The organism is Nitrospirales bacterium, assembly GCA_031315865.1.
Lineage (GTDB): Bacteria > Nitrospirota > Nitrospiria > Nitrospirales > UBA8639 > JAGQKC01.
On record JALDRJ010000002.1, the window covers coordinates 2,241,590 to 2,702,962 of the forward strand.

The window sequence follows — 461,373 nt, forward strand, 5'->3', positions numbered from 1 at the left end:
CTGGGTAAACCCCAATTGGAGTTCGTAGAGTGAGTCATGCCGGGCTTCATCGATGCGCGGGGCTTGGCTCGTCGGGCCGATAAAGAGTCCCGAAAACACGTAGGAGAGAGAAGGGTGTCGCTGCCAGTAGGCGATGAGGCTTCGCAACAGATCTGGCCGCCGTAAAAATGGGCTGTCTGCCGGGGTTTTCCCACCCACCACCATATGATTCCCGCCGCCTGTCCCGGTATGCCGTCCATCCAACATGAACTTTTCCGTTCCCAGGCGACAGAGCCTGGCTTCTTCATAGATGCCGGTCGTGATGGCGACCATGTCCACCCACGTGGAGGCCGGGTGGATGTTGATTTCCAGCACGCCCGGGTCGGGGGTCACTTTCAGCACGTTGATCCGGGGATCATAGGGAGGCGTATAGCCCTCGAGGTTGATGGGCTGCTTCAGTTCCGCAGCCGTGTCGTGGATGGCTGCCACAAGATCTAGATAATCTTCGACTGATTCGACCGGCGGCATGAAGACCCAGAGGTGCCCGTTTCTGGACTCGACGGCTAAGGCCGCCCGGACCACGCGGGTCGCACCGGAGCCGGCCACTTGTCCATGGAGGCGTTGCGGTTGATCCGTATGTGGGTCTCTTTCGTTTTGACCTCTCACGAACGGCTGACGTTGTGGATCAGGGTCCGGGAGCGGTCCGCGTGGTTCAAGAGGATCCACGGGAATAATGTACGGGTAGTCTTCCGGCGCCACGACGGGGAGAGATGGAAGCGGCAAGCGAAATCCAATAGGAGAATCACCAGGTACCAGGAATAAATGTTGGCTTCGAGTCGACCACGGTTCACTCATCCACCGGCGTTGGCCGTCCCGAGCGTTCCATCTCTGTAAGGGCAGCACATATCCAGCCGGTGTTGTGATGCCTTGTTCGAAGGCTTTCGCCAGCCGCGCTCGCGCCAAGGGGTCTTCAAGGTTATTGGTCGCCGGGTCAAGAGCTTCCGGCAGCTTTCTTTCCTGTCCGATAAAGTGCCAGGGATCTTCATACACTGGATAAATGGTTTCACTGCCCACGGCTATGCGCTGAGCAATGCCTCTGATGAACTGTTGTGCGTCTTGGTGAGAGGCGTTCGTCTCAGGTGTATCTTCTGGAATCACCTGCTGGTTTGGCCAGAGCGGTGCTCCGTCTTCACGCCAGTACATGCTGTACGCCCATCGGGGCAATTGTTCTCCCGGATACCATTTGCCTTGACCAAAATGGAGCAGTGCGTCAGGGGCGAAGCGATCACGGAGCCGTTTGATCAGAGTCATGGCGGTCTGTTGTTTCGTCGGACCGACCGCCTCGGTGTTCCATTCTGGAGAGTCGGGATAGTCGATCGCGATGAACGTCGGCTCGCCGCCGATCGTCACCCGGACATCATGGGCGTGTAATTCTTGATCCACCTGCCGTCCAAATTGGTCAATCGCTCGCCATTGCTCTTCGGTGTATGGTTTGGTCACCCGGGGCGATTCAACGACGCGTGTCAGTGACATTTCATGGGAAAACTCCGTCTGACACTGATCGATGATGCCGCTGATCGGCGCTGCGGTGAACGGGTGCGGCGTACAGGCCAAGGGAATGTGTCCTTCTCCAGCTAGCAACCCAGACGTCGGGTCAAATCCCACCCATCCGGCTCCCGGCAGATAGGCTTCCACCCAGGCATGCAAATCGGTGAAGTCCCGATCGGTTCCTGATGGGCCATCCAGCGACTTTACATCGGCTACGAGTTGAATGAGATATCCCGACACGAAGCGGCTCGCGATACCCAGGTGTCGGAAGATCTGGACGAGCAGCCAGCCGGTATCGCGGCACGATCCACGTCCAAGCCCCAGTGTTTCTTCTGGAGTTTGGACTCCAGGTTCCATGCGGACCACGTATTCGATGTGTTGTTGCAATTGCTTATTCAAATCCACCAGATACGGAATCGTGGGATCATCAGCGGGCGCCTTGTAACTGTGGAGCCATGCCTGTAGGCGAGGCCCTGGTGGTTCGACATCCAGGTACGGAAGAAGGTCTCGCTTCACTAATGGCTCATACACAAAGGGCAGCGTTTCGGCATCGGGTTCAAGGAAGAAGTCAAACGGGTTGTAGATAACCATGTCAGCCACGAGATCCACCTCGACATGAAATTCGCGAACCGGTTCAGGAAAGACGACCCGTGCCAGGTAATTGCCATGGGGGTCTTGCTGCCAATTCAGGAAATAGCCATGCGGCTGGATGTTTAAGGCGTAGCTTAATATGGGGGTGCGGCTGTGAGGGGCCGGTCGCAACCGGATGACGTGCGGCTCCATACGTACGAGGCGGTCATAACGATAATGGGTTTGGTGATTCAGCGCGATATGAAGAGCCATGATGTCAATCCGTCGATCACGCGTACAGAGAAAATCAGCAAATGTGAAACGAAATATTCAGGAACCAAGCCAGGCATCATAGCATCGGGACCAGAAACTTTCCTATATCTCTTACCAATCGCCATCCTTGCAATGAGCGATCTAGGATAGATTGTTCCGCGGTCAGGAGGCTCGTCCAGATTGCCATAGACTTTCAGGAATATGCTACACTGCCTGCCTTGGACGTTCCCCTTGATTCTATCTGTTCGAGCCTTCCCGAAAAGGGTTGAATCGTGAAACCATTATTTGATCATTATCAGATGAAATCCGGGTTTGATGAAATCTTCGAATCCAGTGGCCTTCCACGTCCGCATTACCGTCGGCTGGTCGAGCGATTAGGGAATTTTACCTCCAAGGATTTGGCGTTGAAACGAAAACAGGCCGAGCAAGCCTTCTTGCGGCAAGGCATCACGTTTACCGTCTACGGTGACCCACAACAGACGGAAAAAATCTTTCCGTTCGACCTGCTCCCTCGCATTATTCCCCATACCGAATGGCAGATCATCGAAGAAGGGACTAAGCAACGGGTCAGGGCGTTGAACATGTTCCTCGTCGACCTCTACGGGGAGCAGCGAATCCTGGACGATCAGGTTGTTCCGCGAGAGCTCGTCGAGAGTTCCGAGCATTTTCAAAAGGACCTCGTGGGATTTTGCCCTCCGAAAGGAGTGTTCATCCATGTCTCCGGTATTGATCTGGTGCGAAATCATGAAGGCCAGTATTATGTCTTAGAAGACAATCTTCGTACGCCGTCGGGTATTTCCTACGTATTGGAAAACCGTTTGGTGATGAAACACCTGTTTCCGAATCTGTTTGCCGATATGCACGTTCGTCCCGTGGATCACTATCCTACGCAACTGCTGGAAAATCTCAAAGGCCTGGCTCCGTTGGGTAAAGAAAACCCCACGGTCGTGCTCCTGACGCCCGGGGTGTTTAACTCCGCGTATTTTGAGCATAGTTTTTTATCTCTCCAAATGGGCATTCAAATGGTCGAGGGGCGCGATCTGGTCGTGGAGTCCGACAAAGTGTTCATGAAAACCACTCAAGGGCTTGAACAAATTGACGTGATTTACCGTCGTGTGGATGACGCGTTTCTTGACCCTGAAGTTTTTCGTCAAGATTCAGTGCTTGGTGTTCCTGGTCTCGTTCGCGCGTATCGAGCCGGAAATGTGGCATTGGCTAATGGGATTGGTAATGGTATTGCCGACGACAAAGCCGTCTATACATTCGTGCCCAAGATGATCGACTATTATTTGAACGAGAAACCGATCCTCCACAATGTGCCGACATACCGGTGTGGCGTTCCCGAAGATCGGCGGTATGTGTTGGAACATCTCGGCGAATTGGTCGTCAAGGCGGTGGCCGAGTCTGGTGGATACGGCATGCTCATGGGGCCGAGTTCGACGAAGAAGGAACAAACGGAATTCCGGAAAAAGATTCTGGCGAATCCTCGAGGGTATATTGCCCAGCCGGTCGTTACGTTGTCTCATCATCCCTGTCTGATCGATGGAGGGCAAACGCTTCGATTAATGGGCCGGCATGTCGATCTTCGACCATTCGTGCTTTGGGGGGAAGATATCACCCTCTCGTTGGGCGGGTTGACCCGCGTGGCCTTGAAGGAGGGGTCGCTCGTCGTGAACTCGTCACAAGGCGGAGGCAGCAAAGACACCTGGGTGCTCTATGGCGATGAGTGAATCATGCTAAGCCGGACTGCAGAATCCTTTTTCTGGATTGGCCGTTACATCGAACGGGCTGAATATACCGCTCGATTCGTCAATGTGCATTACCATCTGCTCACGGAGATCGCGACTGGTGAAGACCAGGCAGATGTGTGGACCCGTTACTTGGAAGACACGGGCGAACTCTCGGTCTATCAAAAGCTCTATGACGAGGTTCGTACGAAATCCGTCATGGAGTTCGTCACGCTGAATCGCGAGAATCCTGATTCGTTAACCAATCTCGTGGCGGCGGCACGCAACAATGCCCGGGGCATCCAAGATCAGCTGTCGAGCGAGGTCTGGCATTTCATGAACGATTTTTATTTTAGCCTCAAAGGCAAGACGGAGTGGGATCTCTGGGCCGACACCCATGCGTTACTCAATCATGTACGGAATACGTGCTATACCCTGGATGGGGTCATGGGGGGAACGATGGTTCGGGATGAAGGATGGAATTTCTATCGACTGGGAAAGAATATTGAACGAGGCGGCCGGACTGCCCGGCTACTTGATATTCCCGTTTTGAGTGACCCGACGACGGAGCCGAAGCGAATTTCAGAATACCATCAGTGTCTTGCCGCGTTAAAATCCGCCAGTGCGTTTGAAGCCTACCGGAAGTTTTATTCCGCTCAATTAGTGCCGAAGAAAATCGTGCGATTCTTACTGTTCCATAATCGCTTCCCTCGCTCCGTCCGCTTTACCACTACGCAAGCCAGTGAACTGGTCGAACTCCTTGCCGGTCATGCCAGACGCGCAGAAACACGGCAGACGATCCGTCTTGCTGGAGCGCTCGCCGCCGACTTAGAGTTCGGGAGCCTAGAAGAAGTCTATTCGACCGGACTGTCTAAATTTCTAGGGCAGGTGTTGGAGCAGCTCGACGAACTTTCCAATCTCGTCGCTCAAGCGTTTTTCCGAACGCCCGGGTATTCCGAAACCTCCTTGACGCTGGAAACACAATCCAAATCCCAAGTTTCACAGGTTCAGTATCACTAGGTGGATGCGTGCGTGCTGTTTAACCCCGGGGCAATGAGCAAGAGGTGGATAAAGAAACCTATGGCTACAGTTTACTGCGTAAAATTTCCCCACCATTCGAAGTATAACTGTGGAAAAGTTCTTCAATTTCCATAAGACATGAGCGATCCATCTGTAAAAATTCTTCCCTTGACTCCAGGTCTTTCAATCTATTCTTCGCGTCCTGGCAAAGCCTATGGCCGTTTCAGTGATACCGAAACGATACCGCGCTTCCTTGTATGCCTTTGTGCTTCAAGACGTGAGCGGAACATGAATGTTTGTTAGGACATTCTAGCGGGTATCCCCTTCCGCTTGTGAAGTCGTGTCTTACGCTGTGTGCGTTGTCTTGAATCGGGTGGAAGTGATTTGGTTTCGTTATAGCCCTTGTACTCATCCGTAGAGTTCCTTACTCCAAGACGTTCACTCACACACACTCTCTCTCAAGCCGTCGTTTCCCATGTAGCGTTTCCGGCCACCGAGATTTCTGGCCAGCATATTGTATAGCCAATGATGGTTGTGTCAGGTGAGCGTTTTTGGGAAACGAGCATCGTGTGAATTCACTCAGTCAAAATTTTGAATCAGAGCTTGGCGTCGAACGGTCAAGGTATTCACGGAAAAACCGTGAAATTTGAAGGTATTGATTTATGGTATAATTCTCTGTGAGCTCTTTTGGGTAGACTTATTATGTTCATATAACTATGCAGAATTTGTTGATGTAGTTATTGTTTTCGTAAGCCTTCATGTTGGGCTGTGATAACGTGTGGTGATAATTCTAAAATTCTTCCATGGTTTTTCAAGGTTGGCCCTGAATTTGCGAGTCCTGCATATAGGACGCAGTTTTTTATTTTTATAGTACGAGTTCCTACTCAAGCAATCTCATTCAATTGCAAGAGTGGGGTGCCTATAAGCGTGCCAAAATTTCATGGTTGGTATTTTTTGTCCTCATAACTGATAAAGGAACATTTGCTATGAATCGTGATATAGGCATTAGCGTTGAAACTGATCGTCGGTCCTTTTACCGAAAGTTGCTTGAAGTGTCGAACATCCTGAATTCACAGCGCAACTCTGATAGTTTTTGGCACGCTATTACGAGCAACATCAAAGATGTCATTCCATGGGAGCGGGCGGGGATTACACTTTATGACCCTGATATCGATGCCTTTCGGTTTTACGCGGTGGAAACCAGTATGCCGATCGTGAAGCTTCACTGTGATGAGATCATTCCGAGAGTAGGCAGTGCAATCGGCTGGGTGTATGAGCATCGAATGATTCACGTCAGGCCCCATTTGCAGGCCGAACGCGTTTTTTTGGAGGACGACTTATATTATCAGGAAGGCTTGGGGCGCATGATTAATATTCCATTAATCGTGAGTAATATGTGTATAGGTTCGCTGAACATTGGTAGTGTGCAAACCGGTGATCCGGACGTTGAAGATCTGGAATTTCTCGCACAGGTGGCGACGCAGATTGCCTTCGCCATCGACCATGTAAAAGCGTACGAGGAAATTAGCCAGCTTCGTGAGCAGCTGGCACGAGAAAACGCCTACTTACTGGAGGAAATCAAGGGGCGGCACAATTTTGGTGCGATGGTGGGAAAGAGCGAGAAGTTCAAGAAAACGCTGGAGCTTGCACAGGCCGTGGCGACCACATCAACGAGTGTTCTGATTATGGGAGAGACGGGGACAGGAAAAGAAATGCTAGCCCGCTTCATTCACGAAAATAGTCTCCGACACCACAAGCCCTTCGTTCGGGTCAATTGCGCCTCTATTCCAGCCGGATTGGTTGAGAGCGAATTATTCGGTCACGAACGTGGTGCTTTCACTGGGGCTGATCACACTCGCCAGGGAAAGTTTGAATTGGCTCATGGGGGGACGTTGTTCTTGGATGAAATCGGGGAAATGCCGATCGATGCACAAGCCAAGCTTTTGCTTGTCCTGCAAGACGGCATGGTTGATCGCATCGGGAGCGCCAAGCCGTTAACGGTGGACGTTCGCATTATCGCCGCCACGAATAGTGATCTGTCGGAGGCTATCGCCCAAGGCCGGTTCCGTTCTGACTTGTATTATCGACTGCATGTATTTCCCATTACCACGCCTCCTCTCCGAGAGCGGCCACAGGACATTCCGATTCTTGCCCAGCATTTCATGGAAGAATATTGTCAGCAATTCAAGCGGAAGTGTCGAAGTATCGAGCCTGAGACGTTAGAGCGGTTGACTCAATACACCTGGCCCGGGAATATTCGTGAGTTCAAGAATATTATCGAGCGGGCGATGATTCTCTCGGACTCGCCAGTGTTGCGTATCGATGAGTCCTTGGTCAACGTCTCTCAGTCTAGTGCCTGTGATCCATTGCCGACAAACCTGAAAGAATTGGAGCGGGTGCGAATTCAAGAGGCATTAGAGCGAAGTGAGTGGCGGATAGAAGGTCGCTTTGGAGCCGCCAAGCAATTAGGGTTGAATCCCGGAACTCTCCGCAGTCGTTTGAAAAAACTGGGTATTTCTCGTCCCAAAGAAACGCTTTGTACGGAGTCTGTGCTCGGCCAGCATGCTGACCAATCTCAGTAGCGGAGTCGGCTCGTTGACCGATGGGTTGAGCTTCTCTCGCTTTCAGTAGCCAGTGCAAAGTTGCGCCGAGTTATGGCGTCGCTGAGTCTGGGTTACGCCTTATCGAACCTCACCTGTTCCCAATCCGGAAGGTAATTATTCCGTTGGTTATCATTCCTCCTTTCGCCCTCTTTCCGCAAGATTCATTGAAGGCCGAAGGTGGTTGCCTGAGGCCTCCTATCTGCTGTTGATGAATCATCTGTAACGCTGTTCCTTCTTTTGTCGGCATATTCTCTCCGCGCAAGAACCCTTGAAATGGCCTTGATGGTCTTGGAAATTTCAGAAATTTTCAAGGTTTTATCTATCGGCATGAACTGAAATCTTTTCACGTCACGCCAAGAAATTCATTAACTTTCAATAGCTTATTTCTAGTTGTTCGTTCCTGCTTTGTTGGGCATCTGGATTGCTATTAGTGTTTATTGCTGTCCGTTTTTGGATGTCTACGTTTGCGACCTGGTGTATTGAATAAATCGGTTTTTCATGCCGGTAGCGGCGGTAAGAAAGGAGGGGAAAGAGGAAAGGTTCTGTAGTCCTGTTATCCGTCTCTCGGATTTATTTTTTAATCCCTTACTCAATGTGACTTGTGAAAGGAGTTGTGTATGAACTTTTTGTCACGGCGACAGTTTTTGAAAGTATCAGCGGGGACCGTAGCCGCTGTAGCTTTAGCGGACAAGGCCTTGGCCTTAACGGCGTTGCAGCCGGTGGTTGAAGTCGGCAACCCCCTGGGCTCGTACCCGGACCGGTCGTGGGAGCGGGTGTATCACGACCAGTATCGGTATGACTCCTCGTTCACATGGTGCTGCTCGCCCAACGATACGCATGCGTGTCGGATTCGGGCTTTTGTCCGGAACGGGATTGTCATGCGGGTGGAACAAAATTATGACCATCAAACGTACGAAGATTTGTACGGCAACCGTGGGACGTTCGCGCACAATCCCCGGATGTGTTTGAAGGGCTACACGATGCATCGGCGGGTGTATGGACCGTATCGGTTGAAGGGTCCCTTGATGCGCCGGGGGTGGAAAGCCTGGATGGATGCCGGGAGTCCTGAATTCAGCGAGGATGTCAGGGCGAAATATAAATTCACGGCACGATATTTGGACGACATGGTTCGTGTGTCTTGGGATACCGCGTTCACGTATGTGGCGAAAGCCATGGTTATCATCGCGAATCGGTATAGCGGTGAATCCGGAGCGCGACGTTTGCGCGAGCAGGGATACGCGCCTGAGCAAATTGAAATGATGAAAGGATCAGGGGTCCGTTGCATGAAGTTTCGCGCCGGTATGCCGGTCTTGGGCATTATCGGGAAAATGGGGGTCACACGGCTGAACGGAGGTTGCGGAGCTCTGCTCGATACCTATATCCGGAAAGTCAAGCCGCATCAGGCTCAAGGCGGACGATATTGGAACAACTATACCTGGCACGGAGATCAAGATCCTTCTCAGCCCTGGTGGAATGGGACGCAGAACTCGGATGAAGACTTGAATGATATGCGTTTCTGTAAGTTCAACACGAGCTGGGGAAAAAACTTCGTAGAAAATAAAATGCCCGAGGCTCACTGGAAACTTGAAAGTATTGAGCGTGGTGGTCGAATTGCGGTGATCACCCCGGAATATAACCCCACGGCCTACCGGGCCGACTATTGGATTCCTATCCGTCCTGAATCCGATGGATCATTCTTTTTGGGGGCCTGTAAAATTCTGTTAGACGAGAATATGTATGATAACGATTTCTGTAAAACGAGCACTGACATGCCGTTACTCGTTCGTACAGACACTCTTCAATATTTAGACCCTCGGGATGTGATTAAAGATTATCAACTTCCTGATTTTTCCAATAGCTACTCTGGAAAAGTTCAGACATTACAGCCTCATGATATCGCTCGATTGGGTGGATTGATGGTATGGGATCTTGAAAAAGGGCAAGCTGTTCCTATCCATCGGGAACTCGTCGGGTGGCATTTTAAGAGAAGCGGAATTGATCCGGCTCTCATGGGAACGTATCGGGTGAAACTGCTGAACGGGCGGGAAGTGGACGTGATGCCGATCTTCCAGTTGTATCAAGCCCACTTGCAGGATTACGACCTCGATACAGTTCATCAGATTTGTCGTTCTCCAAAAGACCTGATCGTGCGATGGGGGCGTGATATCGGGACGATTAAACCCGCGGCGATTCACAATGGAGAAGGGGTTTGTCACTATTTCCATATGACTCAAAATGGACGCGCCGCTGCGTTGAGTTTGATCTTGACGGGAAATATCGGGAAATTCGGCTCTGGTTGCCATACCTGGTCCGGAAACTACAAGGCAGGAGTTTGGGCGGCCACTCCATGGTCAGGAGCCGGATTGTCCGTACATACCGGAGAAGACCCCTTTCACATCACCACAGATCCCAATGCGCATGGGAAAGAGATCATCACCAAGTCGTACTACTATGGTGAAGAACCAGGCTATTGGAATCACGGAGATACGGCGTTGATCGTGAACACGCCCAAGTATGGGCGGCGGGTGTTTACGGGGAAGACGCACATGCCGACTCCGAGCAAACTTCGTTGGGTTGTCAACGTGAACATCTTGAACAACTCGAAGCACCACTATGACATGGTGAAGAACGTGGATTCCCACATCGAAACCATCATGAACCAGGATGTGGAGATGACTTCGGACGTCAATCACGCGGATGTGTCGTTTGCCGTCAATACTTGGATGGAGTTTACCTACCCAGAGATGACTGCCTGTGTATCGAATCCGTGGGTGCAAGTCTGGAAAGGTGGCATTCGTCCTTTATATGACACACGGAATGACCTGGATACGGTGGCCGGAGTGGCCGCGAAACTCGCGGAGATGACCGGTGACGAGCGGTTCCGGGATTACTTCAAGTTTGTCTATGAAAATCGAGTGGATGTGTACACGCAGCGATTAATCGACGCTGGGACCACGACCTATGGGTATAGTGTCGATGCGATGTTGAAGTCGGAGAAGGGCTGGATGGTGATGTGCCGGACCTATCCGCGCGTTCCCTTTTGGGAAGAGACCAACGAGTCGAAGCCGCAGTGGACGAGAAGCGGACGTCTCGAAACATATCGAGTGGAACCGGAGGCCATCGAGTATGGCGAAAACTTTATCGTCCACCGAGAAGGGACGGAAGCGACGCCGTACTTGCCGAATTCAATCATGTCCTCGAATCCCTATATTCGACCGGATGACTACGGGATCCCGATCACGGCGCAGCACCATGATGATAAGACGGTGCGGAATATCAAGTTGCCGTGGCAGGAGATCAAGCGGTACTCGAATCCGTTATGGGAGAAAGGGTATCAGTTCTATTGTGTGACGCCGAAGACGCGGCATCGGGTGCACAGTCAGTGGTCGGTCAACGACTGGGTGCAGATGTATGAGTCGAACTTCGGTGATGCCTACCGGATGGATAAACGGACACCGGGCGTCGGGGAGCATCAGTTGCACATCAACCCAGCAGCGGCGAAAGATCGGGGGATCAATGACGGGGACTATGTCTACGTCGATGGGAACCCGGTGGATCGGCCGTACCGGGGCTGGAAGCCCAGTGACCCGTACTACAAGGTGGCGCGGTTGATGATTCGGGCGAAGTATAACCCGGCGTATCCGTACCATGTGACGATGGCGAAGCATGCGCCCTATGTGTCGACGGCGAAGTCGGTGAAGGGGCATGAGACGCGGCCGGATGGGCGGGCGATTGCGATGGATACGGGGTATCAGTCGAACTTCCGGTATGGGGCGCAACAGTCCTTTACGCGGAGTTGGTTGATGCCGATGCATCAGACAGATTCCTTGCCTGGTAAGAGTGCCAATAAGTGGAAGTTTAAATGGGGATTCGAAATCGATCACCATGCAGTGAACACGACACCCAAGGAATGTTTGATTCGTATCACCAAAGCCGAGGATGGAGGAATCGGCGGTCGCGGTCCATGGGAGCCAGTCCGTTCCGGGTTTACGCCGGGGCAGGAAAATGAGTTCATGATCAAATGGCTCAAAGGCGACCATATTAAGATCAAGGTGTAAGGACCCCAAAGGGGCCAGGGCCAATGTTTTTTCAATGCCGTCTGGGAAAGAACATGACACCCCTTCCTCCCTGGCCCCTTCCTTACCATCAAGACGGTGATTGATGAATAGGTTTAGGGTTGAGTAAACCTGTATTTGAACCAGTAAAAAAGCTCGAGTCTCGGATAACTTTAATTTCGAGAGAGTATAATCATTGGTTAAACCGTATGTGTTTGTTGTTGACGATGAGGAGGTGATTCGGCGAGGCATTGTGCATCGTCTGACTCGTCACCATTTTCATGTGAAGGATTTTGACTCAGGAGAAGCCGTATTAAGTTTTTCGAAATTGTTGGATCGGACCCCGGACGTGGTGGTGTTGGATTACAACATGCCGGGTCTCAATGGGCTGGAAACCTTAAAGGAGTTAAGGACAATGATGCCGGCGGTCACCGCCGTCATCTTGACGGCCTATCGGGGAGCGGTCGATGAAGATATGGCGAAGAAATTAGGGGTGTTCGAGATATTCACGAAAAGCGTGGAGCTCGAAGGCCTGGTCCCTCTCGTGAATGGTGCGATGGCCATACATAAGTTGCGTGGTCAAAAAGTCACATTTCCTACACATGACAGGCAGGTCATGGGTGAAGCCGGTCGCCACGACGAGTGATGGATGTTGTGATGGTTGCCGGTGAGCGACAGAAGACATTTTTGAGATTATTTTAACTAGCTGAACGGAGGGAACTATGCCAGAGGTTTATAATTGGCACCTAGGACGGAAGATGCTGTATCCGTATGAGGAGCGGCATCCGAAATGGCAATTTGCCTTTGTGTTTAATATTAATCGGTGTTTAGCCTGTCAAACGTGTTCGATGGCGGATAAGTCGACATGGTTGTTCTCGAAGGGGCAGGAGTACATGTGGTGGAACAACGTGGAGACGAAGCCGTATGGGGGGTATCCGCAGTTCTACGACGTGAAGATCACGCAGTTGATCGAGCAGGTGAACCCCGGGGGGCAGGTGTGGAACGTGCGGGTGGGGCGGAAGCACCATGCGCCGTACGGGGTGTTCGAAGGGATGACGATCTTTGACGCGGGCGCCAAGATTGGGCAAGCGGCGATCGGGTATATTCCGACGGACCAGGAATGGCGGTTTGTGAACATCTATGAAGACACGGCGACGTCGATGCGAGCGATCGTGGAAGGCGTGGATAAGACGGGGTTTACGAAGGAAGAGCCGTGGAAGATGACGGGAAGCAGTTTGCCGGAGCATGAGACGTACTTCTTCTACCTGCAACGGATCTGTAACCACTGTACGTACCCGGGGTGTTTGGCGGCGTGTCCGCGCAAGGCGATCTACAAGCGGCCGGAAGACGGGATCGTGTTGATCGACCAGAACCGGTGCCGGGGGTATAAGAAGTGTGTGGAGCAGTGCCCGTTTAAGAAGCCGATGTACCGGGGGACGACGCGGGTGACGGAGAAGTGTATTGCGTGTTATCCGCGGGTGGAGGGCAAAGACCCGTTGACCGGTGGCGAGCCGATGGAGACGCGGTGTATGGCGGCCTGTGTGGGGAAGATCCGGTTACAGAGCCTGGTGAAAGTAGGGGAAGATGGGCTGTGGGCGGAAGACCGGTGGAATCCGTTGTACTATGCCATTCGGGTGGAACAGGTGGCGTTGCCGCTGTACCCGCAATGGGGGACGGAGCCGAACGGGTACTATATCCCGCCCCGACAGGCGCCGCGAGGGTATACGCGGCAGATGTTTGGGCCAGGGGTGGATAATGCGATCGAGAAGTACCTGGTGCCGAGTCGGGAGTTGTTGGCGGTGCTGCAGTTGTGGCGGGCGAGCCAGCAGATCCTGTTCCGCTATGATGTGATTCCGGGTCCGAAAGTGTTTGAAACCATGATTCACGGGAAGAAGTTTGAGATGTACAATGACACCGTGTTGGGGTTCAACAAGTCGGGCAAGGAAGCGGTGCGGCAGCAGGTGGAGGAGCCGATCTACATCCGGCCGGCCGAACGGGTCAACTGGTTGTAGGAGCGCAGTCTGGGCCACGAGGGGCCAGAGCGGTAGCGACACGGCCGAGGGGGGCAACCCTCTCGGCCGTGCGTCGTTGAAAAAGATTTATCGGCGCTCTTAGGTTCTTTGCACGAGGAGGATCGTATGAATTGCGTACGGTGTCAGGGGCTAGATGATACCGCAATAGTTACTGGATTCTCATGATGAATGGAACGAAGGCTGGGCGATCGTATTGTATTGTCTCAATTGCGGGGAAATGCTGGACTAGCTGGTGTTAAATAATCGAAAAAATACATGTAACAATCCGACCTACTAATCGGACATACTTTAGAGCTGAGCAATGTATCTCGCAATCTTGGCTCATGGATACCGTTCTCACTCAGATGAGTCTTCATGCCGTGAAAGCCCTGATGCCTCGGTATATGTTCATGAATAATCATTCCTCTTTTTTCATCCCTCATATTGGTGTTCACGACAGAGTAATTGAATATCTTTTCGGCTCAAGGGTTCCTTGGTCAACCCGCAAACGTACCGATCATTCTGCAGTTCGTTGAATCGACAGGTATGACATGCTGCGAAGGATTTGCGGTTATTCTGGCGCTGTAGATTTCGTAGGGTGGCCAGGAGCATTTCCTGAAGATCGAACCTTCCTGCCTCACTGGTGACGCCTAACGCCGATGTCAGGCCTTTGGCTTGAAGGGACTGTTCGACGAGTGTTCGGCCCCATGCCGTCGGTGACAGGTGCACGACCCGCTTGTCTTCCCGGTCTTGATGTTTGTGCAGCAATTGTCTTTTTTCTAAGACCTTGAGCGATTGGGATACCGTTCCTTTCGTGAGTCCAAGGTATTCTCCGACCGCCTGCGGAGTGTCCGAATAACGATTGCAGTGTGCCAGGTATGTCAAGGCCTCAAGTTGTACGGGTTGTAGGCCGTGTTTCAGGCCGAAGGCTCGCATCTCCATCCGTAAAAGGTTACACAATCGTTCTAAAATCGCGGAAACTTCTTTTGCTCTCATGCTTTAATTGTATCGTCTCGATACAAGTTTGACAAATGTTGGCGCGTCTGGTAGTTTTTGGTATCGAGTCAATACTAAATGCTTTAACCTTCATCAAAGGAGAATCGCGATGACCAAAGCCACGTTTTATCATGCAGGATGTCCAGTCTGCGTCGAGGCTGAAGAAATGGTAGCTCATGCCATTGACCGCAGTCAGTACGATCTCGAAGTTGTTCATTTTGCACAGAGCCCTGATCGGATTCCCGAAGCCGAAAGTCTTGGAGTAAGGTCAGTACCGGCCCTGGTGTTGGATACACAGGTTTTTCATATCAATTTTGGCGCGTCCATGGTCGATGTGAAAAAGGTTTCCTGAGATATCGGGTTGTGCGTTGAAACGGCGTCCGATGTTCTTCGTTGAATATTCATCAAATCCAGGAAGAGAGCCCAGGTCTTGACCTGATGTTGTATCCTGTAATGGAGGACGCAATACGATGACCGCATTGAGAATCTATATGAAGAGAGGCGCCATCGCCGGCTTCTTGAGCTTGGCTGTTGCCTGTTCAAGTGTCGAAACTCCCAGTACCAGCACAACGGTTTCGTTGTATGACCGCCTTGGACAAAAACCTGCCATCACGGTTGTTGTGGACGAGTTTGTCGGAAATGTCGCCAAAGACAACCGAATCAATAGCCGATTTGCCACGACGGACATTTCACGACTAAAGGGCCATCTCGTGGATCAAGTATGTATGGCAACTGGAGGACCCTGTGACTACACAGGGAGAGATATGGTGATGACTCACCAGGGCATGCGCATCAGCAACGCGGATTTTAACGCCTTAGTGGAAGATCTCGTGCTTGCACTCAATACTTTGCAGGTCCCACGAGCGGAGCAAAAGGAATTGTTGGATCTTCTGGGTTCTATGAAACCAGATATCGTCGAGCTTCCATAGAGAGGCTTTTGTTGATCCTTTGTACGAGAAGATGTTCGGCGAGCCCTTCATGATGCGGGCCGCTGAAGGTCATGAGGTGTTATTGGACAGACTGATTCACGGTTCTTTGACGTTTTTGGCAAAGCATGGCAACTTGTTTCTGCCCATTGCATGTCGAGCGTGTGGCGCGGGTACTCATTTCTGTTGAGATATCTTGCTTGGATTGGCTCCTTATAGGAACGCTCCTATAAGGAGCCTTGTCTTTTTTTATTCAGAAATTTCGGCATGATCTTCGCTAAGAATGCTTTGATATGCAGAATGTGGATTTATATTTTTTTATCATGAACAAGGAGTCGATGATGTCCAATGAAACACTAACCGTGATCGGTAAGATCGTTTCCGCATGGCGGTACCCCGTAAAGTCGATGATGGGTTCAGAACTCTCCACCGTGAAGGTGACGGAGCGAGGGGTGAGCGGTGATCGTGCTTACGCTATCCTCGACCGTTCAGAAGGGAAAATCGCGACAGCAAAAAATCCGAAAAAATGGCCCACGCTTTTCGCCTTTTCCGCGAACCTATCAGAGTCGGCAGGGCAGTCGGGAACGAAGCCACAGGTTCAGATGACCTTGCCTGATGGAACGGTTTTGAGTAGTGAATCTGACGATATTGATGCCAGGCTGTCGAAGGCTCTGGATCGTCAAGTGATGCTCGTGAAAGCCGAAAATGGCCGGATAGAAGGTGTGCAATCACCCCTTCCTTCCTCATGGTCCGCCGTATCCGAAGAATATTGGTCGGATGTGGAAGGTCCGGGTCAGCAGCATACCGTCACGGATTTTAGGCTTCCCACGGGTACGTTTTTTGATGCAGCCATGGTGCATATGCTCACGACTGCGACGCTCGAACAGCTTCAAAACGGTTATTCTGACGGACTATTTGCTCTGCAACGTTTCCGTCCCAATCTTGTCGTGGAGACCAAGGAAGAGAGAGCGGGATTTGTCGAAAATTCCTGGATCGGACAAACGCTTCATATTGGCCATGCCGTGCGATTACGGGTGACTGGCCCATGTCCGCGCTGTGTCATGACGACCCTGGCTCAGGGAGATCTTCCCAAAGATCCCGACATCTTGCGCACGGCGCTCAGACTCAACCAAGGCAATGTTGGTGTCTATGCCACCGTCCTGCAGGAGGGCGTGATTCAGGCAGGTGATGAAGTCAGACTTGCTGTCTGATGAAAATTTTTCCTGTACGCTGCCCTGTCGTGATTCCGGCCTGCCTCTATTGACGCTGGGGCTAGAGCGCTGAGCGCGAGATTCTGTGCAGCCATCCCTGAATTCTGCTGCTTTGCTCTCGTCATGGTGAGGGTGTTGCCGAGTAGATGGGATGACGGTTGCCAGGAATAGTTTGGGGTGGTTGGGCGGCTTTTTCTCGTGTAGAATGGGTTGGGTCGGGTATTTTGATCCATTGCTCGGAGGTCGTGATACACAGGTATTCTAATTGCTTAAGGTTTAATGTCGAGACGCGGTGCCAATGTCCCTGACGATCCCGAATTTTCACTTGTCGAGCAAGAAGTTCTTGGAGGAGCGATTGCTGAAGATTCATCACTTGTTGCCTCCGTGGTTGGGTCATCAGCGCTAGCGAATCCAAGTAGGCCTTAGCGGGTGGGAGCAATCCATTGTGCATAATCTCACATCTCGAATGTGCGGAAGTTCTTTGAAGCGGTCATAGCCATAAATAAACGGGAGAGGGCCAGGGTGAAGGCCAAGGAGGTTGCAAGTCCTAATGCCTTCACCCTGGAAAATCCAAGGTCAGGAGGAAGAGCCCACCTTGGATGTCACAAACAGTACCTAGATGCCTTGTCCCGTCAGGTCATACGATCAATACCCACGCGATGCTCCCGTCACGTGGGCGCTCCCACCTTGGATGTCATGAACAACAGAGCCGGTGCGTTGACTAGGACTATGTTGGAATGGCCCATAGAAAAGAAGCCCTCTGGGAAGAGCGTGAATATTAATGCGAATGTCCTCGTTTTTCGAAATACTCGTCATAGCGATGGACATAGTCCTTGGCGTCGCCAAGCGGCAGGTGACAGCCCCGACATGCGGTATAATCCACGTCTAACCGGTCTCCATTGGGTTTGAATGCAGAGAATATCCAATCTCCATTTTTTAGCCCATCAGGAGCATGCATGCCCCATCCCTGGCCTTTCTGCATGACAAAGATTTTGGCCAGACCATCTTTCATCAAATTCCCCTGCGTATCCTTCTCGAATTCGCCATTGGCGCCTTTCTTGGCGTTGAAGATTGCCATGACCAGGATTGAACCATTCGCGAAGGGTTCTCCATGGTGGGCCTCGGCGCCGGTGGTATTGATGTACAGATCGCGCACGGCATCTGGCTTTTGAATGCCTTTCAAAAAGATTGGGAAGGACGTATAGTTCGTTGGAAAGGTCAGTTCTCCATCCTGAGGCATCCCTTCTGATTGTACCGCTGGTGTCATCGACATTGAGGTGCATCCAATGAATACCAACATCATGCTCATTGCAACAAACTTTCGCATACCCTAAGACCTCCTTTTATTTCGTAATAAAAATGCAAGAGTGCAGGTGGCATCCGTAACGATGTCCGTCCTCAGCACACTCAACGTTCGGTTCACCATACTGCGTATCTTTATTGGCTGTCTACTTACGTATACATACATATGCAACGGTTTTGGACATATCATCGGCTCCGTCATCAGGGATAGGCCGTTGGAACGTAAAAATTCAATGGATTCATCGCGTGATAACTGACATTCGAATGTACGCCTGCCTCGGGATTGACATAGCCCCCGACATATCCCGTCTCATGTCGAATGACGAATTCCTGGGGACTCAGATGATTGTTATGTTGACGCACAAGTCTCTGGTACAGAAGTTTTCCGGCTTCAATGCGGAGGATTTTGTCGTCGGTCTCATATGCGATCTTCGTCGGATAAGGGCGGCACGCATCAACGGCGGCATTGAGAATCCGGTGGATGTGCAGGAACGTGTTGAGCGCGAGTTGGGCGAGGCGCTGCTGTTCACGTGGTTGCTGCTTAATGAAGTCGGGACGTGACAGTCCCTTGGGGGCAGAGTCTTGAAAAATAATTCCATGTCGTGAGTCGAAGGCGATGGCTCCGTTCGCGATGCGACCGTTGGTGAGATCGGCCATGCTCAAGTAATGGACATAGTCCTTGTGTCTTGCATCTTCTGAGTTGCGGGGAACGTATTGTCCCGGGACTCTTTTCAATACTAAATCCCGATGTCGTGCGACTTGAATATGGATCGAGGCACGCTCCCCTTTCCCTTTGCACATCATCGGACTGAACGGCTTGGCGGCCAGACGGAGCGGAAGCACATGGTCAGCGTGCACGGCGGCGGGTAGCCCGTTGATGACCAGGAGGCCCACCGCGATGACGAGGATGGCCTGTCTGCAGGTTGAACGTAGTTTGCCAGAGGTGAACGGCATAATGATGCTCCTCTTTTGTGACGCAAATAACCAGGAAATCGTGGAGCGAAGGCGAAGAAGTCTTCGCCTCGCATCCATCATGTCTGGACATGACAGAAAGGATGATCGGGACTTTGTTTGGAGTTACGAGAAGAGAGCAGAGGGAGGACTGCGGGAATTGACTGTTCGATCGATAGTATGAGGTATTTGATGGCTCAGGGCGCTGACGAGTGGCGAAACCTGGTCGGCACATTGGGCAATGTAGAATTGTGGAGATTGAATGGTCGAGCCAGCCTTGCAGGCCCAGTCGCACCAGGATTGTGTATGGGTTTGGTGAGAGTGGTGATCACTCAAGCCATGGTAGGCGATGGAGCTTGTCAGAACGGTACTGACCAGAAAAAAACATAGAGAAACCGTCAACGCCAGGAAACATGACGCTTTGTGTATTCTTCGATTCTGTCGGAAAAAGCTCATGATAATCTGCGTTCGGACTGCCCGTGCTTATTACATCGTTTTTTGTAAGCTTAGCGGAGATTGGCGTTGTGGTCTACTGACGCCTGCCAAACGATGCAACAGATAATGCTTTGGGAGAGGTTGCCAAAGGAACGTAGAAATGATTCAGGGTGAAGGCCAAGGAGGTTGCCAGTCCCAATGCCTCCACCCTGGTATGTCTAAGGCCATATGACTAGTCGACTTCTGATGTCACGAACGGCGGCGTCGATGCCTTGTCCTGACAGGTCACATGATCAAGACCCATGCGACGGACCTGACGCGTTGACTAGTCCCACTTTGGATGTCACGATTCGTTCAAGTGTTTTGGTCAACGCCCGTCCATTGACGGGCGATCGAGCTTAGAGAGCTTGCGAGGGTCGCTATCTAACGTGAACCTGCGAATGCAGGTTCCCAGTGCTCTTTACGGTTGTCTTGAACCAGTGTATTCACCGACGCTCGAAAAATTCGAAGGCTGCCTTTGCCGATCTTTGTCGCTTCCAGCCGTCCTTCATCGACCCACCGATAAATTGTCCAGCGGCTGACGTTAAGGGCTTGCGCGGCTTCGCCAACCCGTAAGAGTTGTTTGTCCATATTCTCGAATCTCCTCTCCGAAAATCATAAGGAAGGAATGTTGGCTGCATCACATTGCTTGGATTTCTTGAAGATCAACAGGCCTTCAAGTTCCACGAGACGCTAGACCCACCGACTCTTCAAAGAAAAAGATCAGGAGCCAGTCATACAACCGTCATGTGACACGTGACTACAAAGAAAAGATCGTTTGAGGCGGTCCACGAGACCGGATAGAACGGACGGGCTGATGAAAGGAAGTCAGAGTCGCATACGAGACCTGAGCGATAACGAGTAGATCGGGTTTGATTTCTGAGCCGTCAACAATTTGCCCAGTGGATGTCTGAAAACCCACTTGGCAGGCCCATACGCAGAGCGTCTGATGACTGGCGTCGTGTTGAGTTTGGTGCGGGCTTTCGTGAGAAGAGCCCGGAGGGGCGAACATGCAAAACGATGCAGCCCCGATGAGAAAGAGATATAGGGATGAAAGAAGCAGACCTCCAATCCCTAGGAACCGAATATGTGAAGAACGTTTTATCACGACAACATGTTACTCGTCTGGAGTGTTTTCGGGCTTCGTGGCGATCGCCATGTTGGGAATGCCACTCAACCGGACCCTGTCCATGACCTTGACGACCACTCCATGATCCACGTGCTCATCGGCGTTGATGACCACTGACGGGTCCGAATCTTTTGGGCGTGCCTGTTGGAGCTGGTCGCCTAGCTGGTCAAGCGTAATCGCTTTTTTATTGAAAAACAAGTCCCCCTGATCCGTGATCGTTAACGAGATCTGTTCTTTGACATTGTCGGTCGTCGAACCGGCTTCTGGCAGGTTGACCGGCATGCCACGTTGCATCGTCATGGAGAGCGTCGCAATCATGAAAAAGACGAGAAGAAAAAACATCGTATCGATCATAGGAATGATTTCGATTCGAGCTTTCTTTTTGGCCGCCGCTGGAAATTTCATCGTGAGAGCCGATTGCCAGAACTATCGCCGCCTGTTCATGGGGCTTGATGCTGAATTGGTGCTTGGTGTTCGACCGACGCATATGTCGATTGATGATGAGGGTGACGTACCTGCGCGGCGAGAGCGGATTCGAGCTGCGTCGCATATTGTTCGATACGTTCGGTCATTTGTTCAACTTTCGCATGAAAATAGTTGTAGGGAATTAAGGTCGTGACGGCCACGAATATGCCCGCCGCCGTACAGATCAAGGCCTCTGCAATCCCTCCGGTCACGGCATGAGGCTGGCCTAATCCGGACTCAGCCATGATCCCGAATGAATCGATCATCCCGACGATTGTCCCCAGTAATCCTAAGAGGGGGCCAAGGGTAATGATCGTATCCAGGACCGATAGGCCTCGTTTCAAACGGGCCAGCTCAGCCAGTCCTGCGGCTTCCATGGCTTTGTCAGGAAGCTCTTCCCGGTTCATGATGCCGGCTGCGAGGACACGCAGAAGCGGTTGAGCGTGCTGGTCCGCAAGGGCAAGCGCATCCGTAAACTTACCTTTTTCGGACAAGGCCACCATTTGGCTGGCTTCCTGAGTTTTTCCCGTACCTCGAAATTGCAACAACCGTTCAAACACGATAGTCATCCCGATGACAGAGCACGCAAGGATCGGGAGCATCATCCAGCCACCTGCCATTAGCATTTGCATCATAGGTTCTTGGTCTTTCTCAACGTTGAAGTCCGAATTTGAGTGGCACCTGCAAGTATTTTTCCACCGGGAAGTTTCCGTCCATGGCAGGAGCAAAACGCCACTGCCGGATGGCTTCCATGGCCGCATCGTCCAACACTTGATGTCCGCTACTTTTTTGAATCGTGACGTGATCTGGTATTCCATCCGTTCGCACGAGGATTTTGACGAGGACCGTGCCTTCCCATCCTTGCTCTTTCGCTAAGCGGGGGTAGACCGGACGAACTGAATGGCGAACGCGGATTTTGGCTAATCCGTTCCCACCGGATACCGGTGGAGTAGCCACCAGACGTCTTGAGCGAGTGGCTTGTGTCGTTGATGGCGCCGTATGGATTGCTTGAACGTGTGAAGATAACGCACGGGTCTGGGTTATTTTCGAGGCTTTCGTAGTCAGCATAGGTGAAGCTGAGGGAAGCGCTGCCTCAGTTGCGGTCGAACGTTTCACCATCTTGGTCGCGTGTTGAGCGAATAACGCATCCGCGGCCTTGGTATCTTTCAGCACTCGTGGTTTGTGAGATAGCTGCCGGTGGTCTTCTGCCGGAGGCGTCGGCTTGAATGCGACAGCAGGAGTGGTCATAAGTGGCTGAGCCTGACTCAGCGCGGGTGGCGAGGGAGTTGAAACGGGCTGTGAGGCGGTAGCACGAGAAGGCTGGCGCATAGGAGGTGGAGCGACCGGTTCTTGCGCGTCTTCGCTAGATGGAAGGGAGTCAGCCGGAACCTCAGCCGGCACAAGGGTCACCTGGACCAACTGAACGGTTTCCACTGGAGGCTCTGCCTGGTACCACATTTGAAGCCCCGCCAAGAGCCCTGCATGCAGGGTCAGAGAAGCCACCACGCAGAACAGCACCTTCCGCGATGTGAGGTCCGGTGGCATGAGGACTGTTGTTGTGCTCATGATTTGACTTTTTCGATCAATTTTTCAATGCGTTCATCCGTCCCGCCACGCTTCAAAAATTCTTCATATTGCCGCAAGGCTTTTTCCGTGTCCTTCTGGTGAAATTCATAAAAGACCCCAAGATTGTAATAGGCGTCGAGTAAATTCGGGTCCAATGAAATCGCTGTTTGATACGCCGTTTCGGCTTCTTCGAATCGTTTGAGGGACGCCAGCACGACACCTAAATTGAGATGGGCCTCTGGATTTTGAGGCGTCAGTTCAATGACTTTGGTGAAGTGTTCCGCGGCCTGCTGGCTGTTTCCTTGTTCCTGGTACAGAAATCCCAGGGCATAATGAGGCGCCAATGCGTTCCCGTCTATCGCGATGGCTTGTTCGTAGGCCTCGATCGCGGCGTTCTTCTGTTGCTGTCGCTCGGCGATTTCTCCTTGTAGCAGCCATCCGTCGAGGTGGTTCGGCTTGATTTTGTGTAATTGTCTCAGAAAATCTTGAGCTTGTGCCGACTCTCCGAGTCGATTCTGCCAGTAGGCGAGTTTGTACAGAATCTCCGGTTGACGAGGCTGGAGTTCCAAGGTTCGTGAGAGGGCGTGGATGGCTTTTTGAGGCTCCTGGGTCTGTTCATAAAGATGAGCTAATGCGAGCTGGGCTTCGTGAAAACGCGGGTATAATTCGAGCGCTTTCTTATAGGCTTGTTCCGCCTCCACCGTCTTTTGCTGATGGAGGAGAACCGTGCCGAGGTCCAAATGTGCACGTGCGAAGTTTGGATAATAGGAAACCGCTTGCTGCAAAGCTTCGATGGCTTTCTCTGGCTGCTTGAGCTCGGTGAAGTAGACGAGGCCGAGTAAATGGTGTGCCTCCGCGAAATGCGGGTATGCGCGAATCGCCGCCTGAAGAGATTGTACCGCCTGTTCGTACTGACCCTGTTGCATGAGTTTGTGCGCCTGATTAAAGCGGTTCAGTGCTTCGTCTGCGAACGTGGTGACGGGCGACAGGAGACAAATCAGGCATGCGAGAATCCCAAAGCGTCGAAGCAGGGAAACAGATGGATGCATAATCATGTGAACGGTACCCTTGGCAGAGAGCGGTGAATTAATGAGATTGTTTCAAGTCAAAATGTATCGGGATGTCGACCACGCTGCTCACGGCGAATTCGCCATTTTTCCCCGGTAGAAATTCCCACTGTTTCACGGTTTGTACGGCGCTATCGTCTAACGAAGAATGTCCGGAGCTTTTCTGGATTGTCGTCGTTAAGACTTTACCATGATCATCGATGGTCACGCGAAGTACGATCGTGCCTTCCCACCCCTGTTCCCTGGCAAAGCGTGGATAGGGGGGGCGCGGGGCGTGGATCGGTTTCACTGACGTGCGAACGCCTCTGATTTTTCCGGCCGGATCCATGACTGGTCGAGATGATCGAAGGTTCGGGCGTTGGATGCGTAGGGTGCGAGGAAGCGCAAGCGAGGGGTGGTCCAGAAATGAATGGAGCGAATCGATCTCCGGTGCGGGAAAATGGATTTGCCGCGGCTCACGTTTGATGGCGGTTCCTGGAACTTCGAACACATCCAGCATTTCAACGTCCTCATCTGCGGAATGTTGCGCCCGTGTTTGAGGGGCTTCCTGCCCTAAAAGGAAAAGAACGGCTGTAGCTATAACTGCGAGAATAAAGAGGTGTCGAGGCATGGCAGTATAGAATTTCGAGAAGCTGCCAGCGATGGTAACGTCTTAACGTGCCCGGTAGCCATACGATAATTTCAATGTTAGGAAAGGCTCTACGGAAGTGTCAAGAACAATGCTGAGCGGTCTCGATGCATACCGGAACGGAGTGCGACACGGGACGAGTCGTCCGATTCGTCCCGTGTCATGCCCATAGTCTTACCCTTCCGCCTGTTGTTTTTTACGTCGAAGATACCAAAGACCGGCAAATCCCATTCCAAAGAGTCCGAATGTCGAAGGTTCAGGAACGGGGGCGTGGTGATCGTGTTGAGATGGATGCACGTTCAGGTTCGTAAACGCGAGGCGTGCCGTGCCGGTGGTTGGACGTGGGTTTTCAAAGGTTGCCGAAAAGCGTGAGACGCCGCTCCAGGCGTTTGGGTCGAAATTGAACAGTCCGGTGCTGGTCACTTGAGCCTGTGGGCCGGCCATACTTCCCACATATGGAGTAAAGTATGTATTGATGTCTCCAAGCTCCAAGACTTCGAGGCTTTTGACATCGAATGGGGTGGTTGAGGTTGGGCCACCGAATGTAAAGTTCACGCCTTCCGAATCTCCAGCAATCACAATTCCATTCCCGAAGAGATGAAAGTGGCTTTCTGAGTCGAGGTTTTGGATAGCCGTGGCGAACGCATTATGCTCCGTATATTGAAAAATACGCGCTGCGTTAACCGCGCTCTGCTCTAGAATCGTTCCAGGTCCGGCTCCCGGGTTGGCAAAGTCAGTGTTGAACGTGATGTTGTGACTCATTGCCGGAGAGGAAGTCAGCAGAATGAGGGCTGAAATGAAGAGAGTCAGTCTTACCGATGGTGCCTGGTGACAACGACCCAACGTCATGATGTTCTCCTTTCCTGTCAAGGTTCGTACTGTATGTAAAAACGTGATTTCATTGATGGTTATGATAGGGCGAGATGTTGGGTTTTTCTACGTATGAATAGCAATATTTGCCAACCGATACTACAGTGGTCATTTATCGCGAAGTCTGTGAGCCATCGTCTGCTATACGAACCAGGGGATAGAATTCCCGATATTGTCTACCAATGCAAATCAACTATTTGTAACGTAATTCTCAGGATTCAAGGCTCATACGAACTCTTCCGATGTGATTCTTGGATTACGGAAGTCCTCGTTGAATCACCATCCAGACATGCGCTCTGGGTCTTCATAAATCTGAATGGGAGGATGATGATGTTCAGTTCATTGAGTGAGGCAGGAGGGACGGAAAAAGACGTCTATGTCATCGCGCGTTTGAATGATCGTGTTCAGCCGCTAGATCGTGGAAATCTCTATGAAGATCCACTTGACGAGGTCTTGAAGCAAGCCCGTGTCGGATCGGTGACTGGGGGAGGCACGCAACTCGGAGAGGATAATGAAGTAGTATTCTGTGATATCGAAATCCAAGTTACGGCATCATTAGATGACGCGACCCCGCTTATTTGTTCGACGCTTGAGAGCCTGGGAGCCCCCATCGGTTCAAAGCTGATTCTTGAATCTGAAGATCGTGAGGTTGAACTTGGTAAAACGGAGGGACTGGCCGTGTATTTAAATGGAGTGGATCTTCCGGATCATGTGTATCAAGAATGCGACTTTGACACGGTGTCTGATGAATTTACCCGGCTCTTAGGAGAAGAAGGAAAGATTCATAGCTATTGGCAAGGGCCAAAAGAGACCGCGCTGTACATGTATGGGCCTTCATTTCAAGAGATGAAACAGCGACTTGATGAGTTCCTGGTCTCGTATCCCCTATGTCAGCAGGCACGGGTCGAGCAAATTGCGGGATAATGAATTCGAGGTAAGAGCGAGCACATTCAAAAAACCTGTTCCCATCTTTCATGCTTTCATGTGGTGAGGAATCAGTCGCGGTGAAGGCTTTCGTTGTCGTACTCCTTGACGTTGCCATTCTTTTTCTTGTTGGCCTTCTAGCCGGTGGTCTGCTTTGGCAAAATGAGGTTATTCCCGCTTGGGCGATTCCCTGTTTTCTCCTGCCGGCTTCCTTATTTGTTGATTATTCCACTCGGCAAGAAACGCATTCATGGAAAATTCTGAAAATTTCGACATCACTTAGTGTGTTCGCTTGTATGCTGATCATTTATTTCGCCGGTGAATCAGAGGAAAACGTTCTTCTCGCGCTTGGAGTTATCTGTTTTGTCCCATTCGTGTTCGCACCTGAAATCCTCATGGTTCTGCTGGGAAAGGCCATTCTTGAATTAGAAGATTTGTGGAAGAAAAAAGTGCGACAATAAGCATGAAATAGGCCTTTCCTCATTCTTCTTTTGATTCCTGCCACTGTTCAGGTATACTAGAATTCTAAGCAAGTGTTTTTCATATCTTCTTAAGTAAATCCCTTAACATGTTCATTCAACTCCTCAATATCCTGTTTGGAAGTAAGAACGACCGAGAACTCAAGGCTCTCAAGCCTGCCGTAGACAAGATTAATGAGCTCGAGGCTTCGCTGACTCCTCTGTCGGATGAAGCCCTGGCCGATTACACGCAAAAATTTAAAAAACAACTCGAAGCGGGCGAGACGCTCGACGATATTCTTCCGGAGGCTTTTGCCGTCTGCCGGGAAATGTCTAAACGTCGCCTTGGCATGCGTCATTTTGACGTACAGCTGTTGGGGGGGATGATCCTCCACAAAGGGCGAATCGCTGAAATGAGAACCGGTGAAGGGAAAACGCTGGTTGCGACTTTGCCTGTCTATCTTAATGCGTTAGCTGGGAAGGGTGCGCACCTCGTCACGGTGAACGATTATTTGGCGAAACGTGACGCGCAGTGGATGGGACCGCTGTATCATAGCTTGGGCCTGTCTCTCGGCATCATACAGCACGATGCCTCGTTTCTTTTCGATCCGGCCTATGACGCCGCGGATAAGCGCCTGCAATATTTACGGCCCTGTTCAAGGCAAGAAGCGTATCAAGCGGACATTACCTACGGCACCAACAACGAATACGGGTTTGATTATCTGAGAGATAACCTGACGGTCACGGATTTGAGTCAGTATGTGCAACGGAAGCCGTTCTTTGCCATCGTGGACGAAGTCGACAGTATTTTAATCGATGAAGCCCGCACGCCGTTGATCATCTCAGGTCCCGCCGAAGCCAGCACGGATATGTACTACCGGATCAATAGCGTGATCCCGAAATTGCAGAAAGAAACTGATTACACCGTCGAGGAAAAAACCAAGACCGTGATGCTGACGGATGATGGGAATGCGAAGGTTGAGACACAGCTCGGAGTCGATAATCTGTATGACATGAAGCATTTGAGTCTCGTGCATCATGTCATCAAGGCGCTTCAAGCACACGTGCTGTACAAGCGTGATGTGGATTATGTCGTCAAAGATGGCGAAGTCGTCATCGTCGATGAATTTACCGGACGCCTGATGCCTGGACGCCGGTGGAGTGATGGTCTGCATCAAGCCGTTGAGGCCAAAGAGGGCGTCAAGATCGCGAACGAGAACCAGACGCTCGCCTCCGTGACGTTTCAAAACTTTTTCCGAATGTATGAAAAGTTGTCCGGGATGACGGGGACGGCCGACACGGAAGCCGCGGAATTCGCCAAGATTTATAACCTGGACGTGAACGTGATTCCTACGAACCGTCCCATGGTCCGTAAGGATTATCCGGATGTGGTGTTCCGGACCGAGAAAGAAAAATTTCATGCCATCGCCGATGAAATCAAGGAATATCACGATCGGGGGCAACCCGTGCTTGTCGGAACGATTTCGATCGAAAAGTCGGAACGTCTATCAACGCTCCTGAAACATCGCGGGATTCAGCACCATGTGTTGAATGCCAAGTTTCATGAAAAAGAGGCGGAGATCATCGCCCTGGCCGGCCAAAAAGGCGCGGTAACGCTGGCGACCAATATGGCAGGCCGCGGGACGGATATTTTGTTGGGCGGAAGCCCTGAGGCCCTGTTCAAACAGCAAGTGATCTACAAGGATGAAGGATTAACCGAAGAGCAGCAGTCGGCTGTGTTTGAAAAGATTAAAGCCGAATGCGACGCGAATAAAGAAGAGGTCCTGGCGCTGGGCGGCGTCCATATTGTCGGGACGGAGCGTCATGAAAGCCGACGTATCGACAACCAGCTTCGGGGACGAGCCGGCCGGCAAGGCGATCCGGGCTCTTCGCGCTTTTTCTTGTCGCTGGAAGACGATCTGATGCGAATTTTCGCGTCGGAACGCGTGTCGAATCTGATGCTCAAATTGGGGATGGAAGAGGGCGTGCCGATCGAACATAGGATGGTGAGTAAATCGATTGAAAATGCGCAGAAAAAAGTCGAGGCTCATAACTTTGAGATCAGGAAGCATTTGCTCGAATACGATGACGTGATGAACAAGCAACGAGAAGTGATCTATGAGCATCGAGCCATGGTTCTTGGAGCGGAAGATTTATCCGATGAAATCCAAGATATGATCACCGATACGATTGAATCCCTGGTCGAGACGTTTTGCCCGGAAGAACAATATGCGGAAGAGTGGGATCTTGATGGGTTTGTGGAACAAGCCCACAGCCAATTCGGCGTAGACTTTCTTCGTTCCGATGAGCTCAAAGAAATGGGGCGGGATGGGTTGAAAGAGGAAGTGCGTGAGCAAATTCAGCAAGCCTATAAAGACAAGGAAGCTCGCGCAGCGGAGGAACAAGGCGTCGCGCCTGAAATGTTCCGCTACCTGGAGAAAATGGTGTTGCTTCAAGTCATCGATCAACAGTGGAAAGATCATCTGCTGGGGATGGATCAGTTACGTGATGGCATCGGACTTCGAGGCTATGGACAGAAAGATCCACTGGCCGAATACAAGCGCGAAGGCTACGACATGTTTGCTGGAATGATGGCGCGGATCAAGGGTGAGACGTTGGAGCGCCTGTTTAAAGTCCAGCTTGTGCGAGGCGAGCGTCCTGAACCCATCGCGGAACCTCCCAGCGCCCCTGAGATGAGTTTCAATCGAGGTGAAGAATCAGCCCCTGTCCGTAAGACGGTTGTTCGAACCCAGGAAAAAGTCGGACGTAATGATCCATGTCCCTGCGGGAGTGGGAAAAAATACAAAAAATGTCACGGCCAATGATGTCCTGTTGAATCAGTAGATAGATACTTTTGTCCCTTCTAAATTCCTCCATTCGATAGCTCCCTGATTCGGTAAGCTACATCACATCTATACGGTCGAATGCTCGACTTGTCGGGAATGTGAGCCTTGCCTTCGTCTCCATCCATTCGTGTGTCTTGTTCCTTTTGCTTGACTTAATTGCTCATGCCCCGTATCGTACGGGGTCCATTTTTTTATCGACGATGATGTGTGCCTGAAGGAACAAGGGGTTCACTTTTTATTCTTCTTCGACGAATTATCGACGAAATATCTCAAGCTGGACCGATCACGTTTGCCCGTTTCATGGAACTCGCTTTATATGATGAACGTGAGGGCTATTATATGACCGCAGCCGTCGTCGATGGCGCACCATCACCAGCGGAGTCACGTATCGGCTGGTCAGGCGATTTTTTCACGGCTTCGGACGCGCATTGGCTACTGGGGCGGTGCCTGGAGAAACAGATCGATGAAATCGACGTGCTCTTAGGTCATCCCGTTCAGTTCACTGTGCTGGAAATGGGGCCGGGCAAAGGCTTGCTTGCCAGAGATGTCTTACAAGCTTGTCTTGAAAGCGAATCCGACTACTCTCAACGCTTACGGTACGTCCTGATTGAGCATAGCCCAATCATGAGGCAGGCCCAGGAAGAAAACCTTCGAGAGTTTGTGGAGAAAGGCTGGGCCATAGAATGGTTCGCATCGCTAGACGAACTCGCTCCTGAATCCGTGGAGGGGGTCATGGTTTCGAATGAGCTGGTCGACGCATTTCCCGTACATCGCGTCAAACTTGCCGAGCATGGACTGCGGGAAATTTTTGTTGATCATCAGGACGGTGAGCTGTTTGAGCGCCTGGGGGATGTCTCCACCACTGCTATTCCCGCCTATTTTGCCGGAATCCAAAATGAGTGGCCCGAAGGATACACAACAGAAGCGCATCTGGAATCTGAACGGTGGATGCAGGACGTGGCGAGAGTCTTGGGGCGAGGGTTTGTCCTGACGATCGACTATGGGCATACCGCTCAGGATTATTATGATGTATCACGGAAAGATGGAACCCTCTTGTGCTATCACAAGCATCGGGTGTCTTCTGATCCCTATGTACGGGTTGGGGCGCAAGATATGACGGCCCATGTGAATTTTTCAGCGCTGGCGAAACGCGGGTTAGAGGCTGGGTTACAGATTACCGGGTTTACAAATCTCATGAGTTTTCTGCTTGGGCTTAAAGCTGACCGAATGCTTGAAGCATTGGACCCTGAATCAGCGGAAATGCAGGCCGCTATACAATTTTTACGTCCTCAGAGTATGGGGCAAACATTCAAAGTCCTCATTCAACATACGCGGGTTGAGACGCCATCTCTTGCCGGTCTCACCTATCGACCATTTTTTGAGGGGGCTTTGCTTGGTCCGGGTTTGGAAAACTGACGATTTTTGTTTTTGGCGTGCCATGAGAGACGAATAGCGAGGTTTGAATCAATATATTGATAATCGTGTTTGCTGGAACTTGGCTGAGGTCATGTGAGTGAACGAGCAGGCCTGTCATTGGTTAGCGGATTAGTAGTCCTACTACATCCTGCTAAATCTTGCGAGGTGGATTATGGGCGGTGAAGCCGTTCCGATGAATTACATTCCCATCGTCATTTTCTCCGCATTAGGCGCGGCCTTTGGGATCGTTTCGCTGCTGGTTGGCATCGCCTTGCGCCCAAGCCGTCCCTACCGCGCCAAGTTACTCCCTTATGAAAGCGGGAGTCCCTTGTTCATGGACGCGCGAATTCAATTTCCCATGCGGTATTACATCATCGCCATGTTGTTCGTCATTTTTGATATCGAAACAGTTTTCTTGTTCCCATGGGCCGTCGCCTTCAAAGAGCTTGGACTCTTGGGCCTCATTGAAATGGGGGTTTTTATCGCGATTCTTGTCGTGGGCTTTTGGTACGTGTGGAAAAAAGGTGCGTTGGACTGGGATTAATAAAGTAGTCCATTAGGCCTAGCCAAAACAGACGTTCTCGAGATAGAATTGCCGGCTAACATGAACGGGTCTTTGACCGTTTCCCAAAGTCTTTATCACCATTTCCAGATTTCAGGGTAAGAGTCCTATACATGTCGAGATCGTCGAGAATTCTATGAGTTTTTTGGAACGACAGCTTGAACCGAATATTGTCACGACACAACTAGATTACTTTATCAGTTGGGCCCGGAAATCAGCGATTTGGCCGATGACTTTTGGCCTGGCCTGTTGCGCGATCGAGATGATCGCTTCAGTATCGTCGCGGTATGATATCGATCGATTCGGCGCCGGCGTGTTTCGGGCCTCCCCACGGCAGTCCGACTTGATGATCGTCGCGGGGACCGTATGTCGAAAGATGGCCCCAGTCATTCGCCGGATATACGATCAAATGCCCGAGCCTCGCTATGTCATTTCAATGGGCTCCTGTGCGACCTCTGGAAATCATTACAATAGCTATAGTGTCGTCCAGGGTGTTGATCAGATTGTTCCGGTTGATGTTTACATTGCCGGGTGTCCTCCACGTCCGGAAGCCCTCCTTGATGGGCTGATCAAGCTTCAGGAAAAAATCCAACGAGAGAAGGTGTTTGTCAAGTAAATTGATGGCTCGGTAGAGGCAAATTCACGTTTGAGTGAAATGATTCTTTAGTAAGGAACCCTGCTGACAGATCGAAATCATGCATCCCGTTCTTGAAACATTGCAACAACAGTTTCCGGCCGCTGTGGTGGCAGTTGGCGTTGATCCTCAACGTCACGAACTGTTCGCTCAGGTCAATCGTGAGGGATGGGGGGATGTGGCCCGCTTTCTTCATGATGACTCGTCCATGGCGTTTGACCATATGACGGATATCTGTTCCGCGGATTTCCCTGATGACGTTGAGCGTTTTGAGGTCATCTATCACTTTTTGTCTCTACCGCATGGGACGAGGATTCGGGTGAAGGTTCGCGTGCCAGAAGAAGATCCGGTAATCGTTTCGATCACGAGCATATGGAAGGGAGCTAACTTTCTCGAACGTGAAGTCTATGACCTCATGGGTATTCGATTCGATGGTCACCCGGACCTGAGACGGATTTTGATGCCAGAGGACTATGATGAAGGTTATCCGCTTCGTAAGGATTTTCCAGCTGAAGGAAAAGGGTGGCGTAGCACCATGGATTTCATTCCTCGTCTCGACGAGCCAGAGACCGAGTGGTCGGAGGACGAAGTGCCTTCCGATCAACGGCATCAATTCATGGCCGGGGATACGCCGGACGACTCAAAACGTACGACTGAAATGTTGTTGAACATGGGGCCGCAACATCCCAGTACGCATGGTGTGCTTCGGGTCGTGTTGGAGCTTGATGGCGAACGAGTCACGAAAGCCGTGCCGGACCTTGGATACTTGCATCGTGGCGTAGAGAAACTGGCTGAAGGGTTGCACTACATGCAAATCATTCCTCATACCGACCGGCTGGATTATGTCTGTGCCATGACGAACAATTATGCCTATGTCCGGGCTGTCGAAAAGTTGATTGGCATTTCGATTCCAGAACGGGCTGAATACGTTCGCACGATCGTCGCGGAGATGCAGCGGATCGTTGGGCACCTCTTTTGGTTGGGGACGCAAGCGTTGGATATTGGAGCCATGACGGTATTTTTCTTCACGTTCCGTGAACGGGAAGTTCTGTTGGATTTGTTCGAAAAACTGTGCGGAGCGCGCATGACGTTGAATTATTTTCGTTTTGGAGGGGTGAACAGCGATCTGACTCCGGAAATAATTGCCGGGCTGAAAGCATTCTTGAAGACCTTTCCCGAACATATTGATGAATATGATACGCTCCTCAAGGAAAATCGTATATGGCTGGCGCGGACCAAAGGCGTGGCAGTCATTTCCGGAGAAGATGCGATCAATTTCGGACTGACGGGTCCACCGCTTCGTGGGTCTGGAGTCTCGTATGATGTGAGAAAATTAGAACCGTATGGAGTCTATGACCGGGTGGAATGGGAAGTTCCGGTCGGTAAGAACGGGGATACATACGATCGCTATTGGATCCGGGTTGAAGAAATGCGTCAGAGCGCACGAATTATCGAACAATGTTTGGAGCAACTGCCGGAAGGCCCGATCATTGCTGAAGACTCCAGAGTTATTCCTCCTCCCAAGCCTGAAGTCATGCGGGATATGCAGAGCCTGATTCATCATTTCATCATTTTTACACATGGATTTAAGCCTCCAAAGGGTGAAACCTACTGCGCCACCGAGGTGCCGAAAGGCGAACTGGGATTTTTCCTGATCAGTGACGGGAGCCCAAGGCCCTATCGCATGAAGATTCGAGCGCCGTCCTTCGTTCACATGGGGGCGTTTGATTATATGTCCCGGGGATATCTGATTTCGGATATTATCACCATCTTTGGGACCTATGACGTCGTGATGGGTGAATGTGATCGATAGCCACACCTGTGAAAGAAAGAAGCTGGAACCTGGGTTTCAGCATACGGCGGGATTGTCATGATTTTTGACAAACTTCAAAACGAAGTCGATGAGCTGTTGTCGCGTTATCCGGTCAAGCGGTCAGCTTTGTTGCCGCTTCTCTATCTCGCGCAACGAGAAGAGGGCTATGTGAGTGAACCGGCGATGAAAGAAATAGCCACCATCCTTGAGCTGACGCCTTCTCAAGTTTACGAAACCGTGACGTTTTATTCGATGTACAACCTGAAACCGATTGGCAAGTTTCATGTGCAGGTTTGTCGATCTCTCATGTGCGCCTTGGTCGGATCGGATAATCTTGTCGAGTGGATTCAAAAAAAACTCAATATTTCGACTGGCCAAACGACGGAGGATGGCGACTTCACTCTGAGTGTCGTCGAATGTCTTGGGTCGTGCGGGACAGGTCCTATGATGCAAGTGAATGATGATTATTATGAAGGCTTGAATGAAGAAAAAATGGGTAAAATTTTTGATGATCTGAAGAAAACGGGAGTGAGCTCGATGAAGAGCGGCCCGTTCATGTTTCCTCAGGTGACCAAATAATGGAAACGAATAACGGAGCGGAGGACTCGTCATCTAGGGCTATGGCCATGTGGCTTTTTCCCCTTGCCTCGAGTCTGACGCTTCACGTTTAGCGTTGTCGTGTTATGGCGAATTACGAAAAAATTCTATTCAAAAATATGGAACAGCCCGGATACACTGGCTCACTTCAAGACTATGAACGGTGTGGCGGGTATCAAGCCTTGCGGAAAGTGTTCGGAGGAGTCTCTTCTGATCAAATTATCGATGCCGTCAAGAAATCTGGGCTTCGAGGGCGAGGCGGGGCAGGATTTCCGACGGGTGTGAAGTGGGGGTTTATCCCAAAAGATCACCCCGGTCCGAAATACTTATGCTGCAATGCAGATGAGAGTGAACCGGGAACGTTTAAAGATCGCCAGCTCATGGAGCGAGATCCTCATCAAGTGTTGGAAGGCATGGCCATCACGTGCTACACCATCGGAGCAGAAACGGCCTATATCTACATACGGGGAGAGTTCTGGCTGGGAGCGCAGGTGCTAGAGCGTGCGATCAATGAGGCTCGCGAATCTGGCTACCTCGGGAGCAATGTGTTGGGAAGCGGAAAAACCGTCAATATTCATGTACACCGTGGCGCGGGTGCCTATATTTGCGGGGAAGAAACCGCGTTGTTGGAATCGTTGGAAGGGAAGCGTGGCAAGCCCCGGTATAAACCGCCATTTCCCGCGACGAATGGTCTCTACCAAAAGCCGACAGTCGTCAATAATGTTGAAACACTCTCCAATATTCCCCATATCATCAATCGCGGTGCAGAATGGTTTGCCTCGATCGGTATGCCTCCCAAGAGTTCAGGGACCAGGATTTTCTGTTTGAGCGGGCATATCAAACGACCTGGCAATTATGAGATTCCTATGGGCGTGACGTTTCGAGAAATGATTTATGAGGTCGGGGGAGGGATGCGGGGCGAGAAGCCTCTCAAGGCCTTTATTCCTGGTGGTGCATCGGCTCCATTTCTGACACCTGAACATTTAGATGTCAAGATGGACTTTGAGTCAGTGGCGATGGCGGGATCGATGTTAGGTTCCGGTGGCATTACCGTGATGGAGGAAGGCACGAGCATGGTCTGGGCTGCGCTGAGACTCATGGAGTTTTTCTACCATGAATCGTGCGGGAAATGTACTCCATGCCGTGAAGGAAGCTCATGGTTGGTTCAAATATTACAGCGGATTTGGCGTCGCGAAGGGCGATGGTCGGACCTTGACCTGCTTACGGATCTTTGCAAGAACATCGAAGGCCGAACCGTCTGTGCGTTCGGGGATGCTGAAGTCTCTCCGATCGTGAGTACGGTACGCTATTGGCGATCCGAGTATGAAGAGCTTATTCGCGAGGCTGACGCTGTCAGGCCGGTTAAGCAGGAAATTCCAATCGTCAGCCACGTATAGGTCAGACTGCTATGAGTGAGACATCTACAACTGACATGGTCACAGTCACGATCGATGATGTAACGACTAAAGTCCCCAAAGGCACGCTCGTGATCGAAGCCGCTCACCAAGTCGGTGTGATGATTCCCCACTTCTGTTATCATCCAAAACTTTCGCCTGATGCGAATTGTCGGATGTGTTTGGTTGAAATCGAAAAAATGCCACGATTGCAGACGTCGTGCAGCACACCGGTGTCCGAGGGGATGGTGGTGCGTTCGTCGGTCGCCACGGTGGATGAAGCTCGCAAGTCGGTCCTGGATTTCATCCTGGCGAATCATCCTCTTGACTGTCCGGTTTGTGACCAAGGCGGGCGCTGCGACCTCCAAGATTTCTCGCATGAATATACCGCGAGCGGCACCAAATTCGTTGAGCTGAAGCGAGTCTTTCAAAAAGAATACTTCAGCCCTGTGATTGAGACGCAGATGAACCGCTGCGTGCAATGTTTGCGCTGCGTGCGATATTGCGATCAGGTGATGGATGTACGGGCTTTGGCGCCGGTTGGCCGCGGGACCATGACAGAGATCAAGGCCTTCGGTGCGCATGAACTCGACTGCGAATTTTGCGGTGGGTGTGTCCAGATTTGTCCTGTGGGTGCAATCACCAGTCGATTGTCGATGTACGAGTTTCGTCCGTGGATGCTCAAGCGCACGGACTCCGTCTGCGGCTATTGCGGAGATGGTTGTCAGCTCACGTTCCAAGCCAAGAATAATGATCTCATCGAAGTGAACTCGACCCTTGGAGCCGGACGAAACAATGGGGATCTCTGTGCCCGCGGGTATTTCGGCTATCATGCCAATGTGCAGGAAGACCGTTTGATGTCTCCGCTCGTTCGTCGAAATGGAGAATGGGAAGAAGTTCCGTGGGAAGAAGCGTTAACGGTGGTCGCCCAACAGTTCATGGAGATTAAAGCTACGCATGGTCCCGACGCCATTGGCGGCTTGATCACCGCCCGCTGCACGAATGAGGATCTCTATCTCTTCCAAAAGTTTATGCGAGGAGTCATCGGGACCAATCAACTTGATAGCAGCGTTCGTTTCGGGCATATCAATGCGGTGCAGGCGCTTCGACGGGTTCAGGGAACCTATCGCTGGACGGTTCAATTTGAAGATATTCTTGACGCAGACACGGTATTGCTGGTTGGGACCAACATTACAGAGACCAACCCAGTGACAGGCCTCAAGGTCAAAGAGGCTGTGAAACGCCGCGGAACAAATTTAATCACTGTTGAAACTCTGGAACCTGCCGTCGGCACGATTAGTAATATCACACTTTTGGCGACGCATCACTTACCCGTATCCCCTCACCGATTTGGCGTTGCTGTTCTAGGCTTGCTGAAAGCGATTATCGATGAGTCATGCGTTGACGATGAGCTTTTGAAGGAAGCGCCTGAATATGTCCAGTCTGTCACAGACTCTGTGGGGCTGATCGGTTGGAAGGAGATTGAGCGTCACACAGGGCTTTCTGAGTCATCGTTCCGAGAAACGGCTCAGACATTGGCGAAAGGGAAGCGCGTGGTGGCCCTGGTCGGGCAAGGCGCACTTCGCGCACCTGATGGCTATGGGACTATGATGAACCTGTTAGACCTGTACTTACTCACGGGGCAATTGAGTCGTCCGGGTTGTGGCGTGGCGCCGCTTACCGAGGAAAATAACGAGCAAGGCGCGATTGAAGCGGGAGCGGTCGCAGAATTTTTGCCTGGTGTTGTGGATCTCGACTTTGAACCGGTCCTGAGCAGTCTCGAGTCGGCATGGGGGCAACCGGTTGCGTCCGGACCGGGGCGTTCGTTATTAGAGATGCTGGATGCGGCAAAGGCCGGTCAATTAAAAGCGATGTTCGTGGTAGGGGAAAACCCGATCGCCTCGCTTCCTCCAGACTCTGGAGCGCAGGAGGCCTTGACGAACCTTGATTTCCTGGTCTGCCAAGAGTTGTTCATGACGGAAACCGCGAAACTCGCCGATGTGGTCTTACCGGCTTGTTCCTATACTGAAAAAGATGGAACGTTTACGAATACCGAAGGTCACATGCAAGCTGTCCGGAAGGCCATTGAACCATTGGGGGAGAGCCGTCCGGATTGGGAAATTGTGTCTGCTCTCTCCGTCATGATGGACCAGCCGCTGGAGTATGAGAGCGTCAAGGATCTGGGTAAAGAAATGCGCAATATGATTCCCGGAACCAGGACATTGGGGCCTTCACCGCTTCCCCCACATCCGTCTTCCGAGGTAAGAACGCAGTATCTTCAAGGCGGATACCGGCAAGATATGCAACGACGATATCATCTTCCCGTTACGGCCGAGACCGATGCGTTTGTCTTGAATCTTGGACAATCGATTTTTCATTCCGGGAAATTTTCCACTCGCGCCAAAGGCTTACTCGATATTCAACGGGAAGGCATCTTGAACATGAACCCTCGAGACGCTGAGTCGTTGGGGATTGAATGCGGGACTCACGTGCGCATATCCAACGCACGTGGACAAATCACGGTCAAAGTAAAATTGCTCGATCGTATCCCACAGGGTATCGTGTTTTTTCCCGAACATTTCGATCAAGAAGTGCGACGCCTCATCACCCTGTCCGTCGACCCTGTGACGAAGGTGCCTTATTGTAAGCAGGCCTTCGTGCAAATAGAGAAAGTGTCTTAGCCCGTATGCTTAGATACGCGTATTCCTGAGATGGCTGGTATGTTTCATGTTCACTCTTTTTTAACCCTGGAGTTATCTCGTGTTTGACTTCGGTATAAAGTTCGCTCTGACGTTAAGCCAAATTGGTGCCGTCATGGGCATTGTCTTACTGACAGTGGCTATTTTGACGTTATTGGAGCGGAAAGTCTTGAGTTGGATGCAGGATCGAATGGGGCCGATGGAAGTGGGGCCTTACGGAATTCTGCAGCCTGTGGCTGATGGGCTCAAGCTCTTTTTTAAGGAAGACATCATCCCAGCGGGTGCCAATAAGTTTCTGTTTATGATGGCCCCGGTCTTATCGCTGGTGCCGGCATTGATCGGGTTTGCGGTAATCCCGTTCGGTCCAGATTGGACGATTCAAGTTTTTGATGTGGAGTTTAAGCCGTTCGTCATCAGCGATATCAACATCGGGATTCTGTACATTCTGGCGTTCACCTCGATTGGCGCGTATGGGATCATCTTGGGCGGATGGTCCTCAAACAGCAAATATTCGTTATTGGGGGGGCTGCGTTCGGCGGCACAGCTGATCAGTTATGAATTGAACGTTGGGCTTTCGATCGTCGGCGTGCTCTTGCTGACCGGATCGCTCAGCATGGTTCAAATCACCGAGGCGCAGGCTGGCGGGTTTTGGAATTGGTTTTTCTTTGCCTTGCCCTTTCCTCAGGCTATAGCCTTTGGAGTGTTCCTCATTTCGGCCGTGGCGGAAACCAATCGAGTTCCGTTCGACCTTCCGGAAGCGGAAAGCGAGCTCGTCGCCGGATTCTTTACAGAGTATAGCGGTATGCGATTCGCCTTTTTCTTCCTGGCCGAATATGCCAACATGATTCTGGTTTCCTGCGTGGCGTCGGTGCTGTTTTTTGGCGGATGGCAGGCGCCTTTTCCATTCCTGCAGGGCACCGGTTCGTTCGTGTGGGTGTCTGGGATTTTCTGGTTTACGTTAAAGGTTTATGCCTTTTTGTTTTTCTTTTTCTGGATTCGTGCAACGTTGCCACGGTTACGGTATGACCAACTCATGCGTTTTGGCTGGAAAGTCTTGTTGCCTATCGCGATAGGTAATATCGTCGTCACATCGATCTTTGCGTATCTCTTTCCGGGTTCATAAACGCTGATAGGGGTTGTTATGCAGTTTAAAAAGTGGATCAAAACATTGATATTCTATGAAATTTTGATGGGTATGAAAGCGACGATGTCGCACCTGTTGCGGTATCGACCGATCACGATTCAGTACCCACATGAAAAAAAACCGCTGCCCGAGAATTATCGAGGCATGCTGGCCTTGCTCAAATACGATGATGAGACGGAAAAATGCGTGGGGTGTGATCTGTGCGAGGCGGCCTGTCCTTCACGCGTCATTCGCGTCGTGAGCGCCGAGGTTCCCGGTCAGCCCACGAAGCGGTATTCGAAAGAATATTATATGGATATGACCCATTGTCTGTTTTGCGGGCTCTGTGTCCAGGCATGCCCGGTCGATGCGTTAGGCATGACGCGGGAGTTCGAATGGGCGGTGTATGACAAACGGGACCTTCATCTGAACAAGCAGCAATTGTTGGCCATTGGAGACCGGGCGTTTCCTGTACGAGAAAAACGAATCGAGTTCCAGCATCCGAACGTCGCACATTTCAACGTGGCTTTTCAAAATCTTCCGCCAAAGGAAAACTGAGCTGTGTATTATGATGTCCTGAGGTTGGACGGACGTCTTCTCGAATTCATGCGAATATGGCAAGTCTAGTTTTCTTTTATTTCGCCGGCATCATTCTCTTAACAGCGACATTGGTCGTGTCTCTGCGCAATCCCGTGTATTGCGCCTTGTCGCTTCTGGTGATGTTTTTCCATGTGGCGGGTCTGTACGTGACGCTCCATGCTGAATTTTTGGCGGCGGTCCAAATCATTGTCTATGCGGGGGCGATTCTCGTGTTGTATCTGTTTGTCGTGATGCTGCTGAATGTGAAACGCGAGGAGCGTTTGCATCGTCAGAGTTCGGTGGCCCTGTTTTTGGGGATGACCCTTCTGACAGAAGCCCTTTTGTTGGTGTTTCAGAGCGAGGGCCCTGTTTTTCCGGCTACTGTCGCGACGGGGCAGGAAAGCCAGCTCACCGGCAATACGGAATCGATCGGACAAGTCTTATATTCAACCTATTTATTTCCCTTTGAAGTGGCCTCATTGATTTTACTCGTCGCGATGGTTGGCGCCGTGATCCTCTCGAAAAAAGGGATTTTGGATTTGAAGTCCTGATGGCCGTTCCGATTAGCTACTATGTCGTGTTAAGCGGGTTGATGTTTCTGATCGGCTTGGTCGGGGTGTTAACGCGCCGCAATATCATCATTATCTTACTGTCGATCGAATTGATGTTGAATGCGACAAACATCAATTTTGTTGCGTTCTCCTCTTACCTGGGTAACCTATCCGGCCAAGTCTTTGTGTTCTTCACCTTGACCGTGGCGGCGGCAGAAGTGGCGGTTGGTTTGGCGATCATTATCGCGCTCTATCGACACACGACCAATATCAATGTGGATAATTTCCGGCTTTTGAAGTGGTGAGTCCATGCTGTATGTCTTGATCCCTCTTCTCCCGCTCTTGGCCTTCGTCAGTATCGGACTCTTCGGCCATTATTTCAGGGGGCGAAGCCATTTCGTCGCTGTCCCTGCGGTCGTCACGTCCTTTCTCCTCTCCCTTGTCGCATTTTCAGAAGTCGCCAATGGGAATATCATCCATATTCCACTCTACACGTGGGCGACCTCCGGTGATCTTTCGATTACATTAGGGCTGTACCTTGACCAGTTGACTGTCGTGATGCTGCTCTTGGTCACGATCGTCAGCTCCCTGGTGCATATTTATACGATTGGCTATATGCATGGTGAACCAGCGTATGATCGGTTCTTTAGTAATATTGCCCTCTTCACTTTTTCGATGTTGATGCTGGTGATGTCCGATAACTTCCTGCAACTCTTCGTATTCTGGGAAGCGGTCGGTCTGTGTTCGTATCTCCTGATTGGTCATTGGTACGAGCGTCAATCGGCACGAGCGGCCGCGACCAAAGCCTTCGTGGTCAATCGAATCGGCGATTTTGGTTTTGTCCTGGCGATCTTGTTTGTGTTTGTGATGTTTGGGAGTCTGTCGTATCAACAAGTCTTCGAGGCCGCTCCGAAGATCACGAACGCGACGGTCAATCTCCTGGGATCCGTGGGGGGAAATTGGGATGTATCGGCTCTGACTCTGATCTGCCTTCTGCTGTTCGTGGGAGCCATAGGAAAGTCAGCGCAGGTACCCTTGCACGTGTGGCTGCCTGACGCTATGGAAGGACCGACTCCGATTTCGGCCTTAATCCATGCAGCGACGATGGTGACGGCTGGGGTCTTCATGGTCGCTCGGTTGTCTCCTTTGTACGATTTATCACCGGTTGCGATGAGTGTAGTCGCCGTGGTGGGAGGCGCGACGATGGTGATCGGCGCCACGATCGCTCTGACCCAAACCGATATCAAGCGAGTCGTGGCCTATTCAACGATGAGTCAACTTGGATACATGATCATGGCTTGCGGTCTCGGGGGATATGCGGAAGGCATCTATCATTTACTCACACATGGGGCCTTTAAAGCGTTACTTTTTTTAGGCTGTGGGTCTGTGATCATTGCCCTGCACCATGAACAAGATATGCGTCGTATGGGCGGCCTTAAGGATAAATTGCCCATTACATATTGGACGTTTGTTGTTGGCGCACTTGCCTTGTCGGGTTTTCCTTTTACAGCCGGTTGGTTTAGTAAAGATCACCTGCTTATCGCGGCATGGATGTCCGGTCCATTAGGGCAAGTCTTGGCGGGACTCGGAATCTTTACGGCATTGCTCACGGCATTTTATAGCTTTCGATTGGTTTTTGTGACATTTTGGGGAGAGTCTCGAGTTGATCCGCGTCATGCTGATCATGTTCATGAGCCATCTTCCGCCATGACATATCCACTGATGGTGCTTGCGGTATTGAGTGTCCTGGCTGGATACATAGGAATCCCTGAATTTCTCCAGCCGGTATTCGCTGGTGGCGTTGAGCATCATGGGGGGGCGGCGACTGGCGTGAAGATTTTCGCGACATTGGCTGGGTTTTTGGGGATTGCGGCGGCCTATTTTGTGTATGTGCAATCACCAGGGCTTCCTGAACGTTTAGCGACCCAATGGCAGTCCTTGTATCAGTTTTCCTTGAACAAATGGTATGTGGACGAAGCGTATGATAAGAGCATTGTTAATCCGACATTTCGGATTGCAGATCAGATGTGGAAGCATGTCGATGTCGGGGTGATCGACGGGGCGGTGAATGGTTTGGCGCGAGGTGTGGCCTGGGGAGGATGGGTGACGCGCTTGCTCCAGAGTGGCGAAACACAGAATTATGCCCTTGCCATGACCGTCGGGGCTGTGACAATTCTTGGTGTGTATTTGTTCTACTGAAATTCAATGCAGCGTGAGCGACCACAGATTGAGAACATTCAGCGTGCGGCAGGAATAGAGTTTCCACCCTTTATCATCGTTCGTTAATGCTCGTATGACCGAACTGGCCATTCCATCAGGCGGATTTCCCTGGCTGACCTTGATCATTGTGTTACCGATCCTCGGGGTTGGCGCGATCTTTCTCGCGAAAGAATCGGCTGCGAAGCACATCGCGTTGGGGTTCGCAGGATTCGTGTTCTTGATGTCGCTTCCTCTGTGGTGGCTATTCAACAATGCCGATGCCGGCATGCAGTTTGTCGAACGGCATCAGTGGATTGCCACGCCTTCGGTTCAATACGCCCTGGGAATCGATGGCATTAGCATGCCGCTCGTGTTACTTACGACCTTTCTTACGCCCCTGTGTATTCTGGTGTCTTGGTCGGCGATACAGGTTCGCGTCCGGGAGTTTATGATTAGCCTGCTGATCATGGAAACGGCGACGGTCGGTGTCTTTTGTGCTTTGGATTTCGTCTTGTTCTATGTGTTTTGGGAGACGATGCTCATTCCAATGTATCTCTTGATCGGAGTCTGGGGAGGGCCGAATCGTGTGTACGCGGCCATGAAGTTCTTTCTCTATACCCTAGCCGGCAGCATCCTCCTCCTTGTGGCTATCTTAGTGTTGTTTTTTCAAGGTGGTCAGACCTTCGATATTTTGGCGCTCAGCCAAGCGCAGTATACGCCCAACTTGCAAGCCTGGATTTTCTGGGCGTTCTTCGCGGCCTTTGCGGTTAAGGTGCCGATGTTTCCCTTTCATACCTGGTTGCCGGATGCACATGTAGAAGCGCCGACGGCCGGGAGCATCATTCTCGCGAGCGTGCTCCTGAAAATGGGGACGTACGGATTTCTCCGTTTTTCGCTCCCGATGTTGCCGGACGCGACGGAATATTTCACGCCTATCGTCATGACGCTTTCCGTCATTGCCATTATCTACGGTGCGTATATGGCCCTGGCACAGGCCGACCTTAAAAAGTTGATCGCCTATTCCAGCGTGAGCCATATGGGGTTCGTCACCTTAGGTATTTTTGCGCTCAATGTGCAGGGTATCGAAGGGGCGATTCTTCAGATGGTGAATCATGGTATCACCACGGGCGCGCTCTTTATGTGCGTCGGGATCATTTACGAACGAACGCATAGCCGGCAAATAACTGATAACTCGGGTCTCGCCACGCCCATGCCAAAATACGCCACATTTTTCGTTATTTTTGGACTTTCCTCAGTAGGACTGCCGGGTATGAACAGTTTTGTCGGGGAATTTCTGGTCCTGATCGGGACATTCATCTGGAGTAAACTGGCTGCGACATTGGCTGCGTTGGGCATTATTCTGGCGGCTGCCTACATTTTATATATGCTTCAACGTGTGGTGTACGGAACTCAGGATGAACGCATGTCTGCCAAACTCTACGATCTCAATGCTCGTGAGTTTGGAATGCTGGTCCCATTCGTGGTTCTGGTGTTCTGGATAGGCCTCTATCCCAAGCCATTACTCGATGTGATGCATGCGAGCGTTGACCGGCTTGTGCAAAGGCAAGCCGAAGTCATGACGGTAGAGTCGAGTCAAACACCTCCACGGGACCGATTGTCTTCGATTGTTGCGAGTTATGCCCCATGACGCCTTCCCTTGTTGATCTTGGTGTGATCCTGCCTGAGCTTTTGATCATAGGCGCGGCCTGTCTTCTGCTCGTTCTGGATCCCATCACCCCTCCAGCGAAGAAAGATGCCCTTGCCTGGATGAGTCTTGGCATGTTGGTTCTCTGTTCCATCGTGACCCTGAGCGGCTTTGATCAACGAGTCACGGCGTTTAGTGAGTTGGTCGTCGTCGATCCCTATTCCACCTTCTGGAAGCTGCTGCTGTACCTCATCAGTGGGCTTACGATTCTTCTGTCAATGACCTACTTAAAAGAAGAGCATATCGATCTGGCTGAATATTATGGCTTTATCCTGCTTTCGTTGGCTGGGATGATGATCATGGTGTCGGGGGCCGATCTTCTCACGATGTATCTTGGCATCGAACTGATGTCGATTTCTTTGTATATCATGGCTGGGTTTAAGCGTTTCGAAGCGAAATCCATAGAGGCCTCCGCCAAGTATTTCATATTAGGATCGTTCTCGTCAGGGATTCTTTTGTACGGTATTTCATTGCTTTACGGGATTTCAGGGAGCACGAAGTTGACTGATATCTCTGAGGCCATCAATGGTCGAGGGTTTGATGATCCTCTGGTTCTCATGGCCACCACATTATTGATGGTCGGGTTTGGCTTTAAAGTGTCTGCCGTACCATTTCATATGTGGACACCTGATGTATATCAAGGAGCACCCACATCTGTGACGGCTTACATAGCTGTCGCGTCCAAGGCCGCCAGCTTCGCGGCTTTTCTGAGGGTCCTCCTCGAAGGATTTGGCGGGGCCAAGCCGAATTGGCATGGCATGATCATCGTCGTGTGCCTGATGACCATCGCGCTGGGCAATCTTGTCGCGATCGTCCAGACCAACGTAAAACGGATGCTGGCCTATTCCAGCATTGCCCATGCCGGATACGCCTTGATTGGGGTTGTCGTGGCTGGCTCTGTGGCCAATGGTGATCCGATCGCTTCGCAGGGAGTTTCAAGCCTCATGCTCTATTTAGTCTTCTATTCGTTCATGACGCTCGGTGCCTTCGCGATCGTGGGGATTTTACGACGAGGTGGTCTGGAGGGAGAAGAGCTCGAGGACTTTACCGGACTCGCGAAGCGTCACAAGGGCGCGGCATTTCTTATGATGATTTTTATGGTATCGCTGGCCGGTATTCCTCCCACCGCCGGCTTCATGGGGAAATTCTACCTCTTTATGGCTGCGGTCAATGCTGGCATGGCTTGGATCACGGTGATCGGCCTGATTTTTGCCGCTATTTCTGCGTTTTTCTATCTGCGCGTCGTCATGGTCATGTACATGCGTGATCCCTCAGACGAGCAAGAACGTCATACTCATCTGGCGTTTTCGCCGACAACTTCGGTTGTTCTGGCTTGTGCGATTGCCGGGGTATTGTTATTGGGAATATTTCCCGGACCTCTTGCCTCTGTCACTACGTCTGCCGTGATTCCTCACCCGTAAGACAGCAGTCGGATAGCGATGGGTGAAAGCTGGATTTGACTGTCCTTATTCGTACTCTTCTGACAGCATTTCTTCGTCAATGTTCCGGATTTGTAAGGCTCGGCCACTGCTGTCTGTATAGGCTTCAATCCAGTCTCCGATGTGTGCAGGTCGGTCGATTGTCGTCTCTTGATCGAGCGGTAGGCGTATGTCGTGTTGTCCCGTATTCTGCAGAACGTAGGCTGCCCCTTCGATTTTTTTTACTTGGCCTGTGATCGTCTGAGATGAAGGCCAGGAAAGAAACAGCAATTGGTGCTTAGCTTGTTCGGCTCTCGATCCGACGACGATGCCTTTCCCAAGATTCTCTTGCGCATTGGGACTACTGTGGGAAGCCGTTGAGCATCCGTAACTCAAGAGACTGATCAGAATATACCCGAGAAGCACATTTGTGAACTGCAACAACATATTCCTCCTCCATGTAAGATTCACTGTGAATGGATGCCTTTGTCTGACTGTGGTATAGAAGTTCCGCTTAGTTTTTATTGTCGCAGATAAACTGCGTTAGGTGTAGGGTTGCCATTTTCCTGTGCGTCAGACGGCATGAATTGGAATGAAGGGAGCTATCTCTCTGAAAGATTCAAGTAGGATTGGTGCGATGAAATGAGGAGTTCGTGGCTGCATGAGCCGGGCTTCAGACCTCTCATGTCCAGTAATGACGTTTTTGATCGGTCTTCTTGGTGTTGTGTTCTCTGAGCAGACGGCTGGCTTCGTTATGTTTAAGATCAGTGGCCAAGCTTTCGGGAGTAAAGCCGTCATGATCCCGGATTGAGGTATCCGCGCCATGATCGAGAAGTATCCGGATGACATTGATATGTCCAAATTGAGCGGCAGAATGAAGAGGGGTCAAACCCAGCGCATTTTGGGATGAAATGTGAGCCCCATGGTTGATCAAGAGATGGGCCATTTGACCATGACCTTCCTGGGAAGAGAGGTGAAGAGGCGTCCACCCATTGACGGTTGTCGCATCAATGTTTGCACTGTACGTGATGAGTGTATGGGCGATGTTGAGATGATTATGCTGTGCTGCCATGTGTAAAGGAGAGAATTCGTTTTTCTGATTATTCGGTCGTGCACCCTGTTCAAGCAAGAGTTTTACCAAGTCTTCATGGCCTTCTTGTACGGCGAGATGCAATGGCGTCCAGTGATCTTGATAGACGGCATGAATGTCGGCGCCATTTTCTATGAGAAGTCTCGCTAATGTGATGTTCCCATGTTGAGCGGCAAAATGTAAGGGGGTGGCTCCTTGTTTGGTTTTTGCGTTGATGTCTGCGCCCTGTTTCAGGAGTGTTTGGACTATTTGCATGTCTGGAGGCATGCTTGGTTCGGGCAGAGATGAAGGCTGGCTTGGAGCATGGAATCGAAATACGAGGATGGCCAGGGCGACGGCAAGAAAGACGATTCGGTAGTTAAATTTTGGCATCGTGAGCTCAGAAAACATCGTTGGACGTTCTGAAAGATAGTCTGCCAAACAACAGGGGTGATCTGATGAGTTGGCGTATACGAGCAATCTTCGCGAGCTGCTGAATCTATCATCATCCTGAAGACATCATGATGACGCAATTCCCCATAAGAGGGGGCTCGTGGACATCATGTGTTCATGTCAAGAGAAAGCCGGTATGGAAACAACAGATTTTCTGGTCATCGGTGGCGGAATCATCGGCATGAGCATCGCCCGGGAATTGCGGAGCATCTATTCAGACTCCACGGTGACCGTGCTGGAGAAAGAAGAGCGGGTCGGATGCCATGCGAGTGGACGAAATAGTGGCGTTCTCCATGCGGGATTTTATTACACGCCCGACAGCCTCAAGGCGCAGTTTACGAAGATGGGGAACCAACAACTCACCCAATATTGTGAAGCCAAACAATTGTCTCTCAATCGGTGCGGCAAGCTCGTGGTCGCGAAGGATCACCGAGATCATGCGGCGATGGATGAATTGCTTTCGCGGGGACGGGCAAACGGGATCGACCTTCAGGAAGTGACTGAACAGGAGGCCCATGAGATCGAGCCGCGAGTCAAAACTCATGAGCGAGCCATTTTTTCTCCAACAACCGCGACAGTGGATCCTGTCAGTGTCCTCGAATCACTCGTCGATGATGCTCGGCATGAAGGCGTCATGTTTCGCTTTGGCGGCTTTTATCAGAAATATGCTGAGGGTGAATTAAGAACATCCATCGGGAACTTCGACGCTGGATACGTCGTCAACGCAGCGGGTTTGTATGCCGATGTCATTGCGCGAGACTTTGGTTTTTCCGAGCGGTATCGGATCCTGCCGTTTAAAGGATTGTATCTTTATAGTGATGAACAGCCTGGGGCTTTTCGAACCAATATCTATCCTGTCCCGGATTTGAAGAATCCATTTCTCGGAGTCCATGTAACGGTGACGGTAGAGGGAAAAGCCAAAATCGGGCCAACGGCTATTCCAGCGTTCTGGCGTGAACAATATGACGGACTCGACAATTTTCGATTTTCGGAACTCGTGGAATTAGTGTTAAGACAGATGGGCCTAGTGGGGGGCTCAAATTTTGATTTTACGCGTTTGGCCTTTCAGGAACTACGAAAGTACTCCCGGCCTCATTTGGTCCGTTTGGCTTCGAATCTTGCCGAAGGAATTTACGTGGAACAATACACCAAGTGGGGACGGCCCGGGATTCGCGCACAATTATTCGATGTGACGAAGAAACGGTTAGAGATGGATTTCGTCGTGGAAGGAGATCAACGTTCGATGCATGTCTTAAATGCGGTATCGCCAGGGTTTACCTGCGCTATGCCGTTTGCCAGCTATGTTTGCCAGAAGATTGTGAAAGAGTTGTCCTGATCTCTGGAGAGCGAGAAGAGGAGGAACCGCACTCGTTTGACTGTGGTTAGGCGCGCGAAAGGATTGCTTCTTTGGCTTTGTCAAAATCTTGCTGCGTAATGATTTTATTGTTCCGTAACTCGCTGAGTTTTTCCAGTTCATGAGCGATGGATGTACCTGCGTTCGGAGCCGGGCTATTATGCGAATGAGGTACACCGACGATTTCTGATCCACTGGCTTGATGAACCAGGTCAGATATGAGTTGATACCAGTATCGAGCGGTGCCCATAGCCTTATTGAAGAGAATGCCGTCTTCTTTTGTATCCATGTCTAAAAAGTTCACGGTGTGAGTTTGTGTGTTCTCCTCCTTCATGACCACCCATAAGTCGATTTTTTGATTGGACTCTCCAGGGGAAGTCTGAGGCTGGTTTTCAAACGATGTCTGAATATCTTTCTTGGACTCCAGGGCCAGAGCAGAAAAATCCTTTGGGTATGTTCTGAGTGTATCCGAGAGAATAGCTTGGTTTTTGACGAGAAGCACGGCCAGGAGGTTCGTATAGTGCAGCAGTTTGGGCGGAAGCGTCGCCGACTGGATGAAGCAGAGTGTTTTCATCGATTCATTCAAGGCAATTCCCTCTCCTCCAACATTATCGAGGTACATTTGAGATGGGATAAAATTCGTTCCGGGGAGAGCAGTTTGTCGAGGAGTATGAGCGGTTGAGTGAGTATTGAGTTGGAGGACGGCAATGGTAAGGCCAAGAAGGACGAGGATAACGAAAAGGATCAGGCTAAGCTCGATCATTGATGATCTCCGCGACGTGTACTTGATCGCCTCACGGTTACCGATAGTGCTCTGTTGCCTCTCGATTTCGGATACAGAGCTGTTGTCATCTGGGTAGACCCAAAATGGAGAATGCTTCTTTGCACTGCAATGGGGCCAATGAAGTCGCACCGCTCTAAGGCAGTAGAATGATTCAGTACTGATCTAGGAAAAACGAAAGAAAATAGAACTGGCTTACGGGATAAGTTCCATCATCTTCATGAATATTTCGGTTGAATGGTCAGTCGACTTGATCGAATATTTCTTCTTGAAATCTCTTCTGGAATTAAGGTTTTAGAGAGGAATGGTGACATCCCACTAGGGGGTAATTAATAGGAATTTTTGACATAAATAGGCCGATGCGTAAGGAGCGTCAAACGGGATAAGAAACATGGGGAAATGGGGGGATTCATTGAAGTTCACGTGAATGATTTGATAAGCTACGCATCCTTTCTTAGGTCGTTTCTTATTTCACCGTTTCCAAATTTGAGTCACAGAGGTCTGGGTAATGGCAAATGTCAATAAAGTTTTAATCAGTGTGTCTGACAAGGCAGGTGTGGTGCAGATGGCCAAAGGGTTGGTCGCGTTGGGTGCAGAAATTTTGTCGACCGGAGGAACGGCCCAAACCTTGAGAGATGAAGGTATTCAAGTCACCGATGTTTCTACCTATACGGGTTCGCCTGAAATTCTCGGAGGACGGGTCAAAACGCTTCATCCCAAGATCCATGGCGGTCTTCTGGGTCGGAGGCGATTGGATATTCATGTCCAGCAGATGAAGGAGCAGGGGATTGACCCCATTGATATGGTCATCGTGAACCTGTATCCCTTCGAATCGACGATTTCCAGGCCAGGCTGCAGTTTCGAAGAAGCGATCGAGAATATCGATATTGGCGGACCTTCCATGTTGCGGTCGGCTGCCAAGAACCATGAAGATGTGCTGGTGGTCGTTGAGCCGGACGACTATGAGCGGGTGCTGAAAGCGTTGCAAACCGGTACGGTGTCATTAGATCTTCGACGAGAATTGGCGAGAAAAGTCTACAGCCATACCTCGCGGTATGATGGATTGATTGCCCAGTATCTCGAAGGGCAGGCCAGTGATTCTATGGATCTGAAATTCCCGCCGCAACTATGGCTGCAATATAAGAAAGTCGAAAGTCTCCGGTATGGTGAAAATCCTCACCAGCAAGGAGCGTTTTATCAGGAGGTCAGTTCACACGAGCCATCCATTTCTCACGCGAAGCAATTGCATGGGAAAGCGATGTCGTACAACAACTTTTTGGATGCCAATTCGGCTTTAGAGTTAGTAAAAGAGTTTGATGACATTACCGTGGTCATCGTCAAACATAATAATCCTTGTGGTGTCGCTCAAGGTGCCACCTGTGCCGAAGCCTACGTCCGAGCACGGGAAACAGATCCTGTGTCGGCCTTTGGAGGCGTGATTGCCTGTAATCGTCCGGTGGATCTCGATGTGGCCAAAGAAGTGACCTCCACGTTCGTGGAAGTGTTGGTCGCTCCAAGTTTTACCGAGGAGGGGCTCGCTGAATTGAAGAAGAAAAAAGACCTGCGATTGTTGGAAACAGGTCCTCTTGAGAGTACCGTACGTGACGGGTTAGACATGAAAAAGCTCGTTGGCGGTTTGCTTGTTCAGGACCGAGATTTAGGAACGCTCAAAGATCTCGGAGAATTACGTGTGCCAACGGCCCGACAACCGACGACCGAAGAATACGAGGCCTGCGACTTTGCCTGGAAAGTCTGTAAGCATGTGAAGTCCAACGCGATCGTTCTGGTGGCCAAGAATCAAACTGTGGGCATTGGCGCTGGCCAGATGAGTCGTGTGGATTCGGTTAAGCTCTCTGAAATGAAAGCCGTGTTGCCCGTAAAGGGTACGGTCATGGCTTCCGATGCGTTTTTCCCGTTCCGGGATGGCCTGGATGCGGCGGCAAAGGCTGGCGTAACAGCTGTCATTCAACCTGGAGGTTCCATTAGAGATGAAGAAGTCATCAAGGCAGCCGATGAGCATGATATGGCGATGATCTTTACTGGCATGAGACATTTCCGTCATTGATCATGCCGTCAATTGATAACCGTGAACAGCTTTTACAATCTCAGTCGTTCTGACACCAGGCCTACAACATTTCACATACACAGTTTTTCGTTCATTCGAATTCCCGTATGAACATTCTCGTGATTGGAAATGGCGGACGCGAGCATGCGCTCGTCTGGAAACTCTCTCAATCTCCACGTGTCTCAAAGTTGTATTGTGCTCCCGGCAATGCTGGAACGGCGCAACTCGCTGAGAATGTGTCGATCAATGTCGATGATCTTTCAGGACTCATGGCTTTTGCGAGAGAGAAGCGGATTGACTTGACGGTTGTGGGCCCGGAACTCCCGTTATCGTTAGGCGTTGCGGACGAGTTTCGCAAGGCCAAGTTGCGAATATTTGGACCAACCAGGAATGCGGCCTGCATCGAGTCAAGCAAGTCGTTCGCGAAAGATTTGCTTCTTCGATGTCATGTTCCCACGGCCATGGCCAAAACGTTCGATCAGCTTGATCAAGCGATTGACTATATTCATCGTCATCCAGTTCCCGTCGTTGTGAAAGCCGATGGATTAGCGCAAGGCAAGGGCGTTGTAGTCGCTGAAACTCAAGACGAGGCGAAGGAAGCGGTCACGAACATGCTTCAACATGGGCAATTCGGTGAGGCAAGTTCCCGGGTCATGATCGAGGAATTCATCGAAGGGGAAGAATTAACGCTCATGGCATTTGCAGACGGAAGAACGGTTGTTCCAATGCCTGCAGCACAAGACCATAAACGGATCGGTGATCAGGATACTGGTCTCAATACCGGAGGCATGGGAGCCTATGCCCCCGCGCCCATCGCCACTGATTCCTTAAGGCAGAGAATCGTGCGAGATGTTCTCTATCCGGTCGTTGAAGGTCTTTCACGCGTAGGAAGCCCCTATTACGGTGTCCTGTATGCGGGGTTGATGATTAAAAATGGTGAGCCCTATGTCCTGGAATTCAACGCGCGTTTTGGAGACCCGGAAACACAAGTCGTCCTCCCATTGCTTAAGACGGACTTGGTCGATGTGCTGGAAGCTGTCGTGGAGCATCGGTTGGATCAAGTGAATGTTGACTGGTATGGCGAGTCCGCTGTTTGTGTTGTACTGACTTCTGACGGGTACCCTGGCTCATACAAGACAGGGTTGCCCATATCGGGCCTGTCAGGATGTCATGGGGCGGAGGATGTAGTGGTGTTTCATGCGGGGACAACATTTCAGGATGACCAAGTGGTGACGAGCGGAGGCCGAGTTTTGGGTGTCACTGCGCGTTCATCGAACTTGCGGTCAGCAAGGGATCGAGCCTATCACGCTCTAGAGTCCATTGATTATCAAGGAAAGTATTACCGTCGCGATATCGCGACACGAGCCCTGCCGGATTCCTAATGCCTGTGCATTTCCGAGGGACATGATGTGGCGACGGTCCTTCGTATCTCTCAAGACCTGACTCCGGACATTTTCCATTCGGTGACGGATTGTATCGAACGTGGTGGTGTCATCGCCGTCGCGACGGAAAGCTCCTATGCCTTGGCCGCGAGTGTACGTTGTATCCCGGCCTTGGAGCGTATCACGAAGATCAAAGGAGATCGGAACGCCAAGCCGATTCTCCTGCTGGTCAGTTCTCAAGGGCAAGTTCGATCTATCGCAGGCCCCATTCCCAGAGTGGCCGAGCGGTTAATGGATCGGTTTTGGCCGGGGCCGTTGACACTGGTGCTCCCCGCGGCCGCTGACCTTTCAGGGATTGTGACTGGAGGGACGGAAACGATCGGTGTTCGTCAGCCTGGGTGCCCTCAACTGCTTTCACTTCTCGATGTGACCGGGCCCTTGACAGGAACCAGCGCCAATCGTTCTGGCGGGGCTCCCGCGGACACGGCGGAGGCCATCGTGCAAGAATTTGGAGATGAAATTGATCTGGTCCTTGATACCGGTTCTTCCCCTGGGGGAAATCCTTCGACGATCGTCAGTGTGGTTGACGAGATACAGCTTCTGAGGCGAGGTCCCGTTTCGTCAGACCTTATTCAAAACGTTCTTGCTCCGTTCGGAGCGAGGCTTCATGACCTGGCGCCATGAAGTTGACGCATGACATCTAAGACCGACAGAAATGGCGTTTTGAGGAGTTTACGCGCCTTCTCGATCCGTAACGCGAGATTCTTAGGACGGATCATCCCGGATGCTGCGATGGTTGAGGGTTGAATGTTCGATGTGGGATGTCGTTTTACGAGCTTCAGGATCGCCATTCCGAAATCCCATCGATTGAAGGCTTCTGGACCGGCAAGGTGCAGGATTCCGCTATAGCTGATGTCTGACAGTTCGAGTATGGCCTTAGCGAGATTCTCCACCCATATGGGAGAACGAATTTCATCAGTAAACAGATGAATGGGATTTCCGCTTTCTAGTCCCTGCATGAGCCAGCGTGTTTGATGATCATATGGGTCGATGCCGTACATAAGCGATGCTCGAATGATGATGGAATCAGGGCATACCGTGGAGATAATCTGTTCAGCTGCTGACTTAGCTTCGCCATATGGATGGAGGGGACACGGGATATCTTCCTCATAGTACGGAGCTGACGTACCATCGAACACGAGATCGGTCGAGAGGTGAATGAATTTGCTTCCCGTTTCGCGTGCGAGACGGGCGAGATGGGAAGCTGCGGGTACGATGGCGGAAATTTCTTGTGCGCTTTTATTCGAACAAGCGGTGTGTATAATGAGAGTAGGCTTGATTGATGTAATCAGCTGAGTAGTCTGTTCCCCGTTCGTTAAATCGCATTGATGAAATGTCGTAGAGTCCGTCCTTCGAGGAGTAGATTGAAAATACGTAGCATGTGTCGTCCATGTCTGAGAATTTTTGATCAGGTGAGACCCGAGATATCCTGTTCCTCCGGTTACTAAAAGACGATGGTTCATGATGAGAAGCGTGAGGTCAAGTTGATAGAATGAAGAAGACGATCTGTCATTCTGGTGCTAATCGTAGGTTGCATTGACAGTTTACTCGTTCTATTGAATACGTCAAACTCCTGCGTTATCAAGTTATTGAGGATTTCCCATGATTGATTTACGAAGTGATACTGTGACGAAACCCACAAAGGCGATGCGAGAGGCGATGGCGTCGGCAGAAGTGGGAGATGATGTCTATGGTGAAGATCCCACGGTCAATCGGCTTGAACAGATGGCCGCCGAGCTCCTTGGTAAAGATGCAGGGCTGTTCGTCCCATCGGGAGTCATGGGGAATCAACTCTGTATACGATTGCATACCCGGCCTGGAGACGAGGTGATTGTGGAAAGCACTTCTCATATTATCCGGTATGAAGGGGGGGCGGCCTCATCGCTTGCGGGCGTGCAGTTGGCATGCGTGCCTGGTGAGAGGGGACTGTTAGCCCCCGCACATGTTGAAAAGAGCATTCGACAACGGGATGTACATAATCCGCCAACGACATTGTTATGCCTGGAGCAAACGCATAATTGTGGAGGGGGGACGGTCTATCCCTTAGCGACGATTCAGGCGTTGGCGGCAGTGGCGCGATCGCATCAACTGGCGTTTCATCTAGACGGAGCCCGGATCTTTAACGCTGTGACGGCGACTGGCGTTCCAGCGGAAGAGTATGCACGTTTATTCGACACGGTATCATTTTGCCTTTCAAAGGCCCTGGGGGCGCCCGTCGGGTCAGTAATCGTGTCGGATCGGGAACGCATTGCTCAACTTCGTCGGTTGCGGAAGATATTCGGTGGAGGAATGAGGCAGACCGGCGTCTTGGCTGCTGCTGGAATTTTCGCGCTTCAACATCATATAACACGGCTTAGCGAAGATCATCAGAATGCCCAACGATTAGCGGAACGGTTGGCCTCTCTTTCTACTGTCACGTGTGATCCAACACATGTCGAAACGAATATGATTCTTTTTTCTGTGAATGACGATTCACGGTCGACTGAACAATTGCTCGAACAGTGCCGTCAAGGCGGAGTTCTGCTGAATGCGGTCGGCGATCGAACCTTTCGTGTAGTCACACATCTTGATGTATCTGCCGAGGACATTGAAGAGGCTGCTCAGGTTTTCGCCAAGGTGTTTGATACTCAGAAGCCCCGTTGACAGCTTAGGTCTCCCATTCCTACAATTTTGCCGTGTTGGTTGATCATTCCCTGAAAGTGACAATCCCTTGAACGCGGTCTCATTCCCACAGATCACCCGAATCCTTGAACTGACGGACCGTCTGGAAATTTCTCGCGAATGGGTGGAAATACCTCTTTCGCCAGAAAGTCCTGGAACTGTTAAAAAAACTGAAGAACGGCAAATTGGAAATCGTGGTCGATGCTGATGTCCCGTTTGATGAATGGCTTGAACGCTTGCCAGCTGACATTCAAGTTGTGATGGGTGGGGAAAATGATGTGTAAGGCGTTAATGGCTCCATGTTATAAATGGAAGATGCAGCGAGATAAACTGTAAGGCCAACGAATCGGCGAGATAGGAAAGTATGGCTGTTCGTGATCGTGATTGGCCTGGTTATACAAGCTGGCATTGCTGTCGGGAATGTGGCCGGCTTTGGACGTTTCAAGGAAATGATGTTGTCGCTCTTGATCCGAGTTGTGCCTTAGGGCCAGCACAGGTCGGAGATGGGGTGCCTTGTCGAACCTGCACCATCTGTGATGGCACGTGTCATGCTCCAGCAACAGAAATTTAGTCTAGACAGTTCCATGTCCAATGTCATGCTTGACTGATATGCGAAAAACTTCAGACATGGATGCAGTGTGCGGAAAATGAGTAACGAAACGGTTGCTATTACCTAAGACGCCAAAGCCACGGCCTTCCCATTCATATCTGTCTCACCTTCTTTCCCCTTTGATTTTTCAACAGACCATTCTTTTGGTGTAATCGTCAAGAGATGTCCTTTCAGCGTATAAAACTCTCCTTCAGGTATCTCCACGTGATTGCTGTCCTTCATATGTAGATCCAGAACGGCCTTTCCTGTTTCAGTCTTTCTAAGCAGAAACCGGCCTTCGCTTTTAATAAGTTCGTAAGCTCCCTGTTCATTGATCACTAACGAGCTTCGTTCAACCTTCGCATGGAGTTTTCCTATGCCATCAAAAATGGCAAAATTCACGCGGATCGGTGCTTTGGCGTTTTGAGAGATCAGTTCAATTTGAGGCAAACCTTCAATTTCTATCGTGCCATCGGAATTACGGTACCAGTGGGGGCCAACTTTCACGTCCATATTCTCTCCTCTCCTTTCTTCATTTGATCAAGGATGGCCTGTCTATGTAAGCAATTACCTGAGTTGTCTTTGGAACGACTCTAGCCGAAGAATGCCAGCTGACGTCAAGCAGATGATATTGATAGGCCGAATTATTCTCTCTTTTTTATTCGGTTCAAGATGAGGGCAATACATCCTCCTAGCAATCCTCCTCCAACGACAGGAGGAACGAGTTCCACGAGTTTCGCGTCCCAAATGGGTTCTTGGGTTACCATCAGGTCACGCATGCCGCCTTGGATCATAATGACGGCTAAAGCCATCATGGAGCCTACGAGAAACCACCATCGAAAAATTTTAAAAGATTGCATGTTCGGCCGTCTACATGGGGATGGGACGGTCAAAGGTCCGATATTGAATCGCCTCAGCGACATGCTGGGGTGCAATTATCTCACAATCGGCCAAATCGGCGACGGTACGGGCTACTCGTAGTATTCGTCCGAACGCCCGCGCAGACAGCCCCAACCCTGAGACAGCTCGTTCTAACAGGTTCTGCCCTGTCGGATCAATCTTGCAGTATTTGGAAAGGTGACGGGGGTGGAGCTGGGCATTACTGTAGATCTGTTCACGTTGATACCGAATTGTTTGACGTTCCCGTGCAGCGGTCACGCGTAGCCGAATTTGTGATGAGGACTCGCCGGCGTCACGCATGGAGAGATCACTGATTGGTACGGCCGGGATATCCAAATGAATGTCAAGACGATCCCGTAATGGGCCGGACAGTCGCGAGCGATAGCGACGGATTTGGGCCGGCGTGCATTGGCATTCGTGTCTGCGGTCTCCTAAATATCCACAGGGACAAGGATTCATGGCGGCGACGAGCATGATGTGAGCGGGGTAGGTGAGTGTCGCATTTACACGGGTGAGGGTAACGGTTCCATTTTCCAAAGGTTGCCGCAGTCCATCCAATACTGAGCGTTTAAACTCTAGCACTTCATCTAAGAATAATACACCATGATGGGCGAGGGAGACCTCCCCGGGTCGGGGAATGGACCCTCCTCCTATAAGTCCTGCGTCAGAAATATTGTGGTGTGGGGCTCGGAAAGGTCGAGTCGAAATAAGCGGCTGGTCAGAAGGTATGGTTCCGGCCACACTGTGAACTTGGCTTGCCTCAAGACGTTCTTGCGATTGCATTGGGGCCAAGATGCCGGGTAATCGTTGAGCCAGCATCGTTTTTCCGGAGCCAGGCGGACCCACCATTAAGACATTGTGACTTCCGGCTGCGGCGACTTCTAATGCCCGCTTCGCGTAGAGTTGACCCTTGACGTCTGCGAAATCATGTTCCAGTAGCAAATCCTGTGATTTTGAGACCGGTGGCGCTGTGGTCGTTGGTAGCAAGGTTACTGACGCATGTAAGAACTCCACAACCTGTGGAAGGGTTTCGACCCCATAGACGGTGACATCATCGATGACAGCAGCTTCGCATGCGTTGGTTTTGGGGAGAATTAACGGATGAGTCTTCCGGCAGGCCATACCAATGGAAAGTGCCCCATTGATTGGTTTAATTTGGCCGTTGAGCGAAAGTTCTCCGACAAAGACGAATGGCTCGACAGTTTCTTGAGTAAGGATGCCTTCGGCGACGAGCATGGCAATCGCGATACCTAGTTCCAATCCGGAACCTTCTTTTTTAAGGCCGGCGGGAGCTAGATTCACGGTGATTTTTTTAGGAGGAAATTGAAATCCCGTATTTTTGAGCGCCGCACGAACCCGGTCTCGGCTCTCACGAACCGTGACATCCGGCAGACCAACGATCGAAAACTGTGGCAAGCCTCCACCGATATCGACTTCGACTTCAATGATGTGAGCTTCTAATCCCCACAATCCCGCACTCAAAACTCTTGCTAACACCGTTATTATCCTTGCTGAGGGGGTCTCTCATGTATTGTTCCCCGTGGAGGGTTTCCCTCTCATCAAAGAGTATAGGGAGCACGGTAATGCGTTAGCAATGAAGTCCGACAGTCGTTTCAAATGACTTCCTCTGAGAGTCGCATCGCCCAGAACTCATGAACTCACATCAGCAAGAACATCATTTGTATTTGCGAGTGCTCCTTCTGATTGCTTCTGTGGAATCGCATTACTTTTCACTTCGACGTTTTTCCCATTCCGTGTATTTTTTCGTGCTGCTATGGGTTGTTGGTTGATGTGGATGTTTTTGGTCTGTTTATGGGGGAATTGGAATTTTTCTTGCATGTGTTACAATCGGAAATGATATATCAATCAGAAAAAGAATTAAAATTCAATACCTTAGAAGAATATGCAGATTTAAGGGGTGTAGGTGATTATTGCATTTTTAACTATATGACTGCGCATGCTGCGATGACCATGCCGTACGATGACCTCTTTGACTGTGGTCGATGGGGAATGTCTATGCTGCGGGTGAAGTAATATTGACTGACCAGTCAAGTCGTGGTGTTGCTCTGCGGCATCCGAGTCCTGATGGTCTGTATTCCTCTACCCTTCTTGCTCAGGCTTTCCTACGAATGAACATGGAAATTGCCTTCCTCGATCTCTCATCCTTTACTGGTTCGTGAAACGATTCGGATTTGCAGTTCAATTTCATTGTGGAGTGCAATGGGTTGGTTTGAAGTTTGAAAGCATGCTTGGTTGACTTTGGATGGAGAATCTTTCCTGGAAACCACATGGCAGTGGAAGCAATTTCAGTGATGCAATTTCTTCGTCAGCATTTTTAGGCCAATGCAACACGAGCGCATATGCTGACGCAAAAATTACCTGACATCGTCAAGACCGCTGCCAATCGTGAGCTGGCGCTCATTCCTTTTAAGGGCCCCACCCTGGCCGTGATGGCGTATGAGAATCTGTTATTGCGAGTTTTCGGGATATGGATCTCATCTTTGCGCAACAACGCAACAGGATGTACTCGAGGTCTATAAAGCTTTTACTATGCAAGGATATGACAGTCTGCACGTTGCGTATCCCTCTTTTCATGACAGTCAATTCTCCCAATCCTACCATCATTTCGTGAAAGCCTATGGCCAGGTACGAGTCGATCTCCAATCCGTGATGGCTGCCGGAGATTTTTCCTTATCAACTTGACCGGGAATCTATCTTCCGAAATTTTCAACTGGTGTCGATCTATGATACGCAAGTGCGAAGTCTCCGGGCCGAGGAGCTCCTGCTCATCTTATGTGTGCATGGGAGCAAACATGTGTGGGAGGAACTGAAGTGGGTTTGTGATGTCACGGAACTCATCAGGGCGCAACAAATAGGTTGGATGCGTCTGTTGCAATTGGCTGAAGACTAGCGCTGTGTGTGAATGCTGTTTCTGGGGCTTGCTTTGGCGCAGCGACTTTTTGAAAGTAAGATTCTCCAATTTTTTGATGGTCAAATTGATTCAGACACTGAAGTAAAAATCATGGCCGATAATATCGACCGATCATTGAGTGGTTTGACACAGGCGATTCATGGTGCCGAGTATCAGACTTACTACTACCGTAGACATAGCCCGGTTTGAATCTCAGGAATTTCTCGTGCGATTGAATTGGGTGTTGTCTCCGTAAAGGTCGTCGTTAAGAAAATAAAACGGATATTTCGACTCCATAAAGCGACTGTCTCTTAGGCAAGGTGTTTGATGTCATGAGTCGCTCTCATTAAGGAAGCATTGATTCCCGCCGCGCCAACGTTCTCTTTGGCGATGGTCTTTTTCTCAGGCATAGACGTGCGCATTGCTAGAAGCGTTTCAGGACAGGGGAAGTTTTGCCAGCGCGGAAAAACGGAAGGATTTTTTCTGGAGACCGGGGAACGGTGGTTGTCAGGAAGTCTTTTGGTGTTGTTCTCTGATGATATTTGCGCGTGATTCCATTATTTCGGCTTCCTTTGCTCGTTTGTTATTTTTTAGATGGCTGGCATAATTTCTGAGCGTTCGCTCAAGGAGCGGGTGGTCCTTCCCCTTCGTGTTTTCGATAATTTTGATCGTGTGCTTGAATAAGTCTTCTGCCTTCTGTGCTTGATTTTGGCTGGCATAGACAAGTGCGAGATTGTTCAAGATTCTTGCCAGTCTCGGGTCTTCTTCGCCTAATTTCTTTTCAAGTCCTGCTCTTGCTTGTTCGAGAAGCGTTTGCGCTTTTTGATACTGGCCTTGCGTGTGGTACAGGGAGGCGAGTTGACTTAAGCTCGCGGCCACTTGTGGGCTATCAGGGCCCAAAGCTTTTTCGTAGATATCATGAATGCGTCGGAGCAAGGCTTCAGCCTCTTGATAGTTCTTTTGTTTATGGTATAGCAGGGCAAGGTTGTTGAGGCTGCCGGTGAGTTTCGGATTCTCATTCCCCATGAATTTTTCATTGATGGCGATAGCTTGCTGTAACAGAGCGGCTGATTCGTCGAATCGTTCTTGCGCCTGGTACAAGAGGGCCAGATTATTGAGATGTGGCACGAGATTCGTACTGTCTGGGCCCGACGTTTTCGTCATGATGGCCAATGCCCGTTTGAGGTATGGTTCGGCTCGGTCATATTCTTCTAGTCGGGCATGGAGGCCTGCCAGGTTTTTTAGGTCATTGACGAGATCCTTGTGCTCCTTCCCCAGAGCATTTTCTCGCATTTTGATCGCGTCCTCAAACAATGGCCGCGCTACATCGTAGTGGTTCTGGGCATAATGGACTGCCCCTAAATTACTCAGGCTTGATGCGAGTTCGACCTGCTCAGCTGCTCCCCCGGATTTATAGACTTCAACGGCCTGTTCGAGGAATGGCTGAGCTTCAGCATACTCCCCCTGAACATCATGCACGATGGCGAGTTTATTCAAGCTCTTCGCCAAACGGGCATCTTTGTCATCGCCCTGGCGTTTCACTTCCTCCAGCGCTTCAAGATATTTTTTTTCGGCTTCTGGAAAATTTCTTTGTTGGAGATAACGATCTCCGTCTTCGATATGCTGGTCCCACGCCGTTTTTTCATCAGTGCATCCTTGACAAAACAGAAGGAGAAGCATGGCCAAGGTTGTCCCAAGAGGCGTCAGCTTATTGAAATATAGAATGGGAAAATGCCGCATGTTCAGCATGGTGGTAACGTCTTTCATTCTAGAAATTGAGGTAAGGATTTTCTGGGAAAAGATTCTACTGCATTGATTTTACCCTTGTCAGTTCTTTTCCAGGAAATATGCGCTTTATTCGTCAGGAAAGAGATTGATTTGCCGGGGTGATGGCCGTTGAAATGTCTTTAGGACAGGCGAATCAGGTTGGAGGTGATATCCCATTGTGCGATAGCTCAGCTGAAATAAATGTTCGATCATCTGCCAGGTTGGGCCGTCTCCCTTGTGGCGGGCAAAATACCGTTTTTCAGAAACTTGATGGTTTCGCGTCTCTCGAAGACGATTGTTGATTTTTCGAATTCTTTCAGGAAACTGTCGGGACATGCGTTCAAAAAACACTGGTTCGACCGTATCATTCAGGCGAAGAAGGCTATAGGTTGCAGCCTCTGCGCCTGAGTCTCTTGCACGGCGAAGAATTTGAGGAATATCCTGCTCATTGAGCCCGGGAATGATCGGGGCTAGCGAAACAGCCGTGGGAATGCCGTTTTGAGACAGGTATGCAAGAGCCTCAAATCGTTTGGTAATGGATGGCGCTTGAGGTTCAACCTTTCTCGCGATTTCATCTGTTGCGAATGGAATACTTAAATATACTCGAATCCAAGCGACATCCCTGAGTTGTTGTAGCAGTTCTACGTCCCGTTTGATGAGAGAAGATTTGGTAATGATGCCGACGGGATTTTTGTAGTCACGGCAAATCTTTAAACAGGTCCGAGTCAGTTCCCATGAAGCTTCCAACGGTTGATAGCAGTCCGTGTTGCCGGAAAAGACAACAAGATCTCCCGTCCATGATGGTTTTTCAAAAGTATTTCTCAGGAGTTCTGGTGCATTGACCTTGACGATGAGTTGAGATTCGAAATCAGTCCCTGCACCGTACCCCCAATATTCATGAGTCGGTCTGGCATAGCAGTAGGCGCATGCATGAAAACATCCACGGTAGGGGTTCAAACTCCATCGAAATGGTAAATCAGGACTGGAATTTTCACTCAGAATGGTTTTGGCTCGTTCTTCATGAACTCTGATTGTCGCGCGCGAGAGTTCGTCATCGGCTTCGTATTGTTCGGACAAAAAACGATTGGCTGGATTAGATACTGTTCTCATCGCATAAAATAAGGTATAAGGTGTTCGATCTATTTTTTACCCCATTATGCACGTGCATTCTTCGGCTGTCACGAAGATAGCGGTTCATTGAAAGTCTTGTTCCTATTAAATCCGTTTTTACCTAATTCGTAAATAAGAACGGCTTGCTTTGCTTAAAAAATAGGCAGCAGTTCTTGTGTTCAGAACAGCACAGGTTGTTGTTGAAAAACACTTAATGGCGCGAAGAGGGGGGCATGAAAGGTTCTGTCAGCATCTTTTCATGCGCTAAAATACTGAGGCATATGGTCTTCGTTGCCTAAATTTTGTGTCTTGTGCCGTGTTGATGTAACCCTTAGGAACCGATTGTCAATTCTATCGATTCTTGTGAGTTTTGAAGGAATTTTGTAGACTAATTGATAATTGTTAGTCCCTCAATGCAGGCATGTCCCATAGCCCCCGTAGCTCAGGTGGATAGAGCAGCGGTTTCCTAAACCGGAGGTCGGACGTTCAAGTCGTCTCGGGGGCACCATTACAAGATTATATTCTTGCAAACTTTGCCGACAGTCTTTGAATGATCGTGGTTGAGCTTGATTAGCTTAGAAAGCTTCAGGTCATTTTGGGCACTTTCAAACTTTTTGTCTTCTACACGCTCGTTAGTAGAAACTCATGAGCATACCCGATTGGCCCGTACATTCGTGTGTGTCAGGATTTTTCACGATCAATCCGAAACCGTTTCACTAAAGAATCTCGTACTGTTTAACCGAAGGAATGACTGAGGGTTGCTTCAGGTCGATTAGGCGGAGGAGTTTTGCTGGTTGGAGATTATCATAGCCCATTACATGAGATTGGCAAATCATAAAGGTTGAGAGGAATACTTGGTACCTGACTTGCATTAAGCTTTTCCTGTAATTTGCTTCAAGCTGGAAGTTTACAGGTTCTGTACAGAAACAGGTTCTTGATCAATGGTTTAACGGTCTGCTGGGTCTTTGGGGGGACCGAGCGTATATGCTTGCAGAGTATCTCTTTGTCTAATAATATTGTATGATTTTATCCATTTTAAATGATGATAGTTACTGTTAATTAAATTATTATACTTATACTCCGGTCACGTTTTGTGCCGTTCTCATCAGACGGGTAAGCAAGAATTTCTTAAGGAAAATTCTCAAAGATAAACATTCGGAGTTGGCCCTGTTTCGTGACAAGGGCGTTTCCGAAGATAAAATGATGTATTAAGCTAATAGAGGAAAGTTAATAAATTCGTGAAAATCGATCAAATAGAGTGCATTTACCAAAGGGACGAGGTGATGACATGAGAGTTTTGAAAAATGGGTTCTTTGTTTCGCTGTGCGTCAGTTGTATATTCTGTTTTGCCATGGGTTCCGCTTATGCTCAAGATGCGACGGAGACTGAACGCCGAGCCGAAAAGACTGCTTTGATTGTGACGGAAGATTATATCATTGGGCCAGAGGATGTTCTCGAAATCAGCGTATGGAGAAATCAGGATCTCTCGCGGGAAGTAGTCGTCAGGCCTGATGGACGGATTACATTGCCATTAATCGGAGACGTGAAGGCTGTTGGACGTACGACACAAGAACTCAAGGACGAAATTACGCAACGGTTGAGTGCGTATAAAGAAAGCCCTACGATCGCTATCGTCGTAAAAGCTGTGAACAGCTATTACTATTACGTACAAGGAGCCATCGGAAAAAGTGGGAGGTTACCGCTCCTCAGCCGGACCACGTTGGTTCAAGCCATCACACTCGCAGGCGGATTAACTCCTGATGCGGTGAGAAGTCGAATCGTGATCTTTCGAATCGGATTGAATGGGGATGATTCCAATAAACTGACAGTCAACTATGACGACATTATTCTACGCGGTGCAGAAAATGTTGTTATTAAGCCTGGAGACACAATCGTTGTGCCATCTGAGACGATGGTCTTGTTGCCATGACCTCATACTCTGAATAGGCGGTGAAATACATGACCTCTGTATGTAAAAAGATCTTCTTTGTCATATTCGTGATTCTTTTATCCGGTCTTGTGAGTGGTTGTCCTCGCCCCGATGTCATTGTTCCACCTGGGCCTCCTGAAGAGGGCTTTCTGCTGGGGCCAGAAGACGTCATTGAAGTTGTCGTCTGGAAGAACCAAGACCTTTCCAAGCAAGTTGTGATTCGCCCGGATGGCAAAGTCTCATTACCATTGATCGGAGATGTGCCCGCTTCAGGTCTCACAGCTGATCAATTAGCGGAAGAAATCGAAGAGCGTTATAAGGCGTTTAAAGAAAATCCAGCAGTTTCCGTGAATGTTATTGAAGTGAATAGTTACTACGTGTTTGTTGTTGGAGAGGTCAATAGTCCAGGCAAGCTTCAAATGAAATCTTATACGACTATTCTGCAAGCGGTGTCTTTGGCTGGCGGTTTCACGCAATTTGCGTCCACGAATGACATGCGAATCATCAGGAATGTGATTAATGGTGATGGGAAGGTCAAGGAATTGCGTATTCCCGTTCGGTATGATGACCTCATCTCAGATGATGGAGCCGCGTACAACGTAACGTTGCAATCCGGGGATACGATTGTCGTTCCTTAGTCCTGTATGGTGCTGGCCGGTATTTGCTAAACCCAAGCTGCGGTAAAGAAGCCATAAAGTGACGCTTTTCAAATATCAACGTGAGGGTAAAAACTTTAATTTAGGGAGGCGGTTCGTCTCATAAAGCTCATGGAATCTGGAAACATCAAAAATGCAAACGTTGATAATAATCTTTTAATACAGGCGTTTATCCAAGACCTGTTAGATATTGCTGTTCGTCGTAAATGGCTGATTTTGAGTATTATCGTGGTTTGTGTAGCCGCATCTGGAGCCTATGCCTGGTATAAGCCGCTTATTTATCGCTCTAGTACAACTATTTTGGTTGAACACCAAAAAATCCCTGGAGAAATTGTTCGACCTATGGTCGGTGGAGTGGCTGGGCGGGTATCGACGATTACACAGCAAGTACTGAGTCGAACCAGCCTGCAAAAAGTGATTGAAGAGTTGGACTTATACCCTGAGGAAATTAAATTAGAAGGGTATGACGCCGTTATCGAGATGATGAGAATGCATGTCATGCTGGAGACAAAGGGAAAACGAGACGAGCTTGAATCATTTACGATTTCGTTTTCTCATGAAGATCCGATGATTGCCATGAAAGTCACGGCGAAAATTGCGTCCCAATATATCGATGAAAATTTGAAAATGCGTGAACAGTTAGTCGAAGGAGCATCAGAGTTTCTGAGCCAAGAGCTTGAAATTGCCAAGAAAGAGCTCGATGAAAAGGAAAAGACATTAAGTGAGTATAAGTTAAAACATTATGGAAAGTTACCGGCGCAATTAAGTACGAATTTACGTGCCTTAGATCGCCTTCAACGAGAAAAAGTTTCTATTCAGGATTCGTTAAACAGTCTGAGCGCGAGAATTGAAGTGGTTCAAAAGTCAGCGAGAGATTATGAGTCAATGGCTGGGACACTCGGGGAATTACAGGGGTTTGATTCTGTAACTGGACAGGTGACTCCGACGAATCCACTGGCTCAGCAGTTGTTGGAGTTGAAAGAAAAATTGAAAACCATGTTGGTTGAATATACGGAATCCTATCCTGATGTCATTTCTCTGAGAAACCATATTAAGAGACTTGAAGCAGAAATGGCCGCAGCGGAATCTCCGGCAGAAAGCCCTGAGGAGTTTGATTCGGAAGAGCTTCTCATGGATGTCCAAAGCGACTCTGCGCCAAGTTTTGACCCGTACCTTCAAGATTTAATTAATACCCAGGCTGAATTAAAAGCTCAGATCAAAAAGCTGAAAGATCGAAATCAAAGAATTGATGTGGAGATGGTTCAATATCAAAGGAATATTGATGCGACTCCTGAGCACGAACAAGAACTATTGGTTTTGGAACGTGACTACCGCAACATGCAGAAGAATTACCAACGATTGCATGAAAAGCAGCTCAGTTCCCGAATCTCAGAAAATTTGGAAAAACGGCAGAAAGCCGAGCGGTTTCGAATACTTGATCCTGCAAATCTACCAACGATTCCAGAAGGCCCTCCTCGGTTTCTGATCGTCCTCGCTGGGTTGTTTCTTGGGTGTGGGGTTGGGTACGGTCTGGCATTTCTTCTTGAGCAATGGAAGCCGACCTTTCGTCGATCGGAGGATGCAGAGATTTCGATCGGGCTTCCGATTCTTGCCACCATCCCGAGTTTTCAAATTGCGTATGGAAAATCATTCAAGAGTCTTGCTCACGAGGCTGCGGGCATGGGAAGTAGAAGGCCCGCAGGTGGGCGTATACCCCAGAGTTATCTGCCTACCAGTTTTTCTGAGAGTCCAACCAATGGAAAGTCCGAGAATCATTCAAGAAATGGGTTTCCTCAGGAGCTAGGGCTTGTGGCACGATGGAGGCCTGGTTCGATCGTGGCCGAACAGTTTCGCGTGGCAGCCACGAGGCTCAATCTTATGCGCTCCAATCAGGAAAGTACCGTCGTGCTCGTCACGAGTTCCATGAAGGGAGAAGGGAAAACATCAACGGTTGCCAATCTGGCTTATACTTTGGCCAATGATTTAAATGAGCCGACATTAGTCATTGATTGTGATTTCAAACGTCCGGCTATGCACGACTTAATGTCCATTCCTGGGGAGCCAGGGCTAGCAGAGTATTTTCAGGGTGAGGAGCCATTGGAAGCCTGTATGCATCAAGTTTCAGATGGCCCACTTTGGGTGTTAACCGTAGGGGACATCAGGGAAAACCCCGTCCCTTTATCTAAATTTCCTCAATTGGCATCGGTGATTGAAGCAATCAAATCTCGTTTCCGTTACATTTTATTGGATGCCCCTCCGATTCTTCCCTTGGCAGATATTAATGCTCTGACTGGACTAGCAGAGATTTTACTGTTTGTCGTTCGTTCCGGAAGCACTCCCAAGGATGTGGTGCTCAAGGCGACTGATATGTTAAAGACAAAGGCACAATCTCGACTAATTTTGACAGATGCATGGTCACAAGGAATGCCCTACTATGTCCGCCAAGGATATGAAGTTCCGTATGCTATTGGCGAAAAAAGTAGATGATTCAATCTCAATTAGATGATCTGCAACATGTTATGCCTGGGCACGTTGGGTTCATCGAGCGGCTCTTAGAAATATTCGGATTGCGAAAACGTGTGTTAATTCTTGGAGATGGAGGGTTAGCGAATAATCTAGCACGAGTATTAGTGACCAATGGGCGGAATCGATTTGATGTCGTTGGGTTCTTATCGAAAGACGTGGGGTTGGTGAGTCATCAGGCCTTGGCTCCTTCAATTATAGGAACCATCGACCAGCTTTTTGAACTGACTGAGAATTACCGCGTTCAAACTGTCGCGGTCTGCTTTGAAGATCGTCGAGGGACAATGCCTCTGGACGCTCTCCTGGACATAAAATCGTTAGGAGTTGAGGTTGTCGATGGTCACCGCATGTATGAGGCTGAATGTGGACGGTTGTCCATCGACGAACTGAAGCCTAGTTTTTTGATTTTTTCTCAAGGATTTCGCCGTAAGCCCGTGGTCATGGTACTGAAACGGCTCGTCGACATCATTGGTGCCTTCTTGGGGCTTTTGCTCCTCGCGCCCTTGTTGTTGATTATTGCCATACTGATTAAACTCGATTCACCAGGACCTGTTTTCTATCGACAGACTCGAATTGGACTACATGGTTATCCATATATTCTCCGTAAGTTTCGATCAATGAGACAAAATGCTGAGGCACAAGGTGTCAGGTGGGCGTCAGTGTCTGATGATCGCGTCACTCGAGTGGGGTACTGGTTACGCCGATTACGCCTTGATGAGCTCCCGCAATTTTTGAATGTCTTAAAAGGAGAGATGAGTCTTGTTGGTCCGAGACCTGAACGTCCGCATTTTGTCCAAGAACTCCGGACATTTATCCCATTTTATGATCTTCGTCACACGGTACGACCGGGTATCACGGGATGGGCTCAAACATGTTTTCAATATGCAGCTTCGTTAGAAGATTCACATATGAAACTGCAATATGATCTTTATTATGTCAAAAACCTCTCGCTTTGGTTGGATGTTCGAATATTACTGCGGACCTTTCACGTCGTGTTGCTAGGGACGGGGGCCCGATAATGATCGTGGTGTGGAGTATGTCGCATGATTCATAGCTTAAGCTTTGATATCGAAGAACATTTTCAAGTTGCGGCGTTTGATTGTCCAGCGAGACGCCGACATTGGGATGTTCTCCATAGCCGGGTCGAGCAGAGCACGGAGACAATTCTCTCACTTCTTGAAGCCGTCAATGTTCAGGCTACGATGTTTATACTCGGGTGGGTAGCTGAGCGACATGGTGGCTTAGTGAAACGACTGGCCAATGCTGGCCATGAAATTGCCTGTCATGGGTATTCGCATGAATTAATAGCCGCCCAGAGTCCGGCGAAATTTCGGGAAGATATTCGAACAGCTAAAAAGATTCTAGAAGATCTTACTGGAAAGGCAGTCTTGGGGTACCGTGCTCCGACATTTTCGATTACGAAAGAGACAAAATGGGCCCTGCCGATTCTGGTTGAAGAGGGCTATCTCTATGATTCCAGCATCGTTCCCGCTGTTCATGATTCGTATGGAATCCCTGATGCTTCTCCAGACATTCATTCGTTAGCCACAAGTTCAGGCGTACTCTGGGAGGTTCCTCCGTCAACGTATAAAATTGGCTGGATGAGAGTGCCAATTGGAGGAGGAGGGTATTTCCGTTTGTTACCGTATCGGTTGTTTAAGTGGTTTTTGACGCAAGTAGAAAATGAGGGCATGCCACTGGTGATGTATTTTCATCCGTGGGAGCTTGATCCTGATCAGCCGAAGATGAAAGGCTCTTTGCTTTCTGGTTTTCGTCATTATGTGAATTTACAAAAAACCCAGAGACGCCTGGCTGCACTTCTTCAAGATTTTCAATTTGCCCCAATCTGTACTGCGCTTCCCTCTTTCCCCTCTTTGATTGGAGAAGACTCCAATCATTCGCAGACGCATCAGGCGATAGATTCGTTGACTAATCCATCGTGTTCAGGCAATTCAGCCATTAGTCATTTTCAGAAATAATGCTTTTGGCCAGGTCGTGCGGTTCATGTATGTGTCTGCTTGGCAGTGCAGGAAATGCTGGCAGCCTTATTTGTCAGTCGTGCTAACGAATAGAACGTGCTACGATTGAAGTATGCATATTCTGTTTCTTGCCCCTCATCCATTTTACCAGGATCGCGGGACTCCCATAGCCGTTAACCTTATCCTTCGGGTGTTAGCCGAGAGAGGTGAAACGGTTGATGTCCTGACTTACCATGAAGGCAGTCAAGTACAGCATCCTGGCATGACCTTGAGGCGTATACGTTTCCTCCCGTTTATTCGGAATATTCGGCCAGGGTTTTCTTTCAAGAAACTACTGTGTGACGGGGTGATGATGATCCACGCCCTGCTGCTAGCCAGGAAGCATCACTATCACGTCGTTCATGCAGTAGAAGAGTCTGTTTTTATGGCCCTTCTCATCAAGACTCTCTTTCGTATTCCCTACGTGTATGATATGGATTCTTCCCTGCCACAACAGATGGTTGAGAGCAATGTATGTTTTCGCCCTTTTCTCGTCATGCTATCTTTTTGCGAATCACTGGCTATCAAGCGGGCCAAGGCCGTCGTTCCAGTTTGTGATGTGTTAGGCGATCTTGCAAGGCGTCATGGAGCCCAGGAAGTCAGCATTCTCCAAGATATTCCCTTGCTCGAGGGGGGGTGTTCTCCAGAATTATCCAAGAAGGACGTTGAGGCTGAACGTGAAAGAATCACGATTACCTATGTCGGAAACCTAGAGCCCTATCAAGGGATCGATCTGTTACTGGAGAGTTTCTCTCTTCTCACACGATATGTCGATCACGCCGATCTTGTGATCGTAGGAGGAACGAAAGCGCACATTCAACGTTATGAGCAAAAGTCTCGAAATTTAGGTATAGGGGGGCGGGTCTGTTTTTGGGGAGCGAAACCCACCGATCAATTAGCATTCTTTCTCGCGAAGTCCGACATTTTAGTTTCTCCACGGATACAGGGAAATAATACTCCAATGAAACTGTATTCCTATTTGCAAAGTGGGAAACCGATCGTCGCAACCAACTTACCCACGCATACGCAAGTACTGACTGACAGAGTCGCTATGCTCGTCGGTCCTGATCCTGAGGCATTTTCACGAGGGATGCTTTGCCTCATTCAAGATTCGGCGCTGTCTCAAGCACTTGGTGAGGCTGGTCGGATTCTCGTCGAACAACATTACAGTTTTGCCTCGTTTCGTGCCAAGGTAAACAATCTGTATGACTGGTTGGCCAGCACGTTGGTTTCTGAATCAAAACAGGAAGAGTATTTCCATTCTCCGTATTCTTCCATTTAATGCCCAAAATGACGTAGAGAACTCCATCTGCCGAATAGTTTTAGTAATTGAACGATGTGATCATTGGATCGACTCCTTAAAATGACTGAAATTAATAATTTTTTTTTCGTTGGAAGGGGAGAGGTCCTTTTTCAGCCCGTGTATATTGATGCTGTGGTCGAGGGGTTTCTTTTAGGCTTAGATAAAGATGAGGCGATTTGGAAAGGTATTTATTGTTTGCGGTGAGCAATATGGGCCGTTTAAAGAGCTAGTTTTTGCGATTGCCCGAGAGCTTGACGTATTTGTCTCTCATAGGCATATTTCTATGAAACTAGCCTTATGGGCTGCCTCTCTCCATGAAAAGGTTCGTGTGCCGCTTGGCCTTGAATCTCCTTTGCACGACGACCAATGAGTTTTTTTCAGAATAATCGAGCCTATACGATCGAATGAGCTAAAAGTATCTTGGGATGCCAGCCAGAGGTCTGGTGACAAACGAGTCTTTATCGCACGATTGGTTGGGCATGAAGATCAAGCCATTTTCTGGGAAGGCTGAAGGAAGTGACTTCTTAATTCTCAAGAAGCCGTGCCGATAAGATTAGGAGGTCAGCGTCTTTTCGGGGGCACGGATCGCGGTCGTGAAGGAGTTCATAGTTGAGTTTTTGGTGTGCATGACGGTAGAGGGGGCCTATGGTATCGACAGAACCTGACACGAGAGTTTTATCTCAGTCCAACGTCATTGCGAAAAAACCTCTCGTCAAGAGTTTAGCGGAATCTGAAACCTCCACCTTGAAGAAATATCAAAATTTTTTCGTCGGTTCATCAAGTTTGTTGGCCTTGCTGAAGTTTGAATTTCTCACCGTTTTTCTCGGCCCTCTACCTGGCGCATTAGGGCTGTTGCTGCGGAAACAACTATTTCCCTCGTTATGCAAGAAGGTCGGTAAGGGTGTCGTGTGGGGCAGAAATATATCACTGCGACATCCAGGAAAGATCACGCTTGGAGATCGCGTGGCGATCGACGATCATTGTCTGGTGGATGCCAAGGGAGGAGAGCCGGAAGGAATCACGATCGGAAACGATGTCTTGATCGCGAGAAGCTCGATTATCCAAGCCAAAAATGGTCCGATTACTATCGGTGCCCATTGCTCAATCGGCAGTCAATGCCAGTTGAGTTCAGTCGGTGGCATCACGTTGGGCACGTCGGTGATGATGGCCGGGCAATGTTACGTCGGAGGAGGACGTTACCATACGGCTGACCGGGCCATCCCAATGGCGGAGCAAGGGCTCTATTCCAACGGTCCTGTGGTCATTGGAAATGACGTCTGGATTGGTTCTGGCGTGATTGTGCAAGATGGTGTGCGGGTAGGAAATGGCTGTGTCATTGGGTCGGGTGCAGTGGTGACCGAAGATATCCCTGATTTTGCTATCGTGATTCCAAACCGTAAGCTTCTGTTCCTCCCACGAGGAGAGTCGCTGACGTAAGGAGATATTAACAGGTGTGTCTGCCAAAAAAACCATGATTACTGAACAATCTTCTCAAGCTTCGGTTCAACTGTACGCCAAAGCGATATTGATTCGCAGTGTGGAGCAGCGTTTGCTGGAACTTTTTAAAGAGGGACGGTTGTTTGGGACGGTACATACCTGTATCGGTCAGGAGTGGACTGGAGTGGCCGTCACTGAAGCGTTGCGAGACGGGGATCTGATCTTTAGCAATCATCGTTGTCATGGTCATTATTTAGCCAAGACAGGCGATGTCGAAGGACTCATCGGCGAGATTATGGGTAAACAGAATGGCATGTGCGGTGGACGAGGCGGGAGTCAACATATTTGTTCCCAGGGATTCTATAGTAATGGAATTCAAGGCGGGATTGTCCCGGTCGCGGCTGGTCTGGCCTTGGCGCAGAAACTTTCAGGGACGGGATGTATCGCTGTTGTCTTCATCGGAGATGGAACATTAGGCGAAGGGGCGTTATACGAGACGTTGAATATGGCCTCCAAATGGGAATTGCCATTACTCATCGTTCTTGAGAATAATTTCTATGCTCAGAGTACGCCGCAACACCAAACCCTCGCAGGTGATATTCTTGCACGAGGTGATGCATTCGGAATAAAAACGGCTCATGGCAATACCTGGAATCCGGAGGAACTGTTAGTGAGATCTGCGGAGAGCGTGCAATACGTACGAAATGAATGCCGCCCTCTCTTTCTCCAGATTGACACGTATCGGCTCATGGCTCATTCCAAAGGAGATGATGATCGTGCTCCGGAGGAAGTCAACGAATATTGGGCAAGGGATCCCATTGAATCCTTTCGACAACACACAGATAGTCAGCAAATTGAAGAAATTGATCGTACGATACAAGCGAGTATTGATCTGGCCGTGTCTCGGTCTGACGCCACCCCTTACTCAGAGGATAATGCCCAGGATGAGGATAGACGAGAATGGTCCCTACTCAAATGGACCAAGACGTCGATCCCTGCATCTGAACGGATGGTGAATGTCATACACAGCTCGTTTCAGCGAAACATGCAGCGCGATCATAAAATTCTCTTGATTGGAGAGGATATCGAAGGGCCATACGGAGGAGCGTTTAAAGTTACGAAGAATTTGAGCCATGAGTTCCCGGGGCGTGTCAGAAATACACCTATTAGTGAAGCCGCTCTGGTGGGGTTGGGCAACGGTCTTGCTCTCAGTGGGTTTCTCCCAGTGTGCGAAGTGATGTTCGGTGATTTCCTCAGTTTAACCTTTGATCAGCTGTTAAACCATGCATCGAAATTTCGTTATATGTATAACGACCAGGTTCATGTGCCATTGATCGTGCGTACACCGATGGGAGGCAAGCGAGGGTATGGTCCGACCCATAGCCAGAGTATTGAAAAGCATTTTATGGGACTGCCGGGTACGACTATGTTGGCACTGCACCCTCGCTATGACCCTGGGCTTGTATACGATGAACTTTTCTCGTCCATCGATCGCCCGACGATCGTCATAGAGAATAAGCTGCTCTACGGTCTTCGCGTCACAGATCAGGTTCCGAAAGGGTTTGTCCTTGAGCACTCACATGAGCAATACCCGAGCACCCGCATTCGTCCCATGGGTGATCCAGACATCACGATCGTGTGTTACGGCGGGATGCTCGTCGATGTCGAACGGGCGATCCAGGAGTTATGCGATGAACGGGAGATCTTCTGTGAAGTGATCTGTCCATTGCAGTTGTACCCGTTTAATCCATGGCCGGTGATTGAGTCGGTTCAGAAAACTCGTAAGCTCCTGATCGTGGAAGAAGGAATACGGTTTGCGGCACTTGGGTCAGAATTGTTAGCCCAGGTTGCAGAGGTGACGCCTGGTGTGCTTGAGCGCGTTCGTCGGGTCTCTTCACCGAGTCATCCAATTCCTTCTTGCGGTCCTCTTGAAAAGCAATGTCTTCCAGGAGAATGTCACGTCGTTGAGGCTGTTAGTCATATGCTTGCGTCGTAGGATTCGCCTGCGCCAGCCAGAGCGTTATTTGTGCGTTTGTGTTTGAGAGAAAACTCTACACTATGTGCGACTCTTCAAAAAACCCAGACACAATAGGGATCAACGAGCCGTCATGAAACACAGCACCCCGGTCATTATTCCACAGGACAATGTGAATGACGAGTCTGTGACGTTGCTGTCTTGGTCTGTTGCAAATGGAGAGAAAGTTACCCAAGGACAAATGATCGCCGAGATCGAAACGAGCAAGGCCGTGATGGAAATCGAAGCTCCCGCCTCTGGGATGTTGGTGTATTCTATTGAGCCTGGAAACGATATTAATGTCGGCGCCACGTTGTGTACCATTCAGGGGGAGGAGGCTACTGGTGATTCATTAGAGATTTCGACGATCGTTGAAACTCCGACGTTTTCTCTTGAAACGACTAAGAATGGCAATGCGGGAAATGGCTCAACATCCGTGTCTTCCGATATACCGACGCATTTTACCAAGAAGGCCCAAGCGTTATTAGAAGAACGCAAGCTTTCTCCTGAGAGGTTTTCCGGTAAGGGGCTCGTCCGAACTCAGGACATTCTCGTTGAGCTTGGAGAAGCCCCGCGACCATCCTTACCAAGGTCCGTGGTGCTTCCAACAGAACAGTCGAAGTCCTTATCTGCTCCGGTTCCGGCCTCGGGCATTCCGTTTCGGACTGAAAAGTTATCGAAGAGTAAACGGACGGAGATCGGTTACTTAACGTCTGGCTATCAAAATTCACTGCCGAGTGTCATCACGGTATCGATACCTACAAAGGGCCTGCGTGCTGCAGTCGATCAGTATCAAGGAGTCTCGGCGACGACGAGCGCGGTGATTCTATTCGAAGCTGCGCGTCTACTGCGGCACTACCCGTTTTTCAATGCTTTTTTTCAATCGGAATCTGTCAACTTTTACGAAGAGGTCAATATTGGGTTTGCGATCGATGGGGATTTGGGATTGAAGGTGCCTGTGATTCGTGCCGCGGACACCAAAAGCATTGCAGACATCACTCAAGAGATGCAAGAACTCATGGTCGCATACCTGAATAATTCGTTGACCAGCCACGACCTCCAAGGTGGAACTTTCACCATGACAGATCTTTCAGGGGAAGGGGTGTTTACTTTTCACCCACTGATCAATCAAGGGCAATCTGCGATCTTGGGAGTGGGAGGGGAATGTTATTCGCCGGGAAGCCGGGAAGGCGTGTTTCATCTCATCCTGGCTTTTGATCATCAAGTATCTGAAGGACGACAAGCGGCGAAGTTCTTAAGAGAGTTGGGCGATCATTTACAGGCTTACGAAGCCGCGCTTGACGGAGCACGTTGTGACGGAGAAGACCTGAAAGCGATTTCTTGTTCGCGTTGTTTGACCCCTATGGCCAATATCGAGGAATGGGATCACTTTCAACATTGGGATCACTTTATGGTGCAAATGGTAAAACCCAATGGCCAAACCGGGTATCTTTGCAGTGTCTGCCTCAGAGGATGGTAAACGAAGCAATGAACCATGAGCTCAGGCAAATTGTGGCGGACCTATTTGAGACCGATGTCGAAGCTGTGAATGCCGACTTTGTATTGTCGACCAGGCGCATGCAAGGTTCATTAGCCAGGGCCAAACTTGATGCCGCAATTCGACATCGATTGGGGATCAAATCTCGATCCGTCTATTCCGTGAAGTCGTACGGCGAATTACAGAGCGCCCTCTTCGGGTCGAATGGACAAGACTCTGAAACTAACGCATCGCCTGCGGGCATCACCAATGGTACGCATTTGGATGCCTCCAAAATGTCGTCGAAAACAACGCTAGAGTTCGGCTCTTCGCTGAGTTGTGGCATCGATATCGAGATGGTCGAAAGTTTTCCAGAAGTTGAGGATTATTGGAAAGATTCGTTTTATACGAATGCTTTTTCATCCGTTGAAATCGCGTATTGCTTACTCCAAGAGCATCCTCGTATGCATTTTGCGGCGCGCTGGTGTGCCAAAGAGGCGTTGAAGAAGTGCGATCGTGTCTATCTGAATGAGGATATGAAGAACATTGAATTGGTATCAAACTCTGATAGCCCACCCAGGTTTCGTGTCTATCGAAGTGGCCATCCAGAAGTTATTCAAGTTGCCGTCAGCATTTCTCATACCCCGCACCTGGCGGTCGCGATGGTGTGTAAAACCGCTGGGGCATGAAGAGATTTTGGATAAATCTACGGTTCGTCTTTCCTGAGATTGTACTGCCCTAAAAACATGAATATCCGATTAACAGTGGAGTGAGAGATCACGAAATGAGTCAATCTGAGCCCATTCGAATACTACACATCATCGATAAGCTTGAAATTGATGGGGCGAGCATCCATGGGATTACGCAAACGCTCAAATGGTGGATACATTGCCATGATTCATCGCAGTTTGAGGCGACCGTCTGTAATCTTCGTGCGCGTGAGTCCGGAGGGAAGTTTTTGGAACGGTCCGGTATTTCCGTGGTCTATCTCGACAAGGGAAAGTTTGCGCCTTCGACGCTCACAGACCTCATGAAATTGATTCGTCAACTCCGGCCCCATGTTCTCCATCTTCATGGCTATGGGTCGGCGAACTTTGGACGTTTGGCGAGCTGGTTGACTGGAGTTCCCAATATTGTTCATGAGCATGCCGTCCTGATTGATCAGCCTTTTTACCAAACGATCGCTGATACGATCCTCTCTCCTCTGACAACGAAGGCCATAGCCGTCTCAAATTCTGTGAAAGAGTTCATGCATCGACGTAGAAAAATCAACCCGTCCAGGATTGATATCCGTATCGTCGGTCTTCCGCTTTCCGAGCTTTCCCAATTTGACGCCACGTCCATAGCGATGAAGCGCAGCGAATTAGGCATATCCGAGAAGGAGACGATTGTCTCCGTGGTAGGGCGTCTTGCCGAAATGAAGGGCCAGATTTATTTCATTCGAGCAGCAGCCGAACTCATAAAAACCTATCCTCTTACACGGTTTCTCATCGTTGGAGATGGGCCAGACAGGGAATTACTTGAGCGAGAAGCACAGCGATTGAAATTAGGTGACCGTTTATTTTTTACAGGATTTTACGAAGATGTGTCGATTATGTTTGCGCTTTCAAACATTATTGTTATTCCATCAATTAATAAAGAGGGCGGACCACTCACCTTATTAGAGGCTATGAATAGTGGAAAACCAGTCATCGGAACACCAACAGGAATGATGCCAGATGTCATTGTCGAGGGAGAAACCGGCTATATTGTTCCTCCTAAAGATGTTTCTGCGTTAGTGGATAAGTTGTCGACCCTCCTTGGTAACCCTCTATTGGCCAAAGAAATGGGAGAAAAGGGGTGGAAAGTTTGCCGAGAGTATGACGTTGCGTATTCTAGCAAACACCTTGAAGGAATTTATAAAGATTTGGCAATGAAGTAAGTCACGTGAGGAGCATGCTATGCACACAGGTCGAAGAATACATCATTTTGACACAAAATTCCTTCATCCATACATGTAGTTCTACGCTCAACGTTCACCGTGAACATATAAATTTGGCTGGCCAAACATCTGATATATTTCCAGAGGATGCACGTGCATGTACTATCTTCGCCTGTTCGTGAGCCTTCTCGTGTCGGTGATCGTCTTGATGTTCATCCCCTGGGATGACGTCAAGGTATTTAGTCGCGACCATCAATTGATCGCGAGTTATTTGGTCCTGGCAGGACTGTTAATTTATGTTGACCGCGTGGTGAATGCGATACGCTGGTTTATCCTGATCGATCATCGAGGCACCAGACTCCGTTTCTTTCAAATACTCGGCATCTATTTCAAGAGTACCTTCCTTGGTCTTGTCGCTCCGTCAGGCGCGGGGGGGGAGTTCCTCAAAGGCTACGGGCTTGTCAAGTCGGGAGTCAGGATTACCGAGTCGGTTTCTTCCCTGTTTGTGGAAAGAATTTTGGGTCTTGTCGCGTTGGTTGGCACTTGCTTGTGCGGTTTTGCCCTGTTTCATCAAGAATTAGAATTAATCCCCGGTCAACTTATTACGAGGATTATCTTTGGAGGGATAGGACTTGGAGTCATCGGGGTGATCGTTGCATATTTCTGTTTTCCGTGGTTTGAACGACGGATACCACTGGAAAGCAAAGTAAACAAGGGACTTCAAGAAATAAGGCGCGCTCTCGGTTTTTATCAACAGATTAAGGCACGGATCATCGTTGCGCTGATCCTGTCTTTTATGGTCCAGCTTGTGCGTATCTACTTTACGTGGTGTATCGGTTTAGGTGTGGGCATGACCTCGGAATTGCCGTACTATTTTCTTTTTGTTCCAGTTATTTCACTGGTGAGTATGATTCCCATCTCCATTGCGGGACTTGGCGTCCAAGAAGGGGCGTTCGTGTATTTCTTTTCTCTCATTGAAGCGAATCTTGTCTTGATTCTTGCTATGGCCTTGCTCGTCAGAGTCTATATTGTGATTTCAGTGCTCCCAGGGGCCGTACTGTATGCGCGCGATGGAATCGGCGTGAATGCTCAACGCATCGCTAAAAATCACAAGGGCAACGCATGATAGATAGCCTCATGATTTGAAGAATTTGGTGGTCAGGGCTATTATGGCAATATGCATCATACCATTTGGTGGGGCATCTTACCCGAAGAAATAATGGTCAAACGAATGCCATTCAGCAAATCACCTGCTTTCGTCGACATTCGTCATCCTCTTTGTTCCAGTTGACCAAAATCCACGAATTCCACGCAATGAACGGTTTCTAACGTGAGACATTAAGACACAGGTTGAACATTCCGAAAGGATATTCACGAGTCTGTTGTGTCAACCCTGTCTCAGAGTGCAAGTATGCAGAGAAAGCCGACCAAACTCTATCTGATCATCGGTACCGTTATTCTGGCGAGCATTCTTTTTTTGGCCCTAGGTGAAGCCGGGTTAAGAGTATTGGATATTTCGTATCCTGTATTTCACACTTACGACCCATTGAGAGGGAAGCGACTTATTCCGAACAAGGAGGGCTGGTTTCGATCAGAAGGGGAAGCGTATGTCCGGATTAATTCAGCAGGTTTTCGAGACAAAGAGCATGATGTAGAAAAAAAAGCAGGAATCTATCGAATCGCCATCTTAGGCGATTCCTACATGGAAGCTCGTCAAGTAGCTCTCGAGCATACGTTTGGCCGGCGCTTGGAGGAATATCTCCGTACATGTCAGACTGACCGGTTTAAAGCTATTGAGACTCTCAGCTTCGGGCAAGGAGGCTATTCGACGACGGATGAGCTCTTGACGCTTAAACATTATGTATGGCCGTATGACCCTGACATGGTCCTGACGGCAATCTTTCATGGAAATGACTTGATCGATAATTTCCCTACGATGACAGAATGTTCAAAAGGTGAATGTCCTCACATTCAACGGCCATATTATTATTTTGATCATCAGGGAAATTTGCAGCTGGATAACTCGTTCAGGGAATGGACGTTGAAGTCTGTGAAGGATCGAGCTTTACTCGAGGGTGTTCAATACTTGCATTTACTTGAGGTCCTGAATCAGGCTGTTCGGGTTATCAATAATTGGCGGATCATGCGTGATGATGATTTCGCGTTCCATGAAACGGGTTTATCGGAATGGGTTTATGCCCCACCCCAAACCCCACAGCATCATGAGGCCTGGAAGATTACCGAGAGCATTCTAGAGCTACTCAATCAGGAAGTGACGAAGCATCATGCTCAACCATTCTGGATGTTGGTCACGAATCCCAGTCAAATTGACGAAAAGCAGCGGCTAGCATTAGAACAACACCTTGGCGTTGATTCGTTGGATTATCCTGACCGGCGGTTCATGGCGTTAGGGAAGCGATTAGGTGTGCCGGTGGTGCCGCTTGTGTATGCCTTTCAGGAACATGCCGAGAAAAACCAAGTTTATCTGCATGGGTTTCCAAATACCCGGATGGGGGTAGGGCATTGGAATGAAAAAGGACATGATCTTGCAGCAAGACTAGTGGCCAAGGATATTTGTCAATTCCTTAAGTCTTCGTGATATCAAGCGACCACTCGGTGGTTGCATTTGATCTCAGGAAAAAAAGGGATGATTCATTGATCATTCACAGACAATTGGAGATTAACCGTATAGAGATGTGTTAGGGTGGATTGTGAAGGTTTATCAAAGCTAACGCTGAGAACCACGGATGTCTGCCCGTGGATATCGACTCTGCAACATCGATGTTATGAAAAATACCTCTCTTAAGGGCAAAAGGGTTCTGGTGACAGGAGCAACTGGTTTTGTTGGAAGTCGTCTTGCCCGGCGATTAATGCAGAAAGGTGCCAGCGTACGTGCATTAGTCCGTCAAAGTAGTAATCGTGAGACTGCTGAGGATCTGAAGCGTAATGGCATAGAAGTTTGTTATGGGGATATTACTGATCGTCAAAGCATAAGTGATGCGGTCAAACATGTGGAGTATATTTTTCACATTGCTGCCCTCTTCCGTTCAGCGAAGCACGCTGAGAGTGTATTTTATGAGGTGAATGTCGAAGGGACGAGGAACGTTTTGTCTGCAGCTGAACGTGAAAACGTGAAGAGAGTGGTTCATTGTAGCACCGGGGGAGTACATAGTCATATCCCGCATCCACCTGCGACGGAAGAAGAGCCATATCGCCCTGGAGATATTTATCAATTGACGAAATGTGAAGGGGAAAAATTAGCAAAAGAGCGATTCACTTCAGGGCGTGTCAAAGGGACGATCATTCGTCCGGCCATGATTTGGGGGCAAGGTGATACGAGGACGTTGAAGCTCTTTCGCGGCGTTGCCCGTCGGCGTTTCCCAATTATTGGCAGTGGCCGTACTTTGACACATTGGGTTGATGTGGAAGATTTGGCCGAAGGATTTATTTTAGCGGCCGAGCAGGAAGCGGCTATCGGACAGACGTACATACTCGCTGGTGAAAAATCTGTGTCTCTTGAAGAACTTGTCAGGACCATTAGCCGCATCGCCGGGGTGCGACCTCTTCCGTTTAAAATTCCCGCTCGCCCTGTACAACTTCTTGGCTCGCTCACTGAAGCCATTTGTAAACCATTGAATCTCGAGCCTATCCTGTATCGCCGCCGCGTAGACTTTTTCACGAAAACACGGTCTTTTGATTCCTCAAAGGCGAGAAAAGATTTGGGTTTTGCGCCTCGCAGGTCTTTTGAAGCTGAAGTGCAAAACATCTTTGATTGGTACGAACAACATGGATGGCTAGCGTAGGCAGCGCAGGCTGTGAGCAAAGACCTGATCGAAGAATTTGTTTCAACTGCAAATTAGAGCCATACGATGTCAGCATTCGAGGTATGCAATAGACACCGAGAGCTGTACTCGGCAGCGTCTCATGGGGTTAGTGCTTGTTGTCGATCGTTATCCACTCTGTCGTGATCTCCCGTACATCTTCCACGTATTCCAGAACAAGTAGAAATCGAGCACTTTATTCCGGTGTATCCGATTAAACCGTTCACTAAACGTATTTGGGGGTGGACTATGTTCGGCTTGTAATCATGCACAGGAATTAGGCATTCATGTTGTCCCAAAGTACACTGACTGTTCTCAAATATCTGGTGGGGTGAAATGAGTTGGCTTGTCTTCTTAGATGTTGTATTGTAATGAGTTATATATTTCTGCTTAAGGGGATATTCATGTACGGTTATTTTTGAGGCATGAAAGTAAGCTCCGATCACGAAATGTCATAATAATTTCTGCGGTTGTGTCCCGCACTCAATCTATCCAGATATGTTGTGTGAGTGGCAAAAGTTCTTAGGGAAAGGAGATGGAATTTATGAAGAGGGTTAGTGGAGTATCCTCCTGCCTGTTATGTGTGGTGTTGTCTGTTGTGTCGGTACAGAATGTGTACGCTGAACTTACGCTTAATTCGTCGATCAGTGTGACCGAGACATATACCGACAACCTATTTTTTGATACCAAAAAAAATAAGCAAGACGATTTTGGTACCTTTGTGATTCCGAGGCTGACGTTGACCTATCTGAGCCGAGACGTCGTGTTATCGGGAACCTATTCAGGGGTCGCACAATTTTACGTCAATCACAGCGGTTCGGACGCCTATACTCATAATGCGAACTTTGGTATTGATCTTCCGTTTTTAACAAAACGGTATAAGGGTTTGGAGGTTCGAATAGTTGAATCTATGAATTTTTCGCCGGCGGTCCAAGGCTTCAGTTTTGGGGGTGATCAATCGGATCAGGACAACCCGTTAATCGCGGCACAACGGCATGGAGAAGGCGGGTTTTCGGGAAATAGAGGAATCGCGGGACTCAGTAATGCCGTAGGCAATAATGGGGTATTCACGCGTCGAACCAGATCTGGCTCGTTTCGAAATCGAGCAGGTGTCAGGGTTCGATATCATTTAACTCCGCGTTGGATTCCAAACGCCAGTTATATGAACCTGTATACTCGATATACCGATTCCGACTTGAACGATTCGCTATCACATATCCTGGGGACTGGCGTGGGCTATCTTCTCTCCTCCCGGACAAGGTTGAATGCCAATTATACTGCAAGAATCAGTGATATCAATAACGGAGATACCGTCGTGACGCATAGTGTGACTGGAGGCGTGGGGCATACGCTGACACCGACGGTCTACATCAACGCAAGGGCCGGTGTTTCGTTTACTGAAAGCGTGGATAGAGTCACGTTTACTTCCAACGTCAACGTGACCAAAAGTTTTGACGCGGGTGTGATCTCTGCAAGGTATTTTCAGGGCGTGACGCCAGGAGGCGGTCTTGCCACCTCTGGCGTGTTAACCCAACGCGGGCAAATATCAGGTTCGTACCCATTGGCTGAGCGAGTCACAGGGTTTCTTGCAGGAGGTATCGCGAAGAACAAGTCATTGTCCGGCAATCAAGTTGATGTGAAAAGTTATCAAGGCCAAGCGGGCTTTAGCATCTTATTACTTGAATGGTTATCAGGGAATATCTCGTACAGTTATATCAAGCAAAAATCGAATGGATCATCCGTGGCAGGTCGAACGGCGACGGTGAATCAAGGGTTTATCGGCTTCACGGCACGTCTGCCTGCGTGGAGGATCGCTCAATAAGCGAGCCTCGAACGATGCGAAAAAGAATCGAACTCTCTGTTGTCGTTCCTATCTATAATGAAGAAGAGAGCACGCCGGTCCTATGCGAAGCCATTTTGCACGTTTGCCAATCCCTGGCTGTTCCTTATGAAATTATCTTCATCGATGATGGTAGTAAAGATGGAACGCCCCAGGTGTTGGAAAAGCTGCATCAAGAATATTCAAACATTCGAGTCATTCAATTCAGGAAGAATTATGGACAAACGCTCGCCATGGCTGCGGGATTTCGCGCTGCGCGTGGAAAATATGTCGTGAGTATGGATGGTGATTTGCAGAATGATCCAGCGGATATTCCGAAAATTCTCCACACGCTCGAACAAGGGTATGGAGTCGTCTGTGGTTGGCGAAAGGATCGGAAAGACAAGCTTGTATCACGGAAGATTCCCTCCAAAATCGCCAATTGGCTCATCGGAAAAATTACAAGAGTGCCCATCCATGATAATGGTTGTTCGCTCAAAGGGTACCGGCGGAGTGTCGTGAAACAGTTGCCGTTGTACGCTGACTTTCATCGGTTCATTCCCGCGATGTCCACGTTAGGCGGGGCCAAGATTGCGGAAATCGTCGTGAATCATCGTGAGCGATCATTCGGGAGCAGCAAATACGGGATTTCCAGAGCCTGGAGAGTGTTTCTAGACCTCTTTGTCGTGAGTTTAATCGTGCGAAGTTCTGCTCGACCTGCATTATGGTTCGGGAAATTTGGACTGGTCGCCTTGTTGGCGGGAATCGGTTGTTTCATGATCTTTCTTGCCTACAATATTTCGGGCATCGTTCTTCCATCTGTGGCTTTTATGTTTTTTGCTTTAACAGGGCATTTAGTCGCTTTGGGGGTTCTTGGAGAAATGATTTTAGCTACTGGCGATTATCGTCCCGGTCAAATGGTGCGGGATGGCATTCTTGCTATCAATAGGGACAAGGGAGCCTCTCTCCATGAGTAGAAACACACATGTTCCTCAAAATCTTAATTGCTTGGCCGTACGAAGATTGTACTCACATGACCGTCATTGCAATGAATCCATCTAGCACTGATTCGCATTCAGCGACTCACGAGGCATCGAATCCCCCCCTGGCTGTTTCACTCGTTGTGCCCGTCGTGGAACGCTCTCAAGATATTGAGGCGGTGTACCATGCCTACACCTCGATACTTGATAAATTGTCCCTGACTTTTGAGTGTATTTTTGTGATCGATGGCGGTGATCGTCGGGTGATGAACGTCTTGGAAGCGCTGCCAAGTACGAAATGCCCCCTGAAAATTATTCCTCTGCCTTATTATTTCGGAGAATCCATGGCGTTAGCGGTTGGATTCGAACAAGCGGCCGGAGACGTGATCATCACCGTACCACCCTATTTCCAAACGGTACCGGAAGGCATTGAGCAGGTGCTGAAACGTCTGGATGAGGGAAATGATCTCGTCGTGACCAAGCGATGGCCACGTGTGGACGCCTGGTTCAATCGGTTGCAAACTCGCATGTTTCACAATCTTGTCAATCGTCTAACCGGACAAAGTCTCAGTGATCTCGGGAGCGGGCTTCGAGCCATGAAGCGGCCCGTGGCCAAGGAAATCTCACTCTATGGAGATCTCCATCGTTTTTTGCCACTCCTGGCGTATCAAAAGGGGTTTCGTATCGCTGAAGTTGAAATCCCTCAACATACGGCGGATAGTCAACATCGTGTCTACCGACCGGGTGTCTATCTCAGGAGAATCCTTGATCTCCTGACCGTCGTGTTCCTGTTTAAATTCACCAAAAAGCCTTTGAGATTCTTTGGCCTGATCGGCAGTGGGTTATTCGCGGTCGGATTCTGTGTGTCGGCTTTATTAGCATTAGAGCGAATGTTAGGCGTTACGTCATTATCAGATCGGCCATTGTTAATTCTAGGCGTATTGTTAATGGTGTTGGGTGTACAAGTCGGATCCATCGGGTTACTGGGCGAGATTATTATTTTTACCCATGCTCGTAAGCTCAAGGAATATACGATTCGGAAGTTTTATCGATAACTCGCGCGATCAGTTTTCTTGCGGGCACAAGACGATTCCAAATCTAATGGTTGTTGCTCCCTATACCGCAGCGCATCGGCAGGACTGGGATGAATTCGTCGCCGTCTCCGCCACGGGGTCATTTTTCCATACGATCAATTGGAAAACCGTGCTCGAAAAAGTTTTTGGGTATACCTCCATGTATTTTCTCGTCGAAGAGCAAGGGGTGATACAGGGGGTGCTACCCTTATTCTTGGTGAAGAACCCACTGGGGAGGAAGACGTTGATTTCTCTCCCGTTTGCTGTCTACGGGGGGCTGTGCGCTGAGTCGCCATCGGCATCTCAACAGCTCAAAGAAAAAGGCAAGAGTCTTGCGTGCGAATTGGGTGTGGATTTTCTCGAGTTTCGACATGTGGTCGCGAACGGAGATGAGCTACCGATTAAGGAGTTGTATTTTACGTTTATCCGTGAAATTTTCGATGGTGAAGAAAAGAATATGAACGCCATTCCTCGCAAGCAGCGTCGAATGATTCGTCAGGGGATCAAACATGGATTAGAATCCAAGATTGGCGGAAAAGAATTTCTAAGAGAATTCTACACGATCTATACGACGAGTTTGAGAAACCTGGGAACTCCGGCATTTCCTTATCGCTTTTTTGAGATCCTCCTGGATGTGTTGGGCGAGCAATGTCGAATATTATCCGTGTGGCGTCATAATCAGATGGCTGCGGCGGTCATGACCTTTTGTTATAAAGATCAACTACTGCCCTACTATGGTGGCGGGCTTCCTCAGTTTCTGCCGTACGCGGTGTACGACTTTATGTATTGGGAACTGATGCGGTATGGATGGGAGCATGGCTATAAGGTCTTTGACTTTGGTCGAAGTAAGCAGGGGACTGGAGCCTATGATTTTAAACGGCACTGGGGGTTTGAGCCTACGCCGCTTCGTTATCAGTATTATCTTCCACATGGGGGGGACATTCCCAATTTCAGTCCCGCCAATCCCAAGTTTCAGCCCTTCATCTCGATTTGGAAGAGATTGCCTCTATCGGTCGCGAACCTCATCGGTCCTCATGTTATTAAGTATCTCCCCTAGACGGCCGAAAGGTCAGGAGAGTACTGACATCGTGGCGAGGCTATCCCATTTCTCCTGACATAGATTGATTGAGCGAGCCGTTTCAGTCAGATGTATTTCGTTAGTCGTCAATGAATATTCTTTATCTAGCCCATCGGATTCCTTATCCACCCAACAAAGGAGATAAAATCCGTTCTTATCACCAGATCCAATATTTATCGGTGCACCATCGTGTGTACTTGGCGTGCATCGCAGATGACCCCCAAGAATTTCAGTACGTCGATGAATTACGAAAATACTGCCAGCAGGTCGAGGTGATATGGCTGTCGCAGCGCCAACGTATATGGGGAGCGAGTGTCTCTCTTCTTAGAGGACAAGCCCTGTCGGTTGGGGCATTTTACTCTCAGGATTTACAGGAGAAAATCGATAGGATTCTCCAGTCCGTTCCCATCGACCATATCATCGCGTTTTCATCTCCGATGGCTGAATATGTGCGGAAAGTCAAGAATGTTCCCCGGCTCATGGATTTCGTGGATGTCGATTCCGAAAAGTGGCGAGCCTATGCCGGATTCCAAAAATTTCCGTGGTCCGTGCTCTATCAATTGGAAGCGAATCGGCTTGGAGACTATGAAGAACGCATAGCGGAAGAATTCGAACAATCAGTCTTTATTTCAACGCAAGAGGTTCAGCTCTTTTGTGAGCGAGGCAAGGATCGGCGGGCGGCGGTGGTCTCGAATGGCGTGGATATCGAGTATTTCTACCGAAACGGTCATGGGTCGCGCGCATCAGTCGATCGTCCAGTGCTCGTATTCACGGCCGCCATGGACTACTTCCCAAATATTGATGCGGTTCAATACTTTTGTCGAGAAATTTTGCCGAAAGTTCGGCAAGTATTTCCCGATGTCCGTTTTAACATCGTTGGCCGACGACCGACTCATGCAGTCGAGAAATTGGCGAGTCCCGGGCACATACATGTGACAGGGACCGTTCCAGATGTTCGCCCATATTTAATCGACGCCTCCGTCGCCGTGGTCCCATTACGGATTGCTCGGGGAGTGCAAAATAAAATACTTGAAGCCATGGCCATGGGGCTTCCGGTTGTGGGGACCTCCGCGGCGTTTGAAGGGCTTACGGTTAGTCAGGACAATGGGATACGGATTGCTGATGATCCTCAGCGGTTTGCCGACGAAATAGTCTGTCTTCTGAATGACCCCGTCTTGCGGAGCTCGTGTGCCGAGCAGGCACGTGAATTTGTTGCGAAACGTTGCAGCTGGCAGCATTGTGGTTCGGAGCTCGAAAAACTCGTTGAACAGGCCGGTCGATAACGAGGCGGAGCTTGCTGTTGGTCTTTCGTGAGGAGTGAGCCATAATCGTGGAACATGCGAGAGAGGGGAGCGCGAATGCGTCTCCGAGTCAAGATGGCGCCGAATCTCCGCTGATTCTTCATCTCATTAATCGTCTCGCGACCGGAGGATTAGAAAATGGGCTGGTGAATCTTATTAATCATATGCCGATCGCTCGTTATCGTCATGTGATCGTGTGTCTAACAGATTTTACGGACTTTCGAGATCGCATTACTCGGGCGGATGTTGACGTTCTCGCTATTCACAAAAAAAGTGGAATCGATTGGCGTTCATACATGAGGATTTGGCGAGTGATAAGGCGACTGAATCCCGTCATCGTACATACACGGAACCTGCCCACGATGGAGTATGCCATCGTGGCGATGTTCGCGGGTGTTCCCATTCGTGTGCATGGAGAACATGGGCGTGACGTTCATGATCAGTATGGGACAAGCGTGAAGTTCCGACTGTTTCGAAAATTCTTGTCATTATGGATTCACATTTTTATCACGGTGAGTGAGGATTTGGCGCGGTGGTTCGAAACGAGCATCGGTATCGATCATAGCCGGATTCGGCATATTTATAATGGCGTGGATTCCCAACGATTTCATCCGGCCACAAGATCACAACCCCGCATGTTTCCGCCAGAATTTTCGTCTCCTGAGTATGTTGTGGTCGGGACCGTCGGCCGTTTACAGGCAGTCAAGGACCAAACGACGTTGGTCAATGCGTTTCTCCATCTTCGTCAGGCTTTCCCTGAATTACTGAAGTCCGTGCGGCTGGTGCTTGTCGGAGATGGCGCAATGCGAGACAATCTTGAAGGTCTCGTCAAAGCGGAAGGAATCGGAGAGTACGTGTGGATGGCTGGTGAACGTCATGATATTCCGGACCTATTGAGAGCGTTTAATGTCTTTGTCCTGCCTTCAGAGGCTGAAGGTATTTCTAATACCATACTTGAGGCCATGGCGAGCGGGCTGCCGGTTATTGCCACGGATGTTGGGGGGAATACTGAGCTCGTGCAACATGGGAAGACCGGCTATCTAGTGCCTCCGAAAAATCCATCAGCGATGGCTCAAGCGATCGCCATGTATGCTAAGGATGAAAAGTTGGTAGAACAACATGGCCGAGCCGGACGAGCGCTAGTCGAGGAACGTTTTAGTCTTCACGCGATGATTGACCGATATACCGCCGTCTACGATGGTTTAGTGAATGGTCTCCCTGTTCGTGGGTAGTCAGGACATAATGTTCACGCCATAGTGGCGTGGCGATTGAAAGGTTTTGTACAGCGATGTGTGGAATTTGTGGTGTGTATCAGGTGGGTACTGGAGAGCCAGTTCCAGTCTCATTGCTCAAAAAGATGGCTGATACCATCATTCATCGTGGACCAGACGATGAAGGGTTTTTCACGGATGGTCCAATCGGGTTAGCGCACCGTCGGTTGTCGATAATCGATTTAGAAGGCGGTCATCAGCCACAGACGAATGAAGATCAGACCATTTGGGTCATCTTCAACGGTGAAATATACAATTTTCAAGCGTTACGGGAATTCTTGATCCAAAAAGGACATACACTGAAGAGTCGATCGGACACCGAGGTGATTGTCCATCTGTATGAAGAAAAGGGAGAGGATTGCTTTCGGGAATTACGAGGAATGTTTGCGATAGCCTTATGGGATAGCCAAAAGCGTCAACTCATTTTGGCCAGGGATCGTGTCGGAAAAAAACCGCTGTTCTACGCCTATGATAAAGGCCGGGTCGTGTTTGGTTCTGAGATGAAAGCTGTCTTGGCCGCACCTGACGTTTCTCGTGAGGTCGACCTTGAAGCGCTTTCTGACTATATTTCTTTATTGTATGTTCCCGCGCCCAAATCTATTTTTAAAGCTGTGCGAAAAGTACTGCCTGGGCACTATGTGGTAATCTCCGATCGTGGGCTACGAGACGAAGAATATTGGGATATTGATTTTTCTCGCACGGTTATCAAGTCTGAACGTGAGTGGTGTGAACAACTCCTGGATACCTATCGTGAAGCTGTCCAGTTACGTTTAATCAGTGAAGTGCCGTTGGGCGCCTTCTTGTCCGGCGGGGTTGATTCGTCTTCTGTCGTTGGTCTGATGACTCAAATTACCGGGAAGCCTGTCACGACGACTTCCATCGGGTTTGAAGAGCAAGAGTTCGATGAGTTGGACTATGCCAGGCAGGTCGCCAATCAGTTTGGTTCCCAACATTATGAACACGTGGTTCGTCCGGATGCGGTCGGTATTACCGAAAAACTGGCCTGGTTTTATGATGAACCCTTTGGGGATTCTTCATCAATCCCAACCTATTATGTGTCACAGCTCGCGAGAGAACACGTAACTGTGGCCCTCTCTGGAGATGGTGGGGATGAGTTCTTTGCCGGGTATCGACGATATATCTTCGACAATCGTGAACAACAAATCCGGAGTCTTCTTCCGAACGGTCTGCGTCGGTGGGTGTTCGGAATGTTGGCGTCGATTTATCCGAAAGCCGACTGGGCGCCTCGTGTCTTTCGAGGGAAAGCCACCTTCCAGAATTTGGCCTGTTCACATATCGAAGCCTATTTTCGGTCTATCTCGGCGGTGAAACCTGAACTGAAACGCGAGTTACTCCATCCCGGTGTTTTCGAAGCGTTTTCTGGCTATGAGACTCTTGCTCTTCTTGCTTCCTATTACCAGAAAGCGCGCAACGCTGATCCAACCGCTCGCATTCAATATGTCGACGTGAAAACGTATTTGCCCGACGATATCTTGGTGAAGGTCGATCGTGCAAGTATGGCGCATTCGCTCGAAGTTCGAGCTCCCATTCTCGATCATCATTTCATGGAACTGGCCGCGAGTATCCCGGCTTCTTTGAAACTGCAAGGGACCAGTGGGAAGCGGATTTTCAAGAAGTCGTTAGAAGGCCTTTTGTCGCCGGATGTGTTGTACAGGAGCAAAATGGGGTTTGGCGTTCCATTGGCAAGATGGTTTCGTCATGACCTTAAGCAAATGGCGTCCGATATCATCTTCTCGGCTCAAAAGAATGAATGGCTGGACCGGAAGACAGTACGAAAAATTTGGGAACAGCATCAAAGTGGACTGCGTGACCGTTCGACCGAACTGTGGGCGATCTTCATGCTACATCTCTGGAGGCGTCAGTTTGATGTGTGAGTAAGCTGACCATGTCGTGTGTGGAAACATTACGCGGTTGGACGTTATCCTGTCTCTAAGACCGATCGAAGACGTGCTGTTTTGCTTGTCGAACAGATGGATCTTAACGAAACATATTCCCTGCTGTGAAAATCCTCACATTTACGTCCCTGTTCCCGAATAATGTCTGGTCACATCATGGAGTTTTTGTGAAGGAGCGGATGGTCGCGGTCTCGCAGTTGCCCGGGTATGAAGTGCAAGTTGTGGCGCCAGTACCGTATTGGCCACCCATCAACCTGACTCATCGCCAGCAGTTTAGAAAGGTTGTCACGAAGGAGACAATCGAGGGAATTACCGTTCATCATCCCCGTTATCTTATGATCCCCAAAATGGGGATGTCGTTGCATGGTTGGTTGATGTACAAGACAGTTTTGACTTACGTGCAACGATTGGAAAAGTCATATCCGTTCGATGTGATCGATGCCCACTATGTATACCCGGATGGGTATGCGGGGGTATTGCTCGGGGCGCATTTTCGTCGACCAGTTGTAGTATCGGCACGCGGTAGTGATGTGAATCAATTTGCTTCGTTTTACTGTATTCGAAAGTTTCTTTCGTATACCTTGCGTCATGCCTCTCATGCTATCGCGGTGTGTGACGCGTTAAAACAGGCAATGATTCCTCTTGGGAGTCGGCAGGATGCGACCACGGTTATTCCCAATGGTGTGGATCCTCACAAGTTTTTCCCTATGCCTCAGGATGAGGCGCGACGACAACTGGACTTGCCAAGCCGGAAGATCATCTTGTCGGTTGGCGGGCTTATCCCCAGAAAGGGGTTCGATCTTCTGATCAAATCTTTTCGTCAAGTAACGGAAAAGAAGAAGGAAAAATTACTGCTGGTGATTGTTGGCGAGGGACCAGAGCGTGTTCCTCTACAGCAATTAGTGACGCGAATGCAATTGAACGATCAGGTGCGTTTTGGTGGTGATATTGCCCACAGTGACCTCTACCGATGGTATTCTGCGGCTGATCTATTTTGCTTGGCGAGCAGCCGCGAAGGTTGGCCCAACGTGGTGTTGGAAGCGATGGCTTGTGGGACGCCGGTTGTCGCCACGTCAATTTGGGGGACTCCGGAGATTATATCATCACCCACTGTAGGGCTATTAACCGAGAGGAATGAAGATGCCTTGGCCAAAACACTTGAAGAAGGCCTATTGAAGTCCTGGGATCGGGAAAGGATTGTCCAATTTGCTCGAGAACATGACTGGGGACATGTGGCTCAGTCATGCGCAGAGGTGTTCCAGAGCGTACACGCGTAGGGGAATAAACATGAAGCTAATGTTAGTAGCTGGCGCACGGCCAAATTTCATGAAAGTATCGGCCATTATTGACGCGATCGAAGCGCATAATGCTACAGAGAAGAATCAGATTGTGTATCGATTGGTCCATACTGGGCAGCACTATGACGCACAGATGTCACAGACTTTTTTTGTTGAACTGGGAATACCAAAGCCTGATGTCGATATGGGGGTCGGTTCTTCCTCCCATGCCCAACAGACTGGAGAGATTATTAAGCGGTTCGAATCCATTCTTCTCGACGAACAACCTGACATCGTCATGGTGGTCGGTGATGTGAACTCAACCATCGCCTGTTCCTTGGTCGCGTCGAAAATTACGTATCCTGGGCCCACGATGTTAAACCTTCTTCGTCCTCGTATCGCCCATGTCGAGGCGGGGTTGCGCAGCTTTGATCGAGATATGCCAGAGGAAGTCAATCGAGTCTTAACGGATGTTGTGTCAGATTTTTTGTTTACTACTGAACCGAGTGCCGCGAAAAATTTAAAGAATGAAGGAATTCCAGAAGAAAAAGTTTACTTCGTAGGAAACACTATGGTCGATACCTTGTTGAAACATCAGAAAAAATCTCAAGAATCACCAATCTTAAAGAATCTGGGCCTTGCTCATGATGAAGGGTTGAGTGGGACTTCCAAGGTGACCAAATCCAAAAAAGATCCAAGACGAGATTCGCAGAGAGACTATGGAGTCATGACATTACACCGTCCGAGTAATGTGGATGATTCAACGTGTTTGAAGCCGATACTTGAGGCTCTCCAAGAACTGAGTCAAGAAATGCCGATCATCTTTCCTGTCCATCCTCGGACCAGGAAGCGAATAGAGGAATTTGGACTCGATTCATATTTTACGCCGTTATCTCATGGAGCAATCGGGGCATCGGGATTGTATTGCATCGAGCCGCTTGGCTACCTCGATTTTCTCCGTTTGACCGCGAACGCCAGGTTGGTTTTGACGGATTCAGGTGGCTTGCAAGAGGAGACTACTATTTTAGGAGTGCCATGTGTCACCTTACGACGGAACACCGAACGACCGATCACGATTTCCCACGGCACCAATGTGTTAGCCGGGACGGCCAAGGAGCAGATCCTTCTTCATGCTCGCGAACAACTGACTCATCAAAAGAGGCACAAACGGCCAAAATTTTGGGATGGTCATGCAGGCGCGCGCATCGTTCAAACCTTGTATGAGTGGGGACGTCGGGAAGATGGGCTTGAGGCTTGTTGAGCAAAGACTGGTTGATAGGAGGAGAGAGGGGGCATTGTGACATCACTGGAGTCAGCATGACAGTTCGAACCAGAAGATGCGTCGCAGGTGATATCATAGTTTCATACGAGAAAATGTCTGACTTTTGCGCGGCGACATGCGAGCATTTATTTTTATCTTTCTGTGTAAGGAGGTGTCTGAATGGAACATAGACTCTCTCAGGATTCATTGATTGCTCCATGGACATCTGACTTGGGGGCTCGTCAATTCTGGAAAATTGAGAGATTCACATTTCGGGTTCTTGCCGGTTTAGCCATCGTCGTGTGCCTCCTATCGCCTACACAGGTTGAAGGGGGGAACAGTTTTCAATTGGGGCAGGATCGTAAGTGGAGCCGTTGGCAAGACATCCCCTACACGGCTTCTCCACCTGTACGTCGAGTGAATCATTTAGGGCATGAGCGTGCCACTGAAGGACATGATTATTATGAGGCGAGAACGAACCCATACATCAGGTCCCTGATTGGCAATATCAATAGTAACCATGTGAAGAATATTCTGCCGAACATCCAGATGGCCTATCGAGTTCATCCGAGTCTTAAACAGGGTCGTTTGGAAACGGCCTTGAAAGAAATCGAGTATACGCTTCATCGGCTCGTGAATCATCCTAAGGCCTTAGCGTTGTCTGCGACTGTGGCGAGTCTTATGGACCAACCAAAATTGCCGATTAAGTTCTATCAAAAGGCCATCTACATGTACCCCAAACGCGCGATCACGCACGCGCAATTCGGAAACTTTTTAGTCGGAGTGGGAGAGATGGAAGAGGGCATCAATCGATTGAAAGTCGCCATCAAAATCGATCCCAAATTGAAGGTCGCGTATGGTTGGCTTGCGTGGGCCTATGAAAAAGATGGAAATGTCGAATTGACCGAGGAATATATCAAACAAGCGAGGGCGAAGGGTTTCAGGGGGAAACTTCCGAAACTGCCTTCTCCCAAAAAATAGGTTGATGGCTCTGATGGACGTGACGACAGTGACGAAAAGCAGGATGACATGAGCGGAATCTGCGGTATCGCGTGGGCTGAGCGGTCTGATGTCGACGGTCCTCAATGTTTGCGTTCCATGATGCACGACCTTGCTCCTTCTAGCAGCGCCCAAGAAGGGCAAATGCAGTATGGAGAGACCGTCGGATTCGGAGCCCAGGCGTTTCCAGGCCGAATGTCCGGGGCGGCCCAATTGCGTGAACAGGGCAACACGCATCTTATCGGGTTTCATGGAAGCCTCTACAATCTCGATGAGATTCTAGCCGACCATGAGGAATATGAAGATCCGCTGGTTGCGATCTTATCTCGGTCGCTACGAGGGATGAAGCCTCTTTTGTCGGCTCTTCGTGGAGAGTTTGTCATTTCTGTTTGGGACGCCAATCAAGAAACACTTTTTCTAGCATGCGATCGATTCAGGGTTCATCCTCTTTTCTTCATGCAAGATCACCAGAGTGTCGCCTTTGCATCCAGAATGCGGAGTCTGTTCTCCTGTCCTTCAGCGCGGAACTTGTCCATTAATCCGTGCGCCATCATCGATGTGATTAGTTCCTCATTCATCCCTAGTCCGAGAACGATCTTTGAGCTAGTTCAGAAATTGGAACCCGGGCAGTTACTCAGTTGGAACCGAGGCAAATGTCAGGTTGAGCCGTACTGGGACTTGACTTATCAGCCTGCGAAAACGGTTTCTCAAGCTGACCTATCAGAAAAGTTACGAACGATTTTTTCGGATTCGGTTCGTGTCCGCATGAAGCATGATCAGAATCTAGGTGAAATCGGCAGTTTCTTGAGCGGTGGTATAGATAGCAGTACGGTGTTGGGAGTCTTGACCCAACTTGCCCAAGCGCCGATGCCGTGTTTTTCGATTGGGTTTGGCGAGGAAGTGTTTAATGAAGCCAGCTTTGCTCGGTGCGCCGCTAAGGCATTCGGGGCGAACCAGCATGAATTGACGGTGACGGCTCAAGATACCTATGACGTGATTGATCGGCTCGTGGAGTCCTTCGATGAGCCCTATGCGAATGCGTCATCCATTCCAACGTTTTATTGCGCACAATTGGCGAAGGAGCATGGGGTATCCGTGCTGTACGGCGGCGATGGGGGAGACGAATTATTCGCTGGCAACGAGAGGTATGCGACGCAGAAGGTTTTCGACTACTACCACATGGTACCTCGGTGGCTCCGGGATGGTGGAATCCAGCCGGTCGTCTTTGCCTTATCGAAGCTGCTCCCATTGTCCCTGTTCGTCAAGGGCAGGAAGTACATCCAGCGAGCCAATGTCCCGTATCCGGATCGATTGTTGTCATGGGGCCTATTCGAACTGTTTCCTATGCAGGAAGTGTTTTCCGGGGAACTGCTTCAGTCGGTGGGCGAGACCTATGATCCCCATCATCGTATCAGGGAACTCTATTCGCACTCCAGGGGAGTAGCGGATTCCGAGTTGGATCGTCAATTGTATCTGGACCTGAAACTGGCGATTTCGGACAACGACCTTTTTAAAGTGACTCGGATGACCGAGGCGAACGGAGTAGCCGTACGATTTCCTTTCCTCGATCATCATTTAGCCGAGTTTGCCGCATGTATACCAGACTCGATCAAAATGAAAGGTGTCCAGTTGCGGACGTTTTTTAAAAACGCCTACGCTGATATGCTTCCGGAAGAAATCCGGACGAAAACCAAGCATGGCTTTGGATTGCCGATTCCAATTTGGTTACGAACGGATAAAAGGTTAAGAGAATTGATGATGGATGTGCTGTTGAGCAACATTGTTCAGCAACGTGGGTATTTCCGTCATGACACGATCGATCGTCTCATCAAGCGGCATAACGAAGACACGACCTCGTTTTTTGGCACCATCCTGTGGAATTTTGTGATGTTGGAATTGTGGTTGCGGCGTTATCGTGACAAAAACTGAAAGGGAGTAAACCCAGGGGTACTGCATGGATAGGTGGAAAGCAATAGGGCTTCGAGTGCTCGGTCTCTGTTTGTATCGAGTCGGTTTATTCCTGCTTCTTACCCGCTGGGTCGATCGAGTCCAGAAGAAGTCTACAGAAACGCACGCGCTTTCTTTCCCATGTGTACAAAAACGAACTTTGAACCCTGTGCAAATTCTCATGTATCACGGCATTAGTGATGCTTGGTCACCATTTCTTCCGACTGAACCCATTGAGTTGTTTCGGAATCATTTGCAGTATCTCTCCACGTATTGCAATGTCTTGACACTCGATGAGGCGACTGAACGGATGAAATGTCGCGATGTGCCTAATCGGGCCGTGGTGATTACGATCGATGATGGATATCGTGATAGTTATCTGAATGCCTTTCCTCTTCTCAGGGAAATGGGGCTTCCGGCAACGGTGTTTCTGGCCACAGTATGTACCGGGTCTGAATCGCTGTTATGGCATGATCGTGCCTGTTGGATGATTAGTCACACGACTGTGCCCTCGTTAGAAGGGTATGGCAGCCAAGCCCGGTATGAGCTGACGACACCGGAGGCAAAACGCGCTGCGCAGGCAGGCGTTCTGTGGTACTTGCGTTCTCTTGAAGATCGGGAACGTATTCAGGCTCTTGAGCAGCTATCGGAGATCTTGGGCCTTCCTGAGGACCCGAAGCTCGATTCTCGATTAATGCTGAATTGGCAAGAGGTGGAGGAAATGTACAAGGGAGGAGTGCAATTCGGTGCTCATACCGTCAATCACCCGATTCTTTCCAAATTGCCATTGTCGTCGGTGATTGATGAGGTTCGCAAGTCAAAAGACATGATCGAGCAAAACTTAGGAGCCCGTGTCACGACGTTCGCGTATCCGAGCGGAAGACCGGAGGATTACAATCAGGAGATTAAAGACATCGTCAAGCAAGAGGGGTTTTCCTGTGCCGTAAGCACCGTGCGCGGGCAAAACTATGAGGGTGACGACCTTTTCGATTTAAAAAGAATGGGCTATTGGGATCATGACAGTGGTGTATTCGGGCTACGGTTCGAATACACCAGATTTTGTGTGTAGATTGTGTAGATTAAGTCTGCTGTTTTTACGATTTGCGTATGAAGTGGAAATTTTTTCAAGGTCAAGAGGCGTTTGCATCGCATCGCGAGTTGTGGGACTCCCTCAATGCATCAATCGACAACCACATCTTGCTTGACTCGGATTTTTGGGATCCGCTAGTGCGCATATTTGGTCATGACCAACTCTACCTCGGAGTTTCAGATAGTTCCGAATATCCTGGGATGATGCTCGTCGAGCAAGTGAGGGCTGGGCAATGGAGAACGTTTCAGCCATCTCAAGCCCCTCTCGGCCCCGTTCTCCTAGCCAATGGGACGAATGTTGAAGGACAGCTGGCTGGCCTGATCAGGAGCCTTCCGGGGTATGCGTTGACATTGGGCATCACCCAGCAGGATCCGGATTATACGGTCATTCATCCAGACAAGGGCGAAAAGCGATTGGAATACTTGGAATATATCACGACTCCAAGGATTCCACTTACCGGGACATTCGAAGAGTACTGGAAAACTCGCGGCAAAGATCTTGTCGGGAACTTGACTCGGCGGAAAAAAAGACTTGAAGAGCAAGGCGTCACACTGTCGTTTTCGGTCATTCAAACCGCAGATGATGTGGAGGAGGCTGTCGAAATATACGGGCGGTTCGAAGCCTCGGGCTGGAAGGGAAAAGAAGGGACGGCGGTTCAAGTGAACAATGACCAGGGGGAATTTTATCGCGAGATGCTTTCGCGGTTTTGTCATCGAGGTGAAGGACGTATTTACCAATTCTTCATGGATGAAAAGCCAATCGCGAGCAATCTGTGCGTGGAGAGAAACGGCATGCTGATTCTGTTAAAGACGGCGTATGATGAGATTCATAAAAAACTGTCCCCCAGCTATATCCTGTTGGAAGACATGCTTAAACGGTTATTCGAGGAAAAAAATGCCCGCGTGCTCGAATTTTATGGCCGATCGAAGGAGTGGCATAAAAAATGGGGAGGGGAAGAGCGAACGATGTACCATATCAATTGGTACCGGCATGCCGTGGTGTCTCAAGCGAGGAATATCATAAAATCTCGAGGGCTGTGGGCAGGAAAAAAGGACTAGTTCATGCCAATCACCGTGCGACGTGCGGATATACGGGTTGAACGTGATCTCCTGATCGATCTGCAACGACGGTATCTTGCTCCGGATGCTGATACGGTGCGGTTTGACTGGCTCTATGGGAAAAATCCGTTCGGAGAACCGCATGTGTTAGTCGCGCAAGACTCGGAGACATCTGACATTATCGGAATGGCGGCGGCATTTCCCCGTTCACTGTGCATGGGAACGCAGAAGAGAATGGGATGGGTATTGGGTGACTTTTGTCTGGGTGAACAGTACCGATCGCTGGGTCCTGCCATTCAATTACAAAAGGCCTGTCTTGAGGGGCTCGGGCCGAAAGACAGTGCGATCTGGTATGATTTCCCCAGCAACAGCATGTTGGCTATTTATAAACGACTGAAAGCCCCGCCGTGCCAAAAGATGATTCGTTTTGTGAAGCTGTTGAAAGTTGATCGAAAAGTTCAGACATGGACACGATCAAGACTCCTTCAGCACGGCTTGTGTACGGTCGGGAATGCTGTGTTGAATCTAATTCCCCGGCGCCGCCGGATACCTTTGGACTTTTCAGTGCAGTGTCATGAGGGGGCATGTGGGAATGAATTTCATGAGTTATGTTCTGAAATTTGGAGTCAATCCGGAAGCTGTCTCGAGCGAACGGCTCCTTACCTGAATTGGCGTTACTTGCAAAATCCTCTTTATCACTCCGAAATCTTGACGATTCGAAAGGGGGGGGCGCTTAAGGGGTATGTGGTGCTAGCCGAAATGGGGTCAGAAACGACCATCATGGATCTATTCAGCGTGACAAGGCAAGATGTCGTGCAGAGTCTGCTTCAAGGAGTGGTTGATCGTGCTCGATCGTTAAAGAGCGAAGCGGTTGTGGCGTCGCTTATCGAGGGACATCCTTGGATATCCAGTTTGCAAGCCTTAGGGTTTATCCCCCGAGAGACGTCACCAGTCATCATCAATGGATTGCCAAGCATGTCGGAACAGCCGTCCAACAGTGATCGTTGGGCGTCATTTTTATTAATGCAAGGAGACCGTGATAGTTGAAAAGGAGGTAGGTGCGGACATGCAAGCCAGCGTGGATATCGAGAGTATCAGAAAGTTTATCGTCGAGCATATTCCCAAAGCTCGTCAGATGAGCATTCAAGATGATGAGCAACTGTTGGAGAATGGTCTATTGGATTCACTCGGTATCTTGGATGTCGTGACTCATTTGGAGGAAGAGTTTGGGATTTCTATATCCGATGATGAATTGACTCCAGATAACTTTCAGTCAATACGTACCATGTATCAATATGTGCAACAAAAGAAAAGTCATCTAGAGGCATCCGATTGAACGAAGATGGCCAGGCTATTGTCTGGAGAAACATCATCGTGAACATTCTCGAACCGATGATGAGTTTGGTGGAACAGCTGACATGTCAATCTTCAGCTGAGTCTAGTTTCGAAAAAGTTGAAGCGCCTCGGATGCTTTTATCGCGACTTTGCGTGGGAAGGAACTTGTATCCACACTAATCGTTTCGAAAAAGTATTCATCTGCACCGAAGCCTGCCTTATATTGTGCCAAGCCAGAGCGACTGGTTGTGCCGAGACCGAGATTGAAGGCCTTAATTCCCTGAGCACGCAATTCATCGATCACCTCGCTCATCAAATAGTGTGAGGCTCCTATGCTCATTCCATCAGGTGATGATCCTGCACTGTTGAAAAACGCATAATTGTCGAGAAAGACGATGAGCATGGATGACACGACCTTTCCATTCATGGCCGCTTGAGCAATTTTGGCCGGACGTGTCCCACTAAACAATTCGATAAGCCGCTGGCGTTCCGGAAGATGCGCAACATGCTCGCCCCGTGTCTGCCTGCGCGCTCCTGATTCCTGACTGACGAGTAAATGCGACTCTATCGCTTCCGATAATGGCTGTTCGATACGGTACACACCGTTCTTCTTGGCTTTTTTGATGTTTCTGCGATGATTTGATGAGATGGAATTAGGCTTTCTGAGGTCCAAAACATAGACTTTTGCTTTTTGACGATGCGTTCCATTTTCTATATGTGGAATATCAGTCTCCTTTTGTCCTAAAACCTCCAGAATGAGAGAGGTAGCTTTTTCTTGTTTCGCAAAATTAATCAACGCATTCCAAAACGAGTGAGAAAGAGGCAGCTCGGCTGCATGTATGGTTATTCGGAGGTTTATCTTTACAAGACCCACCGTCTTGACCGCATACACCAAAAGGTCTCCTCGGTCCTCGAATTCTAGCTCGTAGATAGCGTTTGCACGTGGTATTTCTGCTTTTTGCAGGAAAGAGATACATAATGGAGAGATGTCTGACGAGGGTGAATCATCACGCACTTCCTCCCACGTCAACTTCGTAGTCGAAACTCGATCTAATTGTGATGCGTGTTCAGTTTTCAAAGCTTATAACTCATGGATAAGGGGGTTGAGAGATAGTCACGCTCTGGCCTTGAAGGCCTGATTTCTTTAACCATACATCAAGCTCTAGCCCCGCGTTGAGGAATCGATACTCCAAGTCGGGGAAGGCGCTATCGCATATCTATTCTTATTCACGTGAACCGATAGAATACATGGTACCCATTCAGGATCAATTGTCAAATATCGTTTCTCATCTCTTGTGCATGGGGAGAGATGTGTTTAGTTTTTTGCATGCCTTCAATCAAGAAAATATGTCTCGATCTCGTGTTGTGTTGTATGGTGTTATGTAGTAATTATTATATAATGCGCATGATACGAATGTGACGCTCCGAGGATTTTACTACAGAATTACCGGAGAATCAGAACCCTGCGTACTGATCATTTCCCATATCATGGTGGTCCTGGGGATCGTTTAATCTAATTTCCTTTCAGATGTTCAGCTAGAGAAATGGGACTTCCAAGAAGTTGTCGAAAGGTGCTCTTGGCTTCTTTCTGACGTGTGGTAATGGGGATATTCCATGTTCATCGTCCAGTCTGAATATTGATAGGAGGCGAATGTTATCGGCTGTCGTGAGAAAGATCCAAGGAGACCGCTACCATAAGCCCGTTGCCTGAACCCTTCCTGTCTAAGGAATGTGCTTATCGGTATAGGACTCACATTCGTTGAAGGGTACTTTCATCGGTATATTCCAGGAGTGGCTCAATTCCGCTCATGTCCTCTACAGCGTAGATCTGATGTCTTGCGGTAGTGTTCGATGGCGTATGGCGGTTCGTTCCTGACGAAGAGGAAGAGGATGATGTGTGACGCCTACTGAGGTTCCTCTGGCTGCATTCCGGGTCATGTTTGTCTTCATGCACGTTTTCTAACCGAAGAGACAGACGAGAACGCTAGCCGCGACGAGACTCCAAAAACTTTTTTTTTCGCTTGACATCTCCCTTGACCATTCTCAGGCACATCGGCATGTCACGCTTTCGCGAAGAGAAGGAATTTCGTGGGTAAAGCATCCTGGGTTGCCTTATGTCTTAGTGTCTTGTTCATCGCCGTTATGCTGCGAGTTTCGCATCTCGGGGATGCGGACTATGGCTTGGATGAAATTTTCCATGTGTATGTGGCGCAAGAATTAATCAACGGCGATCCTCCCATCCTGCCTTCTGGATTCCACTACGAACGGGGGTTGCCTTATTCTTACCTTGTGGCCATCGCCGGGTCTGTTGGCGGTTTCAATGAGACGGCCTTACGCATGCCCAGTGTGCTGTTTGGCGTTCTGGTCATTGCGTTAGTCTACGGGTTTACGGCGAGATGGTATTCGGCGTTCGCAGGTCTGATTGCGGCGTTTATCACGACATTTTCTCCGATTGAAGTGGCGTTGTCTCGAGAAGTCAGAATGTACACGATGCTGCAATTTTTGTTTTTACTTATCGCGTTTCTTTTCTATGAAGGGTTTGAGACAAGCTCTTCGCAACACCATCCTCACCCCGGGCGAGCGCTCCTCAAGACGTGGTTCGTTCCTTATGAGGTACGTCCCATCTTTTTGCTTTGGGCAGGCCTTCTTTTTCTCTTGGCCTGGCGAGTGCATGCCCTGATTCAGCCCGCGATGTCAGGCATCATTGCCTACATGCTTGTGATGGCTGGAATGGCCGTCGTGATGAAAGGCTTGCCGAGGCCGCTACGGCAAAAATACATGGTCTCCGGTCTGGCGGTGCTCCTTGGGGGGATCGTCGGAAGTGTCCTCTTCCCCGAAAAAGTTGCGAAGCTGCTCGCTGAATCTCATTCCATCCCCCTATTCTATGAAGAACGAGCCTATAATTGGAATTATTTTCGATGGGAATTACTGGATGAGTACCCGATCATCTTTGGGACATTAACTTTTTCATTTCTCGTTTGTATCGTCAAGCAGCCGAAGCTTGGATTGTTTCTGGGCGTGGTGTTCGTCGTGCCGTTTCTGCTCCACTCACTGGTGTTTACGTTTAAGACGTATCGCTATATCTTCCATCTTTTGCCACTGATGTATATCGCAGCCGCAGTAGGCATATCTGCCTGTTTGTCCTCTGTATGGTCGGCTGGCTGTCGATTGAACGCCAAAGCGTCTGTTCCGTCGAATCTTTGGACGGTGATTGTCGCAGGGACTCTGGGGGCGGCCATGATGGGGATGTTGATCAATATGCCATGGTTTATGCGGACGGTGAAAGATTACTCCACTGATTTTCAATTGCCGCATTTTGCCGATGTGCAACATCATCACTGGAAAAAGGCCATGGCGTATATCATTCAACATCAAAAAGAAGGGGACGTTATTATTTCGGCCTCTGCGATACACACAAAATATTACGGAGCAAGCCAGCCTCTCTATGCGATGAATGATGTACGGCTACGGTTAAACATGTATAGAAACTTACAGGATGAATATGGAAACCTTATAGATTATGCTTCTGGGGCTGTTGTTTTGAAAGACCTAGAAGATGTGAAACGGGTACTGCGTGAACATCATTCTGGCTGGTTTATGACCTACCTTTGGCGTCGAGAGCGGTTCTGGAATCATCCGGATCGGCTGATTCCTGTAACTGGGACTTTCCCAGATGAAGTGTTTCGTTATTTGGATGGAAACTTGGAGAGAAAAACGATTCCAGGCGTACCCGATATAGCTGTTTGGCGTTGGAGTCGGGAGGAGAAGTAAGTAATCTGGTACAAGAATGAGATAAATCGTCATTACTGCAACCATCAACGTGTATGAGACCTTTACGAATGAGACTGTAATCATGGATGTTTCAATTATTTTGGGGACGAGCAGGCGTCAGGACATTCTTCGCAAGACATTGACAAGTTTTTGCGAATTGGAAGTTGGAGACATTCAGTGGGAGATTTTGCTTGTCGATAACGCTAATGAAGAAAAAACGGCTGCCATCGCCCATGAATTCAGTCAAAAATTACCACTGACATACATGACCGAGACGCAGATTGGGAAAAGTTTTGCATTGAACAAAGCGATTCCCAGTATAAAAGGGGCCATTTGTCTTGTTACCGATGATGACATCATTGCCGATCGAAAATGGCTCATCAACACATGGAAAGGGGTTCAGCGATGGCCAAATCATTTTCTTTTCGGTGGAAAAATTTTGCCAAAGTTTCCACCTGGGGCCGTGCCTGTTGATATTGACCATCGCTTAGTACGAGGGGCCTATACCGTGGCAGATTGGGATAGAGCAGAGGGGGAATATAAGGCGACGTGGATTTATGGACCTAATACAATCGTGCGTTCTGAAATTTTCGACCGGGGCTTTAGATTTAACACGGATATTGGTCCAAATACTCGTGATTACATCATGGGGCAAGATACAGAATTTGTCTTTATGGTAGAACAGGCTGGGTACCCAGCCATATATCTACCCGACTCTGTTGTATATCATCAAATTCGTCCTGAGCAATTGACTTTATCCTGGCTGAATAAGCGGGTGTATAAGTCTGGGCGAAGTTTTGCTTATTTGTCTGGCCTCCCTCAAGTGCCCCAGCTATTTGGCGTACCTCGATATATGTACAAAATACTCATGTCAGCGTACTTTGCGTATCTCCGGTCATGGTTTTCATCTGCAAAGATTCGTAACACGAAGCGATTGGAGTATTACTATCGAAAGGGCATGTTTGAGCAGTATAAGAAAGGCGTTCCAAAAGAAAGGATCCTCACCTACTGAAATCGTGATAGCTGAGACCTGAGATCTCAAATAGAACATACTCAGTGTCAAGGGTTGATATGGCAAGACGGCTTATGAATCTCAGAGAAAAGTCCGATGGAGAAACTATCGGGCGAGTTGGCCGTGGGTGGAGTCGTCTGCATAGAGGAACGTAAGCAATTCGGAGAGCAATCGTCGTCGGTGTGCACGATGGATCATCCAGTGGCAGCATGGGCTTTGTCAAAAGGTAATCAATGATCATGGATTTTCTAGTTCATCACATGTTGCGTAAGAGCGCACGATGTCTTCCAGAAAAAACTGCCGTCGTTTATCGAGGGATGTCGTTGACTTATCAAGAAGTTTTTGACCAGGTGTCAGCGCTGGCGGCAAGTTTCAGGACAATAGGTATCCAGCGTGGCGATCGCATCGGGATCTATCTTGATCCGTCGATAGAGCTCGTAGTGTCTATTTTTGGAGTCTCTCAAGCAAACGCGGTATTCGTCCCCATCAATGGCCTTTTGCTCGGAGATCAAGTCGGACATATTGCTCAAGATTGTGAGATGAGAGGGCTGATTACGACGAGAAAGAGGTTAGCGTCTCTCAAGGAAAGACTTCCGAGGTTAGAGTTTTTTGTCGTCGTTGAGGATGGGTCTGATGGCTCTCACGCTTCGTCGGTTTTTCTGTTCAATGATTTTATCGAGAAGAAAAGTGCGTCGGCACTCCCGGATGGTTGTATCGATAAAGATTTAGCCGCCATTCTGTATACGTCCGGCTCGACGGGAAAACCGAAGGGGGTGATGTTAACTCACTCGAATATCGTCAGTGGCAGTTCGATCGTGTCGGCCTATTTGGAGATTACCGAGCGCGACAAAATATTGGCGGTTCTCCCGTTTAGTTTTGATGCCGGATTGAATCAGCTGATGACGGCCGTTCAGCAAGGCTGTTCCCTTGTGCTTATGACGTTTGTCTTCGCCAAAGAAATCGTGCAGATGTTGGTCAAGGAACACATTACCGGCTTAGCTGGGGTTCCGACCATGTGGAACCTTCTGTCACAATCCAACTCGACAATTCAGAAACATAGCTTTCCGCATTTGCGTTATATTACGAACACTGGTGGGGCCATGCCGCAACATGTTTTAGCTACTTTACGGAAAGCCTTGCCAAAGACGAATGTCTATCTGATGTATGGACTGACCGAAGCGTTTCGATCCACGTATCTTCCGCCTGATGAACTCGACCGGCGACCAACGTCAATGGGAAAAGCCATCCCCAATACAGAAATTTTGGTCGTGAATGAGCACAATCAACTCTCTAAACCCGGAGAAGTCGGGGAATTGGTTCATCGAGGGCCGACGGTTTCTTTAGGATATTGGGGAAACCCTGAGCTGACGGCCAAGGTATTGCGACCCAATCCGTTCTCGCTGGGAAAAGGAGGAAACGAGGAGCTCGTGTGTTACTCAGGGGATCTGGTGAAAATGGACGAAGAGGGATTTCTGTATTTCGTCGGGCGTCGTGATGCTATGATTAAATCAGCTGGATATCGTCTGAGTCGTACCGAAGTTGAGGAAGCCTTGTACGAAAGTGGAATGGTCAAAGAGGCCGCAGTGATCGGTGTGCCGGATGAGATATTAGGACAAGCCGTGACGGCCTTTGTCGTGGGAAAGACTCCGGAAGCAGTGAATGTCAAGGATATCTTAGCGTTTTGCTCGACGAAGCTTCCACGGTACATGGTGCCAAAATCGATTCATCTGCTGGAAGAATTGCCAAAAACCCCAAACGGGAAAATTGATTATACCAATCTTCAGACGTTGAAGGTGACGTTCAATGCCTGACTGCGCGGACTTGATCGCACGACATTTTAGTGCCGACTCTGGAGTCCTGGTATTGGGACAACATGCCCGAGTCGATTCGATTGCTTCGCAATATGGAACACCTTTCTTTGTGTATGACTCATTGGTTCTTGATCAAAAGTTGGCGGTCTTACGAAAGACGTTACCAAAAGAATTTTCCATTAGTTATTCTGTGAAAGCCAATCCGTGCCAAATTATTCTCAAGCATTTTCTCACGGCAGGGTGTGGGTTAGAAATCGCTTCTGGCGGTGAGTACTTTCAGGCCCGAAAGGCCGGCTGTGCTCCGGAACGTATCGTGTTCGCAGGGCCAGGAAAGACCGAGGATGAACTGGAATATGTCTTATCAAATGGAATAGGTGAAATTCACGCGGAATCCACACAAGAGATCGCTCGTATCGCCAAAATCAGTGAACGGCTCCAAAAAAAATCCCATGTTGCCATTCGAGTGAACCCGACTGAAGAGGTATTGGGTGGAGCGATGCGAATGGGTGGCAAGGCCACGCCATTTGGGGTGGATGAGGAACTATTAGATACGATTCTTCCTCTCATTGAAGCGAATCCCTACCTTGAGTTTCAGGGCCTGCATCTTTTTTCTGGAACGCAAATTTTGGATTATGCCGTCTTAGTGGCTCAATACAGGAAAGGAATTTCTATAGCGAGAGAGATCGTGAAAAAGATTAACCGACCGCTCAAGACCATTGATTTTGGTGGAGGTTGGGGTATTCCGTACTTTGGACAAGAGCGCGAATTGGATGTGACAAGGCTGGCGGAGGGTTTGGAAATTCTCATGACTGAAGTTCGTCATGATCAGGCTTTTGCTGGAACCCAGCTTATGGTCGAACCGGGCCGGTTTCTGGTGGGAGAGTCGGGTGTATACGTGACGCGTATCACCGATATTAAAGTGTCGCGAGGGAAAAAGTTTCTTATTGTCGATGGCGGAATGCACCACCATTTAGCGGCTTCAGGGAATTTTGGGCAAGTTATAAAGAAAAACTTCCCGGTCGGTATCGTGAATAAAGTTTCTCAGGAGGCTGAGGAGATCGTAGATATCGTCGGTCCCCTTTGTACCCCATTAGATGTGCTTGCACGGCAAGTGAAGGTTCCACGGGTGACTGTCGGAGACCTGGTTGGTGTCTTCCAATCAGGCGCGTATGGACGAACGTCTAGTCCTCTTCATTTTTTGAGTCATTGCAGTCCACCTGAGATATTGGTGGAACACGCCAAGGCCACGATGGTTCGTGCAAGAGGAACCTATGATGATATGATCCGAGATTGCTGCTGAATAGGTTGAGTGCCGAGATTGTCCAGTGAATCAAGCTGACTGAGCCTGTGGCGGCGTTCAATCGTACGACGTCGCTCTCTCCGAGTATGAAATTTGTCGTTTCACGAGATCCTCGATTAGATTCCAGTTTGTTGTGGCCTTTCTGTTCGCACAATATCCTTCCATCTCCCGTGCGAGGACGACCGGCGACGTATCATTTTTGGGCCAGGAATGCGTTGTTTCATGGTCTGAAGGCCTTGGGGCTCAAGTCAGAGGATGCGGTGTTGGTCCCTGCTTTTCATTGTGAAACTGTCGTCGAAACGATTCTTCACTATGGGTGCAGAGTGGTGTTCTATAATGTGACACGTGAAGGAATCATTGATCTGGAAGATCTGGCAACACGGGTTGATGGACAAACGAAGGCGATTATCGCGATACATTATTTTGGGATTCTTCAACCGTTAAAGCGGCTTCGAGCCTTTTGTCAACAATATCAACTGTTCTTGATCGAAGATTGTGCTCATATCTTGATGGGAGACGTGGAGGGAGACCAGATCGGGAGTGTTGGGGATATCAGTATTTTTAGTTGGCGAAAGTTTTTGCCGATTTATGACGGTGGATTGTTAATCTATAACCATGTGCCGCCTCAATCGAGTCTTCGTTGGACAAACCTGAAATGGTGGTATCAACTGAAAATAGTCAAAAATCTTCTCGAAAAGTGCTTTAATGAGAGATCTGGAACACAGCTCCTGGTCTTCAGTCAGCAAGGCCAGCAGTCCATAGTGCAGAGTTCCAGGCGTGAAGATGTTCTGAGTGATGCCGTATCCTCGCAAACACGTGCCTCGGAGTTTCAGGCTTCTCAACTGAATTGGCCCATGAGTCGATGGTCCCAGATAATCCTTGAAAATGTCGATCTGGAGGAAATTGTTGGGAGACGTAAAAAGAATTCGACTGTTCTTTGCCAGGCTCTCGAGCAATTACCTGAGGTGTATCCCTGGTCTTCGGCAGGAAGGCATGAGGCGTGTGCTTGGGCCTTTCCCGTCGTGACGCCCACACATCAGGATATTCACAGACAACTCAGAGAGAAGGGTATTGAGGCGTTTTCTTGGGGGGGGGTCATTCATCCGAGTCTACCTTTAGAAAAATTTCCTGATGCGAAGTTTCTGTATGAGCATCTGGTGTTGTTGCCTATTCATCAAAGTCTTATCTCTGATGAAATGTCCTTTATGATCGAAGGGCTGAGAGACATCCTGAAACGCTCTCGCGCTCAACCTCAGGAAGTCTTGCAATAGTGTTATCCGTCGAGACATATCTGGATTAACGACGATGAAAAATGTTCTGATGATAGCCTTTCATTACCCTCCATATTCCGGAGGAAGTGGAGTGCATCGAACATTGAAATTCTCTCGGTATCTCTCAAAATACGGGTGGAACCCGATTATTCTCACGGCTCATGCCCGTGCTTATGCCCAAACCGGCTCTCATCAATTGCAGGAGATTCCATCTGATGTTCTTGTCAGACGGGCCTTTGCGCTCGATACGTCCCGGCATTTGTCCTTTAGAGGGTCTTATGTCAAACGATTAGCGTTGCCCGATCGTTGGGTCAGTTGGATGGTAGGAGCCGTACCGCTCGGCCTTCAGCTGATCAGAAAATATAAGCCAGAAGCCATTTGGTCAACCTTCCCCATCGCGACTGCCCACCTTATCGGCTTGGCGCTCAAGAACATGACGCGGCTGCCTTGGGTGGCCGACTTTCGTGACTCGATGACCGAAGACCAGTATCCTCGGGATCGCGTGACGAGAGAGTATTATCTATGGATCGAGCAAAAAACGTTGAGGCAGAGCGCTCGCTCTATTTTTACGGCGCCCTCGACGAAACAGATGTACCTCAAGAGGTATACCTGGTTACATGCCGAGTCGTGTACGGTCATCCCAAATGGTTTTGATGAACAGGATTTTCAACACACCAACATCCGTCATGTTGAGGGGAGTGGGAGCGAGCATCCTCTTCGATTGCTTCACGCTGGGGCCGTCTATCCGGAAGAGAGGAATCCTCGTCCTTTTTTTGAGGCGCTGGCGAGATTAAAAAAAGAAGGTCGTGTGAACTCAAGCCTGTTGCGGGTGGAGTTTCGGGGAGCGGGTTCGGAAGAATTGTATTCCACGATTCTCCAAAAGCTGGGTATCGCGGATATCATTCATCTGCTTCCTTCACTACCCTATCGTGAATCCCTGGACGACTGCGCTTCAGCTGACGCATTACTTCTTTTACAGGGATCATCCTGTAATCATCAGATTCCCGCGAAAGCCTATGAATATCTTCGATTGCAAAAGCCTGTCCTTGCCCTGACCGATCATGCAGGTGATACGGCCGCTGTTCTGAGGGAATGTGGTGGGGCCACGATTCTTGATATGAGCGATTCCGAGGCGCTCTATTCCCGACTGCCTCAGTTTTTCCACCAGATCAGAGAAGGGACGCACCCTGTCCCTCTGATGGAGTCTGTGCAAAAATATTCCCGTGAATCTCAAGCAGAAGCTTTAGCCTCCTGCCTACACAGCTTATAGATGAATGTCTTGAAGACCTACGAAACATCATGAGGGATTTCGCATTAGTTATTCTGGTGGCCGTGTCTGCGGTTGTGGCCCTAAGGAGGCCAACGTATGGCATGCTTCTGTTCGTGGCGTTTGGGATCCTGAGCCCTCAAGGATTCACCTGGAACTTTGGGCGGTCTCTTCCTGTTTCCATGATCATGGCGAGTGCCACTCTGGTTGGGTATCTGGTTTCGCCGGAACCTAAACAATTTCCTCGGCAACGGGAAGTCTGGATGCTTCTCGGTCTTTGGCTCTTATTCATGGTCTCGACGGCTGTTGCCTACGTCCCCCACAGGGGGTGGGCTTCCGACGCGGCGCTGGAAAAACTCATCCATGTGTCGAAGATTTTTGTCATGATCTTCCTATCCATGTCCATCTTGTACACGGCCGAACGAGTGCAATTGCTGATGAAGGCGATTGCGCTGTCCATAGGACTTCTCGCGATGAAAGGCGGGTTCTTTGGCATTATCACGGGAGGAAGTCAGCTCGTGTGGGGGCCGGAGGGTTCATTCCTGTATGCGAACAATGCGATCGGACTTGCGATGGCCATAAATGTTCCCTTGTTGTATTATCTTATCCAAGTGGAGTCGAGTCGGTGGCTTCGCCGGCTCATGTGGGTCATGCTGGTGCTATCCGTTCCAGCTATTATCTGCACATTTTCCCGAGGCGCATGGTTGGGGATGATTGCCGCCATTGGGTTAATTTTGCTGAAAAGTAAATATAAGTTTTTCGTGGGTATCAGCGGTGCTGTCGGTGTGCTGTTTATTATCGCATTTCTTCCGTTTCTGGCATCGTCAGATATCTTGCCGGAACGAGTTCAAACTCGATTAGATCAGCTCATAAACTATGAAGAAGAGGGATCAGCGGTTAGCCGTTTTTGGAACTGGGAAGGGTGTAAACGAGTTGGTTTAGCCAATCCACTGACGGGAGAAGGGTTTGATTATTATAGTCCGCTTATCTACGTCAAGTACTACCCGGAGTTTATTGAGAAGTATGGGCAGGGCAAAGTGTGGTCCTGTCACAGTATGTGGTTAACAGTCTTAGCTGAGCATGGCATTGTGGCTTTTCTCCTCTGGATCTTTCTCCTGCTGTCTTGCTTTCTCAGCTTACGAAAAATCCACCGATTCAGCAAAAAAGTTGACGGGTATCAATGGATGGGCGCGTACGCCTCGATGATAGAAGTGTGTCTCGTTGTTTTTATGATCGTCGGGACTTTTTTAGATGTGGCGTATTTTGACGTCTATTATCAAATTATCGCGGTCGTCATTCTTCTCAAGGAGTCCATGTATCGAGTTGTGAGAACCTGGCATACGGCTCCAGCAGAGGGGAGCCTCAGGCAGCAGGCCCATGCGAAGGCCTCACTGGTTGGGGCGAGATAGGCTGAGCAGGTTGATGAACCACTGGGAATGTCCGAATGCGCTCAATTTCTCTCCTGTCAGTAACCGATAAATTTAGTATGCTATATCTATTCACGATGTGATGACCATGCCTGAGCATGCTGGCGTGAGAATTTGGTGACAAGAAAGGACCCATTAACATCCGTGAATGTCCTAAGGGGCTGACAGGGGATTACTCTCAGATGGTCTATCGTATGGCTTCTTGTTACTTCTTGACATCTATGGGCGTCGAGAACATAGTTCCTCTGAACATTGGATTCCCAGCACATCCTTGCAGGACATGCGAGGTTTTTTAAGATTATTCACGCAGAGTAGAACGTATGAATATGAATCGTACATGCCTTGGGATCTCGGCCTATTACCATGATAGTGCCGCGTGTTTGGTGAAAGATGGTGAGATCGTTGCAGCCGCTCAGGAGGAGCGGTTCACGCGCAAGAAACACGATTCAGGGTTCCCAAGAGAAGCGGTGAAGTTTTGTCTTCAGGAGGGCGGCGTTACGATGAGTGAAGTCAACGAGATTGTCTTTTATGACAAACCGTTGCTCAAATTTGAGCGTTTGCTGGAAACCTACCTGAGCTTTGCCCCGAAAGGTATTTCATCATTTCTTGCAGCCATGCCCGTGTGGCTGAAGGAAAAACTGTTTCTCAAGGACCTGTTACGCAAGGAACTGGTACGAGTAGGGGCCTTGGAGTCGACAAAGGTCGTGCCGCCGATTCTTTTTGGTGAACACCATGAGTCACATGCCGCGGCTGCGTTTTTTCCATCTCCTTATCAGGATGCGGCCGTCTTGTGTATGGATGGAGTCGGTGAATGGGCCACGACGTCGGCATGGGTGGGACGGGGTAATCAATTGACCCCGATGTGGGAAATACCTTTTCCGCATTCATTGGGGTTGCTGTACTCGGCGTTCACTTACTACACCGGATTCAAAGTGAACTCGGGTGAGTATAAAGTCATGGGGTTGGCACCGTATGGCAAGCCAACGTACGTGAAGGCGATTTACGATCACCTGCTCGACGTGAAGTCAGATGGAACGTTTCGATTGAATATGGAGTATTTTGATTATTGTACCGGCCTTAAGATGACGAGTGCGAAGTTTAATGAGGTATTTGGCGGACCGCCACGCCAACCGGAGTCAGAATTAACGCAACGGGAGATGGATCTAGCGCGTTCCGTGCAGGAGGTGACGGAAGAAGTCATGCTGCAGTTAGCCAAGGGGCTTCAGCAGGAAACAGGACTGGACTACCTGTGCTTATCCGGAGGTGTGGCTTTAAATTGTGTCGGAAATGGACGTTTGTTGCGAGAAGGGCCTTTTAAGGGAATCTGGATCCAACCAGCAGCGGGAGACGCGGGCAGTGCTTTAGGGGCCGCGTTGTCCGTGTATTATCAATATCATGGACAGTCAAGGGCGACCAATGGCGGGCAGGACGCGATGCGTGGGAGTTATCTCGGACCAGCATTTACGTCGGATGACATTGAGGCGCGTCTTAAGAATCTAGGTGCCCGATACGAGCGACTGGATGATCAAGCATTGGTTCAACGCGTAGCGCATGAGCTTGCCTCGGAAAAAGTGATTGGCTGGTTTCAAGGCCGAATGGAATTTGGCCCTCGAGCACTGGGAGGACGAAGTATACTAGGAGACCCGCGAAGTGAAAAAATGCAGTCGATCATGAACCTCAAGATCAAGTACCGGGAATCGTTTCGACCCTTTGCTCCATCGGTTCTTCGGGAGCGCGTATCCGATTATTTTGAAATCAACACGGACAGTCCTTATATGTTACTGGTCGCTCCGGTATCGGAGAGTCGCCGTTTACCCCTGACGGATGCGCATAAGAATTTATGGGGCATAGATTTGTTGAATGTTCCAAAGTCAGATATCCCTGCGGTGACGCATGTCGATTATTCGGCACGGGTTCAAACGGTCACTCATCAAACCAATCCACGGTATTACGATTTGCTCAAAGCTTTTGAAGCCGAGACGGGATGTGGGGTGCTGATTAACACATCGTTTAATGTGAGGGGAGAACCCATTGTCGGGTCTCCAGAGGATGCTTTTCGCTGTTTTATGCGTACAGAAATGGATGTCTTGGTTCTTGAAAATTGCGTCTTGCTCAAAGAGGAACAAGTGCCGGTTGAAAAGGATACGAGCTGGATGCAGGAGTTTGAATTAGACTAAGAGGAATCTGACAGATGAGCTTTGATCCGACCAGTATCACTGATAAGCAGCTACGAAATTTTGGGTTTCTCATGACAGGGCTATTTCTGGTTATTGGTCTATGGCCATTGGTTTTCCATGGGGGAAGTCTTCGGGTTTGGAGTGCGGGAGTTGCCGCAGTGTGGGGAGGGCTTGCGGTCGCCTGGCCCCAAGGTCTGACTCCTTTGTTTCGGGGATGGATGTGGTTTGCTGAAAAACTCGGATGGTTTAATACGCGTGTTCTCTTAAGTATTATCTATTATGTGCTGCTGACGCCGCTCTCGTTGTTCATGAGAGTTCTTGGGAAAAAACCACTTCAATGTACGTTTGATCAGCAGGCATCGAGTTACCGCGAAGTCAAGGTCGCCAGAACTCCTGATCATGTCGTGAAGCCATTTTAAGAAGGAGAATCCTATGCAGGAGTTTCTGTCAGAATTATGGGCGTTCATGCGGGAGCGCAAGAAATTTTGGCTCGCGCCCATTCTGATCATGTTATTGCTATTGGGTGGGTTGATCGTGCTGACAGAAGGTTCAGCGGTTGCGCCGTTTATCTACACGTTATTTTAAGTCACACGCTACTGAACCATCGTCTCTGTTGAGAAATGACCAGTTAGTCTGTTGATCGTGGGAAGCGATTTCGATCGTTCCCGAGTCGTTGTATGAACGAACTAGACAAGATATGTATTGTCTAGCTTGTTACCCCACCTAAACGTAGAGAAACCTATTGGTATGGTATGCACTGTCCGCGTTGTAGCCGTGGACTTCGATTTTCTCCCATCGTTGTTTTAACTGTTTCTGGATTTCTGTCGATAATACCCAAGTGTTTTGAGCATCGGTTTCTGACCATGTAGAGCTTCGGGCAAGGTGTTGGCGCGTACCCTGTCCTTTCCTAGTGCTCAGCTTTTGGCAGGAGATGTTGGTGGCATGAATTCTGCTTCTGTAAATGGAGAAGGTCACGGTTGATGCATCGTGATGAATGACGTGATATCAGGGAGCGTTGAGCGTTGACGAAGAAGCGAAAAGAGTGGGTCATGGGGGCGGTGGTTTCTTTGGCCGCGATTCTTTTGTGTCTCGTCCTTGGAGAAGTTGTCCTGAGTTTTGTCCTGCCAGATTGGGGGACATTCCGGTATCAAGCCGATGAGGATATTGGATTTAGGCTTGAGCCCAGTGAAAAAGCGATGGTGAATGAGCATGGATTTCGAGATTATGTCTACTCCAAGCAGAAACCATCCCATGTTTTTCGAATAGTGGGCATTGGAGACTCTCAGACGGCAAGTTGTGGGTTTACTGCAATCCCCAATGCCTACTTGAAAGTGCTGGAGAAGAATCTCGGGTCTCTAGGAAATGCCGAGACGACCTATGAGGTCTTGAATATGGGAGTTCCCAATTATACTCCCTATGAGTATCTTCACATGTTTACCAAGTATGGGGTGCAGTACGATCCCGACCTGGTTCTTGTCGCGTTGTATGTGGGGAACGACATTCAGGCGATCCCTCAAAATAAGGACTATATTGTTTTTGATGGAAAATTAATATCTCGACAGGCCTTGAATCTGGCCGACCATTCTGAGTTCGAAATCCGGGTGTGGAAGTGGTTTCATGAGCGAAAACTCTATCGCATTCTTCAGCGGGCACAGTATGCGAATATTTGGCAGGCACATGATTCCGCAGGGCAAAGAGGATTTAATCGGCTGTCTATCTTTTTGAAGGAGCAAAGTCGAACGCCATCCGACCAGGAAAGCACGCGTGTCGCGTGGGATGACGTACAAACGAACCTTCTTCATATTCGCAAGGCCGTTCATGACATAGGTGCACGTTTACTGGTCGTGATCATTCCCGAGGAGCATCAGATCAATGTCCCACTACGGAAAACGTCGCTCCAACAATTGAAGGCCCAGGCAATCGATTATGATTTTGAGCAATGGAACAGAAAACTCATTGAGTTTGGAGCGGCACACGATATACGCATTCTTGATCTGACTCCTGGGTTGGCGAAGGCTATTGAACATGAAAGGCTCTACTTTAAGAATGACATTCATCTTAACGAACGTGGTCATCAATTGATGGGAGAATTCATTCTGGATTTTCTCGTTGAACAGCATATGTTGGCAACTCAAGGAAAAGCCGCCTAGTGGTCTTACGAGAGAAAAACGTGTGTCTAGTGCCCCATGGCCCATGTGTTCGATAGAAATTCATGGGATAGTGTGATAAGTCTCTTGAATCGTTTTCCTGAAGTCTGGTCCGATCAGGCAACGGAATGTTTCACCGCGTCCATGAAATCTTGCCTTAGCCTATTCACCTGATTATTTCTCCCCACGGACCTGATACCCTTATCCCAATGTTCTTGGAGGCTACGAGGACACGCTGTTAGTTGATGGGGCTTGCCGTGAGTGTCAGGAACGATGCCTTCTCTCCCCGTGCTCTCCCACAGTGTTGACAGAGCATATGTGAAATGCAGAAAGGGTTACTCTCCTTGAGACCGTCTGGAGTTTTTGCAAGAGTCCTGATTGCCTTGGGTGTGGTCTTTCTCGTGCTGGGAGTCCTTGGTTCGGTCGTTCCTCGAACCCCAATCTTAGACCGTCAGCAAGCCGTCATTTTTGAAAACGAAAAGCTCCGCGTCGTGCTTGATGGAATTATCGAAGGGCTCAATCCACTCTTCGTACGAAATGGCATTCTCTATGCGATGGAGGATCATTATTTGTACGTGAGTACAGATGGTGGGGAAACCTTTGAGCAACGAGGAAAACTCCCCAAGGACGATGATTCGTTCCTGGCGAAAATGAAGGATATCATCGCTCGAAACAGATGGGTCCGTTCTCTCAGACGAAACCGCTCGGTGGAGAATCTGGCCGTGTTGCCCACAGGCACGATTATTGTTGTCTATGATCAGGTGTACCGGTCAGACGATGGTGGAATGACATTTCACTCGGTTTTCAAGTATCCAGATGACATTCTTCCGCCCTTTATGGCGGGATTGGCTGTGAGTCCGGATGGAGATGTGTATTTCGGAGAATATGATGCCGATGCACGTCCGCATGAGATTAGCATCCTCAAAGGGGAAAATGATGGGAGGTCGTGGCGCGAGGCTTACCGATTTCCTTCCGGACAGATCTTTCATGTTCATTCCCTGATCTATGACGAGTATAGGGATGGCTTGTTGATCGCCACCGGGGATCATGATCAGGAAAGTCATCTGTATTTTACGAATGATGATTTTCAGTCTCTACGGGAGCTTGGAGGGGATAGTCAGGATTGGAGGATCGTGTCACTTGTTCCCACGAAGGAAGCTTTGTACTGGGGGTCGGACAACGACCGGACTGGTGCCGGCATTTTTCGTTGGGATGTTCAGAAGGATTCGCTGAAGCAGCTGAAATTTATCGGGACCCCGAGTTACTTCTCCACTTGGCTTAAAGATGGTACGGTGGTGATATCCACGGCTTACGAGCCGAGGTCTGAGTTTACGAAATCCTCTTCTCCTCCACCAACTATTGCCTTATGGGCATCCCGTCATGGACAAGAATGGTTTGAAATCATGCAGTATGACTCGCTTGCCAAGCTGGACCCCAATGATCCTACGCGAGCAAGTTTTGCCTTGCCTGATGGTGATGGCAGTCTCGATGCTCTTATTGTGACAGCCCATTATACCGTGAACAATGATTTTGCGTTGCATCGGTTGGAGTTAGAGTGGAAGGAATAATCTTTTTCACCATCGGGCGGCCAGGTGAAGAACCTCGCCACGAACGTGAGAAGACGGCGTGTCTGAGGAACGTTTTATGAGTAGGAATGGTCGCCCCATAAGTTTGCGACAGACCAGGATCGTCTCAAGAATTTGAACAAAGGGCAGTTGAGTGAAGACAGAAAAACCGTTAGCAGAAGTTCTATTGGGCGGTGCCGCATGGATGATGGCGATGCGGTGGGGGGTCCGACTGATTGGTTTAGCCAGCACCGTAATCTTGGCGCGACTCTTGATGCCGGAAGATTTCGGTATGGTGGCCATGGCGATGGTCTTTGTCGGTTTGGTTACCCAACTGTTGGACTTTGGTCTCGAGTTTGGTTTGCTACGTAATTCACATGCAGAGCGTCGCCATTATGATACCACCTGGACCATCCGTTTGCTCCAGATGGCTGGCATCGCGGTGTTGCTGGTTCTCGCGTCACCATTGATCGCCTCGACCTATGATGAACCACGCGTGATTCCCATACTGTGGGTGATAGGACTAGGGGCCTTTGTCCGAGCGTGGGAAAACATCGGAACGATAGACTTTCGAAAGCACTTGTTGTTCGACCAAGATTTCAAATTTAACATTTATATTAAACTTTGGGGGTTCCTTGTCACGATAGGGTTGGCGTTTTATCTTCGCAGCTATTGGGCTCTGGTGTTAGGCACGCTCTTTAATAATTGCGTCGCGGTCGCGTTAAGTTACAAAATGTCATCTTACCGGCCACGCTTTTCATTCGAAGCCCTTCATGAAGTGTTTGGGTTTTCACAGTGGATGTTAGTCCGAGGACTTGCGAATTACACGTTTGGGCGGGGCGATGAATTTATCGTCGGTAAAATTTTTGGTTCGATCAGTTTAGGGTATTATGCCGTGGCCAAGAATATTTCTCATATGGCCACTGCGGAGATTATGTCTCCTATTTCCAGGGCGTTTCTTCCAGGGTTTTCGAAATTTGAGGATGATCCGACTCGGCTCGCCTCTGCCTTCGTTCGAGCCATTGCCGGGATATCCTTGTTGGTCGTACCCGTTGGACTAGGGTTGTCATGTGTGGCTTCTGAAGTCGTGCCTCTCGTATTGGGAGAAAAATGGTCACAGGCGACTCCGTTTTTACAATTATTACCGGTCGCAGAAGTCATCATGGCGATTCATGCGCTTGCGGGAAGTTTAGTGATCGTCATCGGTCGAGTGAAGATGTTGGCGGGGGTCGCCTGGTTGCGAGCCATGATGATGTTGTGTTGTGTTTATGTTGGCTATCAATGGTCGGGGCTGCTGGGAGTCGCCTATGGCATGATTGTGAGCTCGATTTTTTCATTTTTCGCCTTAAACAGCGCGGCAATCCACGTGAGCCAGGTTGAGTGGGGAAACGTGTTACGTGCGTTAATACGTCCTCTGCTATCAGGACTGCTTATGATCGCGATGGTGTATGAAGTCCATAGTGTTTTGGTTCTTCCATCATTGCCGTTGTTGATCGTGAAAGTTGTTGCCGGGGCTTTGACCTATCTGTTAGGAATTTTTGTGTTGTGGCGAATGTTTGGAGGTACACAGTCTATAGAGATGGAGCTCATGACGATGATTCGCCAAAAGCTGAAATGGAATTGAAATCTGAATGCCTCGGTTGCGGCTTTTCCTATGAGGGGCCTTCGCATGCCTTCAGGAGCATGTCCACACATTGGAATTGCTCATGTTTTGTGAATGAGCGTTTGAATGGTTTCCTCTAAGAGGGTTGTGCGGTTTTCCCAATTGTTGAGTCGGGCTGTTGCCTGGCGTTGTTCCTTTGTGCCCCTTCCGCCGTTATTGATCGCGTCATCGATGGCATCGAGCCATTCTTCTTTGCTATTGGCGGAGGCCACGACATCTTGAAACGGATCGATGGCGGCTAACGGCGAACTGACGACAGGAAGTCCAGTGGCAAGATATTCATGCAATTTTAAAGGATAGCAAAACTTGGCCCAACGTGCGTTTTTCGAATGGGTGGCGTAAATCATGATGTTCACATCTGTGCGAGTGATATAAGCTGGCAGTTCTGTAGGATCTTTGGCTCCAAGGTAATGGACATTGGGCAGCTTTTGAATTTCCTGAATTGCGTGCAGCCAGACATCTAGCCCATTGCTAGATGAAGCGCTCGCGAGTAAGCCGTAATTGGCAATTAGGCCGATAATGATAAAGTGGTAATGAGGACGTGTGAGCGCGAGTTCATACAGCAGAGGCAGATCGATTTTGGCGGTTAGTCGACCAGCGTAGCAGACGCGTGGATGAGGTATCTGCGCTAAGTCATCGGGATACGAAGCATTGGTGCCATTAATAAAAGTCTCAGCATCAGCTCCGTTGGGAATAATGACCGCACGCTCATGATGTGAGGAGGGGAGGCAACTGGCCATGGCCTGGCCGGAAGCGATGATCAGATCGGATTGGTCGGCTAATTTCTCAAAAATCATCTGGTCGTTGGAAGTCCACCCGGGTTCTTCAGGATAGGCATCGCGAACATGAAACACGAGGTAATCTGGTTTGAGGGCTTGGACGTATGGATAAAACGAAGGATGAAAGATATAACCAATCAGCGGCTGTTTGTGCTGACCATTTTGTCGATTGTTCTCTAGAAGAAGGCGCTTCAGTTTCCAGGCATGTAAGAAATCGCATAGTTGACGCCAGGGGGCAATCACAGGCCATGACGCGAGCACTTTCCCGGGCACATCGAGGGTGACGCCATTGGCCGAGTCATGACTGGGCCAAAACGGTAACGTTTTAAACGGCGCATCATTGCGGTCCCACAAGGTGCATTGCCCCTTGCTGTAGACGATATTCCAGCCGCGTTGAGCGAGACGAGACAGGAGCTGTTGCCGGTTCATCCATGGACCTTGCCACGGGTTAATGTCAAAGGCAATGATGTTTCCTTTGTTAGGCATCTAAAGCACTCTATGATGTAGGATCTGCAACCATGTACCTTGTCCTAAATCGAATGCGACGAATCATTCAGAGGCGGTTCAACATGCATGCGATCAAAGATGGTACAGCCCAACGTACTGATCGACAATTCGCTACCCATCCACTGTACCATGTGCCGGGAACGATTTCATGTCGTCTTGTCAATATTGCTCGGAGTGAAGGGTGGAAACATTAAATGTTTTTTCGAAAATTGAAAGCCTCATATTCCGTAAAGATTGGAGAAGAGTGAAGCCGATACTTCAATGAGGTCAGCGTTTGCCTGCGCAACATCTATGCGCAATCGGTAGCTATGTGCAGGAACCCCTCAACTTGCTTCTTTTGCAATCGTTGTTATGATTGAGTCGGATGGTCATTCAGACCATAATAGGTTCCAAGTATGTCGTCGGTTGGTCGGATTGCATTTGAGGAGAGGCCCTGCCTCATCAGACATGAAAAGTCGGTATGTCGTACCTGGCAAGGAAGGCGTGAATGACGAATGAGTGTCGATGAACTGGTCATGGATAGTTTGAGGCTGCCTCGTGCAATCAGTGCTGACCTCCTGTGCCCGATCTGTAAGTATTCGCTCATAATTCGGCCAGGTGGTGACTGTGCATGTGCCAATCCCGAATGTTCGACAACGTTTCCGATCGTTGACGGATGTCCTGTGCTCATTAACGAAGCCAATAGTGTTTTTTCGATCGATGATTACGTCGCGAGAAATATCACGACGATGGATATGCGTGAAATAGGCGAGGTACAAGAATCCATGTTCGGAAAAGTCAAACGCTGGGTGGCTCGCTTGACGCCTTCCATATCGCGTTCGGTCAATACGTTTCCGCCTAAGAAGGCTCTGGAAGAAGTGCTAGCGAATGTTGGACGTACCCCCAGAATATTGGTCATCGGATCGGGCGATGCGGCGATCACCCTCGAAGGAGCATGTGAGTTAATCTATAGCGACGTCGCTATAGGCCCACTGACGCAACTTGTTTGTGATGCTCATGATATTCCTTTTCCCACCGGCTATTTTGATGCGGTTATGGCTGTCGCGGTTTTTGAGCATGTCGCTGATCCTTACCGGTGTGTGAACGAAGTTCGACGGGTACTGACCGACGACGGGTTTGTGTACTCCATTACGCCATTTATGCAGCAAGTCCACATGGGCCGCTTCGATTTCACGCGTTTTACCTACCTTGGTCATCGTCGTCTCTTCCGGTGGTTTACGGAAGTCCGTAGTGGTGTCGCGAATGCTCAAGGCATGGTGCTAGCTTGGAGTATCGAGCGTTTTGTGTCCGGATTTAGCGACAACGCGAGAATTCATTCTGTCCTCAGGTCATTGTCTCGATTTCTCGCGTTTCCTTTTCTGTTCTTCGATCAAATCCTCGCTCGGAAAGCCGGTTCATTCGATGCCGCCTCTGGATATTATTTTTTTGGAAGAAAAAGTGATCATGCATTGTCTGATCGGGATCTGATAAAGGGCTATAGAGGCATGGTTCATGTTGATCATTCTTGAAAAGAGCTTGGTTCCATTTATTTTACTCGTACAGCGCTTCCTAGAAGGCCGATAAAGCACTAAAATGGTGCTGTGGCCCTAAAAAATCGATCATGATAAGTACCTTCATTCTGCAACACATGGTGATGAACAATATTTTAGAAGATAAGCGTAGTATATGGATGAGGACTTTTTTAGCATAATTGAGCTAGAAGGTTTCGAGAGATGGACGGGGTTTGCCCTTAGGAATAGGTATATTTCTACCGATACCAGAGCTATAGAGGTGTGTTTTATCTGGAATTTTAATGTCTCAACAAAGAGGACGTGATGAAAGTTAGCATTTTTGGACTGGGATATGTGGGGGCCGTTTCCCTGGGGTGTCTGGCTCGTGACGGACATCAAGTAGTGGGCGTGGATTTAGATCAGACCAAGTTGGACTTGATTCGGAAAGGGGCCACCCCCATCATCGAAGAAGGCATGGAAGAGCTCATGCGCCATGCCGGATCATGTGGCCGGGTAGAGGTGACCAATAATGCCTCGGATGGTGTTCACCGTTCTGAAGTGTCGTTCGTGTGCGTTGGGACTCCAGCACGTTCCAATGGTAGCCAGGATTTAACGGCCATTCAGCGTCTGAGTGAACAAGTTGGCGAGGCGATGCGAACGAAGACGGATTATCATGTTTTCGTCATTCGATCAACAGTATTCCCTGGGACAGTGGAGGATATCATCGTTCCGATCATTGAGAAGCACGCGGGAAAACAATGCGGGAAAGACTTTGATGTGTGTTTTCAGCCGGAATTCCTTCGCGAAGGTTCTTCCATCAAAGATTATGATAATCCGCCGTTTACCGTGATCGGCACAGCCTCTAAACGGGCAGAAAAAGTCCTGCATGATTTATTCGGCCATTTACCGTGCGAATTTCTTGTGACATCGATACGCACGGCTGAGATGTTGAAATATGCCTGCAACATTTTCCATGCCTTGAAAGCGACCTTTGCGAACGAGGTGGGGCGTCTTTCCCAGGCTATGGGGGTGGATTCTCATGCCGTGATGGAGATGGTCTGTCGTGATACACGTCTGAACATTTCGCCAGCGTACTTGCGACCTGGGTTTGCCTTTGGAGGATCGTGCTTGCCCAAGGACCTCAAAGCCATGTTATATGTCGCGAAATCGAAAGATGTTTCAGTGCCGATGCTTGGGAACGTCTTAACGAGTAACGCCATTCACATCGATCATGCGATCAACATGGTACTGGAATCAGGGAAGAAGTCTATTGGCCTGATTGGATTGAGTTTTAAGAGCGGAACAGATGATTTACGAGAGAGTCCCCTCGTCGTCATGGCCGAACGATTTATCGGAAAAGGACTGAATCTTCGTATTTATGACCCGGAAGTGAATGTCGCGAGGCTTATTGGGGCTAATCGCCGGTATATCGAAGAAACCATTCCCCACATTTCCTCCTTGATGATCAAAAACTGTGAAGATCTCATCGCACAGTCAGATGTACTGATTGTTGGCCTAAGCGATAAGGCAATCATGGAAACCCTTTATCAGAACACATCTGATGAGCAGATGATCCTTGACCTGGTAAATATTCCCCAGAAGAATCGTATTCGAGGCGAATATCATGGCGTGTGCTGGTGATTCGGCTTCTTTGGTCTCCCGCAGTCTCAATTCATATCACAGCAAATAGAAATATTGATCCATGGTGTACTGTGGAAGGAATCTATTGAGATGAATAACGGTTTTGACAGAGAGAATCAAATTCAGGTGATGATCGGGATATCTGGCTGCTTGGCTATTCCCCGGTACGAGTCTTGTGCATCATGAAAATCGGTGGTGAGCTCGGTTATCGATGTCTGCGCTGGTTAAAGCCAGGAACAGCAAATCAGGATGGCACTGATCCTCCATTTTCCTATATTCAGAAAGTTAAACAGATCGTAGGCCAGGATGGGTGGGAAAGTTTACGTGGGAAAACCATCCTCGATTTTGGCTGTGGGAGCGGTGATGGATGTATTGAAATGGCTCAGCATGGGGCCACCCATGTGATTGGGCTTGATATTCGACTTCATTTGTTAGATGTCGCGAAAAGCTCGGCAGAAAGGGCAGGCGTCGCAGACAAATGCACGTTTAGTGATACCACGCAAGAGCAGGTCGATGTCATCGTGTCCATTGATGCATTCGAGCATTTTGACAATCCTATGGAAATCCTTTCGACGATGAATCGCCTCCTGGCTCCGGATGGAAGTGTGATTGTCTCCTTCGGTCCCACTTGGTACCATCCATACGGTGGGCATCTTTTTTCGATTTTTCCATGGTCGCATTTGGTCTTCAGTGAGTCTGCTCTAATTCGCTGGAGATCTGATTTCAAGCATGATGGCGCGACCCGTTTCTCCGAAGTCTCCGGCGGCCTGAACATGATAACGATCAAGCGATTCGAAGAATTGGTCCGGCAGAGCAATTTCTCCATCGAATCTTTTCGCGCAGTTCCGATAAAACCGTTGACCTGGGCCCACAATCCAATCACACGAGAGTTCACCACTTCGGCGGTCGAGTGTAAGCTTGTGAAGGAGCCCGAGGGATCCCGCTCTTGTCGGACTGCGAGTACAACGCCTCGTTAGACATATTCAAGACTCATCCTAAGTCGGGACTCGGGAAAATCAGTTGGTGCATTGTTTCCCAAGTTCTAACGTTGTCGCCTTCAGTTTTTGTTAACTGAACGAATCCGAAACACGAATGGAGATGAGAAGGTGATGTCGAGCATGTTCTTTTTTCCAATGTCCGATCCTGAACTCTTCATCGTCGATTTCCCGTAGGCCATGGAACCCTTACGCGTTTTAATGTATTCGCAGCGGTTTCCTTTTCCTATGGATACCGGAGGGAAAATCCGAACTGGGCAGTTGCTCAAACGATTACATCAACGATTTCATATTACCCTCATTACTAATATGGAGGAGGAAAAAGATCGTCAATATATCGATGAAGTCGCCACGCTGTGTTCTGAGTATCATGCCATCGGTTGGAAAGAAGTTCCGAAATTTAGTCCGAAATTTTTCATGAACGTTCTTCTACGTTTATTTTCTGCGAGACCGATTACCGTCTTAAATGATTATTCGCAGGACGTCGAACGGAAATTGCACGACTTAATCATGGAGGAGAGATTCGACTTAGTTATTTGTGACTTTTTGCAGCCGAGCATTAACTTCGAACACATCAGGACGCTTCCCTCCATTCTCTTCGAGCATAATGTGGAATATGTCATCCCGCAAAGACATTATCTGACGAGCCGAAACCCGCTTTTGCGTTGGTTTTGGAGGTCTCAGTGGAAAAAAATGGAACGTTACGAAAAAGAAGCCTGTCAGAATTTTTCCGGTGTCATTGCCGTATCGGTTCAAGATCGCGATTGCTTACGAGCGCTCACTGGAAAACAGGAAATCTTCTCGATTCCCACTGGAGTCGATACCCAGTATTTCATGCCGACCAACGGTCCCTGTGAAAAGCATACGCTTGTGTTCTCCGGTTCGATGGATTGGATTCCTAATGAAGATGGTATTTCCTATTTTATCTCGGATATTCTCCCGCTCATTCAAGCACAGATTCGGGATGTGAGGCTTACGGTTGTGGGAAGAAATCCTACGCCCGGACTTCAGAAACTGGCGGAAGATGTTCCTCAAGTCCGATTTCTTGGAAGGGTTGAAGATGTTCGGCCCTATATCGCTCAAGCAGAGGTCTATATCGTTCCACTCCGGATTGGAGGGGGGACACGAATTAAGATTTTTGAGGCCATGGCCATGGGAAAAGCCGTCGTTTCAACTTCTATTGGAGCTGAAGGTCTCCCAGTGATATCGGAAAAGAATTGTCTGCTTGCTGATTCTCCAGAGGATTTTGCTCAGGCTGTGGTGACGTTACTGCATGATTCGGAAAAAAGACGATCTATTGAACGAGCGGCCAGGAAGTTCGTGGAAGATGACTTCACGTGGGAAAAAGTCTCTGAGGTATTTTCGGATATTTGTCAGAACATAGCAGGAAAGTCATGATGGGTAGCATAGGATTAGCGTTATCTTATCGTGCGCGATGGTCAAAAGGGGGCGAGATGCGTCATCGTTAACTATGCCAAGAAGGTGTATCCATTTGGGCCGGTCCTGTGGTTCATGCTTTTCCTGTTCGTCCTGACCTGCTTCCTGGAATTCGCTGTACGGATTTCGATGGGAGCCCCGAGATCGGAGCAACTTCCTTTACTCCGTGTAAAACCAGACCGGGATTTGGGATACCGGCCACTTTCCGGTGATCAACATTATGGATATGATCAATTCATCACGCTTAACCACCTTGGGTTGCGGGGCCAGGACGTCGGTCGAAAAGATCAGGACGAATATCGCATCTTGGTTTTCGGGGGAACGCAAGTCTATGGCTTGGGGATAGAGGATCGGGATCTCGTCTCCAGCGTGCTTGAAGCTCAATTACGGCAATTTGTCTCAGATCGATCGTACAGGGTCATCAATTTTGGTGTGCGTGCCTACACGCTCACACAGCAGGCTCGGTTTCTTGAACAAGTGGGTGTGGGCCTGAATCCTGACCATGTCGTGGTGGTTGTTGATCAGTACACGTTGGCGCCGACGGACATCCAAACCTATTATCACCGGATATCTGGTCGGGATTGGTACATGCTCGACCTGGACGCAAAACCTGACGGCGAAGCGCTCGGAAAGTGGTATATTATTCAGATGGCGCGAAAGAGCGCCTTGGTATCGTGGTTCTATAATGTCTATAAGATGTGGAAACAACGAAACAGCGTCATTACTCAATTACTGCAGGGAAACCCGGAGCGTTTCATTCAGGAACAGCGTGTACACGTGGAAGCTCAGATTGATGCGTTGCTGGCGCTGGCTCAACAACATCATTTTCAGCTCAGCATCGCCTTGCTCCCTGTTTCTTCTCAAGTCTCTGATCCTGCGCCCGATCTCCTGTATCAATCCACCATACGTGATCTTGCCACGACACGTGGAATCATGTTTTTTGACCTACTTGAACCGCTTCGTCACCTTTATCAACAAACGCAGACGCTCCCGGTGGCTCCGTTTGATGAACATTATGATGCCGATGCCCATAAGGCAATCGGAATGTTTCTCGCTGAGAGACTGGCAAGATACATCCGTTCTCATGCGACGATATCGTAATGGGTGACAAACCGGGACCGTGCTGATGGTTTCTCCATAGAACGAAAGATCAACTCCATGTGTGGCATATACGGTATTCTGAATTTTTCTGAGCACCAAATCGGTCAACCAGACGTGCTTGATCGTATGGGGAAAGTCATGGTCCATCGTGGCCCCGATGACCACGGGGAATATGTTGGGCCGGGAATCTTGTTAGGGATGAGACGCTTAGCCATTATCGATGTGGCGGGCGGACATCAACCGATCGCGAATGAAACGAACACCCTTTGGACGGTATGTAACGGAGAAATTTATAATTTCCGAGAACTCCGAGAAACGCTTTCTCGGCAGGGGCATACATTTTCTTCGAAGTCTGACAGTGAAGTGGTCGTGCATGCTTACGAGCAGTACGGTGACGAGTTTATCACGTGCTTGGATGGGATGTATGGGTTCGCCTTGTGGGATACGGCTCGACGCCGGTTGTTGGTTGGACGGGATCGTCTTGGGATTAAACCACTCTATTATTACAACGATGGGTTTCGTCTCGTCTTTGCCTCAGAAGTGAAGTCTATTCTGGCAGTTCCCGGTGTGTCTGCCGAGCTTGATCCTGCCGCACTGCAAGAATATTTAACCCTCGGATATACCCCTGCGCCGTACTCTATGTTCCGGGGCATTCAGAAATTACCTCCGGCCTCCATGCTGATTTGGGAGAATGGCCGTTGTGAGATCCGGAGTTATTGGCAGTTTCCTGATTCGGATGCGATCGATCACTCGATGGATGAACAGGAATGGGCTGAAGCGGTCGTGGAAGCCTTTGAAGCAGCTGTGGTGTCTCAAATGGTCAGCGATGTGCCTCTTGGCGCGTTTCTCAGTGGGGGCATTGATTCGAGTAGTGTTGTGGCACTCATGGCGAAGAATAGTCGTCAGCCGGTCAAGACCTATTCCATTGGATTTGAAGATTCAGAAGGAGGGCAATATTACAACGAGCTCCCGTACGCTCGTCGTATTGCGGAGCTCTTTGGGACGGATCATAAAGAAATTCTCGTCAGGCCTGATGTCGCGAGTCTGCTCCCGCACCTGCTTTGGCATATGGATGAACCGATGGCTGACGCCGCGTTTATCACGACCTACTTAGTGGCTGAATTCGCAAGGCGCGATGTGACCGTCATTTTATCGGGGGTTGGAGGCGATGAGTTGTTTGGCGGCTATCGGAGGTATCTCGGAGAATACTACGGGCAATATTACAATCGTGTCCCACAGTGGTTGCGCCATCATGTTTTGACGCCTTTGGCTCGTGCGCTTCCGAGTGATCGCCATTCGCCTCTCTTGAATCTTTCGCGGTATGCCCGAAGCTTTATGTTATCGAATCAACTGTCATTCGCAGAGCGATATCGCACCTATGTGCAGGTCTTCAATCATGCTCAGCGCAGTCGCTTGCTTCAGCAACCTGGTTCTTCGGACATGGATACATTGGGAACGGTATTGGCTGGATCAAAAAGTGGTGATGCCCTGAGGCGTCTTCTTCAAGTCGATCTTTCGACTCAGTTGCCAGATGATCTGTTATTGCTGACAGATAAAATGACCATGGCGGTGTCCTTGGAATGTCGCGTTCCGATTCTCGATCAACGGCTCGTTGAACTCTCTGCGCGTATGCCCTCTCGGTATAAAATTCATGGTCGACATCTTAAGCACATCTTGAAAGTGGCGTTCAAGGGAATCCTTCCAGATGATATTCTCCATCGCAAAAAGCGGGGATTCGGTGCTCCCATGGGGGCATGGGTGAAAGGCGCCTTATCGCCTCTTCTCAAGTCCGTTCTCTCGAAGGAATCTATTCAGCGACGTGGAGTATTTGATTGGAACGAAGTTGAACAGACGATCGCTCTCCATGAAGCCAATAAAGAAGATCATACCGACCATTTACTGGCTCTGATGAATTTTGAAATCTGGAGCCGGATGTACCTCGATGGGCAACAACCTGAAGAGGTTGCCGCCCAGCTTCACATGAGTTAGTTCATTGAAGATTCTCTATCTTTGTCATCGTTTCCCTTACCCACCGACCAGAGGTGGAAAAATACGTCCATTCAATATGATCAGGCATTTAAGTCAGCAAGGACATCACGTGACTGTGGCGTCTTTGACTCGTTCCGACGAAGAAACCCGGGAGGCGCAGGGCATTCGAGAGCATTGTCATGATTTTGTCTGTGAACAAGTCAGTACGACAAGCGCGACTCTTCGCATGGTTGGGAGCCTTCTGACCACTTCTCCAGCCAGCATGGGATATTTTTACTCCAATCAACTTCAGCGTCGAATCGATGCGCAACTTGCCAAGCAATCATTCGACCTTATCTTTGTGCACTGTTCATCGGTTGCCCCTTATGTGGCCCGGGTAAGGGGGATTCCGAAAATGCTTGATTTTGGAGACATGGACTCCCAGAAATGGCTGATCTACTCTCAGTTTCGCCAGTTTCCGATGTCTCTTGGATACCGCTTAGAGAGTATGAAACTGCAACAGGCTGAAATTGCTCTGGCGCAACAGTTCGATTATTGCACGTGCACGACAAAAGCCGAGCTTGAGACACTCAATAATTATGGGGTACAGGTCCAGACTGATTGGTTCCCCAATGGCGTGGATACCGAGTATTTTCAACCCACAACGGAACCGTATGATCCAGATGTTCTCTCGTTCATCGGTCGGATGGATTATTATCCGAATCAACAGTGCATGTTGTCATTTTGTCACGAGATATTGCCAGCCATACAACAGCATCGCCCCGGAACCAAGTTGTGGATTGTGGGAGCCAATCCATCCAGGGCCATACAGGCACTTGCGCGATTATCGAATGTGACAGTCACCGGATCGGTGAAAGACGTGCGGCCCTATGTGTGGCGTTCAGCCGTCAATGTTGCACCGTTAACCATCGCACGAGGAACCCAGAACAAAGTGCTTGAGGCGATGGCCATGGGCGTTCCAGTCGTGAGCAGTGAACAAGCTGCTGGAGGAATTGATGCCGTGTCAGGGGAACATCTTCTGACAGCATCGACGAGAGATGACTATTGTGAGGCTATCCTCCGATTACTAGAAAGCCCAAAGGAGCGAGAACGCTATGCCAAGCATGCGCGTGCACGTATGTTATCGCACCATAATTGGGAGGGTTCGATGAATAAGCTGAGCCATTTAATCGAAAAGTGCGTAGCAACTTCGTCCAGCTAAAATGCTCAGTTTTTCTTACTCGAGGCATCAGCAGAAATGATCGGTAAAGAAATTCCCCCCAGGTTTTAATGCCTGGGGGGAACAGTCGAAGAGGTGGACGAAACGCGCTAGGGCAATTGTACCTTGCTAACGATCAACTCGTCGTACCAGATGTACCCTTCCGGGTGATCTTGCGTGCTATCTTTGTCTGTTTGATAGGGCAAAAACCATACTTTTCCGTAGCCTTTGGTATTTCTCAGGGTATGCAAGTAGTCGATAATCAATAATCGTGGCCCACCGTCTTCCTGCACCCACAAGCGGATTCGGCTCGGTTGTCCTGACGCGGCATGTGTAATGCCTACTTGATAGGTGACCCAGACATCGGCCTTGTAGGGAAAACACCCGTTAGAAAAATCTGGAGGATTTTTGTCTACGATATCACTCCGCAAGCAACGATTGTCTCCGCCCGGTTGGTAATCAAAGTCATTCGTGCCTGAGACTTTCTTTTCGAATGGCTGGAATAATCCGCAGGCGTGGTACATTTGCGGGACGCCACGTTGAAAACTGTTCTGAACCACAACTTCATTACTGGCACAAGAAAACTCGTCGGCGGCGCCAAGCATGCCGTGTTTCCAACCTGCGCTATTCTTATACTTCGTTGCCAGGAAACTCGCCGAGTATTTTTGCCGCCATCGAACGAAGATTTCTTCGCCAGGCTGAATAGATTTTCCTCCATTAAAGTCCGCAAACCGTAAAAAGTATTGCCCAGACCCTCCAGCGCCACTCATGGTTGGCACGGTGAACTTGAGAGTGCCGTTTTCAATTTGCGGGCATGTTCGGGAAGCATTGTCCAGGATGGCAGAGCTGTCACAATCTCCCTTATTGTGGAATATTCCCTCAACTCCATCAAAATCATATGGCGGCTGAGTAGAAAAATCTCGGCATACCAATGTTGTGCTTCTCGCACACAGCTCCGCGAAATCACTAGTACCTGATGGTGGGGACGGGGGTGGCGGAGGAGGCGGGGGAGTGCCACCACTGGAAACAATCTTCAGTTGAACTGGTGCATTAGGGGCCACCGTGTCAACTGTCGGCGTTGGCGGTGGAGGAGGAGGAGGGGGGGGAGCGGAGCTTCCGCCTTGAGCATGCTTGTATAACCAGGTCGAATTATTTCCCCCAGTGTACCGGGCGTACAGCACAACGCCATAAGTATTAATCGGGACTACGAATCCATAAATGAAATTGCTACTAGGTGTAGAGAAAATCCCTGGACTCGTTGCCTGGTGATTGACGGTTCTCCACCTATTCTCCGAAAAGTCAAACGCATACATATCATCACTTTTCGTTAACACCAGAAAATCCCCACTCACTGGGTCGATCGTCTGAAGCCCTCCAATACTCGTATGAGGAAGTTGGAGATAGGCAGGGGCAGGAGGCAATAGCGTAATATTGCCATTCACATCCATCTTACACCATGCCTTTGAGTTGTAGAACTTTCCGCCACTTTCAGTATTTCCACCGCCAAAGATAATCACATGTTCAATGGGGTTATACGCGGCGAAGGAGTGAATGTATCCCGCCGTTGGATCTCCGGGGTTCGCGAAGCATTCACGCTTTCCCGACGCGTGAGTTTTCCACGAATCAGAGACATGATCATATTCTCTAATAATTCCATACGTCCCGTCCGCGATATACCATTTCCCTCGATCAGGGAAGTACTCCATGGCATGGGCATGGCCTCCGTCGTTCGATGTTGTGGCCCCCTCACTCCAAGAATTGGAATCGATGTGGTAGCGATGGACGCGTAGGGAAGATGCTGCGGCGTACAAAAACCCCATAATCCGATGCTGGGGAGAGATGGAATTGTGGTTGTATCCGTGACTGAGGCCTTTCTTGACACCATATATCTTGAGGTCACGCGTCCACGTGTTGGTGCTTTCTGAATAAAAATGCATTATGGCTGGTACCAGATGCCCAGACCCGATGAATAAAATTTTGCGACTTGTAGGATCCCAAGTCACTTCTCCTAAGTAATTGACCGAAGGATCCTGGCGTTCACCAGGATAGAGAACATAATCTTGGGTAAACCCTTCAGACTTCAACTCCGCCCATGTGCCAGGCGCCATCGAATTGGCGACATCGCTCAGCTCACTTGCCCAGCTTGCCTCAGGGCTGTAAGAAATCACAGTAGTAACGAGCAAAAAGAGTATATATTTCATCGTTTTGGGTATGTTCATTGTTATCCTCTCCAAGCTTAATCTCTAAGTAAAACATGTTCTCTATATATCATACTATGCGGCCTATTGAATGGGGCTGATTTTCACATAGTTGAGGATGGTCTTGCTCGTACCTCCGCTACGGGTAAGGCGAATGCTCAATTGCCCATCAGTCACCGTGACGGGGAGATCGGTGATCTTCAAAAATTCTCCAGTACGAGTCGCAACATTATCGATAACGGTGACGCCCTCGATTTTAATATGATGGGGGCCTTGCGGATAGCTTGGATCTCCACTGGCCAGGGAAACGAGATAAGTGCCATTGGGGATGTCGTATCTCCATGTTGCAGAGGTGCCTTCATCAAAATGAATGAGGGTATCCAGGGACTGATCGCTCACCCGGTTGCGTTCGCGCGTATTGAGGCGTGTCGACCAGCCATACCCACGGCTGCTGGAATACGGTGAGCCATCGTCCTTGAGGAACCCTGAAGGGGTAGAAGAAGAGGAGGGTTGGAAGTTGATGGCCACTGTGGCGGCAACCGGTGGCGGATCATCGCTGGGTGGCGGGTCGTCACTGGGGGGTTGTGGTGGAGCCGGTGGCCCGGCATTCGGGTCCATGGGGGAAATCTTTACATAGTTGAGGATGGTCTTGCTCGTACCTCCGCTACGGGTGAGGCGAATACTCAATTGTCCATCAGTCACCGTGACAGGGACGTCGGTGATCTTCAAAAATTCCCCAGTACGAGTCGCAACATTATCGATAACGGTGACGCCCTCGACTTGAACATGATGGGGGCCTTGTGGATAGCTGGGATCTCCACTGGCCAGGGAAACGAGATAAGTGCCATTGGGGATGTCGTATCTCCATGTTGCAGAGGTGCCTTCATCAAAATGAATGAGGGTATCCAGGGACTGATCGCTCACCCGGTTGCGTTCGCGCGTATTGAGGCGTGTCGACCAGCCATACCCACGGCTGCTGGAATACGGTGAGCCATCGTCCTTGAGGAACCCTGAAGGGGTAGAAGAAGAGGAGGGTTGGAAGTTGATGGCCACTGTGGCGGCAACCGGTGGCGGATCATCACTCGGGGGCGGGTCGTCACTCGGGGGCGGGTCGTCACTGGGGGGTTGTGGTGGAGCCGGTGGCCCGGCATTCGGGTCCATGGGGGAAATCTTTACATAGTTGAGGATGGTCTTGCTCGTACCTCCGCTACGGGTGAGGCGAATACTCAATTGTCCATCAGTCACCGTGACAGGGACGTCGGTGATCTTCAAAAATTCCCCAGTACGAGTCGCAACATTATCGATAACGGTGACGCCCTCGACTTGAACATGATGGGGGCCTTGTGGATAGCTGGGATCTCCACTGGCCAGGGAAACGAGATAAGTGCCATTGGGGATGTCGTATCTCCATGTTGCAGAGGTGCCTTCATCAAAATGAATGAGGGTATCCAGGGACTGATCGCTCACCCGGTTGCGTTCGCGCGTATTGAGGCGTGTCGACCAGCCATACCCACGGCTGCTGGAATACGGTGAGCCATCGTCCTTGAGGAACCCTGAAGGGGTAGAAGAAGAGGAGGGTTGGAAGTTGATGGCCACTGTGGCGGCAACCGGTGGCGGATCATCACTCGGGGGCGGTGGAGGCGGTGGTGGTAGGGGAGGTGTGCTATTCGAATCCGTTGTAATCTTGTGAATGTGTGTGACAACACCATTGTCCCCAGAGAGTTTGATATGAACCTCTTGGCTGGTATTTGCGTCCAGGGGAATAATGAACGTCATGGTCGACCCCACGCCTGAGGCAAAGGCAGGTTTTCCATCGGTGTAGAGGTCGATATCCCACCATAAATTACTGCCTTGTCCTTGCACGGTCACCGTTTGTCCAGGCGCAAAGGATGCGCTTGCACTCGGTGAAGAAATCTCAGTGGCCGTACCGGCGTTGGGAGTTGCCGTGCTGACTTCAGCAGACGGCGCACTTTCATTGCCGGCTTCGTCGTACGCAGTGACCGCAAAGTAATGCTTTTTGGTGGGATCTAGATTGCCCTTTTTATAAGTCGTCTGATTTTGCACGTCATCAGGAAACCCATACACTCCAGATTGTGTGCCGTGGAAAACATTGTATCCCGCTAAATCATCTTCTTGATTTGGCGCCCACTCTAACTGAACATCATCGCCAGCAGAAACGCTGTAGGAAAGAAAAAAGAGTGTACTGAAGACAAGCATTGCGAAGGTAATATTTTTACGCCAAGTACTCCAAGTAAGCATCGGGTGCCTCCTTAATTAAGAAAATCTCAGAAGGCCCCGTTCCACGAGGGGTATTTACTTGAGCTTTGCCTTCCTTCGGAAACCCGGCTGTCAGAATGTTATGCGGTCTGACCCGTGGCTTTGCGTCCCTACCTCGCGATAGGTTTGCCTTTTTCGGGAAGGAGCCTTCACAGAATCTGTTAGAAGATGTGAGGGGATAAACTAGTATCCATCGAACGTATACCTACCCTGTTGAAAAAATAGTATTCGAATTTATGACGAACATAGTGGCTATATCGGTCAAGATGACGAACTCTTAAATTACTTCAATTCTCAGAGTTTTGCTTACGTATTTCATTTCTTGCTCACTTAGCCTTCATAGAAATTTCTAATAGTTTCATTGAAATAATATTCCCTTATTGAGGCGTAATCCGGAGGTAATTGAGGAGTGTCTTGGTGGTGCTGGTGCGCGTCAAGTGCAGGGTGAGTTCGCCATCGGTGACGGTGACGGGCTGATTGGTGACGGTGACGAATTCATTGGCCTGGGTGGGGACGTTGTTAATGACGACGAGGTCTTCGACCTGAACCAGATGAGGGCCTTGAGCATGACTGGGGTCGCCGCTGGCCAGGGAGATGAGATAGGTGCCGTTGGCGAGGGGATAGCGCCAAGTGACGGTGGTGCCGGTGTCAAAGTGAATGAAGGTATCGAGGGCCTGATTACTGTTCTGTTCGCGTTCGCGGGTGTTGACGGCGGTGGACCAGCCGTAGCCTTGGGAATCAGAGAAGACAGCCCCGGTATCGCGCAGGAAGCCGTCGGGGGTGGAGGCGCCGGGGGGTTGGAAGTTAATGGCCACGGTGCTCCCCGAAGGGGGCGGCGGCGGCGGAGGCGGCGGAGGGGGCGGAGGGGGCGGGGGCGGAGAGGTTGTGGAGTTTGTTGGCGTAATCCGGAGGTAATTGAGGAGTGTCTTGGTGGTGCTGGTGCGCGTCAAGCGCAGGGTGAGTTCGCCATCGGTGACGGTGACGGGCTGATTGGTGACGGTGACGAATTCATTGGCCTGGGTGGGGACGTTGTTAATGACGACGAGGTCTTCGACCTGAACCAGATGAGGGCCTTGAGCATGACTGGGGTCGCCGCTGGCCAGGGAGATGAGATAGGTGCCGTTGGCGAGGGGATAGCGCCAAGTGACGGTGGTGCCGGTGTCAAAGTGAATGAAGGTATCGAGGGCCTGATTACTGTTCTGTTCGCGTTCGCGGGTGTTGACGGCGGTGGACCAGCCGTAGCCTTGGGAATCAGAGAAGACAGCCCCGGTATCGCGCAGGAAGCCGTCGGGGGTGGAGGCGCCGGGGGGTTGGAAGTTAATGGCCACGGTGCTCCCCGAAGGGGGCGGCGGCGGCGGAGGCGGCGGAGGGGGCGGAGGGGGCGGGGGCGGAGAGGTTGTGGAGTTTGTTGGCGTAATCCGGAGGTAATTGAGGAGTGTCTTGGTGGTGCTGGTGCGCGTCAAGCGCAGGGTGAGTTCGCCATCGGTGACGGTGACGGGCTGATTGGTGACGGTGACGAATTCATTGGCCTGGGTGGGGACGTTGTTAATGACGACGAGGTCTTCGACCTGAACCAGATGAGGGCCTTGAGCATGACTGGGGTCGCCGCTGGCCAGGGAGATGAGATAGGTGCCGTTGGCGAGGGGATAGCGCCAAGTGACGGTGGTGCCGGTGTCAAAGTGAATGAAGGTATCGAGGGCCTGATTACTGTTCTGTTCGCGTTCGCGGGTGTTGACGGCGGTGGACCAGCCGTAGCCTTGGGAATCAGAGAAGACAGCCCCGGTATCGCGCAGGAAGCCGTCGGGGGTGGAGGCGCCGGGGGGTTGGAAGTTAATGGCCACGGTGCTCCCCGAAGGGGGCGGCGGCGGCGGAGGCGGCGGAGGGGGCGGAGGGGGCGGGGGCGGAGAGGTTGTGGAGTTTGTTGGCGTAATCCGGAGGTAATTGAGGAGTGTCTTGGTGGTGCTGGTGCGCGTCAAGCGCAGGGTGAGTTCGCCATCGGTGACGGTGACGGGCTGATTGGTGACGGTGACGAATTCATTGGCCTGGGTGGGGACGTTGTTAATGACGACGAGGTCTTCGACCTGAACCAGATGAGGGCCTTGAGCATGACTGGGGTCGCCGCTGGCCAGGGAGATGAGATAGGTGCCGTTGGCGAGGGGATAGCGCCAAGTGACGGTGGTGCCGGTGTCAAAGTGAATGAAGGTATCGAGGGCCTGATTACTGTTCTGTTCGCGTTCGCGGGTGTTGACGGCGGTGGACCAGCCGTAGCCTTGGGAATCAGAGAAGACAGCCCCGGTATCGCGCAGGAAGCCGTCGGGGGTGGAGGCGCCGGGGGGTTGGAAGTTAATGGCCACGGTGCTCCCCGAAGGGGGCGGCGGCGGCGGAGGCGGCGGAGGGGGCGGAGGGGGCGGGGGCGGAGAGGTTGTGGAGTTTGTTGGCGTAATCCGGAGGTAATTGAGGAGTGTCTTGGTGGTGCTGGTGCGCGTCAAGCGCAGGGTGAGTTCGCCATCGGTGACGGTGACGGGCTGATTGGTGACGGTGACGAATTCATTGGCCTGGGTGGGGACGTTGTTAATGACGACGAGGTCTTCGACCTGAACCAGATGAGGGCCTTGAGCATGACTGGGGTCGCCGCTGGCCAGGGAGATGAGATAGGTGCCGTTGGCGAGGGGATAGCGCCAAGTGACGGTGGTGCCGGTGTCAAAGTGAATGAAGGTATCGAGGGCCTGATTACTGTTCTGTTCGCGTTCGCGGGTGTTGACGGCGGTGGACCAGCCGTAGCCTTGGGAATCAGAGAAGACAGCCCCGGTATCGCGCAGGAAGCCGTCGGGGGTGGAGGCGCCGGGGGGTTGGAAGTTAATGGCCACGGTGCTCCCCGAAGGGGGCGGCGGCGGCGGAGGCGGCGGAGGGGGCGGAGTACCGGTGGTCGTCGTAGTGACTTCATTTGAAGGGCCGCTTTCATTCCCTGCTTGGTCCAATGCAGTAGCAATAAACCCATATGTTGTTCCATCAAGAAGTCCAGTAATCGTATGTGAAGGAGCCTGTGGGTCACGAGGTGTTCCTGAGAATATAGGTGCTCCATAGTCGGATGAAGGGAGAACACGTCGGTAAATTCTATATTCCGCAAGATCTGATTCTTGATTAGGCTTCCAAGAAAGTGTGACGGATGCACCTTCACTCGTCTGCGTCATGCCTATGGTTAAGCTCAATATGCTTATGACATGAATGATTTTCTTAGATAACAGGTAAAATTTGATCATACGATATTCCATACCTAGCTCCTCAGACCATCAGGAAAATTTCAGGATGTGCTCCTGGACTGGGCGGAATTTAGTGCCAGAGTTGAATTGAAATAATTTATTAATGGCATTTGAGTGAGCAGTTTAATAAGACACTTATTGACTTCAGTAGTTATGAGATAGAACTAAGGTGAGTCCACTATCCTTGTGGAGAGGCCAGAAGATCTTTGGCAGAAATTAAGACCAAAGCAGCGGACAAGCAACATGTATGCCTTGTGTGGCAGAGATGAACATTCATGTTAAAAAATAATACGTTAGACATGAGAAACGGAATAAACCTTGCGTTCCTCTCGTGAAGACTTTTTTGAGTTGTATGTACTGCCATTCATTGTTTTTACGTAATTACTGAGGAGATAGGGATTTCCAGTATCTTTAACGTCTACAGAAAAATCAGGACAGAACGAACAGCCAGGTAGTGTAGGAGAAACAGAATTGAATAGGACTAAGGAATTCGTTGATCTACCTAAAACGTGAATTCAAGAAAGTTTGTGAGTTCTCATGAAGAATGGTAGCGTAGCGGGCATGGTCATCATGGGAGGTACCTTACTTGTCGTGGGATGATGTTTGATGTTTTCACGCCTTTCCATTTTTTGGAGATCAGCTTTAGGATATCTAACAATCATCGTGCTTGTTGTTGGAGTGAATCTGTATGTCCTGAATCAGCTCAGAGTCCTTACTGATTTGGGTGCTGAACTCGTTATCCATCATTTCCCCGCCGTGGAAACAGCAAAACGTCTAATTGCGAGTCTCTATGCTCAGCTCAAAAGTGATAAACAATACCTGGTGCTTCGCGATACGGTATTGCTGCAAGAATTTCTCGAGGAAGCTGAGAATTTTCGAAAGACTTTAAAGGTCTTGCAAGAGCAAGGAGACTCTCCAGAGGCTTCAAGCTTGCTGGCAAAAACGAAACAATTGCATGAAGAGCTTCATACGTTATTCCTGAGTGAGGGCGTTGAGCGGACAGATCGGTCTGAGGTTTCTATTGCATCGTATGAGAGTCGTCGTGATGCATTAGTCGATGCCATGACACAGACCATCAATGCCTACGTGACATTTCAAGAATCCAGCATTGGAGGTATTTTGCGGGACACGCATGTGCGTTCCGTGCAAGCCGTCGACATCTCTCGACAGTTAATGCTTATGGCGTTGTTGTTAGGGCTTGGTTTGGCGGGTGTGGCTAGCTATAGTATCCTGCGTCCTCTTCGGCGGGTCCAGGGCCAAATTCGTCGAATTGGACAAGGCCAGTTTGGTAAAACGGTTCCTGTGACGGTGCCTCATGAGTTACGAGAACTGGTCTATACCGTGAATTGGATGAGTGAACAATTACAACAACTGGATCAAATGAAGTCCGAATTTCTCGCCAACGTATCTCATGAGTTGAAGACGCCGTTAACGTCGATTCGTGAAGGGACGAAGCTGTTGGTCGATGGCATTCTGGGACCTGTCAATCATGATCAACGAGAGACGCTCACGATCTTAATGGAGAGTAGCCAGCGATTGAATCAGTTAATCGGCAATCTTCTTGATCTTTCCAGGATGGAAGCTGATATGTTGGCCTATCATTTTAGTCCGACGGATTTAAACCGGTTAGTCTTGCGATCCGTGGAAAAAATGAGGTTTTTGGCAGAACGTAAACATATTCAATTGTTGCCGGACCTTGTTCAAGATCGTATCCGTATGCAAGATGTCGATGGCCCACGGATTGAGCAGGTCGTTGAAAATCTGTTATCCAACGCTATCAAGTTTAGCGCGGATGGCGCTTCGATCACTATTCGTTCGAGAGCGGGAGAAGACAAATCGAGTTACCATCTATCCGTCGCAGATTCGGGACAGGGTGTGCCACCTGAGGACTTACCTCATATTTTTGAACGTTTTTATCAAGGTCGATCCCAGAGAGCCCATTCATACGTAGGGAGCGGAATCGGCCTGGCCTTGGCGAAGAAAGTCATCGAAGCCCATGGTGGAGACATCTGGGCGGAGAGCGAAGTCGGAAAAGGAACCACCATTCATGTTATTGTAGGGAATGAGAAATCTGTGGGAGTAGCTTCATAATGGTGAGGTTGTCTTTTTTTCGTGCTTGGTTCCACGTAATGATATTCGTGGTTTCTATTTTTGGTTTCCTGAGCTGTGCTTCTTCGCCCTGGGCTATTACCAATGACCAGGCGGATGTACCGACTCGAAACACTGCACTTCAGCCTATTCTGAAACCTGATCCTGAAGACCTTCCCTTTTTTCAAGCGATCGCTAAAGGCCAGAGCAAGGTCCTGGAGTCTTGTCAAGACAAGGGGGACTGTCAAAAACCCCATTTTCTTCGAGGTCTCGTTTTATTGTACATGGATCGTGAGGCGGCCAGGTCTCACTTTCGACAGGTCGTCACGGCCAAACCATCCAGCCGCTTGGCAGCTGAAAGTCGTTTTTGGTTATGGCTCCTAGACTCTCTGAATTCGGAAGGAACCGATGTCCAAATTACACATGTCGACTTTGTGCGGCGCTTGATTCGTGAGATCGTTGACCGAGAATTTATCGTCTATGATCTAGCCTCCAAACTTGAAGATTCCTCTATTGAGTCACTCCAGTTGGAAGTAGAGACGCGGGATAAGAAGGTTAATGAATTGAATCAGGTGGTTGCTGCGTTGACGAAGCAAGTCGATCTACTGAAGAAGGAACCTGCGATCAGATTGGCACTTCAGAAGGAATTGGATGAGAGAGAAAAAAAAGTTGAAGAACTCATGAGTCAACTTGAGGCGCTCAGGAGAATTGATCAGGAACTCAAGCAAAAAACTCCTCCCACTCGACCATCCGAAGAGCTGACGCCTTCGGCGGAGGTGGAGAAGATTTCCCCATGAAATAGGAGTGAGAAACTGTTATGTCGGATGAACGTATTCTCGTCGTTGATGATGACCCAAGCCTGTTAACGCTCTTACAGATGCGGCTCAAATCCATGGGGTTTGTCGTGACCCCTTGTGGAACCGGTCGAGACGCATTAACTCGGGCCCAAGAAGAGGCGTTCGACTTCGCCATCTTAGATCTTCGGCTTCCGGATTCTGATGGATTGGGCCTGATGGAAGAATTGCATCATTTGCATTCAGAACTGCCTGTCCTGATCCTGACCGCTCATGGCTGCATTCCGAATGCCGTCGAGGCCATGCAAAAAGGTGCGTACGGATACCTGACCAAGCCGTTTGACGATAAAGAACTGCTGGCGAGCATCGATAAAGCCCTCGCGCAGCAACGAATGAGTCAGGAAATCCATCGCCTGCAAATGCTCGTGAACGAATTGTACGGGATGGATAAGGTCGTCGCACGCAGTGCGGAGATGCAGGCTTTACTGCAACAAGTCGCCAGAGTGGCCGGGACGGATGCGACTGTCTGCATTTCTGGGGAGACCGGGACGGGAAAAGAAGTCATTGCCCGTGTCATCCATTGCAACAGTTCTCGAGCAAACAAAGCATTCATCGCGGTCAATTGTGCAGCCATTCCTGAACCCCTGTTTGAAAGTGAACTGTTTGGGCATCAAAAAGGTTCCTTCACCGGGGCTTATCAGAATAAAAAAGGGCTTTTTCATACTGCCGATAAAGGAACATTGTTTCTTGATGAAATTGGTGAAATGCCTTTGGCGCTACAGGGAAAGCTCTTGAGAGCGATTCAACAACGAGAAATCCTCCCGATTGGCGCTCAAACGCCGACCAAAGTCGATGTCCGGATTTTAGCTGCGACGAATTCAGACTTAGAAGTAGCGGTTCGCGAAGGACGGTTTCGAGAAGATCTGTACTATCGAATCCAAGTCGTTCCTCTGTGGATCCCACCACTACGCGAACGACGGCAAGATATTCCTTCGCTCACTCAATTTTTTCTTAAACAAAGCGTGGAGAGGATGAATAAGCCCATTCGCGGGTTCACTCCAGATGCCATGCAGGCTATGGTAACGTATTCTTGGCCAGGTAATGTGCGCGAGCTTGAAAATGTGATTGAGCGTGCCGTCGTGATGTCGCCCCAGGACATGATTACGGTGGATCTTCTACCCCTGAGCTCAGATAAATCGCCAGGAACGCTTCAACCATTGACGGAGGCCAAAGAGGATTTCGAACGTGAATATTTAAAGGAAATCCTTCGAGCGACCGATGGGAATATCTCGCGAGCCTCTCAGATTGCAGGGCGATATCGAGCAGATTTTTATAAATTGTTAAAAAAGTACGGGTTACATCCGTCTGACAACCATGGAGAGCGAGTTCCTCCCAACGAACAACTTGATCTTGTATAAACATTCTTCTCATTCCTATTGATATATCTCTTTCTCTCTTTCATCCATCGTTGTTCTTCATCAACAGCATGTGCTGCCTATAGCCGTTTCAAATAACTTCTGTTAGTTGAAGCGCGATATCGCGCAGAGTTCGCGCTATTTGCCCGCTTGGAATGTATTAGGATTCGCTATAGCTCGTTCTCATACGGAGGGAGTCATTCCTGAAGACGTCCTCTCTGTTCATAAAAGAGGAGCATGTGATTGCTTGGCGATGACTGCGAGAGCCCACTTCACGATCAGGAGGAATGTCTGAGAGCCTTGACGATTGCTCAAGAAAGAGGTGTAATTCTAAAGACTTCTCGAATCAAAGCCGAAAAATTCTCTGAAACGATCTTTAGTATCGAATGTTTTACATGAACCATTTGTAATGAGCACATTCACTAAGGGCTTTGGTCCTTCTATGCAGAGTCGGTTTCTTGTATGAAGGCTATGAGGTTGTTATCCCAGTATGGAATCAATACATCCGTCACTCGACTCTCCCATTAATTCCCATAAGTTTGTATTGTGGGCGATTCCCATCGTAGGGCTGTTGTGTCTTCTGTACTGGGATATTACCAATGCGCTGGTCATGGATTGGTACAATGATCCAGACTATTCACATGGCTTTCTTGTCCCGTTCTTATCGCTTTTTTTCGTGTGGGAGCGCTGGGATGATATCAAGCAAACGGAGATTCAACCGAGTGTGTGGGGGATCGGACTACTTGGTCTTGGACTTTTGATGTTGCTGATCGGAGACGTTGGAGCAGAATTATACACACAACGTTGTTCGTTGATCGCGGTGTTGGCGGGACTCGTACTACTCATTTTTGGTTGGAACATCATGTGGTTGGTCAGTCTTCCACTCGCCTTTTTGGTGTTTATGGTCCCATTGCCAGCCATTGTCGTGAATACGATCGCGTTTCCATTGCAATTATTCGCCGCAAAAACTGCGACATTTTGTTTGTTTTCTCTTGGAATTCCTGTGTTGCGAGAAGGAAACCTTATTGCATTGGCCGGGACGACACTGGAAGTGGCCGAAGCCTGTAGCGGTCTTCGCTCATTACTTTCACTATTGGCGTTAGGCACGGTGTACGGTTATTTTTCTCAGAGATTGTTGTGGAAAAGGTGGGCGTTAGTGTTTCTTTCTATTCCTATCGCCATTGTAGCGAATGCTATTCGGGTGAGTGGAACCGGGATTCTCGCTCACTATTGGGGGGTAGAAGCAGCCGAAGGATTTTATCATACCTTTGAAGGATGGATTGTTTTTGTGGCTGCCTTTGCTATGCTTCTTGTATGTGGCACGCTGTTATCGTGGATAGGACGAGAGCGGCTGCAATCGGCGGAGTCTTGATGATAAGGAATCATGTCGCATGAAATCTTGGCCGTTCGTGATTGCGGTCTGTATGTTAGCGGGATTTTGGGTCCTGATTGATTCGCTGACGTATGGAGAGTCGATACAAAGCAAAAAAAGCTTTCATGAATTCCCTTTGACTGTGGCCGATCGCTGGACGGGAAAAGAGCTCGGGTTAGAGGAGAAAGTTCTTAAAGTCTTAAAGCTCACCGACTATATGATGCGTGTGTATTGGCCGAGTGAAGAGCCTCAAAATGCCCGGGTCAGTACAGTGAGTCAAACTCACACTTCGGTCTCTTCGAGAGGCAAGGAATCACCGGCGCCCGTGTGGCTGTATGTCGGTTATTATGAGAGTCAGAGAGCAGGAAGTACGTATCATTCCCCCAAGAACTGTCTGCCTGGAGCAGGTTGGCAGTTTGTCGAAGCCGAGCATGTGATCATTCAGGTCGGTGAGGGGCAGAGTCAAGTCATCAATCGAGTCCTCATTGAGAAAGGTCTAGAACAGCAAATTATCCTCTATTGGTACCAAGATCGTGGTCGTGTGATAGCGAGTGAATACTGGGCTAAGGGATATATGATTTGGGATGCCATAACGAAAAATCGAACCGACGGATCATTGGTTCGAGTTTCTATTCCAGTCAAGACAACCCCTGAGGCCGCCTACCAGCATGGGATACAATTCATACAGGATGTGTGGCCTGTCCTGTTGGAATTTATGCCTGATCAGTCACTTCAAACAGTTTAAGAAAAGGATCATCGTGATCGGGACGATTCCATGTTTCCTGAGTGGAGGGGCGGCTCTCAGTCTGACCGCCCTTATCATTTGGCAGAGAAAACAGGGACGTGTCTTCCTGGCCTTGCTGGCTATGATGGCCATCACGGCTTGGGTGCAAATCACGAACGGATTGTCTCTGATACTCGAAAGTCAGCATCTGCTGTGGCGTCAAATGTCTCTGCTCGGTGAAATATTCTGGCCCGTCGCGATATATCACGTCGCCTGTTCCTTTACTCAGCACATGTCTCTTGTTTCGCAACAGACCGTGGTGTGGCGGTTTCGAGCATTGCTTGCTGTGGGCGTGGTCATAAGCGTTTTTCTCCTGAGTTTCCCCGATATGGTCATGACGGGAGGGGTGGAACGGGACTCCGTCGTATTTCATCGGCCTTGGGGGCGGATGATATGGGGCTTTATTTTGGTCGGCTTGATTCTCGCGCTCGCTGAGCTGGAGCATGTTCTTCGGGTCTCTCGGGACCCTCTCCGTTATCAGATTAAATTCGTGGTGATTGGAGTCGGAGGAATGTCCGTTATTGCGCTTGTTCAAGCCAGCCAAATGCTCCTGTTTTCCGTATGGCAGCAGGAGTATACCTGGATGGCCGCCATTGCTGTGTTGTTATCGGTGGGATTGGTAGCCTATGGTTTGAGTCGTTGGGGTACAGAGGACTTAAGTCGAAAATTATTTGTGTCGCCCCAAGTGATTTATACATCGTTAACGTTTTTGATCGTCGGAGTCTATCTGGTTTGCGTGGGATTAGTCGTCGCGGTGGTGCGGCAGACCGATTGGGAAATTAGTTCGGCATTAGGCATGTTGTTGCTCTTTGTGGCTGGTTTGATTCTTGTTGTGGTGATGTTCTCACGGCAGGTTCGTGCGGAACTTCAAGCGTTTATCGCCAATAATTTTTATCGATCCAAGTACGATTACCGCCGTAAATGGCTTCAATTGACGGATTCCTTCAGCGCCTGTCGATCTTTAGAAGAAATCCTGGATGAATTCTTAAACATTTTGAGTCGAACCTTTGGGGCACCCAAAGTCACGATCTGGGTGAAATTCCAGACCGATAACCGATATCATCAGGTTCGCTCATTAACGACAGGCACTTCGCATGCCTCCATTCCTCACCAACATTCCCTGATTAAAGAATTCCGCAAGAAATCGGGGCCCCTGACCTTTGATGGACAAGAACATTCTCAGGATGAGAATCTCAAGAGTTTTATTGCCGATACCAGGGCGGTTGTCTGTGTCCCCTTGGGCTCGGTGTCTGAACACGTCATTGGGTTCGTCACGTTGAGCGAAGATCTTCATGGTCGGCAGTACGGAAGGGATGATCTCGATCTTCTTCGAGTGATGGGTCATCATGTGGCGATGCTCTTAACGCAAGTGAAGCTGATGGATGAACAGCGTGCATCGGCTGAATGGGAAGCTGTTCATAAGTTTTCAGCCTTTTATCTGCATGATTTGAAGAATTTGGCTTCCGGGCTTTCGTTAGTCTCGCAAAATGCCGAAATGTATGGGCATGATCCTGAGTTTCAGGCCGCGGCCATGAAAACGATTGGCGGCACGGTCCAGCGGATTATGTCACTCATTGGGAAGCTGTCGCTGCAGGTCAAGTCCCCCAAGCAAGAAATGCGGGGTTCGTATGAAGTGGTCGACGTGAATTCTCTTGTTTCAGAGGCTATCCATTCATTGGATGGCACACTCTGTCAACCAAAGTTTTTCGCAGGACATGATCTTCCCCCGGTGTCCGTCATCCGGGATGAATTCAAGCATGTTGTCCTGAATTTATTATTAAATGCACAACAGGCTTTGAACGGGGACGGGATGATCGAGGTGAGAACGAAATGCGAGGAACCCAACATCGCCTTAACGGTTAAAGACAATGGTCGTGGAATCCCAGAAGAGCAACTGCGAACATTGTTTCAACCATTTCGCACGACCAAAAAAAAGGGGTTGGGTATCGGGTTGTACCAATGTCGTCAGATCGTCCAAGATCATGGCGGAACGATGTGTATAGAAAGTGAGGAGGGAAAAGGTACTTGCGTGTCGATACGTATTCCCCAAGTCGAGAAGGACTGCTCGATGGCTGTGTCTGCAGGCCATAACCAACGCACCGTAAGATTGTAACGAGAATGACCATGGACCGAAATGAAGCTGACATTCCATCTCTCCCATCTCTGTTGGTCGTCGATGATAATCTCGAATTACGTGAACAAATGAAGTGGGGGTTGAAACATCTCTATAACGTCCATGAGGCCGGAGCGCGACAGGAAGCGGTCGAAATCATTAAGCGTGAGCCAATCGAGCTCGTGACCTTGGACTTGGGGTTGCCACCTGATGCGGATGGAGTCGTTGAAGGCTTAATCGCCTTAGAAGAATGTCTTGCTGTGAAGGCCGCAGTGAAAGTTATCGTCATTACGGGTAACCATGATCGGGCCAATGCTCTCAAAGCGATTCAATTTGGCGCGTATGACTTTATGGAAAAACCCGTGGACTTAGAGGTCTTGAAAGTGATCCTCCAACGTGGACATTATCTTTCACAGTTGGAGGACGAGAATCGGATGCTCGTCGAACGTGAGAGCCAACGAAATTTCCATGAAATCATCGGAACGAGTCCGAGCATGCAGAAAGTGTTCGACACCATTCGACGTGTCGCGACCTCCGATGTCTCAGTCCTGGTGGTTGGCGAAAGTGGAACGGGAAAGGAACTGATTGCTCGGGCGATTCATCAACAGAGCGAGAGAAAAGAAGGCTCGTTTGTCGCCATCAATTGCGGGGCCATTCCAGAGACGCTTCTGGAAAGTGAGCTCTTTGGGCATGAAAAAGGCTCGTTTACCGGTGCGCACTTGCAACGGAGGGGCCGTATCGAACTTGCCGAGGGCGGAACATTATTTCTCGATGAAATAGGGGAGTTATCCACGGCCTTACAGGTCAAGTTATTACGAGTTTTGCAGGAACGGTGCATTGAACGCGTGGGAGGACGTGTTGAGATCCCGGTGAATACACGAGTCATCGCCGCGACGAATTTGGACCTGCAAGAAGCTATGAAGGATGGACGTTTTCGAGAGGATTTATACTGGCGGTTGAATACCGTGACGATTACAGCACCACCACTACGTGAGCGTGGAGCTGATGTCATGGTGATCGCCAAGTCGTTGCTCCAGCGGTACGCAGACGAAACCAAAAGAAAGATGTCAGGATTCAGCCGGGAAGCGGTCGAAGCCATCGAGCGGTATGCGTGGCCGGGCAATGTGCGAGAGTTGGAAAATCGAATTCGGCGTGCGGTTACGCTATCGGATCACCCTCGAATCGTTCCTGCTGACTTGGATTTAGAGGAGCCAAAAGAATTTGCTGAACGAACAACGCTTAAGGAAGCCAGGGACGCTGTTGAGCGAAACCTTGTGGAGCAAACCCTCGTCAAAACGAATGGTAATATTACGAAGGCCGCTGTTTTGCTTGGAGTGAGCAGGCCGACTCTTCATGATTTAATTTCTCGGCATCAGATAGAAAAGTGAACCAAGCCGGTTCAAGCCTGTTCATGATCGATAGGAGGCATTGATTTTTACATAATCATATGAAAAATCAGTCGTCCAGATCTTTGCCCATCCCTTTCCGTTTCCAACCTTCACTGTAATGGTGTAATGCTTTCGTCTCATAACCCGCTGAATCTGTCGCTCCGTAGATGGGAGAACTTCCTCTCCATTCCTCACGATAGGAATCCCTCCAAACGAAAGACCGATATGGTGTGGTTGAATCGGGACAGAAGAGCGTCCAATCGCCGCGATGAAGCGACCCCAGTTCGGATCTTCTCCAAATAACGCAGTCTTGATGAGTGGGGACGTGGCCAGTGTATTGGCGATGATTTTGGCTTCTCGGTGATTTCTGGCTCCTCCCACGACCAATTCGACGATTTTTGTGGCCCCTTCTCCATCCTGACAAATTTTTCTCGCCAACGAATCGCATAGATCATTGAGGGCATCGAGAAACTTCTTCGCTCCTGTAGAAGATCCATCAATCATCGAGTTGTTTGCCAGTCCATTGGCCAGGCACAGGACGGTATCATTGGTGCTTGTTTCCCCGTCAACTGAAATCGCGTTGAACGAGCGATCAACCGATTTCTGGAGAAAAGTCTGAAGGGTCGTGGGGTGAATGACTACGTCAGTCGTCACATAGGCCAACATCGTGGCCATGTCGGGGTGTATCATGCCGGATCCCTTAGCCATGCCACCAATCTTTACCCGTTGTTTTCCGATTTGGGTTTGGACGGCTATTTCTTTTATGGTGGTGTCAGTCGTCATAATAGCCCTTGCCGCATCGCGGTGACCGGACTTCTTGAGGTTTTGCATGAGTAAGGGAATGCTTTGTCGAATGGCGTGCATGGGGAGTTTTGGCCCGATGACTCCGGTCGATCCGACGAACACGCTGGTGGCATCAACTTGGAGACGGTTGGCCACCAACCGTGCCATTTCTTCCGCGTCATGAAGTCCTTGGTGTCCCGTGCAGGCATTGGCATTGCCGCTATTAATGATAATGGCCCGGCCACGACGTGTTTTTAGATGCAGGCGATCGAGGATGACCGGAGCGGCCGGTATTTTATTGCTCGTAAAGACTCCGGCCATCGGACCCTCAACGTTTGAAACAATGAGAGCAAGGTCAAGCGACGGGCTGGATTTAATCCCTGAGTGAATTCCTGCGGCTGTAAAACCTACGGGTGCGGTGATGCCGCCAGTTGTTTTCTTCATATGTCAGTGCACCATGTATAGGAATCTGTATGGGGAATCATGCTGTAAGGAACTATCCTATGGAAAAAGACCGCAATGCGAGAGGCCAAGATGCTCCGGTAATCCTAGTGCGATATTCATCGATTGTATGGCTTGTCCGGCAGCACCTTTTACGAGATTATCGATTGCAGCCACTGAGATGACTCGACGAGTTCGAGGGTCGTAACTCACGCTCAGATCACAGAAATTGGAACCTCGAACATGACTTGGAGTCACGTCGTGCGGATTCTCGAAAATACGAATGAATGACTCGCCTTTGTAATAATCTTTATAGAGAGGGAGCCATTCTGTTCGAGACTGACCTGTCAGATTGACTGTTGCGTAGGCTGTGCTCAGAATTCCGCGATTGAGAGGGACAAGATGAGGGGTGAAGGAAATTGCATGAGTGGTAGTCGTCTCATCGTCGATTGATGTTCCGGATTTTCTTGAGATCTTCCAGAGTTCTTGCTCTATTTCCGACGTATGTCGATGAGTCCCAATCTTGTATGCATGGATTGATTCATGGGCCTCCGGAAAGTGATAGGCCAGGCTCGGGCTTCGGCCAGCCCCTGATATGCCAGATTTTGCATCGATGATAATGCTCGAAGGGTCGATCAAGCGATGCGCGAGTAATGGCGCCAGTTGCAAGATAGCGGCTGTCGGATAACAACCAGGTACGGCGATCAGTCGAGCCTGCTGTATGGCTAGTCGATGAAGTTCAGGCAAGCCATAGACCGCATTCTGCAAAAGAGAGGGATAGGGGTGAGAAACCTGATACCACTGTGCGTAGAGTTCTGGGTTATCGAGTCGATAGTCTGCGCTGAGATCGATGACCAGCTTATGGCGTTCGAAGAATTCTGCAACTGGGGTGAGAGCTTGAGTATGGGGAAGCGCTAAGAAAATAATCTCGGCTTGATCGGCGATGCGTTTCGGGTCTAGCTGATCCAGTGACACTGACGTAACGCCCTGTAAATGTGGGAATATCGTGGACAGAAGCTGGCCGGCTGATTTTTCAGAAGCGACAACGGTTGAGATTGAAATCTCAGGATGTCCCTGTAAGAGTCGGAATAACTCTCCCCCAGTGTATCCACTGGCTCCGATAACTGCGACCTGTTTCTTTTGGTGTGTGGTCATAGAGAAATTTTTATCGATATATTTGAAATGTTTTCAGCCATTTTAGGATGGCAGAAACAAAAAAGGGAAGACCCAAAGGCCTTCCCTTCGTGATCGTAAATTCCAGGAACCGTTCTCAGCGTTTGGAGTATTGGAATTTTGATCGTGCCCCTTTTTGTCCGTATTTCTTTCGCTCTTTGACTCGAGAATCACGTGTCAAGAGACCTTTCTTTTTCAGTGGCTCACGAAGCGAGGGGGTTAAGGCCGACAGGGCCTTCGCGATGGCATGACGCAGCGCTCCAGCCTGTCCGGAAACTCCACCACCCGCGAGTGTAGCCCGTACATTATACTGTCCTGTTGTTCCGGTGATCTCAAAAGGCGAAAGGATTTGATTTTGATGTCCCAGCCTCGTGAAGTATTCCTGAGCAGGTTTATTGTTGACGTGAATCTCACCATTGCCCGGCTCAATCCAAGCTCGAGCGACGGCATACTTTTTTTTCCCTGTTGCGTATTGTGTTGTTTCAACCATGTTCCAATGTCCTCGTTTAGAAATCAGGGTGATGAGAAATACAATTTTTGGCCACTATAGCACAAGAGGCTGAGGGTTTTGGGCTGCATGTGGATGTTCAGGGCCCGGGTATAATCGTAGCTTTTTGGCCATTTGTTTACCTAAGGAGTTCTTGGGAAGCATCCCTCGAATGGCCACATTGAGTAGCTCGGTTGGCTTCTTTTCATGCAGCTTTTCCGCAGTGACGGACTTAATGCCTCCGGGATAGCCTGTGTGATGATAGTACGTCTTCACCTTGAACTTATCTCGTGTGAGCTGTATTCGACCTGCATTAATCACGACGACATGGTCTCCCGTGTCGACATTCGGGGTAAAGATCGGCTTATGTTTTCCTCGTAAAACCATGGCGATTCGAGAGGCCAGCCGTCCGAGGGTTTTGCCCTCAGCGTCAATAATGTGCCATTTCCTCTCAAGTTCCAGTGGTTTGGCTTGAAACGATCGCATGAATTTCTCCTTCGTCATCCGGGACGTTCATTAAATCAAGTTATGACTATGTTTATGGTGTTTCAGCTTCAGACTGACCGAAGCTTTTGGGGTCTAGTTTAGCTAGCCAAGCATCTAAATTTTCTCCGCCTCGACGTTCTAAGACTTCCGGCGTGACATAAATCTGACTTTTGGTCCGAAGTGCCAAGGCGATGGCATCGCTTGGCCGTGCGTCGACTATCTTTTCAAACCCATTTTTTGATAGGTGAATGGACGCATAATACGTGTTATTCTTTACTTCAGTAATGATGACTCGTGCGACAGTGAATCCCAAATGCTCTCCAAAGCTGTAGATTAAATCATGGCTCATCGGTCGAGGTGGGACCACTTCCTCCAGGGCTAATCGAATAGAAGTCCCTTCTGCCGTTCCGACCCAAATGGGAAGCACCTCAGAGTTTATTTCATCCCTGAGAACAACAATTTGGGTATCCGTGTTAGGATCGATCAGGACTCCATGGACTTTAAGACTGATCAGGCTTTCTTCGGCAAATTCCGTCATGAACTTCGTTGCTCTTGCAGTTTTCGTGTCGGTTTATAAGGAGACCACGAATCTCTAGCTTTCGAACTTCCCAAAATCTTCGGGCTTGAGATTTTCCAGCCAGCGTTCGAGTTCTTCAGAGCTTTGCTTATGCAGAACGTCAGCGGTGGCGAAAATTGGTGCTTCAGTCCGTAAGGCCACGGCAATGGCATCACTAGGGCGTGAGTCGATCGAAAATTCTGAATCTCCATAGAGTAAGTGAATTTTCGCAAAGTATGTATTTTCTTTCAGGTCTGTGAGAACGACGCTAATGACCTTGGCTTCCATACTGTCCAGAATAGCTTTCATTAAGTCATGAGTCATAGGGCGAGGGGGGGCGATACGCTCAAGTGCGAAACTAATGGCGCTGGCCTCGGCCTTGCCAACCCAAATTGGCAACATATCGGAATTCTGCTCATCTCTCAAGATCACAATGTATGCATTATTGTAGGGGTCAAAGAGCAATCCCCGAACATTCATTTGATTGAGCATAGCCGGCCCTCAGCTGACAAACGAACAACTTAATACTATATCTCACAGGAAAAATATTACGGTATCATTCGTATGCTTAAATTGTCAATGAAAAACATGGAATTAAATGGTTGAATTTTCTGTAAAAACAAGACGTTATAGATGACAAAACCGTTGCTGAGTATCGAGAGGGTTGGGGGTTTTCAGCAAGTTTCTTTGAAAAACGTAAAATGGTTTATGACGATATTTGGGCACGAAGGTACTGGACCAGATCATCGGGGGGTACTGGTGTTTTCTCGCCACTTTTCCGGTCTTTGACCTCGATCGTTCCTTGCGCCAAGCCTTTATCGCCAATAATGACTTGAAATGGCGCGCCTATTAAGTCTGCGTCATTAAATTTTACTCCGGCGCGTTCCTGTCTGTCATCGAGCAAGACTTCAAGATTGGCACGTTCCAGCTCGACGTACATTCTCTCTGTGACGGTTTGTACGAGCTCGGACTGAGTGACGGGGATCAGGTGAACATGAAATGGGGCGATCGGAATAGGCCAGACAATGCCACGTTCATCATGATTTTGTTCGATCGCGGCCGCGGCGGTCCTGCTCACTCCGATCCCGTAGCAACCCATCACGGCCTCATGGGCCACGCCTTGAGAATCGAGATAAGTGGCACCCATTTTCTGGCTATATTTGGTGCCAAGCATGAAGACATGCCCCACTTCAATGCCACGTGCTGTTTCGAGTTTGCCTGAGCTTTGGGGGGAAGGGTCACCGGCTTGAGCTTGTCGAAAGTCGCCTATCTCGTCGATGGTAAAATCCCGTTCAAGGTTAACATTGAGATAATGCGTGTCCGTCTCATTGGCACCGACGATAAAATTGCGGAGTAGGCTGACGGCTTGATCGGCAAGAATTTTAATGTTGTGAAGCCCGACAGGACCAGCGAATCCGACTGGGGCAGTCGTAGCAGCTCGAACGGTTTCTGGATCAGCCAGTGTCAGCTCATGGATGTTGAGGTGACGTTGTATTTTGATTTCATTCACTTGGTGATCGCCTCGAACGAGTACAGCGATGAGCGAATTCTTAGGCGTCGTATACAGCAAAGTTTTCACGATGCGGTCCGGAGTTGTGGCTAAGATGTCGCACACTTCTGCGACGGTCTTCGCGTTCGGGGTGGAGACCTTTTGGAGTGGTTTAAGGGGAGTGTGTTCCTCTGTACGAGAAGCAGGAAGGACTTCTGCTCTTTCGACATTTGCCGCATACGCACTTTCAGGATCATAGACGATCAATTCTTCTCCTGCGTTCGCAAGAACCATGAATTCATGGGATGATGTTCCGCCAATGAGACCGGTATCGGCTTCAACAGCCCGGAAATGAAGGCCGGTTCTCGTGAAAATACGATGATAGGCCTCATACATGTCTTGATAGCTCTTGCGTGAGTCCTCTTGATTCTGATCGAAGCTATAGGCATCTTTCATGAGAAACTCGCGTCCGCGCATCAACCCGAATCGTGGGCGAATCTCATCACGAAACTTGGTTTGAATTTGATACAGCGTGACAGGGAGTTGTCTGTACGATCGTACCTCGCGGCGAAAGAGGTCGGTCACCACTTCTTCATGGGTGGGGCCGAAACAAAAGTTTCGATCATGACGATCCTGGCAACGAAGAAGCTCTTTGCCATAAAAATCCCATCGTTCGGTTTCCTTCCAGAGTTCTGCCGGAGAAAGAATGGGCAAAAGCACTTCCTGGGCACCGATGCGGTTCATTTCTTCTCGGATAATGCATTCGATTTTTCTGAGTACCCGAAGGCCGAGAGGCAGGTAGGAATAAATGCCTGCGGCCACCTTACGGATCATGCCGGCTCGAAGCATGAGGCGGTGACTGATAATTTCCGCTTCACCGGGGTCTTCCCGCAATGTGGGTATGAGAGTCTGTGTCGTGCGCATAGAGTGTGTCCGTTTATGTTCGTATCACAATGGTCGAGGAGTGAGACTCGAAGGAGATGAATGATCTAGGGTATTTGCCAACTTATTGGAGAAGCCGCGAGACGTCATTCCATGTGGCATATACCATAACGCAGAGCAGTAAGACCAACCCCACTTGCTGTGCGACTTCGCGGGATCGTTCACCCAGGGGACGGCCGAGAACGGCCTCACACGCGAAGAAAAATAAATGTCCTCCGTCTAAGATAGGAATGGGGAGAAGGTTTAAGATGCCGAGATTCACGCTTAATATGGCGATGAGGAAAATAAGGCTCGTGATACCCTGTTCTGCATGTTCGCCCGATACGCTGGCGATCATGACCGGTCCACCAATATTTTTCGAAGAAATCTCGCCTGTGATCAGTTTATAGACTCCCAAAACAGTCAGTTCACACCACTTCCATGTCGCGACAAGGCCATCGACGGGAGCCATGAAGATCGAGTCAGTCGTAATCATGGATCGTCCCTGAACACGGATCCCGATTTTTCCGATGATCTCAGTCTTACCGTCTTCCGTCTGAATCTTTTCGGCCGTTGGAGTGATCGTGATGGGAAGGATCTTCGTCTTCCGTTCGACATTGATCAAAATGGGTTCTTGCGGATGTTTCCGCACGATTTCTGTCATTTGTTTCCAGGTGTGAATGGCCTGTCCGTCAATTGCTAAGATTCGATCCCCGGCAAGCAAGCCAGATTCCATCGCCGGTGTATTCGGCACCACATCTCCGATGACCGGAGGAATGGCCTCAATACCTAATTCATAGATGTATTCATCCGGCTGATCGGGGTGGGGCTTCGATGTAGGCGTGATGATGAAAGTCTTTGCTTTCCCGGCACGGAGCACATCAATCGTCATCGAACGGCCATGGCTGTTTATGATGGATTCCGACAATTCTCCATAGGTCGAAATCTCCGTGTCATTGGCCTGAATGATTCGATCTCCAATCTGCAGTCCAGCTTGCTCAGCGGGAGAGCCGGGAATGATCGCCTGCACTTTGGGGGTCAAATCCTGGAACGTCGGGACAAAAAGAGGCGATCCGCTCGCTAGCAAACCTGCAAAAATAAGGTAAGTCAGGAGAAAATTAAAAGCTGGCCCAGCCGCTACGATCAGAGTTTTATGCCACAGGGTTTGATGGGTAAAAGACTTTCGTTCTTCTTCGAGACTCACGTCTTCCGTGTCATCCTCTCCGAGCATCTTGACATACCCGCCCAGGGGCACCGCAGAAATCAGGTATTCAGTGTCTCCGACGGTACGGCTAAATAATTTGGGGCCAAAGCCAATGGAAAATTTTAATACCTTCACGCCAACCCACCGTGCGACTAAAAAATGTCCATACTCATGGAATGCCACCAACACACCAAGTACGATCAAAAACCACCATATTTTTTGAGCGAAGACAAAGATGGCATCCGGAGACAAGGCCAGAAATGCGTTGGATAGAACGGTCATATTGTTTACCCTATTTTACAGAGAGGGCGCAGAGTGCCGAAGCTTTTTCACGTGCCCAGCGATCGACTTCCAGGGCATCTTCGATGGTTCGTAATTCCTGGGGAGAATACATCATCATGGTTTCTTCTATGATTTTGGGGATATCCAAGAATGCGATCGATTGATCAAGAAAAGCTTGGACCGCCACTTCATTGGCCGCGTTTAAGGTTGCTGGAAGCCCTCCCCCTTCTGCCAAAGCATCATAGGCCAATCGGGCACAGGGAAATTTAGTAAAATCAGGTTGAGCGAAATGTAGCTGCCCGATCGTTGCGAGGTCGAGCAAGGGCGGATCTAAGGGCACGCGTTTCGGATAATTGAGCGCATACGAGATGGGAGTTCGCATGTCAGGTAGCCCCAGTTGTGCCATGACCGACCCATCACGATATTCTACCAGAGAATGAATGATACTTTCTCGGTGGATCACGATATTAATTTGAGAGGCAGGGATCGTAAACAGCCATTTGGCCTCGATCACTTCCAGGCCCTTATTCATCAATGTGGCAGAGTCAATGGTAATTTTTGCCCCCATCTCCCAATTGGGATGTTTTAACGCCTGTTCGACGGTGACCTCTTGGATGGATTCCAGGGGCCAATCCCAGAAAGGTCCCCCTGAAGCCGTGAGCACAATGCGGCGTACGTCTTCGTGACGATGTCCTTCAAGCGATTGAAATATCGCGCTATGCTCACTATCGATTGGGAAAATCGTGGTGCCTTGTTTCTGAGCTTCTTCCTGCATCAAATGACCGACCATAACCATCGGTTCCTTATTGGCTAGGGCGACATGGCGTCCTGCGCGAAGTGCAGCCATGGTGGGCCGTAGGCCAGCACCTCCGACAATAGCTGAAATCACGATATCGCTGTCGGCGTCCTGCGCGACTGTGCAGAGACCTTCAACGCCGCTTAATATTTCCACGGGAGATCCATTCAAACGAGTCCGTAGCGCATTGGCGGCTGTTTCAGAGGAAAGGGCAACGATTCGAGGTCGAAAGGCACGAATTTGCTCTTCAAGTTTCTCATGATTATTGCCAGCCGTAAGGCCCACGATCGAAAATTGGTCGGGGAACCTTGAAACGATGTCCAACGTGCTGGCTCCGATTGATCCGGTTGAGCCAAGGATGACGATGTTTTTCATGATGAATACCTTTTTCGTTCTGCGGTCGCTAGGCCAGAGGTCCGAATGTCAACATATAGTAATAAAATGTCGGTGCGGTCAGTAGTAAACTATCGATCCTATCCAGAAACCCGCCATGACCGGGTATGAGTGACCCAGAGTCTTTGATTCCCGCACTTCGCTTAAATGCGGACTCTGCGAGATCCCCCAATAATCCCACACAGGACAGGAGAATGCCAAGGACCAGGCAATGAACAATGGATAGTGATGGAAGAAACCAGAAATGACAGAGGACCGCCATAAGCATGGAAAAGATCATACCGGCCATGAAGCCTTCTATGGTTTTCTTGGGGCTGAGCCGGGGAGCGATGGCTCGTGTTCCGATTGAAGCTCCGACATAATAACCAGCCGTATCCGCGGCCCAGGTGACCAAGATCACAAAGAATATCAGCAAGTCTCCGGATTCAAGTTTTCTAATAAGCAGCAGATGTCCCAGGCACAGACCGATGTAGAAAACGCCAAATAGCATGCCGAGGGGATGAGAGATCATCTGTCGCAATCGTCCTGGAGCGAACATCAGGAAGATTAACAGTCCTATGAGCAGGAGTGTGAAAAAGCCTGTCAGGCCGTCATGCGTGGTCCACTGAAGCAGCGTCAGGATGAGCACAAGGCTTGTGAATGATATGAGAAGAGAAGAGAGAGAGGGTGAGGAATGCTCGGTCATCTTGGTGAATTCCCATAACGCGAGACCGGCGACGACGACGATCAGTGCAAAGAACGCGATGGGAGGGGCATAGCGAACGACCAGGTAAAAGAGTGGGGCAAAGAGAAGGGCAGGGTACACCCGTTCGAGCGTAAATCGATGCGATCGTCCTTGTTGGCCTGCACTCTCTGGGGAAAATGAGGGCTTAGGAGCTGTCGGGTCGTTACTCACAACCCATTCTGAGGAGATACGGTATGCGGTACGCGCCCAAATCTGCGCTCACGGCTTTGGTAGTCAAGCAGTGCGGTGAGGAGCTCTTGCCGGCGAAAATCTGGCCACAGGGTCTTGGTGAAGTACAGTTCTGTGTAGGCGATTTGCCATGGAAGAAAATTGCTGATACGTGTTTCACCACTCGTTCGGATCAATAAATCAGGGTCGGGAAGCCCATGCGTGGTTAAATACCGTTCAAAAAGATCTTCCTGAATATCTTGCGGTCTTATGCTGCCAGCTTGAATGTCGTGGACCAGGTTTTTGACAGCATCGATAATTTCTGCTCGACCACCATAACTGAGGGCAACGGTCAGGACTCGATCGGTGAAGTGTTGCGTTTCTTCGGCAACATTTTGGACAAGGTGGTAGACGGATTTGGGGAGTTTTTCTAGCCTCCCAATGGGGAAAAACCGAACTTGACGTTCATGGAAGATCTGGCGTTCTTCTGTCAGATAATCATTCAGGAGACGCATCAGCAGGGAAACTTCATGCGCCGGTCTATTCCAATTTTCATGCGAAAACGCGTAGATCGTGACGTGTGGAATGCCTATTTCATGACACACATCCAGAACATCACGGAGCGCGGACAAACCCTCCCGATGTCCCTCAATCCTCGGAAGGCCTCGGAGCGCAGCCCATCGTCCATTCCCATCCATGATGATGGCGACGTGCCGGGGCAGGAGAGACAGCTCGAGCTGAGACAAGAGTTCAGCTTCGATGACCTGAGGGGGAGGCGCAACCTGGTAATGGCTCATGAATTACGCAAACTGAATAGGATTAGGAGACTTGTGTTAGGAACGCCCTGATGAACAGGACTAACTTTTAGTCTAATGAGGAATCAGGGGTTTGTCAAACGCCTAGTAGGACGAAACGTGAACTCATCATGCCTATTCATTCATATTCATGCCCGATCTCATTACATGCTGATTGCATATCGATTGGATATCGGGCGTGACTAGAAATTGCACAGCCAAAATAGGATGGGCTATACTCTGCTTTCTTTTCGGCTCAGTTCAGATATTGCGCGAAGACAAGGTCAGCATGGAACGTTCAGCATCTCCTCAGCTCTCAGATTTCTCCTTGCAGGAACGCGATGTCCAGCACGCACTCGGCCGTGCTAAGACTCGTGACATTGATTATGCCGATATCTATTTTGAGTCGAATATCTCAGAGTCCGTGTCCATGGAAGAGGGGATTGTCAAGCGAGCGGTCAAGCATGTGGGCCAGGGGGCAGGGGTCCGGGCTACGGCCGGAGAGAAGACGGGTTTCGCCTATTCGGACGATCTTTCTCAAGAAGATCTCGCTATCGCTGCGGACACCGCTCGCTATATCGCCCAATCCCCTCAAGGGGAAGAGCCAATAGCCGTTACCCATTGCTTGGCCCCGACACAGGATCTCTACCCGCTCAAACAGCCCATCAGCGAAATTGCCACCAAGGAGCGGGTCGCCTTGTTGTACCTGATTGATCGGGTGGCGAGAGGGTACGATCCGCGCATTTCCAAAGTCATGGCTTCCTTCTCGACAGAGCAGAAGGCTGTGATTGTCGCCAATTCAGATGGGCAAATTGTCGGTGACATACAGCCCCTGTCTCGTTTGCAAGTTACTTGCATCGCCGAAGAGGGGCAGAACCATCAAGTGGGCTCCTATGGTGGAGGGGGACGCGTTGAGTTTTCGTATTATTTCGAAAACGACCGGGCGGAGGAATTTGCACGCGAAGCGGCACGGCAAGCGATATTGAACCTTCAGGCCGTTGATGCGCCGGCAGGAGTCATGCCAGTTGTGTTGGGGGGAGGATGGCCGGGGATATTATTGCATGAAGCCATCGGGCACGGGTTAGAAGCGGATTTTAATCGCCGTAAGACATCGGCCTTTAGTGATATGATCGGACAACGAGTCGCCTCTGATGTCTGCACGATTGTCGACGACGGGACATTGCCGTTTAGGCGTGGGTCGTTGAATATGGATGATGAGGGCACCCCGACCTCTCAGACCGTTTTGATAGAGAAGGGGGTGCTCCGCGGGTATATTACCGATCGATTGAACGCCAAACTTCTGGGCATACCCTTGACCGGAAATGGGCGTCGAGAAGATTTTCGGAGCATCGTTCTTCCGCGTATGACCAATACGTTCATGTTAGCCGGAGAATCGGACCCCGATGATATTATCCGGTCTGTTAAAAAAGGCTTGTACGCCGTCTCATTCGGAGGGGGACAAGTCGATATCACGAACGGGAAATTTGTCTTTTCTGCGAGCGAGGCGTATTTGATCGAAGACGGAAAGGTCACAAGGCCGGTGAAGGGGGCAACCTTGATCGGCAGCGGTCCGGACATCTTAAAAGAAGTCTCCATGGTCGGACATGACCTCAAGCTCGACGAAGGGATTGGCACCTGCGGAAAAGAAGGGCAATCAGTGCCAGTTGGCGTAGGCTTGCCCACGCTTCGTATCGATGAAATAACAGTGGGGGGGACGAATGTAGGTTAAGGCTCGGTTATTGGCCGACGCCGGGGGGATCTCGATCCTGTCCTGTAATCCGCTATCCAATGAGTATGACCACCGCTCTCACGAAAGATCACCCTTTTGCTTCGATGGCAACGGAAATGCTGGCCCACGCGAGATCCCTCGGTGCGACTGAAGCCGATGTTCTAGTCGCTGAAGGCGACTCTGTTTCGGTGCAGGTCAGACTTTCTGCTGTTGACCGCCTTTCCAAAGCCCGGGAGAAAAGTTTAGGGTTGCGGGTATTTTTTGGGAAACGTTCGGCGAGTGCTTCGACGTCTGATTTCTCGAAAGAATCCGTAGCTCGTTTGGTGACGGACACGTGTGCTCTTGCGAAGGAAGTGGCTGAAGATGAATTCTCAGGGCTTCCTGAGGCAGAAAGTATGACTCAAGATTTTCCGGATCTTCAATTATTCGATACGACGAACTTGAGTGTCGAGCAAGAAATAGACCTGGCTCGTCGAGCTGAAACAGCCGCTCTGGATGCCGATGCTCGAATAACGAACTCCGAAGGCGCAGAATGTAGTGCCTCGCACGGGACCGTGCTTTTGGCCAACCATCACGGGTTTATCGGTGCACATCAAAGTTCTACGTATTCACTTTCCACGTCACCGATCGCCAAAGATCCTGAACATGATGGGATGCAGCGCGATTCCTGGTATACGGTGAAACGAAAGTATGAAGCCTTGGAGAGTCCGGAGTCTGTGGGAAAAGAAGCCGCGCGCCGAGCGCTTCGACGGTTAGGCGGCAGGAAAATCTCCACGCAACAGGTGCCCGTCGTCTTCGATCAAGAGACAGCGCAAAGTCTTCTCGGACATCTAGCCTCGGCGGTTTCCGGATATTCACTCTATAAGGGAGCCTCGTTTTTAATAGGCCAATTAGGCAAGCGGCTTGCTCCTGAATTCGTGACGGTCTATGACGATGGACGAATGCCGGGAGGTCTTGGGTCTCGGCCGTTTGATGGAGAAGGTCTGGCCACACGAAAGACCGGGGTCATAGAAAATGGCTTGTTGACGAGTTATCTGTTGGATACGTACTCGGGCCGCAAATTGGGAATGTCCTCTACGGGCAATGCCTCGCGAGGAGTGGGAGACAGTCCGTCCGTCGGCCCCACGAATTTATACCTGGTTCCGGGTTCGGTTTCCCCGGCCGACATCATTGGGTCTGTGAAGCGAGGGCTCTATGTCACGGAATTAATCGGATTTGGGGTGAATATGCTGACGGGAGACTATTCACGTGGAGCTGCCGGATTCTGGATAGAGAATGGGGAACTGGCGTATCCTGTCGAGGAAATTACCATCGCTGGAAATCTCAAGCAGATCTTTGCAGATATCGAAGTTGTCGGTGATGATCTCGAATTTCGCCATCGGGTTGCGTGCCCAACGTTAAAAATTCGGGAAATGATGGTGGCTGGGAATTAATCAATGTCAAGAGTCAGCTCACATGGCCGACTCCAAGAGTTTGGTCATGTGAAGAAACTTTCGTACAATACAACTGAAAGCCAAAAGGTAGGAGTGTATGCCGCTTGATGCAATAGAAGGTGAAAAGGCCATTCAGTTGATGACTTCCCGGTATAATCAACGGGAATGGCGAAAAAAAATCGAAAAGATGCTTTCACTCCCTCCAAGTGGGTTGGAAGATGACGTTCAAAAGAAAATTTTTCTGTATTTGAAGCATGGTTTGCAAGCGTATAAGTCACGACGGGCTGATCCTCCATCATGGATTGTGGGAGGGTTTGCGACCAAAGAGGTTATTGACCGGGCCTGTTTCAAGCCGTCCGTGATCGATTCATCGATCACGAGTGATGATGTGAAGAATTTGGGGGTTGATCCTGGTGATTCGGTGAATGAGGTTTGGTGGGACGAGATGTTAGTCCGGTGGCATGTCAATCCCGAAGATGAAATGTTTGATGAACTGGCGGATGATCCTGACGCCCAGGCTGACTCTGCAGACTCGACTTCAGCGTCGAATGAAGAGGATCAAAGCGACTCCGAAAGTACGGTGTCACACGATTCACGATGATGTCGCAACCCTGATATTCACGCTCCCATGTTCCAGGACATTGTTATGTCAAGCAATCATGTTAAAATTCCTATCCCGATTCATTTCAAGGCTGACCCGCGCAGTGTAGGGTAGGTTTCCTACATATCCCGCATTTCTAAAGAACGTCGTTCATTTCGGAAGACACGTCGTTGCATCTATCATTTGCATCTGTCATGGCGAGGAACGTCAACTCTTCTGCCGATAGCGAATCCAAACACGTTCCAATCGGTACATACGACAAAGCCCGCGCGGTACGACGCTAAAGGAGACGGAAGGTGATACCCGCTTGGATGTCCTGGCACACATGGATGTTTCTCTCACGTCTTGAAGAGCCAAGGAGTACAATGGAGCACTGTATCGTTTCGGTATCACTGAAATGGCTATAGCGTGTCGACATTCAACTATATCTGGTTGTCTCGACTCAATCGATTGGTTTGCAGGCTGATGTTCGGCGTAAAACGCCTGTCACCATCACCGTTACCAGCCGAGGGCCCGGTCCTATTGGTGTGCGACCATACGTCATTAGGAGATCCGCTTGTTCTTCTAGCCTCAGCCGGTCGCCCCATCTCTTTTCTGATGGCGAGGGAAATTTACGTGTCATGTTTTCAGTGGGCCTATGAAGCGTTTGACGCGATTCCTGTCCGGAGAGGCGCACAAGATATTCAGGCGGTTCGTGGCATGCTTCAGCGTCTACGTCGAAACGGTGTGGTTGGTCTCTTTCCTGAAGGAGGACTCGATCGGCATCGTGATGAAGGGGGACGGCCTGGCATTGGATATCTTGCACTGAAAACCGGGGCTCCAATCGTGCCAGCTTCCGTGGTGTGGGCTCGCGAGCGATCGGTGACGTCAATTATCAAGACGCTCTGCATTCCCTGTAAAGCCGTGGTGCATTATGGGGATCCATTAGTCTTTGCCAAAGCGGACAAGCCTGACCGAACTCGCATTGACGAGGTGACGACTCGAGTCATGACCGCGATCGAAGATATTCGCAAAGAGATATCGGTGAACCGGTGAGACGGGAAGGTGTGGGGCTAAAACAGGTTCATTTGTGTCGGTTGAACCTCAGTCGTGGGCTCGGAAGGGTCAGCGGTGCTCAGGTCAGGACCTCCTTTTGGGGAGGCGGTCTGTGGGTTTTTCATTTCATCCAAGACTTTTTTGAGTTTTTCAAAATCTTCTTTAAGAGGGGTGCGCAGGTTACCTTGGTGTAAAGCCGCCGCTGGGTGCAAGAGTGGAAAGAGGACGAAGTCCGGACGCTGGAATGTTCTTCCACGGACCTTCGTAATGCCGACCTTTTGGCCGAGTAATGTCTGTGTCGCGAAATTTCCTAAACTACACACGAGCTTCGGTTGTATCAGGTGAATTTGTTGAAGCAGAAAAGGCTGGCATGTTTCGATTTCGTCCGGTTGAGGGTCTCGGTTATTGGGCGGTCGACATTTGACCACGTTGGCAATGTAGATCTCTTGACGCGAAAGACCGACTGACTCCAGCAATTCAGTCAGGAGTTTCCCTGCGGCACCGACGAATGGTTCGCCTTGCTTGTCTTCATAATACCCTGGGCCTTCTCCCACAAACATGATATCCGCATGCGCATTGCCGACGCCAAAGACCACCCGCGTACGACCGGAAGAGAGCCGGCATCGCTGACAGTCGGTTAACGATGTTTTCAATTCATCAAGCGTCATAAGCAGGGCATCTTAGAGTCCAACAAGAGCCTTGTCAATTCACCGCTGTGTCAGGTTTTGGATGAGCTCTGTGGCGCATGAGTCAGCACTGACGATGCTGCTTTCTCTACTCGAAGGCAAGCCGGTATCGGTCCACGGACCCGTTACAAAAAGATTCGTCAGAGGACTTTTGGGGAGAGGACGAAATGACGAATTATTCGGGTGGCAGGCTGTAAACGTCTGAAATGTTTTCCGTATGTTCGTGGGCGTGAGTTGGGAGAGGCTTTTCTTGAAGAGTTGAGGAAAAAGAAACGATATCGGTTCAAGATCTTCTTGAGTCGAGGGGGACTGGATGTCTGGCTTACTCAACGTAACCCATGAAACGTGAGTCTTGGCCGTGGAAGGGTCAGAAGATGGTCGTATGGTCATCCAACCGCAGGGATCAGAAAAGAGGAGGAATCTTGGCTTGTCGATGCCGATCGAGAGTTCACACTGAGTCGTCAAGAGAGTTTGATCGTCCAATTGCGACAGGTTCGAAAAGTAGGCAAACTTGGCTTGCAGACGTTCGGGAAGGCAGGCCATGAGTCTACGACGAGGAAGGGCCGAGACATACATGTCTGCCGTGAGGGCCGTACCGTCGCTCAATTTAACGGAAGAGATATGTGGACCGTCACATTGAAAGTACGAGACGATGGAATGGAAAAGCCGATTCATCGGCTGCGTAGCGAAGAAAGACCGCAGCGGTGATAAAAACAGGCTTTCTTCGTCCAGAGCCGGAATGAATGTTCGGTGATGCGTCCGTGCGGATAAAAAACACTGTCGTAGCAACGTGGTGAAGTAGCGGGCCGAGCTTTCCTCACTCTTTGTCCCAAGGAAGAAAACACACAATGAGTTCCAGATAGCCTCGCAGGCCTGCCTGGATTGTTGATGCGTGGTGAGCCACGCCTTGACGCTTTGGCTATCGATATTCTGGGGAACCGTCAACTCTCCTTCCCAATACTGTTCGACTTTCTTGAGCAAAGCCCAACGATCCGAGAATGGCATTCCCTGAAACAGCAACAGTCTGAACAGCGTGTGAAAGGGAGATGGCGCGTAGACGGGATGAAATGACCTGAGCTGGTGAGCAGGCAAGACAAACTCGAATGGCACGGCCTGGGTATCCGTGACCAACGAGGTCAGCTGTAATTCCTTCAAGAGGTTCCAGGTGGCTTGCTGAAACCTGTGGACCACGATTGGCAGGTGGTTGGAAGAATGATGCAGGGCAGCGGTGTGAGTCTGACCCTCGATGGTGTCCATGGATTGTCGATGCGGTGACGAAGAATTAGGGGAGTTGCGGTCGATGAGGGACACGCGAAACCCTTGACGCGAGAGGCGATAGGCTAGGGTGAGGCCGGTCAGGCCAGCCCCCATCACGAGAATGTGTGGTTTCACGCCTGCTGTGCGGTAATCCCCGATAAGGAAGAACGCAGCCAAATCTTGGCCGCGATACCGAGTCTGTTGAGGGAAGGTAAGCTGACCCGCTTTTCAAATACTCGATAGTCTTGTGCTTCAATTTGATCGAGTATGCGACTGTACACTCCACGCATGATTTCAGCAACAATGAGGGAATGACGGTCAGCCTTCGGCAAGTCATGAAGAACCCGTCGAGCGTTGGCGTAGTATTCCCGTGCACGTGCGCATTGAAATTTCATGAACTCGATGAATGCTGGATTGTGCGTCAGGGCGAAAAGATCCTGCTCGGAATAATTGAAACGGACAAAGTCTTCATGCGGAAGATAGATTCGATCATTCTGTGCGTCAGTTGCGAGGTCACGAAGCATATTGGTGAGTTGGAAGGCTAATCCCAGGTTGACGGCATATTCGTCGGCCTTTTCTGAGCATGTGCCGAATACTTTCAAGCAGATGAGTCCGACAACGGAAGCCACCCGATAACAATAGGCATAGAGGTCTTGAAACGTTTCATATCGCTTAATGGTCAGATCCATCTCGACTCCGGAAATCAATTCCTGGAAATATTCCTGAGGTATCTCTACCTGTTGAAGATGGTGCGATAAGCTGACCGTGACCGGAAAGGTGGCCGTACCTGAGTATGCGGCCGCCACTTCTGCTCGCCACTGAGTCACTTGTTCGTCGGGATTGCTGCCGATGGGCGGCTCGTCGACCGCGTTATCGACTTCCCGACAAAAGGCATAGATGGTGTACATAAGTGCTCGCCGGGCAGGCGGTAAAAAGAGAAACGAGTAGTAAAAATTACTCCCACTCTTTCGAGAAACCTCTTGGCAGTATGCTTGTGCGTCTTGAGGGGACATGATGTTGGACACGGTCGCGGGCTTTCTTCAAGCATCATTCGTGTTGCGTACACGACTGATGAGCATGTGTCATTGTGGGAATGTTGAAAAAAACCGCCAGCGGCGTTCTCGTCATTTTCCCGTGCTCACGTCGAGAGCAGATCTCTGTCCGATTCCAATACGCACCGGCATGCCCTGTGCGCTGTAGGACGGTAAACCATCGAAGGGCTCTTGAATTGGCTCGAGCCAGTACGCTCCGCGCGCAAAAATGGCTGCGGCCTTGCTGAACGAAATTTTTTGACCATTCTCTGGTAGGACAGAGCCGTTTCCCAGCGTTTTTGATGTCGGTCTCATATAGAGCGTTTCTGGGCTATGCAAATGAATAATTCAACAGCCCCATTGTGCATGGGACTTGAGAGACGTGCGGCCTTTGGCAGCAGCCTAGAGCGTCCCTATCCTAACAGGCAGACTCTAGGATGGAAAGGGATGGTTTCGTGGAATCTTGGATCTTATTTCTCTGGTAGGACAGAGCCGTTTGTTCTGCTGGGATCTTAGGCAAGGTCGAACAACTTAAGTCTTACTCTGAAGATATTTTTCTGAAACCCATCCACGCTTCCCTGAAGGAGTTCGGATCTCATAGATCCAGTGATCGTCGATCGCTTGTCCATCAAGGATAAGCAAGGAGTCGCCGATTCTGATTCTTGGCCCTGGCTGTCGGCCTGCAGCATCCGCTGTCAGTGTCAAGGAAGCCAGGCTTGGGGACGAGCTAGGAGAGAGTGTGACCGTTTCACCTTCGCCGAATTTTGGCGTTGGGACGCTATGCGTTGATGGAACCTGATGAGATATGCGTGCTTCCGGTTGGGAGGAAGGCGATGCCTCCATTGAATCAGAGGAGCCAGGCAAACCTGTGAACTGTGCAAGGTCTGGTTTCATGGTCCAGTACACCAAGCCGAATGCGATTAACAACAAGAGTATCCACAATAGGGGACGTCGGGTAGGGGGCTTATGTTGATTGAGTTCGTCTTCTTCAAGGCCTTCATCAAACTCCAGATCCTGTTCGGGCTCTTGGGCCAAAAAAATCGGCCACGCAGGATGAGGGTGTTCTACCGAGGCGAGGACGTGAGCGTTTCCGATCATCATAGAGAATGCTCCAATTCAAAAAAGGGTCAGCAAGATGTTGCTTGCGACGATACGCTCTCAATATCGATACGTGAAAGAGATTTTACTAAGGGCAACTACCCAACTAGATTCTTCTTACCACCACTGGGGTACCTTGTCAAACTCAACACATGGTAACCCAGTGTCCGATGAGATTCATTTTTCGGCTCGCGACTCTTCGAGAGTTCAGTGAACGCAGTGAGTGCCCGTGTTCATGAATCGTAGCCTCTTGGGATCGCTTTTGTTCTTGTGGTTGAGAATAGTTGTGGGCGCGTTTTTCATCGCTCGCAATCGACCATCTCTTTTCGATGTGTATTCGAATGTTTGACTGATCGTGTGAATGGTAGAATGCGTGTTGCATCTGATGACGACCTGAGGCAGAATGGTTCTATCGAAAATGTTTCTGTGGAGTAAGAGCAATGAGGGAATGTTTAGAACGAATGGACCTCCATCGCGTAATGAACCGGATAATGGCTGTGTAAGGACATATGAAAGCCTTTCGAGAAGAGTTGTGGTTTCAGACAGAGGAACGACGCGCATACCTGAATATCACCCCGCGCGTTGAACGATCGGTGATGAAGAGCGGGATTATGGAGGGATTGGTCTTGGTCAATGCGATGCACATCACCGCTAGCGTCTACATCAATGATGATGAGCCCGGGTTGATTCAAGACTACGATGAGTTTTTAGAAAAATTGGCGCCACAAGGAGCTCCCTACCGGCATCATGCGACCGGAGAGGATAATGGCGATGCACATATCAAACGACAACTGATGGGAAGAGAGGTCGTCGTGGCCATTACCAATGGAAAGTTAGATTTTGGCCCATGGGAGCAAATTTTTTACGCGGAGTTTGATGGCCGAAGGAAAAAGCGCGTGCTCGTCAAGGTTATAGGGGAATAGCATGTCGAGTTGGTACAGGCCTGACCCGTTAACCAGAGATTTGATCCATTTGATCAATGCTCGGCGCCATGATCATGGAGACTCAGAGCTTGCTATCGAAGTGCTTCAGGCCTTGCTGGACCAGGAGCGCGAACATGATGTCTTGACCGTTCTGGCGGCACTCGACGAAAGTATGGCGGAATGGTTGTTCGACTTGTTGGCTCAGGCGTCCTGTGCCGCGTTAATCGAAGGACAACCTGAGGAGAAAGAAACCTATGCCATCCTGGCCGCGTTGGAACTCCCGTTACAGGCCAATTTGCAAACGCCATTAGGGTTGAAACTCGATCCAATCGAAACGGCCGATCTACTTCGGAAGTATCTGCATCTTTCGATCGGATCGGTGGTCAATGTCGAGCCTCGTTTACTGACAGACACCACACTTGATTTTCTAAGTCTTCAAAAACTTCATGAACATATCACCGGTGTCGCCAGTTCCCAGCGGCGTCAACCAATCGCGGCACGTTTGCATTCGCCGGTTGAGTCTACAGCATTCCTGTTCTTCGAGATTGTCGGCGTGTCCGACACGGATCTTCCCAAGGCACTCGAGGAAGAAGACTGTCAAGGGCTGATTCAAGGCCTGGTGGCTCAATGCCCGGAGGTGGCTTCCGCTCCACATATGCTGGAAGCGCCTTCGTATGCCGCCTATGCGATGTTTGACGCGCAAAATGCCGTCCGTTTGCATCGACTAGCGGATGAAACGGCCGCAGTCTGGCATGACTTAGAAGTTCCGGTTCGCAGCCGGACCATCGTTCATTTGCATACTCAGTGTGGCAATGGTGTCTATATGCCGGTGTGGACGGATTTGTTCGATCCTGATTTACCTGAAGACCATGGCCCCATTTGGACCTCTCCGGATGTCTGGGTCTTTACAGCGGATTTGCCGATCGAATGGCCAGGAGAAATGTTGACCAATCGTCTTTTGGCCGAGGGTTGTGCGCGATTCGAAAATCATATCGTCGAAGCGCCGGACAATTGAAGCTCGCAGATGTGTGAAGTGACGAGTGAAGGGCGGGAGGTTTTTGTCAGGCGTATCCAAGTTCCATTTTTATCATTTTCGTGTTTCCTCTGCGGCCATCCTGTTCTCTGACGCACGAGTTCTGAGCGCTTCCAGAATATCTCCAGGTATATTGAGATTACCTTTCCCGATTCCGACTTCGATCTCCGGTCTTGGTTTTCCATGAAAATCGCTCCCACCCGTGACAAGCAGGTCAAGACGGTTGGCCAACGTCTGGTACTCCGAGATTTGCCGAGAAGTATGGCTACTGTGAAAGACTTCAATACCTTGAAGGCCGTACTTTTTCAATGTCAGGCAAACCGTTTTTAGTTCCTGGATTGAATGCCTGACCCATCCCGGGTGGGCCAGGGAGGGTACGCCACCCGCACTCCGAATCCAATGGATCGCTTCCTGGGCGTCAGGGAGTTGGCGCGGAATATACCCTTTTGCCCCCTCCTTGAGGTATTGTGAAAAGGCTTCTTCGATACTGGATACATAGTGTTTCTTCACCAGAGCCTGAGCCACGTGAGGACGGCCGATGGAGCCGTGCCCTGCGATGGACAGAATATCTTCATGCGAAAGGGGAACGCCAATTTCGTTGAGCTTCTTGACGATCTTGGGTATACGATCCTTTCGACTCTGACGTAACTGCCTCAGCCGATCCTGAAACAGAGGGTTTTGAAGATCGATAAAATAGCCGAGAATGTGTGTCTCTGTCCCCTGGTACGAAGAACTCACTTCAACGCCAGGAATGATTTCTATGTCCAAGTGTGACGCGGCTTCTACTGCCTCACTGATACCATCGGTCGTATCATGATCGGTCAACGATAAAGCCGTTACCTGAAAATGAGAGGCCTTGGAAAGGAGCTGGTGCGGAGAGAAGCTCCCATCCGAGTACGTACTGTGAAGGTGAAGGTCAATGCGGGACATGCGGCGAAATCTTAGGGCTTTTGTGCGACCAGTCGTGCAGTAAACGTCTGCTCCTGAGAATGTGGGTTAATAGACGCGCCTTCTTCGTACTGCAACACCCTGAGGGGGGTCGTCAGCTGTAACAGTTCGTTATGTTGCAGGCAAAATTCTTTGTGACGAGGATGATGGTGAACAATGTGATTGTCGATTAAAAAGGTTTCGTAAATCAAGATTCCTCCAGACTTCAGTGCTTGAAGGATACGCGGAAACAGTGGACGATACAGGTAGAAAAACACGAGAATGCCGTCATATTCGTGATCCCCAAGGTCCGGAGGATTCCCGGGGTCTGCCTCCAAATCAAGGCAGGAAGTCGTCACGTGACCATTCTGGATTTCTGAGCCAGCCTGTTGAACATGCGCCAAGGTTTCCGCATTTCGGTCGATTCCAACGACCGTATAGCCGCGTGATGCCAGAAACAGAGCATGACGTCCAGAGCCGGTGGCAATATCAAGAATTTTCCCTCCTTGAAGTCTACCGAATTGCTGGAGGAAAAATTGACTGACTTCGGGATTTCGGAAAGTGGTCCCTGACCGGTGCGCGTGTGGAGGTCTCGTGTGGGATAGTCGAACTCCGACTGAACCTTTGATGTGATCTAATGGTGGGTCCGTTTTTCTGACCCATGCGTCGAGTTGCGAAATCGGGAATTCCTGAAAGAGTGTTTGACTGATGAGGTCAGCCAATGCTTCGAGCAGACAGAACCGTGAGGTCGTAGCAATTTCGGAGACTCGTGAGACGATTTTCCCATAGTCCACCGTATCCAGCAGTTCATCAGAATGTGCGGCATGCGAATTCGCGCATCGTAGTTCTAGATCAATGACGATGGGTTGAGGCTGACGTCTTTCAACAGACGTGACCCCGCAATGGACGAGGCATTGAATGCCCTCGATTAGAATTGGCATATCCATCGTGCGTGGGGCATTGTCTGTGAGAGGGTGAGGGTTGTCAAGATGGTGTGGCCTGTGTGTGAAAACGTGAACGGACTTGGCCGCTTTCATCTCGATGAGGCGATGAAATGGATTAAACGGTTCGAGTTCTCTGTCGTTCAAAGGTGATGGGAAATCATGAATATCCGAAACGGGATCCGGGGTTTGTTGGCATTGGGAGGTCTTTTCTTCTTGGGGTGGTTGTGGGTGGTGGATGACCGTTCTCCGACGATATTCATCACGGCCGAAGAATTTCGATTGACACCGGATACGACTACGCTGCCGGCATTTCAGGAAACACGTGTGGTGATCAGAAACCAGGGGAAAGAACGCCATCGTATAGATGGAACGCTCCTGAAACGTCATGCCGTCGTGCTGACGGGCGAGTCGACGATAGGAAGGGATACCAATGGGAACTATGTGAACCTTGAGCCAGGGCAATCCGTGATGGTTCAGGTGACCTTACCTCAAGGAATGTACACAGTTCGTTGTCTCATTCAGGGCCATGGGGGAATGGAGGGGGTGGTGCTGGTGACTGAAGAAAAGAAGAGCTGATTTCGACAGGCGCGGTGAAAATGTTGAGGGTATCGGACAACAAGCGTCATACGAAAGCCTTCCTGACATTTATATCATCAGAAAGGCTTTTGCGTGATGACTGATTGCTTATTTCGGCGGGGGAAGATAATCGCCGGGATTCTTGTCCATCGCCTCTTGAGTTTTTGCGTTCCGGTGACATGTGGCCTCTGCCAGCATTTTTTGTCCGGGACTGACGTCGCCGATACTATCCAGGCACTCTTGTAACCTGCCTGCTGGAGATTTTGGTGACGCGTGACTTGCCTCAGAGCTCATCGTTCCTGAACTGCCAGATGAGCTTTCTCCACTTCCCGTTTTATATGGTTGCTGGCACCCGTTCAAGAGAAAAACAAGTCCCAGTGCGGTCAGCAAGACAACTGTTGATCGTTTCATAGCAAGGAATCCTCCTAAAAGTTAACAAAGCGGCGGTATAATAAATGATCCCTAGGAGAAAAAACAAGTTGAATTCATGCAATGAGTGCCCGTGATCAGGGCGAGAGGTTTTCATAACTGGTGCCGGTTTTTCTTGACTAGACTCACGTTTGTTGCTACCTTTTCGACGCGTCTTGAAGCGTGGAAAGACCGTCTGTTATCTATGTGGCAGATACTCTGAGGAAACCATGTCCTCTTGCAGGGACGGTTGGAAAAAGTTGTGACCCTCCAGGATTTAATCCTTTCCCTTCATCAGTTTTGGTCTAAACAGCACTGTATTCTCACCCAGCCCTATGACACGGAAAAAGGCGCGGGAACATTTAATCCGTCGACATTCTTGCGGGCGCTTGGCCCCGAGCCATGGCGCGCTGCGTATGTCGAACCCTGTCGTCGTCCGACCGATGGTCGCTACGGGGACAACCCAAACCGGTTGCAACATTACTTTCAGTACCAAGTCGTCTTAAAGCCTTCTCCTGCCAATGTGCAAGAACTCTACTTGAACAGCCTGGCTCATCTCGGAATCAATCCCCGGCAGCACGATATTCAATTCATTCAAGATGATTGGGAATCTCCGACCTTGGGAGCCTGGGGGTTAGGATGGGAAGTTCGGCTCGATGGGATGGAAATCACGCAGTTCACCTATTTTCAAGAAGTCGGCGGGATTATCGTCGATCCTGTGACGGTCGAACTGACATATGGACTGGAACGTATCGCCATGTATATTCAGGAAGTCGATCATTTCTTCGACCTCTCCTGGTCTGCGGATATGACGTACGGGCAACTCTATCGCGAGGCGGAAATCCAGGGGTCCACCTACAACTTCGAAGTGGCGGATGTGGAGATGATTAGCAGCACGTTTGAGGCGTTCGAATACGAATGTCAACGGTTACTCGAAAAAGAATTAGTGTTTCCGGCTTATGAATATTGTATGAAGACATCGCATCTTTTTAATCTGCTCGATGCACGCGGAGCCATCAGTGTGGCCGAGCGGACTGGGTATATTCGGCGGGTCAGAGTATTGGCGCGGGCTTGTGCGGAAGCGTACCAAAGTCAACGAGCGTCTCTTGGTTTTCCACTCCTTCAAGACCCGGCTCCTGTTCGCTCCAAGGTCAAATCCGGTCGATCTTCTCAACGCTCAGTGACCTGACCATCATGGGGACTTCAACTCGCAAGGTGGACCGGACGTCAACAGGTAGGAAAAAGGCAACACGTACGCCTTCGCCGGCAGGCCGTTCCCGACCGGCGTCAGCACGGAAATCTTCCCGTACACCAAGGACTGCCGCATTCTTACTTGAGCTTGGGACTGAAGAACTGCCGGCATCATTCATTGCTCCTGCCTTACAGCAACTCAAGACACTCATGGAGCAGTTGTTGCGCGAACAACGGCTGAATCATGATTCATTACGAATCATAGGAGCTCCTCGTCGACTTTCTTTATTTGTCGATGGTCTTGCTGAAAAACAGGATTCCTTAAACTCGGAAGTGTTAGGGCCTCCAAAGTCTGTCGCGTATGATGAGCAAGGGAACCCCACTAAGGCGGCCTCAGGCTTCGCGAGCAACCAAGGCGTTCCCGTCGAACAGTTGGAAGTCCGGGAGACGCCGAAAGGGGCCTATGTCTGCGCAGTCAAACATGTGTTCGGTCGTGTCACGACCGAGGTACTCAAGACTCATCTTCCTGACATGATCAGGCAACTGTCGTTCCCGAAATCGATGAGATGGAATGACTCGGGTCTGTCGTTTGCCAGACCGCTCAGGTGGATCGTAGCCCTGTATGGCGATACCGTTCTTCGATTCGAGGTCGGTGGAGTGAAAAGCGGGAATCACACGCAAGGCCATCGATTTCTGGGCGGGACCAAGAGCCGGCGTGTCGCGGTCACTCGTCCTGCCTCGTACGAGTCGCTTCTGAAGCGTGCCGGCGTCATCGTCGATCCCCAGGCACGTCGAACCATGATCGCTTCGCAGGTTGAAGCGTTGGCCAAGTCCGTGAAGGGGAAGGTGTACGCCGAACATCGGGATGAGTTATTGGAGCAGGCGGTGTACACGGTTGAATGTCCTCAGGCGATTCTCGGAAGTTTTGATAAACAATTCCTGTCTTTGCCTCAAGAAGTCCTGATGACCGCGATGAAGGAACACCAAGGCTATTTTTCACTCTTGGATCGACAGAGAAAACTCCTGCCCAAATTCATCACCGTGACCAACATAAAGTTACGAAATATGGATGTGATCCGGCAGGGCAATGAACGTGTGTTGGCGGCGCGGTTAAACGATGCTCAATACTTTTTCCGTGAAGACCGAAAAGTCTCATTAGCTCAACGGGTTCCGCAGTTGAAAGGGATGACCTTCCATCAAAAACTGGGTTCGGTACATCAGAAAATATGTCGGTTACAGGAGCTGGTTCCTTACGTTGCCGATGTGGCGGGCCATCAGGATGTGAAACCTCTGTGCGAACGCGCGGCGTATTTAGCCAAAGCCGATTTAACGACTGGAATGGTCGGGGAGTTTCCCGTTCTTCAAGGAGCGATGGGACGTGAATACGCGATCCACGACCAAGAGCCGACGGATGTGTGCGATGCGCTAGGAGAACTGTACCTTCCTGATACCCCACAGGCCCCGCTTCCTCAAACGCTTGTCGGCATGCTTTTGGCTATAGGCGATCGAATTGATACCTGCACGGCTTTCTTTTTGATCGGCCTGCATCCGTCCGGTTCCGAAGATCCTCTGGCTTTGCGTCGGTTAGCGTATGGGCTGATCCGAATTCTTGTCGAAAAGGGCTTGCGATGTAATCTGGTTCGGCTTCTGGCGCAGGCTGAACACATCATTCAATCTCAAAATATCAGTAATGCGGTACAGGAGGAGTCTATCGTGCCGGGCGTGGTGGAGTTCCTCCTTGAACGCCTCCGGTTTTATGCGAGAACCATCCATGGCATACGAGACGACTTGGTAGATGCGGTTTTGGCGGCCAGGCCGCCGGAAGTCTGCGACTGCACGGATTTACTCTCGCGTATGCTCGCGATTCGTCAGATTGCCGCACAACCGGAATTCGAAGCCCTGATGAGCGGGTACAAACGAGTGCATCGCATCCTTCAAAAGGAGCAATGGAGGGAGTCGCACGTTGATCCGGCGTTGTTCGAACATGACGCGGAATCGCAACTCTTCAGAGTTTTGCTTGACAGTCAAAAAAGTCTGGAAGAGAAATTACAAGAGCAGGATTATTCCGCTGCTCTGGAGCAAGTCCTGCGCTTGAAAACCCCGATCGATGCGTATTTTGAAGGAGTCATGGTGAATGCGGAGAATCCCCAAATCCGTGCGAATCGGTTATCATTACTGGGAAGCGTCAACGAAATGTTTTCTGCTTTGGCCGATTTCTCACGCATTCAACCTTCAATGCCGCCAATGCCGTCATGAGGATGTTCTCATGCATTGATCACTCTGGCAGTCGAGTCATAAAATTCGTGTTATGAAACGATGAGACGATGGGATGCCGGACAGTTCTTACGATACGCGGATGCGCTGGTTCGCCCGAGGCATCACCGTGTTGCTTATCGTGGTGTGCAATGGTCTTTTGGTCTTCGGATGGTGGGTCAGCGGCTTGAATTTAGAGGTCGCGCTATCCAAACCGGAAATTTATGATGTCAAGAGTCATTACTGCGTCAGAGTCAAGTGGATGGAAGTGGGCGGAGTCGATCAGCGGGTCAAGGTCTGCACGGAATGGCTCGACTTGTCCGATCCGACAGGGAACACGCATTCAATTCGTGAGGGTGAGGCCCTGACGGTGGATATGAAGGGCGAATTGCAGTATCAGCATCAACGAGACGAGGATTATCGACTGTTGGCCTTGATCCTGTTCGTGGTGCTCGTGATCGGGACCGGTATGTGGGCCAAACGGGTCATGTTGACCCGGTATGCCAAACATCTCAAAAGTCTTGAAGGCCGTCTCTCATAAGCCGCTGCTCGGCCTGTGAGCTGAACGATTATTTATTGTTTTCTTCTTTAATTATGAGTGTTCCATGCTCTCGATGTTGGTGAGTCAGGGCGCGTGATGAGTTGGCTTGAAGGCCAATGGTCTTATCAACATCGGTTCTGTGGAATGAGACGAGCATTATCCTGAAGGGAGAGCGACGTCATGCGTCACAAAAAGTACGTGTATTTTTATGGCGATGGAAAAGCCGAGGGCAAAGGTACCATGAAAGAGCTCCTCGGAGGAAAAGGGGCGGGGTTGGCCGAGATGACGAACCTCAAGATCTCGGTTCCTCCGGGATTTACGATTACTACCGACGCCTGTGTGGAGTATTTTCATAATAAAAAACGGTACCCACCCGGCATGTGGGATCAAACGCTCCACGGATTGACCCGTGTTGAGAAGTCCATGAAAGCCAAGCTAGGAAGTGTGGATAATCCTTTGCTCGTCTCGGTTCGGTCTGGGGCGCGGGCTTCCATGCCGGGCATGATGGACACGGTGTTAAACCTCGGGCTCAATGATCAAACCGTCCAGGGGCTTGCAAAAAAAACGGGGAACATGCGGTTTGCCGTCGATGCGTATCGTCGGTTCATCACGATGTTTGGCAATGTAGTGATGAATGTTCCGAGAGAACGGTTTGAAGAGTTACTGGTGGAGACCAAGGCTCGGCATCAGGCCACGCATGATACGGATTTGTCCGTGGAAGCGCTCAACGACCTCGTCAATCGCTATACCCAACTCGTTCGTGAGGAAACCGGTCAAGACTTTCCCCAAGATCCTTTTGAACAGTTACGGATGTCGGTAAATGCGGTGTTTGAGTCCTGGTACGGAGACCGCGCTGTGACCTACCGGCGACTCTATGATATTCCCGATGAATGGGGGACCGCCGTGAATGTCGTCGCCATGGTCTTTGGGAACATGGGCGAAACCAGCGGCACGGGCGTTGCCTTTACGAGGAATCCCGCAACCGGAGAACCAGTCTTTTTCGGTGAATGTCTATTGAACGCCCAAGGGGAGGATGTCGTCGCGGGTATTCGAACGCCCCTTCCCGTCTCCGCGCTCGAGGAAAAACTTCCGCAAGCGTACAAGGCGTTAATCGCAACTCAAAAGACCCTCGAAAAACATTATCGGGACATGTTGGACCTGGAATTTACGATTCAGGAAGGGAAGTTGTACATGCTGCAAACTCGCGTGGGCAAACGCACGGGGATTGCAGCCGTGAGGATCGCCGTCGATATGGTTCGAAAAGGGTTGATCGACCGGCGGGAAGCCATCCAGCGCGTCGCTCCTGAACAACTTTCGCAATACTTGTATCCGATCTTCGAAAGCTCAGAGGAAGCCAAACATGAAGTCGTCGGCAAGGGGCTTCCGGCCGGACCGGGAGCGGCTGCGGGGAAAATCGCCCTGACGCCGGATCGAGCGGTGGAAATGAAAAATCTTGGCGAGCGCGCTGTGCTCGTCCGTCAGGAAACGAGTCCAGACGATATTCACGGGATGCACGCGGCCGAAGGGTTTTTGACGGCCAAAGGGGGAATGACTTCTCACGCGGCCGTCGTGGCCAGGCAAATGGGAAAAGTCTGCGTGGCCGGATGTGATGGGGTCGAGGTCTTGAAAAATAACAAAGTGCGGATGGGGGGACTCGTCCTCTCTGAAGGCGATTCCATTTCGCTGAACGGATTCACGGGCCAAGTCTATGCGGGAGATATCCCCGTCGTGGATTCAGAAGTGATTCAGGTGATTCAAGGGAAAATGGAAGCCTCCCAATCTGAGAAATACCAGTATTTTTTCACTCTCCTCAAATGGGCTGATAGTTTTCGGACCCTGCGCGTCCGTTCAAACGCGGATGTGCCGGAACAGGCTCAGATCGCTAGAGGGTTTGGGGCTGAAGGCATCGGACTGTGTCGAACCGAGCATATGTTTTTTGCCGAAGATCGCGTCTCGATCATGCAGCAAATGATCCTGGCTTCATCCCGGGAGGATCGAGAGAAGTATCTTGAGCAGTTACTCCCATTACAAAAACAGGATTTCATCGGTCTGTACCGGGAAATGAAGGGATTTCCCGTGACGATCCGTCTTCTCGATCCGCCACTCCATGAATTTTTGCCGAAACGCGAACAGTTAATGGTTGATTTGGCTCGTCTGGAAGCCACGAATGGGAATCCTTTGGATATCCAGGAAAAACGGCAAATGCTGGCTCGAGTGGAGGAGTTGCATGAATTTAACCCCATGCTTGGATTACGGGGGTGCCGGCTTGGGATCACGATGCCGGAAATCACGCGCATGCAGATCCGGGCAATCTTCGAAGCGGCTTGTGAAGTGGCGAAAGAAGGGAAAAAGATCGTGCCGGAGATTATGATCCCGCTTGTCGGGATGGCCTCGGAAATGAAAGCTCAGAAAGAGCTGATCCGTGAAGTTGCCGACCAGACGATGGCGCAGTATGGGATGAAGTTGACCTATTTAGTCGGCACGATGATTGAGCTGCCGCGGGCGGCCGTGACGGCCGGACAAATCGCGCAAGATGCCGAGTTTTTCTCGTTCGGGACCAACGACCTCACGCAAACGATGTATGGATTTTCTCGTGATGATTCGGCCAAGTTCACCTCGTTCTACATGGATCGTCAAGATCGCTGTCCGGTCTGTCAACGCACGAATGTCGACTGGAAAAAGATGGTCTGCCGAATGTGTAAGGCGACGATCGATCGCAAGGCCGACAATATCCTGGACTTTGATCCCTTTGCGACGCTGGATCAGGAGGGCGTGGGAGCCATGATGGCTTGGGCCATTCGTGCTGGCAGAGAAACACGTCCGAACATTAAACTGGGAATTTGCGGTGAGCATGGGGGCGATCCGAGTTCTGTGGAATTTTGCCATAAGCTGGGACTCAATTATGTCAGTTGCTCGCCTTATCGCGTGCCGATCGCCAGATTGGCGGCGGCGCAAGTGGCCGCCGCGACGCTCGACGTGAAACCGAAAAAGGGGGCAAGCGCTTCACCGAAAAAACCGCGGACGAATCAGAAACGCCAAGTCGCTGCGCAAGCGAAAGTCAAGGCGAAACCAAAAACGCAAGCCAAAGTTAAAACCCCAGCGAAAAAGAAAGTCACGGCACGGGCAGCGTCGTCTCCCGTTCGTTCCAGAAAATCGTCATCTCGCCGGTGAAGGAGCCTTCTCAAGATCTTTCCTGCATGAAGCGAGCCCTTCGCCTGGCTGCGAAGGGGAAGGGCTCCACGAGTCCCAATCCCATGGTCGGTGCTGTTGTGGTTCAACGTCATCGAATCGTGGGGCACGGCTACCACCGCCGGGCCGGCGGCCCCCATGCCGAAGTCATTGCCCTCAAGAAGGCTGGTGTGGGAGCCAGAAATGCGACGCTCTACGTCACGCTTGAGCCCTGCTGCCATACGGCAAAACGAACTCCCCCTTGCGTTCCAGCCATTCAGTCTGCGGGAGTGACGCGCGTCGTCGTGGCCATGCCGGACCCGAATCCCAAGGTTCAGGGAGCAGGCATCCGGCAACTCCGGCAAGCCGGCATTCGTGTCGATGTGGGGTGTTTACGCAAGGCCGCAGAAGAGCTGAATCAAGCCTATGTGCAGTGGATTACGACCGGATATCCGTTCGTCACGCTCAAAGGAGCGATGACGCTGGATGGCAAGATCGCAACCTCCACCGGCGAGTCCAAATGGATAACTGGCGAAGAGTCCCGACGGCAAGTACATCTTCTGCGAAGCCAAGTCGATGCCATCCTGGTGGGGGTGGAGACCGTACTCAAAGATGATCCTTCGCTGAGTAGCCGGGAGGCTGATCGCGACCGACGATCGTCACATGTCCGGCAGCCGGTTCGGGTGGTCTTAGACAGTCACCTGCGTACTCCCCTGAAGGCGAAGGTTTTCCGTTGGCCCCTCGAACAACCGACGATCGTATGTACGTCCTCGCAGGCTTCACTGTCGAAAATCGCCCGTCTTCAAAAGGCAGGCGTGAATGTTCTGATCGTGCCTCAGCGACGAGGCGTTTTATCACTGGCCGCCTGTTTCAAAAAACTGGGACGTATGGGAATCACGAGCCTGTTGATCGAGGGGGGAGGGCGGGTCAACGCGTCTGCCTTGCGAGAGGGGGTCGTGAATGACATGCGGCTGTACATGGCTCCGAAACTGCTGGGCGGGGATGATTCCGTGAATCTTCTGGCGGGACGATCTCCGAAGCGTCTCAGTCACGCCATCTCGATCCAGGATGTCACGTTTCACCGTATCGGTCAGGACTTCTTGATTACCGGACGCTGCCCGGACACTATCTATCAAAATATGTCAAAACGATGATTTCAGGATTTGCCGGTCATTGGATTGTCATGCCTGCCGGTAGTAGACAAAAACGTTGAGCTATGCCATAACCTCATGATGTCTGCCGTGATTTAAGTTTGTCATGTTCACGACCGACTACAGAATGACCAGAACACTCTCTTGCACTCCCAGACAACAGGGTTCGTAAGGCAAAAAGTATGACCGTTCGCACCGCCGTCATCATCCCGTATTTTCAGCGAAAAGAAGGCGTGCTGAAAAAATGTGTGACCTCGGCCATCGAACAAAAAAACGTCGATGAGTATGAAATTATCGTCGTCGATGATGTCTCGCCCGTGACTCCGGAATCGGAATTGAAAGATCTGCTCAAGAGTCACCCTGAAAAAATTCGCATCATCAAACAAGAAAAAAACATGAAGCAAGGGCGCGCTCGAAACCGGGCACTTGATGAGTTGCGGCCGGAAACGGAATACGTGGCCTTTCTCGATTCCGACGATGTGTGGACGGACGATCATTTGGCCAACGCCATGTTCGCGCTCGACAAGGGATATGACTATTATTTTACGGACCACTATCAGTTGAATCAGGACATTTCGGCCTTTGAGCGATCGAAGAAAATTACGATCGAGGACCATCCGCTGGTTGAGGGCACCGACTGGCTGCGGGTGTTCAACGGCGACCTGTTCACCCAGATTATCGTCGGCAACCTCATCGGGCAGTCCACGCTGGTGTACCGCGCGAAGAAATTTCCCACGATACGGTACCCGATCGAATTTACGATTACGGGGGAAGAATATCTGTTCTGGATGGACCTCGCGAAAGCCACGGATAAAGTCGTGTTTTCGACCAAATGCGAATGCCGGTACGGCGAAGGATTAAACGTCTACTCAGCCACGATGTGGGGACATGAGCGGGCCATCGAAAAAATTTATGACGACATGCGGTACCGCAAACAGATCTTCGCCCGGTATGAGCTCAACGAGCTTGAACGCAACGAGCTCAATCAGCGCATTCGCGCCTTACGGGAACAGTTTGTCCGGGAAGTTCTGCATCGACTGACTCACCGCATGCCGATCAAAAAAGACGAATTCATGAAGTTTATCAAAATGGACCCGCAAGCCCTGCTTGCCTTCATTCCCGGCACCTTCTCCGCGGTGGTCTCCATGGTGAAAAATCGGATCGGTGGATAACGTACGCTCTCGGATCACCTGAACGCCCCATTCTCTTCTTACTCTTTTCCGAATCCTAACTCTGATCTTCATAATGAAGAGTTCGAACATTGTATGCTAAGAATCTGAGGCTATGGGTTGTTTGTTTGGCATGATTGGATGCGGCAGTGGGCATTTTCCTGGATATTCGGTAATATGTGAGAATTCTTAAAGAGATCGAAATACCCATAGAAGGTCATTACGATGAACTCACTCACGCATGGCAAGAACACTTCGGCAGTTGAAGTGACGAATATTTCTGTGCACGGCGTCTGGCTCTTGTCTCATGGCAAAGAGTTGTTCATGTCTTATGAAGATTTCCCTTGGTTTCAAGAGCAAGCCGTCAAGGCTATAGTGAATGTTGAAGAAATCTCGAACGGTCATTTCTACTGGCCTGAAATAGATGTTGACTTAACCGAGGAGATTATTGACCATCCAGAGCGTTTTCCGCTTAAGGCGAAAATCTCGCGGCTGAGCTAATCTCGTATCTCACAACGGGCAAGATAGTACGGTTGAGTGAAGACTTTGTGCTGTGAGGGAAGAAGGTATGTTTTTCAAATTTCTTCTCATCCTCCTAGGCCTTCTCTGTGTCATACCTTTCCCTGGAATTGCAGGGAAAGCTGTTGCCACTTCTCAATACGATCAGGAAACTTTTGGTTCGCTCCCCTCTCTTGTGCAGCACTATCTCACGGCTCCGACGAGTGAGTCCGCCGAATTGCTGCTGCCTCAAATCCTGAATCATCCGGACGCGACGATTCCCGCCGTATCGAAGATTATTCAGCAATCACGACGTGACGATCAGCAGCCTGTCGGCTCACACCCTTCGCAAGACATCACGGTCCGTGGCCGTTCGTATTCGTATAGTTTGTATGTCCCGCCTTCCTACGACCCGGCCAAAGCCTACCCGTTGATCGTGTGTCTCCATGGCGCGGGCTTTACGGGAGAAGGCTATTTAGATCGCTGGGTGCCGCGCTTGGAGGATCGATACATTCTGGTCTGCCCGACGATGTCCATGGGCGCGTGGTGGCGACGATCGGCGGAGGAGTTGATTCTGGCGATCATCCAAACGATCCAACGACGTTATCATGTGGATGCGGACCGGATTTTTCTGTCCGGGATGTCGAATGGCGGAATCGGAGCCTGGATTATCGGTATGCATCACGCCGATCTCTTCGCCGGCATTGCTCCGATGGCTGGCGGGATTGACGATGTGCTCTTTCCGTTCCTGGAGAATCTACGGCTCACCTCGGTCTACGTGATTCATGGAGTGCATGATCAGGTTATGCCGGTGAGTCTAAGCCGGTCGCTCGTGGATGATATGGGCAAACGGGGGATCGAGCATGTCTACCGGGAACATACCTTTACCCATCCGCATGCGGGTGGGCATTTTTTCCCGCGGGAAGAACTGCCGGCGCTCGTCTCATGGTTTGACCGGCAGACCCGGCGGCCCATCTCCCGGAACGTATCGGTCATTCGCGATGCGACGCATCTGTCGAGTTTCAGTTGGGTCCAGATCGATGCCACCAGTCAGATCGCTGCGTTTTCGGAAAACCTCATCGATAAGCGCGATGCTTTGATCGCTGAAAAGGTTTACGCCACGCTCACGGCTGACATCCCCTCGCCGAATCACATCGTCGTCACGACTGAGCATGTCCGTCGCTATTCACTGTTTTTACACGACGCATTGGTCGATTTTTCCAGGCCGGTGAAGGTGGAGACGAACGGTCAACTTTCATTTGAAGGGATCGTGACGCCATCTCTGGAGGCGCTTCTTCAAGAGGCGCGACGCCGGCAGGACCCTGCTCGTTTGTTTCCGGTGAAGCTCACGATCGATGTTGAGGGGGGCTGTTGAAAAAAGCCCCAGCGGTGTTCTCGTCATTTTGCCGTACTCACGTCGAGAGCGCATCCCTGACAGACTTCAGTACGCAAGGGTACACTCTTTGCGAAGTACGACGATAACTCCTTGGTGAATCCTTGAATCGGCTCGAGCCAGTACGCTCCGCGCGTCAAAATGCCTGCGGCCTTGCTGAACGGACTTTTTTGAACCGCCCCGAATCTGCTGGGGTATAATGTCGTTCTGAGGAAATATTGTCGTTGAATAACTTTATTATTCAACGCCCCCTGAAGAGGGGAACGAGTAAGGCTGATTTCTAGGATGCGCTTGTGTGTGATGTTTGGCAATGTTGCCGCCGCACTTCGAGCGCTTCGGGCATCCATTCCTGGAATTGCCGGATTCTCGTGGTATGACTGGGATGGGTGGACATGAATTCTGACGGTTGTTTGCCTTGGCTCATCTGTCCCATCCGCTCCCAGAGTTTTGGCGCTTCAGTCGGGTCGAAACAGGCGCGTGCGACGAATAAGAGGCCCATATAATCGGCTTCCGACTCATGATCGCGGGAAAAGGGCAGCATGATGCCATATTGCGCGCCGACCCCAAGCGCTCCCAGGACCATCCGTTGCGTATTGTAGTCCAGGTCCCCAAGGGCGACGCTGGCAGCCATCGACCCGATCTGCATGAGTTTTTGATGGGCCATGCGTTCGGCGCCGTGCCGGGCAATGGCATGAGCAATTTCATGCCCCATCACAATCGCTAATCCATCGGCATTTTTGGCCACGGGAAGCAAGCCCGTGTAGACGGCGGTCTTGCCTCCCGGCAGCGCAAAGGCGTTAGCTTGCTGGGATTGAATCACGTTGAATTCCCATTGAAACCCCGGATCGACATCACCGGCGGCCTGAGCCAGTTTTCGGCCAATCCCACGGACCAAATCCACCACTTCACCCTGTGGAACGACTTGAGACTCACTGAGAATTTGTTGGTAGGACTGAAGCCCGAGGGCCATCTCCTGTTCACGGTTGATGTCGACGAGTTGAGAGCGTCCGGTAATCGGGACGGTTTCCTGGTTCGATACGTAATAATACAGGCCATAGCAGGCAAACAAGATGATCGGAATCAGCCGCATCTTGAGACTCATGCGAGGCCGGCGCTGCTGCGGAAAGCGTTCCCGCCCTAACCCACCGAATGGCATCAGTTTTTCTCCTGCGTAAATAGGCTGTCAGTAAGGTCGGGACGTCTGGTCTATCCCGTCGGAATGCGAATCTTCTGACCTGGGTATATCAAGTCCGGATTCTTGATAACCTCCCGATTGGCTTCGAAAATTTTGGGATAGTCCATCGCATTGCCCAGAAATTTCTTGGCGATGGCTGACAGGGTATCACCTTTCTCGATGACATAATATTCAACCTTGGCGGTCTGGGCTGGCGCCTTCACGTTGCCCGCGGCGACGTCCGTTACCCCTTTGACATTGCCTGCCAGCAGCACGGCCTTTTCCATGGCATCGGCGCTGTCCGCGTTGCCGGAGAGGCTGACTTTGCCTTCTTGGAACTCGACATGCAGATCCTTGATGCCGGGATTGCGTGATTCGATATGTTCCTTGATTTTCTCCGCCGGTTCATCGCCGCTGCCGAAAATTTTTTCTCCGATGTCTTTTACGAAATCAAACAGTCCCATTTGAAGACCTCCTGGTTGATGGAAGGGTATGAACCCTATGAACTTACATGAACGAATGCTTGCCGTTCAGGCTCTCAGGCTCAATGATCGAATCAGGACAAAGACTGTGGAAGTATCGTTAAGAGAGGGGACTTACGACAGAAATTCAAATGCGTTCGTATGATAGCTGAAATGGTCAGGAAGAGAAAGATTGGCGGGCTGGTTTCGCAACGATATACGGGCAGGCCGTCTGATGAACACCGGCTGCGTAAAACGTGAGAGAAGTTGAGCCGGATTACAGTGACTGTACGAACGGTTTGCTGAACTCTCCTCGCGCGACTTCTGCCACCGGCCCCTTCATCGTGATGTTGAATTGAGGGTCAATCGAAATTTCCAGATTGCCGCCCGGCGCTTTTACCGTTACGGGGCTTTTGACGAGGCCGAGTCGAATCGCGGCGCTGGCCGCTGCGCAGGCCGAAGACCCGGAAGCTTGCGTTTCACCTGCTCCCCGTTCCCAGATCAAAATGGATATGGATTTTGGTCCGGTCGGAACTGCCAACTGAACATTCGTCCGCTTGGGAAAGATGGTATGATTTTCGAGCTCCGGTCCGATTTCCAGCAGATCTTCTCGCGTCCAGCTTGTGCCTTTTTCTTTAAACACAACGCAATGGGGGTTACCGACGCTGACTCCCATAAACCGTAATGATTGGCCTGCCGCCTTGACCGGTTGTTGAATGAGCTCTGGAACGCGGAGTGTGCAAGGGAGGGCGATGGGTTGAAACGAGGCTCGCCCCATCTCGACCGTGGCCTCTCCCACAAATCCATGTCCGTTGACGCCCAGGTGGACCTGCGTGAGTCCTCCTTTGGTCTGTACGCTGAATGTGCGTTTCTTGGTTTTTTTCGTCGCATAGAGATAGCAGCCGAAGATTCGTAACCCGTTCCCTGATTTTTCCGCTTCTGTTCCATCTGGATTGTAGATTCGCAGGCCAAAATCCGCTTTCTTGCCGGGATGAAGGGCTAAAATCCCGTCACTGCCGACTCCCCAATGTCGATCACAGATTCTTCGAATAATTCGTGGGGTGAGCTTAAATGTTAATGTCGCCGGGTCAAGGGCGATGTAGTCATTCCCTAACCCGTGCCCTTTGAAAAATTGATTCTTCATTGCTGCTCCATGCGAAGTCGATATTGAACGCTGAACACCATCCTAGATTCTATCTAGTAAGTAAAAACTACGATGGATTATAAAATCCAGGAGAAAATCTGTCAAAAATTGCTCTGCAGGCCTCAATGGAGAAGAAAATCAGCACGTCGATTAGCTGATCATAGGCCGGTCTCAGAGCGGTTTGACATGGAAAGAACGCAGAATCCCGTATGTGGATCTCTCTTTTTGCTTGAGAGGGTTGTTACGGAATGTACTGCGCTTGTCTCTGCTGCACGAACTCCAAAATTCGTTGCTGATCACCGTTCGTATCCCATACCACTCGCAAAAAATCCGCGGGATCAATCCCGTGTTTTTTCAAGAATGGACGATCGCCACCGCATCCATACATGAGTTCCGGTGGCATTTCTCCGCGGAGTTTGGCCTGGGCTTTTTGTATGATTCGTGGAAGCCAACGGATTCCACCTAATGCGGCGCTCTTGGGAGGCAGTGTGTTCATCGAAACAGTATGAGACGAAGGCCGTCCTTGTTGTTCCGTCATGAAGTACTGCCGTCGAACGGCCGTGATGCGAAGAACGGTATCTTTGTCGGGCTCACCGTCGTCGTGCCAGTCTTCGATAAAGTCATACATTTCTTGAGGAGTGGCGCCGATCGATGAGAGAACATGAATGTCTTCTGCAGAAAAGAGCTGATCGACCTGTCTGATGCCGGTGGAGAAGCGTTGGACGGCGTTTTCATACAGCTCGGTGAACGGTTTGATCCAGTCGTTCGATTCAGGTGGATAAGGACTTTGCATCGTTTGCTTGCTCTTGGCCAGGGACAAATGAGCTCGGTGGCTGGCCGATATTTTCCTTTAGTTCGGGTGTTCAATCACGATTTTTCCGGTATGCTTGCCCGCAGCGAAATAGTCGTGTGCAGCGTTGATCTCGTCGAGTGTGAAATGGTTGGCGTCGATAAGGGGACGGAGCTTGCCTTCATCAACCCATGTGGCGAGACGCTGGAGGATCTCGCCATGATGGGGTCGTCCTTTTCCAGTGAGCATGGGCAGCAGCATGAAGACGACATGGAGGGTCAGTCCACGTTGATGCATCAGCGAGAGGTCATGGGTGCTATGTGAGACAATCGTGATGACTTGCCCGTTATGAGCGGCGGCTTTAAAGGCGCGATCGATGTTCGACCCTCCTATCGTATCGAAGACAATGTCGAACCCGTCGCCATTTGTGAGCCGTTTGGTATAGGCTTCTGGAGTTTCCTCGTTGTAATTGGCCCATGCTTTGGCCCCGAGTTGCCGTCCGATCTCTCCTTTTTCCGGATTTGACGCCGTGGTATAGACCGTGGCGCCATGAAGAGCGGCCAGTTGAATGGCGATATGTCCCACTCCTCCCGCCGCGGCGTGGACAAGAACTCGTTGCCCAGGCTGCACGCGGGCTCGATCGATCAGTCCTTCCCAAGCCGTGATACTCACAAGAGGGAGGGCGGCGGCTTCTGGGAACCCAAGCGTTCGGGGTTTGAGAGCCATAAGATCAGCATCTACGAGCATGTAGTCCGCAAGCGCTCCTCCCTGTCCTTTGACCCCTCCGGCGCAGCCATATACTTCATCCCCGACGTGAAAGTTCGGGACGCCTTCGCCAACCTCAGTCACGATCCCCGCGACATCGCCATGCAGGACCGCCGGCAGGTCGGGAGCGAAGGGCAGTCCGAGTGTACGAATCTTCCAATCGACGGGATTCAGGCTCGTGGCCTTCACTTGTATGAGGAGATGCCCGGGTTGAACGACAGGTTTGGGTATTTGTGTTTGCTCAAACCGGGCGTCTGGCCCGTAGTCTCGTACGACGTACGCGTTCATCGGTGTGTTCTGTTCCATCCCTTGAAATGTCTCGCTAGCTAGTCCATATTAAGTAGCCGTGAGATTCGAGTTGAGTGTATCAGCAATCCTCTTTTGGGGAATAGTCCCCATGGACCATAGCCAATTGTGTGACGACGTTGACTGTTTCGCCTGTTTTTCGTGTTTCATGGCTTCCATAAATTCGCTTAAATTGCAAGTGGTAGCATTGGTCTCGATAGTAACCGGTAATAATTCTTGTATCTTTTTTGTCGACTCTATGGTAGGGTAAAAGTACCATTACAGGTTGGACCCCCTGATGATGGAGCAACGTAGCAGGTCCGTTAACCAACCGATGTTGTTTTGCCCGGGAGTCAACTCGGAAGTCTGACCAGAGTCGCTTCAATTCTCGCGTCTGCGGCCTACCCCTTCCTGATGTACGTACCATCTCCAGCTCAAGGCAATATCATGATTTTTCATTCAAAAGGAGGAACCTCATGGGTTCAAAAATTTACGTAGGTGGTTTGCCGTATTCCGCGACTGAAGCTGAGATGGAGGCCTTATTCGCAGAGCATGGAACCGTCCAGTCGGCTCGAGTGATTACCGACAAATTTACCGGTCAATCTCGTGGCTTTGGCTTCGTTGAAATGTCTTCTTCCGAAGAAGCCGAAGCGGCCATTGCCGCCCTGCATTCCACAGAAATGGGTGGGCGCACTCTTACCGTCAATGAAGCAAAACCGATGGCTCCGAGAACCGGTGGCGGATTTGGCGGAGGCAATCGAGGCGGAGGTCGAGGAAACCGATTCTAAGCTTTAATATTTGCTGAAAGCGAAAAGCGGAAGGGGATTCAAATGAGGAATCCCCTTCCGCGGCTTTCCCTCGAAAACCATCCATGGCCACGACGACGTTAATCCCGCTAAGCACACGCGCGTTCGATTTTCCAACCACATTTCTGTTTAGCCTGGTCGCTGTTGGAACGATGATCGGTGTTCCAGCTTATGCCTATTTTTACGACTACAACGTGGTCGATTGGGTGATGTTTGTCGTGATGTATATCGCGAGCGGGTTGGGGATCACCGTCGGGTATCATCGACTGGTCACACATCGAAGTTTTACATGTCCGGATTGGGTGAAAGCGATGTTGTTGATCGGTGGAGGATGGGCTCTGGAAAATTCTGCCCTGAAATGGGCTCGCGATCACATTCGGCACCATTCCCGTTGTGATCAGGAAGAAGATCCATATAATGCCAAACGGGGGTTCTGGTTTAGCCATTGTGCGTGGCTCTTCTGGCGTGACCCCCATCGTAACCGGCCATTTCCAGCACGCCTGGTGAAGGATCGCGTGGTCATGTGGCAGCATCGGTACTATGTTCCCATTGTCTTATCCGGTCTACTCTTACCGTTTCTCGTGGGATTGGCGGTCAATGGGTGGATGGGAGGCGTAAGCTGTTTTCTGTTGGCTGGCGTCGGGCGAATGTTTTTCGTGCTGAACTCGACATTTTGTATTAATTCCGTCTGTCATCTATGGGGAAATCAACCCCACGGCAAATCCGATTCTAGTCGAGATAGTTGGCTGATTTCACTCGTGACGTTTGGAGAGGGCTACCATAACTACCATCACATGTATCCGAGTGATTATCGCAATGGTCTGAAGTGGTATAATTTCGATCCTTCCAAATGGCTGATCTATGGCTTATCGATGGTAGGGCTTGCCTCGTCCTTGTACCGATCTTCCCCAAAAACCGACTAGTCATTCCTTTTTCCTCTAAGTCGCACGAGACTTCTGCATCCTCAAGGCTACTTGATTCTTGAAAAATCTGTAACACGATTCATGCTGAAAATATGGGCTGATGGGTGTGTTGGCCTCTTGAAGCAATCGTTTGAGGGTCGCTCCAGGTTTTTGCTCGTCTAATTCCGCGAACAACGATAGGCCAACGCTGCATGGCTTAGAGCTTTCAGAATGGATTGGAAGGGGATCACTGCCGGGAAGGATGCGAATGCCCTGTTCGCAGGCAAGCGTAAATTGAGGTGGATACGGGAGAAAGCCGGGACGGCTGCCATTGTCACCCACATACACATTGGTCATTGCCGAAGATTGCATGAATTCATTCAAAAGCTTACCTCGTGCACCCCACCATTTTCCGAAAGCCCAAGGAATGACGGGAATCCCTCCGCTCTTTTTCACGCGGTCGATGGACTCGTGAAGACTCATGCCATCCTGGAACGATTCCTTCGTTATAAGCGCCAAGACTTCAAACTTTTCTCGTGTCGCCATTTGTCGGCCAGCCACGAATAAGATTCGTTCTCCTTGGGATGAGTTCGCCAGAATGGTGACTTCTTCTTCTGTTCGATGAAAACTCCACGTCTTTCCTGAGTGGTGAGTGAGCGTCCGGTTTTCTTCGGCGAATGCCCGCAATCGTTGAAACCAATGATCGCAGGATATTTCAGTGAGGAGAAGAATTCCGAGTATTGGACCATTGTGGCGTAAAGTATCAGTTTGCGCACGACAATTCTTCAAGGCCGACTCAAGGAAAATCGGAAGGTCATAGCAGTCATAAAGATGTACATGAGCGTCAATGAGGAGGAGAAGCCGATCTGTTGTCATGAGGGAAATGTCAGTGACAGGGCGTTCGTTCTGATTGATGATTGTACCCTGGCTCGAATCAAGAATCTATGCCGACCATTAATGAAGGTTCGGCTTTACACGTTGTTGAGCATACTGATCGCGGCTTGGGGCTGCTCAGAGCGTTCAGGACGGCACGAGGCAAGAATGGCAGGGCTTGATGAGCAAGGGGCTTCCCTTCTGCCATTGGCCGTTATGGTCATGGGGAAAATTGGTGTTAATTGTGAGAGATCTGGCGAGCGTCAAATTTTCCTTCAAGTGTTTCGGCGATGTCCTGAGCCTTCTTAATGCTCATGACCATGCTCTTCTTCTCTTTATGAGAGGCCCGCTTAACGTCTTTAAGGAATTCACGAACGGCTTTGGGGATTAACGGACTCATGGTGAGGGGTCTCCTGAGAATGAATAGTTTATTGTTTGGACTTCTCTACATATGTCTTTCGGAACGTAGACTTCCAAAATTAAATAGGAGATTTGGCGCAGGTCTCTTTTGTTCGCGTACCTTGATTGACGGATGTCAATCAGCCAGGCACAATCCATCACCTCCGTAGCCTTCATTTGCATCTTTTTCTGTAGAAGCCACGTTTTCCCTATGCCCGATATTAATTGGGAGATATTCAGATTTTCGGAGCTGATGAAGGAGGCCGTGTTTGATATTTTTCGCTTGCGCGTGGATGTGTTCGTAGTGGAACAGCAATGTGCCTATCCGGAAGTCGAACCGTCCGATTGTGATGTTGAGACCCGGCATTTGACTGGATATGATGATGCTGGCTCTTTGATCGCGTACGCTCGGCTCTTGCCTCCTCGGCCCGACAGTTCGAATGCGAGGCTCGGGAGAGTCGTGGTGCGGCAAGAGGTGCGGAGACGAGGAATCGGTCATCAACTCGTGCGTCGGGCTTTGAACGAAATACAGCACTGTTGGGGAAATGTCCCGATTGAGATTTCTGCGCAAGAATACCTTGGGAAATTCTACCAGGGTTATGGATTTGTGCGAGTATCAGATGTCTATCTTGATCATGGTGTTCCACATGTTGACATGCTGAAGAACGTCTAATGCCTTCGTTGCCCCTAGGTGAAATCTCTCTTGAAACGTTCCTGAAGGAGTATTGGCAGAAGAAACCGTTGTTGATTCGCAATGCCTTGCCAAACCTGGAATTGCCTGTCTCTGCCGATGAACTGGCGGGATTGGCCTGTGAAGAGTTCGTGGAGTCTCGGCTGGTGATTCAAGATGGCGTGAGTGAGCGATGGGAACTGGCCCATGGACCGTTCACCGAGGAGACTTTCCGGGAATTGCCGGAAGCTCATTGGACCTTGTTGGTGCAAGCCGTGGATCATTGGGTACCTGCTGCTGCCCAATTTCTCGCACGATTTCATTTTATTCCCAGTTGGCGTATCGATGACCTGATGATCAGTTATGCCAGTGATGGGGGAGGGGTAGGGCCGCACTACGACAACTACGATGTGTTTTTAGTGCAAGCAAGCGGGCGAAGGCGATGGGAGATTGGTGGCCGATTTGACGCGAATTCACCTCGTCGTCCTGATACGCCGGTGTTGATCCTGACCGATTGGGAGCCGGAGTGCAGTTGGATTGTAGGACCTGGCGACATGCTGTATGTCCCTCCCTGTATCGGTCATCATGGCGTTGCCGTGGGGAATGACTGTATGACCTGCTCGGTCGGTTTTCGCGCTCCATCCCACGGCGAAATTCTCCGGGGGTTTGCCGACTATGTGGCTGATGCACTCAGCGAGGAGAAGCGATATTCAGACCCGGGTCTCGTTCCTCAGGCTTGCCCCGGAAGCTTGACGCCGGAAGCTTTGGAGGCTGTCCATCGAATCGTGACAGACTATGCCAAAGACAAGACATTGCTCGCCGAGTGGTTTGGCCGGTTTATCACGGCTCCCAAATATCCAGAAGAAGAACCCACGACGCCGATTTATCGGATTGAAGGGTTACAAGCGCATATCTCTACGGGTGGTCGCTTGGTTCGCAATGAAGGATCGCGGTTTGCTTTTCAAGAGCAGGGGGGGGAATTAAGGTTGTTCGTCGATGGTCATTGTTACCCTTGTCCGAAAAGCCAGTCCGAGCTCGTTCAGGCCTTGTGCGCCGAGCTCATGATTAATCCTCGCAAATACCTGCATTCTGTCCCCCACCTGCAATTATTGGTCGATCTTCTCAATCAGGGAAGTCTCTATCTGTCTGATTGACCACTGCGCTTATGAATTACACGAGGGACGAATGGACGAGAGGGCATGAATTTGTAGTGCAAAGTCTGGTTTTGCTTGGACCACCGGCGGTAGTACGCGAGGGGGAAGCTCGGACGTATATCCCAGGCTCACGTTATGGGGAGCATGGCGAAATCGCCTGGTCAATCAGAGTCTTGGCTGCACGTTTGGCAATCTGAGCGGCTTTAGGGTTTTGTGAGACTTGAGCCGTCACGGTCGCGCCTTCGAGGAGTATGGCGAGTTCCTCAGCTAAGGCTTGTGGATTGCTGGCTCCTGCCTTTTGACAGAGCTCTTGGATGTACCCTTTGACCAGTTTCTTGTATTCCTGGCAGATGTGGCGGATGGGAGTGTCGTTTTCTGAATACTCTCCAATCGTATTGATGAAGAGACATCCGTAAAAGTGCTTTTGCTGAAACCAGAGTTGCGCCGCATCAAAGATAGCCAGTAGCTTCGTTCGCGGTGACTTTCCTCCACTCTCGACTGCTCGCATAAAATCATTTCGAGCCTTTCCGTCATAATGACGCAGTACGGCGAGGATGAGTTCTTCCTTCGATCGAAAATGCGCATACAGGGTTTTCTTCGTGACTCCGGCCTTTTCCACGATCGTATCGATTCCTGTGGCATGAATCCCGTATTTCGTGAATAGATTCAGTGCGGTTTGGATGAGTTGCTCTCGTTTTGAATGTCGTGGCATGGCAGTGCCCTGTCTAAACAGATGTGTCTCCAAGAGATCGTTTACGATCCAGTCAGAAGAATTTTTTTGAATGTACTAAACAGATCGTAGAATGGCAACATCGTCAAGAATTTTTCCTGCATGAATGCGATGTGTAACGAAATGAATGCTGGGATGACTAATGAACTCATGCTAGACTGATCTGTTTACATTCGATTGGTGTTTTTAATGAACAAGGAGTGTGTCATGGCTATGTCAAAAGCGTTCACAACCCCAAAAGGGTCCCTGATTAGTCGAACTGATGTGAATCGAAAAGGACGTCCCCGCAATGTGTTTTTGCCCCGTGTCACGCGCCCCAGTTGGGCCACTCAATTCGAAGATTTGACCAGGCGGGGGTTGGAGCAATACCTTGCCGGAGAACGAAAGGCCGATTCTTTTTTGAATCAGGAGGATGTTTCGTTCTTAGTCTCTATCGGGACATCAACGCAAGAAATCTATGACTTCTTGGAAGATTGGTATGTCTATGGGGAGCCGTCCTTTGAAACCGCACTTCGCATCACCGAAGTGCGAGCCGAGTATTTCCTCTACGAACAGCAAGGTTGCCGGTCGACTCGTGTCATCACACCGGAGGAGTTGCCAGTGCCAACTGCGGAAATCGGTGGATTCCCCTGGCTTCCTCGGATTATGGCGAAAGCGCATGCTAAATTACGGGGCGAAATGTCTCCGGAAATTATGTATTCATGTAAAGAAGATCGGGCTTTTTTGAGAAAAGTGGGAACCGAGCCTGCTCAATTTTTACGAGTTGTATGGAGTGCGGACGATGATCTGGACTCCATCGTGGAATATGTTAAGATCTCTGCTCAATTCCAGGCCGGTTCTGATCATCACATAAACTGTTAAAAGGGTAGGAGAATCATGATGAATCGTGCAACGATTGTCTGTGCTGTTTTGGCTCTGGTGGGTCTGAGCGTCGTAGGAGTGGCTGTGGCAGAAAAGAAAACAGGGTTCGCCCCCAATGTGGATGGACAAACCGGAAACATTCGCGTCCCCGACGATTACACCTTGTGGCCGGCCCTCGGCACCTGGTCTCATGCCAAGGTGGAGGGGAAGCCGGGAATCCAGGAACATCATGTGGTGTACACGCAGCCCGAAACGATTCAGTATTATCAAAAGAAGGGCAGGTTTCCAGATGGAGCGGTCCTCGTCAAAGAGCTATTACACGCGGAAACGATGTCGATGACCACGGGGCCGGCTGTGGGTCACGCAACGACGATCAAAGGCTGGTTTGTGCTGGTGAGAGATACCGAAGGACGCTTTCAGTCATCCAGCTTATGGGGAGATGGATGGGGCTGGTCGTTCTTTAATGCGGACGATCCTGAAAAGACGGCCTCAACCAATTATAAAATCGATTGCGTGCCGTGCCATACCCCTGCCAAAGAGTTAGCTCCGAAGAATGCCCAAAAAGATGACAAATGGATTTATACGCTTGGGTATCCGGTGCTGCAGAAATGAGAAATCATTGAGCGATTCAGACCGAATGATATGGAGTGGGTAGGGGAGGACGAAATCCTGCGATATCCTGGATTTATTGAATAGTTGTCCGATTATACATTCCTAATCAATGACCTTGCTCTTCCGATGAAATCGTAACACGATGCTGGGGTCGGGGTGGAGGTTCATCTTCGTCTCACTTTTCCCCTTGTAAGGGAGGGTATTCAAGACGTGGCGAATCGCTTCCAGCCTTGCTTTCAATTTGTTGTTGGCTTTTACGATGATCCAAGGGGAATACGAGGTGTGGGTCTTGCTGAACATTTCTTTCTTGTACATGGTATAGAGATCCCAATGCCCTTGGGCCTTATCGTCAACAGGGCTGATTTTCCATTGTTTTAAGGGGTTGGTGACACGCCGCTTGAACCGCCGTTCCTGTTCGTCTTTCGATATGGAGAACCAAAATTTGATGAGCTCGATGTTGTCCTCATAGAGCATATGTTCGAATTCCGGAACCTGCTGCATGAAGATCTCATACTGACTTTGCGTGCAAAATTGCATGACGGGTTCGACAACAGCCCGGTTATACCAGCTTCGGTCGAAGAAAGCGATTTCACCTGGATTTGGAAGATTGTTCGCGTAGCGCTGGAAGTACCATTGGCCTTTTTCCACTTCGGTGGGTTTCGGCAGGGCCACCACTTTCATGGAGCGCGGGTTCAGGTGTTCGGTAAATCGTCGAATAGCCCCACCTTTTCCGGCCGCATCACGGCCTTCAAAAATAATCGCAACCCGGCGTCCGCTCAGTTGGACATCGCGCTGTAACTTGACCAATTCGATTTGCAATTGTCGTAATTGTGATTCATAACGAAGGATTCGTAACGCACGCTTGATATCGATGTTTTTGGATTTGAGGAGTTGGATCAGCCCCTGTCGTGAAGACAGGCTGGTGAGATCGGTCTCTGATAACGATTGCGTCGCTGTTCTGATGGGTATGGCTTTGAGCTTCTTTGGACTAGGCATCGGATGTCAACCTTCCTCAATAACTGGCTGCTGAATATGGCTTGTCAGAAAATACGGAATCTTTGGAGTATGTTCCGCATTCTAGGATGATACAAGACCATGCTGCAAAGACAAGAATCCACTCAAGTTGACAGCCTTTGCGAATCGGTGATTTTTTTTGTTCATCTCAGACTTTCAAGAATTGAAGTTCTTGCTTATGCGAGCAAGCAATGACGGCTGATCAACCTTTTTAGCACCTGAGATACCGATTCGTACGAAAGGGGGCGGGTATTTGTCTTAGTCCGCCCCCTTTGGCGTACCTACCTCATGTCTTCTACGCGGGTGCGCACCGAGGCCCCATGAATATCACTGTGTTCGGCGCCTGCATAAGGGTAACCGCCTGGTGCGCTGACAGGTGTGTCGTCAACCGTATTGGTCGTACGCAGTACGGTGGCGAGTTTTCCACTTTTTCCACCCGCTAGAAGTCGAATGATGCCAACACCGGGACAACTTCCCTGCGCAGCATGGGTGACGGAAACAGGTATGGGCCCACGCAGGGCCACCGCGAGGTATTTGCCATCGGGCGTGGTTTCCATCAGGTCAGGCGCGGCATCGTTAGAAGGCAGGGAAGGGTCGCCCGTCGAACCATTTTCGTAGGTGACAGATGCGGCATCGCACGGTCCTACGCCATTGCCCAGGCCGTTGGTCGAGGTCAAGTCATAGGTGGTTCTGGCCAGGGTTTGGGTATCGATCGCCTCAACGAGGTTCTGGATGCGATCTACGGTATGCACGTGGTTACTGGACAACGTCCGTGTCATACCGTGGCTATCGCGACGGGTGCTTGTCCCAGGAAGCTGTCCGGTCAGGTTTGGAGACGGGTCGCCATCCAGGTTGCCAATGGTAGCAGTGTTGGCCGCATGGCCATCGTTGGCATCAGAGTCTTTGTAGACTGTTACCGGCAAGGGAGTGTTTTCTGCCTGAACGGTATGGAATGCGTCATCGTTAAGCGTATAGATGGTGAAGGTTGAATGCACGTTACCGGCGTCTGAGGCAGATACGCCGGCATTGAGCCACATGTGATTGCCTACTTGAACGCCGCCACAACCGGCACCGTTAATCACTTGCTGTCCGTATTCGCCAACAATGGTCATCGGTGTGGTCGTCGTGTCGGCAACCAAGAGCCCGCCGCCTCCCATCGTGATATAGGCGCGATCGTTGGAAGAAGAGATGGGACAAATAATCACGTTGTTGACGCGACCTCCCATATTGCCGTCGGAGCCGCCGCTGCAGCCGTTCTCTCGACATTTACCGGCAGGGGTGAGATCGCCGAAGTCGGCATTGCTATAGTCGCCAGTAATCGTGCCGAGCATGGCGTTGCCGTGCGCATTCTGTCCCAGGTACATCTTGACCTCCGCTGTCACGGCTAGATTTTTGCCAACGCCAAGACTGGCCGAGCGATTGAAACTAGCCTGGGTGATGGCGCCATCAGCATTGCGGCTGATGTCGATGCGTTCGAGCACTTTGCCGTCTAAATTAGCGATCAGCAAGGCGCTACCATCGCTATTCCAGAACGACATGTGTACCCGTTGACCGGAGTTGGTGCCGGTCACGCGAAACAACGCGACGGCTTCTTTGGTCATGCCGTTGAGAATGCCAACAAAACCATTACCGGGGCCGAAGAGACTGATATTCATGTAACGATTCTGCGGGTCGGATAGTGCACCGTGTAGGCGCCCATAGTTGTAATCGCCGAGGAACGCACCGGTCACGCCATTGCTGTCATGTTCGGCTAACGTGCCGGGAAAGACATCGAGGAGATCGCAGGGGCCGTCCCCCGGGGTATTATTTCCATCACAGCCCAGCGGCTGAGCTGGAGTGCCATTGGTGACCTGGGCATGGATGTCTTCACTGTTCCACACCCAGATCAAACTGCCTATTGTTCCGCGGGCTGGAGCGCTACTCACCGAGTTGGACTGATCGACACCCCAGACTTCATAGGGAATATTTTGGCCATTTTTTGCGCTCACGGGTGTTGATACGATGAAAAGCAGAGCGACCGTGATGCCAAGGTATGGCTTGAGTGTGATGCGTTTCATTTGGCTCCTCCTTGGTGATGATCCATCACAACGGGGCAATGGGATAGTGTGCTGTCGTGACGGGTAAGGAATTTCCTGTTCCATAGTCCTCGTAAGCTTCGTCGATATCAACCTTCCTCAATTCTCTGCAGACTGGTATAGCGGCGTGGATAGGCACTCTGCCTGAGTTCACGGCGAATGGTGGAGATTATTCCAGCATCGTGACTGAAAAAGTGCATGTATTGTATGAATCCGCATGAGGAAATACGTAAAAAACAATCCTTAAATCTGGTTTTTAAGGGTATTTAAGGGTAAGAGTATAGCGCAAATTAAATTGGTGCAGAATAGGGGATAGGCTTCTTATACGATTTTAGGCACGGCACTTCTCTGACACTACTCAAGTCATAGGCACAGTGGGTTTGGGGGAAAGTGGGTTGGGGGACGACTTTAGAGCACTCGGACAGCCTAGCTGTTCTGTCTTTATTACTTCTGCTCTAGTTCAACTCAACAAACATCGAAATCTGTTGTAACAAATGAAGAGTGAAATTGACTGTTGATCTATACTGAACGTTCGGTATATAACAAGGAAAGCGGAAGAGACTATGCCGATCACCAAGGTCAACGAAGACGAATTGCTGGACCGCCTTACCTGCGTGTTCCGAACTCATGGGTTTGAAGGAGCGAGTTTGAGCATTATTTCCAAAGCCACCGGCCTTCAGCGTGCCAGTCTGTATCATCGATTTCCCGGAGGAAAAGAAGAAATGGCCAAGGCCGTGTTGGACCGGGCGTGGACGTGGTTGAAGGAGCGAGCGCTGACTCCGTTGTTAGGTCCGGGGAAGCCGGAAGCACGTATCCGCACGATGGCTGATAGAATTCGAGAATTTTTTCACGGTGGGCAGCAGAGTTGCCTATTGGATTCCCTCTCATTTGGCTCTGATGAAACCCCTATTCGCCAGCATGTGCAGCAGGGAATGGGGGCATGGGTAGAAGCTATTGCCAAGGTGGCGCGTGAAGCTGGCGTTCCCCAGAAGAAAGCTCACCAGCAAGCACAAGATGCCATCATTCGTATTCAAGGTTCGTTAGTGATGGCCCGGGTGTTGAAGGATTTCGGTCCGTTCGAACGGACTTTGTCGGAACTTCCCGGTATCGTCTTGGGCGGAAAGTATGCGAAAGGCGGCTCGCGATAAGTGTCATTGACGGGAGATAATCGTGGGGTGTTTTTTTTGTGAAGTATTTTACAGAACGTTCGGTGTAAACAGAAATGCCGAATACCAAAGATTCTATACGATGTTGAGGGACAAGCAGGAGAAAGATGAGTCTCCATTAAAGCCATCACGAACTCCATGGATTATTCACTCACATGTCAAGTGAAGAGGCCGCTCATGATGACTGCTGTACATCCACCACTCATGCATTCCACGGCTCTCAGGGGCGACAAACTCGAGCGCTCATCCCAGGAAGGTTTAGCTGAGTTCTGTGTCTCGGAGCAGGTTCATGAACGATCACCAGTTTTTGATTCTGAGAAGAAAGATAGTGAACTGGTTCAGGCTCTTCGCCAAGGTAATGACGTGGCCTTCAAGCTCTTGGTAGATCGTTATCATGCTCGGCTTCATCGGCTGGCTCAAACCTATGTACGATCTGAAGCTGTGGCGGAGGAGGTTGTGCAAGATACATGGTTGGCTGTCCTGGAAGGAATTCATCGTTTTGAAGGGCGGTCGTCTCTCAAGACATGGATTTTTCAGATTCTCACGAATCAAGCCAAAACCAGAGGTGTAAGAGAAAGCCGCTACGTATCATTTTCGTCTGCTTCCACCACTGTTCACCATGAAGAGGATCACGCCATAGAGCCTGAATTATTCCATGCTGCTGGTGCCCTTTCCGGAACATGGACCGTGACTCCAGGAATTTGGGAAGAACATACGCCTGAGCGGGTCTTGTTATCGCGAGAAGGGTTGGATCACATCCACAAAGCCATTCATGCTCTTCCAGCGAATCTTCGCCAGGTCATCATCCTTCGTGATATCGAAGGCATTGACCCTGAAGGAATTTGTGAACTATTGGAAATTACCGCGACCAATCAACGAGTGCTTTTACATCGGGCCCGGACGAAGGTCCGGAAGGCCCTGGAGCATTACCTGAACGACTCTTCCACACAGCAATAAACGCCTTTCTCTTTTTTTAGCGACAAACTCACAATACTGTACGTAGCTGTTTCGCTGCGCGTGTAAAAAAGACCCCCCTGAATTCGACAGATGACATTGTCGGTAAAGGGGCGTCATTGCGTCATTGGATGAGAAGATTTCAAGCAGAGTGTGAACATATTTAGGAAGTCATGCGTAAGCTGTAACAAAAACGCTCTGTCTTATACTAAGGGTTGAAAGTATACAGATCTGTGTATATATAATAACACCCTATCACCAAAGGAGAGACGAGATGACTATCTCAAAGACATTGTTGTCAGCGGTGGTCTTGGCAATTGCGGTCGTTGTGACGCCGGTTTTTGGTCAAGATTTCAGTAAAAGTACCCCAGGCATTAGTGGCTATGACCCGGTCGCCTATTTCACTGAAAGTAAGCCGGTTAAAGGCAATGGATACCACGTGGCCGATTACCAAGGTGTCACCTATGCCTTTGCGAATGAGGCTAACAAAGAATTGTTTGAAGCTAACCCTGAAAAATACGTTCCGGCATATGGAGGATGGTGCGCGTACGGAGTGGCGGTCGGTAAGAAATTTGTGGCCGATCCTCAGGTGTGGAAGATCGTCAAGGGGAGACTGTACTTGAATTTGGATCGAAACATTCAAGCCAAATGGAATCAGGATGTTCCCGGTTACATTAAGACGGCGGATGACAATTGGAAAGAGATCCACGACAAAGCCCCATCCGAATTATGAACACAACCGAAAAGGCCGTAGGCGATGGTCCTACGGCCTTTTCTCATTCACCTGACGATAACACAGGGAGCTAGGTACCATGTTGAACAGCAAACATATCACAATTGGATTCGGTGTGACGTTTGTTCTTGTTGGTCTGCTTGGGTTTCTGCCCAATCCCCTAATCTCCGAGGGCGGGATATTTGAAGTCAATGGTATGCATAATGTCGTGCACATTCTGACAGGCACAGCATTTTTGGTTGGTGGTTTGGTGCTGAAAGGGAAGGCGGTTGCGACCTTGAAATCCGTGACCGCCGTCTACTTTGGCGTGGCGGTACTGGGATTTCTGACGGATGGCGACATGCTGCTCGGATTGGTCCTTATTAACGAGGCTGATCGGTGGTTACACTTGGGGTTATCCATGACGATGTTGGCGGCAACAGCGATGGTATCGGGGGAAAAGCCTCGATGGGTGCCGGTTCATTAAGTCTAGGAGATTCACGATCTGCGCGTTGGTTCGAACATCGTAAAATGGGAAGAAGGAGATTCGGATATGAGTATGAACATGTTGGATGAGGAACAATCAGATGGTTTGAGAACAATCCTGACGACGCCATTTCGCCTTGGACCCTATGAGGTAAAAAATCGGATTGTCATGGCTCCCTTGACGCGAAACCGGGCAGGGGAGAGGAATATTCCTCGATCCATGAATGTCGATTACTACGCGCAACGTGCCTCGGCGGGCCTCATCGTCACGGAGGGCACTCAAATTTCTCCGCAGGGTGTTGGTTATCCCAATACGCCGGGTATTCATACGAAAGAACAGGTGGAAGGATGGAAAAACGTGACTCAGGCGGTCCATCGACGCGGTGGACTTATTTTTCTGCAACTGTGGCATGTGGGTCGAATTTCTCATCCGTCGTTGCAAGTCGATGGGGCGCTTCCAGTCGCCCCATCGGCGATCAAGCCCGAAGGAGATGCCTATACGTATGACGGGCTTCAGCCGTTTGTGACGCCACGTGCATTGCAGACGTATGAAATTCCCGGAATCATCGAGCAATACCGGTATGCCGCTCGACAGGCGATCGAAGCCGGATTCGATGGTGTCGAGATTCATGCGGCCAATGGCTATCTTCTTGATCAGTTTTTACGCGATGGAACGAATCATCGCAGTGATGACTATGGAGGCTCGGTGGCGAACCGAGCTCGATTGCTGTTGGAAGTTACAAAAGCCGTAACCGGGGTTTGGGGCCATGAACGGGTCGGCGTGCGAATCTCACCGGTGCATATGTTTAATAGTATGTATGATGCTGATCCAGAAAAGACCTTTGGTTATGTCGTCGAGCAGTTGAATCAATTTGGGTTGGCCTATCTCCATGTCGTTGGAGGCCGGTATGGTGATGGAGCATACCCTGTGCGCTCTTCACAATCCTTCGATGAAGGCAAGATACGTGCAATATTTAAAGGTTCTTATATCGCGAATGCCGGCTATGATCGTGCCAGAGCCGTGTCAGCGCTTATTGCCGGTGAAGCCGATTTTATCGCTTTCGGGGCACTATTTATCGCTAATCCTGACTTGCCATTACGGTTGGAGCTGAACGCGCCGCTGAATGTGCCGGATATTTCGACGTTCTATGGCGGGGATGAGAAAGGGTATACCGATTATCCATTCCTGGTGCGATGAGGATCTGAACCTACATGTCTGAAATTGTGTGGGGATGAGTTCTGTCGTCTCAAGTTTTTTGAATGAATGGTGCCGTGTCTGTCCCACATGCGTCGAGGTCAGGGGCTCACGGGGAAGATGTCCTTGTTCAGTGTATCCTTTGGCTCCCGAACCACCTTGCAGGATGGCAAGGTGGTTCGCATGTAAGTTGCTACATTTTTCAGCTATCGATATGGAATCATCTGCCTGGCTTTGGGTGAAGAGGATTCCATCGATCTCACACGGTCTTTGATATAGATCGCGTATGGCTTAGGTGCGACTGGTGATTTCTAGGAGATGGTACCCGAATTGGGTTTTGACGGGGCCATGGACTTTGCCGACTTCCTCATTGAAAACTACTTTATCGAATTCTGGGACCATCTGGCCGGGCCCAAACTCTCCGAGATCTCCACCTTGTTTCCCTGATGGGCATGTAGAATGTTCTTTCGCCAATGCGGCAAAGTCAGCACCACCTTCGATCTGTGTTTTTAAATTTTCACAAGCTTCATTCGTTGACACGAGAATGTGACGGGCGCGTGCTTTGGCCATAGCTGATCTCCTTATTAAGTTGAAATTGATTGATGGCCAGTTATCGCACGATTCGTAAAGTGATGTCTACTGTTGCCGCCTTGCAAAGGGAAACGATTGTGAGCCATATTTCGTCCATATTTTCAATGATAACCGCTATACCTATGTAACGCTATGAGTGTTTCCGCGACAAAGCCTTATTGATCACATAATCGTACAATGGTTTACACCAATTCATTAATTCATTCTGGGAATAACCCACAAAGGAGGAGTGCTCATGTCACAGCGTTTGCAGGAATTACACGCACAGGTGGTCGAATATCTAAAACAGGGAAAATTTGTCGAAGGCATTGAAGATTTTTATGCTGAAGAGGCCTCGGCGCAAGAAAACACGAATCCTCCGACGGTGGGTCGCGCTACGTTGCTCAAGAATGAACGCGAGTTCCTCACAAAAGTGACGGCCTATCACGGCATCGAAATCTTAGCGACGGCTATCGATGATCAAGGAGGAGGAAACGGGGTGGTGTTCTACGAAGCGGTCATGCAATGGGATCAGAAGGACAAAGGCCATGTTTCGGTTAATCAAGTAGTCATCGAGCGATGGAAAAACGGAAAAATCCTCAATATCCGATTCTACGGTAATTTCGATCCTTCCTGATACAGAAGGCATCATGGAGATACCAACGTGTTCTTCTGGCGGGCAATTTCGCTGAGGAAGCAATAGCCAAACAGAGTGAAAAGATCTCAAGTTGGATGCGATCAAGGGGTACTGAACATCAAAAAAATCCGCACGATTCCGATAAAGGGAGTGTTGAATAATGAAGGTATCAAAGGCCATATTCTGTCAGAAAGACGTTGTACGGCAGCGTCGGGGCGGTTCAAAAAAGTCCGTTCAGCAAGGCCGCAGGCATTTTGACGCGCGGAGCGTACTGGCTCGAGCCGATTCAAGGATTCACCAAGGAGTTATCGTCGTACTTCGCAAAGAGTGTACCCTTGCGTACTGAAGTCTGTCAGGGATGCGCTCTCGACGTGAGCACGGCACTCTCGCGAATCGGCCACACATTGGGTTGCCTCTTGTGTTGATCCTTGTGCTGAAATCATTCTCACTCACCACATGGGGTTCAAGCGGCGAGAGGCCGAGAACGCCGCTGGCGGATTTTTTCAACGGCCCCATAAGATATACGACATGAAACGACAGACTTTAGCAGCGTAACGATGGCCTCGACTGGTGATGAATAAAATCACTGGACTGGTCATCGCGCAGTCATTAGAGTACTGACATGATTCAACCTTGGAAGAAGCTCTTGTGGCTGTGGATCATCGTAGTGATTGGTGTGACTACTTCACCCTGGGACCAGATTGTCACGCATACTCATTTCGATAAGATTAACTGGATCCCTTTGTACGGGCATGCGTTCTCGATCAGCGATATCATCGGCAACATTCTTTTGTTCGCGCCAGTCGGATGGTTCTATGTCAACTCGCGTCCTGACCTGAAAAAGCGTCGGGTTCTGATCAATATCTTTGTGATCAGCGCCTGTCTGTCATTATTTGCCGAATGTTCTCAAATATTCATCCACACCCGGTATCCTGCGACTGCCGATTGGCTGTGTAATACGGCCGGAGGCATACTTGGTGGTCTCGTTGCCATCACACGGAAGGAGGCAAGACAAAAGGAAAAAGAGATTTCATGGAGCGCCTGAGGAGTGAAAAAGGTTCCTCATCATTCCTCGAATCGAACCCAGTCGAAATGGCCGGCCCCACGATCGCCTTTGAAGACAACGTAGACGGTATGGCGTCCTGATCCACCGGTAATCGTCGCCGTTTTGTCTCGAAACACGTCCCAACCACCGGTAGGGACGATAGGGATTTTCGCAATTTCGACGCCAGAAGGACTATCCAATCGAACCTCTGCACGCCAATTACCGGGTTGCAGCTGGCCGTTTCCGTATCGTATTCGCAATTTGGCAAATCCATTCTTCAGGTCGACGTTATTGAATTGTATCCAGTCCCCGTTGTCCACGTTAAAGACGATCGCTCCATCTGTATCGACACCGTGAGCGTCATCGAATGATCCTGCCGGCAATGTGACAGTTTGGGGGAAGTATTGGGGTTCGCTTACGAGCGCCTCTGAAATCGCCGTGTACGACAGCTTTTTCCCCCAGTTTTTATCGTAGATCAGACCACAGCAATGGCCTGGGAAGTGACTATCGATCCATGAATACTTATCTGTGAAGCCCCACATCTGAATACTTTTTACGGTCTTTTGAGACAAGAGGCGAAGGAAAATATCTCTATACAAACTAGCCTGTCGCTGCAACTTAGCGGTGGTAACGGGCGTATGAATGGCAACATCGAGTTCCGTGATAAACAGTGCAAGGCCGAGATCTGAAAAGCGTTGTAAATTCTCGCTGAAACTCTCGAAATCAAGGCCGTCGTGTACCGATAGATGCATCTGGAACCCAATGCCGTCTAACGGTACGCCACGTTCTAGCAGCTGTTTAGTAAGGTTGTAGAGTTTTGTGGATTTCCGGTTGATCGTGGCAACATTGTAGTCATTGATCAGGAGTTTTGCGCTGGGATCTGCTTGACGGGCCCGACGCAATGCAAGCTCAATGTACTCTTCGCCGATTCGATCGTGCCAGACTGTGTGGCGCAGCTTGCCTTTGCCAGTGATCGGTTCGTTGACCACATCCCAAATCTTGATTCGCCCTTTATAGTGGCCCATCACCGTATCAATATGATGGTTCATGATGGCGATCATGTCTGATCGTGGCAAGGGGCTCTCAAGCAGCCACTCGGGAAGCGAACGATGCCAAATCAACGTATGCCCATGTACCGCGATGTCATGTTGTTCAGCAAACCGTACATGCCGGTCCGCGGCTGCAAACGTGAACACGTCACGCTGTGGCTGGATATGACGGAACTTTAATTGGTTTTCAGGTGTGACGATATTAAACTCCCGCGTATACATTTCCTGGTAACGCGATGCGTCATCAAGCAACCAAAAATTATCTGCAGTGATCGAACCGATAGACACTTGCCGGTTTGCTCCAAGTGAGAATAATCCCGGTTTTCCAGCCTGCTTCATTTCCTGGGACTGGACCGGAGTCATGCACCATGGGGCCATTGATAGATACAGGCTCATAAATAGTACGGCACGCTTTTGAATGGACATCACGATGTTCATCTTTGGCTTGGTGAAACGCCTGGAGGGTTCTTCTGCGAAAAGAAGCCTTTGTTCTTTGTAACATAAAAATTGTGGTCGTTCGAATATGGTTTGCTGTTTCATATATTTCGGCTTCTGTCTACTTCGCCGTTCCCCAATACTGATAAGCGGCAAATTTCGGGCCTTGTATGTACTCGGCGTTCATCGTATGGATCGTAAAGCCTCCCGCCTCGATATACTGAGGAATAGGACGATCCAGATGACAGCCGCCTGCGAGCTTTTTCCATAGGGGAGTGAGCCGTTTCTGCCATCGACGTACCCCTGCATCCGGAGATAACCCATGCTCGCAAAAGATGAGTGTGCCGTCAGGCTTTAAGACGCGTCGCATGTGCTGTAAGGCTGTTCGCCAATCGGGAATCGTACATAATGTATACGTGAGCAGTACCGTATCGACACTTCCGTTGTGAAGAGGAATGCTCTCTCCCGGCAGATCCAACCAGCGGATGTCAATCGGCGTCGTGCACAGGCGAGGCTGCGCCTTTTTCCTCATGCCTGCCGAGGGTTCCAGGCCCCACACGATTTCCACTTTTTCTCTATCATAAAAGGGGATATTCAGGCCGGATCCCATCCCAACCTCCAGCACTCGACCCTCGGCTAATGGCACGACCTTTTTTCGCTGATCCTGAATGACTTCAAGCCCGCAAGCGCAGTGTAAAAGGTGAGGCAAACAGTACTCTTCATACATGCTCATGACAATAAAAGCCTTGTGAAACGTCGGAAGATATCACCTCATAGTTCTGATGCGTAGTCAAAAAATGTGAAAAGGTCACTCATATTATTGACAAGTCGAGTATGAGTCTATACTGCTAGTATGACAGCAATTCTTAAAGGACTTGGATTGATCAATTCTACCATGGCCCATGCTCAATCAACCGAAGCACAGGTGACTTCTGTCGCTCGACGGAAGGATACGGCAATCCCTCCTAAACGTGATTTGCTCGTGATCGCCGCGAGACGGTTGTTTCATCGTCAAGCTCTCCGCCATCTCACCAATATGCTGAGTCGTTTGCATTCTGCCGATGCGGCGTATGTGATCCAACATCTGGACTCTCCTGAGGGACAGGTCATGGCCTTCGATTGCCTTCCGAATGACGAGCTTCGGGGGCAGGTCCTGAGTGAACTGGATGAGAAGACTCGCGAACATATCGCTAATAGCCTTTCACCATCGCGCATCCTTCAGATTCTGAAATCTTTAGGGACTGATGACGTCGCTGATGTCCTGGGCGGCCTGCCCGAGGAACAACGAGTTCAAGTGCTTGCGCTGATGGATCAGGAAGATTCAGCAGAGGTGAAGGATCTGTTGCAGTACGAGGAGGGCACGGCGGGCAGTATCATGACTACGGAGGTGCTGTCGCTGCCTCAGGACGTGACCGCGGCAGAGGCGATTCGCCATCTCCAAGAAGAAACCGATGCCGAGACTGCGTTCTATATTTACGTCACGGATAAAGATAACCGGTTGACCGGCGTGTTGTCGTTGCGGCGACTGCTCATGGATCCGCCATCCACCCCGCTTGAGGCGATGATGACTCGACATACGGTCAGCGTGACCCCGGACATGGATCAAGAAGAAGTGGCCCGTCTGGTCGCCGCCTACAATCTCTTAGCCATTCCCGTCGTCGATCAGAATAAAGCCTTGCTTGGCATCATTACTGTTGATGATGTCGTCGATGTCATGAGTGAGGAAGCGACGGAAGACATGTTGATTATGGCGGGGGCTCCGGACGAAGGCGCGTTTTTGTATTCTTCCGTGCCCAGTGCGGCGCGCGCACGCTTTCCCTGGCTGTTCACGAATCTTCTTGGGACTTTTTTGTCGGGAGCATTACTCTGGTATTTTCGTTTCACGCTTCAAGAAGCGGTCGCCCTGGTCAGTTTTATTCCGGTCATTTCTGCGATGGGAGGGAATGTCGGATTGCAGACCTCGATGCTGGTCGTCAGGGGGCTGGCGGTGGGACAGATTGGGCCGGGCGATCTTTGGGCGGTGTGGAGACATGAATTGGCGATTGGGCTCTGTCTTGGCCTTGTGTCCGGTCTACTCGTGATGGTCGTTGGCTGGCTGTGGCAGGGACATACCATGTTAGGAGTGGTGGTCGGGGTCTCCCTCTTGCTGGCTTTTTTGGTCTCGACCAGCTTGGCCTCGATGCTGCCGATTGTGTTTAATCGGTTCCAAATCGATCCTGCCGTGGCTGCGGGTCCGTTCGTTTCGACGACGATGGATATCGTAGGAATTGCGATCTACCTGACGCTCGCCACGTCTCTGTTGACCTATCTGGTGTAATGTACCTTAGAAGCGGAGGACGGTGACTGGCTGGCCTGAATGAAAGAAGAGAGGATCGTCAAAACAAACGATGCCGGAAGATTACTCGCTCCCAAGGACGGATCTTTCGTACCAGAGGCGTATTCGCATCGATTCTATTCCGTTTACCACGGCGAGTTTCGACTTCGATCGTATCGTCATCGAAGACTCTGACCACCTTCCAGAATTTGTCAATGACATAAGAATAGGTATCACCATGTTGGGCGGGAGAAACGGCCTTGGCGTGAGGACTCGGATGGGAAGAAGTCTTGTATTTTGAAAAAATCACAAAATCTCCGGCCTTAATCGCCATGCCTTCTCCTCCTTCGACTACTGTAATACCATATATGGGCGTGCCAGGCGCAAGTGCTGTGTACCCCATACAATCAATAGTGTATCTCTTTTTCTTGTATTTTCAAGTGGTTTGCCATCCATGGGTGTAGCCTATGGTGGGCCTTCATGATTGTGGTTCGGTCTATTTAGACGGAAAGTTTAGAGCCGGTTCACGCAATTTCGGTCCATTTCCAATTCCAGGATTTCCTTAAGTGCCAGCCCATCCGTCTTAGTTGTGCCAGCCTGATTGGCTACGTAATTATGCTGTTTTTGTCCAAAACTGCCTTTCTGAAGCTGTGATGAGGGAGTATGACGTTGCAATGATCGGAACTTGACCTTACTCTATATTTCCATTATTCTGGACATATGGATATACAGGAAGCAATCATTGCCTTCGACGCGCTGTCTCAAGAAACCCGTTTACGGGTGTTTCGCCTGCTGGTCGAACAAGGCCGTGATGGGATGCCTGCCGGAGCGTTAAGTGTGGCGCTCGGTATTCCGCATAATACGCTCTCATTTCATCTATCCCACATGAATAACGCGCGGCTGGTGAGCTCACGCCGTCAGGGGCGTTCGATTATTTACAGCGCTCACTTCGAGTTTTTTACCGATCTTATCCGATTCATGGTCGAGGACTGTTGCCGGAACGAGTTTGCCAGCATTCGGCATGATCAAAAGAAGCAATGCAGTATCATCGAACTGGCCCAATGCTGCCCCCCTACACGAAAGGAACAGGCCTGACTCTGGAAGGACTGCTGTGCATGATGAGTTCGAACCCATTGAATGTTTTGTTTCTCTGCACCGGCAATTCGGCTCGAAGCATCATGGCGGAGGCGATTCTTCAAAAATTAGGGCATCCGCGTTTTGCTGCCTTTAGTGCTGGCAGTCATCCGACCGGCAACGTTCATCCGTTGACGATCGAGCTGCTGAACATTCGCCAGCATCCCACGCATGTACTTCGCAGTAAAAGTTGGCTGGAGTTTTCCCGCGAGAACGCTCCGTCATTGGACCTTGTCATTACGGTGTGCGATCGGGCTGCCGCCGGGTCTTGCCCACTATGGTCCGGGCCAGTGACGAAAGCGCATTGGAGCATTGAAGATCCTGCGGCCGCTCTGGGAAATCATGACGATCGGTTGCGGGCGTTTGCCGATGTGTACCGTACATTGGAACGGCACATTCAACAGCTCATCAAGCTGCCGTCCTGGCCTGTGGACGCAGAGACACTGAACGTTCACCTGCAACCTATTGTCTAGAGAGTCGAGTGACCGGAGAATCGAGTGAAGAGAACAGGGTATGAGTGTCGCTTGTGAAACAACGGCTCGTACGGTTGGCGCGCCGATGGGCTTCTTTGAACGATACCTGACCCTCTGGGTTGGTTCGTGTATTGTCATCGGCATTGGCCTCGGCCATCTGTTTCCCGCTTTTTTTCATCAGCTGGGGCAGTGGGAAATTGCACGAGTGAACATCCCCGTCGCGGTCTTGATTTGGCTGATGATGATCCCGATGTTGCTCAAGATTGACTTCAGTGCTCTTCAAGACGTGATGCAGCATTGGAAAGGGATCGCGGTAACGTTGTTCATCAACTGGGCGGTCAAGCCGTTTTCTATGGCCGTACTGGGATGGGTTTTTATCCGAATCGTCTTCGCGCCGTACCTTCCTCTCGAGCAGCAGGATTCCTATATCGCCGGCTTGATTCTTCTCGCGGCCGCGCCGTGCACTGCGATGGTCTTTGTCTGGAGTCACCTCACGAAGGGAGAACCTCATTTCACTCTGACGCAAGTGGCGCTGAACGACCTGATCATGATCGTGGCGTTTGCTCCATTGGTCGGACTCTTACTCGGCTTATCGGCCATTACGGTGCCCTGGGTGACGCTGTTTCTCTCGGTGGCGCTCTATATCGTGATTCCTGTGGTCTTTGCTCAGTGGTGGCGTCAAAGGCTTTTACGGTCGGGTGGGGAACAGCACCTCGGACGGATCTTGGACCGGCTCCATCCTGTGTCCCTGTCGGCGCTACTGGCTACGTTGGTCCTGTTGTTCGGGTTTCAGGGGAAACAAATTCTTGCGCAGCCCTTGATCATCGCGATGCTTGCGATCCCGATCCTGATTCAAGTGTATGTCAACTCAGGCCTGGCCTACCTCTTGAATAGGAGCTTGGGGGTTGCTCATTGTGTCGCTGGCCCATCGGCACTTATCGGGGCCAGTAACTTTTTCGAGCTGGCGGTGGCCACAGCTATCGTTCTGTTTGGGTTCAATTCTGGAGCCGCGCTTGCTACGGTCGTCGGAGTCCTGGTCGAAGTGCCCGTGATGCTGTCAGTCGTAAAAATCGTCAATTCCACCCGTCCGTGGTATGAACGAGCAATGACCGTTCCTGCCAGCGTCAAACAGTCCGTCTGATTGAAACAGGAGTCACTCGACGGTGATTCGCACCGAATCGGAGATGTTCAGCATGTCATGATCGTGGTTGGCGACTTTCACGGTTATCGTATGCGGGCCCGGTGCGACATCACGAAATGTCCCCTTGAACCCCTTCTGGTACTGGCCATCCAGGAAGACATGGGCATGGTCGGCGCTCAACCCTTTCCTGAGTTCATAGGTTAATTCGAACGATGTTCCTACCATATCGCCATTTTGCGGCGAGGTGATCGTCAAGGCCGATCCATCATGGAGATCCAGGTGTTGTCCGGCCGTGAATCCCGAATGGCTCCATCCTACAATGCTCAAGAGTACGAACGCAGAAACAAGGATGACACGCATGGTTTTCCTCCTTCGATGAGATACACGTGGTGAATGATCGGGGCCCGGCCGTTCGTTTGAAAAGAGCGCTCTGATCTCGTATCCGATGACACGACTGAACGTCGTCATTTGTCAGCTACTTGTATCATACTTCCATCGGCGGAAACATCTATGTCGATCTCGTGGCTTCCCATGTGACCGACGAACTCATAGCCGACGACTTTCATGCTCGCGGAATGACTGGCCTCAATGTACGTGGGGATAAATCCCGGAAGCTTTCGTCTGATGGCTTTCATGACAGCTCCCGGAACCATCGATTCTTGGAAGACGACTTCGATTTCCTGGATAACTCCATCGGGGTACACATCGTACTCAAATTTCCGGCCGTCCTTGAAGATTCCTTGAATCTCATAGACGAAGCCTCCATCCGGTTCGGTCTCCGTGTTGGCGCTTTGATAGGTGGCGTCTGGAAATTTGAGTTTCGCCTCTGTGAGAATGGTTTCTGGAATCGTGCTCAGTTCGATGGGCGTCTCTACCCCGGCCATGGCCGGGACCGTGAGAATCACCGAAAGCATGATGATTGGCCAAGGGATTGTGTGCATGCGTTGCCTCATGCCCTAGTGCTTTTCTCTCTTGCCTTGCAGGAGCTCAGTAACTTCGTTCCGTAAGATCTGCCAGAAGTCTTGTAGGTTGGTGAACTTGTTATTGACCTTTTCAAGGTAGACTTCGAGCTCATCGATCGCTTCATGCTGTTCTGCCTCAATCTCCCGGTGTAGTTGAGTTTTCAAGCCTGCGAGCGTTTCCTCCAACTCATAGACCTTTTGTTCCAACATTTGTTTTCGCGAGAGAACTTTTTCCATGGTCTTATCCTTTATCAGGGTGTCGTCTGTCTTACCAACCAAAGGCCTGACTGGCGCCGATTAGCAGCAGCGGAACGACGAAAAAAACACTGGCGATGTACAGCGCAACGTATAATTTCTTTTTGACGGCCATATCGGCCAACGTTTCGGCCGCGTGGAGCGGTATGTTTCGTAAAAACGGAATTCCGTATATCACAATAACACCCAAGACATTATAGACAAGATGAACCAGGGCTATTTGAAGGGCAAAAATCGCGTTGACGCCGGTGACGGCGGTTGCTGCGAGTAGGGCGGTAACGCAGGTGCCGATATTCGCTCCCAGCGTAAAGGGGTATACTTGTCGGAGATTGAATACGCCGTTCCCTGCCAATGGAACGATCAGACTTGTGGTCGTCGATGACGATTGGACGAGAACCGTAATCGCCGTTCCCGTCGCGATTCCCGATATTGGCCCCCGACCGATTGCGCTGTGGAGGATCTCTTTCGCTCGCCCCACCATGAGGACCTTCAGTAATTTGCCTATGTAGGAAATCACGAAAAAGATTAACCCGATGCCAAGAACGATGAGGAGCACGCCTGCCATGATCTCAGACAACCCCATATTCCCGAATAGGCCTTGCAAGGTTTTAATTGGGGGGCTGATCAGGGGCTTCATGAAGTTGAGTCCTTTCATGGACATGGAATCCCCTCCGATCATCATATTTGCCAGTAGCGCTCCGGTTTTTTGCAGCACTCCGAACGCGATTTCCAGAGGCAGGAAAATGACGACGCTGATGAGATTGAAAAAGTCATGAATGGTCGCCGCGGCGAATGCCCGCTTGAACTCTTCACCTTGTTTGACGTGCCCCAGGCTCACGATGGTATTCGTGATCGTGGTTCCGATATTGGCGCCCATCACCATGGGGATCGCGATAGGGACGGGTAATCCTCCTGCGACCAGTCCGACGATAATGGAGGTGACCGTACTGGAGGATTGAATCAACGCCGTGGCGACCGTGCCAATAACCAAAGCCGTGACAGGATTACTGGCGAAAGAAAACAGTTCCTTGGCCTGCCCGCCGGTCGCGGCTTTGAACCCACTTCCAATCATGCCGACGGCGACGAGGAGGAGGTAAATAAGCCCGGCGACCATGAACCATTGTTGGAAGTTCGCTGAGGTGGCTGTGGGTTGATCGTACGTCGTCGTGATAGACATTGGGCTTCTCCCGCTTAAAAAGACGAAAATGCGAGCATTCAATGCTGCTCGCGTAGGAAATAGTAAAAAGCTTGTGTTAAGAATGTGTGACGAATACAAGAATTTTAGGTTAACAGTGTCTCGCACTTCTGGGAGGCAAAGGTCAAGGTGGACCGTGTTACGGTCGTGTTAAATCTGATGTTCGTGGAGATGGATGGTGGCCTAGCTCTGTGATTGTGGCGCATGAGCCTATCAAGCATTTTGCGTCACTGATCATGGATAATCGTTTCTTGGCTCTTGATCACCGGCAATATCGACGCCTACTGAACAATTCTGCCAGGCTTCTGGACAAGGGCAGGGGTGGGGCGATAGAACAGTGAGGACAAGGGGAAGGAATGTAACACTCATGGACTATCACGCGCTTTTTGATGAACTCCAGGATCTATTGCCGACGATGGAGGATTGCGGCCAAGTTGCCTCGTATATTCAGGAATTACAGAAGGTCGATCCCAGGAAATTCGGCATCCATCTCACCACGATTGACGATCAAAATTATTGGCTTGGCGACGCTCATGAGAAGTTTTCGATTCAAAGTATCGCCAAAGTTCTGTCTCTTACTCTGGCGTTCGAGTTAGAGGACGATCAATTGTGGCACCGGGTCGGGGTCGAACCTTCAGGGACAGCCTTCAACTCTCTTGTGCAACTGGAGTACGAAAAAGGCATTCCTCGTAACCCGTTCATTAACGCAGGCGCTTTAGTCGTGTGCGACATTCTTGTGAGCCGTTTGCGGCATCCCAAGCAGGAGCTTCTTGAGTTCACACGAAAGGTTTCGGGAAATCCGTCTATCGACTATTGCTCGAGAGTGGCGCAGTCCGAGAAAGCGACTGGTTTTAGGAATGCTGCGCTGCTCAATTTCATGAAATCCTACGGCAACATTCAAAATGATATCGAAGAGGTGCTGGATTTTTATTGTCATCTTTGTTCGATTGAGATGAGCTGCCAGGAACTCGCGCAGGGATTTTTGTTTTTAGCGGCGAACGGGGTGAACCCCTTGACGAATCATCGAGTCGTCAGCGGGAGCAAGACCAAGCGTATCAATGCCATCATGCAACTGTGCGGTTTTTATGATGAAGCTGGCGAGTTTTCGTTTCGGGTCGGATTGCCAGGGAAGAGTGGAGTGGGAGGAGGCATTATCGCGATTTATCCAGGGCATTACACGATTGCCGTGTGGAGTCCGAAGTTAAATGACAAGGGAAATTCTTACAAAGGCATGAGAGTGCTCGAATTTTTCACGACTCGAACGAAGTCCTCCATCTTCTGAAAGAACGATTTTCTAACCAACCGTTCTTTGATCTCGATAATGTAAAATTAATCTTTCGAGTGCGGACTCATTGAACAGCCCGGAAGAAACCTCATTTTTTATGGCAGTTACATTCAGAGTCTTCCTTTAGCATTGACAGATCTATGCTAAGCCTATGTAGTGACATACCTACTTTACGAGGGTCGCCATGCAAATGGGTTTAAGAGAAGCCAACCAAAATTTTTCCAAAGCGATAAAAGCGGTAAAGTCTGGGCAGGAAGTTGTGTTAACAGAGCGCGGTAAACCGATTGCAACGATTAAGCCTCTCAACGCCCATCAGCAGAGAGATTCTGTTATGCGGCGTCTCGAAGAAGCCGGATTACTTATTTCCGCCCCAAAAACCTCTCCTCTTCCTGCCTGGACTCCTCGACCAATCAACGGCATGTCTATGTCCAAGACATTACGGGAGGAGCGTGATCAAGACGACTAATCCGCTGAGCCATGAGATGCCAACTGCCCTGGATTAGTCACGTATTCGGCGATCTGTGTCTGTTGGTCGGCGGCGGCTCTCTTCAGTAGCAGTGGGGTGATCGTGTTCGTGATAATCGTGTCTGCTGGAACCTGGCTGAGGCTATGTAAGTGAATGAACAGACCTGTCATTGGTTTGCGGATTAGGAGTGCCTATGACTTCTTGGGCTTATTTCGATACAAGTGTATTGGTCAAACGCTATATCAAAGAGGACGGCTCTTCCGAAGCTCGCCGTCTTTTAAAATCTCACCGTCTTCTGACGTCCATGATTGCGCTGACTGAAGCTATTTCCGCCCTCTCGAGGCGATGTACTCTAGGAGAACTGGAACGCCATCATTTCATTGAAATCTTGCGCAAACTTAAAGCTGACAGTGCGTATTGGGAATTTGTTGAGATCAGTCTTTTATTGCTCAAAGAAGTCAACGACGTCATCATCAATACAGAGTTGAGAATCTTGGATGTCCTTCACTTGGCCTCCATACTCATGTTTCAATCTGTATCAGGCTTGCATCTTCCTCTCAGGACGAGTGATAAGAAGCAGCGGGAAGCTGCTGTGAAACTTGATATTGAAACTGTCTGGGTGGGTTAGAGCAGAACGTCAGCAATCTGTTGATATCAGAAATTTTGCACTCAACACGGAAGTGTTGAGTTGCTGGTTCACCAAATAAGCGAAGCTCTCATCTTCTTTGTTGAGTTTCGCGACTTTCCCGTAAGCTCTCCTAAGACGAACATGTAAGACTGCTTCTCGCGCCAATGTTAGAACATGGTAATTGATAGTAGAGAGCTGGGATAGACAATCGGTTAAGTAAACATCTGAAGAAATACAATAAAATCAAAAATGACTTTATTTGCTCCATTTATTCCTCCTAAAAAAATTCTGGATGCATATAACTCATTTCTCGTTGAATTAGGCCCTAAGCACAATATTGCGCTTTTCAGAGGGCAATTATCTGATCGTGAAGCGCTAAAAAGAATTTTGGAAATAAGAAATTTGTATAATTTCAAAACATATGTAGATATCTCGATTCTGCTTCCAATTTGTGGACAGTGCAAGACGAATGCTGATGAAAATTTTGGGAAACAAATATTGCCAGAAATTTTCCCACCTAACTGGCAAAAGTCATATGAAGGAATCGGTATTAAGAAAAGTATTTTGCTGTTAATCGAAAAAGAACTTAGCGAAAACACATGGCACGGTCTATTTTGTTTCAAATGCCAGGGGGAAATTCTTTTCAATAGAAATAAAAAAAGCAAATTTTATGTTCATGCTACCTCTTTAACTGATTACTATGGTTGCCAAAAAAGTCCTGGAAGAAGTCCCACAGGCTGGATGAAAAATCTAATCTATGAAGAATATGGAAAGCAATGTACGTCTTGCAGGCGTGTCTTGAACGCTGATTTGCTTACAATTGATCATATTGTTCCTTGGGACTCTGGTGGTAGGACCGAACTCCAAAACCTACAGCCTTTATGTGAGAATTGTAATAGTGAAAAATCCAATTGTATTTCAAAGATTATTATTGGTTACATTCCTGATGAACTTTTTCCCCCGGCCGTAGACTGTCAATTGGATATCTCCTCAAAATTAATTGCTTTGTCCTTAGACCAAACCTCACACCCGTTAATCCAATTTTTTCACCAAATTACTATGCCGGCTGATAAATAGATATTTTTTATGTTGAGGATTAAGTCTAGTTTTATAGATTTTGTTCCAACTTCTTGCAGTTAGTCTCGGCTTAAGCCCAATCGTGGGTGACGTTTATGATGGCGAATAACCAGGACTCTAATCGTTCCCGAATTGAAAAGCCGAAAGTAGATAGAGTACGGGAAGCGATGAACCAGGCAACGTCGTATGTTTTGTTCGATAATAGGATACTGGCGAGGATTTCGGAGAATTCGGTCAATTGCTGCATACACTTCGGAGCGAAACTCATCACCTAATCCTGAACGTTTCTGATTATAGTGTATTTTGGCGTGATTGAGATCCGAAGCCGTGAGCGGATGAAACTCGATGTTCATTCAGCGGCGTCAGTATTCGTACGTCGCAAGAATTCTGACTGGGTAAGAGGTTGAGCGGAACCGGATTCCAACTCAGTATCTCGGTCCTTGGCGAGTATAATTCCTTCTTGATCCTGGAGGATATTGGTGCTGCCGGAATGGGCCTCTAAACTTTCCCAAACTGTCAATGCGAGATGTTCCCGCTCTTCCGGAGGAAGGGCTAGAATTTCTTTCTCGAGTCTCGTCATGTAGCTCATGGGGAAAATTATAGCACGTCCTGTTTTGAGGAGAAATAACGGGAAATTGTAAAGCCTAGAGACGCAATCAAGGACAGGTCTGATTTTATGCAAGAAAAACGTTGTTTACGGGGTGAAATAATTTGAAAGACAGGAATAGGGTTTGATCGCCTGATAGACGTTTTATCAAAAAGAATATGCACGAATCTTGTGTTAACGCCCTGTCACCTGCACGTAGGCTTCGTAACGTTGTTTGATTTCCCGCACGTATTTCACGGGCTCTGAACACCGGCAGTAACCGTGACGGGCCTTTCGCGCATATTTCCGTTTCGACAACAGGCGAATGGCATGTTCGACGTTGCCGAACCATCGATTGGGGTTCAATCCTTCCTGGCGGGCCACACGCCGGGCATCCAACACATGACCATGCCCGACATTATACGCGGCGAGGGTAAACCACATCCGGTCTTTGACCGACAGTTCCGGTTCGAAGCGATCACGGACCCAGTTCAAATACTTCACGCCTGCATGGATGCCCTCCTTGGGTGAACGGATGTCTGGAAATCCCAGACTCTTGGCCGTTTGAGGCAAGACCTGCATGAGCCCCACGGCCCCAGCCCAGGAACGGGCATCGGGATTAAACCGGCTTTCCTGATACATCTGCGCCACGATCATTCGCCAGTCAAATTCGTATTGTTTGGCATATGGCTTAACGATTTCATCGTAGGGTGAGAGTTCTCCGGTTCGGCTGGCCCGATGTTCCACGTGAAGGCGGATGTCTCGTTTGTTCTCAAAATACTTCTGCACGGTAAGGTTGTAGAACACACCGCGATACGTTTTTTTCAGGAACGCGTTGACGGCTTTCAAGAGTTCGGGGTTTGAGTCTCGAATAACCCACCCATGCGGTCTGGGTTCGCCCAGAGGGAAAGCGGCGCGAATATCCTCCCGCCAAGTCAGTTCAATGTCTAAAAGATGGCTGTCGGCGACCGTGAGGTCATACTTCCCCTTCGCGAGACGGGAGATGATTTCCTCAGTTTCCAGTTCTTCCGGCACTTCCTCCAGTTTTACGTCGATGCCCTGTTTTTGTAAGGCTTTGATCGTCGGCCAGTAGGAACTGCTCCGTCGAATCGCCACCGTACGGCCTGCCAGGTCTTGAGTCGATTGGAGCTTGCTTTCCGGCTCCTCTGCCCGCGTTACGACGATTTCAGAGCTTTTAAAGTAAGGCCGTGAGAACGTGACTCCTTTCGACTTTCGTTCGGGTGTGATCGTCATGGAAGCCGCGACGATATCGCCCTTTCCCTCGATCAACCAGGGAATCAGGTCCTCCCTGCGTGGAGGAACGACCATTTCCACGCGCAGCTTGTGGGCTTGCGCAAAATGACGGCTCAGTTCGTATTCAAACCCCAGGAGCTCGCCCCGCCACAAAAAGTAGGTGGCTGGGTTGTTTCGGGTCAAGACGCGGAGCACGCGATGTTGTTTGATGGCTCCGAGATCCCCTGTGTATAGGGTTGGACGTGACTGTGCCAACTTGGCCGTCGACAGGAAGGTGTTGAGTCTTTCCAATAACGCCGTTGAATGAGGGCGAACGCCCCAGGCGACCGCTCTGTCTCCAGTGAGATCAAAGGCCGCGCGCAGGTCGGATCTGTATGTCAGCATGGCCTGCATCAGGTCGTTGTCGGCGATCGAAACATCGTAGAGCCCGCGGGCGACACCATCTAACACTTGTTCCGTGTCCAGGTGATCGGGGGCTTCTTTGATGGCAATTCCCGGATGCTGTTTTTTGAGTCGTTGAGCGGTTTGCCAAAATGCCGATGACTTTCGCGCCACAATCGTCCGGCCTTTTAGGTCTGCGGGATTGTTCACGCCGGTGTCGGTCTTTCGTGTGATGAGTTGTTCACGGACGATCGCCACGGGAACGGTAAAGTCAATCTGTTCTTGACGTTCGGGGGTGATCGTGAAATGAGCGGCGATCATATCGCCCCGCCCGTCCAATAGGGCTGGGATCAAATCATGAAAATGGTCAACCTGAACGCGGTGCACCTGTGTGTGCAACGCTCCTGCCAGTTCGTCGAGCAATTGATTTTCGATGTGATGAGGGGTGCCTTGGCGAGGAAGATGCTCCACGGATGCCAGCGGAGGGCTGAGGACCCGGATGCGTCCGTGTGAGAGGATATCATGAAGGTCGCCCGCTTCCCGGTATGTTGAAACTGGACTTGTGGAAGCTGTCGTGGGAGATGAGCTTGAAGCATCGTCCGCTGATCCGCACCCGCAACACAGCAGTAAAACGATCACGCAGCACATGCGCGGTACGGTGGCAACACGAGCGAGGCACCTGGACATGAATGGCTGGAACGCGTGCATAGTGCAGTGTACCGGGAGAGCCGGTCAAAAGAAAAATCCGTCCTGCTCGACAGCCACCCCATTGTACGTTTTCGAGCGTTGCGACTCAGTTTAAATTTTTTGTTGACGAATTTTGGCTTAAAGGATAGCATGCGCGTGGAACCGTCCTATTAATTCTGCCGACTGGCCACCCGGCCGTTACCTGTGTTCGGCGTTCTGCTTCTACCTTCCTTCTTGGAGGAGTGAATGGAAGACGCGCTCGTATACGACCGATTGCAGTTTGGGTTTACCCTCATCTTTCATTATCTCTTTCCTCAATTGACGATGGGGCTGGCCCTGTTGATCGTCTATCTGAAGTCTCGAGCCTGGTGGACCCAAGCCGAGCATTACAATGAAGCCGCTCGATTTTGGATCAAAGTCTTCGCGTTGAATTATGCGTTCGGCGTGGTAACCGGCATTCCCATGGAATTTCAGTTCGGGACGAATTGGGCGAGGTTTTCTGAGCTCACGGGGGGGGTGATCGGTCAAACGCTGGCGATGGAAGGGCTGTTTGCGTTCTTTCTGGAGTCGTCGTTTCTCGGAGTGTTGTTATTCGGCGAGAAGAAACTTGGCGCGTTTGTGCATTGGATGGCCTCCGTGCTGTTGTTCTTGGGCTCCTGGCTTTCGGGCTATTTCATCATTGCGACCAATGCATGGATGCAGCATCCTGTAGCCTACACCCTCACCGAGCAAGGCTTGTTTCAGGTAAGCAGTTTGTCGGGAGTGCTGACCAACCCATGGCTCGTCTGGCAATATGCCCATAACATGTCGGCGGCGGTTGCTACCGGTTCGTTTGTCATGGCCGGAGTCGGTGCCTTTTATCTTCTGTCTAACCAGCATGTGGAATATGCACGCACGTTTGTTCGTACAGGTATCACCGCAGCCGCGATCGCCAGTCTGCTTCTGGTCTTTCCCACCGGCCACGAAAACGCGAAACACGTCTTTAAATATCAACCGGTGACTGGTGCCGCCATGGAAGGATTGTTTCAATCGGAACGGGGAGCCCCTATGACGCTGATTGGACAGCCGAACATGGAAACTATGACGATCGACAATCCAATAGAGGTTCCCTGGGGCCTCAGTATTTTGGTCTATGACGAATTGTGGGCCGAGGTGAAAGGGTTGGATGCCTTCCCCCGGGATGAATGGCCGGATAATATTCCGCTCCTGTATTACAGCTATCACATTATGGCGGGGCTTGGGACGATTTTTCTGGGCACGATGTCGCTCGCCTTCTTGTTGTTATGGAAAGGAATGCTGTTTCGCACCAAAATCGCGTTATGGGCCATTCTATTGATTTCGCCGTTTCCGTATATCGCCACGACAGCGGGATGGATGACGGCTGAACTGGGGCGCCAGCCTTGGCTGGTCCATGGGTTACTCCGGACTTCGGAAGGTATTTCCCCTTTGGTCCATTCGGGTAACGCGTTGTTTACGTTTATCGGGTTTGTCGGTATGTACTTTCTTCTCGGTATCCTGTTTATCCTGTTGTTTGTCGCGACGATCAATCATGGTCCCGGGGCTCAGTCCGGATCCGAAGAGAATTTGGCGAACGAGTCCTCGCGTTAAGGGAGGCCCTGTCAGGATGGAAACGTTTTGGTTTGCCGTGGTCGCCTTGGTATTCACGGTCTATATCGTCTTGGACGGTTTAGATTTTGGCGTCGGGATCCTGTATTTCGCGGTTGCCAGGACCGATATCGAACGTCGTATCGCGTTACGAGCGATCGGACCGGTGTGGAATGGGAACGAGGTTTGGCTGATCCTGGGTGGAGGGTTGTCGTTTTTTGCCTTTCCCAGAGCCTATGCATCCGGGTTCAGCGGTTTTTATTTGGCTCTTATCCTCGTCTTGTGGCTTCTCATGTTGCGGGGGTTAGCGATTGAACTGCGTTCGCACTTTAATCATCCTGTCTGGACTCAAATATGGGATGTGACGTTTTCGGGCGCCAGCGTCATGCTCGCCTTTGTCTTCGGCGTGGCTGTGGGCAATTTGATTCGCGGTGTCCCGCTCAATGCCGACGGGTACTTTTTTACCCCCTTCTGGACGACATTTCTGCCAGGGCCTGATCCGGGGATTCTCGATGTGTACACGCTCTTTACGGGTTTACTGGGAGTCGCTCTGCTCGCACTTCATGGGGCCTATTTTCTCATGATGAAAACGGAAGGCGCAGTCTTTCAGCGGAGTTGGCAATTTGCCAAAGCGGGAAGCTGGGCTGTTTTTCCACTTGTTCTCGTGAACCTGTTCATTCTTTCGTCTCTCCACCCGGCTTTTTGGGAAAATTTTTCTCGCTATCCGGTCGGGTATGTTCTGCCGATCGCCTCCACCGCGTCCTTGATGGCCATGGTGGCATGTTCTCGCATGGGAAAGAGCACTGGAGCTGCGGTGTCATCCTGTGTCTTTATTCTGACCGGACTGGGCGTCACGGGGTGGGCCTATTACCCCAATTTGTTGATTTCGACGACAGATCCAGCCCTGAGCCTCACCATCTACAATTCGGCAGCTTCCGATTACGGGTTACGAGTGGGACTGGTGTGGTTCAGTATCGGTTTTCCGCTCGTGCTACTCTATACCTTTTACGCATACCGGTCTTTTTGGGGGAGGGTTACACGTTCGAGTGTCGAGGGAACGGATGGATATTGAGCCATCTTATTCCTATGGAGTGGTTTGATGAGTGAGAAGGGGTAGCCACGTCAAGATCGCGTTCCATGCTCATGGCTCATGGATTGATCAGACCTGTTCGAATGAAATCTTGGCGAGTCGCGCCAGGCGATAATTGAGATGCGTAGACCATCCGTAAGACATGGATGTCTAACTCTGTTAAGAGCCCGCTACTCTGACCGGAATAGACTCCCGGCCCCCCACTCATTAACGACTGCCCGGCCCCGCCGATTGCTTGGGCGCGAATGTGGCACATGCCTAAGATGCCATGGCCAACCACGTCGTGGGCGTAGGCTTGTGGAGTTTGATTCTTCGGTTGTACCGCCCGGCTGGCCTTCAAGACTCCCGGTTCCTTCCACTCATGATGCGTACACCCGACTTTTGTCATGCAGCCAAACTTGGTCGGATCATCATGAGTCATGGATGCCACCTGAAAGTCCTGTGAAGATGGCTCTGACTCATTCGTCTCATGAATGGAGACCGAAATAGCTCCATGCGTGGCCTGTGAGACTTGCTCGAGCGTAGACCGAATCTGGAGGCGTTTATCTTTCGCGACGCCTTTCGCCAACAGAACATCGATATGGCTGCCTCGAGGAAATCCAGCCCATCGGTGATAGGCTGGGCAGGCTCCAGCCCCCAGTGGTCCAGTCCCAAATATCAACGCTTCTATGCTCTGGCGGTCTCTGTCCGTGAGCGTGGTCTGAGGCGAAAGAGGAGAGGATTCAGATACGATTGGAAATCCAAGGAAGAGCAGACATAATAAAGCCAGAACACCTGATACGTGATTTCTCGAAGGCTGATGGCGGCTCATATATTTTACCTCACTATATATGCAGACAAATCGTTGGCATGACTCCGGCATTTTTCATGGCCGGTCGGGTTTTTCAACCGGAACAAACCCCAGCCCCGGGGAATTCCATGGGAATAGTTGCGGCCCATCATAACGATACCCGTCGCCTGACAAGGGATCTTGGGTCATGAGCAACGGGGTATCCAGGTCCAGCAGCGAGATGCCACCTAACCCAAGTACCAGAGAAAAAGAGCAGCCCATCGCAAGCCGCGTTTCAATCATGCCGCCGATCATGAGAGGCATGTGGTTGGCCTGACACAACGCGGCAATGTCAATCGTGGAGAATAAACCGCTCTTGGTAATTTTGAGGTTGATTATATCGGCGGCTTTTTCCTGAATGACGCGTTGAGCGTCTTCGAGGGTAAAGACCGATTCATCGGCGGCGATCGGAATAGAGGTGTTGGCTGTTATCATCGACATACCGTCAAGGTCGTGCCGGTTGACCGGTTGTTCAAACGCACGGATTGCCGACTTGAAACCCTCAAGTTTCTTGGCGATGAGGAGCGCTTCCTCGACGGTGTAGCCTTGATTGGCGTCGATGATGAACGAAATGTCGGTAGACAATGTATCGACAACGGAGAGAGTATGAAGATCGTCTTCCAGTCGAGCGCCGACTTTCAGCTTAAATATACGAAAACCTTGTCGATGCCATTGCTGAATCGCTTGAACGGTTTCAGGGGTGTTTCGTATGGGGATTGTGATGTCAGTCTCATGGACTTTGACTGAAGCTTCCCCCCACAGTTTCCATAGAGGAATGCCCTTCTCGCGCGCCAAGGCGTCCACAATCGCTGTCTCAACTCCACAGCGAATCGCGGGATGATGGCCGAGTGGCACGGCCAGTCGATCCGAGATGGCTCGATACTCGTTGACGTCTAACCCGATGAGTTCACCTAACATGCCGGTTGCCGCGGTTAAACAGCTTTCTTGTGTTTCCCCCATGAGTTCGGGAAACGGGGCTATTTCCCCGTATCCGCAAACACCAGACTCCAGTGTGACTCGGATAAAGAGGTTTTTAGCTTCGAGTATATCCCCCTGAGAAATCGTGAACGGTTCAGTCATGGGAACACTCACTGGCCAAACGTCCACTGTTGCGATTTTTCCTGCCGAAGTTTTGCCTGAACTCAATTGCGGTGTCACCTTTATGTTTACCGACATGTTTCAGAACGGACGTGTTATTTCTATCGTGCCTTCCTCTGGTCTTGTTTCGACCATTATAGCGAATCCAAATACGTTCCAGTGGATAAGAATCAACTCGCTCTTTGTGACCTTACAAACGCAATCAGGCGAATGTTATGTGAAACGGCTATGACCACATGGTTGACGAGTGATTGAGAATGAATCTAGCCTCTGGCCTCGCTCGCGGCTATTGCGCAGCCCTCAATGGTTAAGAGCTGTTTTTAGCGCAAACATACGGTGGAATGTCATATATATTAGGCGATTTCCCATCTCCACGCGAAAATCCTCTGGTTCATCCTGGGCGGCGGCCTCCCGGTTCGTATCTATTTGATGGAGCCGAGCATATCTTCCCCTTAAAGGATCTGGGCAAAGGCATTGATGACATCTCCTTTGTTTCATTCGAGGGAATAAAGAATGTGAATCAGTTCTTGCGGAAACGGGGAGTGGCGTTGCTGGAACAACGCATTCCCGTGCTGGCCTATGGGACGAATCCTTGTCCGGGGCAATTGGCTTTTAAATTCCGTTCCATCGAGAGTCGTGTCGTGCCGGTCTTGAAAGGCAGGCTCAAGGGGTGGGATACGGTCTATAAATTTCTCAGTCGTTCAGGTTATGCCTATGCCCAATTGATTCCAGCTGATGATGTAGAAGTGGAAGTCTGGGTGACCTTGCTCGATCAAATTCAGTTTGAGCACATGAATACAACTGAAGGGATTTTTTCAATTCCGAAACAATACGAAGTGGGGATAGTGTCAAACGTTCAATCTGAACATGGCAAAATATTTTCCGCTTTGTTCTATGCCGGCAATACACGAATTTTTCTTTCGCCCGGGTGTGACGGCCAGAAAGACACTCCAGTTTCCATCCTTGAAATTCCGGCGAAAGGACGGGTAACGCCGTCGCTTACGCAAGAAGAAATCCTCAATCATTGCGTGCGGGTTTTCGAGCTGGAAGGCGTTCTCAAAGCGTGCTTTCCTCAAGATGACACTCGTATGCCTAGATTGCCAGGCCTACGGCTGGCTGAGTTTTTGAATAGACATTTTCTGGCCCATGGCGGCGAAGGCGCTACATGTCGCTCATGCGATGCAATGTTAAGTCGCATTTTTCAATTAACGGAAAGTCTGCACTGTCACGCACTTTCCGTTTCCCAACTTCCGGGCATTCAGAGAACGCTCCTGGAAGATCCCAACAAAAGTCCTATGACGTTCGGAGACGTCTGGGGATGATATTTCATGATGTATTGTCGTGTCGTAATTGTCGTCCACTAGACTTTGGGATAGGCACGTTGTGTAAACCTCCATAGACTATGGAGGAACTAATGCGCTCAATGGAGCGGGAGGAATCGATATGCCATGAAATAGCCGTCCGGACTGCCGTCAGTGAGCGATGAATGCTAGCCAATTTCTAATCCCATGACGTATGCCTCGAGCGCGTGTGTTTGTTCGGTTTCTTGTTTGAGCAGGGTATCAATGTCGTTTTGAATGGTTTCAAGCTCGGTCTCTTGGGCATGCAGTTTTTTGACGTAGCGGGAATAGAGCTGGCTTTGTTGGGTGAGACGGTGCATGTTCTCGCGGATTCGCTGTTGATCCTTGGCGATGTGAGCTGTTCTCGTTTCGAGTTTGCGGAGTGCTTCGCGGGTTTGGGAGAGTTCCAGGCGTAATTTGACTACATGCTCAAGCGCCGCTTTGACCTCCGGATTGATCTGTTTGGCTTGAAGGTAGAGCCCGATGGTGTTGTCAGCGGACGTGAGTAAGCTGACCCGCTCTTCGACAGGCTTGCCTTCTTGAATCGTCAATGACTCGGATTTTTGAGGGGCAACGGTCATGGCAAAACGATAGACGGCTCTGGTTTGCTCACTCGGTGCTTTCGTGTTCACGAGTTTCCAGTCAGGTGCATAGGGATGCTCTATGAGCACATTCTTTTGGCGTCGGCTCCGATTTTTCACCGTATACGTCGTCGCGCGTATGGCCTTTTTCGTCGCAATGAGCACACCTTTTCGCAGGAGAACCGAGATGTGGTCGTGTTGATGGGGGGCAGGTTTCCGATGGACTTCGGTATTGAGGTCTAATGCGTAGCTAATGAGCCGATCTTGACCGGGGGGCAGGTCTTTTATCTGCGCATCTCCGGCGTAGGCATTGTCATCGAAGACGGTGATGGGGCCCTGCATTAACGAGACGTCAGTCGTATTGTTGAGCCTGAATACGTGTAACGGATGGGATGCATGAGTTTGGGCATTGTACAGCGAGAGTTTTTCTCCTTCGACCGCTTGGCTGAGGATCGGTAGCATGGCCGATCCATGTCTTGGGATGCTAATCGGTGTTTGAATCGTGTAAGCAAATAGCTCTCCAGTTTCTTGGCCTTGGGCCTGCGCTTGCACACCTTCACGGAGATCCATCTCGCTGTCGTCGAACGACTCTCCCGGGGCAGGGGGTGAAGCCGCAAAGGCCAATGCTTTTTTTTCCGCTCTGGAGAGGGATTGATTCTTGGCGAACCGTTGAGCCTTTGCTTGCCCTCTTATTGCGGTGTCTGACTCATCCTGGAGCGCTTCGGCTGTTGAATCAAGTCGATCACTATGGGTTTGGGGGCTGAGCGAGGCATGTAATTCCTGGCGGACTAGTGGTCGAGGGCTGTAGAGAGGTTGGTGCAGATCCATGATAAAGGAGATAGGACGTCCAGAGACCAATGAAAGCTGTACCTGGTTCCAGTCATGATCAGTTGTGTTATCGACGATGCCCCAGCCTTGTAGAAATGGGGCCTCTTGATCGTGTAGGACCAACCGATACGATGTTTTCCATGTCGGGGTTTCTCGAAGATAGGCAAGACGAACTCGCCGGTTGCCTTCTCCACGAAAAGAGATGACCACGGTTTTTCTCTGGTGATCGTGACTTCGTGCCAGAACAGCCAACGCCTGTTGAAGTTCCTTGTTAAGGGTATGGTTCAAGATGTGGATGTCTTGAACCTGGGCCAAAGGAACTGACCGCAGCTTTCCATTCGTGAAGATATTCAGGTATTCCGCGTCAATGCGTTGCTGAGTCGCTCCGGTATTCTGCCATTCTGATTTTTTCTCGACGCCGACGATGCTTCCCGTGATGGGGGTTGGAGTGGAAAGCTGGACAGGTTCTCCCCGTAATTGTGTGAGCAATTCTCCGAGCGTTGGATGCCTGGAGAGGTCCGGGCTCAAGGAGCTGAGTGTCTTTGAGAGAGGATCGCGTGATTGATAGTGAATCGAAGGTACCGTGCCGCCATCAAAATCTTGAACGACCAGACTTTTGAGCAGGTCGTTGATTTCAGCGCTACGAATCGGGAGTAAGACCTCTGCGTTATTCAGTACCGTGCCGTCATGCTGAAAATATCCTACCCCACTCGTGTACAGAACAATCTTTGAAATCGCGAGCGAGTCTGGATCAGGCTCACTTGTCTGCTCAGCATAGGCTAGAGACGGTAGGAGCAAAAACGCGACAAAGAGGGCCGGAAACGTTCGCGATGACATGAGTGCTCTCCCCTTACATAACGTGAAAGAATGGCTGATTCTATGCGATTCTGAAATTGTATCATGTCATGACATTGAGTTCCTTTTTGACGGTTGCGAATGCGGATAGCGCCGCGTTGATGTGTTCGGTGGAATGTTCCGAGGTGACGGTCAAGCGAAGGCGGCTGGTACCTTTAGGCACAGTCGGAGGGCGGATAGCCGGTGCGTAGAGGCCACGTTTGAGGAGATTGGCGCTGAAAGCGGTCGCAAGTTCAGGGTCGCGCAGGATAATGGGAAGAATAGGGGTCTCGGTATTCGTAAGATGAAACCCCATCGCTTTGAGGCCCTCATGCAATTGATTGCGGTTCTGCCAGAGGCGAGCGCGGCGACCGGGCTCTGTTTGAACGATCTGTATCGCGACCCGTGCGGCGGCTGCCATCGAGGCAGGTGGGGCGGTGGTATAGATGAACGAACGGCTCGTGTTGATCAGATATTCAATGAATGACCGTGGTCCGGCTACGAATCCACCGACGGTCCCGAGGGCTTTGCTCAGCGTTCCCATTTGAAAAAGCGCCTCAGTATCAGAGGGGATACGAAAATGTTCGAGAGTTCCTCGCCCAGTATGTCCCATCACTCCGGTCCCGTGTGCATCGTCGATGAGCAGGTTGGCTCCGAACTGTGTTGCAAGCCAGATGATGTCAGGAAGCGGTGCCACATCTCCATCCATGCTGAACACCCCTTCAGTCACGATCAGAGTTTTTCGACATCCGGTTCGCTTGCTTAGTAATTGCTCAAGGTGGTTGGCGTCATTGTGATGGAAGATGCGGAATGTCGCCCGGCTGATCCGGCATCCGTCCAGAAGGCTCGCATGGCAGAGCCGGTCAACGAGGATCAGATCATCTGCACCGGCTAGGGCGGGGATGGTTCCGATGCTGGCACTGTATCCCGTTCCATACATCAGGGCCGATTCGGTGGTTTTAAACTGCGCCAGGTCCGATTCCAACAATTGATGTGGTGGCTGAGTTCCAGCAAGCAACCGGGCAGCCCCGGCCCCTACACCATATTCCTGGATACCATGAATCGCGGCTTCTTTTACACGTGGATGATTGGCTAGTCCTAAGTAATTATTGGAACCGAATTGAATCACGGATCGGCCTTCGAAGTTTATGACCGGTCCTGCGGCAGATGTGACCGTCTTGAGCGTTCGTCGCAGATGTTTGTTTTCCAGCGCTAAGAGTTGCTCATTAAACATGGCGGGAAGATATATTGGCGTTTACCGACAGTTGACATTGTCGGTCGATGTTGGTCGGTCAGGCATTCCGTGCTAGAATCATTGTTGACTTGCCAAGCTGAGTAAGAATATCATGGAACCTTAACTAACTGCTGAAAAATACATTGAAATTCGTTGATTACGGTCTACCTTCCTTTTAGGAGTGGACTCTAACCATAACCATGGAAGGACTTTCTTGAAAGTCCTTAACAGAGGGTGAGTTATCATGCAACTGACAGGTGCAGAAATCTTTCTTGAGTCATTAAAACGCGAAGGCGTCAAAACCATTTTTGCGTTACCGGGTGGAGTGGTCCTCAAGATCTTTGATGTCTTGCACCAACAGAATGATATTGAAGTGATCCTCACGCGTCATGAACAGGGCGCAGGGCATATGGCGGAAGGCTATGCCAAGGCTATGGGGAAAGCCGGCGTTTGTCTGATCACCTCAGGCCCCGGCATGACCAATGTGATTACGGCATTAGCTGACGCGTACATGGATTCGGTGCCCATGGTGGCTTTTTCTGGTCAAGTCCCCACGGCGTTGATCGGCAATGATGCGTTTCAGGAAGCTGACAATATTGGGCTGAGTCGTCCTTGCACGAAGTACAACTTTCTCGTCAAGGATGTGAATGATTTAGCGTCGACGATCAAAGAAGCGTTCTATTTGGCCACGACCGGTCGTCCAGGGCCCGTATTGGTCGATATTCCCAAAGATATTTCGATGGATAAAGCTGAATTCAAGTATCCAGATTCCGTCGCGATTCGCGGGTACAACCCTACCTATGAAGGCAGTAAGTGGAAAATTAAGCAAGCGGCCGAAGCTATCAGTAAGTCGAAGCGGCCGATTCTATACGTTGGTGGTGGAGTGTTGTTCTCTGGTGCCTCCAAAGAGCTATTGGAATTAGCCGAGATGACGCAAATTCCCGTGGACATGACGTTGATGGCTTTGGGGAGTTTCCCTGGCAATCATCCTCTCTCCCTCGGCATGTTAGGCATGCATGGCACGTATGTCGCCAATATGGCGATGCATTATTCGGACTTGGTGATTGCCGTTGGCGCTCGATTTGATGATCGGGTAACGGGCAAGGTTTCGGAGTTTTGCCCGCAGGCCAAGGTCATCCATATTGATATCGACCCCACGTCTATTCGTAAGAATGTTCATGTGGACATTCCGATCGTCGGTGATTGTAAACGCGTGTTGCTAGAACTCAATAATATTCTTCGTGCGACGGTCAATGGAAATCAAAAAGAGCGACGGAAGCCTTGGTGGGATCAGCTTCAGGCGTGGCAGACTGAACATCCTTTGCACTACGATCAAGACCCTGAAGGGCAGATTAAACCGCAATACCTGATCGAACGAGTCTATAAATTGACAGAAGGTCGAGATCCGATCGTGTCCACGGACGTCGGACAGCATCAAATGTGGACGGCGCAATTTTTTAAACTTGCCAACCCACGAACCTGGTTGACCTCAGGGGGACTGGGTACGATGGGCTTCGGCTTTCCGGCGGCGATGGGGGCTCAAGCCATCGATCGGAACCGTTTAGTGGTCTGTATTGCCGGAGACGGTAGTTTTCAGATGAATACGCAGGAACTCGCGACAGCGGTGATTTCGAAATTGCCGGTGAAAATATTCGTGATTAATAATCGATTCCACGGTATGGTCCGGCAATGGCAGGATCTGTTCTATGAAGGCCGTTATGCTTCAAGCTACCTCGATCAGCATCCGGACTTCGTCAAATTGGCAGAAGCCTATGGCGCCGCGGGCATTCGCGTCGAAAAAGTGGGTGAAGTGGACGCGGGTATTCAAGAGGCGCTGTCTATTACCGATCGACCGGTGGTGATTGATGTGCCGGTGTACCAATTTGAAAATTGTTATCCCATGATTCCCGCAGGCGGATGCAACCATGAGATGATTTTAGAAGATCCTCCGGATTTAAAAAAACCTCGGCCCACGGGAAAGAAAAAGTCTGGTCAAGACAAAGATACGGTTTTGACGGCGTAAGGCGGACCAAGCATGGAACATATTATCTCTCTGACCATCGAAAATAAATTCGGCGCGCTTTCGCGCGTAGCCGGCTTGTTCAGCGGGCGTGGGTTTAACATTGAAACCCTATCCGTGGCTCCGACGCTGGATCCCTCTATCTCTATGATGACGATCGTGACTTCAGGAGAAGAGCGGATTATTGAACAAATTATGAAGCAATTGAATAAGCTGATTGATGTGATCAAAGTTGTGGATATCAGCGAAAGCGAGTACGTAGAACGTGAGACGGCCCTCATCAAAGTTCACACCCGGCCGGAAGATCGTGCCGAAGCATTGCGTATTGCCGATATTTTTCGCGCCAATGTCGTGGATTCTTCACCAACCTCGTACACGATCGAAGTGACTGGAGATACTCGAAAGGTCCAAGCGATTATCCATCTTCTTCAACCGCTCGGCATTAAAGAGCTGGTTCGAACTGGTCGGATCGCAATTGGACGAGAACCGACACGCACGTCGAGTGCTCAGTCTCGGCCGCTTGCCAAAGTGAATTAATTACACATACGACATCTCAATACATGAGCATGACCTAGGCCATGTGCTCTGTGTGATGACATGGAGGTTAGACGTAGAACCAAGTAATGAGTGGCCCGACAGATGACTGCGTGAAATCTTCAATCTTCCGTGGTTCTTTTTCTTGCTGGAATGATCGTCTTCAATCGCAGTCGTAATTTCGTGCCAACTTTAATGAAGTTGTTCTCAGTTGTTTCGCGATCTCCGGTTTCATCGTTTTCGGAGATGAAGTTCTCACACTCATACGTTTTAGGAGTCCGTCATGAATATTTTTTATGAAAAAGATGTTGACCGACAGAACATTCTGAAAAAAAAGGTGACGATCGTGGGGTTTGGCAGTCAAGGTCATGCCCATGCGTTAAATTTGCATGAAAGCGGCGTGAAGGTTGTTGTCGGTGTTCGACCTGGCGCGTCCTGGCGAAAAGCTGAATCAGCGGGATTGAAAGTCATGCCTACGGCTGACGCAGTCAAAGATGCCGATGTTGTGATGGTCCTGGCGCCGGATGAGCGGCAAGCTGCGATCTATGAGAAGGACATTGCCCCAAATTTAAAGAAGGGTGCGTATTTGGCCTTTGGTCATGGGTTCAACATTCACTTTGGGCAAATTCAACCGGCCGATACGACGAATGTCTTTATGGTGGCCCCGAAGGGGCCAGGGCATCTCGTTCGTTCGGAATACACAAAAGGCAGCGGGGTCCCTTGTCTATTGGCCGTGCATCAGGATCCCAGTGGAGATACGACAAAGGTGGGGCTGGCCTATGCCAGTGCCATTGGCGGAGCGCGGGCAGGAGTGATCCAAACCAACTTTCGAGAAGAAACCGAAACGGACCTGTTCGGTGAACAAGCGGTCTTGTGCGGTGGGTTGACCTCCTTGATTCAGGCCGGATATGAGACGCTCGTGGAAGCCGGCTATTCTCCTGAAATGGCGTACTTCGAATGTTTGCACGAAGTAAAATTAATCGTGGATTTGATCTACCAGGGCGGAATCGCCAACATGCGCTACTCCATCAGCACAACTGCCAAATATGGCGATGTTACGCGGGGGCCCAGGGTGATCACGAGTGAAACGAAAAAAACCATGAAACGCATTTTGTCCGAGATTCAGAGCGGTCGGTTTGCCCGTGAGTGGGTGCTCGAAAATCAAGCCAATCGGCCGGTCTATCATGCGCTGTTGAAAAAAGGTGAGGAGCATCCGATCGAAGAAGTCGGACAACGCTTACGCGGCATGATGCCCTGGCTACAAAAGGATCAGCTCGTTGACCAGAACAAAAATTGAGTGTTCATGCCTTGCGACGTTTTGTGTGTGATAGGAGGTAGGAAGATTGGCTGATCGTGCTGCAGGGTTACCGGTTGCTCGAGAAGGGCTTCCCTTTGTTCTTGGAGCCGCCATTCCGGCGATGGTTGCTGGTCGCGTTGGATGGCGAGGAACTGCGCTTGCGTTGGGGGCGGTTGCTGGCTATTGCGCCTGGTTTTTCCGAAATCCGGCTCGAAGCATTCCATCGGGGGATGATCTCATCGTATCGCCTGGAGATGGGAAGGTCGTGGCGATTGAACGGGAATTTGAGTCGCGGTTTTTAAAAACCGACAGTATTCGAGTCAGCATTTTCCTCAATATCTTTAATGTCCACATTAATCGTGTTCCATGTGGGGGGGTTCTGCAGGATGTTGTGTATCAGCCTGGGCAGTTCATTCCCGCCGACAGGCCTGACGCCTCGGTGAACAATGAACAGAACGCCTTGATGATTCGTCGCGCAGACGGCAAAAAGGTCTTGTGTGTGCAAGTGGCAGGCTTAATCGCTCGACGCATTGTGTGTTGGGCATTGCCGGGAGAGCAGGTGCAGAAGGGCGAACGGTTTGGCCTCATTCGATTTGGCTCCCGAATGGACTTGTATCTTCCCCATGAGAGTCACGTCAGTGTAAAGGTTGGAGAACATGTTAAAGGGGGCACTTCCGTCATCGCCGAACTAGCATGTGAGGCCGAGAAGGTGTGAAGGTCATCGTATCGGTTTCTTCCTGGGTTCGGTTGAGGAGTATTGAGCATCAGCCATTCAGCGTCATGTTGAAAACTGTCATACCTCTGGAGGTATAGCATATGTCGATGCGCGGGTCTTTCATAAAAGGTCCTAAAAGACGGCGTGGGGTATATCTTATCCCAAATCTCCTCACGACGGGAAACCTCTTTAGCGGATTGGCCTCGATTCTGTTTGCGTTTAATGGGGATTTTCAATCTGCCGCCATCGCGGTCTTTGTCGCCATCGTCTTCGATACGCTTGATGGGACTTCGGCCCGTTTGATGAAAAGTACAAGCCAATTCGGTCTCCAGTACGATTCGTTGGGAGATTTGATTTCCTTTGGTGTGGCGCCTGGTCTCATCATCTACGCATGGGCCTTGAATACCCCCACGATGCTCGGGGCGGCGGTCATGTTTGCCTTTGTCGCCTGCGGTGCGCTGAGATTAGCCCGGTACAACGTGATGGCGACGTCCAGCGTGAGCGACAGTAAGGCCTTTACCGGACTTCCGATTCCTGGCGCTGCAGGTGTCATTGCGTCATTCGTGATATTTGATCTCCATGTGTTCGCCCTGAGTGAGAGCATTCGACCCATTGTTGGTCTCGTGATGAGTCTGAGTCTGTCGTTTTTGATGGTCAGTACCATTCGGTATCGCAGCATCAAGGACCTTCAGTTTCGCGAAAGTCATCACTTTAATTATTTGGTGTATGCGATTCTGATTTTGATGGCTGTCTTAGCTTATCCGCAACTGATGTTGCTCGTCCTGTTTGGTGGTTATGCAATGTCTGGAGTTCTTGAGCAAGGATGTCAAACGTTGGCGAACGCGTTTGGTAAACGAAAGGATTCCACTCTTGTGAGGGATCCTGTCCATGACTCCAAAGATTCATGACATGAGTCTAGAGAATATGCCGTCATTCCATGAACAACCTACGACGATGACTCGACATCGTTTTTTCTGTCTTCTCCTGGCAAAGGACTAGTTCGAGTTCGATCGGGTGCCGCGGTCAATCCTGAGCCTTCGTCCCGATCGATCGGGAGGAAGGCTTTTTTATCAGAGGAGGAATACGTTATGGCACGAATGATCAGGATCTTTGATACAACTTTGCGCGATGGAGAGCAATCTCCTGGCGCCAGCATGAACATTGAAGAAAAGGTCCTGGTAGCCAAACAACTCGCTCGGCTCAATGTCGACATCATTGAAGCGGGATTTGCGTTTAGTTCCCCCGGCGACTTTGAGGCCATTACGAGGATTGGGCAAGAGGTGGAGGGTCCTGTGATTTGTAGCCTGGCCCGGGCCAAGCCGGAAGATATCGACCGGGCCTGGGAAGCGCTCAAGGGAGCTCCGAAGCGGCGTATTCACACGTTTCTTTCGACGTCAGATATTCATTTAACACACCAGTTTCGGATGACCCGTGATGAAGCACGTGTGCGGGCGGTTGAGATGGTCCAGCATGCTCGGAGCTATGTTGATGATGTCGAGTTTTCTCCGATGGATGCGACACGGTCTGATTTATCGTATCTCTGCGAAGTAGTTGAAGCAGTGATTGACGCAGGGGCAAGGACCGTCAATATTCCTGATACCGTTGGGTATGCCACTCCACAGGAGTTTGGACACATCATCCGAACGTTGCGTGAGCGAGTGAAGAATAGTGATCAAGCCGTCTTTTCCGTTCACTGCCACAATGACCTGGGGCTTGCTGTCGGAAATTCCATGGCCGCCATTCATGCAGGCGCAGGACAAGTGGAATGTACGATTAACGGTATCGGAGAGCGAGCCGGCAATGCGTCACTCGAGGAAATCGCGATGGGGTTACGGACGCGAAAAGATTTCTATGATGCCGACACCCAAATCATTACGGAAGAAATCTCCAAGAGCAGTCGCCTGGTCAGCAAGATTACCGGCATGCTGGTTCAACCCAATAAAGCGATCGTTGGGGCGAACGCGTTCGCCCATACCTCCGGCATTCACCAAGACGGACTCCTGAAAGAAAAAAACACCTATGAAATCATGCGGCCACAATCCATTGGATTGACCCAAAGTCGTCTCGTCATGGGAAAATTGTCGGGACGTCACGCCTTTCGCGAGGAATTAACGCGGCTTGGCTACACACTGTCTGATGAGGAAATTAACGAATCCTTCGATCGTTTCAAGCGACTAGCGGATCAGAAAAAAGAATTGTTCGAAGAGGACCTTGAAGCCATCGTCTCGGAGGCGGCGATTCGAATCCCGGAACGCTATGTCTTGAAAGGCCTATCAGTCGAAAGTGGTTTGGGCGAGAAACCTCAAGCCACGGTCGAGCTTGATGTGGACGGTCGTGTCGTGAAACAGAGCGGGTCAGGCGATGGTCCGGTTGACGCGGTCTATCGTGTGATCGCCAGTCTGACAGAGACCAAGAGTCAGTTGAAAGCCTATATCGTCAAAGCCATTACGGGGGGGACCGATGCTCAAGGAGAAGTGTCTGTGCGGGTAGAGGAAAATGGCGAAATGGTAACGGGGCATGGATCCAATACGGATATTATCGTGGCCTCCGCCCATGCCTACTTGAACGCACTGAATAAACTTACCTCTCTTTTGGAGCGACATGCGCGGGCAGAACGAAAAATTCCTTTATGTTAATAGATACATCCATAGATTATTTTTGTTGAGGCGAGGACTATGAGAAAAAAAATTGCCGTGTTTTCTGGAGATGGAATAGGTCAGGAGATTGTCCCTGAGGCGTTAAAAGTTCTAGCGTCGATTGGGGCGCGATTTGATCATGTCTTTGAGTGTGAACATGGACAAGTCGGCGGGACGGCGATCGATTCGGTTGGTGTCCCGCTGCCGCCTGAATCATTGGAACTGGCCAAGAACAGCGATGCCGTCTTGCTGGGAGCGGTTGGGGGACCTCAATGGGAAGGCCTGGAATATGAACGTCGTCCTGAACGGGCTCTGTTGGGGTTGCGCGAGCAACTGGGGCTGTTCGCCAATCTTCGACCGGCGAAGGTTTACTCAGCGTTGATACAGGCCTCGACTCTCAAGCCTGAAGTGATCGAAGGCATTGATGTGCTGGTCGTGAGAGAACTCACCGGTGGAATTTATTTCGGGAAGCCCAAGGGCATCGAAGAAACGGCGACTGGACACAGGGGGATCAACACAGAAGTCTATACCACGGAAGAAATCACGCGGATTGCTCACGTGGCGTTTCAGGCGGCGCAAAAACGGCGTCGTGTCGTGACATCCATCGACAAGGCCAACGTGCTCGAGTCCTCGGAGTTGTGGCGTCGTGTCATGACCGATGTTCACCAACATTATGCCGACGTTGAATTGCGACATATGTATGTCGATAATTGCGCGATGCAATTGGTGCGCAATCCGAAACAATTCGACGTGATTGTCACGACGAATCTTTTTGGCGACATCTTGAGCGATGAAGCTGCGATGCTTACGGGATCGATCGGCATGTTGCCTTCCGCGAGTGTCGGTTCCACCGTGGGGATGTTTGAGCCGATCCATGGAAGCGCACCCGATATTGCCGGAAAGAACATGGCCAATCCTATCGGAACGATCGCGTCGGTGGCGATGATGCTGCACCATGCGTTTGACCTGCCGAAAGAAGCCGAACTCATAGAACGGGCGATTCAAGCCACGCTCGATCAAGGCTATCGAACGAAAGATATTGAAGACAAGGGGACCACTCTGTTGGGGACGAAGGAAATGGGAGACAGAATTCTTCAGAATCTGGGACGGTTCTAGCATGCGTACGTCAATCCTCTCTGGACGTATTGGAACCATTGCGGGCACAGGTGAACCAGGGCTCTTCGGGGACGGGAACGTTTCGACTGCTGCTTCGGTGAATGAACCAAAGCAGGTGGTCTTTGATTCGTCTGGAAACCTCTATGTGGTCGATTCTGAAAATCACGCCATTCGAAAAATCGATCATGACTCTGGCGTGATACGAACCATTGTGGGACGAGTGCATGAAGCAGTGCCAGCGACGCCAGCTCCTTCCCCTAAACACGAAGCGTCAAACGAACCTGAAGATCTTCTTGCCGATTTCGCGGATAATCCGGCAGGGGCGTACGAACACACGCCGGACTTGAGCGGAACGGTGCGGTATTGGGGTGGGACGGCTCCGACGGAATCCCGGTTTGGAGGTGACGGCGGGCCTGCCACGCAGGCGATGTTGAATTTTCCCTCTGGGCTTGCGATCGATGATGCCGGCGTGATGTACGTTGCGGATACCTTGAACCATCGGGTTCGACGAATCGATCCTTCGACCCAAATTATTCAAACGATCGCGGGCACCGGCAAGGCCAAATGGGCTGGTGATCATGGTGATGCACGGTCGGCGATGCTGAATGAACCGGTGGCATTGGTTATCGACCGAAAAGGGCGCCTCTATATCGCGGATCAAAGTAATAACCGAATTCGCATGATTGACACGACCACGGGTGTGATTACCACCGTTGCCGGCACCGGTGAGGCTATTTATAACGGCGATGATATGCCTGCCGTCGAGGCCAGTCTAGCCGGTCCTAGCGGATTAGCGCTCGATGAAGAAGGCTATCTGTTCGTGGCCGACACGTTCAATAACCGCATTCGCAAAGTGGACCTTACCTCAGGGACGATCGAGACCGTTCTGGGGCACGGACAGGCCTATAGTTATGAGCCTACGAGTAATGAAGGTGAGCTGTCTGTCGCCCGGCCCTATGGTATCGCCTTCGATCAACGGGGCTATCTCTTGATCACGGATTCTGACAATCATTTAATCCGAAAATGGGACCCGAAAGCGAATACCATGACCGTGCTCGCGGGCAATGGAATGGGACAATTTTCAGGAGATGGAGGCTCGCCAGGACAGAGTAGTTTGAATTTCCCGTTCGGCGTGGCTAGCGATCCTCAAGGGAATATCGCGATCGCGGACACGTTTAATCACCGAATTCGTTACATTCCGACCTGAAATCCATATATAAGGACTCGCCAGAACATGGAAAAAAAATCTGCCTATAACGTGGCCGTCGTCGGTGCGACTGGCGCGGTTGGGACCGAGATGCTTCGCATCCTCGAAGAACGAAAGTTTCCTGTCGATCAGCTCTTGCCTCTGGCGTCGTCCCGTTCAGCGGGAGAGCATGTCTCGTTTCATGGAAGTGACGTGACTGTCAAAATCTTAGAACCGACCTCTTTTGCCGGTATTGATATCGCTCTCTTTTCAGCTGGCTCCGGAATTAGTCAAGAGTTCGCTCCTATTGCTGCCAATACAGGGACCGTCGTGATCGACAATAGTTCGGCCTGGCGGATGGATCCGCAGGTGCCGCTGGTGGTTCCTGAAGTGAATGCTCATGCCTTGGACGGGCATGATGGGATCATTGCCAATCCGAACTGTTCGACGATTCAAATGGTTGTCGTTCTAAAACCGCTGCATGAAGCCGTGTGTATCAAACGAGTGGTGGTGACGACGTTTCAGTCTGTCTCGGGCACGGGGAAGGAGGCGATGGAGGAACTGGCTCAGCAATCTCGTCGATTGATGAGCTTGCAGGAAGCGACTCCTGAAGTCTATCCCCATCATATCGCCTTTAATTGTTTGCCTCATATTGATGATTTTTTGCCGTCTGGCTACACCAAAGAAGAAATGAAGATGGTGAATGAAACCAAGAAAATCATGGAAGATGATATGATTCAAGTAACTGCCACGACCGTGCGGGTGCCGGTTTTTGTCAGCCATGCCGAATCGATCAATATTGAAACGAAGGCACGATTGACGGCCAATGAGGCCAGAGCGATTCTCTCGGAATCGCCAGGAGTGTTCGTGTATGACGATCCCTCTCATAACATCTACCCCTTGCAAAAAGATGTGGCCGGAACCGATGTGGTCTATGTGGGACGCGTTCGGGAAGATGAGTCCATCGCGAATGGCCTGAATCTCTGGGTGGTAGCGGATAATCTTCGCAAAGGCGCGGCGTTGAATGCCGTACAAATCGCCGAGGTGCTCATTCAGTGAGGCTCGGACATGGATTTTACTGGTCTGGGAAAACTCTTATTAGTAATGGGCCTGTCGGTTGTCGCTCTCGGAGTGATTTTTTTGATTGTAGGAAAATGGCCGGGGTCTGGAATGAGCTGGCTCGGTCGATTGCCCGGCGATATCGTCGTGAAACGTGAAAATTTCACCTTCTATTTCCCCTTCGCGACAAGCATTCTCATCAGCGTGATCGGAAGTCTTCTGCTGTATTTATTCATGAAACGATGAAAACATCGTAAGCCGTGCGATGTCGGTAGTTATGGGGACTGGCGGTCACAACGCAGCTATATGAATGGCGGTGTGTGTGAAAACTGCATGGTGATAACTGAAAACAACCAATGATTCTGACATCTTTACGTGTGTTTTTTATCGTGCTCGGACTACTTGGTGTCAGGCCAATAGTGGGATTGGCTTCCGAGGATATTCGTGTGTCGCTTTCAGACAGTGCGGCACATGTCATGCTCACGTCCAGTCACCCAATTGATCTTCGTTTTCCTTCCGGCCGGCAAGTTGTCGAGTTTTCTCCAGTGCATATCGAACCTCTACGTCGAGGCTTAAAAGTCAGCGGCCGTCGGCTGTCATTCACGCGAGTCATCGCTCGGGCCCACCGTGGGGAGCTGAGAGTGAGCGTCTCAGATTCTACAGCAGAGTCGGTTCGCGAGCCAGCGAAAGAATGGCAATTAAAAGGCCGTGTGGAAATTCGGCATTATCAGGGGCGCTTGTTGGTCGTGAATCACGTGGATGTGGAAGATTATGTGGCTGGCGTGGTGACGGGAGAAATTAACACCAGTTGGCATCCAGAGGCGCTCAAGGCTCAGGCCGTAGCGGCGCGGACCTATGTGCTGTATAAAAAAATGATGAATCAAGAACAACCATACGACGTGGTGTCGAGCGTGCAGGATCAGGTGTATGAAGGGCAAGCGCAGGTCGATGAAAAAGTCCAGTCCGCGATTCGTCAAACCAAAGGGAAAGTGATTACGTATCAACAGCGTCCAATTCTGGCGGCCTATTCATCCACTGCCGCTGGACCGACAGAGGATGCGTCTTACGTGTGGGACGTGAATGTGCCTTACCTCAAGGGAGTGGAATGTCCATTCGATGATCAATCGCCCCGGTATCGATGGCAGGCGGCCATTTCATTGGAAACCCTAGAGCGAAAATTTCGGAAACTGGATTATGAGGTCGGCTCGATCGCCACGATCACGCCATTTACGCAAACCCCTTCCGGACGCATTGATCGTATCCGTATCCTCCATTCTCGAGGACAATTAATCGTCACCGGCCAAGATTTTCGTCGAATAGCGGGGTATTCCACGATCCTCAGCACACAATTTCAGATTGAAAGCCTCGGTCGGGAATTGGTCGTGAAAGGAAAAGGCGCAGGCCATGGCGTCGGACTCTGTCAGTGGGGGATGAAAGAAATGGCCGACCTCGGGTATGGCTATGAGGCTATCGTACGTTACTATTACCCAGAGACTGACGTGTTGCCGCTCTCTCAGGTGACCTTGACGCCTCCAATATTAACGCCCTAATCATTTATTCTGCCTGTCTGAGCTCATGCAGCTCGATGATTTTCAATTTCCATTCGATCCTTCCCTGATTGCTTCTCGTCCGGTCCGTCCACGTGATCAGGCCAAATTGTTGGTGGTTCCTCGACGAACCGGGCCGTATCAAGACCATCGTATCGTCGATCTGCCTCGATTATTGAATCCGGGAGATCTGGTTATCGTGAATAACACGAAAGTGATTCCCGCGAAATTATCCGGGACAAAATCTCCGACCGGAGGAAAGGTTGAATTATTAGTGGTGCGCTCCTGTGGAGAAGATCGCTGGGAAGTGTTGATTAAAGGCAAGGTCCATGCGGGGCAGCGGATCAGTCTGGAAGGCGGTGCGGAAGCGAGGGTTGAAGAGCGTAGTCAGGAACGAACGGTGATTGCCGTGAAGAGTCCGGAGCCGTGGATGGAGTATGTGCAACGGGTCGGGCAAATGCCCTTACCACCGTACCTGAAACGTCAAGCGACGACAGAAGACACTCACGACTATCAAACGATATTCGCTCAAACAGCCGGCGCGATTGCTGCGCCGACTGCCGGGCTGCATTTTACGTCCCGGATCCTCGAGGAGTTGAATCGGCGTGGGATCAACGTGGCGCCGATTACTCTCCATGTTGGCCTGGGAACGTTTCGGCCTGTGACAGTCGATCGCATTGAAGACCATCAGATGGAAGGAGAATGGTTCCAGATATCGAACGAAACCGCCCACGCGATCAATCGTACGAAGGAGAAGGGTGGGCGTGTGGTTGCTGTCGGGACGACGGTGACGAGGAGCCTGGAAACTGCCTGCGATGCGAATGGACACATCAAGTCTCAGGAAGGCTACACGAATCTCTTCGTGACTCCTGGCTATGAGTTTCGCGTGGTTGATGTGCTCATGACGAATTTTCATCTCCCCGGCACAACACTGCTCATGCTTCTTGCGGCCTTCACGGGCCTCGAACAGTCCCGATTAGCCTATGAACATGCCGTCAAGGAACGTTACCGTTTCTATAGTTATGGAGATGCCATGCTCATCCAATAGCTCGTCTCTCGTGAAGTGTGGGCTGTAGGAAGAAGGTTCACAGAATATACCTTTGACGAAATACAAGTGGCGATCTATCAGACATATATGAAGTTGAATTCAGAGAATCTTTTGAACGTTCGATTAGATTCGATTAGAGTAGATGATCATGAATGACGATATTATTCTGTGATCGTAAAGCTGTTTGAAACGCTTGCAGCGCTCGCTGCTTTTTTTGGAGCAAGAACTGGAGGCGAATGCGTTCCTTGGTTTGCGGGTCAGGCTCTTCGCCCTCTTTTGCTTGACGTTTGGCCAATTCATCAACTTCCTTCAATTCCTCAGGCGTCAATGTCGTCGATTCGGTAACAAGCAGCCGGGCCTTGTCTCGGCGCAACTCGATTCGACGTTGACTTTCAAACTCCCCAGGCGTCATACGATTATTGGCGAGAATGCGCTGATAAAATTGCGGGTCGAAGGTTCCATCTTTTTGAAACTCTCTCTGTTCCAAAATGGAATTTCTCAGTTCTTCTTCCGAAATCTCCAGTTCCCATTCGTCAGCCAGGAGCGTCCAGGCTTTGGCGTCAATCAGGGCGTTGAGCGCTAGCTGTTTGATCTGTTCTTCCTGGATGTCTTCTTGTTTGAGCTGATCGCGGTAAAAACGGTCATAGTTGTCGTAGGTTCGGCGAAATTCTTGAAGCGAGACTGTATACGGCCCGACTTCAGCAACCGTATTGGTGGGGTTTCCTTCGTAATCCCAGGCTCCAACAATGACAAACGTTACGGTAATCGCGATGAGTATCGCCCACAGAATCCATGGATGTTTTTCGGACCCTTCTCGCATCGTACGAAGCATGACCACTCCTTCAGCTTGATGGTGTTCAATCGGTACGGGAAGAAATTGTAAGTGAGGGTCATTGGAAAGGCAAGGTAAAAGGCCGCGTGATGACTTTACATCCGATCAAGTCTCATGGTAATGAGGTGCGCATGAACTCCAAGCACTTCTTGTTCAACGTTTCACGCCAAATCTTTCCTGCATTCTATCTTCTGCATCATTCATCGCGTGTTCCGCTTGACGCTTCACGGGCTGCCCATGTCTTCTGAGGTTCGAGTTCGCTTTGCTCCCAGTCCCACCGGTTCTCTTCACATCGGAGGAGTCAGGACGGCGTTATTCAATTGGCTCTTTGCTCGGCAAAAGGGGGGGACGTTTATCCTGCGAATCGAGGATACGGACCGAGACCGTTCGACCGATGAGGCGATCCAAATCATTCTCGATAGCCTTGAATGGACGGGCCTTAATTGGGATGAAGGACCCTATCGACAAACTGATCGACTCGAACTATACCGCCAATACGCGATGACGTTATTGGAGCAGGGCAAAGCCTATTGGTGTGTCTGTACTCCAGAGGAATTAGAAATTCGACGCAAGGATGCGCAGGCTAGAGGTGACTCAATACACTATGATGGTCGATGTCGTGAAAAAGGTCTTCATAATCCTCCTGAGCCGGCAGCGTTGCGATTTCGTTCGCCTCAAGTGGGGCAAACGGTCATCGATGATCTCATCAAGGGCCGGATCGTGTTTGAGAATCAAGTCCTCGATGATTTGATTCTTCTCCGATCCAATGGCTACGCCACGTATAATTTTTCGGTCGTCATCGATGATGCGTTGATGAAGATGAGTCACGTGATTCGCGGGGACGATCACGTCAATAACACCCCAAGGCAGGTCACGCTCTTTGAAGCGCTTGGGTTTCCGGTCCCTCAATTCGCGCATTTGCCGATGATTTTGGGTTCGGATAAGTCACGTCTTTCAAAACGCCATGGGGCCATGTCGGTTCTTGCGTACCGGGAGATGGGCTATCTGCCTGAAGCCCTCGTGAACTACCTGGTACGATTAGGATGGTCACATGGTGATCAAGAAATTTTTTCAAGGCAGGAAATGATCGACTGGTTTAGTTTCGATCACGTGCAGTCGTCTCCCGCGGTATTCAACCCTGAAAAATTACGGTGGTTGAATGCCCAGTATATCCGTTCGAGTGATCCACACCATGTTGCGATCTATTTAACTCCTCACCTCAAAAAGGAGGGCTATGATGAGACAGCATTTTCGAGAATTCCTGGTGGCGTGGAGGGGTTGGTGTCTCCCTTACGAGAACGGTCAGAAACGTTACTTGACATGGTCAACGGTGCGGCCCCGTACCTGGCAGACACGATCACGCTTGAAGAAAGCGCGGCGAAAAAGTTTTTGACGCCGCCCATTGCTTCCAGTCTGAAAAAGTTCGCGGATCGGGTCGAGGCAGAAGGCGCATTCAACAAAGAGGTTCTCGAACGCATTCTCAAGGAAATACTCGAAGAGGATGGCCTCAAGATGGGGAAACTTGCGCAGCCGATTCGAGTTGCGCTGACAGGAGGCACGGTCAGCCCTGGCATCTACGAAGTAATGGAACTTCTGGGTAAAACACGGACATTGGATCGTCTTCAGGCCGCTATGGCCCAGATGAAACCAGGATGAAGCCAGATCGTTAGCCAGCTGCCGAAGATCGTCTGAATTCAGGATTTTTGCGCTCTCTATTTCCTGAAATTCTTCTTGACTCAATCTGAAATTCTCGACTAAGCTAATTGACGAGTTGGGGGATCGTCTAAGGGTAGGACGGCAGATTCTGGTTCTGTCTGTGAGGGTTCGAATCCTTCTCCCCCAGCCATTTAATGATGGGATGAGCTGGCAGAAAAAAGCGGGTTGAGAAGATATTTCTCAACCCGCTTTTTTACGCTGAAAGATTTGAAAGGATTATTTTAATCTACGGAATAAAATCAATCCCATCAATCCCGTGCCCATAAGCAGCACTGCACTGGGGACAGGGACTGGATTAGGTACCGGAGTATTGATAAGGTCGACTTCAGACACGGTTGCTTGAAAAACCCCAGGATTAATTTCTGTAGGCTTACCAAATGATAGTGTGGAAAAAGAAAATCCGAATGGCCCGGTCTCACCAAAATAAGCAATCAAGTCAGGGTTTTTCGTGTCACTTCCTGTTCCACCGGACGTGGTGAAAGAATCTGTCGAAACAACGAAGTTAGAAGTATCGCTAAACGACCCTGTTAATAATGTAGTATTGGGAAGATTTAATCCCCCAGATGTTCCACCTTCAATCAAGATGGATCCACCTCCACCATACGTATAGAATCCTCCAGCTGCCGAGAGTAATGGACCAGTTTCAAAGCTAAGGGAGCAGTTAGTACAGTTAAGAGCCGTAGAGTCAGCTCTCACCCTGTCTATGGCAATTCCAGATCCAGAGAATGTCCCTCCTGTGTTTGTGTCGAAGGTGATGGTACCTCCATCGACTAGGTCATCATCAAAATGAATGATAGCTGCGAGTGTAGTTGTGGTAGGAAGAAGGAAGGCTAAGGTGAGCGTTGCGACGCAGAGTTTTCTACTTAATTTACGGAATGTCATGAATGAAACCTCCCTATTAAATTGAGAATTAAATTTAGCACATACTATACTTGATGAAAGCACGAACGAACCTTATATCATGGGGCAATACTAAAAGCAACGTCACGTAACATAAAAGTTTTGAGAATGACGTGTACGAAATTAACGTAAAAAATACGTATTTATGCTGGGCTTAGTTGGTGAGATTAAGATGCCGCAGGGCAGCAAAGAAGTTCGAAATGTTTATAGATTCGTGAGTTGGCCGTCGGTGGCGATTCATGTACATATTTATAGATTTCGTATCAAAGCAAAAAACGGTACTAGATTTTCATGGCATATTCGTGGATTCAAGAGCCAGAGTGCAACCTCCCGCTCTGCGGGAGAAACGTATCTTGCTTCTTTTGTGCTCTTATTTGTCGACTGAACGGCTTGGTGCTGACCTATTGTCAAAAGTAGTGTCTGAGTCGTTGTTCACGCGGCGACCGGATCACTGAGTGTTTGTTCCATTCCATCGGTAAACTGGCTCCCTTCGATCACCTGGGGCAACTGCTGGAAACCGCGCAGCCGTCGCCAGGTCCGTTCGGCACACTGCCCTAACTTGAACATCATGTGGAGCATGCCATCGCGTGTGAGACAGCCGTTCGTCTGCTTCGTCCGATGCCGAATGGTCTCAAAGGTCGATTCGATCGGATTCGTGGTGCGCAGACTCTGCCAATGGTGTGCTGGAAACGCGTAGAACGTCAGGAGCTCCTCCCGGTCTTTCTGCAAACACCCCGTCGCTTTCGGATACTTCGGCTCGTAGATCTTCAGAAAACTGTCGAAGGCCTGTTCAGCGGCCGCTTTCGTTTCAGCTTGCCAGATCTCGTGTAACGCCTGTTTCGCTTTCGGCTGTACAGTCGTGGGTAAGGCATTCAACACATTGCGGGTCTTGTGCACCCAACAGCGTTGCTGTCGGGTCGTGGGATAGAGTTCTTCCAAGGCCGCCCAGAAGCCCATCGCGCCGTCTCCCACCGCGACCTTCGGCGCCTTCATCCCTCGGGCTTGCAGATTCGCGAGCACCTCCCGCCAGCTCTGCGTCGACTCGCGCACGCCATCCTCAATGGCCAAGAAGTGTTTCTCGCCTCGGGCGTTCACGCCGATGACGACCAACACACACAGTCGCTGCTGGTCAGCCCGGAGCCCAGTGTAGATCCCATCGACCCAGAGATACACCCACTGCTCTTTATCAATGCGACGCTGTCGCCAGGCCTCATACTCTTCGCGCCAGGTGTGCTTCAGGCGGGCGACCGTGCTGGCCGAGAGCCCCTTGGCGTCGGGACCGACTAAAACTTCCAGGGCCGTCTGCATCTCGCCCGCCGAAATCCCTTTCAAATACAGCCACGGGACCGCCGCTTCGAAGCTGGCTGTCTTGCGCACGTCGGGCGGGACCAGCGCGGAGCGAAACGTGACCGGTTCGCCTTGCCGACTCCGGACCTTCGGCACCTGAACCGTCACCGGCCCGATCCCCGTCTGAATCTCACGCGCAGGCTGATACCCATTGCCGACGACGATGGCCCGGCCATGCTCATCTTGCTGCTTAGCATACTGAGCTACTAGCTCCGCTCGCTCCGCTTCCAATGCATGAGCCAGCAGGCGCCGGGCTCCTGTCCGCAGCAACTCGGTCAACGTATCCCGACTCACTGGCTCTTCTGGTTGTCGTTTGGTACTCTCTTGCATCGTGGCGTCTCTCCTTTTTTGAGGTTGATCTAAGGATGTCTCGCAACACCCAGTTCAACCCGAGACGCCGCGTCTTTTCAACTCACATCAGACACCACTTTCGAGTATAGCTCCTTGGTGCTTAGAGGTAGGTGAAAATTTTATAGGGTCAGAAGTGGACTTCACGAAGAGAGTCTTGATGAGCTTGGAACCATTGAATCGTGTTTCGTAGACCTTCCTCTAACGAATGTTTGGCGTGAAAGCCAAACAACTGTTTGGCCCGGCCGACATCTAGGCATCGCCGTGGCTGGCCATTGGGCTTTGACGTGTCCCAGACAATATCACCAGAAAATCCCACTTCTTCGGCAATAAGAGCGGCAAGACTGCGGATCGTTATCTCGGATCCTGTTCCAAGATTAACCGGCAGGCTTTGATCGTATTCTTCTGCGGCAAGAAGAATCCCTTCTGCGGCATCTTCGACGTACAGGAATTCCCGGCTCGGTGAACCATCTCCCCATAAGACAATCTCAGGTTCCCCCGCCTTCTTGGCCTCTGCGCACTTACGAATCAATGCGGGAATGACGTGTGAGGTTTCAAGATCGAAGTTATCGCGCGGACCGAATAAATTAACGGGGAAGAGGACAATGGAGGAAAATTGATATTGTTGACGATAGGCCTGAGACTGGACCAACAGCATCTTTTTGGCCAGGCCATAGGGTGCGTTGGTCTCTTCTGGATAGCCATTCCAGAGGTCATCTTCTTTGAAAGGGATGGGCGTGAGGTTGGGATAGGCACAGATCGTGGCGAGGGCCACAAATTTTTTCACCTCCCGCTGTCGTCCGATTTCCATAAGCTGGGTGCCCATCATGAGGTTGTCATAAAAAAACTTCCCAGCGTTGGTCTGGTTGGCTCCAATACCACCTACGCGAGCGGCGAGATGAAGCACAATGTCTGGCCTGGCGTCTTTGTACAATCGTTTGACGGCATCCATATCTACTAAGTTGTACTCGTTGCTTCTTGGCACGAAGACTTGGTTGCAGCCTCTGATTTTGAGCTGCTCCACGACAAAGGAGCCTAGAAAACCAGCCCCCCCTGTAACGACTACTCGTTGATCAGTCCAATAGGACATGACTAGGCCCTTTTCCCTTGAGTGCCTTCGAGCCGCTCTCGTTCAAGCGCAAGGTCGGCATCAACCATCATGGCGGCCAACTCATCAAAGCGTACTTTGGGTTCCCATTCTAGAGTGGCTTTGGCTTTCGACGCATCACCGATCAGAAGATCGACTTCTGTCGGGCGATAATATTTAGGGTCGATCCTGACATAGTCCTGCCAATTGAGCTGTACACGATCAAAGGCCACTTCGAGGAATTCTTTCACCGTATGGGATTCGCCAGTGGCCACGACATAGTCGTCCGGCGTATCCGCCTGTAACATGAGCCACATGGCTTGCACATAATCGCCAGCGAATCCCCAGTCTCGCTTGGCATCAAGGTTTCCAAGAAAGAGGGTGTCCTGAATGCCTAGCTTGATACGAGCCGCCGCTTTCGTAATCTTTCGTGTCACGAAGGTTTCGCCACGTCTTGGAGATTCATGGTTAAATAAAATGCCATTACAGGCAAAGAGATTGTAGGCCTCTCGATAATTGACGGTGATCCAATATGAATAGACCTTGGCCGCTCCGTACGGACTTCTTGGGTAAAATGGCGTCGTTTCCCGTTGGGGAATGTCTTGAACTTTTCCGAACATCTCGCTTGATGAGGCCTGATAGAACTTCGGAGTCAGTCCTGACTCGCGAATCGCCTCGAGCAAGCGAACGGTCCCAACTCCGGTCACGTCGGCAGTATATTCTGGAATATCAAAGCTCACCCGGACATGACTTTGTGCTCCAAGGTTATAGATCTCATCAGGCTGAACGGTCCGGAGGATATGATTGAGTGAACTCGCATCATTCAAATCCCCGAAAACAAGGCGAAGGCGCGGGTTGGTCACATGAGGATCTTGATAGATTTGATCAATGCGGCCGGTGTTAAACGAGCTCGAACGACGGATAATTCCATAGACCTCGTATCCTTTGGCGAGCAAAAAATCAGCCAGATATGAGCCATCTTGACCGGTAATGCCTGTAATTAAGGCTTTTTTCCTCATGAAGAAAGTTGTTGGCGGTTGGCAGGACGCTTCCTAGTTTGAACTGCGAGAAGATTCTTGGATTTTCAGTAAATGTCTGTAGATAGATAGTGCAACGAAGTGAGGGGTAGAGAGAAAATTCCGTTTCCACATCCGCCTTGGTTCTCTGAGGAGGCGATAGAGCCATTCCAGTCCTGCCTTGCACATCCACTGAGGTGCACGAGGGAACGTACGAGCATAAAAGTCGAACACAGCACCAATGGAGCCAATAACTGGGACATTCAGCTTGTGACGATTTGCACTTACCCATTTCTCCTGCTTTGGCGCAGTCATCCCTACCCATAGAACGTCTGGCTTAGCCTCATTGATTGCTTCAATCATGTGAGCATTATCCTCGTCTCCCCACATGCCGAAAGGTGGAGATTGAAGTCCACAAATCTTGAGAGATGGAAAATCTTCCTTAAATCTTTGGGCGATGAGCTCTAGTACTGTTGAGGAAGAACCAAAAAAGTAGATTTTCCCAGATCCAAGTTGAGACAGAGCATTGAGAATTCCGAAAAAATAGTCCGCACCAGTGATCCTTGGGCCTAGCGAAATGCCACATACCTTGGCCAGTAGCGAAATGCCTACTCCATCGGGAACGACAATATCCGCCTCGTTAAGAGCGTCTCTAAAGGAAGTATCAGATTGTGCCGTAGTCAGAGAGTGGGGGTTAGCACAGGCAAAAACCACTGGTCTTTCAATGCCAGATATAGCTCCGAGAGATTTGTTGACACAATCCTTAAGAGAAGCGCGGTCGATTAGGACGCCAAGAAAAGAACTCACCTGCCGCATTAAGTATAAATTTCCTTACACATACTTATGTTGATGTTGTATTGTGAAATGTCTCGATAGTTCGATGATATATGTCGATTAATTTCGAATAATTGTGTTCGGCAGTGTAGTATCTTTGATACAGAGAGTATGCTCCATCCCTCATTCGAGAAAGTCGATGTTTATCAGCTGTCAGTTGCTTGACTTTTTTTGCTAGATCTATTGGATTCCCTGGTTCGAATTTTACTCCACTTTCACCTTCTTTTACAATTGAATCTAAACTTCCGATACGGGACGAGACAACCGGTGTTCCACAAGCGTACGCTTCTAAGAGGACCATTGGGAAACCTTCATACCATTCTGATGGAATGATAAGGCATTGGCTTTCCCCCACTACTTTGTGGATCATTTCTTGCGTGCAATATCCTAAGAATTCAACTGCAAGATTGTTTTTCTTTGCGAGTTCCTCCATAGAGTTTCGCAGAGGTCCATCCCCAAGGATCTTAAGTGGAAGATCGGACATCGATTGCCATGAAGTCAGTAGAGTACGCACCCCTTTCTCTTCTGCTAAACGTCCTACATACACAACGTAGTTACCTTTTCCCTGGCCACGTTTAGGATCGTGCATCAGGAAATTAGGCTTGACGTCAATTTGTTCTTTTTGAAACCCACCCTTTATGTAACGACCTGCAGAAAATTCTGTTAAGGCTATATAACGATTAACCAAGAGACGATAAGTATCTTGCCATCGATGGCGGAGTAACATCCATGTAATAGCGCTCGTTGCTGGTAAGGATTTTCGATAACAGCGGTGTTGAAGCGCAGGAATAAGAGATGTGCCGACGCAGTCTTCACAGGGACGATTGTTTCGTAATAAAAGTCCATTGGGGCAAATAAGTCGGTAGTTGTGCAGAGTTTGGACAACCGGCACCTTATTATCACGACATGCGAAATAGGCACTGGGAGAAATCATTGGAAACGTGTTATGGAAATGGACGATATCGGGTTGGGTCTTCCTAATTAAATTTGAAAGGTCACGATACGATTCTTGGGACCATGCTGTATCCAGCCCGAGTCTAAGTCGTTTCATCAAGGTTGACTCATCGATTTGATCATTGAACCGTTCGAAGACATAAACTTTGTGCCCGTTAGATTCAAGTAACGATCGTTCATTTCGATATGCAGCATCTTCGCCGCTGGGAGCCGATGAGCGTAAGAAATTATGACATAAAAGTATTTTCATAGTCTTAAAAGTAAGGGCTTTTGTTAACTTAAGGTATGTACGTTAAGTGGTCTCCTCACCATATTCTGGAGGTGACCATGCTGAATTGTCCCTGGTGTATGAGTCCTGACAAAGTTAAAAGTGGCATCAAGAGCGGACGGCAATGCTACAAATGTAAAACGTGTGCGTTTATTTTACAGTCGCTCACAAATCCGATACGGCTACCTCTGTCCCAAGCCGCTTGGCATTGACTCTGCACCTGGAAGGCTTGGAGTTTCAAGTCATAGGGGTCTGACTTGTTGCTGATCGACTTTGCGGCGCTTCCTCGCAGCTGACACTAGCACGTGAGGCGTCGTGCTCGGAGCACGCTCTGGCAGAGCATCAAGCTTCAACGGACTGAACACGTGATGACCGACTCTTCGGGCCCGTGTGAACACTTCTTGCCACCACAGAAGCCTGTCTAGTCTAAAGCGGAGCTCTTCGCCGTCGAGGGCAACAATAGATTTGTTGCGATGTCCTTCTAGCTCGTCTCCGGCAAAAGACCACGTGTTTACAGCTTACAACAAGGGCGAAACGATACTGCGGTATTCCGTGCACGTCTTCTGATGGAAAATGGAACGGTGAACTGAAAAGTATCTTACATTTAACGACATAAATAGCGACAACCGAAAATCCCAGTATATATAAACGAGAACTAATATTTCCACGTTCTCACACATCTTGTCTGTCGAAGCCCGAGTAGCGCATGCCTTCGTCTTAGAAAATGCTAGAACGAATGAAGACCCACGCATTGTTTCGAAGCTCGCGGCAACTCAACAAAGAAAAAACACTATTCTACATTGTGCAATAACATAAGCCTGGTCACACGGCTTCCTGATTCCTGCTCCGCTTTGCCCCGTCCAAAGATGGCGTCCTTTTTCTAACATCCTATCGCCCGCGGTTCAGTTTCAACAAACACTCTCCATCACATCGCTGACGCGATTCTGTCAATATTTCCAACGGTCACCACTCTTCCAATAGTTCGACCCAACAACCCATCTCCCAAAAACCACAGAAATAGTGGAGAAACGGACGCCAGATTCTCATCAAGAATTTGGCAATCAGTCCGACAAAGACGACATGAGCTTCTGTCCATTCACAGTCTGAGTGAACACCGACCCAGAGCGAGTACATAAAACAACTTCGTCGGAAAGATTCATCGTGACTGCAACGTTAACGGAGGCTTAGGCATTCATACATCAACATCATAAAACTCAACGAAGCGTGCGAACAGCTAATTGATGGACTGCATGCTCTCAAACCTAACTCAAAAAGGAGTAAGTGTATGGCTCGATGCAGGAACAATACAATTTCTCTTCTGACAACCTGCCTTGTGATATTGGGAGGAACAATAAACAGTGCGTTTGCCGCCGACACAGAAGCACCAACCATCCCCAGTAATCTTACGGCCAATGTTAGTAATTCGGTTCGCGTCGATCTGACCTGGGGAGCCTCCACTGATCTCGGCGGTGGCGTCGTGGCGGGCTACGACGTCTACCGCAATGGCGTCAAGATTAAGAATAATGTGACCAGTACTAGTTATAGCGACCTGACGGTCCAATCCAACACCACCTATAGCTATCAGGTCGATGCCTTTGACGATGCTTCCCCGCGGAATAAGTCCCCCAAATCTAATACGGCAAGCCTTACGATGCCTGGAACCGCAACGACCACCGACAGCGAAGGTCCCATTGCTCCCGGCAATCTCTCCGCTATCGCCAGCAGCCCCACACAAGTCAACTTGTCATGGACGGCTTCTACAGATTTAGGCGGTGGCGTCGTGGCGGGCTACGACATCTATCGCGATGGTGCAAAGCTGAAAGCGAGCGTCATCAGTACCAGTTTTAGCGACACGACGGCCCAACCTAACACCATCTATAGCTATCAAGTCGATGCCTTCGATGATGCTTCCCCACGCAATAAGTCAAGGAAATCAAACATGGTAAGTCTTACAACGCCCAGCACTACCAATGATACAGCCAGACCAACCACTCCAAGTAATCTCACCGCCACTGCTAGCAGTCCCACACAAGTTAAGCTAGTCTGGACGGCCTCTACGGATTTGGGCGGTGGCGTTGTGGCTGGCTACGACATCTGGCGAGATGGGGCAAAGCTGAAAGCGAATATCACCAGTACCAGCTATAGCGACCCGACCGCCCAACCTAATACCACTTATAGCTACCAAGTCGATGCGTTCGATGATGCTTCCCCGCGCAACAAGTCCCCCAAATCCAATACGGCCTCAGTCACAACACCAAAATCCACACCACCTGTTAGTGATGTCGATCTTCCAACAGTTCCGCCCAATTTGACCGGAAAAGCCATTAATCCAAGAAAAGTTACTCTGTGGTGGACATCTTCACGGGATACTAGTGGAGGTGTGGTCATGGGGTACATTGTTTACCGGGATGGCGTATCGATTGCTACTGTAACCGAACCGCACTACAGCGATTTGGCCGTGCAAGCCAACACTATCTATAGTTATCGTGTTGTTGCATTTGACGACGCCGTACCTGCAAATCTTTCTATCTTGTCTCCCGCCCTTGAAGTGGCAGTACCAGCCGAGGAACCAGCCTGCGTTGGCGTCACCATTGCTCCTACTGACAATGCTGTGAACATCGTCCAATCGCATGCGGCTGGGACTACGTTTTGTTTTCAAGCCGGTACCCATCGACTGTCTGCGCCGATCGACGCCCGTGCGAACGATCGATACATTGGGGCACCAGGGGCTATTCTGGATGGCCGCAATACGATCACCCATGCTTTTTCTGGAAGGAGTGGCAACCCCAATCAACAAAATGTCACGATCCGCGGCCTGATCATCCAAAATTTCCAAAATGCCTATGATGATTTTGCAACGCGTAATACCATCAAGGCTGGAGATTACTGGACAATCGAAAACAATGAAATCCGAAACAACTATGAGACCGGCATTCATCTTGGCCAAGGCATCAGACTGCGGAATAACCATATCCACCATAATGGGCGGTACGGGATCACTGTTGGCCCGGGGCTCAATCAAAACATGCTGATCGATGGTAACGAGATTTCCTATAACAATACGCGCAATCTTCCCTGGGCCACCGCCGGAACCGCCAAAGTCATTGGCTCATCCACGGGAGTCACTGGACTAACCTGGAAAAATAATTGGATCCATCACAACAACGGTCACGGGCTCCATCATGACTATAACGTAGGGCCCAATATCGAGATCGCCTTTAACCGGGTTGAGGGCAATATTGGCAACGGCATTCAACATGAAGCCTCTTGGGGAGCTGACATCCATCATAACGTGACGATCAATAATGCTCGGAAGTACATAGGCAAATCCTGTTTTCATGGTTCACAAATTTACCTCTTGATGAGTTCAGATGTGACGATTCGCAATAACCACGTGGAGTCGACGGAAGACAGTAATGGGATTTGTATGAGAGATGCTATAGGTGACTTGGCCCCACCTGCTTCGACCACGATTCACAACGTGAAAGTCGTAGATAATACGATCAAACTGATTGGATCAGCTCAAACGGGAGTGGTAGGAGCGGATTCTGAAGTAGACAATCTCTCGAAAAATTTCTTTGATCGGAACACCTACTTCGTCCCAGAGCCAATTTTGGGCCGTCACTGGACCAATTATGTCGATAAAGGAGAATGGCAGGCTAAAGGCCAAGGGGCCAATAGCTCGTTTTTCTTATGGTAGTCATTTTAAATCCCGTAAGGCATAACGGAAAAACCAGGGTCTGGTCCACTTCGGACTGGACCCTGAATTGATATTCTCTCAGAGACATCATCTTGAATGGGTAGTCGCTGAAGCTTCACTCCACAAATTTTAGAAAAACTATTCATCCATTTTGCTGCCTAAAGCAGAAGCCACCTCAGATTGAACAACGCACGTAAACGTCTAAGGACTAACCAATCAGCAGAGACAACCTTTTTTACCACACTATCATCTGGCCTTCTTGCTCCCTCCCAACAAGGACCTAGTTGAAATAGCTACATTTAGATTCGACTGTGTATACGTATAGATTCGACTGTGTGTACGTAGTTTCAATGAATGCCGATTCATTCGGTAATTACACTTTTTCGCCAACCTTCTATTAGGTTCTTTTCAAAATGCAAGTCATTGGTAAACTCCCAAATATTAAAGACTTTCTAGCACAAGTATCATGAAATTTTTTTATTACATTTCTTTGCGGCACTTAAATTGCTTGCCGTTCCCAAAAAACAAAACGGTTTTTTTGAGCACATGCTGAGAGAAAATATTTTGGTGTAAGTTCTGGGACTTCACGAACTTTCTCTTTTATCGACGTACATACTCGTCACCTCGTTTTTTGATTTTTTCCTCCAACCCTGCATTTCTGATGGAGATCTCAAGCGGTCGGATTCCCATCTATGTTTATGACTCGTCCGTTTTTAAACAAAAATTACAACTACTCAAGGAAGGAAAGTCTTATGACTTACAGTCATTCCCTCAGTAGACATTTTCGCATTCCCTTCTTCGCTGCTTGTCTAGTAATTTTTGCCGGATTCAGTTGTGCAAGCTTTGCCGCTGACACAGAGGCACCAACCATCCCTGGCAACTTGACGGCCACTGCCAGCAGTCCCACACAAGTTAATCTAGTCTGGACGGCCTCTACGGATTTGGGCGGTGGCGTCGTGGCGGGCTACGATGTCTATCGCGATGGCGCGAAGCTGAAAGCGAATATCACCAGCACCAGCTATAGCGACCCGACTGCCCAACCCAATACCCAATATAGCTATCGTGTCGATGCGTTCGACAACGCCAAGCCACGCAATAAATCCCCCAAGTCCAATACCGCCACCGTCACAACGTCCTCGCCATTATCATCCGGAAACACAGGCTCCGCGCCAACAGTCCCCCCAAACTTTACGGGGAAAGCTGTCAGTCACAAGAAAATCGTCCTCTGGTGGACTTCCTCTCGAGATACGGGTGGAGGAGAGGTGGCAGGCTACAAGGTGTTTCGCAATAGTTCGCAGATTGCCACCGTGACCGAACCGCACTTTAGCGATCTCAATTTAAAGGCTAATACCACGTATAGTTATCGGATTGCAGCGTTTGACGATGCTTCACCGGCGAACAATTCCTCACAAACTTCATCCCTCTCTCTTAAGACCCTCGCGCCTCCTGCTATTTGCTCTGGCGTCACCATTGCTCCTACTAGCAATGCTGTGAACATCGTCCAATCGCATGCGGCTGGGACTACGTTTTGTTTTCAAGCCGGTACCCATCGACTGTCTGCGCCGATCGACGCCCGTGCGAACGATCGATACATTGGGGCACCAGGGGCTATTCTGGATGGCCGCAATACGATCACCCATGCTTTTTCTGGAAGGAGTGGCAACCCCAATCAACAAAATGTCACGATCCGCGGCCTGATCATCCAAAATTTCCAAAATGCCTATGATGATTTTGCAACGCGTAATACCATCAAGGCTGGAGATTACTGGACAATCGAAAACAATGAAATCCGAAACAACTATGAGACCGGCATTCATCTTGGCCAAGGCATCAGACTGCGGAATAACCATATCCACCATAATGGGCGGTACGGGATCACTGTTGGCCCGGGGCTCAATCAAAACATGCTGATCGATGGTAACGAGATTTCCTATAACAATACGCGCAATCTTCCCTGGGCCACCGCCGGAACCGCCAAAGTCATTGGCTCATCCACGGGAGTCACTGGACTAACCTGGAAAAATAATTGGATCCATCACAACAACGGTCACGGGCTCCATCATGACTATAACGTAGGGCCCAATATCGAGATCGCCTTTAACCGGGTTGAGGGCAATATTGGCAACGGCATTCAACATGAAGCCTCTTGGGGAGCTGACATCCATCATAACGTGACGATCAATAATGCTCGGAAGTACATAGGCAAATCCTGTTTTCATGGTTCACAAATTTACCTCTTGATGAGTTCAGATGTGACGATTCGCAATAACCACGTGGAGTCGACGGAAGACAGTAATGGGATTTGTATGAGAGATGCTATAGGTGACTTGGCCCCACCTGCTTCGACCACGATTCACAACGTGAAAGTCGTAGATAATACGATCAAACTGATTGGATCAGCTCAAACGGGAGTGGTAGGAGCGGATTCTGAAGTAGACAATCTCTCGAAAAATTTCTTTGATCGGAACACCTACTTCGTCCCAGAGCCTGAAACTGGAGTCAATTGGGCTTGGTATATTATTCATTACGAATGGCAAAATACTGGTCAAGGCCCTAATAGCACTTTCCGTGCATGGTAATATACATCTGGTGCTCTGTCAGTTTGGATCGCATAAAATGCTCAATTCTGTTAGGTCGAACCTTATGTAAGCTTCCCCCAATCGAGGACAGATTAAACGTAGAGCGTTCTGGCAGAATAGCCCAGGAGGTTCTCATGAAACGGACTCGATTGAGCGAAAGCCAAATTGTCGCCATCTTGAAGCAAGGTGATGCCGGGATCAAGGTCAAGGCTCTTTGTCGGGAACATGGGATCAATGATGCCAGCTATTATAATTGGAAAGCGAAGTACGGGGGGCTCGAGGCCTCAGATCTCAAGCGGCTCAAAGAAACCGAGAGCGAACTGAGCAAGCTCAAGCGCATGTACGCGGATCTGGCCTTAGAGAATCGGGCGCTCAAGGATGTGATCGAAAAAAAGCTCTGACGCCGACCGAGAAACGTGAGGCGGTGCACACGATGCACGAAACTCATGGCATCTCTATTGTACGAGGATGTACTGCCCTCAGACTGGCTCGGTCGGCGTACTATCACGCGCCAGTTGATTGACAGGTGCGTGACCAGGAAGTGATCGACGCCCTCAATGCGTTAGTTGAGACGCATCCCTGCTGGGGCGTGTGGAAATATATGAGGCAGTTACGAGCCCTGGGCCATACTTGGAATCACAAACGCATGTATCGCGTGTATCGGCAATTAGGGCTCAATCAGCCCCGCCGTACCAAACCTCGGTTACCCAAGCGACCCTCACTCCCAGTATTTGTCTCAGAAGGACCGAACGAAGTCTGGTCGGCCGACTTCATGAGTGATGCCTTGTATCACGGGTCGCGGTTTCGCACCTTGAATATTATCGATGACTTCAATCGAGAGGCACTGGCGATTGAAATTGATACGTCGCTCCGTGCGGAGCGGGTCATTCGAGTCCTTGAGCGCTTGAAAACCGAACGTGATCTGCCTCACATGATTCGGGTGGATAATGGCCCAGAATTCTTAGCGCACTGTCTTCAAGACTGGGGGAAAGCGAATCGGGTATTGATCTATTACATCCAGCCGGGGCGCCCCACGCAGAATGCCTTCATTGAGCGGTTTAATCGGACCTATCGAAATGAGGTGCTCGATCCCTACTTGTTTCGGAATTTGGAAGATGTGCGGAGATCACCGCGGAATGGCTGACGGTCTATAATGAACGCCGACCACACGAGGCGCTGCAAGGAAAAGCCCCGTGTACATTTCACGAACCCAGACCGGAAAACTCTACCTTGCAACTGTCCGCTTGACGGGGAAGCTTACAAGTGCCCTCCGCTTCGAGGGCTTGCGCAATGAGTTTGCGAGCGCCTACCCGCATTAATTCCGTCAGCGTGTCCGTAGTTCCTCGATCTGCCTCGTCTGTTTTGGTACTCTTTGGCATCGTGGCGTCTCTCCTTTGTGGTTGAATGTGGATGTCTGGCAACAACCAGTTCAACCCGAGACGCCGCGTCTTTTCAACTCACCGCAAACACCACTTTCGAATATAACTCGCACACGGCTAACTGCTATGATAATGCGGTGACGGAGAGTTTCTTGCATGCACTGAAAGTCGAACTCATTCACCGCGAGCGGTATAGCACGCGACGTCAGGATCAATCGAGCATCTTTGAATACATCGAAACGTATTACAATCGACAGAGAAGGCATTCGGCAATTGGACATCAGATCCCGATGGTTTTTGAACAGGCAGCTTAACTCCCTGTCCGATCTGGTGGGGGAGGATCAATGGCACCATACTTTGAAGCAGGTTCTTCAATAATTTTAAATGAAAAATAAGCCGCGATAGTAGAACTCAATAAGACCAACCAAAAACTTGCATACCCGTTTATTTCTAGTCTTTTTATAATGTTCAAGAAAATAGGATGGAAGAGATATAAACTAAAACTTAATGCACCATAAAACCTAAGAATAGGTAAGGTGAAAAACTTGCGGATAAGCCCTTTATAATTTATTGAAGATAAAAGAACAAATGACCACAATATCGAATATAAAATAAATTCTTTATGAAGGTAATTATTGGGAACTCTATTCCCAAACAACGAAATAACTAGAGGTGTCATAGCGACTACCCCAACTAAACCTATATACCCTAAATGTCTGCAAATTTTGACAACAATTTCATTTGACTGACTATTATGGATGTAATCTTGTAAAACCGCGAGAAGTACACCAATAATGAAAATTGGCATATAAGGTAGTAGTCTGGAGTCGTTTGTCAAAGAATCATGCTGAGGAGATATAATTTGAGAACATATAATCAATACTATAAAGAATAGTATGACGCTCAAAAAGCCATAGGAACGAATAAAAACAGTGATAATAACTAATAATGGAAGTATAAAATAAAATTTAAATTCTACCGCTATGCTCCAAGTAACCCCTTTCCCTTCTAAAAGAAGAAAATGATTTACAAAGCCAGGGAAGTCTAAAAAGAATGGAACGCCTATATCAGGCATTCCTAAGTACCTACTTATTACAAACGAACTTATTAAGCCAAGCAGCAAATAAAGAGTATAAAGTGGGTATATACGAAAAAAACGTCTTTGCCAATAGTGGGACATTGCTGAAATTGTCAGAATGTCTTTGCCTTTATGCAGTAAAGGAAGCGTTAGTAAAAAAGAGCTAAGAAGGAAGAATAGAAACACGCCTGACTTTCCAATACCTCTCAAGTCAAGAAAAGGAATGAAAAACATACCTGAGTTACTCGTGTGGCTGAATACCACTATTAATGCAGCGAAACCCCTTAGTCCATCAAGGGAGTTTATGTGAAATTTTTTATCTGATATTTCCCTATGTATCATTATGTGATTATTCTGAAATAATTTGTGTAACTCACTGAGATGGTTGTAATTGTTTTAAGATAATGAATTGGCAGTATGGAAGAGCGTAGGAACACTATGGAAGAGACATCAACTGTGCCATTTAGATCTCAGCATTTTGCATGGTTGCTCCTGTACCTCAATCTTTTAATGTTGTTCCCGCGTAGTGGGCAATCAGTAACCTCTTTAGATCCTCAGAGTGCTTTTCGAATACTGATGGTAATGCTGGCTGGTACTATTGCCATACTCTCCTTACCCGGAAATGGTATGGCTATACGGGCACTAGTAAAGCTGCCGCTCGCTACATTTTTTTTCTTCGCAATCATCGCATTGTTTTCTTCTACATTTGCTTCCCTCTATTTTTATTCAATGTGGAAAGGTTTGGAAATTTTGGCTGATGTTCTTGTGATTGCAGTCATTATAGGCCATCAAAGGCCATTCGCGTCTATAAGGAAAACTTATAATCTTACATTGTTGTTGATAGGACTAACTGCCGCGACAGCATGGATTGGTGTCCTTGTGAACCCAGGTTATGCTTTTGTGTCTGAGAAAGGGTTGGTTCCTTTTCGCCTCCAGGGTTATTACCCACGACTCAACTCGAATAGCCTGGGGTCTTTTTCGGCTATTTCGGCATTGGTGGCCTTGATGAGATTATTCAACTGCACGCGTAGACGAGGATTCTATGCAGTAATCGCGGTAGCCATGGCTCTTACAATGATACTTACTACTTCGAGAACTGCCCTGATAGCGTTTGTGTTCGGTCTGCTTAACTTTTTCTTCTTTAGTAGGAGAAAAGCTCTTTTTTTTACATTACTTGGCGGAATCAGTCTTATTTTGATTGGAGGAATTGTTCAAGAGTTTGCTAGAGATTGGTTTCGTAAGGGGCAGGCCGATTCTACCCTAGAGTCTCTTTCAGGAAGAACCGTAGGTTGGAAAGCTGCCTGGGAGCTCTTTAAAGAATCGCCTTTTTGGGGTAATGGTTTTGCTTCTGCGGGACGTTTTGATGTATTAAATGATGGAGCCAGTACACTCCATGGTTCATTCTTTGAGATTATTGTCGGGGTTGGTCTCGTTGGATGTATGTTATGGGGCTTTTCACTGTTTTATACTGGCGTTCGCATATTTCGACCCCAAAACGTACTGGTAAAGAACTTGCCGACGGCAATTCTACATTGCCGATCCGAAGTGCTTTCATTATATGCCTTCCTATTAGTTCGAGGGTTAACAAGCTCCGGACTGGCCTCACATGAAAAGGAGTTTATGCTGATGTTGACATTAGCCGCATTTGCAACTATCAATCTAGGAGTCCAAGAGCAGACTGCTGAGAATCCCACGGGCATCATACAAGAATCTATGGAGGAGGCTGATGGCCCCAGTGATATGCCCGAACCACGTTACAAATACAAGTATTTAGAGTAACGTAATCTCATTGTACGATTACCCGTCTATACTATTGCAATTTTGAATTAGCCCATGTACTCGAATTTTCTTCGTCCTAGATTTATTTTGCCAGTTGTACTATTTGCCTTAGGGACCGCCTTTCCATGTACGATCTTCGGAAGTGCATATCCAGGCAGATCATCTGAGCAGGATAAATATGCTGAATCAGGAGTGCAATCGTCTCTTTGTGTGAAAGAGCAAGAGGATGTGATGCCTGGCGATGCATGGACCGTCTATGGCGAAGCCCAGAAAATGCCCGCAAAGATTCGACGTCCAAATTGGTCAGTAACGGCGACTACGCATAAAGTTGTGGTAGTTGATAACCCATTGAGCGATGAATGGATTCTTCCGTACTCGGATCCGGTTCCCAATACTTCAGATCGTCGGGTTGTCAGCATTGTGGCATCTCCTGGCGAATATGAACCAGCGAGTTTCGTCTTACGTGCGGGAACATCCCCTCTCTCAAACGTGGTCGTCAAGGCGCATGACCTAAAATCTTTGGAAGATCAAGAAAGCATCCCAGCGGGCCTCCTCGATGTTCGGATTGTCAAGTCTTGGTATCAATCTGCCGCAATCATGAGACGTGTGGCGCCTGGACAAACCAAACAATTTGTCTCCGAATTATTATTGCATGATGATCAATTAGTGCAGGTTGATCATCAACGTCAAGTCAATTTAGTGCGTACACGCCCTACCATATATGATGCACCAAGCCTTCTTCCCTTTACGGTTCAGGCATGTACAAATAAACAGATTTGGGTCACTGTCAAATTGCCAGAGACCATTCCAGCTGGCCATTATAGCGGAACAATTTCCATTACGATGAATCGCGATGGGCTCAAAATTCAAGACCATGTCGATCTAGACGTCGAAGTGCTACAGCAACGCCTACTCAAACCTGCCTACACAGTGGGTATGTTTTATCTTGGTTGGTTGACGAACCCGAAGTCCACGAGTTTTACAGGTAGGTCTAAGACGAGACGACAGATGCAGGAAGAATTTCTCGATATGAAAGAGCACGGGGTGGACACTGTGGGTCTTGACCATCAATATAATAGCCATAGCCCCGAAAAAGGAATTCAACATGCCTTTGAAAATTTCCGAGACTCGGCCAAAATGTTGCTCGATGCCGGGTATTCAAATGACAAACTGGTCTATATTGATTGGAACATGAATGAATCAAACTCACCAGCTCAGTATACAAGGAAGATTGATGCGTTACGAAATCTAAGCATATCACTTGGTTATCGACGATTATGGGTATACAACCAAGACGAGAAAAAGTATCACCAACTAATCAGTCAACGACATACATTCGAGACTGTCCATGCCTTTGATGCTTTGAACATAACTGCGGTGACAAAGGCCTCTATTGCCCAACGCCTGAAGGGACTTCTGGATGTGGCCATTATCCAACATGACACATCGGAGCATGTTATTTCATCTTTGAAGGCTGACGGTATAGCACCTCTGGCTTATGGCATGCCGCATTCTACCGAGGAGCGTCCGGCAACTACACGAGCGACCTATGGGTTCAGCATGGTTCGAAAAGGTTTTAGTGGGATCTTTTCGTATGCCTATCAATCCGGGTATTGTTGGGATGACTGGGCACAGTGGGGAGTACAGAATTACCGACCTGGCGTCATGGCTTATCCCACGGAGGGCAAACCAATTCCTACGCTCCAGTGGGAAGGGTGGCGAGAGGCGATCGATGATCTTCGGTATTTGGCCACCTATCTTCAGGAAGCCACTGGGAAAACAGATGGCCCTTGGCCGACCTGGTTAAAGGACAGCTTGCTCGTTGATAGCCCTCATGTAGTCAGAAAAAAAATAATACAACAACTTAGAAAAGAGAAGACTTGAACCAAGTTTAATGAGTGTTTTCCCATTCTTAAGAAAACTGTAATGGCTATTTTTTGCCATGCTCATGATAAACCGAATAGTGCATTGTCCTTTGTTCCATGTTCTTGGCAGGGTCTTGCTGACGGACCTTCAAGGTAGTGTGAACTATTTTCGGAAAATGTGAATTTTTCGCCTGACCGTAGTTCGCTGCTGCTCGTGCGAATATACTCCTGAAATATCTATAGGCCTCACAAGTCACTTCAGTGTCATAGCTTCTTGCACCATTCATAAAGCTGGAATTTTTGGGGGTCCTTATCTCTGGTAATTCACGAATCCACTAAACGACTTTGACCAGAACAGCAACAAATATAGTCATTTTTGACCAGGCCCTTGTTAGTGGTTCCAATTTCATTACAGGCTTACTGCTTGCTCGATTCCTAGATATGGAAGCGTATGGAGAGTTTGTTCTTGCTTTTGGTGTCATATTATTCGCTTCCAACATGCAGATGGCTCTAATTGTCACTCCAATGATGGTTAACGGGCCGACTCTTAACTCTGATAGAGCTGACAACTACTATCGTTCAGTTTTTGTCCTGCAGGTCTTTGTAGCCTCATTTTTTTTTCTTGTAATTTTAACTCTTGGTCACCTGTTTCATTATTTTTTCTTTAATCAGACTGTCCATAAACTGTACCTTCCTTTGGCAGCAGCAACGGCTGGATTTCTCATGCAAGACTTTTTCCGGCGTTACTTTTTCTCACTAGATAAGGGAAAGTACGCCATGTGGAACGATGGTCTCAGTTACGGGGGCCAGATCTTCGGTTTATTGTTGATGCATATGACGATGGGGCTGTCAGTGGAGGATTGCCTTCACATTATGGCTGCAACATCATTTTTGGGTGTTCTCCATGGCATGCACAAATTCCAATCAGGTTTTCAACTATTGAGACTAAGCCTAAATGACCTTTTGTCCATCGTCTCCAGTCATTGGAGTTTTGGTAAATGGCTCCTTGCTCGAAACATTTCATATTGGAGTGGTACACAGGCTGTCATCTACCTCACGGCATTCTTCGTTTCTGTGGTGGCTGTTGGTGCAATGAGCGCGGCTCGAAATATCGTTGGTGTCTGTAATATTTTATTTCTAGCGATAGAAAACTTTGCGACACCCCGTGCTACAAAAATTTTTGCTTCTGGTGGGCACTTGGAGCTGAATCGTTATATTTTCCGACTTTCCATTCTCGGTGGAAGTATGACAGGGCTGCTCGTAATCACTGCCTCGCTTGCGCCAGATTTCTGGCTGTCACTAGTGTATGGTAGCAGCTATGTAGGTTATGGCTGGGTCGTTATCGCATGGTCTTTATTCTATTTTTTGGGGTTTTTTCAGAGGCCATTCGGTATTGCTTTGCGAGTCTGTCGAGAAACTCGATCCATCTTTATTGGTACGTCGATCGGAACTCTTGTTGCTATACTATTGAGTTTTCCCGCTATGTACTATGCTAGTCTCGCAGGAACAATGTTTGTGTTAATTGTCACTCAGCTGGTGATTACGCTATCTTTTGTGTGGGCTTATCAACGTATTCAGATTACGTCGGCAAGTAATGGATGAGGATTTGAAAGTTTGTTGAACCGCCAGAATCCATCTTGCTTCGGCTTTTGGCACACATCATAAGGAATGTTCTAACTCAAAGATCAGTTCTTGCTTCAGGCCTCGGTCTATGAGTCGCTTTATACCTCAATTCGAAAAAAACATTCTTTATGAATACGGTTTTTGTAATATTGCCCCCTATTAAGACAACGACTCTGCAAACTGAGTCCAGTGTGGCTGATCAACGCGCGAGGCATCAGTCTGAAGTGGCGGAGTGGGATGCCAATACGAAAGCAGCCATTGTGGTGCAAGGGCTCAAAGGGAAGTCGGCGGTAGCTTGGTGTACAGAACATCAAACGAGTCAAGCCCAGTATTATCCATGGCGTGACCAATTGCAGACTCATGCCAGCCTAGCCTTTGAGGGCCATCAGCGCAGCCAACAGGAAGCGGGAAGGCAGCAAGAGCTGCTCGACTCAACCAGGTGGTGGGCGAACTGCCCCGAGAGCCAAAAAAAGAGACGGGGGCCATGACTCGGCAAGAGTCTGCGTCAGTGGCGGAACGCAATGTCGCTTTATGCGTAAGCATCAGTGGCTGGTGCCAGCCAACCGTCGGTTGCATGCCCCCCGAACGCCGATCCGCAAGAAGCTCAAACCCCAGCGGCCCAATCGGTGGGGGGGCTAGACCTGACGAAGGTGCTCGTGGAGCCAGAGGGCTGGCTCTAGATTGTCCTCGTCTTAGCCTGGTACACGAAAAAGATTGTGAGGTGGCGGGCGGGCGACACGGACTACAGCTCAGGATTGGCTCCAGGCCCTTGAAGCCGGCCTTCAGCAACAATTACCACAAGGAGTCAAGGAACAAGGGGTGCTCCTCATGAGTGACAATGGGGGGCAGCCGACGGGCAAAGCCTTTATCCAAGCATGCAGGGCATGAGGCATTAGGTAGGCCTTTACGAGCGACAACAATCCCAAGGGCCATGCCGATACGGAACATCTTATACGGACAATGAAAGAAGAGCTTATCTGGTTACGTGAGTGGAGGAGTCACCGCGAATTGCACGCGGCCTTGGCCGCGTGGATGGAAAACGATAACACCCGCATCATCACTCGGCCTTGGGCTAGCGAACCCGACGCAATTCGAACAGGACCAGCACCCAAGCCCTCTGACTCAGTTCGAAGCCACTTGATAAATGGGGTGCATTACATCAAGCTCAACAATAAAGATTGCAATGAGAGAATGGCCTGAATACGTTTGAACCCATGATCATATGTCTGACAGGGATGCATCGCTCGGGGACATCGCTGATGTCGAGTTACCTTGAGCAGTGCGGCATTTCAATGGGTGAAAAGCTGGTGGGCCCAGCCAAGGGAAATCCACGCGGTCATTTTGAAGATATCGAATTTGTTGAGTTTCATGACGGTATGCTGGCGGATAATCGGTGCCATATGTATAACCCACGAGCACACCTCACCATTTCTCCAGAAAGTCATCAAACCGTTGAACGTCTTATCGATGCTCGGAAGCAAAAATTTGCAAGATGGGGCTGGAAAGATCCTCGCACAACGCTTTTTCTTGATCTTTGGTCTAGCCATTTGCCTGATATCCCTTTTATATTCCTCTATCGGCATCCACAATTAGTCGCTGACTCTCTTTTTAAGCGAGGAACTGATCGTCGACTCATGTTGATGCCATGGCTGGCCTATATTGCGTGGATTGCCTACAACGCTCGAATCGTGGATTTTTATAAACGTCATCCTTCAAAGTGCCTGGTGTTAAACATTCAGGGAGTTGCAAGAAAGCAGAAAGACGCTCAAAAACGACTCAGCCAATTTCTAGGGTATTCACTCGATCAACCATACAGCACGATTTACAAACAAGAGGAAATTTCAGAGGAACCTCGTCAAAGAAGTCTTCCTCGATGGATTCTAGAAAATATGTATGAAGAACGTCTGATGTCCATCTATCAATCGCTGGAATCAATCGCTGCGATCCCTGAAATGCCATGATGTCGTACGATGTGCATCCACTGACTTGAGACTTTTTCCATGGCGAGGGACCGTGTGCTCACCAACCGTCAAAAGATCGAACATGAGGTTCCAGATCTTCCAAACGAGGATCAGACTGCCAAGCAGATTCTCCTTTCAACGATATTGGGGAAACTCAACGATCAAGACATCGAATACGCTGTTGTGCATCCTGGACATTCCAGGTTTCCCGATGTCGATTCTGATGTCGACCTTGTTTTTGGGGAAGATCCCAGGGAACTGTTAGATCGTATAATCGAAGAAATCTGTAAATCCCACAACGGCATTCGGTTAGTTCAAAGGCTCTTTTATGACGTCTTTTGCGGCTATTATTACATCCTAGCCATATTGAATGATCGTGGGTTCACATTCCTGCATCTTGACTGTTTGTACGATCCCTATGGGATTAATCGGTATCATCTGCCAACGTCGTACCTGTTAGAAAATCGCTTACAAACTTCCTATGGATATCGCTGTTCTGTTGCACGTGAGGCTGAGTATCTTTTCCTGAAAAGAATCATTAAGAATTCGTGGACAGAGTCAAATACAAAGGTGATGCGAAGCTTATTTATGTCGGGTGGACATGAAAATCAAGTGATGGCTGAGAAATGGTTGGGAGCTAAGGGAGCAGCCTTGGCAGACGCATTTTTTCGGTCTGCACCGCAAGTGGTGGACCAACATTTGACAGATGAGCTTAATCAGTTGCTCGAGTCAAGATTTGCGTCCCGACATGTTGGCAAGTGGATAGTTCGACACGTCATGACCCTTGTGCGTCATATATCTCGAGTCTTTCGGGCCACCGGGTATTTTGTCGCCATCGTTGGCCCAGACGGTGCTGGAAAATCGACGATCAATCAGTCGGTTCAACGTATGTTGAACCGTGGATTTCGCCATCAATGGCATTTTCATTGGCGACCGAAGCTCTTACCAAAATTGAGCCGTACCTCCTCATCCCAACCCCAAGATTCCGTTGAGGCACCACCGGAACACTCTCATTACCGGGGGCTAATTTCATTTCTCAGGTTCGTCTACTATTGGGCAGACTTTGTTCTCGGGTATTGGCTGATCATTTTCCCCAAGCGTGCAAGGTCCACCCTAATTATTGGTGAGCGTTACTTCCCTGATGTTCTTGTGAATCCAGAACGTTATGGGTTTGCTGTCCCCAATTGGCTGATGCGTCTTGCTGCTATCGCCGTGCCTTCAGCAGACATGATCATTTTACTCAAAGACGACCCGGAAGCAATTTTTGACAGAAAACCTGAGCTTTCTGTTAAGAAAATTCAAGATCAGCTTATTCGGTATGAAGAAGAAATTTCACACTGGCGTTCCCCCAGCGCGATTCAAACTGCAAACGGGGTGAATGACACGAGCAAGAATGTGGTTTCGCATATTGTGAACAACTGCCACCGGCGTCTCTATCCTCAGGCCTAGGCTTTAACCGTCGAGCATCCTTTGACAACTGCACGTGTTTTCCCAAGATTTGGCCGTCCGAGGGTGTTGGTCGCCAATCCTCAATCCTTTTCTTCGGCTTTAACATTAGTTGCTCAAAGTTCACAGGTTTCTGAGCAGTGTGTGCATGTGGCTCGACGACTCTCGCTGGGGTTGTTTCATATCCTTACCCGACAGGTTCAAGAAAGTGATCGAGCCATGTTTAATCAGCAGGAAGCCAAAGAGACATTGCACAATGTTTTTCATCTTCCTCATGAGAACATCAATTACTATATAGGGGCTCCGAGCCCTCGTCAAAAGGTGACCGCACAGATTAACCAGCAGGGAAGAGTGATTGCCTATGTGAAAATTGGGACACTCCCAGAAGCGAAACTCCTCATACGTCAAGAACGAGAAATCCTGAGTGAGCTTCAGAGAAAAGGATTCAATGATCAACAATTTGGAGCGCTGATTGGTTCTCATTCGGTCGATGGCAGAGAAGTGATTGTGATGGCTGCTCCTCGCCTTGAACTCGCCAAACGACAACTTTCAATGGATATGCAAGATGTAGAATTTGTCCGGGGGTTGTTTGCTTTGTCTCGCACGGCTTGGTCTTTTGCTCAATATGATGATCGAATCGGTCTATCCAGAAGAATCTCAAAGATTTGCGAGTTCCCGCAACTTCGAAGTGTTCGGAGAGGACTTTTGCGTTCGATGAAGATTCTCCAAAAGTTCTTTGATGCAAGAGAATTACAGACAGGATTTTGTCACGGCGACTTTACGCCGTGGAATACCTTGCGCCAGGAACATGGTGTGCAATATGCCTTCGATTGGGAGTATGGAACTACTTGTGGGCCGGCGCTGGCAGATCTCTTTCATTTCGTGCGATCCGTTAAGCACCATGTCCTTCATCATCACGCTATCCGACTTGTGGCCGAGATGTTTGATGAACAAAAACCCGAAGTCAGGATTTTTTCTGATTTTGCGCGGCTGCTAGAGATTGAACGCGATGCTCTTCCTGCGTATTTTCTCCTTTACCTCTTGCAAGAAATATTACGCCATGCCGAAGTCCAGGGCTCAGTCCATCCAGCGTTGGAACACTACCCCAGTCAGGTGGTGCAGATCATGTATCTGGTGTCGTGTATGAATGCGACTTTTGACATCATGCAGCGGGGGATGCGGCGACGGGTGTTGGTGGCGGCGTACGCATGTGAATCTGATAAAGGATCAGAACCGGCGGTTGGGTGGAATTGGGTGCAGGAAATCTCGAAGGAAAATGAAGTATGGGTCCTGACAAAGTCAAATAACGAGGACAGTATCCTACGAAGTTTGGCGCAGACCCCGAATGAGCATCTTCATTTTGAATATGTCGAACTCCCACGGTGGATGTCATTTTGGAAAAAACGACAGCGTGGGGTGAGAATCTACTATTATCTTTGGCAGTATGCGGCTCTGTGTCGTGCCTATTCACTTCATCGATGTGTTGCTTTTGATGTCGCGCATCATGTCACGTTTGTGAATGATTGGCTCTGGTCCTGTCTGACTCTTTTGCCAATTCCCTATGTATGGGGTCCGATCGGCAGTCATCCCCCATATCCAAACAATCTTTCGTGCAGCATGCGAACTACGTTTCAAGAAATGGTTCGTCTTACGATCCAGAGAGTATGCCGTATCTGTGACCCATTGTATTGGATGACCGCTATACGAGCCAAGCATGTCATCGCCATAAACGAACAAACGTTGAATCAATTTCCCTTATCCAGGCTGATCCGATCAAAGTCTACGGTTTCGCCGGCTATTGCGATAGCTCCACAGGAGCAATGGACTCACGATAAGAAATCCAGACCCTTTCGTGTCTTATTCGTTGGACGTCTCCATTATGTGAAGTGTCCCAATCTTGCTGTAGAGTCTTTTTCCCGTTTCTTGGAATTCGATCGATCGGCTGAATTGATTCTGGTAGGTCGCGGGCCCGAAGAACAACGGCTCAGGCGATTAGTCAGTGAGCTTTCTTGTACGGAGAACGTTCAATTTATACCGTGGCAAACAAGAACTCGCGTTTTAGAGCTGATGCAGGAATGTGATGTGTTTCTCTATCCCAGCGTTGAGGGAGGTGGATTCGTTGTTCTTGAGGCCATGGCTTCAGGACTTCCCGTCCTCTGTCTGGACTATGGCGGTCCCGGCGCGATGGTTGATGCCTCTGTCGGCGTGAAGATCCCGCTCAGCAATCATCAACAAGTCGTGTTTGATCTTTGTCAGGCACTTCGAACGATCAGGGAAAATCCGGTGCTTATGGAATCGTTGTCGGCTCAGGCGCGAGAGAAAGCTGACCGAGTATTTTCATGGACTGCGAAAGGAGAGCTTACCAATGAAGTGTATCGACGAGTGGTCCGCTGAAAATTTTATTGGCGTTCACAAGAGTTGGGAAGATATTTGTATCGATATTTGTATCATGGGTGAGTCTATCAAAGTTAACGCAGATGACCACTTCGTGTTGATCCCACTCCAGCATGAGTTATTGTCAAAAGTAGTGTCTGAGTCGTTGTTCACGCGGCGACCGGATCACTGAGTGTTTGTTCCATTCCATCGGTAAACTGGCTCCCTTCGATCACCTGGGGCAACTGCTGGAAACCGCACAGCCGTCGCCAGGTCCGTTCGGCACACTGCCCTAACTTGAACATCATGTGGAGCATGCCATCGCGTGTGAGACAGCCGTTCGTCTGCTTCGTCCGATGCCGAATGGTCCCAAAGGTCGATTCGATCGGATTCGTGGTGCGCAGACTCTGCCAATGGTGTGCTGGAAACGCGTAGAACGTCAGGAGCTCCTCCCGGTCTTTCTGCAAACACCCCGTCGCTTTCGGATACTTCGGCTCGTAGATCTTCAGAAAACTGTCGAAGGCCTGTTCAGCGGCCGCTTTCGTTTCAGCTTGCCAGATCTCGTGTAACGCCTGTTTCGCTTTCGGCTGTACAGTCGTGGGTAAGGCATTCAACACATTGCGGGTCTTGTGCACCCAACAGCGTTGCTGTCGGGTCGTGGGATAGAGTTCTTCCAAGGCCGCCCAGAAGCCCATCGCGCCGTCTCCCACCGCGACCTTCGGCGCCTTCATCCCTCGGGCTTGCAGATTCGCGAGCACCTCCCGCCAGCTCTGCGTCGACTCGCGCACGCCATCCTCAATGGCCAAGAAGTGTTTCTCGCCTCGGGCGTTCACGCCGATGACGACCAACACACACAGTCGCTGCTGGTCAGCCCGGAGCCCAGTGTAGATCCCATCGACCCAGAGATACACCCACTGCTCTTTATCAATGCGACGCTGTCGCCAGGCCTCATACTCTTCGCGCCAGGTGTGCTTCAGGCGGGCGACCGTGCTGGCCGAGAGCCCCTTGGCGTCGGGACCGACTAAAACTTCCAGGGCCGTCTGCATCTCGCCCGCCGAAATCCCTTTCAAATACAGCCACGGGACCGCCGCTTCGAAGCTGGCTGTCTTGCGCACGTCGGGCGGGACCAGCGCGGAGCGAAACGTGACCGGTTCGCCTTGCCGACTCCGGACCTTCGGCACCTGAACCGTCACCGGCCCGATCCCCGTCTGAATCTCACGCGCAGGCTGATACCCATTGCCGACGACGATGGCCCGGCCATGCTCATCTTGCTGCTTAGCATACTGAGCTACTAGCTCCGCTCGCTCCGCTTCCAATGCATGAGCCAGCAGGCGCCGGGCTCCTGTCCGCAGCAACTCGGTCAACGTATCCCGACTCACTGGCTCTTCTGGTTGTCGTTTGGTACTCTCTTGCATCGTGGCGTCTCTCCTTTTTTGAGGTTGATCTAAGGATGTCTCGCAACACCCAGTTCAACCCGAGACGCCGCGTCTTTTCAACTCACATCAGACACCACTTTCGAGTATAGCTCCTCCAGCATACCGTGAGACTAAACGCCTAGCAGTTGAATTTTAAGCGCCACGCAGCGTTAACTCATGGGTATCTACTAACGACTTTGAGTGGATAAGTTGTCAGTTAAATGGTGACTAAATTTTTAGCATAGTTAGGTGTTGGATGTTCAATTTTCATCATGTATCCGATAAAATGGCTCCTTGAACAATGGTCGCGACATCCGAAACTTGTGAAAGGAGTCTGCCGTGAGAGGAAAAGGATTTACGGTATGGTTTACGGGGCTCCCATGCTCAGGAAAGAGCACCTTATCAAAACGGCTCCACCAGCATTTGAAGGAATTAGGCTACCCGGCTGAGATATTGGACGGTGATGAAGTGCGAAAGCGGTTGACCAAAGGGTTGGATTTCTCTAGAGACGGACGGAATGAAAATGTGCGACGCATTGCCTATGTGGCGAACCTCATAAGCCGTGTTGGTGGAGTAGCGATCACAGCGGCTATCTCGCCGTATGCTGCCTTACGCGCGGATGCTAGGAAGGAGATATCGAATTTCATTGAGGTGTATGTCAATTGTCCTCTGGAAGTTTGTATTGAACGAGATGTAAAGGGACATTATGCCAAGGCTAAACGTGGTGAGATTCAAAACTTTACAGGCATTTCTGATCCCTATGAACCCCCGACGAAGCCAGAAGTGGTCGTCCAAACAAATGTGGAATCTCCAGACGAGAGCATCAAGAAGATCGTGGAGTATTTAGCTAAGAGTCGATACATTGAGGAGGAAGCCGTGAGGCGGAATAATAAGGATAACAGCATGATGTGAAGGCAAAAAGCCCGCTTAATCCGGAGATTGAGCGGGCTTTCTATCAAACTGATATCACTGATGTGGAATTAGCCGCGTCGTTTATTGGTTAAATACCGACCACCGACCAGTGCTCCAAGTCCCGTAGCAAAGAGGATGAATGCGGAGGGAATGGGCACAGCATTGGCGCTAAGCGACTTGATATAAAATTGGTTTTCATTTACTTCTAGAACTCTGAGGAAATTTGTTTCAGCGGCGAATTTGAACATATTCCCGACCAACGGTGATCCGGAGAAATCAATAAAACCGGTCCCATCAGGTAACGCAATTGGATTCCAGTCCCCGCTATCAATCATTAAGTAGAAATTTGTATTTCTTCCACCATCATTGAAATCTATGCCATGGATTGCGTTTCTGAAATCGATGCGATCGATCGATAGGATTTGACCGTCCGTACCGGTCAACTGTAAGACTTCGGTTACAGTGACGTTGTCATCGGCCGATCCTGATTTACACTCATTGTCTGTTAAATTTCCCTGAGTGTGATCACCCAAAATTTGACAGACCCCCAACCCAGCTGGCCCGTTACCGTCATTGGAGTCTAAATAAGGATTATAGGAAATTTGTTCATTCCCATACTGATACGCAGAGTGGGAAATGTTCACGTTGTCGATGATCCACTTAAATGCAGGCGAACCTTGTTCTCCGCCAGTAACGTTTGCCTGACCGACTCCGCCGCCAGCAGCTGGTAGTCCTGAGGTTATTCCTGGGACGTTCTGATGATCTGCTAGCCCTGCATAATCGAAAAGGGCGGCTTGGGCCATGGAGCCGCTAAATACGAACAACGAAGAAAAAACTAATGATGAGACCAGCTGATGTTTCATATGAAACCTTCCTTATTTCCCCTTCAGTCCCATCCATGACTTGAAGGTTGGTTGATAGTTAGAACGGATGAAACTTATTCAATGCGAATCAAAATTTACTTGAACGTATTTCTCCTGTTTCCTACCTCCTTTTTCTTACCTTGTGTCTTTCGTACAGTGCGAAAATGCCAAGATACTCTTTATGAACTCTGAATATGATGAATGTTTATCCAGGTTTTTTCTCTCGGAGCTGGGAAGGACGAAATGGTCCCTGCCCTTTCGCGTTCCAATATGATGTCACGCGAAAATAGCAAACAGATGAATTTCTGCTAGTTATGTGTGTTGTGGATGTCATCATGGAAGGCCATTTTTACCACCAAATTCTTTAGATTGGTCTTCCCTGACGCTGGTATAACAATACTCATCCAATGAGTATGGAGGGGATTAGAATTTGTTAATGTATCTTAGTGTTATTTGTAATGCAAGCCTTTTTTTATCGTTTACTTAGCCATCTGGATGTTTATTTCTGTCATGCTGCATGGGGAAGGCATTCTATAGCGTGGGGCAATATGCCATAGAAGACAAAACACTCACGACGAGCGGAAATGAGAAATGATTGGAGGGGACAGTTAGCCTGGCAGATACTGAAAATATGTGTGTACCCTGGTTTGAAAAAAACGTGGTGAGATAGGTAGTATCCAGAATTGGGTAAGAACGCTAAAAGCAGTTCAATATGATTTTATTTTATTGGTGGTTTATTGAAAATTCATTATTTTAGTCATTCTTTCACCGTATTTATTAAGGTCTCTTGAGAGGATTCAAATGAATAACCTATCATCTCTTCGATTTTCAGGGCATCCTCCATACATTCTAGCTCCAACAATGTTTGTTCTTTGCCTGTCTCTTCTCGTCGGGGCCTGTGGGAGCGCGGAAGAGCGTAAGGCCGTGTATCTCGAGAAGGCAGAGAAGTTTCTCGATGAGGGGAACTTCCCCAAGGCCCGAGTGGCCTTGAAGAATGCGGTGAAAATCGACCCCAAGGATGCGCATACTTACTTCCTATTGGCGCGCGTTGCGGAAAAAGAGCAGGAATGGTCACAGGCCTTTGGGAATTATCTCCATATTCTTGATTTAGACCCCAATCATCGAGCTGCACTCACACGTCTGGCCAGGTTTTACCTAGCTGGTCAGCAGAAGCAAAAAGTCTCGGAAATTGCCGGTATGCTGTTTAAACAAAATCCTCATGACCAGCTTGGTGAGACATTGAGGGCATCTGTCCTGTTTATGGATGGGGAAAAGAACAAGTCGCTCGCCAAGGCACAAGAGATTGCTGTTCAAAATCCCACTGATGCGGAGACGCTGATTTTGCTGGCTGCCGTTTTCTCTGCGAATAAAGAGTTTGAGAAAGCCCATGCCCTGCTGAAGTCAGGATTGGCTGCGCAACCCGAGGATGTGGACTTGCTCAATAACGTCGCAACGACCTACTTGGCCATGGGCAAGCCGCAAGAGGCTCAAGGGGTGTTGCAAAAAATTATTGATGTTGAACCGCATGTCTTTGCACATCACGAAAAACTGGCCAAACTGTATCTGTATCTCAAACAACCCGATCAGGCCCGTGCGGTTATTCGCAAGGCGGTTGAGCGAGAGCCAGACAATGAAGATCGGTGGAAGCAGTTGGTCGCATACTCGGAGCCGTCTCAACGCGAACAGGTATTGCTTGATGCGCTTGAACAATTACCCCATTCTCTGAGTCTGCGTTTCTTACTTGGGCAGCTTTACGAATTCAATAAACAGCCTGAAAAAGCGCGTGCAACCTACGAAGCCATCGTGGCGGAAGAAGAGACGAGTGACCCTGGTCTCAAGGCTGAGGTGCAATTGGCGCGGATGGACTTTTCAGACAAGAAACAAGAACTGGCCAACTCACGTTTAGAGAAGGTCTTGCATGAAAGCCCTCGCCAGGCCGATGCGCTGTTACTCAAGGGCAAAATCGCGTTGGGGGAACGTGAAGGGAAAGAGGCGGTGCAGGCGTTTCGGACGGTGCTAAAAGACAATCCCAACCAGAGTACTGTGCTGAATTTGCTCGGCAAAGGCCATTTGTTGTCTGGCGAGTTTCAGTTGGCGCATGAAAGTTTTGAAAAGGCGGTTGAGTTGAATCCACGTCAGTTTGATGCTGCGATGGCGTTGGCTCGATTATCCGTTAAGAATGGGGATTACCCCAAGGCGCAACAGTACCTTGAATCCATCCTCACAGAAGCTCCGAACCATCTCGAGACATTGGGATTTTTATTCAAAGTTTATGTGGCGCAAAACCAATGGAGTGAGGCCGAAAAGGTGCTCGTCCGTCTTCGGGAAGCAAAAGGTTCTCCTTATGCGATTGATTTGGCGGATGGTCTGTTAGCACAGGCGCGTCAACAATGGGATCGCTCAAAGAAATCTTTCGAAAAAGCGATGAAAGCCAAACCGAATGAGTTGGCTCCGCTGACCGCACTCATCAAACAAGAGCTGTTTCGGAAACGTTCTGCCGAGGCCGAACGATATCTGAAACAATTGGTGGCTAAAAATCCCGAGCATCCCTATGCTTCTGGGCTGCTTGGCGCTGTCCTCGTTCAACGGAAGGATCAGCCCGCAGCGCTATCCGCCTACAAACGGCAAACAGAAGTCAATCCGGCATGGATTGATCCATGGAGGGATTGGGCGATGCTAGAATGGTCGAGCGGGAAAAAAACGGAGGCTATTCGTATTTTAAAGCAGGGCTTCAGCCTGAATCCCGATGCGATTCAATTAGCGACAGCTTTGGCTTCTCTCTACCAGGCTAATGAGCAAATTGATTTGGCTATTCAAGAGTATGAGGCGATCTTGGTGAAGAATCCCGGCGCTGTGGCGGCGGCCAATAATCTGGCATACTTGCTGACTGATAAAAAGGGAGATCAAGAAAGTTTGGCGCGAGCGTTGGCTCTGACGAAAAGCTTTAATTCCAAAACACCGAATCCACTCCTGCTAGATACCTTGGCTTGGGTGCATCATAAATTGGGGAATCATTCCGAGGCTGTCAGCCTCTTGCGAAATGCCGTCGAGAAGGCCCCTACGCATCCACTCTTAAACTATCATTATGGGGTCGTCTCGCTCCAAGCGGGAGATTCTCGAACTGCCCAAAAGCATATAGAGTTGGCGCTGCAAAGTGGCTCTGGCTTTGAGCATGAGATGGAAGCCCGTGAACTATTAGCAAGTCTTACTAATCCTTCATAGCGTAAAGGTTACGGATATGCACCATTCTTTTTCTTCTCGGACATGTTGGCCGTCTTTGATTATGAACTTTTCTCTTGCGGTCCTCGTCCTTTTGATGTCGTGTCTGGCGTGTGTAGAATTGAGTATGGCCCAGACGGAAGAAAGCGCTTCTGATCCCACGAGTACTTCCAAGAAAGAATCGAATTATCAAATCGGTCCTCAAGATGTGTTGCAAATTTCAGTCTGGAAAGACGAGATTTTGTCTCGGGAAGTCGTGGTTCGTCCTGATGGTTTTATCACCTTTCCGCTCATTGGCGAAGTCTTAGCGGAAGACCGGCCGGTTGAGGCCTTGGCCAAAGAAATGGATGAACGGTTAATCAAATTTGTCTCCGACCCTAGAATTACGGTGGCTGTATCCCAAGTTAATAGTTTTAAGATTTATGTGATCGGGAAAGTTAACAAGCCTGGCGAGTTTCAACTGGGGCAATATACCGACGTCATGCAAGCCTTGAGTTTAGCCGGTGGTCTCACGCCATTCGCCCGGGAGGGGTCGATAAAAGTACTGAGGCGCGTGGAAGGAATCCAGACGACCTTTCCGTTTGATTACAGCGATGTCTTAAAGGGGCAGAATCTTGAACAAAATATCGTCTTGAAGCGCGGAGACATTGTGATGGTTCCGTGAGAAGTGGCGAGTGAGGAATAAGACGTGTGGTGTAAGCTGGTGGTCACGGCATTTGACGATATTCATGAGAGAGTCGTTCAGAAGAAAACGGTTGTATGGGATTGCCTCTATTTTGATGGCTCTGCTTCTCTCTTCTTCTGGCTTGTTCGCAGCTGAGTGGTCCGTCGTGCCGGCCTATCAAACTCGTGGGCAATTCAATGACAATATCACCTTGACGACGCGACCGCATAATTCTGTCTGGGCGGTATGGTTGAATCCGAGCGTGCAAATGCAGTATGCCACGGAAATTCTTTCGTTCCAGGCTCATCCAGAATTTGAATATGTCCAGTATTTCGGCAATTCTCAAAACGATAAGACTTTCGCGAATTTTTTTCTGCCTTTCAAGGGTTCCTATCACACTGAAGTCGATCGTTTTGGATTCAATGTTGTGATAAACAGAGATATCGCCTTGCTTGGTGAGCTTCAAGAAACCGGGATTGTGACCAACTTTATCCAACGACAAACGAACACCGCGGGAGGCAATTGGGAACGAGTCCTCACGGAGCGCTTATTCCTTGATACTGGCTATCAGTTTAGATACGTCAATTATGATAAAGGAGAAGAATCGGGCCTGTTTGATTTTCAAACCCATACCGGGTCGTTTGGTCCTCGTTATGAATTCACCGAAGAGACACAATTCCATGGCACGGCGTATTACACCAATACGCATTTTGAAGATTTTGGATTTCGTTCGCAGTCGTTAGGGGGAGAAGTTGGGATTACTCAACGTATTTTTGAAACCTACACCGTGACGCTCAATGGTGGAGGACGTAACGTCTGGACGACGTCCACATCGAATGGGATTCAAAGTAAAAATACGAAAATTGTGTGGTTAGTGAATGCATCACTTGTTAAGGAATGGGAACGATCCAACGCCTCTGTTGCATACAGCCGTACACTTAATCCAAGTGGAAGGGGTGTGCTGCTTGCTACTGATCGGGTGTCGGTAGATGTGGACCATGAGCTGACGGAGAGAATTACTGCCTCGCTGAAAGGGACATGGACGATGAATGATACGGTGGGATCATCTTCTGAGCGAAATCGAATCCAAAATACGCGGTTTTGGCAGATTGCTCCTGCAGTGAGTTGGCGTCTAAGGGAAGATTGGTTGTTGCGTTTTTCCTATACATATCGGCAGCGTAATCGTAATGTGCAGGGAGGGGATTCGAGTGGCACGGCTAAATCCAATTCTGTAGACTTGTCTCTGACGTACACCTGGCCCAAGTGGTCCCTGTCTCGATAAGGTCTGATTCGGATGTCAGAATCATTTCAATCACTTGAGTTTTGCCTCGACATCGTTCGGCGGCGGCGGCTATTGATCTTTTTTGTTGGCGTTTGCTTGTTTGCGCTCGCGACTGCAGTGGCCATCCTCTGGCCTCCGACGTATCGTTCTACTGCGACCATTCTGATCATCGAACAAGAGGTTCCAAGCGATTTTGTGCGATCTACGATCACCAGTTACGCCGATCAACAAATTGAACGGATTAAAGCTCAGGTAATGTCTCGTTCTCGTTTATACCCCATTATTGAAGAGCATAATCTGTATGAAGATCTTCGAGAACATGATACCTCGGCTGCAGCGCTTGAAGAATTTATCGATGACATTCGGATCGAGGTGATGAGTGCAGATGTGGTCGATAGACGAACGGGACGACCTACTCAGGCAACAATTGCTTTTACATTGTCGTATGAGGGGAGTGCTCCTTATATAACTCAGAAAATTGCCAATGAACTGACGACATTATTTCTGAATGAAAATCTGAAGAATCGAGAGCAACAGGTTCAACAGGCTACGGCCTTTCTTAAACAGGAATCCGAGAAATTAGCCAACTCTCTTCAGCAATTCGAAAAGAAGATTGCTGAATTCAAGAATAAGGCCAATGGAGCCTTGCCTGAACTCTTCCAGATGAATATGCAATTATTAAGTCAAGTGGAGCGTGAGCTCATCGAGAAAAATCAGCAAGCCCAGGTCCAAGAAGAGCGCATCCTTTATTTAGAAGGCGAATTGGCGAGGCGCAAGAGTGAACTGCAAATAAAACCTGACGGTTCTTTGAGTTTGCGGGAGCAACTCAAAGCCTTACGTCATCAATATGCAAGTCTGGCATCACATTTGTCGCAAGAGCATCCAGATATTATTAAGCTCAAGGGGGAAATTGAGGCTCTTGAGGGAATAGTTGGCAAGCCTAGTGACAGCCGGGAGTTGTCGGAGGAACTAAAAAACGAAGAGTTGAAACTTTCTAAACTTTTAGAAAAGTATGGAGATGATCATCCAGATGTGATTCGAGCTCGTTCGACAATTGTCTTGTTGAAGGAGCAGACAACAGATACGACTTCTTCCGGATCTGATTCTGAAGATGATAATTTATACGATCCTACCTATGTGACTCTCATGACCCAGCTTGCCACTGCCAAGACAACATTCGCGCATTTGTCAGCGAGCAAAAAACGTTTGGAAAAACGAGTAAGTGAGTATGCTGCGAGAGTGGAGTTGACTCCGGAGATCGAACCCACTTACCAAGCTCTTGTTCGTGAGCGAGATAATGCGGCTAAAAAATTTCAAGAATACCGTTCCCGTTTGCTGGAAGCGCAGGTTGCCGAAGGTTTGGAATTAGAGCGAAAGGGTGAACGTTTTTCACTTGTCGATCCACCGAGTTTGCCGGAAGAACCTATTCGTCCCAATCGAAAGGCCATCATATTCCTTGGCTTAGTGTTAGCGTTAGCTGGTGGCGTTGGTAGTGCGGTGTTGGCCGAGAGTCTGGATGATTCGATTCGTTCTGTGGACCGTTTGCGGGCCATCGCCAAGATTCCGACACTGGGCGTGATTCCGTATCTTTCGACTCGCGAAGAACAACGGGCTCGCATCCGAGCCCGAAGTCTGTTCGGAGTAGGGGCTCTTGTATTGACGGCGGTATCATTAGTGATGATTCATGTCTTTTGGCTCCCACTCGACGTAATTTGGTATACCGCGCTTAGGAAATTACGAATCGGGTAGCGAAACAGTTTTTGGAGGAGAATTAGGACGTGGAGCGTATTCAACAGGCATTGGAACGAGTGAAGCAACCTCAAGTTCAACAAGGAGAGGTAGTTACAGCTTCTTCATCGTTGAGAGACACCGTTCCCGATCCCATTCGTTATTCCGGGACTAAGACGCGCCCAAGCAATCTGGAGGATCTTGTCGCTCGTCGTGTGTTAACTTCGGACCAGCATAGTCCCTTTGTCGATGCCTACAAAATTTTGCGTACTCAGGTTTTGCATCGCCTGAAAGAACATCGTTGGAATGTTATTGGCGTGACGAGTCCTGGGGCTCAGGAAGGGAAAACGATAGTGGCCGTGAATCTAGCCATTAGCTTGGCGTTGGAGCCCAACCACACGGCGTTATTGATTGATGCAAATCTTCGAAATCCTCAAATTCATCAACTTTTTGACGTTGATAATTATGGGTTGGCCGACTATTTGTTAGATCAGGTTTCCGTGTCTGAGCTTCTGATTCATCCTGAAATCGATCGGTTAGTGGTGATGCCGGCCGGTGGACCTGTGAAGAACTCGGTCGAAACGTTAACCCTTGCGAAGATGACGACACTCGTTCAAGAATTGAAACACCGGTATACGTCCCGTATCGTAGTGTTTGATCTTCCTCCGGTGTTGGATACGGCTGATGTCATTGGAATAGCTCCGAGACTAGACGCCTTGATTCTCGTGGTGGAAGAGGGGAAAACTACGGAAAAACGCATTAGAGAGGCTCTGGCGAGTGTGCGTGAGACCGTCCCTGTACTTGGTGTGGTGATGAACAAGGCCGGGCGATTGTCCGGTGGAGTATCTTCGTAGCATGTTGAGGGCCGATAGTGCGTAGAGCGAGAGTATTACAGTCCATTAGACTTTAGGGCTTGTGGCATTTCTCAAGTTGGATATTGATGTACGAGTCATATTTCGGATTTACAGAAAAGCCTTTTTCGCTTTTTCCAGACCACCGATTTCTATTCTTAAATCGCCGGTATAAACTGGCGTTAAGCCTGTTAGAGTTCGGTGTTTTGAACAAGAATGGTATGATTCTGCTTACGGGTAGTCCAGGCATTGGAAAGACGACGCTGCTTCAAAAAATCCTTTCTGAGGTCGATAATACGATAATTGTCGGAAATCTGACCTTTACGCAGGATCACGGTCGTAGTGTTTTGCCATGGGTGCTGCATGCATTCGGATTGTCGATTCAGAGCGAAGGTTCACCTGACATGTTTCATATGCTGTCAGACTATTTTTCAAGTATCTATCGTAATGGCAAAGGAATTTTGCTGGTTGTCGACGAGGCTCAAAACCTTGACATTCCTCAACTCGAAGAATTGAGGCTCTTGTTTAATCTGAATGATCGTGAAGGGCCGGTCCTTCAACTTGTTCTTGCTGGTCATCCGCAATTGCGAGAGCAGCTCAAGGACCCTCGCTTAGCAGCATTTGTCCAGCGGATTGGGACAGATTTCTCGTTGGAATCCCTAACGGTAGAAGATACGATGGCCTATATTCGTCATCGGCTTCTTGTCGCCGGAGGAAGTGCATCGCTGTTCTCTGAGAAAGCTTGTGGTCTCGTCTATCGATACTCCCAGGGCATTCCGCGTTTGATTAACCAGTTGTGTGAGGCAAGTTTGATCTATGGATTTTCTGAGCAGGTGAGCCGTATCACCGATTCGTTAGTATCTGATGCGGCAACGGATCGTCAGCTCAGCGGGTTGTATTCAGAACATGACAAGGATCGCCACGAAGCGCACGTTAATGAAGCGATCCCAAATGGGGAGCCCGCGCCTGTTGCCACTCAGATAGTGGATGTCAGTCATGGCGACGGGACGGTTCAGTCTGCGAATTTGCGATTCATGAGAGACGAATCGCTTGAACCAAATCCTGGGACGCAAGATATAAGGAATCGTCTTTCAAGCGTGACTCAACGCAAAACGACTTCTGTTTCGTTCAATTCTGTCGAGCTTGTGAGGAATCCGGATAAGTATTGGGAAGAAGGACTCAAGCTTCGAGATGAAGGATGGTGCCTTGAAGCCATTCAACAGTTTAAGCGAGCTGCGATGCACAGTCGCTATCATACATCCAGCTGGTTTCAGATCGGGCAATGTTACCTAGTCTTAGGGAAACGAGCAGAAGCCTTGAAATCTTTCCGAAACTCGCTCAGTAATCCTCAAGGGTCTGAGCACGAGGTGGCGTCCATTCAGTATGCAATGGGACAAGTGTTGGAAGATGTCGGTCAAATGGAAGAGGCTCAGCGGTATTATGAACTTGCGGCCGCCACGGATCCCACGTTTGAACCGGATCTGCAGTCGATTTTACAATTGACTGCTCGTGGTGGGACAGCTCAGACGAACTCTCGTTCGTCATGGGTCAAGCGTCTCCTGCGATTTCTTTGGAAGTGAGCCCTTTGGTCGACTTTCTGAATATTCTTCATGCCAAGTTAGAGCAGCCCCTGAAGACCAATCCCCAATAGGATAAGTGCTGATAGGTATCCGAATTGATAGACCTTGTCTGCGAAGGCTTGAAGCAAGACTTCGCAGCAAAAGAAAAGAATAATCAGTCTTGCCAGCAGTAAGCCGAGGTTGATCCCTCCCATAAGAATGTCCGGGAGAAATGGGATGACTACCGCTAAAAATAACAACAAATAATCCATTGGGTTTACGAGAAATTGTTTGGTCTCATCCAGGTGTATGGCCAGCAGGAGCAAGACCACGAGTAATCCGAAAAACACTGAAATCATGACATGAACATTGACGGTATTCACCGTCAAAAACTCTTGGGTGAGGTACAGAACAAACGTGCAGCCCAAATACAGACCCATTCTTGTGATTAACGAAATCGCACTTTGGCTGAATAGTAAGCCAATCATGAGTAAGAGCACGAGGCCCATGATCGAAGCCGTGATTTCAAAGGGTATATTCGAAGCAATCGTAAGTCCGAATAAGAGAAATCCAAACACGCCGATGCCGAGCCCATAGACGCACCACCTCGAAAGCCACGGGATAGAACGAAACCATGTCCGCCAATAGAGTATGTCAGCACTGGCTGTTTTCACCGTACCAGCCTGAAGTTTCTTCGACATGGCAAAATAGAAGAACATGCCGATACTAAGGAGAAGGAGCAAATAAACTCCTGCGAGGAGAAGATCGGGAGCCCACCGTAGGTTATAGCCCAGAAGAATCATTCCGCTCTGGAAGATGTAGATGATGAGGACGGCTTGATGATGAGAGAATCCGATGGCTAAGAGCTTATGATGCAGATGTTGGCTATCTGCCTGAAAGGGAGATTTCCGTTCATATATTCTCTGGGCTGTCACAGCTATCATGTCCAATAATGGTAACCCTGCGAAATAGAGTAATAGCAGGGGGCTAAAGGGTGTCCGATCCTGACTGGTCAGAAGAATGGCAACGACCCCCATTAAAAATCCTAAGAATTGGCTACCGCTATCTCCCATAAACACTCGAGCTGGATAGGTATTGAACCGTAAAAATCCTAAGAGCCCCCCCATAACAGGAAGCGTGAGAAAGAGGACCACCACATCATTAATCTGGTAGGCAATATAAGCCATGACGCCAAAACTGAGAAACGTCAATCCTCCCGCCAGGCCGTCCAGGCCATCTGAGAAGTTAATAGCATTTGTGAGTAAGACTAATGTGGTCATGGTTATGCCGGCGAGCAACCAGGGGGGGAAAGTTGTCTCCACCATTCCGGAGAGGGGTTGCCAGGTCAGGTGACTGTAGATGGTTGTAATGGCGGCGGCAAAAAACTGTGCGAAGAGTTTGTGTCTTGCCTGAAGGTCTGCGTAATCATCAAGACTTCCGACGACGACGATGATGATAATACCGAGAAATATACCGTTCATGATTGGGTGTCCGATTCCCCAGATACCTATGGCAATTAAGGCACCCATGGCGAATGCAAGGCCCCCAACCCGAGCAACAGGCTCCTTGTGAACTTTTCTGTGTCCTGGTCTATCGACGAGTCCGATGTGATTGGCTGCGACGATGAAAATAGGGGTCAACAGCGTACCGATAATGAGGGAGGAAAAAAACGTATAAAAGAGTGAACTGCTCATGAGGGGCGACGGGCATCATTGAAGGATCGGGATGATGAGTGAGAAGGGTATTTGTCTGCCCTTGAGAAGGACAGAAACTGAATGACCGTCATGATATGGGCCTCAGTTTACTAATTGGGAAGATAGGGGGCAAGAGTTGGTTGTATTAATTTTGCAAACTGTATGAGCTGTTGTCTGACCGCTGCTTCATCCTCGTTCGGCGGAATCATGGCTGTTAGCCGAATCAACGCGCCATCGGTTCGTCCTCTTGTCAAAGAATCCCAGAGAAGAAAGAGTTTGACTAGATATTCGTTAGTTTGAATCCTCTGTCGTTGTTGAAACCAGTAGAGCACCAGCTGTCGAGTGTCATCTTTCGTAATCATGACTTCATTGGCGTCAAAGGATTGGCCGGTTTGTGTGGGAATTGAAATTGTTTTGGATGAGGTTATGGTCCAACCGCCACCAGGAATACAGCTCTTGGGTGAATGAATGGACTGTCCTGACCGTTGAGATTTGTAGTAAGCGACGTAGAGATTGATGGGATGATCGGGGTTTACCGTATCACGATAGTCGGCAAGGAAATAATCGTCAAAACGGAGGACATCGATATATTGCTGATCGAGAGCGCTCGTTCGCCCTTCCCATGATTTTATCACCAATGGAAAATCAAGGAAGGTTTGGCGAGGGGAAGCCATCTCTTCCCTGGCATCGAGCTGGTTCGAGACCATGCCAAGTGAAATGATAATGCCTAGGGCTGTTACAAACGCCCAGGGGAATCGAATTGGTCCTTGGTCTCTTAATTCTAGATGAGGGGTGGGGCTCGTGACTATTTCTGGATTTTTGTCTCGTTCGGTAAATGGGGCTATCGATTGTTGAATGGGACAAATCTTTTTTAGAATCCACATTTCGACACCTAAGAGTCCCAACCCGAATACGAAAACAACCCATCCTTCAAAGAGATGCAAAAATCCATCAGCAGCTCCTCTTCCCCACATTTCTACGAGCAGGCCTATTACGCCGATTCGAAAACCATTCAAGAGAATTGAGATGGGTATACTTGAGAGAAACAATAAAATTCGCTTCCACATTCGGTCTTTAAAAAAATAGGCGGATAAGAGAGCCAACGTCATCAGTGGGAAGAGAAATCGTAATCCACTGCAGGCTTCTACGACTTGAAGTTGAATGGGGCCAAGGTCAATGACGTTCCCATCCTGAAACGCCGTGATCCCCACGAGCTGTAGGCAGCCTACGCCAAGATTCGAAGAGATCAAACGCAGTTGCCAGGTAAGTCCTTGATAGAGAAATTGGGGCAAGGGAATGGTGACGAGCAACAGGCAGAGAGGAAAGACCAGGGATTTGGTTCCTTGGATACCGATGACGGATAAGACTAAGCCGACGATAGTTACCCAGAGTGAGAGATCTTGAATAACGAATAAGGTTCCAAGTTTTCCAAAAAAAAGCAAGATGACTCCCAAAACTACGATAAACGGTCCGAGCCAAGATCCTTTCCCATAGTAGGTGATGAGATCGTCTTTTTTTAGCCAGGCCAAGTAGATTGCAATAAATGGCACGAAGAGGCCGTGTCCATAATTCTCATTGCCAACCCAGGTGGCGGCTAATCGCTGAAGATTTTCCTGGTAGGTGAAAAATAATGTGAGGACAGCGGCTAGAACGCCAAAAGCGAACCATCCTATCTGAAAATTTTGACCTGTTTGCGGAAAATACGTGGCTCGCGAATTGGACACGACTGAATCACTCCCGTGATGAAGGCAATCTAGATAGCATAGACGCGATCAAGAGAATTTTTCAAGGATATCGTTAGAGCCTGGAGGTCAGTTGATCGCGGAATTTCCTTCTCGCTTTCAATTGTAATGAGGTGCTCAAGCGTCTAGCCGATTTGAAGGTTTATTTATCAGTGTGAGCGATGTGTTATATGTTCATGGTATTGGAGGTAGGAAGGCAAGGCTTCATAATTAAGTGGCGGAAAATGAATCCGCGGCATTCTTTGATCGCAAGTATATGATAAATAGAGTTTTTATCGTTAAGTAAGAAGGTGTGAGGATGAGGTGGCTGTATCTTCTTGCGTCTTGGGGGCATGTGCTGGCCGCGATCTTTTGGGTTGGTGGGATGCTGTTTTTGTCTCTGGTCATTGTGCCCACGTTGAGAAACTGCCCTGAGCCGGCCAAGGCTCAGCCGTTGTTTTTAGCGGTGGCTCGCCGGTTCAGAACGCTCGTGTGGGGGGCGATCGGTGTTTTGGCCATCTCAGGGGTATTTCTCTTGACTGGTCACGTTGAGCTAACGGGTCAGGTCAGTGTCTGGCCACCAATGTTGATTTTTAAGTTAATTCTCGTGCTCCTCTTGTTAGGGACATCCATTGTCCATGATCGGATCATCGGCCCCAAGGTTCGGCACATTAAAGAAAGGAAGTCAATCGATTGGACTCAGGCAGATCGAGTTTACGTCAAGCTGGCCCCATGGATGGGGCGTATGACCATGATTCTCGGAGTCGTTGTCGCACTGGTTGGCACTGTGTTGGTGCGAAGTCTCGTGTAAGACGAAGGCGCATCCCGTCGCTCAGACTGACGATACTTTTTCTTCTATTCCCACAGAGACTCTGACTAAAGATCCAGCCTTACGCCACTAATTGATTGGAGACTGGTTCCAGGTACGAAAGGAGCCGTCGCCGTCCGGCCAAACCGGATTGGCCTGGTGCGCTTAGTATGATCCACGTGGGATTTGGGAAGCGATACACATCGACATGACGAAAACTATCAAGGTAATCGCGAATCTGTGGATAATTCCGCCAGCCTTGAGGTGGTTGACTATCCATGATGCATTGCTGCAGGTATTGTTCGAGTCGGTAGTCATCACGAATAGAAATCGTATGAGAGCAATCAATTTCACGAACAATTGCTGGCATAGCTCGACTGCTCAGAGCACTCAAGACCGGTTCTGCGGTTAAGTAGTGCCTCGTTTTGTGTGAACTGAACAACCGCGTATATCGTTCGTAAATCTGTGGAATAAAGGCATCATGTTTGGCCAGCATGATCAGGACCGTGCCGCGGTGGGGATTTAATACCTTATTAATGGTCGTGATGGTTTTGGTAAGGGAACTTGGCCTCAAACTATACAATGATTGTAAGGCCCAGATAATGTCATACCGGGAATCGTTCAAACAGGACGCATCTTCGATAGATGTATGAAAGGCTCGTCGAGGTTGATAGGGCGGGTGAAGCACTTGCTGGCACATGGTTAGGCAGTAATGTGCGGGGTCTAAATAATCGTAGAATATTGTCGGATCTTGAGGCAGGTAGGGGCGAAGCATATGTGGAAAAGTCCCAGTTCCGCAGCCAATATCCAGGAGCTGTGTCGGAATCGTTTGTTGCGGAAACAATGCCTCCCAATGGATCGTACTCAGGACTTTCGTATAGTCCTCTGTTGCGACGGCGCGCCAGATGTCGGCATTGAAGCTGCCCCTGTGATTGGAGATTAAAGAAGGCGAGGCCAATGCCTGGGAGGGTTCTGATAGTGTCGAGACTTTTGACATGTGGGTTCCTTTTTTTGCAAAAAGCTCAAAGAGAAGAAGATACGTTTAGTGAAACTGATCTGTCGCAAAATGAATACCGAAATGAAATTTTTGGAAGGTGGTTTGGATGTTCTTGATATCGCGCATGATTCTTGATCCATGAGCTCTATGCTCAAAAGAAGCCTTAGTGAGACGTGAGGGACGCAGGCAAGTATTGCCTCTATCTTGGGAAATTTCAGCCAGGGGGATAGGCTGGGTATTTGGGAAGAAGTATGTTCGTTCAGATTATACATTCGTTTTCGCGAATTGGCTTGATGGGATTATTGGGTTTGTGGGTTCTTGCGTGGAGCGCTCTGCCTTCTGTCGTCTACGCTCAACACGAGAAATGTCAGTCTTGCCCTGATTTGGTGAGGATTGCTCACGAAGGAAGAGTTGCGAGTAGTGGTCCTGGCAGGGAGTGGGGACTGAATGGGATTCTTGAAACGCCGACAAGAGCGGGTTTTTCCGATGATAATCCGAATCCACAGATGGCATGTGCCAGGCGATATGAAACGTCTTCTGAGCCCTTAGATATTAGGATAAGGAAGCCTCGAACGCGCACGTCGCACATTGGGTCGATCATGGCCTTACTGTCGACATTCCATGAAGCTCAAGCGCTCCCTCCGGAACATGATCCACGAGCGAACCAACTTATTCATGGTTTGATTCAACTCCAATCGGTGGTATTGAAAAGCCAAGCCCCAGCGGTTCGTGACTTTCTCAAGCATGCGTTAGGGGTTGAGACGAAGAAGGATTTCGAAACGATCCAAGCAAATTTGTTTGAGTCTGGGTTAACGATGCAGGTCTTGGAGTCTCTGATAGACCATGCTGAATCGAATCCGCCTTGGGCGAACAAGGAGCTACGCAAGGAGCTTTTGTCATATAACGTCCAACTTGCTGATTGGAAGCTTATTCATGCGACGCTCGTGGAAGCTCGAAAGCGGTTGGCCTTGACTGGCCAAACTCTTAAGCAAGTGTATGCGCAGCAACGACGAGCAATGTCAGGCGCGGTGCCTTAGTGGACTAGACTTTTTTATGAGAAAGGGAGACGGGCTGTTTTTGCGTCACTGACTCATAACAGGCTTCGGCTATTTCCACGGCGCGTAAGCCATCTTCTCCTGTGATCGGCATCGTCGTTCCTGTCTTGAGCGCCCGAATAAAGTCCTGGAGGACGAACCGGATCGTCGAGGTTTTCGGGAAACTGTGCTTCTCCGACTGATGGCGATGTCTTTGTACGCTTAGAAGGCCTTTGGACCAGTCCGCCCTTATCTGTCCAGCGGCTCCAATGAGATCAATGTGCGTCGTGCGAGCGTGGCTTACTCGTGAAATATCAAGCAAGCAAGGGATGCCTGATTGAGTGGTGAGTCTCCCCCAGATTTGCTCTTCTGGATGCGTCGGACGCGTATCAGGACTCTCGCAATGCACTTCTCGAATTTCCTCTCCTGTTAAGAATCTGATGGCATCTAAGAGGTGTATTCCAATCTCAAGTAATGCCCCTCGGCCGTTCCAGGCTTTAATTTCTTCAGGCGAGTGAGGTCGGTGCTCGAGCCTCGCCGTCAGTGAGATGTACTGTGTGTTGCCCACGGATAGTAAGCTCTCTTTCAGTTTCTGAACCGTCGTCTCATACCGGAGCGTGTGGGCGGTCATGATCGGGATGTTGGCTTTCGAGGCCTGGTGGACAATGAAGCGAGCGTCTTGTCCTGAGGCCGCGAGCGGCTTTTCGATGAGTAACGGTTTTCTGTGTTCAATGGCTACTTTGGCGATTGGATAGGTAAGAGATGGGGGAGTTACGACGATAATGGCTTCCACGTCGGGGTCTTGGGCAAGCGCTGTGGGGTGCTGATGGAAACGAATCTGCTGTTTGCGAGCAAAGGCTTGCCCGCGCTCAGAGTCTCGACGACAGATGGCGACCAGTTTCGCCGGTGACTCTTTTTCGGTCAAATGTTGAGCGTATCGTGTGCCGTGCCGGCCGAGACCGATCAATCCTACTTTCATGATGATAGATTCAATATTTTGGATGTGGGGGATTGGTTGGGATACATGACGATCGTTGTGACTTATCCAACACGGATGAAGCAGATTGGGTCTTGCACGATGGCTGTGGGGTGATCTTCTTCACCGACCGAATAGGGAATATTTTGCCCATTACACCAATTGGCTATCCATGGAATTTCCTCGATTGAAGTCGTCACGAGTCCCGGTATCGTCAGTTTTTGTAAGCAATTGTGGGTGAGGGCGAGAACCGTTTCTCTTTCCAGTTGGAATTGTCTGGTGTCGAAATGTACGGGATTGGCTCGTCCATATGACAACGCAGAGAGTTCAGGGAAGCGTTCGGGGTCGTTTAAGACACTGACGATCCATATATGATCAAACTCTCCGTGCACCTCTTGAGCATCTTCTGAATGAAAGCAGAGCGCAACGTCCCCGCATGCCTGATTGAGTACATGCACTTCATGTGTTCGTAAATTACAGGCCATCGGTTCTCGATCAAGTTCTAGAATTTCCATCAGGAGTGGGGGAATTTCCGCCACGCCAGCTCCGACATACAGGCTCCGGCCTTTTGGCGCGAGTAATGATTTCAAGTACCGTGCGATGTGCATTCCTAAACGCTGGCATGGTTGCCGATGAGCTTGCCAGAATGCTTCGCCACCTTCGTCGCAATAAATTGGCGCAAGGGCTCTGTAGTCAAGGCGGCGGAATATTTGTCGTATCGCTTGTTGGGTGTGAGAGTATGCACTCATTGTTTTTCTATCCCGCTAGGTGCGTATGGTTACAGACAGTGTATCGTTCAATAGAAGTAGATGGAAACCCTACGGCATTCAGGACATTGAATATATTCCTCGCTTTGACCTTTCTTGAATTTTTGTCCGGTTAGCCGCCACGCATTGTTCAGGTTAGGTTCTATGCTATACTTCGAGGACGAAAGACTGGCCGTTGGCCAACTTTTCCTACGTTGGTATTGCAAAACATTCATAGCGGGGGTATCCAGTGTTGATTGTCCGTAATCCCTCTCATCCCCAATCTGTGCGGTCCTGCCATTCAAGGTCAAGAGCATTTGGGAGGAATAAGATTTTTGGAGATTCAGAAAGAGTTACAGCGCGTCATTGAGCTTGAAGGGCAGACGATTCGTCAACTCTCACAAGCTATCAGTCCGGTATACGAAGAAGCCATACAGCTTCTTGCGACGTGTTCGGGACGAGTTATCGTGACCGGAGTCGGGAAGTCCGGTTTGATCGCTCAAAAGATCGCGGCAACTCTGGTGTCAACTGGAACGCCTGCGGTGTTTCTCCATGCGGCTGAGGGCATGCATGGAGATATCGGTATCGTCACGAAAGACGATATTGTGCTGGCCGTTGGGAAGTCTGGTGAGAGTGAAGAACTGCTCGCCATCTTGCCGTTCATTCGTCGATTAGGAGCACGCATCATTGCCATCACCGCTAATCAGCGATCCACGATGGCCAAAGCCTCTGATCTTGTCTTGCTGACGCCGGTCGAGGAAGAGGCCTGTCCTCTCAATATGGCGCCGACCTGTAGCACCACGGCCGCTTTAGTACTCGGTGACGCGCTTGCTATGACGCTCATGAAATTGAGGAATTTTCAGCCGACAGACTTTGCGTCCTATCATCCTGGTGGACAATTGGGGAAACGTCTCTTGTTAACGGTTGGTGATATGATGCGAAGCGGCGAGGCGAACGCAGTCATCTCCATCTCCAGTGATGTCCGGTCCATGCTCTGTGAGATTACGAGTAAACGGGCCGGCGCTGTTTCGGTCGTCGATGGGGAAAACCGGTTGCTCGGTTTCGTGACGGACTTTGACATTCGCCGTGTGCTCGAAGGTGGTTACGATCTCTTTAGTCTAACCATCGGACAGATCATGAACGATTCTCCTTCCTCGATTTACATGGATGAAAAAGCCATCGTGGCCTTGGAGCGTATGGAACGGCGAGAAAAGCCGATCTCTGTCCTACCCGTGCTTGACCGATCCGATAGGGTGGCCGGCATGATTCATCTCCATGATCTGGTCGCGAAGGGACTTTGATACTTCACTTCTGTCTTGCCAGACACCTGACCTCTTGAACAGCCTCCTCAAAGATATGAAAGTTTCTTCATCGGAGTCGATCTACACGTATGGCCTCGCGTTTGTAGGATTTTCATTTTTTTTTGTTCGTCTCAACCATATTGCAGAGTATGTGTTTATCGGGTTGGTTGTCGTCTGGCTCATACAAAAAGTAAAAAATCGAGACTTTTCGTTACATCCAACTTTTTGGGATGTCCCGATTCTATTGTTCCTGGCCTGGTCGCTTTTGATGGTGGTGTTCGCGGTTGATCCTCAATATAGTTTTGCAGAATGGCGCAAAGCCTTGCCAAGATTTTTAATTTTTTGGTTTGTTGTGAATGTGATCAGGACTAAACGTCAATTTCGTACAGTGCTCTTCGCGATCTCTGTTGGTTTCGGGGTCTTGTGTCTGCTTGAAGTCGCTTACTATTTCTATCAGGGGAATTCAGCGCTTGATTTTTCACTGAGTGGTGAGACTCGCGCGGGAGGTTTGACGGGGAGCAGTCAATGGCTCAGTACCTATTTAATTTTAGGGGTTCCTCTTGTGTGGTTTGGGGTTGGGAATAAGGAAATGCGTGGAAGGCGCATGACCTATATCCTGATTGCTGGAGTGATGATTGCGGCCATCGTCGTGGTCCACACGAGGGCTACTTGGTTAGCCTTGATTGTCGTGATGGCTGTGTTTTTTGTCTGTAAGATTTTACGAAATTTTTGGCAAGTGGTTGGAGTCATTGGCGCCGTATTTTTGATTCTTGCCCTCTCGTTTTTCAGTGTCAAAAGACCCCTCGTGTTAACGGAGTCTCAGGTAGCGAACCCGGCTACTATGCAATTACGGCTCAATACCTGGAGTTTTGCGTTTGAACGAATTCTTGAGCAACCCGCTCTAGCCCTTACTGGAGTGGGGTATGGGAAACACAGTTTTCAGAAGGCATATCCAGATTTAGGGGCTGAATTTCATACGCATATTCATAATATGTTCCTTGCCCAGGCGATTCAGCTTGGCATTCCAGGACTGGTGTTGTTTGTATGGATTTTCTGGGTTGTCTTAAAAAAAACTTTTCAAGGATTTCAAGATTTTCCGAATACGTACGTTGGCATGTTTTCCCTCGCAATTTTTCTCGCGACTATCGGATTAATGGTGAGGAATGTGTTTGATAATATGTTTGTAGGTTCAATCGTCTATGTGTTCTGTCTTTTGATCGGATTACTCTCTGTGTTACAGAGTTTGAATGAACTTGAAGGTGCGGGGAACATTGCTCGGAAAATCAGTCCTGGATTGAATGATGTTGCCAATGGAATGAGAAATTCTTGACAGAATTTCCCCGTAGACCTATGATTTGACAATTCATATTCGACATGATTTTTGATCTCAGGAACCGTGAGTCATTTCTGAGAGAGTATCACTGCATGTAAGTGTCCCATCTTAAAACAGCCTTTCGAATGGTCTCTCTTGATGAGTTTGTGCCGATCGTCCCTTTAAAAGTATTGATTTTGCTTTCGTCTTTGATGATTGGATTGCCAGAAGCAATCGTTTGCGGCCCTTCAGAAGGGAAGGTTGATCAGCTACACTGTAGATTGTGAATGTAGGGCTGTCTGCCTGAGTGAAGCTCTCGAAGCATTTCTGTTCGTCAATGACATAGTTCAGGACGGTCGGTTCAAAATGGTGTGGCATGGCTGATCTAGATCAGCAGAAAATCAGAGTAGTTCGGATTATTGCTCGGCTGAATGTCGGAGGGCCTGCTAAGCAGGCGCTTTTTCTTACTCAGAGTCTCAATAATCAAGTGTTTCAATCTTATCTCATTGCAGGGGCTGTGGGTGCCAATGAAGAGAATCTTGCGTTCCCTCCTTCATTTCCAGAAAACCGTGTGTATTCTATTCCCATGCTGGGTAGAGAAATTTCTTGGTGGCAGGATATTCGAGCGTTTTTTGAAATATCCAAAGTGTTGAAGACCATACGGCCTCACATTGTTCATACCCATACCGCAAAGGCCGGAACGCTTGGACGATTAGCAGCTATGTGGACGTCTGTTCCTATCAAAATTCATACATTTCATGGGCATGTCTTCAAAGGGTATTTTAGCCGATGGAAAACGTCTTTTTTTATTTTCATCGAGAAAATCTTGGCGTATTTCACTGATCGTATTGTCGTGCTCAGTGAAAGTCAGCGTAGAGACTTAGCGCAAACATTCAAGATTGCTCCATCATGGAAATTTCAAGTCATTCCTCTCGGGTTCAATTTGAGTCCATTTATTTCTCATGGAGCGAGGTCCTCATCGCGTATAAGGTTCGGAATTGAGTTGAAATCTTTCGTCATAGGATTTATTGGACGACTGGTGCCCATAAAAAATCCTTTTCTATTGCTTGAAGCCTATGATCAGGCAAAAGCCTGGCGACAGCGGAAAAGGGCTGCCTCCGTTGAAAATCTTCAGCCTTGGTCTGTCATCGTCGTTGGTGGCGGAGAGTTGCATGACGCCATGCAATCTGAAGTTCTAGCAAGGGGGCTTTCCCAGCAGGTTGTTTTCTATGGCTGGCAACATGAAGTTCAGCATGTTCATGCTGCAGTGAATGTTGTGGTACTGACATCATTGAATGAAGGAACCCCAGTCGCGCTCATTGAAGCGATGGCCGCGAGCAAACCATTTATCGCGACAAACGTGGGAGGCGTGGCGGATCTCATGATTGGGGAAGGCAAACGAAAGGTGGATGATACCGGAGGGTCTTATGTCATTTTTCGTAATGGAATCTTGGTGGACTCTCAGGATTCGCATGGATTAGCAAGCGCATTACTTTATGTCTTTTCTCATCCGGACGAAGCCCAGGAAATGGGGCGAGTGGGTCGGGATTATGCGGTAAAGCATTTTGATGAGAGTCGATTGCTGGGAGACGTTCGTGCATTGTATCAGGATTTGCTCGCTCAAAAGAAACGTCAGGGTGGTTCTGCAGAGTATGGGAATTTGAATCGGCCTGGAAGGCTTAGTCAGTAACGGTTGATGGAGGTCTATTTGTGAGAGTTCTCATCACTGGTGGAGCCGGGTTTATTGGTTCTCATTTAGCCGAAGCTATGATCCAACGTGGAGACGAAGTATTTATTATCGATGACCTCTCAACTGGCAGTGTGGAAAATATTGAGCCACTCCAATCTCATCCTCGATTTCACTGTACCTTTGATACGGTGATGAATCGATCTGTCATGGCAGAGCTTGTGGATCACGCAGATTGTATTTTTCATCTTGCTGCTGCGGTGGGCGTTAGGCTTATAGTCGAGAGCCCAGTTCGTACGATAGAAACCAATGTCAAGGGTACAGAAGTCGTCTTGGATTTGGCGAGTAAAAAGAAAAAAACGGTCGTGATCGCGTCCACGAGCGAAGTATACGGGAAATCCGCTTCGATCCCGTTTTGCGAGGATGGAGACTTGGTTATGGGAACGACCACCAAAGGACGTTGGAGTTATGCCTGCTCTAAAGCTTTGGATGAATTTTTAGCATTAGCGTATTGGAAAGAAAAGCAAGTTCCGACCATTATCGTGCGATTATTCAATACGGTTGGACCGAGGCAGACTGGGCAATATGGGATGGTGATACCTCGTTTCATTCAGCAGGCACTCGTCGGTCTCCCGTTGACAGTATTTGGAACGGGGAAGCAGAGCCGGTGTTTTACATGGGTTGGGGATGTCGTGAACGCTCTGATTCAACTCAGCTGTCGTCCAGAGGCCGTCGGAGAAATCTATAACATTGGCAGTACGCAGGAGGTCAGGATTTTGGAGCTAGCTTTGCTGATTAAGGAAATGACTGGCTCGGCATCCGAAATTCAATTTACACCCTATGATCAGGCGTATGAGTCAGGTTTTGAAGATATGGAAAGACGAGTGCCGTCCTTAAGGAAAATTCAAACTCTGATAGGATACGCCCCAACTCTCGATCTGCATGGAATCGTTCGGGAAGTTATTGAATGTACGAAACAGAGGGAATTAGCCGCTAAGTAATGTCACCTCTTATCGTCTTTGCTCTGGCGTTGGTATTAGTCTTCGTGTTCACCCCGCTCATTCGAACCATTGCTATTCGACAGGGCTACGTCGCTCATCCTCAGAGTGATCGTTGGCATAGAACTCCGACTGCTTTGTTAGGAGGCATTGGAATATTCTTTGCTTTTCTGATTCCTCTGCTGTTTTTTGCGAGCGAATTTCCGGCACTGCAGCTTCTGCTCTTTGGCGCTTTGCTCATCAGTGGCGTTGGTTTTATTGATGACCTTCTTCATCTCAAACCCTACTCGAAACTCCTGGGGCAAATTGTGGCAGCCTGTGTGGTGATTGCCGGTGGACAGGTCCTGGGCCTCTTTAGCTGGTCGTTATATTCTCTTGCCTTAGCCTTAGTGTGGATCGTCGGAGTGACCAATGCTTTTAATCTCCTTGATAACATGGATGGTCTTTCAGCTGGGACAGGGTGTATCGCGGCATTTTGTTTGCTGTTAGCTGGACTGATAACCGACAATGCTCCCTTGGTACTGGGGGCGGCGAGTCTCATGGGAGCCGCGCTTGGATTTTTGTGGTTTAACTTTCCGCCGGCCAAAATTTTCATGGGAGATTCGGGAAGTTTACTCCTAGGTTTTACCTTGTCGTTTTTGGCGCTTTTGGGCCAATGGGAGAATGCCACGAGTGTGATGTTTGCGCTTTTAATTCCCGTGTTAGTGCTCGCGGTTCCGATTTTTGATACGGCATTTGTTTCTCTCATTCGGTTCTTTAACGATCGACCGATTTCGAAGGGAGGAAAAGACCACACATCTCATGGGCTAGTGGCTTTTGGTCTTTCAGAACGAGCAACAGTTTTACTTTTTTATTTAATGAGTATGATTTGTGGTACCTTGGCTTTACTAGGTTTGAAGTATAGTATGTTATATCCATCAATCCTGGGGATTTTGTTTGTCATTGTGTTTTGGTATTTTGGAGTGTTTTTGAGCGGGTTCATATCTTACGGGAAAATGGCGCATGATATGGTTCAAGCCACGCCAGGACTAGGATTGAAACTGTTCCTCATGCATAAAAAGCGTGTAGGGGAAGTTGTAGTTGACTGTTTGCTCATTGGACTTGCTTTTACGATCGCCTTTCTCATTCGATTCGATGGTATGCCATCTGAATACATACCTGCGATTGCAAGCGCTTTGCCCATATTGATTCCATTAAAACTCGGAGCCTTTTTTTATTTTGGACTGTACCGAGGGTTATGGCGATATGTAGGCATGCAGGATATTATCAGTATCATTAAAGCCGTAAGTCTGAGTTCGTTACTAGGTGTAGTGGTCATCACTATGCTCTTTCGGTTTGAAGGTTATCCTCGTTCAGTTTTTGTGATTGATTGGATGGTGTTGTTATTGATGGTGAGTGGCGTTCGGGTCTTAATCAGAATGTTTGAGGAATATCTAGGAACTTTTGCTGAACAAACGGGAAAACGTTTACTGATAGTTGGGGCTGGTGATGCAGGGGAAATTGCATTACGTGAACTGAAAAATAATCCTCAGCTCGGCTATCGCCCTGTAGGGTTTCTCGATGATGACCCTCAAAAAGTTGGGCGAAGTATCCATGGTCTTCGCATCTTTGGATCAAGAGCAATGCTTCATTCGATCGTCAGGGACCATAATGTTCAAGAGATTCTGATTGCAATTCCTTCAGCAGATCACCATACGTTTATGCGAGTTTATCGAGACTGTAAAAACTCTGGGGTAACAGTCAAGGTCATGCCAAAGACTGTGACGTTAATGGAACCTCTATTGGCCCAGTAGACAACGGTCGAAGGAGGCTATGGCCCCCTACTAAGGGGTGGTGACCCAAAGGTCAAACAAGCTATTGTAATGTTCTTGACTCGTCTTGCTTGTTCCATTATTAAGGGCGCATATTCTGTGTCAGTATACTGAAAGTGCCAGATTGTAGCGGGGAGGAACCAAAAATTATGTCGCATGTCGAACAATATTTTGAGGAAGCTGGTCGAATACTTGAGCAATTAGATGCTGAAAAAGTGAATGGCATGGCTGAAGAATTAGCTCACCTTCGTGAACGAAACGGACGTCTCTTTTTGCTAGGTGTCGGCGGGAGTGCAGCCAATTGTAGTCATGCCGTAAATGATTTTCGTAAGTTATGCGGCATAGAGGCCTATACCCCTGTCGATAATGTTTCTGAATTGACCGCACGAACCAATGACGAAGGATGGGAAACGGTGTTTGTCGAATGGTTGAAGGTGAGTCGGGCGAATTCTAGCGATGCGCTTTTCGTGTTCTCAGTTGGTGGGGGGGATGCTGAGCATAATGTGAGCGTTAATTTGATTCGCGCTCTTGATGAAACAAAAAAAAGAGGACTGAAAATCTTTGGAGTGGTGGGCCGTCAGGGCGGGTATACTAAAGAAGTTGGTGATTGTGTGGTCGTGATTCCGACTGTCAATCATGATCATATCACTCCACATACAGAGGCGTTTCATGCGATTGTTTGGCATTGTCTTGTTTCCCACCCAAAGTTGCAGATACGTGGAACGAAATGGGAAACGGCTGTGCAAGGGGCATAGTCTTTTAAGTAAGCAAGAACTCCCCGTCTGGAAGGGCGTGAATGAGAGCAAGGTCCAGTGCCTCCGATTCAGGGGCACTGGACAAGCGTAGCTTGAATTCTTCAAGTACCACGTCCGTAAAGGCGTGGGTATCTATGTATCTATACACCTATGCAGAAGGCAGTTTTTCTTGATCGTGATGGTGTGATTAATCATCCAATTATACGGCAAGGAAGACCTTTTGCTCCTACATCCATTGAGGAGTTCAAAATTTTTCCCGGTGTTCCTGAAGCGTTACAAGCATTGCATCAAGAGGGCTTTCTTCTGATCATTGCAACCAATCAACCGGACGTCGCGCGTGGGCTAATCTTGAAGGAAGATGTCGAGAAAATGCATCAGATTTTGCAGGAAACGCTCCCGTTGCAGGCGGTGAAGGTCTGTTATGAAACGGAAGAGTCCGGGAGTAGGTGCTATAAGCCCAATCCAGGAATGTTAATAGAGTCGGCTCGTGAGTTTAACATTGATCTGAAGCAGAGCTTTATGGTTGGGGATCGTTGGAGAGATGTTGGTTGTGGCCGAGCGGCTGGGTGTTACACGATTTTCATCGATCGAGGCTATACAGAACAGCTACGGGATAAACCAGATGCGGTATGCGAGGGGCTCACGGAAGCAGTTCCCATAATTCTTCGTCACGCCGGCACTTAACCTAAAGGGAGGAGAGGTTCATGCCTAACCTATCTGAATTGAAGCTAAAGATTTTTGCTGACGGAGCAGATTTGGACAGCATTAAAGTCATGGCCGGTAATCCATGTATCAAGGGATTTACGACGAATCCAACATTAATGCGCAAAGCTGGGGTGGTGGACTACCAAGCATTTGCACATGAGGTTCTCTCTGTTGTCCCTGATTTGCCAGTCTCCTTTGAGGTATTTGCTGATGATTTCGATGAAATGGAACGGCAGGCCATGGAGATTGCTTCTTGGGGGAAAAATGTCAATGTGAAAGTTCCCGTGACGAACACAAAGCGTCAATTTAGCGGTCCGTTGATTAGACGACTCAACAAAAATGGTGTTCAGCTCAATGTCACGGCTGTGATGACACTGGATCAAGTGCAGTCCATTGTCGATTGCATTGATGCTGATACTCCGATCATCATCTCTGTCTTTGCTGGTCGTATCGCCGACACGGGAATAGATCCTATTCCAATCATGTGTGAAGCGGTCAGAATGATGAACGGCAAACCACAGGCTGAACTCCTGTGGGCGAGTCCGCGAGAGGTTCTTAATATCGTTCAAGCTGATCAGGCTGGCTGCCATATCCTGACCGCGACAAATGACATTTTGAAAAAATTGTTTCTGCTCGGAAAAGATCATACTGAGTATTCTCTGGAGACGGTACAGATGTTCTATAAAGACGCTGCCGCCGCCGGTTTTAGCATCGTTGAAGCCTGTCAGCCTATCTCCGTTTGAGTTACGGTAAAGGCAAAATTAGGAGCCATTGATTATGAAACATGTCTTAGTCACGGGGGGAGCTGGATACGTCGGTACTCTCCTTGTCCCTCAACTAGTGGAGACTGGGTATCAGGTCACCGTCTATGACAGTATGCTGTACGGGTGTGAACTCTTACCTCAAGAAGGGTTACGAATTCTCAAAGCCGATATCCGGGATACGAAGACCTTTCGGGAAGCGTGTAGTGGAGTTGAATCTGTGATTCATTTGGCCTGCATTTCTAATGATGCGGGTTTCGAATTAGATGAACAGTTGAGCGAACAAATCAACTATAGATGTTTTGAGCCTTTAGTTATGGCCGCGAAGGAGCAGGGTGTCAAACGCTTTATCTACGCCTCCTCTTCTTCGGTGTATGGGTATTCCGAGTCTCCTCGCGTAACAGAAGAACATCCTCTAGTTCCATTGACATTATACAACAAGTTCAAAGGTCTTTGTGAGCCACTGCTGTTCAAACATCAAGCGAAAAATTTTGTTTGTGTCACGATCAGACCCGCCACTATCTGTGGATACAGCCCTCGTCAGCGTCTTGATTTGTCAGTGAATATTCTTACTAACCATGCTGTCAATAATAATAAGGTGACCGTATTTGGTGGCGAACAACAAAGACCAAATCTGCATATTCAGGACATGTGCGATTTGTATCGATTGCTTCTTGAGTTGCCCGATGCAAAGATCGCTGGTGAGACATTTAACGCAGGCTATCAGAATCAGACGATCAAAGAGATTGCGGATATTGTCAAAAAGGTGGTTGAAGAGGAGTTTCCTGAAAAAGAGGATATCCCGATTGTGACGACGCCATCGAACGATAATCGTTCGTATCGTATCACTTCCGAAAAAATCACCGAAAAGCTTGGGTTTCGACCCAAGCGGGGAATCGAAGTCGCCGTGCGCGATCTGTGTGCCGCATTTAAAGCTGGAAAACTTCCCAATAGCATGACGGATGACCAGTACTATAATGTGAAGGTTCTCAAACGTACTCGGGCTTGCTGATGTCAAAACAACCTTGTGCTATCGTGACAGGAGGAGCTGGGTTCATCGGGAGCCATATGGTTGATCGACTGCTCGAGCATGAATTCCAGGTCCGTGCTATTGATAATATGGTTGGAGGTCGACGAGCTAATCTTGTGCATCATGAACGTAATCCTGCCCTTGTCCTTGACGAGCGCGATATTCGCTCACTTGACCAAAAGGATTCAGTGTTCAGTGACGTCACGCACGTGTTTCACTTTGCAGGCATCGGAGATATTGTTCCTTCCATCGAACAACCAACTGAGTATCTGTCGACGAACGTGCAAGGGACTGTTCGAGTTCTTGAAGGTGCGCGTCATGTTGGCGTTAAAAAATTCGTGTATGCAGCTTCGTCATCTTGTTATGGAATTGCGCAGGTCCCCACAGATGAGACGCATGATATTTCTCCTCAATATCCTTATGCGTTAAGCAAGTATCTTGGCGAGATGGCTGTGTTTCATTGGGGTAAGGTCTATCGATTACCCGTGAATTCTATTCGGATCTTTAATGCCTATGGAACTCGTTCTCGGACCTCAGGTGCCTATGGAGCTGTCTTTGGAGTTTTTCTCAGGCAAAAACTGGCCGGCAAGCCCTTTACGGTCGTAGGTGATGGTAGTCAAACTAGAGATTTTCTGTACGTGACTGATGTTGCAGAAGCGTTTCGATTAGCTGGAATGACAGAGCTATGCGGGGAATATTGGAACCTAGGGGCCGGGAATCCTCAATCGGTCAACCGACTTGTTGAATTGCTTGAAGGGGATGTAGTTTATCTTCCCAAACGTCCTGGAGAGCCTGACTGTACTTGGGCCAATATTGGCAAGATTCAGCGAGAGCTTCGGTGGAAACCTCTTGTGTCGTTTGAAGAAGGCGTCCATCGTATTCTTGCATCGATTGATTATTGGAGAGATGCTCCTTTATGGGATCCTGACTCCATTAGTCTAGCGACACAAACTTGGTTTCGCTATCTCGGAGAGGCATAAAAATCATGATGGCGTCTCTGACAAAAAAGTATCGTCATAAGATCAAGAGTGTCGATGGGTTAAAGAGAGCTATTGGACCGCGGCCCCGTCGAAAAAAAGTCATTATGTGTCATGGAGTCTTTGATGTGGTTCATCCGGGTCACCTTCGTCATCTCATTTATGCGAAAAGCAAAGCGTCTGTGCTAATTGCGAGCCTTACCGCAGATGTTCATATTTCCAAAGGGCAGCATCGCCCTTACGTCCCCCAAGACTTACGAGCGTTAAATTTAGCGGCTTTTGAAATAGTTGACTATGTCCTTATTGATTCTGAGCCAACTCCGATTGATAACATCCTTCGTCTCCAACCTGATTTTTTCGCAAAAGGCTATGAGTATAATGCCAAGGGAGTGCATCCGAAAACTGAGGAGGAAGTTGAAGCGCTTCGTTCGTATGGAGGGAGTATGATTTTTACTCCTGGAGATGTGGTGTATTCGTCTACCAAACTCATTGATCTGGCTCCACCTCGGATTAATATCGAAAAACTTTTGACCCTTATGGAAGCTGAGAAAGTCACATTTGATGCGCTTAGAAAGAGTTTGGATAGCTTTCGGGGAAGACGCGTCCATGTCGTGGGAGACACGATTGTGGATAGCTACACGCAAACCGCCATGGTTGGAGGTCAGACCAAGACGCCAACGATGAGTGTCTTATTTGAAGGTCGAACTGACTACATTGGTGGTGCGGGGATTGTGGCAAAACATCTACGAGCAGCTGGGGGTAAAGTTATTTTTTCTACGATATTAGGAGATGACTTTCTCAAAGATTTTGTTTTAGACGGGGTAAAGCGTAGCGGAATAGACTGTTGTCCGATCATTGATTCGACCAGGCCGACGACGAATAAAAATGCGATAGTTGCGGAAGGTTATCGGTTACTCAAAGTGGATACCGTCGACAACAGATCTATCTCGGATGAAATCGTAGAACAGTTGGCAGACACAATTTCTCGTACCTCGTGTGACGCGGTCGTATTTAGTGATTTTCGTCACGGAATTTTTAATCGACGTACCATTCCTAGACTTATTGATGCACTTCCGAAAGAAGCCTATCGTGTGGCCGATAGCCAAGTGGCCAGTCGGTGGGGCAATATCACGGAATTCCAAAACTTTGACTTGATCACGCCAAATGAACGAGAAGCCAGATTTGCCTTGGCAGATCAAGATTCCGGCGTGCGATTTTTGGCCGCCCGCCTGTATCAAGATGCACAATGTAAATTGTTAATCTTGAAGCTTGGAGATCGGGGCGTGCTGACGTGCCGAGGAGGAAATCATGAAGCATTAGATTCATATTTTGTCGTGGATAGTTTTGTAGAACGTTTAGTTGATGCCGTTGGAGCAGGGGATGCGTTGTTGGCCTATGCCACGCTGGCGATGGTTGCGACCAAATCAGAGACGATTGCTACCATCTTGGGGTCGATGGCCGCAGCTTGTGAATGTGAAAAAGATGGCAACGTTCCAATAACGCCTGAAGATGTGATGGTGAAAATTGATTTGGCTGAACGCGAGGCTCATTTCGCGTGAGTGCAATCAAAGCTGCGATGCGATCCATAGTCGTTGGATTAGGCGTACAGGGCCATAAACGCCGACAGTTTGCCAAAGACGATTTTGTTGTGGCCGTTGATCCTGTCAATTCTGAGGCGGAGTATCGAACGGTCGAAGAAGTTCCTCTTTCTCTCTACGATGCGGCGTTAGTCTGTATACCGGATGAACCGAAAATTGACGTCCTTTCCTATCTCATTCGAAATCAGAAACATGTGCTGGTTGAAAAACCCCTATGGGCAAAAGACGATGTATTCATTCAGGAGCTCGATTGTCTTGCAAAACGCAACGGTGTGGTGTGCTACACGGCTTATAATCATCGTTTTGAACCTCATTTTGTTCGGCTGCGCAATATCATAGATTCGGGAGTGCTTGGCCCCCTTTTTCATTGTCGTATGTTCTATGGAAATGGAACGGCGCGGCTTGTCAAAGAGTCGCGGTGGCGGGACCAGGGGGCTGGCGTGCTACCTGATCTTGGTTCCCATCTGCTAGATACGATTAAGTTTTGGTTTGGTGATCCCGGAGGGACGTTTTATGTGCAATCGGTCAACTGTTTTGAAAATCAGGCCCCAGATCATGTGATTGTGCGATCGAACAACACCATTCCACAAATTGAACTAGAAATGACCTTGCTTAGTTGGCGCAACCATTTTACGTGTGACCTGTTTGCAGAGAAGGGCAGCGCGCACATTCGTTCATTATGCAAATGGGGTCCGACGACATGTACGGTTCGGACGAGGGTCTTGCCCAGTGGTCGACCACCAGAAGAATCAGTCACATTGACACAAGATGACCCCACTTGGGAACTCGAGTACGAGTATTTTAAGTCGTTGTGTCACAAGAAGAAGCCCACCGACTTATCTACTGATATCTGGCTCAATCATATGTTGGGGAAACTCGGAAGTGAAGCTCTAGAAAAATTGGGTATACCATGAAACCGACCATTGGATACATTGGCATGACGCATTTGGGCGTGAACTCCGCTGCGGCATCAGCGGCGCATGGGTTCAATACTGTGTGTTTCGATCCTGCCACTCGCCTGATCGATCAATTAAATGCTGGTCAAGTCCATGTCGTTGAGCCAGGATTGTCAGAGTTGCTTGAATTGCATCGAGCAAATCTCACCTATACTGCGGATCCGACTGCTATTCGGAAATGCGAGGTCGTGTATATCTCGGCCGATGTAGCGACGGATGACCAAGGGCAAAGCGATTTATCCGAGATCGATCAACTCATTGCGCTGACTATTCCATGTCTTTCTCCAACTGCAACTCTCGTGATCTTATGCCAGGTACCTCCAGGATATTCTGACAAGGTCCCCCTGCCCAAATATCAGTTGTATTATCAGGTTGAAACGCTCATCTTTGGCTGCGCTGTCGAGCGAGCGATGTATCCGGAACGGTTTATTATTGGTTGTCATCAACCACAGGATCGACTACCCCAGGCCTATCGAGTGTTTTTGGAATCGTTCAACTGCCCAATTCTCCAGATGCGGTATTCCAGCGCTGAATTAGCGAAAATTTCGATTAATTGTTGTCTTGTTTCTATGGTGAGCGTGGCGAATACTCTCTCGGAACTCTGTGAGAACATCGAGGCAGATTGGAGTGAGATCGTCCCAGCCTTAAAGCTTGACAAGCGGATTGGCCCCCATGCCTACTTGAAGCCGGGTCTTGGGATTGCCGGCGGAAATTTAGAACGAGACCTGGCCACGGTCTGTCGTCTCTCTGGTAATTTTGGTACCGATACAACCGTTGTACGAAGCTGGATCCATAATAGTCAATATCGACGAGATTGGGTGCTTCGAACATTACAGGCTGAAGTCCTGCAGCAGGATCCTGATGCGCACGCGGCCATCCTTGGACTGGCATACAAAGAAAACACTCACTCGATTAAGAATTCACCGTCGATTCATTTACTCAGGCATATTGGTCATCTAACGGTGAAGGTCTTTGATCCCGTTGTCTCGGTTTCTCAGCTGGAACATCCTCGCATGACCAAAACGGCTTCGGCGTTTGAAGCCATACACGACGCGGATGTGGTGATGATCATGACGCCTTGGCAAGAGTTTCACGTTCTGGATCCCGTTCAGATGGCCGAAGCGATGTCTGGACGGACGGTGATCGATCCTTTTCAAGTCTTGGATGCGGACGCTTGCTTCAAGGCTGGCTTAAATTATTTCACACTTGGTCGTGAGCCACGACGTGTCGTTCCTGGACCAGTGGAGGTCCAAAAAACTCTTTATGCTTGAACATCTTTATGCGCATCCAGTCATGCCTCAACGGGTCGTGGTGATCGGCGCTGGGGGGTTTGTCGGAGGAGCCATCATCAAACAATTAACGGTTGAAGGGGTATCGGTTTTGCCGATCGGGCGGTCGACCGTCGATTTACTTGCAAATGATGCCGCGCAAAAACTTCGTGAAACTTTACAGCCGGGCGACAGTGTCGTTCTCGTCTCAGCACAAGCCCCGGCCAAGACGGTCACGATGTTAATGGATAATCTACGGATGATTGAACCGGTGTGCAAAGTTGTAAGTTCTCTGGAAATGGCTCATCTTCTGTATATCAGTTCTGATGCGGTGTATGCGGATGAGGCGAATCCGGTAGACGAAGATTCCTCGATGGCCCCGACGACTCTTCATGGCATGATGCACGCTGCCCGTGAGTTGATGTTGAAGTCGTCAACCGCTGCGCCTGTGGCTTGCCTTCGGCCCACGCTAATCTATGGGAAAGCGGATCCTCACAACGGATATGGTCCGAATCGATTTCGGCGGCAGGCAGAGAAAGGCGAACCTATTCAGATTTTTGGTGAAGGCGAAGAACAGCGAGACCACGTCTTAGTTGATGATGTCGCCAAGCTTGCATCACTCACACTGGCGCACCGCAGTAAGGGCTCCTTAAATGTGGTGACTGGAGTATCCACTTCTTTTTCTGATATCGCGACGATGATTGCCAAGCAGTATGGAGGTTGTGTGGTCAGTCAGCCTCGCCCCGGACCTCGACCGCATCTTCTGCATCGATTTTTTAATACAGCAAATTGTCTAAAGGCATTTCCCACGTTTCGGTTTACATCATTGGCAGACGGGCTTCTTCAAGTTTCTTAGAACAGGTGAAGTGGCGTCATCATGGCAGAAATTAATCTACTAGAAAAGTTGCCAAACACGAAGCGCAATATACAAAAGCGTCAAGATGCACAGACATCTGAAAATATCGCGATTGCTCGTGAGTATGGAGCGCAGTATTTTGATGGTCCACGAGAATTAGGATATGGAGGGTATCGATATGATGGTCGGTGGATTCCTGTAGCTGAAGACATGGTGAAACACTTTGGGCTCAAGGCTGGAGACCGAGTTCTTGATGTGGGGTGCGCAAAAGGATTTTTAGTCAAGGATCTTATGAAGGTCTGCCCGGGATTAGATGTGTTTGGCATCGATATCTCTGAGTACGCGTTGATGCATTGTGAGCCTGAAATTATAGGCCGGCTTCATTTGGGTAATGCAAAACGACTTCCCTTTCCTGACAAAAGTTTTGATGCGGTCATTTCGCTCAATACGATTCATAACCTGGATCGAACTGAAGCCGTCACGGCCATTGCAGAGATAGAGCGATTGGCGCCAGGGAGAGGATTTATTCAGGTCGATTCGTATCGGACAGCGGAGCAGCGGGAGATTTTTCTTTCTTGGGTGCTGACGGCCAAGTTTCATGATTATCCTGATGGGTGGATTTCAGTATTTCAGGAGGCGAATTTTACGGGAGATTGGAACTGGACAATAGTGGAGTAAGCAGTATTTTTTGAAGGTTTATTTGGAGAGACATTTATGAAAACGTATGCGGTTCTTGGAGGAGGTGGATCATTCGGCATTCATACGGCTTTGTACTTAATGGAGCAGGCTGATGTCAAAAAAGTAATTGGAATTGGTCGGAATCCCTTGAGGCCAGAGCCGTTTTCCTTAAACGTTGAGAAACATCCAAAGTATTCCTATCATGCCTATCATGTCACGTACGAATTAGATCTCTTGTTAGAATTACTCGATAAGGAGAAGCCGGAAGTAATCGTCAATTATGCTGCGCAAGGAGAGGGCGCTGTTTCCTGGAAACACTCGTGGCGATTTTTTGAAACCAATTCCATGGGCCTCGCTCGGCTTGCGGAGGAACTCATGAAACGGTCCTGGCTTGAACGATTTATTCAGATTGGCACATCGGAGATGTACGGGTCGGTGACACACGCCACGAAAGAAGACGAACCAATCAAGCCGACGAGTCCGTATGCTGCATCGAAAGTGGCCTTCGATATGTACTTAATGTCTGTGCATAAATTTTTAAAATTTCCGATGAACATCATTCGACCGTCGAATGCGTATTGTCCAGGACAGTTGCTGCACCGTGTTGTTCCACGAGCTGTGATTAGTGGCCTGTTAAAGAAAAAGTTACCGCTTCATGGGGGAGGAAAAGCAGAAAAATCCTACATTCACGCACGCGACTTAGGCCGAGCGATTCACTTGGTTTCTGAAAAAGCTCCACTGGGAACAACCTACAATGCGGGTCCGCTTCAACCAACGGCCATTCGGACGTTAGTGGAAAAAACAGCGAATGCTTTGGACATGAAGTTCGACGAACTTTGTGAAGTGACCGAAGATCGACTTGGGCAGGACTCGCGCTATTGGTTAGATTCCGGCGCTATTAAGCGAGATGTAGGATGGGAAGCCGAAATCGATCTTGATGAAGGTCTTCGAGAAATGGTGGCCTGGGGAAGAAAATACCTCGATCAACTGAAAAATTGGCCAATGGATTATGTGTTGAGAGGATGACGTTATGACTAGTGTACAAACGGCCCATGATTCTGTGTTAGACACGTTTGATGTCTCGACGGCTCGTAAGCGGTGTTTGATGTATCGACGGCGAATCCTTGAAATTTCACAACAAGTGACGGCTTTACACGTCGCCCCTGCATTTTCTTGTCTTGAGATGGTTGATGTGATTTATCATCAACTGATGCGGCCTGACTCTCAAGCGGGTCAGCTGGTTTACCGTGATAGTTTTCTTATGTCGAAGGGCCACGGATGTCTCTCGCAATACGTCGTATTAGAAGATATTGGTGTGCTGTCCCGAACAGATCTCGAAGAATATTGTACTCCGATTGGACAATTAGGCGCCCATCCTGATTATGGAGTTCCGGGCATTGAAGCTTCCACAGGTTCACTTGGTCATGGTATGGGGATTGCGACTGGCATGGCGTATGCTGATCAAATTAAAGATGATGATCGCTCGACCTTCGTTTTGATCTCGGATGGTGAGTTACAAGAAGGCTCAACGTGGGAAGCGATGATGATGGCTGCCAATTTAAAATTACGAAACCTTGTTGCCTTCGTCGATCTCAACGACTTTGGTGGACTTGCTCGCATGAGCGATGGACATCCGGCTTTTTATCCAGTTTTGGACAAGATTCGTGCCTTTGGTTGGGAAGCGGTCGAAGTCAATGGACACGATAGTGCATCTATCGTGCAAGCGGTGAAAAGTCGTACTGGAAAGCAACCATATATGCTGGTTGGGAAAACCGTGAAGGGCAAGGGAGTGTCATTTATGGAGCATATTCCCATTTGGCATTATCGCTCTCCCAATCCAGAAGAGTATGCCCAGGCATTATCCGAGCTTGCAGAGGTCAGTGAATGAGAAACACATTTGCGAGTACCTTTTATGAGGCAGGGAAAAAAGATGCTCGTTTGTCGGTGGTCGTCGCGGATATTTCTCCGGCGGGATCCATACAAAAATTTCGCGAAGATTTTCCTGCCCGGTTTGTGAATACTGGAGTATCCGAGCAAATTATGATTGGCATGTGTGCGGGAATGGCGTTAAGAGGTCTTCGTCCGTTTGCGTATACCATTGCTACATTTACCTTATTTCGTCCATTTGAGTTTGTTCGAGACGACCTGTGTTATCAAAATCTTCCTGTCACGATCGTCGGCATTGGAGGAGGTGTGACCTATTCCACCTTGGGGAGTACGCATCATGCAATGGAAGATGTCGCAGTGGCAGGTGCGATTCCCAATATGTCCATCATTGCTCCCTGTGATCCGGAAGAAACCCGGGCAGCGACTCTCTGGTGCACGGAGCAGACGCGAGGTCCTGTATATTTGCGGCTTGGAAAAGCAGGAGAGCCTGACTTTACATCGCACGTGAGCGATCCATGGGAATTCGGAAAAATTCGATTTCTACAAAAAGGCCATGATGTCTGTATCCTTTGCTATGGGCCAATCATGAAGTTAGCGTTTCAATTGGCTCAAGCTTTTGAGAAGCAAGGAAAAACCGTCTCAGTTGTGTCGGTTCATACAGTAAAGCCATTAGACCGAACGGGACTCACCTCCGTACTAGCTGAACACAATCAGGTGATTGTACTTGAGGAATGTGTGCCTCGTGGGGGATTGGGGGGGCAGGTCAAAGAGCTTGCTTGGGAACAACAAGCACGGTGCCGCCTTGATACCTTTTCCCTTCGTGACGAATTCCTTCATTGTTATGGGACACATGCCGATTTACTCAAAGAGCATGGCTTAGAGCTTCACAGCATTTCAACTCGCTTAGGGCTTGTATGACAAGCCCAAGTTCCTCTCCCATTATCCTTACGAACACAAAGCTTGCGATGTATGGTGGCTCTCCAGTTCGGGTCACACCGATGCCTCCTCGCTATGCGCTTGGCGAGGAAGAGAAGGCGATGATTGAGCAAGTGCTTGCCTATTACCGTGATCGAAAAGTTGACCCAGGTTATCAAGGTCCATTTGAAAAACTTTACACTGACGAATTCGTTGCGATGATGGATGGAGGCTATGCCGATGCAGTAGCTACAGGCACCGCAGCATTATTTGTTGCCATCGCGGCTCTAGAATTGGCCAAGGGAAGTGAGGTGTTGGTCTCGCCCATCACAGACCCAGGGACCATTAGTGCGATCATCTTGAATGGACTCACGCCACGCCTTATGGATAGCAAGCAAGGAGAATACAATATCGGGGTCGACCAGTTTCTTGAACGCGTTACCCCCGCAACTAAAGCTGTAGTCCTCGTCCATGCTGTTGGTCGGGCGTGTGAAGTGGACAAAATTGTCCCAGAAGCGCGTAACAGAAATATTCGCGTGCTCGAAGATTGTAGCCAGGCTCATGGAGCAAAAATCTTCGGTCGTCCAGTAGGTACGTTTGGCGATATTGCCGCATTCTCCACAATGTACAGGAAGGCCCATATGACTGGGGCTTCCGGTGGTGTGGTGTATTCAAGAGATCTCGAACGATTTCGTCTTGCATTGGCGTATGCAGATCGAGGCAAGCCGCGCTGGCGTAAAGACTATGATGATCGAAACCCTAAAGGGTTTTTATTTCCAGCGTTAAATCTCCACACGGATGAAATTTCATGTGGTATTGGACTCGCTTCCTTGAAACGTCTTTCACATACTATGATGAGGCGTCTCTCATTTGTCGCCGATATTTCGGCGAAATTGCTCGAGAGCTCGAAAGTATGCCGACCCTATGGATATTCCCCAACTGATTCTCCCTTTACCTACCCAATTTTTGTAGACGAAAACTTCATTGATGTGAGTAAGATCGAATTCGCTTCAGCCGTGGAAAAAGAGGGAATTGGTCTCAGCCCGCATTATGAATATCTTGTTTCAGACTGGCCATGGGTGCATTCGTATTTGTCAGACGAATTCGTACCGATCAATGCGAAGCGGGTTCGTGATCAAACCTTTAATCTCTACCTGAATGAGAATTATGGAACACAAGAGGTTGAGGATATCGCGACTGCCATTTGCAAAGTGGAGCGTTACTTTACAAGGTAAGAGGGTTGCAAGAGTTTCGTGCGCAAGGCAGTCGCAATCAACTCATTAATGCGGGGCTTATCGTTATATCCGAATTTTGGGGATCTTGATCATCGTGTTTGCGAAGGTACAGATCGATCCGATACGAACTTCGGTGAATTTACATAGCTTTCAAAAGAAGGAGTACTTATTTGACTTGGACGAGATTTTAGAATTTAAACCACGAGCTAATGTGCATATGACTGCCATGCTGGATCATCACGATTCGATATATATATACAGATGATCGAGGAGGAAGAGTTGATTGGTTGTCTACTGAGTCGATGAACGTTAAATTTAACTTCGTCAATCTTCGTAAGCGATTTATCGCAATGAAGCAAGCGGAGAAGGAGTTATTGTTGCCAGGAGAGACATATGAAGGCACAAATTCATCAAGTCATAACCCAAGAAATTAAGCATCAGCTGTGAGTAAAGTGTTCAAGTCGAAACTCGGCGAATGATGGTTCCGTGGTGGCGTAAGGCGACAGTCGTAGTTCCTCGGTGTTTGTGTATTAATCGTAGGGTGTAAATTTTTGTTTAACATAACATGGCAGGGGATTATCCCTGTTTTTGGTTAGGGCATTGGTTGTTCAAGTCTCGTAGAGTTTTCTATATTCGTTGCCATTTCGTAAAATTCATGTTCCAGGACATCCAGTGTATCATCCTTCCAGACTAATCTCTGGAAACGTGTAGCAAACGGCAATTGTCCTCCGATTGTAAAGCCAATTTTAGAGATAATTTCTTCTGTCGTTTGTGGTACGGACGGGGTCACGATCTTAAAGATGAGGAGTCTCGTCCTTCTGTTGAGTGCACTCATGAATAAAGGGCCATTATTAATTCCTAGATTCAAGAAACTGCTTTCATAGAGCGACATTCGTAGCCATACGTTCCATGAAGCTTCCCGAAACACCTCGAATGCAGTCAGTGCTGGAGGAAGGGGATCTAATGTCCGTTCCGTATCAAGGATGAACACAGGGAAGAATTGTGTGGAGTCGAGACGGTTCGCAAATTCTATCCATGCGTGTATGTTGCTGTTTCGTGCTTTCATGAATGAGTAATCGCGCAGGGTAATCGTGATTAATTTTCGGCCAGATAGACGAGCGGTCAACCATTGTGTCACATAGCGTATCCCCTGGGCAGGACTTCGAAGGCATCCCGCTTCTTGGGCAAATGGAGAGTCAGGATTGATGTTCAAGAGTTCTGATGGGTGATGCGAGATTGGTAAATGTGGTTCGTAGAGTTCCGGGTAGATGTGAGACCCCGCCCTGGTTCGGTATTGATGCACATGTTGACGTGAGGGGAGGAGCGTATATCCTGCGAATGAAGGGACGAATGTCAAGATTGGCAACACGATGTTATGCAGTCGCCATCGTCTCGTTTCCGTGTCCACGGCGGATTCATACAGGGCCCGTTCCTCTCGAAAGCCATCATAGTTGCCGGGAACGATCACGAAGTGGATGTTCTCGAGACCTGCGTGACGTCGTGCGAGTTCTGCAGACGCAACAAACCAACTGACGTCGTATGTCACTGGAGCGACTTGAAGGTCGTAAAAAGCATAGAGTGTGTTATTGTTCATCATAAGGTCCGGATGATATTTCCGTGAAAGGTGTCGAGTGGGCCACAATGTAGCTCCAATGAGTTGCCGACATATTTTATGCACCGAACGTCCTTGTGACGTGTGTGGTGTGCGGTAGCGAAGTCTTCGCAGAAGCCACTGCAAACCTTCGGATCGTACGGTATCAATAAGGCTTGTGAGTTCGGTTTTGCTGGATCGAGCGTGTGAAGAATCTTGTTGCTGCATACATTGTGCTGAACATTTTGTGCAGGAACGTGCCGTATGGCGTGGGTAAAGATGTGTCAGGTCAAGGTTATTGTCGATAATTGAGACTAGCAATCCGAAGATGCCTTGTCAAAGATTTCATGTGTCATACTGTCCTTGAAGAGCTTCCGCGAGTACCTAAGTGATCGTGATAAGTTGGGGAGTGTCGTGCAACGCAGGGGAGCGTAGAAGATGACTAAGTCTCAAGTGGTTTCGACATCATCCCATGATCTTCCTGATGGAACGATTGTCTCGAATGAAAATATTCCTCCATTCTATTTTGTCGTGGTGTTTTGGGGTAAGCAATTTGCTCGATACTTGACTCGCTATTGTTTGCCGAGTTTACTGTCGACCAAAAACCTTCCTGCTCTGGGGGCGATGTCGCAGCATAAGTTTCTCTTTTGCACGACGAAGGAAGATTGGAATTCTCTTACGCAGACGACTATTTTTCTGCGACTACAAAAGCATATTACCCCTCACTTTATCGAAATTCCTCCTGCCCCACCTGAGAAGTCTGGCTGCGAGCACATGGGCGTAGGCCATAAGCTCGCAGCGCAACTGGCTTTTCAGGACCGAGCCTGTGGTGTGTTTCTCACACCGGATCTCATGGTCTCTGATGGGACGGTTTTGTCATTGCTCAGATGTGCCAAAGCTGGCTATAAAGTCGTGTTAACGGCAGCGCTTCGGTTTAGTGAGGAGTCATGGTTTGAGCAACTTAAGGGGTTTGGTTATCTTATGGATGAAGAGAGCCAGGATGCGTGTGATTCTCCTTTAACCTTGACAAGTCGACAAATGGTTCAAGCAGGAATCCAAAGCTTCCATAGTCAAACTCTACGCTACGAGTGGGAAGCGCCTTATTTTTCCAGCTTTCCTTGTGCTTGCTGGTGGCGAGTGCCTGGCGAGGATGGACTTGTTCTACATTCTCTCAGTTGGGCTCCATTTTTATGCGACTATTCGGCAATCTCGACGCATGATACGAGTGTGTTCGATGTCTGGACCTTAGATGGAGACTATATTCATCAAAATTTTAAACAATCAGAGGATATTTATGTTGTGACCGATTCGGATGAAATGATGCTCGTGAGTTGGGCTCCATCAGAAGATCGTGCTCAATCCACTCGGCCGAACCCTATTAAAGGTCTTCCAGTAGTAGGAAAATGGGTCAAGGGCGGGATTCTTAGAGCAGCCATGCTTAGCGGAATATTTGACGAATTAAAACAGCGGATTTTTTTCTTGCCCGTGAGATGGCATGCGAAAGAACTCACTGCAAATTGGGAAGTGACGGAACGACGGGCCCAGCAGACTTTGCAACACTACCTGTGGGATTGTAGGTCTGACTTGCCTGAGTCCGATGCAGGGTGTTACCCAAAATCGCATAAGACCTCAAAGACTTTCAACGAACATGTTCGCTACTATAGTTTTCTCCCGATGGTGACAATTGGACGTCTATGGATGATTCTGTCTGATCTTTATATGTTCAGGCGACGACTCACTTGGAAACTGGGGTTGGCTATGCGTGGAGACTCAGAAGTTTGGGGAAGAATCTTTCGACGTGTGGGGATTATTTGGAAGACGCTTCGCGGAGTGCCAATCAGGAACTTGTAGGACACGCTGCAAAACGTAAGTTTTCCCCTCTATCGCTGTGCACCAATTGTATGATCTTCAAGAACAGGCAAGCTGAATTTTCCGGAAGGCATTGTCGTGAGGAAATCATCTACTCTTATGCGATACCGGGAGCAAGCATTGAGGACCCCCTTTTCTGGGAAAACAAATTAGGATAGCGTCAGAATTTCTGAGAGCTTATCTTCATATTAAGGAGTACGATGATTGTACTTGGACTACATGGTGGCGTCACAATCGGACAACATGAGCCCTCCGCTGCGTTAGCGGTCAATGGAAAAATTGTGGCCTTGTGTGAAGAGGAACGTTATCTTCGGATAAAGTCTTGTTATGGGTATCTGCCACATCGAGCCATCAAAAAATGCCTCGAACAAGCCAATATCAAATGGGAGGATATTGATCTGATAGTGACCCCGGGTGTGACCTACGATGACTTTGCGTCTCGATGGCGAGATTACTTACGCCATATGTTTGGCTCTTGTCCGCGCCTAGAACTCATTCATCACCAAGAGGCTCATGTCGCCGCAGCATTCTACGCATCAGGTTTAGATGAAGCTGTATGTCTCTCGCTTGATGCGGCAGGTGATGGGGCATGTGGAATATTTGCCCATGCCAGTAAGAAAGATGGCATCAAGGTTTTACAAACACTTCCAACAAAGACATCGCTCGGGTTTTTCTACACACTCATGACCTATTACCTAGGTTTTGAGGAAGGAGATGAGTATAAAGTGATGGGGCTTGCACCCTATGGAAGGCCGACAGTTGATCTCTCCAAAGTTTTGCATCCAGTGCCAGGAGGTTGGGAATTTGACTGGTCGTTTGTTAGAAGTGAGCCGACTCCCAAGTCTCCGTTTGAGCCCTTGTATTCAAAACATTTGGTTGATCTACTGGGGCGTGCGAATCGTCGGCCAGATGAACCTGTAGATGATTTTCACCGAAATGTCGCACGTAGCGCGCAATGGGTGATGGAAGAATGTCTTGTCAGCACCATATCGGAACTGCGTCGTCAGGTTCCGGATGTTCGTCATCTTTGTTTCGCAGGGGGAGTCGCGCTTAATTGTTCTGCCAACCATAGACTACTCAAAGAGAGTCAATTTGAGACAATTTATGTCCCACCCGTTGCCTCAGACAGAGGATTAGCGATGGGATGTGCCTATTCCGGAGCAGTCATGCTAGGGGATTCCCCCTGGCAACTATGGGATCCTTATCTTGGGTCAAGCTACTCGAATGATCTCATTCGTAACGAGTTAGAAGCGAATGGCTGCAAATATGAGGAGATAGATGATCCGACAGAAGTCGGAGCAGAATTGTTGGCTCAGGGAAATATCTTGGGGTGGTACCAGGGACGATCAGAATGTGGTGCTCGTGCATTGGGCAATCGTTCTATCATATCTAATTGTGGATCAACTGAAATCCGGGATCTTGTCAATGCTCGTATCAAGTACCGCGAAGAATTTCGTCCTTTTGCACCTTCTGTCCTACAAGAACATGTTTCCACCTGGTTTGAGACTCACGGTTATGAAGACTTTCCTTACATGACGTTCACCTTGGATGCCAATCAGGAAAAGGCTGCGAATATTGCCGCGGTCGTCCACGTCGATGGAACTGCGCGTGTTCAAACCGTGCGCAGTTCCAATAATGAAATCTATCATCAGCTGATTCAACGTTACAGTCAGCAATCTAACGTCCCAGTCATTTTGAATACGAGCTTTAACTTGAAAGGACAACCTATTGTGGAGTCGCCTCGGGATGCGCTTATGACATTTTATGGTTGTGGTCTAGATGCTTTGGTGATGAATAACTTTGTCGTTCGTAAGTAACGACATGTGTAGTGATGGACTTATTGGCCAAAGTGTATAAACGGCTAGGAACCCCATCCGATGGTGTGGTCCTTGTCCATAGTGCATTTAAGCAGTTTGCGCGAGATGGCTATCGGGCTCCAATTGTGTTGAGATCTCTCGTCGAGTACTTTGAGCGAGGGACGCTCTTGATGCCAACGATGTCATGGCGGTACGTGAATGCCGCGAATCCACTGTTTGATGAGCTCGACACTCCATCTAATACGGGGATCTTGACAGAATTGTTTCGCACCGAATATGCCGATGTTCGTAGCCTTCATCCTACACATTCTGTTGCTGGTCGAGGAAAGATGGCCAGGACCTTGGTGCAAACACATCATTATGATGAAACTCCCTGTTCAAGTCGAAGCCCCTTTGGTCTGCTTTCACGACATGATGCGTGGGTGCTGATGCTGGGGATATCGATGGATTGTTGTACGTTGGTCCATTTTGGCGAAGAGTCGGTTGCTCCCGAACTCTATCTTCGGCCGTCTGATCAACGAGAAACGTATTCTTGTCGAGATCGAAAGGGGCAAGTATTCGAAGTCACTTTGCGACGGCATCGATTCCTGCCTCGCGATTATTTTCAGTTTCAAGATCAGCTTGCCGGAGAAGGGAAACTTCAGGTTGCCAGGATAGGGAATACGACCTGTCGGGCGTTTCGTGCTGTCGATATGGTACGCATAGTCACAGAGGCATTAAAACAATCACCTGATGCTATTCTTGCAAAACCAGGACAACGATACCGAATGATGTAAAGTCTGAGCATGAACCGCGTTAATCTTCACGGTGTCAGCCGTTGCAGAATATGGGAGATCAAAAGTTTCATGGTATGTATAAGAGCGTCGAGTGTCTAAACAACGGTTAAAATCTCTTCGACTCAGTGTTGGGAATGCCGTCGCGGGAATTATCCAGTTAGAGGATGGGCGTTACTTACTCCAACATCGGGATAATGTGCCGCACATTTGGTATCCGGATTGTTGGGGGTGTTTCGGTGGGGCTGCCCAAGAAGCCGAAGCGCCACTGGATACCTTACGTCGAGAACTTTTTGAGGAGCTGGAACTTGTACCTGAACAGGTGAGCTATTTTTCACGATTTGATTTCGACCTAGACCCAATAGGTTTAAAGAGCTATTATCGAATCTATTACACAATTTTGATAACGGAAGTCCAAGTCAGTCGTCTTGTTTTGCACGAGGGACAAAAAGTTGAAGCCTTTGCCGGTAAGGTAGTTTTTGAGCAGTTAGCCTTAGTGCCGTACGATGCATTCGCGCTATTTCTTCATTTTTCCAAAGATCGCATTGATGGAGAAGGAATTACGGATAAAAATCCGTGAGTTCAGAAAATCTCGGCCTGTGCAGGTCACGTTCAAGGATGGTCACTTGTTCTGAGGTGATCGGCCACGTAATCGCCAAATCCGGGTCGTCCCACGCAAGCCCCCGGGCGTACCTTGGAGCGAAGGGCGCTCCGAGTTTAAACATGACCTCTGTTTCTGGAGCTAATGTACAATAACAGTGGGCGAATCCTACGGGAATGAATATATGATTCCAATTGTCGGATGAGAGCTCTACGGCTACATGAGTGCCGAACGTTGGAGAGCTCTGCCGGAGATCAAGGTTTACGTCCAAGATACGTCCATGCAGAACTTGAATGAATTTCGCTTGTCCGTAGGGAGGGAGCTGATAATGAAATCCCCTCATGGTTCCTTGTTTAGGTGAGACGCAATGATTTTCATGAATAATGTCAAAATCGATACCTAATTCTTGGAAAAATAGTTTGTTGTAACTTGGCGAGACATGACCGCGGGTGTCGAGTCTGGGGGAAGACTTGAAGATTTTTAATTCTGGGATGTTTAAAGACTGAACATCGAGTCGCTCGATGATGATGTCCTCATCCTCACCAGATCTCTGTTCATTGTTCATGTGTATCCCGTTTGACTGATGCATGGGTAAATATAAAGGAATCACCCCTTACAGAGAAAGATCTCATGAAACATACTGCACCTTCTACCACATGGCTGTCTGAATTGGAATCACTGAAGCGAGTTGACGATATCCGAGCGAGGCTTGCGGAACGTTATCCAACGTTTTGTTCACACGTCTTGAAAGAGGTTATTATTTTAGGGGCAGCCGAAGAGGGCGAGCGCTTACTTGAATTATGTGTAGCTCATGGAATTGTGGTGCGAGCAATTGTTGATGATAATCCTGAGCGACAGGGGCGACAACTGATGGGGCATGTCGTGGCGTCAGTTGATTCTCTTGAGAATGTACGCCGAGAGATTCCCGTCATCATCGCTTCACATCGTGTGTTGAAGGCGCATGAACGCATGAAGTGCATGGGGTTTTCGTCTGTCGCCCCCTTCGCGCTATTAGAAGTCCTTGATTCCATCAGGTTTCCTCCGCATATGTTCTATGCTCGTTTACTTGAGGACCTTGTCGATCATCGAGAGCGATATTTGGCGTTACGGAATTGTTTTTTTGATGAACGGTCATTTGATGTTCTTGATGCCATTATTGGATATCGTTTGACATTAGATCCCGAAATCCTTGCTCCCATTATTGAATGGGACCTGTATGCCCCTAGTCATCTTATTGAGTATGGAGATGAGGAAGTGTATGTGGATGGAGGATCATACGATGGCGATACGATTCGACTATTTCTCGATAGAGTGCAGGGCAAATGTGCCCGTGTGATTGCCTTTGAGCCAGATCGAGGAACATATGATCGTTTGAAGGCCAATTTTTCAGACAATGCGAAAGTTGAAACAGTCAACGCAGGTCTTCATCGGTGTGCTGGTACATTGCGCTTTGATAATGCAGGTACTCGTGGTTCTATTTTTTCAGATGTGGGTCAATTTGAAATCCCTGTCGTGGGGCTTGATGAGACGCTCAACGGCGATCGAGTGACATTTCTTAAGATGAACATTGAAGGTTCTGAATGTGAAGCCCTGCGTGGTGCACAAGAGTCGATTCGACGATGGAGACCGAAACTTGCTATTTCTGTCTATCACAATCCTTTTGACTTGTGGCAGATCCCAGAGGAGATTCGCAATATCCACGCAGGTTATAAGTTTTATCTACGTCAGCATGATGGCGGTATCATTGAGACGGTGTTATATGCTCTTCCAACTGCATAGTCGTAGGAAACGTGTATAGGGGAGAGTAGTGCGGTCAACGTATGAATTGAATGAGTCGTGAATCAAACACTTTTTTGATAGATGAGTAAGGAGGCAGTATGCGCGATTGGACGAATGCAGAATGGGTTGATCCGAAGTTGGCTTGGAACCCATCACCTGTACCTGAATTGCCAGGTCGTGTTTTGCTTGATTTAGCCACTGACTGCAATTTGCGATGCCCCATGTGTCCCGTGTGGGGATCGGAAGATGACGAGGCCATTGACACGGTCACAGGTGTGATGGATGTAGCTGCTTCACGTAAATTGCTTGATGAAATGATGATGGCTAAGCCTTTGATACAACCGAATATGTACGGTGAGCCTCTGTTGGCTCCAAACCTTCGCGAACAAATAGCCGATATGAAATCCCGCGGAATGGCGGTTGCGATGAATACCAACGGGTTGACATTGAATGAAAGCCTCGCTGAATTTTTTGTAGAGCAACAGGTTGATTCGGTGATGTTTAGTATAGATGCGGCAACTCGTGAGACCTTACGTAAGATTCGGGGAATCGATAAACTAGAAAATCTTGATGCGGCCGTTTTTCGATTGATGAAGATGCGTGGCGATGCCGACTATCCCAGAGTTGGTGTGTCGTTCACCATCCAGGATGGGAACCGGCATGAGGTCGATACGTTTGTGGCTCGATGGGTAGGAGTAGTCGACGTCGTGAGAATGGGCCTAATCTTTGAAAATGGAACATTTCCTGGCATGGAAACACCAGCCGAACGTCTTCCCTGTCCTGCCATTTATAATACCTTGCCTGTGCATAATGACGGTCACGTCACCATATGCTGTTTAGATGGATTTAAAACGACCAATATGGGGAACGTGTTTGAAACGAGCGTCTCTGAAGTCTGGGATGGGGAGGAATTCGCGAAAGCACGGTACTATCATGAAACTGGACAATGGGAGAAAGTGCCCTTCTGTCAGCCGTGCAATGGCTGGGCACAATATTCATTTCACGAGGAAGTCCGAGATGGTCTCCTAATCAGAACCTCACCTCAGTACACGTACTATAATAAGATCACTCGATTGAAAAATTGGCAAGGCAATCTGTTAGGTGGTCATAACGAACCGTCAAAGGATCTCGTAGGAGTCGGGAATAACGAGACTTCGGTTTTGTGACTGTTCTCATCAGAATTCGCGATCCTGTCACCCTCTAAGTGTCGGGTCCTCTTTTTCGATCGGTCGAATCGAAAGGTGAGTAACCCTGCATTTTCTATGCTGTCACTAATTCCCCAGTCTCTAGCTTGACTCCCATAATTCCTTATTGTGAACGATGGTGCCCCCAATAGACTTGAACATTTTTTTATCTGGGGACAGCAATTGGCCTTGTTCTCACTTTTGAAAACCATGAGTGTCAACTTTGTGTAGAAAGTAAAATTATGCAACCACAGTATGGTGTCGTTTTACGAGATCTGGTCGTCGGTGTTTTGGATTGGAGGATGTGGGGACGATTGGGATGGTTAGAGATCAAGCGACGCTATCGCCGAACTTTAATTGGACCATTCTGGACCACCCTGTCTCTTGGCATTTTCATCATGGCTCTTGGCATTGTATGGGCCCATCTCTGGAAACAAGAGCCTAAAGTCTATTTGCCGTTTTTATGTTCTGGATTTCTCGTCTGGGTGATGGTGTCAAGCATTATGACAGAAGGTGCGGCTGTGTTCTTTGCCGCGGAGGGAATCATCAAACAGTTACGCTTCCCGTATTCGATACTCGTCTGTTCCGTCGTGTGGAGAAATGTATTGGTATTTTTTCATAACCTCTTCATTTACGTGTTGGTTGGATTGTATGCCGGTGTCAACGTAACCTGGGCGACTCTCCTGGTAATTCCGGGTTTGTTTTTTGTCATATCAAGTGGATTATGGGTCGTGATTATGCTTGGTCTTGCCTGTTCTCGATATCGAGATATCCAACAGGTGGTTTCAAGCATTTTGCAACTCTCGATGTTTGTGACACCGATCTTTTGGACACCGGATCAACTCGGTGAACGCTTTGGGGCTTTTGTAGACTTTAACCTGTTGTACCATTTTGTCGATATCGTACGATCACCACTCTTAGGTCGTGCACCAACCCTTTGGAGTTGGATGTTCGTGTTGGTCGTCACGATCATCGGTTGGGCGATTACGCTTTTTGTGTATAGTCGATTTCGTCGACGGATACCTTACTGGGTGTAACAAGGAGGTTTCAACGTTGGCTTCTTTGGTTCTCGACAATGTAACGGTAGACTTCCCTATTTATGGGTCACAGAAAACCTTTCGCCATGCCTTGTTTGAAAAGACCACTGGAGGGTTGATTCGACGAGATGGCAGTACGAATAAGCGAGTGACGGTTCGGGCGTTAGAAAACATTTCTATAAAGCTTGTGCATGGAGACCGGCTTGGTATAGTGGGACATAATGGTGCGGGAAAATCGACCCTCTTACGGGTATGTGCTGGGGTGTATGAGCCATCTCAAGGGAGAGTGATTATTGATGGAAAGGTCTCGCCCCTCTTCAGTACATCTCCTGGACTCGATGGCGATGACTCGGGATATGAAAACATCATGACCTGTGGTATGTATCTTGGGATGACACCCGAGGAAATTGTACGAAAGACACCAGAGATTGAAAAATTTTCAGAACTTGGCGATTATCTATCTTTGCCTGTTCGCACGTATTCCACTGGAATGCTCGTTCGGTTAGGATTTGGCATCGCGACATCGATTGATCCGGAAATTTTATTGCTGGATGAAGGACTTGGAGCGGGGGATGCACGTTTTGCCGACCGTGCGAAAGAACGGGTCGACGCGCTGGTTGAGCGATCAAGTATCCTGGTTCTGGCTTCTCATTCGGATGCGTTAGTGAAAACGATGTGCAATAAGGCCGTGCTCTTACAGGGAGGACGCATTCTGGCTTCTGGAGGAGTGGACGAAGTGATTGAAGAGTATCACGCTATGAATCAGGGCACTGGTTAGGGATAGTGCTGTCATCGATCATTGCGGAAGGATTGGGGTTCATGGAGGAATCACGATGAGTGCCTTACGTCCGTTTTACTTTACCGTGGTGTTTTGGGGAGAAGAACACCGAGCCTATTTTACAGATCTGCTCCTCGCCTCCTTACTTTCTCCCAATAATATTCCTGCCCTCAATAAACACCGAAACAGTAAGTTTCTCATCGTCACCACCAGGCAAGATTGGGAGCAGTTACAGAGTCACACTCTCTTTCTCCGGCTACGTGACTATATCGAACCAGTGTTCTTTGAAATGGCTTTTCCTACGAAACACGACTCAAAAATGTTGATCATGTCTCAGGGGCATAAACAAGTGGCCATGCGCGCGTACGAGGACAAAGCCTATGGAGTCTTTGTCACGCCAGACCTGATTTTGTCCGATGGTTCGGTTGCTGCTATGGAACGCTTAGCTGAACAAGGGAAGAAGGTCGTGTTATGTGTGGCGATTCGCTTTGCTCAAGAGACGTTGCTTGCCGCAATGAAAACTGAGGGATTTTATGCAGCTCGAAAGCCACTTGAGATTTCATCGCGAGACCTGATGCGGCTGGCATTGGCGCATTTACACACCGAAACTCTTCGCTATGAGTTTGACGCATCGTATTTCGCCGATACCCCAATTTCTGTCTATTGGTGGGCATCAAAGGCGGAAGCCATGATTATCTATAGCTTCAGTTGGGCGCCATTGGTCGTCGACTATGGCGCACTTCACCGACATGATACGAAGACGTTTGAAAAATGGACCTTGGATGGAGATTACATCTACCGAAACTTTCCAGAGGCCAACGATGTGTACGTGATCACAGATAGTGATGAGATCTCGTTAGTCAGCTTCACGAAAGAGTCCGAACTGCATTTTGAACTGACTCCTGACAAAAGGATGGAAGACTATGGAATCTTTAACCAGGTTTACAAAGTCTCGTTGATGCGTTCTCTGAAAGACAGTGACGTGATGGATCCACTCAAACGTGAAATTTTCTCTCAACCAGTAATGCTTCACTCGACTCAAATGAGAGAGGAGTGGGGTCGAACAATAGAAATGGCGAATTCTTTCATCACGCAGGCGTGTCGCTCCCCTACCTTGCAAGAGCAGTTTATGATGGATGTTGTTGAGCAGTCAGCAAGTAGCAAGTTTTCTCAAAGGGTACTAAATGATTTGCAAGATTGCTCGCAACAGGATGTCTTCCGTCTTTCAAGGGGGCGATACTTTTTCTTGTGGCTATGTGTGATACGGCCAAGACGGTGGCTGTTGAAGACTGGCCATGGCATTGGACAATTTACCGGATATTATCGAGTGTACTGGATCTGGCGCTATCGTCGTTTTGTGTGGTGGCGATTAAAGGAAAAGCTCGGCCTCGTCGAAGAACGAGGGTTCGATTGGCAACAAGGAGGGTGGGAAGCTCCAGGTGTGAGTCCAGTCTGTCCGGTGTTTACGATCAAATGGATCTATCGATACCGTCGTTTTGTGTGGTGGCGGTTAAAGGAAAAGCTCGGCCTCGTCAAAGAACGAGGGTTCGATTGGCAGCAAGGAGGGTGGGAAGCTCCAGGCGTGAGTCCAGTCTGTCCATTATTCACAGTACGATGGATGTGGAACAATCGACGGATGTTGTGGAAAGAAAAAAGAAATTTTCTCAGAGTACTGAAGAACAAAGAATCCACGGGCTTGGAGGTTGATGAGCATCATATAGTGTGTAATTCTTCACAACATAATGAAGGCAAACTAGAAGCAAAATTTGGAGTTCCGCAAACCCCCATTTCTGTTTCTTTTGTCGAATCGAATACTACATCTCGATTAAGAACGACCAAATCGGCTTCATCAGTGACGAAAGAGACGAATGTTTATGATCGATAGGTGATTCGTGCTATTGGCCCATACGCAGTCTGAGTCTCTCGTTCCTTCTCGCGTCGTGATTCTTGGCGCTAGTGGGGTGATTGGAAAGGCCGTAACTAGGCTTCTGAGTGATCGGGGGGTTCCTCAGCTTTGTCTCTCTTCCACAGATATCAATTTGGTAACTCCTTCAGCTTCGCAGCGACTCTGCCAACTCCTTCGTTCAACAGATTCTATGGTTGTGTTAGCGAGTTTACCTTTGAGACATGGCCGCGGATTGAATATGATGGTGGCGAATGTCGAAATTGGGCTTACGATTGCTTCAGCAATAGCGAAGACACCAATCGCACACGTGGTCTACGTCAGTTCAGATGCCGTATATCCACGAAGAATAGAAGATATTGATGAATCAACAAGTATTGAGTCGAGTGATCCTTACGCGGCCATGCATATCCTTCGAGAGCGTATGTTTGCTAATTTAAATTCGATACCGGTAGCACGTGTTCGAACTACGCAAGTCTCGTCCCCTGACGATACTCATAATGCTTATGGTCCCAACCGTTTTAGACGCACGATGATCGAGGAACGGCGTATTGCGTTATTTGGTGAAGGTGAAGAGCGACGCGACCATATTATGGTTCAGGATGTTGCTGCGATCATCTACCGTTGCTTGCTTCATCGGAGTCACGGAATCTTAAATGCCGTCACTGGTCGTTCATTGACCTTTGCAGAGGTTGCCAAAATTGTGTCATCGTATAGTAATTTCGCTCCAACTATTGAATTCCGGCCACGTGAGGTCTCGTTGACGCATCGACGGTTTGACGCATCTCTCTTAAAAAAAATGTTTCCAGATTTTCAGTTCATACCCTTTGAGCGTGGTGAAGAAGAAATCCAACAGCGGCTGTCTCAACATACCATCTGTCCTGAAACAGAAAAAATCTGAGCAGAGAAGCATGACTCATAACGATTCTGGTGAAATTCAATACCGAGAGGCCATCCAGTTAATGAAGGCCAGGCCGGAACGCCTCGGCTTGATGAGCGGATGGTCCTGGCACGATGATCCCAAGCGACTGGTGTTTTTTCTGGCGCGTTATAAGTTTGTCGCAAAAATGCTGGACGGTTGTGAGCGTGTGTTAGAAGTCGGATGTGGCGATGGATTTGGAACGCGTATTGTGACTCAAACAGTCAAGCATGTGACAGGGGTTGATTTTGATCCAGAGTTTGTGAACTCAGCAAAGACCATCATGTCGGAACGTTGGCCTGCTACCTATCTAGTCCATAATATGCTCGAAGGGCCGGTGCCGGGCACGTTTGATGGAGCCTATTCTCTGGACGTGTTAGAGCATATTTCCAAACAAGACGAGTCTCGGTTTATCGAAAATATGGTTGCCCCCCTGACTCCCCATGGCGTGATGCTCATCGGTACGCCATCGTCACAGTCACAGGCCTATGCATCGGAACACAGCCGGATTGGCCATGTGAATTGCAAAGACCAGAAAGAACTCAAAGTGGTAATGCAGCGGTGGTTTCACAATGTATTTATGTTTTCGATGAATGACGAAGTCGTTCATACGGGGTTTCATCCAATGTCTCATTATAACTTTTGCGTTTGCTGCGGAAAGAAATGAGGATGTGAAGCCATTTTATTTTATCGTCTCTTTTTGGGGAGAGGAATTTCGTGAGCATTTTCTTCGTTTTTCCGTTGCGTCGCTTCTCGCACCTGGTAATGTGCCGAGCCTCTCGAATCGCACTCAGAGTCGTCTGATCGTTTGTACGACGAATGCCGACTGGGTGGCTCTGCAAGAAGAACCTCTTTTTGACCAATTTGTCTCATACGTTGAACCTGTTTTTGCTGAACTGAAGCGACCGGCTCCCGCCTTTCTCAAGCCCATTTTGCTCGAAAAGTATCGCCGTGGTACGTCCTGCCTTACTCCAGAAAATGGAGCAGAGAGTGATATCTGGATCACCCCAGATGATGTCTTTCCTCCTGAGAAATATAAAGAATTGGAAGCCATTGGGAGAGAAATTGGACAAGAACTCATGGGTTCCCATCATTATGCTTTGAGAATCCTGTTTATGAGCACGGGACACAAAATTGGGGCGTGTCGGGCCTTTGGAGACCAAGCCAATGCCGTCTTTCTTGGAGCGGATCTCATGACATCAGATGGGACGGTTCAAGAATTAGAACGTTTGATGGATGAGGGACACAAGGTCGTTCTGACGGCGACTCTACGTTTTGCCCAAGACGAGTGTCTGGCTGCGTTTAAGGAGGCGGGTCACATGGTGCCAGATAAGCCTTTGATTCTTCAGCCTCGACAGCTGGTCAGTACGGTGTTCAAACATCTGCACCCTGAAACCGCGTGTTTTGAGTTTGACTCACCGTACTTTTGTGACACGGCAACCTCATCGCTTTGGAAAGTGTCTGGAGATGACGGTGTTCTGCTCCACAACCTGAACCTGTATCCGCTGTTAGTCAATTACGAGGGTGTTGAAACTCATCATGCTGACTACTTTGATATCGGAGGGACGATCGATGGGAAGTATATTGCCTTGCATTTTGATCCTCAGAAAGACATAACCATTGTCGCGGACTCTGATAGCTTTATGTTAGCCAGTTTCACTCCGCGAGGAGAGTACTATTATCCACTGACGACAGGATGGCGCAAGCGCCATCCATGGGTTGCAGAACGGTACAAAACACACTTGATCCGGAAAACGTTACATGGTCCAATGGGCGATCCGGTAAAACGACATTTTTATACTGTCCCAATTCAGTTTCACAGTGAAGACCTCACTACTGTTTGGACAGAAGTCGAACAGCGTGCGGCTCGTGTGGCAAATCGTGCGGTTGCACAAGGAGGTTTTTTGGATACATTGCTGGGCATGTCGTGTTCTACGATCTCATTCAAGACTCTGTTCTCTCCGACAAATTTGCTGTCGTTTGCAACTCGACTGATGAAAAAACTACCCGAACGTCAGCAGCACAGACTCAAGCTGTACGTCAGACGACGCGGATGGTTATCCTCAGAAAAAGCAAATTGATACGATAACAGAGTTATGACAAATGGCGGGAGGATGAAAGATGGTAGCTACGACTTTAAGGACGGTCTTGCGAAGTTGTATCGGGGAGCAATGGTACGATCGAGTTCGTACGATGAGACGTCAATTGAAAGCTCCCATTCACAACATCAAAGCAAAAGTCCACCATCAACACCTGAATCAGACAAAGACTCAGGTTGATGCCTTGCTCGAAGAGCACGATGTCAGTCGCTTATATCTTGCACAAAGTATTCCGTATTTGTTTGATGCTGTGCCAGCGAAACGCCAAATGTTCGACAAGCTATGGAATGGTTATCGCAATCCCGCCACTCACCTTCGTGATCCCATTCGACTCATTCAGTTCATGGCTCTCCTCGAAATAGCCAATGCGGCCCCAGAGGGCGATTACTTGGAAATTGGGACGCATCGTGGTGAATCGGCGAAAGTCATCTTTACGCTCATGGATTCCTCGCGAACGATGTTTTGTATTGATACGTTCGAGGGATTTGTGGAGCAAGATCTTGAGACAGAAAAACAAATCAACTCGGCTTGCACATGGCAACCGGGAAATTTTCTGGATACCTCTCCAGAACATGTTGCGCAATACGTTGGAAATGGAACTCCTCCAGCCAATTTCAAGCCGATTAAAGGATGGTTCCCTGACGCCTATCAAGGCTTGGAAGATCGGCAGTGGCGATTTATTCATCTAGACATGGATCTCTACGAGCCGACACGAATTGGGTTGGAAATGTTATGGCCGCAACTGGTTCCAGGGGGTGTGATGGTGTTTCATGACTTCGATAATCTCAGTTTTCCTGGAGTCAAGACAGCTGTGAATAGTTTCTTTTCTCAACGAGGATTAATGGTCTTGCCTATGGGAGATCTGTGGGGAAGTACGATGATTGTCAAACCACGCGTGGTTCCTTCATGACTTTGGATGCAGATATCATTTAATCGTGATGACGAGCGTACAAGAGGTCGAAAGATTGGCTCGGTTTTCTATGGCTATGTAGGTACTCTCACGTGCAATTAGTAGTCAAAACCTTGAACTATGGTCAATTCACAGAATGGCTTCTATTTTACCGTCGTGTTTTGGGGACAAGAACACCGAGAGTATTTTCTTCGCCTCTTAGTGCCTTCACTCCTCTCTCCGGGAAACCTTCCATCCTTGGAGAATGCGTCTGCCAGTCGGTTTCTTATTTGTACGACCACGAAAGATTGGAATGCTCTCCAAGCTGATCTGGACTTCCTAGCTCTTCAACGAATCATTAAGCCTGTCTTCCTCGAAATTCCCATGCCCGCCCACTCTGACAATAAATACCTGGCTATGTCTGCAGGGCATAAACTTGCAACGGAAAAAGTTTTCACCGATCGAGCCTGCGGTGTATTTTTGACGCCAGATCTTGTTGTGGCGGATGGGGGTGTGTGCACGTTACAGGAACTCGCTCTTGCAGGAAAGGTCGTGGTTCTTTGCGCAGCCATGCGCTATACCTACGAGGGGGCAGTGCCAGAAATCGAGGCCCTCAGGCCAGACGGACCTGGGAAGCCCTTGGTCCTATCTCCTAGGCGATTGGCCAATATCGCCTTACGCCATATGCATGTTGAGAGCCTTCGGTATGACTGGGATGCGCCGTGGTTTGCCGAGATGCCCTTTAGTAGTTTTTTGCGGGCTCAAGGAAATCAAGGAATATTAATTCACAACTTTAATTGGGCTCCGGTGTTCGTGGATTATGCAAAACTCTCTGAACATCGTGTCGATACGTTTGAACATTCGACGATGGATGCAGATTACATCTATCAGAATTTTGGCGATTGCCAAGACATTCACGTAATTCAAGACTCGGATCAATTCTTATTAATCAGCTTTACCAAAAAAGAGGATCTCCCAGGACATCTTGATAAGATGGCACTCCAACCGTCTTGGGAAAAGTCTTGGCCTTTGATTGGATATTATTGGAAGCTTCATAAGTTACGATGGCTACTCACGAGTGGCTCGATTGATCCGCTCAAGCGCAAACTTTTCCGCTTACCCGTTCGGTTACATTGCGGAGAAATTTCTGAATCTGAGTGGCGTCTGTTAGAGAAAAGGGCCGCGACGATTGTAACTAAAGCACTTTCACGTTTGACGTTGCTGGAATGGTTGTGCACACGCATCGTGCGCTTCGTACAGTCGAGTACGATGTGGCCCTTTTCCCAGTTGAACCAAGTTGATAGCAGGGGGGGTCCCTCCGAAGCATCAAATCAGGAAATTATGAATCAGGCAGGAGTTGGGACGTATCGGATTTGGGTGATGAGTCCGCTCCTCACCAGTGGAAAGTGGTATTGGGAGGTGTTCTCCTCAAATGTGGGTACAGCGAACGGAATGGTGGCCGATACCGTGTCGGTCGGGGTAATTGCTCACGATCATTCTATTCGAAGAGAGATTGGATGTATGAAAAATGGATGGGGATGGCGGTGTGATGGGTATAAAATGAATCGTGGACGACGAACGAGCTATGGGAGTCCTGTTCATGCAGAAGATGAACTTATCATGATTGCGGTGGACCTTGATAGCGGTGCCCTCTGGTTTGGGCGAAATGGAGATTGGTTTGAGTCGAGCGACCCCATGCATGGAAAGGACCCAGCATTTAAAGGGTTGCCATCATCTCTCTATCCGGCTGTGTCGTCGAAGCACGGAGGTCAAGGGACAGCAAACCTCCACATCCGTGTGACATCGGACTCTTGGACGTACAAGCCCCCACATGGCTTTCGATCGTTAACGGAAGTCGTACCGGGAAGAGAGCCTTCTGTCCCAATTTCTCAGGTTTCTGCGAAGGTAGGGTGATAAGAGCCGATGCGGCCATTTTATTTTGGAGTTGTGTTTTGGGGAGAGGAATTTCGAAGCTACTTTCTTGATTATTGTCTGAGTTCCTTGCTGGCTCCTGGGAATATTCCGGCACTAGAGAATAAGACGGCCAATCGGTTTCTCATCTGCACGACGGCGGAAGATTGGGAGCAGATGAAAAAACATCGAACGTTTCTTCTTCTCGAAAACGAGATGCAGCCGGTGTATTTAAATCTGGATGACCTCGAACCCTCTCATGATAAGATGCGATTCATGTCACGCGGACATAAGGCGATCGCTTGCAAGATGCACGAAGACCGTGCGTATGGCACCTTCATTTATCCCGATACCATATTTTCCGATGGGGTGGTTGTACATTTACAGCGACTGGCTGGAGAGGGAAAAAAAGTCGTCGTAGCCCATTGTCCACGATTTGCGAACGAAGGGTTTCTCGAGCAATTAAAGTCCAAACGCTTGCTGGAAACTGGCTCTCCTCTTTCGTTGAAGGGGCAAGAGTTGCTACGGCTGGCGATGCCGCATATGCATTCTGAAACGCGTCGCTACGAATGGGAGGCTTCGTATTTTCATGGGGAGATGCCGGCGTTAATTTGGTGGAGAGTGGATCAAGAGAGTCTCGTCATACACTCGTTTACCTGGGCTCCATTGCTGTTTGATTATGAGCAAGTCAAGATACATGATACCAAGACCTTAGAACATTGGACGATCGACGGAGACTACATTTACCAAAATATCTCCAGCCTTGAGGACGTGCACGTTGAAACAGACCCTGAAGTTATGACGTTGCTCAGCTTTACGCCAGAATCGAGCCTGACTTATCTGCCCCTTAACCCAAAACTCCTCATGAGGCTTCCAGTGGTGGGGACGTGGTATCGAAAATTATGTTTACGCAACGTCTTGAATGCCCCTCAAGTTGATCCTCTAAAGCGACAACTCTTTCGTTTGCCTGTGTATGTTCCAAAAGTGTTGCAAGAAGAACGAGTGCAGAGGCTAAACGCGAACATTGAGCGGTTGTTTCAGGAATCTTCGAAACCGTTAACAGACTTCGAACAAAGAATGTTCTATTGGCTTCGCATTGTGAACGAAGGTATTGGTCAGCATCTAGGGTATTGGGTCGCGAGACGACCATTTCTCAACCGCGTTTTTGGTAAGCGTAGTATCTCGCGGTCGATAGTATAAGGAAAAAGGAACACATAGGCTGGGAACCTAAATGGGGATTCCATCCATTGAATTACTTTGACCGATTCGCATTCAATGTCTTCAATATGACTAAAAAATCACTTGTTATTCTTGTCGTCAATCTTTCTCTGTGCTTAGTGGTGGACCCCATTCCATGGACAGATATTCTGAGATGCTCAGTGAAATCTTCTGCGATATAGTGGTCTTCAACGAAAGGAGCAGAAGATGGCCCGAGGATCTCGACGCAATCATTCCCCAGCCTTTAAAGCGAAGGTGGCGTTAGCCGCCGTCAAGGGAGAGCGCACCTTAGCTGAACTAGCCGAGCACTTTGATGTTCATCCGAATCAGATCCAGGATTGGAAGAAGCAGTTGGTCGCCAAGGCCGAGCATGTATTTGGAACGGGACCGGGAGATGTCGCGACGCAGGAGCAGGTCCAACAGCGGCTTCATGCGAAGATTGGGCAGCTGACGATGGAGAAGGATTTTTTAGCACAGGCGCTCGGGCACGGCCGATGAGCGAGCGCAAAGGGTCGATTACGGCGACACACACTCTTTCCATCACTCGCCAGTGTCAGCTGTTGGGAGTCCCGCGTTCAAGTGCATACACGCGACCTCCGAAAGTCTCTGCCGCAGAGCTTGAGCTGATGCGCGAGCTCGACGCCCTCTATCTGCGCTGGCCCTTCTACGGCAGTCGACGCCTGTGCGTCGAGCTTCGGCACCGCGGCTATCGTGTGAATCGCAAGCGGGTCCGCCGGTTGATGCGACAGATGGGGCTGCGAGCCATCTATCCGAAGCCCCGGACCAGTCAAGCGGGTAAGGGCCACAAGATCTATCCCTACCGATTGAGAGGGCTTGCCATCACGCGGCCCAACCAGGTCTGGGCGAGTGACATTTGCTATATCTCGATGGCCAAGGGGTTCATGTATCTGACGGTGATCATGGATTGGTATGCACGACGGGTGTTGGCCTGGCGTGTCTCGAACACGCTCGACACCGAGGCCTGTATTGACGCGCTGGAAGAAGCCCTCGGACGCTACGGTGCCCCAGAAATCTTCAATACTGACCAAGGGGCTCAATACTCCAGTGAGGCGTTTACCACCGTCCTCCAGGCTCATGGAGTCACGATCAGTATGGATGGGAAGGGCCGCTGGGTGGATAATGTGTTTGTCGAACGGTTGTGGCGCAGTGTGAAGTACGAAGATGTGTACTTGCGAGCCTATGAGACTCCAGACAAACTGCGGGCGGGTCTGACTCGCTATTTCTCATTCTATAATATGGAACGCCGGCATCAAGCGTTAAACCGGCAAACACCCGATACCGTATATTTTACTGATCGCAAGACGATACAGGCCGCGTAATGAATGGCAGAAATTTCACTTATCAACCTGTCCAAAAAGCGGGGACCACTTCTGTCATTCGTTAAGGGAGAAAAATTGAGCCAGGAGACAAGTCATTCTTGAATAATATTCATTGATGTTTTCACCAGAGGCTATAGATCGTCTTGTGATGTTTCCTATTCCCCAAATGGCTGGTGTTAGGGAAAAGTCAGGTAGGTAACTAATTTCGTATGCCTGGTTAGATTACGGCGAAGAGGACTAATAAAAGTTCAGTATTTTTGACCGAACTCTTTCATGTGTTTGAGTCAGAAGACTTCGAGCGGTTTACAGAGAACGGTAATGGGGAAACTCAGGAAGTGTATTGAGATTATTCTTTGTCTTGATTATAGAAAACAGTCTGATAGTATCTGAAAGTTTAGACGTAGCATGCACGAATAAGAGAATGTAAGTCTTTCTTGAAGCTCAGTTTTCGACTTGTAGCAGTCTGAGAAGATCTTGTGATTAACAGTTTTATATTTCCTTCTGTGACAATTCAACATACTGTTTCTTCTCTGGTAGTTATTCTGAATCTAGGCATTCTTCGAGAGTTTCCATGACAATCGTAGTGAAGTGCGTAGAGCGTAATGAGAAATCGCGCGCGGCAACTTCATGAAAGGCTACAAAATGTGGATTATTCTGAGTTTCGTTGTCATTGCCCTTGCATTTATCAGTTTTGAGTCCTGGGCTCGACATAAGACACATCTATTAAATCGTTCCGACCCTGCGTTGTGGAACATCTTGTTTTATTCTTCTCAGATCCAGAAACAACCAAATCAAGAAATTTCCTTTCGTCTTTACGGGCCCATGGCAGAACTTCTCTTCTCGGCAGACTTTCGGTTGAATAACTATGGATTTATCTCTCGCCAGGACTATGAGTACGAACGAGAAGCTAATGAGTTTCGCATCGTTGTGATTGGTGGTGAACAAACAGCTTCAAGTGTTGCGAATATTTCCTGGCCTGATGTTCTCGAAGACGTACTGACTCAGCGCGACCCTCATATGGTTTATAAGGTTTTTAATATTGGTTGGCCAGATGCCGGTCCGGAACATTACCTCAAGTATTGGGAAGAGGACGGGAGTCTCCTAAATCCGGACTTAGTCATCGTCAACTATGTGGAGACTGATTTTTATCGAACGATCAAAGGTGCACCGCTTCTGTATAAAGGACAGCCGGTTCGCCATAGTAAAATCGAATATAGGGTAGGGCGGGGAAGTAATGATGTGGCCTGGACTACGTCAGCGCACATTGGAGAATATAACGCTAATTCCTTCCGAGATTCATCGGTAGGAGCAGTGCATCCCTACGGATTTTTTGCCGAACGAGAATTTATGAACGATCCGGCTCGTGTTCGCGAACTACAAGAACGAATCGTAGACGACATGATTGCTGGGTCACTTTCGTGCTGGGGGTGCTTAACCTTTCGACTGCTGCAAGGCAAGAGACCCTTTGTGCAGGTTGTCACAGAGCGTTCCTTCGATCCTCCTCCGAGTCTTCCCTTAGATAAGCAAAAGATGATTCAATTTGGCGTAACGAATTTTGGAAAGTTGGTCGACAAAATTGACCACCTCATTATTACTCACAATTTCAATTACTTTGAAAAAAATACTCATTTTGAATTTACTAAAGCGATGTGTTCAGTGGAATCAAAAATCGAGGTGGTAGATATGCGAAAACGAGTTGCAGCTATGGTCGAAGATGACGAATTTCGTAGTTGGTATTTATTTCCACACATGCCTGAGAAATGGAGTGATTTGGGGCATCAAGCCTATGGAGCCATGATGGCTGATGTCGTGAAGGAATGGCGAGGTGGGAATCTAAAGATGGACTCTTTTTGACTTGTGAGTGAATTGGCGTCCCCCGCGTACGAACGGATTGGTTTGAGATAGTTCTGTGCTAGGTCTTTCCAAAACGGCATTTCCATGTCCGCCACTTTTTGATCAAGTAACACCATGAGCTGGCGGTCTCCTGCAACATCATAGGTCCCATAATATTGCATATGGGTCAAGACAGAAATCAACTGCACTTTATCAATTTCCCAATCGGTGGGGTGCTCCTTCAGCCTATCAGTCAGTACGGGAACCAACGGTGCTCCCTGCTTAGCTAGGACGACTCCCAGACCAAGATCACGCGGATGTTTTCTCCTCAAAGCCTCCACATACAGATCCACCTGCTGCGCCAACGGATATCCCAGGATTGCCGCACGTTGTTCCGTCAAGGTTTTGCTTAAAAACGCGGTCGTGGTGGGATCGGGTGGGTCTGAGGGACAGCCACAGAGGACGACCAGCAATGAGAGCGACAGACAGGTTTGTTTTTCCAGGATCTGTATACCCAACCGCTCATTACTTTGGGGTTGCCTCGCTGGTGTGAATTCTTGAATATCTTCTGATCTATGCCGCTTGCTGGGCGTTCGATAAAGATGTTTGGATAGGTCTCGGAATTTGATTGCCCATAAATGATGGTGTTCACTATATCCACCACATAGTCCTTGATCAACCGATAGCAAACCCGGCCTCTCTTCATTCACATTGTGTCATCGACAAATGGCCGATATTCGCGCTTTCCCACCTATTATGCGATTTCTACAGTATGACGGAGCAATGCCTTTGTTCCAGCTATGTCTAAGAATATCTGTGTTCTCGGTGTTTTCGTATCTTTAACGGCATGGTATTCTCGGTTGATTAAATTTCATTGTATTCAGAATTGTGTCCATTATGTGTGGAATCGCTGGGCGGTATAACTTTATTTCTGGCGCTCCTGTTCAGGAGGAAGGCCTGAGAAAGATGTGCAGACTCTTAGCGCATCGCGGGCCTGATGGGCAGGGGACATATCAACAAGATGAGCTTGGACTTGGCCACCGGCGATTGGCTGTCATTGATTTGACAGATGCGGCTCAGCAACCAATGGTCAGCGGCAATGGTCAATATGTGATGACATATAATGGGGAGGTATATAACTTTCCTGAATTGAGAAAGAACCTTGAAGGTCTTGGACATCAATTTCGTTCTCAGAGCGATACTGAGGTGGTATTGGTGGCTTATCAAGAGTATGGGGTGAACTGTATTGAGTATTTACGCGGGATGTTTGCATTTGCGATTTGGGATGCACACGAACGGCGTCTGTTTTTAGCGCGAGATCGAGTTGGAAAAAAACCTCTTTATTATCGCGTTCATCAAGATGGAATTTCTTTCGCCTCGGAACCCAAAGCTTTTCTAGGTGAACCTGACTTTCGCCCTGAAGTCAATCTTGAGGGGGTCGCTCATTATCTCACCTACCAGTATGTTCCTGCACCACATTCGGCATTTTTAGGTGTGCAGAAGCTTCCTCCTGCTCATTGCTTGATTGTGCAAGATGGCAAAATTTCTGTGAAACGGTATTGGAAGCTTTCCTATAGCACGTTGTTTCCTGGGTCGTTCGAAGATGCCCAGCAGGAACTGCTCGAGAAGTTGAAGGAGGCGATTCGTCTGCGTCTTGTCAGTGATGTCCCATTAGGGGCTTTTTTGAGTGGCGGGATTGACTCAAGTGTGGTCGTGGCATTGATGGCGCAATTGGGATTGGAGAATACGATTCAAACGTTTTCTATTGGGTTTGAACAGCAAGAATATAATGAATTAGCCTATGCTCGTCAGGTGTCAGAGCAGTATGGGACAGATCACCAAGAGTTTGTCGTGACGCCCCAGGCGACAGAAATTTTCGACAAGCTGGTGTGGTTTTATAATGAGCCATTCGCGGATTCCTCGGCGATTCCAACGTTCTATCTCGCAGAAATGACGAGAAAATATGTTACCGTTGCGTTGAATGGCGATGGTGGGGATGAAAATCTTTTTGGTTACGATCGGTATGTCGCGAGCATGTACGGAACATGGTTTGACCGCATGCCACAATCTTTTCGACAACTCATAAAACGCGGAACGAAACTCATTCCAGAACCTCAAAAAACAAAAACTATCCTTGGCCGGATGAAACGGTTTGCCGCGGTCTTATCTGAGACACCGGATCGGCGTTATGGTCACTGGATATGTCATTTCGACCCTCTGATGAAAAAACAGATTTGTACGGAAGATTTTATTCGCGAAAGTGGAGTTGAAGATTCTTTATGGTTACTGAGCAAGGTATTTCACGAGTCAGATGCAAAAGATTTCTTAAGTCAGATAGTCGATGCTGATGTGAACATGTATCTTCCTGATGATTTGCTTGTGAAAGTCGATATTTCGACCATGGCTCATGGATTGGAAGCTCGGTCCCCATTCCTCGATCATCAGGTCATGGAGTTTTGTGCCAGTTTACCAAGCTCCATGAAGCTAAAGGGTTCTGCTAAAAAGTATCTTCTCAAAAAAGCCACAAAAGATTTATTGCCTTCTAATATTTTGAATAGACCAAAGATGGGGTTTGGTGTGCCCATCGATCACTGGTTGAGGAATGAGCTTCGAGATGTCGCCTATGATGTGCTGTTATCATCTCGTTTTGCGAACAGAGGCTTCTTCAAAACAGATGTCGTTGAACGATTGTTAAAGGAACACGTCAAGAAAGAAAAGGTCTGGCATTATCAGCTGTGGAATTTACTCATGTTGGAACTATGGTGTCGAATGTTTCTCGATAGAGAGTGGACGTTACGGCATTCAGTAGTTTGATCCAAGTGTATTTCGAGACTCTGGATTGACCCTGAGATATTGACTGATAAAGTGAACGATGGATTCATCAGTAGGAGGCTAAGAGAATTTGGAGTTTCGGAATTATTTTACTTTCTGGCCTGGAGCCACCTCTTCCTTCAAGGTAAGGAGTCCTAACACCTCCTTGTCTCCGGCTGCTAAGACCATGCCCTGAGATTCCACGCCCATTAATTTGGCGGGTTTGAGATTGGCCACGACCACGATGGTCCGGCCAATCAGTTGTTCGGGTTCGTATGTCTTTCCGATGCCTGCGACGATTTGTCTTCGTTCATTGCCGAGGTCTACCTGAAGCTTGAGCAGTTTGTTCGACTTGGGTACTCGCTCGGCTTCGAGTATTTTGGCAACTTTCAGTTGGACCTTCATGAAGTCTTCGATGGAGATTTGATCGTCAGTCGAGATGTCCGCTTGAGCCTTGGTCTCATCTGGAGAGGGCTGTGTCATACCACTCGATTTTTCACTCACCTGGGTCTTCTCCTTTTGTTTTTGGTCTCTTTCGATTCGAGGAAAAAGAGCGGGGCCTTTGTGTACGGGGGCGCCGACCATGAGTTTCCCCCATGAAACCGTGTCTGAGAGGAGCGGCTGGGAAAAGTCGAGTGATAGACCGAGCTGTTCATTCATGGTTTGAGCGGTGGCTGGCATAAAGGCTGCGTTAGCTAAGCACAGAAAGCGTAAAACTTCAGCTGCATTGTACAGAACGGTGTTCAACCGTTCTCGCTGTCCAGAGTCTTTGGCAAGAACCCAAGGAGCCGTCTTGTCGATATACTGATTGCCCAATTGAACGAGCGCCCAGATGTTTTCCAAGGCGCGATTACATTCAATTCGTTCCGGGGATAAATTGGACGGCAGGGTCGTGGCGAGAAGAGTTTCTGCAGCGGCTTGTAATTCGCGATCAAGGTGGTCTTCGGTCGTTGCCGGCTCAGGGATGACCCCGTTCGCGAACCGTTGTATTAAGGTAACGGTTCGGCTGAGCAGATTGCCGAGTCCGTTGGCCAGGTCGCTATTGGCGCGACCAATTAAGGAGTCTTGAGAAAAATCGCCATCTTGTCCAAAGGGAACTTCGCGGAGGAGAAAATACCGGAAGGTGTCGACCCCGTATTGCTCAACCATGAGATTGGGGTCCACAACATTCCCGCGGCTTTTTGACATTTTTTCACCTTCAACGGTCCACCAGCCATGGGCAAAAATGGTCTGTGGGAGGGGAAGGCCGAGGGCCATCAACATCGTCGACCAATAGACCGCGTGGGTGGTCAAAATGTCCTTGCCCACCAGATGGACCGTGGCTGGCCAATACCGGTCTATTGACGCGTTAGCCGGAAGATATTCGAGTGCTGAGATATAATTGCTGAGGGCGTCAAACCACACATAGGTGACATAGTCATCATCAAACGGCAGTTCAATGCCCCAGGATAGCCGTGATTTGGGGCGCGAAATAGAGAGGTCTTCTAGGGGTTTCTCCAAGAATCCCAGGACTTCATTGCGCCGGGAAAGGGGACGGATAAAATGTTCATGCTGATGAATATGTGTCCGTAACGCTTCCTGATACCGACTCATTCGAAAAAAGTAATTACTCTCACTTAATTGCTCAACCGGTCGTTTGCAGTCCGGGCAGAGTCCATCTTCGACATCTTTTTCTGTCCAAAATCGCTCATCGTAGGTGCAGTACCATCCTGTGTACTCAGCCTTGTAGATCAAATCTTTGTCATAGAGCGTTTGAAGAAACCGCTGAACGACGACTTGATGCTGATGGTCTGTGGTACGTATGAATCCATCATGACTGATCGAGAGCTTTTTCCAGAGGTCTTGAAATTGGGGCATGAGCCGATCGCAGTGCGTTTTCGGGTCGATATTGGATTTCGCCGCGGCCTGTTGAACTTTCTGTCCATGTTCGTCCAGGCCCGTTAAAAAAAACACCTCCTGCCCTTGTAACCGTCGAAAGCGAGCCAGGACATCCGCGGCGATCGTGGTATAGGCGTGTCCAATATGGGGAACATCATTGACGTAGTAAATGGGGGTGGTGATATAGAATGGTTGTGTCATAATAATTACGATGATCTGTGCCGCATGTTCTTCATCATGTGAATAAAATTATGTGGCACATAGCACTTGGCAATACGACGGCGAACAGCGTTTACCCGTCGGTCTCATACTGGTTGAAAGGCCTCTTGCAAGTGAACAAAAAATTGTTCAAAGCGTAGTTGATGATTGAGATTTCTTTGCATCCCCTGTTCGATGTCGTAGAGCTCTTCGAGGAGATCAAGAATACGCTGCGAGGATGTTGTGTGGACAATTTTCTGAAGACGAGAACATTGGTGTTGGTGAAGGAGTTCGTCATGCGAAGATTGCGTGGCCACGAGTAGCAGATCACGAAGCCCCGACCATAACCAGAAGAGGGCTTCTGATGTCTGTCCTGATTTGGTCAGCGTTTCGGCTGATGCCAAGCTGTCTGTAATGGACCGATCGGATTGTTCAAATAGAAGTGTGAAAAACTCTAGTTGCTTGTTTTTGGCAGCTTCGACGTCCAGGCTGAGAGCTTCTCCAATGCGGGCATTCGTCAATAGACTGAGCAAGCGAGCATCGGGTTCGGAGAGTGTCCGGTGGCGCATAAGGTAGTTTATGGCGTCGGTTTGATGCGGTGGAGAAAATCGAATCGTAAGACAACGGGATTTAATGGTCGAGAGCAGCGCCGACGGCCGAGCGGTGATGAGAATAAACAGGCAATGCTCTGGAGGTTCCTCCAGGGTTTTCAGTAAGGCATTGGCGGCCCCGATTGTGAGGCGATCGGCGTCGTCAATCAGGCAGATTTTTTTGTCTGCAAAAAGTGGTCGATAGATGACGTGATGTTCAATTTCACGTATTCGCTCGATTTTTATCTGCGGGTATTGGCCCTGGCTCTCATCCGGTTCAATGACCAACATGTCTGGATGGTTACGTGCGGCAATTTGGAGGCACGTTCGGCACTGTCCGCAGGCATCTGGAGGAGAGGGGAGAGTATGAGATTCGCAATTCATGGCCTGGATGAAACGGAGAGCGGTCATGCCTTTTCCAATGGCTGGGTCTCCGACGAATAAGTAGCCATGAGCCAGGCGATTGGACGTGATCGCCCGGCGTAGCCATTCAATCTGAGTCGAGTGGCCGATGATGTCTTGAAATGGCATAGGTCACGTGTGCTGATACTCAAGCCCGGCCTGATGGGGTTGAGGAACGGGTTTTGGTGATTCTTCGACGTGTGTTTTGAAAAAAGTCCATCACATGGTGTTGAATGGTTTTCCTGAGTTGTTCGGGACTTTCTTTTCCATTCATGATGACGATTCGGTCAGGCTCTTGATCGGCGAGCGATAAAAACCCTTTCCTGACACGATTGTGAAAGGCCACAGATTCACGGTCAAGGCGATTTTGGTCTTGGCTCCGTTGGCGTCTCCTCAGCCCCTCTTTCACTGGGAGATCGAACAGGAACGTCAAGTCGGGAGTGAGTCCCTGGGCTACGAACGCACACATCGTTTTCAAGGTATCAAGTGGGAGTTTTCTCCCATAGCCCTGGTACGCCAGCGTCGAATCAGTAAATCGGTCGCAAATGACCACGGTGCCTCGGGCAAGAGCCGGGAGAATCTTATGAGTGACGTGCTGAGAACGTGCGGCAAGCACCAGTGCCGTCTCGCATTCAGCGGTCATCTGTTCGGCGTCGTGCGTATTGGTTTGGTGATCGAGAAGCAAGGTCCGAATATGTTCGGCGTAGGTCGTTCCGCCTGGTTCTCGTGTCTCGAGCACTGAATATCCGAGTGAACGAAGCGTCGTATTCAGACGATGGCACTGAGTGGTTTTGCCTGATCCCTCAATGCCTTCAAATGTGAGGAAGATTCCTGACCTGACGTTTCGTCGTCGGATGGGTTGATTCCTCGTTTTCCGAATTTGCGCCACGTCGGTGATCCTAATCTAAGTGGTTGAAAATCTCAAGAAAAGGCTTGCGGGCACATCGGGATGTTTGTAAGATGGCTTACGGGAACCCCGCAATTCCTGCCTGGCTCACGGTCAGTTTGGCTTGGGAGCGAGGCGTTGTGTCTCGTTGACGATGTCACAATCATCTTTAAAGCGTTATTTTCTCACAGGATTACTCGTCATTACCCCGATTTGGGGAACAGTTCTTGTCCTCAAGACGCTGTTTGTGACCGTTGATAGCATTCTTGGAAATGTTCTGGCCGACTTGGTCATACAAGAATATTATTTCCCTGGATTAGGGATTATCGCGCTTTTTATTTTAATCCTTTTCGCTGGGATTCTCGCAACGAATATTCTTGGTAGGCGTATCGTCAAGCGCTGGGAGGGTTTTCTTGACCGTGTTCCCATCGTGCGAGGAATCTATGCCACGCTCAAATCCGTGATGGATATTCTGTCGTTCAAACAACGAGAAAAATATGACAAGGTCGTCATGATCCAATTTCCCAAGAATGGGAATTATTGTTTAGCGTTTGTGACCGGGGAAACACGGGATGAAGTCCAACGTCTGTCGACAGAGCCCCTCATTCATGTGTTCGTTCCAACCTCTCCCAACCCGACCTCTGGTTATTTCTTATTGGTTCCGGAGCATGAAGTGGTCCCAGTCGATCTCGAAGTCGAAGAAGCGATGAAACTGATTGTTTCGGGCGGTCTTTATTCCGCTGAAAAGCCTCCATCCGACAGACGAGAGACTGTACGACAAAAAACCCGGCCTTCGGTTCGACCAGATGTGGCGGATGTGTCCGATGTGAATGTCCCGACAGGAAGATAAAAGAAATGGCGCGAGTGCAACTATGAGCCTTGTCTCAGCCGTAATCATGGCCGCGGGTCAGGGAACACGAATGAAGTCCGCGACCCCTAAAGTATTACATCCGGTCGCGGGAAAGCCGATGGTGTGGTATATGGCGTCGCTGGCGCGTCGGGTAGTTGACTCGACTGTCGTGATGGTGATTGGTCATGGCGCCGACCAGGTGAGAGCCTATCTCCAAAGTGTCCAAGAACACCTTGCTCCATTTTCTGTCGTCGAACAAACACAACAGCTAGGAACCGGACATGCCGTGCTACAGACTCGATCAATTCTACTAACCCCTGAACAAGAAACAAGCCGTCACTGTCTGATCTTGAATGGCGATACCCCTTTACTCACCGAAGAGACGGTTCGGGCCTTACTGGACTGTCACCAATCGACGGAGGCAGCGGTGACGATCTTGACCTCTGTTCTCGACGATCCTCATGGATATGGCCGGGTCATTCGTGGTGTTCAAGGAGAGGTGTTACAGATTGTCGAAGATCGCGATGCTTCGGACGAACAAAAATCCGTCAAAGAAATCAACGTGGGAACCTATGTCGTTCAGACTGATTTTCTCTTTCACAGCCTTGAATCTCTGAGCCCACAGAATGTGCAGGGTGAATATTACCTCACGGATATCGTTGGTATCGCAGTCAAGCAAGGGGTTCGTGTGTCGGCGTTGACTGCGAAAGATGCGAAGGAAACGTCGGGAATCAATAATCGTGAGCACTTAGCCGCTGCCGAGCGGGAAATGCGCGCGCGTCTTTGTCGTCACTGGATGCAGGCCGGCGTGACGATGCTCGACCCCGGCCAGGTTAGTATCGATGCCGAGGTTGTCATCGGATGTGATAGTGTGCTCTATCCAGATGTACGGTTGGAGGGCGGGACGGTGATCGGTGAAAACACGACGGTTCGGTCGCATACCAGAATCACCAACAGTATCGTCGGTAGCCGGGTGACCATACAGGATGCTTGCGTGTTGGACCAGGCTGTTGTGAAAGATGAAGCCTGTGTCGGTCCGTTTGCCCATCTTCGTCCTGCTACCGAGGTCGGTGTACGAGCGAAGGTCGGAAATTTTGTGGAATTGAAGAACACAAAATTAGGTGAAGAGTCAAAAGTGAATCACTTGAGTTATCTCGGGGATACGACGGTCGGACGAAAGGTGAATATTGGCGCTGGGACCATTACGTGTAATTACGATGGATTTCGGAAGTCAAAGACGGTGATCGAGGACGAAGTTTTTGTGGGAAGCGATACGCAACTGATTGCTCCGGTGAGGGTAGGGCGTGGTGCTATCATTGCTGCGGGAACCACCGTGACTAGTGATGTGCCACCTGAGGCTCTGGGCATCTCTCGTCAAGCTCAAACGAATCGTGAGGGAGCCGCGAGTCGGAAGCGGGCTTCTCAAGGCCTCTTAAAGACCGAATCCATGAAAGACGAGTGAAAGAACATGGCCGGAGTTGCTGCGCTACCGCTTACGGGGTCGATGGCATCGTCCAGGAATCAGTTTCTCATTTTCATCCAAATATTTGTGTCTTGAGATTTCCTTAACATACTCCGACATAGTGAATGAAGGAAACCGACAAGAATCGTTAGAGACGATGAAGAATAAAGGCTCATGAGATATGTGTGGAATCATCGGTTACATCGGTAACGAGCTAGCGACTCCGATCTTGATTGAAGGATTGAAGCGTTTAGAGTATCGAGGGTATGACTCTGCCGGCATTGCCTTACTGCATGGGGGCGAATTCGCGATAAAGCGAAGCGTCGGTAAGTTAGTGAATCTCGAGCGAAGCCTCGAGGAGGAACCGCTCGACGGCATGACCGGGATTGGACACACGCGATGGGCAACTCACGGACGGCCTTCGGAGCAAAATGCTCATCCCCATCGATCGGGAAATGTCGTCCTTGTGCACAATGGCATCATTGAAAATTTTTTAACCCTTAAGCATCGTTTGGAGTCAGAAGGGTACCGGTTCGCGTCAGAGACCGATACCGAAGTGATCGCTCATTTACTGGAATCCTACATGAAACTCGGCTACTCGTTGAAGGACGCGATGCGAGCGTCTGAGTCGGATTTGCATGGAAATTACGCCGTGGCCGCTTTATGCGTTTCAGAGCCAAATGTGATCGTCACGACTCGATCGGGATGTCCACTCGTCATCGGAAAGAATGGGAAGGGATCGTTCCTGGCTTCAGACGTGACTCCTCTGTTACCCCATACGCGAGAAGTGATGTTTCTCGAAGATGGCGATATTGGGCTTTTAACGCCTTCAGACATTTCTGTCATTGGAAGGGATTCTGCCCGGGTCAATCGTAAGAGCGTCACAGTTGATTGGGATGCCGACGCGGCCGAGAAAGGCGGGTATCCTGATTTTATGCTGAAAGAAATTCACGAGCAACCGCAAGTCATCATGGATACATTACGGGGTCGCTTCAATTACGAGAAAGGGGAGGCCGACCTTCCTGATCTCGCGATGACCGCTCAGGAGTTGATCGATGCTCGACGAATTTGGATCGTGGCGTGCGGCACATCATGGCACTCTGGGTTGGTCGGGAAGTACTTGTTCGAAGAAATGATTCGGAAACCCGTTCAAGTCGATATTGGGTCAGAGTTTCGCTATCGAGAGCCCATGATACAAAAGGATGACCTGTTTATCGCGATCTCCCAGTCAGGAGAGACGGCCGATACGCTGGCGGCAGCACGGGAAGCCAGACGGCATGGGGCCAGGATCTTGTCGATCGTGAATGTGGTGGGGAGTACACTCGCGCGCGAGTCCGATGGGATCATTTACACACGGTGCGGTCCTGAAATTAGTGTGGCCTCAACCAAGGCGTTTACCGGGCAAGTCCTGGCTCTCTATTTATTGGCTCTTCATGTTGGACGAGTCCGGGAGGTCTTGAGCGCGGAAGAAGGGCGATGGTGGTTGGATCAATACACCGCGCTTCCCGGTCGAGTCGAAACCACGCTGAAACAGGAATCGGAAATCAAGCGAATCGCTGAACGATACTTTAGGAAAAGTAATTTTTTGTACTTAGGTCGTGGGATTAACTATCCGATTGCACTGGAAGGGGCTTTAAAGCTCAAAGAAATCTCGTATATCCATGCCGAAGGCTATGCCGCTGGCGAGATGAAACACGGGCCCATCGCCCTCGTCGATGAAGATATGCCTGTGGTTGTCTTAGCGCCTCGAGATCGGCTCTACGAAAAAACGGTGAATAATCTGATGGAAGTGCGGGCACGTAGCGCTCCGGTGATCGCTTTTGGGTTCGACGGAGACACCGAATTGCACCGTGTCGCGGAAGTCGTGGTTCCAATCCCTAACGTGCATCCCTTACTCACGCCGATTTTGTTCGGTGTGTCTTTACAATTATTGGCCTATCATATCGCGGTATTACGTGGGTTGGATGTCGACCGGCCTCGAAATTTGGCCAAAAGTGTCACGGTCGAATAATTCCTGTTATGTGGTGACTTTCGATCATCATCATTCATCATTCCTGTGCAGCATTTTCTCTCGTGTTTTGACATTGTGCTGAGATCTTCATCCTTTCATACTCGACCTCTATCTAGCGTTCTTTGAGTACCTGCTATCCTATTCTGTTGTGCCTTGATAAGCGTCTTGAGATCGAAGACCGAATATCCTGAAAGGTGACAGACTCAGTCATGCAAACGATATTCGTAACGGGTGGGGCAGGGTTTATTGGGTCAAATTTTGTAACGTGGTTGTTGGCTCGTCCCAACTTGAAAATTGTCATCATCGACAAGTTGACCTATGCAGGGCATATGTTAAACCTTCAAGATGTACTCGGGTTACCGTCTGTCTCGTTCATTCAGGCCGATATCGCTGATCGTTCAACCCTTGATCGGTTGTTCACAGAGCACAGTCCGGATGTGGTCCTCAACTTTGCCGCCGAGTCTCATGTCGACCGATCGATCGATAACCCTGCGCCATTTATTGAAACCAACACGGTCGGCACGTTTGTCTTGTTAGAGGCGGCTCGGCACTTTTGGATGACATTGACGACAGAAAAGAAGGCGCGATTCAGGTTTCTTCACGTGTCAACGGACGAAGTTTATGGGACATTGGGGGCAGAAGGCCTATTTTCCGAAGAAACCCCCTATGCTCCGAATTCACCGTACGCTGCGTCGAAAGCCGCGGCGGATCATTTTGTGCGCGCCTACTTTCACACGTATGGATTTCCGACGATCACGACCAATTGTTCAAACAATTATGGGCCCTATCAATTTCCGGAAAAATTGATTCCGCTCATGATCCTCAATGCCCTTGAGGGAAAGGCCCTTCCCATCTACGGGGATGGGAGACATGTGCGGGACTGGCTGTTCGTGGAAGATCATTGTGAGGGCCTATGGATGGTAGCGTGTCAGGGAAAGCCTGGAGAGAAATATAACTTAGGAGGCAATAATGAGTTGAGCAATCTCGAGCTTGTGAACCTGTTGATCGACGTTCTGGAGGAATTCGAGCCGGCACATGAAAACCAGCCTTTACACAGGCAGGGTATTGCCGCCTATAAGGATTTGAAAGTCTTTGTGGACGACCGGCCTGGGCATGATCGACGCTATGCGATCGATGCGAGCAAAGTGAAGGCGGAATTAGGATGGGCTCCAAAGTTTACGCTTCTGACAGGTTTAAGGAAAACCGTTCAGTGGTATCTCAGTCATCGAAATTGGTGTGAAGCCGTTCTGGCCGAAAACTATGGGCGGGAACGATTGGGTTTGAAGAACTGACGGGTGGGGGGAGATGTATCGATGAAGGGGATGATCTTAGCCGGTGGGTCGGGAACGAGGTTGTACCCGCTGAGTCACGCTGTCAGTAAGCAATTGATGCCGGTCTATGATAAGCCGATGATCTATTACCCGCTGTCAACCCTGATGATGGCAGGCATTCAGACGATTCTCGTGATTACCACTCCGCACGAACAGGATGGGTTTATTCGACTATTGGGCGATGGTCGTCATTTGGGGTTGAACATTCAATACGCGATTCAGCCAAATCCCGGCGGTATCGCCGAGGCGTTTCTCATCGGCCGTGAATTTATCGGAAAAGATCCGGTTGCGTTAATTTTAGGGGACAATATCTTTTATGGTCATGGACTTTCTGAATATTTGCGGGAGGCAGTTGATCGACCACGTGGGGCCACAGTGTTTGCCTATCAAGTTCGCGATCCGCAGCGGTATGGAGTCGTCGATTTTGATCAGGACGGCAAAGCGACCAGCCTAGAGGAAAAGCCAAAATCTCCAAAGTCCTCCTATGCGGTCACCGGTCTGTATTTTTACGATAACCGGGTAGTCGAGATCGCACATGCGTTGCGCCCCTCTTCTCGGGGAGAGCTAGAGATCACGGACGTCAACGTTCAGTACTTGCAGGCAGAGGAGTTGCATGTTGTCCGATTGGGACGGGGTATTGCCTGGCTCGATACGGGGACGCATGAGTCATTGCTGCAAGCCGCGCACTATATTCAAGTGCTCCAGGAACGGCAGGGTTTGATGGTCTCCTGTCCGGAAGAAATCGCGTACAACATGGGGTATATTCATGGTCAGGACGTTCAACAATTAGCGCAGACCATGAAAGGCAATGCCTACGGCCAATATTTATTGCGAATGCTCGAACATTCACCAGGGACGGCGTGGTGAAAATTCTGGAAACCGAATTGCCCGGGGTTTTACTCATCGAACCTGACGTGCACCGCGATGGAAGAGGGTTTTTCTTGGAAACGTATCATGACAAGAAATACCGGGAGGCTGGATTGTGTGAAAACTTTGTCCAGGATAACTATTCGCGTTCCGGACACCATACATTACGTGGCCTTCATGCCCAGGTGGCCTATCCACAGGGAAAACTCATTCGCGCGAGCCAAGGAGAGGTCTTCGATGTCGCGGTGGATATTCGGCGTGGCTCTCCGACGTTCGCGCAATGGATCGGAGTCATTCTTTCCGGGGATAATTTCAAGCAGCTGTACATTCCTCCAGGATTCGCCCATGGGTTTTGCGTGTTGAGTGAAATGGCTGATTTGGAATATAAATGTACACAGGTCTATCATCCAAATGATGAAATCGTGATTTCCTGGAAAGATCCTGATATTAACATCGCCTGGCCCGTCACCCATCCTCTTGTGTCAGAAAAAGACGATCGTGCTCGTAGCTTACGGGTCGAACACGAGCGGTTGCCGATCTACGAGAGAACCTGTGCATGAGGGTATTGGTTGTTGGCGCGACAGGACAATTAGGCCAGGCACTCCAGGATGAGTTACGTGTTCGCCACGTTATCGCGTATGACCGTCAACGCCTGGATATCACGAATCGTGCCGTCACGAGGCGAGTCATCGAGCAAGCAAAGCCTGATGTGGTGATCAATGCCGCCGCGTATACCCGAGTGGACCAGGCAGAATCTGACCATGATACCGCGTATCGGGTGAATGCCCTCGGTCCACAAAATCTTGCCTTGGCGACAGCATCGTTAGATATTCCCCTTTTGCACGTGTCGACTGATTATGTGTTCGATGGAACACAGGAGTTCCCCTACCATGAGTTTGATCGACCAAACCCCACCTCGGTTTACGGAAAGAGCAAATTGGCGGGCGAAGAGATCGTTCGCGCCACGACCCAACGGCATTTTATCGTAAGAACAGCATGGCTTTATCACACAAGAGGACAAAACTTTCCGAAGACCATCTATGGGTTGGCGCAGCAATCCCAGGTGCGTGTCGTCAGCGATCAATGGGGGTCTCCCACCTATGCTCCACATCTGGCAAGAGCGATCAATACCTTACTTGATACAGAGGCCTACGGGACGTTTCATTTAGCTGGTTCGGGAGGAACGAGTTGGTATGGATTTACCCAGGAACTGTTTCAACGACTAGGTGTTCAGGCAGAGGTGAGCCCAGTCGTGACGACTGAATTCCCAAGGCCTGCCCCACGACCAGCTTATGCGATTTTAACGACATTACAGGACCCTTCGATCATCTTGCCTCCTTGGCAGGAGGGGGTCGCCGAATTCGCGAAAGCATTCGGAAACAATAGGAGTCTGACAACGATTTGAGTTATCTCGAGGCGATCGTGCTGGCCGTGCTTCAGGGACTGACGGAGTTCTTGCCGGTTTCTTCTTCCGGGCATCTTGTGCTCGCCCAGTATTGGTTCGGACATGTGGATGAAACGAACTTGTTGTTTGATATCATGTTGCACTGTGCCACGGTCGTGGCCATCTTGGTGTATTTTCGAAATGATTGGGTGACGCTTGCTCGCGGCTTACTCAATAGACCGTCGACGATGATGGCTTCGAGCGTTTTTTCGGGCGCCGAATGGCGAACGGTGCTGATGGTCGTTGTGGCATCGATTCCGACCGCGATTCTCGGGCTTACGATTCAAAAAATTGGCATGGAAGTTTTCTCTCGGCCTGATATTGTGGGCGGGCTCTTGATGCTCACGGGGGTGGTGTTATGGGTCGGACGTGGAAAGTCGCATGGGCGTGGAATCAAGGAAATGAAGATCGTTGATGCGTTCATAATCGGGCTTGTTCAGGGAATAGCCGTCCTTCCAGGCATCTCCCGATCGGGATCGACGATTGCCGTGGGCTTACTCCTCGGCCTTGACCGCGAACTGATCGTGAGATTTTCCTTACTCATTTCCATTCCAGCTATCCTGGGAGCCACGTTGCTGGAAATGTTGAAAGTCATGGATCATTTACACGATCCGATTGGACCGTATCTTGTCGGGATGGGGGTTGCCGCGGTCGTAGGGTATTGGTCGATTGGCGTCATTCTTCGTCTTGTCAAACAAGATCATTTTCATCTCTTCTCCTATTATCTCTGGCCTGTTGGGATGACGATTCTGCTTTGGACGTATGTTCTATAAGCAGGGTAGGATGAAATCCTTCATGCGGCTTGGCGGATAAGGTCGGCCCTTCTGGCATTTACACTCTTCACTGTTTCATCTGTCTCCGTGCCACATTGTGTTCCACTGCGGCTTTGGCGACTGCCTTGGCGACATGCGAGACGACCTTTTTATCAAACACGCTCGGAATGATGTATTCTTCATTAAGTGCAGAAGAAGGCACGAGATTGGCCAGAGCCTGTGAGGCCGCGAGCAGCATGGCTTCATTGATCGTTTTGGCTTGCACGTTCAGCGCTCCACGAAAAATTCCAGGAAAAGCCAGTAAATTATTACATTGATTGGGGTAATCCGACCGACCGCTAGCATAGACTTGGCAGTAGGGGGTGGCGTCCTGTGGGGAAATCTCAGGGTCTGGGTTCGCCAGGGCAAAGACGATTGAATCCTTGGCCATCATTGCGAGGTCTTGTGGGGTCAAGACATTCTTGCTGGAGAGGCCAATCACGACATGTGCGTCTTCCAGGGCGTCCTGGAGTGTTCCAGTAGGACGGTCGTAGTGAATCTGTGTATGGAGGTCCTGACAACACTCCCGCAGGATGTTAATGGGCTGATCAAGGACAAGACCGTTCTTATCGCACCCGAGGATCGAAGTGGCTCCAGCTTGAATCAATAATTTCGTACAAGCGGTCCCTGCGGCCCCCAGCCCTACCACCACGATCTTTACTTGATTGAGTCGCCGTTTGGTGACTTTGAGCGCATTCAACAGCGCGGCCAGTATAACGACGGCAGTCCCATGTTGATCGTCATGCATCAAGGGAATCTCTAATCGATCGCGGAGGCGGCGTTCGATTTCGAAACAGCGAGGAGCGCTGATATCTTCCAGATTAATTCCGCCGAAGCCCGGTGCGATCGCGAGGACAGTTTGAACGATCTCATCAGGGTCCTGCGTACTCAGGCAAAGAGGCCAGGCATCAATGTTCGCAAATTGATGCAACAGCATGACTTTGCCCTCCATCACTGGTAGTGCCGCTTCTGGACCGAGATTGCCCAATCCCAAAATAGCTGATCCGTCGGTGACGACGGCGATGCTGTTCTGTTTACTCGTAAAGGTGTACGCTTTGTTGTGGTCTTCGGCGATGGCTTTGACGACCCGGCCAACGCCTGGGGTATACACCATAGAAAGGGTATTTCGGGTCTTGATCGGAAATTTACTGTCGACGCGTATCTTTCCGCCAAGATGCATCATGAAAATATTGTCAGATGCGGCGATGACGGTCACGTCTGGCAAGGCATGCAACCGTTTCAGCACTCGATCGCCATGTTCTTCGCTTTGAGCGTCAAACGTCACGTCCCGAATGACGGTGGTTTTCGTGGCTGAGATCAGGTCGACGGCCCCAACACTGGCCCCTTCTTCTGCGAGAGCCGTCGCCAGTTGAGCGAACACGCCGGGTTGTTGTGCTAATTCCAATCGAACGGCCATGCGATAGTTTGAATAGGGCCCGCTATCTACGGCTGAGACTCCTTTTCGTTTTCGGCGATTCAGGATTTCAGGCGTCATGGAGGAAAAATCCTTGGAAATAAAGCCGGTATCGATCGCGGATGGGGGAGGAAAGGTCTCACTATAGTACATTGTACTCTTTTCGGTAAAAACTTTCCGAAAGTAAAATGCCTTGCTACGATCCGCTCAAAACCAGTAGGAGATGGGAGTGTGTATCGCAACGTGAATGTGTACGAAGGGGGAGAGTTTCTTAGGGGTCAAGAGGAATCGTGATGACGATGCCTCCCAGGACGCTATTCAATGTAAAGTTTCGCTTAGGACTCAGGGGATGGGTATTATGGCAATCGACACAAGCTTTGGTCACGGCCTTATCCGGATAAATTGCCTGAAAATACTGCTTTTTCCCGCTTGTGACGATACCTCTGTACGGGGTGTTCGGGTTCTCTTGAATGGCTTGGAGTCCTTGACGTTCGAACTCGGTGGCTGGACCATTGCGCCGATAGATAGGCCAGAGGCTAATGAGCCGATAACGCACGCCACTTCCCTTTTCCGCGACTAAACGGCCGGCAAGTTGCAGAAACTGAGCCGGGAGCACTAAGGCCTTTTGTTGCTCCCAGTGTTCCTCGGCAGAGACGATCCCTTGATCCTGCATTCTATTGACGACATGCGTGGTGTACACCGTACGATCGGCCTCGATGATTGAATGGATGATATCGGCGACTTTTTCGGGAGAGATTCCTGGGTGAGATGAATCCTTTCCGCCAAATGAGACTGTGATCAAGCCGGTGATGAGGAGACAACTGCCGAACGCCCCTAACCCGATCTTCCACAGAGTGGTCAATTTCACGATGATTCCTCCTGAGTCGGTGCTGTTTCTTTGGATTGGTAGGGAAAGGTGATCAGACACGTCGTGCCTTGATTCTCCTGGCTGGTGACATGGATTTGTCCGTTGTATTGTTGGATAATCCGACGGGCAATGGTGAGGCCCAGTCCAGCCCCCTTACCCTGTTGTTTCGTGGTGAAAAATGGATCGAAAATCTTGGAAAGTTGGGTTCGTGGGATGCCAGGTCCCGTGTCATCTATCGTGATCTGTATCACATTATCTTTGAACTGTGTGGAAATACGGAGGGTTCCCTCTCCGTTCATGGCCTGGGCGGCATTGGTGAAAATGTTGATGAAGGCTTGACGTAATTCCTGTGGATTGGCCTTGAACGATGGAAGAGACTGGTACGTGGACTGAATGTCTAAAGATGCAGTTTCATGCGATTGTTTGAGGGAATGAAGGGCCTGGTCTAGTTCCTCATTGATGTTGACCGGAGTGGCCTGTTCTTTCAATTGTGAGGTGGCCAATCCTGTAAAATCTTTGATGATGGCCGCCATTCTCTGTCCATGCCGCACGATACTCCCCGCGTATTCTTTAATTTGCGTGAGGCTCTCTTCCTGCTGGATGGCTTCCCCGAGTCCGATGACTCCGACGAGGGGGTTGTTGAGTTCATGCCCAATCCCTGCGCTCAAGACTCCTAAGCTGGCAAGCTTTTCTTCTTTGATGAGACGGTCTTGCAGACAGCTTTCTTTCGTCATATCTCGAAAGACCAGTCCGACGCCGAGGTTTTGCCCCGGCCTTGCTTTTACCGTGAACCATTCATACCGATAGATTTGATTGTTGAGGTGAAACGCCTGCCCATCTGAGGGTGAGCTCTCGTCTGAGTGTTGTTGAAGAGGATCTCTGAAATTTGCTTCGGTGGTTGCACGTGGAGCATCGAGTGGAGTGGCGTCATCCCCGGAGTGTATATATTGCATATGAAATTCTTCGCTGAGTTTTTTCGTCGTAGAAGGGTCAGTCTTCAGGACATCAAAGAGTGATTGATGTTCAACGTGACCGTTGGTCGTGAGAGCGAGGGCTTCCCTGGAAGCCCGGTTCATATACTGGATACGTTGTGATTGATCCAACATAATCACGGGGTCTGGGACACTATCGAGGATCTGTGCGGTCGACTCTTGAAGATACAGAACTTCTTGTGATTTTAATTCCACTTCACTCTCAAGGCCTTTAAATGTTGAGGCCAATTGTTGATTCATCCGGTTCATTTCGTCAGCGAGTTCCTCGAGTTCGTCATTCGTTTGAATGCTGATGGGTTCTTGCCATTGTCCGCGCCCGATACCTTTGGCCGCCTCTTGGAGCCGGCGAATGGGGGTGACGATTCGACCGGCCGCCACTGCTCCCAACGAAGCGAGCAACGCGATAGAAAGCAGTCCAAAAACGGAGATCCAGGTAAACAGGTGTTCGATTGGAGCAAAGAGCTCTTCAGATGATTGCCACACAAACATATGCCACCCCGTCCCGGTTGAGGCCATGGTGATGCGGCTGGTTGAAGGAAGGGGGGCATAGCCGATAATCGAAGAACGGACTCCGCCATGCCCATCGCTCGGAGCGGCTGTCCATCCATTATGCATAGGAGTGACGAGCGGAAGAAGTCTGGGGTCGCTGAGAGAAGTGCCTGTGGGTAAAATGGGACAACTCATGACTTTGCCATGCCCGTCGATCAACATGACGTGACCAGTTTTTCCAAACCGAATCGTCTCGATTGAGGGGGCAAAAAATTCTTTGGACTCGTAGACCCGGTGCAAAATTCCAACGACTTGATAACGGATGCTGTCCATGATGGGTAACGAAAGCGTAAAGATATACGCGTCCAAGTTTGGATGAAAGGTCAAGTTCCCGATGTAAGGCTGGCCCACCCCATTTTTATACGCTCCTTTCCACCAAGTGTTCTGGGCGTGAGCGTAGGAGGTATCGGTGTTCAAGGTGGCGACGACTCGTCCAGCGATATCGGTGATGAAAAGCCCGAGGGTCGCTGAACGTGTGACGACAGGAATGGGATGTCCGGGGTCAACATAGGAACCGCCATAGTATCGTCGAAGGATTGTAACCAGTTCGTTTTCTGTCAGGCCTTGAATGAATGCCGGATCCTTCTGATCCCAAGCTTGTGTTTCTTGAGCGATGAGATCGCGAAGGTCTTCATCCGTATAGCCAGCAATCTCATCACGGCGTGTTTCGAGTGTATGGATGATCGTGACGTCCGTCGCGATCTGCATCGTTTGGGCAAGCTCCTCGTTGAGGATTAAATCGATTTTCCTTGCTGTTTCAGAGGCCAGGGCCTGAAAGCTCATGCCGCTGACTTCTCGGATTTCTTTCGTTCCCTGTAGGAAGGCCATGACCAGGCCGATGATGAGCGGGAGGGCGCCAACGAGGAGCATTGACAGGATGAGCTTGCGTTTCAGCCCGCGCTTCGCCTGCTCGACTTTTTCCTGTGCGTGGTCAGGCGCCATGACTGTGATGCCCTTTACTTAGCCAAGGGGAAGGTCGATGACAAAGGTTGTGCCTGCCCCTACTTTGCTCTCGACCGAAAGATGTCCGCCATACTTTTTGATAATTCCTGCAACATTATAAAGTCCCAGTCCTGTGCCGCTTCCTACGGCCTTTGTCGTGAAAAATGGTTCGAATATCTTGTTGAGATTTTCTTCTGGAATGCCGCAGCCTGTGTCGGTGATCGCTATGTTCCCTCTGTTCTGTCCATGCCAGGAGGACAGCGAGAGGGTGCCTTTGCCTTCCATGGCATGGATGGCATTCGTCATGAGATTGACAAAGACTTGAAAGAGCTCGTCAGGATTTGCGAGGACGTGCAGGTGTTCTTCATAGTTGCGGATGACGGTGAGATCTTGAAGAAATGTGGCGAATTGAGCGATTTTTAAGGCCTCATCCATCGTCGTACTGACCATGATGGGGATGGCATCCCGGGGTTTCGCCGTTCTCGAATACTGCGTGAGATTCTGACAAATTTTTTGAATTCGCTTGCCGGCGTCGATAATGCTTGCCGCTTGCTCATGGATGATGGAGAGGTCCGTTTCCTCTTGAATGTGTTCGGCGAAGGCCAAGAGAATGTACAAGGGATTGTTGATGTCGTGAGCGATACCCGAGGCAAAGGTGCCCATCCCGGCCAGTTTTTCTGCCTGAAACAATTGCGCCTGCATCTGAGACTCGTGTTGAACGAGATCCCATAAGACCTTAGAGGCTGCCCCGCCTAATGCTTCTGTCTCGGGTGATTTCTGGGTGGCCACGAGATGATCGATTTGAGGATCTCCCGTCACGTTGACGATCAAATGGATGTTTGGGTTCCGGATGAGCGAGAAAGGGTCTTGAGTCGTCGGAATGTTCAGGCGTTTGGCGTAATGAAGTGCAGGCGCTGAAGCGTCTTGATCCGCAATGCCGACGACCTCCACTCCAGGCAGTCGAGTGAAGAGTTCTAGGAGAGCGGTGCCCCCTTTGCCAGCTCCTAAAATAACGATTGTCGTGCGATTATCGGTGTTCATGGTGCCGTTCGAAGAATCGGTCGATTGGGATGAAGCAGAGACATTTCATTGCTCAACGGATTCAGATGATCGGTTACAGCGGAAGAGGAGAAGCACCTCCGACCCCCGACCCCACCTCAGCTCTCCCTGTTTGAGGGAGGACTGGGGTGAAGCGAGTATAGGAGAACGCATACGATAGTTATTATATCAATAGGCAACCCTCCGATTCTCATTCACGACGCGGTGAATGAGAAGGTTTCTCTTCTGGCTAAAATCCTCGAACTTGCCGTTGTTCCATGGCTTGAGCGACGGCAGATCGAAGTTTTTCGGCTTCGACTGGTTTGACCAGATAATCGACGATGCCATGTTTGAGCATGGATGTGGCCATCTCCATGTCAGGAAATCCTGTGAGAACGATCAATGGTACGCTTGGCCATTCCTTTTTGTAGTAATTGATCACATCGATTCCGTTCATGTTGGGCATGCGAATATCCGTGATAATCAGGCTCAACAACATTGAGTTCTCATCTTTTTTCATCGTTTCAATGGCTTGTGCGCCATCTTCGGCCTCGATCACCTCATATCCGGCCTTTTCCAACGTCATTCGCACGACCTTCCTGACATCGGGTTCGTCATCGACCACAAGGACAAGTCCTTGAGAGTCTCGCCCACTAAACATCCCGGCAGATTTGGATTCAGACATGAAATTCCTCCTCGGTTAATAGTGTGTGAAATTCCTCAAGTATCTTTTCACTATTTACCTGAAAAATCAATACATCGGCAATGATTCGTCATAAGGAGGGCATGATTCAGCCTTCTTGGACTGATGGCCCTTCGAACGCCTGTATCTCGGGGGCGGGGACAGTGAGTGGCAGGGTGATCAAAAACGTGGTGCCGACCCCCTGTTGGCTATGGACAGAGATGGTTCCCCCATGATCATCAATGGCATCTTTGACGATCTTCGTTCCGAGCCCGGTTCCTCCTGCTTTTCGACTGATCGCCTTTTCGGTGAACAGGCTGTCCCGAACTTCAGGGAGCATGCCGTATCCGGTGTCAGTGATCGTCAGCTTGATCGCGGGAGAATCCGTCATGGATTCACCGGCGATCGTGATGGTTCCACCGGGGGGAGTTTCAGGGATAGCATTATTGACCAAGTTATATAACGCATTGAAGAGTCGATTCTCGTCCGCCTGAATCCGTGGCAGAGAGTCAAGCTCGCGGGTCTCAAGCGTGAGCCCTTTCTCTCTCGCGCAGAGATGTAGAGAGTCAATCACGTTTTTGACGATTTCTGAAATCCTACAGTGAACGAAGTGAGGAGGGGTCAGCGATCCTTTAACCGTATTGGCTATTTCACGTACTCGATTATGAAGTCGACGCGTGTTGCTGATGACGACGGAGAGGGCCTCAGCCGCAAAATTCTTCGTGGCTTCCGTTTCTGTCGGGCTGCGATGTGGCAGGTTTGTAAAATGCTCTCGAAGCTCTTCCTCTATGAGCGTGGCCCCACTCAGGACAGGCATGAGCATATTTTTCATGTCATGAGCCACGTCTCCCAAGGCCCGTGTCACTTCTGCCAGTCTGGTCTCTTTGAGGAGCTGTTCGGCCATGCGCTTTTGCTCTGTGAGGTCTTGAAAGCTCGTAATCGCTCCCGTGAGGCGTTGATTTTCCCAAACGGGTGTGCTCGTGTATTTTGCGGAAAAACGAGAGAGGTCTTTGCGCCAGAACCATTCGGTGTCGCTCTGATGGCTTTTTCCGGTCTTCTCGATTACGCACATTGGGCAGCATTCATTCGCCGTTGGTTTTTCCCCGGCCTTCGAGTGATGGATGACGGTATGGACCGAACGTCCGATGAGTTCATCAGCCTCATAACCCAAAAGCCGCGCTCCGGCCGGGTTGATGAACGTGATGTGGCAATCGCGGTCCAAGCCATAGATGCCTTCTCCAGCCGAAGACAAGATTTGTTCGCTGTGTCGAGAAAGTCTCTGGTGAGCGTTGTGTAGCATTGCGTGCTCGATGACCAGTGTAATGCGGTGGCCGATCATGTCAAGGCTGTTTATGGCAAACGTGCATAAGGGCTGGTCAGAAAACATGGCCATGACGCCCAGCAATCGTTGATCTCGCATCAACGGATAGCCGGCGAAGGCGACAAAACTTTCACGGTTCGCCCATACCTGGTCTGGAATGGAGGGGTCTCCTCTGATCGTGTTCGAGAAAAGAGGTTGTTTGGTTTCGGCAATTTTTCCGATTATGTGTTGTCCCACGGGAATTCTGGCATGCGGGCCGTTGATGTGAGCCGACTGTCCGGCGCTGGCCTGAAGTTCTAAGACTTGAGTCGTTTGGTTGAGAGTCCATATGTGCGCAAACTTGGCGCCGAGATGCCGGACCATGGCTTCTGTGCACCCTTGTAGCAGCCGTGCAAGAGGTTGATTGCGTGACAGCGCCTGTCCGATGTCCGAGTCCAAGGCTAACGTCCGGCGGTGTTCCAGAAGCTCCATTTCCGCCAGCCTGCGAGCGGAGATATTTCGGATGACGCCACAATAAAATTGTTCCGTTGACCCTGGTGAGCACGTCAGAGACAGTTCAATGGGAAATTCCTCTCCTCCTTTCCGTAATCCATGCAGTTCATACGTTTTTTCGGTGGTCTGTTTGCGAGGATGCGAGTTGACTTTCTGTAACCCTTGGGCATGTCTCTGACGGTACCGTTCAGGCATCAGGAGTGTGAGTGGTTGACCAATGACTTCCGTCGTGGTGTACCCGAACATCTGTTTCGCGGCCTTATTCCACGATAAAATATGGCCCTCCGGGTCTCCGAGAATAATCGCATCACGAGCCGTTTCCATGATGGATTGGTAACGCTCCGCGCGAACCATCAACCTCCGCGTCGCATGGCGGGCGACGTTCCTCAGTTCTCCGATCGTGGAAACTCGGTCGAGGGTCTTGGTGAGTTCTTGTTCTTGGAGTGGTTTGCTCAATACGGCAAACGCTCCAAGCTTGATGAGATCCGTTTGGTCATTGGTGTAAGGGTGAGTGATGAGAATGATAATTGGGAGGAAGGGATCTATTTGCGTAATGGCATGAAGCAGGGACGCTTGCTGGGATTTTCCCCCGTCAATATCCAGGATGATGGCTGCGTAACGTGTCGTTCGCATCAATGCCATCACCTCGCATTCGGTTTGAACTGTGGTGATGTGGTAATCCGCACGTTGAAGTTGAGCGATCATCTCTGTCGAAGGTGTGAGAGTATCAGTGCGCAGCAATATCGCAGGTCGTTCGTGAGAATGTGGAGTGGCATCCATGGGAGCGGATGGCGTGGTCTTTATGACAAGATGTTTCATGATGAAAATAAAAGCAAGACTGATTCCATTTCTCTTTTCTCGATCACTGGTGCTTAGCATGGAAAAATTCGAGGGGAAACCGTAACAGAACGGGGAGTTGCGAGGCCGAGACACATCGTGTGCGTTCGGCTTATCGAGTATCCGTTTGGATACAAAGGGTCATCAAAGAGATACAACTGCCAGGTTGTGACGGAGCGGTATCATTGCGAGAAGAAGAAGCAGAAAAGGAGCGTTCAAGGAGATAGCGTATCGTGATTCCATGTTTCGATGGCTGCGTGAAGAGATTCGCCTGAACGAATATTCATAGAGGATTGATTAAGTAGCTGTTCGATCGCCGATAGCAAGGTGATGGGAGAGAGTCCATGAGGACAATTGAGGCATTTCTGGGTCGCGCTGTACCCGACATCAATATGCCAAGCATCAACATCAACGTTCATCCCTGCAAGCGAGGTAACGCAGTCGACGATAAACAGCGCCTCATGTTGCCGGCAACGCCGGCCGATGGGTTCAATGGGTTGGAATGTCCCCACGGAACTTCTATTTCCTGCCGATTGTATCGAATTCGTGTCGAAGATGGCTAGAAACAGGCAGGAAGGGGCAGCAACCTCGCATGTGCTAGGAATACCTGAAACCCACTGGTCAGATCTTTTAGAGGAAGTTGTATACTAGCTCCATGGGTTGTATCAATTGTTGTATAGAAAAACGGATGTCATAAAGGCTGCGAATGAGAGGTTTGTAGGTAAATCGTGAATGATGAATCGTCGATAGAAGGAAACACCGTGGAAATCAATCAAGACCGTGATTGCCAAGGACAGGATCGGCAACCTGTCGGATTTTCCCCGGTATGGACGGTGATCTCCACGGCCGTCGTGATGATGGGGATTGGCCTGCTTGTCTGGTCGTATGATTCTTTGACCGGCCTCGAAAATGCCGAGAACCCTGAACGCGCCTTGTCACACATCGCCAGTCGATCGATGGACCTGGAGTCGATGGTCTCTCGAGCGTCGACCTGGGAGCAGACATTGTATCGGGCCCTCAATGGCAAAGATGACAGCGCTACGCAACTGATGGCCTGGTATCAGGAGTTGGCCGGTGAATCACCGGACCCTTTGGTTGCCTTGTATACTGGCGTCTTGGAGGCCGAGACGGGAAACCTTGCGGCCATGACAGAACGTCTTCAAACATGGAATGATCGAGAGGAACCTTACGTCTTCTTCAAACAGCTACTCGATGCGGCCTACGGAACGGGCACACTGGACCGTGAGGCATGGATGCTTCTTCAGTCTCGTTTAGCGGAGGAAGTTCCAAACAATTGGTTTTACCGACGGTTGGCTGAGAAACTTGCTCTACATGTTCATGTGAAAGAGGCCTCATTGCTGGCAAGTATGCAGGATTCACAAGAGAGCACACGACACGATCTCTTCCTCCGGAACCGTCTTGCGATGTTGGTCGAAATAAGCGCGGCGTTGATCAGTGTGATTGCGCTGGTCAGTCTCCTGGTGCTCGGTTATCGAAAAGGCAGCGACCTCTTGCGAATCAGTCATGCGGCGCTGCCGCCCCCGTGGTTAGGCCAAGACGGCTTCGCGGTGTTGATGAGAGGCGGCGCTTTGACATTCCTGTTGTTGACGGCACTCGGTGCAGTTCTCGGTGCGTATCTGAGTCTGGTCGAGAGCACGTTCGACGTCAAGCTGATGGAATTGGTCAGTGCGACGGTGTTATACGCGCCAATTCCGATGTTGGTTTACTTCTATCTTCTTCGTCCGAAAGGACGATCCTTGAGCGATGTCTTTGGCTTGCGAGTGCATGCCAAGAAATGGGGCATGCTGTTCCTCACGGTCTTCTCCCTGTTCGCCGGAGGGTTACTGGGCGATGTGGTCATTAGTCTTGGCGGTGACGCGTTCGGAAAGTCGACCCATTGGACGGAGTGGTTTCATGATAGTTTAGTGTGGGGGGGCGCAGGCGAATTGATGATATTGTTCTTTGAGGTGGTGGTCTTGGCTCCCGTCTTTGAAGAGTTTATTTTTCGTGGCATGGTCTTCGGGAGTTTACGGCGGTACGTTGGGTGGTTGCCTGCAGCGCTCTTAAGCACGATCATTTTTTCTGTCGTGCATGGATATGGGGTCGTGGGATTTTTCGCCGTAGCTTGGAGTGGGTTTTTATGGGCGTGGGCATATGAGAAAACCGGAAGCCTTATTCCCGGCATCCTCGCCCATGCCATGAATAATTTGGTGTTTTTCATGAATCTCTTGGTGGTATTCCGATAGGCCATAGGAGGAATGTCAGGTGGAAAAGACCAAATGAAAACCTGTTCGATCCCAAGAAGATGTTTTTCACCTTTTCGTATCGTGGTCATTTTTTATGTTGGCATCTGCCTTGTTCGATTTCATCAAGGGCCTGATACAGATCAGGATAGAGGAACGAAGCATACAGCGTGGCCTGAAGCTTGTTGATAGTAAGACGTTTGCCGGAGTGCTTGGCTGGTGAAGGCGGATAAGGCCCCAGCATCCAGCGTTTTGATGCTTCCGTAAAAATCTCAGACCATTGACGGGGATGCCCATCGCTGACGATATAGGTTTCACCGTCGACGGCTTTGTCGAGCGCGGCTAAGCAAATCTCTGCCACATCCTCGATATGAATGAGGTTGACGAATTGAGTCCTATTGGCCACTTTCCCCTTTCGAATCCAATCCAACACATGGCGATCGGGGCCATACAGCCCAGCCAGCCGTAACAGGACCGCACCGCAAGATTTTCTGATGTCTTCTTCACTCTGCACCCGTGGAAGAGCGATGTTCAACGGCGTGCTTTCGTCCACTGGGTTGTGGCGTTCCTTCCCATAGGCCGAGGTGCTGCCGAGCAGAATCAGCCGGCCTCCATGGCGATATCTCTGGTCGAGGAATTGTTTGGCCTTTGCTTGAGGGAGGGCAGGAAAGCACCATATGACATGAGCATCACGAGGGATGTTGTCCCAAGTATTCTGATCATCTAAGTTGAAGGTCAGTCGATCCATTGGGTGAATATGGCCGAGATGGGTCTCAGGCGATCGGCTGGTCGCGTATGTACGCCATCCTTGGGTTTTGGCAAGAGGATAAAGAACTTTTCCCGTGTATCCAGCGCCCAGAATGACGAGTGAACGAGGCTGACGATGATGAGAGGTCACAAGACTTGTGCTACGGAAGCCGTTAAGCTGGTTTTCTGGTGTGAACCCGGCCGCATAGCAGAGGATAAACCGATGGCCCATTCATGTGACGCACGGCATGGGAGCCATGAGTGAGTAGGATCGGACGGTGTTGTATATTTGGTGGTCTATCCTTCATGTTGATCGGCCATGTATTGACTGGCGTAGTGAATGTAATTTTGTGCAGATTCTTTGATCCAGGCAAGCTCAGCCTCGGTCAGCGAGCGTCTGACTCGGGCTGGACTTCCGATGACGAGGCTATTCGCAGGAACGCGTGTGCGTTCGGTGACTAATGTCCCGGCCCCTACGACGCAATCTTGTTCAATGACTGCCCCATCCATGATCACGGCCCCCATGCCAATCAACACCCGGTCATGAATGGTGCACCCGTGAAGAACCACATGATGCCCGACAGTAATATCGTCACCTAAAATGAGGGGATGGGTGTCGTGCGTGACATGAAGGAGCGAGAGATCCTGGACGTTGGTTCGATGGCCGATGCGGATATAATGCACGTCTCCACGTATGACCGTATTGAACCAGATGCTCGATTCAGACCCGATGACGACATCGCCGATCACCACTGCGGTTTCATCAACGAAAGCGCTGCTGGCCACGGTAGGCATGACGCCGCGAAATGCTCGCATCATGGATAGGTTTCTCCTGAAGGGGCGTTCATTGTTTCTTTGCCATCGCTCCAGAGTATGAACAAGTTATTCAGAGACATCGACAGAAGCCTGTCAGTGTTAATGAATCAAGACAGTGGCGATCACCAATGCGGTCAGGGCTGAAATAACGGCGATATATACGGTGACGCTTCGGTCTCTCAGCCAGTCGGTTTGCCAATCTTCCGGGTATAACGCCTTGCCGACCGCATACTGTCCTTCGTCATACAGACCCAAGAGTTTTTCTATCTCGATCAATGTCTTCTTCGCCATGCGATGACGATCACGTTGTTGAAGGATTAAATAGATGAAGATGGATGAAAAAAGGGCGATGCCAGTGATCGCAAACAGTTGAGTGGTCTCATTCACGGGACGGGCTGAAGTCACCGCCATGACGGTGATTAATAACAACACTAAAAAGGCGCTGGAAAATGCCGTGAGGCGCATCATCTGTTCGCGCCGACGGTAGACCTCTTCCTTGTACCACCGGTATAAAACCCGAAGAATGTCTATTTGTTCGGTTTGGAGCTCGGTGTCAAGCTGCATCGTGCCTCATCATGCCAATCGCTCAGTGTCGTTCCCGTTTTTAGACGACATATTCGCTCATCCAATTCGCGAGCAAGACGGTCATTATACGAAAATCCTCGGGCTTGCCAAAGTGATGATCCGCGCCTTCAAGTAGCTCCAACGACTTTTTCCCACCCAAAGATTGCGCTAATCGCTCCACTTGATGACGCGGGACGAGTTCGTCTTGGTCGCCATGGACGATCAGCGTTGGCGCAAGAATTTTCCGAGCCGCGGCATAGACATCATAGGTCAAGCATTCTTCATAGAAGGCATAACGGAGTTCGATCGGCTGATCCTGACCGACAATATCTGGAATCTCACCTGTGGCCTGCCATCGTTCCATCGCGTCCTGTCCAAATTCTAACTGAAGCATCTCGGGAAAGTCAGGGACTGGGCATTTGAGTCCCAGAGCGGAAAGTCCGGGATCTTGAGACGCCACCAATGTCGCGATGAGACCGCCATAGCTGGAGCCAACCATTCCGACATGGGTATAGCCTTTAGAACGTACGAACCATAAGGCCTGTTTCAATTCATCGCAGCAAGCCCCGACGGTCAGGTCCGCAAACATACCGTCCGAATCTCCCATTCCGAACCAATCAAAGCACAGTGTCGCGATTCCTTTTTCGACGAGCAAGTCCGTAAGGCGTCGATTGGTCCTGCTGTGTTTGTTGGACAGAAAGCCGTGGCAGAGAATCACCATGCGGTCGGTGGGTGTTGAAGGTTCGGCTAGATTGGCTGAGACATTCTGGCCATTTGAATCTTGAATTGAAAGATGAGTTTGGTGAAGAGTCATTGATACATCGTGCAAGAGTCCTTCGAGATCTGTCAAATTCTAGCGGAGTCTTTTGGTAAAATCTAAGGAGCACGGCAATGTCCTAGTCTATCGCTCCAGGGTAGATTGCAACATCCATCTCTCCTGGGAATCGAGTCTCAAACCCAGCCGTGTTGAGCGTTTGATGCCTCCGCCAACCGGCGCGTGTTTTCAATCGATATCAGGATGTACGGCTTAGGGAGTTATGGTCTTGACAAAGGTACTAATTAGTATTATCTTATGTAGAACATAGAAAGGGAGAGCCCATGTCGATCACAGACTATAAACGAGACCCATATCTTTCACTGTTGAGACCCTTGGTGGAGGCGTATTTGGCCTTTTATCGAGTGGCGACGCGTCACATCGAATCGATGGGGCTGACCCCTTCGCAGTTTGATGTCATCGCGGAGCTCGGTGGAACGGATGGACTCACGTGTGCCGAACTTGGAGACGCCACGCTGATCACCAAAGGCACGCTTACTGGAGTGCTCGACCGGTTGGAAGACAAAGGACTGCTCGTGCGGCAAGCGGTCAAAGGCGATCGCCGGGCAACATGCATTCATTTAACCCCGCAGGGAGAGGCTCTTTATACCAAGACGTTTCCTGCACATGCTGAGTTTCTGAAGCCTTATTTCCAGGGAGCTCTCACGAAGGAGGAAGTGAAAACCATGAAAGCCTTATTGAACAAATTTCGAGCAAGTTTTGAAGGGACGTAGTTAGATGTTCTTTGTGGCGATGTGTTCTTCTGTCTTGATTTCCATGTTTATCATCTTAACCGCATTGAGTGAGGTGAGATATGAAAGAACAGTATCGAAAAGTCAAAACCATGGTGGAGCCAAAGACCGTTATGGAAGGAGCCGGTGTAAAACTTCGAAGAAGTTTAGGGGGAGAGGCGCTTAACTATCTCGATCCCTTTCTGCTTTTTGACCATTTTGGATCTAGGCATGCCGAGGATTATCGGGCGGGATTTCCGATGCATCCTCATCGCGGCATTGAAACGGTGACCTATATGTTGTCCGGTGAAGTGGAGCATCGCGATACGCTCGGCAATGCAGGAAAGATTGGCGCAGGCGATGTGCAATGGATGACGGCCGGAGGAGGGATTCTGCATGAGGAAATGCCACTGGTGCGTCCTGAAGGTAATGAGGGATTTCAGTTGTGGGTCAATCTTCCCGCTAAGCTCAAGATGACGAAGCCACGCTATCAAGATATTTCCGCTGAGAAAATTCCGGAAGTGACCCTGAACAGCGGGGCGAGCGTTCGAGTGATCGCTGGCAGCGTGGAGGGGACGGAAGGGGCGGTACGAGATATCGCGGCCAATCCGACCTACCTCGATGTCAAAGTGCCGGCGTCCGGGTCGTTTGTTCATCCGATTCCAGAGGGACATTCAGCCTTCCTGTATGTGTTCGAAGGAAATGGAACTATTCAAGACGGTGATAAGGAAGAGAACGTCAGTAGTCCGGCTTTCATCGTCCTGGATGAGGGGAATATGTTGAAGGTGGCTGCCCACGATAAGCCTGTACGATTCTTGTTGATCGCCGCCAAACCATTACACGAACCCATCGCCCGGTATGGCCCGTTTGTGATGAACACGCAGGCAGAGATTCAGCAAGCCCTGCATGATCTCAAGAATGGAACCTTTATCTGGTCGGAAGGAGGGACTCATGCCGGCTCAGTTTCCTCATGAGCAAACAGAAGACGGCGAATTCGTTCGGCAACGAGATGCGTTCCGGGATTGGATCACGGCGGATGGAAGTTCCGGCTATGCCGCCGACTCGGGACGCTATCATCTGTATGTGTCCCTGGCCTGTCCCTGGGCGCACCGGACCGTCATTTTGAGACAACTCAAAGGGCTCGAGAGCCATATCGGTATGACCGTCGTAGATCCTCTTCGTGATGATCGAGGGTGGGCATTCAGGGAAGGACCGGGGCACTCTGAAGATCCCGTCAATGGGTTTCAGTTTCTGAGCGAAGCCTATCGCACAACTGATCCGGCCTACCGGGCTCGTGTCACGGTGCCGGTCTTGTGGGACTGCCGTACCAAGAAGATCGTGAATAATTCAGAGGACGATATCATGCGAATGTTCAATGAAGCATTTACCCATCTCACTCACAATGAGCTGGATTTTTATCCGGAACCTCTTCGTGCACAAATCGACGATCTCAATGTATTGATCTACGAACATGTGAACGATGGCGTGTATCAAGCCGGATTTTCGACATCTCAGCAAGCTTATGAACGAGCGGTGCGCGTCCTATTCAAGACCCTCGATCAGTTGGAACATCGACTTTCGGATCAGCGGTATCTGTTTGGTTCACAGATCACGGAAACGGACTGGAAACTCTTCGTGACGTTAATTCGATTTGACGCCGTCTATCATGGGCATTTCAAGTGTAATCTCCGGCGGATCATTGATTACCCCAATCTCTACGATTACTTGAAAGACTTGTACCAACATGAGAGGATTGCCGAAACCGTGAATTTCGATCACATTAAACGGCATTATTACATCACACATGACGATATTAATCCCACGGGCATCGTTCCACTTGGGCCGGTGCAGGATCTGACCGCTGCGCATGGTCGTGAAACGTTAAGTTGACACATAGCCCAAAAAATTTCCTTCATCATCAACCCTTATAACCTTATAAAAGGAGACCGTATCATGAGTACGAACAATCAAGCACAAGCCGTGATCGATGGCATTTTAGCCGGAAAAATCCTAGAGACTTTTGATGCCTATTATGCTGACGATGTCGTGATGAGTGAGAATCGCACAGAGGAACGGGTCGGGAAAGCCAAAAACCGTGAGTACGAACTCCAATTTCTAGATAATGTGCAGGAATTTCATGGAGCGAGTGTCGGGAGAAAAATCATCGATGGCGATTTTGCGGCGGTCGAATGGACGTTTGACGTGACATTCAAGGGAGGAAAACACGTGGTGATGCACCAAGTCAGCGTTCAAACATGGAAGGATGGAAAAGTTGTGCGTGAAGATTTTTACCATGCATAGATTGGGTACAGAGCCACGATTGAGAATGGGAATGTGGTAAGGGCACCTCTAAAAACCAAGGTCTTTAGAGGTGTCTTTAAGCCAAGAAGTTCTCTGGACTGATTGATGTGTCTGGAAAGGCTCTAAGGATTTGACGGTCGACCGTCACCAATGTGACGCCTAAGTCTTCTGCGAGACTGACAAATTCTGAGTTATATGCCGAACATTCAGATTGTGCGGCAAGGTTCAGTACGCGATGTGAGACGACAGCATATTCCCGCCCAGTCATCCATTGTTCGGCCTCTTCAATGATTGCAATGGCTTGGCCAAGCACTAGATCATGATTTCTGACTAAGCCCATGAGCGTGTTGCGAAATTCTGAACGCCACAGAAGTGGCACAGCCCACTCAGGATCTTTTAGTACAACGGCCTCAGCTTGGTTCGTACGTTGTCCCTTGATGTAGAGATAGACGATGAGGTTGGTGTCTGCAACGATCATGGACGTCCCTCGGATTTCAATTTCAATAGCCTGTGATCCGTAAGGCGTGTTTTTTTCGGAACTTGCCGAATATCTCGTGCCCGTGCGATAAGGCTCTTAGGGTCGAGCGGAACACACTCAGCAGCTTGTTCTAAGCACCGAATGACTTCATGGTTGAGACTTCTTCGGTGAAGTGCTGCTTGGTCTTTGAGTTTTTGTACGAGTGGCTCTGGAATGTTTTTGACAGTCAACGTTGCCATTACGACCTCCATAGGAATTCATTTTAATTCCAAAATGGTACCATGAAGGCATTTTAGGGGCTCGTATCTTTGCAGTCAATGTGGACGTGCGAAGGTCCAAGAGGATATACGAGTGGTGATGCACCAAGTCAGCGTTCAAACGTGGGAGGATGGAAGAGTCATCCGGGAGGATTTTTATCACGCGTAAACCCGATAAATGCTGGGCTGAGGATCTTCGCGTTTTTTCATGAAGACGGCATCCTGTTTGATTGCCCTCTAATGGGTTTCTCCAACTTTGCTGTAAACGTTATAATGAGCCCATTAATCAGGTAGAAGCCAAAGGAGGGAATCATGAAACAGGTTGCCGTCATTCTATCGGGCTGTGGGTATTTGGATGGGGCGGAGATTACGGAAGCCATTAGTACATTGGTAGCCATCGGACAAAACGGCGCCGGGCATAAGGTTTTCGCGCCCGACAAGGACGTTGCTGAAACCAATCACATCACTCAAAAGCCGACAGGCCAGCAGCGAAATGCCATGCAGGAGGCGGCCCGTATCGCTCGCGGCGATGTGCAGCCATTGGAAAAACTTCACGCGCAGGATTTCGATGCCCTGGCCTTTCCCGGCGGCTTTGGCGCGGCACTTCATCTTTGTAACTTTGCCGAAAAGGGGAGTGCGGGGGACATTAATCCTGAAATAAAAAGAATCGTCAAGGAGTTTCATGAAAGCCGAAAGCCCATTGCCGCGATCTGTATCGCCCCGGCGATCATGGCGTTGGCTTTAGGGGAAAAAGGCGTCAATGTGACGATTGGTGATGATGCCGGAACGGCGACGGAAATCGAAAAAACCGGAGCCAAACACCACAATTGTGCCGTCGAAAAATTCGTGGTCGATCCGGATAAGAAAATCATCACCACACCTGCCTATATGTATGGAACTGCCAAACCCCACCAGATATTTGAAGGCGTAAGTGGAGCCATCACCGAACTCCTCAAGATGACGTAATTTGCCAGTTTTCATCTTCGTTGTCTTGAAAATACGTCGCAATCCTTAAGCGGTGGTCTCTTTGTTGGACAGATTTTCGGTGAAGCGTGTCAGTATCATGGACGTTCCTACGAGACTTATGTGAATACGAGCGCTGCATCGCTGAGAAGCTCTATGGCGCGCTCATTCAGTACTGGTATGCGGTGTTTGAGTCATGCGAGAGACGAAAAAAAGAGTTCGTTTGATGAGAAGTGCTTGGCCGTGAGAGTACCATGGAGATTGTGCTCAGTTTCCTTCATTCCATCAGAGAGGTGGAGTTTTACCTGTCGAGAAAGAACGCATCAACAAAAAAATTGACCCGGGTCCAAAGCAAGGTGGGGCTGAATACATCGCCGTCTGTGTGCCAGCCTTCTCGCCCGACATGGTTCACCGAGATCCCGAATAGCTCCTCGAAGCCTTTCGCTCACGTTCATCCTTCTATCAGACCACTGATCCTCCTCCCTGACCGATGTTGTCTTGACAAATAAGCCCCAATCCTTACGATAGTTCCTACGAAAACTGGAACAACACCAATACGATGTCCGAATTGACACTTATGAGGAAAGAGCCTAGAGCTCATAGCAAACAAAAATGTCAAGGCATTCAACAAGGGGAATCTCCCATTTTCCGTCGCCTCTTCCAGGGATGAGCGAGACAACAACGTTGCTCCTGCGTCCCTTTGTATTTGTTATCAGAGAGATGGGGACTCAACTGTCGAGGAATAATGCACTAACAAAAGATTTGACCCCCTTACCCCCTTACTGATGAAACAGGCGGGTCTTCAAGGGATCCCCGCCAAAAAGCATTGGCGAGGCCGCAAGGCGGGACAACGGCCTGAAGGGGTGAGTAACTAACTTACCCGCGATTTCTCAGCGACCGCCCCCAACACCAAATGGGTGACGGATATCACGTATATCCGCACCGCCGAGGGCTGGCTCTACTTGGCCGTGGTCTTAGACGTATGCTCTCGGCAGGTCATTGGCTGGTCGATGCAGCCGACGTTAGGGCGTGAGGTGGTGAGCCAAGCCGTACTCATGGCCGTCTGGCAACGAACATCATCTCAGTCCGTTGTACTCCATTCCGATCGAGGCACCCAGTATACGGCGCATGAATTTCAGGCGTTCCTGCACTACCATGGGATCGTCAGTAGTATGAGTGGCGTGGGCAATAGTTATGACAACGCCGTAGCCGAAAGCTTCTTTGGCTTACTGAAGCGCGAACGCGTCAATCGGCGACGCTATGACACCCGAGCCGACGCGCGGGCCGATGTGTTTGACTATATCGAACGGTTTTATAATCGCCAACGATGCCACTCCTACACGAACGGGGTGGCGCCTGCAGCTTATGGGAAGCAACCTCAAAACTCTTAACTCACCTGTCCACGAAACCGGGGGAAGACCACACTGACCTCTTTCTTGAGATCGCTCCTTTTATCAGCATTTCCATTCGCTGCCTAAAAGCATCTTCGATTTTTGTGCCGCAGAACACGATTCAGGTATTGCAAAGCGTACCTAAGCTTTCACTATAAAGGAATGAATGTTGTATGCTACACCCTGGGGTGTGGGGGAATGTGAGATGAGTGAAGCATGAAGGACAACGAAAAGAGCGTTTCGCTATGTTGCCCTTGGCCGAGTGGAATAGTATTGATAAGGATAAGAGGATGTAGATCTACTGAATCAAGCGTTCGTACTCATCATGAGTGCCAATCCAGACCCAAATGAAATCTGCACCATCCTCCACGGCAAGGGCTCGATGCGTAAGGCCAACTCGAGCCGACCAAAACGTTCCGACTTTCTTAAAGTGGAGGGAAGGGTGGAGGGGATTGTCTTTAAGTAATGCAAACTTCTTTCGCGCTAGCTGTTGCATCTCGTTTGAAAGTGCAGTGAAACACTTCCAGAATCGAGTAGTGGCCTTGTGCATTTAGAGGTCTTGAAGTCGCCCTTGAGCTTTTTCTGTTTTTGCTTCATTTTTGAGAAAGTCTAATCTTCCACCTGTAGTATCAGCTTCAAGCTCTTGATCCCATTGTTCCCAGTCCTTATTCGCGAACCACTCTCGGAGACGTGTGTAGTCCTCGGGGGGCAGAGAGTCAATAGCTGACTGGATTTCTTCTACTCGTGACATGATGATGACCTTATGAACAATATGTTGTCCTTGAGAAAGGGCAGCGTATTTTCACTCTGAGACACAGTGGAATTTTACCGTGCGACCACGTTGAGGACAAGACCTGACTAGGAAAAACATCCGATGTTAGAAAATCTTAGGAACTATGAGACTCAAGTGTTGAGTTCTCTTTTGCTGGCAGAATCTGGAGAGGACCGCCGTCTTTTAGTTCCTGATGCGTGATACTAACATACTTCCTTGACAAATAAGCCGCAATCTCTACGATAGTTTCTGCGAAAACTGGAACAACACCGATACGATGTCCGAATTGCCACTTATGAGAAAAGAGCCAAATTCTCATGAAAAGCAAAAATGTCAAGCCAGTCAACAACGGGAACATCCCATTTTCCCTCGTCTCTTCCAGGGATGAGAGAGCCAGTAACGTTGCCTCTTCGTCCTTTTTATTTGCCACCAGAGAGATGGGGACTCAATTGTCGAAGAATAATACACTAACAAAAGATTTGACCCCTTTAACAATTGTCTGAGCGATTTGACGGCCAATGACTGGGCGGGAAAATCAACAGCCTCGGCCAATGGCTGGCTGGATTCAACTCACGTAAAGGCTTTTGTTTATACTAATTTTCCCTTTCCTTCCACGACCTATGCTTTCGCCGTATCAGGCGATAACACCAAGGGTGGGGCAACCTTTACGACGAACGCCAATGGAGAGGGACCAGGGAATACGCAAAACTGGTTCGGAACCAATTATTTTGATGGAGGAAAGGAGTTTTAGTGCGGTCTAACCCAATGGTCTTCTACCCTTTGGAGAAATAGTTTAACTGGTGGTCATTGTAACGGATGGATCGATTCGACGACTTCTTTTGTGAGGCAGTATGGGAATACAAACAACACTACGGGGTGGCGATGGAATTTTGCAAGTTCGACTTGTGATACTACGAAACATCTTGTCTGCATGGTCCATCCGTCGCCCTAAGGATGGAAGGTTTATTCTTCCTTTCCCAGAAGCCATTTCTTCAACAAAGCATCAATCATTTCCCGCGCTTCGGAAATTTTCATAGGTTTTGGTGGCGGAAGACAGGGGTCTTTTCCGTGACGGGCCTGATCGCCAAGAGCCTTCTGGCTGTTGGCGGTCTGTTTAAAAAGACTGATTTTGTTTCTGGATGCCCATCCATTGGCGACCATAACATCTATAGGAACGTCCGACTCAATGACTTCAAAAAGTCTGTATAGTTTTACCCAATCAAGATCGTCTTCATTACGCAGCCGCAGGGCACGCTCAACGACTTCATGAGCGAGCGATTTTTTAAGGATGGCAGGGGCCGGATCGGCAGGACGTGACTCCTCTATGATTTTTCCGTCTTTGGAAATCACTATGGCCGAAACGGCCATGGAGGCGCTTAACTTCAGGACAACAGGATCAGGAGTGATGAAAATATTTTTCCCGCCGTTTTCTGTGATCTCGAAAACGGCCCCTGGTGATATTTTCTTTTCGGTTCCCAACAGAAGCCGTGCCATACCCGAAAGGGATTGAATGATTTTCTTTCCATGTTCACGGACGCTTTCCGCATCCGTGAATTTTGTAAAGACCGGACCGGTCAAAACAAAATGACCGTCTTTCTCCATGATGATCCATTCCTGATCTTCCAAAGCCTTCCCCAAAGCCCTCAGGACGGTTTCATCCCCTAATATTTCGACTTCCCAGGACATCTACAATTTCCCCGAACTTACCCCGATACTTTCCGAAAGGTTTTTATGCTCCCTAAATCAACATTTTCTCCATACATCAGGTCTGTTGCTGTTTTCATCATTAAATGGAAACATACCTGGGTAAACAGTTCTCCTTCGAATTTAAACCCCTGTTGATTTGCTGGATGCCAGGTTTTTTTATTTTTCTTACTTTGATGATGAATACGGCCCCTTAATTCCACAAAAAAATCAGATATTTCCCTAGGGCTCTTTCCTTCCAGGAATTCCTGATATTTTTGTTTTGAAATTCCTTGGAGGGATTGCATAATTTCCGAGTCATCGAGGACCTTTTGAATCGCCTCCTGCAATTCGGGAGATGCTTGGAATTTTTTCTTCACTTTATCTGCTTTAAATTGTCCATCCGAGAAAAGATATTCAAGCAGGAAATAGAAATCGTAGCAGGCTTCCAAATACCATCCATTCGCATAATCGTTTATTGCCTTGCGATAGAAAGTAAAGGGGACTTACCATTCGAAACAATCATAGCAAGCAACAATGGCCCGCTTCAAAATTTCGTGAGGTATTGGTCGATAGGGAATGATGGGCTCCCCAACATCTTTGCGGAAAGAAAAGATGTGGATTTTCTGTTTTTCTTCATCATTCTCAGCTATCCATTCGATTTCAGGGGAGCCTAATTGAATTTCCTCCATCCCAAAAAGGAAGGGGGTCAAGTCTTTTGTTATTGCATTCTTATTCGACAGTTTTCGGAAGCATCATTGATGACCTGCCTACTCTGTATCAGGTAGACCTTGTCGATCTCTCATCTGTTGGAGAAGAGTTCCGAGAAGAAATTCCTCAGCATGGAATCAGGTTGTGACCGTTCGGTTAAGCAGTTTAAAAAAGCTGTCCAACGACTGGATGATGTGCTTGCCGAGGCTGAGATTGATGTGAGCCGTGATGCGGCGATTCAACGTTTCGAATTTTGTTCCGAGTTAGCATGGAAATCAATTCAGGAACGTGCCAGAAGTGAAGACCTCGATTGTTATTCGCCCAAACAATGTTTACAGCTGGGGTTCAAAGTCTGTTGGAATCTGTCTGAGGTCATGTGAGTTATCATGAATCCAAGAGAATGCGTTGGTGAATGGCGCGTGGAAATTATTGATTTGAGGGCCTGAATGATCCTGAGAGAATGCCACCTGGAACCAAGAGCCGTTTCGGCGAGCTCAACCTGAACATGTGCCTGCCCTGTGTCTACAACAATTCGGTTCCATGCATGCGAGCGAACAGTTCCCAATCAAAAGGTTTGGGAGCCACTGAATGGAGGGGAATCGGTCGAATGGTCCAGGGCTCTCTGTAGGTTAACATGCATCCCACAACGTCTTCGGGTTGTTCGATCAAGCGCCGAATGGCTTCGTACGCGAACAGTTGCGCGATGGTTTTGTCGGCCGGGGTCGGAGCGGCTCCACGTAGCGTATGGCCAAGAATCGTGGCTTTGGTCGCCACGGAGAGGGGGTATACGCCTGCTCGTGTTTGAACATGCGTCCACTGAGAAATTCTGCCAGCGATATAGTCCACCAAGCCATGCACGCCTCCTTCAAGATGATGGCGATGCGGTGTACGTTCCGCCACGACAATCAGGTGACTTTTGTTCCTGACTCCCAACGTTTGTTTTAATGTTCCCAGGATGACGTCCTCGATATAGGCATCCGGGTCAGGATGCTCATTCACCAACAAGCCCTCCGCTCGTGCCTGGTAGGCACACAGTAGCGCGAGATGACCCGATCCCGCGCCCATGACTTCTACGAAAAATACACTGCCCATGGCTGCACTGGTGGCTTTCAGTGATTCAATGGATTGGTTGGCCAATGCGACCGCTGAATGGAGTCCGAGCGAGGTTGTTTCGGCGATATTATCGTCGATTGAGCCAGGTATGCCGACGACTTGTACGCCAAAGCGTTCGTGAATGGCGCGAGCGCCACGCATACTGCCGTCACCCCCAATCACGACTAAGGCGCCATCCTCCATGTACGGTTTGAGGTGATGAAGCGCGGCGCGTTGAACCTCCTCGTCTTTAAAGTCTTCAAAACGGCTACTGCCGATGGGACTGCTGGCATGATTACTCATCCCGCGCGTGTCTTCCTCCGTGACTAATCCAATCCAGTTATTCGCCAAGCCGAGAAAGCCATGTTGCACGAAGTAGACTTCAAGGCCGAATCGATTGCCGGTCACCCGAAGCTCTTTCAACGCCGCCCCGGCTCCGGCAAAATCACCTCCAGAGACCAAGGTGACAAGGCGTCGAATTTGGCGTGGTTTCAGAGTGACCTTTTGCCGACGATCGTGTTCGACGATTGTCCAGGCCTCCCGGGCGATTCGCTCTCGTTCCGAAAGGCCCACGGCTGTGGAGTAGCCGGAAATCTGCTCATGCTCATATGTCAGGAGGACGACGTTGTCCTGCCCCTCCTTGTAGGAACCAAATTCTGAAAACGCTTCGCTAAACGGACGAGGGTCTAGAAAGATTAACAGCGCACGCAGCGTTGAGCTGTGCGTATACAAGCATAAGACTTGCCCCTGATGCTGCTCACCCAACTGATGAAAGCCATCGACCAATTCGAGATAGAGTTCAAAGAACGAATGACCGCCCGGATAACTATAGAGCGGATGTTTGATCAGGCGCTGAGCGGTGGTTGAGTCGACCCCAAACGCCTTGGCGGCTTCTTCGATTTCGACGGTTTTCGGGATGCCGGTTGCCCACCCAAAGTCTTGTGATTCTAACGCGCGCTCAACAGCGGGGTGGGTTGTGGAGGCAGTTTTCGGAGAGAGGATCGACGCCACGCGTTCAAAGAGTTGATGCGTATTCGGACTGTGACTCACCATGTGGACAAAGGATTCCGGATCGAGGTAATTCTCTAAATGGAGGAAATCCAGTTGTGTGCCGACAAGGCCTACCGTTCGGGCAAGAGCCGTACCGATGGCCTCCGCTTTCGGGATTCCACGATCAGGGTCAAGCTCATTCTGGAATCGACGGCCCACCCGGTATTTTTTGCTGTCCAGGCGTGAGATGCCGTGGCGCATCGTAAAGAACAGGGTTCGGTCATGTAGGTCCCGGGGCATCAACCAATATCGATTGTCTCCTAAATCAAGAATGATGCGTCCTTCAGTCAAATTGGGCGTCATGTGTTCACGCGGTACAATAGCCACGGGACGGCGCCGTGTGGGTTTTTGGGTTTGGCCGATCGGAGCCTGCAATAAAGAAGACAGCTCTCCCTTTGCAAGGAGCTGGTTCCACGCAGCATAAAACACGAGGTCATCACCTTGGCATTCGTGCTGAATCAGTGAGGATCGTGCGTAATGGTAATCAGTGGCACTGGCAAAGTGAGATTGAGCCTTGTGGAGAAAGGCTCGGATGGCGTCCATAGCCTCCAGGACGCGTTGCGTTCGATGAGCCGGGACGGGCACAGGCCCGGGTCGCTCGACTCCGTCTATGGGTGTGTGCTGAATGATCGCTTCAGCGTAGGCCAGCAGCCCTTCGATGGTCACAAACTCCAGTTTTTCTCGTTCCAGACTCATGATGACGACCTCATCAGTTGGGCATTAAACAGTTGGTCTCATATTTCGCGTGATGGATAGTAATGGTTTTGATGAAACGGCGTAAAGAGAGGTATAGTGCTCTTACGTTCAATGAAGTTGGTGGGATGGATGCCCCTCTTCCCCCGGCCGGCTCTGATCGTCGGTCTAAGTGCCTGTGCTCTGGGGGGGCGCGACTGATGACCATGTTATAGAGACAAACGACGTCCGTATGCGACCAAAAACTCGAATTATCTGCACTATTGGGCCTGCGACCGAATCGTACGAGATGTTGCGCCAGATGTATGAGGCTGGCATGAACATCGTACGGTTGAATATGTCACATGGAGACCACGCCTCGCATGCGAGGGTCATCAAGTCCATCAAGACGCTGAATAAAAAAGTTCCGTTTCCCATCCCCATTCTCCTGGACACGCAGGGACCGGAAATCCGGACTGGAGACTTGGCCAATGATCTGAATTTACAACAAGGCGCGATCGTGTCCGTCTCGGCGCGAGGGCCGGAGCATGTCGAAGAAAGTTCTATTCACATTAATTATGCCGATCTCATCGACACGGTGAATGTCGGAGATAAAGTAACGGTGGACAATGGGTTGATTAATCTTGAAGTCCTTGAAAAACAGGACCGGATGATGCAATGCCGTGTCCTTGACGGAGGGATCCTCAAAAGCAAACGTCACGTGAATTTGCCTGGCATCCGGGTCAATCTTCCGGCGATTACCGCAAAGGACGAAAAAGATATTCTCTTTGGTCTTGCTGCTGATGTGGATTTCATCGCGCTGTCTTTCGTTCGACAAGCCGAGGATATCCGGCAGTTGAAACAGCTGATGGGTTCTAAAGTCGGCAAGACGAAAATCATCGCCAAGATTGAAGATCAGGAAGGGGTGCTCAACCAGGAAGCGATTATTCAGGAGTCAGATGGGATTATGGTGGCACGTGGAGATTTGGGGGTCGAAATCAACCTGGAGGATTTGCCCAACGTCCAGCGCACGCTCGTGCGCCAATGCGCGGAGTATGGGAAACGGGTCATTGTCGCCACGCATCTTCTGGAATCCATGATTCAGAATCCGATTCCGACTCGCGCTGAAGTCACCGATGTCGCCAACGCGATCTATGAAGAAGTCGATGCGGTGATGCTGTCTGGAGAAACCACCGTAGGGAAATATCCGCTGAAATGCGTCGAGCATCTGCGTAAAATCGCCGTGAAAACCGAGGCGATTCCCGGTTTACAATTTGCCAAGCGTCTCAAACCGTCGAGCAACAAACAGCAATTGGCCATCGCGGCGGTCCAATTGGCTGAAGGGGTACAGGCCAAAGGCATTGTGGTCATCACTCGGCGAGGGCTTATGGCTGATTTGGTTGCCAATTGCCGTCCACGCACTACCAATATTTATGCGTTTACCAATGTCAGTCAATCACGCCGAACGATGATGCTGAATCGTGGAGTCTTTCCGTTTAGGATAAGTTTTAGCTCGGATCCTGAAAAAACGTTGCAAACGGCATGCAGGATCTTACGAGCACGTGAACATTTTCAATCAGGGGAGAACGTCGTGATTATCTCTGATGTGCTGGCTCAACAACGGGTCGATTCCATCCAAATTCGGGAACTGCCATAAGACGGGAATAGCATAGATCGGCTTCGAATGTAATGATGAGTGGTTCGATTCTGTTGTTCGGCGCAACTTCGATGTTGGGGTATCACTTGGCGACTGTGTTTCCCCGCACGGTTCGACCGTTTATCTCTCCGGGGAATCGTTCGCCGTCTGTCCGTCGCTGGCCAGCGTTGAAACTCGATGATCCCACATGGATCGAAGGAATTTTTCAAAAAGCCCAGCCCGACGTGCTGATGTACTGTCATGCGGTCTGTGATGTCTCGAAATGCCAGTCTGATCCAGACTGGGCCTATGCGATCAATGTGCGGCAAGTTGAGCGGGTCATGACTGTTTTGCCCGATCGCACAAGATTGGTGTATGTCTCATCCGATCATGTGTTTGGTGGAGATGGGAGGTACGATGAGGCCAGCTCACCCTGTCCCATTAGTGTCTATGGAAGGACGAGAGTGGCCGCTGAACGCCAGGTGTTGTCGCGACCGGGCTCCCTGGTCATACGAACGGGTCTCGGGGTTGGAGATTCCCCGGACGGACGAACGGGACATCGGGATTGGCTCCGGTATCGAACCCTTCGGCAACTTCCGATTACGATCATTCACGATGAATATCGCTCTGCGGTGTGGATTCGTGATTTGGCTCGAAGAGTCAGGGCATTAGCCAGTAGCCGGGAAACAGGAATCCGTCATCTCTCTGCCACACGTGCCGTTTCCCGCGTAGAGTTGGCCGATCACTTGATGCAGCGTATGGGGTTGGTTCCTAACTTTAACATTGAGAGCCGCCACCAACAGCCCACGCCTCATATCGGACGAGTTGAATTGACGAGCCGGTATGGTGGAATTTTATCCTCACCTCTCGGGAGCGTCCTGGACTGCGAGCCGGCTGTCTAATGGAATCGTCGGCTTGGTGACATAGCCTCGTTTCTGACTCAAGTCGTGGATGGCGTCGATTCGTTTTTGTAATTCCGGATGAGTATCAAAATAATGAAGCACGTCAGGGCCTGACGCTCCTTCCTGTTTTTGTAAGACTTCAAACAGTTCTGTCGCGCCACCGACGTGACCATAGGAACAATTGAGAATCTCCAGGGCCGTTTCATCCGCCTGACTTTCACGACTTTGTGAATGTTGGGCCTGGCCCAGCGTGAGAGTGGACGCGAGCATTCGCGAGACGTCAGAATTGGATCCGGTGAAATACGTCACGAGCGCGGTGAGGACGAGGCCTCGTCCTAACGCTCGCAAATGGTCTCGATTTTTGAAATGGCCGAGTTCATGCGCCAGAACGAACGTCAGTCCATTCATGGATGGAAGACGGTTGAGGAGGGGAGCATAGAGAATGATATCGCCTCCAGGTAAGGCAATCGCATTGATCTCTTCCTTGTCGATAAGATGAACTGTCAGAGGGAACGGGATGTCGTGGCATTGGCCGAGTGACTCAACAAGATCCTGCACCCGTGCTTGAACGTCTGATTCCTGAGTCTTTCCAAAGGCAGCGCTGATGTCGATGTTCCGGAAAAGCCTGGCCTCAATCTCAGGAGAAATTGATTCGACGGCCGTGTCCACGAACAGGCCAAGAACCCACAGGCCGATCGCCGCAAGGCCGGCCACCCCAAGCAGAAGCGTCAGTAGTTCTCGGATGGGATGTTGATGAGAGACATTGTCGTTGTGTTCTGGAAGCGAAGGTTGATACTTCACTGAGGTGTTGAGTCTTGAGACGGAGGGTGGTGGTAAATGGCCGTGCCGTAGGCAAGCACTTCCACTGATCCGATTCGTTCACTGTCACCTTTGGAAATCGAAGAGGTTTCCAGTCGCAGGTTGATGATTTGGTTGGCATCGGCGCAACTTTCCTTGAGCCGTAAGATGGCTTCACGTCTCGCGCGGTCCAAGAGGGTTTCATAGGCCTGTATGCTGCCTCCGAAAATGTTCCGCAGGGTCGCTAAAAAACGTTTGAAGTAGTCGACGGAAATAACGACGTTTCCTTTGACGAGTTTTACCTGCGTGATGGGGCCTATGGCTCCTATCGGATGCTTGCTCGAAGTGGTGGGGAGATAGAGCAGGTGACGTTCACGCTCGTGAATCGATTGATAGTGACGGCTTTCGGCCATCCTTCCGAAGAAGTAGCCAAGCGCGATGAGCGTAGCCAGAATGGCCAGATCCATCATGATCGACTACTCCACCGTGACCGCTGTGCCATAGACATAAATTTCTGCGGCTCCCGCCGCCACCGAAGAAGTTGAAAATCGTACGTTCACGATCGCATTAGCGCCCATTTGTTGAGCTTGCGCTTTCATGCGCTCGATGGCTTCTTCGCGGGATTCGCCCAGCAGTTCCGTATACCCTTTCAGTTCGCCGCCGAAGATGTTCTTCAGACTCGCCATGATATCACGGCCGACATGTTTGGCGCGTACGGTGCTGCCGGAAACGATGCCATGACAGATCGTGATTCTTTTTCCCGGTACGTCCTCAATATTCGTGACAAACATAACAGCTCCTTCATATGGGATCGCGGAGATATCGTAACGCGTCTTGTCTCTCGCCTTGCGGCTTGACCACCTACGTATATTTCTTATTCGGTCGAGCGCCTTGAATAACCTAAGCAGAAAATTTCTGTGTTGGAGGGGAACTCTATCGTACGGGAAGGAGGAAATCTACTCACGAAGAGGCGTTTCGATCATGAAGTCCCGCAAAGCCTTCACTGTGTGGAGAAATATCCGCAATGATTACGTACCGTAATGGACCGCCGGCCCTGATCGCGTCGAACGGGAAACAGGTGATGAGCGCGAGGCGTGACAGCGTGGGATCCTGATAAATCCTGGCATGACGCACATCGACCACTTTCCTGTCCGAGATGGTGTATGAAATATGTTGCCCTTCGGGGAGCTCGATGCGCACGACGTCCCCCAATTGGATGTCTTTCAAAAAGCGAAAATGCGTGTCGCGATGTCCGTTGAGGATCGTGGTTCCTCGTTGACCCGGGAGCGGGCTGCTGGAAACATGCCCAGGTCCAAAAGCGAGTGTTCGACCACTGGCGTCAGCCAGGATGAACATGTCGATATCGTACCTTGGGGCCACTAATCGTGCGATCGGCCAAGTATCCGCCCAAGGCCAGGGCTGTACGTGGCGGTCTCCAGTTAACGTTTGAGCCCACGCTCGTTCTAAAAGATACTGCGCGAGATGGGCTTTTAAAAAGATCCATGTTCCGCTTCCAATATTCCAGCCTCCGGCTGCACACAGTATCAAAACGGCGAGTGTGAGGAATGCGCGGTTCATGTGCGAGCTCTACGCCATTGGTAGCTGACGAATGCCAGCAACAGGCAGGCTAACCCGACCACAAGATGCCATGGTCCTTCCGTCGCTCCTGCGGCAAGCCCAAAGATCTTTGTATAGTCCTGCCCGTAGGGCAGATTCGTTTTCATGGCGTGGGTATGCAGATTGTGGTCAGGTGTTCGACTCGGAGTGACATCGACCGCAACCAGGCTGGTATATCGCGAGACCAAATGGTGGTCCCGAGCCAGTTTGATGACCTGTTCGCGAATGGCCGGATCCTCCTGCCGATCCAGATGGCTGTCCAGTAGGGCTGTGATTCGCTGTCTGGCCCAGTAGACGGCCAGGCCTTGTCGTGGAGCAGCGTCGTTCAGACGAAGAAAAGTGTCCCAACTTCTAGGTCCGATCCTGCCTGTGATTCTGGCTTCGTGAACAGGGGTTTCGGTGCGGAACGCAAGCATCAGGGGCTCGCCCAGGTAAAGATCGGGGATGTGCTGTGGGACGATGGCCGCTTGAACGTTGCTCGGAAGCTGAAGCTCGATATCTGTGACGATAGGATGCTCGAGCTTTTCAAAGAGCTGGCCCATCTTTTCTTGCACTTCACGGTGATGTCCGATGTAGGTGAATGTGCCACGGCCAAACTTGGCGGCATGCCGCATGAAATAACTATTCGGCGCCGATCCAATCCCTACGGTGAACAAACGAGTGGGGCCGAGTTGTTGCTCAATGAGGCGAAATAATGCGGCCTCATTCCCGACTTGTCCGTCTGTGATGAAGATGACCTGCCTTAGCTTCGTGTGGGTCTCCCGAGTCTGGAGCGCCTGTTGAAGAGCCGGTAACATTTCAGTTCCGCCCTCGGCTTCGAGGCGCGCAATGTACCGAGCGGCTTGGCGGATCGCTTGGGGGGTAACCGGTTGAGTGGAAGGAAATAAGGAATGGGCATCGTGATTAAACTGGATGATGTTGAATCGATCTTTTGTCTTCAAGCGGGTGAGCGCGAGCTGCAACGCCAGCTTGGCCTGCTCGATGGACGTTCCATGCATGGAGCCCGACGTATCGATGACAAATGTGACATCGCGGCTGACAGTGAGTTGACTGGAAAACACGGGTGCTGGCGGCGTCACCATCAGAAGGAAGTAGGTATGTGTCCCATGTTGTTCCTGAAACATCGTAGCGTGTGGGGCATGACCGGCTTTGGGTTCCCAGGTCAATTCGAAGTCACGATCCGCTGGAATGTGATGTTCCTCAAGGCGAATCGTGTAGTGTTTGTCTTCGTGTTCTGTGTGTTCTGTTTGGTCAATGTCATGATACCGCGAGAAGACGCGAGCCAGGGGGAAGCCGGGAGCCAGTGTGATGGTGAGCGAGGTGGGGTTGAGAGGACCGTCTTGGGGTTCTTGAACGGGAGGAGTAATCCGTGATGCGTCCGGGACTTGGTCTGTATTCCTTGCCCAGCCATGTCCATCCGGCTCTGGGGAAAATGCCTGCCCAGTTGTTTCGGCTCCTGGAATATATCGAGGTCCAACCACCATGGGAAAGCGCAGGGAGAATTGCTCGCCTTCAACATGAACGGTTTCCTGGTATTCGATTTCGACACTGATGCGTTCGTTTGGTCCGATATTGGCGACTGATGTCGTGAATATATTCGCTCGTTCTTGTTCGATTAAGCTCGCTTTCTTTCCTTCGCCTTTGGCTTTCGCGTACGTCTTCCGCGCTTGAGCCCGTTCTTGAATCATGCCTTTAATCACCCGGTCTCCGATGCGCATGCGCAAATGATCAACGGCGGCTGTTTCCGGAAGCGGGAACACGTAGATCCCCTCCGCCCACTCAGACCCGGGGTTTTGAAACTCTTGCCGTACCGTCGACCTGGCGACAAGGCCGGTGACGAAGATATGGACATCGGTGCGTAACGTGGGGGCGGGGAAGAGGCGATCGTCCGTTGATGTCCGGAACAGCAGGGTTCCCTGAGTGACATCGTGGGGTGTTGTTTGCGCGTTTTCTTGGTCGCGTTTCGCATAAATCAGAGAATCGGTCCAGAGGGCGCTGACGAGTATGAGCGTCAACACCCAAAGGATTTGCCGATAGAGTTGCTTGATCGCATATTGGCGAGTCGGAAGTCTTCGGACGGGTCGAGACGGCTGCATGGCGTGTTCCTTTCACGGTCGATCTAGAGGTTTCGTAATCTGTCGAAACGCGGTCATTCCAGGGAAAGGAGCTGCGAAGCTGACCGGGTGGATGTCAGTTCGCAGCTCTCATGAAGACGCATTAGGGTTGGGGCGCTTCCTGGTCGGAGGATGAGGGAACTGAAGAGGCGTCAATTTCTTCAGTGAGCATGACCGTGGTCGTTGACGTATCCTCATCTGAGGACGTGTTTTCAGGAATGGCCACGTGCTCTTGAACCAGCTCTTCTGGTAAAAGTTCAGCCGTCTTCAAGGGCGAAGGAGGCTCGGATGCCATCGTCAGTTCATCGGCGCTCATGATGAGGTGCGCCCGGCGGTTTTGTCGAAAGCAGTCTTCAGATTCTTCCACACAGACCGTGATTTGAGAGCCGAAACTTTCAACCTCGATGGTATCCTCGTCCAAGCCTTCTGCCACAAGGTACGCCTTCACGGCTTCTGCCCGGCGCAGGCCTAACGTCCGGTTGTAGGTGTCCGTTCCCCTCTGGTCGGCATGTCCTTGGACCGTAATCTTGAGAGACTTCTGGTCTTTGATGGGTGAGATTTGCGTCTGAATGGCGGTTTTGGCTTCGTCGGAGAGCGAGGCTTGATCAAAGTTGAAATAGATGTCTGATTCCTTCAGAGACGATGTGGAGTCAGAGGCGGGTATGTCCGGTTCGAACGAAACCAGGGTGGTGTCCTCTTGCAGGTCCGAGCTCACCTCGTTTGCGGATGTGGGTGAAGGGGACGAAGATTGAAGCACTCGTGAGACTTCCTGACTGTCTGCCGGCCTGGACGCAATGGCCTGGGATGGCTCATGATCCGAGACCAGCCACATGCCGCTGACCCCAAGCGTCAGCACCAGGAGGCTGGAGCCCAGAATGAGAATTTCCTTTGAGGATGTTTCTTCTCCGGAAGGCTGTTTTGCGGCTTGTTCCGGTGAAGCGTTTTTTTGATTGGGTGAATGATGAGTGTTTGGTCGCATTGGAACCTCCATAACGTTAATGTGTTGTCGTAAGAGCTGTGCATTGCGATCGGCCGATCTGACTTTATTGTCAGGGGCCCTCTGGATGAGCCTGCGAAAACTGATTGATTAACCTCCTTTCCGGTGATTCGCGGGCATGGCCGATTGGCAAGGTGGTAGAGCAATGGAAGTGCCACGGTAAATTTCAAAAAATATTTGAAATTACAATGACTTATGGAAATTGTCGCTGCGTGGATTGTTGTGCGTTGCGTGGAATGCTGAGGGGCATGCGTGGCTATCCACGCATGGAAAAAGAGGGTACTGTTAGCAAATTTTGTATAGCGTACGTTCCATCTTTAAAAAGGGGTGATACACGTGAAACGGAGGCCTGCGGGATCACACGAACTCATTACCATCACAGGGAAACGGGCCAATGCTGTCTTGTTGGCAGAAGGCGATTGGAAAGCGATAGAGGAAACCCTCTATCTTCTCTCTATTCCGGGTATGCTGACGTCGATTCAAAAAGGCATGAAAACGCCAATTAAAAAGTGTGCCAAGGATTTGAAGTGGTGATGGGTATGGATGAGACGCAAGCACCCTGAAGGCCTGTCGTCCTTAATGATCGGTGCTTCCGGAATTGGCTTTTTCTTCATGTCGGTTTCCGATGAGATCGCGCTCCTGGAGGAGGCGCGAAAGGATGGTCACGGCTTTGTGTTGTCGCTCTAAGATACGATTGAGTTGACTGAGCAGATCGAGGAGATGGTCCAACTCATGGAGTCCAATGCTGCTGGTCGTGCCTCGCCGTAATAGCCGATCCTTGATTGTTTGGTACTGTTGTTCGATCGAGGTAAATCGCTGTTCGATGGAGGTTGAACTCAGCTTACCTGACCGTAAATGAATGCGGGATAAAAAAATGGCGACCGTTCGCTGATACGCGCTCAGTTCTTGTTTGAGCGATGGATCGCTCAAACGTTCTACTGCCGTGTGTAATCCGACGATGTCTTCCAGCAGATCTGTCCCTTCGGCCACATAATGCATGGCTCGCAACGTCTTGGTCAGTATGACGGACTCATGGTCATTCAATGGAAGTCTTTGAGTTGTGACCATGAAGGTGCCAACCGTTTCAATCAGTTGGGTGATCATGTCCTTTCTCCCTTGAAGTCGCCGACTGTACTCCTTCCCCTGCATGAATACCGACGCGGCCGTTTCACGCGCCAATTCTCCAATACGATCGACCTCCATGAGTAAGGCATTCAAGGCTAAGGCTGGGGTGGCCGTCACGGTTCCATCAAGGTATTTGGGCCGGCCTTCATCTTCCTCTGCCGTACGGTATTTCGTGCGCAGCCAAGCCACCAAGCGTTTGGTCATGGGCCAAAGGAGAATCACGCCCATGATGTTAAATGTTGTGTGAAACAGCGCTAAGACCACGCTCGGTGTATCCTCGAGCCGTAACACTCGTCCGGTTTCAAGGATAAGCCAGATAAGAAGGGGAAGGATCATGAGTGCGACCACCCCCGTGAAAGCATTAAATATGATATGGGCCGCCGCGACGCGTTTGGCATTGGGCGTTGCGCCGATGGACGTGAAGAAAGCCGTGGAGGTTGTGCCGAGATTTGCCCCAATCACCATGGCGGCAGCGCTCGGTAAGGCCAGCATGCCGCCACTGGCTGCCGTCAGGGTCATAGCAATCGCAGCGCTCGACGACTGTGTGAGCACCGTTAGAAGGAATCCGATCCCGACCAGAAGGATGACTCCTATCACTCCGAGTTCTGAAACGATGGCGAGGCTAAACGACGTGGAAATAGACTGAAACGCAGTCTTGAGGGTATCGATGCCGATAAAGAATAGGCCAAAGCCGGCCAGGACTTGTCCAATCGCGCCTTTTCGTGCGGTTGGAAAAAAGAACCAAGTGGGGACGCCGATACCGATCATGGGGAGCGCAAACAGTTCGACTTTGATGTTGAACCCCAATGCCGCGACAAGCCAGGCGGTCATCGTGGTGCCGATATTCGTTCCGTAGATCACCCCAACTGCTTGAAAGAGGCTGAGAAGTCCGGCATTCACAAAACCGATGGTGGCGACGGTCACCGCGCTCGATGATTGCACAAGGGCTGTCAGTAGACAGCCTGTCGCAATGCCCTGAGCAGGGGTTCTCGTCCAGCGTCCGAGAATGTTTCGCAAGGCATCGCCACCGGCAAGCTTTAAGCCGTCGGTGATAAATTTCATGGCAAGGAGGAATAAGCCGATCCCTCCGGCCAATTGCCCCATGATGATCGCGATCGTTTGGACTCCTTATCGGAAGTAGAGAAGATATTTGAATGGAATATTTATCTCTTGAAATTCTACCTCATTTCCCAAGCCAGAATGCACGGCTGGATCTTTATGCGTAACGGGGAAGATCAAGGCACATTTGACCTTGCTTGAATTCAGGATAAGAGAGGCTTTTAAATGAAAAGAAAACGAGGAGTGTTCTTTTTGATTGATCGAGAAAATCCCCTGTGAGGGGAACGACGGGTGAGATTAATAGCTGGCGTAATCGTCGATGTGACCTTGCTCATCATCCAGGTCAGGCTCTTTGAGGTCTTTACCCGTTCGGTACATCATCTCTAACCGCCTGACTTCGGTGGCTCTTCGTTGCCGTTCTTCTAGGAGCATAGACACGATCGCGTTCCAAAAGGCTACCTCTTCGGCAGAGCCTTCAGTCAGCCGCTGGTCACGCCATTCTGTCGCAAATCGTGTGTAGACACGAATTTCGCAGTCATCGAAACTTTTGAGAGATTGAGCGAGATCTCGAACTGCGTTCATATCGGATCCTATCTTCTTCGGCGACACGAATGGTTCGGACAGTTTCCCCTGAGCCCTCACTGTGTAGTATCGGTTCTTTTACATGGAAATCTTTACCCAAAAAGGCGATAATAGTCAAAATGTTGATATGTGTGTCGTCTGTGACAAATGGCGCTCAATCGTGAAAGACCCGACGCGTGGTTGGAGTCGTGGGAAAATTTTGAAACAGGAGACAAATATGAAACCTCAATGGGTCATCCTCTCACTATTAATCGGTGTGCTGGGAATGGGGGGATGTGGTGAAGATCCTCAACAATTGTTCGATACTGCACAATTCGAAGAACAGCAGGGGAATCGAGCGCATGCGAAACAATTGTATGAACAGATCATTCAACTGAATCCGGATGGCGAACTTGCCCAGAAGTCGAAGGAACGATTGGCCGAACTCAAGCCATAAGGAACAGGGTTATCTGGCATGTTCGGTTTACGTAGCAGACCGGCCTGTTCTTTTCGAGAGCATGTTTGTTTCTAGGACCAAAATTCATCAGGGGAATGAGAAAGAACGAAGGGATAACGGCTAGAAGCGAGAAGTAGAATGGGCTACTCTTCGTCAGGGTCGTGGCCGGTTCGGTACATATACTCGAGCCGACGGATCTCTCCTTCTCGTCGCAGGCGTTCGTCGATGCAGAGGTTCACGACGGTGTTCCAAAATCCTGCCTCAGCCATGGCCCCGGCCTCGAGCCGTTGATCACGAAATTCTCCGGCGAAGCAGGTATAATGGTTCAAATCGACGTCGTTAAAGTCCCGAAGAAAGGTGGCAAAGTCGTTGGCTGAACTCATGCGAGATTCCTTATTGATAACCGATTACCAGGTATATCGGTCATCAATTACCTCATTCTTGAGTCGCTGTTCCTTGACGGGAATCATCTCTTCCACTTCATCTCACTGACTCTTCACGGACTCTTGAACTGGTTCGCCATGACGTGGTGAATTGCCGTCCATGCGGTGCTGGCCGTTGTCTCATGATCTTTCTTGTTGTGGCATGATATTGAAGGCTCTGTGGTCATTTTGATGAGTTGACCGAAGGTCACCTCCCCAACCCCGCCACACTGCTTCGAACGTTTCTCCAAGGGTTTCGGTGAGACTGGCCGTGTGCCATTAGTTATGCACCACCCGTATTGTCTTCCTGGCTGTCGACGGGCATCCTTGTTTTCTCTGTTCTCTTTCGTCCTGCATTTGTGAGGTAAATTACATTCTTGGAAGAAAGTGAGAAATTGGGTTACTCTACCGTTAAACGGGCGCAGCTAAGCACAGAAGAATTTGTCTAGAGGAGGTCATGGATAAGACTCGCAAGCTGATTCTCGTGGCGCTAGTCGTCTTGGTCTCGGTGGGGGCCTATCTTTTCATGGCACAGCGAATGACGACACGTCCGCCCATTAAGGTTGGCATTCTTCATTCATTGACTGGGACCATGTCGATCAGTGAACGGTCTGTCGTGGATGCCACGATGTTGGCCCTGGAAGAAATCAACCAATCCGGCGGGGTTCTTGGACGGAACATTCAGGCTATCGTCGTCGATACGGGTTCGAACGCTTTGCAATTTGCTGACGAAGCCGAACGGTTGATCGACGCGGAGAAAGTCAGCGTTCTCTTCGGGTGTTGGACTTCAGCGAGCCGCAAGGTCGTCAAAGAAGTCGTGGAACGTTTCAACCACCTCTTGTTCTACCCAGTGCAGTATGAAGGGCTGGAGCAATCCCCCAACATCATCTATACCGGTGCTGCGCCAAACCAGCAGATCATTCCGGCCGTGAAGTGGGCTTTTGATCATCTGGGAGATCGTTTTTATTTAGTGGGTTCGGACTATGTGTTTCCCCGCACCGCCAATGCCATGATCCGGGATCAGGTAGGGGCTCTTGATGGGCATATCGTGGGCGAACGTTATGTCCCACTCGGGGGTAGACATTTCGAAAGTATTGTCATGGAGATTCTGGAGGCACAGCCAGACGTGATCATGAATACGATTAATGGAGATAGCAATACGTCATTTTTTCTTGCACTTCGCATGGCTGGCGTGACCCCTGCTCATATTCCGACTCTCTCATTTAGTATGGCCGAAAATGAACTGTTATCGCTGGATTCACGAATGATGGCCGGAGATTACGCGGCATGGAACTATTTTCAAGGTATTCGCGACGCGCGCAATTTGGATTTTGTCGAGAAGTTTCAACGAAAATTCGGGCCTGGTCGAGTGACAGCCGATTCGATGGAATCCGCCTATTTTAGTGTGTACCTTTGGGCCCAGGCGGTCCGTGACGCGCAAACTGACGATGTCGCGATCGTCAATCAGACCATCCTGGACCAAAGTTTTGCGGCCCCGGGAGGTATCGTGTATGTCGATTCCAGTACGCGGCATACCTGGAAAACGGTACGGGTCGGAAAGATTCGTGAAGATGGGCAGTTCGATATTCTGTGGACTTCGGATCATCCGATTCGACCCGTTCCGTTTCCAACCTATCGGACGCAATCTGAATGGGAAGAGTTTCTTCAAAGACTGTACCGGGGGTGGGGCAATCAATGGGCCGCCACGCTGCCTAACCCAGGGGAATGATCGTGATGCGCTGGATCACTCAGAAACCGATGGCCACACAGTTTCTCTTCTGGTTTTTGATCGTCGGCACGGTCCCGTACTTGATCGGATCGTGGCTGCTCTTTCAATCCGGAGAAACCTACCTGAAGCAGCAAGCCACGCAAACATTATTGACAGTGCGCGATGCGAAGGCAAATGCCTTGAACAGTTATTTAGAGGAGCGGTTTCGTGATATAGAAGTCTTGTCCCAAATGCCTCTGCTCACCACTGCTGTGGAAGAATTGGCACGTGTCCTCATGCAAGCGAATCCCTCTTCGATGACGTATCAAAAACGGGAGACGCTCCATCGCGAGTACTTGCAGCACTATCAAGAGCTGGAAGGCTATCAAGATGTGATCCTCATCGCACCGGACGGCCGGATCGTCTTTTCCGCGAGTCAGCCGACGCTCGTCAACGCCAACGTCCAACAGTCTCAAGAGCATTTCAATCAACTCCATAAAGTGTTCGTTCAAGCCAAAACGCTGTTAAGTACGGAACTTTCAGATTTTCTGTATGACCCCAAGACAAACTATCCGGTGGCGTTCCTTGCCGCTCCGATCTTTAACGATGGGGCGATTTGCGGCGTCCTGGTCCTGCAAATTGACCACCATCGCTTGTATAAACTGGCTCAAGACTATACAGGGCTCGGGGATTCTGGCGAGACGATCATTGCTTCGAAGCACGGCAATGATTTGGTTTTCCTGACCCCGAGTCGATACGACCCGTCGGCTGAGTTTCGGCAGACTGTACCGATGGATGATTCCTCGGCGTATCCGGTGATCCAGGCCGTTCTTGGTGGAAAAGGCGTGGGAATTATGAAGGATTACCGCGGTCAGGAAGTTCTTGCCGCCTGGAGATATCTGCCGGTCCCTCGATGGGGGCTGGCCGTCAAAATTGACACGCAAGAAGCTTTTGCGCCGATCGTCCAGCTCCAGCAAGCCGCGATGGCTTTAGGGGGTATCTTGCTCATCGTGCTGATCGCGTTGTCGCTGTCCATTTCCAAGTCTCTTTCGGACCCAGTGATTAATCTCGTACGGGGCGCTAAGCGGTTCCGGCTTCGTGAATTCTCGGTGCCTGTCGAAGAAACTGGCTCTGAGGAAATCATCCATCTGGCCCAGGCTCTGAATCAAATGGCTGAAAATTTAAAAGAATCGTATCAGGCGTTGGAGCAGAAGGTTGTTGAGGGCTTGGCGGCCAATGAAAAGCTGGCTCAAGAGGTTGTTGAGCGGGAGCAGGCGCAACAACGTTTGATGGCGCAGAATGCCATTACGGCAATTTTGGCGGAATCATCAAATTTGCGGGAAGCGACGCCCAAGTTTCTTCGCGCCGTGTGTATACAGTTCGGTTGGGTGTTTGGAGCCCTCTGGCGTGTCGATGAAACTTCGACTCAACTCAGTTGCGTCGAGATTTGGTGTTACTCGGTGGCCACCCTTCAAGGGTTTGGAGAAAAAACACGGACGATGACGTTTTCCAAGGGCATGGGCTTGCCGGGGCGCGTGTGGGAGTCAGGACAGCCGGTCTGGGTTTCGGATGTCGTCGAAGATCCTAATTTCCCTCGTGCCGAAGAAGCCCAAAAAGAGGGGCTGCATGGCGCGTTTGCTTTTCCGGTATGGTCGGGCGAAAAAATATTTGGTGTGATGGAGTTTTATAGCCATCAACGGAATGAACCGGATAAAAGGCTCCTTGAGTTGATGAGGGCAGTGAGTTCGCAGATTGGCATGTTTACACAACGCAATCAGGCGGAGGAGGAACTAAGCCGCACGGAAGCAAAAGTTCGGCAAATGCAGAAGATGGAGGCCATCGGGACGTTGGCTGGGGGCATTGCTCATGATTTCAACAATATTTTAGCGGCGATTCTTGGGTTTGCCGAATTGGCCTTATTCAGATTAGGTCATAATCCGAAGCTTCAATGGTACTTGGAGGAAGTCATTCGATCAGGCAAGCGCGCGAAGGATTTAATCTCCCAAATATTGACCTATAGCCGTTGGAGCAAGCCGACACGGCAACCGATCGCTCTGGAACCCGTGACCAAGGAAGTGCTCAAACTGGTTCGTGCGACATTGCCCGCGACCATTACGTTGCATGAAGATTTTGAGCCGAATGAGAGCCGTATTTTCGCGGACACGACGGAAGTCCATCAGATTCTCATGAATTTGTGCGTGAATGCTGAATATTCCATGCGGGGCATGCATGGTACGCTGTCTGTTTCACTGCGAGTCACAGACGTGAGTCTGACGTTCGCTCAACTGCATCCTCCACTGTCTCCTGGGCGGCATTTTATGCTGAAAGTCAGCGATACGGGGCCTGGTATTTCTCCTCGCGATCTCCCACGAATTTTTGACCCGTTCTTTACCACGAAAAAGGTTGGAGAGGGCACCGGACTGGGCCTGGCAGTGGTCCATGGGATCGTGGCGAATTATGAAGGGACGATTCTCGTCGAGAGTATTCTTGGCCAAGGGACGAGTTTTACGATCTATTTGCCGACCATGCCAATTACTGTGGCTCCCGACGTTGCTGTCGATATTCCCTCGCGGATAACCGGCCAGGGGCAGATCCTGTTCGTTGACGATGAAGAAGCGATTGCCCTGGTCTGTAAGGAACTGCTTGAACAGCTCGGTTATCAAGTCGTGGCGAAAACGAGCGGCTCTGACGCGCTTGCCGCCTTTCGTGATGATCCCAATTATTTCGATGTGGTGATTACTGATCAGACCATGCCGAGTATGACCGGAGAAGAACTGTCGGAACAGCTTCTGCGATTACGACCCAACCTCCCGATTATTTTGTGCACGGGATTCAGTCATTCGATCGACGCGGACAAGGCCAAAGCGTTGGGCATACGCGGGTTTTTAATTAAACCGCTCCTGAGCCATCAGCTAGCGCAAATGCTGCAGGAAGTCAGGTTTAGCTACCATCCGTAACTCGTTCGACATTCCTCACGCGATCTCGTCGAAACGTTCAGTTGCATATATTGATTGTGACCAGATTCAGCAAAGTTTGTGGGGTGAGAAAGACGACGAGCAACTATTCAAAGAAGCGATATGGGATAAGAGGTCACGACTGAGCGCCGGTTGCTGTGCCGCAAGGATGTTGCGGCGCAAGTGTTCGACTGATTTTGTGCCTACCAGAATGGACGAAATCGCTTCAGAACGAAGCAAAAACTGAATGGCGACGTCAGAGATGCGGCGTCCTTCCTGTTCGCAGAGAGCGTGTAAGCGTTGCAAGTGTTGTGATGCCGGTGAACTCTGTCCTGCCTGATAGCCCGTGTTGATTCTGAGCGCGTCCGTTAACAGTCCTCTGGCGAGTGGCACGCGCGCGAGAATACCCACATCCGGGAATGCGCTCGGAAGCAGTTCAGCCGTTGCCTCCTGTTCGAGAATATTCACCGGCACTTGCAGCGCGGCGAGATGCGGTTTTTTCAAGCAACACAGTCCGTCCTCGATTGAATTGACGGAGATGCCGAAAAACCGGATTTTTCCTTCCTGCCGTGCCTGCTCGAGAAAACGATAGATTTCGTCTCGCTCTAGTATGGCCCGGGGCGGGCTATGCAGTTGATACACGTCGATATAATCCGATCCCAGGCGTCTCAGGCTCTGTTCAAGGGCGTGTTTGAGATACGTCGTCTTGAAATTCTGGCGCTTGTGGGAGAGTTGTTTGAGAGTCGATTTTTTCTTGGTAAGAAATGAACGGAACGGGCCGACAAACGGCAGCAGGTATTGTCCGAACCGGGCCAGTGATGACGGAAGGAAGCCGCCTTTGCTGGCGATGATGACTCGATCCCGTTTCCCGTGAAACGCTTTTCCGAGTATCCGCTCTGAGCTTCCGTAGCCGTATGAATCGGCGGTGTCGAACAGGTTGATGCCCTGGTCGAAGGCATCGTGCAGAAGCTTGACTCCCTCCGTCGTCTGCCCTTCAAACACACTGGTCCCGAGACGGGAACAGCCGAGGCCGATGACGGAGGTCAATAGTCCCGTGTTTCCTAGAGGACGGTATTCCATCTACGACAAGATGTCTGACAAGACTTTTCCATCCATGATGTCGGGTATGGGTTCGCTCAGCACATGGAGAAGGGTGGGCGCGATATCCATGATGTGCGCGTCTTCGAGCTGTTGATTGGTCTTGATGGACCGTCCCGCCGCGAGCATGAATCCGTTGACCATGTGCGCGCCTGAACGTTTATCCGGCAGGATTCCTGAAACCCTTCCGATTTTTTTTGATTCGAGGTGATTGACTGGCGCATTGCCTTTCCATTGAACGATTAAATCCTGCATTTCATCGAGGCGGTCTCCCTGGTATACATCTTTTACTTTGATGACTCCCGCCACCGCTCCTTCGCCTGTGTCGGGATTGACGAGTTCGAGCAGGTCTTGGGTAATGCGAGCACATAAATGGTCGAACTCCCCTCCTGGTTCCACGAGGCCGTGAGGTTCTCTTCCCTTGAGATTGATACGTATGGCCCCGGAATAATCGGACGGTACTTCGAATGCGAGGCTGTCTTTCCAGTTGTTCCCCATCGTCAAGATGCGCCGGGTGACAGAATCCCATACCTTTTCCGGGATGACTCGCTTGATGGTTTCCATGAGCTTGGCGGAGACGAGTGTTTCGATGCTTTTGATCGCGTAGTACGGGCCCCATTTCTGGTGAGGGAGCAGTTGTTTCAGCCCAGCCGATGACGGTCCTTTTGAATAGCCCAGCTTCTCCAATACTTGAGGGAGTAGATGTTGGCCGCTGAAATTGGGCCCCATACCCGTGTTCGAGACGATCATCACGGTCGCCTCAGGGGACATCGTGATGAGCTCGGCAATGCCCCGGTCGATTTCCTGATAAATTTTGAGGATCGAATCTCCGCATTCACGCTCCAGTTCCGGGTCATAATCGGGATGCCGCTTGTCGATGATATGCCAGAAGTAATGACCGATCCAATGGGCTTCGGCATACCCGATGACGTAACAATCCCAGGCTTCCTGAGCGAGGACCTGTTTGGCGATCTGGGTGCGGCGGCGCGTCCCTTCCAGAAGTTTGTCAGAGAACGCTTTCCAGGCGGCGATATCTTTCGGCCGTTCCTGGTACCAGAATTCCAAAGGATGATGTCCGACACGGGAAAAAATATCCTTTAAAAGTTTTTTTGGCCACGAATGTTGTTTGGCGTTCAGCCCCTCGGCTCCCCAACCGACCAACATGACTCCGTTGAGGTCTTCAGTCGCGTAGGTGTCGGGCAAATCAAGGATCGCCACCCGTTTCCCATGACGGCTCAGCTGATTCCAGAACGGCTCGGTCGCTGTTTGTTCGGCGTATTTCTTCCTGATGGTGTACGTGCCAGGCTGGAGCTGGCGATGATAAAACCCCATGCCGTGTTTGGCCGGGTTGGTGCCGGTAATGAGCGATGCCCACGTGGCTCCGCTTGAAATTTCCGTCGTCGATCGTAACCGGCGCCAGATGCCCTTCTGCATCAGGCTTTGAAATGTCGGAAGCTTTCCTTCGTTGGCCCATTGCTCGACCAATGTCGGCTCTGCGGCCTCGAGGCCGATAACGACGACTCGTTGATGTGGTGATCCTCCGTTTCCTTGACTCATTTCGTCTCCTGGTTGTTTTTCGTCATAGGTTCCTTCGGCATAAAAAAGGCGCACCAAAAGCCTCTGGCATGTGAGAGCAGAATCTTCTTATCGCCCTGTCGAACGAGCTTGATCATCAACGCCAGTGCACGAAATGGTAAACACAACCCAATACTCGCCAACTGCAGCCAACTGGCATGTTCTCTGATCAAGTACAAATAATTGCGGGCTTTGGTCTGTTCGTATAGAGGCAGAGGCTTTCGGCCAAGTTTCGTTCCCTTATGATGAATGATGGCGGCCGGGACATACCGCGTGTTGTACCCCAATCGTCTGGCGCGCAAACACAGGTCCACGTCTTCCCACCCGTAGGGGTTGAACGCTTCATTGAATCCCCCTAATTGTTCGAACAGCGAAGCCTTGATGAAAAGACCAAAACATCCGCAGGCCGCCACATAACAAGGCTGATCATACTGTCCGCGATCCTCTTCGCCAGCGCCGATGTCCTCGATGATGCCCGTATACAGATTGACACGGATTCCGATGGAATTGAGGATTGTCGATGGGTGACGAGTGTAGCCCTTTCCGCAGGCGATTCCGGTGGCTGAGTCCGCGAGCGTGGCGTCCACGAAGCGAGAAATCGCATTGGGAGCCAGGGTCGCGTCATCATCGAGAAAGAGAATGTAGTCGGGCTGGAGTATTTCTTGGACAAATCGCCAGCCAGCGTTCCTTCCGCCTGGCGCCCCGATATTGCTGGGCATTCGAATTTTCGGAAGTTCCGGGTAGACGGCTTCAATAGACTCCCAAGATCCGTCCGTCGAGGCGTTGTCGACGACGAATACGTTCGTAAGTGGATAATCCGAGGCCTGTGCGCTGCCGATGGCTTCGAGGACATCGTGCCGTTTATTGAAGTTCAGGATGATAATGGCCACGGTGGGAGAGTGATTCATCGTCGTGATGTTCCTCGTGTAACGGGTAGGAACAGGGTCTTGGCTTCGAGAATCCCACCGGCCAGTCCCAATAGCAAGGTTCTGGCGAAGAGAAGGAATGAAAATGCGATCGTGAGAGCCGGAACAACTCCATAGTATCCCAGGAGGATGAGCAGGGCCCCTTCTCGTACGCCGAATCCGGATACGGAAATAGGAAAAAGAAGCAGGAACCCTAGAATAGAACGAACCCAGCCAAAACTCTCAAGTCGAATATTCATGCCAAGCGATTGTCCGAGGAGATAAAAGAAGAGAATGCCGAGAATCTGCCAGCCGCAGGAGAGTAAAAAAATGTAACCGTGTTCGTGAATGGTCAATTGATGGTACTCGCGCGCGGCCTGAACGAGTTTGAGTATCCCGCGTCTGATGAGCGCCGGGATTGATTGGAGTTTGGGATGAGACGAAATGACATGAAACGTACGCATCGCATAGTGACTGAACAAGAACGCATAGATCGTCAGAAGCCCCATGAAGAGGGCGAGAAAAGCGAGCCCGTAGGACTGCTGAGGAATATTGGCCCGGTCATACGTCCAACAGATCAGTCCCGATAGGGCGAGGGTGAGCATGTTCACCAAACGATTGAGGACGAGGGCGGAGAACGCCTCGGCGCGTTTCTGATTCCTGCTGGAGAGCCTGTGCCAGCGAATGGCCCCGCCGGCGAGGTAGCTAGGCAAAAAGAGATTATAGAATTCGGTCGATAAATTTATCGCGAATATTCTTGGCAGCGAGACCTGCATGTGGTGGTTGTCCGTGAACACTTTCAATTGCCGCGCCGAAACCACGAATGACAGGATGATGATCGGGACAAGCAGCAGCAGCGTGGACAATTCGACTCTTTTGCAGGATTCCCAGACGGAGGAGAGGGGGATATGAGTAAAAATATAGGACAGGATTATGATGGTGACACTGAGTTTGACGAACCAGAGTATGCCCTGTTTCATGATCGTGTGGAATCCTCGAGGTCTTCAACCGGATATGGAGAGATTGGTAAGGCGTTTATTGTTGCTTGAAGAGGAAACTGGTGATCTCCAGAAGATCCGGAGCGAACACAAATACACATGGACGGCACGTGGACATGAGGGAGCATGCTACTGTCTGATGCCGGCAATTTGCTCGTACAGGTCCGAGTATTGCCGTGAGACGGTTCCCCATCCAAAATGCTCTTCGAGCCGTTGTCGCGCCCGGGATCCAAGCTTCGCGCAGAGATCGGGGTCAGCGATCAGACGCGTCAGGGCGTCTTTAAGACTTTGCGAATCACGCGGTTTCGCGAACAGGGCCGCATCTCCCACGACCTCTGCGCAGCCTGTGCCTTCCGTCGTGATGATCGCCATGCCGGCAGCCATCGCCTCCAAGAGGACGATCGGGAAATTTTCCGCTTCTGATGGAAACACAAAAATTCGCGATGTTTCATACAGAACCCGAATTTCTTGAGACTGGTTGTCCAGAAACCCCCAAAATTTGACATCCAGGTTTTTTTCGTTCACCTGGCCTTTTAAGGTTTCTAAGTACGGGCCATCGCCGACGGCATGGACTTCATAGTCCGAGTCGAGATTTTCCAAGGCTTTTAACAGATATTGAACCCCTTTTCTTTCAAACATTCGTGTGACGATGAGGATTCGATTGACTTTCATGTGTCCGGGATTAAACTTATCGACGTTCATGCCGTTGGGAATGATCACGGTCCGGGGGCGTGGCGCGGCCTTGTGAACGAGCGATTCAATGGATTGACTCGGACAGACGATTCGTTCGGCCTTCTGAACGACACGTGTCCAAAGAGGAGCGAAAATTCTATGTTGGTAGTGAAACCGGTCCGGATTGTACCCTGGAACATCGGAGCCATGCGCGGTAATGATATATGGTAATGCCGTGAATTTGTGGATGAGATACGCCAAGATCCCGTCGGGAAAGATAAAATGCGTATGGTTGAGATCATAGTGGTGTTGTTTCATCAGCCGAGCTATCATGGGAATGGCCGCGAAGATGTATGGCAGCATTTCTGGCGTATAGCACATCGACTGTCGAGTGCGAAGACCTGAAATTCGATGCACGTTGATTCCGTCTATGAGCTCATGCTTGGGGAGCCCCTGATACCCCATGGTAATCAAGTCAAGCGTATGCCCTCTTCGGACAAGCGCTTTCCCAAGACCGGCCACAACTTTCGCTCCGCCTCCTCCAAGAGGGGGAAACTCATAACACAATGTCAGGATTCTCATATTGAAGAGCCGCTTGAATCAATCAGATTGAATGGCAAGTAAGCATTCTAGGCATGTGAAAAGCTCGTATACAAGAGGCCCTTATCGGTCGCGTCCCTGATTTAGCTGAGAACTTGCGGGTTTCCAGCGAGAAGGAAGGGGGGCAAGCGGAGGCGGGCAGTCATGATCATCATGCAGGCAGGAAAGGAAGATGTTCTTTGGAGAGGGGAGGAACGCCTATGAAGATGCTTTGCGTCCATCGATATTGGATTTCGTTCGTCATCGGAATACTGAGTGGACTGCCTCTGGCTGTCGTTGAGGGGGGCGAGGGAAAGACTTCTGTGCCTCTCCAGGAAAACCTCGGACCTCATACATACATAGTTACAACTTCTTTGCCCTTGGCGCAACGGTATTTTGATCAGGGATTGATTTTGGCTTACGGGTTCAACCATGCGGAAGCGGAGCGGTCGTTTCGTGCGGCCCACAGTCTCGATCCGAAATGCGCGATGTGCTATTGGGGAGAGGCGTTAGTGCTTGGTCCCAATATCAATGCGCCGATGGGGACATCCGTCATGCCGAGGGCCTATGAAGCTGTACAGAATGCCTTGGCGCTGACTGATCAGGAAAAGACGACAGAGAAAGAACGGGTCCTTATTCACGCTCTTGCGAAGCGATACAGTCAAGAATTCGCCAGTGAGCGCAGACACCTTGATGAGACCTATGCCGCCGCCATGCGAGGGGTCTTTCAGCAGTACCCTGATGATGCCGTGATCGGCGCGCTCTTCGCGGAATCTTTGATGGATTTGCATCCATGGGACTTTTGGACCAAAGATGGAGAGGCCAAGCCATGGACGCCGGAGATTCGTCAGACTCTTGAGCACGTCTTGCAGAACGCTCCCGATCATCCCCTGGCCAATCATTTGTACATTCATACGATGGAAGCTTCGCCGTACCCTGAAGCCGCGCTTCCCAACGCCGAGCGTCTGGCGACCCTGGTGCCGGGCTCCGGTCATCTGGTCCATATGCCGGGACATATATATATTCGAATCGGACAGTACCGTGATGCGGTCCTGGCCAATCAACAGGCCGTCAAAGTCGATCAACGGTATCTCCGTCATTCTCATGCCGAGAGTCTCTACACGGCGGCGTATGTTCCCCACAATTATCATTTTCTGTGGGCTGCGGCCATCAAAACCGGGCAGCGGGCGCTTTCCACGCAGGCTGCCAAGGATACGGCTGCACAGGTTCATCCCGAAGCCATGCGCGATCCGGCCGTCGCGGGCACGTTACAGCATTTTTGGTTGATGCCGCTGTATACGAAAGCCATGTTTGGACAATGGGCAGACATTCGTCATGAACCCGCGCCAGCCGCCGATTTATTGTATCCCACGGGAATTTGGCATTATGCGCGAGGCCTTGCGTTGTTGAGGCAGGGTGAGCTCGCGCAGGCGCGGGAAGAACTCGCGTTGTTGCAAGGATTGGCGCACCATCCTGACGTGACCACGTTGACCATTTTTGATTTGAATGATGTCGAAGACATTTTATCGATCGCCGAACACATCTTGAGCGGCGAGGTTTCTGCGTCAGAAGGGAAGATCGATTCAGCGATCGATCACTTGCAACGTGCCGTTGAGCTGGAAGACGGATTAAACTATACCGAGCCGAAAGATTGGTATCTTCCTCCGAGGCAGGTGCTGGGCGCGATCTACTTGGAGGCTGGAAAGGCCGCCGACGCTGAATCGGTCTACCGGGAGGACTTGAAACATCATCCACAGAATGGATGGTCGTTGTACGGGCTCGTACAAAGTCTTCAGGCGCAGGGTAAAACAGAAGAAGCGCGGGAAACGCACAAGCAGTTCGCGAGAGCTTGGGCGGACGCTGATGTGGAACTCCAGGGCTCGAGAAATTAGCGCCATGTCTAAGTTTTCGTCATTCATCAACCGAAAAGGAGGCCAGACACCGACTCATACCACAGCCTGATTACCTCATACATGAAACCTGCATACGTGCTCTCGGGATTATTGGCCGGTCTTGTCTGTTTCTTCCTTCTCTACGTCGTGATCCTTCCGTATGCCGCGGATTCTCTCCCCTTTCACTCACCGATCTCTCAACTTGGCACGCACAAAGAGTACTCGCGATACGAGGAACCACCAGACCGCCCGCTAAAACTTATCTTTGCTGACGAGCCCTCACGGTTGTACGTTTCTCGTGCCGATGGAGTCATCGAGGAGTGGGATACGCAACATCGAGCTCAGACCAAGGCCTTTGAGACGAATAGTATCTTTTCGTACATTGCATCACGTCATAGTCTGATCACGAAAACTCTTGGCGATAACGTGGAGATCCTTGATCTCACATCCCAAAAAATCACTCCGTTAGCCAGAGATTTCTATATTCACAGCGTGGTGGACCCGACCGGAGCGTTCCTGCTTTTGTCCACCGGTGGGAAGTCCCTGGAGATGTGGTCGCTGGAAAAGAATCAGTTGTCGCAAAGGTGGGAGTCCTACGATGCCGTGAGGAATGGAGTGGCGATCGCATTCGGAGGAGAATATGTGGCCGCGGCTGAAGGCACCTACGATTCGCTCGCCAATTTTCATCATACGACCATTCAGTTATGGGAACGGGGGAACGCGCTTCCCCGGTTTTTATTCAACGGCGAACATGAGCAGGAAGTGCATGGGGTCTGGAGCATTCTCTTTTCTCCGGACTCTTCGCTGCTTGCCGTGGACTCCCAGGTTGACCGGCAAGCCGGTGTCACGGTATGGGAAACCTCGACTGGGAAGCTGGTGTTTACGATTAGGGACTTGAAGGCTTCCTGGGTGCGGGCCCTCGCGTTTTCACCCGATGGCGACCATTTGGCCCTGGGAGATGAGTTGGGGAATCTCATGATTTGGAACCTGGATTTCCAGAAGAAAGTGTGGCAGACCCAAGTCCCAGGACAAGCCATCCATTCTATTGCATTCTCACCGGATGGCCAATCGTTGGCCGCAGGCGTTCAGGATTCGACGGTTCAAATTTGGGGAATCGAACTCCCTTCTATCGTTAGGTAGTCCAGCAAGCATCGAACGAACCGTGGATAAGCTCAGACATTCGTTGAAAGAGAATACGCTCCTCCAGTGTTGTAAAACGCAGAATGTCAGTTTCTGAACGTGGGCATGTCGAGGTGCAACGCCAATGTTCCTACCCTCGGTAACAAGCAGGGGGCACTCTTCTGAGGACATGGCCGTAAAAGTGTCGCTTCTCATCGCGAGAGAAGCAGGTATGAATAAGCCTGGCCTCGCTTCAAACGATATTCGTCGTAGTGATACAGATCATGCCTGGGCTTTATCAACTGCATATAGCAGCCTCGACAGTTTACATGGTCCATGGTTCATCGTTCTCCATTCGGTTGGGATGCTGTACAGATTCAATTGACATTCTTAAAGCCGACGGGCGCGCTCTTTTTTTAGTCGTTCGCTGACGAACTTTTTTGTTAAACCTTCTTTCACTAAGTGGTTCTCAGCATCTTTAAGGCAGAGAACTTTCATCATCTTTTCAGGCCGTATAGATTTCCATGGCCAACACACGGTCATATGCAAATGCTTCGCTTGCTGGGGCTTTCGTCCTCACATATCTCGCGTGGAAATTTTCTTGGATGTGATTTCCTCGTGTGATACAGTCATAACCCTTCCGAGAAGCTCCCCCAAACAGGTTTGGAAACTCAAGGATGAATCTAGGCATGCGGGTTCCTTCGTAACGATAGATGTTTGAAGGATAAGCGATCGTGGCGGATCAGGATGTGCAGGTTGCAACGAATTTCAGCGCTCAGGCTGGGCAATTAGCGAGTCTGATCGCCAGCATCGCGGGCGGCGATGAACAGGCGCTCGGGATCTTGTATGATCGCACCTCATCTTACGTCTATGGTCTGATATTCAGAGTGTTGAACGATCCAGGGGCAGCTGAGGAAGTCACGTTGGATGTGTATATGCAGGTATGGCGTCTGGCGAAGCAATTTGATGAGGTTCGTGGAGGGCCGATTGCGTGGCTTGGGGTGTTGGCGAGGAGCCGAGCGATCGATCGCCTTCGTTCGGGGCAAAAAGAGCGGGAAAAACGTCAGCCCCTTGAGATCGTCGATGAAGTCCCATCGACACTCGCGAGCCCGGAAGAATCGAGCGCGTATAACGAACAATGCCGTGTTGTCCAGTCGGCGTTAGCCTCGTTGGTCCCCGAACAACGGCATGTGATCGAATTGGCCTATTTCGGAGGCCTGACGCACAGTGAAATTGCTGCCGAGATCAGAGTTCCGTTGGGTACCGTTAAAACCCGGGCTCGGTTAGGGATGATGAAACTTCGGAAAATTCTGAGCCCATTAGAAGAAGGCCTTGCCCCATGAGCAATCAAGAACCCAATGATCAGATCCTCGAACAGGCGGCGCTCTATGCGTTAGGCGCTCTTGAAGGTCAAGAGAAGGAAGCGTTTGAAAGGCTCGTGGCGGAGGGATGTGCCGTGTGTAAGGCCGTCAAGGATTTTCAGAATGTGGCCGGGTTGCTTGGCACTTCGGTCGCGCCCCAGGCGCCTCCGGCGTCGCTTCGTGCCAAATTGATGGAGTGCGTTGCGGCAGAGCGACAGTCAGAGTCTGAACCCGGAGAAATGATCGCGGAATCCTCTGAACAATCTAAAGGGGCAGGGTTTACCTTCGTTCGGGCGGAGGATAGTCACTGGCGTGTCATCGGTCCTGGTATTCGTGTGAAGGTGCTATCTTTTGACAGGGCCCAAGGGCGAATGACGGCTCTTGCCCGTATGGACCCTCACAGCGCTTTTCGACCTCACGAGCATCCCGGTCCCGAAGAATTTTATGTCTTGGAGGGCACATGTTTCATCGGAGGACAATGGCTTCAAGTCGGAGATTATCATCGCGCAGATCCGGGCACGTGCCATCATGAAACTTCTACAGAAGAAGGGTGCCTTATGCTGACGATGTTCACGCCCAGTCAGGAAATGCTGCAAACCTTAGCCTAGGTAGACAGTTCTCTCCACCCATTGCTGATTGAACGTGTGAGGGATTCCCTTCACGTTTTTCTTTCATGCCATACTTTCGTCGTCTTTCAGACTTTAGCGGGCAACGCAAAAGGCCTCTCTGTGTATGGCGCAGAGAGGCCTTTTGCTCGTGACTCTTCGAGTTATTTTGAAGGATACTTGGTTGGAGTTTGTAGCCCATCAATCGCGCTTGCTCGTTTCTTTGTCTCTTTGACGATGCAGTCCCATTGGGCTGTCAGAGTTCGCGTTTCATCGGACTTTGCTTTTACAAAGCAATGTGCGATCGCATCGATGAACGGGAATCGATAGGATTTTCCGTTCACGCGCCCATAGCTTTTCTCATCGGAAGAAGATGATGCATACACGTGAAGATTCGGGTGTGTTGCGACAGCTGTTCTGTTCGCTGTGAGATTTTGCGCTGTGGATTCAAAAACACCGCTATAGCACGAATGATTGATGAGCGCGACTGGAATGCAAGATTTATCCATCTTTTTAAAAGTCTCAGCAATCATTTGAGTCAAGAAACCTGAGGAAAAGTTATTGTTCATTCCCTGGCCAGGTTTGCCAGCCTTCTTCACTGTTTTGTCCCTAGGCTTAACTTCGATCGTTTCGCTTTCTTTTGGAATGGGGGTCCAGCTCTTCACGTCTTTGGCTTTCTTAAATTTCAACATGCCATCCTTGTTGGCGTGAGAGTTCACGATGATCAAAACTTCAGCGCAACAATCATCGATGGTTTTCAACCATGCCTCGAGTTTCGAGCGGAACATGGCGAAGCTCTTGGTCCAGGTCTTGGGGTCGATTTCAAATGTCTTCTTATCTGTGAGAAAATCTTTTGGATCGAGTTCTGTGATGTTGGCAGCGTTGATTCCTAATTTTTTGAGCAGTTTCTTTTCCTCGTTCTTCAATTCGATAAATCGTTTGTCAGTGTCATCAAATGTCAGGATAATGGCATATGTTTTGATCCTCTCTGGCGGACAGTCTTTCAACGTAGATGAAAGGCCAATAATCGCTGGCCCGATTGAATCAATGTCCTCCGTAGTGGAATCCCCTTCATCATTATTTTCTGGAATATCCCCATTTCCGGCATTTTTGTCTTGAAAAGACGTTCCTGCGTTGAACATTCCATAATAGACATGATCATGACTGGCATAATCCAATGGATAGGGTCTGCCATCGGCAAGGACGACCTCAGGTGCAAATTCTCGATTCTCGATGATTTGCATTTCTTCGGAATCGCTATTCATAAGAATCCACCGGGCATCGGATTGACCAAAAAATGCTTGGGGATCATAGGCGAAAAACAGCCACACGTTCTTTTGAGTAACCGTGGCAATGACTTCGCCGGTGATTGAATCATTAATTTGTGCCCCTATTGGCAATGGCCGGAATGGTCCGACTAATGCATATGGGTAGGAATATTTGTCGTTCATGGCCGCTTGGATCAGTTGGACCAGTGCTCGCCGGCGATTAAGTGACGTAGGATCCGATATTTGAATGAGTATCGAACGGGTCGAGTGTGAGGCGGCAGTGAGCCTCGCGCCGTAGAATCCCAAGGGCAGATCATGCGGAAGCGAAAAGTCGGCCACGTTTTGGTCACCCCAAATGCCAGCTCCGATATCTTCATCGTACGTTCCTGAGACTTGCACGGTCTCTCCACTGTCAGCAGAAGTCAAGCTCATCAATACTTCTGGATTTGATATTTCTTTGGTGCCTTTCACGATTATACTGAGAGGTTCACCAGCTTGAAATCCTTCCGGAGCCTTAGGAGCCTTATCATTGAGAGAGAGAACGACAAGCCAATCATCGTCCGTGGCATGTTTTGACAGAGAATCTACAGAAGGGACATAAAATGTACCACTATTGTTTATCTGTTCTGTTTGATTCGCTGAGGTTTGATCTCTCAGTGTTGAATTGAGCAAAGAAAGGGATTGAACGTTTTGAAACTTCATGGTCTGTTGGAGAATCTGGGATTGTTCTGGCGTCTTAAACGTAAATTCAAATTTTGGTTCCTGGCCAGCGACAGAAGCCTTATTCGTCGAATCGTTGATCCCTGTTAAAACTTGATTGCCCGATGAATTCGTCGGAAGCAGTTTTGGAACCATGTAAATATCGGTAACGTTAGCCTTATTGTCGAGGTCTATGAGAGGGGCCTCAAGGTGGTTTGAGGCTTGTCCAGTTTGGAGACTTCCCAGCGTGAGAGCTGCAAAGAACAAAGCAGACCGAAGGAATACAATGTTTTCTCGCTTCATGATGACCTCCTTGTCAGAATCATTACTAGAACATCTTCATTTCAATTGAGTGTCGCTTGCATTACGAGTCTCCTGGAAGTTTTGGATTTCTTTGAGCTGAGATCAGCAATTCCAAGCTCCCTAGGTCCAAAAAACTGACAGAGCATGTTGCTGAATCGTGACTGTAAAGACGATGGGAAGGGGCAAGGGAAGGGGGAGCAAAGAATCGTATTTATTGATAACGGCAAGAAGGCGTGGGCTCAGAAATATTCCACTTGTTCCTTGTCGGGGACGACTATGTAGATTCGTTATAAGGTTCTTTCCAGAAAAACCGATGGGAAGGGAGACGTTTGAGTTGGCTTTTGTGGGAAAGTTGAAATCAAGACGGGTGCGGAAGCTGAGAGGATATTGTATGGGGATTAGATATGTTGTGTGCCAAAGTACTGCTTGGCAAAGTTGAGCCGATCCTCCAGGGTCGTGAGACGTTCAGCCTGCTCTTCAACCATGTGTAGCCGAGGCAAGAGTCCCGCACGATTGGCAATTTGAATGTTTAACCCGGGGCGTGCGTTGAGTTCCAGGATTAACGGTCCCTGAACTTTGTCCAGGACCAGATCAACGCCTTGGTACCCTAGGCCCGTGAGTTCATAGCATTGAGCGGCTTCCCGTAACAAAATGTCCCAATGCGGGATTTGTAAGCCTGTGATGGGTTGTTCGGTATCCGGATGTTCATGAACGATCTCATTCTTCCACACTCCACTCAATGTCTGGCCCGTACTTAAGTCAATGCCTGCCCCGATGGCACCCTGATGGAGGTTCGCCTTCCCATCCGACATTCGCGTCGGCAGACGCACCATAGCCATGACCGGAACTCCTAAAAAGACGATGATGCGAACGTCCGGTATGCCCTGAAAACTAATGCTCTCGAAAATCGGATCAAACTTCACCCGGTATTCAATCAAAGCCTTGTCCTGATGCCCTCCGAGACTATACAGGCCGCTCAAGATGTTTGACACGTGATGATCAAGATCTTCCTGTGTCATGAATTGACCACTGGCTTTCCGGTACCGGTTGCCGCGTCGCCCTGTGATGACGATGATGCCGTCGCCTCCACTGCCTTCCGCTGGTTTGATGACGAAATCCTGGTACGGTTTCAGTAATTCCGACAGACCTCTGACCTGCCGTTCTATTTGGATCACGCCGTACAACTTTGGGACGGCGAGTCCGGCCTCTTCAGCCAAACGTTTAGTCGTGAGTTTGTCATCCACGAGCGGATACAAATGCCGAGGATTGTGCCAGAGGGTATACCCGGCGTTCCGGTGATTTAACCCTAAGACGCCTCGTTCTGTTAAAATTTTCGCCAGCCCAAACATGACGGTTTATCCTCCTGACCTACTGGGCTAAGGCCTTGAAGCGACGTAATTCCAGCAGTCTGAACCCTGTGTATCGTCCCATGAGTAGGGTGCCGGCGAGGAAGAGCAAGAGCAATTCTGGAAACACAAACAACAAGTGTTCCATGTAGGGGATGGTCATGGCGATATACGTGAGCGAGGCAACGGCTAAACTGCCAAGCCCCTGTTGAATCGATTCGAGCGCACCCCGTTCTTCCCAGACGATGCACATGCGCTCGATGGTCATCGTCAGAATGACCATCGGGAAGAGTGCGACGGATAGTCCACGTTCTAACCCGAGCTTGTGGCTGATCACGCTGAGTGCCGCCATGAGAAGGATGACGATGATCAACAGGGAAGCCAGGCGAGGGACCAGCAACAGTTTGAGATGTTCCAAATAAAAACGAACGGCCAATCCTAACGCGACCACCAGTGAAAACAAGACGATGCCCCATACCAATTGCGTTTCGCGAAAGGCAAGCGCCATCAGGATTGGCATGAAGGTTCCAAATGTTTTAATGCCTATCACATTTCGGAGAATGAGCAGTAACAGGGCACCCATTGGAACCATCAACAAAATACGGTAGACGGCCTGTGCTTCAAGGGGTAGGCTGAATAAGGAAAATTCCAATAAATGAGGGGTCGCCAACTGCGTATGGTACATGGCGGCCCGAATGGCTTCTTCCTGGTTCGGAGCAATCGTGATTGTTATGGAAAAATGATCGCCGCCTTCGATTTGTGTCAACGGTTGTGTCCCGTGCCACCAGGTGAAGTAATGGCTGGGTATGTCGGGTCTGCCGGTTTCAGGATCGTGGAACTGCCATTCACCTTTATCGTAAATTTGTAGCCAGTGGATGATGACGGCTTCTCGTTGAAACCCTTTCAGTTGAACCCCATGCACCACACGATTGGGGATGAGTGCGAACGACAGGATGTCGGAGGCCATCTGGAGCTTTTTTTCTTGGGAACGGTCATTTCCCAGCAGCAGTTGAAGATTTGGATCGCCATTGGGGTGTTTGAGTCGTGAGAAAAGTTCGGCGATGAAGGTGGACGTGTCGGCGGACTTTTCTTTGATATCTGCGACAAAGGCTTGAACTGCGGTGAGCTGCGCACCTTCGAAATACGGCGGAAGGACTTGAGGGGATTCATTGTCTGTGTGTGGACTATCCACATCCACGCGACGGACGGTGGCCCGATAATACAGGTGCTGTTTCCCGTTCGCGTTGCGGATTGACCAGGTTGCCCGTCGATTGTCTTCGTCCTTGACGGTCGTTAAGCCGTACCCTTGCGAGATGAAATTTTCATCGACGATGGCATATCGCCGGGTGTTACGTGGCAAGGCCAATGAGACTTTGACGGGTTTGTCTTTGGCGAAGAACGTCAGATGCGCTTCGACGATCCACAGTTCAACTTGCGTTTGAGGGGTTAATGGGAAGTGCAGGACGAAAACTTTGAAGAAAAACAGGCCGAGACCCACGGACACCAAACAGAGAACGAGGATATACAGATGACGCTTGTTCAAGGAAATCTATTTATCCGAACAGTTGGGTTCGTGTTTATAGGTTTGCGCGGAATCGACCACGGCCTGATGTTTTAAGAAACTACGACCGATCAACATGTTGTACGTAAAGTTTTTCCGGTCTGTCAGGTTCACGAGTGCTTTTCGTTGGAAGATGTTCCCTAAACACAGGTCGAATTCGACGACGGGACGACGTTGAGGCTTCGCGCCTTTTCGCTTGATCTTGACGTAACGATGAATCGGTTTCTCAAGGGTCATGCTTTGTCCTTCTTTTGTCGTGACGGTGAACGTGACCCAACGTTCCGACTTTCGAACAATCTCCGAGACATCCGAGACATTGAGCGAGGATGTATCGGCCCCGGTGTCGATTTTCGCATGAAGCAAGATGTTTTCCGGGAGAATTTGGACTTTTTCCACCCAACCCACGACGAGTTTTGGACTGTGATCGATGACTAATTCACCGTACGCATCGAGAGGGAGGCTCCAGACGGTCATCCACATCACAAATCCAACAACAAGGGAATAGGGTAAGGCGAATGTCATGGATACGACGTGAGTGCTATTCCAGATTCAATGGCGTTTCTAGGTTGAAGATGGCGAGAAGGGTATTTCGACCGTTCTGGTAGAATAAAATCGGATATAAGCCTATATCGAAACGTTCCGACTTATCAAGTCTTCCAACCTTGTCACCGTGATTTCTGCATCCCGAGTCTTCGAAGTATGTCGGGCTTCCCTTATTTGGCGATGGTGATGCTCGGAACCCCAAGTCTCGGGACTTCGGAAACCGTCATCTGAAACAACTGATACAGAAGTCTGAAGGCTTCTCGATTCCAGTTATTCTGTTCGTCATCCCGGAAACCATAGTACTCGCCCTGATAATACACATATCGTTCCATGTCATCTAACACCCGGTCTGACTCGAGAATCTGTAGCGTTGTTGTCGGGTTTTTATTGACGGGCGGCGTTCGTGGATCTTTCGGAACATCGTACTCCGGCGCGTCATGGATGCCGCGTCCGAGAAAATTCAGAATAGCATGAAAACTGCGTAGTCGAAACTTTCCCTGGATGGGATATTCTCCGCCAGGATGGTCCGGTCGAACATCCACGAGAATATCGTTGGGTGGCCACCGGTCGGCCTTTTGGTGCAAGCGTATGCGTTCATCGTTGGGAAGATTATCGGGATCATAATTTGTGATAAGAATGCGGCCGGTGACTCGTTTCTCGAGGATATAGCGTTGATGGCTTTCATCAGCGGTGATCCGATAATGTCGTTCCAGCTCTCGAAAATCATCACCGGATACGTTGGCGGACGGGATGGTCCAGGTATTGTGGTAGATCATGGGTTCCACGTACAAAAGGTTGCGATCCTGCAATGTGGACAATTGCAAGACGACCTGTCGAAATACCATGTAGGACTGACGGTCCGCGGGTCTGTTGTAGTAGACGATTTCGCGGGGATTCCCCGGTATCCGTAGCTCGGCTGCCATGAGACGAAGAAGTAAGTCAATATCGACCCCTTGACGCAACAACAGGGTTAAGTTTCCCTCGTGTAATGGCGTGAGAAGCCGTTTCGTAAATGCCTTACCTTCAATGGGCACGATACTGATGGTTGGGTTTTCAGCGACGCTGGTGCCAAAAACCGGCGATAGATGGAAGCCTCCGTCTAGCCCGCCGAGGGGAGGGGTCGCTCCGGCATGCAAGCGAAAATCAAACGTGGCGGCGATATTCGACACGCCCGTGAAGTGAATGGGGTGGTGGTGGTGAGCGCGAGCGATATTGAGGAGTAGTTGCTCGGTTAACGTGTTCGTGACGGCATGATCATACGCTGTGACGGCATGGTCGAGCGCAAACGGTGAGAGGCAGGCCGATGTGTTGAGCATAAGCACGCTGATTACACTCCAGAGTCGAAACGTTCCCATGTGGCTTGATCCTTTTTCTGGATGTTTCATGCTACTGGACAAGCCGTCCAGTAGACATTTCCGTACCAATCCCCAACGACAGCAAGAAAACTCGTCGCGTATCGAAACGTTAGGAGCAAAACGGCGGTTCGACAACTTCGTCATCGTGTTCGACGAAAAGACCACGAGCATTGTGCTCGTGATCTTTTCGTTCAGGAAAAATCGTGAGGTATCGTGAGTCGCACAAGCTACTTTTTAAATGGCTCTTTTAGCACGACCTTCACGCCATCAATCGTTCCTGTGACGGCGTTTCGCACTTTTTCGCCTGCGCTTGAGCTGATTTCTTCTGCGGCTTTCAGTGCACTCGTAGCCGCTGCGGACGCCGCCTCGGCCGTGTCGACGCCGATAGTTTTCGCCCCCTCAATGGCGCCCTCCACACAATGTCTGGCGGTCGTCGCCAAATCGCCTCCAACTTTCGCCGTCACCCTAATCATCGAGCCTGCAGTGGTTCCCACGGTATCCAGCGCTTGTTCTCCCATGTCTTTGCTCGCTTCAAGCGCTCCGCACATCGTGGCCTTGGCGGTGGAGGCCAGGTCGCCGCCGACCTCGACTGTGGCTTTGACGATGTTGCCCGCCACATGGCTGATGGTTTCTACCGTTTTTTCTCCAACCTCTTGAGTGGCCTGGGCCGCCCCCATAATTGCTTGTTTTGCAGTCTCGGCTAACTCACCACCCACGGCACTCACTCCTTTAATCGCGGCTGTGGACGCCTGGCAGGCAGCCTCAGCGATACAGGATCCGACATCTTTAGCTGCCACGATAGCTCCCTCAACGGCCCCTTTTGTCGTTTTAGCCAAGTCACCGCCAACTTCTGCTGTGGTTTTGATCAATGTTGAGGTACTGACGCCTATGGTCTCCAGCGTGTCGGTCGTCACTTCTTTCGTACCCTTGACGATACCGACGATCACTCCCTTGGCCGCGGACCCCGCTTCCCCTCCGACTTCTGTGATGCCTTTGACCGAGCCGATAATCGTGTCTTTGAGCAGGTTGCCGACCTCGCCACCGACCACTTTTGTGCTTTTTAGGGCCGTCACTAATGTCCCACTGAGTTGCTCAAGCAGCGCGTTCGTGATATCACCGGTACCTTGGATCGCCTCAACGACGCCTTCCTTGGTTTTGACAATGAGAGATTTTTCGTCAGTCATTGTGCCCTCCTTGTGTGAAGTATTGGATAATGAGACCATGACTAATGCAGGAGAGGTTCCTCTCCTACTTCTTCGTGAATATCTTGGACCACTTTTTGTGCCGTGTGTGCATCCTCCACCTGTGCGATATGGAATAGCGCATCGCCTTGATTAATCACTGGCAGGTTTGTTCGTCCGATGAGAATGCCTGATGCTTTGGCCTTCACGATTTTTTGAGTCTCGCCCATGGGGTCTGTGATGGTTCCGATGTTTTCGTTCCGTTTCACCTTTCCTCCCATCGGATGGAACGAACGAAAAATACCACCGGTTTGGGCTCTGACCCAGTATGAAGACATGGAGATGATACTCTTCGATCGAGTGAAAGAACGAGATGTTCTGATCATGCCAAGAGCCTGCATGACTCGAAGAACGCCCCGGACGCCTAACCGAATCGCGAGTTCGTCAAAGCGTAATGCTTCACCCGCTTCATAGAGCAGTGTCGGGATGTTTTGGTCCGTCGCCGCTTGCCGCAAAGAGCCGTCCCGAAGGTCGGAATGGAGAGTCAGGGGAGCAGAAAAAATGTCGGCGAGGCGTTGAATGGTGGGATCGGAAAGATTTCCTCGAATCTGTGGCAGGTTCGAGCGGTGGATGGCCGCGGTATGCAAGTCAATGCCGTGCGTGCACCGTAAGACGACCTCCTTCATGAATAAATACGCCAATTGCGAGGACAACGAACCTTTTTTACTACCCGGAAAACTTCTGTTGAGATCCCGACGATCGGGCAGGTACCGGGAGTGAGATAAAAACCCAAAGACGTTGACGATCGGCACTGCGACCAGGGTTCCATGCAGGGCATTGAGAGAAGGCGCCTTTAAAATGCGACGAATGATTTCTAACCCGTTGAGTTCGTCTCCATGAATGGCGGCGCACATGAAGAGTCGCGGGCCATCTTTCTTCCCATGTATCACGTGAACAGGAATATCCATGGGCGTGTGAGTCGAAAGCAAACTGATCGAAAGATTGATAGACTGCCTTGATCCAGGCTGGACCGTCATGCCTCCGATCTCGAATGGTTCGCGATGCGTTTTACCCACGACCGCGTGTCTTTGTTTTGTGGGGTTTCGCATTCTTCTCGATGAACTGAATGATTGAACCCGCGACATCGATCCCAGTCGCTTTTTCAATTCCCTCAAGACCGGGGGATGAATTGATTTCCATCACGACTGGTCCATGTTTTGATCGCAATAAATCGACACCGCAGACATTCAAGCCCATGATATTCGCAGCCCGGGTGGCGGTCGATCGTTCTTCTGGAGTGATTTTGATCACTTCCGCCGAGCCGCCTCGATGAAGGTTCGAACGAAAGTCTCCCTTCGCCCCTTGACGCTTCATGGCCGCGATGACGCGATCCCCGATGACCAGACAACGAATGTCAGACCCTCCGGCTTCTTTGATGAACTCCTGAACCATGATATTCACTTTGACTCCGCGGAATGCTTGAATGACTGACTTGGCAGAGTTGTGCGTTTCTCCCAACACGACGCCAATGCCTTGCGTGCCCTCCAAGAGTTTAATGACGACCGGTGCCCCGCCAGCTATCGTAATGACATCATCAGCGAAATCATCAGAGTGGGCAAAGGCCGTGACGGGTAACCCGATGCCTTTCCGCGCCAGGAGTTGTAAGCTCCGAAGTTTATCACGTGAACGACCGATCGCGACGGATTCGTTCAGCGGCCAGACTCCCATCATCTCGAATTGTCTCAAAACCGCCAAGCCGTAAAAAGTGACTGAAGCCCCGATACGTGGGATGACCGCATCGTATCCTTCCAGTTTTTCCCCTTTGTACCGGAGTTCGGGGTTATGTGATGTGATATTGACGTACACTTTTGTGGTGTTGATGATATCGATATGATGCCCCGCAGCTTGGGCGGCTTCTACGAGCCGTTGATGGGAATACAATTTGGGGTTTCGTGCCATCATCGCCAGTTTCATGCAATCCTCCTTCTGAAAAGAATAAATGTGTCCGATGGTCAGGAATACAGTATGTCGTTATTGCTCCAGACAAAACGACTTTCCCGGGTGGACGAGATAATGTTGTCTGATCGCTGTGCGACCTAATAACATTCGAAAGCCCATTTGATCACGATTCGTCAGCGTGATTTCAATCGGCCAGGCCTTTCCGCCCAATGACAGGGTGGTTTTAATCACGATCCGTTCTTCTCGGCCTCCCCCGGAATTGGTCACAGTTCTGACATCATGGACTGGACAGGCACAGGTTCGGCTATCGCGATCGTTTTTTTGGAGTGGATGCACGGCGAATCGAACCCACTCCTGTCCTTCTTTCTGAAAGAGATGAATATCAAAGGCATGAAGCGCTGAAGTTCGCGCTCCGGTGTCAATCTTGGCCTTGATGCGATCCACGCCAAACCCGGGGAGTGCAACCCATTCCCTCCATCCAATGATAGGTTTCGTCATGTGCTCAATTCATCTCCTGTGAGATGGACGTGCTGGCATTACGAGACTGTTGGATTCAACATTTAATGAAAATTGACTAATGGGCTCCGCTTCACGATCCCGCGTAAGAGACGCCCCAGAATGTCGGCACCCGTAATGATTCGTTTATGGGCTTCCGTCCACACGAGTATCAGATCCTGATCGATGACATCATCTTCGTCATGTTCAGGGTTGACTTTCAATCGAGTCAGGAGTTCTCCAAGCGGCACATTCGCTCGATCCAGAATGATTGGACGATGACAGTGCCAGGAAGGTCGGTAACGCTCCTCGACCAGTAATTCCCTGAGGAATCCATCGGCATCGAGGACGAGGCGGGGATAGGCCGATTCGTCAGTGATAATCACCCATTTTTCTTTCGATCGATGAACACGTTCGACAAACAGACTCGAAACGGTCGGCGTGTCCGGGGGAAAGACGATTCGTTGACCATCAAAAGGAAGCTGAACGATGCTATGGGGATGCAACGGAGAACCTTCTTCGACGGAAGAAACATCATCAAGCTTCAAGAAGTTCGAGGCCCCATGGCCTTCGACGTCGCTGATGTCGGTCTCGGGAGCCTGAGCATGGATTTTCAAGAGCGTGTCGAGCTCATGCTCTTTGAACCAGGTAATTCCCTCCTTGCCTACGATCCAGTCAAGAAGCAAGGCCGAGGGTTTAGCCATGGGATAGAACACGATTTGTAATAGTTTGACGATCGGGGCAAATTTTGCTCCTAGTCGTAACGCGTTTCTTGAAAAATACGCTTGAGGCAAAATCTCACCAAATAGTGTAATGCCGAATAGCGAGAAGAAAAATGCCAGAATTCCAAGCATTTGTTCTTCAGAAAGTAACGTCAGTAACACGTTGACCGCAACGTTGCTCCACAGCAGGGTCGCCAAGAGAAAATTGGCATCTTGACGGATGTGTAATACGGTTTGGGCTTCGGCGTTTCCTTGCTGATCGAGCAACTCAAGATGTATACGGCTGAGGCTAAAGAATCCGAGCGTCAGGCCTGAACATACGGCGGATCCTGCTAGACAGCAGAGAATCCCTACCCACATCAATACAGATTCCATCATATGAATTTCGCTTTTATTTTTTTGCAACCAATGGTAGTTGTGTTCTTTTCTTGTGTTGCTATTCGAGTAAACTGGCAAAAATAGTAGCGAGTCCTAAAAAGCTGAGGAACCCCGCGACATCGGTTACTGTTGTCAGTATGATGGATGACGATTGGGCCGGATCTTGATTGAGGGCTCGCAGGATGATGGGAATCACAGCCCCGGAAAGCCCCGCCATGACCATCGACATGACCATGGAAATCGCGATCACCATCGTGAGTCCCCATGACCGACTCCAAATATAGACGGCAGCCGATGTTGTTGCCGCAACGGCCACCCCATTCACGAATGCTACATAGGATTCTTTCGTTGCCACACGGACCCACTGAGTCGGTCGGATATCACGCAGAGCCAAGCCACGCATGACGACGGCGAGCGCTTGCGCCCCCGTATTACCGGATTGTCCTGCTACGACGGGAAGCAAGACGGCCAAGGCTGTAAATTGGGCGATAGTGTCTTCAAACAGACCGACGACGAACGCTGCGAGGAAGGCCGTGAGCAAGTTAATTTGCAGCCAAGGCAAACGCTTACGTACCGCGAACATTGGTGGAGAAAGCGCACGTTCGTCTTTGCTCGCTCCTACCATGGTTTGCATGCCGATCGTAGCCTCTTCCTTTTCGACCTCGATGATGTCCCGGTTTCGGATCACTCCGAGTAAGCGGCCATTCAAATCAGTGACGGGGATCGTTAGCACCTTCCATTGATCGAACACTTCAACCACTTGTTCCTGGCTTTCAAGCGGATGAATCGTCGGCAATTCTTGTTTCATCAGGGATTGGAGGCGTTCATATTGGGGGGCGAGAAACAGATCTCGGAGTGGCAGAATACCAGTTAGGGTCTGATCGCGATCGATGATGTAGATTTCGTGCAAATCTCGTGGGGCTCGGCTTCTGACTTGGTGAATGGCTTCGTCGATGTTCAAATCTTGAGGAAGCGCGAAAAATCGCGGATCCATAAGTAGGCCAACCGAATCTTCCGGGTAGTCGAGGAAGATCCTGATCTCCGACGAGAGGCTTTCGGGCACCGTGTCTAACACGAGTTGCTGCTGTTGTTCTGGCAGTCTTCGCAAGAGGGTCGCGACCACAGCGATATCCATCTCGGGAAGGGCCTTTTGTAGCATGTCCGCAGGCATGGCGGCCAACACCTCGGCGGCTATGGCCGGTGTCATGGCAGCAACAGTCTTGGCGATGTCACGCCCCGATACCTCGTGAAGTATCTCTAAGATTTCTTCGACTGGATACGACTCGAAGACTCGCGCGGCTTCTTCCGGGTATTGCGAAATAAAAGCTTCATGCATCGAAAGTGTCGGGGCCTGCGTCATCTGAGCGTCTCCTCTTGCCCACGTGTAGGCTTCTCATGTTGTGCCGCCTTGAGTATATCTCCCATGGTCGTCATTAATCCGATTCCCGAAAGAGCGTAGGCCTCCCAGAGTTGAAGGAGGGCATCAGAGAGAAAGTGAGGTTCTGGTTCATCGTGTCGACCTTCCAGGAATTTTTTTAAAGCTCGATGGCGTAACACTCCGATAAAAGACTTTTCTTGCTCAACGACGGGAAGACTATCGTACAGTTGCCAAGCCGGGTGATTCAGCAGATCCTGGGCGTTTGCCGAAGCCGGGATCTTCTTGACATCTTCATTCATGACAAATTGTAGGGGCTTGTCGGCGTTGGCGGCGAGCAATTCTTTCATCAAGACCACTCCGTGTAATGTGGTGTCGTGATCCGTGATATATAAATAATAGATGGCTTGCTGGCATTCTTGGCCGATGCGTTTGAGCGCCTGCTCGACGGTAAGATCCGGTGGAAGCGTGAGGACACGAGGGTCGGCGAGGCTCCCAGCGGTAAAGTCCGGATGAGTTAACGTCCGTCGCAAATAGGAGGCAAGGGTCGAATCGATATGAGACAAAAGCGTGGACCGAACGGAGTCATCGAATTGTCTAAGCACAGCACGGGCTGCGGTCGTCGAGAGACGACTGATGAGTCTCCCGCTTATCTCTGGTGAAAAATGCTTCAAGACTTCCGACATGTTTCCTGGCAGATAATGTTCAAGGACCGAGGAGATGGTTTCTATCTGTAATTCCTTCAAAAACCGAGACGAAATAGCAGGGGGATGGGACTCGAGAAAGCGAGCGGCCTCCATCGGATGTTTCTGAATGTACGCGTTCGTGAGGTCTTGTTGGAGGCCCATGTTACGATCCCGATCCTGGTGAGATTACGCTCGCGACCTCGGTGAACTGAGCCGCCGGCACGACCACGCGGCCACGTTCCGTTTCCAGTACGACGACCATGGGAGTGACGGCGGTCACCGTCCCGAAATGAGGCCCAACCTGTATTTGTTCTCCTATTCGAATAATGGGCTGGATATAGTGTGCGGCGATAAGGTTGCCGACGGCCGATCGAGATCCAAACCCGAATGACAATGCCGCGCCAGCGATCAGCCCGGCGGCGATTAACACGATGATTTGATTGAGCAAAGAGGTATCGATCCCCAATTCGTTGATGGCTGTTACGAGCACCAGAAGCGTCGCTGCGACGTAGACGGTCTGAGCGATGACCGTGCCTTGACGAATGCCTGCTGAGTCACAGGCCAGGGCTATCAACTCACGAACGAAGTTGGTCGCCAGCAACCCAAGGACGAGGATAAGAGTGGCCAGGCCGACCCTGGGAAGATAATAGGCGAGACCGGTCAACGCTTGCGAGAGGAGTGACAACTCGAGGGTCTCGGTGGCGGAAATGAGGAAAAGAAGAAAAATCACCCAAAATGCGACCGATCCGATAATTTGGGAGATGGTTTTCTGACTGCCGGTTTTTTGTAACACAGACAACATCCCTGTTCCGCGAAGTAGTCGATCTGCTCCCAGCAGTTCCAGTAGACGACTGATTCCTGTTTTTACGAGTTTGCCCAAAGCGATCCCGATTCCGAGGAGGATGATGGCTCCGACGGTTTTGGGAAGAAAAGTCATAAAGAGCGTAAAACTGGCCTGTACGGAATCTTGTATTGCCGTCGTCCAATTTGTCATGTCCACAATGACACCTCCTTGATGATTGAATGCAGGCATGATAGGGAATGAGAACTTTCGATGAAGGTGTAGCAAGTCGCAAAGGCGACATTCACTCTCTGCCATAGGTCAAGAAAGTTCTGTATGACTCCTTCAGTCATGAGAGCTTCCGGCTATTCTTATTCATTAGTCTTCCGTTAATTCCGACCACGTATCCTCGTTGGGCGCGCCAATGAGGTTTGTTCTCGCGTATTCAATAAAGAACAGAATCGTATAGTGATTGTAATAGGTCGTTCCCTGATACCAGGAGGTAGACCGGACGAAGCGGTTGGTCTTATTTTCGTAAAATTCCAGAGAAAATCGTGTGTGGCCTGTCTGATAGTTCACCTTGTAGATCGCTAATTCTGGGAGGGCGAATGGCAGGATGCTGCCTTGGACTTCCGGCATTCCAAAAAAAGATTTGGCTTGTTCCGTCCCGAGCGTTTGGAGAATGATTTGAGCCCGGTAGGTTGCCAAGGTACAATTTTGTTGAATGACATAATCCTGCTTACCCAACCACCCGCTGAGCACGCCTATCATGAACTGTTGATTGGACGCTAACCCGGTGGCTGCCAGACAGATGGATGCTCCTGGCGGGATCGGGATGGTGGTCGGAGGACTCTGGGGTTCCAAACTAGACTCGACGGCTTGTGCCATGAGCAATTGCTCGATCATCGTGGGCGAGCTCGGGGCGGGTAAAATGTTGGCGGTCGCACAGCCTGAGAGCAGTGCATAGCTGATGAATAGCAGTGATTGGCTAATGAATCGATTCATTCTTCAGGGTTAGGAATATTCGTGAAGATACCTTAGATCCATGTGTGCCAGGCGCTGTATTCGATGAGCATACCTTCGATTGCCAGAACAGACAACCACTAATAGGCTAACCAATGACAGGTCTGTTCGTGATAGCCATTTCCAATAATGTCCGTCTGGCTCAACGTTGTCCCGCGCGGGGTTTGTCGTCTGTAACGATTGGCCCCTGACTGGATTCGCTATAATTCACATGACCTCAGCCAGGTTCCAGCAGACACGATCATCACGAACATGATCAACTCACTGACACTGAAGGGAGCCGCTGCCGACCAACAGGCATAGATCGTCGAATGCGTGGCTGACCCAGGGTATGGTTGTCATCGAATGGTTCGGCGGATTAGTAGCCAGGATTTCGATGAATGTTCCGATCAGCGTGTGAATGTCTTGAGATTGTGGGGGGGTATCAATCTCCTCGCAACGAACGAAACCAATGTTCCATCTGCCGACCGGCGGCTTCTCGTCCGCCCAGACCAAATGAGAGGGCCACGGCGACAGCGATCGCCCCGAGCGTGAGACCGAAGGCCAAATTGACGATATCATCGGCCAGCCCCATAGCTCGCAATCCCATGGCCAATATGAGCCCCAGGATAGCAAACCGCGCGATATTGGCTGCCGAAGTGGATACTGCGCGAGCAATGGTCGAATGCGCGAGATTGGAGAGCCAGAAGCCGACAGTGATGATGATCCCGCCAAGTAGAACCTGACTGCCGAACTGAATAAACATCGCCACCAGGTCAGACACTTGCTCGAACCCAAGGCGGTTGGACGCTTCCACGACAGCAAAAAGCATGATGAAAAAGCTCGCGATCTTTCCAGCGAGTTGAGACGGCGTGAGTTCGCTGGTACAGAGCTGTCCCACCCCGAGCTTCTCCGGCAGTGCATTGAATGCCATCCCTCCCAGAAGATTGCTGACCAGTGATGAAACCAGCGTGGACACGAAGTAGGCGATGACGAGAATAATGGCTGCAGCAAAGATGTGAGGGAGTGCCGTCATCATCACGTCTAACATTTCGATGGCAGGTGTGGTGAGCGCATCGATATTCAGGGCTTCCAGGGCGGCAATCATGGCCGGAATCAGGATGAGGATATAGACGACGAGTGCCACCAGATGTGACAGACTCATCGTTCCCCGAAGGCCGGCATTCTCTCCCAGACGATCCGCTCCCGAAGCGGTTAAGAGATTGCTGACTAAATCTCGTAGTATTTTGGCCACAAACCAGCCGACTACGCCGATGATGCCGGCTGCGACGACGTTCGGTAGCATCGCCAGTATTTCATTCACCATATCCTGCACTGGGTCGAGCAGTCCTTTGAGTTCCAATGCGCCGAGTATGGCTGGCAGGAATAATAAGAAAATAAGCCAGTATAAGATATTTCCCAGGACATCGCTCATCGGACGCATGCCAGCGCTCGAGGAAAGTTTTTCATCTAATGTGGTGGCACTCAGCGTCTTCGTTACGAAGGTGCGAAGGATCGTCGCTAATACCCAAGCGACGAGGAGCAAGACCCCAGCGGCCACTAATTTTGGGACAAACTCGAAGACCTGACCGACGAGTCCATGAAGCGGCCCCGAAACGGTTTCGAGCTTGAGTGCGTTGAAGAACGCCATAAGAACCAAGAGCAAAAGGACGTAATACAACCCCGCGGCGATGCCGGATTCGAGATCGATCTGAGTGCCGGTATTGGTCTGTAATCGACTATTCAGTTTGAGGAATCCGAGCGATTTTCGAATGCCACCTCGGATGGCCACAGCAATAATCCACCCCGCAACGAGAATCGCCAGAGCCCCAAGCACGGTTGGCAATGTCTCTCCGAGGGTTGCTTGTAATGATTCCGTGAGTCTACTTATGTCCATGATTGCCTCCCCTGAGATGTTAACCAATTCTTTTACCCTTGCTGTTCAAGGCATACAACGGCCTTCTTTGTTCCTTTCATTTCAATCCGTTGTGAAGACTTAGACAATCGAAGCGATCATTAGGTCACATTACTTTTTGTTACAGAATAGCCAGGAGCATATTTCTAGACAAAAATCTCCCGGCGATTCCTGATCCGAACAAGACAAAAAGTCTACTGCAACGTAGTGCGAAAGAACGGATGTTTGGAGCTTGAAAAAGCCTTGAACTTGCCGCATACTGTTGTGAAGAAAGCTCTAAGTGTTCCTTTAAGAAGTGTCTAAATTTTCTATTTTGGAGGGCAGGGGATTATGAACGATCTTCAACAACAAACACCCCTATTGGCGAGTGTCGTGACAGTGGCCGATTACAAAGCTGGTGAACAGGAATCGTGGGATGAGTTGCGGTTGACCTTGGAAGGGCTGGCCTCTCAGGATTTCGAAGGGGCAGTCGAGCATATACTCGTAGAAGCTGAAGATTCGACTCTGGATATCCCTGAAGCGTTACGGCAAATACTCCCCAGCTTGAGGGTTGTCCGAGCCAAAGGTCGGACATCATACGATTTGAAAAATGCGGGTGCTGCCGCTGCCAAGAGTGACTTTGTGATTATGCTCGATGCCGATTGTGCACCCCATCAACAATGGCTGAGTTCGGTCATGCGCCATCGTGCGACACATCCGAAGGCCGCCGCGATCAGCGGACGAACACTATATAAAACCAAAGGGCTCCTGCCGAACATTTTTGCCTTGCTCGATCGTGGGTATGTCGACCCCGGACATGCCGGAACGACCAAGGCCATCTCCAATAATAACGGCGCGTTTGCGCGTGATATCATCTTGAAGTATCCCTTGCGGAACGACGTTGGCCCATTTGGGTCCAAGCCCCATGCCGAAAGATTGCTGGCCGAGGGAAGAGAGTTGCGTTTTGAGCCGGGTATGGTCGCATACCATGGGTACGGTGGATGGGAAATGGCGAAAGAAATTCGGAAACATACCGGCTATTCGATGGCCCGGTATCGACAGATTAATCCAAACGCCCGGTGGGCCTGGCTTTACCGGACGGGCGCATTTGGCATTCCGGTCATCACGTGTATGTCAATCGCGAAGAGCTGCATGAAATGCGTTCAATTGGGCTCGTACTATAATATTAAATGGTATCAAATGCCCGTGGCGTGGTGGGTTGCGGTCAGGACGCATTTCTTGGAAATTCCCGGCTTGGCCCTGGCGATGAATGGTGGGACCATGGACGCGGAAAACGCGTATCGATAACCTCTGTCCATGTCGTCGGTCGCATCCACCAGCCCGCATGTCCTGGCATGGCCAGCGTTCAGGAAAGAACGCGCCAATCCGCATGCCGCCTTGCTTGCTCGCGCCTTGCGAGAGAAGGGGGTGGTGATCGATGACTGGACTCCAGTGCGTGCATTCATGCGCAAGGTTGATATCTGGCATTTACACCATCCCGATACGGTCGTCTATCCTCGTCATACTTTCGTCAGTTTCTGCGGCGTGGTGACATTCGCCGGGCTTTTGTGTCTTGCCCGGTTCCGTCGGACTCGAATCATTTGGACGATCCATGACTTCACGAACAACGATGGACTTCATCCTTGGTTGGAATCGTGGTTTTGGCAGTTTTTCCTGCCGCGCCTCGATGCCTGTATCTGTCTTACCGAAGGGGGGATCGTTCGAGCGCGTGAACGGTTTCCGCAATTGCGGGAACTTCCAGTCTATGCCGTGCCCCATGGACATTTTCTCGATGCGTATCCAAATACGATCTCGCGCGAGCAGGCCCGCGATACGTTGAATATTCCTCAGGACGCGACCGTTCTGCTGCATTTCGGACTCATGAGGCCATATAAAAACGTCCCGCATCTTATCGATACTTTCAACGCCTGCGATCAGCGGAACTCACTGCTGCTGATTGTTGGGAAGCCGTACGACCACCATGTCGAGAGAGAAATTAACCAGTGTGTGGGGACAGGATCACGGATACGATTGCGGTTGGGTTGGATCCCTCCCGAGGAAGTCCAGCTCTACTTCGTCGCTTGCGATCTGGTCGTGTTGCCGTATAAGCATATCGTCAATTCCGGGGCATTGATGCTGGCGTTGTCGTTTTCCCGGCCGGTATTGGTTCCCAACCTGGGAAATATGCGTGAACAACAACAAGCATTCGGCGAACGTTGGATTCGTGTGTATGAGGGGGCATTGACGCCCGTGACGCTTGCCGAGGCCTGCGATTGGGCTGTCTCGACCGAACGGCCGACTCAGAATTTGACCGGATTTGGTTGGGAGACCATAGCGGAGAGGACGCTAGAGGTTTATCGTCGAGTGTTGGGGCACCCTGATCCTCCCCATCCCGTTCTCGTGCAGCAATAATAGTGTTTTACGATGAGCTATCGAACCGTCAGGGGGCAAGGAGTCCGTTGAAAATCCGGGAAATACATCCATCTTATTTGTGGCGATTCGGCGTCCAGCGGATCTTTCATCGTACCTACCCGGAAACGCCGTTGCTCACGTCGAGTGCCGTGATTCTCCTGGACAATTGGCTCAAACCCACGGATCTCGGCCTTGAATACGGATCAGGTCGGAGTACGATATGGATCGCGCGGCGCATCGCCAAACTGACGACCGTGGAGCACGAGGCGGTATGGTTCAATCGCGTTCAACAGAAGATCGCCCATTCTGGGCTGTCAGGGAAAATTGATTACCGTCTTATTCCGACCAATGGCGGGCAGATGGATGAACCCTATGATCATCCCTACGCATTGGTCGCCGATGAGATGGAGGATACCTCGTTAGACTTCGTGCTTATCGATGGACAAATGCGCTTGCGGTGTTTGGAGCGCGCCTTGCCGAAGCTTAAGTCCGGTGGTTTACTGGTGCTCGATGGAGCGAACCGCTATGTGCCCAATTCGTTCGAGTCCAAACATACCACGATTCAACTCTTTCGGGATGAACCGTTGGACGGGGAGTGGCGAGAGATTCTGAGCCTCTTGCGTCCGTGGCGTTGGATCAACACAACCGATGGTCTATGGGATACCCGACTATGGGTGAAACCCTAATAAGGAGCCTATGACGACATTCTTGCGCAAAAAAGTGGAAAAAATACGGGCGCAATTCAGTGATCAATTCCTGGAGTTTAAGCCGTACATTGGCAACATTGTCATGGACGGACATTCTCTTCGATTTTTTTATGGGACTCCGCAGGCTGTCGATTGGTACGATCCGCTGCAGCGGCATACCAGGATCGAGTTCGAGTGGATGGCCCGTCGACTGCAAGGCACGACGCAGAAAATCATCGATGCTGGAGCGTATCATGGGCTCTATACGCTCGTGCTGGCCGCGTCGGCGGAACCGGGTTCAGAAGTCGTGGCGGTCGATCCTATACGTTCCAACTGCGCACTGATTGAGGTGAACCTTTTACTCAATGGACTCAAGGCCAGGATTGAACCCTGTGCGGTCAGTCGCCGAAAATCCATGGTCCGGCTTTCCAGCGGGAGTTGTGGGCATATTGTTAATCAGGGAGGTATTGAATGCCCGGCTTTGCCTCTGACGGATATCCTCCCCGATGCGACAGTCGCCAAGGTTGATATCGAGGGCGAGGAGTTTGAAATTTTCCCTGAGCAAATCGATGCGATGTCCGGGGTCCATACCTGGAACGTGGAAATACACCCGGGGACGGGTCGTCATCCTCAGAAGATCCTCGAGGCGTTTGCCTCGCGCGGATTCCAGCTTCTGTGGGTCAACCGTGACTCCTGTGAAGTGGAACCCTATCCACTCGCGCAGCCTTGGACCACACGAACGTCTATCATCGCCATACGGTAAACATTTATCGCTCCCAGTCGCCTCTCTCCTAGGTTGAGGAGGTGACGGTTGCGTACACATTCTCCACCATCGTAGCCGTCTGCTCCCAGTTCATCTGATTCTCTACGACATGTCTTGCCGCCGTTCCTAATCGTTGAGCCAGCTCTGGATCATCGATGAGGCGTTCAAGTGCGCTGGCCAAGGCTTCAGGTTCACGACGATAGACCAGTAAAGCTGTTTTCTCGTTAATGAGGTGTTCTCCGGACCCCGCGTAGGAAACGATCGGAAGGCCTGCGGCCATGTAGTTCATGGTTTTTTGAGGTAATCCTGGCGCTTCGAACCGTGGATTGATAGCGATATCCGATGCCGCAAGCCAGGCTGGGATGGCGTGGAACCCGTCCTGGATCAGCTCGATAGCATGGCGAATATTGAGTTCCTGTGCCAATCGCTCATATGGCAGAAATGATGTGTGTGTGACGATACGGAGACGTACGTTTTTTCGTCGGTGATGGAGCAACGCAAATGCCTGAAGTAACGGCTCAATGCCTTGATAGGATGCGAGATTCCCTGTGAAAATTACCGTACAGTCGTCTTGGCGGTCCCGGCATCGTAGACGAGAATCTTGAAATAGGTCCATTTCGACACCATTGGGAATCGTCAGACTTGTTTGGGGCGTTGTAACGTTTAGTTCCAGCAGACGTGTTCGGATGATCTCGGTTACCGTAATCGTGAAATCGGCTTGTCTTGAAACGGTCTGATCGATCCAGTACCCGATTTTCTGCAGCATTGACCGGATCGGTCCGATGCCATAAAACGGGAGTTCGGATTCGAGAAGCGTGTGGACGTCGAACACAATCGGGGTCTCCGGTTGGACGGACCGTGCTGACAGGGCTGTTAGGAGGCCTTCGACATGGTGGGCATGGATGACATCGAAGGGTTGCTCTCGCAACAATTGACGGAGCCGGCGTATGAGTAAGGTGTCCAGGATCAATAGCTTTTGAGGTGTAGGTCCCGGGTCCATCTTCCGGTACGTAGGGATGTTTTTGATCCGGTGAATATGCAGGTTTTCAGGCGCTGAAGTGAGCTTGCCAAGATGGTATGTCACGACGTGGACTTGATGCCCTCGTTTGGCAAGAGCCTCCGCCATTCGATAGATCCGAACCGGCGTGCCTCGTTCGCAGGGGAATGGACAGGCTGCAATCATGGCAATGCGGTATCCCCTTTTCGTCACGCGACTCTCCTACTGACCAACCGTCGTTCGTGAATTACTGGCTCTCGTCGAAAATGTGCGAACCCACGTGAGGCTTAAGATCGTCAAGATGAAAGCTTCGGTGGCCAGCGTGGTCCATGCGGCGCCGACAGCGCCCCAGATGGGAATGGCCCAGAAATTTAGCGTTAGATTCAGCACCGTGGCCATAGCCATGATCAACATGAGAGTTCGCTCGAGGTGAACGGCATTGGCAAGGCTTGCCCAGACGACTCCTGCTAATAGTAGAGGGGCGGTGAGAAACAGCACGCGTAAAATCGGTCCGGATTGACGGTACGCGTCCCCCCAGATGATCCCCATGATGAGATCCGGTCTTGGAGTGACCACTAGGGCGAACAAACCCCCAAGGGCCGCAGCGAGCAGGACTGTTCGCCAGAGAAGTTGGTTGACGTCTCCCCATCGCTGTTGCGTCGCGTACGTGACGCACAGGGGAAACGCGACGACAGCGAGTGGACGTACGGCTAGCCGTGTCACTTCGAGCAAACGGTACGCAGTCTCATACTCGGCCACTGCGGTGGCCGAGAGCATCGAAAAAATCATCAGGGTGTCAATCTTGAATTGTACGATCTGCAATGTTTCGATCATGAGAAGCGGCCAGCACAGGTATGAGATTCGGCGAAGGACCTGCCAATGTAAGGATATGGGAATCAGTCCAAATTTCATACGTACGATGATGTAACTCATGGTAAGCATGATGACGCTGGCGAGGACGTAACATAGCAATGTATAGATAAAATTGGCGTTGAACAGAACGGTGAGCGCGACGCTACCCATTAAAAATACAGGACCGGTGAGCGAAAGAAATAGCCTTAGCCGAAACCGTTGCATGCCGATAAGAAAAGCGCCAAAGCTATGGGATAGATCGCCGAGCAGAAAATGTAAGGAAGTCATCGTCATCATCATCAGTAACTCTGGAGCCACGACCCAGATGCTGCCGTTTAACAGGAAGAAGGCGATTACCGCTGATGAAAGGCGTAGGCCGAGCACTTCTCCCAGCTGCTCAAGTCCTTGATGGGGTTGAGCGGCGACGGCACGGACGAGATGGAGATTGGTGCCGAAAGACGCGATCATCGAAACAAAAAACGAGAGGGCTGTCGCAAAAAAAAAGTCTCCCATCACTTCGGTCGCATAGACGCGTGTGAGGATCGTCGCCGTCATCAGCGCAGGGGCTTTGTTGGCCATTTGGGTCAGTAAGGAAAAAAGGAGGTTGGGATCCAGGAGCCGTTTGGAGAGTCTCAAGGAGGGGCTAGCCGTCATTGGAGGAAACCTCATGCGCGCTTTTGTCATCTGATGTTGGGCTGTGTTGACTCAAGAGTGGTCTGCATAGGCACCAGTATGTATCCATCGCCCATGACAATCCCGCTACGAGTCTTATCTGAAATTGGGACTGTAGGACTCCTGGAGCTAACGGAAGCGGACCTCCCATGAGCAGGTCTTTGTCCTCAATGCGTCGTCGATGCTGAATCCACTGCCGTCTCTGTGCAATCTCTGGAATTTGTTTGATTTGCCACCACCAGGCCTGGAGCCATGCTGTGAACCAGCCTTTCCCGGCAGCAAATATGGCTGAACACACTTCATAGGCAACGAATACCGGTAAGAGCAAGGCCAATGTTCGAAGCCGGTAATGAAGGAGTATCGTTCGTAAGCGGTTTCGCATCGTAAGATAGCCCCTTCGTCTCGGATAGAGGCCATGGTCTCTAAACGACAGCCCAGGCGTCCCTCTTCCGCGATCATGGTACCCAACCGCACGTGGCTCGCACACCAATCGATGGCCTAAGGATCGCAATCTGAGGCCGAGCTCCATATCTTCCTGATAGATGAAGAAGCTTCCATCGAAACCGCCGGCTTCGATGATACGTCTACGATCTGCGAGGATACATGAGGAGGAAAAGGTCCCGATGGTCATCGGTGTTGCGGGTGCATCGACTAGCTGATCGCGGCTATGGCGTAAGATCATGGTGCCTGTAAAATGGATGTCCGCACCGTCTGCTTGAATGACATTTTCCGGTACTAACACGAGCCGCGGTACAACTACCGTGGCCTGTTCGTGTCGTAAACATTCGCGTAAGAGTTCTAAGGATATTGAAGAAAGGTAGACGTCGTCATCGATGAGCAAGGCAAGGGGAGACTTCGCCCGTTCAAGGCCGACATTCCGGGCTTGAGCTGGCCCGACGTTTTCCCCGAGTTCAATCACATGAACGTTGGGAAACTGACGCTGAATCGCCGTTGCGCTGCCGTCGCTCGACCCATTGTCGATGACGAGCAGTTCTTCGAACGCGTGTTCTCGTTCATGCAGTTCTTGCAGGCAACGAATGATATCTTGACCTCCATTGTAATTCACGACGATAGCGGTGACACCATCCATCGTTAGCTTAAAGACAAGATTTCTCGGTAGACACGAAGCAGGTGGTGAAGATGGGCCTCGATGGTAAACCGCGCCGCATACTTTGGGCCTTGATCGGCGAGACGTCGAGATAAATCACCGTCTTCGAGGATTTGTATGAGTGCATCCCGTAAACGGTCGGGCTCGTTTTGGGGGACAATGATTCCCGTCGTATCATGGAGAACTGCCTCGGGAATACCTCCGCGCTCAAAAGCAACAACCGGTCGTCCAACTGCGGCGGCTTCTATAGCAACATGTGGAAAGTTCTCCTCCCAAACCGAGGGTATGACTACGACATCTGTGGCTGCCAACATCTGCGGGATATCGTCTCGATACCCCGTAAAACGCACAGCATTGGTGATATTGAGCTGTTGGGCCAGGTGACGACAATAGTCGAGATCGGGCCCTTCTCCAACGATGAGCAACAGGGATCCGGGGAATCGTCTACGCATATCCGACATGAGGCGAATCATGATGTCTTGTCCCTTTTGGGCGATCTGTACGCGGCCGATGAGTCCAATCACGGCCGCGTCATCATCAATATCGAGTTTACGTCTCACGCGGGATTTTTCTTGAAGCGTTATGTCTGTGAAGCGGGTGAGATCTTGGCCATCATGAATCACGCGGATAATCGCGGGATCAATCCCGTACTCGCTGATGGCCCAGTTCCGTGCGGCATATGAAGGGGCGATGGCTGCCGCTGTCCATCGAGCTAAGTGCCGCTGCACCGTGGCCATGAGCAGGGGGTCGGGATGTAAGCTGTGGAAATGTGTGATCGTCGGAATGCGTTGATAGCGACCGACCATACGTCCATACAGACAACTTTTTGGCCCCAGTAAATGAAGTAGATCGACAGGATGATTCCTGACAATCCGATTGACGTCCGTTATCCGTCTGGGATCGCGTTTCGCTCGATTTATAAAGGTGACGGGTATCCCCTGGTGTTGTAATTCTTCGGTACCTGGAGTGTCTGGCTGAAGTACACAGAGAGAAGCTCGGACTACGGCAGGGTCGAAATGGCTAATCGTCTCCAACATGTAGGATGTGCCGCCAGTGCGTACAAGATGATCCCGCAAAAAGAGGACGTTGATCGGTCGATGAAGGGTACTCACTATTCTCCCAAAGCGAATTGGCTATGCGTCAGATTGTTCGCTATACCTCAAAATGAATGATGGGGGTTGAGGGAATTATACTCAAAAAGGTGTTGCATCAACTATTTCAGTGGATGTTGTGTTCCAGACGGCCTGACGGCCGAACCTTCCTGGATGATTTGTTCGTTAGGGATATGGAGTGGTCCTTGTTCTGGGGTTTGGAGAACAACGGACACGGGAGTAATTTTGACGATCCTGCCCCGGCACCCAACCAGCACAACCTCGTCTCCCTCATGATACAGCTGTGAAATGTAATAGCGGGCAAGAACGTTGGACATGATTGATCGGCTTCCCAAGCCTATCGAGATGGCCATCGCCAAGACCGCGCCCGCGATGATGATGGTGATGTTGGCGGTAAAGATGGTCATGTCCATGCCCAGCTCTGTCAGAGCCATGACGATGCCAAACCCCACGATCAGGACCTCCAAAGACGAACCCAGTAACCACGCATAGGCAAGGTTCAAGCTCGATGACGCCGATTGCACGCCATCTTTGATGACCCTGGCGATGTACAATGCGACGATGAGGATAAGAAATGCTCCGAGCACATGTGGAAGGTAAGCAATAAGCCTGTTCAAGGTATCGAGAACGACTTTGAATCCGAGTATTTCTGAGGCCGACACAAAAAATACTAACAGCACAATGTAATAGACGAGAGAGCTAAAAATTTGGTCGAGTGCTAACGAGACCCCGACTTTTTTCAATGTCTCATTGAATTTGACCTTCTCCCCCAATGCGGTTATTCCGCAGGCGCGGAGTAGTTTGCCGGTCAGCTTGCTCAGCGTCCTGGCTGCAATCCATCCGGTGAGTGTGATGAGGAAAGCCCCAATGACGTTCGGGAGGTAGGCCCCGACCGTCTCGACCAAGCTCTGGAAAAAGGTCCAGATGACCATGCCCCATTCTTTGACTTCATGTTGTGTGTCAAACATGCGTGCTCCTCTCACTCGAAAATTGTATCAGACAGTAGCGTCAACGGAATCGACAAATAAAATGCCCCGACTTCCTTGGCGACGAGAAGAAGGAAGACCGCTTTCATCACGCGTTCTTTCGTCATGCGATCAGGCTCAGGAAGCTCTAATGCATCTAAGACCTTCTCAAACACCAGCTCTTCGTCATTCATGGTTTTACCTCTTTGCGAAGCTTGGTCATCAATCGTGACACTCGCATCTTCACAGCACTGATACTGAGACCATGAGTCTCTGCAATTTCTTCGTAGGTATAGTCTCCCATGTATTTCATCGCCAGGAGTGTCCGGTCTTCGACGGACAATCGAGCAAGAATCGTGTTGACTTCAGCTGAATGCGTCGGGTCACTCGTACAGACATCTGTTGCTTCTTCGACTCTTTCCAACACACTGGCCGTCCGGGCTCTACGTTTGAGGTGATTGAGGCAGTGATTGGTGGTCAATCGATACAGCCATGTGGAGAAGGCTGCCTGTTTGTTGAACCCGTAAAGACGCAAGAACACTTTTAACCAAATTTCTTGCATCAATTCATGAGCATCCGCAGTATTGAGGCAAATAAAGTAACAGTGTTTCAGGACCTTGGAGGCATAGCGATCGTACAAGGTTTCAAACGCCTTGAGATCGCCCTGAACGATACGATCAATTAATGTGTTGTCCTCGTCAATATCGGCGATACTCATCTATGGAAACATGCGGATGAACGGAACCGTACGAGTGTACTCAAGGTGATGGTATGATTGGCTGTGACGGGATGAATACCTTGGTTATACTCGGGATCGCACCGCTGTCTTCCTATCCTTGGGTGTTGAGACGGTTTTGAGTATGACAAGATGGATGGCTTCGATCGCTTAAAAGTACACAATCTGTGAAGTGCGAGTAGACCGATGTCTTGGAGTTAGACCACTAGAAGAGAAAATTCGTCACTTTTCTTGAGGGGGGCATCGCTTCAATGAATCATGACTTCCGATCGTTCGAGATCACGCACGAATGACGAACACGGCTGCGGGCTCCGAATTGGGATCAAGGCGAATGATATATTCATCTCCGATGACTTCGTGACGATAATCCTGGATGAGCTCATGCATGACATACGTCTCCTGTTCGCCGATTCCCAGATCTTTTAACGGAATCGTCAGTCGCGCCTCGTGCGCGTGATAGGGGTCCATGTTCACGACCATGAGTAATCTGTCCGCGCGGTCGGCCGTCATTTTTCCATAAAAGAGGACATGTTCATTGTCACATGAATAAAAGCTCAAATTCGTGAAATCGTGCAGCGCCGGGTGTTCGCGCCTGATGTGATTGATCTTCGTTACATACTCGCGGATATTCCCCGGTCGATCCCAATCCCAATGCCGGATTTCGTATTTTTCCGAGTCAAGATATTCTTCTGTCCCCGGGATTGCGCGGTTTTCACACAATTCATAGCTGTTGTAGATGCCGTAGCTTGGAGACAGCGTCGCCGCGAGCGCGAGACGCAGCTTGAAGGCGGGCTTTCCCCCTTTTTGGAGCACTTCGTGAAGGATATCCGGGGTGTTGGTGAAAAAGTTTGGCCGGAAATAGTCTTTCATCGGTGATTGGGTCAGTTCGGTAAGATAGTCTGTCATGTCTTGCTTCTCGTTGCGCCATGTAAAGTACGTATATGATTGCGTAAAACCGGCTTTGGCCAAGACTCGCATCATCTTTGGACGAGTAAACGCTTCGGAGAGGAAGATGACGTCGGGGTGGTCCGATTGAATTTCTCGAATCAGCCATTCCCAGAAGACCACGGGTTTGGTATGGGGATTGTCTACACGAAAGATCTTCACGCCATGTCCGACCCAGAAGAGCAACACGCGTTTCATCTCTTCCCAAATTTCAGGCCAGGCCTTGGAGTAAAAGTCTAAAGCATAAATATCCTCATATTTCTTTGGCGGGTTTTCAGCGTATTTGATGGAGCCATCCGGCCGTTGTTTAAACCAGTCGGGATGGCTTTTCACGTACGGATGATCGGGGGTCGCATTAATGGCAAAGTCCAGGGCAATCTCCATTCCATGTTGTCGGACGGCTTCTTGAAAGCGGTCAAAGTCCTCAAGCGTGCCGAGCGCGGGTTCGACGGCATCGTGACCGCCATGCCGGCTTCCGATCGCCCAGGGGCTGCCGGGGTCGCCTGGCTGGCAAGTCAGGCTATTGTTGGGACCCTTGCGATTCGTCTCACCGATCGGGTGAATCGGGGTTAGGTACAACACGTCGAAGCCCATGTCACGAATCTGAGGCAGACGTTGCTCGCAGTCGAGAAATGTCCCCCCTTTCCCTTCTCCCGTGCCTTCGGATCGAGGAAATATTTCGTACCAGGCTCCATACCTGGCACGTTGACGATCGACGGTCACGTGCAGGATGTGCGCGTAAGTCGTCCAGGCGACTCGGGCCTCATACGTCTCCATTAACGCCGACAAAGCGGGGTCCAGGATGAGTCGGATCTGGTTTTCCTGATCGGGGGTGGCGTCCAATTCACTAAGCCAGTTTTTGATCTCGGTTTTATCGGTGCCCTTCGTCCGGGCGAGCGCTGCCTTGATTTGCGCTTTGCCCTCCAACAGTTCACTGGCAAGGTCTTGAAGCACGCCATGTTTTTTCTCAAGTTCGAGTCTCCATGTCTCAAAACTTTTGACGTAGGCCCCGACCGTATAGACATATTGCGTGTTTTCAGAGAGCAAAAATGACCCTTCCCAACGATCGTTGTCTATGTGACGCATCGGTGTCTCTTGCCAGTCTTTGTGCCCGAGAATTTTGTACCGCAGTAGGGCGGCGAGGGTATCGTGACCTTCTTTGAAAATATCAGCGGTGACCGGTAAGGTTTCTCCCACGATTCGCTTAATCGGGTACCGTCCACCGTCGAGTGCTGGCTCGACATATTCGATGACGATGGTCTGAAGCGTTTTCGACAACTTGTGCATGATGGACTCCTTACGTGTCTGTAGGCCCTCTAGAGGACAACCGGACTCTCGTAGCTTATCTGGCTTTTAGGATTTGTCGTATGCCATCTAACGGAATACCCACCCAATCAGGACGATTGTTCAGCTCATACCCCAATTCATAGATGGCTTTTTGAAGGATATAGGCATCTAACAGGACAAAGAGGTCATCTTGAGGTTGGGGAAGGATTTGCGCGTCTCGGGTCACGGACAGATACGCGTTCAGGAATATGGCACTTACCCAGAGCTGCCAAAATCTCGCCCAGGGTTCAAGGACAGGAAAGTCTTCCGGCCGTACGCCGGCGATTTGTCCCACGAGACAGGAGTAAGACGCATAGTGAAAAGAGCGGAGCATACCTGCGACATCCCGTAAGGGTGATTCTTTCAGGCGTCGGATACTCAAGGGACGTGCCGGTTCTCCTTCAAAGTCAATAATGAGAAAGTCTTTTCCCGTGTAGAGCACTTGCCCTAAATGGTAGTCGCCGTGACAACGAATGCGCATGGCATGAATTTTCTTGTCGCGAACCGGAAGAAAACATTTTCGTAGACGACTTTCCATGTCCAGAAAAGATTTGGCCGAGCCTTGCACGGAATCGGGTAACGTGTTGAGGCGCTGCCGAAGGAGAGGGAGGTTTTGATTCGTCAGGCCGACCATGCTTTGATAGAGTCCTCTGCGATAAAAATCGGTGAAAGGTTCCGGGGAAAAGTTGGGATCGTCCTTGTCGGAAGCGAGCGCGACGTGGAGCTCGCCGGTTCGCATGCCCAGGCGTCTTGCCTCTTCGAGGTATGGTCCGATGAATTCTTGAGCTGATGAAGGGACTTCTTCATTCAGGAGAGCCGGAAGAGACATGTCAGGAATCATGTCGGCTGTGAGCATGGTCGGGTGGGTTGAGGCGTTTTCATAATATCGGCTGAGTTCGTCAAGTGTGTACCGCCAAGCATCGCCCTCATTCTCGACATAACGCTGAAGAATGCCGATCGTGATGCTCTCACCATTATCTTTCTGGTACTCCAACAATCCGGCGACGGGAGCCATGTGTTGAAACCCGTGTTCCGTCAAAAATTGGCCGATTTCCCAATCAGGATTGATCCCCGACTCCGCCCGTCTGAACAATTTCAAGATAAATTCATTGCCGAAGAGCACCGACGAATTGCTCTGTTCGCCTCGATAGAGGGAGGGTGAGAGGTGCGATCGCCGAGTCTGCAATTCCCTGCGAAATTCTCGTCTGGCCGTCGCGACAAAATCTCCGTTCGGGCCGTTATAACGGCGATGCCGGGTCATGCCGTCGAGTAACTGTTGGAGAAAGGGTGTCGTCCACATCGCATCGCAGAGCATGCCGTCTTGCACGTGTCCTTTGCGCGTGATCTTGAGACTGGAGATCAACGCAGGAGTCTCCGCGAGCTGCTCCGCCTCTTCCAGTGTGATAAAACGCAGGGGAAGCAGGTAGGTTTCTGGCTCCCCTTCGGTATATTCAACTTTGAGGAACGACAGGATAAACAACGGATCATCATTGGGAACGGCGATAGTGTCGGCAATTTCAACGTTTTGCAGGATTCTGGCTTTTCCTCCAAACCACCGGCATCGCTGCAAGTAGTCGGGAAGAATGGCTTCCAAACGCTTCCGGTCCCGTCCCGTTAGAAGGTATTCCCAATCTCTCGTGATCGTGAGCTGTGGCATGACGCCAGAATCACCCGAACGAATTTGCGTCTCATCAGACGCCGACGGCTGGAGCTGGAACCAGTAGAATGTGTGACCGCTCAAGGTGAGAAAATAGGGCAGGTCACCGATAGGCGGAAACTTCGTCTTGCCGAACACGGAAATGGGTACCCGGCCCTTATACTTGGAGAGATCCAGTTCCACGCACTGCGCGTAACGCGACAGATTGGCCGCGATCAGGACCAGCTCTTCTCCGTATTGCCGCAGATACACGATGACTTTCCGATTGGCTGGATGAAGGAAGTGAATGCTGCCTCGACCGAAGACCTTGAATTGTTTTCGAATGGACAGCATTCGCTTCATCCACCAGAGCAGTGATTGCGCGTTATTTTGCTGGAGTTCGACGTTGACCGCTTCGTAATGATATTCCGGGTCGATAATGATCGGAAGATAGAGCTTGTGAGGGTTAGCGCGTGAGAAACCAGCGTTGCGATCGGCATTCCATTGCATGGGGGTTCGCACGCCATTCCGGTCTCCGAGATAATAATTGTCTCCCATGCCGATCTCTTCTCCGTAGTAAATCACGGGAGTGCCCGGCATGGAGAACAGCAAGCTGTACATCAGTTCGATTTTCTTCCGGTCGTTTCCTAACAGCGGCGACAGGCGTCGCCGAATGCCCAGGTTAATCCGGGCTTTACTGTCATGGGCGAACATGCGGTACATGTAATCCCGTTCTTCATCGGTGACCATTTCTAGCGTGAGCTCGTCGTGATTGCGTAGAAACAGCGCCCACTGACAATTCTCGGGAATGTCCGGAGTCTGATCCAGGATGTCGATGATGGGGTAGCGATCTTCCATTTGCATGGCCATGAACAAGCGCGGCATGAGGGGAAAGTGAAAATTCATATGGCATTCATCGCCGTCTCCAAAATATGCTGCCGCATCTTCCGGCCATTGATTGGCTTCCGCTAGGAACATCCGATCCTGATATTTCTTGTCAACATGATTGCGTAGCTTTTTGAGGTACGCATGCGTCTCATCGAGGTTTTCACAGTTGGTGCCTTCCCGCTCGTAGAGGTACGGAACGGCATCGAGCCGCAGTCCATCAACGCCCATGTCCAGCCAAAAGTCCAGGACTTCGAAGATGGCCCGTTGGACATCGGGATTGTCGTAATTGAGGTCGGGTTGGTGCGAAAAAAACCGATGCCAGAAATACGCCTTGGCTACGGGGTCCCATGTCCAATTGGACTGTTCGGTATCTTTGAAAATAATTCTGGTATCTTGATATTCCTCCCCACGTTCGCTCCAAACGTAAAAATTCCGCCATTTGCTGCCAGAAGGCGCAACGCGCGCTCGTTGGAACCACGGGTGCTGGTCGGAAGTGTGATTGACCACTAACTCGGTGATGACTCGCAGTCCTCGACGATGGGCTTCACGGACAAAAGCCCGAAAGTCACGACGGATGCCGTAGGAGGGATGGATGTTCGTAAAGTCCGCGATGTCATACCCGTCATCGCGTAAGGGAGAAGGGCAAAATGGGAGGAGCCAGATTGCCGTAACCCCTAAGTCCTGCAAATAGTCCAGTTTGTCCGTCAGGCCGCGAAAGTCGCCGACGCCATCGGCATTGCTGTCATGAAAGGCTCGGACATGGAGTTCATAGATGATGGCATCCTTGAACCAGAGCGGGTCGTCGTCGAGCAAGGGACTCGTTTGTTCGTTGTGAGGCATGGTGCTCATGAAGATTCGCTAGCGTGAAACGTTGTTAGGGATGCTTGCCTTCAAGCCTTGCAGTTCCAATAGTAATACATGTCCTTGGGTTTGTCATGGGTCCTTTAGTGCCATCAAGTTTCAAGGGACATCGGTGTTGAAATGGCGCTCCTTATGGCCATCGTCCGTTATGTTACGATCCATGCGGCGATTGGCAAGTCATGTCTGGCCTATGCCTGGAAGACTGCCGGGAGGGAAGCGGGCAAGTCACGGACATGAATATCCCGTTGTGGGAATGGGATTTCAACATGGTATTCGCGAAATTTTTCGACGATCGCGCAATTGACGTCCGAAATAACTTGAGCGCGATCCTTCGGCGAATCAAGCCACACGAGGAGCCGCATATTCCAGGCGCTATCGCCAAAGCTCATGAGCCAGGCTTTGGGCTTGGGATCCTGTAACACGTGGGGATGCTCTGTCCCTGCCTCTAAAAGAGCTTGCAAGACAACCCGTAGGTCTGAACTATAAGATACTCCGACATCAATTTCCACTCGTGTCCGTGGGTCACCATGCGACCAATTCGTGACCGTCCCGGAAATGAACTCAGAATTGGGCACGATGATCGACATATGATTCAGGGATCGAATCGTGGTCGATCGAATATTGATCTCGATCACATCCCCTTCTATGCCTCCGACAGTGACCCGGTCACCGACGACGATCGGGCGTTCAAACAGGAGCATAAGCCCGGCGATAAAATTTGACGTAAGATTTTGTAGCCCGAATCCAATACCGACCGACAGAAAACCAAACAGTACGGCGATGCTGCTGAGGTCGATTCCGATAAACTGAAACGCGATGACGCCGGCCAGCACCCAGAGCAGGTACTGAGCGATGCGGATAAGGGTGTAGTGGGTTCCAGCACTCAATTCCATACGAGACAAGACGCGGCGTTCGAGGAACGCACGAACAAGTTTACTCACGACGACCCCGAGTCCGATCACCGCACAGAATATGAAAAGTGAAGAGATCGTGATCGGGGTCTGATTCACGGTAAATAATGGAAAGCTCAATAATCGTTGAACCATGTCCCAACTCAATTCAGGCATGGATGTCTCCTTTCTTCACTGTTTGTGGGGCCATACCGTATTCTGGCGAATCATACCTTGATGATTTCAGGTCGCATAGCCTCGGACATTCTTCGGTATGGGCATGCCGTCGGTTTTCCACTAAAATAACAGATTGAAGGGAAATATCGCCGATTGATGGCCATAAGAAAGGACGGTTATGAAGGACGAACAAGGATTAGTATTCGCCGGCCTCTTGAATGGAACTGGAGGAATGACGTCGCTCACGTGGGATGGGATCCAGAAGTGGTGTGCTTCTCACGGATGCTTGTGGGTTCATCTTGACCGGTTGGGCGCGGATAGCCAACGGTGGGTGAGAGAAGAGAGCGGCCTCGACCCGATCGTCGCCGAGGCGCTGCTCGAGGAAGAGACGCGTCCGCGCATCATGGTCTTAGACGATAGTGTGTTTATGACGCTTCGTGGGGTGAATCTGAATGCGGGCGCAGATCCGGAAGATATGATTTCCATCCGTCTTTGGATCGACGCCAATCGAGTGGTGACCGTACGGCATCGTCTACTCATGACCATACAGGATATTCACGCCAGTTTGCTGGCCAATAGCGGTCCGAAAGGCCCTGGAGACTTTCTGACGGTGTTGGCCGATCGTCTGATGGAACGCATGGCGCCCGTGATCGGCCACTTGGACGACGAGATCGACGAAATCGAAGAGCACATCATCGAGGAAGTGAGTCATCAGCTTCGCAGCCAGCTCGGTTCCATTCGGCGTCAGACCATCGCCCTGCGCCGGTATATCGCTCCACAGCGCGAAGTCATCTCCCACCTTTCTCATACGCAGCTGACCTGGTTGACTTCCGTACATCGTGCGAGAATTCGGGAGGTCGCCGATCACCTCATTCGATATGTTGAAGATCTCGATGCCGCGAGAGACCGCATGGGCGTGATGCAGGAAGAGTTGACAGGAAAATTATCCGAGCAGATGAATAAAACGATGTATATCTTGACGGTGTTAGCCGGAATTTTCCTGCCTATTACGTTCGTGACCGGGCTGTTGGGAATCAATGTCGGCGGGATTCCTGGCTCCGATGATCCTGGAGCGTTTGTGATCGTGTGTTCGCTCTTAACGTCGTCGGCGGTATTCGTGGTCGGCCTTTTTCGTTGGTTGAAGTGGTTGTGACAGGCGTGCTTACTTGTGAGTGCCCATGGGCGGCGGTCTATCTGAGGCTATCGGTCGAATAACCGGATTTTGAAACATTATTTTCCGAGCGCGCGATCGAGATTGAAGGCGGCACTGATTAACGCAAGATGTGTGAAGGCCTGAGGGAAGTTACCGAGCGCTTCACCATGATGGCCAGTTTCTTCAGCAAAAAGGCCGAGGTGGTTGGCGTAGCCCAGCATTTGTTCAAAGAGCAGGCGTGCGTCGTCAAGTCGCGTCCGATCGACTTTCCCCGCGCGCGTCATCGCTTCGACCAGCCAGAATGTGCAAATATTGAACGTCCCTTCTTCTCCATCCAAGCCATCCTGGGTTTCCGCGATATTGTATCGATAGACCAACCCATTGGATACCAGCCCTCCTTTATCCGGTGATTGCTTGATAGCATCAAGCGTCTTGAGCATGCGAGGATCCGTGGGTGAGACAAAAAAGACCAGCGGCAGCATTAAATTGGCCGCATCGAGTGACGTATTGCCATAGCGTTGAACGAACGCCTGACGTGTTGAATCCCATCCTTTACTCATGATTTCTTCGTAGATCTGATCGCGTACTTGGAGCCATCGTTCTCGGTCTGCGGGAAAAGAGCGTTTGTCTGCGAGTCGAATCCCCCGATCCAACGCGACCCAGCACATGAGCTTGGAGTAGACGAAATGCTGCGGTCCGCCTCGAACTTCCCATATTCCCTCATCCTGGCGTTGCCAGTTATCGCATACCCAATTGATGAGGCGACGAAGGTGCTTCCACAGATCGTAAGAAATCGGTGTCCCATATTTGTTGTAGAGATAGACGGAATCCATCAGTTCGCCGTAAATATCAAGCTGAAGTTGCGCGTAGGCGCCGTTGCCGACCCTGACGGGCTTAGACCCTTTATAGCCATCGAGATGATCCAGAATTTCCTCGGTGAGCGTGTGGCGTCCGTCAATCCCGTACATGATTTGAAGTGCCCCTTCTGGACTCAATTCCATACATCGGGCTTCCAACCAGTTCATGAATTGAGCCGCTTCCTCCGTGAAGCCAATGCGGAGGAGTCCGTAGAGGGTGAAGGCCGCGTCCCGAATCCAGGTATAGCGATAATCCCAGTTCCGTTGACCGCCAATGCCTTCGGGCAGGCTGCATGTCGGAGCCGCCACGATGGCCCCCGTGGGCTCAAACGTTAAGAGCTTCAAGGCTAAGGCCGAGCGGTGAACCATTTCCCGCCAGCGTCCGGTGTAGGTGCATTTGGCTAGCCATTTCCGCCAATAGTGGACCGTTTGCCTGAACAAATCTTCAGGGTCGGCTTCACAAAGCAGAGATCTCTGATTATCCTCATGGAATTCTTGCAAGGAAAAATCCACCGCCTCCCCTTCTTTGAGCGTGAATTCCGCAACGACCCCATTACCCTCTTGTTGGAATGGTCTGCCGGCCTCCAAATGGAGAGAGAGCGTAGGGGATTGAAAAATCGCCCCTTCGGGGGTCACCTGGGTTGTATGCGAGTCTCGTCCATAGTTAAACGCTGGTTGACACACCGCGCGAAATGTCATAGTGCCGCGAATGGTATGAGCCCGACGAATCAGCCCATGACAAGGTGAATCGTGTACCTGCGTCCCGACCGGCATAAAATCAATCACCCGCCCGACTCCGTGGGGAGACAGGAACCGTGTGACCAGGACATTGGTGTCGGGCCAGTAATATTGCTTGTAAGTGACGTTTTCAGAAAGCGGAGCGATGGAAAACTTTCCGCCTTTGTGTTCATCGAGGATGGAGGCAAACACGCTAGGTGAATCGAAGTGTGGGAAGCATAGCCAGTCGATAGACCCATTCATGCCGACTAATGCCGTGGTTCGCATATTCCCAATGAGTCCATAGTTTTCTATTGGTTGATATGGCATGAAGCATTCCTCACGTTAATGTCAATGATCCCTGTAATCTCATGCGGTGGCTGCGATTGGTTACAGCCCGGTGATCTGGCGTGCTTAGATGGGGGGCAATTGTGCCCTGTTTGTGCGTAGAGGTCAATGAGCGACAGGAGATGTTTATTTGAGATGAGGGTCTAACAAGACCAAATATCCCCGTCGATTGAGGGCATGACAGCTCTCGTGATCCTCGAAGCAGACGGGATGGGCGTCTCCGAATGACACCGTCATGAGGCGGTCTTGGGAAACGCCAAGGTCGAGTAGATAATCTCGAATGGCCAGCGCGCGTTTATCGCCGAGCACCAAGTTATATTCTTCGGACCCACGATCATCACAGTGACCTTCGATGAGGAGGGAGGCCTTGGGATTGTCTCGCAATTGAGCGGCGGTGAGCTCCAGGACATGTTTGCCTTTGTCAGTCAATCTCCAACTGTCAAAAGCAAAAAAAAGGCTCGGGACATACTCAGGGAGTTTCTTGGGAGGGTCCGGTGAATGGTAATAGGACGCTGGCGTAAGCATCGGTAAATTCTCGGGTGAGCCAAGGGGGCGAATCGGCTCTTCCTGTAATACTTCTGATCGTGTTTGGGCAATGTCAGGGATTGGCTGAAGGTCGGGAGCGGCAAACGGTGTGGCTGGCGAGAATGCCGACTTTTCCTCGCCATATTCATGGGTGACCATGGACTGACAGCCGAAAAGTCCATTCAACAAGAAAAGTCCGATCAACGCCCCTAATTTCCTATGCCAAGTCATGGGTTCTCCATCAGTTAATGACAGCTCGTGATTGTGCCGTGATTCTGTATGAATGTTTCGGGGAGAATTCATCGGTTCTTGAATTGTGGGCCAGAGAATTTCAAGGCATCTCCTGTCCTATCCTTTTTTCAGCCATCAACAGACCTTCTTGTTTCTCCTTGTATGACCTTGTTGCTGGTTTCTTGAGTCTTGATCGGCTATGCGTTGGCATGATGTTGACGCGATACCGTACGAGATCTTTTTCTGGCTGTTGCTCTCAGGCGCCTTGCCAGGCCAGCGTCTCGTCAGAACCTCTGTCAGAATCTCTCTTCGAAAGAGTAGCCAGAAATTACGAGACGTAGGATAATAAAGAGAGGAGGAAAATCATGCGGAAAATCCTTATCTTGGGTGGCGGGAAAATCGGGTCTTTAATCGCGGTTTTGCTCGCGGAGACTGGCGAATATGAAGTGCATCTTGGCGATGTTGAGAAAGGCGCGACAGAACGGCTGGCTCAAGATATGGCAAGGGCCAACTTTTATGCGCATGAAATCGATGTCATGGCCGAAAAGGCTCTGGATACGTTTCTCGAGACAACACGAGTCGATGGTATCGTGTCGAGCCTTCCCTATTATTGTAATCCTCTCGTGGGGGAAATTGCCCGCGCGCATCGGCTTCATTATTTCGACCTCACTGAAGATGTTTCAGTGACCGGAAAAATCCTGGAAGTCAGTCGAGGCGCCCAGCAGGCGTTTATCCCTCAGTGCGGACTGGCCCCCGGATTCATTAGCATCGTTGCTCATGATCTGATGACGCATTTTGACGTTGTCGAGAGCGTGAAGATGCGGGTGGGGGCGTTGCCTGTCAATCCCAGCAATGTCCTGAAATATTCGTTGACTTGGTCGACGGACGGACTCATTAATGAGTACGGCAACACCTGTTATGGTATTGAAAATGGAAAGGACGTGCCGTTGCAACCTCTCGAAGGATACGAGACCATCGAAATTGATGGGTTGCTCTACGAGGCGTTCAATACCTCCGGAGGTCTCGGAACGCTCGCCGATACCTATGCGGGCAAGGTCCGCACCATGAACTACAAGACGTTACGCTATCCCGGCCATTGTGAAAAGATTCACTTGCTCATGAACGACCTCAAGTTGAACGATGACCGTGAAACCCTTAAACGAATCCTTGAAAATGCCGTGCCGAAAACGTTGCAGGATGTGGTCTTGATCTATGCCTCGGTGACAGGCACCCGGTACGGAGAGCTCTTCGAGGAAAACTACGTGAAGAAAATCTACCCGCAAACCATAGCAGGAAAGCTCTGGTCGGCTATTCAAGTGACGACCGCATCCGGTATTTGCAGCATCGTGGATTTGGTTTTTGCCAACCCTTCGGCTTATCACGGTTTTGTGACGCAGGAAACATTTCATTTGCACGATATTCTTGCGAATCGCTTTGGCCGGTATTTTTCGTGAGGGAAATCATGGATATTCTCAAAGAGCTTGATCTTCAATCTTCCAATCCCGGTGGATGTATGGGGCCAGGGCAGTGGACCACCACGACTGAATCGGGTGTATTGAGTTCAATCAATCCCGCCACAGGTGAACCCATTGCCGCAGTGAATCTCTGTTCGGCGAAAGATTATGAAGCGATAGTTCGTGAATCGGAGCGCGCTTTTCTTGAATGGCGAAAGGTTCCGGCTCCCAAACGAGGGGAGGTCATTCGACATATCGGGCAAGCGTTGCGTGACAAAAAGGATGCCTTGGGCAGTTTAGTCTCGATGGAAGTGGGAAAAATTAAGGCCGAAGGGGACGGTGAAGTGCAGGAGATGATCGATATGGCCGATTTTGCCGTCGGGCAATCCCGAATGCTATACGGGAAGACCATGCATTCCGAACGGCCGAATCATCGCATGTATGAGCAATGGCATCCCTTGGGGATCGTCGGAGTCGTCACGGCGTTTAACTTTCCGGTGGCCGTGTGGGCCTGGAATGCCTGCATCGCGGCCATTGCCGGGAATACCGTCATGTGGAAGCCTTCCCCCAAAGCTCCGCTCACGGCTCTAGCGGTTCAGCATATCTGTAACCATGTCATGCGGGAACAGGGATGTCCTGGGATTTTTTCATTGTTGATCACAGATCAGAACGACCTGGCGGAAAAGATGGTCGCCGACCATCGTCTTCCGCTTGTTTCGTTTACCGGTTCGGTGCCGGTGGGGCGGCATGTGGCGAGTCTCGTCGGAAGCCGCCTGGGTCGTACGTTATTGGAGTTGAGCGGCAATAATGCCGTCATCGTGGATGAAACGGCTGATTTAGACCTCGCGATTCCCGCTATCGTATTTGGCGCGGTCGGTACGGCCGGGCAACGATGTACGACGACCAGGCGTCTGATAGTCCATGAATCCCGGTATCAGGAGATCGTGACTCGTTTGATCAAGGCGTATAAGCAGGTTCGTATCGGCAATCCGTTAGATTCCGATGTTCTGATGGGTCCGTTGATCGACCGCCAAGCGGTTCAGACCTATCAAACCGCTCTTCAGGAAATTACCAAGATGGGAGGCGACATTCTCTTTGGGGGGCGTCCGCTCGAACAAGCAGGGTATTTTGTCGAACCCACGCTCGTGCGAGCCGAAAATCACTGGGATATCGTGCAGCGCGAGACCTTCGCGCCGATTCTGTACATTGTGACCTATAAGGATGTGGATGAAGCCCTCATGTTGCAAAATGCCGTGCCTCAGGGTTTGTCGTCTTCTCTCTTTACGTTGAACATGCGTCATGCTGAACGGTTTTTGGCGGCCACGGGGAGTGATTGTGGTATCGCCAACGTCAATATCGGTACGTCGGGAGCTGAGATCGGCGGGGCGTTTGGAGGAGAGAAGGAAACGGGCGGAGGGCGAGAGGCGGGCTCCGACGCGTGGAAGGCTTATATGCGGCGGCAAACAAGCACTATCAATTGGGGAACGGATTTGCCGTTGGCGCAAGGGATCACCTTTTCTCTGGATTCATAGACCCGATACGGTTCTGCCGGGAGCGACGAGCAACGAGAATGAGGAGGACTGATGATGACAACGACCCCTGAACTTGAGTCGACCGTCCTTGGTTTGGTCAACGAATATCTGTCGCGTAATCAAGCGGCTCGTACCTTTGCAAAGGGATTGAGTGAGATTGGCGTTGGGGTATTCCCGGTCCTGGATCATATTACCGTTCGTACCCTTGATATTGATCGACGGGCCGAAGAGTTTCTGCAGCTTGGCTATGTCTATACGGAAACGCTCAATTACGACGATTGGTACGCCAAAGTCTACCGCGTGGAGGGATATCCCGCGCTCTTCATCGATCAAGCGTATGACGATGAACGCGGGAAAACCAGCATTATTCCGGCATGGGTCGAGAAGTTCGGTGATCGCACGTTGCACCATATCGCGATTCTTGTTCATGACATCGAACAGGCCATGCGCGAGTCTCAGAAGCGGGGAATGGTTTTCGCCGGCCAGGTGATCGGCGAGCCGGGAGGCGATCTGAGGCAGATATTCACGGTTCCAGAAAAAGTCAACGGCCAGCCGTTTTCCGTCCTGGAACTGACCGAACGGCATAATGGGTACCGTGGGTTTTCACCGCCACAAGCCAATCGTTTGATGCAGTCGACGGTTCAATAACTGTCGCTATCTACGCTTCCAGGGAGAGAATCGGTAAATCGTTTTTATGTCGTCTGAGCACGTCAACGCCGAACCCGGGCTCTGGCTGCCCTGGCTGTTCGCGGAGCACCGGTCGTACTGCAGAATATATGATGGTCTTTGCTTCTTGAGGGGATGTCATGTCACAACTCACACGTGGACAGAAACGTCGGTTGATGTACATCGAATTGAAGTCGGGATTTGGTGATAGCGGTCCTGCAAGGATCGGGTGGGAGAGGTTTTCTAAAAGCGGACAATCGGTTTATTATAATAGTAAACGCTTTATAAAGTGTGCAGGAGTGAGTGGAAACTTTTATGATGTTGAAACTGGTGAGGAATATTGGATTTCTGGTGTTAAAAAAAGAGGAACGAATCGACATTGGGCTGGTAAGGGCCCAGTCGAGGTCGATGCTGATGCTGTCGAGGAATACGAAAGTTATACCACTAATCCGCTGCCCAATAACAGGTCTGTTCGTTCACGTACATGACCTCAGCCAGGTTCCAACACAATAGGGCGTCATTGCTTGACGTGACATCGTTTCTGAGCCTGGGCTTGGCGACGCGTGAGCAGCCCCTCTTCGATCTTCCGTTGTATCGGCGAGATGCGGGAAGAAGAAACCTCAAAGACCTCCGATCCCGTACACGAGTGGGGCGCGTCTGAGCCCGAGGGACACGCCGATTGAAGCCTTGCGTATACCACCCAATGACCCCATAAACTGGTGTGTTTGTTGCGTTGGCTATCTTCTTTCGGATCTATGAGACTCCAAAGGAGATTTCTGTTAATCAAAGCCTTCGTCGAATTCTGCCTTCTGTGTTTCATTCTCATTAGTTGCCTAGAGTTCAAGAATTCCTATTACAACAGTATTCATAATCAGTTATGAACTTGGGAGCATTGGCCTGGAGAGGTTTCTCATGCTTGACCTACCCCACCTGGGGTGGGGTAGGATGGGGATATGAAAGAAGAACACAAAAGGACGGCGATGAATCGGTTGAAAACCGTTCGAGGTCATATTGAGGCCGTCATCAATATGGTTGAAGAGGAACGATACTGTCCGGAGGTGATGAAACAGGTTTCGGCGCTTCAAGGTTCGCTGGAAAAAGTCAACCGAATCCTGCTCCAGAATCATATCGAAACCTGTGTTATGCATGCGGTGGCAGAAGGCCGCTCAGAAGAAATCGTCGACGAATTATTGGAAACGTTGAGGTATACCAATAAGGTTACCGGTCCCAACCCCAAATAAAGGAGGAGCCCATGGCTGCTGTGACACTCTCAGTCCCGGATATTTCTTGCGACCACTGCAAACAATCGATTGAAGGCGCTCTAAAAACCATCGACGGCGTCCATGCCGCCGAAGTGCATGTCGCCAGCAAGACTGTCGATGTGAATTTTGATGAGACGAAAATCCAGCAGAGCGCGATCGGCAAGGCCATTGAGGATCAGGGATTCACGGTCGCAGAATGAGTGTTCGTCCCTCGTGGGGTGTTTCCCGTCCTTCGTGAAGCGAGACGATGTGTAGTTGACGAATCATGATTCATCCGGCTCATTCGATGAGTAAAGATTTGAACTGGAACTGATGACGCAACCAGAACTCAAGACGATCAGTTTCGATGTGGAAGGCATGACCTGTGCGTCTTGTGCCGCACGGGTCGAGCGCGTTCTCTCGAAACAACAGGGCGTGCATGAGGCGACGGTCAATTACGCCGGCCAAGAGGCGCGGGCGGTTCTTGATCCTGACGTCAACGTTGAATCGATTCAACAGGCCATAAAAAAAATCGGATATTCCCTTCATCCCGTGGTTGCAAATACCAAGCGGGATACGGTCGTTCAACGATATTCCCGGGAGGCGCTGCATCAACGGCGCCTGTTGTTTTTTTCCGCCATCTTGACGGTGCCGCTCATGGTCCTGGCCATGGGTCTGCCTGAAACGTCCGCGACCCGTATTGCGCAATGCCTTCTCGCGACTCCTGTGGTTTTCCTGTTCGGCTGGCAATTTCACCGGACATTTTTAAAACAATTACTCGTGTTTCAGGCCTCGATGGATACGTTGATTTCTGTCGGTACGCTGACGGCATGGGGATATTCCGTGTGGGCATTGTTTGCCGGTCATCCCATCTTTTTCGAAACGTCCGCCATGATTATCACGCTGATTCTCTTGGGGCGCTATTTTGAAGCGCGAGCCAAGGGACAGGCCTCTCAAGCAATCGCTCGACTCATCGAACTTGGCGCGAAAGACGCGCGAGTGCTGCGGGAAGGGAAGGAAGTTTTGGTGCCCGTCTCGGAGCTGAGGCGCGGAGAGGTCGTGATCGTGTTTCCTGGAGAGAAGATACCAGCCGATGGGAAGATTCTTTCCGGCGAATCGGCGATTGATGAAAGCATGCTGACCGGAGAGTCGATGCCGGTCGACCGGCAGGCAGGCGAGCAGGTATTTGGAGCGACGATTAACCAGCAAGGCCGCCTGGAAATTCAAGTGACGCAAGTAGGGGAAGGCACGGCATTAGCCAAAATCATTCGTCTTGTCGAGGATGCACAAGCCAGTAAGGCCCCAGTTCAAAAACTTGTTGACTACGTCTCAGGTATATTCGTTCCCGTCGTCATCCTGATCGCCGTGGTTGTGTCGATTGGATGGTGGCTGGGAACTGATGATGTGACCACTGCCATCCGAAACGGCGTGGCTGTCCTGATCATTGCCTGTCCCTGCGCTCTAGGGTTAGCGACCCCTACCGCCATCATGGTCGGGAGTGGGAGGGGGGCTGAGCTGGGCGTGCTCTTTAAAAATGCTGACGTGTTCGAACGCGCGCGTGCGATCGATACGGTGGTGTTTGATAAGACTGGCACATTGACGATGGGGGCCATGACGTTAACGAATGTCGAGACAGATTCGGATGAATCACGGTTTCTGTATCTGGTGGGAACGGTCGAGGCGGCGAGCGGCCATCCGATCGGTCAAGGGGTCGCGCTTGGAGTCGAACAACGGGGGATCGAGTTGGGGGTTCCTCGAACGTTGGAAAGTCTGACCGGCGAAGGAATCGTCGGAGTCGTCGATGACCTTGAGGTGATCGTCGGAAAACTCAAGCTCCTGCAGGCCCGCGGGTTAGAAATGACCGAACGATTGGCCGCAGCGATGACGAAATGGGAAGGGGAGGGGAAAACCACATTTCTGGCAGGTTGGGAAGGCAAGGTACGTGGGGTGTTGGCCGTTGCCGATACGTTACGCCCTCGGGCGGCCGAGACGGTGGGTGCCTTACGGGATTTTGGCGTGGAACCTATGATGCTCACGGGCGATAACCATCAGACGGCTGAGGCTATCGCGCGGCAGGTGGGGATAAGGGAAGTCATGGCCGGGGTCCTGCCGGATGGCAAGGCCGATCGGGTAACGCAATTACGCGAGCGAGGCAAATCGGTGGCGTTTGTCGGCGATGGAATCAATGACGCCCCGGCATTGACGGCGGCAGACCTGGGTGTGGCGGTCGGCACAGGAACGGATGTCGCGATCGAAGCCGGTGATATCGTCTTGATGTCGGGAGATCCTTCGCTCGTGATGACGGCCCTACAATTGGCGAGAGCGACGTTTGCGACGATTCGCCAAAACCTCTTCTGGGCGTTCTTGTACAATGTGGCTGCGATTCCATTGGCCGCTGCCGGATGGCTCAATCCGATGGTTGCCGCGGGGGCAATGGCCTTTTCCAGCGTATCGGTTGTCACGAACTCGCTTCGACTCCGGAAGTTTCCGTTATCTCAATGAATGATTCTGCCCCATATTTTTGTGTCCCTATCACTCCTCTTTTCGCGAATCAACATTCCTTGTAGCCCGCTTCGTCGAGTCTCCGCCATTTTTCAAACAGAAACGTTTTTCCCTTTTCTCCGTTCATCGTGATTGTCCTGTTCGGGATGTGCTGGCAGCATTTGGATGAGATGCCGGCCAGCTGTTTTTGCAGTCTTGATAGGTTTGGAGAAGTTGGGAAATGCAACGTTATTTTTTTTGAATTTCTCATGTTTTTCAGGTTTTTTCTTGATCGCCGTCAAGACCTGGATCTCTTGGGCCGATTTAGGTGGGGGCCACAATCTTGTCCAGGAGTTCGCTATGGGAATGACCGCGGTCGAATTCGTACAGCTCGAAAAACTATGGAGTCGTATTGCGATTCGCCCTCCATATTTTGCGTTTGCTCAGCTCATGCTGGATCCCAGCGGCGTGTTATCAGCCCGGGTGCCGGTTCAGCATAGATTTTCCCTGGAAGCTGGCGCTATTTCAGCGGCAGAGATTGGTCGACATTTGGCGATTTTGGGCCTTTGTTCTGTCGCACTGCAACAGGGAACAGATCAAAAGCATTATTACCTGGCACAGCAGGCGCATTTGATCCGGCGTGGACCAATCCAGACATTTCTGACCTCCGAGCATTTTTTCGGGAAGGCTTGGCCGCTCGCAATCGATCATCGTACCGCGCTCGCGAGGACTCAATTGTGGGACGAGCATCAAGAAACGGTGTTATACGACCTGACTGTTCGGTATGCGACGGTTGGTGAACGTTTGTTCGAACGACTTTTTCAGGGATACCGACAGCAAGAGAGTGGCGAACCTTCTCGGGTTTTCAACCCCTATACACAGTCTCTCCCCCTGAAGAATGTCCAGATAGCAGGGAGGCGATTAACAGCTGTGCTGGGAATTGAATCGCCTCAACAATGCGCCGGGCATTTTCCCTTCTACCCTGCGATTCCGGTCGCCATTCTCATGCAAGCGTTAGCTGAGGCAGCCGGCCGCCTGACGCAAGCGCAACTTGGGCTGCCTGTGTTTTCCTATGTGGTGAGCGATGCGGAAGTCTGTGCTAAGAATTTGGCGTTTGCGGATGAAGGCATCGACCTCATCGCGGAGTACCTTCATCGAATGGATCATGCGCATGTCTTACATTGTCGGGCCAACACGCAGTCAGGCAAAGATGTCGGTCAACTAGAAGTCACGCTCGAGCATTGTCTTCCCTTTGAGATGGCGCAACAGCCGGCTTTGACGAACATCGGAGTCGGCCAGTCTTGATAACGACCGTCTTCGGTGGCGTATTCTTTCTATCTCATTGATTGCCCCAACCCTGTTTCCTCCATAGTTGGTATGATCCATGACTGACCGATCTGATTGTCGTCACAGCAATCAGGGTTCCATGCAGATTGTGTTGTGCCAGGGACTACGATATGCTGTCGTCCTTTCGGGGACGATTTGCCATCTGAGTCGTGGGGGAGATCAGTGTGGGGCTTTTAAAGATTGCTCGATTAGGGCATCCGGCAATCCGTGCTGGCGGAGAGATCGTGAATGCCGGAACCTGTGCGACCCAAGAGTTTCAAGACTTGCTCGACGATCTGATCGAAACGATGCGTGATGCGGATGGCGTGGGCATTGCCGCTCCGCAAGTGCATCGCCCGCATCGGGCTATCGTCATTGAGGTTGAGCCGACGAATCCCCGCTATCCTGGGTATCAGCCTGTGCCACTCACTATTCTCGTGAACCCGAAAATGACCCGGCATTCGTCAGAGACAATAGAGGATTGGGAAGGGTGTTTAAGCCTGCCTGACTTGCGAGGCCGAGTCCCTCGTTGGAGGTCAGTAACCGTCGAAGCGATAGATCGCCAGGGAGGAACGATTGAGTTGCAGGCCGAAGGGTTTTTTGCCCGTGTCCTGCAACATGAGATCGATCATCTTGATGGAAAAGTCTTTGTAGATCGAATGTCCGATCTCTCAACGTTGACCCATCTACACGAATACCGACGCTATTGGGCGTGTTGAATAATGAAATTGTCAAAGGCCATATTTCGTCAGAACGACGTTGTGACTCTGCTGAAATCCTGCTCGCTCGCCAGTGGGGTTCAGGCGGCCTGAGGCCGAGTACGCCGCTGGCGGCTTTTTTTCGGCAACCCCATGTTGGAAGTGATGTGATGATTGCTCGCATCCAAGATGTGAATGTGAAGGAAGCTGAACATGCGCTCTATGAACGGGGCGTCGCGACGATTGCCAATGTGGTCGATCCTGCAACCTGTGAAGAACTCATCGCGCGCTATGATGACACGAAATCGTTTCGCAAGCGTGTCAACATGGAGCAGCATAATTTTGGCGTAGGAGACTATGCGTATTTTGCCGAGCCACTTCCTCGCTTGGTCGCGGGATTGCGCACGCAGGCCTATCGGCAGTTAGTCCCCGTTGCCAATAGGATGATGCGGGACATGGGATTAGATCTTCATTACCCTGCCACACTCAAACAGTTTCGTGCGTATTGTCGTGAGCACGGTCAGACCCACCCAACCCCATTGCTACTTCATTATCAGGCTGGAGGTATGAATCGATTGCATCGAGATGTCTATGGTCCGACCCTGTTTCCTCTCCAGATGATGATCATGCTGAATCAAAAGGGACGAGATTATGAGGGCGGTGAATTCGTGCTGGTGGAAAATCGTCCTCGGCAACAATCTCAAGCGACCGTCCTGACGCCTGCTCAGGGCGATCTGGTTATCTTCCCGGTGTCTGAGCGGCCGATTTCCGGTAGGCGAGGCATGCTGCGTGCCTCTGTTCGGCATGGAGTGAGTCGAATTCATTCCGGTGAGCGATGGGCGCTTGGGATTATTTTTCATGATGCCCGTTAGTTTTTTCTCATTTCGAGCGGCTATCTTCGTTGGCGTGTCACATTGTCGAGAAGCTCTGTGACTGTATACTTGATGAGAGAGCTTTCTGCCAATGCCGATTGTACTGAAGCGAGTCTATAAAGCACCTGCGAAGGAAGATGGGTTGCGTGTTTTGGTCGAACGTTTATGGCCACGCGGGATTTCCAAGGAAAAGGCTCAGATTGATCTTTGGTTAAAGGAGGCGGCTCCATCCAAAGAGTTACGAACCTGGTTTGGGCATGATCCGGATAAATGGAAGGCCTTCAAAAATCGGTATTTCCAGGAACTCAAACACCATTCGAGCATTCTTGAAGACATGCGGCAAAAGGTCAAGACCCAACGCGTGACCTTTGTGTTTGCTTCCAAGGAAGAGCGTTACAACAATGCCGTTGCCTTAAAGGAATATTTGGAACATGATAGATAGGGAGGCTTGGCGGTTGTATCGTTGAATGCGGATACGTCGTATGGGGTAAGCCTGCCGCTCGCGTTCGTTTTATTCTCAGCGTTGGGAGGGAGTATGCGACCGTTCAATTTTCAGGGTTCAACGGCAATGGTGTTTTTTCTGGCATGCGTGTTTCTTCTTCAGGGATGCCTGCAAACTTCCCGCATCAATACTGATCCTCCTGGAGCGCAAATCATGTTGAACGGCGCGCCGCTGGGCAAAACGCCGATCTATTACAATACGCGAGCGGGAATTCCTAAAACCTATTTTTTAGAGATCGAGAAATCTGGGTGCAAAAAGGTCGAGACTAAATTGGAATCGAATTACCGCGCTGACCTGTCTCTTGCCTTGTTGATTCCAGGCATTGTCCCGTACTTTTTCAGTGCCCGATTGGAGGATGATTACAAGTTTATACTGTTGCCGTCAGATTCAAAGTCCACGTGTTGACCGTTCGCGCGCAATCTGGACGAGATCGGGTAGTTTGCAATATGATTGTCTTAGATTATTCGCATGCCGTCTTTTTCCAAAAGTGTTTCTGCCAAGCCATGGTTCGGTTGGCTTGTGTTTCTCATCCTCCTAGGCATGATTCTGCTGGGATGGATTTTTCTGCAATTGACAGAAACCTACCTCGGAGAGCTCAAGGGTTTATCGCCAGATGTTCCTCAGCCATCCTTTGATACATCAGCCTATCTGCTCATTTTGATTTCGATGGCGGCTGGGTTTCCGGCCGTAGGAATCGGAACCTACTTTCTGTATCGGGGGCATCGCATGCGGGTGACGCAACAACGGTCTGTGTCCAAAAATCTGGCCATCGAGCATGCTCCGGTCATTGGAAGCACACGAGCTATCACGCGAGGACTCGTCTTGATGATCAGCGGAGGATTGATTATCATTAGCGGCCTTGCTATGCCCCTTATCGTATGGCGCCTCGCCGAAACCTTCTAGACAGCAATGTAAGGAATGGTTATGAAGAAATTGACCAGCCGTCCTCATGTCACTCATGTTTTGTTAGCGTTTGGTATGACTGCGATCATGTTGGTGGGCTGTGAGGTGAAGAATGCCGGCCATGAGACCTTGCAGGATGCGCAGGAACAAGAATGTTTTGAGACTCAATCACCAAATTCGCCAGATTGTCTTGATCCTGAATCGTTTGATGAATACGAACGTCGGATGCAGAGTTATCCCTTCTAATGTCAATAGATGATCCATATCCAACATCCATTGGGAACGTTCTCTTTCTTTGAGCAGGCATTCAAATTCGATGCTTCTGATGGCTCGTTGCCTGTACGCTCTTTGGTAATATGATCCTCTCAAGTCCGGCGTTTCAATGGAGATGTCCGTAACGGTTCAGGCTTTTTTTATCTATCTTGAAAGAGAGGGTGACCATGAAAGGGTATTATTGTGCATTCTGTCTCTGCGTACTCAATATCTCCTTGCCGGCGAGTAGCCTTGCTGGCGATGCCAGTCTTGGTATGGCCGCTCATGGCAATATTCGGGTTCCTCAATCTGGTATGGTGGCCGATATGTTCGGAGCTCCTCGCATGCCGAATTTGGGTACACTCAAAAAACCCTATAAGACTCCCATGACGCGGGAGCGCCGACGTCAGGATATTTCCACGACTTCAAAAACCCCGCAACCAGCCAGGAGCCAGTCGCATCAGAGCAAACCGTAACGGACCGTTCTATGATCTCCCTAAGGCTTGCCGTCCTCTCTTAGACAGCTCAAGGAACCATGATGAGAATAATCAAGGCGGGTCTATGCTCTCTAGTGATCATGACGTGTCTGGGAGAGGTGAGATGGGCTCATAGCGAGAGTCCCCATGAGTTCAGCCAGAATTGTCCGAAAAATTTATCGGAGCTGGAAGAAAAAATGGAAAATCTCTTGACGCGCATCATCAATGATCGATTTAAAAAGACCATGCGGTCATCCATCCATGCTTCAATCCCTCAAGCTATCCAGCAGGCTGATGGAATCATCCAGCAAATGGCGTCTCTACGGAAGCAAATTCGTGAGCAACACCGCTCGCAAGCGCGTGCGGAATACGTGGCTCGAAAAGCTGTAGGAAATCTGGATCGTGATCTTATTGCCTGTAAGCCTGGAGAAGAAGGAAGGTACTGTGATGCGGTTGAACAATTTTATATCGGTAAAGCCTCTATCCTCGCGAATCAAAGTTTTCTGAATGCCTTAGCCTGTTATCAAGCCCAAGGGGTTCGTTAACAGCGCGTCCTCCGGTTTCGCGTATCGTTCGTGTCTGCTACTAATCCTCCGAACTATGAGTTGACCACCATACCCTGGATCAGCCAGGCCTTCGACGATCCGTGTCTGTTGGTCGGCGGCGGCTCTCTTTAGAGGACACATCCCGCGCGGTACGACGTAGAACCAGACGAAAGGTGATACCCGCTTGGCTGTCCTGACACACATGGATGTTTCCTTCACGTCTTGAAGAGCCAAGGCGTACAAGAGCGCGCTGGGCGTTTCGGTATCACTGAAACGGCTATAACGAACAGCCATGTCATTGGTTGGCGGATTAGTAGGCAATCTCTCGACTGATTTTTGTCATCGCGTGCACGAACTCTGGCAGGGGTACTTGTTGAGGCCTGAAGACCTGTTCCTGGCGTTGTTGTGCGTGGTGTTGGAATTTCGGCATTTGCTCGTTGGATACCATCAACAACGTACCCAATGACGTCAGGTATTCTCCACTGCCTTTGGCGATGTCTTGTCGTAGGTTCTCATGGTTGGTTGCCATAAACGCGTTGAGCCGTTGGTCGGGATGGAGAAGTCCATCTACGGTAAACCATGCTCCAGGTGTCGTGGAGGATAGGAAATTACTCGTGGCATCTGCGACTGACTCAGTCGACGCCTTGAGGGTACAACCCGTTTCCAATGCCATGAAACTGATGAGGGTGAGGATGAAGAATCGTCTTCGAGGTACGTGATAGTTCATGTTCGTTCCTTCCCGTTGATCAAAATTTCGTTCTATACTGATGAGAATTGACTCTGGAGTCAAGTTAGAAGACATGACATTCATCTTCAGAGGATTATCTATCGTTTCCATGCGCTTTGAAAGACGCATGAAGGAGCCGCGTTTAAGCCTGTTCTTCAAAATTCCGATGAGAAAATGGAGCGCGACGAGTTCGCGAACGACCGATTTATGACATAAGACCAAGATTGGGCAAGCCGTACATGCCAAGGACCGCCTTTCCTTCTTTCAGCGCTAGCGCCTCTCATGCATTCAGCTGTTCATTACGTGCGTTGATCATGAACGCGTCGGACGCTGAGCAGAAGAAGTTGTGGCAGATCTTTGGACAGCATGATGTGTCGGCCGTAGTCTGTCGGGACGGGCCAGAAGCTCTACAGTATATTCAAGAAGAATATTTTGATTTCATTTGTGTATCCGTTCCATTGGCGCAGACGTCGGAAAAACATCTTTGGAGTACGTTGAAAACGTCAGAATGGAACCAACGCACCCCATTGTTCATGTTGACATCGGCTAGCTCCCCTCCTGAGGCATCCTCCAATCATGATGGATTGGTGAGGATGTATCCAACCCACGAGTTTGCTGAATGCTGTCAAGATATGACCGCACTCATTATCTTGATTCAAGAACATCGTTTTTTTAAAGGACATATTCTGTACGTCGATGGTCATACATCCGCTGCGATGTCGATGAGGGAATCGCTCCAGCGAATGGGGTTGACTGTCACGCAGTGTGCGTCTGCGCAACAAGCATTTCAGATGTTTGAGCAAGAAGAATATGATCTTGTCGTCATTGCGATCGGTGATAAGGGTGCATCCCGGGATTGTGATTTGATCCAAACGATCCGTTCGATCAAGGGGCCAAAGTCACAACGACCAATTTTGGCGATTTGTCGGACGAAGAAACACGAGATGGTTCCCGAGGTATTGAACAAGGGGGCCAATGATTATATCGGCAAATTGGTGGTCGAAGAAGAATTGCAATGTCGTGTCAGAAATCTCCTCCTCATCAAAAACCTTCGTGATAAGGTCGATGCGCAGGAGAGAGAACTCCGTCAACTCGTCATGACGGATGAGCTGACCTCTCTCTACAGCAAGCCCTACTTGCTCAATGCCGGCAGTCAGCGGACCAATGAAGCCCATCGTCATGGATACCCGTTGAGTCTGGTGGTGCTCAGCGTGGATCATTTCGAACGCTTGATTGATCAGTTCGGGCAGATTCTCGGGGATTTGGTCTTACAAGAAATGGCCACGATTTTGAAGGCTTTCTCGCGGGAAGAAGATATCGTTGCCAGAACGAACGATGATGAGTTCGCGATCGCGTTTCCGCACTGTAGCGAACTGGATGCGCTCGCCAAGGTCGATCGTCTTCGACAACGTGTCGAGTCGGCGAATCCGGGCGGTGTTCCGGTGACTGCCAGCTTTGGTGTCGCCAGCCTTCCCCTGACCTTTCCCTGTGATTTTGAGGACCTGTTCTCAGCCGCTGATCGTGCGATGACGCAGGCCAAATCAGATGGTCACAACCGTGTCGTAAGTAGCGAACTCGTCCCCTCCGATTCCGGCCTCCTCAAAGTTGTGCTGACTCAACGCATGGCTTCGTAACTGTCTGCCCTCTCTTTGCCCGTTACGTCCCCAGGCGCTCCGCCATCGTTTGACTCTTCTCGATATTTAACGCCCGAATTCAAAGAGCTTAATCAAAGGCTTTTCTTCCCGCGTAATCGGGTCAAAGTCATCGGTACGTCCCGGGCGATATCGAGGGAAGAGTTTGAGCCCGCCAATCGATCTGCTCGAAGAAGATTTTGGAGGCGGAGAAGTTCGCCAGTCTAATTCGGGTTTGGCCGAGGCTCTCCACGGTAATTCCGGGACGGGCGGTTTGCGCCATTCAGTGGAATCGAGAATAGAGTCCGAGAAATTTGAACGATACGAGCCTTCGTCAGGAAGGATGACAGACTTTTCCGGTTGCGTAAGACCTCCTGCTGCGATCAGCAGGGGAACGGCTAGTAGCAGGCCCCAGGCGTCACTTAGGTTCAACCATGTCTCTTCGC

398 protein-coding genes, 2 tRNA genes, 4 pseudogenes and 1 riboswitch (2 of these 405 only partly in view) are annotated in these 461,373 nt (G+C 49.9%); of the genes and pseudogenes, 250 read left to right on the forward strand and 154 right to left on the reverse strand.

Translation table 11 applies throughout. The features are described from left to right. Positions 1–2,370, reverse strand: partial view of a transglutaminase family protein gene (locus MRJ96_10305; protein ID MDR4501830.1) — the 5' portion only. The gene continues 954 nt to the left of window position 1, outside the view; the window shows 2,370 of its 3,324 coding nt (coding positions 1–2,370); its start codon is at positions 2,368–2,370; its stop codon lies beyond the left edge, outside the window. A 272-nt stretch (positions 2,371–2,642) separates the two neighbouring features. On the opposite strand from MRJ96_10305, the gene MRJ96_10310 reads away from it, so the two are divergent. From MRJ96_10310 to MRJ96_10335, 6 genes are all read left to right on the forward strand, one after another. Then, positions 2,643–4,100 carry a circularly permuted type 2 ATP-grasp protein gene (locus MRJ96_10310; protein ID MDR4501831.1) on the forward strand — a complete coding sequence of 486 codons (1,458 nt, stop codon included), beginning with the start codon at positions 2,643–2,645 and terminating at the stop codon, positions 4,098–4,100. Between the two features lie 3 nt (positions 4,101–4,103). After that, positions 4,104–5,117 (forward strand): alpha-E domain-containing protein, encoded by a 1,014-nt coding sequence (locus MRJ96_10315; GenBank protein ID MDR4501832.1) that lies wholly within the window; start codon positions 4,104–4,106, stop codon positions 5,115–5,117. 986 nt (positions 5,118–6,103) lie between these two features. Further along, positions 6,104–7,699 (forward strand): sigma 54-interacting transcriptional regulator, encoded by a 1,596-nt coding sequence (locus MRJ96_10320; GenBank protein ID MDR4501833.1) that lies wholly within the window; start codon positions 6,104–6,106, stop codon positions 7,697–7,699. A 638-nt stretch (positions 7,700–8,337) separates the two neighbouring features. Continuing rightward, positions 8,338–11,778: a molybdopterin-dependent oxidoreductase gene (locus MRJ96_10325; GenBank protein ID MDR4501834.1), complete on the forward strand. Its 3,441-nt coding sequence runs from the start codon at positions 8,338–8,340 to the stop codon at positions 11,776–11,778. A gap of 193 nt (positions 11,779–11,971) precedes the next feature. Continuing rightward, positions 11,972–12,421, forward strand: a complete 450-nt coding sequence (locus tag MRJ96_10330) for a response regulator (GenBank protein ID MDR4501835.1) — start codon at positions 11,972–11,974, stop codon at positions 12,419–12,421. A gap of 76 nt (positions 12,422–12,497) precedes the next feature. Beyond that, a complete protein-coding gene (locus MRJ96_10335) occupies positions 12,498–13,787 on the forward strand; it encodes a nitrate oxidoreductase subunit beta (protein MDR4501836.1) in 1,290 nt (429 codons plus the stop codon). Positions 13,788–14,219: 432 nt separating this feature from the next. On the opposite strand, the gene MRJ96_10340 is transcribed toward MRJ96_10335, so the two are convergent. Continuing rightward, a complete protein-coding gene (locus MRJ96_10340; GenBank protein MDR4501837.1) occupies positions 14,220–14,783 on the reverse strand; it encodes a MarR family winged helix-turn-helix transcriptional regulator in 564 nt (187 codons plus the stop codon). Between the two features lie 109 nt (positions 14,784–14,892). Between MRJ96_10340 and MRJ96_10345 the strand changes: the two genes are divergently transcribed. The 3 genes from MRJ96_10345 (at position 14,893) to MRJ96_10355 (ending at position 16,920) form a co-directional block, all read left to right on the forward strand. Then, positions 14,893–15,135: a thioredoxin family protein gene (locus MRJ96_10345; protein ID MDR4501838.1), complete on the forward strand. Its 243-nt coding sequence runs from the start codon at positions 14,893–14,895 to the stop codon at positions 15,133–15,135. 118 nt (positions 15,136–15,253) lie between these two features. Continuing rightward, complete coding sequence (locus MRJ96_10350) at positions 15,254–15,712, forward strand: group 1 truncated hemoglobin (protein MDR4501839.1); 459 nt, start codon at positions 15,254–15,256, stop codon at positions 15,710–15,712. A gap of 335 nt (positions 15,713–16,047) precedes the next feature. Continuing rightward, positions 16,048–16,920: an MOSC domain-containing protein gene (locus MRJ96_10355; GenBank protein ID MDR4501840.1), complete on the forward strand. Its 873-nt coding sequence runs from the start codon at positions 16,048–16,050 to the stop codon at positions 16,918–16,920. A gap of 121 nt (positions 16,921–17,041) precedes the next feature. On the opposite strand, the gene MRJ96_10360 is transcribed toward MRJ96_10355, so the two are convergent. The 3 genes from MRJ96_10360 to MRJ96_10370 all read right to left on the reverse strand — a co-directional run bounded on the left by MRJ96_10360 (position 17,042) and on the right by MRJ96_10370 (position 19,176). Further along, positions 17,042–17,371: a hypothetical protein gene (locus MRJ96_10360; protein MDR4501841.1), complete on the reverse strand. Its 330-nt coding sequence runs from the start codon at positions 17,369–17,371 to the stop codon at positions 17,042–17,044. 327 nt (positions 17,372–17,698) lie between these two features. After that, entirely contained in the window at positions 17,699–18,193 is a 495-nt protein-coding gene (locus tag MRJ96_10365; GenBank protein MDR4501842.1) for a cytochrome P460 family protein, read from the reverse strand. Between the two features lie 230 nt (positions 18,194–18,423). Beyond that, a complete protein-coding gene (locus MRJ96_10370; protein MDR4501843.1) occupies positions 18,424–19,176 on the reverse strand; it encodes a hypothetical protein in 753 nt (250 codons plus the stop codon). A gap of 189 nt (positions 19,177–19,365) precedes the next feature. On the opposite strand from MRJ96_10370, the gene MRJ96_10375 reads away from it, so the two are divergent. Continuing rightward, entirely contained in the window at positions 19,366–19,563 is a 198-nt protein-coding gene (locus MRJ96_10375) for a hypothetical protein (protein ID MDR4501844.1), read from the forward strand. A gap of 468 nt (positions 19,564–20,031) precedes the next feature. On the opposite strand, the gene MRJ96_10380 is transcribed toward MRJ96_10375, so the two are convergent. From MRJ96_10380 to MRJ96_10410, 7 genes are all read right to left on the reverse strand, one after another. Further along, positions 20,032–20,238, reverse strand: coding sequence for a helix-turn-helix domain-containing protein (locus MRJ96_10380; GenBank protein ID MDR4501845.1), 207 nt, complete (start codon positions 20,236–20,238; stop codon positions 20,032–20,034). Positions 20,239–20,764: 526 nt separating this feature from the next. Beyond that, entirely contained in the window at positions 20,765–21,181 is a 417-nt protein-coding gene (locus MRJ96_10385; GenBank protein MDR4501846.1) for a biopolymer transporter ExbD, read from the reverse strand. Positions 21,182–21,216: 35 nt separating this feature from the next. Continuing rightward, on the reverse strand, positions 21,217–21,846 hold the full coding sequence (locus MRJ96_10390) for a MotA/TolQ/ExbB proton channel family protein (GenBank protein MDR4501847.1): 630 nt from the start codon (positions 21,844–21,846) through the stop codon (positions 21,217–21,219). Between the two features lie 46 nt (positions 21,847–21,892). After that, positions 21,893–22,807, reverse strand: a complete 915-nt coding sequence (locus MRJ96_10395) for a TonB family protein (GenBank protein MDR4501848.1) — start codon at positions 22,805–22,807, stop codon at positions 21,893–21,895. Further along, on the reverse strand, positions 22,804–23,862 hold the full coding sequence (locus MRJ96_10400) for a tetratricopeptide repeat protein (protein MDR4501849.1): 1,059 nt from the start codon (positions 23,860–23,862) through the stop codon (positions 22,804–22,806). The genes MRJ96_10395 and MRJ96_10400 overlap by 4 nt, the downstream gene beginning before the upstream one ends. 31 nt (positions 23,863–23,893) lie before the next feature. Next, positions 23,894–24,484: an energy transducer TonB gene (locus MRJ96_10405; protein ID MDR4501850.1), complete on the reverse strand. Its 591-nt coding sequence runs from the start codon at positions 24,482–24,484 to the stop codon at positions 23,894–23,896. A 192-nt stretch (positions 24,485–24,676) separates the two neighbouring features. Next, a complete protein-coding gene (locus MRJ96_10410; GenBank protein ID MDR4501851.1) occupies positions 24,677–25,351 on the reverse strand; it encodes a PEP-CTERM sorting domain-containing protein in 675 nt (224 codons plus the stop codon). Positions 25,352–25,696: 345 nt separating this feature from the next. On the opposite strand from MRJ96_10410, the gene MRJ96_10415 reads away from it, so the two are divergent. The 18 genes and pseudogenes from MRJ96_10415 to MRJ96_10500 all read left to right on the forward strand — a co-directional run bounded on the left by MRJ96_10415 (position 25,697) and on the right by MRJ96_10500 (position 46,293). Then, complete coding sequence (locus tag MRJ96_10415; protein MDR4501852.1) at positions 25,697–26,296, forward strand: hypothetical protein; 600 nt, start codon at positions 25,697–25,699, stop codon at positions 26,294–26,296. A gap of 80 nt (positions 26,297–26,376) precedes the next feature. Beyond that, positions 26,377–26,757, forward strand: coding sequence for a hypothetical protein (locus MRJ96_10420; protein MDR4501853.1), 381 nt, complete (start codon positions 26,377–26,379; stop codon positions 26,755–26,757). Positions 26,758–26,864: 107 nt separating this feature from the next. Continuing rightward, a pseudogene (gene secA, locus MRJ96_10425) lies at positions 26,865–29,360 on the forward strand (preprotein translocase subunit SecA). An 87-nt stretch (positions 29,361–29,447) separates the two neighbouring features. Continuing rightward, a complete protein-coding gene (locus MRJ96_10430) occupies positions 29,448–29,579 on the forward strand; it encodes an SEC-C domain-containing protein (protein ID MDR4501854.1) in 132 nt (43 codons plus the stop codon). A 228-nt stretch (positions 29,580–29,807) separates the two neighbouring features. Then, positions 29,808–31,016, forward strand: coding sequence for an SAM-dependent methyltransferase (locus tag MRJ96_10435; GenBank protein MDR4501855.1), 1,209 nt, complete (start codon positions 29,808–29,810; stop codon positions 31,014–31,016). A gap of 172 nt (positions 31,017–31,188) precedes the next feature. Next, positions 31,189–31,560, forward strand: a complete 372-nt coding sequence (gene ndhC, locus MRJ96_10440) for an NADH-quinone oxidoreductase subunit A (protein MDR4501856.1) — start codon at positions 31,189–31,191, stop codon at positions 31,558–31,560. A gap of 154 nt (positions 31,561–31,714) precedes the next feature. Continuing rightward, complete coding sequence (locus MRJ96_10445; protein ID MDR4501857.1) at positions 31,715–32,194, forward strand: NADH-quinone oxidoreductase subunit B; 480 nt, start codon at positions 31,715–31,717, stop codon at positions 32,192–32,194. Between the two features lie 79 nt (positions 32,195–32,273). Continuing rightward, positions 32,274–34,025, forward strand: a complete 1,752-nt coding sequence (gene nuoD, locus MRJ96_10450; GenBank protein MDR4501858.1) for an NADH dehydrogenase (quinone) subunit D — start codon at positions 32,274–32,276, stop codon at positions 34,023–34,025. 57 nt (positions 34,026–34,082) lie between these two features. After that, positions 34,083–34,604 (forward strand): NADH-quinone oxidoreductase subunit NuoE, encoded by a 522-nt coding sequence (nuoE, locus tag MRJ96_10455; GenBank protein MDR4501859.1) that lies wholly within the window; start codon positions 34,083–34,085, stop codon positions 34,602–34,604. 104 nt (positions 34,605–34,708) lie between these two features. Next, on the forward strand, positions 34,709–36,019 hold the full coding sequence (gene nuoF, locus MRJ96_10460) for an NADH-quinone oxidoreductase subunit NuoF (protein ID MDR4501860.1): 1,311 nt from the start codon (positions 34,709–34,711) through the stop codon (positions 36,017–36,019). An 11-nt stretch (positions 36,020–36,030) separates the two neighbouring features. Further along, on the forward strand, positions 36,031–38,697 hold the full coding sequence (gene nuoG / locus MRJ96_10465; GenBank protein MDR4501861.1) for an NADH-quinone oxidoreductase subunit NuoG: 2,667 nt from the start codon (positions 36,031–36,033) through the stop codon (positions 38,695–38,697). A 79-nt stretch (positions 38,698–38,776) separates the two neighbouring features. Then, complete coding sequence (gene nuoH / locus MRJ96_10470) at positions 38,777–39,838, forward strand: NADH-quinone oxidoreductase subunit NuoH (protein MDR4501862.1); 1,062 nt, start codon at positions 38,777–38,779, stop codon at positions 39,836–39,838. Between the two features lie 18 nt (positions 39,839–39,856). Beyond that, positions 39,857–40,396, forward strand: a complete 540-nt coding sequence (gene nuoI / locus MRJ96_10475) for an NADH-quinone oxidoreductase subunit NuoI (GenBank protein ID MDR4501863.1) — start codon at positions 39,857–39,859, stop codon at positions 40,394–40,396. Between the two features lie 56 nt (positions 40,397–40,452). Next, positions 40,453–40,968: an NADH-quinone oxidoreductase subunit J gene (locus MRJ96_10480; protein MDR4501864.1), complete on the forward strand. Its 516-nt coding sequence runs from the start codon at positions 40,453–40,455 to the stop codon at positions 40,966–40,968. After that, the gene (gene nuoK, locus MRJ96_10485; GenBank protein ID MDR4501865.1) at positions 40,968–41,273 is read left to right on the forward strand and encodes an NADH-quinone oxidoreductase subunit NuoK; all 306 of its coding nucleotides are present in this window, start codon (positions 40,968–40,970) and stop codon (positions 41,271–41,273) included. The genes MRJ96_10480 and nuoK overlap by 1 nt, the downstream gene beginning before the upstream one ends. A gap of 4 nt (positions 41,274–41,277) precedes the next feature. Beyond that, positions 41,278–43,167 carry an NADH-quinone oxidoreductase subunit L gene (nuoL, locus tag MRJ96_10490; GenBank protein ID MDR4501866.1) on the forward strand — a complete coding sequence of 630 codons (1,890 nt, stop codon included), beginning with the start codon at positions 41,278–41,280 and terminating at the stop codon, positions 43,165–43,167. 94 nt (positions 43,168–43,261) lie between these two features. Continuing rightward, positions 43,262–44,815 carry an NADH-quinone oxidoreductase subunit M gene (locus MRJ96_10495; protein ID MDR4501867.1) on the forward strand — a complete coding sequence of 518 codons (1,554 nt, stop codon included), beginning with the start codon at positions 43,262–43,264 and terminating at the stop codon, positions 44,813–44,815. Continuing rightward, complete coding sequence (locus MRJ96_10500) at positions 44,812–46,293, forward strand: NADH-quinone oxidoreductase subunit N (protein ID MDR4501868.1); 1,482 nt, start codon at positions 44,812–44,814, stop codon at positions 46,291–46,293. Before MRJ96_10495 ends, MRJ96_10500 begins: the two co-directional genes overlap by 4 nt. Positions 46,294–46,338: 45 nt before the next feature. Here the strand turns inward: MRJ96_10500 and MRJ96_10505 are convergent, their stop codons facing one another. Beyond that, the gene (locus MRJ96_10505; protein MDR4501869.1) at positions 46,339–46,737 is read right to left on the reverse strand and encodes a hypothetical protein; all 399 of its coding nucleotides are present in this window, start codon (positions 46,735–46,737) and stop codon (positions 46,339–46,341) included. A gap of 235 nt (positions 46,738–46,972) precedes the next feature. Further along, positions 46,973–47,752, reverse strand: coding sequence for an ankyrin repeat domain-containing protein (locus tag MRJ96_10510; protein ID MDR4501870.1), 780 nt, complete (start codon positions 47,750–47,752; stop codon positions 46,973–46,975). Between the two features lie 196 nt (positions 47,753–47,948). On the opposite strand from MRJ96_10510, the gene lhgO reads away from it, so the two are divergent. Next, positions 47,949–49,148: an L-2-hydroxyglutarate oxidase gene (gene lhgO / locus MRJ96_10515; GenBank protein ID MDR4501871.1), complete on the forward strand. Its 1,200-nt coding sequence runs from the start codon at positions 47,949–47,951 to the stop codon at positions 49,146–49,148. Positions 49,149–49,194: 46 nt separating this feature from the next. Here lhgO and MRJ96_10520 read toward each other — a convergent pair whose 3' ends face one another. Further along, a complete protein-coding gene (locus MRJ96_10520) occupies positions 49,195–49,929 on the reverse strand; it encodes an SHOCT domain-containing protein (GenBank protein MDR4501872.1) in 735 nt (244 codons plus the stop codon). A gap of 526 nt (positions 49,930–50,455) precedes the next feature. On the opposite strand from MRJ96_10520, the gene purH reads away from it, so the two are divergent. The 3 genes from purH (at position 50,456) to MRJ96_10535 (ending at position 54,078) form a co-directional block, all read left to right on the forward strand. After that, on the forward strand, positions 50,456–52,012 hold the full coding sequence (gene purH / locus MRJ96_10525; protein MDR4501873.1) for a bifunctional phosphoribosylaminoimidazolecarboxamide formyltransferase/IMP cyclohydrolase: 1,557 nt from the start codon (positions 50,456–50,458) through the stop codon (positions 52,010–52,012). 107 nt (positions 52,013–52,119) lie between these two features. After that, complete coding sequence (gene purD / locus MRJ96_10530; GenBank protein MDR4501874.1) at positions 52,120–53,394, forward strand: phosphoribosylamine--glycine ligase; 1,275 nt, start codon at positions 52,120–52,122, stop codon at positions 53,392–53,394. A 27-nt stretch (positions 53,395–53,421) separates the two neighbouring features. Next, a complete protein-coding gene (locus tag MRJ96_10535; GenBank protein MDR4501875.1) occupies positions 53,422–54,078 on the forward strand; it encodes a threonylcarbamoyl-AMP synthase in 657 nt (218 codons plus the stop codon). Here the strand turns inward: MRJ96_10535 and MRJ96_10540 are convergent. After that, a complete protein-coding gene (locus MRJ96_10540; protein ID MDR4501876.1) occupies positions 54,060–54,917 on the reverse strand; it encodes an SDR family oxidoreductase in 858 nt (285 codons plus the stop codon). The genes MRJ96_10535 and MRJ96_10540 overlap by 19 nt on opposite strands. Positions 54,918–55,056: 139 nt before the next feature. Between MRJ96_10540 and ltaE the strand changes: the two genes are divergently transcribed. Further along, positions 55,057–56,097: a low-specificity L-threonine aldolase gene (gene ltaE, locus MRJ96_10545; GenBank protein MDR4501877.1), complete on the forward strand. Its 1,041-nt coding sequence runs from the start codon at positions 55,057–55,059 to the stop codon at positions 56,095–56,097. 691 nt (positions 56,098–56,788) lie between these two features. Here the strand turns inward: ltaE and MRJ96_10550 are convergent. The 3 genes from MRJ96_10550 to MRJ96_10560 form a co-directional block, all read right to left on the reverse strand. Next, positions 56,789–57,217 carry a hypothetical protein gene (locus MRJ96_10550; GenBank protein MDR4501878.1) on the reverse strand — a complete coding sequence of 143 codons (429 nt, stop codon included), beginning with the start codon at positions 57,215–57,217 and terminating at the stop codon, positions 56,789–56,791. A gap of 131 nt (positions 57,218–57,348) precedes the next feature. Further along, on the reverse strand, positions 57,349–57,564 hold the full coding sequence (locus tag MRJ96_10555) for a hypothetical protein (GenBank protein MDR4501879.1): 216 nt from the start codon (positions 57,562–57,564) through the stop codon (positions 57,349–57,351). Between the two features lie 10 nt (positions 57,565–57,574). Then, the gene (locus MRJ96_10560) at positions 57,575–59,101 is read right to left on the reverse strand and encodes a YifB family Mg chelatase-like AAA ATPase (GenBank protein MDR4501880.1); all 1,527 of its coding nucleotides are present in this window, start codon (positions 59,099–59,101) and stop codon (positions 57,575–57,577) included. 863 nt (positions 59,102–59,964) lie between these two features. Between MRJ96_10560 and MRJ96_10565 the strand changes: the two genes are divergently transcribed. Next, positions 59,965–60,144 (forward strand): hypothetical protein, encoded by a 180-nt coding sequence (locus tag MRJ96_10565; GenBank protein ID MDR4501881.1) that lies wholly within the window; start codon positions 59,965–59,967, stop codon positions 60,142–60,144. Between the two features lie 878 nt (positions 60,145–61,022). On the opposite strand, the gene MRJ96_10570 is transcribed toward MRJ96_10565, so the two are convergent. Next, positions 61,023–62,282, reverse strand: coding sequence for a tetratricopeptide repeat protein (locus MRJ96_10570; protein ID MDR4501882.1), 1,260 nt, complete (start codon positions 62,280–62,282; stop codon positions 61,023–61,025). An 87-nt stretch (positions 62,283–62,369) separates the two neighbouring features. Next, on the reverse strand, positions 62,370–63,392 hold the full coding sequence (locus MRJ96_10575) for a PA0069 family radical SAM protein (GenBank protein ID MDR4501883.1): 1,023 nt from the start codon (positions 63,390–63,392) through the stop codon (positions 62,370–62,372). Positions 63,393–63,823: 431 nt separating this feature from the next. Between MRJ96_10575 and MRJ96_10580 the strand changes: the two genes are divergently transcribed. The 30 genes from MRJ96_10580 to MRJ96_10725 all read left to right on the forward strand — a co-directional run bounded on the left by MRJ96_10580 (position 63,824) and on the right by MRJ96_10725 (position 100,898). Next, a tRNA-Arg gene (locus MRJ96_10580) sits at positions 63,824–63,900 on the forward strand. A gap of 780 nt (positions 63,901–64,680) precedes the next feature. Further along, a complete protein-coding gene (locus MRJ96_10585; protein MDR4501884.1) occupies positions 64,681–65,322 on the forward strand; it encodes a polysaccharide biosynthesis/export family protein in 642 nt (213 codons plus the stop codon). 29 nt (positions 65,323–65,351) lie between these two features. Continuing rightward, the gene (locus MRJ96_10590; protein ID MDR4501885.1) at positions 65,352–65,960 is read left to right on the forward strand and encodes a polysaccharide export protein; all 609 of its coding nucleotides are present in this window, start codon (positions 65,352–65,354) and stop codon (positions 65,958–65,960) included. A gap of 129 nt (positions 65,961–66,089) precedes the next feature. Beyond that, positions 66,090–68,465 carry a Wzz/FepE/Etk N-terminal domain-containing protein gene (locus tag MRJ96_10595; protein ID MDR4501886.1) on the forward strand — a complete coding sequence of 792 codons (2,376 nt, stop codon included), beginning with the start codon at positions 66,090–66,092 and terminating at the stop codon, positions 68,463–68,465. A gap of 32 nt (positions 68,466–68,497) precedes the next feature. Then, positions 68,498–69,520, forward strand: coding sequence for a TIGR03013 family PEP-CTERM/XrtA system glycosyltransferase (locus tag MRJ96_10600; GenBank protein MDR4501887.1), 1,023 nt, complete (start codon positions 68,498–68,500; stop codon positions 69,518–69,520). A 24-nt stretch (positions 69,521–69,544) separates the two neighbouring features. After that, positions 69,545–70,480 carry a DUF3473 domain-containing protein gene (locus tag MRJ96_10605; GenBank protein ID MDR4501888.1) on the forward strand — a complete coding sequence of 312 codons (936 nt, stop codon included), beginning with the start codon at positions 69,545–69,547 and terminating at the stop codon, positions 70,478–70,480. 112 nt (positions 70,481–70,592) lie between these two features. Beyond that, on the forward strand, positions 70,593–71,801 hold the full coding sequence (locus MRJ96_10610) for a glycosyltransferase family 4 protein (GenBank protein MDR4501889.1): 1,209 nt from the start codon (positions 70,593–70,595) through the stop codon (positions 71,799–71,801). A gap of 666 nt (positions 71,802–72,467) precedes the next feature. After that, positions 72,468–73,259, forward strand: a complete 792-nt coding sequence (locus MRJ96_10615) for an acyltransferase (protein MDR4501890.1) — start codon at positions 72,468–72,470, stop codon at positions 73,257–73,259. Between the two features lie 16 nt (positions 73,260–73,275). Further along, on the forward strand, positions 73,276–75,255 hold the full coding sequence (locus tag MRJ96_10620; protein ID MDR4501891.1) for a thiamine pyrophosphate-dependent enzyme: 1,980 nt from the start codon (positions 73,276–73,278) through the stop codon (positions 75,253–75,255). Positions 75,256–75,367: 112 nt separating this feature from the next. Beyond that, on the forward strand, positions 75,368–76,753 hold the full coding sequence (locus MRJ96_10625; protein ID MDR4501892.1) for a 2-oxo acid dehydrogenase subunit E2: 1,386 nt from the start codon (positions 75,368–75,370) through the stop codon (positions 76,751–76,753). A gap of 8 nt (positions 76,754–76,761) precedes the next feature. Continuing rightward, positions 76,762–77,439, forward strand: a complete 678-nt coding sequence (locus tag MRJ96_10630; GenBank protein MDR4501893.1) for a 4'-phosphopantetheinyl transferase superfamily protein — start codon at positions 76,762–76,764, stop codon at positions 77,437–77,439. Between the two features lie 95 nt (positions 77,440–77,534). Continuing rightward, positions 77,535–78,671, forward strand: coding sequence for a glycosyltransferase family 4 protein (locus tag MRJ96_10635; GenBank protein ID MDR4501894.1), 1,137 nt, complete (start codon positions 77,535–77,537; stop codon positions 78,669–78,671). A 157-nt stretch (positions 78,672–78,828) separates the two neighbouring features. Next, entirely contained in the window at positions 78,829–79,797 is a 969-nt protein-coding gene (locus MRJ96_10640; protein MDR4501895.1) for a flippase-like domain-containing protein, read from the forward strand. A 285-nt stretch (positions 79,798–80,082) separates the two neighbouring features. Then, positions 80,083–81,270, forward strand: a complete 1,188-nt coding sequence (locus tag MRJ96_10645) for a hypothetical protein (GenBank protein ID MDR4501896.1) — start codon at positions 80,083–80,085, stop codon at positions 81,268–81,270. Positions 81,271–81,457: 187 nt separating this feature from the next. After that, the gene (locus MRJ96_10650) at positions 81,458–82,474 is read left to right on the forward strand and encodes an SDR family NAD(P)-dependent oxidoreductase (protein MDR4501897.1); all 1,017 of its coding nucleotides are present in this window, start codon (positions 81,458–81,460) and stop codon (positions 82,472–82,474) included. 562 nt (positions 82,475–83,036) lie between these two features. Then, positions 83,037–84,314, forward strand: a complete 1,278-nt coding sequence (locus MRJ96_10655) for a hypothetical protein (protein MDR4501898.1) — start codon at positions 83,037–83,039, stop codon at positions 84,312–84,314. A gap of 14 nt (positions 84,315–84,328) precedes the next feature. Beyond that, on the forward strand, positions 84,329–85,288 hold the full coding sequence (locus MRJ96_10660; GenBank protein ID MDR4501899.1) for a glycosyltransferase family 2 protein: 960 nt from the start codon (positions 84,329–84,331) through the stop codon (positions 85,286–85,288). A 56-nt stretch (positions 85,289–85,344) separates the two neighbouring features. After that, complete coding sequence (locus MRJ96_10665) at positions 85,345–86,346, forward strand: glycosyltransferase (protein MDR4501900.1); 1,002 nt, start codon at positions 85,345–85,347, stop codon at positions 86,344–86,346. A gap of 46 nt (positions 86,347–86,392) precedes the next feature. Beyond that, on the forward strand, positions 86,393–87,421 hold the full coding sequence (locus MRJ96_10670; GenBank protein ID MDR4501901.1) for a FemAB family PEP-CTERM system-associated protein: 1,029 nt from the start codon (positions 86,393–86,395) through the stop codon (positions 87,419–87,421). Positions 87,422–87,531: 110 nt separating this feature from the next. Continuing rightward, entirely contained in the window at positions 87,532–88,725 is a 1,194-nt protein-coding gene (locus MRJ96_10675; protein ID MDR4501902.1) for a TIGR03087 family PEP-CTERM/XrtA system glycosyltransferase, read from the forward strand. Between the two features lie 47 nt (positions 88,726–88,772). Then, positions 88,773–89,975, forward strand: a complete 1,203-nt coding sequence (locus MRJ96_10680) for a TIGR03088 family PEP-CTERM/XrtA system glycosyltransferase (GenBank protein MDR4501903.1) — start codon at positions 88,773–88,775, stop codon at positions 89,973–89,975. 56 nt (positions 89,976–90,031) lie between these two features. After that, positions 90,032–91,909: an asparagine synthase (glutamine-hydrolyzing) gene (gene asnB, locus MRJ96_10685; GenBank protein MDR4501904.1), complete on the forward strand. Its 1,878-nt coding sequence runs from the start codon at positions 90,032–90,034 to the stop codon at positions 91,907–91,909. A gap of 188 nt (positions 91,910–92,097) precedes the next feature. Further along, positions 92,098–93,207 carry a glycosyltransferase family 4 protein gene (locus MRJ96_10690; protein MDR4501905.1) on the forward strand — a complete coding sequence of 370 codons (1,110 nt, stop codon included), beginning with the start codon at positions 92,098–92,100 and terminating at the stop codon, positions 93,205–93,207. 10 nt (positions 93,208–93,217) lie between these two features. Next, on the forward strand, positions 93,218–94,468 hold the full coding sequence (gene wecB / locus MRJ96_10695) for a UDP-N-acetylglucosamine 2-epimerase (non-hydrolyzing) (protein MDR4501906.1): 1,251 nt from the start codon (positions 93,218–93,220) through the stop codon (positions 94,466–94,468). Positions 94,469–94,648: 180 nt separating this feature from the next. Next, the gene (locus MRJ96_10700) at positions 94,649–95,449 is read left to right on the forward strand and encodes a hypothetical protein (GenBank protein ID MDR4501907.1); all 801 of its coding nucleotides are present in this window, start codon (positions 94,649–94,651) and stop codon (positions 95,447–95,449) included. Between the two features lie 48 nt (positions 95,450–95,497). Then, entirely contained in the window at positions 95,498–97,396 is a 1,899-nt protein-coding gene (locus tag MRJ96_10705) for an asparagine synthase C-terminal domain-containing protein (GenBank protein ID MDR4501908.1), read from the forward strand. 25 nt (positions 97,397–97,421) lie between these two features. Then, positions 97,422–98,483 (forward strand): polysaccharide deacetylase family protein, encoded by a 1,062-nt coding sequence (locus MRJ96_10710; protein ID MDR4501909.1) that lies wholly within the window; start codon positions 97,422–97,424, stop codon positions 98,481–98,483. Positions 98,484–98,521: 38 nt separating this feature from the next. After that, the gene (locus MRJ96_10715) at positions 98,522–99,562 is read left to right on the forward strand and encodes a GNAT family N-acetyltransferase (GenBank protein MDR4501910.1); all 1,041 of its coding nucleotides are present in this window, start codon (positions 98,522–98,524) and stop codon (positions 99,560–99,562) included. Positions 99,563–99,565: 3 nt separating this feature from the next. Continuing rightward, positions 99,566–100,609: a hypothetical protein gene (locus tag MRJ96_10720; GenBank protein ID MDR4501911.1), complete on the forward strand. Its 1,044-nt coding sequence runs from the start codon at positions 99,566–99,568 to the stop codon at positions 100,607–100,609. Between the two features lie 19 nt (positions 100,610–100,628). Continuing rightward, positions 100,629–100,898, forward strand: a complete 270-nt coding sequence (locus MRJ96_10725) for an acyl carrier protein (protein ID MDR4501912.1) — start codon at positions 100,629–100,631, stop codon at positions 100,896–100,898. Between the two features lie 102 nt (positions 100,899–101,000). On the opposite strand, the gene MRJ96_10730 is transcribed toward MRJ96_10725, so the two are convergent. After that, on the reverse strand, positions 101,001–101,789 hold the full coding sequence (locus MRJ96_10730; protein MDR4501913.1) for a GNAT family N-acetyltransferase: 789 nt from the start codon (positions 101,787–101,789) through the stop codon (positions 101,001–101,003). A gap of 1,196 nt (positions 101,790–102,985) precedes the next feature. Between MRJ96_10730 and MRJ96_10735 the strand changes: the two genes are divergently transcribed. From MRJ96_10735 to MRJ96_10800, 14 genes are all read left to right on the forward strand, one after another. Beyond that, complete coding sequence (locus tag MRJ96_10735) at positions 102,986–104,668, forward strand: glycosyltransferase family 39 protein (protein ID MDR4501914.1); 1,683 nt, start codon at positions 102,986–102,988, stop codon at positions 104,666–104,668. 82 nt (positions 104,669–104,750) lie between these two features. Then, entirely contained in the window at positions 104,751–105,680 is a 930-nt protein-coding gene (locus MRJ96_10740) for a glycosyltransferase family 2 protein (GenBank protein ID MDR4501915.1), read from the forward strand. 96 nt (positions 105,681–105,776) lie between these two features. Further along, positions 105,777–105,917, forward strand: coding sequence for a hypothetical protein (locus MRJ96_10745; GenBank protein MDR4501916.1), 141 nt, complete (start codon positions 105,777–105,779; stop codon positions 105,915–105,917). A 2-nt stretch (positions 105,918–105,919) separates the two neighbouring features. Then, the gene (locus MRJ96_10750; GenBank protein MDR4501917.1) at positions 105,920–107,491 is read left to right on the forward strand and encodes an acyl-CoA ligase (AMP-forming), exosortase A system-associated; all 1,572 of its coding nucleotides are present in this window, start codon (positions 105,920–105,922) and stop codon (positions 107,489–107,491) included. Next, on the forward strand, positions 107,484–108,791 hold the full coding sequence (locus MRJ96_10755) for a type III PLP-dependent enzyme (protein MDR4501918.1): 1,308 nt from the start codon (positions 107,484–107,486) through the stop codon (positions 108,789–108,791). Before MRJ96_10750 ends, MRJ96_10755 begins: the two co-directional genes overlap by 8 nt. Before the next feature lie 86 nt (positions 108,792–108,877). Continuing rightward, positions 108,878–110,062, forward strand: a complete 1,185-nt coding sequence (locus MRJ96_10760; protein ID MDR4501919.1) for a DegT/DnrJ/EryC1/StrS family aminotransferase — start codon at positions 108,878–108,880, stop codon at positions 110,060–110,062. 34 nt (positions 110,063–110,096) lie between these two features. Further along, a complete protein-coding gene (locus MRJ96_10765; protein MDR4501920.1) occupies positions 110,097–111,332 on the forward strand; it encodes a glycosyltransferase in 1,236 nt (411 codons plus the stop codon). A gap of 29 nt (positions 111,333–111,361) precedes the next feature. After that, on the forward strand, positions 111,362–112,738 hold the full coding sequence (locus MRJ96_10770; GenBank protein MDR4501921.1) for a putative O-glycosylation ligase, exosortase A system-associated: 1,377 nt from the start codon (positions 111,362–111,364) through the stop codon (positions 112,736–112,738). A 344-nt stretch (positions 112,739–113,082) separates the two neighbouring features. Further along, positions 113,083–114,933 carry a carbamoyltransferase gene (locus tag MRJ96_10775; GenBank protein ID MDR4501922.1) on the forward strand — a complete coding sequence of 617 codons (1,851 nt, stop codon included), beginning with the start codon at positions 113,083–113,085 and terminating at the stop codon, positions 114,931–114,933. Positions 114,934–114,947: 14 nt separating this feature from the next. Next, positions 114,948–115,352 carry an SxtJ family membrane protein gene (locus MRJ96_10780; GenBank protein MDR4501923.1) on the forward strand — a complete coding sequence of 135 codons (405 nt, stop codon included), beginning with the start codon at positions 114,948–114,950 and terminating at the stop codon, positions 115,350–115,352. A 13-nt stretch (positions 115,353–115,365) separates the two neighbouring features. Continuing rightward, entirely contained in the window at positions 115,366–115,518 is a 153-nt protein-coding gene (locus MRJ96_10785) for a DUF5989 family protein (protein MDR4501924.1), read from the forward strand. Positions 115,519–115,955: 437 nt separating this feature from the next. Beyond that, complete coding sequence (locus MRJ96_10790) at positions 115,956–117,083, forward strand: SGNH/GDSL hydrolase family protein (protein ID MDR4501925.1); 1,128 nt, start codon at positions 115,956–115,958, stop codon at positions 117,081–117,083. Positions 117,084–117,424: 341 nt separating this feature from the next. Continuing rightward, positions 117,425–118,648 carry a hypothetical protein gene (locus tag MRJ96_10795; GenBank protein ID MDR4501926.1) on the forward strand — a complete coding sequence of 408 codons (1,224 nt, stop codon included), beginning with the start codon at positions 117,425–117,427 and terminating at the stop codon, positions 118,646–118,648. Between the two features lie 151 nt (positions 118,649–118,799). After that, a complete protein-coding gene (locus tag MRJ96_10800) occupies positions 118,800–120,269 on the forward strand; it encodes a lipopolysaccharide biosynthesis protein (GenBank protein ID MDR4501927.1) in 1,470 nt (489 codons plus the stop codon). 80 nt (positions 120,270–120,349) lie between these two features. On the opposite strand, the gene MRJ96_10805 is transcribed toward MRJ96_10800, so the two are convergent. Next, positions 120,350–121,573: a glycosyltransferase gene (locus MRJ96_10805; protein MDR4501928.1), complete on the reverse strand. Its 1,224-nt coding sequence runs from the start codon at positions 121,571–121,573 to the stop codon at positions 120,350–120,352. A gap of 515 nt (positions 121,574–122,088) precedes the next feature. On the opposite strand from MRJ96_10805, the gene MRJ96_10810 reads away from it, so the two are divergent. From MRJ96_10810 to MRJ96_10840, 7 genes are all read left to right on the forward strand, one after another. Next, complete coding sequence (locus MRJ96_10810) at positions 122,089–123,102, forward strand: class I SAM-dependent methyltransferase (protein MDR4501929.1); 1,014 nt, start codon at positions 122,089–122,091, stop codon at positions 123,100–123,102. Between the two features lie 306 nt (positions 123,103–123,408). Continuing rightward, positions 123,409–124,725, forward strand: coding sequence for a nucleotide sugar dehydrogenase (locus MRJ96_10815; protein MDR4501930.1), 1,317 nt, complete (start codon positions 123,409–123,411; stop codon positions 124,723–124,725). A gap of 182 nt (positions 124,726–124,907) precedes the next feature. Then, complete coding sequence (locus MRJ96_10820) at positions 124,908–125,702, forward strand: class I SAM-dependent methyltransferase (GenBank protein ID MDR4501931.1); 795 nt, start codon at positions 124,908–124,910, stop codon at positions 125,700–125,702. Positions 125,703–125,900: 198 nt separating this feature from the next. Then, positions 125,901–127,118, forward strand: a complete 1,218-nt coding sequence (locus MRJ96_10825; GenBank protein MDR4501932.1) for a glycosyltransferase — start codon at positions 125,901–125,903, stop codon at positions 127,116–127,118. A 30-nt stretch (positions 127,119–127,148) separates the two neighbouring features. Further along, positions 127,149–128,258 (forward strand): hypothetical protein, encoded by a 1,110-nt coding sequence (locus tag MRJ96_10830; GenBank protein ID MDR4501933.1) that lies wholly within the window; start codon positions 127,149–127,151, stop codon positions 128,256–128,258. Between the two features lie 57 nt (positions 128,259–128,315). Further along, on the forward strand, positions 128,316–130,247 hold the full coding sequence (asnB, locus tag MRJ96_10835) for an asparagine synthase (glutamine-hydrolyzing) (protein MDR4501934.1): 1,932 nt from the start codon (positions 128,316–128,318) through the stop codon (positions 130,245–130,247). A gap of 4 nt (positions 130,248–130,251) precedes the next feature. Continuing rightward, on the forward strand, positions 130,252–131,448 hold the full coding sequence (locus tag MRJ96_10840; protein ID MDR4501935.1) for a TIGR03087 family PEP-CTERM/XrtA system glycosyltransferase: 1,197 nt from the start codon (positions 130,252–130,254) through the stop codon (positions 131,446–131,448). A gap of 107 nt (positions 131,449–131,555) precedes the next feature. Here MRJ96_10840 and MRJ96_10845 read toward each other — a convergent pair whose 3' ends face one another. The 3 genes from MRJ96_10845 to MRJ96_10855 all read right to left on the reverse strand — a co-directional run bounded on the left by MRJ96_10845 (position 131,556) and on the right by MRJ96_10855 (position 138,787). Then, positions 131,556–133,664, reverse strand: coding sequence for a hypothetical protein (locus tag MRJ96_10845; protein ID MDR4501936.1), 2,109 nt, complete (start codon positions 133,662–133,664; stop codon positions 131,556–131,558). A 63-nt stretch (positions 133,665–133,727) separates the two neighbouring features. Next, positions 133,728–135,902, reverse strand: a complete 2,175-nt coding sequence (locus tag MRJ96_10850; protein MDR4501937.1) for a hypothetical protein — start codon at positions 135,900–135,902, stop codon at positions 133,728–133,730. A gap of 74 nt (positions 135,903–135,976) precedes the next feature. Beyond that, positions 135,977–136,061: riboswitch (cyclic di-GMP riboswitch) on the reverse strand. A gap of 236 nt (positions 136,062–136,297) precedes the next feature. After that, positions 136,298–138,787: a hypothetical protein gene (locus MRJ96_10855; GenBank protein ID MDR4501938.1), complete on the reverse strand. Its 2,490-nt coding sequence runs from the start codon at positions 138,785–138,787 to the stop codon at positions 136,298–136,300. Between the two features lie 1,056 nt (positions 138,788–139,843). Here MRJ96_10855 and MRJ96_10860 point away from each other — a divergent pair. From MRJ96_10860 to prsR, 7 genes are all read left to right on the forward strand, one after another. Further along, the gene (locus tag MRJ96_10860) at positions 139,844–141,271 is read left to right on the forward strand and encodes a HAMP domain-containing histidine kinase (protein ID MDR4501939.1); all 1,428 of its coding nucleotides are present in this window, start codon (positions 139,844–139,846) and stop codon (positions 141,269–141,271) included. Positions 141,272–141,318: 47 nt separating this feature from the next. Continuing rightward, entirely contained in the window at positions 141,319–142,065 is a 747-nt protein-coding gene (locus tag MRJ96_10865) for a hypothetical protein (protein ID MDR4501940.1), read from the forward strand. 20 nt (positions 142,066–142,085) lie between these two features. Continuing rightward, complete coding sequence (locus MRJ96_10870; GenBank protein ID MDR4501941.1) at positions 142,086–143,480, forward strand: sigma-54 dependent transcriptional regulator; 1,395 nt, start codon at positions 142,086–142,088, stop codon at positions 143,478–143,480. 487 nt (positions 143,481–143,967) lie between these two features. Continuing rightward, positions 143,968–144,849, forward strand: a complete 882-nt coding sequence (locus MRJ96_10875; GenBank protein ID MDR4501942.1) for an exosortase/archaeosortase family protein — start codon at positions 143,968–143,970, stop codon at positions 144,847–144,849. A gap of 19 nt (positions 144,850–144,868) precedes the next feature. Continuing rightward, the gene (locus tag MRJ96_10880; GenBank protein ID MDR4501943.1) at positions 144,869–145,594 is read left to right on the forward strand and encodes an EpsI family protein; all 726 of its coding nucleotides are present in this window, start codon (positions 144,869–144,871) and stop codon (positions 145,592–145,594) included. 13 nt (positions 145,595–145,607) lie between these two features. Then, positions 145,608–147,746 (forward strand): PEP-CTERM system histidine kinase PrsK, encoded by a 2,139-nt coding sequence (prsK, locus tag MRJ96_10885; GenBank protein ID MDR4501944.1) that lies wholly within the window; start codon positions 145,608–145,610, stop codon positions 147,744–147,746. An 11-nt stretch (positions 147,747–147,757) separates the two neighbouring features. After that, positions 147,758–149,134, forward strand: coding sequence for a PEP-CTERM-box response regulator transcription factor (gene prsR, locus MRJ96_10890; protein ID MDR4501945.1), 1,377 nt, complete (start codon positions 147,758–147,760; stop codon positions 149,132–149,134). A gap of 21 nt (positions 149,135–149,155) precedes the next feature. Here the strand turns inward: prsR and argJ are convergent, their stop codons facing one another. From argJ to MRJ96_10945, 11 genes are all read right to left on the reverse strand, one after another. Beyond that, positions 149,156–150,361, reverse strand: a complete 1,206-nt coding sequence (argJ, locus tag MRJ96_10895) for a bifunctional glutamate N-acetyltransferase/amino-acid acetyltransferase ArgJ (GenBank protein ID MDR4501946.1) — start codon at positions 150,359–150,361, stop codon at positions 149,156–149,158. A gap of 57 nt (positions 150,362–150,418) precedes the next feature. Continuing rightward, entirely contained in the window at positions 150,419–151,513 is a 1,095-nt protein-coding gene (gene argC / locus MRJ96_10900) for an N-acetyl-gamma-glutamyl-phosphate reductase (protein ID MDR4501947.1), read from the reverse strand. 115 nt (positions 151,514–151,628) lie between these two features. Beyond that, positions 151,629–152,021, reverse strand: coding sequence for a 30S ribosomal protein S9 (gene rpsI / locus MRJ96_10905; protein ID MDR4501948.1), 393 nt, complete (start codon positions 152,019–152,021; stop codon positions 151,629–151,631). Between the two features lie 54 nt (positions 152,022–152,075). Beyond that, positions 152,076–152,504 carry a 50S ribosomal protein L13 gene (gene rplM / locus MRJ96_10910; protein ID MDR4501949.1) on the reverse strand — a complete coding sequence of 143 codons (429 nt, stop codon included), beginning with the start codon at positions 152,502–152,504 and terminating at the stop codon, positions 152,076–152,078. A gap of 52 nt (positions 152,505–152,556) precedes the next feature. Further along, the gene (locus MRJ96_10915; protein MDR4501950.1) at positions 152,557–153,042 is read right to left on the reverse strand and encodes a bifunctional nuclease family protein; all 486 of its coding nucleotides are present in this window, start codon (positions 153,040–153,042) and stop codon (positions 152,557–152,559) included. A gap of 54 nt (positions 153,043–153,096) precedes the next feature. Then, positions 153,097–153,552, reverse strand: coding sequence for a bifunctional nuclease family protein (locus MRJ96_10920; protein MDR4501951.1), 456 nt, complete (start codon positions 153,550–153,552; stop codon positions 153,097–153,099). A gap of 214 nt (positions 153,553–153,766) precedes the next feature. Next, entirely contained in the window at positions 153,767–155,473 is a 1,707-nt protein-coding gene (locus MRJ96_10925; GenBank protein MDR4501952.1) for a proline--tRNA ligase, read from the reverse strand. A gap of 82 nt (positions 155,474–155,555) precedes the next feature. After that, positions 155,556–156,956 (reverse strand): RIP metalloprotease RseP, encoded by a 1,401-nt coding sequence (gene rseP / locus MRJ96_10930; GenBank protein MDR4501953.1) that lies wholly within the window; start codon positions 156,954–156,956, stop codon positions 155,556–155,558. 10 nt (positions 156,957–156,966) lie between these two features. Further along, the gene (locus MRJ96_10935; protein MDR4501954.1) at positions 156,967–158,127 is read right to left on the reverse strand and encodes a 1-deoxy-D-xylulose-5-phosphate reductoisomerase; all 1,161 of its coding nucleotides are present in this window, start codon (positions 158,125–158,127) and stop codon (positions 156,967–156,969) included. 28 nt (positions 158,128–158,155) lie between these two features. Then, positions 158,156–159,040 carry a phosphatidate cytidylyltransferase gene (locus MRJ96_10940; GenBank protein MDR4501955.1) on the reverse strand — a complete coding sequence of 295 codons (885 nt, stop codon included), beginning with the start codon at positions 159,038–159,040 and terminating at the stop codon, positions 158,156–158,158. Continuing rightward, the gene (locus MRJ96_10945) at positions 159,037–159,834 is read right to left on the reverse strand and encodes an isoprenyl transferase (GenBank protein MDR4501956.1); all 798 of its coding nucleotides are present in this window, start codon (positions 159,832–159,834) and stop codon (positions 159,037–159,039) included. Before MRJ96_10945 ends, MRJ96_10940 begins: the two co-directional genes overlap by 4 nt. Before the next feature lie 286 nt (positions 159,835–160,120). Here MRJ96_10945 and tldD point away from each other — a divergent pair, with 286 nt between their 5' ends. The 4 genes from tldD (at position 160,121) to MRJ96_10965 (ending at position 164,629) form a co-directional block, all read left to right on the forward strand. Further along, positions 160,121–161,560 (forward strand): metalloprotease TldD, encoded by a 1,440-nt coding sequence (gene tldD / locus MRJ96_10950; protein ID MDR4501957.1) that lies wholly within the window; start codon positions 160,121–160,123, stop codon positions 161,558–161,560. Positions 161,561–161,625: 65 nt separating this feature from the next. Beyond that, positions 161,626–162,993 carry a metallopeptidase TldD-related protein gene (locus MRJ96_10955; GenBank protein ID MDR4501958.1) on the forward strand — a complete coding sequence of 456 codons (1,368 nt, stop codon included), beginning with the start codon at positions 161,626–161,628 and terminating at the stop codon, positions 162,991–162,993. A gap of 97 nt (positions 162,994–163,090) precedes the next feature. Beyond that, on the forward strand, positions 163,091–163,594 hold the full coding sequence (locus MRJ96_10960; protein ID MDR4501959.1) for a hypothetical protein: 504 nt from the start codon (positions 163,091–163,093) through the stop codon (positions 163,592–163,594). 408 nt (positions 163,595–164,002) lie between these two features. Beyond that, the gene (locus MRJ96_10965) at positions 164,003–164,629 is read left to right on the forward strand and encodes a 1-acyl-sn-glycerol-3-phosphate acyltransferase (protein ID MDR4501960.1); all 627 of its coding nucleotides are present in this window, start codon (positions 164,003–164,005) and stop codon (positions 164,627–164,629) included. A gap of 17 nt (positions 164,630–164,646) precedes the next feature. On the opposite strand, the gene MRJ96_10970 is transcribed toward MRJ96_10965, so the two are convergent. The 5 genes from MRJ96_10970 to MRJ96_10990 form a co-directional block, all read right to left on the reverse strand. Continuing rightward, entirely contained in the window at positions 164,647–165,297 is a 651-nt protein-coding gene (locus tag MRJ96_10970; protein MDR4501961.1) for a uracil-DNA glycosylase, read from the reverse strand. A 39-nt stretch (positions 165,298–165,336) separates the two neighbouring features. Continuing rightward, positions 165,337–166,707 carry an FAD-dependent oxidoreductase gene (locus MRJ96_10975; GenBank protein ID MDR4501962.1) on the reverse strand — a complete coding sequence of 457 codons (1,371 nt, stop codon included), beginning with the start codon at positions 166,705–166,707 and terminating at the stop codon, positions 165,337–165,339. Beyond that, the gene (gene hpnD / locus MRJ96_10980) at positions 166,704–167,585 is read right to left on the reverse strand and encodes a presqualene diphosphate synthase HpnD (protein ID MDR4501963.1); all 882 of its coding nucleotides are present in this window, start codon (positions 167,583–167,585) and stop codon (positions 166,704–166,706) included. Before hpnD ends, MRJ96_10975 begins: the two co-directional genes overlap by 4 nt. 111 nt (positions 167,586–167,696) lie before the next feature. Next, a complete protein-coding gene (locus tag MRJ96_10985) occupies positions 167,697–167,918 on the reverse strand; it encodes a hypothetical protein (GenBank protein ID MDR4501964.1) in 222 nt (73 codons plus the stop codon). A 216-nt stretch (positions 167,919–168,134) separates the two neighbouring features. Beyond that, positions 168,135–168,704, reverse strand: coding sequence for an SH3 domain-containing protein (locus tag MRJ96_10990; GenBank protein MDR4501965.1), 570 nt, complete (start codon positions 168,702–168,704; stop codon positions 168,135–168,137). A 506-nt stretch (positions 168,705–169,210) separates the two neighbouring features. On the opposite strand from MRJ96_10990, the gene MRJ96_10995 reads away from it, so the two are divergent. Both MRJ96_10995 and MRJ96_11000 read left to right on the forward strand, forming a co-directional pair. Then, on the forward strand, positions 169,211–169,624 hold the full coding sequence (locus MRJ96_10995) for a secondary thiamine-phosphate synthase enzyme YjbQ (GenBank protein MDR4501966.1): 414 nt from the start codon (positions 169,211–169,213) through the stop codon (positions 169,622–169,624). A 1-nt stretch (position 169,625) separates the two neighbouring features. Continuing rightward, positions 169,626–170,639 carry a hypothetical protein gene (locus tag MRJ96_11000; protein ID MDR4501967.1) on the forward strand — a complete coding sequence of 338 codons (1,014 nt, stop codon included), beginning with the start codon at positions 169,626–169,628 and terminating at the stop codon, positions 170,637–170,639. Between the two features lie 72 nt (positions 170,640–170,711). On the opposite strand, the gene MRJ96_11005 is transcribed toward MRJ96_11000, so the two are convergent. Together MRJ96_11005 and folB are read right to left on the reverse strand one after the other, a co-directional pair. Further along, positions 170,712–171,587, reverse strand: coding sequence for a PHP domain-containing protein (locus tag MRJ96_11005; GenBank protein MDR4501968.1), 876 nt, complete (start codon positions 171,585–171,587; stop codon positions 170,712–170,714). Positions 171,588–171,598: 11 nt separating this feature from the next. Further along, entirely contained in the window at positions 171,599–172,525 is a 927-nt protein-coding gene (folB, locus tag MRJ96_11010) for a dihydroneopterin aldolase (protein MDR4501969.1), read from the reverse strand. A gap of 162 nt (positions 172,526–172,687) precedes the next feature. On the opposite strand from folB, the gene MRJ96_11015 reads away from it, so the two are divergent. Beyond that, complete coding sequence (locus tag MRJ96_11015; GenBank protein ID MDR4501970.1) at positions 172,688–173,104, forward strand: hypothetical protein; 417 nt, start codon at positions 172,688–172,690, stop codon at positions 173,102–173,104. Positions 173,105–173,212: 108 nt separating this feature from the next. On the opposite strand, the gene MRJ96_11020 is transcribed toward MRJ96_11015, so the two are convergent. Next, positions 173,213–173,515: a hypothetical protein gene (locus tag MRJ96_11020; protein ID MDR4501971.1), complete on the reverse strand. Its 303-nt coding sequence runs from the start codon at positions 173,513–173,515 to the stop codon at positions 173,213–173,215. Between the two features lie 235 nt (positions 173,516–173,750). Here MRJ96_11020 and MRJ96_11025 point away from each other — a divergent pair, with 235 nt between their 5' ends. The 8 genes from MRJ96_11025 (at position 173,751) to MRJ96_11060 (ending at position 184,858) form a co-directional block, all read left to right on the forward strand. Continuing rightward, positions 173,751–174,701, forward strand: coding sequence for a glycine--tRNA ligase subunit alpha (locus tag MRJ96_11025; protein ID MDR4501972.1), 951 nt, complete (start codon positions 173,751–173,753; stop codon positions 174,699–174,701). A 5-nt stretch (positions 174,702–174,706) separates the two neighbouring features. Continuing rightward, entirely contained in the window at positions 174,707–176,959 is a 2,253-nt protein-coding gene (gene glyS / locus MRJ96_11030) for a glycine--tRNA ligase subunit beta (protein MDR4501973.1), read from the forward strand. Positions 176,960–177,032: 73 nt separating this feature from the next. Beyond that, positions 177,033–177,497 carry a hypothetical protein gene (locus MRJ96_11035; protein ID MDR4501974.1) on the forward strand — a complete coding sequence of 155 codons (465 nt, stop codon included), beginning with the start codon at positions 177,033–177,035 and terminating at the stop codon, positions 177,495–177,497. A 180-nt stretch (positions 177,498–177,677) separates the two neighbouring features. Further along, entirely contained in the window at positions 177,678–180,668 is a 2,991-nt protein-coding gene (gene ppdK / locus MRJ96_11040; GenBank protein MDR4501975.1) for a pyruvate, phosphate dikinase, read from the forward strand. Between the two features lie 26 nt (positions 180,669–180,694). After that, positions 180,695–181,819: a bifunctional diaminohydroxyphosphoribosylaminopyrimidine deaminase/5-amino-6-(5-phosphoribosylamino)uracil reductase RibD gene (gene ribD / locus MRJ96_11045; protein MDR4501976.1), complete on the forward strand. Its 1,125-nt coding sequence runs from the start codon at positions 180,695–180,697 to the stop codon at positions 181,817–181,819. A gap of 179 nt (positions 181,820–181,998) precedes the next feature. Then, positions 181,999–182,988 (forward strand): glycosyltransferase, encoded by a 990-nt coding sequence (locus tag MRJ96_11050; GenBank protein ID MDR4501977.1) that lies wholly within the window; start codon positions 181,999–182,001, stop codon positions 182,986–182,988. A 222-nt stretch (positions 182,989–183,210) separates the two neighbouring features. Then, positions 183,211–183,486 (forward strand): DUF2442 domain-containing protein, encoded by a 276-nt coding sequence (locus tag MRJ96_11055; protein MDR4501978.1) that lies wholly within the window; start codon positions 183,211–183,213, stop codon positions 183,484–183,486. A gap of 67 nt (positions 183,487–183,553) precedes the next feature. Then, entirely contained in the window at positions 183,554–184,858 is a 1,305-nt protein-coding gene (locus tag MRJ96_11060; protein MDR4501979.1) for an alpha/beta hydrolase-fold protein, read from the forward strand. Positions 184,859–185,156: 298 nt separating this feature from the next. Here MRJ96_11060 and MRJ96_11065 read toward each other — a convergent pair whose 3' ends face one another. From MRJ96_11065 to MRJ96_11085, 5 genes are all read right to left on the reverse strand, one after another. Next, positions 185,157–186,032, reverse strand: a complete 876-nt coding sequence (locus tag MRJ96_11065; GenBank protein MDR4501980.1) for a M48 family metallopeptidase — start codon at positions 186,030–186,032, stop codon at positions 185,157–185,159. A 50-nt stretch (positions 186,033–186,082) separates the two neighbouring features. Beyond that, positions 186,083–186,514: a peptidoglycan-binding protein LysM gene (gene lysM, locus MRJ96_11070; protein ID MDR4501981.1), complete on the reverse strand. Its 432-nt coding sequence runs from the start codon at positions 186,512–186,514 to the stop codon at positions 186,083–186,085. A gap of 274 nt (positions 186,515–186,788) precedes the next feature. After that, the gene (gene dapF / locus MRJ96_11075; GenBank protein ID MDR4501982.1) at positions 186,789–187,655 is read right to left on the reverse strand and encodes a diaminopimelate epimerase; all 867 of its coding nucleotides are present in this window, start codon (positions 187,653–187,655) and stop codon (positions 186,789–186,791) included. Between the two features lie 241 nt (positions 187,656–187,896). Next, the gene (locus MRJ96_11080; GenBank protein MDR4501983.1) at positions 187,897–188,448 is read right to left on the reverse strand and encodes a DUF5069 domain-containing protein; all 552 of its coding nucleotides are present in this window, start codon (positions 188,446–188,448) and stop codon (positions 187,897–187,899) included. Between the two features lie 57 nt (positions 188,449–188,505). Beyond that, a complete protein-coding gene (locus tag MRJ96_11085; GenBank protein MDR4501984.1) occupies positions 188,506–189,516 on the reverse strand; it encodes a zinc-dependent alcohol dehydrogenase family protein in 1,011 nt (336 codons plus the stop codon). Between the two features lie 455 nt (positions 189,517–189,971). Here MRJ96_11085 and MRJ96_11090 point away from each other — a divergent pair, with 455 nt between their 5' ends. Beyond that, complete coding sequence (locus tag MRJ96_11090; protein ID MDR4501985.1) at positions 189,972–190,283, forward strand: RNA-binding protein; 312 nt, start codon at positions 189,972–189,974, stop codon at positions 190,281–190,283. 83 nt (positions 190,284–190,366) lie between these two features. Further along, the gene (locus MRJ96_11095) at positions 190,367–191,224 is read left to right on the forward strand and encodes a fatty acid desaturase (protein ID MDR4501986.1); all 858 of its coding nucleotides are present in this window, start codon (positions 190,367–190,369) and stop codon (positions 191,222–191,224) included. A 15-nt stretch (positions 191,225–191,239) separates the two neighbouring features. Here MRJ96_11095 and MRJ96_11100 read toward each other — a convergent pair whose 3' ends face one another. Together MRJ96_11100 and MRJ96_11105 are read right to left on the reverse strand one after the other, a co-directional pair. Further along, positions 191,240–192,079: a hypothetical protein gene (locus tag MRJ96_11100; GenBank protein MDR4501987.1), complete on the reverse strand. Its 840-nt coding sequence runs from the start codon at positions 192,077–192,079 to the stop codon at positions 191,240–191,242. Between the two features lie 235 nt (positions 192,080–192,314). After that, positions 192,315–192,476, reverse strand: a complete 162-nt coding sequence (locus MRJ96_11105) for a hypothetical protein (GenBank protein MDR4501988.1) — start codon at positions 192,474–192,476, stop codon at positions 192,315–192,317. Between the two features lie 264 nt (positions 192,477–192,740). On the opposite strand from MRJ96_11105, the gene MRJ96_11110 reads away from it, so the two are divergent. After that, positions 192,741–193,148, forward strand: coding sequence for a GNAT family N-acetyltransferase (locus MRJ96_11110; protein MDR4501989.1), 408 nt, complete (start codon positions 192,741–192,743; stop codon positions 193,146–193,148). Continuing rightward, a complete protein-coding gene (locus MRJ96_11115; GenBank protein ID MDR4501990.1) occupies positions 193,148–194,299 on the forward strand; it encodes a cupin domain-containing protein in 1,152 nt (383 codons plus the stop codon). The genes MRJ96_11110 and MRJ96_11115 overlap by 1 nt, the downstream gene beginning before the upstream one ends. A gap of 133 nt (positions 194,300–194,432) precedes the next feature. On the opposite strand, the gene MRJ96_11120 is transcribed toward MRJ96_11115, so the two are convergent. After that, complete coding sequence (locus MRJ96_11120; GenBank protein ID MDR4501991.1) at positions 194,433–195,011, reverse strand: TetR/AcrR family transcriptional regulator; 579 nt, start codon at positions 195,009–195,011, stop codon at positions 194,433–194,435. Positions 195,012–195,236: 225 nt separating this feature from the next. On the opposite strand from MRJ96_11120, the gene MRJ96_11125 reads away from it, so the two are divergent. Next, positions 195,237–195,890, forward strand: a complete 654-nt coding sequence (locus tag MRJ96_11125; protein MDR4501992.1) for a DUF5069 domain-containing protein — start codon at positions 195,237–195,239, stop codon at positions 195,888–195,890. Positions 195,891–195,905: 15 nt separating this feature from the next. Beyond that, the gene (locus MRJ96_11130) at positions 195,906–196,502 is read left to right on the forward strand and encodes a cytochrome P460 family protein (protein MDR4501993.1); all 597 of its coding nucleotides are present in this window, start codon (positions 195,906–195,908) and stop codon (positions 196,500–196,502) included. Positions 196,503–196,604: 102 nt separating this feature from the next. Here MRJ96_11130 and ppk2 read toward each other — a convergent pair whose 3' ends face one another. Further along, the gene (ppk2, locus tag MRJ96_11135; GenBank protein MDR4501994.1) at positions 196,605–197,498 is read right to left on the reverse strand and encodes a polyphosphate kinase 2; all 894 of its coding nucleotides are present in this window, start codon (positions 197,496–197,498) and stop codon (positions 196,605–196,607) included. 299 nt (positions 197,499–197,797) lie between these two features. Then, on the reverse strand, positions 197,798–199,573 hold the full coding sequence (locus MRJ96_11140) for a hypothetical protein (protein MDR4501995.1): 1,776 nt from the start codon (positions 199,571–199,573) through the stop codon (positions 197,798–197,800). 581 nt (positions 199,574–200,154) lie between these two features. Between MRJ96_11140 and MRJ96_11145 the strand changes: the two genes are divergently transcribed. The 5 genes from MRJ96_11145 to MRJ96_11165 all read left to right on the forward strand — a co-directional run bounded on the left by MRJ96_11145 (position 200,155) and on the right by MRJ96_11165 (position 204,107). Continuing rightward, positions 200,155–200,739: a TetR/AcrR family transcriptional regulator gene (locus MRJ96_11145; GenBank protein MDR4501996.1), complete on the forward strand. Its 585-nt coding sequence runs from the start codon at positions 200,155–200,157 to the stop codon at positions 200,737–200,739. 195 nt (positions 200,740–200,934) lie between these two features. Beyond that, positions 200,935–201,714: a sigma-70 family RNA polymerase sigma factor gene (locus MRJ96_11150; protein MDR4501997.1), complete on the forward strand. Its 780-nt coding sequence runs from the start codon at positions 200,935–200,937 to the stop codon at positions 201,712–201,714. Between the two features lie 271 nt (positions 201,715–201,985). Then, entirely contained in the window at positions 201,986–202,444 is a 459-nt protein-coding gene (locus MRJ96_11155; protein ID MDR4501998.1) for a YHS domain-containing protein, read from the forward strand. A 79-nt stretch (positions 202,445–202,523) separates the two neighbouring features. After that, a complete protein-coding gene (locus MRJ96_11160; GenBank protein ID MDR4501999.1) occupies positions 202,524–202,910 on the forward strand; it encodes a DUF4383 domain-containing protein in 387 nt (128 codons plus the stop codon). A gap of 66 nt (positions 202,911–202,976) precedes the next feature. Next, positions 202,977–204,107 carry an alkene reductase gene (locus tag MRJ96_11165; GenBank protein ID MDR4502000.1) on the forward strand — a complete coding sequence of 377 codons (1,131 nt, stop codon included), beginning with the start codon at positions 202,977–202,979 and terminating at the stop codon, positions 204,105–204,107. Between the two features lie 288 nt (positions 204,108–204,395). Here the strand turns inward: MRJ96_11165 and MRJ96_11170 are convergent, their stop codons facing one another. Beyond that, entirely contained in the window at positions 204,396–204,674 is a 279-nt protein-coding gene (locus MRJ96_11170; protein MDR4502001.1) for a peptidylprolyl isomerase, read from the reverse strand. Between the two features lie 256 nt (positions 204,675–204,930). Here MRJ96_11170 and MRJ96_11175 point away from each other — a divergent pair, with 256 nt between their 5' ends. Both MRJ96_11175 and MRJ96_11180 read left to right on the forward strand, forming a co-directional pair. After that, on the forward strand, positions 204,931–205,311 hold the full coding sequence (locus tag MRJ96_11175; protein MDR4502002.1) for a hypothetical protein: 381 nt from the start codon (positions 204,931–204,933) through the stop codon (positions 205,309–205,311). A gap of 622 nt (positions 205,312–205,933) precedes the next feature. Beyond that, the gene (locus tag MRJ96_11180) at positions 205,934–206,356 is read left to right on the forward strand and encodes a VanZ family protein (GenBank protein MDR4502003.1); all 423 of its coding nucleotides are present in this window, start codon (positions 205,934–205,936) and stop codon (positions 206,354–206,356) included. 20 nt (positions 206,357–206,376) lie between these two features. On the opposite strand, the gene MRJ96_11185 is transcribed toward MRJ96_11180, so the two are convergent. Continuing rightward, the gene (locus MRJ96_11185) at positions 206,377–207,831 is read right to left on the reverse strand and encodes an endo-1,4-beta-xylanase (GenBank protein ID MDR4502004.1); all 1,455 of its coding nucleotides are present in this window, start codon (positions 207,829–207,831) and stop codon (positions 206,377–206,379) included. Positions 207,832–207,961: 130 nt separating this feature from the next. Next, entirely contained in the window at positions 207,962–208,549 is a 588-nt protein-coding gene (locus MRJ96_11190) for a class I SAM-dependent methyltransferase (protein MDR4502005.1), read from the reverse strand. A gap of 144 nt (positions 208,550–208,693) precedes the next feature. On the opposite strand from MRJ96_11190, the gene mgtE (MRJ96_11195) reads away from it, so the two are divergent. Next, positions 208,694–210,157 carry a magnesium transporter gene (gene mgtE, locus MRJ96_11195; GenBank protein MDR4502006.1) on the forward strand — a complete coding sequence of 488 codons (1,464 nt, stop codon included), beginning with the start codon at positions 208,694–208,696 and terminating at the stop codon, positions 210,155–210,157. 58 nt (positions 210,158–210,215) lie between these two features. On the opposite strand, the gene MRJ96_11200 is transcribed toward mgtE (MRJ96_11195), so the two are convergent. Continuing rightward, the gene (locus MRJ96_11200; protein ID MDR4502007.1) at positions 210,216–210,488 is read right to left on the reverse strand and encodes a hypothetical protein; all 273 of its coding nucleotides are present in this window, start codon (positions 210,486–210,488) and stop codon (positions 210,216–210,218) included. A gap of 386 nt (positions 210,489–210,874) precedes the next feature. Here MRJ96_11200 and MRJ96_11205 point away from each other — a divergent pair, with 386 nt between their 5' ends. The 3 genes from MRJ96_11205 to arsB are packed head-to-tail and all read left to right on the forward strand — an operon-like array spanning position 210,875 to position 212,902. Next, positions 210,875–211,249, forward strand: coding sequence for a metalloregulator ArsR/SmtB family transcription factor (locus MRJ96_11205; protein ID MDR4502008.1), 375 nt, complete (start codon positions 210,875–210,877; stop codon positions 211,247–211,249). Positions 211,250–211,269: 20 nt separating this feature from the next. Beyond that, positions 211,270–211,761 (forward strand): arsenate reductase ArsC, encoded by a 492-nt coding sequence (locus tag MRJ96_11210; protein ID MDR4502009.1) that lies wholly within the window; start codon positions 211,270–211,272, stop codon positions 211,759–211,761. A gap of 40 nt (positions 211,762–211,801) precedes the next feature. After that, on the forward strand, positions 211,802–212,902 hold the full coding sequence (gene arsB / locus MRJ96_11215) for an ACR3 family arsenite efflux transporter (protein ID MDR4502010.1): 1,101 nt from the start codon (positions 211,802–211,804) through the stop codon (positions 212,900–212,902). Between the two features lie 12 nt (positions 212,903–212,914). Here the strand turns inward: arsB and MRJ96_11220 are convergent, their stop codons facing one another. From MRJ96_11220 to MRJ96_11235, 4 genes are all read right to left on the reverse strand, one after another. Further along, the gene (locus tag MRJ96_11220) at positions 212,915–213,262 is read right to left on the reverse strand and encodes a hypothetical protein (GenBank protein MDR4502011.1); all 348 of its coding nucleotides are present in this window, start codon (positions 213,260–213,262) and stop codon (positions 212,915–212,917) included. A 104-nt stretch (positions 213,263–213,366) separates the two neighbouring features. Next, positions 213,367–213,843 carry a hypothetical protein gene (locus MRJ96_11225; GenBank protein MDR4502012.1) on the reverse strand — a complete coding sequence of 159 codons (477 nt, stop codon included), beginning with the start codon at positions 213,841–213,843 and terminating at the stop codon, positions 213,367–213,369. Positions 213,844–213,858: 15 nt separating this feature from the next. Next, complete coding sequence (locus MRJ96_11230) at positions 213,859–214,101, reverse strand: hypothetical protein (GenBank protein ID MDR4502013.1); 243 nt, start codon at positions 214,099–214,101, stop codon at positions 213,859–213,861. A gap of 31 nt (positions 214,102–214,132) precedes the next feature. Further along, the gene (locus MRJ96_11235) at positions 214,133–215,296 is read right to left on the reverse strand and encodes a Na/Pi symporter (GenBank protein MDR4502014.1); all 1,164 of its coding nucleotides are present in this window, start codon (positions 215,294–215,296) and stop codon (positions 214,133–214,135) included. A 385-nt stretch (positions 215,297–215,681) separates the two neighbouring features. On the opposite strand from MRJ96_11235, the gene MRJ96_11240 reads away from it, so the two are divergent. The 4 genes from MRJ96_11240 to MRJ96_11255 all read left to right on the forward strand — a co-directional run bounded on the left by MRJ96_11240 (position 215,682) and on the right by MRJ96_11255 (position 218,770). Then, complete coding sequence (locus MRJ96_11240; protein ID MDR4502015.1) at positions 215,682–216,596, forward strand: glutaminase; 915 nt, start codon at positions 215,682–215,684, stop codon at positions 216,594–216,596. A 187-nt stretch (positions 216,597–216,783) separates the two neighbouring features. After that, the gene (locus tag MRJ96_11245) at positions 216,784–217,065 is read left to right on the forward strand and encodes a type II toxin-antitoxin system prevent-host-death family antitoxin (GenBank protein MDR4502016.1); all 282 of its coding nucleotides are present in this window, start codon (positions 216,784–216,786) and stop codon (positions 217,063–217,065) included. 193 nt (positions 217,066–217,258) lie between these two features. Beyond that, on the forward strand, positions 217,259–217,693 hold the full coding sequence (locus MRJ96_11250; protein ID MDR4502017.1) for a type II toxin-antitoxin system VapC family toxin: 435 nt from the start codon (positions 217,259–217,261) through the stop codon (positions 217,691–217,693). Positions 217,694–217,942: 249 nt separating this feature from the next. Further along, positions 217,943–218,770, forward strand: a complete 828-nt coding sequence (locus MRJ96_11255; protein MDR4502018.1) for an HNH endonuclease — start codon at positions 217,943–217,945, stop codon at positions 218,768–218,770. Positions 218,771–219,119: 349 nt separating this feature from the next. On the opposite strand, the gene MRJ96_11260 is transcribed toward MRJ96_11255, so the two are convergent. Beyond that, complete coding sequence (locus MRJ96_11260) at positions 219,120–219,350, reverse strand: hypothetical protein (protein MDR4502019.1); 231 nt, start codon at positions 219,348–219,350, stop codon at positions 219,120–219,122. 201 nt (positions 219,351–219,551) lie between these two features. Further along, complete coding sequence (locus MRJ96_11265) at positions 219,552–221,630, reverse strand: transporter substrate-binding domain-containing protein (GenBank protein MDR4502020.1); 2,079 nt, start codon at positions 221,628–221,630, stop codon at positions 219,552–219,554. A gap of 294 nt (positions 221,631–221,924) precedes the next feature. Between MRJ96_11265 and MRJ96_11270 the strand changes: the two genes are divergently transcribed. Both MRJ96_11270 and cydB read left to right on the forward strand, forming a co-directional pair. Beyond that, positions 221,925–223,286, forward strand: coding sequence for a cytochrome ubiquinol oxidase subunit I (locus tag MRJ96_11270; protein MDR4502021.1), 1,362 nt, complete (start codon positions 221,925–221,927; stop codon positions 223,284–223,286). A 16-nt stretch (positions 223,287–223,302) separates the two neighbouring features. Continuing rightward, positions 223,303–224,355, forward strand: a complete 1,053-nt coding sequence (gene cydB, locus MRJ96_11275) for a cytochrome d ubiquinol oxidase subunit II (GenBank protein ID MDR4502022.1) — start codon at positions 223,303–223,305, stop codon at positions 224,353–224,355. Positions 224,356–224,431: 76 nt separating this feature from the next. Here the strand turns inward: cydB and MRJ96_11280 are convergent, their stop codons facing one another. Then, positions 224,432–225,184, reverse strand: coding sequence for a hypothetical protein (locus MRJ96_11280; protein ID MDR4502023.1), 753 nt, complete (start codon positions 225,182–225,184; stop codon positions 224,432–224,434). Positions 225,185–225,238: 54 nt separating this feature from the next. Beyond that, the gene (locus tag MRJ96_11285) at positions 225,239–226,282 is read right to left on the reverse strand and encodes a dipeptide epimerase (protein MDR4502024.1); all 1,044 of its coding nucleotides are present in this window, start codon (positions 226,280–226,282) and stop codon (positions 225,239–225,241) included. A 533-nt stretch (positions 226,283–226,815) separates the two neighbouring features. On the opposite strand from MRJ96_11285, the gene MRJ96_11290 reads away from it, so the two are divergent. Then, on the forward strand, positions 226,816–227,622 hold the full coding sequence (locus MRJ96_11290; GenBank protein ID MDR4502025.1) for a hypothetical protein: 807 nt from the start codon (positions 226,816–226,818) through the stop codon (positions 227,620–227,622). A 167-nt stretch (positions 227,623–227,789) separates the two neighbouring features. Here MRJ96_11290 and MRJ96_11295 read toward each other — a convergent pair whose 3' ends face one another. Together MRJ96_11295 and bioF are read right to left on the reverse strand one after the other, a co-directional pair. After that, complete coding sequence (locus MRJ96_11295) at positions 227,790–229,886, reverse strand: hypothetical protein (GenBank protein ID MDR4502026.1); 2,097 nt, start codon at positions 229,884–229,886, stop codon at positions 227,790–227,792. Between the two features lie 61 nt (positions 229,887–229,947). Next, entirely contained in the window at positions 229,948–231,117 is a 1,170-nt protein-coding gene (gene bioF, locus MRJ96_11300; protein MDR4502027.1) for an 8-amino-7-oxononanoate synthase, read from the reverse strand. A 244-nt stretch (positions 231,118–231,361) separates the two neighbouring features. Between bioF and ilvB the strand changes: the two genes are divergently transcribed. The 12 genes from ilvB to queA all read left to right on the forward strand — a co-directional run bounded on the left by ilvB (position 231,362) and on the right by queA (position 244,275). Next, a complete protein-coding gene (gene ilvB / locus MRJ96_11305) occupies positions 231,362–233,140 on the forward strand; it encodes a biosynthetic-type acetolactate synthase large subunit (protein ID MDR4502028.1) in 1,779 nt (592 codons plus the stop codon). A 12-nt stretch (positions 233,141–233,152) separates the two neighbouring features. Further along, complete coding sequence (gene ilvN, locus MRJ96_11310) at positions 233,153–233,674, forward strand: acetolactate synthase small subunit (protein ID MDR4502029.1); 522 nt, start codon at positions 233,153–233,155, stop codon at positions 233,672–233,674. A 280-nt stretch (positions 233,675–233,954) separates the two neighbouring features. Then, positions 233,955–234,968 (forward strand): ketol-acid reductoisomerase, encoded by a 1,014-nt coding sequence (gene ilvC, locus MRJ96_11315; protein MDR4502030.1) that lies wholly within the window; start codon positions 233,955–233,957, stop codon positions 234,966–234,968. Positions 234,969–235,014: 46 nt separating this feature from the next. Continuing rightward, on the forward strand, positions 235,015–235,683 hold the full coding sequence (locus MRJ96_11320) for a phosphatidylserine decarboxylase family protein (GenBank protein ID MDR4502031.1): 669 nt from the start codon (positions 235,015–235,017) through the stop codon (positions 235,681–235,683). Between the two features lie 107 nt (positions 235,684–235,790). After that, entirely contained in the window at positions 235,791–236,591 is an 801-nt protein-coding gene (gene pssA / locus MRJ96_11325) for a CDP-diacylglycerol--serine O-phosphatidyltransferase (protein MDR4502032.1), read from the forward strand. Positions 236,592–236,771: 180 nt separating this feature from the next. Then, positions 236,772–238,319 (forward strand): 2-isopropylmalate synthase, encoded by a 1,548-nt coding sequence (locus tag MRJ96_11330; GenBank protein MDR4502033.1) that lies wholly within the window; start codon positions 236,772–236,774, stop codon positions 238,317–238,319. 39 nt (positions 238,320–238,358) lie between these two features. Continuing rightward, positions 238,359–239,435, forward strand: coding sequence for a 3-isopropylmalate dehydrogenase (gene leuB, locus MRJ96_11335; GenBank protein ID MDR4502034.1), 1,077 nt, complete (start codon positions 238,359–238,361; stop codon positions 239,433–239,435). A gap of 1 nt (position 239,436) precedes the next feature. Beyond that, positions 239,437–240,642: a hypothetical protein gene (locus MRJ96_11340; GenBank protein MDR4502035.1), complete on the forward strand. Its 1,206-nt coding sequence runs from the start codon at positions 239,437–239,439 to the stop codon at positions 240,640–240,642. A 27-nt stretch (positions 240,643–240,669) separates the two neighbouring features. Beyond that, positions 240,670–241,680 (forward strand): aspartate-semialdehyde dehydrogenase, encoded by a 1,011-nt coding sequence (locus MRJ96_11345; GenBank protein MDR4502036.1) that lies wholly within the window; start codon positions 240,670–240,672, stop codon positions 241,678–241,680. A 9-nt stretch (positions 241,681–241,689) separates the two neighbouring features. After that, complete coding sequence (locus MRJ96_11350; GenBank protein MDR4502037.1) at positions 241,690–241,926, forward strand: DUF2905 domain-containing protein; 237 nt, start codon at positions 241,690–241,692, stop codon at positions 241,924–241,926. A gap of 110 nt (positions 241,927–242,036) precedes the next feature. Beyond that, positions 242,037–243,230, forward strand: a complete 1,194-nt coding sequence (locus MRJ96_11355) for a SpoIID/LytB domain-containing protein (GenBank protein MDR4502038.1) — start codon at positions 242,037–242,039, stop codon at positions 243,228–243,230. Between the two features lie 25 nt (positions 243,231–243,255). Continuing rightward, a complete protein-coding gene (queA, locus tag MRJ96_11360) occupies positions 243,256–244,275 on the forward strand; it encodes a tRNA preQ1(34) S-adenosylmethionine ribosyltransferase-isomerase QueA (GenBank protein ID MDR4502039.1) in 1,020 nt (339 codons plus the stop codon). Positions 244,276–244,408: 133 nt separating this feature from the next. Here queA and MRJ96_11365 read toward each other — a convergent pair whose 3' ends face one another. Then, positions 244,409–245,107, reverse strand: a complete 699-nt coding sequence (locus MRJ96_11365; protein ID MDR4502040.1) for a SurA N-terminal domain-containing protein — start codon at positions 245,105–245,107, stop codon at positions 244,409–244,411. Between the two features lie 237 nt (positions 245,108–245,344). On the opposite strand from MRJ96_11365, the gene gltX reads away from it, so the two are divergent. After that, entirely contained in the window at positions 245,345–246,763 is a 1,419-nt protein-coding gene (gltX, locus tag MRJ96_11370) for a glutamate--tRNA ligase (protein MDR4502041.1), read from the forward strand. 116 nt (positions 246,764–246,879) lie between these two features. Beyond that, a tRNA-Gln gene (locus tag MRJ96_11375) sits at positions 246,880–246,953 on the forward strand. An 86-nt stretch (positions 246,954–247,039) separates the two neighbouring features. On the opposite strand, the gene MRJ96_11380 is transcribed toward MRJ96_11375, so the two are convergent. From MRJ96_11380 to MRJ96_11405, 6 genes are all read right to left on the reverse strand, one after another. Beyond that, positions 247,040–247,705 carry a PEP-CTERM sorting domain-containing protein gene (locus MRJ96_11380; protein MDR4502042.1) on the reverse strand — a complete coding sequence of 222 codons (666 nt, stop codon included), beginning with the start codon at positions 247,703–247,705 and terminating at the stop codon, positions 247,040–247,042. A 450-nt stretch (positions 247,706–248,155) separates the two neighbouring features. Further along, complete coding sequence (locus tag MRJ96_11385) at positions 248,156–249,400, reverse strand: IS256 family transposase (protein ID MDR4502043.1); 1,245 nt, start codon at positions 249,398–249,400, stop codon at positions 248,156–248,158. 148 nt (positions 249,401–249,548) lie between these two features. Then, on the reverse strand, positions 249,549–250,508 hold the full coding sequence (locus MRJ96_11390) for a GDP-L-fucose synthase (GenBank protein MDR4502044.1): 960 nt from the start codon (positions 250,506–250,508) through the stop codon (positions 249,549–249,551). Positions 250,509–250,510: 2 nt separating this feature from the next. Next, positions 250,511–251,524, reverse strand: coding sequence for a GDP-mannose 4,6-dehydratase (gmd, locus tag MRJ96_11395; GenBank protein MDR4502045.1), 1,014 nt, complete (start codon positions 251,522–251,524; stop codon positions 250,511–250,513). 33 nt (positions 251,525–251,557) lie between these two features. Further along, the gene (locus tag MRJ96_11400) at positions 251,558–252,337 is read right to left on the reverse strand and encodes a WecB/TagA/CpsF family glycosyltransferase (GenBank protein MDR4502046.1); all 780 of its coding nucleotides are present in this window, start codon (positions 252,335–252,337) and stop codon (positions 251,558–251,560) included. A 25-nt stretch (positions 252,338–252,362) separates the two neighbouring features. Beyond that, a complete protein-coding gene (locus MRJ96_11405) occupies positions 252,363–253,559 on the reverse strand; it encodes a glycosyltransferase family 4 protein (protein MDR4502047.1) in 1,197 nt (398 codons plus the stop codon). 1,303 nt (positions 253,560–254,862) lie between these two features. Here MRJ96_11405 and MRJ96_11410 point away from each other — a divergent pair. The 3 genes and pseudogenes from MRJ96_11410 to MRJ96_11420 all read left to right on the forward strand — a co-directional run bounded on the left by MRJ96_11410 (position 254,863) and on the right by MRJ96_11420 (position 261,104). Next, positions 254,863–257,277 (forward strand): right-handed parallel beta-helix repeat-containing protein, encoded by a 2,415-nt coding sequence (locus tag MRJ96_11410; GenBank protein ID MDR4502048.1) that lies wholly within the window; start codon positions 254,863–254,865, stop codon positions 257,275–257,277. A 752-nt stretch (positions 257,278–258,029) separates the two neighbouring features. After that, positions 258,030–259,856 carry a right-handed parallel beta-helix repeat-containing protein gene (locus MRJ96_11415; GenBank protein MDR4502049.1) on the forward strand — a complete coding sequence of 609 codons (1,827 nt, stop codon included), beginning with the start codon at positions 258,030–258,032 and terminating at the stop codon, positions 259,854–259,856. A gap of 134 nt (positions 259,857–259,990) precedes the next feature. Further along, a pseudogene (locus MRJ96_11420) lies at positions 259,991–261,104 on the forward strand (IS3 family transposase). Here the strand turns inward: MRJ96_11420 and MRJ96_11425 are convergent. Continuing rightward, positions 261,059–261,235, reverse strand: a complete 177-nt coding sequence (locus MRJ96_11425) for a hypothetical protein (protein MDR4502050.1) — start codon at positions 261,233–261,235, stop codon at positions 261,059–261,061. The pseudogene MRJ96_11420 and the gene MRJ96_11425 overlap by 46 nt on opposite strands. Positions 261,236–261,354: 119 nt before the next feature. On the opposite strand from MRJ96_11425, the pseudogene MRJ96_11430 reads away from it, so the two are divergent. Continuing rightward, a pseudogene (locus MRJ96_11430) lies at positions 261,355–261,549 on the forward strand (IS3 family transposase). On the opposite strand, the gene MRJ96_11435 reads toward MRJ96_11430, so the two are convergent. Further along, entirely contained in the window at positions 261,546–262,655 is a 1,110-nt protein-coding gene (locus tag MRJ96_11435; GenBank protein MDR4502051.1) for an acyltransferase, read from the reverse strand. The pseudogene MRJ96_11430 and the gene MRJ96_11435 overlap by 4 nt on opposite strands. A 96-nt stretch (positions 262,656–262,751) precedes the next feature. On the opposite strand from MRJ96_11435, the gene MRJ96_11440 reads away from it, so the two are divergent. The 7 genes from MRJ96_11440 (at position 262,752) to MRJ96_11470 (ending at position 273,381) form a co-directional block, all read left to right on the forward strand. Continuing rightward, a complete protein-coding gene (locus tag MRJ96_11440) occupies positions 262,752–264,092 on the forward strand; it encodes an O-antigen ligase family protein (protein MDR4502052.1) in 1,341 nt (446 codons plus the stop codon). A gap of 231 nt (positions 264,093–264,323) precedes the next feature. Beyond that, the gene (locus MRJ96_11445) at positions 264,324–265,976 is read left to right on the forward strand and encodes a hypothetical protein (GenBank protein ID MDR4502053.1); all 1,653 of its coding nucleotides are present in this window, start codon (positions 264,324–264,326) and stop codon (positions 265,974–265,976) included. A gap of 422 nt (positions 265,977–266,398) precedes the next feature. After that, on the forward strand, positions 266,399–267,559 hold the full coding sequence (locus MRJ96_11450; protein ID MDR4502054.1) for a hypothetical protein: 1,161 nt from the start codon (positions 266,399–266,401) through the stop codon (positions 267,557–267,559). 212 nt (positions 267,560–267,771) lie between these two features. Next, positions 267,772–268,068, forward strand: a complete 297-nt coding sequence (locus tag MRJ96_11455) for a hypothetical protein (GenBank protein MDR4502055.1) — start codon at positions 267,772–267,774, stop codon at positions 268,066–268,068. A gap of 771 nt (positions 268,069–268,839) precedes the next feature. Beyond that, positions 268,840–269,541 (forward strand): hypothetical protein, encoded by a 702-nt coding sequence (locus MRJ96_11460; GenBank protein MDR4502056.1) that lies wholly within the window; start codon positions 268,840–268,842, stop codon positions 269,539–269,541. A 39-nt stretch (positions 269,542–269,580) separates the two neighbouring features. Next, on the forward strand, positions 269,581–270,990 hold the full coding sequence (locus MRJ96_11465; protein MDR4502057.1) for a hypothetical protein: 1,410 nt from the start codon (positions 269,581–269,583) through the stop codon (positions 270,988–270,990). 21 nt (positions 270,991–271,011) lie between these two features. Beyond that, the gene (locus MRJ96_11470; protein ID MDR4502058.1) at positions 271,012–273,381 is read left to right on the forward strand and encodes a glycosyltransferase; all 2,370 of its coding nucleotides are present in this window, start codon (positions 271,012–271,014) and stop codon (positions 273,379–273,381) included. 149 nt (positions 273,382–273,530) lie between these two features. On the opposite strand, the gene MRJ96_11475 is transcribed toward MRJ96_11470, so the two are convergent. Beyond that, positions 273,531–274,775, reverse strand: coding sequence for an IS256 family transposase (locus MRJ96_11475; protein ID MDR4502059.1), 1,245 nt, complete (start codon positions 274,773–274,775; stop codon positions 273,531–273,533). Positions 274,776–275,114: 339 nt separating this feature from the next. Here MRJ96_11475 and cysC point away from each other — a divergent pair, with 339 nt between their 5' ends. Continuing rightward, positions 275,115–275,687, forward strand: coding sequence for an adenylyl-sulfate kinase (gene cysC, locus MRJ96_11480; protein ID MDR4502060.1), 573 nt, complete (start codon positions 275,115–275,117; stop codon positions 275,685–275,687). 68 nt (positions 275,688–275,755) lie between these two features. On the opposite strand, the gene MRJ96_11485 is transcribed toward cysC, so the two are convergent. Beyond that, complete coding sequence (locus MRJ96_11485; protein ID MDR4502061.1) at positions 275,756–276,550, reverse strand: hypothetical protein; 795 nt, start codon at positions 276,548–276,550, stop codon at positions 275,756–275,758. 801 nt (positions 276,551–277,351) lie between these two features. Between MRJ96_11485 and MRJ96_11490 the strand changes: the two genes are divergently transcribed. From MRJ96_11490 to MRJ96_11515, 6 genes are all read left to right on the forward strand, one after another. Beyond that, the gene (locus MRJ96_11490; GenBank protein MDR4502062.1) at positions 277,352–279,772 is read left to right on the forward strand and encodes a tetratricopeptide repeat protein; all 2,421 of its coding nucleotides are present in this window, start codon (positions 277,352–277,354) and stop codon (positions 279,770–279,772) included. Positions 279,773–279,896: 124 nt separating this feature from the next. Further along, entirely contained in the window at positions 279,897–280,433 is a 537-nt protein-coding gene (locus MRJ96_11495; protein ID MDR4502063.1) for a polysaccharide export protein, read from the forward strand. 64 nt (positions 280,434–280,497) lie between these two features. Then, on the forward strand, positions 280,498–281,715 hold the full coding sequence (locus MRJ96_11500) for a hypothetical protein (GenBank protein MDR4502064.1): 1,218 nt from the start codon (positions 280,498–280,500) through the stop codon (positions 281,713–281,715). Positions 281,716–281,727: 12 nt separating this feature from the next. After that, a complete protein-coding gene (locus MRJ96_11505; GenBank protein MDR4502065.1) occupies positions 281,728–283,464 on the forward strand; it encodes a hypothetical protein in 1,737 nt (578 codons plus the stop codon). A gap of 29 nt (positions 283,465–283,493) precedes the next feature. After that, the gene (locus MRJ96_11510; GenBank protein MDR4502066.1) at positions 283,494–284,297 is read left to right on the forward strand and encodes an exopolysaccharide biosynthesis protein; all 804 of its coding nucleotides are present in this window, start codon (positions 283,494–283,496) and stop codon (positions 284,295–284,297) included. 218 nt (positions 284,298–284,515) lie between these two features. Beyond that, complete coding sequence (locus MRJ96_11515; protein MDR4502067.1) at positions 284,516–285,874, forward strand: AAA family ATPase; 1,359 nt, start codon at positions 284,516–284,518, stop codon at positions 285,872–285,874. Between the two features lie 38 nt (positions 285,875–285,912). Here MRJ96_11515 and MRJ96_11520 read toward each other — a convergent pair whose 3' ends face one another. Together MRJ96_11520 and xrtD are read right to left on the reverse strand one after the other, a co-directional pair. Beyond that, positions 285,913–287,547: an undecaprenyl/decaprenyl-phosphate alpha-N-acetylglucosaminyl 1-phosphate transferase gene (locus tag MRJ96_11520; protein MDR4502068.1), complete on the reverse strand. Its 1,635-nt coding sequence runs from the start codon at positions 287,545–287,547 to the stop codon at positions 285,913–285,915. Positions 287,548–287,657: 110 nt separating this feature from the next. Continuing rightward, positions 287,658–289,271 (reverse strand): VPLPA-CTERM-specific exosortase XrtD, encoded by a 1,614-nt coding sequence (gene xrtD, locus MRJ96_11525; GenBank protein ID MDR4502069.1) that lies wholly within the window; start codon positions 289,269–289,271, stop codon positions 287,658–287,660. A 316-nt stretch (positions 289,272–289,587) separates the two neighbouring features. Between xrtD and MRJ96_11530 the strand changes: the two genes are divergently transcribed. Next, entirely contained in the window at positions 289,588–290,079 is a 492-nt protein-coding gene (locus MRJ96_11530; GenBank protein MDR4502070.1) for a CopD family protein, read from the forward strand. A 79-nt stretch (positions 290,080–290,158) separates the two neighbouring features. Here MRJ96_11530 and MRJ96_11535 read toward each other — a convergent pair whose 3' ends face one another. After that, on the reverse strand, positions 290,159–291,073 hold the full coding sequence (locus MRJ96_11535; protein ID MDR4502071.1) for a class I SAM-dependent methyltransferase: 915 nt from the start codon (positions 291,071–291,073) through the stop codon (positions 290,159–290,161). 251 nt (positions 291,074–291,324) lie between these two features. On the opposite strand from MRJ96_11535, the gene MRJ96_11540 reads away from it, so the two are divergent. Further along, positions 291,325–292,110 (forward strand): hypothetical protein, encoded by a 786-nt coding sequence (locus MRJ96_11540; protein ID MDR4502072.1) that lies wholly within the window; start codon positions 291,325–291,327, stop codon positions 292,108–292,110. A 4-nt stretch (positions 292,111–292,114) separates the two neighbouring features. On the opposite strand, the gene MRJ96_11545 is transcribed toward MRJ96_11540, so the two are convergent. Next, a complete protein-coding gene (locus MRJ96_11545) occupies positions 292,115–293,086 on the reverse strand; it encodes a Gfo/Idh/MocA family oxidoreductase (GenBank protein ID MDR4502073.1) in 972 nt (323 codons plus the stop codon). Between the two features lie 62 nt (positions 293,087–293,148). Next, entirely contained in the window at positions 293,149–293,832 is a 684-nt protein-coding gene (locus tag MRJ96_11550) for a hypothetical protein (GenBank protein ID MDR4502074.1), read from the reverse strand. A gap of 332 nt (positions 293,833–294,164) precedes the next feature. On the opposite strand from MRJ96_11550, the gene MRJ96_11555 reads away from it, so the two are divergent. The 19 genes from MRJ96_11555 to MRJ96_11645 all read left to right on the forward strand — a co-directional run bounded on the left by MRJ96_11555 (position 294,165) and on the right by MRJ96_11645 (position 314,559). Then, the gene (locus tag MRJ96_11555; protein MDR4502075.1) at positions 294,165–295,130 is read left to right on the forward strand and encodes a KpsF/GutQ family sugar-phosphate isomerase; all 966 of its coding nucleotides are present in this window, start codon (positions 294,165–294,167) and stop codon (positions 295,128–295,130) included. Next, the gene (locus MRJ96_11560) at positions 295,105–296,460 is read left to right on the forward strand and encodes an O-antigen ligase family protein (protein MDR4502076.1); all 1,356 of its coding nucleotides are present in this window, start codon (positions 295,105–295,107) and stop codon (positions 296,458–296,460) included. Before MRJ96_11555 ends, MRJ96_11560 begins: the two co-directional genes overlap by 26 nt. Before the next feature lie 358 nt (positions 296,461–296,818). Then, complete coding sequence (locus tag MRJ96_11565) at positions 296,819–298,132, forward strand: glycosyltransferase (protein MDR4502077.1); 1,314 nt, start codon at positions 296,819–296,821, stop codon at positions 298,130–298,132. A gap of 20 nt (positions 298,133–298,152) precedes the next feature. Then, positions 298,153–299,130 carry a GDP-mannose 4,6-dehydratase gene (locus MRJ96_11570; protein MDR4502078.1) on the forward strand — a complete coding sequence of 326 codons (978 nt, stop codon included), beginning with the start codon at positions 298,153–298,155 and terminating at the stop codon, positions 299,128–299,130. Continuing rightward, positions 299,130–300,920, forward strand: coding sequence for a hypothetical protein (locus tag MRJ96_11575; protein ID MDR4502079.1), 1,791 nt, complete (start codon positions 299,130–299,132; stop codon positions 300,918–300,920). Before MRJ96_11570 ends, MRJ96_11575 begins: the two co-directional genes overlap by 1 nt. 167 nt (positions 300,921–301,087) lie before the next feature. Further along, complete coding sequence (locus MRJ96_11580) at positions 301,088–301,693, forward strand: SIS domain-containing protein (GenBank protein MDR4502080.1); 606 nt, start codon at positions 301,088–301,090, stop codon at positions 301,691–301,693. A 183-nt stretch (positions 301,694–301,876) separates the two neighbouring features. Beyond that, on the forward strand, positions 301,877–302,377 hold the full coding sequence (locus MRJ96_11585; protein ID MDR4502081.1) for an HAD-IIIA family hydrolase: 501 nt from the start codon (positions 301,877–301,879) through the stop codon (positions 302,375–302,377). A 20-nt stretch (positions 302,378–302,397) separates the two neighbouring features. Then, entirely contained in the window at positions 302,398–303,141 is a 744-nt protein-coding gene (locus MRJ96_11590) for a transaldolase (GenBank protein ID MDR4502082.1), read from the forward strand. Positions 303,142–303,175: 34 nt separating this feature from the next. Then, positions 303,176–304,171 (forward strand): SDR family oxidoreductase, encoded by a 996-nt coding sequence (locus MRJ96_11595; protein ID MDR4502083.1) that lies wholly within the window; start codon positions 303,176–303,178, stop codon positions 304,169–304,171. After that, a complete protein-coding gene (locus MRJ96_11600) occupies positions 304,171–305,169 on the forward strand; it encodes a GDP-mannose 4,6-dehydratase (GenBank protein ID MDR4502084.1) in 999 nt (332 codons plus the stop codon). Before MRJ96_11595 ends, MRJ96_11600 begins: the two co-directional genes overlap by 1 nt. Positions 305,170–305,174: 5 nt before the next feature. Continuing rightward, complete coding sequence (locus tag MRJ96_11605) at positions 305,175–306,725, forward strand: PfkB family carbohydrate kinase (protein MDR4502085.1); 1,551 nt, start codon at positions 305,175–305,177, stop codon at positions 306,723–306,725. After that, the gene (locus MRJ96_11610; GenBank protein ID MDR4502086.1) at positions 306,722–307,678 is read left to right on the forward strand and encodes a Gfo/Idh/MocA family oxidoreductase; all 957 of its coding nucleotides are present in this window, start codon (positions 306,722–306,724) and stop codon (positions 307,676–307,678) included. The genes MRJ96_11605 and MRJ96_11610 overlap by 4 nt, the downstream gene beginning before the upstream one ends. Next, the gene (locus MRJ96_11615) at positions 307,675–308,991 is read left to right on the forward strand and encodes a nucleotide sugar dehydrogenase (protein ID MDR4502087.1); all 1,317 of its coding nucleotides are present in this window, start codon (positions 307,675–307,677) and stop codon (positions 308,989–308,991) included. Before MRJ96_11610 ends, MRJ96_11615 begins: the two co-directional genes overlap by 4 nt. Beyond that, complete coding sequence (locus MRJ96_11620) at positions 308,984–309,844, forward strand: NAD(P)-dependent oxidoreductase (GenBank protein ID MDR4502088.1); 861 nt, start codon at positions 308,984–308,986, stop codon at positions 309,842–309,844. Before MRJ96_11615 ends, MRJ96_11620 begins: the two co-directional genes overlap by 8 nt. A gap of 21 nt (positions 309,845–309,865) precedes the next feature. Then, entirely contained in the window at positions 309,866–310,522 is a 657-nt protein-coding gene (locus MRJ96_11625) for a class I SAM-dependent methyltransferase (GenBank protein MDR4502089.1), read from the forward strand. Positions 310,523–310,558: 36 nt separating this feature from the next. Then, positions 310,559–311,548: a GDP-mannose 4,6-dehydratase gene (locus tag MRJ96_11630; GenBank protein MDR4502090.1), complete on the forward strand. Its 990-nt coding sequence runs from the start codon at positions 310,559–310,561 to the stop codon at positions 311,546–311,548. A 4-nt stretch (positions 311,549–311,552) separates the two neighbouring features. Next, entirely contained in the window at positions 311,553–312,410 is an 858-nt protein-coding gene (locus tag MRJ96_11635; GenBank protein MDR4502091.1) for a transketolase, read from the forward strand. Continuing rightward, positions 312,407–313,327: a hypothetical protein gene (locus tag MRJ96_11640; protein ID MDR4502092.1), complete on the forward strand. Its 921-nt coding sequence runs from the start codon at positions 312,407–312,409 to the stop codon at positions 313,325–313,327. Before MRJ96_11635 ends, MRJ96_11640 begins: the two co-directional genes overlap by 4 nt. After that, a complete protein-coding gene (locus MRJ96_11645) occupies positions 313,324–314,559 on the forward strand; it encodes a DegT/DnrJ/EryC1/StrS family aminotransferase (GenBank protein ID MDR4502093.1) in 1,236 nt (411 codons plus the stop codon). The genes MRJ96_11640 and MRJ96_11645 overlap by 4 nt, the downstream gene beginning before the upstream one ends. Before the next feature lie 592 nt (positions 314,560–315,151). Here the strand turns inward: MRJ96_11645 and MRJ96_11650 are convergent. Beyond that, positions 315,152–316,237 carry a hypothetical protein gene (locus MRJ96_11650; protein ID MDR4502094.1) on the reverse strand — a complete coding sequence of 362 codons (1,086 nt, stop codon included), beginning with the start codon at positions 316,235–316,237 and terminating at the stop codon, positions 315,152–315,154. Positions 316,238–316,588: 351 nt separating this feature from the next. On the opposite strand from MRJ96_11650, the gene MRJ96_11655 reads away from it, so the two are divergent. The 4 genes from MRJ96_11655 to MRJ96_11670 all read left to right on the forward strand — a co-directional run bounded on the left by MRJ96_11655 (position 316,589) and on the right by MRJ96_11670 (position 321,189). Next, a complete protein-coding gene (locus MRJ96_11655; GenBank protein ID MDR4502095.1) occupies positions 316,589–318,001 on the forward strand; it encodes a hypothetical protein in 1,413 nt (470 codons plus the stop codon). Positions 318,002–318,219: 218 nt separating this feature from the next. After that, the gene (locus MRJ96_11660) at positions 318,220–319,836 is read left to right on the forward strand and encodes a hypothetical protein (GenBank protein ID MDR4502096.1); all 1,617 of its coding nucleotides are present in this window, start codon (positions 318,220–318,222) and stop codon (positions 319,834–319,836) included. A 14-nt stretch (positions 319,837–319,850) separates the two neighbouring features. Next, positions 319,851–320,612 (forward strand): AAC(3) family N-acetyltransferase, encoded by a 762-nt coding sequence (locus MRJ96_11665; GenBank protein ID MDR4502097.1) that lies wholly within the window; start codon positions 319,851–319,853, stop codon positions 320,610–320,612. A 91-nt stretch (positions 320,613–320,703) separates the two neighbouring features. After that, positions 320,704–321,189 (forward strand): NUDIX domain-containing protein, encoded by a 486-nt coding sequence (locus MRJ96_11670; GenBank protein ID MDR4502098.1) that lies wholly within the window; start codon positions 320,704–320,706, stop codon positions 321,187–321,189. On the opposite strand, the gene MRJ96_11675 is transcribed toward MRJ96_11670, so the two are convergent. Next, entirely contained in the window at positions 321,170–321,775 is a 606-nt protein-coding gene (locus MRJ96_11675) for a dTDP-4-dehydrorhamnose 3,5-epimerase family protein (protein ID MDR4502099.1), read from the reverse strand. The genes MRJ96_11670 and MRJ96_11675 overlap by 20 nt on opposite strands. Positions 321,776–321,840: 65 nt before the next feature. On the opposite strand from MRJ96_11675, the gene MRJ96_11680 reads away from it, so the two are divergent. The 13 genes from MRJ96_11680 (at position 321,841) to MRJ96_11740 (ending at position 338,121) form a co-directional block, all read left to right on the forward strand. Continuing rightward, positions 321,841–322,989, forward strand: coding sequence for an FkbM family methyltransferase (locus MRJ96_11680; GenBank protein ID MDR4502100.1), 1,149 nt, complete (start codon positions 321,841–321,843; stop codon positions 322,987–322,989). A gap of 98 nt (positions 322,990–323,087) precedes the next feature. Then, complete coding sequence (locus tag MRJ96_11685) at positions 323,088–324,155, forward strand: SPASM domain-containing protein (GenBank protein ID MDR4502101.1); 1,068 nt, start codon at positions 323,088–323,090, stop codon at positions 324,153–324,155. A 260-nt stretch (positions 324,156–324,415) separates the two neighbouring features. Beyond that, positions 324,416–325,210 (forward strand): ABC transporter permease, encoded by a 795-nt coding sequence (locus MRJ96_11690; GenBank protein ID MDR4502102.1) that lies wholly within the window; start codon positions 324,416–324,418, stop codon positions 325,208–325,210. 16 nt (positions 325,211–325,226) lie between these two features. Continuing rightward, positions 325,227–325,988, forward strand: coding sequence for an ABC transporter ATP-binding protein (locus MRJ96_11695; protein ID MDR4502103.1), 762 nt, complete (start codon positions 325,227–325,229; stop codon positions 325,986–325,988). A gap of 55 nt (positions 325,989–326,043) precedes the next feature. Further along, complete coding sequence (locus MRJ96_11700; GenBank protein ID MDR4502104.1) at positions 326,044–327,873, forward strand: hypothetical protein; 1,830 nt, start codon at positions 326,044–326,046, stop codon at positions 327,871–327,873. Positions 327,874–327,949: 76 nt separating this feature from the next. After that, a complete protein-coding gene (locus tag MRJ96_11705; GenBank protein MDR4502105.1) occupies positions 327,950–328,792 on the forward strand; it encodes an NAD(P)-dependent oxidoreductase in 843 nt (280 codons plus the stop codon). A 10-nt stretch (positions 328,793–328,802) separates the two neighbouring features. Further along, complete coding sequence (locus tag MRJ96_11710; GenBank protein ID MDR4502106.1) at positions 328,803–329,477, forward strand: class I SAM-dependent methyltransferase; 675 nt, start codon at positions 328,803–328,805, stop codon at positions 329,475–329,477. A gap of 4 nt (positions 329,478–329,481) precedes the next feature. After that, positions 329,482–330,891 carry a hypothetical protein gene (locus MRJ96_11715; GenBank protein ID MDR4502107.1) on the forward strand — a complete coding sequence of 470 codons (1,410 nt, stop codon included), beginning with the start codon at positions 329,482–329,484 and terminating at the stop codon, positions 330,889–330,891. Positions 330,892–330,931: 40 nt separating this feature from the next. Then, positions 330,932–331,819: a class I SAM-dependent methyltransferase gene (locus MRJ96_11720; protein ID MDR4502108.1), complete on the forward strand. Its 888-nt coding sequence runs from the start codon at positions 330,932–330,934 to the stop codon at positions 331,817–331,819. 120 nt (positions 331,820–331,939) lie between these two features. Beyond that, complete coding sequence (locus MRJ96_11725) at positions 331,940–333,712, forward strand: hypothetical protein (protein MDR4502109.1); 1,773 nt, start codon at positions 331,940–331,942, stop codon at positions 333,710–333,712. Between the two features lie 9 nt (positions 333,713–333,721). After that, positions 333,722–334,909, forward strand: a complete 1,188-nt coding sequence (locus MRJ96_11730) for a hypothetical protein (GenBank protein MDR4502110.1) — start codon at positions 333,722–333,724, stop codon at positions 334,907–334,909. Positions 334,910–335,134: 225 nt separating this feature from the next. Next, a protein-coding gene (locus MRJ96_11735; protein ID MDR4502111.1) for an IS3 family transposase occupies positions 335,135–336,267 on the forward strand; the annotation gives its coding sequence in 2 pieces (ribosomal slippage) (positions 335,135–335,405 and positions 335,405–336,267; 1,134 coding nt in all). Between the two features lie 822 nt (positions 336,268–337,089). Then, positions 337,090–338,121, forward strand: coding sequence for a hypothetical protein (locus MRJ96_11740; GenBank protein ID MDR4502112.1), 1,032 nt, complete (start codon positions 337,090–337,092; stop codon positions 338,119–338,121). Here the strand turns inward: MRJ96_11740 and MRJ96_11745 are convergent. Continuing rightward, positions 338,052–338,810, reverse strand: coding sequence for a hypothetical protein (locus tag MRJ96_11745; protein ID MDR4502113.1), 759 nt, complete (start codon positions 338,808–338,810; stop codon positions 338,052–338,054). The genes MRJ96_11740 and MRJ96_11745 overlap by 70 nt on opposite strands. 187 nt (positions 338,811–338,997) lie before the next feature. Between MRJ96_11745 and asnB (MRJ96_11750) the strand changes: the two genes are divergently transcribed. Continuing rightward, complete coding sequence (asnB, locus tag MRJ96_11750; GenBank protein ID MDR4502114.1) at positions 338,998–340,914, forward strand: asparagine synthase (glutamine-hydrolyzing); 1,917 nt, start codon at positions 338,998–339,000, stop codon at positions 340,912–340,914. Between the two features lie 102 nt (positions 340,915–341,016). Here the strand turns inward: asnB (MRJ96_11750) and metG are convergent, their stop codons facing one another. From metG to tmk, 3 genes are all read right to left on the reverse strand, one after another. Further along, positions 341,017–342,990 (reverse strand): methionine--tRNA ligase, encoded by a 1,974-nt coding sequence (gene metG, locus MRJ96_11755; GenBank protein MDR4502115.1) that lies wholly within the window; start codon positions 342,988–342,990, stop codon positions 341,017–341,019. A 104-nt stretch (positions 342,991–343,094) separates the two neighbouring features. Beyond that, complete coding sequence (holB, locus tag MRJ96_11760; GenBank protein MDR4502116.1) at positions 343,095–344,108, reverse strand: DNA polymerase III subunit delta'; 1,014 nt, start codon at positions 344,106–344,108, stop codon at positions 343,095–343,097. Between the two features lie 19 nt (positions 344,109–344,127). Continuing rightward, complete coding sequence (tmk, locus tag MRJ96_11765; protein MDR4502117.1) at positions 344,128–344,868, reverse strand: dTMP kinase; 741 nt, start codon at positions 344,866–344,868, stop codon at positions 344,128–344,130. Positions 344,869–345,019: 151 nt separating this feature from the next. Between tmk and MRJ96_11770 the strand changes: the two genes are divergently transcribed. The 8 genes from MRJ96_11770 (at position 345,020) to MRJ96_11805 (ending at position 353,603) form a co-directional block, all read left to right on the forward strand. Continuing rightward, the gene (locus MRJ96_11770; GenBank protein MDR4502118.1) at positions 345,020–345,715 is read left to right on the forward strand and encodes a DUF502 domain-containing protein; all 696 of its coding nucleotides are present in this window, start codon (positions 345,020–345,022) and stop codon (positions 345,713–345,715) included. Between the two features lie 22 nt (positions 345,716–345,737). After that, positions 345,738–347,177 carry a bifunctional UDP-N-acetylglucosamine diphosphorylase/glucosamine-1-phosphate N-acetyltransferase GlmU gene (gene glmU / locus MRJ96_11775; GenBank protein MDR4502119.1) on the forward strand — a complete coding sequence of 480 codons (1,440 nt, stop codon included), beginning with the start codon at positions 345,738–345,740 and terminating at the stop codon, positions 347,175–347,177. A 181-nt stretch (positions 347,178–347,358) separates the two neighbouring features. Continuing rightward, on the forward strand, positions 347,359–349,188 hold the full coding sequence (gene glmS / locus MRJ96_11780; GenBank protein MDR4502120.1) for a glutamine--fructose-6-phosphate transaminase (isomerizing): 1,830 nt from the start codon (positions 347,359–347,361) through the stop codon (positions 349,186–349,188). 209 nt (positions 349,189–349,397) lie between these two features. Beyond that, the gene (gene rfbB / locus MRJ96_11785) at positions 349,398–350,480 is read left to right on the forward strand and encodes a dTDP-glucose 4,6-dehydratase (protein ID MDR4502121.1); all 1,083 of its coding nucleotides are present in this window, start codon (positions 349,398–349,400) and stop codon (positions 350,478–350,480) included. Positions 350,481–350,501: 21 nt separating this feature from the next. Further along, positions 350,502–351,386, forward strand: a complete 885-nt coding sequence (gene rfbA, locus MRJ96_11790) for a glucose-1-phosphate thymidylyltransferase RfbA (GenBank protein ID MDR4502122.1) — start codon at positions 350,502–350,504, stop codon at positions 351,384–351,386. Then, positions 351,383–351,946: a dTDP-4-dehydrorhamnose 3,5-epimerase gene (rfbC, locus tag MRJ96_11795; GenBank protein ID MDR4502123.1), complete on the forward strand. Its 564-nt coding sequence runs from the start codon at positions 351,383–351,385 to the stop codon at positions 351,944–351,946. Before rfbA ends, rfbC begins: the two co-directional genes overlap by 4 nt. Further along, complete coding sequence (gene rfbD / locus MRJ96_11800; GenBank protein MDR4502124.1) at positions 351,943–352,791, forward strand: dTDP-4-dehydrorhamnose reductase; 849 nt, start codon at positions 351,943–351,945, stop codon at positions 352,789–352,791. Before rfbC ends, rfbD begins: the two co-directional genes overlap by 4 nt. Further along, entirely contained in the window at positions 352,788–353,603 is an 816-nt protein-coding gene (locus MRJ96_11805; protein ID MDR4502125.1) for an undecaprenyl-diphosphate phosphatase, read from the forward strand. Before rfbD ends, MRJ96_11805 begins: the two co-directional genes overlap by 4 nt. Before the next feature lie 67 nt (positions 353,604–353,670). On the opposite strand, the gene MRJ96_11810 is transcribed toward MRJ96_11805, so the two are convergent. From MRJ96_11810 to MRJ96_11840, 7 genes are all read right to left on the reverse strand, one after another. Continuing rightward, positions 353,671–355,209, reverse strand: a complete 1,539-nt coding sequence (locus tag MRJ96_11810) for an NAD-dependent malic enzyme (protein MDR4502126.1) — start codon at positions 355,207–355,209, stop codon at positions 353,671–353,673. A gap of 118 nt (positions 355,210–355,327) precedes the next feature. After that, a complete protein-coding gene (locus tag MRJ96_11815; GenBank protein ID MDR4502127.1) occupies positions 355,328–355,924 on the reverse strand; it encodes a DUF3365 domain-containing protein in 597 nt (198 codons plus the stop codon). Further along, entirely contained in the window at positions 355,921–358,407 is a 2,487-nt protein-coding gene (locus tag MRJ96_11820) for an ATP-binding protein (protein MDR4502128.1), read from the reverse strand. Before MRJ96_11820 ends, MRJ96_11815 begins: the two co-directional genes overlap by 4 nt. 18 nt (positions 358,408–358,425) lie before the next feature. Continuing rightward, the gene (locus tag MRJ96_11825) at positions 358,426–359,448 is read right to left on the reverse strand and encodes an ATP-binding protein (protein MDR4502129.1); all 1,023 of its coding nucleotides are present in this window, start codon (positions 359,446–359,448) and stop codon (positions 358,426–358,428) included. Positions 359,449–359,695: 247 nt separating this feature from the next. Continuing rightward, positions 359,696–360,130 carry a response regulator gene (locus MRJ96_11830; protein MDR4502130.1) on the reverse strand — a complete coding sequence of 145 codons (435 nt, stop codon included), beginning with the start codon at positions 360,128–360,130 and terminating at the stop codon, positions 359,696–359,698. Between the two features lie 106 nt (positions 360,131–360,236). After that, positions 360,237–362,819, reverse strand: coding sequence for a PAS domain S-box protein (locus tag MRJ96_11835; GenBank protein MDR4502131.1), 2,583 nt, complete (start codon positions 362,817–362,819; stop codon positions 360,237–360,239). Positions 362,820–362,992: 173 nt separating this feature from the next. Beyond that, positions 362,993–363,289, reverse strand: a complete 297-nt coding sequence (locus tag MRJ96_11840; protein MDR4502132.1) for an aminotransferase class V-fold PLP-dependent enzyme — start codon at positions 363,287–363,289, stop codon at positions 362,993–362,995. A gap of 216 nt (positions 363,290–363,505) precedes the next feature. Between MRJ96_11840 and MRJ96_11845 the strand changes: the two genes are divergently transcribed. Then, on the forward strand, positions 363,506–365,023 hold the full coding sequence (locus MRJ96_11845; protein ID MDR4502133.1) for a CPBP family intramembrane metalloprotease: 1,518 nt from the start codon (positions 363,506–363,508) through the stop codon (positions 365,021–365,023). 85 nt (positions 365,024–365,108) lie between these two features. Here MRJ96_11845 and MRJ96_11850 read toward each other — a convergent pair whose 3' ends face one another. From MRJ96_11850 to MRJ96_11865, 4 genes are all read right to left on the reverse strand, one after another. Further along, a complete protein-coding gene (locus MRJ96_11850) occupies positions 365,109–365,918 on the reverse strand; it encodes a hypothetical protein (protein MDR4502134.1) in 810 nt (269 codons plus the stop codon). Positions 365,919–366,064: 146 nt separating this feature from the next. Beyond that, entirely contained in the window at positions 366,065–366,586 is a 522-nt protein-coding gene (locus MRJ96_11855) for a gamma carbonic anhydrase family protein (GenBank protein ID MDR4502135.1), read from the reverse strand. Positions 366,587–366,682: 96 nt separating this feature from the next. Further along, on the reverse strand, positions 366,683–367,147 hold the full coding sequence (locus MRJ96_11860) for a hypothetical protein (GenBank protein ID MDR4502136.1): 465 nt from the start codon (positions 367,145–367,147) through the stop codon (positions 366,683–366,685). A 40-nt stretch (positions 367,148–367,187) separates the two neighbouring features. Continuing rightward, positions 367,188–367,961, reverse strand: a complete 774-nt coding sequence (locus tag MRJ96_11865; GenBank protein ID MDR4502137.1) for an alpha/beta hydrolase — start codon at positions 367,959–367,961, stop codon at positions 367,188–367,190. 284 nt (positions 367,962–368,245) lie between these two features. Here MRJ96_11865 and MRJ96_11870 point away from each other — a divergent pair, with 284 nt between their 5' ends. From MRJ96_11870 to MRJ96_11885, 4 genes are all read left to right on the forward strand, one after another. Continuing rightward, on the forward strand, positions 368,246–368,695 hold the full coding sequence (locus MRJ96_11870; protein ID MDR4502138.1) for a MarR family transcriptional regulator: 450 nt from the start codon (positions 368,246–368,248) through the stop codon (positions 368,693–368,695). Positions 368,696–368,775: 80 nt separating this feature from the next. After that, positions 368,776–369,666 (forward strand): pirin family protein, encoded by an 891-nt coding sequence (locus MRJ96_11875; GenBank protein MDR4502139.1) that lies wholly within the window; start codon positions 368,776–368,778, stop codon positions 369,664–369,666. Next, the gene (locus MRJ96_11880) at positions 369,644–370,582 is read left to right on the forward strand and encodes a glutathione S-transferase family protein (protein ID MDR4502140.1); all 939 of its coding nucleotides are present in this window, start codon (positions 369,644–369,646) and stop codon (positions 370,580–370,582) included. The genes MRJ96_11875 and MRJ96_11880 overlap by 23 nt, the downstream gene beginning before the upstream one ends. A gap of 63 nt (positions 370,583–370,645) precedes the next feature. Then, positions 370,646–370,993, forward strand: coding sequence for a nuclear transport factor 2 family protein (locus MRJ96_11885; protein ID MDR4502141.1), 348 nt, complete (start codon positions 370,646–370,648; stop codon positions 370,991–370,993). 76 nt (positions 370,994–371,069) lie between these two features. Here MRJ96_11885 and MRJ96_11890 read toward each other — a convergent pair whose 3' ends face one another. After that, a complete protein-coding gene (locus MRJ96_11890; GenBank protein MDR4502142.1) occupies positions 371,070–371,471 on the reverse strand; it encodes a type II toxin-antitoxin system VapC family toxin in 402 nt (133 codons plus the stop codon). Then, positions 371,468–371,710 (reverse strand): hypothetical protein, encoded by a 243-nt coding sequence (locus tag MRJ96_11895; GenBank protein ID MDR4502143.1) that lies wholly within the window; start codon positions 371,708–371,710, stop codon positions 371,468–371,470. The genes MRJ96_11890 and MRJ96_11895 overlap by 4 nt, the downstream gene beginning before the upstream one ends. A 330-nt stretch (positions 371,711–372,040) precedes the next feature. On the opposite strand from MRJ96_11895, the gene elbB reads away from it, so the two are divergent. Together elbB and MRJ96_11905 are read left to right on the forward strand one after the other, a co-directional pair. Then, complete coding sequence (elbB, locus tag MRJ96_11900; protein ID MDR4502144.1) at positions 372,041–372,694, forward strand: isoprenoid biosynthesis glyoxalase ElbB; 654 nt, start codon at positions 372,041–372,043, stop codon at positions 372,692–372,694. Positions 372,695–373,587: 893 nt separating this feature from the next. After that, positions 373,588–374,082, forward strand: a pseudogene (locus tag MRJ96_11905) (IS3 family transposase). A gap of 298 nt (positions 374,083–374,380) precedes the next feature. On the opposite strand, the gene MRJ96_11910 reads toward MRJ96_11905, so the two are convergent. The 4 genes from MRJ96_11910 to MRJ96_11925 all read right to left on the reverse strand — a co-directional run bounded on the left by MRJ96_11910 (position 374,381) and on the right by MRJ96_11925 (position 376,989). Next, the gene (locus MRJ96_11910) at positions 374,381–374,578 is read right to left on the reverse strand and encodes a hypothetical protein (protein MDR4502145.1); all 198 of its coding nucleotides are present in this window, start codon (positions 374,576–374,578) and stop codon (positions 374,381–374,383) included. A 54-nt stretch (positions 374,579–374,632) separates the two neighbouring features. Beyond that, a complete protein-coding gene (locus MRJ96_11915) occupies positions 374,633–374,833 on the reverse strand; it encodes a hypothetical protein (GenBank protein ID MDR4502146.1) in 201 nt (66 codons plus the stop codon). A 984-nt stretch (positions 374,834–375,817) separates the two neighbouring features. Beyond that, positions 375,818–376,540: a hypothetical protein gene (locus tag MRJ96_11920; protein MDR4502147.1), complete on the reverse strand. Its 723-nt coding sequence runs from the start codon at positions 376,538–376,540 to the stop codon at positions 375,818–375,820. A gap of 17 nt (positions 376,541–376,557) precedes the next feature. Continuing rightward, positions 376,558–376,989: a hypothetical protein gene (locus MRJ96_11925; protein MDR4502148.1), complete on the reverse strand. Its 432-nt coding sequence runs from the start codon at positions 376,987–376,989 to the stop codon at positions 376,558–376,560. Positions 376,990–377,328: 339 nt separating this feature from the next. Here MRJ96_11925 and MRJ96_11930 point away from each other — a divergent pair, with 339 nt between their 5' ends. Further along, complete coding sequence (locus MRJ96_11930) at positions 377,329–377,628, forward strand: nucleotidyltransferase substrate binding protein (protein ID MDR4502149.1); 300 nt, start codon at positions 377,329–377,331, stop codon at positions 377,626–377,628. Between the two features lie 142 nt (positions 377,629–377,770). Here MRJ96_11930 and MRJ96_11935 read toward each other — a convergent pair whose 3' ends face one another. Beyond that, positions 377,771–380,086, reverse strand: coding sequence for a 6-phosphofructokinase (locus tag MRJ96_11935; protein ID MDR4502150.1), 2,316 nt, complete (start codon positions 380,084–380,086; stop codon positions 377,771–377,773). A 229-nt stretch (positions 380,087–380,315) separates the two neighbouring features. Between MRJ96_11935 and pyk the strand changes: the two genes are divergently transcribed. Together pyk and MRJ96_11945 are read left to right on the forward strand one after the other, a co-directional pair. Further along, positions 380,316–381,719, forward strand: coding sequence for a pyruvate kinase (gene pyk, locus MRJ96_11940; GenBank protein MDR4502151.1), 1,404 nt, complete (start codon positions 380,316–380,318; stop codon positions 381,717–381,719). 35 nt (positions 381,720–381,754) lie between these two features. Next, entirely contained in the window at positions 381,755–382,600 is an 846-nt protein-coding gene (locus tag MRJ96_11945; protein MDR4502152.1) for a sugar nucleotide-binding protein, read from the forward strand. Here the strand turns inward: MRJ96_11945 and MRJ96_11950 are convergent. The 6 genes from MRJ96_11950 to MRJ96_11975 form a co-directional block, all read right to left on the reverse strand. Next, positions 382,559–383,401, reverse strand: coding sequence for a M48 family metallopeptidase (locus MRJ96_11950; GenBank protein ID MDR4502153.1), 843 nt, complete (start codon positions 383,399–383,401; stop codon positions 382,559–382,561). The genes MRJ96_11945 and MRJ96_11950 overlap by 42 nt on opposite strands. Further along, positions 383,398–383,868, reverse strand: a complete 471-nt coding sequence (locus tag MRJ96_11955; GenBank protein ID MDR4502154.1) for a YbjQ family protein — start codon at positions 383,866–383,868, stop codon at positions 383,398–383,400. Before MRJ96_11955 ends, MRJ96_11950 begins: the two co-directional genes overlap by 4 nt. Before the next feature lie 6 nt (positions 383,869–383,874). Continuing rightward, positions 383,875–384,189 (reverse strand): YbjQ family protein, encoded by a 315-nt coding sequence (locus tag MRJ96_11960; GenBank protein ID MDR4502155.1) that lies wholly within the window; start codon positions 384,187–384,189, stop codon positions 383,875–383,877. Between the two features lie 169 nt (positions 384,190–384,358). Further along, the gene (locus tag MRJ96_11965) at positions 384,359–384,976 is read right to left on the reverse strand and encodes a class GN sortase (GenBank protein MDR4502156.1); all 618 of its coding nucleotides are present in this window, start codon (positions 384,974–384,976) and stop codon (positions 384,359–384,361) included. Further along, a complete protein-coding gene (locus tag MRJ96_11970; GenBank protein ID MDR4502157.1) occupies positions 384,973–387,111 on the reverse strand; it encodes a marine proteobacterial sortase target protein in 2,139 nt (712 codons plus the stop codon). Before MRJ96_11970 ends, MRJ96_11965 begins: the two co-directional genes overlap by 4 nt. Before the next feature lie 121 nt (positions 387,112–387,232). Next, the gene (locus MRJ96_11975; protein ID MDR4502158.1) at positions 387,233–388,108 is read right to left on the reverse strand and encodes an OmpA family protein; all 876 of its coding nucleotides are present in this window, start codon (positions 388,106–388,108) and stop codon (positions 387,233–387,235) included. Between the two features lie 354 nt (positions 388,109–388,462). On the opposite strand from MRJ96_11975, the gene MRJ96_11980 reads away from it, so the two are divergent. Next, the gene (locus MRJ96_11980) at positions 388,463–388,660 is read left to right on the forward strand and encodes a type II toxin-antitoxin system prevent-host-death family antitoxin (GenBank protein MDR4502159.1); all 198 of its coding nucleotides are present in this window, start codon (positions 388,463–388,465) and stop codon (positions 388,658–388,660) included. A gap of 42 nt (positions 388,661–388,702) precedes the next feature. On the opposite strand, the gene MRJ96_11985 is transcribed toward MRJ96_11980, so the two are convergent. Both MRJ96_11985 and MRJ96_11990 read right to left on the reverse strand, forming a co-directional pair. Then, positions 388,703–390,355 carry a Na/Pi cotransporter family protein gene (locus tag MRJ96_11985; GenBank protein MDR4502160.1) on the reverse strand — a complete coding sequence of 551 codons (1,653 nt, stop codon included), beginning with the start codon at positions 390,353–390,355 and terminating at the stop codon, positions 388,703–388,705. 252 nt (positions 390,356–390,607) lie between these two features. Continuing rightward, the gene (locus tag MRJ96_11990) at positions 390,608–390,892 is read right to left on the reverse strand and encodes a hypothetical protein (protein ID MDR4502161.1); all 285 of its coding nucleotides are present in this window, start codon (positions 390,890–390,892) and stop codon (positions 390,608–390,610) included. A gap of 217 nt (positions 390,893–391,109) precedes the next feature. On the opposite strand from MRJ96_11990, the gene MRJ96_11995 reads away from it, so the two are divergent. Then, positions 391,110–391,328 (forward strand): hypothetical protein, encoded by a 219-nt coding sequence (locus MRJ96_11995; GenBank protein ID MDR4502162.1) that lies wholly within the window; start codon positions 391,110–391,112, stop codon positions 391,326–391,328. Between the two features lie 143 nt (positions 391,329–391,471). Here MRJ96_11995 and MRJ96_12000 read toward each other — a convergent pair whose 3' ends face one another. Then, on the reverse strand, positions 391,472–391,711 hold the full coding sequence (locus tag MRJ96_12000) for a hypothetical protein (GenBank protein ID MDR4502163.1): 240 nt from the start codon (positions 391,709–391,711) through the stop codon (positions 391,472–391,474). Positions 391,712–392,207: 496 nt separating this feature from the next. On the opposite strand from MRJ96_12000, the gene MRJ96_12005 reads away from it, so the two are divergent. After that, on the forward strand, positions 392,208–393,479 hold the full coding sequence (locus MRJ96_12005) for an urea ABC transporter substrate-binding protein (GenBank protein MDR4502164.1): 1,272 nt from the start codon (positions 392,208–392,210) through the stop codon (positions 393,477–393,479). 5 nt (positions 393,480–393,484) lie between these two features. Beyond that, complete coding sequence (locus MRJ96_12010) at positions 393,485–396,415, forward strand: response regulator (GenBank protein ID MDR4502165.1); 2,931 nt, start codon at positions 393,485–393,487, stop codon at positions 396,413–396,415. A 66-nt stretch (positions 396,416–396,481) separates the two neighbouring features. On the opposite strand, the gene MRJ96_12015 is transcribed toward MRJ96_12010, so the two are convergent. From MRJ96_12015 to MRJ96_12035, 5 genes are all read right to left on the reverse strand, one after another. Further along, complete coding sequence (locus MRJ96_12015) at positions 396,482–397,492, reverse strand: aldo/keto reductase (protein MDR4502166.1); 1,011 nt, start codon at positions 397,490–397,492, stop codon at positions 396,482–396,484. Further along, on the reverse strand, positions 397,493–399,067 hold the full coding sequence (locus tag MRJ96_12020) for an alkaline phosphatase family protein (GenBank protein ID MDR4502167.1): 1,575 nt from the start codon (positions 399,065–399,067) through the stop codon (positions 397,493–397,495). It lies immediately after the preceding gene. Beyond that, the gene (locus tag MRJ96_12025; protein MDR4502168.1) at positions 399,064–399,993 is read right to left on the reverse strand and encodes a glycosyltransferase family 2 protein; all 930 of its coding nucleotides are present in this window, start codon (positions 399,991–399,993) and stop codon (positions 399,064–399,066) included. Before MRJ96_12025 ends, MRJ96_12020 begins: the two co-directional genes overlap by 4 nt. Continuing rightward, complete coding sequence (locus MRJ96_12030; protein ID MDR4502169.1) at positions 399,990–400,970, reverse strand: flippase-like domain-containing protein; 981 nt, start codon at positions 400,968–400,970, stop codon at positions 399,990–399,992. The genes MRJ96_12025 and MRJ96_12030 overlap by 4 nt, the downstream gene beginning before the upstream one ends. A gap of 147 nt (positions 400,971–401,117) precedes the next feature. Continuing rightward, positions 401,118–402,242, reverse strand: a complete 1,125-nt coding sequence (locus MRJ96_12035) for a glycosyltransferase family 4 protein (protein ID MDR4502170.1) — start codon at positions 402,240–402,242, stop codon at positions 401,118–401,120. Positions 402,243–402,460: 218 nt separating this feature from the next. Between MRJ96_12035 and MRJ96_12040 the strand changes: the two genes are divergently transcribed. Both MRJ96_12040 and MRJ96_12045 read left to right on the forward strand, forming a co-directional pair. After that, complete coding sequence (locus MRJ96_12040) at positions 402,461–404,131, forward strand: hypothetical protein (protein MDR4502171.1); 1,671 nt, start codon at positions 402,461–402,463, stop codon at positions 404,129–404,131. An 81-nt stretch (positions 404,132–404,212) separates the two neighbouring features. Further along, on the forward strand, positions 404,213–405,271 hold the full coding sequence (locus tag MRJ96_12045; GenBank protein MDR4502172.1) for a hypothetical protein: 1,059 nt from the start codon (positions 404,213–404,215) through the stop codon (positions 405,269–405,271). 484 nt (positions 405,272–405,755) lie between these two features. Here MRJ96_12045 and MRJ96_12050 read toward each other — a convergent pair whose 3' ends face one another. After that, complete coding sequence (locus MRJ96_12050) at positions 405,756–405,941, reverse strand: hypothetical protein (protein MDR4502173.1); 186 nt, start codon at positions 405,939–405,941, stop codon at positions 405,756–405,758. A gap of 43 nt (positions 405,942–405,984) precedes the next feature. Between MRJ96_12050 and MRJ96_12055 the strand changes: the two genes are divergently transcribed. Next, on the forward strand, positions 405,985–406,593 hold the full coding sequence (locus MRJ96_12055) for a sigma-70 family RNA polymerase sigma factor (GenBank protein ID MDR4502174.1): 609 nt from the start codon (positions 405,985–405,987) through the stop codon (positions 406,591–406,593). Further along, positions 406,590–407,219: a cupin domain-containing protein gene (locus tag MRJ96_12060; protein ID MDR4502175.1), complete on the forward strand. Its 630-nt coding sequence runs from the start codon at positions 406,590–406,592 to the stop codon at positions 407,217–407,219. The genes MRJ96_12055 and MRJ96_12060 overlap by 4 nt, the downstream gene beginning before the upstream one ends. A gap of 161 nt (positions 407,220–407,380) precedes the next feature. Here the strand turns inward: MRJ96_12060 and MRJ96_12065 are convergent, their stop codons facing one another. The 15 genes from MRJ96_12065 to MRJ96_12135 form a co-directional block, all read right to left on the reverse strand. Further along, positions 407,381–409,486 (reverse strand): hypothetical protein, encoded by a 2,106-nt coding sequence (locus MRJ96_12065; GenBank protein ID MDR4502176.1) that lies wholly within the window; start codon positions 409,484–409,486, stop codon positions 407,381–407,383. A gap of 398 nt (positions 409,487–409,884) precedes the next feature. Then, positions 409,885–410,835 carry an alpha-L-glutamate ligase-like protein gene (locus tag MRJ96_12070; GenBank protein ID MDR4502177.1) on the reverse strand — a complete coding sequence of 317 codons (951 nt, stop codon included), beginning with the start codon at positions 410,833–410,835 and terminating at the stop codon, positions 409,885–409,887. A 19-nt stretch (positions 410,836–410,854) separates the two neighbouring features. Next, the gene (locus tag MRJ96_12075; GenBank protein MDR4502178.1) at positions 410,855–412,375 is read right to left on the reverse strand and encodes an inactive transglutaminase family protein; all 1,521 of its coding nucleotides are present in this window, start codon (positions 412,373–412,375) and stop codon (positions 410,855–410,857) included. A gap of 6 nt (positions 412,376–412,381) precedes the next feature. Next, entirely contained in the window at positions 412,382–412,915 is a 534-nt protein-coding gene (locus MRJ96_12080) for a RimK/LysX family protein (GenBank protein MDR4502179.1), read from the reverse strand. Positions 412,916–413,106: 191 nt separating this feature from the next. After that, the gene (locus MRJ96_12085; protein ID MDR4502180.1) at positions 413,107–414,291 is read right to left on the reverse strand and encodes a hypothetical protein; all 1,185 of its coding nucleotides are present in this window, start codon (positions 414,289–414,291) and stop codon (positions 413,107–413,109) included. Between the two features lie 227 nt (positions 414,292–414,518). Continuing rightward, on the reverse strand, positions 414,519–415,475 hold the full coding sequence (locus MRJ96_12090; GenBank protein MDR4502181.1) for a hypothetical protein: 957 nt from the start codon (positions 415,473–415,475) through the stop codon (positions 414,519–414,521). 41 nt (positions 415,476–415,516) lie between these two features. Continuing rightward, positions 415,517–416,548: a succinylglutamate desuccinylase/aspartoacylase family protein gene (locus tag MRJ96_12095; protein MDR4502182.1), complete on the reverse strand. Its 1,032-nt coding sequence runs from the start codon at positions 416,546–416,548 to the stop codon at positions 415,517–415,519. Then, a complete protein-coding gene (gene rimK, locus MRJ96_12100) occupies positions 416,541–417,446 on the reverse strand; it encodes a 30S ribosomal protein S6--L-glutamate ligase (GenBank protein ID MDR4502183.1) in 906 nt (301 codons plus the stop codon). The genes MRJ96_12095 and rimK overlap by 8 nt, the downstream gene beginning before the upstream one ends. A gap of 57 nt (positions 417,447–417,503) precedes the next feature. Continuing rightward, positions 417,504–417,929: an ATP-dependent zinc protease gene (locus MRJ96_12105; protein ID MDR4502184.1), complete on the reverse strand. Its 426-nt coding sequence runs from the start codon at positions 417,927–417,929 to the stop codon at positions 417,504–417,506. A 62-nt stretch (positions 417,930–417,991) separates the two neighbouring features. After that, positions 417,992–419,026, reverse strand: coding sequence for a DUF21 domain-containing protein (locus tag MRJ96_12110; GenBank protein ID MDR4502185.1), 1,035 nt, complete (start codon positions 419,024–419,026; stop codon positions 417,992–417,994). A 58-nt stretch (positions 419,027–419,084) separates the two neighbouring features. After that, positions 419,085–420,386 carry a magnesium transporter gene (mgtE, locus tag MRJ96_12115; GenBank protein MDR4502186.1) on the reverse strand — a complete coding sequence of 434 codons (1,302 nt, stop codon included), beginning with the start codon at positions 420,384–420,386 and terminating at the stop codon, positions 419,085–419,087. Then, positions 420,383–421,249 carry a CBS domain-containing protein gene (locus MRJ96_12120; protein MDR4502187.1) on the reverse strand — a complete coding sequence of 289 codons (867 nt, stop codon included), beginning with the start codon at positions 421,247–421,249 and terminating at the stop codon, positions 420,383–420,385. The genes mgtE (MRJ96_12115) and MRJ96_12120 overlap by 4 nt, the downstream gene beginning before the upstream one ends. A 1-nt stretch (position 421,250) precedes the next feature. Then, positions 421,251–422,081: a mechanosensitive ion channel gene (locus tag MRJ96_12125; protein MDR4502188.1), complete on the reverse strand. Its 831-nt coding sequence runs from the start codon at positions 422,079–422,081 to the stop codon at positions 421,251–421,253. 165 nt (positions 422,082–422,246) lie between these two features. Continuing rightward, positions 422,247–422,873, reverse strand: a complete 627-nt coding sequence (locus tag MRJ96_12130) for a hypothetical protein (GenBank protein MDR4502189.1) — start codon at positions 422,871–422,873, stop codon at positions 422,247–422,249. A 442-nt stretch (positions 422,874–423,315) separates the two neighbouring features. Further along, positions 423,316–424,767 carry a mechanosensitive ion channel gene (locus MRJ96_12135; GenBank protein ID MDR4502190.1) on the reverse strand — a complete coding sequence of 484 codons (1,452 nt, stop codon included), beginning with the start codon at positions 424,765–424,767 and terminating at the stop codon, positions 423,316–423,318. A gap of 348 nt (positions 424,768–425,115) precedes the next feature. Here MRJ96_12135 and MRJ96_12140 point away from each other — a divergent pair, with 348 nt between their 5' ends. The 4 genes from MRJ96_12140 to MRJ96_12155 are packed head-to-tail and all read left to right on the forward strand — an operon-like array spanning position 425,116 to position 428,625. Continuing rightward, complete coding sequence (locus MRJ96_12140) at positions 425,116–426,072, forward strand: glycosyltransferase family 2 protein (protein ID MDR4502191.1); 957 nt, start codon at positions 425,116–425,118, stop codon at positions 426,070–426,072. A 9-nt stretch (positions 426,073–426,081) separates the two neighbouring features. Next, positions 426,082–427,176, forward strand: coding sequence for a hypothetical protein (locus MRJ96_12145; protein MDR4502192.1), 1,095 nt, complete (start codon positions 426,082–426,084; stop codon positions 427,174–427,176). Between the two features lie 47 nt (positions 427,177–427,223). Continuing rightward, a complete protein-coding gene (locus tag MRJ96_12150; protein ID MDR4502193.1) occupies positions 427,224–427,862 on the forward strand; it encodes a class I SAM-dependent methyltransferase in 639 nt (212 codons plus the stop codon). Between the two features lie 10 nt (positions 427,863–427,872). Further along, a complete protein-coding gene (locus MRJ96_12155; GenBank protein ID MDR4502194.1) occupies positions 427,873–428,625 on the forward strand; it encodes an FkbM family methyltransferase in 753 nt (250 codons plus the stop codon). Between the two features lie 28 nt (positions 428,626–428,653). On the opposite strand, the gene MRJ96_12160 is transcribed toward MRJ96_12155, so the two are convergent. From MRJ96_12160 to MRJ96_12205, 10 genes are all read right to left on the reverse strand, one after another. After that, a complete protein-coding gene (locus MRJ96_12160; GenBank protein MDR4502195.1) occupies positions 428,654–429,835 on the reverse strand; it encodes a glycosyltransferase family 4 protein in 1,182 nt (393 codons plus the stop codon). 9 nt (positions 429,836–429,844) lie between these two features. Beyond that, positions 429,845–431,128: an oligosaccharide flippase family protein gene (locus MRJ96_12165; protein MDR4502196.1), complete on the reverse strand. Its 1,284-nt coding sequence runs from the start codon at positions 431,126–431,128 to the stop codon at positions 429,845–429,847. After that, positions 431,118–432,236 (reverse strand): glycosyltransferase family 2 protein, encoded by a 1,119-nt coding sequence (locus MRJ96_12170; GenBank protein ID MDR4502197.1) that lies wholly within the window; start codon positions 432,234–432,236, stop codon positions 431,118–431,120. Before MRJ96_12170 ends, MRJ96_12165 begins: the two co-directional genes overlap by 11 nt. A gap of 2 nt (positions 432,237–432,238) precedes the next feature. Beyond that, positions 432,239–433,366: a glycosyltransferase family 4 protein gene (locus MRJ96_12175; protein MDR4502198.1), complete on the reverse strand. Its 1,128-nt coding sequence runs from the start codon at positions 433,364–433,366 to the stop codon at positions 432,239–432,241. Between the two features lie 101 nt (positions 433,367–433,467). Further along, positions 433,468–434,334 carry a mechanosensitive ion channel gene (locus MRJ96_12180; protein ID MDR4502199.1) on the reverse strand — a complete coding sequence of 289 codons (867 nt, stop codon included), beginning with the start codon at positions 434,332–434,334 and terminating at the stop codon, positions 433,468–433,470. An 11-nt stretch (positions 434,335–434,345) separates the two neighbouring features. Continuing rightward, positions 434,346–434,525, reverse strand: a complete 180-nt coding sequence (locus MRJ96_12185; protein MDR4502200.1) for a hypothetical protein — start codon at positions 434,523–434,525, stop codon at positions 434,346–434,348. After that, a complete protein-coding gene (locus tag MRJ96_12190; GenBank protein MDR4502201.1) occupies positions 434,522–435,049 on the reverse strand; it encodes an RNA polymerase sigma factor in 528 nt (175 codons plus the stop codon). Before MRJ96_12190 ends, MRJ96_12185 begins: the two co-directional genes overlap by 4 nt. Positions 435,050–435,346: 297 nt before the next feature. Next, complete coding sequence (locus MRJ96_12195; protein MDR4502202.1) at positions 435,347–437,299, reverse strand: DUF3416 domain-containing protein; 1,953 nt, start codon at positions 437,297–437,299, stop codon at positions 435,347–435,349. Positions 437,300–437,354: 55 nt separating this feature from the next. Next, positions 437,355–440,711 (reverse strand): maltose alpha-D-glucosyltransferase, encoded by a 3,357-nt coding sequence (gene treS, locus MRJ96_12200; protein MDR4502203.1) that lies wholly within the window; start codon positions 440,709–440,711, stop codon positions 437,355–437,357. A 200-nt stretch (positions 440,712–440,911) separates the two neighbouring features. Next, on the reverse strand, positions 440,912–441,790 hold the full coding sequence (locus tag MRJ96_12205) for a mechanosensitive ion channel (GenBank protein ID MDR4502204.1): 879 nt from the start codon (positions 441,788–441,790) through the stop codon (positions 440,912–440,914). Positions 441,791–441,968: 178 nt separating this feature from the next. On the opposite strand from MRJ96_12205, the gene MRJ96_12210 reads away from it, so the two are divergent. Then, positions 441,969–442,943 (forward strand): zinc transporter ZntB, encoded by a 975-nt coding sequence (locus tag MRJ96_12210; protein ID MDR4502205.1) that lies wholly within the window; start codon positions 441,969–441,971, stop codon positions 442,941–442,943. A 77-nt stretch (positions 442,944–443,020) separates the two neighbouring features. Here the strand turns inward: MRJ96_12210 and MRJ96_12215 are convergent, their stop codons facing one another. Further along, on the reverse strand, positions 443,021–444,847 hold the full coding sequence (locus MRJ96_12215; GenBank protein ID MDR4502206.1) for a glycoside hydrolase family 15 protein: 1,827 nt from the start codon (positions 444,845–444,847) through the stop codon (positions 443,021–443,023). 144 nt (positions 444,848–444,991) lie between these two features. Then, positions 444,992–445,621 (reverse strand): OmpA family protein, encoded by a 630-nt coding sequence (locus MRJ96_12220; protein MDR4502207.1) that lies wholly within the window; start codon positions 445,619–445,621, stop codon positions 444,992–444,994. Between the two features lie 365 nt (positions 445,622–445,986). On the opposite strand from MRJ96_12220, the gene MRJ96_12225 reads away from it, so the two are divergent. The 7 genes from MRJ96_12225 to MRJ96_12255 all read left to right on the forward strand — a co-directional run bounded on the left by MRJ96_12225 (position 445,987) and on the right by MRJ96_12255 (position 453,016). Further along, complete coding sequence (locus MRJ96_12225) at positions 445,987–447,075, forward strand: saccharopine dehydrogenase NADP-binding domain-containing protein (protein ID MDR4502208.1); 1,089 nt, start codon at positions 445,987–445,989, stop codon at positions 447,073–447,075. A gap of 8 nt (positions 447,076–447,083) precedes the next feature. Beyond that, positions 447,084–448,607 carry an aldehyde dehydrogenase family protein gene (locus MRJ96_12230; protein ID MDR4502209.1) on the forward strand — a complete coding sequence of 508 codons (1,524 nt, stop codon included), beginning with the start codon at positions 447,084–447,086 and terminating at the stop codon, positions 448,605–448,607. Positions 448,608–448,658: 51 nt separating this feature from the next. Next, positions 448,659–449,255, forward strand: coding sequence for a hypothetical protein (locus MRJ96_12235; protein MDR4502210.1), 597 nt, complete (start codon positions 448,659–448,661; stop codon positions 449,253–449,255). Between the two features lie 158 nt (positions 449,256–449,413). Further along, entirely contained in the window at positions 449,414–449,761 is a 348-nt protein-coding gene (locus tag MRJ96_12240) for a hypothetical protein (protein ID MDR4502211.1), read from the forward strand. A 465-nt stretch (positions 449,762–450,226) separates the two neighbouring features. Continuing rightward, positions 450,227–450,514 carry a metal-sensitive transcriptional regulator gene (locus MRJ96_12245; GenBank protein MDR4502212.1) on the forward strand — a complete coding sequence of 96 codons (288 nt, stop codon included), beginning with the start codon at positions 450,227–450,229 and terminating at the stop codon, positions 450,512–450,514. A gap of 11 nt (positions 450,515–450,525) precedes the next feature. Then, positions 450,526–450,735 (forward strand): copper ion binding protein, encoded by a 210-nt coding sequence (locus tag MRJ96_12250; GenBank protein ID MDR4502213.1) that lies wholly within the window; start codon positions 450,526–450,528, stop codon positions 450,733–450,735. 112 nt (positions 450,736–450,847) lie between these two features. Then, positions 450,848–453,016 carry a heavy metal translocating P-type ATPase gene (locus tag MRJ96_12255; protein ID MDR4502214.1) on the forward strand — a complete coding sequence of 723 codons (2,169 nt, stop codon included), beginning with the start codon at positions 450,848–450,850 and terminating at the stop codon, positions 453,014–453,016. A gap of 92 nt (positions 453,017–453,108) precedes the next feature. Here the strand turns inward: MRJ96_12255 and MRJ96_12260 are convergent, their stop codons facing one another. Continuing rightward, positions 453,109–453,297 (reverse strand): hypothetical protein, encoded by a 189-nt coding sequence (locus MRJ96_12260; GenBank protein ID MDR4502215.1) that lies wholly within the window; start codon positions 453,295–453,297, stop codon positions 453,109–453,111. Between the two features lie 58 nt (positions 453,298–453,355). Here MRJ96_12260 and MRJ96_12265 point away from each other — a divergent pair, with 58 nt between their 5' ends. The 9 genes from MRJ96_12265 (at position 453,356) to MRJ96_12305 (ending at position 458,569) form a co-directional block, all read left to right on the forward strand. Next, positions 453,356–454,300, forward strand: a complete 945-nt coding sequence (locus MRJ96_12265; protein ID MDR4502216.1) for a hypothetical protein — start codon at positions 453,356–453,358, stop codon at positions 454,298–454,300. Between the two features lie 206 nt (positions 454,301–454,506). Further along, a complete protein-coding gene (gene def, locus MRJ96_12270) occupies positions 454,507–455,040 on the forward strand; it encodes a peptide deformylase (protein ID MDR4502217.1) in 534 nt (177 codons plus the stop codon). After that, positions 455,037–455,891 carry a 2OG-Fe(II) oxygenase gene (locus MRJ96_12275; GenBank protein MDR4502218.1) on the forward strand — a complete coding sequence of 285 codons (855 nt, stop codon included), beginning with the start codon at positions 455,037–455,039 and terminating at the stop codon, positions 455,889–455,891. The genes def and MRJ96_12275 overlap by 4 nt, the downstream gene beginning before the upstream one ends. Before the next feature lie 91 nt (positions 455,892–455,982). Then, on the forward strand, positions 455,983–456,333 hold the full coding sequence (locus MRJ96_12280; protein ID MDR4502219.1) for a DUF488 family protein: 351 nt from the start codon (positions 455,983–455,985) through the stop codon (positions 456,331–456,333). A 93-nt stretch (positions 456,334–456,426) separates the two neighbouring features. Beyond that, positions 456,427–456,798 carry a PEGA domain-containing protein gene (locus tag MRJ96_12285; protein MDR4502220.1) on the forward strand — a complete coding sequence of 124 codons (372 nt, stop codon included), beginning with the start codon at positions 456,427–456,429 and terminating at the stop codon, positions 456,796–456,798. A gap of 63 nt (positions 456,799–456,861) precedes the next feature. Beyond that, a complete protein-coding gene (locus tag MRJ96_12290; protein MDR4502221.1) occupies positions 456,862–457,296 on the forward strand; it encodes a hypothetical protein in 435 nt (144 codons plus the stop codon). Between the two features lie 21 nt (positions 457,297–457,317). After that, positions 457,318–457,542, forward strand: coding sequence for a hypothetical protein (locus MRJ96_12295; protein MDR4502222.1), 225 nt, complete (start codon positions 457,318–457,320; stop codon positions 457,540–457,542). A 194-nt stretch (positions 457,543–457,736) separates the two neighbouring features. Further along, a complete protein-coding gene (locus tag MRJ96_12300; GenBank protein MDR4502223.1) occupies positions 457,737–458,024 on the forward strand; it encodes a hypothetical protein in 288 nt (95 codons plus the stop codon). Between the two features lie 59 nt (positions 458,025–458,083). Then, positions 458,084–458,569, forward strand: a complete 486-nt coding sequence (locus tag MRJ96_12305) for a hypothetical protein (GenBank protein MDR4502224.1) — start codon at positions 458,084–458,086, stop codon at positions 458,567–458,569. 310 nt (positions 458,570–458,879) lie between these two features. On the opposite strand, the gene MRJ96_12310 is transcribed toward MRJ96_12305, so the two are convergent. Further along, the gene (locus MRJ96_12310; GenBank protein ID MDR4502225.1) at positions 458,880–459,296 is read right to left on the reverse strand and encodes a DUF3015 domain-containing protein; all 417 of its coding nucleotides are present in this window, start codon (positions 459,294–459,296) and stop codon (positions 458,880–458,882) included. A gap of 314 nt (positions 459,297–459,610) precedes the next feature. Here MRJ96_12310 and MRJ96_12315 point away from each other — a divergent pair, with 314 nt between their 5' ends. Then, complete coding sequence (locus MRJ96_12315) at positions 459,611–460,930, forward strand: diguanylate cyclase (protein MDR4502226.1); 1,320 nt, start codon at positions 459,611–459,613, stop codon at positions 460,928–460,930. A 66-nt stretch (positions 460,931–460,996) separates the two neighbouring features. Here the strand turns inward: MRJ96_12315 and MRJ96_12320 are convergent, their stop codons facing one another. Next, a protein-coding gene (locus tag MRJ96_12320; protein ID MDR4502227.1) for a hypothetical protein crosses the window boundary here: on the reverse strand, positions 460,997–461,373 show its 3' portion. It continues 16 nt past the right edge of the window; 377 of the gene's 393 nt are visible here — the last part of the coding sequence; the start codon falls outside the window, past its right edge; its stop codon occupies positions 460,997–460,999.

Excerpts from the sequence above, each read along its gene's own strand:
- MRJ96_10315 (MDR4501832.1), top strand. The coding sequence starts at position 4,104 with ATGCTAAGCCGGACTGCAGAATCCTTTTTCTGGATTGGCCGTTACATC.
- MRJ96_10320 (MDR4501833.1), top strand. The coding sequence starts at position 6,104 with ATGAATCGTGATATAGGCATTAGCGTTGAAACTGATCGTCGGTCCTTT.
- MRJ96_10325 (MDR4501834.1), top strand. The coding sequence starts at position 8,338 with ATGAACTTTTTGTCACGGCGACAGTTTTTGAAAGTATCAGCGGGGACC.
- MRJ96_10335 (MDR4501836.1), top strand. The coding sequence starts at position 12,498 with ATGCCAGAGGTTTATAATTGGCACCTAGGACGGAAGATGCTGTATCCG.
- MRJ96_10340 (MDR4501837.1), bottom strand. The coding sequence starts at position 14,783 with ATGAGAGCAAAAGAAGTTTCCGCGATTTTAGAACGATTGTGTAACCTT.
- MRJ96_10345 (MDR4501838.1), top strand. The coding sequence starts at position 14,893 with ATGACCAAAGCCACGTTTTATCATGCAGGATGTCCAGTCTGCGTCGAG.
- MRJ96_10350 (MDR4501839.1), top strand. The coding sequence starts at position 15,254 with ATGACCGCATTGAGAATCTATATGAAGAGAGGCGCCATCGCCGGCTTC.
- MRJ96_10355 (MDR4501840.1), top strand. The coding sequence starts at position 16,048 with ATGATGTCCAATGAAACACTAACCGTGATCGGTAAGATCGTTTCCGCA.
- MRJ96_10360 (MDR4501841.1), bottom strand. The coding sequence starts at position 17,371 with ATGCACAATGGATTGCTCCCACCCGCTAAGGCCTACTTGGATTCGCTA.
- MRJ96_10365 (MDR4501842.1), bottom strand. The coding sequence starts at position 18,193 with ATGTCGATGACACCAGCGGTACAATCAGAAGGGATGCCTCAGGATGGA.
- MRJ96_10370 (MDR4501843.1), bottom strand. The coding sequence starts at position 19,176 with ATGCCGTTCACCTCTGGCAAACTACGTTCAACCTGCAGACAGGCCATC.
- MRJ96_10375 (MDR4501844.1), top strand. The coding sequence starts at position 19,366 with ATGGCTCAGGGCGCTGACGAGTGGCGAAACCTGGTCGGCACATTGGGC.
- MRJ96_10380 (MDR4501845.1), bottom strand. The coding sequence starts at position 20,238 with ATGGACAAACAACTCTTACGGGTTGGCGAAGCCGCGCAAGCCCTTAAC.
- MRJ96_10385 (MDR4501846.1), bottom strand. The coding sequence starts at position 21,181 with ATGAAATTTCCAGCGGCGGCCAAAAAGAAAGCTCGAATCGAAATCATT.
- MRJ96_10390 (MDR4501847.1), bottom strand. The coding sequence starts at position 21,846 with ATGATGCTCCCGATCCTTGCGTGCTCTGTCATCGGGATGACTATCGTG.
- MRJ96_10395 (MDR4501848.1), bottom strand. The coding sequence starts at position 22,807 with ATGAGCACAACAACAGTCCTCATGCCACCGGACCTCACATCGCGGAAG.
- MRJ96_10400 (MDR4501849.1), bottom strand. The coding sequence starts at position 23,862 with ATGATTATGCATCCATCTGTTTCCCTGCTTCGACGCTTTGGGATTCTC.
- MRJ96_10405 (MDR4501850.1), bottom strand. The coding sequence starts at position 24,484 with ATGCCTCGACACCTCTTTATTCTCGCAGTTATAGCTACAGCCGTTCTT.
- MRJ96_10410 (MDR4501851.1), bottom strand. The coding sequence starts at position 25,351 with ATGACGTTGGGTCGTTGTCACCAGGCACCATCGGTAAGACTGACTCTC.
- MRJ96_10415 (MDR4501852.1), top strand. The coding sequence starts at position 25,697 with ATGATGATGTTCAGTTCATTGAGTGAGGCAGGAGGGACGGAAAAAGAC.
- MRJ96_10430 (MDR4501854.1), top strand. The coding sequence starts at position 29,448 with ATGAGTTTCAATCGAGGTGAAGAATCAGCCCCTGTCCGTAAGACGGTT.
- ndhC (MDR4501856.1), top strand. The coding sequence starts at position 31,189 with ATGGGCGGTGAAGCCGTTCCGATGAATTACATTCCCATCGTCATTTTC.
- MRJ96_10445 (MDR4501857.1), top strand. The coding sequence starts at position 31,715 with ATGAGTTTTTTGGAACGACAGCTTGAACCGAATATTGTCACGACACAA.
- nuoD (MDR4501858.1), top strand. The coding sequence starts at position 32,274 with ATGCATCCCGTTCTTGAAACATTGCAACAACAGTTTCCGGCCGCTGTG.
- nuoE (MDR4501859.1), top strand. The coding sequence starts at position 34,083 with ATGATTTTTGACAAACTTCAAAACGAAGTCGATGAGCTGTTGTCGCGT.
- nuoF (MDR4501860.1), top strand. The coding sequence starts at position 34,709 with ATGGCGAATTACGAAAAAATTCTATTCAAAAATATGGAACAGCCCGGA.
- nuoG (MDR4501861.1), top strand. The coding sequence starts at position 36,031 with ATGAGTGAGACATCTACAACTGACATGGTCACAGTCACGATCGATGAT.
- nuoI (MDR4501863.1), top strand. The coding sequence starts at position 39,857 with ATGCAGTTTAAAAAGTGGATCAAAACATTGATATTCTATGAAATTTTG.
- MRJ96_10480 (MDR4501864.1), top strand. The coding sequence starts at position 40,453 with ATGGCAAGTCTAGTTTTCTTTTATTTCGCCGGCATCATTCTCTTAACA.
- nuoK (MDR4501865.1), top strand. The coding sequence starts at position 40,968 with ATGGCCGTTCCGATTAGCTACTATGTCGTGTTAAGCGGGTTGATGTTT.
- nuoL (MDR4501866.1), top strand. The coding sequence starts at position 41,278 with ATGCTGTATGTCTTGATCCCTCTTCTCCCGCTCTTGGCCTTCGTCAGT.
- MRJ96_10495 (MDR4501867.1), top strand. The coding sequence starts at position 43,262 with ATGACCGAACTGGCCATTCCATCAGGCGGATTTCCCTGGCTGACCTTG.
- MRJ96_10500 (MDR4501868.1), top strand. The coding sequence starts at position 44,812 with ATGACGCCTTCCCTTGTTGATCTTGGTGTGATCCTGCCTGAGCTTTTG.
- MRJ96_10505 (MDR4501869.1), bottom strand. The coding sequence starts at position 46,737 with ATGTTGTTGCAGTTCACAAATGTGCTTCTCGGGTATATTCTGATCAGT.
- MRJ96_10510 (MDR4501870.1), bottom strand. The coding sequence starts at position 47,752 with ATGCCAAAATTTAACTACCGAATCGTCTTTCTTGCCGTCGCCCTGGCC.
- lhgO (MDR4501871.1), top strand. The coding sequence starts at position 47,949 with ATGGAAACAACAGATTTTCTGGTCATCGGTGGCGGAATCATCGGCATG.
- MRJ96_10520 (MDR4501872.1), bottom strand. The coding sequence starts at position 49,929 with ATGATCGAGCTTAGCCTGATCCTTTTCGTTATCCTCGTCCTTCTTGGC.
- purH (MDR4501873.1), top strand. The coding sequence starts at position 50,456 with ATGGCAAATGTCAATAAAGTTTTAATCAGTGTGTCTGACAAGGCAGGT.
- purD (MDR4501874.1), top strand. The coding sequence starts at position 52,120 with ATGAACATTCTCGTGATTGGAAATGGCGGACGCGAGCATGCGCTCGTC.
- MRJ96_10540 (MDR4501876.1), bottom strand. The coding sequence starts at position 54,917 with ATGAACCATCGTCTTTTAGTAACCGGAGGAACAGGATATCTCGGGTCT.
- ltaE (MDR4501877.1), top strand. The coding sequence starts at position 55,057 with ATGATTGATTTACGAAGTGATACTGTGACGAAACCCACAAAGGCGATG.
- MRJ96_10550 (MDR4501878.1), bottom strand. The coding sequence starts at position 57,217 with ATGGACGTGAAAGTTGGCCCCCACTGGTACCGTAATTCCGATGGCACG.
- MRJ96_10555 (MDR4501879.1), bottom strand. The coding sequence starts at position 57,564 with ATGCAATCTTTTAAAATTTTTCGATGGTGGTTTCTCGTAGGCTCCATG.
- MRJ96_10565 (MDR4501881.1), top strand. The coding sequence starts at position 59,965 with ATGCTGACGCAAAAATTACCTGACATCGTCAAGACCGCTGCCAATCGT.
- MRJ96_10570 (MDR4501882.1), bottom strand. The coding sequence starts at position 62,282 with ATGAAAGACGTTACCACCATGCTGAACATGCGGCATTTTCCCATTCTA.
- MRJ96_10575 (MDR4501883.1), bottom strand. The coding sequence starts at position 63,392 with ATGAGAACAGTATCTAATCCAGCCAATCGTTTTTTGTCCGAACAATAC.
- MRJ96_10585 (MDR4501884.1), top strand. The coding sequence starts at position 64,681 with ATGAGAGTTTTGAAAAATGGGTTCTTTGTTTCGCTGTGCGTCAGTTGT.
- MRJ96_10590 (MDR4501885.1), top strand. The coding sequence starts at position 65,352 with ATGACCTCTGTATGTAAAAAGATCTTCTTTGTCATATTCGTGATTCTT.
- MRJ96_10595 (MDR4501886.1), top strand. The coding sequence starts at position 66,090 with ATGGAATCTGGAAACATCAAAAATGCAAACGTTGATAATAATCTTTTA.
- MRJ96_10600 (MDR4501887.1), top strand. The coding sequence starts at position 68,498 with ATGCCTGGGCACGTTGGGTTCATCGAGCGGCTCTTAGAAATATTCGGA.
- MRJ96_10605 (MDR4501888.1), top strand. The coding sequence starts at position 69,545 with ATGATTCATAGCTTAAGCTTTGATATCGAAGAACATTTTCAAGTTGCG.
- MRJ96_10610 (MDR4501889.1), top strand. The coding sequence starts at position 70,593 with ATGCATATTCTGTTTCTTGCCCCTCATCCATTTTACCAGGATCGCGGG.
- MRJ96_10615 (MDR4501890.1), top strand. The coding sequence starts at position 72,468 with ATGGTATCGACAGAACCTGACACGAGAGTTTTATCTCAGTCCAACGTC.
- MRJ96_10625 (MDR4501892.1), top strand. The coding sequence starts at position 75,368 with ATGAAACACAGCACCCCGGTCATTATTCCACAGGACAATGTGAATGAC.
- MRJ96_10630 (MDR4501893.1), top strand. The coding sequence starts at position 76,762 with ATGAACCATGAGCTCAGGCAAATTGTGGCGGACCTATTTGAGACCGAT.
- MRJ96_10635 (MDR4501894.1), top strand. The coding sequence starts at position 77,535 with ATGAGTCAATCTGAGCCCATTCGAATACTACACATCATCGATAAGCTT.
- MRJ96_10640 (MDR4501895.1), top strand. The coding sequence starts at position 78,829 with ATGTACTATCTTCGCCTGTTCGTGAGCCTTCTCGTGTCGGTGATCGTC.
- MRJ96_10645 (MDR4501896.1), top strand. The coding sequence starts at position 80,083 with ATGCAGAGAAAGCCGACCAAACTCTATCTGATCATCGGTACCGTTATT.
- MRJ96_10650 (MDR4501897.1), top strand. The coding sequence starts at position 81,458 with ATGAAAAATACCTCTCTTAAGGGCAAAAGGGTTCTGGTGACAGGAGCA.
- MRJ96_10655 (MDR4501898.1), top strand. The coding sequence starts at position 83,037 with ATGAAGAGGGTTAGTGGAGTATCCTCCTGCCTGTTATGTGTGGTGTTG.
- MRJ96_10660 (MDR4501899.1), top strand. The coding sequence starts at position 84,329 with ATGCGAAAAAGAATCGAACTCTCTGTTGTCGTTCCTATCTATAATGAA.
- MRJ96_10665 (MDR4501900.1), top strand. The coding sequence starts at position 85,345 with ATGACCGTCATTGCAATGAATCCATCTAGCACTGATTCGCATTCAGCG.
- MRJ96_10670 (MDR4501901.1), top strand. The coding sequence starts at position 86,393 with ATGGTTGTTGCTCCCTATACCGCAGCGCATCGGCAGGACTGGGATGAA.
- MRJ96_10675 (MDR4501902.1), top strand. The coding sequence starts at position 87,532 with ATGAATATTCTTTATCTAGCCCATCGGATTCCTTATCCACCCAACAAA.
- asnB (MDR4501904.1), top strand. The coding sequence starts at position 90,032 with ATGTGTGGAATTTGTGGTGTGTATCAGGTGGGTACTGGAGAGCCAGTT.
- wecB (MDR4501906.1), top strand. The coding sequence starts at position 93,218 with ATGAAGCTAATGTTAGTAGCTGGCGCACGGCCAAATTTCATGAAAGTA.
- MRJ96_10700 (MDR4501907.1), top strand. The coding sequence starts at position 94,649 with ATGGAACATAGACTCTCTCAGGATTCATTGATTGCTCCATGGACATCT.
- MRJ96_10705 (MDR4501908.1), top strand. The coding sequence starts at position 95,498 with ATGAGCGGAATCTGCGGTATCGCGTGGGCTGAGCGGTCTGATGTCGAC.
- MRJ96_10710 (MDR4501909.1), top strand. The coding sequence starts at position 97,422 with ATGGATAGGTGGAAAGCAATAGGGCTTCGAGTGCTCGGTCTCTGTTTG.
- MRJ96_10715 (MDR4501910.1), top strand. The coding sequence starts at position 98,522 with ATGAAGTGGAAATTTTTTCAAGGTCAAGAGGCGTTTGCATCGCATCGC.
- MRJ96_10720 (MDR4501911.1), top strand. The coding sequence starts at position 99,566 with ATGCCAATCACCGTGCGACGTGCGGATATACGGGTTGAACGTGATCTC.
- MRJ96_10725 (MDR4501912.1), top strand. The coding sequence starts at position 100,629 with ATGCAAGCCAGCGTGGATATCGAGAGTATCAGAAAGTTTATCGTCGAG.
- MRJ96_10740 (MDR4501915.1), top strand. The coding sequence starts at position 104,751 with ATGGATGTTTCAATTATTTTGGGGACGAGCAGGCGTCAGGACATTCTT.
- MRJ96_10745 (MDR4501916.1), top strand. The coding sequence starts at position 105,777 with ATGGAGAAACTATCGGGCGAGTTGGCCGTGGGTGGAGTCGTCTGCATA.
- MRJ96_10750 (MDR4501917.1), top strand. The coding sequence starts at position 105,920 with ATGGATTTTCTAGTTCATCACATGTTGCGTAAGAGCGCACGATGTCTT.
- MRJ96_10755 (MDR4501918.1), top strand. The coding sequence starts at position 107,484 with ATGCCTGACTGCGCGGACTTGATCGCACGACATTTTAGTGCCGACTCT.
- MRJ96_10760 (MDR4501919.1), top strand. The coding sequence starts at position 108,878 with ATGAAATTTGTCGTTTCACGAGATCCTCGATTAGATTCCAGTTTGTTG.
- MRJ96_10765 (MDR4501920.1), top strand. The coding sequence starts at position 110,097 with ATGAAAAATGTTCTGATGATAGCCTTTCATTACCCTCCATATTCCGGA.
- MRJ96_10770 (MDR4501921.1), top strand. The coding sequence starts at position 111,362 with ATGAGGGATTTCGCATTAGTTATTCTGGTGGCCGTGTCTGCGGTTGTG.
- MRJ96_10775 (MDR4501922.1), top strand. The coding sequence starts at position 113,083 with ATGAATCGTACATGCCTTGGGATCTCGGCCTATTACCATGATAGTGCC.
- MRJ96_10780 (MDR4501923.1), top strand. The coding sequence starts at position 114,948 with ATGAGCTTTGATCCGACCAGTATCACTGATAAGCAGCTACGAAATTTT.
- MRJ96_10785 (MDR4501924.1), top strand. The coding sequence starts at position 115,366 with ATGCAGGAGTTTCTGTCAGAATTATGGGCGTTCATGCGGGAGCGCAAG.
- MRJ96_10805 (MDR4501928.1), bottom strand. The coding sequence starts at position 121,573 with ATGCCTAACAAAGGAAACATCATTGCCTTTGACATTAACCCGTGGCAA.
- MRJ96_10810 (MDR4501929.1), top strand. The coding sequence starts at position 122,089 with ATGAGTGTCGATGAACTGGTCATGGATAGTTTGAGGCTGCCTCGTGCA.
- MRJ96_10815 (MDR4501930.1), top strand. The coding sequence starts at position 123,409 with ATGAAAGTTAGCATTTTTGGACTGGGATATGTGGGGGCCGTTTCCCTG.
- MRJ96_10820 (MDR4501931.1), top strand. The coding sequence starts at position 124,908 with ATGAAAATCGGTGGTGAGCTCGGTTATCGATGTCTGCGCTGGTTAAAG.
- MRJ96_10825 (MDR4501932.1), top strand. The coding sequence starts at position 125,901 with ATGGAACCCTTACGCGTTTTAATGTATTCGCAGCGGTTTCCTTTTCCT.
- asnB (MDR4501934.1), top strand. The coding sequence starts at position 128,316 with ATGTGTGGCATATACGGTATTCTGAATTTTTCTGAGCACCAAATCGGT.
- MRJ96_10845 (MDR4501936.1), bottom strand. The coding sequence starts at position 133,664 with ATGAACATACCCAAAACGATGAAATATATACTCTTTTTGCTCGTTACT.
- MRJ96_10850 (MDR4501937.1), bottom strand. The coding sequence starts at position 135,902 with ATGCTTACTTGGAGTACTTGGCGTAAAAATATTACCTTCGCAATGCTT.
- MRJ96_10870 (MDR4501941.1), top strand. The coding sequence starts at position 142,086 with ATGTCGGATGAACGTATTCTCGTCGTTGATGATGACCCAAGCCTGTTA.
- MRJ96_10875 (MDR4501942.1), top strand. The coding sequence starts at position 143,968 with ATGGAATCAATACATCCGTCACTCGACTCTCCCATTAATTCCCATAAG.
- MRJ96_10880 (MDR4501943.1), top strand. The coding sequence starts at position 144,869 with ATGAAATCTTGGCCGTTCGTGATTGCGGTCTGTATGTTAGCGGGATTT.
- prsR (MDR4501945.1), top strand. The coding sequence starts at position 147,758 with ATGGACCGAAATGAAGCTGACATTCCATCTCTCCCATCTCTGTTGGTC.
- argJ (MDR4501946.1), bottom strand. The coding sequence starts at position 150,361 with ATGAAGAAAACAACTGGCGGCATCACCGCACCCGTAGGTTTTACAGCC.
- argC (MDR4501947.1), bottom strand. The coding sequence starts at position 151,513 with ATGACCACACACCAAAAGAAACAGGTCGCAGTTATCGGAGCCAGTGGA.
- rpsI (MDR4501948.1), bottom strand. The coding sequence starts at position 152,021 with ATGGTTGAAACAACACAATACGCAACAGGGAAAAAAAAGTATGCCGTC.
- rplM (MDR4501949.1), bottom strand. The coding sequence starts at position 152,504 with ATGCGATCGTTTCAAGCCAAACCACTGGAACTTGAGAGGAAATGGCAC.
- MRJ96_10915 (MDR4501950.1), bottom strand. The coding sequence starts at position 153,042 with ATGACGGAATTTGCCGAAGAAAGCCTGATCAGTCTTAAAGTCCATGGA.
- MRJ96_10920 (MDR4501951.1), bottom strand. The coding sequence starts at position 153,552 with ATGCTCAATCAAATGAATGTTCGGGGATTGCTCTTTGACCCCTACAAT.
- MRJ96_10925 (MDR4501952.1), bottom strand. The coding sequence starts at position 155,473 with ATGCGCACGACACAGACTCTCATACCCACATTGCGGGAAGACCCCGGT.
- rseP (MDR4501953.1), bottom strand. The coding sequence starts at position 156,956 with ATGACCGTTCTATCCAACGCATTTCTGGCCTTGTCTCCGGATGCCATC.
- MRJ96_10935 (MDR4501954.1), bottom strand. The coding sequence starts at position 158,127 with ATGAAAAACATCGTCATCCTTGGCTCAACCGGATCAATCGGAGCCAGC.
- MRJ96_10945 (MDR4501956.1), bottom strand. The coding sequence starts at position 159,834 with ATGAGCCATTACCAGGTTGCGCCTCCCCCTCAGGTCATCGAAGCTGAA.
- tldD (MDR4501957.1), top strand. The coding sequence starts at position 160,121 with ATGGAACGTTCAGCATCTCCTCAGCTCTCAGATTTCTCCTTGCAGGAA.
- MRJ96_10955 (MDR4501958.1), top strand. The coding sequence starts at position 161,626 with ATGACCACCGCTCTCACGAAAGATCACCCTTTTGCTTCGATGGCAACG.
- MRJ96_10960 (MDR4501959.1), top strand. The coding sequence starts at position 163,091 with ATGCCGCTTGATGCAATAGAAGGTGAAAAGGCCATTCAGTTGATGACT.
- MRJ96_10970 (MDR4501961.1), bottom strand. The coding sequence starts at position 165,297 with ATGACGCTTGATGAATTGAAAACATCGTTAACCGACTGTCAGCGATGC.
- hpnD (MDR4501963.1), bottom strand. The coding sequence starts at position 167,585 with ATGTCCCCTCAAGACGCACAAGCATACTGCCAAGAGGTTTCTCGAAAG.
- MRJ96_10985 (MDR4501964.1), bottom strand. The coding sequence starts at position 167,918 with ATGAGACCGACATCAAAAACGCTGGGAAACGGCTCTGTCCTACCAGAG.
- MRJ96_10990 (MDR4501965.1), bottom strand. The coding sequence starts at position 168,704 with ATGATGATCGGAAACGCTCACGTCCTCGCCTCGGTAGAACACCCTCAT.
- MRJ96_10995 (MDR4501966.1), top strand. The coding sequence starts at position 169,211 with ATGAAAGCCTTTCGAGAAGAGTTGTGGTTTCAGACAGAGGAACGACGC.
- MRJ96_11000 (MDR4501967.1), top strand. The coding sequence starts at position 169,626 with ATGTCGAGTTGGTACAGGCCTGACCCGTTAACCAGAGATTTGATCCAT.
- MRJ96_11005 (MDR4501968.1), bottom strand. The coding sequence starts at position 171,587 with ATGTCCCGCATTGACCTTCACCTTCACAGTACGTACTCGGATGGGAGC.
- folB (MDR4501969.1), bottom strand. The coding sequence starts at position 172,525 with ATGCCAATTCTAATCGAGGGCATTCAATGCCTCGTCCATTGCGGGGTC.
- MRJ96_11015 (MDR4501970.1), top strand. The coding sequence starts at position 172,688 with ATGAATATCCGAAACGGGATCCGGGGTTTGTTGGCATTGGGAGGTCTT.
- MRJ96_11020 (MDR4501971.1), bottom strand. The coding sequence starts at position 173,515 with ATGAAACGATCAACAGTTGTCTTGCTGACCGCACTGGGACTTGTTTTT.
- glyS (MDR4501973.1), top strand. The coding sequence starts at position 174,707 with ATGGGGACTTCAACTCGCAAGGTGGACCGGACGTCAACAGGTAGGAAA.
- MRJ96_11035 (MDR4501974.1), top strand. The coding sequence starts at position 177,033 with ATGCCGGACAGTTCTTACGATACGCGGATGCGCTGGTTCGCCCGAGGC.
- ppdK (MDR4501975.1), top strand. The coding sequence starts at position 177,678 with ATGCGTCACAAAAAGTACGTGTATTTTTATGGCGATGGAAAAGCCGAG.
- ribD (MDR4501976.1), top strand. The coding sequence starts at position 180,695 with ATGAAGCGAGCCCTTCGCCTGGCTGCGAAGGGGAAGGGCTCCACGAGT.
- MRJ96_11050 (MDR4501977.1), top strand. The coding sequence starts at position 181,999 with ATGACCGTTCGCACCGCCGTCATCATCCCGTATTTTCAGCGAAAAGAA.
- MRJ96_11055 (MDR4501978.1), top strand. The coding sequence starts at position 183,211 with ATGAACTCACTCACGCATGGCAAGAACACTTCGGCAGTTGAAGTGACG.
- MRJ96_11060 (MDR4501979.1), top strand. The coding sequence starts at position 183,554 with ATGTTTTTCAAATTTCTTCTCATCCTCCTAGGCCTTCTCTGTGTCATA.
- MRJ96_11065 (MDR4501980.1), bottom strand. The coding sequence starts at position 186,032 with ATGCCATTCGGTGGGTTAGGGCGGGAACGCTTTCCGCAGCAGCGCCGG.
- lysM (MDR4501981.1), bottom strand. The coding sequence starts at position 186,514 with ATGGGACTGTTTGATTTCGTAAAAGACATCGGAGAAAAAATTTTCGGC.
- dapF (MDR4501982.1), bottom strand. The coding sequence starts at position 187,655 with ATGAAGAATCAATTTTTCAAAGGGCACGGGTTAGGGAATGACTACATC.
- MRJ96_11080 (MDR4501983.1), bottom strand. The coding sequence starts at position 188,448 with ATGCAAAGTCCTTATCCACCTGAATCGAACGACTGGATCAAACCGTTC.
- MRJ96_11085 (MDR4501984.1), bottom strand. The coding sequence starts at position 189,516 with ATGGAACAGAACACACCGATGAACGCGTACGTCGTACGAGACTACGGG.
- MRJ96_11090 (MDR4501985.1), top strand. The coding sequence starts at position 189,972 with ATGGGTTCAAAAATTTACGTAGGTGGTTTGCCGTATTCCGCGACTGAA.
- MRJ96_11095 (MDR4501986.1), top strand. The coding sequence starts at position 190,367 with ATGGCCACGACGACGTTAATCCCGCTAAGCACACGCGCGTTCGATTTT.
- MRJ96_11100 (MDR4501987.1), bottom strand. The coding sequence starts at position 192,079 with ATGACAACAGATCGGCTTCTCCTCCTCATTGACGCTCATGTACATCTT.
- MRJ96_11105 (MDR4501988.1), bottom strand. The coding sequence starts at position 192,476 with ATGAGTCCGTTAATCCCCAAAGCCGTTCGTGAATTCCTTAAAGACGTT.
- MRJ96_11115 (MDR4501990.1), top strand. The coding sequence starts at position 193,148 with ATGCCTTCGTTGCCCCTAGGTGAAATCTCTCTTGAAACGTTCCTGAAG.
- MRJ96_11120 (MDR4501991.1), bottom strand. The coding sequence starts at position 195,011 with ATGCCACGACATTCAAAACGAGAGCAACTCATCCAAACCGCACTGAAT.
- MRJ96_11125 (MDR4501992.1), top strand. The coding sequence starts at position 195,237 with ATGGCTATGTCAAAAGCGTTCACAACCCCAAAAGGGTCCCTGATTAGT.
- MRJ96_11130 (MDR4501993.1), top strand. The coding sequence starts at position 195,906 with ATGATGAATCGTGCAACGATTGTCTGTGCTGTTTTGGCTCTGGTGGGT.
- ppk2 (MDR4501994.1), bottom strand. The coding sequence starts at position 197,498 with ATGCCTAGTCCAAAGAAGCTCAAAGCCATACCCATCAGAACAGCGACG.
- MRJ96_11140 (MDR4501995.1), bottom strand. The coding sequence starts at position 199,573 with ATGAAACGCATCACACTCAAGCCATACCTTGGCATCACGGTCGCTCTG.
- MRJ96_11145 (MDR4501996.1), top strand. The coding sequence starts at position 200,155 with ATGCCGATCACCAAGGTCAACGAAGACGAATTGCTGGACCGCCTTACC.
- MRJ96_11150 (MDR4501997.1), top strand. The coding sequence starts at position 200,935 with ATGATGACTGCTGTACATCCACCACTCATGCATTCCACGGCTCTCAGG.
- MRJ96_11155 (MDR4501998.1), top strand. The coding sequence starts at position 201,986 with ATGACTATCTCAAAGACATTGTTGTCAGCGGTGGTCTTGGCAATTGCG.
- MRJ96_11160 (MDR4501999.1), top strand. The coding sequence starts at position 202,524 with ATGTTGAACAGCAAACATATCACAATTGGATTCGGTGTGACGTTTGTT.
- MRJ96_11165 (MDR4502000.1), top strand. The coding sequence starts at position 202,977 with ATGAGTATGAACATGTTGGATGAGGAACAATCAGATGGTTTGAGAACA.
- MRJ96_11170 (MDR4502001.1), bottom strand. The coding sequence starts at position 204,674 with ATGGCCAAAGCACGCGCCCGTCACATTCTCGTGTCAACGAATGAAGCT.
- MRJ96_11175 (MDR4502002.1), top strand. The coding sequence starts at position 204,931 with ATGTCACAGCGTTTGCAGGAATTACACGCACAGGTGGTCGAATATCTA.
- MRJ96_11180 (MDR4502003.1), top strand. The coding sequence starts at position 205,934 with ATGATTCAACCTTGGAAGAAGCTCTTGTGGCTGTGGATCATCGTAGTG.
- MRJ96_11185 (MDR4502004.1), bottom strand. The coding sequence starts at position 207,831 with ATGTCCATTCAAAAGCGTGCCGTACTATTTATGAGCCTGTATCTATCA.
- mgtE (MDR4502006.1), top strand. The coding sequence starts at position 208,694 with ATGACAGCAATTCTTAAAGGACTTGGATTGATCAATTCTACCATGGCC.
- MRJ96_11200 (MDR4502007.1), bottom strand. The coding sequence starts at position 210,488 with ATGGCGATTAAGGCCGGAGATTTTGTGATTTTTTCAAAATACAAGACT.
- MRJ96_11205 (MDR4502008.1), top strand. The coding sequence starts at position 210,875 with ATGGATATACAGGAAGCAATCATTGCCTTCGACGCGCTGTCTCAAGAA.
- MRJ96_11210 (MDR4502009.1), top strand. The coding sequence starts at position 211,270 with ATGATGAGTTCGAACCCATTGAATGTTTTGTTTCTCTGCACCGGCAAT.
- arsB (MDR4502010.1), top strand. The coding sequence starts at position 211,802 with ATGAGTGTCGCTTGTGAAACAACGGCTCGTACGGTTGGCGCGCCGATG.
- MRJ96_11220 (MDR4502011.1), bottom strand. The coding sequence starts at position 213,262 with ATGCGTGTCATCCTTGTTTCTGCGTTCGTACTCTTGAGCATTGTAGGA.
- MRJ96_11225 (MDR4502012.1), bottom strand. The coding sequence starts at position 213,843 with ATGCACACAATCCCTTGGCCAATCATCATGCTTTCGGTGATTCTCACG.
- MRJ96_11230 (MDR4502013.1), bottom strand. The coding sequence starts at position 214,101 with ATGGAAAAAGTTCTCTCGCGAAAACAAATGTTGGAACAAAAGGTCTAT.
- MRJ96_11235 (MDR4502014.1), bottom strand. The coding sequence starts at position 215,296 with ATGTCTATCACGACGACGTACGATCAACCCACAGCCACCTCAGCGAAC.
- MRJ96_11240 (MDR4502015.1), top strand. The coding sequence starts at position 215,682 with ATGGACTATCACGCGCTTTTTGATGAACTCCAGGATCTATTGCCGACG.
- MRJ96_11245 (MDR4502016.1), top strand. The coding sequence starts at position 216,784 with ATGCAAATGGGTTTAAGAGAAGCCAACCAAAATTTTTCCAAAGCGATA.
- MRJ96_11250 (MDR4502017.1), top strand. The coding sequence starts at position 217,259 with ATGACTTCTTGGGCTTATTTCGATACAAGTGTATTGGTCAAACGCTAT.
- MRJ96_11255 (MDR4502018.1), top strand. The coding sequence starts at position 217,943 with ATGACTTTATTTGCTCCATTTATTCCTCCTAAAAAAATTCTGGATGCA.
- MRJ96_11260 (MDR4502019.1), bottom strand. The coding sequence starts at position 219,350 with ATGACGAGACTCGAGAAAGAAATTCTAGCCCTTCCTCCGGAAGAGCGG.
- MRJ96_11270 (MDR4502021.1), top strand. The coding sequence starts at position 221,925 with ATGGAAGACGCGCTCGTATACGACCGATTGCAGTTTGGGTTTACCCTC.
- cydB (MDR4502022.1), top strand. The coding sequence starts at position 223,303 with ATGGAAACGTTTTGGTTTGCCGTGGTCGCCTTGGTATTCACGGTCTAT.
- MRJ96_11280 (MDR4502023.1), bottom strand. The coding sequence starts at position 225,184 with ATGAGCCGCCATCAGCCTTCGAGAAATCACGTATCAGGTGTTCTGGCT.
- MRJ96_11285 (MDR4502024.1), bottom strand. The coding sequence starts at position 226,282 with ATGACTGAACCGTTCACGATTTCTCAGGGGGATATACTCGAAGCTAAA.
- MRJ96_11295 (MDR4502026.1), bottom strand. The coding sequence starts at position 229,886 with ATGTCATCGCGAACGTTTCCGGCCCTCTTTGTCGCGTTTTTGCTCCTA.
- bioF (MDR4502027.1), bottom strand. The coding sequence starts at position 231,117 with ATGTTTAATGAGCAACTCTTAGCGCTGGAAAACAAACATCTGCGACGA.
- ilvB (MDR4502028.1), top strand. The coding sequence starts at position 231,362 with ATGCAACTGACAGGTGCAGAAATCTTTCTTGAGTCATTAAAACGCGAA.
- ilvN (MDR4502029.1), top strand. The coding sequence starts at position 233,153 with ATGGAACATATTATCTCTCTGACCATCGAAAATAAATTCGGCGCGCTT.
- ilvC (MDR4502030.1), top strand. The coding sequence starts at position 233,955 with ATGAATATTTTTTATGAAAAAGATGTTGACCGACAGAACATTCTGAAA.
- pssA (MDR4502032.1), top strand. The coding sequence starts at position 235,791 with ATGCGCGGGTCTTTCATAAAAGGTCCTAAAAGACGGCGTGGGGTATAT.
- MRJ96_11330 (MDR4502033.1), top strand. The coding sequence starts at position 236,772 with ATGGCACGAATGATCAGGATCTTTGATACAACTTTGCGCGATGGAGAG.
- leuB (MDR4502034.1), top strand. The coding sequence starts at position 238,359 with ATGAGAAAAAAAATTGCCGTGTTTTCTGGAGATGGAATAGGTCAGGAG.
- MRJ96_11340 (MDR4502035.1), top strand. The coding sequence starts at position 239,437 with ATGCGTACGTCAATCCTCTCTGGACGTATTGGAACCATTGCGGGCACA.
- MRJ96_11345 (MDR4502036.1), top strand. The coding sequence starts at position 240,670 with ATGGAAAAAAAATCTGCCTATAACGTGGCCGTCGTCGGTGCGACTGGC.
- MRJ96_11350 (MDR4502037.1), top strand. The coding sequence starts at position 241,690 with ATGGATTTTACTGGTCTGGGAAAACTCTTATTAGTAATGGGCCTGTCG.
- MRJ96_11355 (MDR4502038.1), top strand. The coding sequence starts at position 242,037 with ATGATTCTGACATCTTTACGTGTGTTTTTTATCGTGCTCGGACTACTT.
- queA (MDR4502039.1), top strand. The coding sequence starts at position 243,256 with ATGCAGCTCGATGATTTTCAATTTCCATTCGATCCTTCCCTGATTGCT.
- MRJ96_11365 (MDR4502040.1), bottom strand. The coding sequence starts at position 245,107 with ATGCTTCGTACGATGCGAGAAGGGTCCGAAAAACATCCATGGATTCTG.
- gltX (MDR4502041.1), top strand. The coding sequence starts at position 245,345 with ATGTCTTCTGAGGTTCGAGTTCGCTTTGCTCCCAGTCCCACCGGTTCT.
- MRJ96_11380 (MDR4502042.1), bottom strand. The coding sequence starts at position 247,705 with ATGACATTCCGTAAATTAAGTAGAAAACTCTGCGTCGCAACGCTCACC.
- MRJ96_11385 (MDR4502043.1), bottom strand. The coding sequence starts at position 249,400 with ATGCAAGAGAGTACCAAACGACAACCAGAAGAGCCAGTGAGTCGGGAT.
- MRJ96_11390 (MDR4502044.1), bottom strand. The coding sequence starts at position 250,508 with ATGTCCTATTGGACTGATCAACGAGTAGTCGTTACAGGGGGGGCTGGT.
- gmd (MDR4502045.1), bottom strand. The coding sequence starts at position 251,524 with ATGAGGAAAAAAGCCTTAATTACAGGCATTACCGGTCAAGATGGCTCA.
- MRJ96_11400 (MDR4502046.1), bottom strand. The coding sequence starts at position 252,337 with ATGCGGCAGGTGAGTTCTTTTCTTGGCGTCCTAATCGACCGCGCTTCT.
- MRJ96_11405 (MDR4502047.1), bottom strand. The coding sequence starts at position 253,559 with ATGAAAATACTTTTATGTCATAATTTCTTACGCTCATCGGCTCCCAGC.
- MRJ96_11410 (MDR4502048.1), top strand. The coding sequence starts at position 254,863 with ATGGCTCGATGCAGGAACAATACAATTTCTCTTCTGACAACCTGCCTT.
- MRJ96_11415 (MDR4502049.1), top strand. The coding sequence starts at position 258,030 with ATGACTTACAGTCATTCCCTCAGTAGACATTTTCGCATTCCCTTCTTC.
- MRJ96_11425 (MDR4502050.1), bottom strand. The coding sequence starts at position 261,235 with ATGCCAAAGAGTACCAAAACAGACGAGGCAGATCGAGGAACTACGGAC.
- MRJ96_11435 (MDR4502051.1), bottom strand. The coding sequence starts at position 262,655 with ATGATACATAGGGAAATATCAGATAAAAAATTTCACATAAACTCCCTT.
- MRJ96_11440 (MDR4502052.1), top strand. The coding sequence starts at position 262,752 with ATGGAAGAGACATCAACTGTGCCATTTAGATCTCAGCATTTTGCATGG.
- MRJ96_11445 (MDR4502053.1), top strand. The coding sequence starts at position 264,324 with ATGCCTGGCGATGCATGGACCGTCTATGGCGAAGCCCAGAAAATGCCC.
- MRJ96_11450 (MDR4502054.1), top strand. The coding sequence starts at position 266,399 with ATGGAAGCGTATGGAGAGTTTGTTCTTGCTTTTGGTGTCATATTATTC.
- MRJ96_11460 (MDR4502056.1), top strand. The coding sequence starts at position 268,840 with ATGTCGAGTTACCTTGAGCAGTGCGGCATTTCAATGGGTGAAAAGCTG.
- MRJ96_11465 (MDR4502057.1), top strand. The coding sequence starts at position 269,581 with ATGGCGAGGGACCGTGTGCTCACCAACCGTCAAAAGATCGAACATGAG.
- MRJ96_11475 (MDR4502059.1), bottom strand. The coding sequence starts at position 274,775 with ATGCAAGAGAGTACCAAACGACAACCAGAAGAGCCAGTGAGTCGGGAT.
- MRJ96_11485 (MDR4502061.1), bottom strand. The coding sequence starts at position 276,550 with ATGAAACATCAGCTGGTCTCATCATTAGTTTTTTCTTCGTTGTTCGTA.
- MRJ96_11490 (MDR4502062.1), top strand. The coding sequence starts at position 277,352 with ATGAATAACCTATCATCTCTTCGATTTTCAGGGCATCCTCCATACATT.
- MRJ96_11495 (MDR4502063.1), top strand. The coding sequence starts at position 279,897 with ATGGCCCAGACGGAAGAAAGCGCTTCTGATCCCACGAGTACTTCCAAG.
- MRJ96_11500 (MDR4502064.1), top strand. The coding sequence starts at position 280,498 with ATGAGAGAGTCGTTCAGAAGAAAACGGTTGTATGGGATTGCCTCTATT.
- MRJ96_11505 (MDR4502065.1), top strand. The coding sequence starts at position 281,728 with ATGTCAGAATCATTTCAATCACTTGAGTTTTGCCTCGACATCGTTCGG.
- MRJ96_11515 (MDR4502067.1), top strand. The coding sequence starts at position 284,516 with ATGATTCTGCTTACGGGTAGTCCAGGCATTGGAAAGACGACGCTGCTT.
- MRJ96_11520 (MDR4502068.1), bottom strand. The coding sequence starts at position 287,547 with ATGAGCAGTTCACTCTTTTATACGTTTTTTTCCTCCCTCATTATCGGT.
- MRJ96_11530 (MDR4502070.1), top strand. The coding sequence starts at position 289,588 with ATGAGGTGGCTGTATCTTCTTGCGTCTTGGGGGCATGTGCTGGCCGCG.
- MRJ96_11535 (MDR4502071.1), bottom strand. The coding sequence starts at position 291,073 with ATGTCAAAAGTCTCGACACTATCAGAACCCTCCCAGGCATTGGCCTCG.
- MRJ96_11540 (MDR4502072.1), top strand. The coding sequence starts at position 291,325 with ATGTTCGTTCAGATTATACATTCGTTTTCGCGAATTGGCTTGATGGGA.
- MRJ96_11545 (MDR4502073.1), bottom strand. The coding sequence starts at position 293,086 with ATGAAAGTAGGATTGATCGGTCTCGGCCGGCACGGCACACGATACGCT.
- MRJ96_11550 (MDR4502074.1), bottom strand. The coding sequence starts at position 293,832 with ATGAGTGCATACTCTCACACCCAACAAGCGATACGACAAATATTCCGC.
- MRJ96_11560 (MDR4502076.1), top strand. The coding sequence starts at position 295,105 with ATGATCTGGTCGCGAAGGGACTTTGATACTTCACTTCTGTCTTGCCAG.
- MRJ96_11565 (MDR4502077.1), top strand. The coding sequence starts at position 296,819 with ATGGCTGATCTAGATCAGCAGAAAATCAGAGTAGTTCGGATTATTGCT.
- MRJ96_11575 (MDR4502079.1), top strand. The coding sequence starts at position 299,130 with ATGTCACCTCTTATCGTCTTTGCTCTGGCGTTGGTATTAGTCTTCGTG.
- MRJ96_11580 (MDR4502080.1), top strand. The coding sequence starts at position 301,088 with ATGTCGCATGTCGAACAATATTTTGAGGAAGCTGGTCGAATACTTGAG.
- MRJ96_11590 (MDR4502082.1), top strand. The coding sequence starts at position 302,398 with ATGCCTAACCTATCTGAATTGAAGCTAAAGATTTTTGCTGACGGAGCA.
- MRJ96_11595 (MDR4502083.1), top strand. The coding sequence starts at position 303,176 with ATGAAACATGTCTTAGTCACGGGGGGAGCTGGATACGTCGGTACTCTC.
- MRJ96_11600 (MDR4502084.1), top strand. The coding sequence starts at position 304,171 with ATGTCAAAACAACCTTGTGCTATCGTGACAGGAGGAGCTGGGTTCATC.
- MRJ96_11605 (MDR4502085.1), top strand. The coding sequence starts at position 305,175 with ATGATGGCGTCTCTGACAAAAAAGTATCGTCATAAGATCAAGAGTGTC.
- MRJ96_11615 (MDR4502087.1), top strand. The coding sequence starts at position 307,675 with ATGAAACCGACCATTGGATACATTGGCATGACGCATTTGGGCGTGAAC.
- MRJ96_11620 (MDR4502088.1), top strand. The coding sequence starts at position 308,984 with ATGCTTGAACATCTTTATGCGCATCCAGTCATGCCTCAACGGGTCGTG.
- MRJ96_11625 (MDR4502089.1), top strand. The coding sequence starts at position 309,866 with ATGGCAGAAATTAATCTACTAGAAAAGTTGCCAAACACGAAGCGCAAT.
- MRJ96_11630 (MDR4502090.1), top strand. The coding sequence starts at position 310,559 with ATGAAAACGTATGCGGTTCTTGGAGGAGGTGGATCATTCGGCATTCAT.
- MRJ96_11635 (MDR4502091.1), top strand. The coding sequence starts at position 311,553 with ATGACTAGTGTACAAACGGCCCATGATTCTGTGTTAGACACGTTTGAT.
- MRJ96_11640 (MDR4502092.1), top strand. The coding sequence starts at position 312,407 with ATGAGAAACACATTTGCGAGTACCTTTTATGAGGCAGGGAAAAAAGAT.
- MRJ96_11645 (MDR4502093.1), top strand. The coding sequence starts at position 313,324 with ATGACAAGCCCAAGTTCCTCTCCCATTATCCTTACGAACACAAAGCTT.
- MRJ96_11655 (MDR4502095.1), top strand. The coding sequence starts at position 316,589 with ATGACTAAGTCTCAAGTGGTTTCGACATCATCCCATGATCTTCCTGAT.
- MRJ96_11660 (MDR4502096.1), top strand. The coding sequence starts at position 318,220 with ATGATTGTACTTGGACTACATGGTGGCGTCACAATCGGACAACATGAG.
- MRJ96_11665 (MDR4502097.1), top strand. The coding sequence starts at position 319,851 with ATGGACTTATTGGCCAAAGTGTATAAACGGCTAGGAACCCCATCCGAT.
- MRJ96_11675 (MDR4502099.1), bottom strand. The coding sequence starts at position 321,775 with ATGAACAATGAACAGAGATCTGGTGAGGATGAGGACATCATCATCGAG.
- MRJ96_11680 (MDR4502100.1), top strand. The coding sequence starts at position 321,841 with ATGAAACATACTGCACCTTCTACCACATGGCTGTCTGAATTGGAATCA.
- MRJ96_11685 (MDR4502101.1), top strand. The coding sequence starts at position 323,088 with ATGCGCGATTGGACGAATGCAGAATGGGTTGATCCGAAGTTGGCTTGG.
- MRJ96_11690 (MDR4502102.1), top strand. The coding sequence starts at position 324,416 with ATGCAACCACAGTATGGTGTCGTTTTACGAGATCTGGTCGTCGGTGTT.
- MRJ96_11700 (MDR4502104.1), top strand. The coding sequence starts at position 326,044 with ATGAGTGCCTTACGTCCGTTTTACTTTACCGTGGTGTTTTGGGGAGAA.
- MRJ96_11710 (MDR4502106.1), top strand. The coding sequence starts at position 328,803 with ATGACTCATAACGATTCTGGTGAAATTCAATACCGAGAGGCCATCCAG.
- MRJ96_11720 (MDR4502108.1), top strand. The coding sequence starts at position 330,932 with ATGGTAGCTACGACTTTAAGGACGGTCTTGCGAAGTTGTATCGGGGAG.
- MRJ96_11725 (MDR4502109.1), top strand. The coding sequence starts at position 331,940 with ATGGTCAATTCACAGAATGGCTTCTATTTTACCGTCGTGTTTTGGGGA.
- MRJ96_11730 (MDR4502110.1), top strand. The coding sequence starts at position 333,722 with ATGCGGCCATTTTATTTTGGAGTTGTGTTTTGGGGAGAGGAATTTCGA.
- MRJ96_11740 (MDR4502112.1), top strand. The coding sequence starts at position 337,090 with ATGGCAGAACTTCTCTTCTCGGCAGACTTTCGGTTGAATAACTATGGA.
- asnB (MDR4502114.1), top strand. The coding sequence starts at position 338,998 with ATGTGTGGAATCGCTGGGCGGTATAACTTTATTTCTGGCGCTCCTGTT.
- metG (MDR4502115.1), bottom strand. The coding sequence starts at position 342,990 with ATGACACAACCATTCTATATCACCACCCCCATTTACTACGTCAATGAT.
- holB (MDR4502116.1), bottom strand. The coding sequence starts at position 344,108 with ATGCCATTTCAAGACATCATCGGCCACTCGACTCAGATTGAATGGCTA.
- MRJ96_11770 (MDR4502118.1), top strand. The coding sequence starts at position 345,020 with ATGTCACAATCATCTTTAAAGCGTTATTTTCTCACAGGATTACTCGTC.
- glmU (MDR4502119.1), top strand. The coding sequence starts at position 345,738 with ATGAGCCTTGTCTCAGCCGTAATCATGGCCGCGGGTCAGGGAACACGA.
- glmS (MDR4502120.1), top strand. The coding sequence starts at position 347,359 with ATGTGTGGAATCATCGGTTACATCGGTAACGAGCTAGCGACTCCGATC.
- rfbB (MDR4502121.1), top strand. The coding sequence starts at position 349,398 with ATGCAAACGATATTCGTAACGGGTGGGGCAGGGTTTATTGGGTCAAAT.
- rfbA (MDR4502122.1), top strand. The coding sequence starts at position 350,502 with ATGAAGGGGATGATCTTAGCCGGTGGGTCGGGAACGAGGTTGTACCCG.
- rfbD (MDR4502124.1), top strand. The coding sequence starts at position 351,943 with ATGAGGGTATTGGTTGTTGGCGCGACAGGACAATTAGGCCAGGCACTC.
- MRJ96_11810 (MDR4502126.1), bottom strand. The coding sequence starts at position 355,209 with ATGTACTATAGTGAGACCTTTCCTCCCCCATCCGCGATCGATACCGGC.
- MRJ96_11820 (MDR4502128.1), bottom strand. The coding sequence starts at position 358,407 with ATGGCGCCTGACCACGCACAGGAAAAAGTCGAGCAGGCGAAGCGCGGG.
- MRJ96_11825 (MDR4502129.1), bottom strand. The coding sequence starts at position 359,448 with ATGAACACCGATAATCGCACGACAATCGTTATTTTAGGAGCTGGCAAA.
- MRJ96_11830 (MDR4502130.1), bottom strand. The coding sequence starts at position 360,130 with ATGTCTGAATCCAAATCTGCCGGGATGTTTAGTGGGCGAGACTCTCAA.
- MRJ96_11835 (MDR4502131.1), bottom strand. The coding sequence starts at position 362,819 with ATGCTAAGCACCAGTGATCGAGAAAAGAGAAATGGAATCAGTCTTGCT.
- MRJ96_11855 (MDR4502135.1), bottom strand. The coding sequence starts at position 366,586 with ATGATGCGAGCATTTCGCGGCGTCATGCCTACCGTGGCCAGCAGCGCT.
- MRJ96_11860 (MDR4502136.1), bottom strand. The coding sequence starts at position 367,147 with ATGCAGCTTGACACCGAGCTCCAAACCGAACAAATAGACATTCTTCGG.
- MRJ96_11865 (MDR4502137.1), bottom strand. The coding sequence starts at position 367,961 with ATGACTCTTCACCAAACTCATCTTTCAATTCAAGATTCAAATGGCCAG.
- MRJ96_11870 (MDR4502138.1), top strand. The coding sequence starts at position 368,246 with ATGTCGATCACAGACTATAAACGAGACCCATATCTTTCACTGTTGAGA.
- MRJ96_11875 (MDR4502139.1), top strand. The coding sequence starts at position 368,776 with ATGAAAGAACAGTATCGAAAAGTCAAAACCATGGTGGAGCCAAAGACC.
- MRJ96_11880 (MDR4502140.1), top strand. The coding sequence starts at position 369,644 with ATGCCGGCTCAGTTTCCTCATGAGCAAACAGAAGACGGCGAATTCGTT.
- MRJ96_11885 (MDR4502141.1), top strand. The coding sequence starts at position 370,646 with ATGAGTACGAACAATCAAGCACAAGCCGTGATCGATGGCATTTTAGCC.
- MRJ96_11890 (MDR4502142.1), bottom strand. The coding sequence starts at position 371,471 with ATGATCGTTGCAGACACCAACCTCATCGTCTATCTCTACATCAAGGGA.
- MRJ96_11895 (MDR4502143.1), bottom strand. The coding sequence starts at position 371,710 with ATGGCAACGTTGACTGTCAAAAACATTCCAGAGCCACTCGTACAAAAA.
- elbB (MDR4502144.1), top strand. The coding sequence starts at position 372,041 with ATGAAACAGGTTGCCGTCATTCTATCGGGCTGTGGGTATTTGGATGGG.
- MRJ96_11910 (MDR4502145.1), bottom strand. The coding sequence starts at position 374,578 with ATGCAACAGCTAGCGCGAAAGAAGTTTGCATTACTTAAAGACAATCCC.
- MRJ96_11915 (MDR4502146.1), bottom strand. The coding sequence starts at position 374,833 with ATGTCACGAGTAGAAGAAATCCAGTCAGCTATTGACTCTCTGCCCCCC.
- MRJ96_11920 (MDR4502147.1), bottom strand. The coding sequence starts at position 376,540 with ATGTCCTGGGAAGTCGAAATATTAGGGGATGAAACCGTCCTGAGGGCT.
- MRJ96_11935 (MDR4502150.1), bottom strand. The coding sequence starts at position 380,086 with ATGAGTCTGGAACGAGAAAAACTGGAGTTTGTGACCATCGAAGGGCTG.
- pyk (MDR4502151.1), top strand. The coding sequence starts at position 380,316 with ATGCGACCAAAAACTCGAATTATCTGCACTATTGGGCCTGCGACCGAA.
- MRJ96_11945 (MDR4502152.1), top strand. The coding sequence starts at position 381,755 with ATGAGTGGTTCGATTCTGTTGTTCGGCGCAACTTCGATGTTGGGGTAT.
- MRJ96_11955 (MDR4502154.1), bottom strand. The coding sequence starts at position 383,868 with ATGATGGATCTGGCCATTCTGGCTACGCTCATCGCGCTTGGCTACTTC.
- MRJ96_11960 (MDR4502155.1), bottom strand. The coding sequence starts at position 384,189 with ATGTTTGTCACGAATATTGAGGACGTACCGGGAAAAAGAATCACGATC.
- MRJ96_11965 (MDR4502156.1), bottom strand. The coding sequence starts at position 384,976 with ATGAACCGCGCATTCCTCACACTCGCCGTTTTGATACTGTGTGCAGCC.
- MRJ96_11970 (MDR4502157.1), bottom strand. The coding sequence starts at position 387,111 with ATGCAGCCGTCTCGACCCGTCCGAAGACTTCCGACTCGCCAATATGCG.
- MRJ96_11975 (MDR4502158.1), bottom strand. The coding sequence starts at position 388,108 with ATGCGACCAAACACTCATCATTCACCCAATCAAAAAAACGCTTCACCG.
- MRJ96_11985 (MDR4502160.1), bottom strand. The coding sequence starts at position 390,355 with ATGGGGCAATTGGCCGGAGGGATCGGCTTATTCCTCCTTGCCATGAAA.
- MRJ96_11990 (MDR4502161.1), bottom strand. The coding sequence starts at position 390,892 with ATGAACGCAGTTCGAGATCTCGCTCAATCTCTCAAAAGTTTCGATGAC.
- MRJ96_11995 (MDR4502162.1), top strand. The coding sequence starts at position 391,110 with ATGAAACCTCAATGGGTCATCCTCTCACTATTAATCGGTGTGCTGGGA.
- MRJ96_12000 (MDR4502163.1), bottom strand. The coding sequence starts at position 391,711 with ATGAGTTCAGCCAACGACTTTGCCACCTTTCTTCGGGACTTTAACGAC.
- MRJ96_12005 (MDR4502164.1), top strand. The coding sequence starts at position 392,208 with ATGGATAAGACTCGCAAGCTGATTCTCGTGGCGCTAGTCGTCTTGGTC.
- MRJ96_12010 (MDR4502165.1), top strand. The coding sequence starts at position 393,485 with ATGCGCTGGATCACTCAGAAACCGATGGCCACACAGTTTCTCTTCTGG.
- MRJ96_12015 (MDR4502166.1), bottom strand. The coding sequence starts at position 397,492 with ATGGAATACCGTCCTCTAGGAAACACGGGACTATTGACCTCCGTCATC.
- MRJ96_12020 (MDR4502167.1), bottom strand. The coding sequence starts at position 399,067 with ATGAGTCAAGGAAACGGAGGATCACCACATCAACGAGTCGTCGTTATC.
- MRJ96_12025 (MDR4502168.1), bottom strand. The coding sequence starts at position 399,993 with ATGAATCACTCTCCCACCGTGGCCATTATCATCCTGAACTTCAATAAA.
- MRJ96_12030 (MDR4502169.1), bottom strand. The coding sequence starts at position 400,970 with ATGAAACAGGGCATACTCTGGTTCGTCAAACTCAGTGTCACCATCATA.
- MRJ96_12035 (MDR4502170.1), bottom strand. The coding sequence starts at position 402,242 with ATGAGAATCCTGACATTGTGTTATGAGTTTCCCCCTCTTGGAGGAGGC.
- MRJ96_12040 (MDR4502171.1), top strand. The coding sequence starts at position 402,461 with ATGAAGATGCTTTGCGTCCATCGATATTGGATTTCGTTCGTCATCGGA.
- MRJ96_12045 (MDR4502172.1), top strand. The coding sequence starts at position 404,213 with ATGAAACCTGCATACGTGCTCTCGGGATTATTGGCCGGTCTTGTCTGT.
- MRJ96_12050 (MDR4502173.1), bottom strand. The coding sequence starts at position 405,941 with ATGCCTAGATTCATCCTTGAGTTTCCAAACCTGTTTGGGGGAGCTTCT.
- MRJ96_12060 (MDR4502175.1), top strand. The coding sequence starts at position 406,590 with ATGAGCAATCAAGAACCCAATGATCAGATCCTCGAACAGGCGGCGCTC.
- MRJ96_12065 (MDR4502176.1), bottom strand. The coding sequence starts at position 409,486 with ATGAAGCGAGAAAACATTGTATTCCTTCGGTCTGCTTTGTTCTTTGCA.
- MRJ96_12070 (MDR4502177.1), bottom strand. The coding sequence starts at position 410,835 with ATGTTTGGGCTGGCGAAAATTTTAACAGAACGAGGCGTCTTAGGGTTA.
- MRJ96_12080 (MDR4502179.1), bottom strand. The coding sequence starts at position 412,915 with ATGACATTCGCCTTACCCTATTCCCTTGTTGTTGGATTTGTGATGTGG.
- MRJ96_12085 (MDR4502180.1), bottom strand. The coding sequence starts at position 414,291 with ATGGGAACGTTTCGACTCTGGAGTGTAATCAGCGTGCTTATGCTCAAC.
- MRJ96_12090 (MDR4502181.1), bottom strand. The coding sequence starts at position 415,475 with ATGACTGACGAAAAATCTCTCATTGTCAAAACCAAGGAAGGCGTCGTT.
- rimK (MDR4502183.1), bottom strand. The coding sequence starts at position 417,446 with ATGAAACTGGCGATGATGGCACGAAACCCCAAATTGTATTCCCATCAA.
- MRJ96_12105 (MDR4502184.1), bottom strand. The coding sequence starts at position 417,929 with ATGACGAAACCTATCATTGGATGGAGGGAATGGGTTGCACTCCCCGGG.
- MRJ96_12110 (MDR4502185.1), bottom strand. The coding sequence starts at position 419,026 with ATGATGGAATCTGTATTGATGTGGGTAGGGATTCTCTGCTGTCTAGCA.
- mgtE (MDR4502186.1), bottom strand. The coding sequence starts at position 420,386 with ATGACGCAGGCCCCGACACTTTCGATGCATGAAGCTTTTATTTCGCAA.
- MRJ96_12120 (MDR4502187.1), bottom strand. The coding sequence starts at position 421,249 with ATGGGCCTCCAACAAGACCTCACGAACGCGTACATTCAGAAACATCCG.
- MRJ96_12125 (MDR4502188.1), bottom strand. The coding sequence starts at position 422,081 with ATGACAAATTGGACGACGGCAATACAAGATTCCGTACAGGCCAGTTTT.
- MRJ96_12130 (MDR4502189.1), bottom strand. The coding sequence starts at position 422,873 with ATGAATCGATTCATTAGCCAATCACTGCTATTCATCAGCTATGCACTG.
- MRJ96_12135 (MDR4502190.1), bottom strand. The coding sequence starts at position 424,767 with ATGGACATAAGTAGACTCACGGAATCATTACAAGCAACCCTCGGAGAG.
- MRJ96_12140 (MDR4502191.1), top strand. The coding sequence starts at position 425,116 with ATGAACGATCTTCAACAACAAACACCCCTATTGGCGAGTGTCGTGACA.
- MRJ96_12145 (MDR4502192.1), top strand. The coding sequence starts at position 426,082 with ATGTCGTCGGTCGCATCCACCAGCCCGCATGTCCTGGCATGGCCAGCG.
- MRJ96_12155 (MDR4502194.1), top strand. The coding sequence starts at position 427,873 with ATGACGACATTCTTGCGCAAAAAAGTGGAAAAAATACGGGCGCAATTC.
- MRJ96_12165 (MDR4502196.1), bottom strand. The coding sequence starts at position 431,128 with ATGACGGCTAGCCCCTCCTTGAGACTCTCCAAACGGCTCCTGGATCCC.
- MRJ96_12170 (MDR4502197.1), bottom strand. The coding sequence starts at position 432,236 with ATGGATGGTGTCACCGCTATCGTCGTGAATTACAATGGAGGTCAAGAT.
- MRJ96_12180 (MDR4502199.1), bottom strand. The coding sequence starts at position 434,334 with ATGTTTGACACACAACATGAAGTCAAAGAATGGGGCATGGTCATCTGG.
- MRJ96_12185 (MDR4502200.1), bottom strand. The coding sequence starts at position 434,525 with ATGAATGACGAAGAGCTGGTGTTTGAGAAGGTCTTAGATGCATTAGAG.
- MRJ96_12190 (MDR4502201.1), bottom strand. The coding sequence starts at position 435,049 with ATGAGTATCGCCGATATTGACGAGGACAACACATTAATTGATCGTATC.
- MRJ96_12195 (MDR4502202.1), bottom strand. The coding sequence starts at position 437,299 with ATGCACAAGTTGTCGAAAACGCTTCAGACCATCGTCATCGAATATGTC.
- treS (MDR4502203.1), bottom strand. The coding sequence starts at position 440,711 with ATGAGCACCATGCCTCACAACGAACAAACGAGTCCCTTGCTCGACGAC.
- MRJ96_12205 (MDR4502204.1), bottom strand. The coding sequence starts at position 441,790 with ATGCCTGAATTGAGTTGGGACATGGTTCAACGATTATTGAGCTTTCCA.
- MRJ96_12210 (MDR4502205.1), top strand. The coding sequence starts at position 441,969 with ATGAAGGACGAACAAGGATTAGTATTCGCCGGCCTCTTGAATGGAACT.
- MRJ96_12215 (MDR4502206.1), bottom strand. The coding sequence starts at position 444,847 with ATGCCATATCAACCAATAGAAAACTATGGACTCATTGGGAATATGCGA.
- MRJ96_12220 (MDR4502207.1), bottom strand. The coding sequence starts at position 445,621 with ATGACTTGGCATAGGAAATTAGGGGCGTTGATCGGACTTTTCTTGTTG.
- MRJ96_12225 (MDR4502208.1), top strand. The coding sequence starts at position 445,987 with ATGCGGAAAATCCTTATCTTGGGTGGCGGGAAAATCGGGTCTTTAATC.
- MRJ96_12230 (MDR4502209.1), top strand. The coding sequence starts at position 447,084 with ATGGATATTCTCAAAGAGCTTGATCTTCAATCTTCCAATCCCGGTGGA.
- MRJ96_12235 (MDR4502210.1), top strand. The coding sequence starts at position 448,659 with ATGATGACAACGACCCCTGAACTTGAGTCGACCGTCCTTGGTTTGGTC.
- MRJ96_12240 (MDR4502211.1), top strand. The coding sequence starts at position 449,414 with ATGTCACAACTCACACGTGGACAGAAACGTCGGTTGATGTACATCGAA.
- MRJ96_12245 (MDR4502212.1), top strand. The coding sequence starts at position 450,227 with ATGAAAGAAGAACACAAAAGGACGGCGATGAATCGGTTGAAAACCGTT.
- MRJ96_12250 (MDR4502213.1), top strand. The coding sequence starts at position 450,526 with ATGGCTGCTGTGACACTCTCAGTCCCGGATATTTCTTGCGACCACTGC.
- MRJ96_12255 (MDR4502214.1), top strand. The coding sequence starts at position 450,848 with ATGACGCAACCAGAACTCAAGACGATCAGTTTCGATGTGGAAGGCATG.
- MRJ96_12265 (MDR4502216.1), top strand. The coding sequence starts at position 453,356 with ATGGGAATGACCGCGGTCGAATTCGTACAGCTCGAAAAACTATGGAGT.
- MRJ96_12280 (MDR4502219.1), top strand. The coding sequence starts at position 455,983 with ATGCCGATTGTACTGAAGCGAGTCTATAAAGCACCTGCGAAGGAAGAT.
- MRJ96_12285 (MDR4502220.1), top strand. The coding sequence starts at position 456,427 with ATGCGACCGTTCAATTTTCAGGGTTCAACGGCAATGGTGTTTTTTCTG.
- MRJ96_12290 (MDR4502221.1), top strand. The coding sequence starts at position 456,862 with ATGCCGTCTTTTTCCAAAAGTGTTTCTGCCAAGCCATGGTTCGGTTGG.
- MRJ96_12295 (MDR4502222.1), top strand. The coding sequence starts at position 457,318 with ATGAAGAAATTGACCAGCCGTCCTCATGTCACTCATGTTTTGTTAGCG.
- MRJ96_12300 (MDR4502223.1), top strand. The coding sequence starts at position 457,737 with ATGAAAGGGTATTATTGTGCATTCTGTCTCTGCGTACTCAATATCTCC.
- MRJ96_12305 (MDR4502224.1), top strand. The coding sequence starts at position 458,084 with ATGATGAGAATAATCAAGGCGGGTCTATGCTCTCTAGTGATCATGACG.
- MRJ96_12310 (MDR4502225.1), bottom strand. The coding sequence starts at position 459,296 with ATGAACTATCACGTACCTCGAAGACGATTCTTCATCCTCACCCTCATC.
- MRJ96_12315 (MDR4502226.1), top strand. The coding sequence starts at position 459,611 with ATGAACGCGTCGGACGCTGAGCAGAAGAAGTTGTGGCAGATCTTTGGA.